Origin of the sequence: Shewanella marinintestina (assembly GCF_023283845.1) — a bacterium.
GTDB lineage: Bacteria > Pseudomonadota > Gammaproteobacteria > Enterobacterales > Shewanellaceae > Shewanella > Shewanella marinintestina.
Genome location: NZ_JAKILC010000001.1, coordinates 57,672 through 519,044, shown reverse-complemented (window position 1 = coordinate 519,044; position 461,373 = coordinate 57,672). Strand labels below are relative to the sequence as shown.

Sequence of the window (461,373 nt, the reverse complement as noted above, 5' to 3'; positions counted from 1 at the left end):
TTATCTCGACAAGTTATTGCTTAGAATGAAGTAAACACAATACTCGCCGGAATAGCTTGCATCTGTGTAGGCAAATGGAATGTCGTAAGCGGTGGTGGTATTGAGAATCGATATTACAGATGTAATAGAGAGCTACTTTAACAAGATGAGCTTTTACTTTGATAAAGCAACGTCCAAAGGTCAGCATAAAAAACCGCAAGCTATGCTTAGTTGCGGTTTTCAGTATGGGCTAAACAAAGTGAATTAAATATCTACTTTATCCATTTCAAGTTGTTGTAAGGCTATCACTGCTTGAGTGCGGTTTCTCACACCAAGCTTTCTAAATATTGCAGTAGCATGGGCTTTAATCGTTGCTTCTGATACACCGAGATCATAAGCAATTTGCTTGTTTAACAGACCTTCGGCAAACATTTGCAGTACTTTGTATTGCTGAGGGGTGAGATCTGCCAGTTTACTTGCCATCTGGTTTGTCTCATCTTCATTGATCTCTTGTAGCTCAACACCTTGAGGCAACCAAACATCACCCATTAAGACTGCTTCTAGCGCTTCAGCTAAAGTTTCCATTGAAGATGATTTTGGAATAAAGCCTGAACTACCATAATGAATGGCGCGGCTTATGGTTAGACTGTCTTCGTGGGCAGAGATCACCACCACGGGTAAATCTTGAAAATGTGTTCTTAAATGGATCAAAGTTGAATAACCATGAGAGCCAGGCATTTGAAGGTCTAACAACACTGCATCGTATTCAATGTCATTATTTTCGATTAAGGCTTGTAGCGCATCAGCGCTATCAGCTTCAAACCATTGAGTATTAGTAAACTCAGACGAGAGTGCTTGTCTAAGCGCGTTCCGAAATAACGGGTGGTCATCTGCAATTATTATATTTAAATTTTCAGGCTTCATGGCTTTATAGGGTTGTTTTGGTTGCACGTGAAGATAGTTCAATGTAGCAGAAAAATGACTACGGGTTCTATGGCTTTAAGCCGGAAAAGTTATTATTTGTTAAAATAATTACCGAAGTTAGACTTTAGTCGATATTGCTGATTGTAATTGATTTAGTGAAATTTTTGAGGTTGATTGCCTAAGTAAGAGGAAAGAGAGATCACCAAGGAGTATAGAGTTACCCCTTGGTTGATAGCTTGATGTAGACGATAGTTGGTACTCATTATGAAAAGGAGAACAGTTTATCGAGAAAGGCAAATTAACGATGAGGCGGCCAAACTACAGTCGGCTTTCTTTGCTCATCAACAGCTACAAATGTAAACACGCCACGAATAGCATGGTCTCGAAGATCTTGGTACATATCTTCGACGAAAATATTCACTTCAACTTTGATTGAAGTATTACCTACATGAATAACTCTGGCAATAATTTCGGCTAAAGAACCCGCTGGAATAGGTTTATTAAAGTCGATTCTATCTGAACTTACCGTTACCAATGTTTTACGGCAAAAACGCGTTGCAGCAATAAAAGCGGTTTCATCCATCCAAGCTAAGGCTTCACCGCCAAAAAGGGTGTTGTGGTGGTTAGTAATTGACGGGAACACAGCTTTAATTACACGAGCTTCAGATTGTTCAACTCTATGGGCTACATCGTCAGGAAATTGCTGGGGAGTTTGAGTTAGTGGCATACGGCAACCTATGGTTATGCTTTGAAGAGGCGAGATTATAGCCGTTTTTGTAATTTTATAACAGGTTGCCATTCTTGAGTTTAGGCTGTGGAGCTAAATCGTTATAATGTTAAAGCATAAAAAAACGCACCACCCGTAAGTTGATGCGCTTTTATTGAGTACTGGTTAAAGCTTAATTTTGTACTAACAATTCCATACGTGCTCGTGATGCTTTAGCTAGCTCTTTCAGTAATACGACCGAATCTTCCCAATGAATACAAGCATCGGTAATACTCTTGCCGTAAATAAGCTCTTCGCCTGCAACAACTTTTTGATTGCCTTCTTCAATGAAGCTTTCAGCCATAATGCCGGCAATAGCGGTTGAGCCTTGAGCCATCTGTTGCATAATAGATTCTGCGACATTTAGTTGCTCTTTATGCATCTTGCGGCTATTACCATGGCTAAAATCAACAACCATACGTTGGGTTACCCCAACACTGTCAAGTTGTGCTGCTGCTGCTGCAATATCTTCAGCATGGTAGTTTGGCTCTTTACCACCACGTAAAATAATATGACCAAATGGGTTACCGTGAGTACGGTAAACTGCCATCGCGCCATCTTTATCTGGCGAATAGAAAATATGCGGTGCTTGTGCTGCACGAACGGCGTCTACGGCAATATCGATACTGCCATTGGTACCATTTTTAAATCCAACTGGGCATGACAGCGCAGATGCCATTTCGCGGTGAATTTGACTTTCAGTGGTACGAGCACCAATTGCGCCCCAAGTGATCAAGTCTGCAATATACTGGCCGTTAACCATATCTAAAAACTCAGTGGCAATCGGCAGTTTTAGTTCAGTGATTTGCTGTAATAGATGACGTGCTTTACGTAAGCCTTTATTAGGACTAAAGCTGCCATCAAGATCAGGATCTGAGATAAGCCCTTTCCAGCCGACAGTTGTGCGTGGCTTTTCAAAATAGACACGCATCAAGATACATAAGTCATCTTTATATTGCTGGTGTAGTTCTGCTAAGCGTTTAGCATAATCAAGAGCCGCTTCAGTGTCATGAATTGAGCAAGGGCCAATAATGACTAAAAGGCGTTGGTCTTCACCACTAATAATGGCTTCAACTTCACGGCGTTGCTGGACTAGATAGTCTGCTGCATCTTGTGTTAAAGGGTATTCTGCAGCGAGTTGTGCAGGTGAGATCACCTTACATAAAAGGGAGGTGCGGAGTTCGTCTGTTTTAATGGTCATTAACAATACCGAGCGTTCGTATGGGCTTTCGCCTGATTACCTCGGATTATAACTAATAGTTTGGCTATGCACAGTGGCAATTGCCTTAAAAATGGGCCTAAATTGCATCATATCAATATTTATTTGATATAAATTAAAGGCTTTTACGTTAAAAAGCCTTTAATTTCCGAGTAAATAGATTAGATAAAGGTTAGAACATATGGCGTTCTAGCCCTGTAGCCTCAATAATCTTAGTTGCAATCTCTTCTACCGAGTGATTGGTGGTATTTACAAAGGGAATACGCTCACGCTTATACATCATTTCAACTTCTTTGACTTCTAAGCGACATTGACGCAAAGAAGAGTATCGGCTATTTGACATACGGCTTTGGCGTATTTCATGTAACCTTTCAGGATCAATAGTCAACCCAAACAGTTTGCCTTTATTGCGTTTTAACGCATCAGGTAGCTTAAGGTTATCCATGTCGTCTTCAGTAAACGGATAATTCGCTGCCTTTATACCAAACTGCATTGAGAGGTACAGACTCGATGGGGTTTTACCACAGCGAGATACGCCTAATAAAATCAGGTCTGCTTTATCCATGTGTTTCATGGTTTGACCGTCATCATTTTCCATTGCGTAATTAATGGCATCAATGCGTGCTTCGTAACTATCATTGGTTTTACCATGAGTGCGATGTAGTGCTGGAGTAGCAGCAATACCTAATTGTTTTTCTAATGGCGCCACAAAAGTATTCAAAAAGTCATAATCTAAGCCTTCACTGCTATAGATAACATCTCGGATCTCCGGTTTAACGATGGAATGGAAAACCAGTGGCCTTTCACCTGTTGTAATAAAACAATCATTTATTTGTGCTTTAACAGCTTCTGCTTTTGCTTCCGTTTCTACAAACGGAATCGTAAGTGCATCAAACTCAAGCGGAAACTGAGAAAGAACCGCATGACCAAACACCTCAGCTGTGATCGCTGTCCCATCTGAGATATAGAATACTTTACGTAACATTTTGACCTCTTGTAGTAATAAAATTACAAATAAAATTATACATTTACGCTTGTTGTCATGGAGTGTAAGATGCCTCTGCTCTCGTGTGAAGAGCCACACTAAAATATACTTGCGGAGATAAAAACTGTGCAGCAATACGTACTCTGGTATCAAGAATTAGGCATGGGCGATGTTAACAAGGTAGGCGGCAAAAACGCTTCTCTTGGTGAGATGATTAGCAACCTATCAAACGCAGGCGTTCAAGTGCCTGGTGGATTTGCGACAACATCTTTTGCGTTCAATGAATTTCTTGAACAAAGTGGACTTAACCAGAAGATATACGAAATTCTAGAAACCCTAGATGTAGATGACGTGAATGCACTCGCTACAGCCGGTGCACAGATTAGACAGTGGGTTATCGATACCCCATTCCACCCAGAATTTGAACAAGCAGTTCGTGAGGCTTACGAAAAGCTGAGTTCAGAAACAAGTGATGCTTCGTTTGCAGTGCGTTCTTCTGCAACTGCAGAAGACATGCCAGACGCATCATTTGCTGGTCAACAAGAAACATTCCTAAACGTTAAGGGTTATGAAGCCGTATTAGAAGCAACTAAGCATGTATTTGCTTCTTTGTTTAATGACCGCGCTATTTCATACCGTGTTCACCAAGGTTACGACCATAAAGGCGTCGCACTTTCTGCCGGTATTCAGCGCATGGTGCGTTCAGATACAGCAGCTTCAGGTGTTATGTTCACTATGGATACTGAATCTGGCAACAATGATGTGGTATTTATTACCTCTTCATTCGGCCTAGGTGAAATGGTTGTTCAAGGTGCTGTTAACCCTGACGAATTTTATGTGCACAAGCCAAGTTTGGTTGCTGGACATAAAGCGGTAGTACGCCGCAACATCGGTAGCAAGCTTATCCAAATGGTGTATTCAGATGATGAATCTCATGGTAAGCAAGTTAAGATTGAAGATATCGCAGCAGATAAGCGCCGTGAATTTTCAATTAACGATGCAGAAGTACAAGAACTTGCTAAGCAAGCCATGACTATCGAGAAGCATTACGGTCGTCCTATGGACATCGAATGGGCTAAAGACGGTAACGACGGTAAGTTGTATATCGTACAGGCTCGTCCTGAAACTGTTCGTTCTCGTGAAGATGTGCAGCTAATTGAACGTTACCACCTTAAAACTCAAGGTGATGTAATTTGTGAAGGCCGCGCAATTGGTCATAAGATTGGTAAAGGCGTCGCTAAAGTGCTTAAGTCCATCGACGATATGGACCAAATCCAACCAGGTGATGTACTGGTTACTGACATGACTGACCCAGATTGGGAGCCAATCATGAAGCGTGCAAGCGCGATTGTAACTAACCGTGGTGGCCGTACTTGTCATGCTGCGATTATTGCGCGTGAACTAGGTGTCCCAGCGGTAGTGGGTTGCGGCGATGTAACTGAACGTATCCAAAGCGGTCAAGAAATTACAGTGTCTTGTGCTGAAGGTGATACCGGTTTTATCTACAGTGGTTTACAAGATTTCGAAGTTGTTTCATCACGTGTTGACGCGATGCCTGAACTGCCAATGAAGATCACTATGAACGTGGGTAACCCAGATAGAGCATTTGATTTTGCTCGTCTTCCTAACGAAGGTGTGGGTCTTGCGCGTCTTGAATTCATCATTAACCGCATGATTGGTATTCACCCTAAAGCTTTGCTTGAGTTCAACGATCAAACTGCTGAACTACAACAAGAGATCCACGAGATGATCGCGGGTTACGAGTCACCTGTAGAATACTACGTGGCACGCCTTGTTGAAGGTATTGCAACTATCGGTTCTGCATTCCATCCAAAGAAAGTGATTGTTCGTATGTCTGACTTTAAGTCAAACGAATACGCTAACTTGGTAGGTGGTGACCGTTATGAGCCTGAAGAAGAAAACCCAATGTTGGGCTTCCGTGGCGCTAGCCGTTATATCTCTGAATCATTCCGCGACTGTTTCGCTTTAGAGTGTGAAGCGATTAAGCGTGTTCGTAATGATATGGGTCTGAAGAACGTTGAAATCATGATCCCATTTGTACGTACTCTTGATGAAGCGGCGCAAGTGATTGAGCTACTAAAAGAGCAAGGTCTTGAGCGTGGTAAAGATGGCTTGCGCGTTATCATGATGTGCGAGTTACCTTCAAACGCGTTACTTGCAGAACAGTTCCTAGAGTATTTTGATGGTTTCTCTATCGGTTCTAACGATTTAACTCAGCTGACTTTAGGTCTTGACCGAGATTCAGGCATTATTAGTCATCTGTTCGATGAACGTAATGAAGCAGTTAAAGCGCTATTGTCTCTTGCTATTAAAGCGGCTAAAGCAAAAGGTGCTTATGTGGGTATTTGTGGTCAAGGCCCATCAGATCACCCAGACTTTGCAGCATGGTTAGTAGAGCAAGGTATTGATACCGTATCGCTAAACCCTGATACCGTTATCGACACTTGGTTATACCTAGCTGAAGCGCACGCATAACAGTATATGTGATTGTTAAAATCTGCGTGATTTAACATTTCATTAAAAAAGCCGCTATTTAGCGGCTTTTTTTATGTTTATAATGCAGACATACCCTAAGAATAATAATTGATAGAAGTTGCTATGTTACCCAAGTTATCGCATCAACAAACGCTTGAACCAATTTACCTTTCTTTTTTATCTGCATTAGAAGAGGGCGCATTTTCCGGGGATATTGACACCCGTTACAGTGCGCGTTTAGCCCAAGCGACCGATAACTCGGTGTATCAATTTTTGCCCCAAGCTGTGATATATCCTAAAAGCCAACGCGACGTTCAAGCGGCCTTGCTACTAGCTGCAAGAGCTGAGTTTGATGAGGTGGTATTTAGCGCAAGAGGCGGCGGTACCGGCACAAATGGTCAGTCATTGACTCACGGTATCATCATCGATATGTCGCGTTACATGAATCAAGTCGTTGAAGTTAACGCCGCTGAAGGCTGGGTAAAAGTGCAAGCGGGTGTGGTGAAAGATGCGCTTAATGATGTGCTTAGGCCACATGGATTCTTTTTTAGCCCTGATCTTTCAACATCCAACCGTGCCACTTTAGGTGGAATGATTAACACCGATGCATCGGGTGCTGGCTCATTGGTTTATGGTAAAACCTCTGATCATGTACTGGGCTTAACCAGTATTTTATTTGACGGCTCTGAGCTTACTACTCGTCCAGTAAACCGTGAGCTGTTAGCAGATCTCGACTCTGTTACCGATAATGTATTAGGTCAACAGCTTATCTGTACTATTGCTGATATGTGTAAGGATAATCGTGAACAAATTGAGCAACGCTTTCCTAAGCTAAATCGCTTTTTAACTGGCTATGACTTGAAAAATGTCTGGGATGATGAGCTTGAACACTTTGACTTATCGCGCATTATCGCAGGCTCTGAAGGTACATTAGCTGTAATCACTGAAGCTAAATTAAATATTACGCCATTGCCGACTTGTCGCATGATGGTCAATATCAAATACAATTCGTTTGAATCAGCGTTGCGTCATGCACCAACTCTAGTACAAGCAAATGCGACAGTGGTTGAAACCGTTGACTCAAAAGTGCTTAACCTTGCTAAACAAGACATTATTTGGCATTCAGTGTCAGCACTGATCAAAGATGTGCCAGATAAAGAAATTGACGGCCTTAATATGGTTGAGTTTGCTGGTGAGCAAGCTGATGTTGAAGCCAGAGTTGCTAAGCTTGAAGCCATGTTAACTGCGCAAATTGGTCAAAGCGAAGCCGGTCTACTGGGTTATCAAGTCACATCTGACAAAGCCAGTATTAACACTATTTATGCTATGCGAAAAAAGGCGGTGGGGCTACTAGGCGCAGCAAAAGGCACTCGTAAACCTATCGCTTTTGCTGAAGATACGGCGGTACCACCTGAAAAGTTGGCTGATTTTATTTTAGAGTTCAGAGCGCTGCTTGATAGCCACCAATTACAATATGGCATGTTTGGTCATGTGGATGCGGGTGTATTACATGTTCGCCCAGCACTGGATATGTGTGATGAGCAAGACGAAAGGCTACTGAAAACCATTTCAGACCAAGTGGCCGACTTAACACTTAAATACGGTGGCTTAATGTGGGGTGAGCACGGTAAAGGTGTGCGCGGTGAATATGGCCCAGCAGTGTTTGGCGAGCATTTATACGGATTATTGGAAGAGGTTAAAGGTTTATTCGACCCTAAGAATAAACTCAATCCTGGTAAGCTGGTGGCCCCTAAAAGTAGTGGTCCAATGCTTTATAACGTCGACAGCGTAAAACGCGGTGCATTTGATAGACAAATTCCAATTAGAACCCGTGAAGCGTTTCCTGATGTGATGAATTGTAATGGTAACGGCTTGTGCTTTAATTACAGCGCTTATTCACCTATGTGCCCATCGTTCAAAGTCACTGGCGACAGAGTACAATCGCCAAAGGGGCGCGCAGGCTTAATGCGAGAATGGCTGCGTTTACTCGAAGCTGAAGGGGTTGATGTTAATGAGCTTGCTCGTGCTAAGCCACTAGGTTGGCTACAGCGTGCACAGAACAGCTTAAAAATGGATAAAGAGTATGATTACTCCCATGAGGTGATGGAGTCTTTAAAGGGCTGTTTAGCCTGTAAAGCCTGTTCGAGCCAATGCCCGGTAAAAGTGGATGTGCCTAAGTTTAGGGCGCAGTTTTTTGATATTTATTACCAGCGCTATTTACGTCCAGCAAAAGACTATTTAGTCGCAGGAATCGAAGATTCATTGCCGTTAATGGCGAGTGCACCAAGACTGGTTAATGCGGTATCACAAAATAGCTTAAGCAAGTGGGTGATTAAAAAGTCTTTAGGCTATGTTGATGCGCCAGCGCTATCTGTGCCGACATTAAAGCAGCGCTTAGAAGGACACAGTAGCCGAGGTTATGATTTAGCGGCGTTACAACAAATTCCTGAAAGTGAGCGCAGCCAATATGTGTTGGTGGTACAAGACCCTTTCAATAGCTTTTATGAGGCTGGAACGGTTTATCACTTTATTCAGCTTATTGAAAAGCTTGGTCTTAAACCTGTTTTATTGCCATTTAAACCCAATGGTAAGCCGATTCATATTAAAGGTTTCTTAGATAAGTTTGCTCGAACCGCTAAGTCTACCGCAGATTTTCTCAATCAAGTGGCGAAACTTAATATGCCAATGGTGGGGATCGATCCAGCTTTGGTACTTTGTTATCGTGATGAATATGCAGAGGTATTAGGTGGTGCTCGTGGCAACTTCCATGTGCAGCTGGCAAATGAGTGGTTGTTAGAAGTCGTTGTAAATCAACCCAAGCGAGAGGCTAGTGAGTCTGAGTTTACCTGGTTTAGCCACTGCACAGAATCAACCGCTAAGCCTAATACCGCCAATGAATGGCAAGGCATCTTTGCGCACTTTGGCGCTAAGCTTAATACGGTTAATTTGGGTTGTTGTGGTATGGCGGGTACTTATGGTCATGAAGCGGAGAATCTTGAGCGATCTAAAACGCTCTATAGCATGTCTTGGGAACAGACTTTATCTAAACTACCACAATCGCAAGTGCTGATCTCTGGTTATTCATGTCGAAGTCAAGTTAAGCGTTTTAGCGGTTTTAAACCAAAGCATCCGCTAGAGGCATTATTAACGTTAATTTAGTTTGATTGAATTTAGGCTAATGTTTATAGAGGCTGCGAACTAATGGACACTCAAAATGGCTTAAATTGAATGTTAAGCTTTAATACAAAGAACTAGCTTTGGGCTAGTTTTTTGCTTTTCGCAATATACGTTGATGAAGCCGTTATTCGTTATACAGGAAAATGAGGAGCCTAATGTCAAAGGGGAATTTGGATCACAAGCAAGTTACTGAAGCGATTTCTTCATTAACTTCAGGGGCATCACTATGCAGCGAAGAAGCTATCTTCGTCATCACTGATAGCGGAGAATGGTTTTATCAAGGTGGTAAGTTACCAATTAAGTTTTGTAAGTTGTTTGCGAGCATTTTGCACCGCATTGAACAGGAATACTTTTTGATAACTCCCGTTGAAAAGCTCAAAGTCTCCGTAGCCACTCAAGCACTTATCCTTGTTGATTATGATAAGCAAGCTGACGGGAGCTTTTGGGTTAAATCAAGTATTAACACCGAGCATAAAGTCGAGTCATTAGCGCATTTTGTAGTCGCTGACGCTTCGGTAATATTACAGCTAGAGAAGGGAGTTGAAGCAAGGTTAAATCGCGCCTGTTTTTATCGATTTATTGATGATTTTGTCATTTAAAGTCACTTACAGCTTCAAGGTAAATTGTTCTGGTTTAAGATAATGATTTATATGTAGAACAAATCATTTTGAGTGATAATTGTTCATCTAGGCTAGTTTCTTTTTGTGTAAGTGGTAAGATTAAAAGCAGCTTATAAAGCGAACTGGAGGTGCTAATTGAATCGATTTGAGAGTCTAGGTGACTTGGTTTCTCACTTGAATGTTGATCTACAAAATGAGTTAGATCAGCGTCTTAAACGATACCAGTTAGATATCAAACTTTGGCCAGTGCTATTTTCACTTTGGCAAGAGGAGGGCGTGACTCAAACCGCTCTCTCTAAGCGCTGCGCAGTTGCAAACTACACCATGACTCGCCTGCTAGATCAACTGCAATCACAAGGATTAATTACCCGCCATCAAGACGCGGAAAATCGCCGCGCGTTTCAAATTTATCTTACCGATAACGGGAAGGCGCTAGAGCAAGATCTCGTTCGAGAAGCTGAGAGAGTGAACGAGACTTTCTTAAATAATCTTGCTGAAGAAGAGCGTGAGCTGTTTTTAGCCTTACTGAATAAAATAAACCGCTACTAACATTCATCACATTGTTGGCCAACATTCTCAGCTATTATTTAATTGTTTAAGCGTGATTTTGTCTCGGTTTAGCCTCGATGTTATTGCTAGCTTGGTTTATTTCTGGGAGCACCTCTTGGCTATGACACCTGTTTGTAATATTAAGGAAATTCTATGTACAGATTAGCCGTTGTTTGTATGGTTATTTTTGTTAGTAGCTGCTCGATAAATATTAATAAGAGTAAAGACAAACCCATTGAAGAGGGGGCAAATAATTCCAATTCTATGGTCGCTGATAGCATACGAAATCCCAAAAAGAGTGCCGGTTATCTACAAACAATCACCTTGGCTAATGGCAATAGTTTAATTGTTGAAGAAGGGCGTCTAGAGCCTCGCTCAATCGGCAGTGCTAGCGTAAAACTATACCGAGACTTGAATGTTGGAGATTTTGTTGCTGCGGTGAATTTTGTTCGTGATGGTACAATTTTAACCACCAAGTTAATAGAAAATGGACCGGATAAACAAAAACTTGCAGTGACCACGGTGACAGCTGGTAGTGGTAACTATCAAAACACACAGTTAATTTGTATAACCAATAACAGCATAGTGTTATGTGAGTAAATTGTTTTTAGTGGTTGGCTGGGGGATTAATAGGTTTGAATTAGCTAAGGGTCAGTAAAAAAACAATAAATAGGCCAATAGCTAAAATGCCTTGCTGGGTTAACTGGCGACTACGATATAACTCTTTTTTCCCCTGCTTGAGACTCGCAACTAAGTTGTTTTGCTTGTAGATCTTACAAGTAAGCTGCTCTGTTATAGGATCGAGTAAAAGTTGTAGCTTGGCGGCTTTACCATCGTTTAGTGTTAGAGAATGTTCACTTTTTCGACCGAAATTGAGCTTTCTAGAAACCCGCTTTCCGTTAATATACATCTGCTCTAAGCCACACCAATTACTGGCTTGTAGCTCAATGACGTCTTGATTAAGTGCATATTTAAATATTGCCATTCAACACAGCCTTTTTTAACGCATGGCTACTAATTCAAGCAGACGTTAGCTAGCTTCGCTAGTATATATGAAGATTTAAATTACGAAGTTATCGCTACTCACTGTTATAAAGGTAAAAAAATACCCAGCACTTAGGCTGGGTATTTTATAAAATAGAAAGCTTATTTTGCTGCGTTAATAATGGCTCTTGCCATCTCATCTGCCACATCACCAGTTGTACGATTTTGTTCATCAGCATGAGAGAAAATAGTCAGTAGGGTATTATAAATCTCTTCTACTTTTGCCGTTGCAGCTGACGCGTCATAATCTTTTTCAAAAGACACGTTGATGATCCCGCCTGCATTAATGACATAATCAGGTGCGTACAAAATACCTAAATCTTTTAGCATTTCTCCATGACGTACTTCAGCGAGCTGATTATTCGCACAACCAGCAACAATGGTTGCTTTAATCATTGGAATCGTGATGTCGTTAATGGTGGCGCCTAGGGCACATGGAGCGTATACATCAACATCTTGATGGTAGATATCCTGTGGAGCAACAACCGTTGCACCAAACTCAGTGGCAACTTTATCTAAAGACTCTTGATGGATATCAGTAACAACTAGCTCTGCGCCTTCAGCATGTAGGTGTCGGCATAGGTAGTAACCTACATGCCCTACGCCTTGTACTGAAATCTTAAGTCCCTTCAAGCTATCTAGGCCACGTTGATGTTTTACTGCAGCTTTAATGCCTAAGTATGTACCTAGCGCTGTAAACGGAGATGGATCGCCACTTTTACCTTCAAGACCAGCCATATAAGGGGTTTCTTGGTGAGCAATCATGATATCTGAAGTTGAAACGCCAACATCTTCAGCTGAGTAGTATTTACCACCTAAAGTATCGATGCAGCGACCAAAAGCTCTAAATAACGCTTCACGGTCTTGTACTTTTGGATCGGCAATAATAACAGACTTACCGCCACCCATTGCTAAACCGGCCATTGCATTCTTGTAAGTCATGCCACGTGATAAACGCAGAACGTCAGTGATAGCTTCGTCGTCTGACTCGTAGTTCCACATTCTACAACCACCAACAGCAGGTCCAAGGTTAGTATTGTGGATTGCAATGATGGCCCTTAAGCCGCTTTCTTTATCATGACAAAAAACGACCTGTTCATGGTCGTCGAAAGAGATGTGATTGAAAATTGCCACTTGTTGATCTCCGCTTTGAGCATCGAATGACCGCCGCTGTAGGATTACAGAGTAGTCTACTTGTTATATTTATTGCAGAACGATAGCATTTAGGGATACTCTCAATAAAGTAAAGATTCGGAATATTTGTGATCTGTCTGGCAATTTTGCTTTCCACTTTACGTTAACGTAAAGTTGTTGCTTAATTTAAGAGTCAGAAGTGTGAAAGCTTTTGTGTCTTTTCGAAAAACAGAAGCAAAGATAACAATAAGAAAGGAAGTGTTAGATGGCTGAAGAAGCAGTAGATCAAGAGCAGCAAATTCAAGAGTGGACTCGAGCTCAGTTTCAAAAGGCAAATAAGTTTTTGGCTGAAAAAGGCATTATGCCAAGTAAGGTTCATCCAGAAGAAAGCCGCTTTTTAGCCCCTTATGTTGCTATATGGAAAATCGATTCTAAAAAGCCAACGAAAAAGACTTACTGGGTGATGTCGGGTGATTTACCGTCTGATTACGTAGAAGTCAGCGTTGCAGAAACTGCCCGCGACGCATTACGTCATTTTTCTATGATGTGGCAGATGAAAGCTGAAAACATTCAGCGCTCGGGACTCACTAAAGATCCAGCTCAAGCAAAATTTGCCGAGCTTTTGGTATCGCGCGCAGAGAGTCTTTATAAGATGCAAGCGGATGATTCTATTTGGGGTCCAAGCGCTTAAGGCTGCTAGCTAATTGATATTAAACAGACAAAAAAGGCATCGTTAGATGCCTTTTTTGATCGCCAGTAGTAGGCCAAACTTTTATTTTGACTATTCGCCGAAATAAAAATATCCACGATTTAGTAAGTCTAATATTAAAGCTAGTGTTGCTGGTGTTTGGATTAAAATGGCTGCTTTTTCATTCTCAAACCTGAAGTGCTCGCATAATTGCTGCACATCAGTTTCAATCGTCACCGAATATTCAATAGCTTCGCCATTAACAAAAATTCGAGATTCGCTATCATCTTCAAGTTTAAGTAACTTTAAACCGCCAATACGGTATAACAGGGCACCTTGTTCAATATAGTCACAGATATCTTCATTAGTATAAGCCTCTTCTGGCTCGCAAATATCCAGTTCAAAACGGTTCTGGCTTAGCATTTTTCCTAACATGGCTTGATAACTTGCAGGTTCAGCAGCAAGTTCAGTAATTAACGCCATCATATCTTGCTGATGTGAGGTACTTATATGGCTAGCAAGCTTTGGCTCATCACTTGAGGTGAAACGCTTTAATCCGCTATTAGCATCGATTAAGGCATCGGCCATTTCGCTAAACAGTTCTTGCTGGCTAGGTGCGCGAAATCCAATTGAGTAGCTCATTGCTAAGGTTATAGTTTGGCCTTGGTGCGGATAGCCTGGTGGAATATATAATAGATCGCCTTTTTCAAGAACTGCATCAATAATTGGCTCGAAACCTTCAATAAGCGGGGTAGTCGGGTCGTTATTTTTCGGTGCGTATTGACCTTTATCACCCACAGTCCAGTGGCGCTCTCCTTCACCTTGTATGATAAACACATCGTAATTATCGATATGTGCACCTACGCCACCACCTGGGGTTGCAAAAGAAACCATTAAATCATCAAAGCGCCAGTCGGGAATAAAACGAAAAGCATTAATAAACTCACTTGAATCTGGGTGCCAATGGTTTAGTGCCTGAACCAGTAATTGCCAGTTTTCATCACCAAATTGATCGTAGTCTTCAAAAGGACCTTCAATAATTTGCCAATCATTAGGTTTTGTCACAACCACTCGTGATGCAACCGATTCTTCACAGGCAAGGCCGGCTAGCTCATCAGCGCTGATGAGATCTTCAAAGTTTGGGAAAGCATTCTTAATCAAGATGGGCTTTTTTTGCCAGTATTGAGTTAAAAACTCACTGATATCAAAGTTGAGGTTAAACATAATGCGGAGGTTACTCTCGTCTATTGGCTAAGGGAAAATGAAAGCTGTGCTGCAAACAGTGACTAAATCTTAGATAAAATAAAGGCGCTAAACCTAAGCTTAACGCCTTTATTAATCCTTTAATAGCAAGTTGCTAAAAAGGTAATTAGTTTAACTCATCAACAAACGCTTCAGCACGACCGATGTAGTTAGCTGGAGTCATCTTTTTAAGTTCAGCTTTCACTTCTTCAGGAAGTTCAAGACCGTCGATGAATACCGCAAGCTGTGCGCCATCAATACGCTTACCACGAGTTAGCTCTTTTAGCTTCTCATATGGCTTTTCAATACCGTATCGACGCATAACAGTTTGTACTGGCTCAGCAAGTACTTCCCAGTTGCCATCGAGCTCTTTACGAAGTTGCTCTTCGTTAACTTCTAGCTTGCTGATCCCTTTTAACGTTGCTTGGTAAGCAATTAGTGAGTGAGCCATGCCCACACCTAAGTTACGTAGCACTGTTGAGTCAGTAAGGTCACGCTGCCAGCGAGAAACAGGAAGCTTAGCGGCAAGGTGTTGCATTAATGCGTTAGCAATACCTAGGTTACCTTCAGAGTTTTCAAAGTCGATTGGGTTCACTTTGTGTGGCATGGTTGAAGAACCAATTTCACCAGCAATGGTCTTTTGCTTAAAGTGACCTAGTGCAATGTAACCCCAAATGTCGCGGTCGAAATCGATCAAGATTGTGTTGAAGCGGGCTAGAGCATCAAACAATTCTGCGATGTAATCGTGTGGCTCGATTTGTGTAGTGTATGGGTTCCAGTTAATGCCAAGGCTAGTAACAAAGCGCTGTGACAGAGCATGCCAGTCAACTTCTGGGTAAGCAGAGATGTGAGCGTTGTAGTTACCTACCGCGCCATTGATCTTGCCCATGATTTCAACTTTAGACACTTGAGATAGCTGACGTTCTAAACGTACAGCCACGTTAGCCATCTCTTTCCCTAATGTAGAAGGAGAAGCTGGTTGACCGTGGGTACGAGACATTAACGGTACTGACTTATGCTCATGTGCTAATGCTTTAACCGCATCAACCACTTTTTGGCAATAAGGCACAACCACTTGGTCACGCGCTTCAGTTAGCATTAATGCATGAGATAGGTTGTTGATGTCTTCAGAGGTACAAGCAAAGTGTACGAACTCGTCAATAGCAACGAGTTCTGCGTTATCGGCAATACGCTCTTTAATGAAGTATTCAACCGCTTTAACGTCATGGTTAGTTGTTGCTTCAATTTCTTTAACGCGCAGTGCATCGGCTTCGCTAAAGTTATCTTTAATTTGATCAAGCAAAGCTAATGCAGCTTCGCTAAAAGGTGGAACTTCTTCAATTTCTGGGCAGCTTGAAAGCAGCTTAAGCCAGTTAATTTCGACTTGAACACGGTATTTGGTCAGGCCGTACTCGCTGAAAATCCCTCTTAATGAGGCGGTTTTACTACCATAACGACCGTCTACCGGAGAGATAGCAGTTAGTGCGGAAAGTTCCATTTGAAGCTCCTTGGTGAACTAGGCTTAAAATTATAGGGTGAGGCTTTTCATAGCTGTATCGACTATTGTTTTTCTTGCGAAGACAAGATGCCTACGCTTGCCTCCTAATTGACGCCATAGCACTGCGCTGCGCATGGCAGACAGCAATAAAGCGCGAATTTTATGTTGTGTTTGGGTACGCTTAAGAAACTCAGGATTGCCAGAGATCTGCAGTTTAGGGCCAAGCTCACTAATAATGTCGCTATAAATACCGGCAAAATTTGCAATGACTTGCTCGTCGGTGATCTCAAAGTGATTGAGTTGACGGTGAACTTGGTTAATGCGCTCGCTTAGCATGCCCATCGCGTTTGAAGAGCGGGTTAGTTTGCGCTCTAAAGCTAGAATACCGACTAAATAGCGAGTCACTTCCACGTCTTTTTGCTTCGCGTCGCCAAGCTGGCTAACAATCAGCTCGTAACCTTTTCTTAGCGCAAATTTGTCTGCATAGACATCGCTTGTCGACTCTGGATTGGTCACTAATACTGATTGTAGGCTTGCTGCTAATGCGTCTTTATCTGAATCACCATGCCTTGCAATATATTGAACTTGGGCCACTGCTTGTAAAATACCAGCAAAGGCCATAGTGCGTTCAAACAGCTGATCACTCATTAATTAATCTCTTATTAGTGCGTCAATAATACCGCCACCTAGGCAGATTTCACCATCATAGAAAACCGCTGATTGGCCAGGCGTTACCGCAGCAACAGGTTCATCAAAAATCACCCGTAGCACGTCATCGCTATCATAGGTAACGCGACACGGTACATCTTGTTGGCGATAGCGTGTTTTCACTGTAATGTTTGAGCCATCAGCAGGGCCTTTACGGTCAACCCAGTGCAGTTGGTTGGCGATTAGACCATTTGACATCAGGCGAGGGTGGTTACCACCTTGTCCCACAATCAACACATTACGGACTAAATCTTTCTCAACAACGTACCATGGGTCTTCATTACTGTTTTTAAGACCGCCAATACCTAGGCCTTTACGTTGACCTAAGGTGTGGTACATCAAACCTTGATGAGTACCAATGACTTCGCCTTCGCTGGTTTCGATATTGCCTGGTTGTGCTGGTAAGAAGGTTTGTAAGAAATCAGTAAACTTACGTTCACCGATAAAACAAATACCTGTGCTGTCTTTCTTATCGTGAGTGATTAAGCCCATTTCTTTAGCAATTTCGCGAACTTCGCTCTTATCGAGCTCACCAACTGGGAACAATGAGCGAGCAACTTGCTCGTAGCCTAATGTGTATAAGAAATAGCTTTGATCTTTATTGCCATCAACGCCACGCAGCATTTGGCTGGTGCCATCAATATCACGGCGGCGCACATAATGGCCCATCGCGATGTAATCAGCGTCTAAGATTTCATCTGCAAACTCGAGAAAAGCTTTAAACTTAATCTCTTTGTTACACATGATATCTGGATTCGGGGTACGACCGGCTTTGTACTCTGCTAAGAAGTATTCGAACACATTGTCCCAATACTCTGACGCGAAGTTAACCGTGTGCAATTTAATGCCTAATTTGTCGCATACAGCTTGTGCATCTTTAAGATCGTCTGCTGCCGCGCAATATTCATCCGTGTCATCTTCTTCCCAGTTCTTCATGAACAGGCCTTCAACCTGATAACCCTGTTTCATTAACAGGTAGGCTGAAACTGATGAATCAACACCACCGGACATACCGACGATGACTTTTTTACCAAGATGAGTGGGTTCGATTGACGTCATAAATCCTAAAAAAACCTTGTGTTTACTGAATATTGCTGCGAATCGGTATCTCAATGAATAATATTGATAATCGAAATACGTTGTTCAAGCCGCGGCTTTCTGCGGGTGCATATTCTATCATGCATTATAAGGCTGGGCTATCTAGTGAAGAGCTATCTTTTATTTTGGCTACAACAGCGTTGAATATTCACTCATACTGAACCTTGAATGGGCTTAAACTGATGAGTATTAATTGCTGCAAGTAAGGGCACTTAAGATGACAAGCCGTTAGCGGTAGGCAACCGGAAAATCAGCGTCTGAACACCCACACTTAAGCTAGAAATAGTCATCATTAAGCAACGCTAAAGGAAAATGTTGCCCCGCTAAGTAATCGTTAATCGATTTAATGACTAACGGACTTCTAAGTTGTGGGTTTAATGTACGAATTTCTTCAAGCGTTAACCAAACTAAGGCATTAATAGCCGGATCTATAGGGGCTGAGGTTATGATTTTGTCAAGCTGAACGTAAAAGGTGTAACGCACAAAGGCAAGTGATTCACTGGCGCTAAATTGATAAATCCCCACCAAGCCTTGAGGGGCAAGCCTAAGGCCTGTCTCTTCGTATACCTCACGAGCACAGGCGCTGATAATCGATTCTTGGGCTTCAAGATGCCCAGCAGGCTGATTATATTTAACTTCACCGTCAATGAGCTCTTCAACTAACAAGTATTTACCTTGAGCCTCAATAACGCAGGCGACAGTGGTATTGGGTTTGTAGCGCTCAATCATGGCTAATTACTCACACAGTTTTGTTTTCATATCAAGTTGACGATATTCACCGTTTTGCAGATCATCTAGACTCCATTGACCTATTTTATAGCGGATTAATCTTAATGTCGGAAAACCGATATGCGCCGTCATGCGTCTTACTTGTCGGTTCCTCCCTTCGCAGATCTGTATTTCTAACCAAGTCGTCGGAATATTAGCGCGCTCGCGAATAGGTGGGGTTCTGTCCCAGACCTTGGGCTTATCCATAATGGTAATTTTAGCCGGTAGCGTCATTCCGTCTTTTAACTCAACACCTTGGCGCAATTGTTCAAGCGCCGCTTCAGTCGGTGAACCTTCGACCTGAGCCCAATAGGTTTTAAAGGTTTTCTTTTTAGGTTCAGTGATTTGTGACTGCAATTTACCGTCATTAGTTAGCAATAATAAACCTTCGCTATCTCTGTCGAGTCGACCCGCGGCATAAACGCCGGGCACAGGAATAAAATCTTTTAAGGTTTGACGTCCTTGCTCGTCAGTGAATTGGCAAAGCACATCAAAGGGTTTGTTAAACAGCACGATAATCGGATTGGCGACGCTTTTGGGATTAGCCGTGCTCTTACGTTTAAAGCCTGCCCGAGAAAATGAATTCCCCGCCCCTGTGTTGTTACTACTTGGGCGATTACCGCTATTGCTAGAACGTGCACTGCGGGGATTTTTTTTATTACTGGTACTTTTCTTTGAAAATGGCTGCGTCACGCTGGAATACTTTTCATCTATACGGGCTATTTCACTATTGTACTGCGCATTGGCTTTTAGTGGAATTTGAAAATTGCGCGGAATGTTTTATGATGTCGGCAAATTAAAAAGTGTGATCCGCAACTAATTATTTTCATTTGTGAGATGTGTGCGAATAATGTCGCTGGCTTATTGCACACAAGATCGCATAAATTATCACTAGCAATTCAAAGTGATAACTCAAGACCGTTACAGTTTTTTAATCGTAAAAATACAGAATAATTATTATAAAAATCTTAAATTTAAATCAATGTAGGACACAAAATGAACGATAAAACATCAACGATCATCTATACCGAAACTGACGAAGCACCGGCACTCGCAACCTTATCTTTATTGCCTCTTATCCAAAAGTTTACCCGAACTGCAGGTGTTGACGTAGAAACGCGTGACATCTCTTTATCTGGCCGTGTGATTGCTAATTTCCCTGAAAACCTAACAGCAGAACAGCGCATTAATGATGCATTGGCTGAATTAGGAGAGCTGGCTAAAACGCCTGAAGCGAACATTATTAAGTTACCAAACATCAGTGCGTCTATTCCGCAGTTGAAAGCGTGTATTTTAGAGCTACAAAACAAGGGATACGATATCCCTAGTTACCCTGATGAGCCACAAAATGACGCTGAAAAAGACATTCAATCACGTTACGACAAGATTAAAGGTAGTGCGGTAAACCCAGTTTTACGTGAAGGTAACTCTGATCGTCGCGCACCAGGTTCTGTGAAAAAGTTTGCCCAGAAGAATCCACACTCAATGGGCAAGTGGTTAGCGGACTCTAAATCGCATGTTGCACATATGAGCGAAGGTGATTTTTACGGTAGCGAGAAGTCGGTCACAGTGGCTGACGCTGGCAGCGTCTCAATTGTGCTGAATAAAACCGATGGTTCTGAGCATGTATTGCGCAGCGCAATTGCACTGCAAGCGGGTGAGGTGATTGACTCAGCTGTAATGAGCAAAAAAGCATTGCTTGAGTTTTACGAGCGTGAAACTAATCTGGCGAAAGAGCAAGATGTATTATTATCCTTGCACTTGAAAGCAACAATGATGAAAGTGTCAGATCCAATTTTATTTGGCCACGCGGTAAAGGTTTACTACAAAGACGTATTTGCTAAGCACGGGGAGTTGTTTGAACAGCTAGGTGTTGATGTAAACAACGGTGTTGGTGATGTTTACGCGAAAATCGCAACATTACCGGCAGAACAAAAAGCGGCAATCGAGGCTGACTTAGCGGCGGTTTATAACGAACGTGCTGAGCTTGCTATGGTCGATTCTGATCGTGGCATTACTAACTTACATGTACCAAGTGATGTGATCATTGATGCATCTATGCCTGCAGCGATTCGTACTTCAGGGCAAATGTGGGGCCCTGATGGCCAACTAAAAGACATGAAAGCAATGATCCCTGATCGTTGTTATGCCGGTGTTTATCAAGAAACTATCGATTTTTGTATCAATAACGGTGCGTTTGATCCTAGCACTATGGGTAGCGTACCAAACGTTGGCCTTATGGCGCAAAAAGCGGAAGAATACGGTAGCCACGATAAGACATTTGAAATTGCTGCAACCGGTACGGTTAACGTAGTTGACCAAAACGGCAATGTATTAATGTCGCACAATGTAGAAGTGGGCGATATTTTCAGAATGTGTCAGGTTAAAGACGCGCCAATCCGTGACTGGGTTAAGCTTGCCGTTAACCGTTCGCGCCTATCAAGCACACCTGCAGTATTTTGGTTAGATGCAGATCGTGCCCACGATGCTGAAATTATTAAGAAAGTAGAGCTTTACTTACAAGAACATGACACAAATGGCCTTGAGCTTCACGTGATGTCGCCTGTTGCTGCAACTCGCTTTACACTCGATCGCGTTAAAGCAGGTAAAGACACTATTTCTGTTACCGGTAACGTACTGCGTGACTACTTAACGGATTTGTTCCCAATCCTAGAATTGGGCACCAGTGCTAAAATGCTATCAATTGTGCCGCTAATGAATGGCGGTGGCTTATTTGAAACTGGCGCGGGTGGTAGTGCACCTAAACACGTGCAACAGGTAGAAAAAGAAGGTCACTTACGTTGGGATTCACTCGGTGAATTCTTAGCACTAGGCGCATCTTTAGAGCACCTAAGCCAAACGACTAACAATGCACAGGCGCTAGTGCTTGCTGACACGTTAGATATTGCGATTGGTCAGTTCCTAGATAGCAACAAGTCGCCTTCACGCCGTGTAGGTGAACTGGATAATCGTGGTAGTCACTTCTATCTTGCTATGTACTGGGCACAAGCATTAGTGGCTCAAACTAACGACGCTGCTCTTCAAGCTGAGTTTGCTCAACTTGCAGAGTCGTTAACTAGCAATGAAGCTAAGATTATTGCTGAATTAAATGGTGTCCAAGGACCTGCTGTTGATTTAGGCGGTTATTATCGTTTGGATGCAGCTAAAGCGTCAGTTGCAATGCGTCCAAGTGCAACATTGAACGCTATTGTTGGCTAGGTTGAGTGACAAATTGTTTGAGTCACATGGGTATTTGATAGCGCCCATGTGATGTAAAGCAATAGATTCAATTTAACATCTAAGGTCTGCGTAATGCAGGCCTTTTTGTTGTTTACAGTAGTGGCGAGATGCATTTAACCAATAAAAAAGCAGAATAGCTTAGCTACTCTGCTTTTTATGTTCGTATCGCAACATAAACCAATCTATATAAATATCTTTACTTATGTAGCTGGGTTTATCTAATTTTATTTTAGTTCGTTGGCGATATTGCTGACGCGTGCATTCCTTTTGGACCTGCTTCTACCTCAAAACTGACTGGTTGGCCCGCTTTTAGCGTTCGATAGCCTTCCATTTCAATGGTAGAATAGTGTGCAAAAACATCTTCACCGCCAGCATCAGGGCATATAAACCCGAATCCTTTGGCGTTGTTGAACCATTTAACAGTTCCGCTTGCCATACTTCCACTTCCTTCTGTTGTCCACTTCCCAGTAAGATAGTAAAACTTATCAGCGGGGAAACTCCTCGCTTAATGAACAGAATGAAAGCTGAATAAGTGGTTGTCAAGATAAAGTTAACAAAAAAGCAACATTTTTTAACAAGTCGTACCTGAGTATAATTTGATAGAATTTGTCCAACAAACAGACTGAGTTACATAATCAATTGGTACAAGCCAAGACTAGAGGCTAATATTGGAATATGAGTAGAACAGAAAATATTGAACACGTAGAAGAAAGTGTTGAGTCAGAGCTTAAACAGCCTTCTATGTATAAAGTCATTTTAAACAACGATGACTACACACCAATGGATTTTGTCATCGAGATATTACAACTGTTCTTCAAGAAAGATGAGCAACAAGCAACGGAAATCATGTTAGCAATCCATCATAAAGGTAAAGGAATTTGCGGTATTTACCCATTTGGAATTGCAGAAACTAAGGTTGCGCAAGTAAATCAATTTGCAAGACAAAACCAACATCCGTTACTGTGTTCTTTAGAGGAAGCCTAATTTGGCTTTGCTCTGTTGTTAATTTTTAGGGGGTGCTTATGCTAAACAAAGATCTTGAAGTCACCTTAAACCTGGCTTTTCAACAAGCCAGAGATGCGCGTCATGAGTACATGACGGTAGAGCATCTATTGTTGGCGTTAATCGATAACCCAGCCGCACAAGAGGCGCTTGTTGCTTGCGGAGCAAATATAGAAAAACTCAGGGATGAAGTGGCCAGCTTCATTCAACAAACCACGCCGATTATTTCTGATCCCGAAGACGAAAAGGAAACACAACCTACGCTCGGGTTCCAACGTGTTTTACAACGCGCGGTATTTCATGTGCAGTCATCTGGGCGTAATGAAGTGACTGGCGCTAACGTGCTGGTGGCTATTTTTAGTGAGCAAGAATCGCAAGCTGTTTACTTGCTGCGCACTGGCGATGTGACGCGTTTAGATGTCGTTAATTTTATTTCCCATGGATTTTCTAAAAACGATATCGATACAGACGCTGAGCCAAACAGAATTGAAGATCAAACAGAGAGTGAGGAAGAACGCAGTATTTTATCTCAGTTTACCGCTAACCTTAATGAGCTTGCTAAAAGCGGCAGTATTGATCCTTTGATTGGTCGTACCGAGGAAATTGAGCGCTCGATTCAAATTCTTTGTCGTCGACGTAAAAATAATCCACTGTTAGTGGGTGAGGCGGGTGTAGGTAAAACTGCAATCGCGGAAGGCTTAGCTTACCGAATCGTTAAAGAAGAAGTGCCTGAAGTGATGAGTAAAGCGACGGTTTACTCACTCGACTTAGGTGCGCTGCTTGCGGGAACTAAATACCGTGGAGACTTTGAGAAACGCTTCAAAGGCTTATTAAAAGAGCTGGCAAATGATGAACATGCGATTTTATTTATCGATGAAATCCATACGATTATCGGTGCCGGTTCAGCGTCTGGTGGCGTGATGGATGCGTCTAATTTACTGAAACCGTTATTATCCGGAGGTAAATTACGTTGCATGGGTTCAACCACATTCCAAGAGTATCAAAGTATTTTTGAGAAAGACCGAGCTTTAGCGCGTCGTTTCCAGAAAGTTGATATTAATGAGCCTTCGGTAGCTGAGACGACTAAGATTTTGCAAGGGCTTAAGTCAAAGTATGAAGAGCACCACAACGTGCGTTATACCTTAGCGGCGCTCAGTGTGGCAGCAAGACTGTCTGACAAACATATTAATGACAGACATTTGCCAGATAAAGCGATTGACGTGATTGATGAAGCGGGTGCACGTATGGCGATGCAGCCAGCGAGTAAACGCAAAAAGACCATTGGTCAGACTGAAATCGAATCAATTATCGCGAAGATGGCACGTATTCCTGAGAAGTCGGTATCGAGCTCTGATAGAGACTTACTTAAGAATCTTGAGCGTAACCTCAAAATGGTGGTGTTTGGTCAAGACCAGGCGATTGAGGGGCTTAGCTCTGCAATTCGCTTATCTCGAAGCGGTCTAGGTGGTGAGCATAAGCCTGTAGGTAGCTTTTTGTTTGCCGGCCCAACCGGTGTGGGTAAGACAGAGGTTACCAGTCAGCTTGCTAAATGTTTAAGCCTTAACCTGGTCCGCTTTGACATGTCTGAGTACATGGAAAGCCATACTGTGTCACGCTTAATTGGTGCACCGCCAGGCTATGTGGGTTATGACCAAGGTGGCTTGCTGACCGATGCCGTGATTAAAAATCCACATTGTGTGGTGCTGCTCGATGAGATTGAAAAAGCCCATCCAGATGTTTACAACTTGCTACTGCAAGTGATGGATCACGGTACACTGACTGATAATAATGGCCGTAAAGCAGATTTTAGACACGTGACCTTAGTGATGACGACTAACGCTGGTGTACAAGAAACGATTCGTAAGTCGATTGGTTTTAAACAGCAAGATCATACTCAGGATGCGTTATCTGAAATCAATAAAGTCTTCTCACCAGAGTTCCGTAATCGCTTAGATTCGATTATTTGGTTTAACCACTTAGATATGACGGTTATTGCTAAAGTTGTCGATAAGTTCTTAGTTGAGCTGCAAGCACAGCTAGATGATAAATCGGTTGCACTCGAAGTGAGTGACGAAGCGAGAACCTTGTTGGCAGAGAAAGGTTACGACAAGTCAATGGGAGCTCGTCCTATGGCGCGAGTTGTAACTGAGCTGATTAAGCGTCCTTTAGCTGATGAAATCTTATTTGGTGAGCTTGAGAAAGGCGGTATCGCACGCGTAGATGTGAAAGGTGATGAGATTGTGATTACTACTGAGTCGCTTGAGAAGGTTGCTCACTCGTAGAAGCCACAACCCAATTATTTTTACGAGATATTAGAACCAATAACAGAAAGTATGAGTTATTGGCTCCTTACTTCTGTTAAAGATAAGTCAGCTAAGTAAACTAACACATAAATCATAGACAACAAAAAGCCGGCATTGCCGGCTTTTTTATAATTTACGTTGTAGGCTAATAACTTAGCGTGAACGGAAGACGATGCGTCCTTTGCTCAAATCGTAAGGTGTCAGCTGAACCGTTACCTTGTCACCCGTTAAAATACGGATGTAGTTTTTACGCATTTTTCCTGAAATGTGTGCCGTTACGACATGACCATTTTCAAGTTCTACACGAAACATTGTATTTGGCAAGGTTTCAAGGATTGTGCCTTGCATTTCAATGTTGTCTTCTTTCGCCATTAATCAGTTATCCTGTTAGCCTTCAAATAATAAAACGGGCACATCATGCCGTAAATTGGTGCTGCTGTAAAGCAAAGGTTGAGTATATACGCTATCTACAGCTTAGTTATGGTTTAATTCACTGGTTTTTGATCTTAATCTCAGTTACCCAGCCTGATTGAGTCAAGATTTGGTGAGGGCGATAGTCGCGCTTATAATTCATTTTTCGAGACTCATCAATTTGATAGCCAAGATACAGAAATTGTTTTTTCATCATTTTAGCAATTTGAGTTTGCAGTAAAATGAGTAAGCTACCTAATGAACGCTTATCGTATTCTGGAGCAAAATAGCTATAGATTGCAGATAGGCTGTGTGGCAAAACATCGGTAATTGCAACACCAATTAGCTCATCGCTAAGCCGAAGTTCGATAAATAGTGGTTGCATCCAAGTCGCTGTCGCAAAACTATCGTATTGCTCAGGCGTTGCTGGGAACATAGGGCCGTCATGATGGCGAGTGTTTACGTAACGCTCATAAAGCGCATATTGCTGCTCAGTTTTGTGTTCAACGATCTTCCAGCTTAAATCTTGATTGTTCTTCATTGTGCGTTTTTGTCGCTTAGATAATGAAAAATCATCTATAGATAAGCGGATTGGCAGGCAGGCACTGCATTGTGGGCATTGCGGCTTATAGATCATACTGCCACTGCGACGAAACCCAAGTGCGAGCAGTTGCTCGAATAAGTTCACATCGATAACATCTTCTTGTAAAACCATGAGTTGCTCTTGCTGATCATCTAAATAACTGCAAGGAAAGGTTTTGGTTCTACCTACTGTGACGTGTCTAGATTTAGAGTTCAAGGAGTACCTCGGTTTTACGCCAGCTATCGGGGTGTACTTGACCATCTCTTAAATGGGTCAATAGCCTAATAAAGTCTTCACGTCTAATAGACTTTGCTCCTAAGCTGTCTAAATGTGGATTTACCACTTGCGCATCAATAAGCTTAAAGCCACTGCGCTGCAGATGTTGCTGTAATACGATCATAGCAGCTTTCGAGGCATTAGTTGCGCGGTGGAACATAGATTCACCGCAAAAAACTTGGCCAATAGCTAAACCATAAAGCCCGCCGACTAATTGGTTACCCTGCCAAACTTCTAGTGAGTGCGCATGGCCTTGTTGATGTAATGTTAGGTAGGCTTGCTGGATTTCAGTCGAGATCCAAGTGCCATCTTGGCCTGAACGAGGTGCTGCACAGCCTTCTGTTACAGCTTTAAAACTATGATTGATAGTGAAGGTCCAATCTTGCTTTCTTAGGAACTTAATTAAACTCCTGCTTATTCTCATATTCCCTGGAACAAAAACAGCTCGGGGATCGGGAGACCACCAAAGGATAGGATCATCAAAATTAAACCAGGGAAATATGCCGTTATAATAGGCGTTTAGTAAACGTTCAGGTCGCAAGTCACCGCCCACAGCTAAGAGACCGTTAGGATCAGTTAATGCTTGTTCAGGAGGTGGAAAACCTTGCTGATCATTATTTAAATAGGACAGTGAGTTCACAATTGAGTAAGATTAATAAATATACTTATCCTTAAAGTTAGCGGAAAAAGTCTTATGTTGAAACCTCATCTTATTGTTTTCACTGTTATCTGTTTGTTTTTTGTTACACAAGCGACAATTGCCGCGCCTTACGACCGTAATCAAGCTGTTCCTGTAGAAAAAGTCGAGTTTGGTCAAGTCGCCTCAGTACGCAATATTACACAAAAGCAATTGGTTGAAGACCAAAATACGGGCTGGAAAACCTTTGGTGGTGCGTTAATCGGTGGTGTGGTTGGTCATCAGTTCGGAGGAGGTTCCGGTCAAGATGTGGCAACAGTACTAGGTGCGTTACTTGGTGCGGGCGTCGGTAATCGCTATGGAGACAGCTCGTATTATCAAGAACTAAGATTGGTTGAAATGATGATAACCCTAGATACTGGCGAGCAAGTTATGGTTATTCAAGATTTGGACCCCGGAATGGTATTTAATGTAAATGATGACGTCAGGGTCGTTTATTTAAAAGGTTTCGTCAGGGTTGACCGACAGATGTAATGAGACACAAAAAGCCGCGTATAGCGGCTTTTTTTGTGTGCTTTGGCTTAAACAACAGAATAGGCCGTCTGGCTTAAAGACTTAATACAGGCTTCGATAATAGCGAGTTGTTGGACGAATATTTTATCATCTGCTGCATCACCTATGCTAAGTCGTATAAAGTTTTGGTGGTTATTAAAATCATCCCCATTTCTAACGAGAATATTTTTTTGCGCAAGAGCGGTAACCACATGATGGGCTTTTAAAGGTAAAGCTAATTGGAGCCAACCATTTAAACCTCGCCATCTTTGTTTTAGTCCTAATCTTTGCCCCATTTCAATACAGAGTTGCTGTCTTTGTGCGATAACTTGTTCACGCTGCCCCATGAACTCAGGGTTTTGAATAACCCGACAAGCGAGCTCTGTATTGAGAGGTGATATCATCCAGCACTGGCTATGAATAGCCTGTTTGATTTTAAGAGCATATAGATTTGGGACCAGTAAAAAACCTTGGCGTAATCCACCACAAAAGACTTTTGATAAGCTTGATAAGTAGATTACATGTCCAGGGTCTTCACTTTGTTCGGATCCTTGCTCTATTGACCAAATAGGCGAATGCCATTCGCTACTAAGGCAATAGTTAACATCGTCTTCCAAGATCACTAAATTATATTTTTTAGTTAACGCTAAAATAGCTTGGCGTTGGGATAAATTGTATTGAATACAAGTTGGGTTTTGGTTATTCGGCGTGATGTAAAGTACTTTCGGCTGGTGAGCTATAATCTTTTGTTCAAGTTCACTTAAGTCTAAACCTTCATCACTTAGCGTAATAGGCTCAATGTTAATCCCCAGTTGTACTGCTGCGGTATGGATCCCGGGGTAGCAATTACCCTCACAAAGTAAGGTGTCACCGGCTTGCATTAATCCATTTAGTACCGCAAAAATCCCTTGTTGTGCACCATGGGTAAACACAATTTGCTCAGGTTGTTGAGTAATCCCCCGTTTGTGTAGCCATTGGCTAAAGATAAGTTGATGCTCCTTTAAGGGCTCACCATGATATGCCATTAGCTGTGTTAAACGCTGAGGAGATTTTGCCAATTGACTCATAGCGTCACTTAGCACGCTAATCTGATTAGTTAATGGTGGCTGGCAAGTTGCGAAATTGATTTGTTTGTTTTTAAATTCGCTTTCTTCAGCTCTAACAAATGTCCCAGCGCCGACCTTTGCGTATACATAGCCACGTTGTTCAAGTACTGCGTAAGCTCGAGTAACCGTCCCTACCGTAACACCTAACGCATCAGCTAAGCGCCTTTGTGGCGGTAACTTGGTGTTTGCTAATAACTCTCTTTGGTTGATGGCGTCTGCTGCTGCTTGTGCCAGTCTTAAATACTTAGCTCCAGAATAACTGTTTAGTTTCGGCGTCCAAATTGTACCCATAACAATAAAACCATTGTATTCATAATTGTTGGCGTTAGTATGCACCTATTAGTTTAATTGTCTAGTTATTGTACGCGTACAATTGTTGGGTTTAACTTTATAGAATGATATTTGATATAGAAAATATCGTTAAATTTTGGAGGTAGTAAAGTGGAAAGCATTTGGCCATTAATGATTTCAGCTGCGATATTTTGCGCAACAATGACAATGACTCCAGGGCCTAATAATGTCCTGTTAGCGACATCTGGTGCTAACTTTGGCATAAGGCGTACTTTGCCTCATTTAATTGGTATTAGGGTTGGGCAAACTTTGCTGCATGTGTCGATTCTGCTTGGGTTAGGCGGGGTCTTTGAAACTTGGCCTGTTATGCATCAAGCACTGCAATTTGCCTCGTTAGCTTACTTATTGTTTCTGGCCTATAAAGTGTTTACTTTGCCTGTAGATAACGAGCTCGCTGTTGCCGAACGGCAACCTATGACAGTAAAAGAATCTGCTTTATTTCAATGGATAAACCCTAAGACGTGGATGGCAACAATTACCTTGTGCACCGCATTTACTATTGGAGGAGAGGCTTATTGGTTAAGTGCTATTGCAGGAGTATTCATTTTTAATATTATTGGTTTTCCAGCATCATTTACTTGGGTGATATTGGGAGCAACAATTAGGCGTAAACTCAATACTACAAAAAGACGTAAAGGCTTCAATTTATTGATGTCAGGCCTCTTGTTAGTGACTATTCCACTGATTATTCGCTAGCGTAATGCAGTATCGAATAAGGCTAACTTGAAGCTGTCGCTTTTACGGTGTTTAAATTTGGTTAGAGTTGGCTGCTTGTGGCGTCACTCATTTTATTGAGCTTCGACGCCACACTATCAAACTTAATCTTTGCTTTTTTAGCAAGTTTAAACTGCGATGTGTTTACCAAACTCAAAACTCTTACCGCTTTCTAACCATGTCGGATACTTTTTCATTATTTGTGTAAATGCATCACTTTCAATATGAAACTTTAGCCACTTTTTAAGATGCGTGTAATGACTGGCGTCAAACCAAAATTTGTCTACGGACGCGAACTGGCGAATAAATGGAAAAATGGCGTAATCGGCAATGGATACCTTATCACCCATTAATTGCGAGTGCTTTGCCAATATACTTTCTAGTTGCGCAATAAATACCTCAGCTTGTTGTCGATAATACTGCTCACTGTGATCTGGGTGTCTATCTGCGTATTTATACTTATCTAGCCAAGGTTTAAAGCTATGGTCATTGGTATGAATTAGAGCTTGGGCTATCTCTTGTTGTTGCGGCGCTTCACTTAATAACAAATTCAGCGGGTCATGTTGCATTAGTGCCCAGCACATGATCTCAATACTCTCTTCAATCACACTTGCATCAGGCAATATCAGTACCGGAACGGTGCCTTTAGGTGATGCAACTAACATCGCCTCGGGCTTATGTTTTAACACTATTTCTCGCAAGTTAACTGATTGCTCTGATAATAGTATGCCAAGCCTTGCACGCATAGCATAAGGGCAGCGGCGGAATGAGTAGAGAGTAGGAAAAGACATATGTAGGACTTATTTTTATAGTTTTATAAGGCATATTCTTAACTGTTAAACGTCAAAAAACAATCAATAATCTATTTTTACATATCAAATCTGTCGTTAATTGAGTGATCCTTAGCTGTAATCTAGCCGCAGTGATTTCTCAGCTAGATTAATTAACCTTACTTTTTGTACCTGTTTGTTTCTGTGTGACTCAGGTAGAATTCGCCGCGAATTTGTGTGGTCGCTCACGTTTGCGACCAAAGTTAATAGCACTGGAGATTAAGCTTCAGAAAGCCGAAAAAGGGATAGACATGTCAAAAATTGTAGTATGCGCCATGTACAAATTTGTTAGCTTGCCTAACTTTGAAACTCTGCAAGCACCGCTGCTAAAAGTGATGCAAGATTCAGAAGTGAAAGGCACCTTATTGTTAGCTCAAGAAGGAATTAACGGTACTGTTGCAGGTTCACAAGCTGCAATTGATAATCTTCTCTCTTGGTTAGCTAAGCAGCCGGGGCTAAATAATATTGTTCATAAGCTTTCTTTTGATGATGCTATGCCGTTTTACCGGACTAAAGTGAAGTTGAAGAAAGAAATTGTAACGATGGGGATTGAAGGTGTTGACCCCAATAAAGTTGTTGGTACTTACGTTAAGCCCAAAGATTGGAATCGATTGATTTCAGATCCAGATGTAATGTTGGTTGATACTAGGAACGATTATGAAGTGCAGATCGGTACCTTTAAAAACGCCATCGATCCGAAAACTGAAACCTTCAGAGAGTTTCCAGAATACGTCAAGCAAAACCTTGACCCTGCTAAACACAAAAAAGTGGCAATGTTTTGTACCGGCGGTATCCGTTGTGAAAAATCAACCGCTTATCTAAAGGAGCAAGGTTTTGATGAGGTTTATCATTTAGAAGGCGGGATTTTAAAGTACCTTGAAGAAGTTGAGCAAGAAGAGAGTCTATGGCAGGGGGAATGCTTTGTTTTTGATAATCGTGTTGCGGTTAATCATGATTTAGAGAAAGGTCTATATGATCAATGTAATGCGTGCCGTATGCCTGTAACTGCAGAAGAAATGGCATTAGACAGCTTTGTACAAGGTGTCAGTTGTGTTCATTGCATAGATAAAACCACTGAAAAGCAACGTCAGCGTTTTATTGAAAGAGAGCGTCAAATGCAGCTGTCTAAGCAGCGCGGAGAAGCGCATATTGGTAGTGATGTTAGCAAAGTCATTAAAGTGCGTAGGAATCAGAAAGAGCAGCTTAAAAAAGCGCAAAATGCTAAGTAAACATAGCGAATGTAATTAGCATCATAACGCGATATAGACAGTAATCGTTTGCACATATTTAAAGGCAGCCAATGGCTGCTTTTTTTATTTTTAAAATGCGCTTTTTACTCTGGTCTGACTGTGCTATTTTGCACGGCTTTTTTACGCTTTAAAGGATAAGGGAATGTTTGTAGGTTTTGACTACGGTAGTGCTAATTGCGCTATCGGTGTGATTGAAGGCGATGACGTAAGGTTAGTGCCCTTATCTGGCGACTCAAAATATATGAGTTCGACCCTTTATGCGATGGATAGGGAGCTCATTGCTGAAGCAGTATTAAAACAGCTGTCTCAAGCTGAACAGGCAGAATACACACGTTTGCGCTCGGCGCAATTGAGTCGCGCTGCAGCGGCTAGACGCGATCTAGATTTATTACCTCATGAACAAGCCGTGTTTGTGGGGGAACAGGCTATTGAAGCGTATCTCGAAATGCCAGATGAAGGCTTTTATGTACGTTCTCCTAAATCATTCTTAGGGGCTACAGGTCTTCGTGAAAGCCAGATTGCTTTGTTTGAAGACATTGTCACCTTGATGATGATGCATATTAAGACGCAAGCTGAAAGCCAACTTAAACAAGGTAACAATACAATTACTCATGCGGTGATTGGCCGTCCGGTGAACTTTCAGGGTATTGGCGGCGAGCAAAGTAACCTACAAGCAGAAGCGATACTTTCTTTAGCGGCCAAGCGAGCAGGATTCACCGAAGTTGATTTTCTTTTCGAGCCATTAGCTGCCGGAATGGATTACGAAGCGTCACTTGATGAAAACGTGACGGTATTGGTGGTTGACGTGGGTGGTGGTACTACCGATTGCTCGATGGTGAAGATGGGACCTAATCATATTGATAATCGTGACCGCAGTGCTGATTTTCTCGGTCATAGTGGTCAACGCATTGGCGGTAACGATTTAGATATTGCGTTGTCGATGGCGTCATTTATGCCACACCTTGGCCTTGGTAGCTTGATGGTTAATAAATTACCTGTGCCGAGTAAGCCTTTTTGGAATGCAGTTGCGGTTAATGATATTAGCGCGCAGCGAGATTTCAGTGCTCTCGGCTCTAAAAAGCTGATTGAAGATTTGATTAAAGATGCCCAGCATCCGGAGCTTATTCAGCGTCTACTAAAAGTTCAAAAAGAGCAGCTCGGTTACAAAATTGTACGCAGTGCTGAGCAAAGTAAAATCGCCTTATCTGATGCTAATAGCGTTGATACTCCGCTGGATTATATCCACAATGGATTACATGCTAAGGTAAGTGACAGCGATTTTGAAGCGGCAATCACCATGCCTCTTTCAAAGGTTGAAGCTTTGATGCGTGAAGCACTAGAACAATCGGGTGTGATGCCTGACAGGATTTATGTGACAGGTGGTACAGCGCGCAGCCCTGCTATCTATAAGCGAATTTCTGGACTTTTCCCTGAGATCCCAATTGTGGTCGGTGATCACTTTGGTAGTGTTACTGCTGGATTGACACGCTGGGCGCAAAGGGTATTTGCTTAAGCCGTATTATTGGCATAATGACGTGGATAAATGTAAAACGATTTAATATTGAATCGCTTTTCTTAAGGAAATTGAAATGACAGGTTTGACAAAAAAGCTGGTTTGCATTGCTAGTTTAGCTGTGGCTTTAGTATTAAGTTTAAGTGGGTGTGGCGATGATGTGGGTAAAGTGAGTTTAGGCTTATTTACTACAAAAGATGTGATTATTGATGCACGCCATGACCCTAAAATACCAGGAGTGACCTGTCATATTAGCCGAATTGAAGCGGATTTAAGTCTTGCAGACCCATCTGATATGAGCATTTCTTGTCGTCAAACCGGGCCAATAACCGCAGCAGAAATTGCTAATATTGATAAGAGTAAAAATGGTGAGGTGGTATTTAAAGAGTCACTAAGCATTTTATTTAAGTCGCTTAAAGTGCGCCGTATTTATGATAAAGAAAATCAAACATTACTCTATCTGTCATATTCAACTAAAGAGACTAATGGTAGCCATAAGCATGCGCTGTCAACCGTGCCGCTTTACGGCACAGAGGCTTGGATAGAGCCCTTGAATAGAAATTAACTAAAAAGACCACTTTTAAAAGTGGTCTTTTTTTGTATATATTTTAGCGATTGCAATCGGTTAACACATAAAATAACATTTAAGTTACATGCAAGCCCTTCATCGAATCCACAAATAATTATAATAGGAAGTAACACTTGTCTAGAGAAGAGCAGTACCTAAAAGAGGCAATTAGCTTTTTTGCTTCGCAACAGTTTTCTTCTTCAGGAATTTATGCCAGAAAGGTTATTCGTAAAAATCCTGATAATTTGGATGCCTTACTTTTATTGGCTAAATTGTCTATGAGGCAAAATGACGTGGGTGAAGCACACAAATTTTATTCTAAATCTTTAGCTTTATCTCCAAATTGCCAAGAGTCCTTACAAGGATTAGCTTCGCTAGCAGAGAGTAAAGAGCGCTTTTTTGAAGCATTTGATTATTATCAAACTTTGTCGAGTTTACTTCCAAATGATCTCGGTATTCGCTTTAAGCTTGGTATGACTGCACTGCAAAATGGTAATGTTTCGATTGCTGAGCAGTCGTTGAGAGAGTGTGTAGATCAGGAGTTTGTTGATAAAGCATGCTTGCTGAACCTAGCGCATGTTTATAAAGCTAAAGGTGATACGGATAAAGCGGTACAGCTATATCATCAATATATTTTGCAAGCCCCTGAGCATCAGTCTACCGGGTATTGGAGTCTTGCTGATTTAAAAAGTTATCAAATGACAGAGCAAGACCGAAACAATATTGAGACATATTTAGCAGCAAGTAATATGTCTTCAGCCAGCCGATCATTGATGTTGTTTGCCTTAGGCCGATTCTGGGAACAACAGCAAGAGTTTAACAAAGCCTACCAGTCAATGACTCAAGCGAACCAGCTATTAAGCCCTGCAAGGCCTTTTAAGAAAGAAAGCTTTTTGCATATCATCAAAAGTCTTAAGACATATCAGGCTAATAATTCGATAGATGTAGCACAATCCAATAAATCGCAGATCCCTATCTTTATAGTTGGTATGCCGCGCTCAGGCACAACTCTGGTAGAGCAGATATTAGCTAGCCATAGCAAAGTACAAGCCACCGACGAGTTACCCTATATAGAGCGTATTGCATTACAACTGGAAATGTCTGGGGGGTATGTAAAAAACCTTCAAGCTTTAAGCACTGAAATGGTAAGCCAGATGCGGCAAAGCTATTTAAAAGAGGTTGAGCCATATCTTGATGAGAAAGCTGCGTATTTTATTGATAAAAACCCAAACAACTTTCTGCATATAGGCTTAATTAAGACACTGTTTCCCGAAGCAAAGATAATTAATGTCATTAGGCATACAACAGATAATGCGATTAGTGTCTTCAAACAGCACTTTAGTCGGGGTCATGATTACTCTTATAGCACTGAAGGTATTGAGATCTATTGGAATGCTTATCACGATATCATGCAACATTGGGATAGGTTGTACGGTGAGCAATTATGCCATGTCAGCTTTGAAACTTTGGTTAATGACCCTGAAACACAAATTCGCCGGATTTTGGACTATTGTTCGTTAGATTTCATGCAAGAATGTATTGATTTTCATCAATCTAAAAGAACAGTATTAACACCAAGTGCGGCACAAGTAAGACGACCAATGAATGTTAAAGCTATTGGTATGCGTGATAAATACCGACAAGCGATGGGAAAAGATTACCATGTGTTTGAAGGTATTGCGGCTAAGGTTAAGCAATATTACTTTAGATAACCAATATGAATGTAAATATAAGGCCAACACGTTAATCGGGTGTTGGCCTTTTTTATGTCAATTTAGCTTAATTGACCATGACAGTGTTTATATTTTTTCCCCGAACCACAATGACAATCGCTATTGCGACTTAAACTAGCTGTTGATTGTTTAGATGATGTAGAGGTTGCTTGCTGAATATTCGAAGCTGCCGCTGTTTTGCCGGTATTCGAAGGAGAAGCGAGTTCAGTACTCATTGCTGGCCCTACGATTAAATGCAGTAAAATCGTAGCAGCGGAAGTACTCTCATCAACTTTTACCTTATCGTTTAAGGATGCAATACTCTGTAATAACTCTTGTCGTAACTGATGATATTTGGGCCAACCTTGTTTATCGCATTCGTATTGTGACCATACTTCTCGCCAATCAAGGTAGAAGTTAGTGACTCGTTGAGTAAAAGCATCGACCTCTTGCTTATTGTTACTAACAAAAGAAGTAATCTCTGTAAACAGATCTTGAGCCAAGAGTTCTATTTCGGCAGGTGGCATAATGATCGGAAAGTTGCTCTTTTCGGTTATGAATCGACTTGGATTATCTGAAGAGTAGGGTAAGTGTTTGACGTTATTTAAATGGTTGAATTGGTTTTCAAAAATGGCAGCACGTTGGTTCACCATCTCCCAAAAGCGGCTTGAACCAGCAATATCGATCACTAAATGGACTCTGTGACAGTCGCTTAAATTAGCAACTCTATGATATTTCCAAGAATCAAATATCCAACACTCACCAGCCGCCATATGTACTTGTTTGTCAGCACAATGAAACTCTACGTTTGGCTCTGTAATAATAGGAATGTGGATCCTAACACGTTTATACCAGTGGTAATTTATATCTGAATGTAGCGGCACCTCAGCTCCAGGGCCTAATCGCATTAAGCGAGAACGACCAATCACTTCGTCAAAAGAGGCTATCACTTGCTGTATATAAGCACATTTTTCCAAAGCCGATGTAGGCAGCATCTGTCCTTTAAAGTCGTTATTAAATTCACCATTTACTGACACCAAAGGGATTGCTGAGTTGCCTTTGAAGCTTTCATGATGGGCAACCCATTCTTGCTCGGTAAACTTTGATACTTCTTGCTTTAAGCGTTCAATATCAAATGTCAGTGGAAGTTTGTAAAACTCTTGAGCCAATTTCATTGTTATTTTCTCTTTATTATGGCGTATGTAGGTCTAACTTAGTTGACCATGACAATGCTTAAAACGCTTTTTTGATCCGCAAGGGCAGTCTGCATTTCTTGGTACCTTGTTATGATTTATCACTGTGTTAGCTGATTTTTGAATACTGCTTTGAGCTTGTAGCTGCTGCCATTCTTCTGCGAGCAAGAGTTGCTTGTCTTGGCTAAGCAGCGAGTTAATGCGTTGCAGAGTAGGCATTACTCTGGGCCAAACAGAATGAACTTCTTGGTAATTACTTAGCCACTTATTTTTTTTGGGTGCTGATAACGTAAATTGAGAGTGGGGTAATGGCTGGCTGCAGGCTTGTTGTAGTTGCTGATCAAAAGGGATCTGAGCGAAGTTGCAGATGGACTTTAATGTTGTGGTGGTATCGTTGATTAAGTTTTCATAGTGGACTATTTTCCATCGTTCTTTGGGAAGTTTTTGTAGTGAGCTAATAATGGATTCATTAGCTTCACACCATTGAAATGCCGCAATATTTTGCAGTGGTTGCCCAAGAAGCTGTTTCCAGTTCTTTGGCAATAATAGCGACCAATCGCCATTCCAACCGGGGAGCCCTGGGTAAGTTCTAAAACGGTTAGAACGCCAAGCCTCCATAATACTGCTTATATTTTCTTTCGGATCCCTAACAAGATAAACGAACAGTGCATCTGGGAAAAGTTGGTTTATAAAGTCAATGCGTAGGCTGTTCTTGGGAGTTTTCTCAAGAAACCTGACTTTATCTACAGGGGATATTTTACTTCCTGTTGACGATTGAAGGTTCTTCTTAAAACCGCTGTAAAGCATTTCTGTTATTATTGGCGTGGCATCATCGGCCGTTAATGCATTCGATTCAAAGTTTTTTGAGGCGATGTTTAGTCCCGGAATACTTTCTATGATTGCATGGCTCTCGCCTCCAATGGAAAGTAAATGACTATTTTTAGATAAGACTTCATATAAAAGTGTACTGCCGGATCGTGGCGCTGACAGAATGATTATTGGGCGATCGAAACAATTATTTTTCAAGGTATTACACCATTATTATGAGTTTCTGTATCGAACGCGACCTTAGAAGGTTGTGAATACGTTACGACTTGTTGCTAATACTTTAAGCAATGCGCGATAAATATCAAGAGTCGATAGAAGTGAAGTTACATTTATCTTTATATTTTTATTATAAATGTAGGGGGAAGGAGTCATTCATTTTCTAGTGATTAAGGCGGTTTGTAAGGTTAATAAAAAGCCAGCATTAAGCTGGCTTATTTAGTCTCTATTATTGGCTTTATCGATTATTGAGTACTTGATTATAACGCTCAAAGGCAGCGTCTAAATCGGCAATTAAGTCATCGACATTTTCAAGACCAATATGTAAACGAATTAATGGTTTACTGCTGTCCCACTGAGTTGCAGTACGTAGCTTATCAATGCCAAATACGCCAAGAATTAAACTTTCAAATCCACCCCATGAAAAGCCCATTTTAAAGTGCTGCATATTTTCAACAAAGGCGGTGATAGAGCGCACGTCACCTTGTTTTAATACAAATGAAAATAAGCCGTTTGAGGCACTAAAGTCACGTTTAAAGAACTCATGACCAGGGCATGATTCAAATGCTGGGTGTCGCAGGTGATCGACCTCTGGGCGAGTCGCCAACCAATTAGCGACTTTAAGGGCATTTTGCTCATGCTGGGCTAAGCGAATACCTAACGTTCTCAGTCCACGACTTGCAAGATACACGTCATCGGGAGAAGTACATTGGCCTAGCAAGTAGCTATTTTCACGCAGTTGTTCCCAATGCTGTGCATTTGCGGTTGCTGTTCCCATCATCACATCGGAGTGACCGACAATGTATTTAGTCGCGGCTTGAATCGAGATATCGACGCCCATTTCAAAAGGGCGGGAATTAATGGGGGAGGCCCAGGTATTGTCGAGCATCACAACGATATTGTGCTGGTGGGCTATGCGGCTGAGTGTCGGTACATCTTGAATTTCCATGGTGATAGAACCTGGAGATTCAAGAAATAGCACTTTGGTATTAGGCTGAATAAGTGCTTCAATACCTGCGCCAATCATTGGGTCGTAATAAGTGGTTTCAATGCCATAGCCTGCCAGTAGCTTATTACAAAGATCGCGTGTCGGTTCATAGGCACTATCAACCATTAACAGATGATCGCCAGCCTTTAAAAACGATAATAAGCTGTTGCTGATGGCTGCACTGCCTGATGGATAAAGTGCGGTACCGACACCACCTTCGAGCTCAGCAATTGCTGCTTGAAATGCAAAGTGAGTTGGGCCACCACGTCGCCCATAAAACATTTCGCCGTTAGCTTTATTTTTAGCTGCAAAACGCATGTCTTCAATGGTATCAAACACCATGGTTGATGCGCGGTAAACTGGCGGGTTAATCACCCCTTGAGTCCATTTTTTATCACGGCCTAGACTGACTATTTGTGTTTCTTTTTTCATAGGGTGAATTCCATCAGTTTTATTTTTAGCCATCTTAACATCTAAACGGCTAAATGGAAGTGTCAATATGTTCAGCTTCTCAAATGCCAGCATTAGCCACTTTGGTTACCGATGATAACCTGATCCACTGACACTGGATTTGGGTGTTATCGTCAGTTGCTCTTTTCATTATGGCTGTAATCCAAAAATGCTAAAACGCTTAAGCCGACGTTTTGGTAATAGGCAGACTAATCGTGATTTTCACCCCATTGATCTCAGCTTGTTTATCTTGGGTATTACGCGCGATGATTTTTCCATGGTGAAATTGGCAAATTAATCTCGCAATATAAAGCCCTAAGCCAAGGTGAGGTTTATCTTGGGCTTTTTGCGCTCTAACCGACACCATAGACTCGAAGATCTGCTCTGCCATATTTTCGGGTAAAGCTGGTCCTTGGTTACACACACTGAGCTCGGCAGACTTGCCTTTTAGGTTGAGCGACACCTCAATCGGTGTATTGTTATGGCTAAACTCAAGTGCATTGGCGATGAGTTTGTCCATCAGCTGCGCAATGTACTCGGGCACTCCTTTTACAGGGATATTCTCTTGTGTGATATCGAGTGTAAAAGTTTGCTCCGGGTAGGTCATTTGATAGCCTTGCATGCAACCACTGATGACTTTCTCTAAAGGAAATACAGTTTGCTCTGCATGAGAGAGGCTCTCTTCTAAACGGGTTGCTTCGCTCATATTATTTAAGATCATATTGAGGCGATTAACCCCTTCTTGTGCCCGATCAACATATTTACGGCTATCAGGGTTTAACTCTTGCAGTCCTAAGTGCTCAAGCGATGATCGCACCACGGCTACAGGGGTTCTTAACTCATGAGACAAGCGTGAAGACATATTTTCTAAATAATGAGTGTACTGACTTAAGCGGCTAACAATACTGGCAAAACTTCTTGATAGGTCGCCAATTTCATCGCGTACTTTAGAGCCCTGGATTTCATTTTTAATCCGCCCTTGGCTATCAATTGCTTGCTCAGCTTCATCACGCAGTTTACGTATACGGCTTGAAATATTCGAGGCGAAGAAAAATAGCGCTAAGGTGCCCATACTCATGATGGTTAAGATCACGTTGAACAACTTTTCTAAAGCTTTGTTTCTGAGCGTGCGAATACCATGGGTGGTTTCTTCTGCAATCACCACGCCCATCACTTTGTCGTCAATCCAAATAGGGCTTGCAGCGGCAAGTACCACGGCTTTGCTATCGGGAGTGAGGCGCCAAGTTGAGCCTTGCTGACCATTGAGCGCTTTGGTGATATGACTGCCTTGAAGGACCGTAGAATCTTGTAAGGAATCAATAAAGTCTTTGGCGGGGATGGTCAGTATTTTGTAGTACAGTGGGCGTAAGTATTCTTGCTTAAACTTACCCCAGCCGGAATTATCTTCTTTATCAATCGATGAACGTGACCATACGCTGTTATCTGAGCGAATATCGCCAGACTTTGCCAATACGCGGCCGTGTTTATCAACGACCCAAATACGTGAGCTATTATGGCTCATGCCTTTAATAATGCTTTCTATCTCTGGTGATGGTACCAATACAGTACCGAGCTTACTGACATCATCGATGGCAGAGGTACCGACAACGGCATCAAGAGCGCGAGTTTTGCTATCGTTTACATCGTAAACAGCAAAGCCAAGCTTGCTACCGACCATATTAAGCGGGATACGTAGCTCAACATTATAACCTTGTTTGCTTCTAGTCCACTTACCTTGGATTTTAACTTCAGGGGTAACCGGTTTTGATAGCCCCGGATCTTCGGGTAACTCAAACGCACTTATCCAACCATCTTGAGTTGTCGCCACAATATAGCGACGAAACTGACCATCGGGCGCGAGGGTGGCAATGGCAATATGATCGTTTCTATCTATGCTTAGGCTATTTTTACCACGATAGATAACGTTAGGATCTGTGACTTCAAAGAATGCATATAGGTAGCCAGCGTATTTGCCCACCATATGAGTGAAGCTCATCTGTAGAGGCTTGGACTCATCGCTTTTATAGATTTGGTTATCGACGCCATAGTTAAGTGTACGGTGGCGATAACTGCTCCAATCGTTGAGCTTGCCATCGAGTTGAATCGGGCCTGATAGCGGATAGGCATATAAGTCGCGGCCTTTTTCTACCTGAGTTAAAAAGCTGGCTTGGCTATCAAACAGCTTTGGTCGCTCATGTAGGGCTGTTGCCAAGGCTTGGGTGGTGCCTTCCAATGTTTTTTCTTGGCCGTGGCGCAGGTATTTTTCCATTTCCCATACGTACTGGTACCCAAGCCAAGGTAGGCAGAGTAAGAAAAGCGATAACACTGCGACTTTAGTGCGCAGACCTATGGGCAAATTAAACATGGCGTAACCAATACCTAAATGATGATATTACTCAGCGAACTGCTTATTTGAGCTCGAAACTTAATAATTAACTGTGGGAATCCCAGCGATAACCCATGCCATACACGGTATCGATACAATCGAACTGTGGATCCTGTGCGATAAACTTTTTACGAATACGTTTTACATGGGAGGTAATGGTTGAGTCGTCGACAAAGATTTTAGCTTCTTGCATCAACTCCTGGCGTTGACGTACATGACCCGGGCGTTTAGCTAGCGCGTGAACCATCCAAAATTCAGTCACAGTGAGTTCGATTTGCACCCCATTCCAAAACACTTGCATACGATTTACGTCAATCGTTAATAAACCATGTTCAACAATATGGCTCTCATCAATGCTGGCATTTTTTAGATCTGAGCGTCTAAATAAAGCTGCTAGACGTGCAATAAGGTGAGGGAAGCTAACATCTTTACTTAGGTAGTCATCGGCGCCAAGGCGCAGACCACATACTGTGTCAAAGTCACTATCGCGAGCTGTTAAGAAGATAATTGGTAAAGTACTCGACATGGCTCTGAGTGACTGACAAAGGGTAAAGCCACCATCAATCTCATTTTCTAAGCCAATGTCAATAATCGCCAAATCGGGTAAGCGGGTATTAAATGCTTGCATGGCCTGCGGACGGTTAGCATAAGCTTGCACACAGTAGCCCTGTTGCTGCAATACCTCTTTGTAGTTCTCTCTAATCGCCGCTTCATCTTCGACTATAGCAATTCGTTTCATGATGTCTTTACTTGCACCTTATCTGTCTAATGGGTTGTGACTATACAGCAAAATACTTGGGTTTGAAGTCGTGAACCGTGATTGCCATTTTGTTGCCACAATTGACCCTGAAATCGCCTTTTTTGCTCCCCTTAAAAGCCATTTCAATCAGTTTAAATACAGTCATCGAAACAACAGCACTTAACAAACTTAATTTAGCGACCGGTTATGACCATTCGCAATTAAATCAATATCTCAAGGGGAACACCATGAAAAAGCAACTTATCTCTACTCTCATTATTGGCGCATTAGTATTTTCAACCCAAGCTACAGCTGAGCAAAGTGTTGAAGTTGAAAGTAGCAGTAATAACGAAGAACTGATTGGTCTTACATCTGGCATTGTACTTGGCGCGGTAGTCGGGGGACCTGTTGGTGCCATTATCGGCGCTTTCACCGGTACCTTAGTGGGGAAGTCTGTTGGAGATGACGATGCCTTAAAAAGTCAGCAAGCTATGTTAGATGAAAAAGAGCAGCAGCTGATTGCCCTTAATCAGCAGAATGAGTCGCTGGTTGAGCTATCAGATCAGTATGAGCAAGCGCAGCAACAATTAACTAATTTAAAAATGGCCCAAGAGCAGAAGTTAACGGAATTGGCATTAGGGTTAAATATCCAGTTTAAAACCGGCTCTTCAACTATTGAGCCACACTTTCAGAGTCAGCTAAATGATATTGCTTATGCAATGTCATTATCGCCAGAGTTAACGCTGGACTTAACCGGCTACGCCGACCGTCGAGGAGATGGCGATTACAACCAAGCTTTGTCAGAGCAACGCGTTGCTGAAGTGAAAAGCTATTTGATTGAACAGGGTGTTACTGAGCAGCGCTTACATAATCAAGCATTCGGTGATTCATCGCCATTAATGGCGGAGCAAAGCTTTGAGAATGATTTCTTTGATCGCCGAGTGACCCTAAAGCTACAAAATCAAGATGGCTCGTTAGCGGCATTTTCTGCCAAGTAACCGTAAAGGATTGCTAAACACTGAGTTGATTCATTGAGAGCAGAGTTGGCTCAGTGCGCAGTAGATAGCTGACAAGGATTAGGGAGTAAAGATGACTGGGTTGTTTACACTTAAGGCAAAAGAGCCTTTAGCCTCCAACACCATGTTAAAAAGAGCGCCGATAACATTATCGATGTTGTGTTTATTGTTCGCAGCAAATGTGTCGGCGTTGGCAACAACACCAGAGGCTATAGAAGACACAACTACAGCTGTGAATGGTGTAATAGCCAAGCTGTTTAGCTTAGATCAAATTAAACAAGGCAGCTTAGTGTTTGAGAATGCGCAAGGTGAATTGAGCCTGGCATTACCACTGCAGACTAAAGTGAGCATGGATGTTTCTGGTTGGACAAACCGTGTGGCTGTGCGTCATGAATTTAGCAATCCTTCGGCTCAATGGGTTAATGGTCAATATATTTTTCCATTACCGAATGAGGCGGCGGTTGACACGCTTAAGCTTTATATCGGCGATAGAGTGATAGAAGGGCAGATCCAACCAAAGAAAAAAGCCAAAGCCATGTTTGAACAAGCTAAAGCTCAAGGCAAGAAGGCCAGCTTACTTGAGCAAAAACGGGCAAATATTTTTAAAGCTGAGGTGGCAAACCTTGGACCGAATGAAAAATTTATTGTTGAACTTAGCTATCAAGAAACCCTTGATTATAGAGATGGCGAGTTTAGTTTGCGTTTTCCTATGGTTATAGCCCCAAGGTATACGCCTAAGCAAACGGAGCTTAATAGCCAAGATCACGCCAAGCTTAATGAAGCACAGGCGCTGAGCCAACAAATCATGAAGCAGATCCGGCCTGAGGAGTATCAGCAATATGTTGCGGGGCAGGCAAATACTGACAGTTTGTCTGATCGGAGCTTACATCAACAGGTTGCGGCAATTGGGGAAGTCACCAGAAGTCGTGATACTGAAAATGCAGATAGCGAAAATACTTATACCGAGAACACAGATAGCGAAAATACTGTTGCTATTGAGGTTTTGTTTGATGCGGCAATGGCGGTTGAGAACATCGTCAGCCCTTATCATAGCGTAAGCATTAATATGGTGGAAGATGCCGCCGCTAAGGTGACATTGTTGCACGATGTTAAAGCTAACCGTGACTTTGTGCTCACCTGGCAGCCCTTGCAAGCCAGCGAACCTACTGCAGCTGTATTTACTCAGCAAGGTAAAACTCACCAAGTGCCTCAAACCGATACTCCTGCAAAAGCACCATTCGTTAGCGGTAAGTTAATTAGTGGGGAAGGGGTTAGTAGCGAAGCAGAGCCAAAGGCAAAAAATCAGCCGCAACAACAGGAACAAGATAAGTACGCATTAGTGATGTTAATGCCGCCACAAGCAGGTGATAAAACATACTTATCGACCCCTAGAGAGTTAATTTTGGTGATTGATACATCAGGCTCTATGTCAGGTGATGCCATTATTCAGGCAAAATCTGCACTAAAGCATGCGCTGGCGGGCTTAAAAGCCCAAGACAGTTTTAATATTTTGCAATTTAACTCTGGAGTGTCTAAATGGTCTGAGAAAGCCATGCCTGTCACAGCTGCCAACATTGGCGCTGCTCAAAGCTATATTAATGCTTTACAAGCCAATGGTGGCACAGAAATAGCCTTAGCGCTTGATGCCGCGTTAGAACAACAGAGCCTGTTAAGTCACAGTTCACATCATTCTGTAAAAGAGCAAACTCTTAGGCAAGTTCTGTTTATTACTGATGGCGCAGTGGCAAATGAATCAATGTTATTTACCCAAATCGAAGAGCAATTAGCGGACAGTCGCTTGTTCACCATTGGCATAGGCTCTGCGCCTAACGCGCATTTTATGCAGCGGGCGGCCGAATTAGGACGAGGGACTTATACCTACATAGGTAAGCTTGATGAAGTGAATCACAAAATGGTTAAGTTACTTGAGAAAATTGAAAAGCCACAAGTGACAGATGTCGAGCTTAAGTTTAGTGATGGCAGTATTCCTGATTATTGGCCTGTAAGGATCCCCGATCTATATGCCCATGAACCTATTTTAGTTGCGGTTCGCATTCCTAGCTTTGTGGATGATGATTTGCTTATTCAAGGATTTTTAGCCGGGCAATTTTGGCAGCATCGCTTACCGCTGGACAGCAAAGGCGGGGAAAAAGGTTTAGATCTGGTTTGGGCAAGAAAACAGATTGCCGCGTTGGAGTTAAGTAAACAAGGAGCGAATAAAGCACGGATAGAAAAGCAAATTACGGCGATTGCAATGAACTTTCATATCATGAGTGCCTATACAAGTTTGGTTGCGGTAGACATCACCCCGGTTAAACCACAAGGCGAAGTGGCACTAGGTGCTCAAGTAAAGCAACATTTACCCCACGGCTGGCATAGTAATTTGCAGGGGGGAACGCAAACACTGCCGCAAACGGGGACCAATAGTTATGTGTTACTGATTTTTGGCAGCATGCTCATATTACTAGCGGGTTTGTATCGCTTGTCTTTTTACCGAAGTGAAAATGCATCAATGTAAATTATTAAGCTGACAAAGAGTTGATGGAATTTGGATAATCGACGAGAACACTTATGCAAAAGATAGATGTACTTAACTCGTTTACAGGTTTGGCAGACAAGAGAAAAAGCCAAAGTAAAGGTTATTATTTTCACCGATTGGTGGCAGGATTATTACTTTTCGTTGGTGTCGGACTATTTGTACAAGGCGGATATATGCAAGCTAAAGCACATTTTGCCCAATTTTTAATACAGCAAGCATGGCAGAAAACATTACTCGATAGAAAGCCTCATAAACCTTGGTCTTGGGCTGATACTCATCCTGTGGCAAAACTAGACTTTTTAGCTGCTACAACAAGCAACACTTCAGCTATTCATGCTGAGCGTGAAGGTAGCAGTTTGTATGTGCTTTCGGGAGCATCAGGGCGTAACTTAGCATTTGGACCGGCGCTAATGTTATCGTCAGCCAATATTAATAGCCGCGGTAATACGGTCATTGCAGGCCATCGAGATACCCACTTCGCTCGACTAAATGGGATTACAATAGGCCAGCTTATTCGGTTGCAAGGTGTCTCTGGTAAAAGTTTACTTTATAAAGTAACCGCAGCAAAAATAACGCACGAATCAGACATTAATGTGATTCAAGATGGCGGTGAGGCGACGTTAACCTTGGTAACATGTTATCCGTTTGGTGCTGAATTCTCTGGTGGGCCGCTGCGTTATATTGTTCAGGCGAAACCGATCAATTAGTGCTAATTAAGTGTTTGCACAGATGGTGTCACAAACACTCAAAGAGGTTAGATTGGCATGACTCGATTTCGGCCTAATCGTTTCGCCTCGTATAGTTGCTTGTCGGCTCGTTCGATAAGTGTGTTGACGCTATCTTTTAAAATAAATTCAGCAACGCCGAAAGAGGCATTGATATTATTAATGTTATCGCCTTTACGTTTGTCTTTTACAACGAGCTTTTCAAGGCTTCTACGCATTGACTCTGCTAGCTGACGAGCACGTCTTAATTGGCTATTAGGAACAATTAAAGCGAACTCTTCACCACCAAATCGATACAGTTTAGTACCATTTTGGCAGGCCTCGTTTAAACGTTTAGTTACCGATTTTAATACTTGATCACCGAGCTGGTGGCCATAGGTGTCATTGAAAACTTTGAAATGATCGATATCAGCGATGATGAGGCAAAGCCCATCAGGATGTTGTTCAAGGATAGCTTGAAGGTCTTTATTAAAAGCGCGGCGGTTTAACGAGCCTGTTAATGCATCGAAATGAATTTCATGTTCAGTTTTTATTAACTGTGCTTTTAATGCATCAATTTCTGATTGAGCTTTGGCTAGTTGCTCTGAGAAGTGTTGCGCACTGACCCGGATCTCATTGGAGTCATTCACGAGGCTTTTGACAACAGTAAGAACTTCTTCAATAGTAAAGCCTTCGTTTTCAATTTTATTCAGCTTAATGTGATTACTATCGATCTTACTTTTAAAGAGGTTAGCATCTAAATTTGTGTCTTTAATGGACTGAGATAATTCAGTCACCATAGCATCCAAGTTTTGCCGCATATCGATAACATCGAGCTCTACTGGATCAGATAGAAACTCTTGATATAGCCGCTCACTTTGGCTCGGTGGGCAGGTGTTATATTGGCTAACAACGGTATCTAAATGTTTATTTAGCATGGGAGATTGAGCGCCGACATAGGCGTACCACAGTGCGTAATTTGTTGGAGTTGTGGGTATTTGATACTTCAACATTAACGGAATCGCTTTTTTAAGCTTAGATGCGGATTCCTTGAGTAGAGGAGTTGCCATGTTTTACAGCCTTATTACTTACCAATTAGCGCTCAGTTGAGTAGACCCAGAGCTGAGATTTGCTCATTATGCACTTTATTCATTAATTTTATTATGTTTTTTAACAACATAAAACTCTAAATAGCATAATTGGCTATTAAACAAACGATAATAGTAGGATTAAATTGCTTGGATTTGATTGTAAATAGTATCGGTAAAGCGATGGGCTAAAATAATGGGGTACATTAGAAAGAGTTGTCGCAAAGACTGGCTCTGCGACTAGAATTGATAACTGACTGACAGCATTGGGCCGGTAAAACTGTAGTAGATATTATAATCAGCAAGCTTTATATCTGCATCGGTAAAAGTAGACGTATATTCAACATCAACTTCATAATAGTTAAATGCTGCTGTCATATGCCAGTTTTCACTAATCTCAGCCTCAACACCAAGGCGAATATCGACTAAGCCGCCTTTAAGGTCGTCGAGCTTTATATAAAAATACTGGGCGTGGCCGTTTAGTTTAAATCCAGGGTAAAACTCGTAAGTGCCATAAACACCGATATCTGGCAAAGGAGCTGATAACTTCTCATCAACCACTTTAGGAATATCGATGGTATCTGGACAACGGTTCTCCGTACCAGAATCACATATACCTATTTTCCCTTTAAAAGCCGTTTTAATAAACATGGCATGTAAACCAACTGAAAGACCAACATCGTAATTATGACCTTGCCAAATATCATAACCATAACCAATTCGCATAATATCGATATTCAGCGTGGTATCTAGTGAGATCCCTGATTTGATATCGTAAGTCGTGTCATCCCAGGTGAATTGAAATGGCTTTTCCACAGACTGAACTGCGGCATTACGGTGCAACTGTTTCCAGTCAACATATAAAGTATGGCGGTCGTTAAAGTGATGAGAAAACTCAAAGAATGGCAAAAATTGTGATTCTTCTAGTTTTAGATCAGATTCAAAATCGAGTGCAAAAGCGTTGCCTAAGATGGGATCATTTACATCTATGGTAGAGTCTGTATTTGCATAAAAGCCTCCAATACGGATAACAGTATTGTTATCTGCATAAGTCATAGGGCTTGCAATTAAAACGAGTGTAGCTATACCGCGAATGATGAAACTTTTAAGCATTAAAAGTCACTCCGTCGTTCTTATTTTTATGTGTTTAAATCAGTAACGCTTTTTATTGTTCGAGCTCTAGCATAGCAGGATCTAACTTTTTGTGAATGAATTGTTTCAAAAAGTTACATTTAGTTTGATCTAATGCAATTTAATGACGTTTGGCTCACTTTTTCTAGTTGAAGTGGGTATGTTACTAGTGAGTATGTCTTAGCTAGGTTCCTACTTAGCATATTCCATTTATGGTAGTGAAATAGGCTGACTAGTCGCCAATATGGAGTGTAGAGTATAAATGCAGAATAATGTTATTAACGCTAGACGAAATAACCCAATATAAGTTTTTTGGCTTTAAATCAAAGGCTAGAGAGCCTCCCTCTCTAGAATAGATAGCTAAATAGATTCAATTAATCGAGGGAGAGTATTTTTGTAATATTGGATAGGCTGAGGCGAATGAGCCTATAACTAAAATAATTTTGGGATTAGAATCATGGCCCAAGTTAGCCCGCAAAACGCGAGGCTCATAAAGACTGCAGCAGAGGCAATATCTTTTGCTCGACCACTTAATGGGTGATGCTCATCGCTAATTCTATCAACAACGGCTTCTATGGCTGAATTAATTAACTCAACAATTAATACCATAAACAAACCTAGGATAAGCAATACTCGCTCAACGGTTGAGGCATCAATAAGCAGTGCTATAGGTAGCATTATTACGGCTAATGTTACTTCTTGCCTAAAAGCGGCTTCATTCTTCCATGCTAGCTTCAACCCTTGTATTGAAAATCCAGTTGCTCTAATGACGCGTTTTATACCGTGGTTATTAGCAGGTTTCATAGTGTTCCGTAATTTTATTTGGCCGTTCTAGAGAAAGATCGTTAGGCATTTTCCGATTATAGCATGAACATTTTTAGGATAAATGCAGTGTGTTCATCAAGTCTTTGTTGGAATTGACACTTCTCTAACAGCAACTGGCTTGGCATCTACAAACTAAGCACCTAGACTTAGCGAGTACTTCACAGGATGTGTAAGTAAAATTATCAAGCAAGGAGCCACGGTATGATAATTAGAACGATACAGTTTTTATGCATTAGCCTTAGTTTTTCTTTATGCATTGCCAATATCGCGATTGCTGAAGTAGGCAATATGCCTCGCACTAAGCCATTAATTCAACTGGCAACCACTGCTTCCAACCCCATATCGAATGTTTCAGATTATCTGATTAGTGAAAAGCTTGATGGCGTAAGGGGCTATTGGGATGGTAAAAACCTTTACAGCCGATCTGGCAGAAAGATTGCTGCGCCAGATTGGTTTATTCAGCACTTCCCAAAATATCCATTAGACGGTGAATTTTGGATAAAGCGCGGAGCGTTTGAACAAATCTCTGCAATTATCCGGAAAAATCAAGCGACAGATGCTGAGTGGAGCAGGGTTTTATTTATGGTATTCGACCTACCGGCAGAGACAACTCCCTTTGCAGGTCGCTATGACAAAGCTGTTAATGAACTTACCGGTACTAGCGCCTATTTACAGGTGATTAAGCAATATTCGCTCACAACAGCTGGCGTATTAGATGCTGATCTACAAGCCATTATTGATTTAGGCGGTGAAGGATTGATGTTACATAAAAAGACCGCACTTTATCAGGCTGGACGTTCTCAAGATATTGTTAAGCTAAAACCTTTCTACGATGCTGAAGCTGTGGTTATCGCTCACAATGAAGGTAAAGGAAAGTTTAGTGGCATGCTAGGGGCGTTAGTTGTTGAAAATCAAGATGGCAAAGTATTTAAGTTAGGTAGTGGCTTAAGTCACGAGCAAAGGCTTAATCCGCCAAAGATAGGTAGTGTGGTCACTTATAAATACTACGGTCTTACGCAAAAGGGGACACCAAGGTTTGCCAGCTTTTTAAGAGTGAGAGCATCTCAATAGTATGTAGTTGATCAATTAGATGAAATTGTTGATTATGAATCTGGGCTAACTGAATACAGTAAATAGATTTAATTATAATAAAAAGGCTCGAGATTATGGTCTCGAGCCTAAAATATTCAACCGATGAACAATTATAGAACTTGTAATACTTGAGCAATGGGTAAACGAGACTTTGGCAGAGCAGCGTTATAATCTTCAGCGCTGTGGTGATAACCCATTGCGAGTGCAACACCGCACTCATAGCCATCAAGCTCATCTTTAAAGATTTCACCAATTAACTCACTATCAACGCCTTCCATGGTAGTAGAGTCGATGCCTAAGCGTGCAAGTACGTGTAAGGTGTTACCCAGTGCTAAGTAAGTCTGTGCTTTAGTCCATGTCGCATTGTTGCCGTTTTCATCAGTGTTAAGATCAACAAAGGCAAACGCACCAAAAGCTTGCTCTCTTTCATCAGCGGTTGAACGTTTATCTTCAATGCCTTTATCAACGACTTTTGCGTAGTCTTCACGAGTATATTTAGGATTGTGAGCAAACAAAACAATATGCGAGGCCGCTTTAATGTGTGGTTGATTGAATTGGAACTTATTAGCAAAAGTGTCGTGCATACGCTGTTTTGCTTCATCGCTTTCAATCACAATAAATTTCCATGGTTGTGAGTTGATAGACGATGCAGAAAGATTCATTGCTTGATAAATAACATCAAGATCGGCTTGAGGAATACGCTTAGAAGCATCATAGCGTTTTGCTGTGTAACGGCTTTCAAGATCAGCAATAATAGGGTGAGTCATAATCTTTTCCTAATGTAGAGCGGTGGAACTTCTTTAACAGTTGCCGCTATGCTACCTGTATCAGTGTATTTGAAAAATAGTGTTTTAGTTGAATGATTATCAAGATTTTATTGATAATGAAATTATCACAATAAAAAAGTGTAGCTAATACTGCAATGGTTTACATTGAAGTAGAGCAAGTAATTGATTCATATGAAATGTTAAACATTTTTATTAAGGGGCTACAATGAAACACATTTCCTCTATTCTATTTGTATGTATGGGCAACATCTGTCGCTCTCCGTCCGCTGAAGCGATGTTTAGAGCAAAAGTTTCTGCAGCGAAGCTTGATATTAGGATTGATTCAGCAGGGACGATTGCCTATCACCAAGGAAACGCTCCGGATAAACGCTCTATTGCGGCGGGCGTTAAACGTGGTTTGAACTTTAACGGCATGCAAGCCAGAATGGTGACTCAGACTGATTTTAGTGACTTTGATTTAATTCTTGCGGCGGATGAGCAAAACCTGCAGGACTTAAAGCGTATTTGCCCTGCGGAGTATCAAGCAAAGCTGGCACTCATGTTAGATTTTTGTGCTTTTGGAGAACATGATGCTATTTATACGGAAGTTCCAGATCCCTATTATGGCGAAGGGGACGGTTTTGAGCTTGTTTTAGACTTACTCGAAAATAGCTGTGATGGGCTTGTTAGTCGCATCCAAAGTGGGCAGTTGTGATCTCTGATGAGAATAGTTTGTTGCTGGGGTTTATTTCTTGATGAGAATAAATAGGCGGGAGTTAATATAAAAGCGCTCTATATGAGCGCTTTTATATAAATAATCAGCTATTAGCTAAAGCGTTTACCTGAGCGCTTAAGGCGTTCTTGTTCTTTACGTGCTTCTTCTTTAGCTTGTTTTTCAGCAAGTAGTTTTGCTACTTCAATCTTTTCAATTTCAGCCATTTCAGGTGTTTCAAGTGACAACTGACCAATTCGTCCTGCGCGGAAGTCATGTAGCAATACTTCAGATGCTTTATGCAAATCGATACGTCCACCAGGGCGAAGTGCACCGCGGTTACGGCCAATCGCTTCAAGTAACTCAATATCTGTATTTGGCATCTGCTTGATTTTATAACGCTCAGCAATCGCTTCTGGATAAGCAGTTAGAAAATACTCAGCAGCAAACATCGCTACATCTTCGTACTCCATCGCGGTATCTTTAATCGCGCCTGTTACCGCTAGGCGATAGCTACTTTTTTCATTATCAACTTTTGGCCACAAAATACCTGGGGTATCAGAAAGCACAATACCATTTTTTAAATTAATACGTTGCTGGGTCTTAGTGACCGCAGGCTCGTTACCGGTTTTAGCTATCATTCTGCCGGCTAGAGTATTAATAATGGTAGATTTACCGACGTTCGGGATCCCCATGATCATAGTTCGAATATCTTTTTCGATTTTGTCACGACCGGGCACAAATTTACGGCATAAGTCAGGGATTTTTTTGACTTGTCCAGCTTGTAATGTGGTAATCGCCATTGCTCTTACCCCTTGCTCTTGCTCAAGGTATTCAATCCAAGCTTGGGTCGTTTCTGGGTCGGCTAAGTCGGATTTATTCAGTAGTTTGATACATGGCTTATCTCCACGGAGTGTTTGCACCATAGGGTTTTCACTACTGTAAGGGATCCTTGCGTCAAGCACTTCTATCACCAAATCGACTTGAGGCATCACCTCTTCGATCTCTTTTCGTGCTTTGTGCATGTGTCCTGGATACCACTGAATTGCCATGTGTGTGCTCTACTATCAAATTACATAATTAAAGGGATTTTACCTTGTAACGCTTAAGTTTAACAAACAAAAAGCGCCCTAAGGCGCTTATTGGGCTGTTATTCAGTGCTAATGCGGCTAAATAACCCCTAATTCACGTAAGCGTTCCATCAAATAACTGTCGGCAGTATATTTATCTGACAGTTTAACCTCGGGGTTTGGGTGTAAAAATAGCGGTAAAGAAATTCGCGATTTAGTTTTATCCATTCCTTGTGGGTTGATCACTCTATGGCTGGTTGATGGGAAATAGCCGTTCGATGCTTCTTGCAGCATATCGCCGATATTAATAATCAAGTTGCCAAAATCACTTGGCACATCAATCCAATTGCCATCTTTTAATTGCACCTGCAATCCCGGTTCATTGGCTGCTGGTAATACAGTTAGTAGATTAATATCTTCATGCGCTGCCGCGCGGATAGCGCCAGGCTCTTCATTACCGGACATTGGTGGGTAATGTAAAACACGTAGTAAGGTCTTTTGGCTGTCTTCAATCATCTTGGGCAATGCGATTGAAAACTTCTGTTTTACATCTGCTGGAGAAAATTGCTCAACCCATTCAAGTAGTTCTGCAGCTAGTGTGTTAGCGTCATCATAATATTTAAGAATATTATCCCTCAAAGAGTCAGGGATACGTCCCCATGGATAAACATGAAAATATTCTTTGATATCTTTTACACTGTGGCCTTTTGCGGTCTCAGAGATTTCAGCTGGAAAGAAACCATCTTGAGTTTCTGGGTTAAAAAGGTAAGCCTGCTTTACTTCGGTATTGAAAAAGCTATGCCACTCTTTATAGATATCTTCAACAAGGTCTTTATTGATAGGGTGGTTACTTAATACACCAAAGCCAGTCTCTCTTAATGAGGATACAAACTTTTCTGCTGCATCTTGTGCGCGATAATCGATCGTTTCTAATGTCATCTTGATTCTTCTTATTATTAAACCCCGAGCAAGTTTAGCGGTGCAAAACACCGTGCGCAAACCTAAGTGACCTTGATCACACTGGTTATTGTTCGGTGTATCGAAAACGCTTCTGTTACAAGGTAATAATTATCTAAATTTTAGCGACTTAAGCGATAACATTAGCATGAAAAATAATCATAAATATTGCGTCATTTTGTTGGTGATTTAAACCAATACTGAGCCGGTGAAGTAGACTTGAGTCTATGACGTTAGCTAAAAGCTCAAGTGAAGACTGCATACTAAGAATTAAAGTCAAAGACTTAAGTTAACAGCCAATCTTAACTACGATAAGCTATTAAGTAATCTTGAAAGCTTTTATGGACGTATAGGGTCTACTGTATAGCGTTATTCGTCATCTATGCCAACGAGCGAGTTTATAGATGATTAAGAGTGACTTAATGAGATAAAGGTTTAATTAGCAAAACAGCTAGACAGTATAAGGGGCTGAGATTTTGATGCGTAAACTCACTGAATTTGAAAAGCACGTCATTGAGCAAAAAGGCACCGAGCGTCCTTTTAGTGGCGAATATAATCAACATGATGCTAACGGCGTTTATTGTTGTAAAAAGTGTGACGCTCCGCTTTACCATTCAGATAGTAAATTTAATGCTCACTGTGGTTGGCCTGCTTTTGATGATGAAATTGCCGGGGCGGTAAAACGTAATATTGATGCAGATGGTAGACGAGTTGAAATCGTGTGTAGCCAATGCGATGGTCACTTAGGACATGTGTTTGAGGGCGAGTTTTTAACACCTAAAAATGTCAGGCATTGTGTTAACTCTGTATCAATGACCTTTAAAAGTGCTGATGAGCTGGACTGTCAGAGTAACAAATTAGCCGTTGCGACATTGGGTGGTGGCTGTTTTTGGTGTATTGAAGCTGTATTTTCGGCAATCAAAGGCGTCGAAAAGGTGACGTCCGGATACGCTGGAGGCGATGCTGCTGACGCTAATTATAGAGCTGTATGTAGCGGTGAAACTGCGCATGCTGAAGTGGTACAGATAGAATTTGATCCCGAACTGGTGAGCTTTGAGAGTTTGCTTGAGGTGTTTTGGGTGAGTCATGATCCTACGACGTTAAATAGGCAGGGTAATGACAGAGGGCCGCAATACCGTTCGGTGATTTTTATCCATGATGAAGAGCAAGCATTAATTGCCAATAGTATGATTGCCGATCTCACAAAAGTTGCAGCTTGGCCGGATCCTATTGTGACAGAGGTTGTTGCTTATGATGGCTTCTTTGCTGCAGAAAATTACCATAATGATTACTTTGAACTTAATGGTGAGCAACCTTACTGTCAGATGGTGGTTAAGCCAAAAGTCGATAAGGTTAAAGCACTATTTGCTGATAAGTTGAAATAATTGGTGCAGATAGATAATAAAAAAGACAGGCACAGCCTGTCTTTTTTGATTGTTAAAACTGAATACTATTTATGAGTCAAGCTTATCGTCAGCCACTTTATAATGTGGATCTTCGATTAAGTTAACTTCAACTAAATCACCTGCTTTAGCCAGCAGCTCTTTACAGTCATTACTTAGATGACGTAAATGTAAACGCTTTCCGCTACCTACATAACGTTCAGCAAGGGTATCAATTGCATCAAGAGCCGAGTGGTCGCATACGCGAGAGTTTTGGAAATCAACAATCACGTCTTGTGGATCGCTTTTAGCGTCAAATAACTCTAAGAATTCAGCAACTGAACCGAAAAATAGCGGTCCATTTAACTTATATACTTTCCAGCCGTTTTGATCTTCACTGACTTCGACATTGATGTGCTTTGCGTGTTCCCAGGCAAAGACTAGTGCTGAAACAATAACCCCGACAAATACGGCAAATGCAAGATCGGTAAAGACAGTAACGATAGTAACCAATACGATAACGAACGCATCGTGCTTTGGTACCTTGCGCATGACTTTGAAGCTAGCCCACTCAAATGTGCCCAACACCACCATAAACATCACACCAACTAGAGCTGCCAGTGGGATCATTTCTATCAGTGATGAACCGAATAAGATGAAAGCAAGTAAGGCAACCGCTGCGGTAATGCCTGACAAACGTCCACGACCGCCAGAGTTGATGTTGATCATTGACTGGCCAATCATGGCACAACCACCCATAGCGCCAAAGAAGCCACTGGTGATGTTACCCACGCCTTGACCAATACATTCTTTGTTACCGCGACCACGAGTACCTGTCATTTCATCGATAACCGTTAATGTTAGTAACGATTCAATTAAGCCTACTGCAGCTAAAATTAACGAGTATGGCAGAATGATGTATAAGGTTTCTAAGCTGAACTCTACCGCAGGTATTGAGAATGTCGGTAGGCTACCTGCTATCGTAGCATTGTCGTTACCGCTCATTGATTTTAGAAAATCTAAAACAGTACGAGTATCTAGGTTTAAGAAAGTAACAAGTAGAGTTACAGTCAAAATTGCTGCAAGTGAAGAGGGGATTGCGGTCGTTAGCTTAGGCAAGAACTGAATAATGGCCATGGTTAAAGCAACAAGTCCTAGCATAAGGATTAGTTGATCTTGCGGTAGCCAGTTCATTACACCATTTACATCTGGCGTTTGAAATTGTCCTAACTGAGCAAGGAAGATAACAATAGCTAGGCCATTAACAAAACCTATCATTACTGGATAAGGAACAATACGGATAAACTTGCCGAGTTTAAATACACCAGCAGAGACTTGAATTAGACCTGCTAGGACAACTGCGGCAAATAAGTATTGCACCCCATGCTCTGCAACCAGAGCAACCATAACAACGGCCATGGCACCAGTGGCACCAGAAATCATACCAGGTCGCCCGCCAATTAATGCAGTGATTAGACCCATAATAAATGCAGCGTATAAGCCAACCATAGGTTCTACGCCAGCAACAAATGCAAAAGCGACGGCTTCAGGAACCAATGCAAGGGCTACGGTAAGACCTGAAAGTAAGTCAGCTCTATGGCTGGCTGTTTTGTGACGAATAAGATCGAACATTTAGCCTCTGTTAAATATATGTGTTGGTGTTAATAATAATTTGCCGCGAATACTAACAAAATTGCGGCAGTTTGAACATAAAAAAGCCATGCCCAGAGGCATGGCTTTTAGCTGCAACAGTTAACTTAAATTAAGTACGAACTGTTTCAGAGTTTGCAGTGTTAGCCGTTCTAGGCTTTGCTGCTTCAGTAGTTGAAGCTTCATATTGGCGACCGGTAGGTGTTGCAATATTCTCTCTGCTTTCAACTGTTGGTTTAGTCGTTTCTGACATCACCATAGAGCCAAAGCGGCTTGCTGGCTTAGCGGCAGGCTTAGTCTCAACAACTGCTTCTGGCGCTGCTACTGGTGTAGCTTCAACCACAGCGACTGGAGCTGATTGAATCGCTGCAGGTTTTGCCATTGGCGCAGAGGCTGATTTTGCAGCTGGAGCTTCGGCTTTCACTTCAACAGGCGCTGCAACTTTAGCTTCAATAACTGGCTCAGCTTTCACTTCAACAGGCGCTTCAACTTTAGTTTCAACAACTGGCTCAGCTTTCACTTCAACAGGCGCTTCAACTTTAGTTTCAACAACTGGCTCAGCTTTCACTTCAACAGGCGCTGCAACTTTAATTTCAACCACTGGCTCAGCTTTCACTTCAACAGGCGCTTCAACTTTAGTTTCAACCACTGGCTCAGCTTTCACTTCTGCAGGTGCTTCAACTTTAGCTTCAACAACTGGTTCAGCTTTCACTTCAACAGGTGTTTCAACATGTGGCATCTGTACTGATGCAACTTCAATTGGCTCTACGATAGTTTCAGCAACGACAACTACTGGCGCTGGTGTTTTTGCTGGTTTCTCAAGTGCAACCTCAACAGCGGTTTCTACCTCATTAGGTACAAAAGCGGGTACAGCTGAGCCATCTTCATTATTTTGAGCATCTTCATCACGACGACGACGTTGACCAGCGGCTCTCAAATGACGTGGACTACGTCGACTTCTGCGCTGACCTTCACGAGGTTCACGACTATTGTCTTCTGATGCCATAGTTTCTTCTGAACTTTCAACTGCACTTGTTACTGGCGCACTGTCAGTGGTTTCAAGTTTTGTTTCAACGACAGGCTTTGTTGCAGCAACTGCTGAATCTTCAGCATTAACGGTTTCAACAGCTTCTGTTTCAACAGTTTCCACTTTAGCTTTCGGCTTACGTGGTTGACGTTTTGGCTTAGCTGGCTTGTCATCTGTCGATGGTTTCGCTTGTACTGGCGCGTCAGTTACTACAACGTCCGCTTTTAGCTCTTCTTGCTGTTCGTTGTTCACACGTACTTTACGACGCATGTTACGACGCTGGCGACGTTCACGTGCAGCTTCTTGCTTTGGCTGTTCATTCGTTGCCGAATCAGGCTTATTGTCTTTACGCGCTTTATCGTTACGTGGTTGACGCTTGTTCGTCTCTTCAGAAGTTGAACGAGAGTCATTGTTATCATTACGACTATTTTTTGCTCTCTTCTCTTTAGACTGTTCCGTGTCACCGCGTGAATCGTTACGGTTATCGCTGCGATTGTCGTTGCGGTTACGACGAGGATCATTACGGCGATTACTGTTACGACGGTTATTATTGCGGCCTTGATTGCGGTTGTCTTTGTCTTGCTTCTTAGGCTCGACTTTTGGCTCTTCTTTTGCACCAAATAGTGAGCTAATCGCTGCGGCTATCTTAGCAAAGAAACCTGGCTCTTCTTTCTTAGGAGCTGTTGCAGGTTTAGCTTCTTCAATGACCGCTTTTTTCGGCGTAGAGAAACCTTTGAGTGCTGGTTGTGGAGCTGCAGCACGTTCTAGTTTACGTGGTTCATAAAGCTTAGCTTCTTCTTTTTCAAGTAGCTTGTAGCTAGATTCACTGATTTGATCATCTTTACGGTGACGTACAACGCGGTAGTCAGGTGTTGTCATATTTGGATCTGGAATGACATACACTTCAACATTGTGGCGTTTTTCAGTAATTCGAATTGCTTTACGTTTTTCGTTCAATAGGAAAGCGGCAACATCAACAGGCACAACCGCTTCAATTTGCGATGTGTTTTCTTTAATTGCTTCTTCTTCCATTAGACGAAGAATTGATAACGCTAAAGATTCAGTACCACGAATAGTACCTTGGCCATGACAGCGAGGACAAAGGTGCGCAGCTGATTCTTCTAGAGAAGGGCGTAAACGCTGGCGTGACATTTCCATCAAACCAAAACGTGAAATACGACCTAACTGTACGCGTGCACGGTCATGGTGAACAGCGTCTTGCATACGCTTTTCAACTTCACGCTGGTGACGTACTGGCGTCATATCGATAAAGTCGATAACGACCAAACCACCTAAGTCACGTAGACGTAATTGGCGTGCAATTTCATCAGCAGCTTCTAAGTTGGTATTTAGAGCAGTTTCTTCGATATCGCCGCCTTTAGTAGCACGAGCAGAGTTAATATCGATAGAGGTTAGTGCTTCAGTTGGGTCAATAACAATTGAACCACCAGACGGTAGGCGCACTTCTCGTTGGAAAGCTGACTCGATTTGAGTTTCGATTTGGTAGTGCGTAAATAATGGTACTTCAGCGTCATAACGCTTAATACGCTCAACAAAATCAGGACGAACTAATGAAACGTGTTCTTTTGCTTGTTCGTAAATGCGTGGGTGGTCAATTAAGATTTCGCCAACATCACGACGTAAGTAGTCGCGAATTGCACGAACAATCACGTTACTTTCTTGATGGATTAAAAATGGAGCTGGAGCACTCTCTGCAGCTTCTTTAATGGCTGCCCAGTGATGCTGTAGTACCTTAAGATCCCATTTCAGCTCTGCTGGGTCTTTACCAACACCGGCAGTACGGACGATTAAGCCCATGCCTTGTGGTACTTCAAGCTCAGCAAGTGCAGCTTTCAGTTCAGTACGCTCATCACCTTCGATACGACGTGAAATACCGCCGGCGCGAGGGTTATTTGGCATTAAAACTAGGTAAGAACCTGCCAAACTGATAAAGGTAGTAAGGGCTGCACCTTTGTTACCGCGCTCTTCTTTATCAATTTGAATAATAACTTCCTGACCTTCTTTGACCACCTCCTTAATGCTAGGACGGCCTTGGAAAGAGTAACCTTTAGGGAAGTATTCTCGTGCAATTTCTTTTAGAGGTAGGAAGCCGTGACGCTCAGCACCATAATCAACAAAAGCCGCTTCTAAAGACGGCTCTACACGCGTGATTGTGCCTTTGTAAATATTGGCTTTCTTTTGTTCATGACCTGGGCTTTCAATATCCAAATCATACAGTTGTTGCCCATCAACAAGGGCAACGCGCAACTCTTCAGATTGAGTCGCATTGATTAACATCCGTTTCATGATGACGTAATTCTTCTTTATATAAGGTCATCAAACGTTACTACTTTCACTGCATTACGGGCCTAGGATTAAAAAACAGAACCTCACGGTTAGTCTCTAGGCAAGGTGCGCATTAACTGTTAGACGCATTCGCTGCGTGTCGCATCCTATTTATGGCTTATTTTTTTATGTTTACAAAAAACAAGGAATTCGTTGTTAAATGTCAACCAACCCCATAAATTCTTTAAGTACTTTCCAGTAATGCCAATTCGAAATGGTAGCGTCTGACGACGAGTTAAAATTATTCTTCGAAATTGGGGCCGTTTCAGTCGAGAAACCAGTTGTAAGTTGGGTTTTCATTTTGATTTAGTCGTGAAGGCGTATGTTCTTGCCTTTTGATTGATACAACGACCCGTAAATCAATGATTTACTATCAAACTTTAAACGTTTTTAGTCTCGTTCTGGAACGTCATGTAAGGCCGACTTAGGCATGTTTTACCCAGTTATAGTCGGCGATAGCGAGGGAAATATAGCAATAATAGATAAAATCAGCAAATGGAAAGGCACAATTCTTTTCAGTTGTTGTACAATGCGTGGCAACGAAATACATAACGGCGCAGTATGAATACTCCATCTCCAAAAGCACAAGTCCAAATGGTTACGATTGATGAGGACCACGTTGGGCAACGTATAGATAATTTTCTTCTAACAAAACTTAAAGGCGTGCCTAAAAGTATGATCTATCGGATTGTACGTAAGGGCGAGGTGCGTGTGAATAAAAAGCGCATAAAGCCAGAGTATAAATTAGCTGATGGGGATGTGGTACGTGTTCCACCTGTTAGGGTATCAGAGAGTGAAGGGCGTCCGGGTCCCTCTGCTAAATTGACAAAAGTTTCGCAACTTGAAGAACGTATTTTATTTGAAGATAAATACCTCATTGTACTAAACAAGCCATCAGGTATTGCTGTGCACGGTGGTAGTGGTGTTGAATTTGGTGTTATTGAAGCGATGCGCTCGTTGCGTACTCAACAGAAATTTCTTGAGTTAGTGCACCGTTTAGACAAAGAAACATCTGGTGTGTTGTTAATTGCTAAAAAGCGCAGTGCACTAAGACATCTGCATGATCAGTTAAGATATAAGAAAATGCAGAAAGACTACGTTGCACTGGTAAGAGGTGAATGGCAAGCACACGATAAAGTGGTAAAAGCACCGTTACTAAAACTTACGCTTAAATCAGGTGAACGTATTGTTCGTGTGAATAAAGAAGGCAAAGAGTCTGAGACTCGCTTTAAAATTTTACAACGCTACAGTGATTCAACGTTAGTCCAAGCGAGCCCAGTTACTGGACGAACTCATCAAATTCGTGTTCACTGTCAGTTTACTGGTCACCCAATTGCCTGCGATGAAAAATACAGCGAGCAAAAGTTTGATGACTCAATGCGTGCTCAAGGATTAAATCGATTATTCTTGCATGCGGCGCAGCTAAAATTTACTCATCCGGAAACGGAAGAGGTTATGCAGGTTAAAGCGCCATTAGACCCAATACTAGAATCAACCTTAAAGAAGTTAAAGAAAGTATGAAGCCATACGAATTAGTCATTTTCGATTGGGATGGAACCTTAATGGATTCCATCAGTAAAATTGTTACTTGTATGCAGCAGATGGCTCAAACGTTATCTATTGATACGCCGACTGAACAAGCGGTGAGAGATGTCATTGGCTTATCAATGGAAGAGGCGCTAAAAACGCTTTATCCATTGAAGTCAGTGTTAGACTTTGAACCTATGATTAATTCGTATAAAGAACATTATTTGACACTTAATAGCACTCCTAGCCCCTTGTTTGATGGTAGTGCTGTGTTACTTAATGAATTACGTAGCATGGATTATCGTTTGGCTGTAGCAACGGGTAAAGGCCGTAACGGCTTAAACCGAGTGCTTACAGAAACGAATTTAGGGCATTACTTTGAGTCGAGTCGTTGTGCTGACGAGTCAAAGAGTAAACCTAACCCTGATATGATTTTTGAATTACTTGAAGAGTTAAAGGTTAAGCCTGAGAGTGCCGTCATGATTGGTGACTCTCTGCATGATCTGAATATGGCAAATAACGCGGGTATCGATTCTGTGGGTGTCAGTTATGGTGCACATAGCGAATCAACATTGCTACTGGCTAAACCCAAAGCGATTATTCATCAGCCATTAGAATTACTGCAAATACTAAGGTAAGCCTGCATCAATGTGATTGGCTACTCTGAGGCACTGGGATTTAATCGGTAAAGTAACTGTAAATTAGACGTTGAGCGTAACTTGTCCATTGTGTATTAGCGTGAAATAAACAGTATAGTTTATTGGTTTATTATTGCTGAGCGGCGCCATTTTGTTTGTGCTTGAACATCTCATTGTCAGCATTACTGATTAGTGACGATAGTTCTGCCGATGTGTCTGTGACTAAATGTAAACCAATACTAGCACTTAATGTTATCTCGTATTCATCAATAGTGATTTGTTTACATAAGGCTTGCTGTAACCGCTTTCGCCATCGATGTAATAGGCTTTGATAACCAAAGTCTGTCATGTTATTGCAAGTTGTGAACAGTACAAACTCATCACCGCCTATTCTTGCAACAGTATCTTCGCCTTCACTGACTTTTGTTAAAGTATTGGCCACCTCCTTTAAAACCAAATCACCGATTTTGTGGCCAAAGTTATCGTTAATCGATTTAAAGTCATCGATATCGATATAGGCTATGATCATTTTTTTATCGTTACTAACGCCTTGATCCAATAAACTATGGAACTGTTCGAACAATGAACGCCTATTGGCGAGCCCTGTTAAGCTATCGTGGTTGGCTAAATACTCAACCTTATTTTTTGCTTTCTCGAGCTCGGTAATATTGTGTGCTGAGACAATCGCACCTTTAATTTTGCCGTTGGCATCATAATATGGGTTGTGGTGGACGTCTAAAAAGATGGGCTTTTCTATATGTGGGGGGTGAACCCACAATTGGGTTTTTATCTGTTCACCTTGCATACAGCGATCTAGTAACGGCTTTATTTGCCCTTCAAAAACGGCTAAACCATGTAATTCATAAACAGGGCGGCCAATAATATCAGCTTGATTAAGGTTAAATAATGATTCGTAGCCCTTTGATACGACTCTGTAGATATAATCTGTATCTACAAAAGACATATATTGCTCAGATGAAGCGATCATATCCTGACGTTGTTTTAGCTCTCGGTTAATGATCTGACGTTGATATTCTACGCCCACTCGCTGAGCTAATAATCTGAAAAACTCTTTTGATTTGGTATTTTCAACTTGTGGTAAAGAATCTATGACGAAAATATGCCCGAGTATATCGCCCTGTTCGTTGAATATTTTTTCAGCTTGATAACTATTGGCTCCCAATTTTTTTAGGAGCTCAAATTTGGGGAAGCGTTGCTGTAGTTCGTTAGTAAAAGTAAGGTGTTGTTTATTCTGTGCTAGGTAGATTTGTTCGCAAGGGGAGTTTTTTAATTCAAATTCGAAACCAGGTAGGCTTTTCTTTCCGTCGCAAAAAGCCACGACTTCAGCAAAGCCTTTCTTAGTTGAAGGTCGGACAAAGCCAGCCCATCGACATTGAGTCACGAGCGTTAATGCACTTAACGCTCGAGGAAAAAAACGTTCATCGGTACACGGGGCAGCAAGCAGTGCAAGCGCTTCTTCAATATTGGTCATATCCCTTTCTCAATCGTTGAACCGCATGCAGAAACTTTCTATTCATTAAGCAATTGTTTATTGGTCAAGATTTGTATTTACTGAATGAAAGTTACGATACCTAAATCTAATTAGTTAGCCTTATTTTAGTGTAGTTCCCTTATATCTGCCGTATATTTTATCGCTCAATGCCTGTAATTGTGTGCTTTGTGGTAAAAGTTTACAGTACATTGCTACCTTGTAGGTGGAGTAAATCAATCAGTGAAATGAGCGGTAAACCAATTAATGTATTAGGATCTTTTCCTTCAAGCTTTTCAAACAATGCAATGCCAAGTCCCTCGCTTTTAAAGCTGCCAGCACAATATAAAGGTTGCTCTATATCAATATAGCGGCAGATCTGTTGGTGGGTTAATGTGCGAAAGTGGACAGTAAAAGGTTCAACAATTGCTTCAATTTGTCCACTGCTACTATTGTGTAATGCAAGTCCGGTATAAAAGGTAATTGCTTGTCCGCTTGCCATGCAGAGTTGTTCAATGGCTTTTTCACGGGTATGTGGTTTGCCGATAATAGAGCCGTTAATTACAGCAACTTGATCTGAACCTATAATTATACTGTCTGGATGTTGCGCGGCGCCTGCGGCAGCTTTTAGTTTTGCTAAACGTAAAACCAGCTCATAAGGTGATTCATTTTCTAGAGGTGTTTCGTCGACCTCTGGAGAATAAGTTGTAAACGGCAGTTTCAGTTTTTCTAATACCTGTTGGCGGTATGGAGAGGTTGATGCAAGCACTATAGCAGCTGTCATTGATATACCTTGTTGGTGTTAAACGTGTATAACTTACGCGAGCTTTCGATAAGCAACTTATACACGTCATAAGTAAAATATTTCTACTATTTTACTGGATTAGATTCGCTTTGTCGGTAAATGGCTTATTTGTTATTAGACGTTTATAAATACCCCCGTTTGTGTGTCTGTGAATAACTCCTGTGGATTACCTATTATAAAATCGATTTCTACATTATAGATCGAGAAGGTGGGGATTATGATGCAATAGTGTCGTATTCAGTCTCTGTACAGGCTAACTCGTTATAGTTGTAAGCAAGTTTTAAGGCGGAGAAGTTAAATGTTTAAGTTGTGGTTTGCGATCATAATCATGTTATCAGTAGTTGTTCATTTGAGTGGTGATGTTAGTCGTCCTTTTTATCCCACTATTTTAGCAGCTATGGTGCTAGGTGCTTTGGCCAGAGAAGTTATAGCTAAGCTAGACCACGTGGTAGTTGATTGGGCATCGGGCATTAAGCAGATAGAAAAAGCGACTAAAGCGGACCATTAACGGTATAGGTGTTTTGGTAGAGTAATATCTCTTAGTCACTGCACAATTATAAGGTTCGTAGTTAGAGTGGGTAAAGGTAACTATTGCCCTCTATAAGCATATAAAGGCGCTTTAACTTTATATTGTTCATAGCAGGATCTAGTGCGTCAAAGATTCACGAGTGAGAATAGCGCTGTAGAATTTACCTAAATAGATAAATTTCTATGTTCGATGAAGGAGCTTTTACCACTCATTCCCTAAGATTTTCACCATTCATTCCCCAAGAAAAGGTATTTCAACTGCTGATAGTACTAATAAACTCAGCGCCTATCTGCAAACTCTGCTAGTTTTAGCGATATATAAAGAGGCTGTTATGCAGACTTTTGTGATGTGCTTTATTAACAGCATCACAAAAATAGAATGACGCGATGGATTAACGAACACTTAAACGTATTTATAGATGAAATATAATGTAATGCCTGCTTTGTTTCTTGTACAATGCGGTTACCTAACAACTCACTTAACCGGTGAAGTCAGCAATAATTCAATACGTTCTTATGAGGGTATTGACTTTGTGGAATTTCACGGTAATATGCGCGCCTTATGCAAACAGTAAAGATACCGGTTTCAATTGATCCCGTTCGCGCTGCCAGTAGCCAGATTTCGTATGAAGGCTTGGTGCCTGGTAAGCAGTTAAAGCGATTAAATGAATTATGTGCCGGCGACTGTTCTGATGTGGCAGTGTCGCTTGAATGTGGCGTCGATATACAGGGGATAGTCTACCTTAACGGGAAGGCTGTGACGGAGCTCACTCTGGATTGTCAACGTTGTATGACACTATTTACCACTGAGGTTACGGTCGAGTTTAGTTTCGGCCTTTGTAAGACTGAAACTGAAATCGATGAGCTCCCGGATGCGTATGAGCCTATTGAGTGCAATGAAATTGGCGAAATTCGTCTGCATCAATTGATCGAAGATGAATTGATAATCGCTATGCCTCTAATTGCCATGCATGAGAATGAAGATTGTCATCTTGGTAAGCAAGATATAGTGGTAGGCGAGATCGAACCCGCTCAAGAGGAGCGTCCAAATCCGTTTGCAGTGTTAGAAAAACTGAAGAGCAAGTAATCTAGGAGACAGGGCCAATGGCTGTACAACAGAATAAAAAATCTCGTTCAAAGCGCGGTATGCGTCGTTCACACGATTCTTTGAGCACAGCTCAATTATCTGTGGATGCAACGAGTGGTGAACTTCACCGTCGTCACAACGTGACTGCGGACGGTTTCTACCGTGGTCAAAAGGTTATCAACAAGTAATTTGTTGAGACCCTTATGACAAATCTGACGCTTGCGTTAGATGCGATGGGGGGCGACTTTGGTCCCCGCATCACAGTGCCTGCAACTTTGCAGGCACTTCGCTTAAACCCCCTCCTAAAAATCGTACTAGTGGGCGATAAATCCCAAATAGACGAACATTTAGCATCTGCCGAACCAGCAATCAAAAGTCGCATTGAGATCAGACACACGACAGAAGTCGTTACTATGTCAGATCGGCCAGTACACGCCCTCAGAAACCGTAAGCAAAGTTCCATGCGTTTGGCTATTGAGCTCGTTCGTGATGGAAAAGCGCAAGCGTGCTTAAGTGCAGGCAATACAGGTGCGTTAATGGCGATGTCTAAAGTTTTACTGAAGACCTTACCCGGCATCGACCGTCCAGCTCTCGTTAGCTGCTTACCTGCGGTCAATAACACGCCAGTTTATTTGCTAGACTTAGGTGCGAACATTTCTTGCGATTCCGAAACGTTATTTCAGTTTGCAGTTATGGGCTCTGTACTCAGCGAGACTGTTGATAAAACGGTGGCGCCAAAAGTCGCTTTACTCAATGTCGGCATTGAAGAAATTAAAGGTAATGATCAGGTTCAACAAGCTGGTCAATTACTGCAACAGATCCCTCAAATAAACTATACCGGTTTTATTGAAGGTGATGAAATTTACTCTGGTAACGTAGACGTAATCGTCTGTGATGGTTTTGTCGGTAATATCACTTTGAAAACTTCAGAGGGTATTGCTCGCTTGTTGGTTCACCAACTAAAAAAAGGACTCGGAGAGGGCTTTTTTGTACGCCTACTTTCGAAAATCATCGCTCCACGGATACGTTCTTTGTTAAATCAGATGAACCCCGACCACTACAATGGTGCAAGTCTGATAGGATTGCGCGGAATTGTAGTAAAAAGTCATGGGTGTGCGGATGAAGCTGCTTTTTTACAAGCAATTAATTTAGCAGTGACAGAAGCGCAACGTCGACTCCCACAGATGATTGAAGATCGTCTTGAGTCGATTCTTTTAGACATTAATAGCTGATAAATTCCTTATGCATACAAAAATTCTTGGTACTGGTAGTTATCTACCCGTACAGGTACGTAGTAATCTCGATCTTGAAAAAATGGTTGAGACCACTGATCAATGGATCGTTGAACGTACTGGTATTTCAGAACGTCGAATCGCTGCAGCGGACGAAACCGTTGCGACCATGGGGTATCAAGCAGCCTTAAAAGCTATTGAAATGGCTGGTATTGATGCCACAGAAATCGACATGATTGTTTGTGGTACCACAAGTGCAGCTAATGCATTCCCTGCAGCAGCTTGTGAAATCCAAGCCATGCTAGGCATTCATACTATTCCTGCATTTGATATCGCAGCGGCTTGTTCTGGCTTTGTATATGCATTGTCTGTTGCCGATCAGTTTGTTAAGTCAGGTGCTGCAAAAAATGTATTGGTGATTGGCGCTGATGTACTGTCACGCTTATGTGAGCCAGAAGACCGTTCAACAATTATTTTGTTTGGTGACGGTGCTGGCGCGGCTGTTGTTGGTCGTTCAGAGGAACCAGGGATTATCTCAACTCATATTTATGCAGATGGTCGTCAAGGCGATTTGCTTAAATGTTCAATCCCACCCCGAAAAGGTGAGACTTCTGAAGCTGTTGGTTATATGACAATGAAAGGCAATGATGTATTTAAAGTTGCTGTGACTCAGCTGTCTCATGTTGTGACTGAAACATTACGTCACAATAATATTGATAAATCTGAGATAGACTGGTTAGTGCCGCATCAGGCTAACTTTAGAATCATTAAAGCGACAGCTAAAAAGCTTGATATGAGTCTAGATAAAGTAGTGTTAACGCTTGCTAAGCACGGTAATACGTCAGCAGCCTCTGTGCCTATCGCGCTAGATGAAGCGGTTAGAGATGGTCGTATTCAGCGCGGTCAAATGTTACTACTAGAAGCTTTCGGTGCAGGATTTGCCTGGGGAAGTGCTTTAGTTCGTTTTTAATGATGGTCTTCATTTGTATTCGTTAGTAGACATCGATTTTAAAGGTAGATAAATATGGAAAATACGGCTTTTGTATTCCCTGGTCAGGGCTCACAAGCATTAGGTATGTTGGCTGAGCTAGCTGAGCAACATGCTGTTGTGGGTGAGACATTTGCACAAGCAAGCCAAGTCCTAGGATATGATTTATGGGACTTAGTTCAGCAAGGTCCAGTTGAAACCCTAAATGAAACCGATAAAACCCAGCCTGCTTTATTAGCGGCAAGTGTCGCGATTTACCGTGCATACCTGGCATCAGGTAAGGCACTACCAAGTGTCATGGCAGGCCATAGCTTAGGTGAGTATTCAGCACTCGTTTGTGCAGGTGTCATTGATTTTGAAGCGGCAATAAAATTAGTTGAGCTTCGTGGCCAATTAATGCAACAAGCTGTTCCTGCTGGGACAGGGGCAATGTTCGCCATTATCGGTTTAGATAACGATGCGATTGCTAAAGCTTGCGAAGACGCCTCCGAAGGTGCAGTAGTGAGCCCTGTTAACTATAACAGCCCAGGTCAAGTAGTTATTGCTGGTGAAAAAGCCGCTGTTGAGCGTGCTGCTGCATTATGCAAGGCTAACGGCGCTAAGATGGCAGTTGCATTACCGGTTAGTGTGCCTTCTCACTGTGAGTTAATGAAACCTGCAGCAGAAAAGCTTGCTATAGCACTTGATGCAATAGAATTTAATGAGCCAAGCGTAAAAGTGATTAACAATGTTGACGTAGCGAGCCCAGCGGCAGCTGCTGACATTAAAGATGCATTAGTACGCCAACTTTATCGTCCAGTACGCTGGTCAGAGACTGTTGAGGTAATGGCGTCTGAAGGCACAACTAAATTATTTGAAATGGGACCTGGAAAAGTACTAACAGGTCTTACTAAGCGTATTAATCGCTCACTTTCAGCGCAAGCTGTAAACGATGTAGCATCATTAACGGCGTTGACCGAATAAGGAAATCTGATGAGTATAAGTTTTGATCTGACTGGTAAAGTCGCCTTAGTTACTGGCGCGAGTCGTGGTATTGGCCGTGCAGTTGCTGAAACTTTAGTTTCTGCAGGGGCTGTGGTTATCGGTACTGCAACCAGCGAACGTGGCGCTGAAGCAATTCAAGCTTACTTGGGCGATAAAGGTCATGGTCTTGTTTTAAACGTAACAGATTCAGATTCTGTTAAGTCTTTGTTTGAAACAATTAAAGAAAAAGCTGGCGATGTTGATATCCTCGTTAACAACGCAGGTATCACTCGTGATAATTTGTTAATGCGAATGAAAGATGACGAATGGCAAGATATCGTAGATACTAACCTAACATCTATCTTCCGCACGTCAAAAGCGGTGATGAGACCAATGATGAAAAAGCGTCACGGACGTATTATCAATATTGGTTCTGTCGTAGGCACAATGGGCAATGCAGGGCAAACTAACTACTCTGCAGCTAAAGCTGGTTTGATCGGATTTACAAAATCTCTTGCAAGAGAGGTTGCATCTCGTCAAATTACAGTTAATGCTATTGCTCCTGGATTTATCCAGACAGACATGACAGATGAGCTGACGGAAGAGCAGCAAAAAGCTATTATGTCTCAGGTGCCAATGGAAAGGCTTGGCCAGGCGCAGGAAATTGCTAACGCAGTCCTCTTTTTAGCGTCTGACTCTGCTGCTTACATTACTGGAGAAACTCTTCACGTAAATGGCGGCATGTACATGGTTTAAAGGGAACGGCAGGCTGTTACCGCCTTCATGGGGTGATCTGCATCAACTGCAGGCTTGATTGTGGTTAGACCACGAAATTTGAGCTTGCAATGTCTGCCAAATTCAATAAACTACTCGCAATCTTGCGCAAGTGCGTAATTTGAATAGGAAAGAAAACTAATGAGCAACATCGAAGAACGTGTAAAGAAAATCATCATCGAGCAACTAGGTGTTAAAGAAGAAGACGTTAAATCAGCAGCATCTTTCGTTGACGATTTGGGTGCGGATTCTCTAGACACTGTTGAGTTGGTTATGGCTCTAGAAGAAGAGTTTGACACCGAGATCCCTGATGAAGAAGCTGAAAAGATCACTACTGTTCAAGCAGCGATCGATTACGTTTCTAAGAATCAGTAATCTAGAATTCTAGAAAACAGGCGGCATTTTTGCCGCCTGTTTTTGTTTGTAAAGCCGCTGGTTGATGCTCCGTTTTACTCTTCGCTTTTTCAATACTTATTGACCTAAGTAAGTATTATTCCAACCAGAATTGGCTTTTACCTGATGAACGCATATGTTCATGTTACAAGGTTTAGGTATTGGTAGTTCAAACCCTTTGCAGCTATCATCATTATTCATTTTTAAAGTAAAAAGGTGACCGCGTGTCTAAACGTCGAGTAGTCATAACGGGCTTAGGCTTAGTTAGCCCTGTGGGAAATACAGTTGACTCTTCTTGGAAAGCTCTAGTTTCTGGTAAGAGTGGTATTGCACCAATCACTAAATTTGATGCAAGTGAGTTCACAACGCGTATAAGCGGCTCTGTTAAAGACTTTGATGTCGAACAGTACATGTCCCGTAAAGATGCACGTAAGATGGACTTGTTTATCCAATACGGCATGGCAGCAGGGATTCAAGCTGTAGAAGATTCGGGTCTTGAGATGGATAAGCTTGACCCTGCTCGTGTCGGTACGGCTATTGGTGCAGGCATGGGCGGAATGCCACTTATCGAGCAAAACCATTCGGCAATGATTAAAGGTGGACCGCGAAAGATCTCTCCTTTCTTTGTTCCTAGCACCATTATTAATATGATTGCTGGCCACCTGTCGATAAAATACGGCATGACCGGACCAAACTTCGCTGTGACGACCGCTTGTACAACTGGAGTGCATAATATTGGTTTTGCGGCGCGCACGATTGCTTATGGTGATGCAGACGTAATGGTTGCGGGCGGCGCTGAAGATGTGACTTGCCCATTAGCAGTTGGTGGCTTTGGCTCTGCGAAAGCGTTATCAACCCGCAATGATGATCCACAAGCTGCAAGTCGTCCTTGGGATAAAGACCGTGACGGTTTTGTTATCGGAGATGGCGCAGGTGTGATGGTCGTTGAAGAATACGAGCACGCTAAAGCGCGTGGAGCAACTATCTATGCAGAGCTTGTAGGCTTTGGCATGAGCGGTGATGCGTTCCATATGACATCACCACCAAGTGACGGCGCTGGCGCTGCTGCAGCCATGGTTAACGCGATTAACGATGCAAAAATTGGTCGTGAAGAGATTGGTTATATCAACGCTCACGGTACCTCTACACCTGCAGGTGATAAAGCTGAAGCGGCAGCGGTTAAGTCGGTATTTGGCGATCACGCTTATGACTTACTTGTTAGCTCAACAAAATCAATGACCGGTCACTTACTGGGCGCCGCAGGTTCGGTCGAAGCCATTATCACGATTTTGGCGCTTCAAGATCAGGTGATCCCACCAACGCTTAACTTAGATAATCCTGATGAAGGTTGTGATTTGGATTTTGTGCCGCACACAGCACGTGATTACAAGTTTGAATACGGTCTATGTAACTCATTTGGCTTTGGTGGAACTAACGGCTCATTACTGTTTAAAAAAGTATAGTGAGTTAAGTACGATAAAAAAAAGCGCCTAAAGGCGCTTTTTTTATATTTAGTCTTCATGTGTATCATGAACTATCTCACACTAATTTGGCCTTATATTAAAATTTTATATCGGCAAGATTAACCTTAGTTAATCTGCTGATATGCCACTAGAATATACGTGTTTTTAGGCAGATACTGCTGGCGTCGGCTCAAGTGATGAGCTCAATGCAGAACTTACCTAAGGGACACGAAAGTGCTAAATCCAATTGTTATTCCTATCATGCCAGTTCTAGGCATTATTACTGCTAATATTAATGAGCTTATTCGTGGCGAATCCGCAACACGTTTACCTCAGCTGCAGTTAGGTGTTAAAACATTTAATATGGCCGTAGCTGCCTTTAGTATTGTTTGGTTTGCACTCTTGATAACCGCAATTGACGTTAGCAATGCCAACAGTGTTATCGCAGGTATTGAGGTCATGGGGCTGTTTTTAGCGGGTATCGCAGCTTACACCTTATTTAATGGTGGTAAGTACTTCGGAGCGACTACACAGCTTTGGGTTTATCGCCTATCTTTGCCTGTTGTTCTAAGTGGTAGCTTTTTAGTCGGTCAGTTTGGCTAAACGTGCCGATGTAAAGAATTTGGCGTAAGATACTCAATAGTCAGTAAATGCATTGAGGTCCAATATGGCCGGTTTAGAAAGACAATTAACATTAAGATTCCTCGCAGAGCCTGCCGATGTTAATTTTGGCGGAAAAGTACACGGTGGCGCCGTGATGAAATGGATTGACCTTGCGGGCTATGCATGTGCAGCTGGCTGGAGCGGTAAGTATTGTATTACCGCTTATGCAGGCGGTATTCGATTTGTTAAGCCTATTCATGTGGGCAATATCGTTGAAGTGACTGCAAAGGTTATTTATACCGGTCGCACGTCAATGCACTTAGGTGTTGATGTAAAAGCGGGTGACCCTAAAAATCAAGATCGGCATTTAACCACTCACTGTGTATTAGTGATGGTAGCGGTTGACGATGAAGGTCAACCGACCGAAGTACCTGATTGGAAGCCTGAACTGCCAGCGGATATAGAACTGCGAGAATCTGCAATACGTTTGATGGAAATGCGCAAAAAGATTGGTGCGGAAATGCAAGCGCACGTTGATCTACAGCCTTCGTTACAACTTCCCTAAAGTGTCGAGTTTGTTCACGCATAAAAGCTAGCCTTTGGGCTGGCTTTTTTATTTCTTTTTTCCCTGTTATTTTTCAATCAAGCCTTTAGAATGGCTTCAAAATATAAACAATCTGACTCTACAAATAGGAAGTGAAATGGCTAAAGTTGCATTTATCGGTTTGGGCGTAATGGGTTACCCAATGGCGGGGCATTTGGTTAAAAATGGCCATCAAGTGACTGTTTATAATCGCACTGAAGCTAAAGCAAAAGCGTGGGTTAACGAGTTCGGTGGCGAATATCAACTAACTCCCAAAGCGGCTGCTAAAGGACAAGATATTGTGTTTGTGTGTGTCGGTAACGATGATGATTTACGCGAAGTGACTTTAAGTGATACCGGCGCATTAGCCGGCATGACAGCAAATAGCATTTTAGTTGATCACACAACCGCTTCCGCCGATGTCGCGCGTGAAATTGCTGCAGCCGCCGAATCACTTAATATTGGCTTTATGGACGCTCCGGTATCTGGTGGTCAGGCTGGGGCAGAAAATGGCGTATTAACCGTTATGGTTGGCGGAGAACAAGCAACGTTTGAAGCTGCAAAGCCGATTATGGATGCCTATGCTCGATGCGCTGAAAGGCTTGGTGAGGTAGGTGCAGGTCAGCTCACTAAAATGGTCAATCAAATCTGTATCGCAGGCGTAGTACAAGGTTTAGCTGAGGGATTACATTTTGCGCGTAGCGCAGGCCTTGATGGCGAAAAAGTGGTTGAGGTGATAAGCAAAGGTGCTGCGCAGTCTTGGCAAATGGAAAATCGTTATCAAACCATGTGGCAGGGCGAGTATAACCTAGGGTTTGCGGTAGATTGGATGCGCAAAGATCTTGGAATTGCACTCACTGAAGCGCGTCGCAATGGCTCACATTTGCCTTTAACAGCATTAGTCGATCAATTCTATTCAGAAGTGCAAGCTATTGGCGGTGCACGCTGGGACACATCAAGTCTGTTAGCAAAACTTGAGAAGAATCGCGGTTAGTGGTTTAGCTGCGAAGATAGTTTAATTTATTATAAAAGGACCACATTCGTGATCCTTTTTACTTTGTGACTAATACACGAGAGATTGGTTATTCTGGTTCAACCACAATATGTTCGAGCTCAACTACAGCAACACTGTGTAGAGCGTCCATAGCTGCACCCACTAGTGATACAACACCTTTAGATGATTCAATCAATACCGCGCGATTGATCTCGCTAAAGTCACGATTATGGCGCGCCATTGTCGATAATGCCATTTGCATTGGCTGCATCGATGGATTAAATGCTGCGTTCTCGGCATAACGGCCACAGTATGTTGCACCATCTTTAGTTTCTAGTACCACTGCTGCGTAGTTTTTAGTGTACGGCGCGTAACTGAGGCTTGCATGGTCAAGCGCTTCAATGATCATCGGGTCATTGGAGTCTAGTGTTAACGTGTGCAGTTGCTTGCTTAGTAGTGGCTCTGTGATATTTAAGTCGCTTGGGCCAAAAGCATAAGGTAAATAGTGAGATAAAGGTGCTGTTGCTTGGTCTGGTAGGTGGATTTTTACTTTGCTGCCTTCAACTAGCTCATTAATAAACTGACGGCAATGTCCGCACGGTGAAGCATTAACAATAATGTCCTCAATTGCACTTTCACCACTTAACCAAGCATGGCTGATTGCACTTTGTTCTGCATGTACTGAGTGAAATAATGCTTCGCCAGGTAGTTCAATATTCGCGCCCATATAGATATCGCCACTTTTGCCTTTGGCAATGGCACCTACAAAAAACTCACTAATAGGTGGACGCGCTAAAGCTGCGGCTATTGGTAGAAGCGCTAACAGTAATTCATTTAACTCCATACCAGTTTGAGCTTGCAGTTCAGTAAGTTGCTGCGCATCAATATGGCCAGCAAAGTCTTGATCAAGTAACGGCACAATTGCAGTTGCTAGTTTCTCAGGTAACTTAGCTATGCTTTTTAAAAATCGGTCCTGCATACGCTATTTCCTTTTGTTAACGCTAATGAAATATCATTCTAGTAATCTTGTTACAACTAGAATGCGATAAAGGTCTCATTTATTACTTAGAGAGTCTATAAGCTTCTAAGATAATGACACAAAGCTTGTAATAATTTTTGCTTAGATTCGTCTTGCTCTGTTTCTTCGAGCAAGTTCTCTAGGCGAATAATATAGTCAGGATCATTTAATCTGCTTTGGCAGAACTCACGCCAGCGATATTGCTCAGAGTCGCTTAATGTTTCAGGGTAATTGCGAGCGCGATAACGGTACAGCATCTCTGCAAGGCGTCCATCGTCGAAATCAAGCTCAAGTGCTGCTAGGTTGTTTGGTTGAGTGTTACGGATGATTTCAATTTTTGCTTTGTCTGCTGAGCTGAAAAAACCGCCGCTATATAAAGCTTGGTCGGCATCAATGGCTCTGTCGTCGTGTTCAACATCAAATACGGCAACCAGTTTTTCTCTAAGCTCAGGATGTTGTTTTAACTTCTTATATTGTTCTCTTGCAAAGGCTTTATCAAAGTCCAGTCTGGCTGCATTTTCATCGGTTAATGTATTTGCTGGCGCAATGAATGGACTCTTATTGATGTGGATTTGTTTTAAACCAATAGGTAGTTCATCAGGCGCTAAATCACTGCGTCGGGTATACATGCGCTCACGTATTTCATCAACACTAAGTTCAATGAGTGGAGCGATATCCATTGCCAAGTTAACGCAAATCACCGCATTTTTATTGGTTGAGTGATAAGCAACGGGGGCGATGATCGTTGTACAACCGTTTAAGGCGCTGATCTTGGAGCTAACATGCACTAATGGCTTCATATCAAGCACGTCAATCAATTTAGATACTGCTTGTTTCTGTCTTAAGCTAAAGTAATAGTCAAACAGCTTTGGCTGCACCGACTTTATCAATTTTGCCATGTCGATGGTGGCATAGACATCAGACATTGCATCATGGGCTTTTTCATGGCTTAAGCCATTTGCAACGGTGAGTTGTTCTAACTTAAAACTAGGAGAACCGTCTTCTTTTTCTGGCCAATTGATACCTTCAGGTCTAAAAGCATAACAAGCACGCACGAGATCGATGATGTCCCAGCGGCTATTGCCGTTTTGCCACTCACGGGCATAAGGGTCGATAAAATTACGATAAAAACCATAGCGCGATACTTCATCGTCAAATCGTAGCGAGTTATAACCCACAACACAGGTTTTTGGCTGACTGAATAGACCATTAATTTTATTCATAAACTCGGCTTCTGGCATGCCTTTTAGGTTAGCGAGTTGCGGAGTAATCCCGGTGATTAAAATTGCTTCTGGTGACGGTAGGTAATCATTGGCGACCTTACAATAAAAGGTTTCTGGCTCACCGATGATATTGAGGTCCATATCCGTGCGAACGCCAGCAAACTGAGAAGGCCTGTCTTTGGCTGGGTTGGCGCCAAAAGTTTCATAATCGTGCCAGAAGAGGGTGGGTTGGTTATTCATAGACATAAAGTGTTGTGGCTATTACAAGCAATAAATGAGTTCATCATAGCACTGCCTCGATAGGAATGTCCTAGTTTCCTTAATACAACTCAAGTACTTTGCTGGAGTTTGCAGCAGTTTTATCCGCTGGTTCCAAATGGGTTGACGTAGTAGAATAAGCGTCCTTTTTAGACCTGTGATAACAAGCATTATTTCCCTAAGCGAACTATTGGCCTCAAATGACTCAAACGATCTGTATGTAAGAGTGATTAAATGGCATTTGCTTATTGTTTTGTAGGTTCTCTGCTTGCACGTCTAACAGGTTATTATCCGACTATATTTGTACGTGTTATTTAAATTACGTGCGTCAGGCTTTGCCGTTTGGAGATTGAAATGATTTACCGTTGCCCTTTATGTCAGCAAGCATTATCTAAAGCGGATAAGACTTGGTGTTGTCCTGCCAACCATAGGTTTGATTGTGCCAAAGAGGGCTACGTTAATCTGTTACCTGTTCAGAAAAAGAAGTCTAATGATCCAGGTGACAATAAAGAGATGATGTTTGCTAGACGTGAATTTCTTAATAAAGGCTATTACCAAGTATTAAGCGATAAAGTAAACCAGCTTGCTAATGAGTATGCTCTAGATGCACGTTTTGGCGTTGATATTGGTTGTGGTGAAGGCTATTACTCGAATCGACTAGTAGAAAGTCTGCCAGACGGCTTCAGTCTTTATGGCGTTGATATCAGTAAGTCGGCACTTAAGTATGCCGCTAAGCGTTATCCAAAAATTAGTTTTAGTGTCGCAAGTGCGTTTGATATGCCATTTCCTGATCAGAGCTTTGATTTTATGCTACGGATTTATGCGCCGTCATTAGATAAAGAACTTAAAAGAGTGGTTAAATCAGGTGGGACACTTATTACCGTTTGCGCGGGACCAAGGCACCACTACGCTCTTAAAGAGCTTATTTATGATAATCCGAAAGAGCATACTCAAGAATCGTCGCAGATAGATGGCTTTGAATTGATCCATCAAGAGCGAATTGAGCAGTTGTTGACACTGACCGATGCAACAGACATTAGTCACTTTTTACAAATGACTCCTTATAACTGGAAATTAACAGAAGAGAATAAATTAGCCTTAGCTAAATCAGGTGTAAGCTGTGAACTCGATTTTAAAGTAGAAGTCTTCCGAGCCTTATAAATCAAAGGTTACAGCTTGCTGGTTGTTTTTTAAGCGGTTATAGGCGCGTAAGTTTTAATTTGCAGAAGTGTATTTTTTGATCCATTTAGCAAGCTGTAGAATTATAAGTAAAAACACCTTAAATTCTGACACGAATGAGTGTTGACTTATGATGAGAATGGTTTATAGTGTTTGCAGCTTGAAGGTTAGGCTTATTTTTATGTGTTCAATACGACAATGTTCGTCCTGTTAACATTAAGTAAACCGGCATTTTCCAGCTTTACCGCCGTTAAGGCTTTAATTTATATTTACAGGATTCAATATTATGTCTCAAGTTACTGGCGTTGTTAAGTGGTTCAACTCTGATAAAGGTTTCGGATTTATCGAGCAAGAGTCTGGTCCAGACGTATTCGTACACTTCCGCGCTATCAACTCTGACGGTTTCAAAACTCTTGACGAAGGTCAAAAAGTTCAGTTTACTGTTACTCAAGGTCAAAAAGGCCCACAAGCTGAGAACGTAACTGTAGTTTAAGTTACCAGCTTGATTAGCACTAGCTAATCACACAGAATTTCGAAGAGCCGTAGTTTACTACGGCTCTTTTTTCGTTTTAAAACGGTAAATTATTTTCGTCAGTCATTTTGTCGTATCACCGAACACTGCTAGATATGGCTGTTTAGTCGTAACATCATACCCCCCCCTCTTTCAAGCTGCTTCACAACCCCTTGCTTTGGAAAGCCAGCCTATTCAGTATATTGTTAAAGATAAAAATACTGTCTTGACGTAAATCTATGTTCTAGTTTTTGGTTAAATGGTTTGTTTATTTAGTTTTTGCTAGCGGATATATGCCTGCTTTATGGTTGCAGCCTTGTGACTTTGGTCAATGTAAATTTGTATATTCTATGGAATGTTGGCTGGTAATTTAGTGTGCATGTTTTTTGTGCTGCAACTTTCTTGTACTGCATTATTTGATAGAAGGGGAGCTTTAAAAGCGATAATATTTTGATTGTTGCTAATACGGCAGGTGGAAAGTATAAATCAAGGCTTACTCTAGACTAGCTGAGCTTGCTATTAAATTATCCACTTAGGCAAGAAATTCTATCCGATTAACGAATCTTTTTTGAGTTAACTTGTATAAAAAACGGCGCTATTTGCGCCGTTTTAAGTTTAATTATTTAACTAGTGTAATGATGATTAAGAAAAGAGTTTTTCTTCTAAGGTTCTACCTTTCAATATCGCTTTATATTGCCAGTTTCTTTCTTTAAATAGTGTTAGTAGCGAGATTTCAATTGCGTAGCTTTCAGCGCTATTGTGCTTAATCAGGAACTGATTAGCTTGACGCTCCTCGATTGAACTAATGTCGGCAAGCTTTAGTACTGCCTCAATAAGAGACGTTGATTCACAGCCCTGCATTGTTAGCGTGATATAGTCGTCATGCTGGGACTCAGCCATAGATACAGACTGACGCAGCTGTCCGTGCTCAAGGTAAAGCACTTGATCACACAGTTTTTCTAGTTCATCTAAATTGTGCGAACTAATAATAAATGTTGTAGTACCAGCAAGAGATTTGACTAACTCACGAATTTTCTTGGCATTTGCAGGATCTAAGCCTGCAGTAGGTTCATCGAGTAGTACCAGCTCAGGAGAACCCATCAATGCCTGTGCAATTGCTACTCTCTTCGCCATACCATGACTAAGTGCTCTAGGTTTTTGTTTAGCGCTATCAGCTAAATCAACCAAGTTAAGTACACGTATCGCTTCGGCTTGAGCATTTTTACGATTGTATCCTTGCAAGGTGCCAAAGAAAGTCAATTGGGTTAGAACATCGAGGTTAGGGTCAAGAGAAGCATCTTGCGGTAGCGAAGCTATACGCCCTAGTAGTTCCGCTGAGCCTGGTTTATGGCCAAGTAAACTCACTTCACCTGATGACGGTGTGATATAACCACACAATAAGCTAAAAAGAGTCGTTTTACCGGCGCCATTTGGACCTACTAAAGCGATAGGGCTGCCAGCATTGAGCGTTATATCAACCTGAGATAAGGCTTTTTTATCGCCATAGGATTTAGATAACCCTTTGCAGTTAACTAAACTCATAGTGCGCTCCTATTGATATACACTTTGCCTAAAAATAACAGTATGCCAGCTTGAACTAATGCCACAGGTGCATACATAAAGGTTTGTAAGCCTTGGGTATTTATCATCAATGAGATCTGCGAGCCAGGTAGGATCCATTTTAACTCACTAATGATTGGCAAATAATTATTGATAATGGCGATGCTTATCGACATTGCAGCCCATACCAGAATCGCATAGATAGTTGCTTGGCGTGCAGAACTGGCATATAGGGACAAAATAGCCATTAATGCGGTGTACGGTAGTAGCACGATAATTAAATTTAAAGTCACAATTAGCCCAGAGATTAAAGCCGGTAGTAATAGACTCATGTCTCTATTTGCTGCCAGTAAAATAGTAGCGATGACAGTTAGGCATACGAGTATGCTTTGCAGGGCTATATGGCCTAAAAATCTGCCGAAAAACAGACTGTCTCTACCTACTCTTAACGTTAAAAATCGAAATGTTCCTCGTGATTTGTCGGTTGCAAACTGATCTGCAGATACAAATATACTAAAAAGAGGGAAGATATATAACGCGGCAATCCAGTAAACTGCCAGCTCTGCAACAGGCCATTTAAATAGCTCACTGACAGCGTCAGGGCCAAATATGCCTTCTATAATCCCTCTAAAGTCCGGGTTAATCAAAAAGCTTGATGCACTGCTAATGGGGTAGAGTAAAATTAGTAACCAGACTAAGGCAAATGCAGCGAGTGCGACTAGACCACGAGGATTAAATAGCATTTTTTTGACTTCAAACTGCGCGAGCAACAGAGTGTTACGCGGCATGCTATTTTTGGGGGCTGTTTTTTGGGGAGTGTGTTCCAAAAGGATCCCTTAGTTTTAAATACAAAGATTGCAAATAGGTTAACACTGATTGGAACTCAGCGTTAACCCTAAGTTGATGCGAAACATTAGCAATAATTCATAATGTGAATAGGTAATCGACTTTTACTCTAGCAAGTCTGCAAGCTGCGCTTTTAATTCGGCTAATTCAAGTTCGAGTTTACTGACTCGATCTTCTAGTGCTGTATTACTCTCTTGAGCGGTATCAGTTGCTGTTGATGCAGGGCTCGGTGTCGATTGTTGTGCAGTAAAATTATCAAGGCTGTGTTGAGAGGGAGGGTTTTGCTCATCTGCATTAACGGGAGTAAATAACTGACGATAGCGAGCTTCGCGTTTACCTGGTTCTTTTGCTAGCAACATCACTAATGGAGACTCTCGTCTTTGTAAGTCATGTAATGTTGCTTCAGCTTCACTGACATCATTAAACTCATGTAAACGGTTGCTACGTGTTCTGAGTTCACCGGGGGTTTGTGGACCTCGCAGCAGTAATAAACAAATCACAGCAAGTTCTGACGATTTAAGTTGCAGATCGCTAAACTCAGTATTGCAAAAACGGTGTTTATATTTGACGACACGGCTGCCAAAACCAGATTGCTCTGAAATCAGTCTTTTTTTGCTTAGGCTGTCTAAGGTGTTTTGTACCTCTGACTCACTGAGGCTTAGGACTGGCTCTCGACTGGTTTTTTGATTACAGCCAGAGGTTAAACTGTTTAAAGAAAGGGGATATTGCTCTGGTGTGGTGATCTCTTTTTCAAGTAACACACCAATGACGCGAGCTTCGTGTAAAGTCAGTTCCATAATAACCTCTTAAGAAAAAAGCATGACTTTGTTATAACAGAGCCATGCTTTAATGCAAGAGAGTATCTAAGGTTTAGCTAGGTAATAGCTTGTTTTACAAGCAGTATAGCCAAATTTATTAATCCTCTAGACGGATCCCATCAGGGGAAATAGTGATCTGTTTATTCTTATAAAGGCCACCAATACTCTTTTTAAAGGCTTTCTTACTCATCGATAATTGTGAGTAGATGACTTCTGCATCGGTTTTGTCATTGAGTGGTAAGAAACCACCGGCTTGTTTAAGTTTGATCATTATCGTTACTGAGTGCTTATCAAGCTCTTCTTTTGCGCCTTTTTGTAAGATAAGGTCAATCTTACCGTCGCTGCGCATACGCTTAATAAAGCCTTTTAGCTTTTGGCCAAAGCTTAAACGTGTATACACTTCATTTTTGTACAATACGCCCCAGTGGGTATTGTTGATAATGGCTTTGTAACCAAGATCGGTTGAGCCACCAATAATTAGATTCACTTCTTCATCATTGCGGAATTTAGGCTCTGTTAAATCAAGGAACTTATCGACCTTAGCTGATGCAACAATGCGGTCATCGACATGGCTAGTATAGATGTAAACCAAGTAAGATTTACCTACCTCGATGTCTCGGTGTTGCTCACCGAAAGGCAATAACAAGTCTTTTTCTAAGCCCCAGTCTAAAAAGGCGCCATATGGACCGTTTTCTTTTGCTTCTAAATAAGCAAATTGACCGACTTGAGCATAAGGACGTTTAGTCGTTGCAATGATCATGTCTTCTGAATCTAAATAGAGAAACACATTAACCATATCGCCAACTTGGCATTCCTTCGGCACAGCTTTACGCGGAAGGAGGACCTGGCCCATCTCTTTAGCGTCTAAATAGACACCAAAATCAACTTGTTTGACGACTTCGAGCTTACAGGTTTTACCTATCTGGATCATGATGTTCTCTACTTTAAAGACAGTAACGATTAATTTCAGCAGCGATTATAGTGGAAATCATTTCAATATGCTTTAGCCCATTCAAACTTATGCCGCATCAATATGGCCTTTACTGTAATAAAATGGCGTTAATTATCACTATTTAGGCTCGAAAGGGTACGTATTGTTATCACCCTATTGTATGGTGATAATGATATCTTGGTTAATTAGCAATTATTGGTCTATTGAGTCTTGCAATCTTGTGTATCTCAAGGTTTAATTGCGCCGCAAAAATTTCGAGAGATTAGTGGTTTGTTTGTCTACTTAGTGTTGGTGGGGAGTAACCTACATCAATTAAGTCGTATTTAAGCAAACAAATAGATTTTTTATGGATTGGATTTTACATGCTGGCTTTAAAGGCATAGATTTAAGTCATACCATAAAAACTTGAAGACTCTTTGGTTTGAAGAGACACTTTTTTTATGCCGAATGCTTGCTTGTATAGGCAGTAAGACTGTTTCTGAGTATGCATTTGAATAGTTTGTACTTTTATCAGTAAATAATTATTGATTTAAACAATCGCAAGTTGACTCTAGCCAACTAGGGGCGGTCAACTTATTTGAGTTAAATAGACAGGTTAGGACAAATATGAGCAATTGGTCTATTGATGATGCACGCGCAAGTTATAACGTAAATCACTGGAGCCAAGGACTTTACGGCATTAGCGACAATGGTGAAGTGACAGTGTCACCTGATCCAAGTCGACCAGACTGTACCATTGGTTTAAATGAAATGGCTAAAGATATGGTTAAGTCAGGCGTGGCTTTACCCGTATTAGTGCGTTTCCCACAAATTTTACATCATAGAGTAAATAGCCTGTGCCAGGCATTTAATCAGGCGATTCAAAAGTACCAATACGAATCTGATTATTTGCTGGTTTATCCTATTAAAGTAAATCAACAACAGACGGTTGTTGAAGAGATCCTAGCCAGTCAAGTTGAAAAAGAAGTGCCGCAACTTGGTCTCGAAGCGGGTAGTAAGCCTGAATTAATGGCTGTGCTTGCGATGGCGCAAAAGGCGAGTTCGGTTATCATTTGTAATGGTTACAAAGATAAAGAATATATTCGCCTTGCATTAATTGGCGAGAAGCTTGGCCATAAAGTTTACATCGTGCTTGAAAAGATGTCAGAGCTAAAAGTGGTACTTGAGCAAGCTAAAGAGCTTGGTGTTAAACCACGTTTAGGTCTGCGCGTTCGTTTGGCTTTCCAAGGTAAAGGCAAGTGGCAAGCAAGTGGTGGTGAAAAGTCTAAGTTTGGCTTGAGCGCGGCTCAAGTTCTTCAAGTGATTAACTCGCTTAAGCAAGAAGATATGCTTGAGTCTTTAGAGTTGCTGCATTTCCACTTAGGTTCGCAAATTGCCAATATTCGTGATATCCGCCAAGGCGTAAGCGAAGCGGGTCGTTTCTACTGTGAATTGATGAAGCTTGGCGCAAGTGTTAAGTGTTTTGACGTTGGTGGTGGTTTAGCGGTTGATTACGACGGTACGCGTAGCCAAAGCAACAACTCAATGAACTACGGTTTAACTGAGTACGCCAATAATATCGTCAGCGTGTTAACCGACATGTGTAAAGAGTACGAGCAGCCGATGCCGAGGATTATCTCTGAATCGGGTCGTTACTTAACTGCACACCATGCGGTTTTATTAACAGACGTAATTGGTACAGAAGCTTACAAACCTGAAGATATCCAACCACCAGCAGAAGATGCACCGCAATTACTGCACAACATGTGGCAGTCTTGGGTTGAAGTGAGCGGTAAAGCTGATCAACGTGCACTGATCGAGATATTCCATGACTGTCAAAGTGATTTGACTGAAGTGCACTCATTGTTTGCTGTTGGTCAGTTAGGTTTAGCTGAGCGCGCTTGGGCTGAGCAAGTTAACTTACGTGTATGTTACGAGCTACAGGGTAGCATGAGCTCAAAATACCGTTTCCACCGTCCGATTATTGATGAACTAAATGAGAAGTTAGCTGATAAATTCTTCGTTAACTTCTCGCTATTCCAATCATTGCCAGATGCTTGGGGTATCGATCAGGTATTCCCTGTCATGCCGCTATCTGGCCTTGATAAAGCACCAGAAAGTCGCGCCGTAATGCTAGATATTACCTGTGACTCTGATGGTACCGTGGATCAATATGTAGATGGTCAAGGTATTGAAACGACATTACCAGTACCTGCTTGGACTCAAGAAAGTCCATACTTAATTGGTTTCTTCTTAGTGGGTGCATACCAAGAGATTTTGGGTGATATGCACAACTTGTTTGGTGACACTAACTCTGCCGTTGTGCGTCTAGATGATGATGCGCGTACTAATGTTGAGTCGGTACTTGCTGGTGACACGGTTGCTGATGTTTTACGTTATGTAAACCTTGATGCTGTATCGTTTATGCGCACCTATGAAGAACTCGTTAATAAGCATATTGCTGAAGATGAACGCGCCAATATCTTAGAAGAGTTACAACTAGGTCTTAAAGGTTACACTTATCTAGAAGACTTTTCGTAACGAGTGATGATTTAAGCGAATTGCAACGTAATAAATGTAGCAGGTGTTTTAGCTTGTGTACTATAACCAGTTTTGAGTTCGCTCAAAACTGGTTTTATTTTTAGGTTACTGTAAAGTCGCTCACTTACTTTGGTGGCATTTAATAACACGTAATTTTGTTTAGGAGCTTCGATAGATGTTTTTTGAAGGTTCGGAGAAAAAAGTAGAGCTGCAAACCTGTGCGACAGCTGTTTCATTAAAGCAGTTACCGGTATCATTTTGGCGGCAAGCGTTGGCATTGGCCGATGCAGAGATCTTATCCAATCTTTCAAATACTTATTGCGATGCCTATGTGTTAAGTGAATCAAGTTTGTTTGTGTGGGATCACAAATTGTTATTGATTACCTGTGGTAATACACGTTTAGTCGATACCGTTATGTGTGTTATTGATAAAATTGGCTCCGATGGTATATCAGAGCTTAGTTATCAACGTAAAAATGAATTTTCGCCACATCTACAAACAACTCGTTTTGAAGATGATGTTGCTCTGCTTAGAACCAAAATTGCTGGTTCGGCATACCGGGTAGGCCACTTAGACGGTCATCATCATTATCTTTACAGTGCTAAACATGCAGCACAAACAGAAAAAAGTGCATGTTTGTTGATGTACCATCTTAATGGTGAGATTGCGCAATATTTACGTAGTGACAAGCAATCAAGTATTGAAATTCGCAAACGACTAGATTTAGAGCGTTTATTGCCTGATTTTGAGTTTGACGATCACCTGTTTCAACCGTGTGGATATTCAATCAATGGATTGTTTGAAGACAAATTTATAACGATACATATCACGCCTCAAGAGCGAAGCTCTTATGTGAGTGTCGAAACAAACATGGATTTTTTACACTATCCGTTCAATATTTTTTCCGAATTGCTAATGATATTGAACCCCCGCAGTTGGGACATCATTGGGATGAATATGCAGGTAGATAACTTGTCTTTTCCTTCAAATAGAAGGCTTGCGAGTTGTGTTCTACAGTTAAATCAATCCAATGAATTTAATTACAATCATTATACTCAAGCAGATACTGAAATACTGTCCGCCGAAGTATTGTGACTCTAGACACTTTTATGGAGTATTTATGACCACTATTGCAGATAAGCCAGATTATTCGCTTTATTCAAATGCATTTGGTTACTTAAGACAGCCGCTAGACTTCAAACCGCTTGAAGGTGATGCAGACGTTGTCGTTTTAGGCCTGCCATTTGATATGGCTACTACAGGCCGTTCAGGTGGCCGTATGGGGCCAGGTGCAATTCGTAATGCATCTGTTAACCTTGCTTGGGAAGAAACTCGCTGGCCTTATCAGTTTAAACTTAGCGATCATGTTAAAATCGTTGATGCTGGCGACTTAGTATACAACTGCGGCGACTCTGCTGACTTTACGCAACGTGTTGAAGACTTTGCAACTAAGATTTTAGAAGCAGATAAAGCCATGCTGAGCTTTGGTGGCGATCATTTCGTTACATTACCTTTGCTACGTGCTCATTATAAGAAGCACGGAAAAATGGCGCTGTTGCACTTTGATGCGCACACGGATACTTATAGCCAAGGTAGCAAATACGATCACGGTACTATGTTCTACCATGCGCCAAATGAAGGCATTATTGCCGCAGAGAACTCAATTCAAGTGGGTATTCGTACTGAGTACGATACTGCTAATCATTTATTTAAAGTGATTGATGCTGCCACTGCTAACGATTTGACTGCTGATGAAATTGTTGCTCAAATTCGTGAGCGTGTTGGTGACATGCCACTATACGTGACTTTTGATATCGATTGTTTGGATCCAGCTTTTGCTCCTGGCACAGGCACGCCGGTTTGCGGTGGTTTAACAAGCGATAAAGCCATGAAGATTATTCGTGGCCTTAAAGGTATGAAGATCGTCGGTATGGACGTTGTTGAAGTTGCTCCAGCATACGATAGTGCTGAGATCACTGCTCTTGCTGGTGCAACATTAGGCTTAGAAATGCTACACGTTTGGGCTGAAGCAAACGGTAAGATTAAGTAATCTTTTTATTTGATTAAGCTGTGTAATATCAGGATTTGTTGTATGAGATAAACTATTAGTTAAAAGTCTCCCGCGATGAGTCTAAGATTGTTATTATTAAAGAAGCACTGTTTACAGCGCTTCTTTTTTTATGCCGTTTTGCAAGGGATCTAGGATGTCAGAGATTAGCGATATTAGACGAGAATACACGTTAGGCGAGTTACACAGTGAAGATGTACCGAGTGATCCTATGGTGCTGTTTAACGCTTGGCTTGAGGTGGTTCGCGATTCAAAAATTCAAGACCCTACCGCCATGTCTGTGGCGACAGTTGATGAGCATGGCCAGCCGTTCCAGCGTATTGTGTTATTGAAGCGTTTTGATAATGATGGCTTTGTATTTTTTACCAACCTAGAAAGTCGTAAAGCACTGCATATTGCTAATAATGCCAACGTTAGTATTTTATTCCCTTGGCACAGTCTAGAAAAACAGGTCGCTGTGACCGGTGTGGCTGAGCCATTATCAAAGACAGAAGTATTGAAGTACTTCATGAGTCGACCTAAAGAAAGCCAAATAGCAGCTTGGGTCTCTAAGCAATCGAGCCCGATTAGCGCCCGAAAAGCATTAGAGTCTAAGTTTGCTGAGATGAAAGCAAAGTTTGCTAATGGTGATGTTCCTCTACCTAAGTTTTGGGGCGGCTATTTGGTTCGCCCAAGCAGCATTGAGTTTTGGCAAGGTGGCGAACATAGGCTGCATGACCGTTTTATATATACCAAAGTTGCTGACGCTTGGCAGCGCAGCCGCTTAGCGCCGTAATTGAAATTAAAAAGCCACGTTCAGCGTGGCTTTTTAATTGTTTTTATTGGTATTTATGTGTTTAAAATGTATATGCAATACCAGCTTGTTTATCCTTTGAAATCATAACTATTTTTAAATGGTTCCTTAATAAGAAAGTTGCCCATCTCACTTCTATACTCGTTAGTCAAACGAGAAAATCATTAAAAGGTTCGGAGCTTAGCTCGAACAATCTATAAGTCCGTTGGTTTGCAAATACCGGCTATTTCCCCAGTTTCCTAGAACCTTTAGATTTTTAAAAAGCGGCTAGGACAGTAAACATGCCCTAAAATAAGTGATGAATATAAATTGTTATAGGTAAAAATCACTCCGCCTAATGTGGAAGCATGTTAGATTAGTGCTAGCTTAATTATTGATAGGTATCATAATTTAAACACTACAATTTAAATATCATTTTCTAAATAAGAGGGAACGGACATGAAGAGTATCATTACGGGTTTATTGCTATTGCCTTTATCGCTAATGGCTTCAGCCGGTACATGGAATGTTGACAACACCAGTTCAAACGTAAACTTTATCTCTATTAAAAAAGGGGATATTGCTGAAGTTCACCACTTTACTTCGATAGATGGCACGTTAAATGATAAAGGACAGTTTAATTTCGCCGTTTCTCTTGCCAGCGTTGTTACTAATGTTGAGATAAGAGATGAACGTATGGGCTCATTGCTATTTGAGGTGGATAAGTACCCTAAACTAACGCTAACAGCTAAGGTTGATCCTAATCTGGTTAAGGGATTAGCTGTTGGGGCAGCGAAAGTCGTAAAAGTTGACGGTGAAGTTGAATTACACGGCCAAAAGCAAACGATGGCTTTCACTGTGAACATTGCTAAGCTTTCAAATACACATTTATTGGTATCGAGTGTAATGCCTGTTATTGTAAATGCTGATAGCTTTGGTTTATCGGCTGGCGTCGAAAAACTACGCGAAATTGCAGGGCTGTCGGCAATCAGTAAGGCTGTACCTGTATCGTTTATTCTTAACCTTACACAATAATTAAGTTTGTTATTGTCATCGCTTAATCGGTCAATTAATTGATTTTTTTCGTTGATTAATTGGCCTTTTTATTGCGATTTTTTAGAGGAAAACTTCTTTATTAAAAAAGAAGTCGCGAGCCTATAGTATATAAGTGAATGCTATGAGTTTTACCATTTAGCTTACGAATATTTCAATTACAGCAAAACTCAGATAATATTCGGCCTAGAACAATTGAATAATAATGGTGGCTAAGCCGTTTTTAAGTGCTTAGCAGTGCACACATTTATGTGTTTTAGGTTGAATATGGTTACCGATAAAGATGGGTACATCCACCTAGTTCAGTATTTGACTGAACATTTAGGTATTTTTGCAGATTCACATCAGAAAAGCGCTGCAGATGACACCGTGATGGAGTTATTTGAAGAGCAACTTGCTGCCCAAATCATCATGGTTTGTGGTCAAAACCCCTCGTTAACTTTTGCACAGCGCAATCTTGTGGTCCGTGAAGTCGATTCGATTGTTTATGATTTAGAAGAGATTTTAGCTCGAGTTGCAGATCAAAAAGCAACAGCTGAGCAGACCTTATTTATTGCTGAGTTTTCATGCTTAATTAAGAACCTATTTGATCAAGAGATCGGTCGATTGTTGGCTGCATAGGCATACCTATTTTATATTTAGTTACAGTATTTTAGTCTAGCTCGCTTGTTGGTTTTGACTTATAGGCATAATGTTGCAGTATCGATAAAGGAGAAAGCGATGCTCAGCAAGGTTAAAACCTCACTAAATAAACAGCACTTGCTTGTCTATGCTTGTTTATTAATATTTTTGTTTTGTCTTAGACTATTTAGTCACAATGCTTTCGATCTTGGTTGGGGCTTTTTTCCATTAGTGATTTCTTTACCGTTTGTGCCCTTTATTTTAGTCTGGCTCGCGGTGCAATTTTATCGTAATTTCCGTTCTTTAAATGCTCCAGTTAATTTGAATTGGCCGTTATGCCATTGTGTGTGTACGGCATCATTGTTTAGTTTGTTTGTGCTTAATTTTATCGGTTAAGCTATAACCCTGTTCATCGGCGTTCAATCGAGTTATATGTTTTAAGCAAGCTTATATTCAGCTTTGCTGTGGCATATTAACAGGTGCATCAATGATGGCTAAACCTTGCTATCATTAGCGCAAGATGTTCCAGATTATTTTTATTTATTAAGGAATTACAATGCTTAAAAGAGTTGGGTTGTGCTTATTGATCCTCAGTACTTCTGTATCTGCGGCAAGTGACAAAGCTGTCATCGGCTCAACAGCTAAAATGTCAGTAGCCCATGCAGATCTTTCCTATGTTGCTCGTATCGACACCGGAGCGGGAAATACCTCTTTGCATGCTTTTGATATTAAGGTTGAAGGTGGAAGTGCCAAACGAATGAAAGACAATGTTGGCAAAATGGTGTCTTTTACTACTGAAAATAATGCCGGTGAGCAGAAACGTTTAACAGCTAAAATCGTTAAGACATCTACCGTGAGTAACTCTCAAGGTAGAGAGACTCGTTATATGGTCGATTTAGACGTCGGTTTTAAAGGAAAGGAGCGAACGGTTAGAGTTAATTTAAGAGACCGTAGCCACATGGATTACAAGTTGCTTATTGGTCGTAATTGGCTCAAAGACCGGTATGTCGTCGATGTTTCCGAAAAGAAACTGATTGGCCCAACGGCATCAATTAGCATTGTCGAGTCGGGTTTAAAGTTTAAGACTCGTATTGATACTGGAGCTGTAGAGAATTCGTTGCATGCTTATGACATGAAAATTGACAATGAAGACCCTGATATGGAAAAGAATATCGGTAAAGTTATTCATTTCACGACCGAAAATGAGAAAGGCGAGTCTCATGTGGTTAAGTCACGTATTGTCGAAACGTCACTAATTAGAAACGCACAGGGCAGTGAGATCCGTTACATGGTTGAGTTGAATGTGGGGGAGCCGGGACAAGAGTATAAGGTTAAGGTTAATCTAAGAGATAGAAGCAAAATGTCTTACAAACTATTAATAGGCCGCAACTGGCTCCAAGGCCACTATATCGTTGACGTATCACTTTAGCTTATTACTAGACTCTATAAAGCTACGAGTTTAACAAGAGACACTAAAAAGCGCCGTACATAGTATGGCGCTTTTTAGTGGCGAAGTGAGAGTCACTTAACGGTTGATACGAGTCGATATAACTCGTGTGGGCCGGCGAGGTGATTTTGTTACTGCTTTGCTATTTGCTAACTAATAATGTGCAGTTTAATTGGGTCGAAAAGGCATTATCAGTTAACGAGCTCACTGTAAGTTGGCCATTAAACTCACTCATAAGCCAAATAGATAACGCTGACAGTGTGCCTTTGACTTCGTTATTAGTCAGTGCTGATTGTAATTTATCTAGGTTTTCTTGTGTAAAGCCTTTGCCATTGTCACTGATATTAATATGGATCTGCTGATTGTCTTTGCTCAGGTTGACGTTAATTTTTTGCCCTGTCGCTTTTTGATAAAAAGCGTCATTAATGGTGTTACTAATGGCTCGATAAAACACCAGTAAATAATGCCAATGTATCCCCTCGACAATAAGTCGACTCTCACTGTGGATGCTTAGCTCTATATCCTTGCTACTTAACTTCGGAGCGAGTAGGGCGACGATATGCTCTAATAACAGTACTAGGTCGATTGGCTTGGTGACATAATCTTGAGCGGAGAATAGATATTCTAAGTGCCGTAGCCTCTCGGTTTGAGCTGAAAGAGAGTGAGTAAACTCTTTGGCATCAAGATCACCATTTGCTAAGCGATAGGCATTAGCAGCTAAATCATCTTGTTTTCTAAATATAGGTTTAACAATCGCAGCCACTAAAGATGGATATAAAGCCTGATTATCTAACTTTACTTGTTCAAAGTTGACGCGGCGATTCGACTCTGCTTTAGCATTTTGCGATTCACTTAACAGACGCTTATTCGTTTGTTCGAGTTTCTCTATAAAACGAATATTATCGGAAGTCTCTTTGGCTAAAATTTCAAACTGGGCACTTTTTTTACGTTCGAGAACTTTACTGGCGCTAATGTCAAATGCAATGGTGCCCACTGCGCTTATCTGGTTTTGATTATTTAAAATGGGGAATTTAGTGACTAAGTAGGTATGTTGTTTATCTTTTACCGGAAAGCTTTGCTCATAGCTGAGCTCTTGCTGTGTATCGATAACGGTTTGATCATTCTTTGCATTAACTTGAGCGATTTCTCTTGGCATTATTAAATGGGTTTTAGCACCAAGAAGCTCACCTCTATTACGCGCAAACGTCAAACAGACCTGATTATTGACTAAAGTTAATTGACCATTTAGATCACTAATAAAAATTAAGTTACTGGCAGAGTTAAGTACACTATTGAGTTGTTCTGTTTTTTCTTTTAGCTCTGTTTGTGCTTGTTGTTGTACATCTAATTGTTGCTCTAGTGCGAGGTTTGTTGCATCTAAGCTTGCCAACGCGATCTCCAGCTGCCTAGTACGTGAACTAAATGCTTTTGCCAACATGCCTATTTCATCATTTCGCGTGGTTGCTTCTAACTCAACTTTTGCAGGGTTACTGTCATTTAATGCGGCAACCATTCTGCTAATCGGGTGTATGAACAACTTATTCTGCATAATAAACAGCAACATTAATGCGAGAATTTGGATACCAACCAAATAGATCCCCACTGAGCTTGCTAAGGATTGACTGTTGTAGTTAATACTCGATAACGGGGTAACCAGAATGATTTTCCAGTAAGTGCCTGGCATCAAAAATACACTAACCAATACAGGCTCATTTAATCTTGGATCATTGGTCAATTGGATGCTAGCTAATACTTCGACATCTTTAAGCGGGTTGTTGGCGTTCTGATTAATCATAGCGATTAACTTTTTACGCTCTTGAGATGGGGTATTGGTTATCACATTGCTCAGTTGACCATCTTCATAGGCTTTCGTATTGTTTGCAGTCTTTATGAACTGCTGATCAATCTTCGAAATTTTATTTTGTAATGGTGTAAAAGCAGGGTGGCTTTTGGCAAAGTCGGCGAATGGCTGGAAAAGCTGACTATTTTTAATTGCCTGGTTATCGTTACTCTCATTGTCTGGGTAAGATAATAATCGATTCTGTTGATCGAGGGCAAACACATAGCCACCAGTGTTTGCGACCGCAGTGCTGAAAAAGTCATCGAGACTCGACAGGGCTATATCAACGGTTGATACGCCAATAAACTGATGATCTGACCACATAGGTACAGACGCTGTGATCATGGCGTTTTGAGTGTAAGGGTCAATATAAGACTTTGACCAATAAGTGGTATCTTTCGGGTAAAATTTGGCGGGCACATACCAATTTTCGTCAACGTAATCTGCAATTGATTCCGCATTATAATCATTGACTTTTATTAGCTCATCAACGCTATTACGGGACCAGAAGTAGCTATCTTTTTTGCGTGAGTTATCAAACATAAATGGCTCAGGCCAAATACCACCTCCAAGAATAACCTCTTGCTGACCAGTTTGATTCAGAATTGCAGGTACGGCTAGAATTAATTGCTCTGGGGTTTGTTGATTGATCTCTCCTAGAGCTCCAATGGAAACCGCAAGGTTTTCAATCCGGCTGGTTTTCTTTTGTAATTTTGCTGTAATGGTTTTACCGAGATTAATACTGAGCGAAGTTTGATTATCAACTAGTCTGTCACGTTCAATGGTTTTTAAAAACCAAACACTGGCAATAATTATCACCGCAGCGACAAAAAGTTGGATTAACATAAACTGCATTGGCAAACTTGATCGCCAGTTAGTCAGTTTTGCTTGTGTTGTTATAGGTTTGACCATGATAATTCAACGCTCAATGATTAATTATTCCTTTTATTCAGTTTCCTTACAGATAAAAGAATTAAGCTAAATGTCTTAGTGAACTAATTATACAAGTCTTGTTATTTTTTTGTAAAACAAACAGGTGTGACTATCAACGAAAATATTGATGAAAAACAAAAAAAGCAGCCTACGGCTGCTTTTTACTGGATAGTTGAAAAAACTTTAGATTTTTAAGCCGATGAGTAATTTGTCGAGCTGTTCTGCTGTTGCATGTAGTTCATCACACCCAGTAACTGATTGATTCGCTGATTGCTCAACATGGTGTGATTGATTGCGAATATCCATTAGGTTTGTCGCTATCTCATTGGCTACTGCTGATTGTTCTTCTGCAGAAGTAGCGATTAATACGCTCATCTCATAAACCTTAGCACTGTGATGAGCAATCCCTTCTAGATCCTTACCAGTATCAAGTACGTGCTTTTTACCTTCTTCAGCTTTCTCCACGGTACGACTCATTACCTGTTTTAAGTTACGAGCGCCTGACTGTAACGCTTCGATCATTGTCTTTATCTCAACTGTCGCGGCTTGGGTTCGGCCTGCTAAGGTTCTGACTTCGTCAGCAACTACAGCGAAGCCACGACCTTGTTCACCTGCACGAGCTGCTTCGATAGCGGCATTTAGTGCAAGTAAATTAGTTTGCTCTGAGATGGCATTAATGGTTGTAACGACTTCATCGATTTTGGCTGCATTATCGTTTAGATGGTTGACGGCATCAGATGCATCAGCGATTTCATTTGAAAGACCACCAATAGCTTCAACGGTAACGGCAATATCACGTGAGCCGGCGTCGACTTGCACATTAGCTTCTTGAGTTTCAGTTGATGACAGTTCAGCATTACGAGCCACTTCAATTACCGCAGCAGTCATCTGCTCCATGGCAGTGGCTAATGAATCAATATGTTGGCGTTGATCTACAGCCAAAGCCTGTCCATCCGTTGCAGTATTTCTGAACGCTTGAACAACGTTACGGATCTGTTCATTACCACTTGTCATTTCCGATACTAGCTTGTGTTGACGCTCAACGAGAGTATCGATGCTAATTGCTAAAATACTAAATTCGTCTTTGACTTCAAAGAAGTTTAATCGGCCTGTTAGATCACCGTCAGCTGCTTTTTTTAGCGCCATAACATTGGTATAAAGTGCACCGCCTACAAAGCTCGAAATGTAATAGCTAGCCAGCAAGATAATCATGATGAGTAGCGTTAAAGCGATATATGCCAGACTTTGATCTTGGCCGCCTTGGATTTGCATACTATTGAGGGTGGTTATTAGCCCGTTAGCACTAGCCATGCTGACACTTTCAACGCGATTTCCGATAATGCGAGTTTCGCCACCGCTGTTAGCAAGTGCTGTAAGTTGGCGTGTTGCGGAATCTTGATGAGTAATAGTTAGCTCACCCTGCAAGGATTCTAGATATGCAGCTTTGTCTTCTTGTGGAATATATTGATAAGCAGTATCAAGGGCTTTATTAAGCTTTTGGTTAAAGTTTTGAGTTTGCTTAACTTGATTTTCCTGTAGGTTTTGTTTGTAACCAGCGTTAAGCAGAATCGTTAAACCTATTAAGGCTATGATAGGGATTATCGCCAAAACGGCAAACTTTGCTTTGAGTGTCATGTGGATTAGGTATTTATCCACCCAGCGGAACTTAACTTCTTTCATAATGTTCTCTTATTGATAAATCGCCGACCTGACTCTTTATCGGACAAGAAAACAGTTTCTTAACTAATATTTGCTATTTTATAATCGTTCGCCTTCTTTTTAAACAGTGGCTTTGCTAACTTATTGAATGTTGGGATATCTAAAATATGTATAAGTGGTTGTATTTTAAATTAACCTATTCGTTTTGTATAAGAATTCTACGTTAGCTGCTTGAAAAAAGAGCGCTAACATCATGTTTTTGGAACCTCTACTGTCGACGTTAAAATTTAGTCGCATGTATAAGGACTAAACAAAATAGGGAGTTAGCGAGGAAAAAGGTGAATTAGTCCTAGTCAAATGTGGCTGTCTAACGTAAAATTTTAGTCTTTTTCTATTTTCACTAAGAAAATACGTTAGCCCAAAAGTCGTAGGTCTAAGACTTACTCGCACTGGAAGAGATGATGTCACAGTTAACAGAGATCGTAGAACAGGCTTTAGCCGCCATCGAAGGAGCTACAGATTTAAAAGCTCTCGATGACCTCCGTGTCGATTACCTTGGTAAAAAAGGTCAAATCACCGACATGATGAAAATGATGGGGAAACTTCCTCCTGAAGAGAAGCCAGCTTTTGGTCAAGCAGTAAACCAAGCTAAGCAGGCCGTTCAGCAGCAGCTTTCTATTCGCATTGATGGTCTTAAAGCTGCAGAGCTTGAAGCGCAGCTGAAAGCTGAAAGCATTGATGTAAGCTTGCCGGGTCGTCGCATTGAAAATGGTGGTTTACACCCTGTTACTCGTACGATTGAGCGCATTGAAGCTTTCTTTGGTGAGCTTGGCTTCGTTGTGAAAGACGGACCAGAAATTGAAGATGATTTCCATAACTTCGACGCACTAAACATCTCTGAGCATCATCCTGCTCGTGCTGATCATGATACGTTCTACTTTAACCCAAAAGTGATGCTACGTACGCAAACATCTGGCGTGCAGATCCGTACGATGGAGCATGAGAAGCCACCTTTACGTATTATTTCTCCAGGCCGTGTATATCGTAACGATTACGATCAAACTCACACACCAATGTTCCATCAGGTTGAAGGTTTGCTTGTCGCTGAGAACGTTAACTTTGCCGAGCTTAAAGGCATTTTGCATGACTTCTTACGTAATTTCTTTGAAGAAGATCTAGAAGTGCGTTTCCGTCCATCTTACTTCCCATTCACAGAGCCTTCAGCAGAAGTGGATGTTATGGGTAAAAATGGTAAGTGGTTAGAGGTCTTAGGTTGCGGCATGGTACATCCAAATGTACTTCGCAGCGTGGGTATCGATCCAGAGAAGTACTCAGGTTTCGCATTCGGTATGGGTGTAGAGCGTTTATCAATGCTTCGCTACGGCGTTAACGATTTACGTTCATTCTTTGAAAACGACCTACGCTTCCTGAAGCAATTTAAATAAACGGAGCTGTAATAGCATGAAATTTAGCGAATCTTGGCTTCGTGAGTGGGTTAACCCAAGTGTTAACCGCGAAGAATTATCACACCAAATTACAATGGCAGGTCTTGAAGTTGATGGCGTTGAGCCAGTAGCAGCAGATTTTAGCGGCGTTGTAGTTGGTGAAGTGGTTGAATGTGGTCAGCACCCAGATGCTGACAAATTACGTGTAACTAAAATCAATGTTGGCGGCGAAGAGCTAATCGACATCGTATGTGGTGCCTCAAACTGTCGTTTAGGCCTTAAAGTTGCTGTTGCTATGGTTGGCGCTGTGCTACCTGGCGATTTCAAAATTAAGAAAGCTAAACTACGTGGTCAACCATCATTCGGTATGCTGTGTTCGTTTGGCGAGCTAGGTGTCGATATCGAAAGCGATGGCATTATTGAATTGCCATTAGATGCACCTGTAGGTCAAGACGTACGTGAATACCTTGATCTAAACGATGCGGTAATCGACGTTGACCTAACGGCTAACCGTGCTGACTGTTTAGGCATGGCTGGTCTTGCACGCGAAGTTGGCGTATTAAACCGCCAATCAGTAGCTGAGCCGACTTGGGAAGCTGTTGCTGCAACTATCGCTGATGAAGTTAGCATTGACGTGCAAGAGCCACAAGAGTGTGGTCGTTACTTGGGCCGCGTTATTAAAAACGTTAATGTGAAAGCTGAAACACCACTTTGGATGCAAGAAAAGTTGCGTCGTAGCGGTATTCGTTCTATCGACCCAATCGTAGATATTACTAACTTCGTGTTGATCGAATTTGGTCAACCAATGCACGCATTTGACTTAGCTAAGTTAGATGGCGGCATTCAAGTGCGTAAGCCTAAGGGTGAAGAGAAGTTAACGCTACTTGATGGCAATGAAATTACCATCCCTGAAGGCATGTTGATCATTGCTGACCAAGCCAAGCCATTAGCACTTGCTGGTGTATTTGGTGGTGAGCACAGTGGTGTAACCACTGAAACAACCGATATTTTACTAGAGTGTGCATTCTTCGCACCTTTAGCCATTTTAGGTAAAGCGCGCAAGATTGGTCTGCATACTGATGCATCACACCGATTTGAGCGTGGTGTTGACCCTGAGCTGCAACAAAAAGTGATGGACCGCGCTAGCCGTCTAGTCATTGATATTTGTGGTGGCGAAGCGGGTCCTGTGGTTGAAGCTAAATCTGACGAGCACTTACCAAAGCCAGCACAAATCGTGCTACGTCGTAGCAAACTAGACAAAACGCTAGGTCACCACATTGAAGATAACGATGTGACTGAAATCCTAGAGCGTTTAGGCTTTGTTGTTGAAGTCGGCGAAGGGCAGTGGAATGTAACAACTGCAACTTATCGCTTTGACATGGCAATTGAAGAAGATTTAATTGAAGAAGTTGCCCGTATTTACGGTTACAACAATATTCCAAATATTGCGCCTGTTGCGCAATTAAGCATGTCTGATCATAAAGAATCAAACATCAACATCAAGCGCGTGCGCAGCATGTTGGTTGCTCGTGGTTTCCAAGAAGCTGTGACTTATAGCTTTGTGGATCCTAAGCAACAAGAGTTGATTCATCCAGGTGCTGAAGCGATGATCCTACCGAATCCAATTTCGGTTGAGATGTCTGCAATGCGTCTGTCTATGTTCACCGGTCTTTTGACTGCAGTGGGTTATAACCAAAGCCGTCAGCAAAACCGTGTCAGACTGTTTGAAACAGGTCTACGTTTTGTACCAAATGAAACTGCAGAATCAGGTGTGTCACAACAACCTATGCTTGCTGCAGTTATTGCTGGTAATCAAAATGACGAGCATTGGACAATGGAGTCAAAAACAGTTGACTTCTTTGACCTCAAAGGTGACTTAGAAGCAGTCATCGGTTTGACTGTTGCAGATGCTGAATTTAGTTTCAGAGCAGCAACACATCCAGCGTTACATCCGGGGCAATGTGCTGAAATCTTAAGAGATGATCGCGTTATTGGTATTATAGGTACGGTTCACCCAAGCCTAGAAAAGCCATTTGGCCTTAACGGAAAAACAATTATTTTCGAGCTAGAATTAGATGCTTTATTGCACGCTAATTTGCCGCTAGCCCAGACTGTATCTAAGTTTCCAGCAAACCGTCGTGATATCGCCATCGTAGTAGATGACGCTATTTCAGCCGATGATGTTGTAAAAATGATAAGAAAAGTTGGCGAAAATCAGTTGGTTGGCATAAACTTGTTCGATGTATACCGAGGTAAAGGTGTAGAGGAAGGCAAAAAGAGCCTTGCAATAGCACTCTTATTACAAGATAACGCTCGTACACTGGAAGAGAAAGAAATCGCAGAGATGGTAGAAGTCGTGGTTTCTGCTCTGAAGGACGAGTTCAACGCATCGTTGAGGGACTAAAAGTATGGCACTTACCAAAGCCGAAATGGCAGAACATCTTTTTGAAACGCTAGGTATCAACAAGAGAGTAGCGAAAGAGATGGTAGAGACGTTTTTCGAAGAAATTCGTCAAGCTCTTGAAAGTGGTGAGCAGGTCAAGCTATCTGGCTTTGGCAACTTTGACCTGAGGGACAAGAATCAAAGACCGGGAAGGAACCCAAAGACGGGAGAAGATATCCCAATTTCGGCACGTCGTGTAGTGACGTTCCGTCCAGGACAGAAGCTGAAAAGCCGAGTCGAAGAAGCTAACGCGAAGAAGTAATCGTTTTAGCATCGTTATGAAGAGGCCACTCAATAGAGTGGCTTTTTCTGTTATTCACTTGCTGTAGAGGTTTTAGACTTGTCTAGAAAGCCTAAGTATTTTGACCGTCGTTTTAGCTTGAGTCTGTTACACCCCAAATATTGGCCTACCTGGGTGGCGATTCTGGTTTTAGTTATTTTTGGCTTAATGCCAGCTTGGCTTCGAGACCCTATTGCTCGTACATTGGCCAAATTGGTGATGCATATTGCTAAGAAGCCGATTAAGGTTGCTAGAGCAAACTTAACCACTTGTTTCCCTGAAAAGTCGACCCTTGAGATTGATGCGTTAGTTAAAGATAACGTTGAAAACTTTGTGATGATTTTATTGGCACAATCAGAGCTTATGCTTAAGTCGCGCGCGCATATGAGGCGTCGTGTACAACTACATGGCTTTGAAAATGTTGAACAAGCACGTGCTGCAGGGCAACCGGTGATTTTTATCATGCCTCATGTTTGGGGAATAGAGTATGCAGGTTTGCGCTTAAATATTGACTTGCCAATGGTCTCAATGGCTAAAGCCCATAAAAATGGTTTATTTAACTGGTTTAATAACCGTATGCGTAGTTCGCAAGGCGGTAATATCTACATGCGTGAAGCAGGGATCCGCGCATTGTTATCAGAGCTAAAGCAGGACAATAGCTTCTTTTATTTGCCAGATGAAGATTTAGGCCGTGATAAAAGCGTGTTTGCTCCATTTTTAGGCACGACTAAAGCGACATTACCTGTAGTTGGGCGTTTAGCTCAAGCGGGCAATGCTCAAGTTATGCCTGTTAAAATTGGTTATGATCAAGCTAAACGTCGCTTTGATTTAACGGTGATGCCAGCAATTGAACCTGAAACCATGCAAGGTAAAGAGAATGAAGCTATCGCTTTGAATAAAGCGGTTGAACAAGTTATTTTGGCTTACCCTGAGCAATACATGTGGTTTTTAAAGGTGTTGAAAACTCGCCCTGAAGGCGAAGCATCAATTTATAAGTAGGCACTAAGTTGAGTGTTAATTGTTCAATAAAAAGCCGCATTTTATTGCGGCTTTTTTATATCAGGAAATCGCTTATACGATTAGCTGATATTCATTACGTAAGATCGCAATGATCTCTTGCTTAGGATTTTCGCTGATATGTAGTTTTTTACCAATAATTTTCTCTGCGATACCGACGTAGGTATTAGAGATATCCATCATTACTGATTCTGGTAGCTTATTATCAACGGCTAGAGCAAGGCGTTCTTCCATACGATTCTTATTTAATAAGATATCAGGATCTGGGAAGTGGTTTAGTAGCCACTGTCTAAAGCCTTCTTTAGATTGTTCAATGATCTTACCATCGCGGTGTGATGAACCATCCCAAATACGCGAGCTATCAGGGGTGCCAACTTCATCCATATAGATAAGCTTTTCGTTACCCGCGGCATCATTGACATAGCCAAATTCAAATTTTGTATCAACAAAAATCTGATCATGCTCAGCTAGTGCGGCACTAATGACATCAAATCCTTCTTTTAGGAGCTTTTCGTAAAGATCGATGTCTGATTCATTACTGAAGTTAAAGCCTTTAACGTGGCGCTCAATATCGCTACGCGATACGTTAACGTCATCAGCTTCTGGTACGCCTTCGAGACCAGTTAATACACCTTTAGTGGAAGGAGTAATTAATAGCTCTGGCAGCTTTTGATCTTTCTCTAAGCCTTCAGGGATCGTAATGCCACAAAATTCACGTTCACCTTTAGTGTATGAACGCCACATTGAGCCAGTAATATACTGACGTGCAATCGCTTCAATCATCACTGGACGCGCTTTCTGTACAATCCATACCAATGGGTGCGGGATATCTAGGATATGGCTGTCAGCAAGGCCTTTGTCTTTGAAAAGTTTAAACCAATGGTTTGAGATAGCATTTAGTGCTGTTCCTTTACCAGGAACACCATTTAAGCCATTTTCACCTTGCCATACGCAATCAAAAGCTGAAATACGGTCACTTATCACCATAATGGCAAGTGGGGCATCGGCTGGTACATCGTAACCTTTGTCTTTAATTAACCGAGCGCTATCTTCTTCGGTTAACCAGTAAACACTGCGAACTTTGCCTGAGTGGACTGGTTGGTTAGTACGAATTGGAAGGTTGTCATTTACGACTAAAACTTTATCTGCAAGATTCATAGGGCACACTTTTATTATTGAGAAGCTTAATTTTAGTGGCGCAGATTGTAACAGAAGTTACCAGGCGCAACACCCTAGGTAAGCGGGTTTTACTCTTTGTAAAAACAGTGTTTTCTATAGTGTAAAATAATGAGGGTTAATCTGGTTAAATCAACATATTATGCTGCTATTTTCTATTGATACCGATTAATTATCGACTCTAGTTGTGCATTGGCTTTCATGATCACGATTTGGTCATCTATCCAATTAATCGTATCTTGGCTAACATTATCACCGTATGACAAGTGGATATCTAAAGATGGCGTAATATTCGTTGCATTGGTTAGTTTTAACCGACTTTGGTCAATACTATGCTGTTTTATGGCATAACGAATTCGGTTTTCCATTTCAATGAATACCTCACCACGCTTATTTATTAACGCTTGTAGCGCACTTTGATGACTTCTTGCTTCCACTTTTTTAATTTGGTCATTTTCTATAAAGGTTGTCAGACCTGGGTAAGAAAAACCTTTTAGCAGAATGACAGTTTTACCGAAAAGGTCTTCTGCATTGCTATACGTATTTCGGTCACTATTAAGCTGTACGAGAGTGTGATTGACGCTAAATAAGGCTTGTTTAGATAGACGTTTATTCTGTGTTAATACTTGTTTATTATCGCGCCATGCAGGTGAGCCATAACTTATCCATTTTGTATAGGTTTTTGCCTTTATTTCATGATTGTAGCGTTTAAAAGGCATAACATGTGGAACTATTTTGAACGGCTTTTTAGTCGCCAATAGAGAGATCACATCACTGATAATGCCTGAGCTAGCTTGGTGATTTGAAGTGTTGATTTGAAATGGTTCAGCTTGATTGGCAATGATCAAATAGGAGAGTTCTTCCGCCGAAACGGTATCAGGCTGTACCCAAAAGAGCATTATCATTAAAGAATAAAGTGCAGGGGACAACTTCATAAATGATCACTTAACATCAGTTGCTCATGACCTCTAATTTGATTCTGTTTAATGGCAGAATGCTGTTTGTATTCTCTATGCTTCACAATCCAATGATAGTTAAAGCGGAAACGCCGTCATTTAGAATTTTATGCTAGCGGATTATTATCAACAATGCATTTGTTTTTTATAGAGTAATTGCTCCCCTTATCACATGCGGGGCGATAAGATGTAGCGGCAACTTGAATGAGGAAAATACAAGTTACCCGCTACACTAATTATTTGTGTTTTACATGGATTAGTAAGCTCTGTCATTTTGAGTTGTCTATTAAGGTTATCAGCTAAGTTATTAACTGAATTATCACTTCAGCTTTCTCAATAACGCTCAAAGTCGCTTTCGATATAGCTTTCTATATCGTTAATTGCAATCAAGTGCTTAAGACTGGGCTATTTATTGTGCCTTTTCAGTAAGTTTAAATTGATATCTTGCATGCTGAGCTCTTGGTCTTCAAGCAGTACTAGCAAGTGATAGATAAGATCTGATGCCTCATCAATCAGCTCTGGTTTGTCATTAGTCGCTGCAGCTAAGGCCGTTTCTAACCCTTCTTCACCTACTTTTTGCGCAATCCGTTTCGTTCCGCGCTCAAATAGGTGAGCTGTGTAACTCGACTCTGGGTCTTGGCCCTTACGTGATGCAATTAGTGAAGATAGATTGTCAATAAAGCTGTGAGCATTACCATCGGCCCAGCAGCTTTCTGTGCCTTTGTGGCAAGTAGGACCATTGGGGACGACTTGTACTAACAGGCTATCATTGTCGCAATCTTTATGGATAGCCACTAATTCTAAGGTGTTGCCTGAGGTTTCGCCTTTGGTCCATAGTCTTTGTTTACTGCGACTAAAGAAGGTCACTTGCTTGCTTGATAGTGTGTTATCTAATGCCGCTTTATTCATATAGCCCAGCATCAATACTTTGCCGGTTAGGTGGTTCTGTACAATGGCTGGGATTAGTCCATCAGTTTTGTCCCAATCGAGCTGATTGATTAAGTCAGCGCAGTTATTTGTCTGTTGCGTAAGCGTGCTCATACTCGTTCCTTAAATTTTGCATACGTCACTTATTTCGCTCTTAGCTTATCTGTTAGGCTTAAACGCGAATGGCGATATTGTTATTCTTGAGATAGCGCTTTAAATCTCGGATACCGATGATCCCTTTATGAAACACGCTTGCAGCTAAGGCTGCATCAACGTTTGCTTCGGTGAATACCGCTTTAAAATGCTCTAGTGTGCCTGCGCCACCAGAAGCAATAAGTGGTACATCACAAATTGCTCTAATCATCGATAACTGTTTGATGTCATAACCTTGCCTAACACCATCTTGATTCATCACATTGAGTACGATTTCACCACAGCCCTGTTTTTGCACCTCTTCAACCCAGTCTTGAGTAAACCATTGGGTATCTTTAGTGGCCGTTTCGTCACCAGTAAACTGTTTGACTAAATAGCTGTCACGACTAGCGTCAAAATATGAGTCGATACCGATAACGATACATTGACGGCCAAACTCATCTTGTAAGCGAGCGATTAAGCTTGGGTCGGTTAATGCCGGTGAGTTAATCGAGATTTTATCTGCGCCAAAGGCAAGTTTTTCTCTTGCTTGCTCAATGGTTTTAATGCCACCAGCGACACAAAAAGGGATATCAATTTGTTCAGCGACGCGGCTTATCCAAGACTTATCAATGACCCTATCATGGGCGCTGGCGGTGATGTCATAAAATACCAATTCATCGGCGCCTTCTTCGGCATAGCGTTTAGCGAGCGGCACAATGTCGCCAACGATCTCATGGTTGCGAAATTGCACCCCTTTAACCACTTTGCCTTCTTTTACGTCAAGGCAAGGAACTATGCGTTTGGCCAGCATGCAATAGCCTCCTCAACATTAAACTGATTTATTAACAGCGCTTTACCGATAATTATGCCATTAGCGCCACTTTCTTTCACGGCTTGAACATCATCTAAGGTGGCGATACCACCAGAGGCTTGCCATTGGATCTCGGGGTAGCTTGCTGCAATTTCAGTGTAAAGTGCGGTGTTAGCGCCCAGCAGGGTACCGTCTCGACTAATATCTGTGACTAGAGCATGCTTTAATCCTACGCATTTAAACTCTTCAACCAGTGATTCTAAGCTTTTACCGCCGCCACTTTGCCAGCCTGATACAGCAACAACCTTCTCACCTTGTTCATTGATGTTGACGTCAAGAGCGAGGCAGATAGCCTCATTACCGTATTTTTCAAACCAACTCTTTACCAGTTCAGGTTCTTTTACGGCCAAGGAGCCAATCACCACTCGACTAACACCAATTTCTAATAACTCATTTAATTGTGCCTCGGTACGAATACCGCCGCCGACTTGAATCGGCGTATCGAGGTTAGTGACTAGCTCAGAAATTAAAGCTGTTTGACGCTGATTAGGATCTTTGGCACCAGTTAAGTCAACAATGTGCAGTAAGTTAGCGCCTTGTGCTTGGTAGCTTCTTAGCTGCTCAAGAGGACTTAAATTGAAAGTGGTTTGCTGGGCATAATCACCTTGATAGAGGCGAACCACTTGTCCATCGATAAGATCGATTGCTGGAATAATCATAACTGCGCCTCGTTTAATAGGTTACTGCTCGCCAATGACTTGGTAGACGATTGGACAAAAGTGTCTTTATTCATATACAGGAAGTTTTGTAGCATTTTTGCGCCCACTTCACTGCTTTTCTCTGGGTGAAACTGCACCCCTATAAAGTTATCTTTAGCAATGGCGGCACTAAAGTTTTCTCCGTGTTGCGCAGTGGCTATGGTGTACTCGCTAATTGGCGCGCGGTAACTATGGACAAAATACACATAGCTGCCAGCACTGATACCAGCAAATATTGGGTGGCTTGATGGTGTTATTTGATTCCAGCCCATGTGTGGCAGCGGTAAACCTTGGCTATTAAGCTGTTCAATATCAGTGGCAATAATATTTAAGCACGGGCAGTCATCACTTTGACCTCCGCGCTCTTTAGAGACGCGAGTCAGCATTTGCATGCCTAAACACACACCAAGCACCGGTTGTGTCAACTCGGGAATAAGTTGTACTAAGCCTTTGTTCTTTAGAGCGCTCATGGCTGCAGCTGCGGTGCCAACACCTGGTAACACTACCCGTTCAGCGGCTTTTATCATCTCAACATCATCGCTGATAAATAGACTTTCGCGTTCAATATCTGTCATTAAACGCTCAAAGGCATACCTTACTGAACTTAAATTGGCGCAGCCGGTATCAATAATCACGGTATTACCAATGATATTAGTTTGATTAAGAGTTATCTTTTGCTTACTCATAACACACCTTTGCTTGAGGGAAGGGCATCACTTTCAATGGCTATCGCTTGTCTTAACGTACGACCAAGGACTTTAAACAAGCTCTCTACCTTGTGGTGATCATTATCACCTTGAGTACTGATGTGTAGAGTGCAGCGTAGGCCATCGGCGAATGAGCGGAAAAAGTGCGGCACCATTTCAGTTGCCATTTGACCAACAAGTTCGCGCTCAAACTCGCCGTTAAATTTAATAAATGGGCGGCCTGAGAGATCTAACAAACAGGCGGCACCCGCTTCATCCATCGGGATAGCCTGTTGGAAAACATCATCTGACGGGGTATTGCCAAAGCGGGCGATACCGCGTTTGTCACCGAGTGCTTGGCGTAACGCATCGCCGATTGCCAACGCGGTATCTTCAACGCTGTGGTGATCATCAATCTCTAGATCACCATCGACTTTGATGTCCATTTTAAAGTTACCGTGAGTGGATATTTGTTCAAGCATGTGGTCATAAAACCCGATGCCAGTGTTGATCTCACCTTTGCTATTTGAATCTAAATCCACCGTAACGCGAATATCGGTTTCTTTTGTGGTACGGATCACCGTTGCTGTACGGTTTTTATTAAGAAGCTGATCGGCAATGGCATTCCAGTTCAAAGTTTCAGGGTTATATTGCAGACCGAGGATCCCCATAGAGTCGGCAAGCCCCATATCGGTTTCACGATCGCCAATCACGGCTGATTGGGTGAAATCAATTTTACCAGAGGTTAGGTACTCTTTGACTAAGCCTAATTTGGGTTTGCGGCAGCTACAGTTTTCATCATCAAAGTGCGGGCAAATAAGCACATCGTCAAATAATACGCCTTGGCTATTTAAGATCTGCATCATCATATTTTGCGGGGCATCAAAGTCATTTTTAGGGAATGACGGCGTGCCTAAACCATCTTGATTACTCACCATCACCAAACGGTAGCCGGTATTTTGTAATTTAAGCAGTGCAGGGATGACATTCGGCTCAAAGACTAACTTTGCTAGGCTATCAACTTGTTTATCTGTTACTGGCTCTTCGATTATGGTGCCGTCACGGTCAATAAATAGGATTTTCTGTTTCATCGCGCTCTACCTTTCAAATCTTGATACTTAAGTCAAAATAGACTCTCGTTTTGTTATTTTTCTATGTTGCTAGTGGCTTAACCATTTAGCGACTTATTTTGATGCCAATAAAATAGCTTTACTGAGAGCTGAGTTACTAGGATCTAAAAAGCGCAACGAGATAGTCAGTTTGCGCCTTGTTACTAAAGCTAAAACGAATGGCTTTGCTTAAGCGGGGATGGCTGTAACTTCTTGCTATTACGCCGGCGTCATTGAGCGATTTTTGCACCAGTTCTTTATCGTCAAATTCAGCGAGTACATAATTTCCGTGTGCTTTAATCACCTTGGCGCCAAAATTATCTAGAGCGTTCGCTAAGCGGGCGCCTTGAGCTTTCATTTCATTAACCTGTAAGGTCATGGTTTTTAGGCCGTCGGCACTTAACGCTTGAGTAGCGAGCTCGCTAACAGGTAGTGGCACTGGGTAAGGCGCTATCACTCGCATACAAATATCAATAATATCTGTGTTAGCAAGTAAGAACCCGCAGCGAGCACCCGCTAGCGCAAAGGCTTTGGATAAGGTACGTAACACCACTAGGTTATCTGTGCTAGCAACTAACTCGGCAACGCTGTACTCAGGACTAAACTCGATATAAGCCTCATCAACGACAACAATTGCGTTGGGACAATTTTTAATGACTGCGGTAATCTTTTGCTTAGTGATAACGCTGCCAGTTGGATTATTGGGGTTACAGATAAAAACCAGTTTAGCGCCGGCAACTTGTGCCTGATAATCTTCTGGTAGCTGAAAATCTTCAGTTAACGATAGTGGCTTAACACCCACATTGAAGGTTTTTGCACTAATGGCGTACATGCCGTAAGTCGGCCCAAAAGTAGCGATACTGTCTTGACCTGAGATACAAAAAGCGCGAATAAGCAGTTCAATTGCTTCATCAGCGCCGCGGCAGCTAATTATGCAGTCAGCATTGACACCACTATAGCGACTGTAGGCATTTATCAACGCTGGAGGCTGGCATTCTGGGTAACGATTAAGTCCATTAATATCACTGTTATTAAATGGGGACTCATTAGCGTTAATCCATATATCGCCTTGACCACCAATACGTCTTGCCGATTGGTAAACTTCGAGATCCAATAATTCAGCTCTAGCAAGGCGCTGCGCAAGGTTAAGTGAACTGGCGTTAGATTGATTAAGTGCCGTCATTACGCCTCCGTATTCACTAAGTTATTGTTATCAAGACTTGCTATACGCACGGCAATGGCATTTTTGTGGGCATCAAGTTGCTCAGCTTCAGCCAATACCATAACGCTATTGCTTAAGGTTTTAAGCCCATCTGCTGATAGTTCCTGCACGGTAAATCGGCGGCTAAAGTCTGCTAGGGATAAACTTGATACGGTTTTGCTGTAGCCATAAGTCGGTAAAACATGGTTAGTACCGCTGGCATAATCACCCACAGATTCTGGCGTATAAGCGCCGACAAACACTGAGCCAGCAGCGCGAATATTTTTAAGCACTTGTCGAGGTTGCTCAGTTTGAATGATTAAGTGCTCTGGCCCATATTGGTTAGATACTTGGGCAGCCATTGCCATATCGTTAACAATTATGCTGCGACTGCATTTTAGCGCTTCGGCAGCTATTTCTGCTCGTGGTAGTTTTGCAAGCTGCTCAATGAGTGCTTGGTTAACGTTATTTGCAAATAGCTCGCAATCGGTCACTAACATCACTTGAGAGTCTGCGCCATGCTCAGCTTGGGATAACAGGTCTGCCGCGACAAACTCAGGATTTGCTAGTGCATCGGCAATGACTAGCACTTCAGATGGGCCTGCAGGCATATCGATACTCACAGTACAGCGATTATCTTGACTCACCGCGCGCTTAGCTTCAGTGACAAAGCGGTTACCTGGCCCAAAAATTTTATCCACTTGCGGAATAGTCTCAGTGCCAAATGCCAATGCCGCTATGGCTTGGGCGCCGCCCACCTGATAGATCTCGTCAATACCGCATTCATTAGCTGCGTAAACAATAGCGTCATTAATTGGCGGTGGGCTAACCAATACTCGTTTGCTGCAACCTGCAATTTTGGCTGGCAGGGCTAACATCAGTACCGTTGAAATTAACGGTGCGGTGCCACCAGGTATATAGAGTCCCACGCGTTCAATGGCCTCAGAGCGAAGTTCGCAGCGAATACCAGACTGAGTTTCAATATCTATACTGGGCTGAATTTGCGCTGTGTGAAAACACTCAATATTGGCTTTCGCTTGAGCAATAGCTTGTTTTATCTCAAAAGATACCTTGGCGCAGCTTTGCTCAATCTCTGTTTTAGAGAGTTTTAAGTTATCGATATTGATGCCATCGAACTTTTGATTAAATTCAAATAGCGCACTGTCACCTTGTTCACTCACAGCATCGATTATCTGCGCAACGCTTTGCTCCAGATTGCTATCGCCAACAAGCGGCGAGCGAGCAAGTGCATTGCTTTTAGCTTGTTGGTTGAGAGATTGCCAATTGAGGATCTGCATATTGTTACCCCATCATTTTTTCGATTGGCATCACTAAAATAGAGCTAGCACCAAGCTGCGTGAGCTGCTCCATGGTGTCCCAGAACAGATCTTCGGTACTAACAGCGTGGATAGCAACACGGTTAGTGTCGTCATTGAGCGGGAGTACTGTTGGGTTTTCAGCACCAGGTAGTAAAGCAACAATCTGATCTAAGGTTTCAGTCGGTGCGTGTAATAAGATGTATTTGCTTTCTTTAGCGCGAACAACCCCATTAATACGCGATAAAATTTTGTTAATCAGTGCTTGCTTGTCATCGGGCTGAGATTGGATTGATTGAATGATGCACGCCATTGAGCGGTAGATGACTTCGGTCTCATATAAGCCATTTGCCTCAAGGGTGGCGCCGGTTGATACTAAGTCACAGATCCCATCAGAGAGTCCGGCGCGCGGCGCCACTTCTACCGAGCCTTTAAGCATACAGTCGCGATAGTTAATGCCTTTCTCTTGCATATAACGGCGAAGCAGGTTGGGGTAAGAGGTGGCGATTCTGAGGCCTTCAAGCGAGCTGGCATCTTGGTAGCTAAATTCGTTCGGTACCGCCAGTGATAAACGACATGCGCCGAAATCGAGTTCACGTAGTTTGATACACTCAGCTGGCTTACCTAAGCTTTGGCGCTCAATTTGTTCTTCTTCTAATACATTCTCACCAATAATGCCTAAATCAACGACACCGTCCATCACGAGGCCGGGAATATCGTCATCACGCACACGTAATAAATCGATTGGCATATTGTCAGAGTGGGCGATAAGGCGCTGTTCATTCACATTAAACTTTACGCCACAGCTCTTTAAAAGCTTTTGTGACTCTTTGGAAAGACGACCTGATTTTTGAATTGCGATACGTAATCTAGTTGACTCTGACATGGAATACTTCCTATTAGTTAATTTAAAAATTCTTATAAAACAATTTGTTAAGATAAAACCAAAAAACCCTTGGAATTCCTTCCAAGGGTTTTTGATATTTTTAAATCAACCGCCGGAAGGAAATAGTCCTTCGGCAGTAAGCTTCCGAAGGCTACCGCATATGGTGGTGATGATGGATAGTGTTCAAAAGCTGTGTCATATTCGTTTCTCTCAATTTTGAGTCAGGGAAAAGTTTACTTAAGTGCCCAGTTATTTACTTCAGCAAACTATTTCATCAGTGAACATTGCTGGTGGTTAAAGCAACGCTTGCTGCTTGGTATTTAAACTAATCAGTTTTAAAAATGATTGCAAGTGCTTATTTTAGCAGATGAGTAAACTTCATCTAAATGTCATCTTAAGAGCAAAACCGTTAATCTCATTTAAAAACCCTAGTCGCTTGTTCTTAAAATAACACAATGGCTCTTGTCTACTGCAAAGTGTCATTTCGTCTTGGGATAGTAACAAAAGCTAATGCTATCTTAATAATTAAGATAAACTGCATGGCATATTCAAAGTCTCCTGCTAGGTCAAATAAAGGTCCATTTTCTCTTGAGCGCTAAATTAATCCAACAAGTTGCCGCCGCATTTTCAAGCCAAGGGGTAATGGCCCAATCGATTAAGGGTTTTAGTCGCAGAGCGGTGCAAGCAGAAATGGCTGAAGCGGTTGCAGAATCTATTGCGAGTCGAAATAACCTGGTGGTTGAAGCGGGTACTGGTGTGGGAAAAACCTTTGCTTACTTGATCCCAGCACTACTCAGTGGCAAACAAGTTATTGTCAGCACTGGCAGTAAAAACTTGCAAGAGCAGTTGTTTTATAAAGATTTACCGGCACTGCTTGCTATGCTGGGCTTAACGCCAAAAGTTGCACTACTTAAAGGGCGTAATAACTACTTATGCCAGCACTTGATGGATAAGGAGTTATCGGGTGCTAGCTCAATGGATACTCAAATTCTTGACGACTTATTACGCATCAATCAATGGGCGGGGCAAACGACTGACGGTGATATTGGTGGTTTAACTGCGGTGACAGAAAACTCGGCGGCATTACCGTTAATTGTGAGTGCTAAAGAAACTTGTATTGGCCAGCGCTGTGACCACTATGATGATTGTTTTACTCGCAAAGCACGTAATAGAGCGATGGATGCACGTGTCATTGTCGTCAATCATCATCTTTTTCTCGCTGATAGAATTTTAAAGGAAACCGGCTTTGCTGAGTTATTGCCTGACTCAGATGTGGTTATTTTTGATGAAGCACACCTGTTACCTGATATAGCAGTCACTTACTTTGGACAGCAGTGCGCAACAAGGCAAATAGCCGATCTCTTTGACAAACTCATAGAGATCTATCGCTTTGAACTCCGAGACGCCAAACAAATAGAATTATTGAGTGCTCGCTGCGCAGCGCTGTTAAATGAGTGGCAACAAGTGTTGTTTGCTATTGGTGATACAGATTGGCGCCGCTTGTTATCGAACAAAGAATTGTCGGTGCTGTCGTGGGGTTTAATTAAAGAAATTAAAGCTTTGCAAAGTGTGTTGATGAGCCATGTCGGCCGCAGTGATAACTTAGATGATGAGATCCAAAAACTCGATGTTCTAGCCAATAAGTTAGAACTATTTTTCTTGTGTGAGAACAATCAGGCGGCTTACAGCATTGATTATGGACATCGTTATTTAGTGTTACGTATTGCGCCAATTGAAGTTGCTAAAGAGTGTCGCAAATTGTTTGAGTCGAATATTGCCTGGATTTTTACTTCTGCGACATTACAGATTAACCGCGACTTAAGCTTGTTTACCCGTCAACTCGGGTTAACTCAATGCCAAGAGATGCTGCTTGAGAGCCCATTTGATTACCGTAATAACGCGCTGTTTTGTGTACCGCGTCATTTAGCCAGCGTTAATAATCATCATGCAGCGCTTAATCAATTTGTCGATGTGTGTGTAAAGGCGGTTAATGCAGCCAAGGGGCGCACCTTTATCTTGTTTACCAGTCATAGAATGCTCAACCTAGTGGCGCCAGCGTTGCAACGGCGAGTGACATACCCTTTACTCGTTCAAGGTCAGGCAAACAAGCAAAGCCTACTGAAAAAATATCGACAGTTAGGTAATGCAGTACTTTTAGGTACCGGCGCCTTCTGGGAAGGAGTTGATGTACGAGGTAGGCTACTCAGCTGCGTTATTATTGATAAACTGCCCTTTGTGTCCCCTGATGACAACTTGTTTAGAGCCCGAAGTGAAGCTATTGAGCGCGAGGGAAAAGATGCATTTAGCGAAATATCATTGCCACAAGCGGTGATCACTCTTAACCAGGGGGTAGGTCGTTTGATCCGTGATGAAAAAGATAAAGGCGTACTTATCTTGTGCGATAACCGCATTGTGAATAAACCCTATGGACAGGCATTTTTAAATTCATTGCCGCCGATGGCAAGAACGAGAGATTTAGAAAAAGCGACGATGTTTTTAGAGCAAATTAAGTGATCAGTAATATCACCAAGTAGATAGCGGCCAATAGTATTAATGCTAGTAAGCAGCGCCTGCGGTAGGTTAGCCCTTGAGGATTGAGCAAACTAGGGAACAGTAAAAAATTGAGCGGATTAAATAACGTTTTATAGCTAATAATCGCGACACCGGGATTACGTCCGCGATAAAGCATTTTAGAAAAATAATACATAAAGCGAAACAGTAGCACCGGAAAGCTGACATATATGAGCAGTGTTAATGTGAGCTCTACAGTCATTTCAAACTCAGAAAAGGTTAACATAAGGCCTTTATTCCAAGCATCCTCCAAGCTATTAGAAAACCATATCAGCATAAAAGCCGTCATTAACATACAGAAAATGACAAACAACAGCGAGTAACGAAATAGACGAAACCAGTTTATGGTGATATGGCGCATTTACTACTCCTTTAGCTTTGTTCATCCTGTATTTAGGGAAATTTATTATTCATTAAATCTAGAGTAAATTTTGCTCATTAGCCTAGTTTTAAGGGCAATTTATGTTGTTTGTTCTGCCTTCGCTAAGGGCTTTGTTAAAGTAAAATTGAATAAATTGCCGATAACAAAGCATTTGACCCGTAATTGGGGCTTAATCCTTTGCTTTAAGTTGAGGTATAATTGCTGAATTGATCTTAACTAAGCTTAGTGACTGAACGCTCGGTTAAGCTTTCCATGACCGCCTTTTTCTTGAGTGCTTAGATTGCACCTGTTTGCGGTATAAAATTATATAAATTATAGGTTTGGTAAGTAATTCATGACAAAAGAATCTAACGATACGACACAGCTGAGCATTTTAGCGCTCGATACATGTACTGAGTCGTGTTCTGCAGCGGTTAGCCACCTAGGTAAAACCTTTAGCGAGCAAGCCGATGCACCGCGTGAACATAGCCAGCGTTTGTTGCCTATGGTGAAATCGGTGTTGGGCGAAGCTGATCTGAAGCTGCAAGATGTTGATGTGATTGCTTACGGCAGAGGGCCCGGTAGTTTTACTGGTATTCGAATTTGCACCAGTATTACTCAAGGTTTAGCTCTTGGCCAAGAACTACCCGTTATTGGTATTTCAACTTTAGCTGCAATGGCGCAAGCTGCGATTGAACAGGGCGCAAGCCAAGTTCTCGCTGCAATCGATGCTCGCATGGGCGAAGTGTATTGGGGCCAATATATTGCAGTTGATGGTCTTGCAACTTTAGTTAATGAAGAAGTCGTGAGTGCGCCTGCTGATATTGTGTTAAGTCTAGATTTAACTCAGCCGATTGCAGCTTGTGGTACCGGTTTTGATGCTTACCCTGAAATACTTGAGCATAGTGAGACTATGTCTTTATGTGAGGCGGCGAAATTCCCTGAAGCCAAGTTTATGTTGGCGCTTGCCCAAGAGGGTGTGAATAACGGCTTGAGCACCAGTGTTGATGAACTGACTCCAGTATATTTACGTGACACAGTAACCTGGCAAAAATTGCCAGGTAGAGAATAAGCTGCGTAGTTAATTATGATCTACAAGCACTTTAGTTTCGATTAACTTTAAAAACCTAATCAAAAGTAATACCTTGTAGAACATTATTTAGGTTAAAGTCATAAGTTAAATAGCTGTTATAACAGTTGCTACTCAATATGAGTGATAGTGAACTCCCTTTTAATTAAGGTTAAATTAGCGAGTGAGCGATGACTTGCTAAATTAAGGACTGTGTCATGCAGATAAATGCCAGCCAGCTTGCAACAACGCATCAGGCTGCAAAAATTGAGGTCAACAAGTCTGTTGCTAGCCAGCAAACTCCGGCGATCAGGCCTGAAGCTGTTGAAAGTTCTGCGGCAATTAATCCACAGCAAACGCTGGTGGATGTTTATCACGAAGATGTAGCAACACTGCAATCTCGTTTAGGCGCCCATGTTGAGTATGAAAGTCAAACCGGCGGTCAACGTGGCGCGGTGGCAGAATATTTGATTAACCAACATGCTGCAAAGCGAGATGAGATCCAGCAGATGGTCGGTATAGATACTTATGCTTAACCGCCACTCAGACGCCGCTGATAACTCTTTACCTCAAGGTGTTCAGCCTTCGGGAGCCCCTGGACGAACTCGATTTTTTATAGAACTCCTCATCGCTTTCCTCGTGACACGTATTCCCTTTGTTAGTGTGCCTTTTAAATGGCTCGAAAGTTATTTTCATGAGGTCTCACACGCGCTTGCTACACTTTTTTCCGGTGGGGCAGTGAGTCATATTCAGCTTTTTCCTAATGGGGCCGGGCTATGCTTTAGCCAAGGTGGTTGGCCATTATTAATTGGTTTTGCTGGTTATTTTGGTGCTGCCCTTTGGGGTTATCTTATTTTTATGTTTGCCACTTGGCCAAAAGGGATCCGAGTCAGTTTTGCCGTATTAGGCGGGGCAGTTGTGCTGACGATATTACTATGGGCACGAGATCTTTTGACCATTGCCATTTTAGTGAGTCTTGCGGGCTTGTTCTTATTGCCACTCAAGCTGCAATTGAACCGGTTTTTAGCCACTTTCCTAAGAGTAATAGCGCTGATGATTATTTTAAATGCGCTAGCCAGCCCTATGGTGCTTTTAGGTTTAGAAGGGCAAGGCGATGCCAATATGCTGGCGGGTGAAAGCTGGCTTCCGGCTTGGTTTTGGGTGGGAGTTTGGTTAGCGACAAGCGCGTTAATGCTGTTTTTATGCTGGCGTAGAGTCGACAGCGCTGCTAAACGCCGTGATTAACAGTCCTCTATTGAACGACTCTTCTCTATAATTTGTCCACTTAACGCAAAATACGATATCCGTTGATTCGTTTCAGTCACTCTAAAATGTAAATCTCTGTTTATATGGGTTGGTTTTTTGTTAACTGACTGCTAGGTTGATGCCTATCATATAAGGGAGATTGATAATGAAAAAGAAAATTGTTGCAGCCAGTATCTTACTTGCTAGCACTTGTAGCCTATCGCTTTTAAGCACGGCAGCTAACGCACACAATCATGGCAATACAGCGCTAGAAGCCGCTGTAACTAGTGACTTTCGACAAGCTAAAAACAGCGCTCGTGATGAATACCGTCACCCACAGCAAACCTTAACTTTTTTTGAAATTAAACCAACTGATACCGTGATTGAACTTTGGCCAGGTGGTGGTTGGTATGCTGAGATCTTAGCGCCATATTTAGCTGGTGAAGGTCATTATGTTGCGGGCAACTTCGATACCAATCCAAGTGATGAAAAGCTCAAAAATGGTTATCGCGCCAAGTCAGGCAAGAAGTTCGAAGCTTGGCTTAGCGACAATAAACAAAAGCTTGGCGCAGCAAGTACAGTGACTTTCGATCCTCCTAGCTATTACGTGATGGGTAAAGATAATAGCGCTGATGCGGTATTGACCTTTAGAAACTTACATAACTGGGCAATGAAAGGGTATTTAGAGCCTGTATTTGCATCAGCTTATAAAGTGCTAAAGCCGGGTGGGACTTTTGGTATTGTTGAGCATAGAGCTAACCCTGGAATGGATGCTAAAACTGGTTATATGGATCAAACTGAAATGGTTAAGCTTGCTGAAAAAGCCGGCTTTACCTTTGTTGCTAGCTCTGAAGTCAACGCCAATGCTAAAGATACTAAAGATTATCCGAAAGGGGTGTGGACTTTGCCGCCACGTTTAGCGCTTGAAGACCAAGATAAACAAAAGTATCTGGATATCGGTGAAAGCGATAGAATGACGCTTAAATTTATTAAAAAGTAATTGTATAGATGCACTTAGTCTGCGAATCCGATAACGAAATAACCTTAGAGCTACCTCATATCAATTTAGCGGGACGCTTGTGGGGTTCGCCAGACAAACCTTTGCTATTGGCATTACATGGCTGGTTAGATAATGCCAATAGCTTTGAACCACTCAGCCATTATCTAACTGAATATCAAATCTTAGCCATTGACTGGCCCGGTCATGGCGGCTCGCAGCATAGACCCGGGGCATATCCCTTGCACTGGATAGATTATCTCTACGATTTAGATGCCTTAGTCGGCGCGCTGGAAACACAACCCGTAGCAATTATTGGCCATTCTTTAGGTGGGATTATTGCCTCTGCTTACGCCGCTGCTTTTCCTGATAACATAAGTAATCTGGTGTTAATTGAAGCGCTTTCCCCTCTATATGAAAACGAGTCTAAGTCTAAAAAACGCTTAACTAATAGTTTTAGTGACCACAGGCGCTTTCTGGCATCACTATCTAAACCCGTCAGTATTTATCGAGATATGGCAATTGCTGCCAATGCTCGGCACAAATTAACCGCACTAGACCTGCAATGGTGCGAATTATTGACTCAGCGCAATATGCAAAACCTTGATTCTGGGGTATGCTGGCGCAGTGATCCTCGCTTAAAATTAGATTCCCCTTTAAGACTGACTTTTTCTCAAGTCGATGCCTTAATGCAAGCTCATACAGTCAAAACTCTATTAATTTCTGGTAGTGGCGGATTCCCGCAATTACGAGAAGCGATCCCGATGGCGAATCGCTGGTTTAAACAATTACAGACTATAGAGCTCGAGGGTGATCACCATCTGCATATGGGGAATGCGCTAAAGGTGTCTCTCGCAATTGAGGCATTCTTAAAAGTCTAAGCAAAAAGAGGCTAGGTTTTTTGTTTCTTTTATGTGATGATAATCAAAATTTAAACGCTTGTATGATTTATTGGCGTTGACTAAAAATATAAAGAATAGACAGTGTTTTAGCTTGCTTGTTGGCAAGCTGCTAACAACCATTGCGGGTTTGATTACCGCAGGTGGAGATATTAGGAGATTTTTGTGGACCAACTTTGGATTAATAATCTACCGGACGATGTGCCTTCTGAGATTGATGTAGAGCAATATGCATCGCTTGTTGATTTATTTGAGACATCAGTGGCTAAATATGCGGATCAACCAGCGTTTGTCAATATGGGCGCAACCTTGACATATCGCAAGTTGGAAGAGCGTAGCAGAGCGTTTGCGGCATACCTCCAGAATGAGTTGAAGCTAAATAAAGGCGACAGAGTCGCGATTATGATGCCAAACCTTTTACAATATCCTATTGCACTGTTTGGTATTTTACGTGCAGGCATGGTGGTCGTGAATGTTAATCCACTATACACACCGCGTGAGCTTAAACATCAGCTAAATGACTCTGGCGCAAAGGCTATCGTAGTGGTATCAAACTTTGCCCATACGTTAGAAAAAGTGGTTGCTGATACGCCAGTCGAAAGCGTTATCTTAACCGGTTTAGGTGACTTACTCAGTGCACCAAAGCGTACCGTGGTTAACTTTGTGGTTAAATACATTAAGAAAATGGTGCCTAAGTACCATTTGCCACATGCTATTTCTATGCGTAAGGCTTTATCTAAAGGTCGACGTATGCAATACGTGAAACCTACAGTTAAAAAAGACGATTTAGCATTTTTACAATATACCGGCGGTACAACAGGTGTGTCTAAAGGTGCAATGCTTAGCCATGGTAATGTTGTCAGCAACTTACTACAGGCTGATGCGGCTTATGGGCCAATGTTGGATCAAGGTAAAGAATTTGTGGTTACAGCATTGCCGCTTTACCATATCTTTGCATTAACGGTTAACTGCTTACTGTTTATTCATAAAGGCGCTAATAACCTGCTGATCACTAACCCAAGAGATTTGCCTGCATTTATTAGTGAATTAGAAAAGCATCCATTTACGGTATTGACCGGTGTTAATACTTTATTTAATGCGTTGGTGAATAACGAAGATTTCGCTAAGCTTAACTTTAGTGAGCTGAAATTATCAATTGGTGGCGGTATGGCTGTGCAACGTGCTGTTGCTGACAAGTGGCAGGGATTAACTAAGACCCGACTACTTGAGGGTTATGGCTTAACAGAAGCAGCTCCGCTGGTAACTTGTTGTCCATATAATCTAGATGGCTATAACGGCTCTATTGGTTTCCCTGTCGCCAACACTGATATTCAAGTGCGTGACGATGAAGGTAATGTTTTAGCCCAAGGCGAAACTGGTGAGTTATTCGCTAAAGGTCCACAGGTCATGGTTGGTTATTGGCAACGTCCTGAAGAAACTAGTAATGTTATTGATAAAGACGGTTATTTAGCAACGGGTGATATCGGTTACATGGATGAAAAAGGTTTTTTCTTTATCGTTGACCGTAAAAAAGACATGATTTTAGTATCGGGCTTTAACGTGTTCCCAAATGAGGTTGAAGAAGTCGTTGCTCTGCACCCGAAAGTGATTGAAGTCGCTGCAGTGGGCGTACCGCATGAAGTGTCTGGTGAATTAGTTAAGGTATTTGTTGTTGCAAACGACAAATCTTTAACCAAAGAGGACGTAATCAAGCATTGTCGAGTGCATTTGACGGGCTATAAGATCCCTAAGCTGGTAGAATTTAGAGATGAACTGCCTAAAACCAACGTAGGTAAGATCTTACGTCGGGAATTAAGAGATGAGGCTAAGCAAGATTAACCTCATTAGTCATTAAGTGGTGATTGCCACTTTTGATTAGACTAAAGCCGGCAATTGCCGGCTTTTGCATATTTATGGAGTAGACAACTTTGTTAGCGTTTCAATATATTGAAGATGATGCCAGTTTAGCGGCCCTTGTAGAGCAATACCAAGCAGCTGATTTATTGGTGCTAGACACAGAATTTGTTCGTACTCGCACCTACTATGCAAGATTAGGTCTTATTCAAGCCTATGACGGTAAAACACTCGCGCTAATCGATCCATTGGCTGTGAGTAATTTACATCTATTTTGGCAACTGCTTAAGAAAGAAAGCAGTGTAAAGCTACTTCATTCATGCAGCGAAGATTTAGAAGTGTTTGCTCATTATGGGCAATGCCAACCAACTAACTTGTTTGATAGCCAAATAGCGGCAAGTTTAGCTAGCATGGGGCACGGTTTGGGTTACGCGAAACTCGTTGAGCAAACATTAGAAGTCAGCTTAGATAAAGGTGAATCACGTACTGATTGGATTAAGCGTCCTCTGACCGAAGCGCAGTTAAACTATGCCGCCAATGATGTTTATTATCTTTATAAGCTATATCCACAATTGGTGCAGAAATTAAAAGAGCAGGGCAGACTCGATTGGGTATATGAAGAAGGTGAACGTATCACTCAAGGTCGACTCGATCTTCCTGAGCCAGATACAGCTTACTTAAAGGTTAAAAATGCTTTTCAGCTCACCAGCAATCAGCTTGCGGTGCTGAGAGACTTAGCTAGCTGGCGTTTAAGACGTGCATTGCAAAAGGATTTAGCATTAGGGTTTGTGGTCAAAGATCATGCGTTGATTGGTCTTGCCAAGAAACAACCTAAAAACAGTAATGATCTGTATAAGCTAACCGAGCTTACTGAGCAAGAAAAGCGTATTCATGGTAAAGAGATTTGCCGGATTATAGCTAATGTTAGCTTTGATAATCCGCCTAAACCGCTAGATGTGATTGCGCTGAAGACAGGTTATAAAATTGCATTTAAGAGCATTAAAAATTGTATTACAGAGCAAGCGGAAGCACACAATATTCCAATTGAACTACTTGGCTCTAAGAAGTTTATTCACGAGTATCTAGAGTGGGTTTGGGCCGGTAAGCAAGGTGATAAGCCGCTAATCTTAACGGGATGGCGTGAAGCGATTGTCGCAGAAGCACTTTACGCACTGAAGCTCCAATAATTCAGTAGTTAACGTTAAGTATTGAAAACGAATAAAAAGCCCGCAATAGCGGGCTTTTTATCACTCTAAGTTCGATATCACTTTCTGCTTGGTACCAATAGCACAGCTACACAGCCACTATTGATAACAAGAAAGCTAACTAAAAATTAGTTTTGCTCTGGTAGGGTGACATTAAGCTCGAGTACCGACAAGTTTTCGTCATTTTGATCAAGCTGCACAGAGACTTGATCTGGGCCTACTTGCACATACTTACGGATCACTTCAATGATTTCTTGCTTCATCTGCGGAAAATAATCCGGTGCATCACGTTCACCGCGCTGATGGGCTACGATGATTTGCAGTCGCTCTTTAGCTGTGACAGCCGTGCTGGGCTTTTTATTTGTTTTAAAGTAATCAAGTAAGGACATAGTTAGCTACCAAAAATTCGTTTTAAGAAACCTTTCTTCTCTTCCTTAAGAAATCGGAAAGGCAGTTCTTCACCTAATAACCTTTCTACAGCATCGCTGTAAGCCATACCTGCATCGCTTTCTTGATCGATAATAACAGGTACACCAGAGTTAGAGGCTTTGAGTACGGCTTGTGATTCTGGGATCACGCCGATCAATGGGATAGCTAAGATCTCTTCTACATCTTGCACACTTAGCATTTCACCGGTAGTTACTCGAGCTGGAGAGTAGCGAGTTAGTAGCAAGTATTCTTTCACTGGCTCTAAACCGTCTTCAGCACGCTTAGACTTGCTTTGTAACATACCCAAGATACGGTCTGAATCGCGCACTGAGCTGACTTCAGGGTTAGTTGTTACAATCGCTACATCTGCAAAGTACAGCGCCATCATGGCACCTGTTTCAATACCCGCAGGTGAGTCACAAATAATGTATTCAAAATCTTTAGCGAGATCTTCTAATACCTTACCTACACCTTCTTTGGTTAATGCATCTTTGTCGCGGGTTTGTGACGCTGGCAAGACGAATAATTTTGGAGTGCGCTTATCTTTAATCAAAGCTTGATTAAGGTTTGCTTCGCCATTAATTACATTAACAAAGTCATATACCACTCGGCGCTCACAGCCCATGATTAAGTCTAAGTTACGTAGACCAATATCAAAATCGATAACCACGGTTTTATGGCCTTTCATCGCAAGACCAGTGGCAATTGCAGCACTTGAGGTGGTTTTACCCACGCCGCCTTTACCCGATGTGACAACAATAATTTGCGCCATTTATAATAATCCTTTCAATTTTGCGCTCTTACAGAGGCAATGATTCAACCGTAAGCGTTTCGCCTTCTAGGCGAATACAACCGCTTGGAGCGGCTCCGTTTTGCTGAAGATTTTCAGTTAACCAGTATTGACCTGCAATCGATACCAGTTCTGCTTCAATTTTTTGTGCCATGATGACAGTATTTCTGTCACCCGCTGCGCCAGCCATCGCTTTACCACGCAATGTGCCGTATATATGGATACTGCCATCAGCAATTACTTCTGCACCGTTACCCACTGCGCCAATAATGATTAAGTCTGCATTCTTGGCGTAGATTTGTTGCCCTGATCGGACATTTTGCTTAACGATTTTAGTCGTTTTAGGTAATTGAGGCTGTGAAATGGCTTCTTTTCCTGATTTTACTGCTGCAAGACCAATAGATTTAGCTTGTTTTGTGAGCGCGGCAGATGCACTTGTTATGCCCACAACAATCAAATGACGACTGGTTAATATTTCTTTTAAACCAAGTATGTCAAAATCTTCAGTTTGAATAGCACTAAGGTTAACCACTAAAGGTGCACCAATAAAAAACTGTGGTGCAATGGCGAGCTTAGCATCTAACTCAGCTGCTATAACTGCCATATCATCATTGTTGATATGCAGTACAGAAAGAGTAAAAGAGGAGCCTTTTAATTCTAGGCTAGGTGTTTGCATTCCTGTATTGCTCTCTAGAAAAGTTCAGCACGAGGCCGATATCCATTATATTCCTAACGGTCCATGGTATAGTGTGCTTTCGTAGCTGGCAAGTTGAATAGTTTGGAAATTGAGTCGTATATGATCTGTGCAGTGTATAAAAGCCTTAGAAAGGCCGAAAGTTACCTTTTCGTTGAAAAACGTAATGATTTTGAACGTGTTCCTGAAGCATTAATGGCCATGTTTGGTGAGCCACAATTAGTGATGATGCTACCGATAGAAAAACGCGACCATTTAGGTTTTGCCGATATCCATAAAGTAAGATCAGAGTTGAAAGAGAAAGGATTTTATTTGCAGCTGCCCCCTCCAGTTGTTAATTTACTAGAACAACATAAGAAAGACATCGGCTTTAACCCTGATTAACCTTTAGGGAAAGCCATTATAGGTGTATCAAGGGGATTTATGGGTTTAGAAAAACATGTTTTGGTTCTGGCTTTTTGTTTGAGTGTTATGCCGGTGGTTGGGGCTGCCGAAGAGCAAGTTAAAGGTTCTTTTAGTGATTATGTTGCGACTTTAAAGCAACTAGCCGCAGATAAAGGGATTAGTTTAGAAACAATTAATGATGTTTTTCCCAAAATAAAGCGATTTAAAAAAGCGCAGGTCGGAAAAACCAACGAACCTGTTGTATTAGCAACACTTGATACCTACCTACCAAACGCCGTGCCGCAATCTAAAGTCGATACGGCGCGTGCTTTTTACAAGCAACATCAACAACAACTGATTACGATTGGCAAACACTATGGTGTTCAGCCTCGCTTTATTGTGGCCATTTTGGGGGTAGACGCTAACTTTGGTAAGCTGGGTAGTAATTACTCCGTTTTATCGGTTAGCGCTTCTTTAGCTTTTGCAGGCGAGCGCGAAGCGTTCTATCAGAAGCAATTTATTGATGCGCTCAAGATTATTGAAAGAGATAACATCGCTTTTGCTGACCTAAAAAGTAATTCCACCGGTAAGATGGGATTAAATCAATTTAACCCAAGTATTTACTTAGATTACGCCCAAGACGGCGATGGTGATGGTAAAAAAGATATTTGGACTAATACCAGCGATGCTTTTGCCTCTATTGCATATTACCTACAACAAAATGGTTGGAAAGATTCACAGACTTGGGGGCGGCAGGTAAAAGTCCCCGTGAACTTTAATCCAAATTTCGCGGGTTTAAAAATTGAAAAGACATTTACGGAGTGGCAAAGTTTAGGTGTAACCCGTTTTGATGGAAGTACTTTGCCAAAACGCGACGATATGTATGTTTCAATGGTGATGCCCGACGGTGTGAGTGGTCGAAAATATCTGGTGTATGGTAACTATCGCAGCTTGCGAAGTTGGAAGGATTCGGACTATTTTGCCATTACAGTAAGTTACCTTTCCGAAAGAATTAAATTTCCAGCGATTATCTAACGACCTATTAATTTGATTTCATCTGCTATTACCGTTTTTCGTTGACGACCCATAAGTTCAACTTATGTTGTAGGCGTGCTTTTTTGCGAGAAGTTGTCATAAACTAGCATTTTTTTTATCACGATAAGTTGGGTTGTCGTAGGTGCTAGATAGCCATCTTTAGTTGTAGAACTTAATAGATGGTAGTTGCTCTGCTTAAATGTTGTACGCAAATGTCAGCGATATCACAATAATTGCAATTTTGTCGCCTTAACTAAAATAGAAAACGAATGTGTGGTGGGCACAGATATGACTGCGCTGTATAATGCGCGCCTAAATTGGTTGAATACGAGTTAATGAGTTAAGCATGGCATTTTGGAACGAAAAAAACTTAGCGCAAATGAGCACTGAAGAGTGGGAGTCACTTTGTGATGGTTGTGGTAAATGCTGTCTAAATAAACTCATTGATGATGAAACTGAAGAGCTTTATTACACCAATGCCGCCTGCCAATTACTAGATAACAAAGCAGGGCATTGCACCAACTATGAGCAGCGTTTTAAGTTTGTTCCAAGTTGTACTAAAGTGACCGTAGATAATATTGATTCATTAACTTGGTTACCCGATAGTTGCGCTTATCGTCGTTTATTTATGGGGCGTGAGCTTCCAACTTGGCACCCTCTGCGCACAGGCTCAAAAGAGGCTATGATCTTGGCCGGTATGTCCGTTGCTGGTAAAGTTACCTGCGAGACAAAAGTACGTGATATTGAAGACCACATCGTTTTGTGGCCTATGAAAGATATTGAATAAACAGTTGTGGTCTTTGCTCAATATATAAATAAAAACGCCCGATTTAGTCGGGCGTTTTTTTATGGGGTTAACTTAATACTCTCTATTTAATCGACTTTTTAAGTGCTGGGATCATAAACACCAGCAGGGCTAGCAGATAAACACTGAAAGCGATAATCATATATTGCCCCATAGTTACGCCCATAAACTCCCATGGGATATCAGTGCACATACCTGTTGGCATAAATACTGATGGTAACCACTCATGCAGCTGTAGCCAACTAGGGAATTCTGGTAAGTATGAGCAAGTTGCAAAAGGAGAGGGGTTAGTTTGCATATCGACTAATTCAATTGCGAGCTTAAGCCCCCATCCTGCGCTAACTCCCCAAGTTGCTAGACCGATAAAACGTGCAATTCGTGAATTATGACCTATAACACCAATCAATCCTGCAAACACTAAGCCAAAAACCGCGACGCGTTGATAGATACACATAACGCAGGGACTGAGCTGCATAACGTATTGAAAGAATAGGGCTGCTAGTTCAAGTGCAACAGCTGAAAACATCAAGATCAGCCAGGCGGTACGTGAGTGAGCAAAATTGGTTAGTGCATTCAACGACAAAGTCTCCATTGCAAGTAAAAAAAACGCCCTATTGAATAGGGCGTTTTATATGACTAACTATTTAATAAATAGTTCAGATAAGGCTTATCAATGAGATGATACTACACCATCTACAGCTGCTTGAGCAGAGTGATGGATTAACATTTGACTGTCATAGAAGTATTGAGTCATCTGTTCTAACGCTCCTAATTGAATAGCAAGAACACCAACGATAGATAAAACGATCGTATATGGCAGTGCCATCCACACCATTCTGCCGTAAGAAAGGCGGATAAGTGGAGCGATTGCTGATGTTAGCAAGAATAGGAACGCAGCTTGACCATTAGGCGTTGCAACTGAAGGTAGGTTAGTACCTGTATTGATAGCTACGGCTAGTAGGTCGAACTGATCACGAGTAATTTGGCCATTAAGTAGCGCTGATTTCACTTCGTTAATGTATACCGTACCCACGAATACGTTATCACTCACCATTGAAAGCAGACCGTTAGCGATGTAGAAAATAACTAACTGAGTGTTACCTTCATAGCTTAGTGCCCACTGGATAACTGGTGCAAACAATTGCTGATCAATAATTACTGCAACGATCGCAAAGAAAACGGCTAATAGTGCTGTAAAAGGTAACGCTTCTTCAAAAGCTTTACCAAGTGCATGTTCGTTAGTGATACCGTTAAATGCAGTTGCTAGAATAATTACAGATAGACCGATTAAGCCCACTGAAGCCAAATGTAGCGCAAGACCTGCGATTAACCACACACCAATAACTGCTTGGATTAGAAGTTTAACTTTGTCATGTTTAGTGCGGTTAGCATCTTCATGAGCATCGTAGTCTGAAAGGATTTTATGAACCGCTTCAGGTAGTTGCTGACCATAGCCAAATACTTTGAATTTCTCTACTAAGAAACACGTCGTAATACCAGCAAAGAATACAGGTACAGTTACTGGTGACATGCGAATAGCAAATTCAGCGAACTGCCAGTTAGCTTGCGCAGCAATAATTAGGTTTTGTGGCTCACCAACCATGGTACAAACACCACCTAATGCAGTACCAACACCGGCATGCATAAGTAGGTTGCGTAGAAAACCACGGAATGATTCTAGTTCTTCTTCACATAACTGATTTTGACCATCAGAGGTGTGGTCATGGCTGTCGCCAAAGCTCTTGCCTGATGCCACTTTGTGGTAAATAGAGTAGAAACCAACTGCAACTGTAATAATAACTGCGATAACTGTTAACGCATCCAAGAATGCAGATAGGAATGCAGATGAAATACAGAACAACAAAGATACCGCTACTTTAGAACGAACCTTAGTGATCATCTTGGTAAATACAAATAGTAGCAATTGCTTCATGAAGTAAATACCAGCAACCATGAAGACTAATAATAGGACTACTTCAAGGTTTGCTTCGATTTCATGCAGCACCTGGCTAGGCGATGTCATACCAATGGCGACAGCTTCAATCGCTAATAAACCACCTGGTTGAAGTGGGTAACATTTTAGGGCCATTGCTAAAGTGAAGATAAACTCAACAACTAACAGCCAGCCAGCCACAAACGGATTAAAATAAAATACGATTGGGTTGATCACTAAAAACGATATGATCGCGATTTTGAACCACTTCGGTGAATTACCCAAGAAGTTGTCAAGAAACGCCCGACTCATTGTCACAGGCATGGAATCCTCTCTATTTGATATCTATATATAGTTGCTAATAACAACATTTTAATGAAATTTGCTACCAGCTATAATTAAGCCGATGCTAAAGATAAAACCTTTTTGAAAACTTAAAAAGCCCATAATGACGAAACAGCTATCTATATCAAAAAAATGTCATTTAAAATGGCCTGTTAGCGTAAAAAATGAGCGGTCTAGCCCGTTTCTGTATTTAGTCACTGTCAATTCGCGCTGTTTTGGTTTTCATTTTTCATGGCTCTGGTATGATCTGTCCCAGAACAACACTAATAATTGGATAGAGTAGCCACATGATCATCAATGCCAAAGGCCCTGCAAGTTTTGCAGAGAAGTATATTGTACGATCCATATGGGAAAATAAGTTTCCTCCAGGCTCTATTCTTCCTGCTGAGCGAGAGCTGTCTGAATTAATCGGCGTCACTCGCACAACGTTACGAGAAGTATTACAGCGTTTAGCACGAGACGGTTGGTTGACTATCCAGCATGGTAAGCCAACTCGCGTGAATAATTTTTGGGAAACATCAGGTCTAAATATTCTTGAGACCATAGCAGAACTTAACCCTGATGGTTTTCCTGAGCTAGTCGATCAATTGTTATCTGCGCGTAGCAGTGTGAGCGCTATCTATTTTAGAGGTGCAATTCGTAATAATCCAGATAAAGCCGTTGCGGCTTTATCTGAGCTTGATGCGTTAGAAGATAATGCTGAAGCGTATGCGGAATTCGATTATGAGTTACAGCATACTTTGGCATTTTCCTCAGGAAACCCACTCTATGTATTGATCTTAAACGGCTTTAAAGGCTTATACAGCAGAGTAGGGCGTTATTATTTTTCAAGCCCAGAAGCACGAGCCTTGGCTATGGAGTTTTATAAGCAGCTACAAGCATTAGCGGTTGATAAAAACTACGTAGATGTACCAGCATTAATGCGCACATACGGTATTAACAGTGGCATGATGTGGCAAAGTTTGCGAGATAATATGCCAGAAAATCTCGGACACTCAGATACTTAAGTTAGATAGCTCAATCTGTTATCACAGCCGCTAATATATAAAGCCATCATTTAAGATGGCTTTTTTGTAACGATTAAAATGCGTCACTATCTAAACGCTATAAATCAAAGCTGTAATAAATATCTAAAGACTGTTCTATGGTACCTGATACGGTTTCTAAGTAGAGTTGAGACAGTAAGTAATAGCGCACAGTCATCTCATAGCCAGGATTAAATACTCCAACACCATATTTGACCATTAATTTTTCGCCAATAAAACCACTAATTGCAAAGCGACCATCGTCATTGGCATCTAGCTGTACGTTAGAGAAACCAATTTTTTCAATAATTCCGGTTGCCGTATTGCCAATATTGCCAATTGCACCGCCGCCAATTTGACTACTTAAGGTTAATGCCGCGCCCATCATTAGGCCGCTGTTTTGGTCGACACTGTTATTACTAAGTCCTGTACCACGGACAATATAATTTAAAATTTCTGCCTGTTCTTTGGTTGGGTTTGAGAAAAGGTTAACAACAGGTTTCAATGGTGTTCCTGTAATGCGAACACCTGCTATTACATCTTCATCTTTAATTTCACGCACTGCTTCGATGTTAAGGTTTGGCACATCTATAGGGCCAATGAACTGCATCTCACCCGCTCGTATTTCAAGGGTTTGTCCCATAAATTTATAATTGCCATCGACAACTTTTATTTCACCAAATAACAAAGGTGGCCTGAAAGGATCTTGTTTTAGTTCTAATTTACCTAATAGCTTTCCGGTAAGGCCCATACCGTCAACTCGTAAGTCGTCACCTACATTTAAATTAACTTGAGCAGATACAGCGAGTGGTGACACTTTGGTTTCTTGAGAAGCTAAGCTATCTTCAAAAACTACATCTTTGGAAACGGCTATACCTCCTTCAGGCAACTGTACGATGGTGATTTTCCCTGAAGGCACATTAATATCGCCACTGATATCAAAAGATTCATTGGTGAACTTAACTTTTAGATCTGTACCGACGTTCAAAATGGCGAGTGGGGGCTGAATGACGGCTAAGTCTTTACCCTTAATATCGAAGCTACCTTTTAACTTGCGCTCAGCCCAGTCTAATTGACCGTCAACAAAGGCCTGACCTTTGCCCATTTTTAACTCGCCATCTATTTGGGCTTTTTTACCTGCAAAGATAAAATCAAGATCGATATCTTCAAGTAGCGTTGGGTTTGCTGTTGCCATAATCGAGCCATTATTTAAGGCTATTTTCCCCGAAACTTTTGGATCGCTTAGGCTTCCGCCAATGGTGAGTTCACTGGATATTATCCCCTCTAAAACTTCAAGTTCCGGAAGCAGAACTGCTAGGGCTTGCAGGTTGATTTCCTGCAGCGCTAGTTTGCCATCCATTTGTCTATCTGGTGTAACATTAATACCAAGGTTAGCATCCAATGTTGCAATTTTATTAGACTCAAGAGCGAGTGAAGTCAATAGTTGCTTTTCATCTAGGCGGCTTCTAAGTTGCAGTGATTTATAACCAACCGCAACATTACTGTTATTGGTGGCTTTAAAGTCGATCTTGCCTTCAGTTAGCTGAAGATCGACATTACCAATTGGTTTACGGTCTGCAAACCATTGGATGTTTGAGGTGAGTATAGCGGGACCAGTCCAATCAATACTTTCTGGCAACCATGGTTCAGCTAATTTGCCCAGATCACCAACAAACTCCAGCGCAGCTTGGCCGCTTAAACCAAGGGCGATGTCTTGTTTTGCACATAACTTACCACCAGAGTGAGATAAACAAAATGGTTGTAAAGTACCACTCTGCTTATCTATCAGATAACTCCCTTCTAAGGGAGCGTCGAGATCCACCTGTCCAAGCTTTGAAGCTAACGATAGGCTCTTTATTTGAGCCTCAATACGATGTAATTTTTGATCATACTGGCTTACTATCTGGCTATTTAGTGTTAGCTCGCCTGTTGAGCCAAGCTTTAATGACTGCGCAGCGAGATCACCTTTTGCTGCTAGTGTTACGTCGTTGAGTTCAAGATCTTGGTACTTAAAATTGTATAAGTCCATTTGAGCATTGAATGCTTGGTTATCAAATGGTTTGTAATGTCCATTCACAGACATGGTTTCAAGTTCTAGAGTCTGAAATTCAAGATCTGTTGCAGTCAGTGCGACTTCAATATCAGGGTGCTCATTCTCGCCTGAAACATTGATATCAGCATTGATAGTCCCGCTAGCATCTTGCTGCCATAAACTTAAATCCGGTACGGTTAGTTCCCCATTAAGTGACCAATTTTTTTCAACTTCACCTTGTATAAATAAACGGCTTTGCAGTGCGTTAACATTTAGTCCATCAGAACTTAAATGCCACTTGTCATTGATAGCGAGATCACCAACGACATTGAGAGGGTACTGCATTACATGACCATAGAGATCGGCATTGTTTAGGTTTACTGACCAAGTATGATCGAACAGACTATATTTCCCTGAGCTATTAATCGGGCCGCTAATGTCGCTAGCAGGAAGAGGGTTATCTTCTGATAATGTTAATTGACTTATATCGAATGTTTGCGCTGCGATTTTCGCGTTCCACTTTAATTGGTCTGCATAATCAAATGTGCCTTGTATCACCAAATCACCAAGAACACTGTTATAGGCGTGGAGTTTTTCAAACACTAGTTGTGCATTGGTGTGGCTAAATACAGTATCTATATCTAATTTGGGTTGATAAGGTGACGAAAAGTCTCCTTTTAAATTGACGTGTTGCTCAGCTAAATCACCTTGGCTAACCATTCTGATATTTTCAGCAATAAAGTCTGGGTTCTCTAGAGGCCATTGTAATTTTTTTGCGGTTAAATTTAAGCTGTAAGGGATCTTTGAGTTTGCGAGTTTGATATTTGAAGTAAGGTCGAAATCAAACTGGCCGCTACCAACAATATGACTTTTAAGTTCGTTAAAGCCTTGGTTAACCGTGACCGTTAAATGTTGTTTGTTTAGTCCAGGAATCTCTTTCACTTTTTCAAGTGATATCGTCGAATGAATATCCATAGGATAATCATCGAGAAGAGACATTTGCCCTAACAGTCTAATATCTCCGTAGCTATGACTAGCACTAAAATCGTCGATATTGATGAGAAACTGCTGGTAACTTCCGCTTAAATGTAACTTGCTAAAGTGATCCTTTCTTGGGCCAAGAATTAGATCTCCATTGTCTATATCTAAGGCTTCAACAAATACAGGGATAGGCATGAAGACTTCAGGTAGGTTTGCCATTGCCCAGTCTTTGGCTAGATCTACTTTGTTAGTTGTACTACCGGTTTCTTGTGTTACTGCACTTTCAATCTTATTGTCAGTATTCGTTTTAGTATTTGTTGGGTTAGATAAAGGAATAGAAACCAATAGACCTTCGGCGTAGACAGAACTGGCACGGATCCCCGTAGATAACCATTCAGCACTTAAGTTTAATTGGTTTGCATTAAAGTCCATATCATTAACGCGTACAGTCACTTGTTGCAGGACGCTACTGTTTAAGGTGATACCAAAGGGCAGGGTGATTTCTTTGTTTTCTTCAGTCGTCTCGGTTTCTGCAGGCCCTATCGCCTCTGCAGTGACTACATTTGCCAATGGGTCATCAGTCGACACACTGGACAACACATCAGATGTTGTTACGGATGCATCTTCTTGAATTTTGGTGGTGTCAACTTGTGTTGATGGGTCATTGTTATCAGTTCTAATTAACGCAGTATCAATCTCAACATTGACTTTGGAGCTTGAAAGCTGCTCCACACAAAGCTGTTTTTGCATTAAACACATCGGGTTCCAAGCGAGGACTAAATCGCTGACCTCTACGGCTACACCATTCATCTGCCAAGTGCCATAGTTAAGCTCTAACTGACGATTTATTTGCCCAGACTTATAACTAACCTCGAGATCTGGCACCAACATATCTGCCAGCTTAACGGTGATATGGCTACCAAACTCGGTACCAATTAATACGGCAAGGCTGATTAGTAACAGAAGTGGGGCATAAATAAGAATACGGCTACATAGTTTAAACCAGCGCCAAATTTTAAGGCGATAGCTGAGTGCAACTGGTTTTTCATTTTCAGTCGATGTCGGCATATTTGTTTTATCTTCAGGAGCAATCATAATTCAGCTCCCATCGTGATATGAATGCGCCATGGGCGGCTAATGGTATCTGTTTCTTTTAAGCCGACACCAACATCAAGCTTTACCGGGCCAATCGGTGAGATCCAGTGAATACCTGCACCCACCGAGGTAATTAATTCTATTTGGTTAACATCAAAAGCATTACCAGCATCAATGAATGTTGCGACCCGCCACGTTGGGGTTACGTAATATTGATACTCAATACTACCGACCATTAAGTAACGTCCACCAACAACTTCACGTACAACTTGGCCTTCATCATTGACTGAATCAATTGAAGGGCCAAGCTCGTTATAGCTATAACCACGAATACTTTGGTCACCACCGGCAAAATAGCGCAGCGAAGGCGGTATATTTTCTAATGATGAGTCACTGGTAAGGTTAGCGGCCATGTCTAAGCGCGACACAATTCGATGTTTATCAAAAAAGGTATCAATCCATTTAAACTTAGATTGTAGGCGTGCAAGTCTTACCTCTGATCCTAATGCTGGGTCTGCGTATTCAATACTGTAAAATTGAAAGAAGCCTGATTTAGGATCGAGTGAGTTATCACCTCGGCTAGTTCTAGATAAGCTGGTGCCAAAAAGTACATAGCGAGGATCATAATCAACACCGGACTGTTGATAAGTCTCTTTCATGATCTCGGCTGAGTAGTTAAATAACCATTTGTTTTTTAGTCGTTGCTGTCTAATTACGGCAAACAACATTTTTGATGACTCAAGCTGGCCAGTATTACTAAAGTCACGGTCTTCAGCGTCATAAACTTGAGTAACGCCGTATTTGTCACGCAGCATACCTGTGCGCAGTTTCAATTGGTCATCCAGTGGATGAGTCAATGGAATTGTATAAGTCGTTAAGAATTTTGGCTTTTCTGGTGACCATTCTGCTGTGGTTTCCTGAGAGTGGCCATACTTGTTAATTTGCGGTGTCCGCCAAGTGACTCGCACTCGAGGCTCAAGATTATTGTCTACGGTGTTACCAATGTCTGCACCTAATCCGAGCTCGATAGAATGGTTAGGTCTAGGGCTTAATTCTACTCTAACAGGTACTTGTATGCCTTCTACCTGATCAACCAAAGGGAGAACTTTTATATTTGAAAAGTAGCCAGTGTCTAATAACTGCCTATTTAACTGGCCCAAGTTGCCCGTACTGTATGGCGCATCTAATTTAAATGGTACCAATTGTTGCAACAGTTGTGGTTCTAGGGTCGAGCCTGTAAAAGTTACTTCACCTATGTGATAGCGTTTGCCCGAGTTGTAATATAGTGCGATTTTTGCAGTGTTAAAGTCTCGGTCAACGACAATTTCAGCTTTATCAAACTTGCCATCAAAATAGCCGCGCGCAAGCGCAAGCGTTAATAGTTGCGATTTGATATCATCATAAACACCATGATTAAGGCGATCACCTGGGCGCACTTTTAATGTGCTGAGCCATTTTTCAAAAAGAGGATCGGTTTGCATCTCTCCCTTTACTTGGATATCAACCCAACTTATTAATGTTGGTTTACCTGCATCGATAGTGAGTTTGAGTACCCAAGGTTTTTTGTCATTGTTAACGACTTCTTGCTTCACTTTACTGTGGTAATAGCCCATTGAATGCATAGCAGCTTCAATATTGTCTTCAGCATTAAAGATAAAAGCTCGGCGTTGTACGCTAGAGTCGGGTAATGCACCAAGGTGAGCGCTGACGTTACGCGCTAACGAGCCCTCGACACCTTTTATGTCGAGAGTTAACCAATCCTTTGCTCGTACAGAAAACGTTGCCAATGTAAGACAGGCAATCAGCAAGATTGAAAACGTTACTCGAAAGAAACTTATCAACAAAAAATCAGACTCTTATTATTAGTTTAATGCGGACAGCCTATTGTCACTAGAATCGTGAACTCAAGCAAGTTGCTGATTGTAATTATGGCTGAAAATGGTTACAAAGAGGGCAAATAAATAGAATTGGAGAAGGTTTGTGAATTATAAGGCCCTGAGTAGTGCATTGTTGGTTGTTTTATCTACAGGTTTGTCAGCAAATGTGACTGCAAATGAAAAACCTTTTTCTATTGCTATACATGGCGGTGCTGGAACCATCTCTAAAGCGAATTTAACGGCTGAACAGCAAAAAGCCTATCGCGAGAAGTTACAAGAAGCTGTTGATGCTGGATATGATGTATTGGCCAAGGGTGGTGATAGTTTAGTTGCAATTAAAACATCGATAAATATTCTGGAAAACAGCCCATTATTTAATGCAGGTGTTGGCGCTGTTTACACATTTGATGGTGCCCATGAGTTAGATGCCTCTATTATGGATGGCAAAACGATGAATGCTGGCGCAGTGGCCGGGGTTAAACATATTAAGAATCCAATTGATTTGGCTATTACTGTGATGGAAAAGTCACCGCATGTAATGTTGTCAGGTCAAGGCGCTGAGGAGTTTGCCTTAACTCAGGGATATCAGCTTGTACCTGCTAACCATTTTGATACCGATAGTCGTTACCAACAGTTAAAAAGTGCGAAAGAAAAAATTCAAAAAGCAGAATCTAATCCAGATTACCAAGCAAGTATTGGCTCAAGTAGCCATCATAATTATCAACAAAGTGCCCTCGATTATAGTGAATTCGATTACAAGTTTGGCACGGTTGGAGCGGTTGCACTTGACCAAAATGGAAACCTAGCAGCGGGAACCTCTACTGGAGGCATGACTGCAAAACGCTTTGGTCGCATTGGCGATTCACCGGTTATCGGCGCAGGCACTTACGCGGAAAATGGAGTATGTGCGGTTTCCGCAACGGGGCATGGCGAATATTTTATTCGATATCACGTAGCTGGTGATATTTGTGCAAAAGTTAAATATCAGAATAAATCGATTATTCAAGCGGCAGATGAAGTGATTAATCAGCGTTTAATAACTGCAGGTGGAACAGGTGGGGTTATTGCTATTGATCATCGCGGCAATATCGCGACACCTTTTAATACAGAAGGTATGTACCGCGCAACGCGTAAAAACAACGAACCCGCTCAAGTAATGATATGGTCTGACTTATAATTTAACTTAAGCTAGATGGTACGTGAGTAAGCCCTAATTCTTTGGATATTAGGGCTTTTTTGTTGACCATTTAATTTAAATTATTATTCACTAATTAAATACTTACTAAAGGTTTATAATGTGGGTAACGAGGTATGTAAACGCAATCATTGGCCTCATTACCTTACTTTTAATCAAAGCCGTCATGCCCATGAAAGATCAAATCAGCACCGCTAAAAAGCCCGATAGAGCAACTGCCATGATGCAAATTATTGAGCAGGTTAAACAAGAGTTCCCGCTATATGAGTCTGAGACCTTTGTTTGTGGACCTGATGGAAATTGTTTAGGCTGCCCTAAAAAGTTACTTGAGTTGGTAGATACCGAACTTAGCTATTGGGAAAGTGCAATTGCTAACGGTAATGTGCCACAATTTGATGACATTCGCCGATTTGGTAAGCTTTGTAGTAATGTAAAACGTGGCTTAAACCGTAATGGCGTTTTAGAAAAGTACCAGCAAATCAAAGCGATTAATTTGAGTTAATCGTTCTTAATCAAAAATAGTACGCTTAAAATAACAGCTCGTCGTCTACCGTTACTATCTAGCAGAGCTATTTTTTACGGGGCATATCTAGCATTAACTCACCATATCAGTTAATAATTATTTATAAAATTAGTCTTATAGTGTAACGGCTTATACTTTGGTGGTGTTGTAAAGTGAGCCTAATTTAGGCGAAGTCCAAATCTGTGAAATAGCTCACTAATATTTATTTGTATGACTATGAATAAAAAGCCAAAATGCCGCGCAATCTCTTCCCCCTCAAAATAGCGTACTCGCATAAAAAGGTTGCACATGAGCAAAAAATTTCTGATCACTTGGGATCAAATGCAAGGTTATACCCGTGAATTGGCCGAACGTTTACTACCTGTCGAGCAATGGCAAGGTATTATTGCTGTTAGCCGTGGCGGTTTGGTACCAGCTGCAATTCTGGCTCGCGAGTTAGGTATTCGTCATGTAGATACCATCTGTATTTCAAGCTATGATCACGATCATCAAAGAGAAACTAAAATCATTAAGCAAGCACCGGGAGATGGTGAAGGCTTCATCGTAATTGATGATTTGGTGGATAGTGGCTCAACAGCTAAAATCGTGCGCGAAATTTATCCTAAAGCTAAGTTCGTTACCGTATGTGCTAAGCCAGCGGGTAAGCCACTTGTTGATGATTACATTGTCGATATTGCTCAAGATACCTGGATTGAACAACCTTGGGATACAGGCGTTAGCTTTAGAGAGCCGCTTTGTAAGTAATTTGCTTTTAAGCAATATGCTAAATCTAAAAACCGAATCGTTAACGCTGTTCGGTTTTTTTGTCGCTGGAATTTGTAGTAACTAGTTGCTGTCGTTGAATGACCACCTTCTAATTGTCATCATTTACTTTTTATCTTACCTTAGAACATTTTATAGGTATCTTTTGAGGTTACTTATTATTTGGTGGTGCAGAGGTTAAGCTAATGATAGGTTCAGTGCGGAGTATGCTAACAAGCGATTGGATTCAGATTAACAAAGTCAGTCGTGCTTGTTGTTTAGTCGTGACATAATCAGCCTTACTTCATTATATTAGAGTTGTCGGACGTTTTTAAAAAAGGCAAAGATATGAAGTTAAAGAAAATGATATTACTGTTAATAAGCCACTTGCTTATAGGTTTATTTGGAGTGGCTTTAGGCATTTATATATTGCCTATTCTTATTGCGCCAGCATCACCAACAGTCGCTGAATTATCAACACTATCTTCTCAAGCACAGTATGTAGGGACCTTCAAAAAAGACCTGAAAGACAGTGATTATTTTCACTGGGGGGAAGGAAAGATATTGGTTGGTCAGGAGCATATTACATTAGTAGGAAGCCTTGCACCTGGACCAGATTATAGGCTTTATTTATCACCGGAATTTGTTGAAACTGAAACTGATTTTAAGCGATTGAAAGCCAATATGATTTTCGTTGGTCCTGTTACAACCTTTAATCACTTTACAGTTAAAATGCCACAAGGTATTCAAGTGTCAAAATATAATACTGTAATAGTGTGGTGTGAGACATTTAGTGAATTTATTACCTCAGCTAAATACCAATAATACAGCTTATATATTCTATCAGTCTGCAGACAACACTTGGGACGACTTTTCTTTCTAAACATTTAAGCGATTAAAGTGTGTAGTGATTGCTTCATTTTGAAGTTGTTCTAGTATTGTAGAACTCTATAATTTTGAGCTGATGTAAGCGCCATTTGTTTTGCTGAGTTTGCGTTCTGTTTGACATACCCTTTAAGTTTTCTTTTGGGCGATTAAGCTTATCGGTTTAATCCACACCCTTGTTGTTCATTCTTAGCTAAACTAACAATAGAACAACCAAATAGGGGAACGAAATGGATTCAATAAATGTACAAGAGCATATGGATCGCCAACCTGTATTATTAACGCCAACTATGTCGTTGGCCACAGCGGTTGAAAAACTGCTTGATAATAAAAAACTCGGTGCACCAGTAGTTGAAGCTGACGGTTCTTTAGTGGGCTTTTTATCGCAGCAAGATTGTTTAGCGGCAATGCTTAAAAGTAGTTACCACTGTGATTTAACTGCGATTGTTAAAGATTGTATGCGCACCGATGTGCTATCGGTAACACCGAGTACCAGTGTGCTTCTGTTAGCAGAACAAATGCTTGGCCCTAAGCCTAAGGTATATCCGGTTGTTGAAGAAGGTAAAGTCATCGGTACTATCAATCGAACCAATGTATTGCAAGCCATTAACACTTATATGCAGCAATGTTATTTAACGCCGGCCTAGTTTACTGCGCTGCAGGATAGCAAGCGAACTCATTTAATAACAGGTTAAGTACAACTACATTTATTAAAAGCATAAGACACAAAAGGGCAGTAAATGCGTTTTTGTGTTTTTTGTGCCTAGAGAAACACCAATCCTAAATTTAAATTACCGATAACCTAGAGATAGAGGTAAAGTATTTTAAGTCAGCTATACCAACCGTCAGCGTTCCTTGCTAGGATCACTTTCTTTCGTCTTGGCTATGGAATTTGCACTTGAGTTCGCAACAGCATCCTTTATCTAACGCATTCTTAAAACACTGTTATGAAGCTGACGCAGCCTATATTAGGCGTCGTCTGTTTAGGCTTCGAAAAGAGCCTGACTCAGACAAGAAAACCGCCACGCTTGAAAAACTTGAAACTGTCGCGCTTGAGTCACGTAAAAAAGTGGAACAGCGTTTAGCGAACCGCCCAAGTATTACTTATCCAGACAGCCTACCTGTATCGCAAAAACGCGATGAGATTGCAGCCGCCATTGCTAACAATCAAGTGGTGATTGTTGCCGGTGAAACCGGCTCGGGTAAAACCACACAGTTACCCAAGATCTGTTTAGAGCTAGGCTTAGGTACACGTGGACTGATTGGTCATACTCAGCCACGCCGCCTAGCTGCAAGAAGTGTTGCAACGCGTATTGCTGAAGAGATGAACACACCATTAGGTGAAGCCGTGGGCTTTAAAGTTCGTTTTGCTGATGCCATTAACGATACCTCATACATCAAATTGATGACCGATGGTATTTTATTGGCTGAACTGACTAATGATAAATATCTCAATCAATACGACACTATCATTATCGATGAAGCGCATGAGCGTAGTCTTAACATCGATTTCATTTTGGGTTATCTGAAAAACGTATTGAGCAAGCGTCCTGATCTTAAAGTGATTATTACTTCGGCAACCATTGATGTTGACCGTTTTTCAAAACACTTTAATAACGCGCCTGTGATAGAAGTGTCAGGCCGTACTTATCCGGTTGAAACTCGCTATCGCCCATTAGTGCAAGATCAAGACGATGACTTAGATTTAATTGAAGGTATTTTTGCCGCGACCGATGAGCTAATGCAAGAAGGTCTTGGTGACATTCTCATCTTTATGAATGGTGAGCGCGAAATTCGTGATGTGGCTGAGCAGCTAAATCGTCGTAATTATCGTGACACAGAGATCTTACCTTTATACGCGCGTTTATCTTACGGCGAGCAATCAAAAGTATTTAAGAGCCATGTCGGTCGTCGCATTGTATTAGCGACAAACGTTGCCGAAACGTCATTGACGGTACCAGGTATTCGCTACGTTATTGACCCCGGTACTGCACGTATAAGCCGCTACAGTTACCGCACTAAAGTACAGCGTTTACCGATTGAGCCGATTTCTCAGGCAAGTGCTAACCAGCGTCAAGGCCGTTGTGGCCGTGTCGCGCCGGGTATTTGTATTCGTCTCTATAGCGAAGATGATTTTGTTTCGCGCCCAGGCTTTACCGATCCAGAGATTTTACGCACTAACTTAGCCTCAGTTATTCTAAAAATGCTATCGATTGGCTTAGGCGATATTGAAGGCTTCCCGTTTATTCAGCCGCCTGATTCGCGTTACATTCGTGACGGTTTTATGCTGCTAGAAGAGTTACAAGCGGTAGTGAAAAAGAAGGGCAGACTCGACTTAACTCAGCTTGGTCGTCAGTTAGCGCATATTCCGGTGGATCCTCGTTTAGCGCGTATGGTGATAGAAGCTCAGCAAAACGGTTGCTTACATGAAGCTTTAGTGATCACTGCGGGTCTATCTATTCAAGATCCTCGTGAACGTCCAATGGACAAGAAGCAAGCAGCCGATCAGGCACATAATCGATATAGCGATAAAGATTCAGACTTTGTTTCTTGGTTACACCTGTGGGATCACATTAAACAAAGCCAGAAAGAGCTGTCGAGTAGCCAGTTTAGAAAGCAATGTAAGACGGAGTTTCTAGCGTATCTACGGGTACGCGAATGGCAAGACTTGTACACCCAGCTAAGGCAAGCGACCCATGAGCTTAAGTGGAAGCTTAACTCGCCAAGCGATGAGCTTGATTATGAAGGCTTGCACCGCTCGTTATTAACCGGTCTGTTAAGCCATATCGGTTTTAAAGATAAAGATAACGAGTATCTTGGCGCTCGTAACCGTAAGTTCTTTGTATTCCCGGGATCCCCTTTAGCTAAAAAAGGTCCTAAATGGATCATGGCGGCTGAGATGACGGAAACATCGCGTTTATTTGCCCGTTGCTGCGCCAAAATCCAACCTGAATGGGTTGAGCCGCTAGCGGCGCATCTAGTGAAAAAGAATTACGTAGAGCCACACTTTGAATCAAAACAAGGCTCGGTGGTAGCACTTGAAAACCAAGTACTGTATGGCTTACAAATTGTTAATCGCCGCAAAGTACAATATGGTCCAGTTGAGCCCGTCGAAGCGCGTGAAATCTTTATTCGCTCAGCTCTGGCTGATGGTGAGTTACGTACTAACGAAGCCTTCTTTATTAACAACCAGAAGCTATTGCTCGACATTGAATCACTTGAACATAAGTCGCGCCGCCGCGATATCTTGGTTGATGAACAAGCCTTATATGCGTTTTATGAGCCGAAGATCCCAGATGGTATATATAACGCACCAAAGTTTTTAAAATGGTGGAAAGCGGCTAAAAAGTCCACGCCTGATCTATTAGATTTTGAGCGTGAAAGCTTGATGCAGCGCAGTAGCGAGCATATTTCAGCACTAGATTTCCCCGAGAAATGGCACAAAGGCAACTTGGTGCTTAAAGTCAGTTATCATTTTGAGCCATCGCTGCCTGATGACGGCGTATCTGTGCATATTCCGGTCGCGCTGATTAACCAGATTGATGAAAGTGATTTTGACTGGATAGTGGCGGGCTTGCGTGAAGAAAAGTGTATTGCACTCATCAAGTCATTACCAAAAGCACTGCGCCGTAATTTTGTGCCAGCACCAGATTATGCCAAAGCCTGTTTACAGGCGATGACACCGTTTGAGTTACCTTTAATCGATGCCATGTGCAAACAACTGTTGCGTATGAGCGGAACGCGGATTTCACCAGAAGATTTTGATACTTCTCAGCTAACCAAGCATCTTTTAGTTAACTTTAAGATCGAAGGTGACAAGGGGAAATTACTTGCTGAAGGGCGCGAGTTAGAGCCATTAAAGGCGAGTATGCAAGGCCAAGTCGTGCAGGCTATTCGCAGCGTTGCTGACTCAGGTATTGAGAAAAAAGGGCTAGAGCAATGGACCTTTGGCGATTTACCTAAACAGTTTGAGCAAAAGAAGGGCAACTTCGAAGTTAAAGCGTTTCCTGCGCTGGTGGATGATAAAACCAGCGTGTCGATCAAATTATTTGATGATGAATTTGAAGCGCAAAAGCAGCATCGTATTGGTCTACAGCGTTTGCTATTACTGAACATTCCATCGCCAGTAAAACATTTGCAAAAATCACTGCCGAACAAGGCAAAGCTTGCGATGTATTTTAATCCTTTTGGTCAGGTGAATATCTTAATTGATGACATTCTATCTGCGGCAGTGCAGCAGCTATTGGATGAGAAGGGCATTGATGTTCGCTCAGAAAGCGCCTTTACTGAAGCTAAAGATTGGGTGAGACAAGAGCTTAACCCTACGGCCGAAAAGATTGCCTTAAAAGTCGAAGAGATTTTGACGATTTACAATCGTATTAAAAAACGCCTTAAGGGAAAAATTGGCTTAGATATTGCGTTTGCGATGAGTGATATTCAAAGCCAGTTAGACCAATTGGTGTTTAAAGGCTTTGTTGAGCAGTCTGGTTGGCAACGTCTTGGCGATTTGAATCGTTACCTAAAAGGCATTGAAAACCGTTTAGAGAAGCTCCCCGTTGACCCTAATCGCGACCGAATTCATATGCTGAGTGTTAATAAGGTACAAGAGCTGCTTAAAGCGCAAATGGCGAAATTGCCTAAGTCACAACCTGTGCCAGATGCTTTGATTGAAGCTAGGTGGATGATTGAAGAGTATCGAGTGTCCTGTTTTGCCCAGGTGCTAGGTACGGCTTATCCAATCTCAGAAAAGCGTATTCTGAATCAAATCGCGCAAGTGTAATTCGCTTTATTGTTTATAGATGAAGCGCACCTTTTTAGGTGCGCTTTTTTGTATCTAAAAAATCATATCTTGTTTTCATTGTCTCTTTGCTTTCAGTCTTTTTCCTGCACGTTCTCAAACAGTGATCTTTAAAGAAATTAAAAGTGATCTAATCCTTATTGTTCGAGGTAGTAATTAACAGGTTTAGATTAAATGTTGAGCAGGTAGGCTAGCTTGAACATATACTGATTAAGTGATCTAAGGGTTTGGAACGTTTAAAGGTTTTTGATTTTAAGCAGTATTTTTAACATTATGTAATCCGCCTTTGCTGCAAAACAATGTTTGACGACAAAAAGGAATTACTATGGCGAAGCTAAAAGTCTTTCTCAATAAAATATGGCAAGTGCTTAAAAAACCAAGCGTTCATTATAGCTTAGGCTTTTTAGTGATAGGGGGCTTTGTCGCTGGGGTTATCTTTTGGGGGGCGTTTAATACGGCGTTAGAGCTTTCGAGTACCGAAGAGTTTTGCAGCAGTTGTCATCAAAATGTTTATCAAGAGATGGAGCCAACCATCCATTACTCTAATCGTAGTGGCGTTCGTGCCACTTGCCATGACTGCCATGTTCCGCATAAGTGGACCGATAAAATAGCCCGAAAAATGCAAGCGTCAAAAGAGGTTTGGGCCTATCTAGTAGGTACCATTGATACGCCTGAGAAGTTTGAAGCCCATCGTAAAGAGATGGCGCAGCGAGAATGGACACGATTAAAAGCCAACAACTCACTCGAATGCCGTAACTGTCACGAATTCGATTATATGGATTTCACTCGTCAATCAGATCGCGCAGCCAAAATGCATTCCACGTTTTTAGAAAGCGGTGAAAAAACCTGTATCGATTGCCATAAGGGTATTGCACATCAACTTCCAGATATGCAAGGCGTTGAGGGCTGGTGAGCAAAAATCGAAAGCTATTATCGTCTTCTTGCTCATTCGCCTAACTTAATAATCACTTCGTAGGTTAATAATTGAGCAGCCTTAAAATAAGCTTAATACCTCTTAGTGAATATTTTGTTAAAAAACACCCGCTAATGATTGATATTTAACCATGCATCACCCATTGTTTAGTGTGTTGTGAATAGCTTAATTAATGGTATTTACTAACTTTTAATCGTTCAATTCGTTTGGAAAGGTGTTTAAGTACACTAATTGGTTCTAAACGATGATCTGGATCAACATGGGTATGGTTTTACCGAATTGTGGGTATACAGATGATTGTTAAGTTATTGATATCATTTTTTAGCAGGAAGTAGACAGTTAACACTAGGCTGCAATACGCAGTTAATTAGGTCTCTTTACCATCAACTCACAATAAGAATCATGTTAGACAGCCCCACTTGTTGGAGGATTTATGAGTTCCACACCAAATGATGAGAAAAAACTAGAGTTTAGAATATTCATTTTCCTAACCGTGTTTCTCGCGCCACTTTTATCCGTTTTGCTTGTATCAGGCTTGGGTTTTGCAATTTGGTTTAGCCAAATTCTAACCGGGCCGCCAGGTGCAGGTTAAACCTATAAAAACAAAAATATAAATAAACAGAGTGATACAGATGAGCAATGAACTTCACGTAACAAGCTTGGTACTCCAAGTGCAGCCAGAACAGATGTCCGAGGTAAGGCAAGCCATTATCAAAATGGAAAATGCCGATCTCTCGGTTAACAACGAAGTGAAATTGGTCGTGGTGCTAGAAGGCGCAAGCCAGAAATCACTAATGACAGATATTGAAACGATAAACGCCATCCCCGGTGTGTTGTCGGCTGCAATGGTTTATCACCAAAGTGAAGTGCTTGAAGAGGGTGAACAATGAAAATGAACAGACGCGAATTTATGAAAGCTAACGCCGCATTAACCGCAGCGAGCGTAGCTGGTTTAGCTCTACCCGCAACCGCGAGTAATCTAATCACGAGTTCTGAAGAAACAAAACTAGAATGGAATAAAGCGCCGTGCCGTTTTTGTGGTACGGGGTGCTCGGTGATTGTTGCCACGCGAGATGGCAAAGTGGTAGCGACTCACGGTGATGCTGAAAGTGAGGTTAACCGTGGATTAAATTGTATTAAAGGTTATTTCCTGTCGAAAATCATGTACGCCAAGGACAGATTACAAACGCCCTTGCTGCGTATGACCAATGGCAAATATGACAAAAATGGTGAGTTTACGCCGATCTCTTGGGACACGGCTTTTGACACCATGGCGGATAAATGGAAAAAAACCATTAAAGAAAAAGGCCCGACTGCAGTAGGTATGTTTGGCTCTGGTCAGTGGACGGTTTGGGAAGGTTACGCCGCTTCTAAACTGATGAAAGCGGGCTTTGGCTCAAACAATATTGACCCTAATGCACGTCACTGTATGGCATCTGCTGTGGGGGGCTTTATGCGTACCTTTGGTATCGATGAGCCTATGGGGTGTTATGATGATATGGAAGCTGCCGACGCTTTTGTACTTTGGGGCTCTAATATGGCAGAGATGCACCCGATTTTATGGAGCCGGGTTACCGACCGCCGCTTAAGCGCACCACATGTCAAAGTATCAGTGTTATCAACCTTTGAGCATAGATCATTTGATTTAGCTGATTTAGGGATTGTGTTTACCCCACAAACCGATTTGGCCATGCTGAACTTCATTGCCAACTACATTATTCAAAATGATAAAGTAAACTGGGATTTTGTTAACAAGCACGTTAACTTCCGTAAAGGTGAAACCGATATTGGTTATGGCCTGCGTCCATCACATCCACTGCAAAAAGCTGCTAAAAATGTCAAAACCGCAGGTGATTCTACGCCAATCGATTTTGAAGCTTTTAAAGAGTTTGTAGCAGATTACGATGTTAAGTCGGTCAGTGAACTCTCTGGGGTACCAGAGCATAAACTCATTGAGTTAGCTGAGCTTTATGCCGACCCTGATAGAAAAGTCACGTCATTCTGGACCATGGGTTTTAATCAGCACACTCGTGGCGTTTGGTGTAATAATCTGATTTATAACATCCATCTGCTAACAGGTAAGATCTCTACGCCTGGTAACAGTCCATTCTCACTTACTGGGCAACCATCAGCATGTGGTACCGCGCGTGAAGTGGGCACTTTCTCGCATCGCTTACCGGCTGATTTAGTGGTGAATAATCCGAAGCACAGAGCAATTGCTGAGAAAATCTGGCGCATTCCAAGTGGCATTATTCCGCCAAAACCTGGTTATCATGCCGTTGAGCAAAACCGTCGTTTGAAAGATGGCGACTTGAACATGTACTGGGTGCAAGTCAATAACAATATGCAAGCCGCCCCGAATATGAATGAAGAAGGTTTACCGGGTTACCGTAATCCTGAAAACTTTATCGTTGTATCAGACGCTTATCCAACAGTAACAACCCAAGCAGCAGACATGATTTTACCGTCAGCGATGTGGGTTGAGAAAGAGGGCGCATATGGTAATGCAGAGCGCCGTACCCAGTTTTGGCATCAAATGGTCAAAGCACCAGGCGAGTCTCGCTCAGATCTGTGGCAGTTAATGGAGTTCTCTAAGCGTTTTACAACCGATGAGGTTTGGCCTGCTGATGTACTAGCGGCAAATCCTGAATTTAAAGGTAAGACATTATTTGAAGTACTCTACCAAAATGGCAATGTTGAAAAGTTCCCATTGTCTGACACCGATAGCAAGTACATGAATGATGAAGCTAAAGATTTTGGTTTCTATGTGCAAAAAGGCTTGTTTGAAGAATATGCCACATTTGGTCGTGGCCATGGTCATGACTTAGCACCATTTGATACCTACCATGAAGTGCATGGTCTGCGCTGGCCTGTGGTCAATGGTAAAGAAACCAAATGGCGCTTTAGAGAAGGCAGCGATCCGTATGTGAAGGCGGGTAAAGGTTTCGAATTTTACGGAAAACCTGACGGTAAAGCGGTTATTTTTGCTCTGCCTTATGAGCATGCTGCTGAATCGCCTGATGAAGAGTTTGATATTTGGTTATCGACAGGACGCGTACTAGAGCATTGGCATTCAGGCTCAATGACGCAGCGTGTACCAGAGCTTTATAAAGCGTTTCCTGATGCGGTGTGTTTTATGCACCCAGATGATGCTAAAAAACGTGGCCTGCGCCGTGGTGATGAAGTACGTGTTATTTCCCGTCGAGGTGAAATTAAAACCCGTGTTGAAACCAGAGGTCGTAATAAGCCACCAGTCGGTCTTGTTTTTGTGCCTTGGTTTGACGCCAGTCAGTTGATTAACAAAGTGACCCTAGATGCGACGGATCCTTTGTCAAAACAAACTGACTTTAAAAAGTGCGCCGTTAAAATCGTTAAGGCATAGGAGCAATATCATGAAAACATTACTACGTGTATCCGCTGCTGCCTTGATGACCATCTCGCTAAGTAGCGCATTTAGTGTATCGGCAGAGGGGATCCCCGCCGATAAAATCGCAACGCTGCGTGAAGCGCCGCTTAATATTGAGCCGACTCCGCCTGTCATGCAAAAGGTGATCAACTCCGATGTAAAAGAGGGGCGTAATTACCCAATGCAGCCACCGGTTATTCCGCACAAGATTGATGGCTATCAGCTTAACCTTAACGTTAATAAGTGTATGTCTTGCCATGCTCGTACTCGAACGGGTGACTCGCAAGCGCCGATGGTGAGTGTGACTCACTATATGGACCGTGAGAATAACTTTTTGGCAACGCTGTCACCAAGACGCTATTTCTGTACCCAGTGCCATGTACCGCAGTTAGACGCTAAATTATTAGTGCCTAATGAGTTTGTCGATATGGATACACTAATAAAAGCTGACGTTAAGAAAGAAGCTAAGCACTAGGAGCGGTTATGATTGCGAAATTACTCGCTACCCTTAAGAAAGTCTGGGCAGTACTCAGAAAGCCAAGTGTGCACTATAGCTTAGGTTTTCTAACACTCGGTGGCTTTATTGCTGGGGTAATTTTTTGGGGTGGCTTTAATACGGCGTTATCAGTATCCAATACCGAAGCGTTTTGTATTAGCTGTCATGAGATGGAAAATAACGTGTATCAAGAGCTTCAATCTACCATCCACTTTACTAACCGAAGTGGTGTGAGAGCGACGTGTCCTGATTGTCACGTACCACACAATTGGACCGATAAAATAGCCCGTAAGATGCAAGCTTCAAAAGAAGTTTGGGGCAAGCTGTTTGGTACCATTAATACTCGAGAAAAGTTTGAAGCAAAACGCTTAGAACTTGCCGAGCATGAGTGGGCGCGTTTAAAGGCTAACGATTCATTGGAGTGTCGAAACTGTCATAACTTTGATTACATGGACTTTACGCGTCAGTCTCAACGAGCTTCAAATATGCACTCAACGTCATTGGCTAGTGGTGAAAAGACCTGTATAGATTGCCATAAAGGAATTGCACATCAACTTCCCGATATGAAAGGAGTAGAAGGCTGGTAAGCCTTAATTTTGAGTCAAATTAGAAGCCAGTGCAAAATTGCACTGGCTTTTTTGTTTTTATCGTATACGTTATCCTAGCGTGTCCAGTAGCCGCTATAGCCTATTTAGCGGGGAAATCACTATCAGGGAGAAGGTGGGTGGCTAAACAGTGTAAGTTGCGTATGAGCATAATCTGTTTGTTAATGTTTGTAGGCTCAAGCCGTACAGCCATAGGCGAGGGTAACGCAATAGACTGGATAACGAATGAATTCCAACCATCGACCTTGACCAAAGCTCAGCAACAGCAAGAGCTGCAATGGTTTATTGATGCGGCAAAACCCTATCAACATCTGACCATTAGGGTGACATCTGAGCGTATTGCTACCCACATTTATGAATCTGAAGTTTTAGCTAAAGCTTTTAGCGAAATCACTGGGATTAAAGTTATCCATGAAGTTACTGGCGAAGATGATGTATTGCATAAAATGTCGATTCAAAATCGTACCAAACAAAATTTATATGACGCATACATTAGTGATAGTGATTTAATTGGTACTCACTTTAGACAAAACTATGTTGTGCCCATAAGTGATTTCATTGCTGGAGCCGGTAAAAAGGTTACCTTACCAACCCTCGATTTAGATGATTTTATTGGTTTAAAATTTACAACTAGCCCAGATGGGAAACTGTATCAATTACCGGATCAGCAGTTTGTTAATTTGTACTGGTATCGTCAAGATTGGTTTCAACGTCCTGAATTAAAGCAATTATTTAAAAACCTATATGGCTATGAACTTGGGGTGCCCCAGAATTGGCAAGCTTATGAAGATATCGCAGAGTTTTTTAGTGAAAAAGTTCAAGTAATTGATGGTGAGCGGATCTACGGCCATATGGATTATGCTAAAACCCATCCGTCATTAGGCTGGCGTCTTTCAGATGCGTGGTTATCAATGGCGGGAGTTGGCGATACTGGGTTACCCAACGGCTCGCCAGTGGATGAGTGGGGGATCCGTGTTGAAGACTGTCGACCTGTCGGTGTCAGTACTGCAAGAGGCGGCGCATTAAACAGTCCAGCTGCAGTATATGCGGTAGAGAAATATGTCGATTGGCTTAAATATGCGCCTAAGAGCGCTAAAGATCTTTATTTTTCACAGTCTCTTGCATGGGCTGCCAAAGGTGTTATTGCCCAACAGATCTTTTGGTATAGCGCTGATATTGAAAATTTTACTAAGCCTGGTTCAGTGATTGTTAATCATGACGGCACACCTAAATGGCGAGTTGCACCGTCGCCAGTGGGGAAATACTGGCAACAGGGCATGAAGTCGGGTTATCAAGATACAGGGGCTTGGACATTTTTGGCTTCAACACCGCTTGAACGGCGACAGGCTGCGTGGCTATATGCCCAATTTGTAGTGTCTAAAACAGTCAGTTTGAAGAAATTACTTAAAAGTTATACTCCAGTTAGATTGTCAGATCTGAGATCTGCGGAAGTTACAGCCAAAGCCCCTTATTTGGGAGGATTGATTGAGTTTTATCGAAGTAAAGGAAGAGATATATGGACGCCAACAGGTAATAATGTGCCTGATTACCCTGGTATGTCAGTTTACTGGTGGCGCTACCTTTCGATGGTTGTTGAAGGAAAAAATAGTGCCCAACAAGCCTTAGATGAAATGGCTGAAGAGGTGGATGCTCATTTAGCTAAAATCGAGGTGTCATCAACTGGATCGTGTAGCCCAAAGTTAAATCCGCGTATTGATAAAGAGTTATGGCTACAGAAAACTGGCGCTCCTAAGCCGCTCATGAATTTGCCTGTTCGAGGCCGTACCTTGTCTTATGAGGAGGCTATCCGTGTGTGGCAATAATTGGCTAAAAGTTTGTTTTGCACTGCTAGCTTTTATAGGTTTTGCTAATGCAGATGATAGCAAGGTTGAGACAATAACTCTGCAAGTCTTAACCTATGATTCTCCGCCCTTTGCCTATGTGGAACAAGGGCTGCAGAAGGGAATGCTTGTAGAATTAGTCGCAGAATTGTTTAGTCGGGCCAAAGTCGATTATCAATTAAGTTTTGTGCCGTTAAAGCGGGCACTTCTGACTGTCCGTAAGAGTGAACACTATTGTGTTACTCCTATTGAGCGTAGCCAAGAGCGCGAAGCTGATTATCAATGGATTAGCCCGATGTTGATCTCTCGCTATGGTTTATATAGCGCAGAGGGGCAAAGGGTATCGTTAACCAGTCTTAGCGATGCAAAATCATTAGCCATAGGTTCTTATTTAGGAAGCGGGATTGCCGAGTACTTAATAGAGCTTGGCTATAATGTTGAACTGGCCTCAAATGGGCAGCAAAATATAAGAAAGCTGCAATATAACCGAATAGACTTAATGGCGTCAGAGATCATGAGCGCTAGGGAGAATATGGATTTATATCAAGTTGAGTTAGGAAAACCAGAGCTTGTATTTTATACCTCTATTAGAGCCATGGCGTGTAATATTGATCTTGAGCCTAGATTAAAAAGCCACCTAGATAGTACCCTAATAGGGATGTACCAAGATGGCTTTATCGCAGCGTTATATTTGCGTTACGGCGTCAGTGTTGAACAATAGGTTTATTTAAGCTGTTCTAAAATATTGCTCGATAAGTACTGGGCAAAGTTATGACCGTGGTTTTGCAGCATTTTAGGGAACATTGAAATATGCGTTTGCCCAGGGAAAGTATTAATTTCATTAAGCAAAATTTCATTTTCGTCAGTTAAAAAGAAGTCGATTCTTGATAAATGGCGTAGTTTCATGCCTTTAAATGCCTTAATGGCATACTCTTGGATCTGCTGGCCAATTAAGTCATCGACATCGGCTTCAATGACTGTCTGTGCTTGGCTATTTTCAGCATACTTTTCATCAAAGCTATAGAAAGTATTGCTAGCACAAACAATCTCACCCGGTTTAGTGGCAACAATTTCGCCGTTAACTTCATAGGTCGCAACTTCAAGTTCACGGGCGTTAATGGTTTTTTCTACCACAACGTAAGGTGAGTACTTAAAGGCTTCTTCAAGTGAAGTCGCTAATTGCTCAAGTGTATCAACGCGATAACAGCCGACTGATGAGCCCTGTGATGCCGCTTTAATAAAGATTGAGCCCCATTTATCTAACGCTTGTTCAGTTTGCTTAATGGCATAATTGTTAAATTCATTTAAGAAAATATATGGCGTATTGGGGATCCCAAGGGCGCTAAACCACATTTTAGCGGTAACTTTATTGAAGCAGTTACTGCTGGCCTCAGAGTCACAGCCAAAGTACGGCAGATTGATAAGCTCAAAGTAAGATTGAATATCACCGGTTTCACCCGGGTAGCCGTGCATACAGGGGATCACGTAATCTACATCCCAAGCGGTTTTGCTTTGGTCTGCAAAGCGAATTTGTCTGCTATTGGTTAGCTCACACAGTTCGCCTGTTTGAGTGTGATATTGGCCTTGGGCATTAAGCTCAACGCGTAGCACATTGAAATGGGATAACGTGGCTAATTGGGCTTCAAAAAAATTGGCTGATAAGAGTGAGATGCTGTGTTCATCACCACCACCACCGCACAATAGTAATATATTCTTTTGGGTCATTTTCTCTCCAGCAGTTGCCCATAATAAAAGTCAGCTGAATCACTATGGCGTAATCGCCTTTTAATGCAAGTAATCCATGTTGCTTATGGCTTAAATGCTGCTTTTATATTCGAGTCGATTAAGCATTTTACGCTTAGTTTACATTAAAGTCTGAAATCAAATCTTTCACTATGCATCACGCCAGAGTCGCTGGGCTAAGCCAGATGCCCGTTGGGTCAAACAGGTACTGGCGTGTTCAAAAACTTTTTGGCTACCCAGACAAGTAAAGTGATGCTTAGCTCGGGTAATCGCAGTATAGATTAACTCTTTGGAGAGTAATTGCTGCTGAGCCACACTGGGTCTTATTGGCAGTACAAGCGATACATGGCTGAACTCACTACCTTGGCTTTTATGTACTGTCATGGCGTAACAAGTCTCATGGCTGGGCAGTCTTGCTGGCAGCACTTTTAGCAAGCTGCCGTCAGCTTGGATAAAGTGCGCCATTAATCGTCCGCTTTGGCTTTGAGGATCTGGGAGGATAAGCCCAATATCACCATTGAATAAGCCGAGGTTATAGTCGTTACTTTGAATAATAATTGGCCGACCGGCGTAAAACTCTTGCTCGGGTTTAATTAAGCCACTAGCGGCTAGGGCTGAGGTAACGCTTTGGTTTATCCCGTCAACACCATATTCACCAGCTCGCATGGCACATAGAATTCGGTATTGGTTAAAGCTATTGATAACGGCTTCAGCATCAAGGCTTCCTTGTGAGACAGCTTGATTAACCGCAGTTAGATAAATGCCATACAGCTCAACAGATTGAGCTAACAGGCTTTCAAGCCCTGCATTGCTTGTAGCGTGACTTTGTTGGTTGAGCAGGCTGTGTTCTATCCAGCGCAGTTCTTGATAGCCATGTTGCCAAACTTCGGCGACACGCTGTAAATTCGACTGATTGACAGCCAAAGCTAATTGGCCAATACCTGCATCGCCTTGAAAACGATGACTGTGCATTAGCATACATAAGCTGTCACCAATTTTCGGGTTAGGGTGGGTAAATTCGGCGAGGGTGCTATTAGTTAATTGACTGAGTTTTTCAGCCTGAGTCTGCGAATAGCGCATCTGCCAGCGGCTTTGAGCTGTTGTTTTTGATATCTGTTTTAAACCTGCACAGATGTCGGCAAGCACAGCACCTGCTTCTACAGAAGCTAACTGATCTTGATCGCCAAGTAATATCAAGCTGGCATGCTCAGGTAGCGCCGATAATACCTTGTGCATCATCGGCAAATCGACCATAGAGGCTTCATCAATGACTAATAAATCTAGACGTAAAGGGTTATCTTTATGGTGTCTAAACTGATGTGAGTTAGGAATAACGCCCAACAAGCGATGCAGGGTGGCGGCATCTTCTGGCACTTTGGCGATGTTTTCGTCTAAATCCGCAATATTGGCTTGTGCCAGTTCACTGGCTAGGCGTTGCTTGGAGGCTTTTATTGACTCACTTAATCTTGCCGCGGCTTTACCTGTTGGCGCAACTAATCGTATGGTGAGATCTTTGCGTGAACAGAGTAAATACAGCAGTTTTGTTACCGTTGTGGTTTTACCTGTGCCCGGACCGCCGGTGATCACCGCGAGCTTTTTCGTCATTGCAGTAGCCGTGGCTATTTTTTGCCAATCGTATTGCTGCTCGGAAGGCGGGAAAAGCTTGCCTAATAGTTCACTTGCCGAGCCAATATCGGTTAACTGAGAGGCTGCATGTTGCTCTGCAAAAGACAAACGTTTAAGCGAGTCTGCGACTTCAGTTTCATATTGATAATAGCGCTGTAGGTATAGATTACCTTTATCAAGAATTAGCGGTGTGAGTGCGCCATCTTCTGGCGTAGTTATGGCATCAAAGTTCAGCAATGCTTGCTCTAGCGATAAAGGGTCGAGCTCTATTTGGCATTGGCTCGATTGCTCTTTAAATGGATTCGTAAAATCAATCTGTTTAAGTGGCAAACAAGTGTGTTGACTCGACAAGTACTGGCTTACTAGTGCGCATATCAGCGTAAATAAAGGCGATGATTCTCCATGTAGTTTGCTCATTTCGAGGGCAAAGTGTCTATCTAGGGAGGTCATTAACCGAGCTTGTTGCCACTCTTTTAGTAACTCGTTTATTGATTTAGTTGCGGCGATCATTTTGCCTCCACTGATGCTGTATTGCTAAATAAAGCATCGAGCTTCTCAATAAGTAATTTGGGTGGTTTGTCGTAGTAGATTCCTGATTGTGGGCTAGATTGCGACATGCCACGTAAAAATAGATAAAAACTGCCACCTATGTGCTGATCATAATCATAGTTAGCCATACGCAAAGAAAGATAGCGATGCAGTGCAAGGGTATAGATAATGTATTGCAGATCATAGCGGTGAGAGCGGATCGCCTGCTGCATATTATTAAAATGATATAAATTCAGATCGTCGCCTAAATGATTAGACTTATAATCGGCGATAAAAAATTGATTATTGTGCTCAAATGTCAAATCCACAAAGCCCTTTAACATCCCTTTTAACTCATCAAAAGCCAGTCCTGCGCTGTAGCCAAATTCACTTAGCAATTGATTCAGTTTTTCAGCATTGAGTGCGTCAATTGGTAGGTAAAACTCCATTTCAACCAATTTTTGTTGATTGCTAAGTTGCGCTAAAGTTAGCGACCCATCCGTTGCCAAAGGTGCATGCAGCAGATCCATGTACCAATCTTTAAGCACTTCAGTCCAGCTTTCATCTATGCCGTATTTAAGCATAGCAACAGGAAGCTGTTCATTGAGATCGCTGTCGGCATTAGTAAAATCAATAAGCTCTAATACAAGATGCATAAAACTACCGGCGTTAGCGCCGCGCTCAAACGTAAAGCGTGAGGGTGTGTTATCGACTTCATCGGTGATGACATCTACTTCAGGAAACACTTCATCGTCAGCACCGGGCAGTACTTTTTCATGAGCAACATGTTTGACTAAGCCGGAATAGCTGCCGACACGCCAAGGTGTAATATGCGCACGTTTGAGCGTTTTAGGTGCGTAACTAATAGGCGCAGTATCACTGCTTTCAAGCAGTACGACTTCCACGTCTGCTGGGTGTGTTGTTCCTGCCGCTGGCAACTCTTCTAGGCGCATAGCGATAGGGCAAGTTTGCTGCAAGCGTTTAGCTTGAGTGAGTAACCTGTCATAATCACAGGCCTTGTCTTCAATCCCTAACAGGTAACCAATAGCGGTTTCGTGCAGTTGGCTAGTCATGCCAGACTTTTTGGTAAACCGGCTATGATTGGCGATATACAAATAGCACTTCAGCACTGGGCGGGTGAGAGCGACATATAACAAACGTAGATCTTCAGCCAAGGTTTCACGTTTTTGTCGCTCCCAGCCTTCATCAGTTTGTTCAATATCCCAAATCAACTGATTGTTGTCGTGATACAGCATTGGCGACGGTTTTTTACGATTATCTCGGCTTAGGCTCACAAAAGGCACAAAACAGATTGGATACTCTAAACCTTTACTTTTGTGAATGGTGACAATTTGTACTAGGTTTTGTTCGCTCTCAAGGCGTAGCTGCGCATCTTCACTAGGCTGGTTTTCGATAAGTGCTTGTTCAAACCAGTTGATCAGCGCGCTCATACCATCAAGTTCAGTGGCTTTTTGCTGCAGTAATTCGCCTAAATGCCTGAAGTCGGTTAAGCGTCGCTCGCCATCACTATCGCTAAGCAAACGTTCAATAATTTGGGTTTGGCTAGCAAGGGTAAGCAGTGCAGGCATAATGCCGCGTCTTACCCAAACTTGATTTAGCTCGGCAAATTGCTCAAGTAAGGCTTGGCGTTTATCTTCATCTTGGTTGAACTGATGAATCGCTTCGGCGCTATAGCCAAGTAGGGAGGTTGCAAGGGCGCTGCGCAGGGCGCGCTCATCTTTAGCGTCGCTAATTGCATAAAGCACTAAAGCCAGTTCACGTGCTTCTAAGGTATTAAACACGCTATCACGACTTAAAAATACCGCACCGACTTGGCGCTGATTTAAAGCTGACTTGATGACATTGGCTTCATGGCGGTCTCTTACCAGCACCGCAATGTCTTTGGCCTTTAAAGGCGAGCTGCCAATTAAACATTGGTTTTGCTGCGCATCGCTGAGCAATGAGGTGATCTCATCGGCCACATCGTTTGCTAATAGCTGGCGAGCAGTGGTTTTATTGAGACCTTTCTCTGCTTCTTCACTCAAAACCCTTATACGTAACGCGCTGTCGTCAGCTTTTTGTTCGGTTAACACTTTGCTGTTTGCAAAGCTTGAGGCTTTTACCGATTCAAAAGGGATCGACTCGCTGATAAAGGGATCATCTTTTTGACTAAAAATACCATTAACGGCGTCAACCATCTGTTTATTGGAGCGATAGTTAGTATCGAGATTATAGTGTTTAGCGGTTTGCTCGCGGGCGTGAATATAGGTATGAATATCGGCGCCGCGAAATGCATAAATAGCCTGCTTAGGATCGCCAATCATTAATAAACTGAGTTTATCTTTTGCCTTTCCTGCTTCTGTATCAACATCAGCACCGGCTTGATAAATAGTGTTAAAAATCTCAAACTGCAGTGGGTCGGTGTCTTGGAACTCATCAATTAATGCAACCGGAAAACGCTGACTAATACTGCTTGCTAGCCCGTGCTCTTGGGATGCTTTTAATGCCCCTGCAAGAGTGAGTAACAGATCATCTGGCGTGAGCAAGTTGCGCTCGAGCTTTTGCGCGGCAAAGCGCTTGGAGATCCCGTCTCTGGCACAATGTAAAAAGCTGGGAATTAAGCTTGCGATGAGCTCAGCAAGGCGCTCCATATGTGCAAGTTCAGGTGCTTCTTGCGCCGTTGGGATTTGGCCACCCTTGTTTAACTTTAAATTATTAAGCGATAACGCGTCGAGCACTTTAGCGGGCGGCAAGCCTTGACCAAAGGTTGCCCAGTTATCAAGGGCGTCAAGCATGACTGCAAGCTTTGGATAACCATCAGCTTGTTTACCAAAACGCGCACCATTAAGTGGCAGGGAATGCAGTAACGCTTCAGTTTGCTCACGCGTATTAGGCCAACTTAATTTAAGACGATTTAGGCTTTCATTAAGGTTGACTTCAAGTTTGTCAAAAGCCTCTGGTGCAGGTTTGGCAATAGCGCTACTGGCACCGAGTATGGGTCTAAGCTGACGTGATAGTGCATCTGGATCGCTAAATTTTGCCTGTATAACATCGGCTAAGCTGCCGCTAAGTGGATAGCATTTCTCGCGCCAGAAATCGCGCACCGCATGATGTAAAAATTCACTGTCATCTAAGGTAAATTCTGACTCAAACAATAGCGATGATTCAAAGGCCATATCAGCCAAAATACGCTGACAAAAACCATGAATGGTATAAATTGCCGCTTCATCTAATGACTTTAGCGCTAAATCTAAGCGCTTTCTTGCCAGTGGTAAATTGTCTTCTGCGGTTGCTTCATATAGCGCATTGATTAAATCATCGTTTACTTGTAAGCCAATAAAACGGCGATACGCGAGCTGGATTTTTTTACGGATTCGATCTCTTAGCTCACCTGTAGCAGCGTTGGTAAAAGTTACTACCAAAATTTGCTCACAGGTAAGTGGTGACTCAATACCGTGACCTAGCAATAAACGCACGTACAAACCGGCAATGGTAAAGGTTTTACCTGTACCCGCACTGGCTTCAATTAATCGACTGCCGCCAAAAGGTAAGGTGAGGGTGTCGAGAGGCTCTGTAATGATAGTTGCTGCTGTGCTTGTGCTATCGGCCATATTGATATCAGTCGTCATAGATTGTTGTTGGCTCATTACTTTACCCCGCCTAAATCCGCAGTATCGACGCCAGCTTCTACAAAATTGGCTAACTCATTTAACCTGTCTTTGTGATAAAGGCTGATTAACGGCGCTAATAATTGATTGGCAATATCGCCAAAGTTATCTTCGGTAAAGTCATCGGGGAAACTAAACAAACGTTGGAAATGCGGCTCTAGGCCTTCACCTAATTGGCTTTGCTCATCGAGCCACTGAGATTGTGCCTCTAGTAGTTTTTGCCAATGAGAACCCTCAGCCTCTACATAGGCTAGGGCTGTGCGCGGCATAAACATAATCGGATGCACCTGTCCTTGTTGGAAATAGCTCAACCACTGGCTTAATTGGTTTTTTGCCTGCTCTGGTGTAATAGGAGCGAATGCATGAAAATGACCGATATCAAGCAAATAGCTGGTAATTGGCAGAGCATTAGCGCTTGCTTGTTTGGCATTAGAGTCAGTTTGCTGCATGGCACATAAACATAAATGACGTAAATACACGCGAATTAAATCACGGCCATTGGCTGTGCCTGGGCGATAATTGACTAAGCCTTTAGCGCTTAAGTCATCAATGCGGCCGACGAGTTTAAGATCTAACTGCTCAAAGTGTAAGTCGATATCCACCGAATGAGATTTATCGCCTTTTAAGTATAAGCTTCGGCCAATCAGCGGTTTAATATCATGCAAATATTGATTGAGCAATAAGTCATCAAATGGCTTTAACGGCAAGTTGCCTTGCGCCTTTAGCCGTTCTAATAGCTCAAGGTTTGGTTTTTCGATGCCGCTATCAATGGCGCTATCGAGCAGTACTGCCTGTAACTTATAACGCTCTAATGCATTTAAGCTAAATGGCTCATCGTTATCATCCGCTTGGATTGATAAGCTAAGATCCACTTTTAGAGTACGGTTAAAGAAATACTGCGCTGGGTTTCTGAAAAAACGGATTAAGGCCGACACTTCTAGCTCTGGTACGTTTACAGCGGTATTGGCTTCGCGACTGCTATCGTCAGTAAAAGGCAATATCTGGCTATTGGCATCGATAAAGCGTTTGTAGTGATTGTTTGAATCATCTAATCGTTTCGCTTCACTAACAACGGCAGGGCACCACTGGGCTGCATAGCTTTGCTGAATATGGTTAGAGTCCGCTTCAGTTTCCGCTGCTTGATAAAGCCTGCCATCAAAAGGCTGCAGAGGCTGCTTGATAATAAGGTGCTCACGGATCTGCTTTTCAATCGCATCAACTAAATTGGGCTCAATCTGCTCATCATGTAAATGCTGCTCAAGAGATTGCGGCAAATAAACCAGCTGACAATATTCGATAAGTTCTGATACCAACATTGACGGGATCCGCTCAGAGTCATCACGCTCGCTATTACCGATAAAGCTAATGTATAGCTGCTCTCGAGCCGATAGAATCGCCTCTAAAAATAGGTATCTATCATCTAGACGACGCGAGCGATCACCTTTTCTTGGTCCCATTTGTGCCACGAGATCAAAACCAACCGGGTGCTGCACTCTTGGGTAGACGCCATCATTCATCCCCAGCAGACAAACCAGCTTAAAAGGGATTGAACGCATAGGCATTAAGGTACAAAAGTTAACGCTACCTGCAAGGTAACGCTGGCCAACTCGAGATTCAGATAGGCGACTGTTAAACCAGTTTTGCAATACTTCAATGGTTAATGGTGTTGTGTGGCCCGCTTCAGTGAGTTCTTCATTGAGCTTAACAATAGCGTCGCGGATCTCTTGTTGCTGCACACGCTCATCATCGTCAACCTCATAAAAATCATCGAGAATGCTTTCAAGTTGTGCCATGCGCTGCTCAAGATCAGACACTTGTGCTAACGCTTGTTGTACTTCATCGAGGGCCTCGATGAAATCAAGTAACTTACCAAGTGCTTGAGCGGTTTGGCCTTCAACGCCATTGACCGACAAACTGTGTTGGTAGATTGGCGCATCATCGCTAAAGCTATAACCCAAAATGAGCCTTTTAATACCAAAGGCCCAGGAGTTTTGCTCAAATGCCGGCAGTTGATATTCGGTGCGGCTGGTTTCATCACGGCCCCAACGAACGCCAGCTTGATCTAACCAGCGCTTAATGACCGCGAGGCTTTCATCATCAAGCTCAAAACGGCGTAGCACTGCTGGCACTTCAAGAATACTTAAAATATCAGTAAGGCCAAAGCGGCTTTGATTGATTTTTAGCAGGTGCAAAAAGCTGGATATAAGCGGAGATTCTTGAGCTGCACCGCGATCGGCAATGGCATAAGGAATATAATGACTGCCTTGTTTGGCGCCAAAAACCGCATCAATGTAGGGTGCGTAGGCAGCTACATCTGGCATCATGATCACGATATCTTTAGGGGACAGCGCAGCTTGTTCAGCTGTTTCTGGCCGCGATAGCATTTCAAGTAAGTGATCATGTAAGGTTTCAACTTCACGCAGCGGGCTATGACAGCTTCTTACGGTAATTGAGTTATCAGATGGCTCAATTACACGGCGGCCATCTAAGCTTAAATAAAGCGCAGCATCTGGGCCAAGACTTTGGCCGCGGGTGCTAAGTTCTAAAATATCGTATTGCACCCCGCTTAACATGCTATTTGGGCTAGGCTCTTGATAGCAATCGAAGTTAAAAGCGGTATGTTCTTCTGGCAACTCTAGTAATAAGTCGAGCAGTTCACGACCCATTTTACCGTTATTGGCTAGCAGCGGGTTGCCCACTTCAAGCTTATCTTCCCATTCTAGCTCAAGTTTATTTTTGTCTGCATATTGCAGCGCCATACGCGCGCGTAGTCGAGGATCGACAATATCGCCCCAGTAATGCTGACACGGGCTCAAATTCAACATGACAACGTCGATTCGTTTAGCCAAATAGTGCAATACATCTAATGTTTGTGGCGCCATTGATGAAATACCAAATACAAATAGACGTCTTGGTAAGGCATCTAAGTTAGTGGTGGGATCGTCTAGGGCATCAAACAGCGCTTGATGTAAATTGGCACGGTGATATAGGCTTTTTTGTAGCGTATTGGCATTAAAATCGATTAACGCACGCCACAGGATTGGCTGCCATGCTTGCGCTGGACTGAGTCTATCGCCTTTGGGCGGCAGGGTTGGCTCACTAGCTTCCCAGGCTGTTATCCAGTCTGGACGGTAAACCAAATATTGGTCAAAAATATCGGCGATTTGGCCGCAAAGCTGATAAAGCTTTAATGGATTTTGCGCTGTTTCTTGGTCGCCTATAGCGTGTGTTTCGTTATCGAGTGCTGCGCTGCTTGAAATGTCCGTTTCTGCATTACCGTTATTAAGGTAATTTGCCAGCGGTAAAAAGTCTTCCCGATCAATCAGTGTCGGTAACAGCTCCATTAGCTTCCATGTCATGGCTGCTTTAGTAAATGCGTTCTCTTTTGGTACGTCATCGAGCAAGGTGTGGCAAAGTTGCCAGATAAAGCTTGAAGGTAGTGGGAACTCAAGTCCTGCAGCAATGTTATTTTGTCTGGCAATTTCTAAACGTAACCAAGTAGACATGCCTGGACTTTGTACCAAAATATGCTCTGGCATTAACAAAGGCGTATTAGGCAAAGGGGTACGAAGCTCGGTTGCTAAAAGCGCAGACAATGCTTCCATTTGGTTTGATTGCACTAGATATAACATGGCGGTCCTTTAACAAGCATGCAGTCGAAAAATGGACATAAATGCGCGCTTAAAGTTGTTAAGAAAATATACATTAACAGCTGAGCGGCTGTCCGTAATGTCCAAAAAAAGAACACATTTTTAATAGGATAAGTATTGTAAGCTATTTTATGTGTTTGTCTTATTAAGTGCCAATCTCTGTTTCAAGATCTTGATTTTCAACCACCTCGACTGCTTGATTAATAATCGAGAAAAGCGCTTGGCTCGCTTTGGATCCATATTTTGATATTTTAAGGCAATAAAATACTGGGTTAACTTGGTGAAATCCGCAGCGATGCTAGGGAAAGCAGCAGTTACTCGTTGATTATATGCTTGCGGTCCTTCATGGTGCTTTCGAGGTAGTCCGCGCTTATTGAGCATTTTACACACCGAATAATAGGCGTTGAGGTGCTTGTCAGTTGAGCGCCTAAATTGGATGAGTCCGGCGCTATAGGCAATAGAGAGTCCGATAACGCTTAAACTGACAACAATGAATATTGTGACTTTAGTGCGAGTAACATTACCTAAAATCTCTTTGAGCACTTGGCGTTGTTTTTGTTCATTAAACCCAAGTACCCAACTACTCCAAAAATAATCAATACTGGCTAAACGCATTCTAAGTTCATTAAGCATTGGATTATCACGGTAGGCCAAGCTGCTAAATGGATTATCCATAAGATAGCTGGTTTCTGGGTCGAAGAATGCATCAAAGCCTTGCTCGACGCGCTCAGGAGCAATCATTGCGGTTGGGTCGAAACGCACCCAACCTTCATCCGCGAGCCAAACTTCTACCCAAGCATGCGCCATATATTGATAAATACTGTAATAACCCGCTGTTGAGTTTAATTCGCCGCCTTGGTAGCCGGTAACTAAACGGGTCGGGATCCCCGTTGCACGCGCCATAAATGCAAACGCACTCGCGTAATGCACACAAAATCCTGCTTTATTGATAATTAAAAAATCATCTATTTGCTGCTCGCCAACACGCGGTGGCCTCAAAGTGTAATAGTAAGGCTGCTCGGTAAAAAAACGCATCATTGCATTAAGTCTTGATTTTGGCTCTGGGTAGCTAAGGGCAAACTCATTTGCTAAGGCGTGAGTTTTGGGGTTACTCGACCTTGGCAGTGCGAGGTTAATATTGCGTACAGAAGGACTTAGCTTTGGCTCCATAATTAGCTGCTCGTTACTTATTACTTGATATAAGCGCTTTTGCTCAATTGGACGCTCAGCTAAAAGAGTAAAGTCGTTAAGAGCGCGAATGCCTCTATCACTGGTGTTTGCCACGTCTAAACCAAATAGCCATTGCTGGTGGCTAGGCTCTGCAATTATTGAATATTCAAACTGACTGCCAATAGCGCTGTCTGCTTTTGCAAGGTGTTGAGGCCTTTGAGCTATGTCATTATTTGTATTATTGCGGTTTAGACTGTTTTTGTTGGTTATACGTGGGTTTTGCAACCAGGTTTTGCCGTCATAATCTTCCATCACAATGGCTCGCCAATAGAGCTTTTCATTAGTAGGGGCTTGTCCTGAAAATGTGGCTCGAAAGGCTAGCGCACTTGAACGTGTTAACTCATTTATATCACCAAAACTTACGTTGTCAGACAATCCTGTTTGCGCTTTATTTTGCGGTGGAACTAGCCACAAAGGAGCAAGTCTAGGCAAAACTAAAAAAAGAACGATTGCAAAAGGTAGGCTTTGCAGCAAAATTTTACTGCCTAGTAACGCAGCATATTTAAAGTTCTTTTCATCGTGGTAAAGGCTAATTAGCACGCAGGTATTAATAATGGTTACAACGAGTAAATGTAGGGTTGATAATAGTGTTTGCTGGTGGATAAAAGTAAATGCAATCAGGAAGTAGCCAACAAGCACTACAGCTTGAACGTCACGTCGGTTACGCATTTCGATGTATTTTAGTGCGTAGCCGAGGATCAACAAGTTAACCATTGCGTTTAGTACACCAATCTGGCCAGCAACGATTGCAAGTGTTGTTGCAGCTGCGAGGGCAAGCGCTGTAACCAGCCATTTAGGCGGCTTGGCAACCCTGCCTAAATAAATCCCGATCCGCCAAAAAATACAGATGGCACAAATTGCTAAAGACCAAAGGGTTATTTGTTGATATAGCGGCGATAGGATCGCGATATTGGTGATTAGCAGCCACATTAGCGTGTGGCGTGAGATATTTTGATTTTCTATGCTTGTCATTTTCGTGGTCTCCTCGCTGGTGAACGTCGAGGAAACAGCGCTAATTGAGTTTGTACGTGAAGCCGATGTTTTTCGCCATGAGCGGGAGGGATAGATTGGCCTGAGAGGGTTAATCCAAAAACTTGATTATTTTGACTTAATTGCTCTGTATGCCATGCAAGGTGACTCAGTGCTAGCTCAATATCATCCGCGTTATCTTCTAACGCTAACCACATTGGGGCGCCTTGTGGTTGTTCAAACTCTTTGGTTAACATGCCGCGGCCCTGTGCCCATTGTTTCCACGCAACTTGCTTTAAAGGCTCACCAGTTTGATACTCTTTTAGCCCTTTAAACTCATCAACGCCAGAGACATATTTACCACTATGTTCTTGTTCATCACCGGGCTTTGAAATAAAAGAGACCGGATTTGAATCGACAATCGGCTCTGCAAAGACTAATTGCGATAAATCCAGATCTATATTGGACCATGCGCGACATAGGCCAAGTGGGTAACGGCTTTCAACTTTTAAGCGACCAGGTCGATTAATCCCGCGGCGTACCTTGTCAACAGTCACTAACAGTTGTGATTGCTGATTATTTACTGACTTGATGCTATGTAGTAGCTGGTCTTTAAATTGGCATTGGATTTCAAATGCTTGGCGCTTGCTCGATAACTGAATAGGATAGTAAATGGGACTTCCTGCAAAATGACCACTTTGTTGCCTACTTGAAAGGGTTAAGCCTGCAAGATTTTTATAGCTATAGATAATGCAGGTGTTAAATACGCTTAACAGTAAAAAGCTTAGCCCCATAATCAGGTTATTTTGATAGTTGGTACCGAGTAAAAAAAGCAAAACCACTAAAACCAACCAAGCGATGCCAAAGCCCGATGGGAGGATAAAGATACTTTTATGGCTTAAAGTGATTTGCTTGCTGGCTGGTAATCGCCTAGAAAGCCATTTTAGCCAACCTTGTTGTAGTTTTTGTTTACCGCGATTTTGCATAAATCCCTATTTCTATCTCATTGTTGTGACTGGCAGTTACACTGCTTATCAATTGCTTGCAGTTACAAGATAGGGTTAACTTGATTAAGAATTTTATCTGATACAGCTTCGCCTTGTTGTTGAGAGTGTTGCCTTATTCTGTGTTCGGCTACATGAGGAAAGATTGCCTGTACATCTTCCGGGACTAAATAGGTTCTTTGGTTAATAAATGCCCAAGCCTTAGCGGCTTGTAGTATGGCTATGCTTGCTCTAGGCGATAAGCCAGGGGATTGAGCTTGGTCTCTTGATGTATTCACCAACGCGAGAATATATTTAAGCAGTGCATCAGAGGCGCTGACATCGTCAACTTGCTTTTGTAGTGCTTGCAGGGATGTGGCGGATAGACATTCTGGTAAGTCTGCAATGCTTTGATTGGGGTCTTGATTCTTTAACATTGCAAGCTCAGCTTCCGGTGCTGGGTAGCCGATGGATATGCGCATCATAAATCTGTCTAATTGTGATTCTGGCAGTGAAAAAGTACCAGATTGCTCGGTTGGGTTTTGTGTTGCAATAACAAAAAAGGGTTGTGGTAGAGAGTAAGTGGCACCGTCGACAGTGATTTGCTGTTCGGCCATGGCCTCTAAAAGTGCACTTTGGGTTTTTGGACTGGCGCGATTAATTTCATCGGCCAAAATCATTTGGTTGAAGATAGGGCCTGGGTGAAAGTTAAATTGCGCTTGTGACTTATCAAAAATAGACACTCCAAGAATATCTGCTGGCAGCATATCACTGGTAAATTGAACTCGCTGATAGCTAAGCCCTAAGCTGTGGGCAAGGCCATGTGACAAACTGGTTTTACCCATCCCGGGAAGATCTTCGATCAATAAGTGACCACGAGCAAGAATACAAGTGAGGGCGAGTTTTATTTGATGGGGTTTGCCAAGTAAAACCGTTTCAAGTTGCTGTAGAAGGTTGTTGATAATTGAGTTATGCATACACACCTTGTGTTGTTATTTTTATAAATCCAGTGTGTTAACTACTATGGTGCAAATTGGGTGTGCTTACTAGCCTTTAGCGTGTTTTATTCATGATTTATTCTGTGTTTTTAGCGCATTTACATTCTAGTAAAAGTGGCATTAAAGAGAGGGGATTAACAGCTGAGCAAAAGTTGTAGAGCAGGGTATTGAAAGAGCAATAAAAAGATAAGAAAAAGCTACAGCTTGATAGTCAGTCGCCATAACCTTTTCTTTGAGTGTGATCCGCGCTTATGCCAAATCAAAACGGTCAGCGTTCATCACCTTTACCCATGCATTGATAAAGTCATTGATAAACTTTTGCCTACTCGTATCTTGGGCGTAATGCTCACAATAGGAGCGTAAAATCGCGTTTGAACCTAAGACTAAATCGACACGGGTTGCGGTCCATTTTAGCTTACCGCTTTCTCGATCTAGGATATGGTATAAATTATCACTTTTAGGCTGCCAGCTATAATTCATATCAGTGAGATTGACGAAAAAATCATTACTGAGTACGCCTATATTGTCGGTGAATACCCCGTGTTTTGTGCCTGCGTAATTAGTGCCTAAAACCCGCATACCGCCTATCAGTACTGTCATTTCTGCGGCGGTAAGTTGCATTAATTGACTGCGCTCTAACAGTAACTCCTCAGCTGAGACGCGATAATCTGCTTTTAACCAGTTTCTAAAGCCGTCATGTAATGGCTCTAATACTTCAAAAGAGTGCTCGTCTGTGTTTTCTTGGCTTGCATCTCCTCGGCCTTGGGCAAAAGGTACTTCAACCTGACAACCAGCTAATTGCGCAGCGTGTTCAATCGCAGTGTTACCGGCTAAAACAATTAGGTCTGCCATTGAAATTGAAGAATTCAATTGGCTTTGGATCTGTCTTAGTGCAGTAAGCACTTTGTTAAGTTGTTCAGGCTCATTACCTTGCCAGCTACTTTGCGGAGCAAGCTGAATACGAGCGCCATTAGCACCACCACGGCGATCTGAGCCGCGGTAAGTGCGAGCGCTATCCCAAGCGGTAATAATAAATTCAGACGGGGAAATATCACTTGCTAAAATGGCCTTTTTAAGTGAGGTCAACTCAGATGCATCTAACCGATTGGGGTTGAGTGGGATAGGGTCTTGCCAGATAAGCTCTTCTGCTGGAACATCCGCGCCGAGATAACGGGTCTTGGGTCCAAGATCTCTATGGGTGAGTTTGAACCATGCTCGGGTAAATACATCGGCAAAATATGCAGGATCTTGGTAAAACTTCTCTGCGATTTTACGGTATTGCGGATCAAATTTTAGTGCCATGTCAGCATCGGTCATGATTGGATTCTGGCGTTTAGTAGGATCCTCTGCATCAACAGGCATATCCTCTGCTTTGATATTCACCGGTTCCCATTGCCAGGCCCCAGCGGGACTTTTTTGCATCCACCAGTCGTAATTTAATAGTAAGTGGAAATAACCATTATCCCATTGAGTTGGGTTCGTGGTCCAAGCGCCTTCAAGGCCACTGGTGACGGCATCAGCGCCTATGCCGCGCTGCTGTTTATTCAGCCAGCCAAATCCCTGATCTTCAAGTTCGCCCGCTTCGGGTTCTGCGCTGAGTTGGCTTGCGTCACCATTACCATGACATTTACCAACTGTGTGGCCGCCAGCTGCAAGTGCAACGGTTTCTTCATCGTTCATCGCCATTCTGGCAAAGGTAATTCTGACATCGTGAGCGGTTTTAATGGGATCGGGTTTACCGTCAACGCCTTCAGGATTCACATAAATTAACCCCATCATCACTGCGGCGAGTGGATTGTCTAAGTCTCGCTCGCCAGAGTAGCGGCTATTTTCAGTATCGCTGGTGGCTAACCATTCCTTTTCAGCGCCCCAATAGGTGTCAATTTCAGGAGTCCAGACATCTTCTCTACCGCCGGCAAAGCCGAACATTTTAAGCCCCATTGATTCATAGGCCATATTGCCAGCTAAAATGATCAAGTCCGCCCAAGAAAGGGCATCGCCATAGCGTTTTTTGATTGGCCATAATAGCCTGCGAGCTTTGTCTAAGTTGCCGTTATCAGGCCAGCTGTTCAGTGGTGCAAAACGTTGACTGCCCCGACTGGCACCACCACGCCCATCTGCAATTCGGTATGTACCTGCTGAGTGCCAAGCTAAACGGATCATCAAGCCGCCATAATGGCCCCAGTCTGCCGGCCACCATGATTGAGACTGGGTCATAAGATCTTTTAAATCTTGTTTTACAGCCTCCAAGTCTAAGGTATTAAAAGCCTGTTTATAGTTAAAATCACTGGCTAGGGGAGAGGTTTTGGTGTCATGTTGATGCAAAATATCGAGATTTAGCGATTTTGGCCACCATTGGTTTTGTTTGCTTTGTTGAGTGGTGTTTGCACCGTGCATGACAGGACACACACCTTTACCTTGAGAGCTATTCATTATTAGCTTCCTTGTATTGCTCATTAAGATTAACGGTTAAGCTGCCTTTGCAGAGAACACTTGGCAGTGTTAACTGCAAGGGATTAAGTTTTATATTGATTGCTATAACAGTAGAACAGTTTTCAGTTTTTGATAGCGTAAACGGGCGGTTCTGGTATTGGGACGTTAACCAAGTTGTAGCCTCGGGGTCGCTTGGCGGAATAGGTTATTAAGGCTATTTGGGGGCCTTATTGATGCTGTGGCGCTTTGTTTAAAAGAGAATGATATTAGAGGTGGGCTGCTTAAGAAAAGCAGCCCACTACTGAATGATATAGCAGGTTAGTTGTGCAGGTTTAAACGCTAGCAATCAATGCAAGTAGCTAAAGCTAGTAGCTAAAGTTCAGTTCCTCAGCGGATAGTAACTCGGCTTGTTTGCCTTGTCTGACTTGATAAATAACTTTATAGCTAAATACTGCTTGCACGTACTCCCGGGTTTCTCGATAGGGAATAGATTCAATAAAGCTAATTGCGTCAAGTTTACCATCGCTTCTCTTCAACCAGCTTTTAATTCGATGAGGTCCGGCATTATAAGAGGCGGTTGCGAGCACTTTGTTTTGGTCAAATTGTTTTAATAGACCACTGTAATAGGCGCTACCTAAAGCAATATTTAGCTTTTCATCATATAAACTCTTAATACCGCGATAAGGCAGCTTAGCTTTTTTGGCTGTTTGCTTTGCTGTGGCAGGCATTAGCTGCATATAGCCGCGAGCACCAACGCCTGATGTCGCATTAGGGTAATAGGCACTTTCTCGTCTTGATATAGCGCGAATTTCATCAATATCGACGCGGTACTTTTTGCTGGCTTGGGTAAAAGCATCTTGTGCTGCATAAGGGAAGCGCATTTGCATGTCATTCCATAGTTTGGCTTGGATACTCGCTTGTACACCTAAACTATGCCATTTCTGCTCAACCGCATAGACGCCATATTCTGTTTGCATGGCTTTATTGTGACGCTTTAACAGCATCACCCATTCGGCTCGAGCATCAGACTGTTTATCGATAGCAAGTAATTCACGGACTCTGGCCAACCCTTTGTCTTCCGTGATATCTGCTCTAAGCTTTTTATCGCTCTGACTAATTTGGTTTTGCAATTGAAATGGCTGCTTTTGCTTTGCAGCCGCAAGGTAGCCATAAAAATTACGCTCAAGCCTGAGTTGTTCAAATAAACCTTGTGATGTTTGCTGACTTTGTTTGCTGTTTTCTCGAGAAAGCACTACTGCGCGCCAATATTTCCAGCGTGCAGTATTTTGTTTTTGTTCAGTTAATAGAGGTAAAAATTTGGCAAAGTTCGTTTGATCATTGTCTCTTAACGCCCAGCGTAAACGCATCTCTACCAAGTCATCGCTGTCTAGTAAAGGTAAAATGGTGTCGGCATAACTTTGTAGCTCAATGACTTGATAAATGAGCGTTCGTCTAACTAAATAGCGACTGAGTTTACGGCCTTGGAAATCAGTAAATCTATCGGCTTTTTGGTATGCTGCAAATAGCTTTACAGCTTGTTTTAAATCTTTTTTAGCTAACTTTCTTAAGCCTAAATCAACAATAGTGGCATTGATTTTTGCGCTGCCACTAAACTTTGATTTGTGACGTAAGCTACGAGGATCTTTATAGACTGCGAGTAGACGTTTAGCATCGTTTTTATTAGTGGTTAGCTGCTTAGATAGATATGAAAGTAGGCCATACTGTCCTTGCTCAAAGCTGAGTAGCATTCGAGACCATATTAACTCTTGAGTACGGAGACCTGCTTTTTGCCATTGCCTAAACAACGGATCACACTCTTTAGGGCGTGAACGACCATATAGCCAGAGCTTTTCTGTGCCTTCAAAAGCGAGTTTTTTATTTCCTTGTTGTAATTGAGCTCGATAAAAGTAGCACTGTAAGGCAACGTTATTCGGCTGATTTGGGCTTATCACCAGAAAGTCTTTCCAGCGTTTTTGACTGCCACTGCGTTTAAGGTAACGGTAACGTCCTGTGTTATAAAGTGGACTGCCTTTAAATTGATTTAACTCCTTAAGCGCTCTATCGGCGGGTAATTTAAGGATAGTGTTTATCTGATCATGAAAATCGAGATAGATAGCCAAAGGATAATCGTCAAGCTTATTTCGCATTGCTTGATATTGATTAATTTGCTGTTTATTTAGTTTGCTTCTCGCGTCTAAGTATAATTGCTGCTGCTCGGTAAGTTGAGCAGCAGTGGCTGATAGTGACGAAACGACGGCTACAAACCCTATTAAAATGCGACTTAACTGCTTGTGCATTTACGAGAATCCTCTTTAATATCCTTATAATGAGCCTAGTGTTAACTTTCTATGGCTAGCTTTGATGAAAATCATCATCTGCTAAGCTTAGCGCTTTATCTAGAAGTTGGGCGTCCACTTTTTTACTGGTTTCTACACCTAATTGTTGCATTTGATGCGCTTGACGAATGACGTTTCCTTTTCCGGTCGATAACTTATTCATCGCACTAGTAAAGTTTTTATCGGCAGATTCTAAAGCACGGCCTAACTTATCCATGTCGTCTAAATAGCCGCACAATTTGTCATAAATCTTTCCAGCTTGTTTAGCAATCATTTGCGCATTTTGGTTTTGATATTCATAACGCCAAATATTATTAATTGTTCTGAGTGCAACGAGTAAGTTGGTCGGGCTAACTAGCATAATATTACTTTCAAGCGCGTAATTGACTAAACTAGGGTCATGCTCCAGTGCAAGTAAAAATGCAGGTTCTAGTGGGATAAACATTAATACATAGTCTAAGCTTTTTAGTCCATGTAGCTTTTGGTAATCCTTTTGGCTTAGCCCTTTAATATGTGCTCGAACTGACAGTATGTGTTCTTTAATCGCTTGCGCACGTATTACTTCGTCATCGCTGTTAAAGTATCGTTCGTAGGCGATTAATGACATCTTTGCATCAATCACTACATCTTTATTTTCTGGTAAATGTACGATGACATCAGGTTTAAAACGTTTACCTGTGTCATTTTTCAAATCTGTTTGGGTATCGTACTCATGTCCCTCCCGCAGACCACTTTCTTGTAATACACGCTCTAAGATCACTTCGCCCCAATTACCTTGTTGCTTGTTATCTCCCTTTAGCGCTTTGGTCAGGTTTACAGCATCTTGGCTCATTTTTAAGTTAAGCTCTGTTAATGAGTCAAGTTGATGTTTAAGTGCACTCCGCTGGGTTTGTTCATGCGAATAGGACGCTTGTACTTGCGCTCTAAAACCTTCGATCTGTTGTTTAAAAGGTGCCAGTACACTGTCTAGCTGCTGATTATTTTGTGATTGTAATTTTTCACTGCGAGCTTCAAAAATTTTTGTTGCTAGGTTTTCAAATTGCGCATTAAGTCTAAGTTCAGAGTCTTCAAGTAATTGAATTTTATCGTTAAGCGCTTGCTCTTTAGCGTTAAAACTTGCTGCCAATGTTTGTTGCATGGCATTAGACTTTGACAGGGCGAGTTGGGTTTCCATCTGTTTTCTTTGGTTATCCAATAACGCTTGTTCTAATTCGACTGTTCTTTCTGCTTGAGCTTGAGCTTTCCCTAACTGCTCTAGTCGATATTCTAATTTGTCTTGGTATTGGTCAATAGTCAGTTCTTTTTGGTGAATATTTTCTTTTAGCTCTAAGATCTCTGAATTTAATCCAACTTTGGTTTGTTCCATTTCATCCAATAGTTGCTTTCGAACGTATTCCCATTTAATGCGAGTTTTTCGTTGATTGAATAATGCGCCGATTAACATGGCAAGAAAGGCAATAGCAACGATGATGACTATTTGTCCGGTGGAGAAAGCAAGCTCTAAAGGCATGTGAGAAGGCTCTTAACATGGTGAATGAACCGCTAGAGTGGCATGGCGATTTAAACACTGCAAGTATAAGCGAATGATTAGTAATACAAGTGATGCAGACATAGTCAGCTGTTATCGAAATGTAACATTTAAATTGGTGTGAAACCTTTTTGGAACTTAGTCGGTCTGATTAGTTAATAGCAACATATTGATCTGATAGAAGGATGGAAGCGGCCAATGAATATAAAAAAAACTGCTGCATGGGATAAGTTTAAAGACAGTGATATTACACCAGAAGAAGTCTATCGTGACCGGAGACGTATTTTGAAGCAGATGGGCTTTGTTGGAGCTGGGGCACTGCTGTCTTCTCACGCGAATGCAGGTGTGTTCGATCTATTTTCTGATGATAAGAAGAAGGCTGCTTTTTTGACACAAACTCTGCCTTTTGCAAAGCAAGCACAGTACGACCACTTGTTGTACGGTTCGCTGACACCAGAATCTAAAATCATCTCCCACAATAATTTCTATGAATTCGGAACCAGTAAAACCGATCCTGAAGAGAACGCTCAAGGCTTGAAAGTTGATCCGTGGAAGTTAGTTATTGATGGTGAAGTTGATAACCCTATGACGCTTGATTATGACGATTTACTCAAGTTATTTCCGTTGCAAGAACGTGCCTATAACTTTAGGTGTGTAGAGGCGTGGTCGATGGTGATCCCTTGGGTTGGATTTTCTTTAGCGAGCTTGCTAAAAAAAGTCGGTGTAAACAGCAATGCCAAATATGTTGCATTTGAAACGCTATATGATCCCGAGCAAATGCCAGGGCAAAGAAGTCGTTATGCTGGTGGTGGCATTAATTACCCTTATGTTGAAGGGCTAACGTTAGCCGAAGCGATGAACGATCTAACGTTTATGTCTGTAGGCTTATACGGTAAAACTTTGCCACCACAAAATGGTGCGCCTATCAGGCTTGTTGTTCCATGGAAATATGGCTTTAAGAGTATTAAGTCTGTTGTGCGTATTCGCTTAACTGACAAACAACCGCCTACTTCTTGGAATCAACTTGCTGCCAGCGAGTATGGTTTTTATGCCAATGTAAACCCGGATGTTGATCATCCAAGATGGTCTCAGGCTTCTGAAAGGCGTATCGCAGAGGGGGGGCTTTTCTCTGCTAAAAGGATCCCAACGTTACCTTTTAATGGTTATGGTGATATTGTCGCTGATCTTTATAAAGATATGGATTTGAAAAAGTTTTATTAAGCTAGTCTTTATTTACGTTAATTCAAAAGTACAGGCTTTACTTATGCTGTTGTAAGGAGAGGTTTATGCGTTTAACTAGCCGTTCTTTGTTTTGGCTAAAATGCGTGTTTCATTTAATTGGTTTAGTACCAATCGGCTACTTACTGTTAAAAGTGATGACTGATAATGCTGGTGGCGATCCGGTGCAATACATCATTCATTTTACCGGAATTGGGGCTTTAAATGCATTGATAGCAACACTGCTTATCTCTCCTATAGCGAAACACTTTAAGCAAGGGTTATTGCTGCAAACACGTCGTTTAGTTGGTTTGTACGTGTTTGCTTATGCAAGTTTACATGTATTGGCATTTTTTAGCTTAGATCTGCTATTTGCGTGGTCACTGTTTTTTGATGAGGTTTTGAAACGTCCTTATATATTAGTTGGTGCAGCTGCTTACATTTTATTGGCTTCGCTAGCGGTAACTTCCTTAAACTCAATTAGACGTAAGATGGGGCGTAAATGGCAGGTGTTACATAACGGGGTTTACCTTATAGGTATACTTGCCGTAATTCATTTTTATTGGTCGGTAAAGTCTGAAATTATTGAGCCTAGCCTTTATATTCTAGCGTTAGTTATATTGTTGGGATTAAGGTTTAAACAAGGAAAAGCAAAGAGTATTACATCAAAGTTATTAAAATTGTTTATGTTTAGTACTAAGAGAAAGCAATCCTCTAATTAGAGTGTAGCCAATTCCATAGTACCTATTTAGAGATACGTTGAAGAGAGCTTTACGCGCAGGCGAATTGTTCTTACATTATTTTAGCTTGTGTATTTTGTATCTTAGAATATACCGATTAAAAGTTGGGAATATCTTACTTTCCCTCTTTTTAACTAATCATTTTAAAAAGTGTATTTTTACTTTGGAATGATAGCTTGATGTATTTGAAGTCAGTTGATGACGGCAAGACTTTTAGAAATATGTAACGTACATGGGAGGCTGCATCAGCCCATCCATAGGCTTAATATATATCAACTGATAAAACTCGGTTACTTTGCAGTTTGAGTTTTACCGATAGCTTTGGCTATTGGTTATTTAGTTGGTAAAAATCTAGCTAAATAGACTTTTATTACTTAGATTTAACTTTGAAAATAGTTATAGCTTTTTAATACTTAAGTACTGCAAAAAGCAATGTAAAATTAGTTAATATTACTTATTTTCTTGCTGCTTCATTATTTGAACTACTTCATCGTAAGAGATATTAAATTGGCGCGATAAGTTAATGATCTTTGTTTTATAGGTTTGAATACTTTCTTGCTGAGCAAGTAATCGCTTTTCATTTTCTACCAATTCATTGACAGCTTCTTGTAATATCAATAAACGGCGAAGGTTAAAATCTAATGAGTCGATGTATTTTAGCATCTGTGTTTTATTGCGAGCTTGTTCTAAATCGCTAGTGTGTTTCTTATCATAACCATATTGGTCAAGTGCAGCGATAGCGCTTTCTAAATCCATATTATTATTCATTTTTACCTACGGTTAACGGAAGATAGGTCTGTCTACAGACGTTATGCAAGATTATAGTTTGTATTTTAGTTGCGGAAAAGTCTAGATGGTATAAATAATCACTAATTTTAGCTGTTATTACTTGGGTTTGAGCGTCTGACCTGTCAATCTAGCGATATTATGAAGAATATTTTGCATGGAGGCCTAATGTTAGATCTATTACCAGATTTGTTTGATACCTATGCTGACAAGCTTATTTTATTACCGCCAATGTTTATATCATACGGTAAGCAGGAGTGCTTTTGGGGAGAAGTTGTTACTGTAAAATGCTTTAGAGATAACTCAAAAGTTAAAGAGTTATTGGCTCAAAATGGCACAGGTAAAGTGCTCGTCGTTGATGGTCAAGGCGTTACAGACTGCGCTTTGTTAGGGGATATGATTGCTTTGAGTGCAGCTAAAAATGGTTGGAATGGTGTCGTGATTTATGGCTGCGTACGAGATGTTGGCACCTTGAAAACAATTGATCTTGGGGTTCAGGCAATTGGTATTAACCCGATAAAAACAGAGAAAAAAGGGATCGGAGAAGTGAATATTGCTGTTGAAATATATGGAGTGATTATTTCGCCCCAGTCATTCATTTATGCCGACGGTAACGGAGTGGCGGTTTCTAATGAAGCTTTAGACATTTCCGTGCTAAATTTATAACAACGTCTTTGTGATAACAGATGGAATCTGCTATGAAATTTTTAAAATGGTTTTTTATAACACTCTTAGGCTTAGTTCTTGCCTTGGTGCTTTATGTGACTGTGATTTTTGATCCAAATGATTTTAAACCACAAATAGTCGACTTAGTTAAGGAGCAAACTGGTCGAGAGTTAGCGATAGGCAGTGACTTATCGTGGACATTTTTCCCAAGTCTTGGTATCGAGCTAGGTCAAATCACTTTATCTAACCCTGATGGGTTTAAAAATGCGTCAATGGTAGCGATAAACCAAGTGGTTGCCGAAGTTGCATTGATGCCTTTATTGAAAAAAGAAGTTGAAATTTCACAGCTAAATCTCGATGGATTGACGCTGATGCTAGAAACCCAAAAAGATGGTCGTACGAGTTTTGATGGTTTAGCAGGCGAGGCTAGTGATAAAAGTAATGCTGAACAAGCTAAAAGTACAAGCTCAGCATCGAGTGGCTCTAGCTTAGCGCGCTTAGACATTGGTGGTATCAATATTACAAATACTAAAATTACTAATATTGATAATGCGACTCAAACAGAGCAAGTTTTTTCGCTAAAGGAGCTAACATTAGGTCGTTTTCAATTAGGTGAATTTGCGCCACTACAATATGAGTTTACCGCGACCTTACCTGATATGAGTATTCTGAGTCGTGGTGAAGGCCAGATTAAGGTTGCTCAAGATCTGCAAACCATCACAATTAATGACTTTGCTGTTGCTAACAAAGTTACTGGTGAAGGATTACCAAATGGTCGTTTGCAAGCTGATCTGAAAACATCTGTGGTTGTGGCGCTGGAAAAGCAAACATTAAATCTTGTGCTTTCTAGTTTTAGTGCTGCCAATATCAATGCTTCTGGGTCTCTAGATATTGCTTATGGACAAAAAGTGCCTAATGTTGTGGCTAAACTCGAGGTTGGTGATGTCGATCTTGATGCTATGTTACCTAAGCATGAAGGCGAACAAGCAAAGGAGGCACAACAAACCAGCAATACTTCGGTAGCAGTTGAACCAGACTTACGCGCAATGAAGTCCGTTAACCTTGATGTTGATGTGCGGGTTAAGTCGGTTAAGGTTGCCAACTTGAAAACACAAAACTGGGTAATGCAGTTAGTGATGAAAGGTGGTGTGGCTAATATGAAACAGTTATCGGCTGATTTATACGGCGGTAAAATCAGTGCTTCAGCTGAGATTGACGGGCGTAATAAAGTGGCGTCGTACCAGTTTGATAAACGCCTTTCCGGTGTAGATATTCGAGCCCTATTGATTGATATGGCTGAAGTGGACATGCTTGACGGTAAAGCTAACTTTAACGTGGCAGGTAAAGGTTCAAGCCTATTGCCGGATAATTTAAAGAAAAACTTACTTGCTAACGGTAAATTTGAAATTGCAGATGGCGCAATACACGGAGTTAATATTCCACAAATGATCCGAGAAGCAAAAGCAAAGTTAGGCGGCGACCTTTCATCGGGAGCTAGCTCAAGCGAGAAAAAAACGGATTTTACGAGCATGACTGGCTCGTTCAAGATTGCTAAAGGTATAGTGACGAACCCTGATTTAGATATGGCTTCACCGCTAATTCGTTTAAAAGGTGCTGGTACTGCAAATATCATTAATGAAGCGTTAGATTATAAACTAACAACATCTGTAGTTGGTTCATTAGAAGGTCAGGGCGGCGATAATCGTGACGCGCTTTATGGTGTCGAAATTCCGTTTGCGATAAAAGGCACTATGTCTGAACCAAAATTTTCACTTGATACTAAGGCCTTACTTGATTCGAAATTAAAAGATGAAACTAATAAGCTTAAAGACAGTTTATTAAAGAAATTGGGGGGCTTTTAAATGTTGATTAGAAGTTTATATATGCTTGCTTTGGCCTCTTTGCTGGGGTGCTCTCAAGAAGTAAGCGAACAATTAAGTGAGGGCCAAACTGTGCCACTAAGAGCTGAGGAAGCACGCTCAGTCAATATTGTCGGTGCAGGCGAGTTGCCTGTTAAACAGCAGGAGGCACCAATGGGCGCAGGGTTACTTGATGGTAAGCTATCAGTTGAAAGCGGCAAAGAAAACGAAATCATAGCAACACTGACATATCAGAATAACCAGTCTTATGGTGTGCCACTCATGTTTGCATCCGGCAAGACGGCAGACTTAATAGTCAGTGATGAAAACGGTAAAAAACTTTGGTTTTGGTCAATGGGGATGATGTTTACCCAAGCTATACGTGAAATTGTAATGCCAGCTGGGGCAACACAGAAAGTTAAATTTACTATTCCAAGCCATATTGCGGTGAAGATCGGTAAAGGTTCTACCTTAACCGCAGTATTTTCTGGTAAAGCAACAGAATCTCAACGTCCTGCTATGCAGGAAGTTAAATACGTTTATCCATAGTAATATAAGAACTATAAATAGTATTTAAGATGTAAAAAAGGCGACCATGAGTCGCCTTTTTAATTTGGTTCGTTAGCAACTAATAGCTAACATCACTATCTATAACCCCTAAGCTCTGACCTTAGTCATATCTACATACAACTTTAACATTTGTCCTGGCTGTATATATTTGCTTTTCTCTAGTGAATTCCAGCGAACTAAATCGTTTACGCTAACATTAAACTTGCCTGCGATACGTGCTAAAGAATCACCATTACGCACTTTGTAATTAACGGTGCGCATGACTTCACTTAGACCTTGGCTGCTTGTAGAGCGAGTGCCTGACCAAATCACTAGCTTTTGGCCGATTTGTAGCGGATCTTTAGGCGCCATGCTGTTCCAGCTAGCAAGTTGAGCTGTTTTTACTTTATGTTGCTTGGCTATTTTCCATAGTGAGTCGCCAGACTTCACTTTGTATGTAATTTTACTTGAACCACGAGCCTTGTTTTGTTGGCGGTTTAAACGCTGATCTGCTGACAACAAGTATTCGTCTAGGTTTTTAGCTGACACTGGAATAAGCAAAAACTTACCAGCAACAATGGTGTTGCCTTTAATATCGTTGACGGATTTAAGTGCTGAAATTGTCGTTTTATAACGCTTAGCAATAATACCTAAACTATCACCCGATTTAATCTTATAACGCTCCCAATTTAGGCGTTCATTAGTATGGGTTTTGTTTAATGCGATTTTAAACGCATCAGCCTTTTCTACGGGTAGTACAAGCTTATGTGGGCCTTCGGGTGCGGTAGCCCAGCGATTGTAACCAGGATTTAGTTTATGTAGTTCTGAAGTTGTCATGTTAGCGATATCAGCTGCTAAAGCTAAATCAATCTGGCTTCCAATATCGACAATTTCAATTTGTGGCTCGTTGGTAATTGGTGTGAGTTTAATACCGTACTTATCAGCATTTTTAATTACATCAGCTAATGCAAGTAACTGAGGTACATAGCGCTCAGTCTCTCTGGGTAAGTTAAGGCTAAAGAAATCGGTTGATATACCTTTTTTCTTATTACGCTTAGCAGCGTTGATTACGCGGCCTTCACCTGTATTATAAGCAGCAATAGCATACAACCAGTTTTGACCTGTCTTACCGTGAAGATATTCAAGCATATCTAATGCTGCGGTTGTCGCGGCAGGTACATCACGTCGCCCGTCGTACCACCAGTTCATTTGTAGACCAAAGTGACGAGCCATCGGCGAGGTAAACTGCCATAGACCCGATGCGGCACCGTGTGAGTATGCAAAAGGATCAAATGCACTTTCTACAATGGGTAGTAAAGCGAGTTCGATAGGTAAGTTACGCTTTTCAATCTCTTCAACAATAAGATACATAAATGGCGTAGCACGCTCAGATACTCGTTCTAAATGTTGAGGATGCTTGATATACCAATCACGATATTGGCGTACGAGTTTTTCATCTGGAACGTCCATTTGCATATCAAGACGGATCCGTTGCCAGATATCGGTGATCTCTACTGTTTCTTCAATAACTGGAGCAACAGGTTCAATGGTGACTTTTTCAATCGCTACGGGTGTAGCGGGGATCCCTTCAGAAGTCTTCTGGCTGTCCAAAGTTTGACAACCTGTCAGCAGGGCAATGCCCCCCGCGACGAATAAAAATGGTACGCGCATTTAAAATGTGTGTCCTCTAATTAGGCTCAAAAAAGCCAGATTTAATCTGGCTTAGTGGCACTGGAATAGCGGGCTATTGTAGATTATTTTTTAGAAATTGTCTTTCCATTGACGCAGAAGTGCGAAGCTTTGCAGTGTATTTTCGATAGGTTGTTGGAATTGAACGGCTAAAATTTGTTGGATTTCTGTACTATCGCTGCGTAAAAATGGGTTTATCGCTTTTTCTAAACCAATTGATGACGGTAATGTGGGCTTATTTTGCTCTCGAATAGCTGCCGCATTATTGGAATATTGAATAAGTGCAGCATTGTTAGGTTCAACCGCGTTAGCAAACTTAAGGTTCGCTAACGTGTATTCATGAGCGCAGCATACGCGGGTATTGTCGGGAAGCTGACTAAGCTCTGTTAATGAGTGGAACATTTGCTCGGCAGTTCCTTCAAACAAACGACCACAGCCACCACTAAATAAGGTATCGCCACAAAAAAGCACATCTTCGATTAAGTAAGTAATATGTCCTAAAGTATGCCCTGGTACTTGAGTGACTTTGGCTTTTAGCGTGATACCTTGCAGTTCAATTTCAGCATTACTTGATATTGGATGGTTGACTCCAGAGATGTTTTCAGCTTGAGGGCCGTAAACGTTAATCTTGTCACCATATCGGTTAATAAGCTGCTTAATTCCGCCGGTATGGTCCTCATGGTGGTGGGTGATCAAAATACCTAGAAGCGGTAGCTGTTGCTCAGTTAAATAGTTAATAACCACCTGAGCGTCACCGGGGTCAACAACATACACGCCCGAACTTTGCTCAGTTTGAAACGCCCAGATATAATTGTCGGTAAACGCAGGTAATGGAGTGATGTGCAGCATATCGATACTCTCTATGTTAGAAATTAACTGCGCGACTTATATTATTTGCGCGCTTTAACAAGTTTACTGACCAAATCTATTGCTTGTATATGCCTTTCGTTATTAAAGTAGCATATCAGTGATTTTGGAGATTGATTTGTCACAGTCTGAATTACCGCTAAAACCTTATCATTGGTCAGAGCTTCCTAATGGCCCCGTTATTCGTGAAAGCGTTGAAGAGGCGTTGTCTTTATGGTGGCCAAGAATTTTTGGTTACTACATGCTAAATCTCGGACCGCTTAGCCATAAAATGGCGAAAACCAATGTAGGAATTAGTCGACAATACTCGTTATTTGATGAATCAGAAGCTTGTATCAAAGGTGACTTTAGTCAGTTACCGATTCAAAATGTCAGTGTTGATGCCGTGGTAATGAACTTTATCTTAGAGTTCGAATCCGACCCTTATCGATTGCTTAGAGAAGTGGATCGTGTGCTGGTATCGGGCGGACACCTAATAATTAGTGGCTTTAACCCCTTAAGTCCGATGTTTTTGGGGCAAGTACTGCCAAAATATCAGCGAGAAATCCCGTGGAATGGTCGTTTCTTTACCCCTTCGAGAGTTAAAGATTGGTTAGGCCTGCTTGGATATCAGGTTGTAGCAGACGAGCGTTTGTTACATCACCATCTGCTCAGTGAAGTGAAACCACACAATATCTGGTCTCATGCGCTTAAGTCGTGGTTACCAAGTAGCGGTAGTATTTATGTGCTGGTAGCAAAAAAGCTAGAAAGTCCGTTAACGCCGATCCAAGCCAAACGCAAAGTAAAGCAACCTAATTGGTCGACAGCCCCAAGCGCTGGTCGTACGGGACATGCGTCTAAATCATCAAATTAACGTTAATTGCCATACAATTGCATATCAACGACTGTATTTGATAGATAATATTAATCACTAAATGACTAAGTAAGAGATTTGATGCGCATTACACTAAAACAACTCGCCATTTTTGAAGCCGTGGCTCGCAGTGGACAAGTTGCAAAAGCTGCTGAAATGGTTAATTTGTCATCTCCAGCTGCATCAATGGCATTGTCAGAGCTAGAAAAACAGCTTGATACCCGATTATTTGAACGTATTGGTAATCGACTACGCTTAAATTCTCAAGGGAGCTTACTGTTGCCATTAGCAACAGAGGCACTGCAAAAAATTGAACAAATTGAACATACTTTTTCTCATGCTGGGGCTGAGCTTGGCGGAACACTTAACGTAAGTGCTAGCTCAACAATTGGTAATTATCTGTTAGCAAGAAGTGCCGTTGCATTTTGTCAGCAACACACTAATACGCTTGTCAATGTTGATATTGATAATAGCCAAGCTGTGATTAATTCGGTTCTCGAATTTAGAAGCGAAATGGGCTTTATTGAAGGACAATGTCTTGATAGTCGTATTGCAACTGAAGCCTGGCATAAAGATAAGTTATTGGTGTTTTGTCATCCAGCAAACCCGCTAGCGGGTAAAACCGTGACGCCAACTGAACTTCGAAATATGCCGTGGGTGATGCGAGAAGAAGGTTCTGGTACACGCGATTATTTTGTTAATGCAGCTAATGCACTCGATATGCAACCACAAGAAAAATTTCGCTTCTCAACTCCTGATGCGATAAAACAAGCGGTTAAGCAGGGCGCAGGTCTGGGCGTCTTATCTGAATTGACGCTTGAAAAAGAGCTAATTCGAAAAGAATTAGCTGTTATTCATGTGGAAGGGTTATCGTTAGAACGTAAGTTTTATCGAATACACCATAAAAGCCGTAACTTCACGCCGATAGGCCTAGAGTTTATAAAGTTTAATCAAATGTTTCTTAACACTGATGGTTAACTTTGTTGGCTAATATAACCGCTATCTTCTTGTGATGGTTTAGCTTCAGCAGCTTGACGAGCAAGTTCGTCACAACGCTCGTTTTCTGTATGTCCGGCGTGGCCTTTGACCCAGCGCCAGTCTATCTGGTGTCGCTGTGAAACAGCGTCTAAGCGTTGCCACAAATCGACATTTTTTACCGGTTGATTGGCCGATGTGATCCAGCCTTTACGTTTCCAGCCGTGGATCCATTGCGTGATCCCTTGGCGCATATATTGGCTATCACTAGTCAGGATCACTTGGCACGGGACTTTTAGCACTTCGAGAGCAATAATAGGCGCTAGTAACTCCATGCGGTTGTTAGTGGTTAACGTAAAGCCATCTGCTAGCTCTTTTGTTTGCTTTTTATACTTTAAAACGATGCCATAACCGCCGGGGCCAGGATTTCCGAGGCAAGAACCGTCGGTATAGATAGAGATCTGTTTCAGTCCAGTCATCAAGTTGCTACCATAGCTATAATTGCTGGGCGAGTATACCCAAAAAATTTAACTGAGAAATGTAAAAATTCATATGAATATTGTTTCAAGCGCGAAGCGACAAATTATTCTCGATACCGAAACTACTGGTATGAACCAATCGAGCGGTCCAATTTATTTAGGCCACAGAATTATTGAAATTGGTTGTGTTGAAGTTATTAACCGTCGTCTGACTGGTCGCCATTATCATGAGTATATCAATCCGCAACAACCGATTGATGAAGAAGCGATTGCGGTTCACGGTATCACTAACGAATTTGTTGCAGATAAACCTAAGTTTCATCAAGTTGCGCAGAGTTTTATAGAGTTTATTGATGGCGCAGAAATTGTGGCACATAACGCGAACTTCGACGTTAGCTTTATGGACCATGAATTTTCGATGTTGCAGCCTTTAGGGCCGAAAACAGCTGATATTTGCCAAGTGCTTGATTCGCTGGAAATCGCCAAGTTCTTGCACCCAGGTCAAAAGAATAACCTAGATGCCTTATGTAAGCGTTACGGCATTGATAACTCCGCTCGTGATCTCCACGGTGCATTACTCGATGCTGAGATTTTGGCTGACGTATATCTGTTGATGACAGGTGGTCAGACTAAATTTAATCTTTCAAGTGAAAAGGCAGGCCAAGAGGGCGGCGGGATAAATCGTTTAAGCTCAGAGAGAACAAAACTTAAAGTGATCGCTGCAACGGCCGATGAACTGATAAGACATGAAGAGCGATTAGATTTAGTCGCTAAATCAGGACAATGCCTCTGGCGCGGATAATCCTCATTTTATGAGCCTCTCTATGACTAGAAGAGTTAACTTTTTTGTTGTTTTCTTTATTAGCTATTTTTTATTTAGCAGCGTTGCGATAGCTGACGTACTGTTATCTAAAAATGCTTCAGAATTAAAAAACCGCTTCAGAGTCGATCATATGGTCGACTCGATGACGTTACTTATTCATAGAGAGTATGGTAGTGCGCCGGTTATTATCGTTCGCCCTGACGGTAGCAAATGGTATGTAAACCGCTTCCCAGATGATAGCGTGAGCTGGATGGAAGGGTTGACTGGTGACATGATCACCATAAAAAAGCCTATGCCTGGCCCTTGGCAGTTAATTGGCCAAGTTGTTGATGGCTCAGTTATCGATAAAGTGTCTACTTTATCGATTGATGTTGACCCCCTCCCGCAACCTTTGTTTCAAGGTGAGCGAGTAAAAGTAACCGCTAGGTTACTTGGCGACGAAGAGAAAGTTCGCTTACCAGGCTTAGATTTTATGATGAACTGGACTGCACGTTTTATTAGTGAGAATAATCCCGCTGATGAAAATTATGTTGCAGGTACTTTTATCGTCGGCGCTTACCGAGATAATGGTGAAGAACTCGATGAACGTCCTGATGATGGGGTTTTTACCAGTGACTTAGACCTAGAGCAACCTTGGGGCGATTATACGCTGCAAGTAAGAGCAAAGAATGCAGTGCTTGACCGTGAATACAATCAAGCTTTTAGACTCTCTAAACGTCCTATCGACATTGAGCTGTTAACTCCAGATGATCCAAATAGCGGTATTTGGACGCTAAATATTAGCCTTGATGAACAAGTTATCAAACTTGAACAGACCCACCTTGATTTGGAAATCTTAGGACCAACCGGTAAAAGAGTTCCCGTACAGCTGACTGATTTCAATCAAGCGCAAACAAAGATTGCTTTACCTAAAGTGATAGACTTTGGCAGTTATGACATCAAAATTAATGCTGTAACTACGACTGTTAATAGCCGCGAAATATACCTAAGTTTGCCTGAACTATTTTTTAATTTGGTAAGGCCTCCGGAACCACCACCAAGTAAAGAAGAGTTAGCTGCTAAAGCTGACGCCGTTGCTAGAGTGCAAGAACAGCAGGCAAAAGATAAAGCTATTGTGTTAATTGCTTCGATAAATGGCGCATTGATATTGTTGGGTGTATTAGTGCTACTCATTATGCGTAAACGCAGTAACCTCAAAAAGGCGTTAGCAGCCACAGAAGAGCGCTTAGAAAAAGAAGTTCGCCGAGAGAAAATGTTACTTGAGCTTGATCAAATTGATTTGACAATGCCTGAGGCAAATGACGAAAGCTTTTCTAGTAAATCATAGCGTTAAAAAGGCATCAGGATAAAGTATGAAAAAAGCGTCATTTAATGAATATATAGACGTTTGAAAATGAAAACGTAGCAAACACTGTCGAAAATGCTCCTTAGCTGCTTGAAACCAAAGCTGTTTAAAACCTCATTTTAGAGTGGTAAATGTTTAACTTTAAATCGGATTGTTCGTTTTTCGACTAGTCAGTAAAAATCTTATAAAAAATTATTGACGGACTACCTCTCTCTACGTATTATTCACCGCACTTGATGTGGAGCGGTAGTTCAGTTGGTTAGAATACCGGCCTGTCACGCCGGGGGTCGCGGGTTCGAGTCCCGTCCGCTCCGCCAATCAAGTGCTAAATTTTAGTTATTTGTTAGTGACATAACAAGTAGCTGGAGGTCCAAACAGGATTTCTAAAAGTTTTGGAGCGGTAGTTCAGTTGGTTAGAATACCGGCCTGTCACGCCGGGGGTCGCGGGTTCGAGTCCCGTCCGCTCCGCCAATTTAGTAGAGCTAACTAATTATTAGTTAGTAATAAGTCATGTTAGTGACATAACAATGACTTTAGAAATCGAAACACTGATTTCTTAAAAGTTTAGGAGCGGTAGTTCAGTTGGTTAGAATACCGGCCTGTCACGCCGGGGGTCGCGGGTTCGAGTCCCGTCCGCTCCGCCAACACAAAGGAAAAAGCCTTCACAGGAATGTGAAGGCTTTTTTCGTTACTAGATTAATGTTCTTGAGGAGCTGATAACCAAGTTTAACGGAACAAGTAGAATTATCTGTAATTGACATTGAAAAATTCATTTAGCATCACTCCATTAATATCGTGACACATTAGCTCTGCAAATAGGATTTAAATCAGCAATCGATAATTCGCAGGTATTGTTCACTTTTCACTCCTAATTTCTCTTACCGATTTTTCTCTGCTTAAATGATGACTTATTGCTTAACGGCTCGAGCCCGTCATTGAATGTTTACTAACGCAGTTGCAGCTCTCTAAATTAACCCTTAAGTATAATCCTGGTTAGCTTTAATCTTACTCATCTAGAATATTTAACGATAATTTTGATTTACTTTTCTTGGTGTTATCGTATTTTACTCAGGTTTGACTATAGTTTTTACACTCAACAGCATGTTTTAACAAACATCGTTTCACTTGAAACGTTCAGATAAGGAAATAGGCTATGCTGGAGCAGATCACTGCGATGCTTGCTTTGCTAGGTGTTTTATCACTGTTTTGTCAGTGGATAGGTTGGAAATTACGACTGCCTGCCATCTTACCGCTATTACTTTGTGGCCTATTATTAGGTCCAGGCTTAGGTTTTTTACAGCCAGATGTTATTTTTGGCGATTTACTTTTTCCTATTATTTCTCTGGGTGTTGCCGTTATTTTATTTGAGGGGGCATTAACCCTAAACTTCAAAGAGATCCAAGAGCACGGTGCTATGGTTACTCGGCTAGTGACTTTAGGCACCGTGATTACATGGGCTTGTATTACCGTTGGCACCTTCTACCTCCTCGACTTTGAATGGTCAATGGCATTGTTGTTTGGTGCACTGGTTGTCGTTACAGGGCCTACGGTTATCGTGCCAATGCTCCGAAGCGTGCGGCCCAAGACAGAACTTGCGAGCATATTGCGCTGGGAGGGGATCGTCATTGATCCAATTGGGGCTTTACTCGCTGTTTTAGTGTTTGAATATATTGCAGTCGCTGCCGATCCGACGACACATGTGTTACATGCATTAAGTGCCATGCTCGCGGTAGGGCTTGGCTTTGGTGTGGCTAGTGGGTATTTAGTCGGCCTTGTTTTACGCAATAATCTGTTGCCTCATTACTTACGCAATACGGCTGTGCTGACTTTAATGTTAGCAGTTTTTGTTGGCTCGAACTTGTTACAAGAAGAAGCAGGGCTATTGTCAGTAACAGTGATGGGAATATGGCTCGCAAATATGAAGGGCGTAGATATTGCCGATATTCTAGAGTTTAAAGAAACACTTACGGTTCTGCTTATTTCGGCGTTATTTATTCTATTGGCAGCTCGCTTGAATGCAGATGCATTGCTAAGTCTGGGTTGGGAAGGTTTAGCATTACTTGCAGTGGTGATGTTGATTGCAAGACCGTTAAGTATTTGGTGTTGTGGTGTAGGGACGTCTTTATCTAGCGGTGATAAATGGTTTTTAAGCTGGGTTGCACCACGCGGTATTGTTGCCGCAGCTGTCTCGTCTTTGTTTGCGATTAAACTTGAAGCCATTGGTATTAAAGGCGCCGAAATGATTGTGCCCTTGGTGTTTCTCATTATTATCGGTACCGTTGTTATTCAAAGTCTCACGGCGGGAAGATGGGCGAAAATACTTGGTGTTACGGCTGATTCTTCTCAAGGTTTACTAATGTTCGGTGCCTCGAGTTTTTCACGTGCTTTGGCTAAAACATTGCAATCGAAAGGCGTTACCGTATTACTTGCAGACAATAACTGGGACAACATACGGCAGGCTCGTATGGACAATATTCCGGTATATTTTGGTAATCCAGCGTCAGAGCATGCTGAAAACCATATGAACATGGCGGGGATCGGACGAGTATTAGTCGTGTCTCCATATAGACAGCTAAATCCATTAGTTAGTTTTTATTTTCAAGATGTATTTGGCGAAGAAAAAGTATTTGGTCTCAATAATGGTGAAGCATCGAGTGCAAGGCATCAGCTATCTGAGTCATATTTAAAGCGGTTATGTTTATTTGGGGAAGGGGTTTCTTACTCAAAACTGGCAAGCTTAATGGCGAAAGGGGCTGGTATTAAAAGTACACGCCTCACAGATAGCTTTAATTTCACCATGTTTATGGAGCAATATGGCCAAAGCGCGATCCCACTTATTTATTTGCAAGACGGTAAAGTAAGGTTAATAAGTGCTGCTGCAGAGCTTGAGCTACTCTCGGGAGTTGAGCTGATTAGTCTGATCCCTGCAGACGCTGTAAAACAAGATATCGTTAGTGAGAATGAGCCAAATCATAGAAATGGTAAAGATATTGAATTTATTGAAAAAAATTAGCAGGTAAACAGATAGCGCAGCGTACGTAATAATCTGATGAGTTTTGACTGTCATCGAGTATTACTTGCTGCGTTAGTTTTTTGTGTGAGTAGCTTCGCGTTGGCTAAAAAATATCATTGCGAAAAAAATCATAAATATCAAATCGTTTACCCCATAGATACTGTAAAAAATACCGGCAAATAGATCTTTTTCATAAACACTTGTTAAGTCATTATTTAATAGCCAGCGGCACCAAGACACCACATAAACCAATTTTTCAACAGTAAACGCGGCAGCTAGCCATTTCACATTGGACTCAATAAATGCTGCAGCCAAAAAAACAAGTCCCCATATGCAAATCATCAATAAACCAAAGTTTGACATTACAACTGGGTCGGCTTGATTAATGATTGAGTTACTGAAAAATCGAGAAAAGATTAATACACCGCCGAGGTTCATCAGTGCTGCGGCAATAAAGCCAAGCTTTACAGTATGTTTTTTCATGGTGCTACAATTTCCTTGATAGCAAATATATGCATATCGCTGATAGGTATTAATTTTAAACTATATTGCGATATCAACCACTTTAACTAACAAGTAAACTCAAAACTGAGAGCATTTGCATCTGGTATTGTTTATAAGTTTTGAGATCAATACGTTGTTCTGTGACAGACTTAGTATAAGAGGATAAGTGGATAGCTAAACATCAGCCATACAACACACTTTTAAATATAATCAAAGAGTAAGGTATTAGATACTTACTTACCTGGGCTCAGGTAAATTCATCATCACAAGGTGAGTTATGTCATTTACCGATTTACGTTTAAGTTTAACAACACAAAGCCTTGATTTTGTTATGCAGCGTACGATTACACAATCGCTAAGCTTAGCGGATGCGAAAGCGCTGCCGATCTTAACGTCATCAGTAGGTTTTACCCTAGAGCAGCATATCGAAACCCTCTATATTCACATTCCTTTTTGCCATACTCTTTGCCGTTTCTGCTCGTTTCACAAAATTAAATACAATCAAGAGAAAGCCCTTGAATATTTTCAAGCATTGCGAAAAGAAATACGCCGTGTGATAGAAGGAGGGCTGCGGTTTAACCGGGTATATATTGGCGGTGGTACAACGACAATATTAGAAGATGAATTAGTTAAAACTATCGAGCTAATTAAAAGCTTAACGACAGTTAGAGAGGTCTCTTGCGAAACCGATCCAAGTTACTTTAGGACTGGTAATCCTGAAATACTTAACGGCTTAGTAGATCGTATGTCTATTGGACTACAGAGCTTTGACGATAGAATATTAAAAGCCAGTGGTCGCTTTGAAAAATTTGGATCTGGCGATGAACAAGCAATAGATATTAAGCGCGGAATTGAACTATTTCCTACGGTTAATGTGGACTTAATGTACGGGTTCAAAGGCCAGACTCCAGGTAGTGTGGTGAGCGATATTAAGCGGATGATCCAATTGGAGCCTGATCAAATAACTACATACCCGTTGACTATCGGGATAGGTAAGAGTCGCAAAAAGTCTCAATGTTTAGTGGGCGAAGCTAAAGAGCTATTTCCCCAATTTCTGGCGGTTAAGCAGGTAATGTCAGATCGCTATATAATGGAGTTCCCTTGGACCTATAGCCGTAACTTTGGTCAAGCCGTCGAGAATAAATATGTATTAGATGGCGAAAACTGCTTTGGTGTAGGCTCTGGCGCATTTGGTCGTTTTGGGGAGCAATTTCAGATTTCAAGCTTTAATATCGATAAGTATATTCAATTAATTAATCGCGGTGGCGTTGGGACAAGCCATCATAAATTGCTAAGCGTAAAGTCGATAAATCAACACCATTTAATGATTATGATGGGCAAAGGTCATTTAGATAATGATCTGTTTAAAGCCCATACCGGTATGAGCTTGTGGCAAGCTTTCCCTGTTGAGTTAGCATATTTATTAGCTTCTGGTGCACTCATTAAGCGAAGTGATAGTTATTTTACGACAGAGGCGGGGCAATTTATTGCGTTAAAAATGTTTAGTGGATTCTTAGCGGGCATGGACTATCTGCGTGAGCAAGCTATTGAATTGGCTGCTTAGTGTTTTGATTTAGCACTTAGCCTTTTGAGTCAATGGTATAAAAAAAGGCTTAAGTTAATACTTAAGCCTTTTCTATGCGCTCGGTTTAGCAATTATGCGGCTTGCACCTGCTTTGCATATTCAAGAGTACGTGCTTTTAGTTCTTCAGGGTCAAAGTCATCAACATTAATTGACTTCATTCGACCAATCTCAGCGCGCTCAAGCAGGGCTATTTCAGACTCGCTCAATACACCAAGTGCTTTACCTTCTGCTGCGATTTTATCAAGCCACATAAAAGGAAGGCGTTTGCCAGCCGCTTTACAGACTTTGTCGTAAATAGGCTCTGACGCCAAGATATCTTTGAAGGTTTCTTCTTGAATACCTACAGCATTATGCTCGCTTGGCGTCCAGAATTGACCTTTACCTAAACGGTCACGACTGGCACAAGGCGTTTGCATAATTTTAGCAACCTTGTGGTCAAGCACATCGCTTGGGCGCTTAAGTGGGCGGCCAAATGGGAAGATCACTGCACGTAGTCCAATACCTAAGCCCATAGGGAAGTTATCCAGTAACTCATCGAGTGAAGATTGTAGTTTATACAATGAATCTTCAACCGCCCACTGCACTAATGGTAGATCTTCAGTTAAACGGCCTTCATCTTCGTAACGTTTAAGCGTCGCTGAGGCAAGGTAGAGTTGACTGAGTAAGTCACCAAGGCGCGCTGAAATACGCTCTTTACGCTTAAGGTTGCCACCTAGAGTTGCCATGGCAAGATCCGATAACAGCGCTAAATTGGCACTAAAACGGTTCATTTGTTGATAGTAGCGTTTAGTTTTATCTGAATAGGGCGCATTAGAGAAACGGCTAGAGGTTAGGCCCATCCAGAAACTACGAACTAGGTTGCTGGTGGTAAATCCAATGTGGCCAAAGATAGCTGCATCAAAGTCACGTAAGCCTTTGTTTGCATCAGGATCAAACGCCGATTCCATTTCTGCTAATACATATGGATGGCAGCGAATTGCACCTTGACCATAAATAATCATTGAACGGGTAAGAATGTTGGCACCCTCTACGGTAATCGCAATAGGTGCTGCTTGATAACCGCGACCTAAATAGTTGTTCGGGCCTAAGCACACACCTTTACCGCCGTGAATATCCATGGCATCGATAACGCACTTTTGCATTCTATCGGTGAGGTGATATTTGACGATGGCAGAAATCACCGATGGTTTCTCACCAAGGTCGATACCCGTTGTTGTTAAAGAGGTTACCGCATCCATTAGGTAAGCGTTACCGCCAATACGTGCCATTGGCTCTTCAATACCTTCTAGTTTACCGATAGGCAGCTTGAACTGACGACGAATACGGGCGTAGGCGCCGGTTGCGAGTGCTGCAGTTTTAATGCCGCCAGCAGAGTTTGATGGCAGAGTAATACCACGGCCAACAGATAAACATTCTACGAGCATTCTCCAGCCTTGGCCGGCCATTTCGGCGCCGCCAATAATAAAGCTAAGTGGTACAAAGACATCATTACCGCGGGTAGGGCCATTTTGGAACATACAGTTAAGTGGGAAGTGACGGCGACCTGTTTCCACACCTTCAATATCAGTCGGAATAAGGGCGCAGGTAATACCTAAATCTTCTTGATTACCCAGTAATTGATCTGGGTCGCGAAGTTTAAATGCAAGACCAAGAACAGTCGCTACAGGGGCAAGGGTAATGTAACGCTTGTTCCAAGTGAGCTTCATCCCTAGAACTTCTTCACCTTCCCATTCGCCTTTACACACAATACCGAAATCAGGAATTGCGCCTGCATCACTACCTGCTTCTGGGCTAGTTAAGGCAAAACAAGGCACTTCTAATCCTTGCGCTAGGCGGGGGAGATAATGGTCTTGCTGAGCTTTAGTACCGTAATGCTGTAGTAGTTCACCTGGGCCTAAAGAGTTAGGTACACCAACCGTTGATGCTAATTCGCTGCTTAAACCTGCAAGCTTTTGCAGTACACGAGACTGGGCATAAGCTGAATATTCTAAACCGCCGTATTTCTTTTTAATGATCATAGCAAAGAAGCCATGGTCTTTTAAGTATTGCCAAATTTCTTCAGGTAAATCACCTAATTCATGAGAAACCTGATGTTGGTTTAACATGCGGCAAACTTCTTCTACCGGACCGTCAAGAAATGCTTGTTCTTCAGCACTTAATGTCGCCTTAGGGTAGTTGTGGAGTTTATTCCAGTCTGGCTTGCCTGCAAATAGGTCTGCTTCCCACCAAGTTGTTCCTGCTTCAATCGCTTCTTTTTCAGTAGAAGACATTTCAGGCATGATCCCGCGATACACTTTAAGCAATGGTCGCGTGATCATATTTTGTCTAAAGGAGCTGACATTAAGGGGCAGAGCAATAGCTAGAAAAACTAGCCAAAGTATTGCACTTGCATTGCCGATACCTGTACCTATTGCTAATACAATAGCGGTGCCTAGGGTGGCGGTAAGCAGAGAGACTCTGAGATAAGCAAAAGCACCTATCGCCACAATCATTGCCAAAATCCAAAGTAGGGTCGTCACTGTTATTCTCCTTGTGTGCGTGACCTAAAGTTGACCTAAAGGCACTTGTTTTGGTGCTACCTCACAATTATAGTGCGTGGTCAGACCTGTGTCTCATAAAATTAAACCTTAGTGGATTTTTATACAAGCATTTTTCAAACAAATGTTTAAATTAATTGCAACGCTTTATGATTCCACAAAGCTGAACAAGTGGTTAGAATGATAGATATTAAGTAGTAGATAGAACGGGATTAAGATTAATGTGCGAGTTACTGGCCATGAGTGCCAATGTTCCGACAGATATTGTATTTAGCTTTACCGGACTTGCTGAAAGAGGTGGGGTTACCGGGCCGCATGTTGATGGCTGGGGCATTACTTTTTATGAAGGCAAGGGCAATCGAACCTTTAAAGATGCCCGCCCGAGCAGTGAATCCCATGTTGCACAGCTTATAAAATCCTACCCGATAAAAAGTGAAGTGGTGGTAAGCCATATCCGCCAAGCAAACCGAGGTTGCGTGTCACTTGAAAATACTCACCCGTTTACTCGTGAGTTGTGGGGGCAATACTGGACCTATGCTCATAATGGTCAGCTAAGTGATTATGAAGATAAGTTTATTGCCAAACGCTTTACCGCTGTGGGTGACACTGACAGTGAAATGGCGTTTTGTTGGATCATGGACAAAGTTGTCGAAAAATTCGGTGATAAAGGGCCAAATGATCGTGTCGCCGTATATCATTACATTTCAACGTTGGCTGATGAAATTCGCGCTTTAGGTGTGTTTAACATGATATTAAGTGATGGTGAGCATTTAATGAGTTATTGCAGTAATAACCTATGCTATATCACGCGCCGCGCACCGTTTGGCAAAGCAAAATTGATAGATACCGATGTGGTGATTGATTTTGATAAAGAAACCACACCTAATGATATTGTTACCGTGATTGCAACTCGCCCCTTGACGAAAAATGAGCAATGGAACGTGCTGAGTCCAGGAGAGTGGAAGTTATTTAAAAAAGGTGAGTTAGTTAGCTCTTCTGTGAGTTAGTCTTTGAATAGGTTTTGAGCTACTTTTGAATAAGTTTTTAACTAGCCTTTAAATTAGCCTTGTACGGTAAAGATACACAATTAAAAAGCTCGTTAAGTGATACTTAGCGAGCTTTTTGTTTTATATGTTTGGCAGGCAGATAAAGCGACTAAAACTGCTTAGTTCGCTTAGTTCGCTTAGTTCGCTTAGTTCGCTTAGTTCGCTTAGTTCGCTTAGTTCGCTCAGTTTAGCTACCCTTGCTTATTACTCTCAAGCGGAACACTTTCATTGTTTAATGCTTGTGTTGTGGTGGTTGTAGGGGTAAATCGATAGTTGAGTAACTTGATGTCTAATTGTTTACTGCCTTTTTCAAAATGAGATAGGCGGATAGGTAAGTAACTTAGATCGGGCGCCATCCAAAAAAAAGTTTGCCGCTTTTTGCTGTCACGTACCACTTCAAACTTGATGGTTTGATAGCTGCCACTGTCGATATTGACACGTTCTTTACCTACTATTTTAAAATTATAGTCATCAATTTCGCCTTCTTTGACCATGCTGTAATGTAATGCTTCTTTGTTGGCTTCCATATCGAGCCTAAACTGTAGCTGCACCATTAAAGGATCAAACAATTCCGTGTCGTAAGGGAATTTAGCTCGTTCTCCTTTATAGCGGCTATGCACTACATTTTGCCCTTTAGCAAAGGCGGCTTGTTCCCGAAACCCTGGCCCTGTGCCTGTTCGCTCAACAGAGTAACGCATTGGTACAAGGTGATCCGTGCCTTCGAGTGTAAACTCACTGCGAATATGGCGCTGATCAGAGAGCATCAATAAACCGACATCACTGTCAAAGCGGTATTTAAATAAGTTGCCTTCAGGAGCTTCAAGAATATAGCGGGCGCGACCTAACTCAATACTGCCGTAATAGACTTCATACTCTGCAGTATGTGGCGTCAGTGCCGTTGGCGCTGCAAGCGTTGTATGGCTTGTAATTAATAAGCTGACAGCAGCTAATATAGGGAAGTGTTTAAACAAAGGCAGCTCCTTTGATAATGCTGTGGATTAAATAAATATTTTCGATTGCATCTGTTTATTTAGGTAAAACATTAAAATGGCATTGATAGCACCAATGTTGCCATATCGGGACGCCATTCATACTCAGATAATTTAACTTTTCCGCGATTAACGATGACCTCTTCGCTTCGTAGTCGCTGCATCTGCTCTATAAACCCCTCACTATGTTCAGCAAAAGAGATTCTTCCTTGACTATTAATGACTCTGTGCCAAGGCAGTCCAAGTTCAGAGGGAGCTGACTTTAGCGCTTTTGATACATAGCGAGCCCGCCCAGGGAGACCAGCTAAGTCCGCGACTTTACCGTATGAACACACTTTACCTTTAGGGATCATAGACACAATATGCCATATTTGCGTCATTGGTGAAGGTTTACTGACTTGATGCATAAATTTTATCTCTTAAGCATTACGTTAAATTTTAATGGTGATGAGATCAACAAACCAGTGGTTTAGTGTTCAATACACGCTAACTTCACGTTGCAGCTGTTAACTGCTTGGGCTAATGTTCTTTCTGAGTTATGCGCTTGTAATATAAAGTAAAAGCTCTTGCTGATAGTTAGCGCTAAAGTAATAATAGCGCTTTTTTGACGGTATATATAATGTCAGTAAAGGCTTTACGTCCTTTTATAGGGTCTTTGTTATTACTCTCAGTGGTATCAGCGCCTGTTTTGGCGAATGATTTTCGTCATATCGCTGACCCCTTAAATCTCAATACTTCACTCTATATTGGTTTTGACGACGATACCTTTAAACTCGGTGGTAGTTTTGCAACGAGCCATCAAAAGTTTTCAGCTAATAGCAATTTCGATGGCGATAAATGGCACTTAGGTTACCTGTATTCAACAAGTGAAGTGAACTTTAGAGCTTCAGTCGATCACGGTAAAACAGATACCCCTCAAGGTAAAGCTAACCATTACCAATATCAAATGGGTTTAATGACGGAGCACCAAGGCTGGCTATCAACGCAGGTCTTTACCGAAGTCGCAGTGAATCATCTTGCTGTTAAATCTTATAAAGACAGCACGGCTGCCAATGCAAGCATGACGATATTAAAGCCGATGACTGAGCATTGGTATAGTGAGCTTTATGTTCAAGGTAACGCTGGCATTGATGGTGTTGAGCGTTATGACGCTAGAAGTTGGTTGGCACTTGGCTATCAAATTAACCCACAGTGGTCTTGGGTGATTCGCTACCAATATGACTGGGAAAAATTAGAGCAAATTGAAAACGAAGATACCCAGTGGGTATTTGCTATCCGTTCGCAGTTCTAATTTCTATGCTGTAACTTTGATGTTAGCTATATTTTAAAGCCCATATTGATAATCAATATGGGCTTTTTGTTGGGCGATAACGCCTACATCAGTTCTGTGTAAAGCTTATAACACTAATTGATTTCAGCCAGCTCAAGCTCGTTATCCTCAGCTTGTGGCGTTGTACCAAACTTATGAAATAGCACCAAACCTAACGCCGTTAATAGACCTAACGTACCTATGATGTACCACATAAGGTCGGGTCTATCAGCGCCTTTAGCCACTTCAGAATATAAATAGCCCGATAATGGTCCTGCTAATAAAAAACCAATCGCTGAAGAGACAAAATAATAGCCCATAAACATGGCTTTTTTGTCATTAGGCGCAAAGCTTGCCACATACTCTTGGCTTTTAGGTGAGGCCACCATTTCGCCAATTGAAAAAACGAGAATTGAAGTAAGCACCATCGCTCCGCCCATAATTGCGCCGTGGGCAATACCGCCAATAGCTGTGCCAAGAGCCAGAATTATGGTACCGCCAACCAAAACGGGCAGCGCTTGGAAACGTTCTACAAAACGGCTGATCATCAATTGCATGACCACAATGGATAAGAAGTTCAGTCCAATTAGATACTCAGGATTAACTTGCCGATATTCGCTTGCCCAAGTTTGTGCGTATTGCGCCGCAATTGTTGGGGTTTGCGCTATAGCGGTTAATGCTTGGCTTATTTCAGTGGTAGGTACCATGACTTTAGTGTGCACCAGTTCAAAGTAAGCTTGTTTAGCATTGAGTGTGCCGTTAGCTACCTCACTGCTTAAGCGAGTGAGTTCTGATTGCAATAAATTAATATCCACAGGTGCAAAAAATTGCAGTAGATCAGGGTAAGGCGCAAGCATCAATACCAGATCAGAGGTATCAACAAAGTCACGTATATAAATAGGTAGAGTAATAAAGATTTGCTGATACACCATCCACATGCCAGATAAAATCAGCAAGTAAATCACAAAGGGTTTATTACCTAAACTGACTTTTTGAGCGTACCAAGGGGCTTGTTTTTTAGTTGAGGCGAGTTTGTCCCAGATGATATGTGCCGTAAACCAGACTGCATAGATGATGAGGGTCGCTTCTCCAGTGATCCACTTAGCGCCATAAGACAGTAAGATGATAAGGGTGCCAAAGAATAAAATCGCAAAGCGAGCGTTGCCTAAAACTTCTTGGATATCTTTAAATACTGCTTTAAGAGGCTTGCCTTGTTGCTGGTTTTGATCCGTCGGCTCTTTATAAAAGAAATAAGCAGGGATAAAGTTAATCGCGATCCAAAACGCAGACATGATAAATACCCAGTCCCAGCTAATCGCTCTAACATAACCTGCAATGAACGGACCTAAGAAGCCACCAATATTGACCATCATGTAGAATATGCCAAAGCCTAAGCCTCGGTTAGTGTCATCAGTCGTGCGTGCCACAGTGCCGGTCACGACAGGCTTAAAGCAGGCTGCACCAACTGCAACGCCCATAAAAGCGACAAAAAATCCCATAAAAGTATCGACTTGGCCGAGAAGATAATAACTCGGACACATAATCGCGTAGGCAACAAGGAACATCTTTCGATAGCCATATCTATCAGCGAGGGCGCCCGTTAATACCGGAAATAAGTACAGAAAAAAGGGGATCATGCCTTGCAATAGCCCGCGTTCTTGCTCTGAAAACCCTAAACCACCTTGGTTTTGCGGCGAGGTCATATATAAAGATGATAAGGCAAAAAAACCATACCAGGCTAAGCGTTCAAAGATCTCCATCGTATTGGCAACGAAGAACGTAGGGGGCAGCGCTGTGCGTCCTGCAGAGGTCATATTATTCCTGTATATTTTATACAAATTTAAATCATGCTATCACATGTTAATAAAAAGTGGAGTAAATTGTGTGAAGTGGAAACGAATTAGTAGGCTTATATAGGGAGGACTGATGGCTAAATTGAGCTTGTTACTGAGCTAATCCCCCCTTGTAGCCTAGGGATTACAGACTTTAAATAGAACTCGAGATTGCCTTTATTGGCGATTCGGTCATAATAGCGCGAATTTTTTAGTTAACATTAGTGTGATAAGAATATGGCAGTGTTAGACATCTTAACGATCCCCGATGAGCGCTTAAAGCGTAAAGCTGTGCCAGTAACTGATATTGCGTCAGTACAAGGCTTTATCGACGATCTAATTGAAACTATGTATGACACCGAAGACGGTATCGGTTTAGCAGCGACTCAGGTTGGTAGTTTGCATGCTATTTTAGTTATCGACTTATCTGAAGAGCGTGATCAGCCAATGGTGTTGATTAACCCTGAAATCGTTGAGTCTCGTGGTGAGTATCAAGGTGAAGAAGGTTGCCTATCTATTCCTGGCTATCGCGCTAAAGTAAACCGCCATGAAGGGGTTAAAGTCAGTGCATTAGATCGTGACGGTAAAGCGTTTGAAATAGATACTGATGAATTTTTAGCGATCGTTCTACAACATGAAATGGACCATCTTAATGGTATCGTGTTTACCGATCATCTTTCTATGCTGAAGCAACAAGTCGCATTGAAGAAAGTAAAAAAGTACAAGTAAGCATTCAGTTAGCCACGTTACCTAATCAGTAATAACGCGGCGCTAAATTAAGCACTTAAGCGCTCCTCTCTAAGAGGAGCGCTTTTTTTTGCAGCCAAGATCTCTTGCGATCTAATCAAAGATAACTATACTGTGTTTTTATACAGTGTTTATTGGGCCGTTGAATATGCTCGCTCAGCCTTAAGCAAACGAATGCTAAATGGCAAGATGAGAGGTGAAGAGCTGGTCGACGAAATTAGGTGCATGATGATGAGTTACGCTACAGCATTAACTGCGGATGAATTAAAGGAGGCAAATATTGCTGCTCAGCAGCAAATTAATCAGCGTTCAAGCAGTGAGCTAAAAGTAAAGCTGCCGCTAGCCAATTTACTTGAGCGACAAGATCTCTGGTTAGGCGAGCAATGGCAGCATCAGAGCGAGGCTTATTGCACTGGCTTTTCGCTGCTCAATAAGCACTTGGCTGATAATGGTTGGCCTAAACAAGGTGTATGTGAGTGTTTATACGATAATCCCGGCCAAGGCGAGTTAACGCTAGTATTACCCTTATTACAGCAACTGATTGGTAAAGGTGTTGTATCGCAAACGTTTGCTTCAGAGCAGGACTCTGAAGCTAGCAAGACATGCGCAGCTGATACAAACCATGTAGAGTCATTAGTCATGCTGGTTGCGCCGCCTTATATTCCTAATCCTCAAGCGCTTGAATTACAGGGTGTGGAGGTTGAGCGTTTAATTTGGATTGATAGCAGCGATAGAAAAGAGCAGTTATGGTCCATAGAGCAGGCATTGAGTAGTGGCGCTGTACCTCTCGTGTTGGCGTGGCTGGATTATTTATCTATTACAGAGTCGAGACGACTGCAGCTCGCCGCAGAAAAAGGCCAAGCATTGTGTCTATTATATTTACCAAACAAGTTGGCTGATAACGCGCATCCAGTTAATTTACGCTTAACGCTTAAACGTTCGTATTTCCGCCGTAATCAAATGAACACTAAAGCGATTTCCAATGAGCAAGCTCATTCTAATAAACAGCTTAAAGAGCAAACTCAAGTTAAAGCTAAAGATCAGCCCCAGCCTAAAAAGAGTGTAAATGCTAATAATGTTAATGCCATTAGGGCAGTGGAACGCTGTGGCGATAGCTGCATTAATATTATTAAGCGCAGGGGCGGTTGGCCGAGTAAAGCATTTAGTTTGTCGTTACTGCCACCCCATTTAAAAGAAAGCTTACTTGGGACGCCCGACTATTTAACGCATAAGCTATCAGCAGAAGCGTTAGTTGCTAGTGTTCCTCAAAGAAGAACAATCGTTAAAGACCTGCCAATAGAACAGACACTCAAGCTTAGTATCGTCGATAACATTGCTCATGCAGCGCCTTAATTTATTGGGTTCTAACTGAACAATAACTGCCGAGAAAATCAATATGTTATGGCTTGCAGCTTATTATCCTCAATGGGCATTTCAATATCTTAGGTATTTACATCAACAGCAATCTACTGATGGCTGTGTGTTATTTGAGCCTAAGTCATTACAAGTATTAGCCTGTGATCACAGTGCAATACAATCAGGAATTCGCTGTGGCATGAGTATTAGCACTGCGCAAAGCTTATTGGCTGAAGTGGTACTGATAGAGTTTGACGCTCATGTGACTCAACAAGCTTCTGACTGGCTCTGTCAGTGGAGTTATGCGTTTAGCGCCCGAGTTGCGCCGTTGCATTGCTCGCTAGCCGCTCAATATGCCAAACAGGAACTGACTAATGACGGTGCTGTATTTAACCAAAGCTTGGTTAAAAAAGCAGGCAAGTTCTCAGTGAATGAGTTTGTTGATGACTGCTTGGTGTTAGAAGTTAGCTCCATGGGGTTAGTGTTTGATGGCATTGACAATCTGGTTCAACAATATGGGCAAAAGGCTTTAGCACTAGGGCTAGACGTACAGCTTGCGATTGCTGAAACACCACTAGCAGCACAGCTTTTAGCGCTGCAAGCACCGATATTTAGTTCCTTATCCGATAGCTTGAATAAGGTTTTTCTTGAACAAGGTTATCAGAGTAATGAAAAAGCATCAGAGCTTGAACAGCAAGCGGAGCTGCAAAACCGTTATTTACAACATGAACATAATTGTTTGTTGCTAGATACTCTGCCGATTAAGGCTTTACCGGTATCAAACTATTTATCCGAGGCATTTGTTAATATGGGTTTGCATACGCTATCTATGTTAACCGCATTACCCGAAAAAGATCTTGGTCAGCGCTTTGGTAAACCTTTATTACAGTTACTGGCTAAGATCAGTGGCAAGCTACCCCAGCCAATGCCGTATTTTGAGCCTGCTAGCCATTATCAGCAAAAACTGACCTTACTCTATGAAGTTGAGTCTATGCCGGGAATCATCTTCCCGCTAAGGCGAATGTTAGATGATCTCGCCAGTTATTTAGTGCAGCGTCAATGGGCACTGCAAACGCTGAGTTTAAGTTTAGGTTATCGTGACCGAGAGTTAGCGCCTTTAGAACTGACAATTTACTATCCCTTCGCTGAACATAGAAGCGCCGAACTGCTTAGTTTATGCCGTATGCAACTTGAGCGTGTGACCTTATATCAGCCAGTGGTTGAACTGTGTATTTATGCCAATAAATTTGCGCCAATTACTCAAGGGCAAACTCATTTACTCACTCATGCAAAAGCTGGAAAAAGCGATGCCGGCCGCTACTTGTTATCGAGCTTACAAGCGCGGCTTGGCAGCGATAAAGTTAAAGGTATTGCGTCAGTCTCTGAGCACTTACCTGAGCATAGTTGGCAAAGTACAACACTTAACAGTATTGGCAAGGTACAAACTAGGCAGCAGGAACATACTTTGTCGTTTGGGGCTTGCAGACCTTTTTGGCTACTTGCTCAGCCTGAGGTCATTGCTAGAACAGAGTTTGAATTATTGAAAGGACCTGAGCGATTACAAACCCATTGGTGGCAGCAAGCTTACTATTGCCGAGACTATTACATTGCTAGTCATGTTGATGGTGGGCTGTGCTGGGTTTACCAAGAGCAAGAGGGCTTCTATCTACATGGATGGTTTAGCTAATGTATGCAGAGCTACACGCTATTTCAAACTATAGTTTTTTAAGGGGAGCCTCTCATCCTCATGAGCTCGTGGAGCAAGCGGCAAAGCTAGGTTATAAGGCAATCGCGATAACTGATGAATGCTCGTTTGCAGGCATAGTCAAAGCCCATGAAGCGGCCAAAAAGCATCAAATCCGTTTATTAGTCGGCGCGGAGTTTCGCCTAGCTGAAGGCGTATTTGTATTCTTGGCTAAAAACCGTAAAGGCTATGGGCAAATAAGTCAGCTTATCACCTCATCCCGTCGCCGAGCAGAAAAGGGCGCTTATCAGCTGCAGTTTACTGAGCTTTTAAATGGATTAGATGAGTGTATTTTATTGTGGCAGCCTCAGCCTCTGGGGCAAGCATTGGAATCAACTGCCCAAGTAGCGAGTCAGTTGCAGGCATATCAAGCGCAGTGTTTGACTATTGCTCAAGCATTAGTTTCAGCATTTGCTGAGCGTTGTTACTTATTAATGGAGCGAAGCTTACTGGCTGGTGAAGCATTAAAGCTGCAGTTATGGCAATCACTAGCGGATAACTTACAGATTGAATGCGTAGCTGCAGGTAATGTGCGTATGCATTGTGAGCAGCGACAAAAGCTGCAAGATGTGCTGACTTGTATTCGCTACGCCACTCAATTAGAGCAAGCTGGTGCGTTGTTACTCGCAAACACAGAAACGGCATTAAAACCGTTAAATGCGATTGCTAAGCGGTACCCTAAAGCTTGGATTGATAACAGCTTAGTGATAGCACGGCAGTGTGACTTCAGTTTAGATGAACTGAGATACGAATATCCAAGTGAAGTGGTTCCTAGCAACGTCACTGCGAGTGAATATTTAGCTGCTGAAGTTGAAAAGGGCGCGAATTGGCGTTTTAACCACAAGATCCCTGTATTGGTTAAGCTGCAATATTTAAAAGAGTTGCTGTTAATTAAAGAGATGCAGTATGAGTATTTCTTTTTAACCATTTACGACATAGTTCAGTTTGCTAAATCACAGAATATTTTACATCAAGGCCGAGGCTCGGCGGCTAATTCAGTTGTGTGTTATTGCTTAGGGATCACCGAAGTTGACCCAACTAAAGTCAATATGCTGTTTGAGCGCTTTGTGTCTAAAGAGCGTAATGAACCGCCTGATATTGACGTCGATTTTGAGCATGAGCGCCGCGAAGAGATCATCCAGTATATTTATAGTAAGTACGGCCGCGAACGTGCAGCACTTGCCGCTACGGTGATCAGCTATCGCTTTAAAAGTGCCATGGGCGACGTCGGTAAAGCCTTAGGTATAGACAGACAACATATTGAGCATATGCTGCATAGTATTGATCGGCGCGATATTGAGTTTGATTGGCTAAGCCAATTAGAGGCTAAAGGCTTGGTGCCAAAAGAGGGCATTGGTCAGTATTTTTTGCCTTTGGTACAAGAAATTCTAGGGTTTCCTCGGCACCTCTCTCAGCATGTGGGCGGATTTATTATCTCATCAGGGCCATTAAGTGAGTTGGTGCCAGTTGAAAACGCTGCAATGGCTGATAGAACGGTTATTCAGTGGGATAAAGATGATTTAGAAAGTTTAGGCCTGCTAAAAGTCGATGTGTTGGCTTTAGGCATGTTAACTGCTATTCGAAAATGCTTTGAGCTTATTACTCATTCTCAGACTCAGGCCCAGACTAATACTCAAAACCAAACTTGCGATAATCTTTCACTGCAAAACTATCATAGTTTAGATAATAGTTTAGAGCCTTACCAAAGTCAGCAAGTTAAAGCATTTTCAATGGCAGATATTTGTTGGGAGCAAGCTGAGGTGTACCAAATGCTACAACAAGGAGATAGCATTGGCGTGTTTCAAGTGGAGTCGCGGGCGCAAACCTCAATGCTGCCAAGGCTCAAACCTAAATGCTATTACGATTTAGTGGTGCAAATAGCGATTGTTCGTCCGGGTCCAATTCAAGGCGATATGGTGCACCCTTACTTAAGGCGTCGAGACGGGTTAGAGAAGGTGAGTTACCCAAGTACTGAGGTTGAATCCGTTTTATCGCGCACTATGGGGGTGCCGATTTTTCAGGAACAAGTGATTCAATTAGCTATGGTGGCTGCGGGCTTTTCTGGCGGTGAAGCCGACCAATTAAGGCGTGCGATGGCAAGCTGGAAACGTTCGGGAGAGTTACAACAGTTTGAAGAAAAACTGTTAAATGGCATGCAGAGCCGTGGTTATTCGACAGAGTTTGCCGAGCAAGTTTACCGGCAAATAAAAGGCTTCGGTGAATATGGTTTTCCAGAGTCACACTCTGCAAGCTTTGCGCTACTTGCTTATGTGTCAGCGTATTTAAAATACCACTATCCGGCGGCATTTTGTTGTGCGTTACTTAATAGTCAACCTATGGGTTTTTATAGTCCGTCGCAGTTAATTCAAGATGTGAAACGACACGGTGTAAAGGTGCTACCAGTTTGCATCAATCAAAGTCAGTGGCAGCACAGTTTAGAGTCTGATGAAAATGGTGTGCAGCAGCTACGGTTGGGCTTTAGATTAGTGAAAGGACTCAACCAAAAAGAGTGTGCTCGACTTGTAGAGTTAAGGCCAGAGCAAGGGTTTCATCAGCTTGAGCAGATCTATCAATTAGGTATTGCCCGCCATGAACTTGAAACCTTGGCGAGTGCAAATGCATTTGTAAATCTTGCAGGGCATAGACACCAAGTTCGTTGGCAGTTGTCGGCTTGTCAGCAGAGTTTGCCGCTGTTTGCTGCCGATGAACTCGAGCAACTAAATAAGTATACCAAGGGAGAGAGTAAACGGATAACAGCTGATTTGATTAACAAGCATCAGGTCACGCCTCAGTTAGCTGCACCTACAACTGCTGAGTCTATGCAAGCTGATTATGCTTATACAGGTGTTACATTAGGCGAGCACCCGATGGCAATGCTTAGAGCAAAGCCTAGCTCATATCAATCCTGTTTGCGTCACTGCTTAACCGCTGAACAACTTGATAATTGTCGCTGTGGTCAAGTCGTGACAGTGGCAGGGCTGGTGGTTGGTCGGCAAAGGCCAGGGACTGCATCGGGGGTGACATTTATCACCTTGGAAGATGAAACTGGTAATGTAAACCTTGTTGTTTGGAGTGCTACAGCAAGGGCTCAGCGCCAAGCGTATTTAGTGTCAAAAGTCATGAAAGTGAGCGGTGTTTTAGAGAGACAATCTGGTGTGACTCATGTTGTTGCTGGCAAGCTTGAGGACATATCCCATGAACTGGATAAGTTATCGATTCGTTCTCGAGACTTTCATTGAGACTAGTCTGCATTAGGCCCATTTTGGGTATATACTGCAACCGTGTTTTACATATTACAGATTAAAGAGCCACTGCTGTGCACGTTATACTTTTAACCCATGAACGCGAAGCCACTCGTCCAACTAATACAGGTAATATTGCCCTTAAATTTGCAGGCGAGCATTGTGAGCGAATTATTTGGTCACGTGTTAATCCAGCCCCGGCATTATTAGATAAATTAGCTCTGCCCGGTACCGCTCTTTTATTCCCTAATGATGCTACCAATGGGCAAGAAGCTATAGGTGGGCAAGCAAACGAAGTCAAAGCGCTTCCAGAGACTTTGATAATCTTAGATGCTACATGGCAAGAAGCACGTAAAATGTTACGCCAGAGCCCATATTTGAAAACAGCACGCACTTATTCATTAACTGAAACCGCTAAATCAGAGTTTACTTTGCGCCGTAACCAAATCGAAGGGGGGTTATGTACGCTAGAGTGCATTATCGAATTGTTTAAGAAAGCGAATATGGATGTACCTGCGCAATGTTTACAAGCTGAATTTCAACAGTTCTGCGAGTAATTCATCACAAGCTCATTGTCATTATTGATTACCAATGAATAAGGCGCCGTTAGCGCCTTATGATTAAAGATGAAACTTTATGAGTAACAAAGAGATTTAGGTTTACTCGTCATTTATAGATATTAAATCACGGTCAGATAAATACACAAGAAATGACAAACAGCCCCAGCTAACACAAACAAATGCCAAATAGCATGATTAAAGGGGATCTTCTTAGCCACGTAAAATATCACGCCTAAGCTATAAAATAACCCACCACTTATGAGTAAGTTAAAGCCAAGATCTGACATGTTGGCAATTAAATCTTGCATCACAGTCACACAAAGCCAGCCCATAACAAGGTACAGAATTAAGCTAAACGCTTTAAAGCGACCAATAAACAGGGTTTTAAATAATACTCCACCGATAGCGAGTGACCAGATAGCAATTAGCACCCAATCTGCATCACTACTTGTGAGCGTGATAAGCATTAAAGGCGTATAAGTGCCTGCAATCAAAAGGTAAATAGCACAGTGATCGGCAATTTTTAATTTATGCTTTAAAAGTGGTGATGTGGCGCTGTGATACAAGGTTGAGCACAGAAACAATAGAATAAAGCTAGCACAGTAAATAACAACTCCACTTAATTGCACAAAGCTTAAGTGGTCATAGCCCTTTAGCAAGCAAAGGATAAGCCCAACAATACCTATAATGACACCGAGGCCATGACTAATACTGTTAGCAAGTTCTTCTTTAGCGCAGTAATTTGCCACAGTAATTTGCTTCTGTGTTGTAGGAGATGTTTGATTGTCTGAAACTGTCGCTTGTTCTACTGCCATCGTATAAAAGACTTCTGGTTTGACCACAATTAGGTGCAGTGTAACAGTTTTGAATTGAAAAGCTATAGTTTTAGCTAACACGTGTACGCTTAAATTGGTTGGTATTAGACGCTATTATTGGCGGGCTATTATTAGAGTCCTATTATTATTTGGTATTGGTTTTAATTTGTAGAATCCATGTTGAACTAATTTCATTTAGCTTGCTCTAAATTACTGCTAAATAGGGATAATAGGATCAAGTTAACTGCATGACGCAAAAAGTCGATAAAAAGGATTTCAAGACTAAAACTGATTTTAGTCTTAGTGATGTAAAAGGCGTTAAAGCTGGTAGTCACATGGGTGATCAAATCGATAATCACACTGGGCTAAAAAGGCATTTCACGGCATGTTCAGCGACAGAGACAGGCGAAGATGATAGGCTCATTAGCGTATTCTATGGCGCTGAAGATGAACTGGAAACCTGCACTTATCTTGCTCTTCCTTTAAGCTTCGATAAACAAACTAATGCTAATTGTAACAGCAGTTCCTCGCTCAAAAATACCTTTATACTACAAGACTATAATACACCATTGTTGCCGGGAAATACTGTAACGAATGCGTTGCCTAAATCGTATTTGGAAAGATCTCGATTATCACCATTTTCAGTGTTGATTATTAGCGTGTTAATAGTGCATGTTGCCGTCATTTTTGCGATCAATTATTTTTGGGTTAGACCTACTGTGACTGTTAATAAACTTACCGAGACTAAAATTCAATCTTATTTATATCAAGTGCCAAAAGCTGAGCCTCAGATAGAAACTGAGCCTCAGATAGAAACTGAGCCTCTGTTAGAGAGTCGCATGGAGAGTAAGCCAAGTGCTGCAACGCCAATTAAGGATAAGCCTGATGATAAGCTAACTGTCAGTAAACAGGATACGGCAAGGATTAAGCGCACAGAAGTTCAAGAGCCTAGTAAACAAATTAAGTCTGAGCCCAAAACTGACTTATCACTGGCAATTGATGATAAAGCTAAAGTGGCAACTGCATTATCTGCCCCGAGTGCTAATACATCCAAAAACACCTCAGCAAAGCGCTTTACCCAATCTTATCTTGCAAAACAGCGGGCGAATAAACTTGATGAACTGGTCGTAAGTAGCGCGGCTAACTATAGCCAAAAACGCTCGCTTAGTAAGATGGATGGCGAAATGCAGGAACTCGTTTTTCCGGAGATAGATAAGTACAGTAAGGTGGTCACCACCGATCATGTACTGGATCCTAATCGCATCATTAGAAAAGGCGATACTTGCTATCGCATCGTTAAAATTGGCGACCAAATTAACCCTTATGCCGAGACTATCGGTTACCCTTTCAATTGTGGTGGCGACAAGGTTAAAAAAGCAATTAATGAGGCCATCGCTGCTCGACTAGAAAAGCGTATGCTGGGGAAATAATAAAAAATTTGTTTGATAAAAACTCAAGTTGATGACCGTTTACTATAAGGTAGTCACTAAAATCCCTTTAATATCAGTTATTTGGTCTTGGTGGTTAAGTGTTTGACTTCTGGTCTAATAACTTTTTAAGCCCTTGTATCTCACCTGTAGATAGGTCTATACTGCCAGCTCATCTTGTCGGAGTGCCATATGGCTGAGACCGTTAATTCGGGATCCGTTGAACCTGATCAGGCTAGAACCTGCGAAGGAAACAAGCGAAATAACTGCATAAAATGACTTTTAAATAAGCGCCAAAGCAGCATTTCGGTGGTTACGTGTAACTAGAATTTACCCCTAGTTATATGTTCAACTTTTCAGATTCTCATTTTCTCCTGGCAAGCAACTTCATTTCTTTTTTAAAAGTGAGTTTGCTAATGTCAAATCGTCGCGAAACCCGAGCTCAAGCTCAAAAATTTATTGATAATCTAAAACCACTACAACACCCAAATTCTGAGAAAATCTACCTTGAAGGTAGCCGTGCTGACCTTAAAGTGGGTATGCGCCAAATTCATCAAGCCGATACGCTTATTGGCGGTGACGAAACCAATCCTGTATTTGAAGCCAACCCGCCGTTAAAGGTGTATGACTGCGCGGGTGCCTACTCAGATCCTGATGCAATGATTGATGTGCGTAAAGGTCTTGAGAAGTTCCGTGAAAACTGGATTGAAGAGCGCAGTGATACTGAGCAGTTACAAGGTGCAAGTTCGGGCTTTACTCAGCAGCGCCTTGCTGATGATGGCCTAGACCATCTGCGTTTCGAGTCTTTATTACCGCCGCGCCGCGCGAAAGAAGGTAAACGTGTTACCCAATTGCACTATGCTCGCCAAGGCATTATTACCCCAGAGATGGAATACATTGCCATACGTGAAAATATGGCAAAGTCTGAGGTCACAGACCCAATTCTGACCCAAAAAGATAAAGGCGAGAGTTTTGGGGCTGCGATTGGTGAACCAATTACCCCTGAGTTTGTTAGGCAAGAAATTGCTCGCGGCCGCGCAATTATCCCACTAAACATTAACCATCCAGAAGCAGAGCCGATGATTATTGGCCGTAACTTTTTGGTGAAAGTGAATGCCAATATCGGTAACTCAGCGGTAACCTCATCGATTGAAGAAGAAGTTGAAAAGCTAGTTTGGTCGACCCGTTGGGGCGCCGATACGGTAATGGACTTATCTACCGGTCGTTATATTCACGAGACCCGCGAATGGATTATTCGTAACTCTCCGGTACCTATTGGTACCGTTCCTATCTATCAAGCACTAGAGAAAGTGAATGGTGTTGCTGAAGATCTTAACTGGGAAACATTCCGCGATACCTTAATTGAACAAGCAGAGCAGGGCGTGGATTACTTTACGATTCATGCCGGCGTATTACTGCGCTATGTGCCGATGACGGCTAAACGCTTAACCGGTATTGTTTCTCGCGGTGGCTCTATCATGGCTAAATGGTGTTTGTCGCACCATAAAGAAAATTTCCTTTATGAACACTTTAGAGAAATTTGTGAGATCTGTGCCGCCTATGATGTGTCGCTGTCATTAGGCGATGGTATGCGTCCCGGCTCAATTGCCGATGCCAATGATGAAGCGCAATTCTCTGAGCTAGAAACTTTAGGAGAGCTGGTGAAAATTGCTTGGGAGTATGACGTGCAGACCATTATTGAAGGTCCGGGCCATATTCCAATGAATCTGATTAAAGAGAACATGGATAAGCAGCTAGAGGTGTGTGATGAAGCACCATTTTATACTTTAGGCCCACAAACGACCGATATTGCGCCGGGTTACGATCATTTTACCTCAGGTATTGGCGCTGCAATGATTGCTTGGTATGGCTGCGCGATGCTGTGTTATGTCACGCCTAAAGAGCATTTAGGTTTGCCAAACAAGGAAGATGTTAAGCAAGGTCTAATTGCCTACAAAATTGCTGCTCATGCTGGTGATGTGGCGAAAGGACATCCGAGCGCGCAAATTCGTGACAATGCCTTATCAAAAGCGCGTTTTGAGTTTCGTTGGGAAGACCAATATAACCTAGGTTTAGACCCTGAAACCGCCCGTGCTTATCACGATGAATCACTGCCACAAGAATCAGCTAAGGTTGCTCATTTTTGCTCTATGTGTGGCCCAAAATTCTGCTCAATGAAAATTACCCAAGAAGTGCGTGATTACGCTGCGGCGCAAGAGCGTGAAGCTGGGGCCAAAACCATTGATATTAAATCTGCCGCGGAATATGAGTCTTATAGCGGTAGCGATGCTGAGGCGGCAAAATTGGCTGTTGAACGAGCGCAAGGTATGGCACAAATGTCGGCCGAGTTTAAGGCGAAAGGCGCAGAGCTTTACCATGAAGCAAGTAATAAACAGCCTGATGTAGCACTAGAGGACTAATCATGGCAAACCCAGATGCGTTATCTGTGAATCGTCCTATTGTATGGACTATAGCGGGCTCAGATAGTGGCGGTGGTGCGGGTATTCAAGCTGATCTGGCAACCATGTCAGATCTTGAGGCCCACGCTTGCAGTGTGATCACCGCAGTAACCGCGCAAAGCTCGGTTACTGTGGCGTTGGTTGAGTCTGTATCAAGCAAAATGTTGCAGTCTCAGCTTGATACTTTAGCGAGTGATTTACCGCCAGCGGCGATAAAAATAGGCTTGCTGGCCGATCAGGCTCAAATAGAGCTGCTAGCTAAATGGTTAACAGAGCAGCAAGCTTGTTGGTTGCAATCAGACAAAAACGTGCCTGTGATTCTCGATCCTGTGATGGTGGCTACTTGCGGTGATGCCCTAGCAAATGGTGGCGGCTTAGACTTTACGCCGTTTAAAGGGTTATTAACCTTAATCACGCCGAATGTGAGTGAATTGGCTGTGCTTGCAGCCACTGAGCTTACAAGTGTTGATGCATGTATTGTTGCTGCCCAAAAGCTATCTGAAACCTTAAATACTTCAGTGTTAGCAAAAGGCGGTGATAACGGGCCTGCTTGGTGTCAGCAGCAAGCTAACGATTTACTGGTATGCACCGATGTTGATGGGATCTCTGATAAGCACCAGTGGCAGAGCTTTTGGCTATCGAGTAATCGAATTGATACAAATAATAATCATGGTACAGGCTGCACATTATCGTCTGCTATCGCAGCGGTAATGGCTCATGGCTTTGTGCTTAATGATGCGGTGGTTGTGGCTAAGGCTTATGTAAATTCGGGGCTTAAGGCCAGCTATCAGATAGGTCAAGGCCCCGGCTGCTTGGCAAGAACGGCTTGGCCGAAGGAGTTAGTTGATTTTCCATACATCAAGCTTGTGACGACCAACGAAATAGAGCCGATGCCGCTTAAAACTTATAGGCATGAGCAAGCCAGTTTCAAGCAGATTGAAGAGTCCTTGGGGCTTTACCCTGTGGTTGCAGATGTTGAAATGCTCGAAACCTTACTTAAAGCGGGTGCTAAAACAATCCAGTTAAGGGTAAAAGATCTTACTGATGTAACGCTTGAGCGCAGCATTATTCAGGCTATTTCACTTGGCCGTGATTACAAGGCGCGAGTATTTATCAATGATCATTGGCAATTGGCGATTAAACATCAAGCTTATGGAGTGCATTTAGGACAAGAAGACCTTATTGCTAGCAACCTAGAACAGCTGCGCGCTGCCAAGCTGGCGCTTGGGCTTTCTAGCCATAGCTATTTTGAAATATTGCTGGCTAAACAACATAAGCCTTCTTATATCGCGTTCGGTCATATTTTTCCGACAACCACTAAGGTTATGCCTTCAAAGCCACAGGGACTGAATAAATTAGCCCGCTATGTGTCGTTAATGAAAGGGGATCTACCGATAGTCGCGATAGGCGGTATTGATGCTGCATGTGTCAATAGCGTTAAAGCAACAGGCGTGGATGACGTTGCCGTGGTGCGTGCCGTCACTGAGGCTGATGATCCCGCTGCCGCCTTTACTGCTTTGCAGCAAACCTGGTGGGAGTTGTAGAGATGCCACTAACTGATAAAGAGTTTATCCGTTACTCACGGCAAATCTTATTGCCTGAAGTTGGTGAGGCGGGTCAGCAAACCTTTGCTGATGCAAAGGTCGTCATTATTGGCATTGGCGGCCTAGGTCATCTCGTAGCGCAATACCTTGCGGCTGCAGGTATTGGTCATCTAACACTGGTGGACGGTGATACGGTGGAAGTGTCCAATTTACCACGCCAGCTGTTGTTTGATGATAGTGACTTAGGTCTATATAAAGCCTTAGTGGCTAAAACAAAACTTCGCCGCGCTTATGAGCAAACGGGCGTTTCCGCTGTAACTGAACATTTAAACCATAACAATGCTGAGTCAGTGCTAAATAGTGCTGAGATTGATTTGTTGCTCGATTGCAGTGATAACTTCGCGACTAGGCATTTTGTTAATCAGTTAGCGATTAAGCAGCAAATTGGTCTAGTGTCAGCATCTGCTGCCCACTTCCAAGGACAATTACTCAGTATTGATCAACATGTAAGTCCACAATCAGGCTGTTATCACTGTTTGTTTCCAGCTGACATGCGAGTTAATCAGAGCTGTCAAACAGTGGGGGTATTGGGACCTATGGTCGGTACTTTGGCATCGATGCAGGCCTTGATGGCTTTGCAATTGATAATGGGTAATAAAGCACTGATCGGTAAACTGTATCGTTTTGATGGTAATCAGTTTAGCTGGCGAGAAGCCCGTTTGCTGCGTAACCCAGAATGCATGATCTGCGGCAATGAATATACTTCCGCTGCGGCCAAGTCAGCTTGTGAAAAATTTCCGTTTACGGAGAACCAATATGAATAAAGCTACAGACAGCATTGATATCAGTATTAATGATGAAACCAAACAGGTTGCGATTAACTCAACAGTACAAAGTGTAATTGAAATCTATGCCGAATTAGCAGGCGCCGATGTAAACGCTATTGCTGTGGCGATCAACAGTGAAATTGTACCTCGCGTGCGCTGGCAGTCGGAGTGTTGTTTAGCCGGTGACAAGTTTGAAATTTTTTCTGTAGTAGCAGGAGGTTAATATGTTAACAATTGCTGATCATCAATTTGAATCGAGACTATTCACGGGAACGGGTAAATTTGCTCAACCGGAAACCATGTTAGCTGCGATTAAAGCATCACAATCACAGCTTGTTACCTTGGCTGTAAAGCGATTGGACCTTAGTACTGGCAGTGACAACATTTTACAGCCATTGCTCGATAGCGGCGTAAAGTTATTACCTAATACGGCTGGTGCGAGAAATGTCAAAGAAGCCATATTTGCCGCGCATTTAGCACGTGAAATGTTAGGCACAAACTGGGTGAAACTTGAAATTCACCCTGACCCTAAATATCTGATGCCTGATCCTATTGAAACTTTAGAAGCTGCGCGAATTTTATGTGAGCAAGGCTATGTGGTGCTGCCTTACGTACATGCCGATCCTGTGTTGTGTCGCCGCCTTGAAGAAGTAGGCTGCGCTGCAGTCATGCCGCTAGGCAGCCCCATTGGCTCTAATCAGGGCTTGGCAACTGAAACCTTTTTAAAAATCATTATCGAGCAGGCTAATGTACCTGTGATTGTTGATGCGGGTATTGGCGCTCCTTCACAAGCAACTCACGCTATGGAGCTTGGCGCTGATGCTGTACTGGTCAATACTGCAATCGCCAGTAGTTCTGATCCGGTTGCGATGGGGCACTGTTTTGCGCAAGCCGTAAATACCGGGCGTCAGGCTTATATTGCGGGTTTAGGTGCAGTGAGTCATCAAGCACATAACACCAGTCCGTTAACAGGCTTTTTAAATGAATAGCATCGGTTCAACAACACTAAACTCCCAGAGCAAGGATACTGCTTCGCAGTATCCTGTGCCTACGAGTTTTGTCGATGTGTTTAAGCAGCTTTCTAGAAGCGAGCTTAAATTAAGGCTTTATTCGACGACGGCTAAAGAGGTAGAGCAGGCGCTACAATGTCCATCGGGTAACTTAGACTGCTTATTAGCACTTTTGTCTCCTGCCGCAGAGCCATATTTAGAGCAGATGGCACAGCAGTCAGTCGCGCTTACAAGGCAGCGTTTTGGCGCGAGTATTGGCATGTATATTCCGCTCTATTTATCGAATCTTTGCGCGAATGAATGTGATTATTGCGGCTTTACTATGAGCAATAAAATTAAGCGTAAAACTCTGTCTGAAAGCGAAATACGCGATGAAATTCAGCCGATAAAAGCGATGGGTTATGACTCCATATTATTAGTCTCTGGCGAGCATGAAACTAAAGTAGGTGTGCCTTATTTCAAGCAAATGCTACCACTAATACGTAAAGAGTTTAGTCATGTAGCAATGGAAGTGCAGCCACTAGAAGAGCAAGATTATAAAGAGCTTGTAGATGAAGGGCTAGATGCCGTGATGTTATATCAAGAAACTTATAATCCAGTGACCTATGGCGAGCATCATACTCGAGGCAAGAAGAGTGACTTTGCCTACCGACTTGAATCGCCGGATCGCGTCGCGAGAGCTGGCGTCGATAAAATTGGTTTAGGGGTATTACTCGGTCTTGATGATTGGCGCCTAGACGCGCTATTAATGGGGCATCATTTAGATTACCTTGAGAAAACCTATTGGCGTAGTCGCTATAGTATCTCTTTGCCAAGGCTTAGGCCTTGTACTGGTGGCGTTGCCCCCAAAGTTGAGCTTACCGATAAGGGATTAGTGCAGATGATCTGCGCCTTTAGATTGTTTAATCAACAGCTTGAAATTAGCTTATCAACCCGTGAAACCCCTGACCTCAGAAACAACTTGTTTGCACTGGGTGTTACCAATGTGAGTGCTGGGAGCTCAACCCAACCCGGTGGCTATGTCGAACCTAATACAGAGCTAGATCAGTTTGAGATAAGTGATGAGCGCTCGCCTACATTGGTCGCAAAAGCCATGCTTGAGCGGGGATTAAATCCAGTGTGGAAAGATTGGGAAACGGGTTGGTAAATAATGACTGTTTAGATTGTGAACGGTAATCTTATTGTTTTTTTATCAATAGCTAAAGCATGAGTCTTCTTGTTATGAACACTTTTAGCTAAGTGGTATACATTAATTGATGTATACCAAACAGCTTATTGCATTACACAGGGAGTGATGCTGTTTAATAGTTACTGCCGCAAATGCTCTTTTAATTTAGCGTAAACTTCTGTTGGGATTATTGGTTTAGAAATATAGCCGTTTGCACCAAGGCGTAATGCGAGGTTTTCATCGGATTCTTCAGTTAGCGCACTAACAATAATCACAGGGATCATTTGGGTTAAGGGGTCCTCTTTTAAATCCTTTAATACTTGGTAGCCATTTTTACCAGGCATCATTATGTCTAGAAAAATAAAGTCCGGACATTGAACACCTAAAATATCAATTACATCAAAACCAGAGTTGATGGTTGTGACTTGGTAATCGTGGCCTAATATTGATAATAATAGACTTGAGCAAAAAGGATCATCATCTACAATCAGTATTCTAGTTTTATTCATTTAGACTTCCTCAGAGCAGACAGTTATCTTTTATTCGAAAAGGCTATCATTTTATCAATACAAAGGCTATCTCATTGGAACTTGATACCTTGTGATATGTTTTTAGTTAACTGTAGATGATTTAATTATACTTGCGAGCTTTTCTTACTGTACATCTAAAACTAATAGTATGATAATTGAACCACTTAGACATAGATAAAGGGGGATGATATGCAAATTCCACCAAGTATTATTTCTGGGCAAAATGGCTTTCAGGCGGCACAAACCGATTTAACTCAAGCTACAATAGATGTAGCTGGTGCGAGTCAGTCTGTAGCGGGAACCACTACAGCTATTACCGTTTCAAATACAACGGGGACTTTGATTGATGCAGCTCAAGCAGTTAACCACGCTCAAGCTAACGCTGAAGTCATCCAAACATCATCGGATATGATTGGCAGCATAATAAATATCAAAGTATAAACTTACCTGTGTATGCTACCAAGCAGCATAAAAAAGCACTCTTGTAGAGTGCTTTTTTATGGAAAAATTTAAGTTGGCTTAGCTTGATGATGTTGCAATATTAATGCTTCAAGTAGCTCATTTGCCGGGCCTTGCTTATCTCTATTGGGAATAACTAAGCTTAGCGTAGCTTTACGTTTACTTGAGCCTTTAAGATGGAGTTGTCTGAGTGATTTATTATCAATTTCAACCTGGACCAAATGTTGAGGCACCCAACAAAAACCCATTCTCTTTTTTAAAATGGCAATAGCCTCATGAAAGTTGCTTACTGTCCAACGTTGCTCTGCTTTTAACCAGCCAAGATCAGTGTTGGGGCTTAAGGCTGTATCTTTAATCACGATCTGAAGTTGCTGCGCCAAGGTTTGATCATCTTCAATGTGGCTCAGTTGGGCGAGAGGGTGCTCAGGGTGGCAAACCAGTATAAAGTCGATATCTAACAGAGGTTCAGCAATATGGCCTTTAGGTGGCGGACCACCGCATATTGCTAAATCAACGCTTTGGTTATTGATTAATTCAGAGGTACCTGTTATTACAGTGTCAATAATCGTGACACGTGTGCCGCGGCTTTGCGGTAAAAACTCGCTTAACGCATCGACAAGGTGACCCATAGGGTAAATGATTTCTCGAGCGATAGTTAATTGTGGTTCCCAACCCCTTTCTAAGTTGCTCGCCAACATCTCTAACTCGTTTACAGACTGAGTGATATGTCGTGATCGGCGCAGTAAAACTTCGCCACATTCAGTTAAATAAGCTTTCCGCCCCTTAACCTCAAGTAATTGTACGCCAAGTTGAAACTGCAGTTTTGCCACAGCGTGGTTAAGCGAAGATTGACTTTTATTTAATTGTTCCGCTGCCTGAGAGTAGCCTCCATAGTCGACTACCGCTTGTAATATTCGCCACTGCTCAAGTGTTGATTTGGCTCTATCCATATGAATTAACGGCTCTGAATTTAGGTTGAGTCAATGCCAGAAAGGCTCATTGAGCCTTTCTGTAGAGGGATCACTTATTAATAGGAGTAACTTGTTTAGGCAGATATTTCTTAGTCGCTTTCAGTTCTGATAGGTAAGGGCCTTTATGTAACTTTTCAGGCCAATCAAGCAACATCATAGCCAATACATTGCGATGTTCACCGATCACTAAGTCAGGATTACCACGAGGTGAGGGAATGATTTGCTCTTTGGTATTAAACGCATTAATGATATGTTTTTGAGTTTTTTTAACCACTGGGTGGTTAGGTTTCCCTGCGAGTAAGAAACTAATTCCCACTTCGGCAATAATGTCGTCTGTAGCATCTTTCAAAATACGATCAATATTGCGATCAAAATGGTCTAAAATCCAGGCGAACTCTTTAGCATCAACATTGTGCTGGTAATATTCACTGGCTGCAAAAATAAAGTGGGTCATACCGTATAGCTTATTGCGGTATTGCTTTTTATTTAACTCGCTATCTTCATTGTCTGGGTAAACTTCAATAAATGCTTTTTTATAATCGGCTAAATAGTCACCTACACCAATTTGTTTAGCCCAGTAAACGTAGTTAATTAACTGCGCTGCCCATGTCTCAATCATGGCTTTATCGGTCAAGCCTGTTTTTAAGTCGGCTTTTTTAAGCGCTGCAGTTAATTTGTCATGACATGGACCAGTAAAGCCAAACTCATCAATTCGGCTTGAGTAACGTAGCAATACATCGGTATAGAAGATGAATTCAGGAAAAGGCTGGAGTGCTTTTTTACGCGCCTTAGCACGTGGGCCTTTGCCCAATACAGAGATAGCCTCTTCTGCTTGATCGATAATGAAGTTTGGTTTGTCGAGATTACACGCATAGAACGCCTGAGCTTCGGTTACAGCATAAAGATCGACTAGTGCAGCATTGGCGTATTTGTCGTCACCAGTCATGCGATATTGGCGTATGCCGTAATGACCTTGAACACGTGGAGGTAGTTCGAATAAATGTTCCTCCAGGTTATTCTTTATCCCTTGATAAACTTGAGATTTTGTAGACTCTGTGACAGCAAGGTCGGCGGCAAAACTATTGGCGCAAAAGAGTGCAGCGGCGAGAGTGCTGATCTTGATGATTGAAGGCATGTTGAGTCCTTTTTATGAGTGAGTCTGGGGTTATTGTTTCGTCTAACAACAGTTGTAACTGAGTGACCATGTCGTTAGCTGATTCATTAACGACTAAATAATCAAAAATATGTTTTTGATTTTGACAGTCTTTTGTTGATTGGTAAATATACTTGGCGACGGCTTTCTGCCAAACTTTTTGATAATACAACGGCCCTTGATACACAATGGCACTAAAAGTGTAGGGCGCATCATCGACGCTATCCCAACGAGCAGAAAAAGCTTGTTTAAAAGCACTATCTAAATCAAACCTGTTTTTATCCTCAGAAGACAAATAGCTATTTAGTGCAACCTTTGCTCTAAATATTTGTAGTTGAGTGGCATATCGCTGCAATACAGCTTCTCTACTATTATTTTTAGGTGTAGGGAGCAGCTCGCCTTTAAGCCACATTTGTAGCCAAAACTTGTCTATTTGATCGCTATCTTGGGTTTCGCCTAGCGTATTTTGTAAATAATAACGATGGCCGCTGGCTAACTGGCTAATAATGCTTGCAACAGTATCGATCATTGCGCTTTGTTGTTGATAATTGGTGAGCTCATCTTTTAAAACCAACTCATATTGACCAAATTGTTGTCCTACCACAGCATGTCTTATTACTCTTGCTTGAGTTTTTTTGCCTTGACTGAGGTATAGGTCACCGAGCAAGCGGTGTTGATGATAAACCCGTAAGACTTTTTCGTTTACAGGTGTGATTGACACTGCTAGCGGCTCTAACACCTTAGCGATGTTATTTAACCATAACCGTGATGATGTAGGTTCAACGACTGTGGGTTTAGCGTTAGACAATACTTGGCCTAAACTCCAAGGGTTAGTGTTTATTGCTTGGGTTTGGCTTTGTAAAAACTTAGCTACAAGCTGTGGGTGAGATAACCATTGTTGCTGGAGTATTTCATGGCTGTGATCTTGATAACCATCTTGCTCTGCTTGCTGCTGGCGTAAGTTTTTTATTACCTCAAATGAGGTTTTGTTTTTTATCGATGCGCGAGCTTGGTAGGCTTGCCATACCGTCTTTCTGCATTGCTCGTTTGGCTGCTTAATTAAATAGCTTGCCAAGCTACCGTTAAAGTTTGTCTTAACTGAGTTAAGTTTTGCGTCAAGTTGGCAGCCAGTATTAGCAAAGTTAAGGCTTAATTGCTGACTCGTGACACCTTGTTTAAATGCAGCTTGAGCGGTATGCAATTGAGCTTTATCTAGCGGCGATTCACTATTAGTTGCAAGGCGGTTGATCCGCATTGCGAGTGCTTGAATATGTGGGTTATGACTTTCAGCGAGCTTAAAGCGAGTCGATTGAAACTGTGTCGATTTAAAAAATAATGCAAGCTCATCAGCCAAATACAGTTGGCACTGTAATACTAGCTCTCTATCAGCATAGGACAGTGGAAACTGTCGATAGTATTTAATTCTGTCATTGATATTAAAAAAGCCGATTAATTGCCGTTCGAGTGCTGCTGCATGCTGCGCTGCACCAGTTGTTATTGATGTTTGATTTTTTGCCGGAAATTGATAAGCAAGACATTGCTCGACTAAAAGTGGGATAGGAGACACGGCAGCAAAAGCTGCCGTGTTAAACCAACAAATACCAATTAACAGTGGGCTTAACAGCCATTTTTTAATTCTAGCTGTTGGCACTGAAATGTATTTTTGCATATGCCACGCGTTCTTCGACCGTCATATTATGGTTGCCCATTTTTTCAACATGGCGAAGATTTGGCAAAATACCGCGACCGTTAGCAATTTGAATCGCAAGACCGGGACGAGCATTTAGCTCGAGCAAAAGTGGCCCTTTGTTTTTATCTAGCACCATATCGGTGCCTAGATAACCAAGTTCTGACATTTCATAGGCCATTGAAGCTGTATGCAACAAGGTATCCCATTGTGGGACGGCAATTGAAATAAGCTCTTTTTGGGTATCAGGGTGTAGGTCAATAGGCTGATCAAATTGCACAGCATGTAGGCCTTTACCCGTTGCGATATCAATACCAACGCCCACAGCACCCTGGTGTAAATTTGCCTTACCGTCTGACGCAGCAGTTGAAAGACGCAACATACCCATGATTGGAAAACCTTTGAAGATGATCAGACGTATGTCTGGTACACCTTCGTAGGAGTAGCCATCAAATACCGGGTCAAACTGAATCAATCCTTCTACAATCGCAACATCAGGTTTACCACCTAATGAAAATAGTCCGCTGAGTACGTTAGATACATGGCGGTCAACTTCAGAGGGCGTCACTTCTTGGCCATTTGGCTTGTAGTAACGACCGTTTTCAACCTTAGTGACAACTAAAATCCCTTTACCGCCAGAACCTTTAGACGGCTTAATAACAAAACCGTCTGTGTTATTGACCATTGCAGGAATATCCGCAATGCCATGTTGCTCTGATACGGTACCTATTAAGTCTGGCACAGCGATGTTATTTGCCAGTGCCAACTGTTTGGTCGTTAGCTTGTCATCCACACGTTTGTAAAACTTACGTGGGTTATATCGACCAATGTAATCGATATTACGCTTGTTCATACACAATACGCCATTACGACGTAGATCTGATGGCTTAGCTAGAAACATTATTTTTCTCCAGCTAGTGGCTTAAAGCGCTTAAGCTCAAGCAGACGGTATCCTGTGTATTGGCCCATTAGCAGCACTAAAGCCAAAATGACTAGGTGAATACCTAGGAAGTTAAACACCCAGTGCTGAACCCAAGTCGCGCTCATAGCTAAGTAAGCTAAAGTTGCTACGAATAGGCTACCGCCACCTTGTACGATAACTTCTTTTGGACCTTCTTCTTCCCAAAGGATAGACATTCTTTCAATGGTCCATGCCAAAATAATCATAGGGAAGAAAGTAATGGTTAAGCCTTCACTGAGACCAAACTTGTATGATAATAAGGTAAACAAGCCGATAATACCGATTACCACGATAATAACGGCGGAGATCCTGGATATGAGCAATAGGTTAAGCTCTGATAAATAAGAACGGATCATTAAACCGAACGCTACAATCAGCAGGAAGCCAATTAAACCAGTAAATAGCGTTGTTTGAATAAAGGCGAGGGCAATCAACACTGGCATAAAAGTACCAGAGGTTTTAATGCCAATAAGTACACGCAGGAACACGACAACTAAAACACCGATAGGAATTAGCAAAATACCCTTGAATAAGCTTTGCTCTTCTAGCGGTAATTGATAAAGCGAGAAATCTAGCGCATTGTCATTTTTCATCACATCAATGGCAGTGGCTAACGCTGAGCGAGTATCCTGCAGCATAGAAAAATTAACTTGGGAGTTAACGCCGCCTATAACATCGAGTACAGAGGTGCCTGAACGGTCCCATAGCAATAGGTTTTCAGGACGACCTTGAGTGCCATCTTCGGCGTTAAATAAGTGCCACTCACCGTCGTTATACACTTCAACAAAACTTGACAGTTGTTGTCTACGACGTTGATCTTCTAGGTAAAGACCACTGACTTCTTTGGCTGGGATCCCTTTGCTATGTAGCATACGGATAAACAGCTTCGTCGGTGTGTTGCTTGTTAGTAGTAGCTCAATATTCTGGCTACGCTCATTAGCATTTAGTACTTTGTTTAGCTGCTGGGCAAAAGAAAGGTTAGTTGCACTGCGTGACCAAACTTCTTCGATTGCTTGCTCTGCAGCTGCTTGTTCTGTAGCTGGCCAAGCATAAACTGCAGGGGCTTGTGGCTCAGCAGTTTCTATAAGTTTGTCCTGTCCTGTTGGGATTAGCGTCACTTTATAGTAAAGATCTTGCGTCCCTGTTGCGGTGCGAATCGACCAAATTGCGCGGCGGTCAATAGCATTATTAGTAATGGTTAAGCCGTAGCCAGGTGACGTGGCATTTTCGACCAAAATCTCGTATGCAGGATCTTCTGGGAGTGAGAAAGATACTTCAGCAGGCTCGCCAGTACCACGAAAGCTCACTTTGGCATCAACAGCCCAACTTTGTACTTGTTTACCTGGTACGAAAGGTACGCTGTGCTCAATACCGCGATACACGCTGGCTGCGATCCCGGTGATAAACAGCAAGGCAACTAAGATGTAAAAGGGTTTTCTAGAGTGCATTTGCAATTATCCTATTTATTGGTTTTAGACGGCTTTGCGTCTTGTTTTTTTCCGTGGATAAAAGTCTGCCCAACATCGACAACTGCGATGTCTTGCATAAACTTACGACCAAGTAGTAACGGATATTCCAGATGGCTACGATCACTTAGATTCAAGTCTGTTTCAGCTTTATATTGGCCAATCTCAAGGTGAGCGTGAATGACAGGGCGGCGGTCACTCTTATCATCAGCATCTTGTTTAATACGAACAAAACGTTCTACTTTTGATTCAAAAGTTTTAGCGGGTTGTTTTTCGCCTTGAGTGAAAACATCGAAGCGAACCCATTGGCTTCCATCTCTTTCAAACAAAATAATATTTCGGGCGTCAAGTGAAGAAGATTCCGCACCGGTATCAATACGGGTATTGAAACTAGCTTTTACTTCATCGACATACACATTTTCAACTGCGCCAAGCATAAACTTGTCACCAATAGGAGAAGGAGGGCATTGCACAGGGGCAACAACTGGCACTATGGCTTTTTCTTCTTTCACATTTAATTGAGCTACATTGGCTTTAAGCTCGTCAACCTGTGCTGTTAATGTTTCAAAAGCAGCAGCTTGGCTTTGGTTACAAGTATTAATTGCTCCCAGTATATTGCTTTCTTGCTTGGTTAAGCTGGCTTCTAGTACCGTTACATCGACTGGAATTGGTGCATTTTTATCGCTCGTCGTTGCACAACCTGCAAGGACTGTTGATATTGCGGCAATACAAATTATCTGCTTGAACATAGTGCTTCCCATTTACTATTGGCTAGATTAAATCTTTATTAGGCTGATTCTTGGTGGCAATAATCGTGGCTCGTTTAGGTGCCGGATAGCCTTCAACTGTTAGGCTAACATCATTAGGGTCTAAATAATCAACTAATGATTCATTTGGCATCCATTGTGTACTTCTTTGTTCTGCAAGAGAAGTTACATCTACATCAACGCAGCGAATGTCTGTGAAATCGCATTTTTTTAACCACAACATTAATGCTTCAACAGACGGTAAGAACCAAACATTATTCATTTTACCGTAGCGGTCTTTTGGTACTAATACGGTATTTTCATCACCATCGACAACTAAAGTTTCAAGGACTAATTCGCCTCCGGTGCGTAATTGGTCTCTTAATTGGTAGATGTGGTCGATTGGAGAGCGGCGGTGGTATAGCACCCCCATCGAAAATACGGTATCAAATGCATCAAGAGGTGGTAGCTCTTCAATGCCTAGTGGTAAGAAATGCACTGGATGTTCGTTACCTGCTAAGCGTTTGACAGCTTCAAATTGGCACATAAACAGTGGTGATGGGTCAATACCCACTACGTGTTTAGCGCCTTCACCTAGCATGCGCCACATGTGATAACCACTACCACAACCCACATCTAATACTGTACGATTAGCAAGTGGTGAAATATGAGGTACAACGCGTTCCCATTTCCAGTCTGAACGCCATTCGGTATCAATCTCAACACCATGTAAAGAATAAGGGCCTTTACGCCAAGGCTTGAAAATACCCAATAAGTTTTCTAGTTTTTCTCTTTCGCCGTCGCTGAGTTGTTCACCTGACCCTACTTTTACGCTGGATTTAAAGTCGATGATATCAGCTTCTGGATAATGCAGCTTATTAAGTACTTTTTCCCACTTAGGCAGCGAACCGTGCTTATGTTCCCTTTGCCACTGGCCAAGAATTGACGGAAGTGTCTCTAACCAATGTTGTAGGCTTGAGTCTGAAATTTGTTTGTAGAATGAGCTGAAACTAATCACTTAATTGCCACCATAGATGCAAAATTAAAACATTGGAACCACACGCTGAACTCACTAAAACCTTGGGCTCTGATCCGATTTTCGTGCTCAGCGAGTGTATCAGGTTTCATCACGTTTTCTAATGAACTACGTTTTTGACTGATCTCTAACTCACTGTAACCATTTGCTCTTTTGAAATCGAGATGTAAATCATCCAAAGTGGATTGAATTGTATCTTCTTTAAAGTAAAGCTTTTCCGAGAGAATTAATAAACCGCCAGGAACAAGCCCTTGATAGATATTTTTGAGCAGGTTTTCACGATCACTTGGGGCTAAAAATTGCATAGTGAAATTTAGCACCACCAAAGATGCATTTTCAATTTTAATATCTCGAATATCACCGCAAATCAATTCTACAGGCGTTTCGCTAACGTAGGCTGATAGGTTTTCTTGGCAACGTTCAATCATTGATTCGCTGTTATCGATGGCAACGATTTGGCAATTACGACCTTCAACGCGGCGGCGAATGCTTAATGTTGCAGAGCCTAATGAACAACCTAGGTCGTATATTTTACTATTTGGCGCAGCATATTTTTGAGCGAGATCGCCGATAGTATTAATGATTTGCCCGTAGCCAGGAACTGAGCGCCTAATCATGTCATTAAAGACACCGGCGACTTTATCATCGAATTGAAAGTCGCTGACTTGTTGGTAAGGCTTGGCAAAAAGATTATCTTGTGAAGAGTTCATGTGATCAGATCGTGGGAGTTCAACACTTTATTCTAGCTAAACATGGCTGTTACCAGCAAGACTAGCACTGGAAATTACTGATAAAATTTTGTCTAATAGCAATAATAAAACAAAAAACACTCATAAAATTAACCTTTTTGGGAAATGTAATTGAAAACTATCACTTGTTTGTTGCTTGTGCTGCTTAGTATTTCTTTAATGTCTACGGCTATGGCTGAATCCAATAAGCAGGAGCCTCCGCTGATAATTGCAATGAGTAATGACACTTATCCCTTTCAATTCGTTGATGAAAACAATCAAGCTAGCGGCCTTTTAGTTGATATTTGGTTACATTGGTCAAAACAAACTAATCGTAAAGTTGTATTCAAGCCAACAGATTGGGTGCAATCGCTCAAAAACTTACAAAATGGTGTTGCTGATGTGCATATCGGTATGGCGAAAACGTCAACCAGAGAAAATCATTACCAGTTTTTACCGGAGCTACTTAGTTTTCATAGCTTCTTATATGTGAACTATCAATTACCTAAACCACAAACCTTATCTCAATTAATGCCTTATAAAATCGGTGTTGTCAGAGGAGCTGCTCAAATTGATATTTTGCAGCAACAAGAACCGCGACTTACTTTTAGTTATTTTGATAATCGGACTGATCTACTAAAAGCGGTAATTAATGAAGAAATTTTCGTATTTGTAGGGTTAGAAGGCTTCTTACGTGAAAGCCAAATCAATAACACTATTTCTATTCAGTTCCCTAAAGAGAACCGCAAAGAAATATCAAAGCTTTCTTTTTATCCTGCGATTTTGAAAGATAGAACTGAGTTAAGTAAAACTGTGCAGGCAGGATTTAGTGCAATGCCTAGCGATATTATCGACGAGTTAACTCGGCATTGGTTAGGCAATCAGCGCTATCAGAATGATATCGTTATTGCAATGCAGACTGGCGTCGCTCCTTTTGCTGATCTTGGTGCAGATGGGCTGCCTAATGGATTACTGGTCGATATATGGAAGCTGTGGTCTGAAAAGACAGGATTGCCAGTACGTTTTGTGGTTGGCACCATGAAGCAGAGCGTAGATAACGTCAAGCGTGGCATTGCTGATGTACATTTAGGTTACCCTGAAAGCGCTTCAATTCAAACGGGCCTAAACCGAGCCCACACTATTTACAAAGTTACGAGCCGGCTATTTTCCTATGGCAGTCAGCTGGATTCGTTGGAACAACTTAAAAATAAAGTGATTGCGGTATCGCCGACATCACCATACCTTGCAGAATTAATAGAAGCGCTGCCTGATTCCCATATTCGATATTATTCGTCGATGACAGAGATGATAGATGCGGCCAAAAATGATGAAATCGATGCCTTTGTTGCAGCTGGCGCTTGGACTCAACACTACCTTTTATTAGATCAAAGTTGGGGGGCTTTCTACCAATATCCAGATCTTGAATTTAATACCGAGTTATATGTACTTAACCGCAATAAGGATGTTGGTTTTGCTGCGCGAATCGCGGCTGGCTTTACCCAGATATCGCCGCTTGAGCTGGCTCAAGTAGAGCGTAAGTGGATGTTAAATCCTGCTGACAGGATCTATAAAGATCAGCAAGGTCTGATTCACCTAACGGCCGAACAGCAAAATATTATTAATGACACGGGGGTTATTAAGGTAGGTTACTTACGTGATTGGCCACCGATGGAGTTTGAAGAAAATGGCCTGTACTCAGGAATCAACAGTGACGTTATCAATATTATTGCCAATGAGCTTAGCTTAACAGTCGAAACTGTTGTTTTTGATGAATGGCAAAGTTTGCTCGATGCCTTGGTCACTGGTGGTGTTGATATGGTTGGCAGTGTGGCCAAAACTGCAGAGCGAGAATATCAGTTGGGCTTTTCTGAGGCTTATTGGCCAGCACCTTGGGGACTAGTGACCTCACACAGTAATATTAACGTGTTTGGCTTAGAAGAGCTTAGAGGCCAACGTATTGCAGTTGTTGAAGGCTACCATATTATTGGCCAACTGATGCGGGAATATCCAGAGTTAAAGTTGGTATTAGTACCTGATAGCAGTTCAGGACTAAATGCGGTCAATTTAGGTAAAGCTGATGTATTTATTGATAAAGTGACTAACTTAAGTAGCGGATTAAGGCAGGGTCAATACTCAGATCTAAAGATGTCAATGCTTGTTGATTTTGCTGAACAAAGAAGTCATATCGGAGTTCACAGTAGTAAAAAATCATTACTGCCGCTAATTAACGTTGTGCTAGCAAGTATTGATCCTGTTCAGCAAAGGAAAATTCATCAAAAGTGGGTCACACAAACAGTTGCTTTTGAACGTGATGAATACGAGGCCAGAGTTAAACTCGGTATTGCTATTTTTACTGTTCTTGGATTAGGTGTTATCGGAGCACTATTGGCAAATCGGCGTTTACGTAAAGAGATTTTACGTAGGACTGAAGCTGAAACTCAAATGGCTCACTTTGCTAAGCACGATAGCTTAACTGAATTACCTAATCGCTCCTTGATTGATGATAGGCTTGAGCAGGCTATTTTATTGCATACCCGTGATACCGCCCAGTTTGCGGTTATTTTTATTGATTTGGATGGTTTTAAATTGATTAATGACCAACTTGGACATCAAGTTGGCGATCAATTTTTGGTTCATGTCGCAAAAGAGTTAGTCAAAGGGATCCGCCGTTCAGACACTGTAGGTCGTCTTGGCGGGGATGAGTTTGTGGTGATCTTAAATGATATCAAAGACATTAAATCTGTATATGATGTCGCTGAAAACCTACTCAACCGTCTATCTCAGCCTTTTATTATTGCAGATCATACGCTAACGGCATCTGCGAGTGTTGGAATAGCGCTATTTCCGATAGATGGAGATTGCATCGATGCGCTGCTAAAAACAGCAGATAAACAGATGTACCGCGCAAAAAATGCGGGCGGTAGAACATATCGTAGTAGTTAGTTTTGCATCCTTGTTGCTGACATGAGATTGTACTTATCCAATGGGCTGAGAGTTCAGTTTTACAGACTTAAAGAGCAATATTAACATTGACGATAACTCGTTAGCTTGTTGAGTCCAATTGATGTTAGTAATAGATTAAAAACTAGCTTATTAGCTTTAAGATCTGTGAGGTTAAGTTAACCTGCTGCTTGCTTTTTATACAAACGAGCTCAAACACTTAAATTTCAATCTAAATTGATTGATAGTTAGCCGACTAGTCGAGAAGTTATTTGGAAAACGGCAATATTTCTCTATAATGCCCGTTTTGTCTTGTTTTGAACCAGATCCTCAAGCATCGCTTTGCGGAATAAAGGAAGAGTTAAATGCGCAGTCATTATTGTGGAGACGTCAATAAGTCTCACGTAGGTCAAGAAGTGACCCTAGTGGGTTGGGTTAATCGCAGCCGAGATTTAGGCGGCGTTGTTTTTCTAGATCTTCGTGATAGAGAAGGTATCGTTCAGGTTGTTTATGATCCAGACCTTCCTGAAGTGTTTGATGTTGCAAGCACACTACGCAGCGAATTTTGTGTTCAGATTAAAGGCCTTGTAAGAGCAAGACCTGATAGCCAAGTTAACGCTGATATGCGTACTGGCGAGATTGAAATTTTGGGCTTGGAGTTAACGATTCTAAATAGCTCAGCGCCATTACCAATCAACATGGACAAAAATCAGCATAACACCGAAGAGCAGCGTCTAAAGTATCGCTACTTAGATTTACGTCGTCCAGAAATGGCTGACCGCATTGTATTCCGTTCAAAAGTGACTAGCGCGGTAAGACGTTTCTTAGATGGCAACGGTTTCTTAGATATTGAAACGCCAATCCTGACTAAAGCGACACCAGAAGGTGCGCGTGATTACTTAGTACCAAGCCGTACTTACAAAGGTCAGTTCTTCGCATTGCCACAATCTCCACAATTGTTTAAGCAGTTGTTGATGATGTCTGGTTTTGATCGCTACTACCAAATCGTTAAGTGTTTCCGTGACGAGGATTTGCGTGCTGACCGTCAGCCTGAATTCACTCAGATCGATATCGAAACGTCATTCATGTCTTCTACCCAGGTAATGGATAAGACTGAAGAGATGGTTCGTGGTTTATTTAAAGAGCTATTGAATGTTGATTTGGGCGAGTTCCCTAAGATGACATTTGAAGAAGCGATGCGTCGTTTCGGTTCAGATAAGCCTGATTTACGTAACCCGCTAGAGCTTATTGATGTTGCTGACATTGTTAAAGACGTTGAGTTCGCGGTATTTAATGGCCCTGCAAACGATCCTGAAGGTCGTGTTGCGGTACTAAGCATTCCAGGTGGTGCGAAGCTTTCACGTAAACAGTTAGATGAATACGCTAAGTATGTGACTATTTACGGCGCTAAAGGCCTAGCTTGGATGAAGGTTAATGACCTTACTCAAGGTATGGAAGGCATTCAGTCTCCAGTACTTAAGTTCCTAAGCGAAGATGTGGTTAAGGCGTTACTTGAGCGCACAGGCGCACAAACTGGCGATCTAATCCTATTCGGTGCTGATAAAGCTAACATCGTTGCAGAAGCAATGGGTGCACTACGTCTTAAAGCGGGCGAAGACTTTGACTTGCTACAAGGTGAGTGGAAGCCTCTTTGGGTTGTTGACTTCCCAATGTTTGAGCGTACTTCTGATGGCGGTTTGCATGCAATGCATCACCCATTCACTGCGCCAAGCAATATGACACCTGAAGAGCTAGAAGCTAACCCAATCGCCGCTATCTCTGATGCATACGACATGGTACTAAACGGCTGTGAGTTAGGCGGTGGTTCTGTGCGTATTCACGATAGCAAGATGCAGTCTGCGGTATTTAGAATTCTAGGTATTAACGACGAAGAAGCGAGCGAAAAGTTTGGCTTCTTACTTGAAGCATTGCGTTATGGCACACCTCCACACGCAGGTCTTGCATTCGGTCTTGACCGTATCATCATGTTGATGACAGGTGCTAGCTCAATTCGTGACGTGATGGCGTTCCCGAAAACAACCACTGCAGCTTGTCCGTTAACGAATGCGCCAGGGTTTGCGAATCCGGTTCAGTTAGCTGAGCTCGGTGTCAGCGTTGTTGAGGCTGAGCCGAAAGTTGAAACAAAAGACGCTGAATAATAAAGCGTGATTAAGAGCCGAGTTAAGACTCGGCTTTTTTTTCGATAAAATATACCCAAGTAACTTACATTTAAACCAAATAGGCGCATTATCGTCGGTTAAGTCGGTTAAGTCGGTTAAGTCGGTTAAGTCGGTTAAGGTTGTTTGGGTATAAATTAAGGAGATAGAGATGGCAGGTCATAGTAAATGGGCCAATATTAAGCACCGTAAGGCTGCTCAAGATGCAAAACGCGGTAAATTATTCACTAAATTTATCCGTGAATTGACTGTTGCAGCGCGAGAGGGCGGATCCGATCCTGATTCAAACCCACGTTTACGTGCGGCGATTGATAAATCTCTTTCAAATAATATGACTCGTGACACGGTTGAACGTGCAATTAAGCGCGGCGCCGGTGAACTCGACGGCCAAGTGTTAGAAACCATTATTTATGAAGGCTATGGTCCGGGTGGTACAGCGGTGCTGGTCGAAACCATGACTGATAATAAAAACCGCACCGTATCAGGCGTGCGCAACGCATTTAGTAAGTCAGGCGGCAATTTAGGCACCGACGGCTCTGTGGCTTACCTTTTCGATAAGAAAGGCATTATCTCTTATGAAGGGGTTGATGAAGACACGGTTATGGACGCGGCATTAGAAGCCGGTGCTGAAGATGTGGTGACCCATGAGGACGGCTCAATCGATGTGCTGACTTCCCCTGAAGATTTCGGTAGCGTGAAAGATGCACTCGATGCCACAGGTCTTGAGTCAGTTAACGCTGAAGTGACCATGGTGCCATCAACCAAAGCGGATTTAGATGCCAATACAGCACCTAAGTTTTTACGCTTAATCGATAATCTTGAAGATCATGATGATGTACAAGAAGTTTATCACAATGCAGAAATTTCTGACGAAGTGATGGAAGGGCTGGAATAAGTAAAATATGGCAATTATTTTGGGAGTCGACCCCGGCTCTCGGATCACTGGGTACGGCGTGATTAAATGTGTAGGTCGGCAGCAAGTTTATGTCGGTAGTGGTTGTATTCGTACTAGCTCAGATGAGTTGCCATTACGTTTAAAGCAGATTTTTGATGGCTTGTCTGAAATTATTAGACAATATCAACCGGACGAATTTGCAATTGAGCGAGTTTTTATGGCTAAAAATGCGGACTCCGCATTAAAACTTGGCCAAGCTAGAGGCGCGGCGATTGTTGCGGCAACAGCGGCTAACTTGCCGGTTGCCGAATACAGCGCAACGCAGATTAAAAGCGCGGTTGTAGGCACTGGCCGCGCGCAAAAAACGCAAGTACAGCATATGATCCAGCAATTACTTAAATTGCCGAGTGCGCCGCAAGCTGATGCTGCAGATGCCTTGGGCGTGGCTGTATGCCATTATCATACTTGTCAAAGCTTGGCTGCTTTAGGTGGTCGAGCAAATGTTAGAACTTATGGACGTTATAAATGATAGGTCGTATTCGCGGATTATTAATAGAAAAGCAAGCACCTGAGGTGCTCCTGGATGTGGCTGGTGTTGGCTATGAAATCCAAATGCCGCTTACCAGTTTTTATGAGCTTCCAGAACTTGGCCAAGAAGCGGTGATCTATACGCATTTTGTTGTAAGAGAAGATGCGCAGCTGCTTTATGGTTTTGTGACTAAACAAGAGCGCAGCCTATTTAGATTGCTTATCAAAGCCAATGGCGTTGGGCCTAAGCTTGGGTTAACCATTTTATCTGGTATGACTGCAGGCGAGTTTGTCGCCTGTGTTGAGCGCGACGATATCGCCACTTTGGTGAAATTACCTGGTGTTGGTAAAAAAACCGCAGAGCGTTTATTAGTTGAGATGCGCGACAAACTTAAGAGCTTAATGGAAGCATCTGTCGGTTCTGAACGTGAGTTTATGTTGCAATCAAACTATAAAGCCCCTGAAGTGGTCAATACTGCTGAAGAAGATGCCATTGCAGCGCTATTGTCTCTTGGTTATAAGCCAGCTCAAGCGAGTAAAGCGGTATCAGCAGTTTATACTGATGGTATGAGTTCTGAAACGCTGATTAAATCAGCATTGAAATCGATGCTTTAAGGATAACAAATGATTGAAGCAGACCGACTCATACAACCTAACATCATCGAACGTGAAGAGATTGAAGCGGTTGATCGCGCTATGCGCCCTAAGATGCTCGATGAGTATACTGGCCAAGATGATACGCGTGCGCAGCTTAAGATTTTTATTCAAGCAGCGCAAAATCGCGGTGAAGCGCTAGATCATATGTTGATTTATGGTCCACCAGGGTTAGGTAAAACCACTTTGGCGATGATTGTGGCTAATGAAATGGGCGTGAATATTAAGTCAACATCAGGCCCGGTACTTGAAAAAGCTGGCGATCTCGCGGCATTACTCACAAACCTTGAGCCAAATGATGTGTTGTTTATCGATGAAATCCATCGGTTAAGCCCGGTAGTTGAAGAGATCTTGTATCCTGCTATGGAAGACTATCAGCTGGATATTATGATTGGTGAAGGTCCAGCCGCACGCTCTATTAAGTTAGATTTGCCGCCATTTACGTTAGTTGGTGCAACGACACGGGCAGGGGCTTTAACATCACCACTTAGGGCACGTTTTGGTATTCCGCTTAGGCTAGAATTTTATAACGTTAAAGACCTTTCAAGTATTGTAACGCGCAGCGCCAAAGTGATGGATCTTGAGATTGATGATGCAGGCTCGATTGAAATAGCCCGTCGCTCTCGTGGTACCCCGCGTATTGCTAACCGATTGCTTAGACGCGTGCGAGACTTTGCAGAAGTTAAACATAGCGGTGCAGTAACTCAAGCGATCGCCAATGAAGCATTAGATATGCTTGATGTTGATGCCGAAGGCTTTGATTACATGGACAGAAAGTTATTGCTGGCCATTATTGATAAGTTTATGGGCGGTCCTGTCGGTTTAGATAACTTAGCCGCAGCAATTGGTGAAGAGCGCGAGACCATTGAAGATGTACTTGAGCCATTTTTGATCCAACAAGGTTTTATACAGCGTACACCACGTGGACGAATAGCGACTAACAGAGCTTATAGTCATTTTAATATAATCAAGCCTGAAGCTTGATATTTTAAATAAAATAGCCCGTTTAGAAACGGGCTATTTACTAGTTAACTGTAATGCTAAATGAGCTATCATTGCTCGGTGATCCTTAACACATATTGCGGAAACTTTTCTCCAGCCGTCGCATTTTTCCCGGCAGCGACTTTAGCGCCTATTGAAATTATTTCACCATCACGTCCCGGGTTTTCAAGCGCCATCGTTGGAAAGCTCTTATAGGTTTTATTCTTATACCTGACTCTTAGCGTTTTCAAATTCACTTTAGCTTCATTAGCAATCTGAAAAAAATCTACAGATATCGGTTGGTTGGTATCAGAGCTTACTAAATATTTCCCCTGGTAATAATCATTATCGAGTAAGGTCGCATTAGTGCCACCGCCAAGCTTACCTTTCCAATTAACCACTACAACTGTGGATTTATTTATATTTTTTATCGTAGTTGGATACTTAAGCGGCTGTATTTCTGTGATTGTTACAGCTGCAATTGCTTTAGTGCTGATAAGAGAACTCAGTAGGCTAATGATTATAAGTTTAATGGTCTTTGATGTTGGCGATTGTTGAGCGTTGAATGTTGGCATTTTAATTTTTGTTGTTGGCATATTACTGACTATTTTTTATAGGTTAACGTGAACAATAAAAAACAACAATCATGAATTTTACACGGAAGATGAAAGAAAACCGCGGTTCACATTCTAAACCTCTAGTAGGAAAGTCTATGTTTTGCGAGTTGGTATAGACTAACGAACTATTCTTAATGAATATAAATTAGCTCTTTTGGTTATATATAATTAGTAACCATAGCATATTTGTGTGTTTTTTTGTTCTTATATCTTACATGTTTCCAGAGTTTAAGTGATGCAATTGGGTTTTTAGTAGTGGTTTCGACTTATGCGGTTGTTTATTATTCCTTATAAAACTTATGGGTTAGCAATTGTTGCTAGACTGAATTATTACACTTTTATGAACCTAGCCTTAAAGTCGTTGCTAGATGTAGCTGAATTGTTATATTTTTGTTTCAAGCGCTGCTTGCAACATAAATCATCGAGTTATTTCAGGGGTTTATTATTGCTGTTTTAGCAGGGGGATATAACAACTATAATCGTTAAAATAGGTAAATTAATAATGAATAAAAAAATACTCCTTTCTACCCTTGTTGCATCATCACTACTACTTTCTGCTAGCGCGACTGCTGAAGACGCAACGGGCACAGCAAATTTTAACTTGGTTTACCCTCTTACTGTAACTGAAGCGACAGCTATGGAGTTTGGTGATGTTTCAATTGTGACTGATGGCAGCTGTGGAGTCGATTTTTCCGGAGGTACTACAGGAACTTTATGTGTTGCTGGCGGCGCGACACAAGCTGCAGGTGCTTTTACAGTAACAGGAGCTAACGGCGCTATTAACGTTTCTGTATCTGGAGTCGATAACACTGTTGCTGGCGTTGCATTTACACCAAGTGTGGCCAATGCTTCTGAAACAATTTCAGGTAACACAGCGTCAATTAATGTTGCTGGTAACTTAGATATTACAGCCGCTACTGCTTTAGCTGGTACTCACGCACTAACTTATACATTGAGCGTGACTTACTAATTAGATTGAGGGCTATGAGTGGAATGATTCATAGTCCTTTTTAAATCGATGACTGTCGATGCCGAAGTAAGCTATTTAAAACAATAAAAGAGGGTAAACCTCGTACATTAGCTAGGCGAAAATATGAAAAAGATTTTACTTTGCTGTATTACAGCACTTTGGGTATTTGATGCCTCTGCCAATTTACTTGTCAATCCAACTCGCGTAGAGCTTGATCGTAAAAGTACCAGCGCTGTTTTCTCTTTAGTTAATAAAAGTACCGAGTCTGCTCGCTATAATATCTATTTTGAAGATAAAAAAATGCTCGCAAATGGTGATTATGTCGAATTATCAAAACAGGAAGCGACTCAGTCACTAGCGAATTTTGTGCGTTATTCACCTCGCCGAGTTAATATAGAGCCCGAGCAGGGAGTACGAGTTCGTTTAGCTGCTCGTTTACCTAGAAATATTGCACAGGGTGAATATCGTAGTTATATCGTGTTTCATCAAATTCCTTTAGCGCCCAAAAGCTCCAATGATGCAGCAGAGCAAAAAGCGGACACATTCAGCCTGTCTATCTCTGCTTATATGAAAGTTGCGATCCCCGTTTTGATGCGAGTGGGGGATTTGAGCAGTGAGCTAAAGATTGAAAAAAGTGCAATTGATAACACTAGGCAATATATTGAGGTGACGCTGCAACGGATTGGTGAACGCAGTAGCTTCGGCGATATAGAAGTCATCAATCCAGTAACTAAGCAAATCGTTGCCGCGACTAAAAATGTCGCTATCTATACAGAGCTAAATGAGCGTCAGTTTTCTATTGCTCTTACAGAACCTGTTGCTGCGGGGGCCGAATTAATCATCCGCTATCAGGAAAATAATTCGCTTTTTCAAGCAAAAACTGTTGAGGCTAAGTTAATACTCTAGCCGACCTGAACGCGATGCTTCGACTTTTACAGCTCTGTCGCTGGCTGACTTTAGCAGCGATACTTCTGATCGCGTCACTTGCGTCAAAAGATGCATCATTTGATGACTCTAAATTCGAAAGGTTTGAACCACTAGCTGGCACTAAAATTTATTCTCCAGAAGATCGAGAAAACAGCGTTCAACCTATCGATACTTTGGTTGAGGCCATCAGTCAGGACAGTCCTCAAGAAACATTAGCTGACGTACAAAAAACTATTGAGTCAAAAGCGCAATCACTAGAAGTATTAATGCAACCTACGTTAATTGAGCTAGCAAAAGCAAAGTCACAGCATCAAACATTTAGTAAAGGCACCGCGTCAATCCGGACTCATTTACGTCAACCTGCTGTAAGCTTATCCAATGATGCCGATTTGGCATTATCAAGCTTAATTACGGTTGCAGAACCAAGTTTAATTGGGCATGACTCTAAAACTGATAAGGTGACGAGTGCTTTAGAACCCCATGAAAATCCTCTTGTTACAGCGTTAAGAGACACACAAGTTGAACCGTCGCTGGCAACTTCAATGATTAAAGCTTGTGATCATCAGCTAGCAATACCCTATCAAAACCAAATTGCAGACGAAGCGCTATTTCTTGTTACCCAACTATTTTATGCAGATATGTCGTTAAGCAATGAAATGTTTGCTTATCAAGATAACGGTCGTACGTATTTACCGTTAGAGTTTGTAGTTGAGCAGCTATTATTACCAGTGCAAATCGATATCGATTCTCTGTCGGCACATGGCTGGTTTGTTGATGAGGCTAAAACAATCCAAATAGATCAGCAATTGATGCTGTTTTGGAATCAAGGAGTAGATTGCACCGTAACATCATCGGTTATCTATCACGATAGTTGGGATCTCTATATTGAGACTAAGATATTGCAGCAGTTATTCGGTATTGAGATTACGTTTGATTCAGCGAGGCAAAAGTTTGATATAGCCGCTTCTGATCATATCCCCCTTAGTCAGTTAATTGAAAGACAGAAAAAATACCAGTTATTTAATGCACAGAAGAACAGTGCCGATGTACGTAAAGTTCAGGCAGTTAATAAAGAATATGCCGTAGTTGGTGATTTAGCACTAAATGTTGATTTAGGTGTGAGAGTGCAATCGTTTAATAATGAAGCTAAAACTGAAACAGACAGTTATATACAGACAAGGGCCGATTTGTTTGGCCACAATAGCTATGCTGCATACTCTCAAACAGCGAGCGGAACGACCTTTAACGGCTACCTCGAGCGATTAGTCCAAGATCAATGGGTTAATTTCTACCGTTTAGGCGATGTGGACTCCCACAGCTTATCTTTAGTTTCTGATTCGACTCGAGGCGCAGGCTTTACTGTCAGTGCTGGCAGTGAGTTTACGGCAGATTTACGGACCATTGTTGTAGATGGTGAATTAGAGGCTGGTTGGGATGTAGAGCTTTATCGTAATAACACCTTAGTTGGTGTTCAGCGAGTTCAATCTGATGGCCTGTACCGCTTTACTGATGTGCCATATTATATTGGTTTGAATCAATATCAATTGCGTTTTTACGGACCAAATGGTGAAAGTCGTGTTGAATCCTTTAGTAAATTGCTCGATAGCTCTGTGCTAGAAAAGGGAAGTCTTGGCGTTAATGTTGGCGCAATTTTGCGTGAGCAAGACGATTTAAAACAATATTATGCCGATGTAAATTGGGCGGTTCGAGAAGATATGACAGTAGGACTCGCGCTAGTTCAACAGCAAGATGAATTAAAGCAGTGGCGGTTTTTACCGCGTTTATCGGTTAACTATGTCGGTGATTCGCAGCTAATACAACTTAACTATGTTAAAAGTGACCAAGGCTATGCTACGAGCGCTGCAGTTCAAGGCAGCCAAAGGGATATTGATTGGCAAGCCGAATGGCAACAATACAGTAACTACTCAACCTGGGATAATGTTGGTGGGCGGATCAAACAACAAGCTTTCGCGAGCTTGAATGGCTCCTTTGTCAATGTGGGGCTGAATTGGGGCGTAAATGGTCGTTGGCAAGCACTTAACTTCGGTAGCGATAATGCCCAAGCAAACTTCTTACTCTCAGGTCAATTGTATTCTTTATCCTTAAGCAATGAGCTTCGCTGGTCTAGTTTAAATAAGCTTAATAGTTGGAGCGATAGAATTGCAATTTCTGGTAGATTAAGCAATTGGCAAATACGGAGTTATGTCGATATCGAAATCTCACCAGATGTCAGCTTGAACCAGTGGGTATCAAATTTAAATACAGCTATTAATGATGAGGCTAATTATCAAGTTGAGCTCCGCTATCAGCCAAATAGTGATAATGAATTTAGTATGCGTAACTCTATCGCTTACTTTTTTGATTTTGGTAGCTTGCGGTTAGATATTGATAATGCCACCAACGGAGATTGGTTTGCGCAAATGAAATGGAATAGCGCGTTACTATGGGACACAGACCAAGATCGCTGGCTTATCGATAGAATGAGCTATATCAATACAGGAACAGTGAAAGTTATCGCTTTTCAGGATGATAACGCTAACGGGTTATTCGATAGCAATGAGCAGCCTATTGCAGGGTTAACGTTTTCTGGACATAGCCAATCAAATAAACAAACAGATCAAAAGGGTGAGCTACTCATTACTCAGTTGCAAACCAATAGGCAGCAAAAATTAATTCTCAATGAAAATAGCTTATCTGATCCATTTTTACTGCCAGCGGCTCATATCATTAGTGTAAATCCTCATCCCGGCCATATTCAGCCAATTCTGTTCCCAGTTATGTATACGGCAGAGCTTGAAGGAAGCGTATTTTACTCGGATTCGGATCATTTACCCGCTGTGGGCTTACTCGCCGAACTCAAAAGCAATACTAAAGAGCTGAGTTATAGTGCTCGAGTTGAGTACGATGGTATTTTTATTTTTGGTCAAATACTTCCCGGTAATTATGAACTCTTCCTAGATAATCAGTTTATTCGAACTATTAGTTTATCGCCTGGAGAGTTTATCCAAATACCAGAGCTAGAAATTAGTGATTAGTTCTTTACTGTTTTAATCACGAATCTAAATGGCTTACTTCTTTTAAAGCACTTTTATCGCAGATATTACATTTTAATATTCGGTAGGCTTCGATTGTCTAATAACAGACCAGGTTTGTGATCGCGGTTTTTGCTTACGTAAAGTCTATGTGCAAAAGTAGATGAAAGAATCGTTAATACTCTGTTATTTGGCTATAATTAAGTTTCAGCCTTTGTCACTTTCCTTGTTAATGGATTAACATGAATTTATTTTTTGGTCTTGTCACAGCCTTTGCTCAGGCGCACTTTAATCTGGTTATTCCAGTTTCTATAGAACAAACCCAAGCATTAGAGCTCGGTGATATCTATAGTGTGCAGAATGGAATATGTAAAGTCACTCAAAATGGACGCACGGGTAGTGCATGTTCAGAGTCTAATGCCTCGTTAGGAAAACTAATTGTGCTGGGGAATGTTGGTCAACATGTACAGATTAAAGTTCTGAGTTCTACAAATAGCGCAGTGACTTTTACTCCAATTTTATCAAATGGTAAGCAAGCCTTGACGATGTCCTTATCAGATGCATCAACTGAGATATATGTTGGCGGGGAAGTTACAATTTCTCCCACACACATTTCAGGGGAAAATTTAGGACAGATGAGTGTTCAATATCTAATAGAAGTAAACTACCAATAGCGGCTTGGTGTTTTTGAACGCCTAGCCTTAATTTATGGCAATGGATAACAGCTGGCTGCTATAACACTCATAATCAAATAACTACCGCGTTATGCAACCCTCACTGGCTTATTAACACTAAGCTACTGGTTACAAACCGACGTCTACAAATATAAATTTTATCCGACACTGCAAATTTACAGCTCTTTACTAAAGACTGTCACTTTGTAACATCTATTCACATTTATTGAAGTTACCCTCCATAGAAACCTGAATCAATGCTGATCGCTAACCTAGTTAGATCAAAAAAAACATGAGCAATATCTAAGAAATAGAACGTTCAGCGTCGGACTTACTAAAGTTAGTACGATAAAAGTGTGACCAAGATCACACTTTTGTGATTATCGATGGTTAAGAAAATGTTGCGCTTGTTTTGGTTTTATTACCTGTGTTTTTTTGCTTTAGCAGTGTTTTTATCTTTGATGTGATAGTTGTCACATTGTTGATAACGTGCCTTGTTGTTGGAATTTACTTTTTGTTTAAGTTTTTGCAACACACTTGTGGCAATGGTTAATAAATTGCTCGATTGACGCTTTAAACGTGAAATTGCAGTATCGATACCAACGTCAGGAATAACAAATGACGTATATAAAAATAATTAGGTTTAGGGAGTACGACATAATGAACAGACCATCTAAATTGGCCTCAGCAATTAAGTTTGGCTTAATTGCTTCGGTTTCAACTACTGCATTTTCCGTATCAAATACAGCTTTTGCTGAAGAAGTTGGTGCCGATGTAGAACGCATTGCAGTTACCGGCTCCCGCATCCAACGTCAAGACATGGAAACTGCATCGCCAGTAACCGTTATTGGCGCTGAAGAAATTCGTGCAGAAGGTTTTACTACCGTTGACGAATTGCTACAAGCTCAAACATCTATGGGCGGTAAAGCCGTAGGTTCTAGCACTAACAATGGTGCTGACGGTGTTGCTCAAGTTGACCTTCGCGGTATGGGCTCACAGCGTACACTAGTACTGTTAAATGGTCGCCGTATGGTGAACTCAGGTTCTGGTGCAAACAGCTCTGTTGACCTTAACTCTATTCCTGTAGCGATGATCGCACGTGTTGAAATCTTAAAAGATGGCGCATCAGCAGTATATGGTTCAGATGCAATTGCTGGTGTTGTAAACATCATCACTAAGAAAGACTTTGAAGGTTTCCAAGTTGATGTTCAAGGCGGTATGACCGACAAGAGCGACGGCGAAAATGGTGAAATCAGCGCACTTTATGGTTTTAACACTGATACCGGTAACTACACATTTGGTGCAGCATACTCTGAGCGTAAAGGTGTAATTCAGTCTGACCGTGACTGGACAGATCCAGGTAACAGCTCATTTATTCCAAATGGTTCTTTGGGCGGTAAAGTTAAAGATGAAAATGGTAACTGGGTAGATCGCTCTGAAGGTTATGACTTTACTCAAGATAGCTTCTACCAGACTCCAAGCAAGCGTTACAGTCTATTTGCTAACATGACTCAAGAGCTAGGTGATGACATCGTAATGACCGGTGACATTCTATATACCAAGCGTAAGTCTAATCAGCAGTTAGCACCACAGCCAGCTAACATCATGCTAGATGTTTGTGAAGTAGGACAAGACCCTGCGACATGTCTAGAGCTTGATCAAGACATGATCGATGCTGGTATTACTCCAGATAAGAACGGCCAAGTTAACTACAGAAAGCGTATGAATGACGTGGGTCCACGTATTTATAACCAGGACACTGATACATGGCGTATTTCTGCAGGCCTTGAAGGTTCACTAGATATCAATACGGGTATGAACTGGGATGCTTCGTACACTTACGGTAATAACAAAGCTAAGACTGGCGTAGAAAACTCTATTAACGCTAACTTGATGGCTGATGCTATCTATGCTGACCAAGATCCATGGTTAACTGGCCAGCCAATGACTGATCAAGATGTACTGAATAGTGTTTCTTATGATGAAGAAGCTGATGGTGGTAACGAGCAGCATGTCTTCTCCGCAGGTCTTAACGGTGAACTGTTTGACCTAGATGCAGGTGCAGTTGCATTTGCTATCGGTGCAGAGTATCGCTACGAAAGCGGTTACTACAATCCGGATCCAATTGTTGTTGCAGGTGAAAGTACTGCAGCGCAGCAAGATCCAACAGATGGTAGCTACAACGTTATCTCTGTATTCCAAGAAGTGAGCGTGCCGTTTACTGATAAGCTAACCGGTGAGTTCGCACTACGTTTTGATGATTACTCAACATTTGGTAATGCATCAACTTGGAAGATTGGTCTTACTTATGAAGCTACTGATGACTTAATGCTACGTACTGTAGCGGCGACAGGTTTCCGTGCTCCAAGTGTAAGTGAGCTATATGGTGGTAACTCAGGTTCTTACGATTACTTAGTTGACCCATGGGGTAACGAAAAAGACCCTCAAATCCTAGTAAACCGTACTTCAGATGAAGATCTTAAGCCTGAAGAGTCTGAGTCTTACACTGCTGGTTTAGTTTACTCGCCAAGCTATGTAGATGGTATGTCGTTAACAGTTGACTACTGGCGCTTTAAAGTGAAGAACGCAATTACGCGTCTTGACACTCAAGCTGGTATCGACGCTTGTTATGCTGGTGACGCATCAGCTTGTGAGACCTTCAACATTGGTGCAGATGGTGACTTGTCTAACTTGACTAACTCACTAACTAACGTTGGTTTCCAAGATACAAGCGGTATTGACTTTAACTTAGCTTATAGCTTTGAAGTACTAAACCTAGACTGGACCGTAAGCAACGATACCACTTACTTGTTGAACTTTGAGCAAGATGGCAAAGATTACACTGGTACAATCGATGGTAACTTTGGTGCATATGCAGAGGTTCGTAACAACTTCAGCATTAAAGCTGGCCAAGATGATTGGAGCGTAATGTACTTCAACCGTTATATCGGTGAGATGGATGACCTAGCAACAGGTGATACTGTAGACTCTGTTCTATACCACAACCTATCAGCTACATACTTCATCAACGATGCTTGGATGCTAAGCGCTGGTGTTAAGAACTTTACTGATGAAGAGCCATCAAAAGTATCTAACGGCAGTGACGGCGGTACAGTACCAGAAGTTTACGACGTAATTGGTCGTACATACTTCGCTGGTGTAACCATGAAGTTCTAAATAGCATTTGCTATTTAACCTAAAGAAAAAGCGCCGAAAGGCGCTTTTTTATTATTCATCAATAATAAAATTTTAATTTTTTAGCCTAAACCTTTCTGGGCTGAACTCATCTGGATAAATTCAATCTTGTAGCCGTCAGGATCTTCTACGAAAGCAATTTCAGTGTTTCCACCTGCAACTGGACCAGCAGGGCGAATAACTTTACCACCGGCTGCGGTAATCGCTTCACAGCGAGCATAGATATCTTCTTCACCGATAGCTATATGCCCAAAAGCATTGCCGTGCTCATAAGATTCAGTTCCCCAGTTATAAGTTAATTCAATCACTGCTCTGCCTGTTGATTCTTCATCAAATCCAACAAACGCTAAGGTATATTGATATTCACTATTCTCGCTTTGTCTAAGCAGTTTCATACCTAAAACCTTGGTGTAAAATTCAATACTGCGTTCAAGATTGCCAACGCGAAGCATGGTATGTAATAGTTGTGCCATGATTAGATATCCAATTGATAGGGTAAGAGTTGAGGCGAAGTATATCGAAATTCTACTTGATAGACACACTTTGTAAAAATTGAGCCAGATCAATTTCTTTAGTCAGTGCATGGATCACAAAATCTTTAAATTAGTCTGAGAAAGTCTCTTGTTTCTTATACTATTAGCTGAGTATTTAAAGGAGAACACTATGCAAACTGAACTAAAAATGTCACTTGGTCTTACTGTTATTATTGCTGCGTTTTTAACTGTTTTCTTTATCTGTATGTACTAAATAAATTTTGTTAGGTTGTTTTATAGTTGGGTCTAGGTTTATAAATTGGCCTAACAAATAGTTTGTTGACATAGAGATACAAAAAAGCCGCTATTAGCGGCTTTTTTGTTGATTTATCTAAATGTTGGATTAAATATTAATCTTCTGGATAAACCTTATCTTTGAACTCACACAAGTCTTCGATAATGCAACTTCCGCAGCGAGGCTTACGGGCAATACAAGTATAACGTCCGTGCAGAATAAGCCAGTGGTGTACGTCTACTTTAAATTCTGCTGGCACTACTTTAAGCAGTTTGTTTTCGACTTCAACAACGTTTTTACCCATTGCAAACTTAGTGCGATTCGAAACCCTATCAATATGGGTGTCTACAGCAATGGTAGGCCAGCCAAAAGCGGTATTGAGTACAACGTTCGCTGTTTTTCGCCCAACACCAGGCAGGGCTTCTAAGGCTTCTCTGTTTGCAGGGACTTCACCATTGTACTTTTCAACTAGAATTTCGCAGGCTTTAACGACATTAATAGCCTTATTGTTATACAAACCTATCGTCTTAATGTATTGCTTTAGCCCTTCAACACCTAAGTCGGCAATGGCTTGGGCAGTGTTTGCAACAGGAAACAGCTTATCGGTTGCCTTATTCACACTTACATCAGTTGCTTGAGCGGATAGAGTAACGGCAACTAAAAGCTCAAATGGGCTAGAGAAATTAAGCTCAGTTTCTGGATGAGGGTTATTCTCCCTTAACCTTTCTAGAATTAAGCGACGTTTTTCTGCGTTCATTTTAAATTTCCGTATTGTTTTATATTTATTCTATTGATCAAACGGGACTAATTAACCTTGGTAATACGAGCGCGTGTAGGAGCCTCAAGTTCAGCTTTAGGCTGTTTACTTGCTAAATGCTGATCGATTACGTTCTTAAGCGCAATCAGTAAGCCCATACCAATAAACGCCCCTGGTGGCAGCATAGCAAGCAAGAAGCTGGTATCCACTTGCCAGATTTGAATAGTTAGTGATTTTGCCCATTCGCCGAGTAATTGGTCAGCTCCGTAAAATAGTGTTCCTTGGCCTAGGATCTCGCGGCTTGCACCTAAAATACACAGAACCAATGTGAAGCCAAGTCCCATCATTAACCCGTCAAAAGCAGACTTAGCGACGTTATTACGTGAAGCGTAAGCCTCTGCACGGCCAATAATGACGCAGTTAGTTACAATAAGCGGTAAGAAAATACCTAAAGAAAGGTATAAACCATATGCGTAGGCGTTGATTAGCAACTGAACGGTTGTCACAAGGGCAGCAATAATCATAACGAATACAGGAATTCGGATCTCTTTGGGTACAAAATCCCGAACAAGAGAAACCAAAATATTTGAGCCAATCAGTACCAGCATTGTTGCTAAACCAAGACCTAACGCATTGGTTAACGTTGCGGTAACTGCAAGTAGTGGGCATAAGCCGAGTAACTGTACAAGGCCAGGGTTATTCTTCCATAAACCTTGTCTTGCAAGTTCTTTATAATCACTCATTTCCTACCTCACAGTTAGCTGGTGTAGACAATAGCGCAGCTTTATTTGCATTAAAGTACAGCACTGCTTTTTTCACTGCTTTTACATAAGCGCGCGGCGTAATCGTTGCGCCGGTAAATTGATCAATTTCACCGCCATCTTTTTTGACGTTCCAGCGCTTATCTTTGTCTGACTGCAAGAAAAGCCCATCGAATGATTTTACCCACTCAGACTTTCTTAGCTCAATTTTGTCACCTAAGCCCGGTGTTTCTTGATGCGCTAACGTGCGTACGCCTAATACTTCACCAGAGTGACTGATACCAATGATAATACGTATATTACCGTTATATCCATCTGGTGCTATTGCCTCAATTGCAATTGCAACACCTTGATTACTTTTAGTAGCAATATAGGCGGGTAGAGGCTCCGTAGTACCTAAAGCGTCTTCAGATTGGAGAATAATACAATGTTCTGTTAGCTCATTATCATGGATTTCATCAGGTACAATCTGGTGTAATACGCGTGCAAGCTCAACTTTTTCCTGTTGCTTAATCTTGTCGAACGTAAACTCATTGACCACAGCCACAAGCCCTGTACACAAAAGTGCAAATAGACCTAGTAATAAACCATTTTTTAGCATCGATTTTTTCAAAATAAATTCTCTTTAAACTCAGTTGCCGGTGCGGTGACCATAAGTGCGCGGTTTAATGTAGTAGTCAATAAACGGCGCGCAAAGGTTAGCGAGCAGAACAGCAAAAGCAAAAGCGTCTGGGTAACCACCGTAGGTGCGGATCACGTATACTAATACGCCAATAAGTGCGCCGAAAATTAAACGCCCACGAATGCTGGTTGCTGCAGTCACCGGATCTGTAGCAATGAAAAATGCTGCAATCATTGTTGCACCCGAAAACAGCTGCATTAATGGCCCAACGTGAGTATCTGGGTTTAGTAAATAACCAAAACCACTGCAGATAAATAGCGAACCTAAAATCGCAAAGCTAATATGCCAGCGAATAACCTTAAGCTTTAACATCACTAGGCCGCCAACAAGGTAAGCCATATTGACCCAAAACCAACCAACGCCAAAACCATCGGAGAACACTGACTTACTCAGGCTTTCGGTCATGGTTAATCCAAGTGCAAGGTCTGTTTTTACCGTATCTAACGGAGTGGCCATTGCTATACCGTCAAAACCGAGCTTATAGGTATTAAGCTGCTCGATGGACATTGATCCAAAAATAGCTTGCAGAGTTAGGCTAATATCCATTGGGTTTTGTGCAATAGCTAAAGGCACTGACCAACTTGTCATTTGTACAGGAAAAGAGATCAGCAACATAACGTAAGCTGCCATGGCTGGATTAAAGATATTTTGTCCAAGACCGCCATATAGCTGTTTGACTAGCACGATTGCAAACAAAGTACCGATCACCACTAACCACCAAGGTGCTAAAGGTGGTATGGCTACACCTATCAATACAGCGGTGAGCACGGCACTGTTATCACTGATTGTTGGTACGATCGCACGTTTTCTTAATGCTAAAACTGCGGACTCTGCCGCCAAAGCCACAAAAACAGCTAATAACACTTGGATGAGAACACCAAAACCGAAAAAATAACTCTGTACAGCAATACCCGGCAGTGCACATAAAATCACGCGGCGCATAACCGTTTGGGTTTGTAACTGCACTTTTAAGTGCGGTGATGAGGCTAATTTAAACGCCATGTTTTATTCCTTTTCCTGCAATTTTGCCTGGGCTTTCTTCGCCTTTGCTTTGGCAATTGTTGCTGCGATACGCGCTTTTTTCTGTTGTTCAGCGGTCATTGTTGACGCAGGCTCTTGTTGTTTAACCTCTCCCTCTTGTGAGGGGCTAACCGGCTCTGTTGGAGCATAGGGCTTGTCATCTAAGCCCGAAAGGGCGCCGTTATCGCTAATCGAAGCTTCTGCTAAACTCTCATTCGTGTTTTGTACGACATCAGTTGTTTCATCTGCCAGTTTAGCGGTTGCCTTTTTGGCTTTAGCGCGAGCAACTGCAGCAGCGATTCTCGCCTGCTTATCATTCACTGGCGTATTTACAGTCGTTTCCGTATCGGTTTCTAATTCAACTGATTGCTCACTAGGTTGTGCCACTGCTGAATTAGCGGCTGCCTTTTTGGCTTTAGCGCGAGCAACTGCCGCAGCAATTTTCGCCTGCTTATCATTCACTGGTGTATCAACAGTCGTTTCCGTATCGGTTTTTAATTCAACTAACAGCTCACTAGGTTGGGCCACTGCTGAATTAGCGGCTGCCTTTTTGGCTTTAGCGCGAGCAACGGTAGCAGCGATTTTCGCTTGCTTATCATTCACAGGCGTATCAACAGTCGTTTCCGTATCGGTTTGTAATTCAACTGATAGCTCACTAGGTTGAGCCGTTGCTGTATTAGCGGCTGCCTTTTTGGCTTTAGCACGGGCAACAGCAGCGGCAACTTGCGCTTTCTTATCTAAAGCTTGGGGATCTTGGGAGCTGTTAACTGAGACGTCCGCAGCAGGTGTTGATGATTTCTTCGCTTTTGCTCGAGCTATTGCAGCAGCAATTTGCGCCTTTTTATCATCGATAGTTACTGAAGTTGTTGATTCAGAGCTGTTAGAGGCGGAAGCCTCTTTTTTAGCTTTTGCACGAGCAATCGCAGCTGCTATCTGTGCTTTTTTATCGAGTTGAGGCTCGGCAGCTTCGTTTTCACTTGCTTGTTCTGCGGCCTTTTTAGCTTTAATTCGTGCCATTGCTTCAGCAACTGCATTTTTATCGCTAGCAGCCATAGTACCTTTACGTCGCTCTGCTGCTTCTTTTGCTTTGGCTTCACGGGCAAGCTTTTCTTCTTCTAAACGTTGTAATCTGGCTTCGAAACGTTGCTTAGCAAAATCCGCCTGCTTTTTTTCTTCGGTTTGACTGCGTATCGCCGATTTTGCAATGCGATAATACTCTACAAGTGGAATGTCACTTGGACAGACGTAGCTACAGCAGCCACACTCGATGCAGTCATGTAAATTGAAACTTGCAGCTTTGTCGTACTCTTCGGCTTTTGAGTGCCAGAATAATTGTTGAGGCAACAGAAGAGCAGGGCAAGCAACAGCACATTCGCCGCAGCGAATACACGGCTTTTCAGTGACATCATCTGCAATTTCTTCTTTACTTGGCAGCAAAATACAATTGGTGCCTTTAAGCACTGGAGCTGCAAGATCGGGTAGTGAATGCCCCATCATTGGGCCACCAATAATTATCTTATCAGATGAAAAGTCACCACTAAAACCCAACGAGTCGAGAATATGCTTAACTGGTGTACCAATGGGAACCCAGTAGTTACCAGGTGTTTGGCTATTCAAGCCAGTAACGGTTACTACCCGGTTTGTTAATGCATATCCGTTAATGACAGCGTCATTAATCGCATAGGCTGTGCCAACATTTTGTACTAGCATACCAAGTTGAGCAGGGATCGCCCCTGAGGGCACTTCTTGGCCAGTTAGGATTTGAATAAGCTGCTTTTCACCACCAGAAGGGTATTTGGTTGGGACTGCTGTGATGCGTGTGCTGCCTGACGCTAATTGGCTGCGGTTTAAGGCATGTTGCATAGCATCGATGGCTTCTGGTTTATTGTCTTCGATTGCGATAATTATGCGCTTTGGCGAAAGAAGACGTTGAATGATAGCAATACCACTTAGGATCTCGTCGCTATGCTCGCGCATTAATCTGTCATCAGAGGTGATATAAGGTTCGCACTCGATACCATTGATTATCACCAACTCTATATCACTAGCTGGACTTAATTTTATATGAGTAGGAAATGCTGCGCCGCCAAGCCCCGCAATACCAGCTTGCTGAATTTTTTTAAGAATGTCTTGATTACTTAATGTTTCAATATCGGAAGGTTCAACTGTCTTCGCTTCGTCTAGGCCATCTGCTTGGATGACACAGCTAAGTACTTCAATGCCAGATGCATGATTACTTGGCATTGCTTTGATTGCTGTAATAATACCAGAAGTCGGTGAATGAACAGGGCTGTACGCAAAGCTTGTGCCGCTGGTTAATGCTTGTCCCTTTAGAACACGATCATTGACTTTAACCGCTAACAAAGCACTATCGCCAACTTGTGGCAAAGGTAAAACATACTGATTAGCCAATGGAATTTGGCGAATAGTTGTCTTATTAGATAAGTTCTTTAATTCTGGAGGATGAACACCGCCATGTGAGCGCCAAAGCGTTCCTTTATCAATTTGTTCTAATAAAGTTAACACGGCTTATCCTCTTGCAACTGCTTGACTGGAATAGCATTTAATTGCCAATCCCAAGTTTTAGTGGTTTGTTCTACTGGTATCATATCAATGCAATCAACTGGGCAGGGTGCCACGCATAAATCACAACCCGTACAATAGTCTGTGATAACGGTATGCATGAGTTTACCTGAGCCTAAAATGGCATCAACAGGGCAGGCCTGAATGCACTTAGTACAGCCTATGCACTCATCCTCGCGAATATAAGCGACTTTTTTGACTTGTACTTCTTCGGTAGCATTAAGAGGCTCAGGGTCCACGCCCATTAAATCAGCGAGCTTTTCCATAGTGGCGGTACCACCAGGAGGACATTTGTTGATCTTATCACCGCCAGCAATAGCTTCAGCGTAGGGGCGGCAACCAGGGTAACCACACTGACCACATTGAGTTTGTGGCAGTAAAGCTTCGACTTGGTCGGTAAGAGGGTTGCCTTCTACTTTAAACTTTTCTGCGGCAAATCCGAGTAAAACACCAAAAACGAGGGCGAGTACCGTCAATACAACGACAGCAATTACAATTCCTGACATGTCTATTTAACCAATCCTGTGAATCCCATAAAGGCGAGGGACATTAACCCTGCGGTAACCATGGCGATAGCGCCACCTTTAAAGGGAGTTGGAACATCTGCTGCGGCCAAGCGTTCGCGCATGGCTGAAAAAAGCACTAAAACTAACGAAAAACCGACTGCTGCGCCAAAACCAAAAATAGCCGACTCGATAAAGCCATGCTTCTCGTTAATATTGAGCAAAGCCACACCCAATACGGCACAGTTGGTCGTAATTAATGGCAGATAAATCCCTAGAGCTCGATGCAAAGAGGCACTGGTTTTCTGTACCAGCATCTCGGTAAATTGCACGACAACCGCAATGACTAAAATAAAACTCATTGTGCGTAAGTAGCCGAGATCAAAAGGAAGCAGTAGGTATTGATTGACGAGGTAGCTGAGAATAGACGCTAGTGTTAACACAAACGTTGTCGCCATTGACATTCCAATCGCAGACTCGAGCTTGCTCGACACTCCCATAAAGGGACAGAGGCCAAGAAATTTTACTAATACGAAGTTATTGACTAGCACAGTGCCAATCAATAAAAGGAGATATTCACTCATCTCTATTCAAATTTTTAGACAGAATTTGACTATTATCGACTTTTCCGTAGCTATTAACAACACATAGAAAGCAAGGACAAAAGGATTGCTCTATAAATCAGCAGTATTAAGCCATTGCTTCAGATTTTCCACCTTGAATTAACGGTGTCGGTTTTGCTATGTAATACCCCTGCAGACCATCTATAAGTAGTTGTTCCATAATGATTTTGTCTTCTTGCTTTTCGACGCCTGTTGCAATCACGCGGATCCCCAACTTACGCGCAATGTCGATAATCATTTTTACAAAGAATCGGTTCTGCGGATCTGTGCTAATCCCTTGAGTGTAACTATGATCAAGTTTTATAAAGTCAGGTCGAACTTCTTTGAAAAACTTAAATGAAGTAAAACCATGGCCAAAGCGCTCAATAGATACTCTTGAACCTACACTGTGTAATTCATTGATAAAATGATAGGTGGCGCTGAGGTTTGTTTGCATGCCCGACTCATTAACTTCAAATATTAACCGAGCCGCGATATGCCTTTGTTGCTGTAAAATGTTTTTCATCCAAGAGACAAAAGTTCGGTTACTCGCCGATGCAGCACTTATATTAATACCAATAAGGCCGGTGATTTTAGGTGATTCGATGAGTAAACGGATTGCGTTAAGTATGACGAGTTTATCTATTTCACCGCTCATTCCGTGGCGCTCTGCCATTGCTATAACGGTTGTTGTCGGGAAAACCTTTCCTTCACTATTATAAAATCGAGTGAGTAGTTCTTTATACGATTCGACATCGTTACGACAAGGGCGGATGGCTTGAACATAAAACTTTATTGAGCGCCTACGTAGTAATTCAGTAATCGCAACTTTCCAGCGGCTTTCACCAAAAAGTTCATCGCCAGTAAGCTCTTCTTGCAAGTGGTAGCTATTAGGGCCTAAGGTTTGCGCAATACTAACCGCAGTATCAGCTAATGTCATTAACGAGACCGGATCGCTATCTTGTAAGTACGGCACTAGGCCAATATGAGCAATTGAAGCTGTACCTACTTGCTGTTGATATTCACTAAATGTAGTGGATAATACACTCGCAATCGCAACTCCCTGTTTTAGATTTGCATCTGGCAGTACAATAGCAAAATCTGCTGTAGATATACGAAAGCACAATGTTTGTGGTTTACTCTTAAATGCTGCTCTAATTTCATTGGCAATTCGGGCTAAGTAATCATCGCCCCCTTCTCGCCCAACCATTTGGTTAATTGTCCCTAGTTCGGTTGCCTTAATGATAAAGAGAACACCGACCTCTTTATGCTGCGGCCGACAGATCTGCTCCAATTTCTCGGTGAAACGGGCGCGAGTGCCAAATCCTGTAATAGGATCTTGAAATGCTGTTTTTGTTAGTTGTTCATTGACTGCTTGTAGCTCATTGAGTTTGGCTTTTAATGTCTGCTGACTATTTTCTAAAGACTGAATGACAACGTTATATTCTCTTTTAATTTTTGAGTGTTCAATAGCATCAAAGGAGAGGTTGCCGAGATCTTCAATTTTGTTAGCAATGTATTTAATACTGCTCTTTTGCCTTGCGGTAAAGAGAAAATAAATAAAGCTAATGAGTAAAAAACTGCTCCAAATAATCATTAAGTGGTATTCAAAGCGTGTAATAGTTTGGCTTAATGCGGATTTATTGGAAAGTTTGACTTGTAAGCGACCGGCTAGTAGAGAGCGAGTGTCTGCCAAGTCGGTAATAAATAATGGTGATAGAGGGGAAATGTTGTTGGTTTGCAAAGTACCACGAGTAAAGTTATTACCGCTGTCGTTGCTATCTATATACTGGAAAAATTGAAATCCGACAGCAGGTTGTAGCTGTTTGTATAATGATTCACCGCTTCCTTGCCATTGCTTTTCTTTATTAATTATTTCAGCGTATTGCTTTAACAGGCTGGCATTCTTAGTGTCTAAATTACGCTTTTCATTCTGGTAACTCAAAAATGTGAGTGCAGAAAATAACAAAATTAAGAATAATTGAAAAAACTTAGATGTTGGCATAAGAATCCATTCATGCATGAATACTCGATAACGAGTGACGACATGTTAATTGCCAGCATTATAAACAGATTTAATTATTAATTGTAGGTGCTTTAGTGTTTGAACTGAAACTACGAGGAATATAAGTGAAAAGGTTGGCTCCCCAGACTGGACTCGAACCAGTGACATACGGATTAACAGTCCGCCGTTCTACCAACTGAACTACAGGGGAATCGCATAAACCTTTTTAAAGCAGTGTTATATTAAAGTGGCTCCCCAGACTGGACTCGAACCAGTGACATACGGATTAACAGTCCGCCGTTCTACCAACTGAACTACAGGGGAATCGAATTACTTTAACACAACTAAATTTAACTAAAAGACTAAAGTGGCTCCCCAGACTGGACTCGAACCAGTGACATACGGATTAACAGTCCGCCGTTCTACCAACTGAACTACAGGGGAATCGCAAAAACCTTTAGTTTACATTATAAAAGTGGCTCCCCAGACTGGACTCGAACCAGTGACATACGGATTAACAGTCCGCCGTTCTACCAACTGAACTACAGGGGAATCGAATTACTTTTATAACAATCTTCAACTTTGACTAAAAATGGCTCCCCAGACTGGACTCGAACCAGTGACATACGGATTAACAGTCCGCCGTTCTACCAACTGAACTACAGGGGAATTGCTATTTTTAGTTCGATAACTCTCTTACTTTGTAAAAGTGGCTCCCCAGACTGGACTCGAACCAGTGACATACGGATTAACAGTCCGCCGTTCTACCAACTGAACTACAGGGGAATTGCTTTTACATTATCAGATAATTATCTAATCTAACTCAACTTGGCTCCCCAGACTGGACTCGAACCAGTGACATACGGATTAACAGTCCGCCGTTCTACCAACTGAACTACAGGGGAAGCGTTTAAGTTACGTCTCGTTGAAGACGGAGCGCATATTAAATCGCTCTTACAATTGAGTCAACTCAACAAGGGGAAAAAAATGAAATAATACGCTTAAGTGGTCACCTAACGCGCATAATGATGGCGAATGCAGCATTTTTGTTAATATATGAGCAGTTGCAATATAAGCCTATGAGATATTCATAGTTTTCGATTGTACAATTTTTAATAACTCGCTCAAAAATTCGCTCTACCGAGCCAGATTAATTACAAAAGTAGTAAAATTACAGAAAATAGCTTTGGTCTCGTTTTATGGGGATTGCTGCTTAAATGCCCATAGCCACAAGCTTTGCAAGAGTTATCCACTAAATCTGTGGATAAGCCTGTGGGTTAATCGAAAAAATCAACGGCAATCGCCGATGGATAGTGGCTTGAGGTTAAATTGAGCGAAATTCTTTGCAGATTTTTTTAACGATTAAAAACAATGCGATGGAAAAAGCAACAGTTAATTAGGATGATTTGATTAGTTGTAAGAATCTTGTAACAAACTTGTCGGTATCTATTGTGAATTAATCTAGCGTTATTACTGGCGTTGACGCGGAGGTCAGCTGGCCAAGTGAGCTTCAAGGCGGCGTTATAAAATTTCATCATAATATTCAACGGCACTAATTATATAGCATATTGCTAATGTTAGACTGGCAATTACAATAACAATTGCTAAAACGGCAAAAGGCAGTCGTTAATTAATGCTGCTTCGATAAAGCGTACTGGTCTAAAAATCGATAGCTAACGTATCTCAAAGGCTGTGTTATGCATCTAGGGGTGTAACTCCGAGGGCATTTGATTGCTATTTCGTTATTCTGTTTTAGACATTCCGGGAGTTTTGCTTCGCAGGTGAGTGCGCTGCTTCTGTATCTTGGCGTATTGATGTAGATACTTTGCAATGAATGCCCTCATGCCTAAATTGACAATATTGCGCCATTAGTAAACAAATTAGGGTAAAATAACTGCTTATCTTTTGAAGGAAGTATCTGAGTGTCTGAATCTGTATTTCAATTAGAATCCATGTATAAACCTGCTGGTGACCAACCAACGGCTATTAATAAATTAGTTGATGGTCTTGAATCGGGCGTTGCTTGCCAGACATTACTGGGAGTTACCGGCTCAGGTAAGACATTTACCATTGCTAATGTTATTGAAAAGATGTCGCGCCCAACCATTATCATGGCGCCTAATAAAACATTGGCCGCACAGCTCTATGGTGAGATGAAGGAGTTCTTTCCGCATAATGCGGTTGAATACTTTGTTTCTTACTATGACTATTACCAACCTGAAGCCTATGTCCCGTCGACCGGAACCTTTATTGAAAAAGATGCGTCTGTTAACGCTCACATTGAACAAATGCGTTTGTCAGCGACTAAAGCACTTTTAGAGCGCAAAGACGTGGTGCTTATTGCTTCTGTCTCGGCTATTTATGGTCTAGGTGATCCTAAGTCTTATATGAAGATGCTGCTCCACCTTCGAGAAGGTGGAATTATACAACAGCGCGAGATCTTAAAAAGATTAAGTGAACTGCAATATACCCGCAACGATATTGAGCTTCAGCGTGGTACTTATCGGGTTAGAGGTGAGGTGATTGATATTTTCCCTGCTGACTCTGATAAGCATGCTATTCGCATCGAACTGTTTGATGACGAAATTGAGCGTTTGAGTTTGTTTGATCCTTTGACCGGTCACATTGTTAAACGCATCGCTCGAATTACCGTTTATCCAAAAAGTCACTACGTTACCCCACGTGAATCAATTCTAGCGGCAACCGAAGAGATCAAAGAAGAGCTACGCGATCGTAAGAAGCAGTTACTTGATCTTAATAAGTTGATTGAAGAGCAGCGGATCACCGAACGCGTGCAATACGATGTAGAGATGATGACCGAGCTTGGTTATTGCTCGGGTATTGAAAACTATTCACGTTATCTGTCTGGACGCGCTCCAGGTGATGGGCCGCCTACTTTACTAGATTATTTACCTGAAGACGGTTTATTGATAATTGACGAATCACACGTCACTGTGCCACAAATTGGCGCTATGTATAAGGGTGATCGATCGAGAAAAATGAATCTTGTAGAATATGGTTTCCGCTTACCTTCAGCGCTCGATAACCGTCCATTGAAGTTTGAAGAGTTCGAAGCATTAATGCCCCAAAGTATTTTTGTGTCTGCTACGCCAAGTGATTATGAAATTGATAAGTCAGACGGTGAGATAGCTGAGCAAGTAGTAAGACCTACAGGTCTTCTCGATCCGGAGATTGAAGTAAGACCAGTTGGTATTCAAGTTGATGACTTGCTATCAGAAATTGGAAAGCGCGTAGCTGTTAATGAGCGAGTTTTGGTGACAACTTTAACCAAAAGAATGTCTGAGGATTTAACTGAATACTTAGATGAGCACGGAGTTAAAGTAAGGTACTTGCATTCTGACATTGATACTGTTGAGCGAGTAGAGATTATTCGTGACTTACGACTTGGTGTATTTGATGTGCTCATCGGCATTAACTTACTTCGAGAAGGGTTAGACATGCCAGAGGTATCTTTGGTGTGTATTCTAGATGCTGACAAAGAAGGATTCTTGCGTTCAGAGCGTTCACTTATTCAGACCATCGGTCGTGCTGCGCGTAACGTGAATGGTAAAGTGATTTTATATGGCGATAGGATCACTAAATCGATGGATAAAGCGATTACTGAAACCAATCGTCGTCGTGAAAAACAGCATCAATATAACCTGGATAATGGCATAACGCCAAAAGGCGTTATTAAGAAAATTACCGATGTAATGGATATTGGTGATACGAGCGATATATCCAATGGTGAGCTCAAGCGTGTAGCCGAGCGAGATGCGGATTACCACGTCAAACCTGCCGATATCAGCCATGAAATTGATAGACTTGAAAAACAGATGCACGAGCATGCTAAAAATCTTGAGTTTGAAGAGGCCGCAGCTATTCGAGATAAAGTGGGCCGATTACGAGAGCAATTTATTAAAGCATAAATGACTTGGGCGTGTACCCAGGTATTTAACTGCTGTGTTCTAGGAGATTAGAACTGTTGTCATGGCGATGTTACTAATTGGAACTCTTATTCAAAATTAAGCTGGTTTACTAACGTAATAACCGTCATAAAGGCAGCCTAGGAAACTAAGCTGCCTTTTTTGATGCAATAAATAAAAGGTTGAGAACCTATAATCTGTGTCGTTGAACGGCTAAAGCTGAGTGTTAGATTAACGCTAGAGCTTAGTATTTAAACTTTAGATACTCGTTTATTGCATTTAGCTTGATACCGTTTTAAGGAGAGCTGACTTAGCCAAATGATCAGCGCACAGATAATCCCACTTATTAAGCCGACTAAGTGTGCTTCAGTTGCCACCCTAGCATTAATTAATGCAGTCATTTCTGCGCTAGCACCAAAAGACTGCTCATAAGCGACTTTAATGATTACGCCAAGTAATAACAGATAGCCAGACTTAAAACCTTGTCGAATATCATACACAGCACCATAAGCAAAAAGTCCATGTAGCATGCCACTTAAACCTACGTAACCGATAAGTGCTGGGTAAAAGGCGAGTAAGCCGATCCCTTGCAGTAGGCACAGAATAATAAACAGAAGGCTAAGGCCAGCAGCTTTGTAATGTTGCTCATGTAACGCAATAATGACCCATAAACCGGCTAGGTTCATGACTAAATGCCATGCATTCGTGTGCAGTAAATTACCACTAATTAAACGCCACCATTGACCATCTATAATTAAGCTTCTTTGATACGCAAGCTCGCTATCTAGTCCTTGATAAAACAAACAGATACAGACAATGCTACAAACTAATGCCACTAAATATGGGCTTGTTAGCAAAGATCTGGCGTTATAACGCTTAATGGGCTTTAGTTGAGGCATCTTTGGTTTAATTGTTTTTAGCGATCAGTTGTGCCATAACAGACTCTTTATTGTTGAGGTAATCTTCTAAGCCGCGCTTTCTTAACAGACAAGCAGGACAAGTACCACAACCATCACCTTTAATGCCGTTATAACAAGTTAGCGTTTCATGGCGAATTAAATCTAAACTCTGTAGTTTGTCGGCTAACGCCCATGTTTCAGCTTTATCAAGCCACATCAGCGGAGTCGAAATAGTCAGCTTTTTGTCCATTCCTTGTTCTAGTGCAGCTTGCATGGCTTTTACAAAATCATTGCGGCAATCTGGGTAACCAGAAAAATCAGTTTCACAGACTCCAGTAATGACGGTATCTGCACCTAACTGATAAGCATAAATGCCTGCTAATGTCAGAAATAAAATGTTTCTACCAGGAACAAACGTATTAGGTAAGCCGTTTTCCATGAGCTCATTAGAAACTGGGATAGAGTCACGAGTTAGAGCTGAAATTGCTAATTCATTTAATAGCGTAACATCCATAATTTTATGACTGGCAAGCTTTAGTTTGAGCCCAAGATCTTGGGCTATTTCAATTTCTTCTCTATGTCGTTGTCCATAATCGAAGGTAATGCCGTGCACCTCATCAAATTGTTGGAGGGCTTGGATGAGGCAGGTTGTCGAATCTTGACCACCACTAAAAACTACAACGGCTTTTGACATAATAAAATATAATCTTGTAATAAATAAGATTGCATAGTTTAACGCAGCAACGAATGCTTTTAAACTACTTGCGACTCGGGTCGAAATCCTCTATAACTGCGCCCCGGTTAACCAAGAGGCAAGATCATGAAATATCCAGTGAATGAAGTGTTTGAAACAATACAAGGCGAGGGGACTTACACCGGAGTACCAGCTATTTTTGTAAGACTTCAGGGGTGTCCGGTGGGTTGTTCTTGGTGCGATACTAAGCAAACATGGGAACTACTTGAACAAAATCGCGTGGCGTCAGAACTTGTGATTCAAGTCGATGGCACGATAGGCCGCTGGGCAGAGCTAACAGCAGAAGAGTTAGTTAACGCATTTGTAGCTAAGGGCTTTAATGCTAAACATGTGGTTATAACCGGCGGCGAGCCGTGTTTATATGATTTGCGTGAATTAACAAGCCAGCTTCACAGCCAGGGTTATCAAACTCAAATAGAAACCAGTGGTACATTTGAGGTTATTTGTGACAACAAAACTTGGGTAACTGTATCGCCAAAAGTGAATATGAAAGGTGGTTACGTGGTGTTAGCTCAAGCGTTAAATCGTGCTGATGAAATTAAGCATCCTGTAGCCACACAAAAGCATATTGATGAACTAGATAACTTATTAGCTGATATCGATTTAACAGGTAAAACAGTTTGCTTACAACCAATTAGTCAAAAACCACGAGCAACCGAATTAGCCATGGCAACGTGTATTGCACGCAACTGGCGTTTATCAATTCAAACTCATAAGTATTTAGACATCGATTAGGTTTAAGATGTTGAATTAAATCTTTTTGAATTAATGCCCTGAGAATGCAAAAAAGCCCCTACATTACGTCATGTATGGGCTTTTTTGTAAGCTTGTAATTTACTCTGTTTATTCGGCTATAAAGCCAATTTAGTTGTCGCCGGGCAGGCTAAACCACCCGTTTCACTAAATTTTTTGAGCGCCGCATTATAAGGGCTTAAATCACCAATATTTTCAGCGATCCAATCTGCATCGTAATAGGTGTCTAAATAACGTTCGCCTGAGTCACAGATCAGGGTCACTATCGAGCCAGTTTCCCCTCTGGCCGCCATTTCTGTGGCAATTTGTAAAACCCCGTAAAGGTTTGTTCCTGTGGATGCACCGGTTTTACGGCCTATGATATTTTCTAACCAATTAATAGTCGCAACAGAGGCTGGGTCTGGGATCTTGCGCATTTCGTCAACAACCCCTGGAATGAATGAGGGTTCGGCACGTGGTCGCCCAATGCCTTCAATTTTACTGCCGTTGCTACAGCTCACAGTTTTATCGCCAGTAGTGAAGTAATCGAAAAAAACAGAGTTTTCTGGGTCTACTACGCAAAGTTTAGTGTCTAAACGTTGATAACGGATATATCGACCTATCGTGGCTGATGTCCCGCCAGTACCTGGGCTCATTACTATCCATGATGGAATAGCGTGTTGCTCTTTTTCCATCTGATTGAAAATAGAATTAGCAATATTGTTATTACCGCGCCAATCGGTAGCGCGTTCTGCGTAAGTAAATTGATCCATATAATGGCCGTCCAACTCAGCAGCTAATCGCTCCGATTCGGCATAGATTTTACTTGAGTGATCAACAAAATGGCATTGACCGCCGTAAAATTCAATTTGTTGAATTTTTCTTTTTGCTGTAGTGCTTGGCATAACTGCGATAAAGGGTAAGCCCAGTAATCTGGCAAAATAGGCTTCTGAGACTGCAGTGCTGCCTGAAGATGATTCAATTACAGGCGTGCCTTCTTTTATCCAACCGTTACACAAGGCATACAGAAACAAAGATCGAGCGAGGCGATGCTTAAGGCTACCCGTAGGGTGAGTACTTTCATCTTTTAGGTAAATATCAATACCGTTTAAGTGTGGGGTGTCGAGTTTTATTAAGTGAGTGTCGGCACTACGTTGAAAGTCAGCTTCGATTTTTTCTATTGCTTGATTTACCCAAGAATTAGTCACTTTGTAGCCTCTGAATAATACATTTAGCTTAAATAATAGTGAAAAGTTACTGAGATTGGTAGCAGAAAAACTCTAAGACTTTGTTTGATGATATTGTGTAAATATTTGATTGAATGTGTTTTTACAGTGAGAGAGATTGAACAATGGAGGACTTGCAAGAGAGTAAACTAAATAAGTAACAGTAGGTGTTTAAGAAGTGGTGGAGGGAGAAGGATTCGAACCTTCGAAGGCTGAGCCGTCAGATTTACAGTCTGATCCCTTTGGCCACTCGGGAACCCCTCCACATTATCTTACTTTGGTCTTACGCATTACATTGACCTGTAATGTTTGTAGCAATTACTTCTGATTGAATTAAGAAGTGGTGGAGGGAGAAGGATTCGAACCTTCGAAGGCTGAGCCGTCAGATTTACAGTCTGATCCCTTTGGCCACTCGGGAACCCCTCCACATTATCTTACTTCGGTCTTGCGCATTGCATTGGCCTGCAATGTTTACAGCTTTTACTTCATATTGAACTTAAGAAGTGGTGGAGGGAGAAGGATTCGAACCTTCGAAGGCTGAGCCGTCAGATTTACAGTCTGATCCCTTTGGCCACTCGGGAACCCCTCCACATTTTCTTAACTTCTTTTCTTGCACACAATATTGGCCTATTGCGCTTTTTACTTTCACTCTTTGCGCACTCTTTGCGGTAGAAATGGTGGAGGGAGAAGGATTCGAACCTTCGAAGGCTGAGCCGTCAGATTTACAGTCTGATCCCTTTGGCCACTCGGGAACCCCTCCAGAGTATTTCTCTACAAATTGTGTGCAAATGGTGGAGGGAGAAGGATTCGAACCTTCGAAGGCTGAGCCGTCAGATTTACAGTCTGATCCCTTTGGCCACTCGGGAACCCCTCCTCAATTGCGGCGGCAATAGTAGTCAGAAAAAATTCTGCTGTAAAGCCTAAATATGAAATAAACGGTAAAGTTGCGACTGTTTGGTCAATTAACTTACAACAAGTTGTTTTGTGGATGTATTCTTGTTCAATATGGTTAGTAATTGGCTTATTGCTAAAAGAATCTCTATCAGGTTAGGGGGTTATTGCTAAAAGAAAGCACTCGCTTCGTACTTGTCAATAAATCGCTGTATTCATTTATTCGAATTTGAAATTAAACCTAAAGCTATGGCTTGTTTGGTCGATAAAGTTTCAATGGTTTGTTTTATAGGTTTATTTTTGTTCTAAATGAATGCAATTCAAGCAAGTAGTACATTAGTTAATGAATCCCAGCTAGGTTCGAGACTCAATCATGCGATTGGTTCTAACCGACGGGGTGAGTTTGGCTTATTACTTTCACTACTTTCTGCCGATGCTCGTGACATGGCGCAGTTTCAAACTGCCACGCACAGGTCAAATGACTTAAGAACTAAATTTGAATTGCCTGTGGCGCAAGTACTATTAAACCAAACTGATATCGATGATGTTGTTATTGATAATAGTTATGTCCATCAGCGCGATGGAGCGGCTGCATTTCGTTTAGCCAATGTATTACACCAAGAAGCTTTGGTTATTCGTAAAAATGAATCATTAGAAATGGCAGACGTTTTAGCCAACTGTGAGCTCAACATCCGTAACCGCTATCAACAGCAGCATACAGCACCATCAATTCAGTTAACTCACTTTGTTGAACAGTTACAAATGCAGCGTCAAATGAGCGAATTAATTGCGCAAGCATGATGGTGATCCTGCTTTATTTTGAATTGCTGATATATAATTGGCTTTTCATTATCTTAAAGTAGAGACATATTAATATGAAAAATATTCAACAAGCGCAGTCAAATTTGGTCAACGACACTTGTACTGATTGTGGTAGCTTTGTGGATGTTGGTGCTGTAATCGATGAGCACGATACGGTTTTAGAATTAGAATTAAATGGCGAAAATTGCCAGCAATTAGCAAATGATATAATCGCTAAGGCACAACAACGTTTTGACGACGTAACAGCAGACAGCCAGGTTGAAGACCAAAGTGTAAAAATTAGTCTAACCTTTGCATTTACTGCTGAAAAAATGATATTTCAACTTGAAAATGGTCTGTAAACTAGGCTGGTAGAACTTGCTGAAATTACGTTAATTCGTGTAGTCTTGTACCCTATAAAAAATATAATTTAGCTTTAAGTATTAAAGCGATTGGTGAACAAGTTGTTTGCCTTATTTTAGGATGACGTGTGAAGAAGCAAAAATCTCAACAATTGTTGGAATACATTGTTAATTCAGAAGCAAAGCAGCTCGGTGATTTTAAGGCCACTGCACAAATTGCCGCTGAATTACTTTCACAGCAGCTTAATGTATCAAGTGTTGTCGTTTCTGCGATTTGTAGTGAAAACGACACGCTCGAACAAATCACACGCTTAACAATAGCTTCTTTACCTTCTAAAACTCTCTCCCAAGTTCAATCTTACCGACCAAAACCTTCTTTGTGTGACGACTTCATTAGCCAGTTGAAAGTAGAGCGTCACATAACTTCTGAACATTGTGTTGACGACCCTCGGTTAGTGGAGTTGCAAGCTTACTATCAAGGGCATGGCATACGCGCTGTGCTAGAAGTCGCTATTCGAATTAACGGCCATTTAGAGGGTATGTTAAGTTTGGAACGTACCGAGAGCTCTGAACCTTGGCATGAAAGCGAAGTGCAGCTCTGTTCTCAAGTAGCCGACCAATTAGCACTGACTCTAGCGACTAAGTATGGATATGATAAAGACGAGCGTTTAACATTATTGCTATCAGCAGCCGAGCAATCAGACCAAATCATGATGGTCGTTAACTTAGCTACTGATTGTATCGAGTATGTGAATAATGCCCATTTTGAATTGACAAAAGTCCCTAAAGAGCGAATTTTAGGTCGCAAAATTCAAGTCTTAGATTTTTTCAAACAGTATCCCAATTTATCTGAGTCCGTCCTTAATAAAGCCCGTAATGGCGAGCCTTGCGAAGAAGAGATAAATCTCATTCGGCATGATGGCAGCGCTTATTGGATGCGCTTATCTGTAAAACGCTTTATCTCTGAAAGGGGTAATCACTTTGCACTGGTGAATGCAGAAAACTGCACTGAGCAACATCATCATCAAAGTGAGTTATTGCGCTTAGCTTGGCGGTGTGGATTAACAGGCCTTTATAATCGTACCCATTTTAGTCGAGTACTTAAAAAGCTTAAATCAGGCCACATGGTGCTGATCGATTTACGTGGCTTTAAACGGTTTAATGATACTTATGGGCATGCAAATGGCGATGTGATGTTGATTGAAATTGCCCGGCGTATCCGCCATTTTGCCGAGGTACATCAACTATCAGAAATCGCGCGCATTGGTAGTGATGAGTTCGGTATTTTATTTGAAAATAACGAAGATGAGTTCAGTATTCAACAAGCGACAGAACGCTTATATCGTCAGCTTGAAGCCCCAATCACCATAGGTATTGAGCAGATAGAGCCTAAACCGGCATTAGCACGAGTGGATATAGCATCTATTGAAGAGCAGTTTTCTTCGTTAACCTGTGCTGATATTGCGCTGCAATATGCTAAAAATAAACAAGGTAACGCGATTCAAGTATTTAATTCAGCGTTACTGAATGCCTTTAAAGAAGATGCACAGATTGAGCGTGATTTGGTAGCTGCAATTAAAGGTCGTCAGTTTGAGCTTTATTATCAACCGCTAAAAGACTTAAAAAAGCAGGCTTATATTGGCGCAGAAGCGCTTATTCGCTGGCATCACCCTAAAAAAGGCGTGTTATATCCTGGTGCTTTTATTGATATTGCTGAGCAATCAGGGTTAATTAATGATATTGGCTCTTGGGTACTAGAGGCTGCATGCAAACAGTTAAATTTGTGGCAGCGTCACCAAATTGATATCTCAATGCATGTAAACGTGTCAGCGAGACAGTTTTTTAGCGGTACCTTATTTGAACAAGTTTGGTCGTTGGTTACTCGTTATCGCTTAAAGCCTCATAGCTTAATTCTGGAGATCACTGAAACAGAGCTGATGGAAGATATTCGTTCTGCGACAAATCTCTGCAATGAATTAGCTGATTTAGGTGTTGGCTTAGCCATTGATGACTTTGGTACAGGTTATAGCTCAATGAGATACCTTAAGCAGTTCCCGATCAGTAAATTGAAGATTGATCGCTCCTTTATCTCTGATCTCAGCGTTAGCCATGAAAGTCGAGAAATTGTTAGTGCTATTATTGCCATGGCATCGGCGTTGAATATTTCATTAACAGCTGAGGGGGTTGAAACCAAAGAACAAGAGTCATTTTTGGCTGAACATTTATGCCATCAAGCTCAAGGGTTTTTATACAGTCCAGCATTAAGAGAGTCAGAGTTTAGCCAGTTTTTAGCGAAATCCCCTTCAATTCATTAGAGCTGTAGGCCTTTGTAATACTTAATAACACATAGTCCAATCTCTATTAAAAGCAATAAGCTATAGGGTATTTAGTGGCTTCTTACTGTTCGTCAGTTTTATGCCAGCATGTTGCAGTTACCTCTCTTTAATTCATAAGCCCCAATATTTGCAGTTTTTAAACGCTAACCTTGAGTCTGAATTTTAGAATCGAGTTGTTGAGTTTTGCTCGGTAGGGGTTAAGAGTTTGAAGAGGTGTAACTTGTACAACATACAGCTAAAGAGCTTTGTAGCCTCATCTTGACCGGTTAGGCTGTCATAATTGAATATTATCAATTATGACTAAAGGCTGATTTGTAAATGAAACAATAGGGGAGTCATTACTAAGTTAAAACAGATTTTCGATTAATCACTTTGCAGTAATGTTTCTGATCGTTACCCACCACAACATTGTTTGAACTTCTTACCACTATAGCAAACGCACTTGTCGTTACGATTAGGCATCACAGGATCCATTTGCTTGCCCTCGGTATACAGCCATTGGCCATCACATTTTAGAAAATCTGAGCATTCATGGATAGCATCAATCTCATCATCGAGTTTATACCAAGCTTGAAATGTAACTTGTCCTTTATCATTTGTATGCGAACTGCGGATCACATCCAGACTTAACCATTGCGGTAAAGGCTCTTGTGCGAGCGTCTCCGTATCGAGGCCGTTAAGGTATTGGCTATGGTGAGTCGCAATTAAGTAGTCATAATCTTTTAAATAGAAAGCACAAAAACGTGAGCGCATTAATTGCTCTGGTGTCTTTGCGGATTGCTTTTTAAGATGAAATGGTTGGCAACATTGCTGGTAAGTTTGCTTTGAGCAACAAGGGCAAAGAGATTGTGGATCAATATTAATGTTGGTCATGGTTACTTGGTACTGATTGTTGGCTTAACGCTGGAAATTGGCGACCATAATAAAGGTTTGGACTAGGTTTAGCATTATAATAAAATGACGCTTCAGCTCGATTGTTAGTATCAACAGTGAGGTACCATTTACCGTCATTTTTCTTTTTCGATACACCAACAAATTTCCCCGCAAATTCACTGCTTGGCTCGCCATTATCAATTGGTGGATGGAATCTAATGAGGTAATAACCGATATCCGTTGCACTGGAACCTTCAATATTGCGTTCTATTACACGGAAGTCGACTTCAATTTTTGCATTTTTGTGTTTAATTTTACCGAAAAAAGTATCGTATAAAGCGACGATTTTATCACGACCCATAGTGATCCCTTCACCTTGGCTTTCTGGAATATAACAAGCATCTTCAGAATAAATGGATTTCATTCTGCTAGCATCAAGCTCGTTAAAAGCATCACTAAATTGGTTATAGACAGCATTTAGTGCTTCATTATCATCCGCAAGTGCGACTTGAAGTAGGCTAAAGTAAATTAAATTAATGAGTGTAAACGCTGTTGCAACTTTTTTAAGCATGTAATAGGGCAAACTAGGAATATAATAACTAACACTATAATAGATGGTTAAGGTGAACTAAAGTACTAGATCATTACAAGATGTGTTGCAGTGTTTAGCTTTTACGCACATTGAACATTTTTCAGATAATGGTTTGGTGGTTCTAGGCTAATTGGGGGGATTATGGTTGAAGAAGAAATGAGTCTGTTTCTTTCTGAGATGGCAGGTGTTCAGCCACTTAAAAATAATACGACGACTACGATTAGCGAGCAGAAGGTATCAACTGAAGCGCAAAACCTGCGCAGAAAACAATTACAGGTGAGTGAGCAACTCGCCAAGTTGACGCTAGACCCTAATTTAATTACAGCTATTTTACCCGATGCAATCGTTGAGTTTAAACGTGATGGGGTTCAAGAAGCGGTTTTTCATCGCCTAAGCCTCGGGGGATATCCGATTAAATATGAAATTGATTTGCATATGCTTAAGGTTTCGCAGGCAAGAGAAGCTCTGTATCAGCAGATCCTAGCAAGCAGAGCCCGCGGGGAACGCTGTATACTAGTGATTCATGGTAAAGGAGCTAAGGCTAAACCTTTCCCGGGGTTAATGAAGTCTTTTGTTGCTTCATGGTTAGAGCAGATCGAAGAAGTCTTGGCTTTCCATAGCGCACAGCGCCATCACGGAGGTACCGGAGCTTTATATGTTATGTTGACTAAGTCTGAACAAAAGCGGATTGAAACCCGAGAAACTAACCATAAGGGCGTCAAGGTACGCTAGTATCAATTTTGAACAATATTCGAAAGGTGTCAGTGAAAGCTTTTATTAAATTTGAGGTGATTGCGACAATGTCTAAAAAGGCCATTAACAACAATTAATGGCCTTTTTGCTATAAACTATACATGGTGTAAAAATTTACCAGCCACACTGTCGGTTCGCTGAATTGTTTTGCTCATCTAACCATGCTTGTAAAGGCGCAAAGTAATCAAGTACAGCTTTTGCATCCATCTCCTTCGTGCCTGTAACGGCCGCTAAAGCTTCTGGCCATGGTTTACTTTGTCCCATTTCTAACATGGTGTTAAGTTTAGCACCGGCTTCTTTATTGCCATATATACTACAGCGATGCACCGGACCGTTATCACCAGCAATTTCACACAATGATTTGTGGAATTGGAATTGCAAAATGTGCGCTAAAAAGTAACGTGTATATGGCACATTTCCTGGCACATGGTATTTAGCGCCTGGGTCAAAGTCTGCTTCAGTACGTGCCATTGGTGCTTTAACACCTTGGTATTTTTCACGTAGTTCCCACCAAGCTTGATTGTATTGCTCTGGTGTAATTTCACCGCTAAATACTTTCCAGCGCCATTGGTCGATCATCAAGCCGAAAGGTAAGAAGGCAACTTTATCTAATGCTTGTTTAAGCAATAGGCCAATATCTTTAGAAGCATCTGGCACTTCATCTAATAGCCCTATTTGCTTTAGATAATTTGGCGTAATAGAAAGCGCAACGGTATCGCCAATAGCTTCATGGAAGCCGTCGTTAGCGCTGTTTTTAAAGATAAAAGGTTGATTTTTATAAGCGCGTTGGTAGAAGTTATGACCTAATTCATGATGAATAACGGTAAAGTCTTCAGCCGTTTTTTGAATGCACATCTTAATGCGAATATCGTCTAAGTTGTCGAGATCCCACGCTGACGCATGGCACACAACATCTCGATCTTCTGGCTGTACAAACAAAGATCGTTTCCAGAACGTGTCTGGTAATGGCTCAAAGCCTAGTGAAGTAAAGAAGCTCTCTGCTTGCTCGACCATTTTTACTTCATCATAGTTATGCTGAGCAAGTAGCTCTGTTACGTTGTAACCCGGATCAGCATCTTGAGGAGCAACTTGTTCATAGATATTGCCCCAACTTTGTGCCCACATGTTACCGAGTAAATGCGCTGGTATTGGCCCCGATGCAGGAGCAATGTCTTCTCCATATTGTTCATTTAGTTCACCACGCACATAACAATGCAGTGAATCATACAGCGGCTTAACTTGGCCCCATAAACGATCTAGCTCAGTAGAAAACTCATCAGGTTTCATATCGTAGTTACTGCGCCAAAGCTCTGAAAGATCAGCATAGCCAAGGTCTATTGCACCTTCATTGGCAAGTTCAACTTCACGTTCAAATAGAGGGCGCATAGGCTTAGCAATTTCTCGCCAACCTTGCCAAACTTCTAATAGTTCATCTGGATCCTTTGAATCAGCCATAATCGCTGATAATTCCGGTTGACTTAGGCAGCGACCATCTTTAAAGCAATATTTCCCTTTGCCGTATAAGCCGTTTAATTCAGCACTAATGTTAGCAAGCTCTGCATTTTTTACTGGATCGAGAGGGGAGGGTAATACAATAGAGCTACGTAGAATATTGAGCTTTCTTTTTTCTTCATCGCTCAGCTCCAAACCTGCATATTGTGCTGCAAGAGTTGCAAGCTCCACTGATTTTGCAGTGTATTTTTCAGCTACACTAGCAGACAGAGCGGCAGTATCTTCCGTAATAAAGTTACTGTAAATCCATTCTGAGCGGTTAATTTCTAGTGAAAGCTCAGCCATTTGTGCTTCAGCATTAGTAATAAACTGCTTTGCCTCTGCTGTTTTATCTACTGTTGCAGGGCTAGAGTCGGTTTCTGATTGGCTACAAGCTGAAGCCCCCAATACTAGTGCAATAACAGCCGACAATTTAGATACCTTAATTGAGGTCGTGTTCATCGTTGAAATCCTTTGTTATTTTTGTGTTGCCCATTTTACTTGTTTTGTTGCCAATTAACAGAGGGTTCAGTAAAAGCTAACATCAGAAAGGCTTAAAATGATAACGACTCTAGTCACTATTAATGGAGGCTAACTTGACTAAGAGTTTTGTTACGATTTTGCTTAACGCTGATTAGATGTTTCATCTTCAGGCAATACTCGCCTTAGGCTTTTTTTATCAGGATGAATATTAATTGTCGTTTTAATTGTTATTAAAGTTTCTATTTTTTAAGGTGAAAATTAGTTGGGTCAATAAAGGCCTAAATAGGCCTTATTGCTATCTCGGTTTTATAAAGACCATAAAGGTCAGTTTATACTGATATATCGGGAATTTGTTTGACAAGCTGAAAGCGAATGTTTAATTTAAACGAGTGTTTTAAATAGATATGAAGGCAACGGAATGGCAAATCGCTCCGATACAAAAACAAGAATACTGGACGCTGCGGAAAAATTATTTGCAGAAAGAGGCTTCTCAGAGACCTCACTAAGACTAATTACAAGTAAAGCCGAAGTGAACCTTGCTTCTGTAAATTATCATTTTGGTTCTAAAAAAGAGCTAATTAGAGCGGTGTTAGCCCGTTACCTAGATGTGTTTATGCCAGCAGCAGCTAAAGCTATTGTCGCTGTGCGTGAAGAGAATAGTAATGCTTCTTTGGATGCAATTTTCTCAACACTTGTCGGCCCTTTACTTGACCTTAATCAGCTTCGTGCTGAAGGTACTACGACTTTTCTACAGCTTTTAGGTCGAGGTTATATTGAGAGTCAAGGGCATCTGCGTTGGTTTATTACCACTCATTATGGCGAGTACCTCGGCTTATTTGTCAAGGCTGTGGCTGAAAGCGCGCCGCATATTCCACCTGCAGAGATGTTTTGGCGATTACACTTCACTTTAGGTACCGTTGTTTTCACTATGGCATCGGCCGATGCGTTGACTGAAATTGCCGCTGCAGATTTTGGTGAGCACAATGACATCGAAGCCGTGATCAGAAAAGTTATCCCCTATTTATCAGCTGGTGTGTCTGTTCCACTTACTAAGGATGTAATGTAAAAATTATGGCTACGACATTATTAATATTATTGCTTGCTGCAATAGTCGTTGTATTCAGTGTTAAAAATATCAGGATGCAGCTAATCACGCGTCCTGTTTTCAGTTTTTTTAAACAAGTATTGCCGCCTTTATCTAGCACTGAAAAAGAAGCGATGGAAGCGGGTGATGTTTGGTGGGAAGGAGAGCTATTTAAAGGTAAACCTAATTGGCAAGTTTTACATAGTTACGGTAAACCGACACTGACTTCAGAAGAGCAAGATTTTATTGATAATCAGGTCATGACAGCGTTAACAATGATTGATGACTACGACATTGTTAATAATAGAAAAGACTTACCACCAGAGCTATGGGACTATTTCAAAAAAGAAGGTTTCTTCGCCTTAATTATCCCCAAAAAATATGGTGGTAAAGCATTTTCTGCCTACGCAAACTCAACCATTGTCAGTAAAATTGCTAGCCGTAGCGTAAGTGCAGCAGTAACGGTTATGGTACCTAACTCGTTAGGCCCAGGTGAGTTACTGACACACTATGGTACCTCTGAACAAAAAGAACACTGGTTGCCATTACTTGCTGATGGGCGAGCAATTCCATGTTTTGCGTTAACTGGACCTGAAGCGGGAAGTGATGCAGGTGCAATTCCTGATACTGGAGTTGTCTGCCGCCGAGAATTTAATGGTGAAGACACCTTAGGTTTAAAACTTAATTGGAATAAACGTTACATTACCCTTGCTCCAGTCGCCGACGTACTTGGCTTGGCGTTTCAAATGTCAGACCCAGAAGGGTTATTAGGGGATGTTAAACATATTGGTATCACCTGTGCGTTAATTCCAACTGATCATCAAGGCGTTAAAATTGGTCGCCGTCATAATCCGTTAAATCTAGCTTTTATGAATGGTACAACCCAAGGCGAAGATGTATTTATTCCTCTAGATTGGATTATTGGGGGACCGCAATACGCTGGCCGCGGCTGGCGTATGTTGGTTGAGTGCCTATCTGCAGGACGTGGTATTTCATTGCCGGCTCTTTCAACTGCATCAGGCCATATGGCAACCAAAACTACAACGGCTTACAGCGTTGTTCGTCAACAATTTGGTCTGCCTATCGCGCAGTTTGAAGGCGTGCAAGAGGCGCTTGCTCGTGTTATTGCTAATACCTATCAGCTTGAAGCTGCTAGACGTTTAACCACAACGGGTATCGATTTAAAAGTAAAGCCATCAGTGGTAACCGCTATCGCTAAATACCATATGACAGAGCTTGGTCGTAAAGTCGTTGACGATGCAATGGATATTCAATCTGGTAAAGGGATCCAACTTGGTCCTAAGAACTACTTAGGTCATGGTTACATGGCTCTTCCGATTTCAATTACGGTTGAAGGCGCGAATATTCTAACTCGTAGCTTAATGATTTTTGGCCAAGGTGCCACACGTTGTCACCCTTATGTGCTTGCGGAAATGGAAGCTGCAGGAATGCAAGATACTGACGCAGCACTTGAACGTTTTGATTCTTTATTGCTTGGGCATATAGGTTACGCAACACGTAATGCATTTAGTGCATTAGGTAATGCATTAACGGGGAGCCGTTTTACAGCGTCGCCAGTGAGTGGTGAAACTAAGCAATATTATAAAGACATGACTCGATTGTCAGCGGCGTTGGCCTTTATGACAGACGTATCGATGTTGATCCTTGGTGGTGATTTAAAACGTAAAGAAATGTTGAGTGCTCGAATGGGGGACGTGTTAAGCCAACTTTACTTAGGCTCTGCAACACTGAAGTTATTTGAAGATAACGGTCGCCAGTTTGATGATTTACCAGCAGTGCGACATGTTATGGCTACCCGTTTACATTTAGCTGCTAAGGCCTTAGATGAAGCCATACGCAATTTCCCTAATCGTGGTATTGCTCTGATTTTGCGTGCTCTAATTTTCCCTCTAGGTAATCGTTTTAAAGACGCGACAGATAAGCAATCTATCGATCTTGTTGCTGCTATGAGTAAACCATCACCGGCTCGTGATAGATTGACTCATTTATGCCCTGACTTTACAGGTGATACTGGCGGTATTGCCGAAGTTGAAAATGCATTTATGGCTAAGTGTGCTTGTAAAGGATTATATGCCAAGCTTAAACAAGCACAAAAAGAAGGAGCGCTGCCTAAGCTAGCACCATTGCCATTGTTCGATGCAGCATTAGAAAGTTCGCTAATTACGACTGAAGAGTATCAACAATTGGTTAAAGCTGATGCATTGCGTCTTGCTGCTATCAATGTTGATGACTTTGAGACTCTTTAATCGAAACTAGCATCTAGATGTCATCAAGTGTGCTCTTCGTTATCTAACCTAAGAGCAGCCAAATAAAATGCCGGCTTATGATGTACCTAAATGAGTACTGAATAAGGCGGCATTTTTTGTTGTTTAGCGATATCGATACTATGTTTTGATTGTAATATTGCGCTAATTGTTAAAAATAGCGGCTTCTAAATTTGTTTAGCTCAGTTCTTGCAATCGGGGTAAGGGCTTTATTCATAGCTATAAGCTGTTGATACTCTTTAGGAAGGAATTTCTTTATTCTTGCGACTCTTGCATAATGACTTACACGAAACTTGGGATAGAGTGAGAGCAATTTAGGCAAGTTTTCATGTAACTGTCCATTTTTATAGCTAGCTTCGAGCAGTGTATCAAGTGCATCTAAGCCATGTTTATCAACATTGAGTTTAAAATTATTATCAACTAAAAACTGGAGTGCTTGTGGTGAATGTAAAGCCGCAGCCATAAAAACATCTCTTCCTAGCTGATCGACTAGCAAGAAATCAAAACCCTGATCTAATAAGCCCTGCCACTTTTCTATCGGCAAATTTTTGAAGTACATTAAGTCGGTGGGCGCTAGCGGTGAAACTCTAGCCTTCCATACGGACAGTAAATCAATATTTCGACGTAGCATGAACCTAAATAATATATCTGTTTGTGACAGTGTTAATGGGGTGTGAGCACTGTAATCACGTGCTTGTGCTATTTTTCCGTCGGCGATCAAACGTTCGAATGTATCACTCGAGTCAGAATTTAATGGGGCGGGTCTAAAGTTAAGCTTATGCTCTTGCCAAAGTCCGACTAGCACTGGGTCAATATCATGTAAACGTTGTTTAACATCGGTAGGATCTTGCTCTATCTCTTTAATGATATCGTAAGCTTTATCTCGTCCTTTAAAACTTTGTTCGGCAAGCAGCTGTTGTTTTACTGATGTGCATTGCTCTGATTTTTGTGTCATTGCCATTTGTTTACTCTTTGCTTTAGCAATGGCGAGTGAGATAACTGAGTCATCAGCTTCCTGCTGTTTAATATTAAAGCTGTTATCAATAAGGGGGATACGATTAAGAAGAGATTTTAGCTTAGCGTTAGAAATCATTTCGCTATGAAAGAAACCTTTGGAGGGGGGATTAAAGTCTATACCAGTTTCGTCCAAACTAATACTGCCATGAGCCTTAAAACCTTGAAATATTAGGTAATTAAGTGTGTCGAGGAATTTGTTGGTGTCGAGGTTGAATTTATTATACTCGGTATCACGACGAGGTAAATTTAATATGGCTATATCCATTGCGGTTAATATTCCGGGTTCATTAATGGGCTTAACACCATATTGACCGAGTAAGGTTAAGGCTTCTACATTAAAATTAGCGGCTGCAATGTCAGCTAGATTTTTAGAGTTATGGAGCTGATTTTGGGCAAAAAGAGGGAAATCCGCTAATGATTTTGTTTGTTCAAGCAGCGGGGTTAAGTACTCGGTTGCCATATTGTTTTGTATCGCGATAGCGACTTCATTGACTGTAAATGAATGTAACGCTACGGCTTGCTTATATTCTTCTATATTCAACTTTTCAGCGATTAATATAAATAGAATCGATGGTGACAAAACAGCGCTGTCGGCAATATAAAGTGGAGATTCTAAATACGTCGTAAAATGGTCTGTATTATCGAGGAGTGCGTAAATATCAGCTTTATTTATATCTTGGGCTAACGATATAGTCATGCCAAGCCCGTGATTTTCATTTTCTAATGGCTTTAGTGCTGTTACTAACGCAGCAATAGTATCAGTGTTAAAACCTTCAATGACTGACAGTCCACTCCAGTCTTTCAAAATTGAACTCGATTGGGTGATAACGTATTTTTTTCTTTCGTTATTGCTTTTAGCTTCAATCAATAAGTCTTGGTAACTATCGTAGAAGGTCTTGTACTGCGACCTATATGCGAGAAGTTCCCTATCTGTTTTGCCTTGCTGTAATTCCAGTTCGATTGCAGCAATAATCACGTTGTGGATATCAGCAACCTGCTCGCTAAAATTTTGATAGCGTTTTTGGCATTGAGCGTGTGCGGAAGTTAGCTGCACCAATTTAGTTTGTTGAGCTGTCTCACTAGAAACAGAAGTTTCCAATGTTTGTTGGTGTTCAGTCATTTCGTTACGGCTTGTTAATGACGTGTTTGGGGTGGGAATACTTTGTAATGTGGCTTTCTCTTGCTTATCAAAGCTATAAAAATAATAACCGCAGACTATGCATGCTGTGGTGCAGGAGATAACTAATAACTTCCGTTTCATTGTCCAACTTTTCCTTGTTGTTTATCTATCATTTTTTATATGTATGACTACACATTTTCTATGTGAATAAGATAAAAACAATCGTGTTTTAACCTTATTTAATAAACGCATTGAAATGTATTGCTTTTAAATGGAAAGGTTATATTGGGGGGGATGGTCTGCTAATGCAAATTGGTGTGGTTTTAGCTTGGTTTATTCTACAGCTAAATACTTAGTTATAAGCGGTATACTATTTGAATTTTTAGCGATAATAGGTATAAAAAAAGCTACTATTTGGGAAAATAGTAGCTTTTTATCTTACTTAATAACTCAAGTAAAAATATTGACTTTAACCTACAACAACGACTTTGCTGGTGTTTGTGCCACCAACAGTTTCCATTGCATCGCCTTTAGTCATCATTGCCATGTCACCTTTTTCAAGGTAACCCGCTTTAGATAGAGTTTCTAGTGCTCTTTGAGCAACCGCTTCAGGAGCATGTGCAGTTGAATCAAAGTAAACCGGCTTGACACCGCGATATAGCGCCATCTTAGCAAGAGTTGACTCATGACGTGACAGTGCAAATATTGGTAGCGCAGAGCTGATGCGTGACATCATCTGTGGTGTAGCACCAGATTCTGTTAAGGCAATAATTGCTTTAATCCCTTCTAGGTGATTAGCAGCGTACATGGTTGATAGCGCAACAGTTTCTTCAATCGTTGTAAATTGCTGATCAAGTCTGTGCTTAGAGACTTGAACACTTGGGTGAGACTCAGCGCCAAGACATACTTCAGCCATTGCTTTAACGGTTTCTTCTGGGAAATCACCAGCAGCTGTTTCTGCACTAAGCATTACCGCATCTGTACCATCAAGTACAGCGTTAGCAACGTCCATAACCTCTGCGCGAGTTGGCATTGGGCTAGAGATCATTGACTCCATCATTTGAGTTGCTGTAATAACAGGCTTATTCAATTGACGAGAACGGCTGATCAAGCGCTTTTGCACTGCAACTAGCGCAGGGTCGCCAATTTCAACACCCAAATCCCCACGAGCAACCATAACGGCATCAGAGGCAATAATCACATCATCCATTGCTTCATCAGTTGCTACCGCTTCAGCGCGTTCAACTTTTGAAACAATAAGAGCGTTACTACCAGCTTTACGAGCTAAGTCGCGAGCGTAATTAAGGTCTGCGCCACTACGAGGGAAAGATACGGCAAGGTAGTCGACACCAATTTGTGCTGCTGTTACGATGTCTTGCTTATCTTTTTCTGTAAGTGCCGCAGCGGATAAACCGCCACCTTGTTTATTGATACCTTTATTGTTAGATAAAGGACCGGCAACGGTCACTGTTGTGTGAACTTTATTACCGTCAACACTTTCAACACGTAGTTGAACGCGGCCGTCATCTAACATTAAGATGTCACCTAGACTAACGTCTTTTGGCAACTCTTTATAATCGATACCGACTTGAGTCTCGTCGCCTTCACCTTTCGCTAAATCGCCATCAAGGGTATAGGCTTGACCAAGCTCTAACATAACCTTTTTGTTATCTTTGAAAGTTGAAATGCGAATTTTTGGACCTTGTAGATCACCTAAAACAGCAACGTGCACACCTAGCTCTTTTGCAATAGCTCGTGTGTCATCTGCGCGTTTTTTATGATCTTCTGGTGCACCGTGAGAGAAGTTTAAGCGAACAACGTTAGCACCAGCAGCAATAATGCGGCGTAAGTTGTCATCACGGTCAGTGGCTGGACCCAAAGTTGTTACAATTTTGGTTCTGCGGAACATGAGATACTCCGTTAAGTTTTAAAAAATTCTAACCCTATATTATCAGACAATGTCCATAAATGTAGTAAAATTACGAACAAAATGATCTAACTCAAGTTTTTAATTTTGTGACGCATTCCAACATTAATTGATAAATGGGCTATTCAGCTTCAGCTGAATAGCAACATATTATGTAGAAAGTCAGTTACAAAATTGGATCTTTGTCGATTCTTGACTCTTTTAATACTTCTTTAACACGCTTCAAGTTTTCACGGAAACGTGGACCTCGTCTTAGTGTAAATCCTGTTGCGAGCACGTCAATTATAACCAACTGTGCCAAACGTGAAGCCATTGGTAAGTACATATCGGTATCTTCTGGTACTTCCATTGTCACAGGAAGTGTACACACTGTAGAAAGTGGAGAGTTACGAGCTGTAATACCAATAACCGCGGCACCGTTTTCACGGGCAAGTTTTGCGATATCGATAAGCGACTTTGTACGTCCAGTGTGCGAGATAAGAACAACAACATCGCCTTCATTACTGTTTATACAGCTCATACGTTGCATTAAAACGTCGTCAAAACTGATAACAGGTACATTAAAGCGGAAGAATTTGTTTTGTGCATCATGGGCTACTGACGCAGATGCTCCAAGGCCAAAGAAAGAAATTTTCTTTGCTTGGGTTAAAATATCAACGGCCTTGTTTACGGCCGCAGTGTCAATGCTTTGCCTGGCTGTATCGAGCGATGCCATAGATGATTCGAAGATCTTAGTCGTATATGAGTCTGGGCTATCATCTTCTTCTACATGACGACTGACATAAGGTGTACCGTTGGCTAAGCTTTGGGCCAAGTGAAGTTTGAAGTCTGGAAAACCTTTGGTGTCTAAACGTCGGCAAAAACGGTTGACGGTTGGTTCACTCACATCAGCCATTTTAGCCAAAGTGGCAATACTAGAGTGAATAGCCGTTTGTGGAGAGGATAAAATAACCTCTGCAACTTTACGTTCAGATTTACTAAAATGGGTAAGGCTTTTTTGCACCTTTTCTAGGGTATTCATATGCGTACGTCCACTCAATAGTAATGTAGTTTTATTATATTTCGTTAAAGCTTTTAGGTTGACGCCTTTTAACCGTTATTTGCGGAGCGTTGACGCCAACAATAATTTATAATGACAACAGGTACAAACACGATAAATTTTAGTAATTTTATCACAAAAGCATATCAGATTATGGCGTAACATACCTAATAGGCTAACTTGAAGTTTATTATAAAATTTAGATGCAATTACTAATTTCTGTTGTTATATTACAACAAATGTGTGAATACCCATCAAAAACGATGGGGCACAGAGTCAAAAAGGAGATTTTGAAGCTATGGGCATAACAACACCAAAAGCCAAAGCTTGTGATTTTGTTCTATTTGGGACTAAAGGAGATTTAGCTAAGCGTAAGTTGCTTCCTTCTTTATACCAACTTGATAAAGCAAACTTACTGAATGTCGATACTAAAATCCTCGGCGTAGCAAAAGATGACTTTAGCCAAGAAGAATATCGCAAGTTGGTGATCACTGCGTTAGAGACTTTTGTAAAAGATGAGCTCTGCGAAGAAACCAAGAACCGTTTCTTGGACCGTTGCCATTATGTCGGAACAAACTTCACTGTATCTGATGGCTATCAGGCGTTTCATGATATTTTAGAGCCTGAAAAGCGCGTTATGGTCAGTTATTTTGCCACTCCGCCAGCAATTTTTGGCGATATCTGCCGTTGCCTCCATGAACAAAATCTTATTTATCCTGACTCTCGTGTTGTTCTAGAAAAACCTATCGGCTCTGATCTCGAAACCTCCCGCATTATTAACGACCAAGTTTCTGCTTACTTCGAAGAAAATCAAGTTTATCGTATCGACCATTATTTAGGTAAAGAGACGGTCCAAAACTTACTAGCATTGCGTTTTGCTAACTCTTTATTTGCATCTAAGTGGGATAACCGAACGATTGACCATGTGCAATTAACTGTTGCCGAAGAAGTGGGGATTGAAGGGCGTTGGGGCTATTTTGATAAAGCTGGTCAGATGCGCGACATGATCCAAAACCATTTACTACAGGTATTGACGCTAGTAGCGATGGACCCACCTGTTAACTTGGATGCTGATAATATTCGTGACGAAAAAGTAAAAGTACTTAAGTCATTGCGTCCAATTAATGCTGATAATATTTACGAAAATACTGTTCGTGGCCAATATAGCTCAGGCTTCTTAAAAGGTGCGCCTGTTCCTGGTTACTTAGAAGAAGAAGGTGCAAACGTTCAATCCAATGCTGAAACGTTTGTGGCACTTCGCGTCGATATCGATAACTGGCGTTGGGCTGGTGTACCATTTTACCTGCGTAGTGGTAAGCGCATGCCGTTTAAGAGCTCTGAAATTGTGGTGTACTTTAAAAACCCGCCGCACAACTTATATAGCTCTAACTATCGTAATTTGCCGCCAAACAAACTGACTATTCGTTTACAGCCTCACGAAGGCGTAGAAATTCAGATGTTAAACAAGGTACCTGGTTTGGGCGAAAAGCAACGTTTGCAAACGACCAAATTGGATTTAAGTTTCTCTGAAACGTTTAAAAATGAACGTATTGCAGACGCTTACGAACGTTTATTACTTGAAGCTATGTTAGGCAACCAAGCATTGTTTGTGCGCCGTGACGAAGTCGAGCAAGCGTGGAGCTGGGTTGACGGTATTATTCAAGCTTGGGAAGAAACAGACGAAAAGCCTAAACCTTACCCTGCGGGTACCTGGGGACCAGTGGCTTCAGTGGCTCTGATCACGAAAGACGGCCGTTCTTGGGACGAGTAGGGGGAAGCATGATTAAAGAAACCGTTTTCAAGTCATTTGATAATAAAGAAGCCCTTGAAGCACAGCTAGCGGAGCGCATTGCAAACCAGTTGCAAGAAGCTGTCGATAGTAGAGGTAAGGCGAGTCTTATTGTTTCTGGTGGTTCTACACCGCTCAAGTTATTTGAGTTATTGAGCAAAAAAACTATCGACTGGAGTGATGTATACATCACGCTTGCCGACGAGCGCTGGGTTGATGCAGAACATAGTGACTCAAACGAGCGCTTAGTTAGAAATAACCTACTTAAGAACCGAGCGGCGAGTGCTAAATTTCGTGGGTTGAAGAATATGTATTCTTCACCTGAAGAAGGCTGCCAAATGGCGATAGAGCAACTGGGCAGTTTTCCAAAACCATTCGATGTGGTGGTGTTAGGTATGGGTAATGACGGCCATACCTGCTCTTGGTTCCCTTGCGCACAAGCGGAAGAGCTTGAACATGCTCTGACGACAGAGGAGTTATGTGTTGCAGTCAAACCTGGCAATGCGCCTCATTCACGGATCTCGTTATCAAAGTCTGCGATTTTAGCGAGCCGTCAAATCTATTTACATATCGTTGGTGAGTCCAAATTGGATGTTTACCGACAAGCACTAGTAAGCGATGACAGCACTGAGATGCCGATCCGAGCCGTACTCGGTCAGCATAAAACACCTGTCGATGTTTACTGGAGCGCTTAAGGAGTAATTATGCACAGCGTTGTACAATCTGTTACAGACAGAATTATTGAACGAAGCAAAGATTCTCGCGCTAAATACCTAGCGGCGCTCGATGATGCTAAAAACCAAGGTGTACACCGTAGCGCACTTAGCTGCGGTAACTTAGCTCACGGGTTTGCTGCTTGTAATCCAAGCGATAAAACAGCTATTAAGCAGCTGAACAAAGCCAATATAGGTATTATTACCTCTTTCAATGACATGTTATCTGCTCACCAGCCATATGGTGAATATCCAGACATGTTAAAGCAAGCTTGTAATGAGATCGGCAGTGTTGCTCAGGTTGCTGGTGGTGTACCCGCAATGTGTGATGGTGTGACTCAAGGTCAGCCTGGTATGGAGCTAAGCCTTTTAAGTCGTGAAGTCATTGCGATGGGCACGGCTGTTGGCTTGTCACACAATATGTTTGATGGCGCATTGTTACTTGGGATCTGTGACAAGATCGTACCGGGCCTGTTGATTGGTGCTTTGAGTTTTGGCCACCTGCCAATGCTATTTGTACCTGCGGGTCCGATGAAGTCTGGTATACCAAATAAAGAAAAAGCACGCATTCGCCAGCAATATGCACAAGGCGAAGTTGATAGAGCTGCTTTGTTAGATGCTGAATCTAAGTCTTACCACAGTGCGGGTACTTGTACTTTCTACGGTACAGCTAATAGTAACCAGTTAATGTTAGAAGTCATGGGACTGCAGCTTCCAGGCTCATCATTTGTTAATCCAGATGATCCGCTACGTGAAGTATTAAGCAAGACGGCTGCTAAGCAAGTTTGTCGATTAACTGACATGGGCAGTCAATATACGCCAATCGGTAAAATTGTTTCTGAAAAGTCGATTGTGAACGGTATTGTTGCGTTGCTAGCGACCGGTGGTTCAACTAACCTGACTATGCATATCGTTGCAGCAGCACGTGCTGCAGGCATTATCATTAATTGGGATGACTTCTCAGAACTTTCAGATGCAGTGCCTCTTGTTGCTCGAGTTTACCCGAATGGTCATGCAGACATTAACCATTTCCATGCTGCTGGTGGTATGGCGTTCTTAATAAAAGAATTGCTAGATGGCGGCTTATTACATGAAGACGTTGATACCGTTGCAGGTTTCGGTCTTAAGCGTTACACCCAAGAGCCGCAGATCCGCGATGGCGAACTGATTTGGGTTGATGGCCCACAAACAAGCCTAGATGCAGAAGTATTAACTAGTCTTGATAAGCCATTCCAAAGTAACGGTGGTTTAAAGTTACTCAAAGGTAACTTAGGCCGCGCTGTGATTAAAGTATCTGCAGTACAAGAACAACATCGCGTTGTAGAAGCTCCTGCCGTTGTTATTGATGATCAAAACAAGCTAGAAGCGATTTTCCAAGCGGGTGATTTAGATAGAGACTGTGTGGTTGTTGTTAAGGGACAAGGACCAAAAGCTGTTGGTATGCCTGAGCTACATAAACTTACGCCTATCCTTGGAACCTTGCAAGATCGTGGCTTTAAAGTTGCATTATTAACCGACGGCCGCATGTCTGGCGCCTCAGGTAAAGTGCCTGCTGCAATTCACTTAACGCCAGAGGCACTTGATGGTGGTCTTATTGCAAAGATCCAAAATGGTGATTTAGTCCGAGTTAATGCAACAACGGGTGAACTATCTCTTCTCGTTGATGAAGCGGAACTGAATGCTCGAGTTGCAGAGAAAGTCGACCTTCATAAAACGAGTTACGGTATGGGCCGAGAGTTATTTGGTGCACTTCGTTCTAACTTAAGTAGCCCTGAAACTGGTGCCCGTTGCACTAGTGCTATTGATGAAAATTATTAATCTTTAAGGAAGAGTAACGCAATGCTTGAGAATAACTGGTCATTACAACCACAAGATATTTTTAAACGCAGCCCTATTGTTCCTGTAATGGTGATCAATAAGATTGAACATGCGGTTCCGTTGGCTAAAGCATTAGTCGCAGGTGGTATTTCTGTATTAGAAGTCACCCTTCGTACAGATTGTGCTTTAGAAGCAATTACTAAAATTGCTAAAGAAGTGCCTGAAGCTTTAGTGGGTGCAGGAACGATTCTAAATAAAGCGCAGCTTGAGCAAGCGGTTAACGCTGGTGCACAGTTTGTCATAACCCCAGGTGCGACAACAGAATTATTAGAAGCAGCGATGGAAGGCAATACGCCATTAATTCCGGGTGTTGCGAGTATTTCTGAAGTCATGAAAGGAATGGCGCTGGGTTACACAAACTTTAAGTTTTTCCCAGCAGAAGCATCTGGTGGCGTAAACGCACTTAAGGCTTTTTCTGGCCCGCTTGCTAATATTCGTTTCTGTCCAACAGGCGGTATAACCCCAAGTAGCTACAAAGATTACTTAGCACTTAAAAATGTTGATTGTATTGGTGGTAGCTGGATTGCGCCAACTGATGCAATGGAGCAGGGTGATTGGGAACGTATTACCGCTTTATGTAAAGAAGCGATTGGTGCACTTAAGTAAGCCCTTAACTGGCTAGTTACACGTTAGCTGTTGTGTATTGTTTTAGTTAAAAGCAAAACAACGTAGAGCAACATATAAATCCGAATGCCGTGGGTATTCGGATTTTTTATATCTATCTAACGGCAAGCCTTATAAACATTTAGTCGCGCAGCGAGAGTTTAGCCGCTCTGAGTTTAACAACTTTGGGTAGAATAAATTATTACACTGATTGGTATCAGTCAGCGTTAGTGTTAACTTTTGCTATTAAGCAGTAACTCGAGGGCTTTTATAAGCGAGCATTTGACACTTCAACAGCTTTGAGCTTAATTTTTATTGCTCACACAAATAGCTTAAACCTCAAACTTCAAAACCTCAGTGCCTTCCAGTGTCTTTTATTCACCATCTCATTACTACTATTCAGAATCATCCAAGAGATTTCTAGGTAAAAAGCACTTGTTATACTAATCAGAATAATTGCTTGGTGTAACCATAGTTTACATTACTGGTTAGCTATCGTTAGGGAAAAAAATACCGCTCATAATGAGCGGTATTGATTTTCAAATCCTATAAGGTTGGTCTTATATAAATAGACACCCTAATAGATTTGCTTAACCTGCGAAGTTTGCGTTAACAAAGTCCCAGTTAACCAGTTCCCAGAAGTGTGCTAGGTAATCTGGACGTACGTTACGGTAATCGATGTAGTAAGCATGTTCCCATACGTCTACAGTCATGATTGGCGTAACACCTTCGTCTGTTAGTGGTGTTGCTGCATTGCTAGTGTTAACAATTGCTACAGTACCGTCGGCATTCTTTACTAGCCATGTCCAAGCGCTACCAAAGTTGTTTACTGCAGAATCAGTGAACTGTGCTTTAAATGCTTCAAAAGAACCGAAAGCTGCATTGATTGCATCAGCAACTGGGCCTGTAGCTTCACCGCCACCATTTGGTGATAGGCAGTTCCAGTAGAAAGTGTGATTCCAGATTTGAGCTGCGTTATTAAAGATACCACCAGTAGAGGTCTTGATGATCTCTTCTAGGCTCTTTTGCTCAAGGTCAGTACCTTCAACTAAACCGTTAAGCTTTACAACGTAAGTGTTGTGGTGCTTACCGTAGTGGTAGTTAATGGTCTCTTCTGAGATATGTGGCTCAAGTGCGTTCTTTGCGTAAGGTAATGCTGGTAATTCAAAAGCCATTAGTTTTCTCCGTTAACTTCTAGATTGTTATTTTGTGCGTTCTTGCTCACTGCGGAACATTTTACCTAATAAACTTGTGAAGTGTATCATTGTTTCTTCCAATTGAGCGATTATCTTAATCGTTTATTTCTATTATACCAATTGCATTAATAATCTGTTCATTCAGAGGGAATTCAAAGCACTGAAGGCAAGTCAGGAACTTGAAGCTAATAGTTATTCTATATCGAGAGTTTCTGGCGCAGCATGCAGTGCTTTGAAGCCCACTCAGAGGGAAGTGCTCAAGCATTCCACTTCTGCTTTGCATGGTCTCACAAGGGAATAACCATTCTGTCGTCAATGCGCCTTGAATTGAAAGCTTGAGCGCTTCTGAATTGATTAAATTACTAATGTAATTGGTATTGATATTATCCCTTTAAAAAGTAGGTTTTTGTTCTGACAAAGAGTGGCGTACAATGGGACGATTGTAATGACGTTATAACCAGGAAAGAAAAATGGAAACAGTAGAAAAGATCAAGCAGCAAATCGCCGAAAATCCAATTATCGTATATATGAAGGGTTCACCAAAGTTACCAAGCTGTGGTTTTTCTTCTCAAGTAGCTCAAATCATGATTAATTGTGATGAGCAATTTGCATTTGTTGATATCCTCCAGCATCCAGATATCCGTGCAGAATTACCTAAGTATGCTAACTGGCCGACTTTCCCTCAACTTTGGGTTGAAGGCGAGCTAATTGGCGGTTGTGACATCCTGACTGAAATGTATCAAAAAGGTGAGCTACAAACGCTTATCAAAGAAACTGCAGCTAAATACAAAACAGAAGAAGACGAGCAAGCATAAGGCTGGTTTTTAACTGTTAAAAAAGCCCCTAATGGAGTATTCCATTAGGGGCTTTTTGTTAGCTGTTATCGGCAGCAATATTGGTATTTACGAGCATCTTACGAAGAACGGTTAATCTCGTTACTGACAATTTTTGCATGCGAAGCTGCATTATCTGGCAGGATTAAATTCATCATAATCGCGACGATACCACAAAGGCTAATACCGGTTAGGCTGAAAGAACCAATACCAAAAGCCATGCCACCAATACCAAATACTAATGTCACACCCACAATACTTAAGTTACGTGGTTCATTCATGTCTACTTGGTTTTTGATTAGTGAATTTAGGCCTACAGCAGCAATAGAGCCAAACAATAAGCACATAATACCGCCCATAACCGGAACAGGAATGGTTTGAAGTAGTGCCCCCAGTTTGCCAACAAATGAGAACAAAATGGCGGTAATAGCAGTCCAAGTCATCACCACCGGGTTAAAATTTTTCGTCAGAGTGACTGCGCCGGTTACTTCAGAGTAAGTGGTATTTGGCGGTCCACCAAATGCAGAGGCTGCGATAGTTGCCACACCGTCACCTGCTAATGTACGGTGTAATCCAGGCTTTTTAAGGTAGTCTTTACCTGTAACGTTTGAAATCGCGAGGATATCGCCAATATGTTCAACGGCTGGGGCGATAGCCACTGGGATCATAAATAGAATAGCTTGCCAGTTGAACTCAGGGGCAACGAAATTAGGTAATGCTAACCAAGGTGCATCTTGTACTGGAGTAAAATCAACAATACCAAACGCTAAGCTTAAGCTGTAACCAACAGAAATACCGGCCAAAATCGGCATGAGTTTCAGTAGCCCTTTTGCAAAAATAGCAACCGCAATGGTCGTAAATAATGATGCAAGAGATATGAGCAGAGCTGTGTTTTGGTCTACTAACGCTAAACTGCCATCGGCGGTTTTACCTATTGCCATATTAACGGCTACAGGCGCTAACCCTAAGCCGATAACGATAATGACTGGGCCGACGACTACCGGAGGCAACAAGCGCTTAATAAAGCCACCGCCCTTTACTTTGATTACACCGGCGAGAATAACGTACACCACACCAGCAGCCATCAGACCACCCATGGTTGATGGGATCCCCCAAGTTTGTACGCCATACATGATTGGAGCGATAAATGCGAATGAGGATGCTAAAAAGATGGGGATTTGGCGTTTAGTGATTAGCTGGAACAGAAGGGTACCGATACCCGCAGTAAAAAGTGCAACGTTTGTATCGAGCCCGGTTAACAATGGCATCAATACCAAAGAGCCAAAAGCTACGAATAGCATTTGCGCACCTTGTAGCGGCATGGTCAAATTTTTCATTATTCTCTCTTATTTTTAAGTAAACCTATCAATAATAACTGGTTTGTATCACTTTGTGTGTGAGGTCGTGCAAATAACACTCATAAAGTTTGAGTGATTACAATCGCTTTAACTGGAAATAAATTGCAAAAGATGTGGTACAATTTTAATAACTGAGCCGTCTTTGAATTTAAAACATGCTGAAACTCATATTACGTATTTTTGTTATTTTCTCGTCTTTTACGCTGGTATTGACACTTGCGAACGCAGCTGAAGTAAAACAGTTAGATGAAGGCGTAGTGCCTATTGAATCGCGTTCTGCTGCGTTACGAAGCCAAGGGATAAAACAGGCTTTTGAACATGTAATTTTAAAAAACTCAGGTACACAAAGTGCTTTGGATAACGACGTAATTAAAAAGCAATTAAACAGTGCTAATGCGTTGATGACGCAATATGGTTATGTCGAGCGAGACGGTGAACTATTTCTAAAGGTGAATTTTGACCAAAAGCGTATTATTGCCTTGCTAAGGCAAGCGGGTTTACCTGTTTGGGGTAAGCAAAGACCGTTAACTTTAGTGTGGCTTGTAAATAGTGAAAATGGTCAGCGAGATATTTTAAGTGACGGGGCAAATGTGGTTAGCCGAGATACGTTTAACCTAGCGTCTTCAGCTCGCGGTGTGCCTTTGTTATTTCCATTGATGGATCTAGATGATGCGATGAAAGTTGGCGTCAATGATATTAGAGGTCGTTTTGCCGATAGTGTGGCAGACGCTTCGTTAAGGTATCAGTTTAATTATTTTGTTTTAGCAGCGATCGAGCCTCAAGGGGCTGTTTTTAGTTATCAAATGGATTTATATCCACGAGAGAAGGACGCTCGCGCGCTACAAATGAATTCGTTAGTTAGTAATAGCGGTGAAGTGGCTACAGTTGAAGAAGCTATTGCAGCAATAATGGCTGCTACGAGCGAATACTATGTTAGCCAATACGCGATAGCTGACTCGGGCGAGCGTAATACGACGAGTATTACCTTTACTAATGTTGCGAGCATGCAAGAGCTGGTTTCAATTGAACGATACTTAGACCAACTCAGCGCGATTAAGTCTGCTAGCATTGCCACTATTGTTGGGCAAGATGTGGCTTTCAATATTAGCCTGTTTGGCAACGATGCCGACTTACATCGTTTGATGGCTCTGGATCCGAGGATTGATGTGATTGAATCAATAAATCAGCAAAATGGTGATTATTCATCATTAGGCGAAATAGAACAGCCTCAGAAAGAGACACAGATCTATTATTGGAAAGGCCAATAACTCCCATTCAAGAGACACACATGCTACCATGTGTGTCTTAAATAGAAATATTGCGTCGTGTGAGAAGTCCCTGAGTGAAGTTAAACTCTCCTTTACAATTATCTCTGCCTGTCCATCTACCAGATGATGAAACTTTTAATAGTTACTATCCTGCTGCTGGTAATGACGAGCTGATTAAAAGCCTACAAGATTGTGCTGAAGGCCGGTCTGACGGTGCTGTATTTTTATGGGGACCAGAAAAATCTGGCCGAACCCATCTTATGCATGCTGCATGCGCCCATGCTAATGATCTTGGACGCAGTAGCTTTTATATTCCACTTGGGATCCATGCAAGCATTTCCACCGCTTTGTTAGAAGGCTTGGAAAAACTTGATCTTGTCTGTATCGATGATGTAGATGCTATTGCTGGTCATCCTTTGTGGGAAGAAGCAATATTTGATCTTTATAATCGGATCTCTGAGCAAACGACCTGCTCTCTCATAGTAAGTGCAAGTGTTTCTCCAAGTGAAAGCGGTTTTTCTTTACCTGACTTAGTTTCTCGAATGCAGTGGGGACTTAATTACCAATTGCAGCCTATGGCTGATGAAGAAAAATTGGCAGCGTTGCAGCGTAGAGCAGCAATGAGAGGCTTACAATTACCAGAAGATGTTGGACGTTTTTTATTAAATCGTTTGGCGCGCGATCTTCGTACCCTCTTTGATGTATTGGATAGATTAGATAAAGCATCGATGGTACATCAACGTAAACTGACGATTCCTTTTATTAAAGAGATGCTACGTTTGTAGTAGAGATAAATCGAACGCCTCTTGTGTCATCAAAGATAGCTCAGAAAAGTAAAAGCCCAGATAATGTATCTGGGCTTTTTGGTTGCAGGCTTTTAAAACCGTTAGCCAATTAAAAAGTCTCTATTCAATCTACTATCTTTGTTGGATTCTCAACGGGTTTAATATGCCTATCACCGCTATACCTGAGGGGGGGGAATAGTGGTTGTAAACTCGAGAGCGAACTTGTCTGTGCGCGGCTTTCTGTGCGGTTCAGGCTCGGAGATATCTCAAGGTTTTGTGCCCAAGATAGCCCTTTTGCCATTTGAATGGGATCAGGTAAGCCCTTGATCAAAGAGGCTCCGTCAAGTTCTGGCATCATTTGATTGATAACATATACAGCTCGGTTTTCAAGTTTAATGTCACCAATACGGCCACGTTGCCCCCAATCGACGATGATAGAGTTTGCACTTGGGTTTTCCGGTTTATCGGTGATCCCCACATCGCGTTGTATTGCATAACGATGACTCATCAACGCTTCTTCAAACAACATTGCTGTATCTTCACGAGTAGTAGAGTAGGCGTAATAATCACTTGCTCTATCAGGGGAAAAGAAGCTTGTTACATCTGTAGGAGAGTAGTTCTTTTGAGTACTATTCGCAGTCTCTCCCCTAAAACTGACTTGAGCTAAACTCGCCATTTCCTGACTAATCAAAGGGTAAAAGTTACTGAGTTGGTCAGATACTAATGCCTTAGCATTATTACGGCGGTTGAAATCATCGAGTAGTGTAGGGCCTGATAAACTTGAATGCACGCTGCGCGGGAAAAAGTCGTTTGCGTGAGCTAATTCATGGTAAAGCAATGATGCTAAGTCAGGCATCATTTCGGTGGTTGTTCTATCGGTTCTGACGCTTCGTGGAACAGTATATGATGTGTAGTTGTTGTTTTTGACATATCGCCAAGGCATAAGGAATTTGAGTTCATTGCTAAAGCCACTGCGGTAATCAGGGGCTTCATTAATCGTGTCGCGCTCTTCAGCAAGTAGCCATAAGTCGTTCGGATCTAGGTATATTGCGCCTGTTACCACCCAATAAAAAGATGGACGAACATCATAGCTAATTACTATGGCAGTAACGGATTGCAGTAGAGTTGAAAAATCACCACTAGGATCAAGATTCTCAAGTACATACTCAAAATTTTCACCCATCCACTGATGGGAGACGAGTAACCTGTCTAATATGGCTTGTTTGTCTGTAGCGGTTGTTTGGCCAATTAATGGCAACCTTGATGTAGTACAGCTTTGCTGAAGTTGGTTTGAATAAATACACTCTTGTAATGCGGTTGCGTAGGGAGAGTCAGCATTGTAAGCAAAGGTTTTAGCAACTCGCTCTTCAAAATAAGTTGATGTGATTGGTTCACCTTGGGTGATTAATAGACTGACATCGTCACTGCTTTGAACGCCGTTTATCGTAGCCGTAGCTCTTAGGATGCTAATAGTATCTTCACCGACATTTGGTGCAGTAAATAATGCTTGTTCTGGAGTACTGATATCTGCGTCAATAGCGGGGCCCACAGCTAAACACCAATTTATATTAGTCGGCATGCTATTGGTTGATTGGTCTAATCTAAAGCTAACCGAGTTACCTTTAACTGCTTGCTGATCTGTACGTACAGCAAGCTGATTTGAGTTAGCAGCCTGTATCGTTATCTCAATTGACTCATTGAAGGTTAGTCCTTTGCCAGTAGCTGTGACTTCAAATGAATAATTACCACTTTTCTCTGCAGTGAAAGCGAGAACCGGACTTTTAACACTTTTTAATACTAAGTTGTCACCAGATGTTTGCGTCCAGTTGAAAGTAAAATCATTTACCTTGTTATCATTAATTTTTACGATAATAGCGCTAGGGCGACCAGCTGAGTATTGTGATTCGTTATAAAACGTAAGGGCAGATTGGGTTGCAGTGGTATTTATGTCAGACCCAGTGTCACAAGTTTTTAAACCCTCAGTTGTAATTGGCGGCATTACGCCGCCTGATGAGTCATCGTTGTCACTGCCACCACCACACGCCGTTAGTGAAATAACACTTAATAGGGCAAAGCCTAAGGATCGCTTCATGTAAATATCCTTTGTTTATTCAATTTGCTGCAAATAATTAAGCTATTACATTGAATATAGCACGGGCACTGTTACGTAAAAAGAGTGTTGTTTGCGGGTTTGTTAATTGTTGGGGGTAAAAAAGTCTGGAGATGACAAGGTTGAAACTAAAGCAGGATACAGAAGTTTGTAGCTTCTGTACCCTTTAAGAAAGGGAAACTACTTTTTCTTTTTTAAACCTAAGCCCAGCTCTCGGCCACGTAGACGGGCATAAAAAGGAAAGCCAATTAAAAGTGCGGCAATAAGTAATGATTCTGCTATAGCAAACAGTAGGTCAGTTTCAGTTACATAAACTAAGGTTAATGCATGCAACATATATAGGCATAAAATGAAACTTGCCCAAGCGTAAGTATAAGGCTTGCCAGTTAAGATACCTTTTAGCGGTAAAAGCAACGGTATCAGCCAAAGAAGACTAAACAGCATAGAATATTCGCCTGTTAGCCCTTGGCGTATAAACCATGCCCCTAACATCATTACTAACACCATATATCCGGCACGGCATAGTTTAAATAGGGTGGTTGAGCTCATTGGATTACTCCATTATAAGATTGCTAATACACTTTCAGGAGGACGACCAATAGCGGCTTTATTGTTAGCAAGCACGATAGGGCGTTCAATTAACTTCGGCGTATCGACCATGGCTTGGATCAATTGAGCTGTTGTCAACGAAGGTTCAGCTAATCCTTGCTCTTTGTATTCAGCTTCTTTTGTGCGCATCATTGCTCTTGGTTCAACATTGAGTTTACTTAATATATCTTCAAGCACAGCAGTTGAAAGCGGGGTCTTCAAATATTCAATGACTTCAATTGAACAATTATTTTCTTCCAGCAGCGCCAAAGTTTGACGGCTTTTTGAACATCTTGGATTGTGATAAATACTAACGTTATTCATAGTCATATTATTGTTATTAAAAGTTGTGCTCATGATACTTTAATTTGTGATTAGAGTCACAGTTAAACTATTACTACTGCATTTTCTCTAAAGCTCTATCTGCTTGTCTAAACTGCCTAATTCTAGCTTCGATACGAGCAAGTTGTAGTGCATCACCTTTAGACTCTCGGTAGGCAAAATTAAGCTGATCAATCGCTGTTTTATAATCAGCAATAAGCGCTAAAGATTCGGCCTTAACAAAATACTGCATCGCCTTATTACCATTCTTTTTATACGCTTCGTTCAGCAGCATATAAGCGAGTTGGTTCTGCTTATCGAGGAAAATAAGATCTTCAAGCAAAGGGATTGCTTTGCTTATTTGATTATCTTCTATATAGATATTGGCTAGGTTAGTGTTGACCACTGGAGACGTCGGCTTTAGCTGTTGTTGCGCTTTTAACAGGGCAATGGCCTCTTTATCAGCGTTCCTTTCATGCAGCAAATCCGTTTTAGTATCGATATAGAACAAGTTGTTAGGGCTTTTCGCTAATAAGCTATCGATAATTTCTTCTGATTCAGGATATTTTTTAAGCCTAAATAACGCTAATGCTTTGCCGTACTGAGCAGCACTTTTGAAAGCATAACGATTGTGTTTAAGCTGTTTTTCAAAGATTGAGAGTGCAGCTTGTTCGCTATAACCTGAAAAGCGGACTTGGATGCGTGCCTTCGCCAATTGAAAATCAAGATTATCTGGAACGTACCTGAATGGATAACGTTCAGCTCTAATTCGCGCTTCTGAAATACGAGATTCTGGCAATGGGTGAGTAAGCAACATTTGTGGCGGTTTTGTCGTAAAGCGGTAACGGGTAGCCAGTTTGCCAAAAAAGTCTGCAGCCCCGTTCGGATCAAATCCAGCATCAACCATAATTTGCATACCAATTCGATCAGCTTCTTTTTCATGTAAGCGCGTATAGTTGATTTTTGATTGGGTTGCCAATGCTTGAGTTGTTGCTAAAGCAGCCATACCTGCTTGTGGAGAGGCGATGGTCAATAATATCGCACCTAATAAGCCGGCAATAGTTGCCGTAGAGCTTTTTTGTTGAGCTTCTAAAGAGCGTGCTAAGTGGCGTTGAGTCACGTGGGTAATTTCGTGTCCGATGACAGATGCTAGCTCGCTTTCTGTATCTGCATTGAGAAACAAGCCTGTGTGCACGCCAACATGACCACCAAAGAACGCAAATGCGTTAATTTCATCATTTCTTAATAGGAAAAAATAAAACGGTGTTTTTACGCCTGTCGCGTGGGCAACCAGCTTATTGCCCAATTCTGTTAAATATTGGTTTAAAACAGGATCATTCAGCATTGGAGCTGAGCCACGAATAACGCGCATGTAAGCGTCACCAAATTCAGTTTCTTTTTCTAAACTAAAGGTGTTTACTGCAGCCGTGCCGAGATCGGGAAGGTCATTATTAGCATAAGTGACAGGCGAGCTAGTGCATAATATAAATGAGAGGGCACCTGCTATGACGGACTTTGAAAACGTTAATTTACTCAAGCGGATCCTTAATTTGGGCTATGCTTCTGATATCACTGAGTCACAATACTTGCTTGTGGTTTGCGTGACCTTTAGGATAATAGCCTTAGATTGTTTATAGCAAGTTCATTATGATTATTATTGATTTAACACCTTTTCGTTGCCCGTTACCGTTAGTAAAAGTCAAACTTGCGTTAAAGCAGCTCTCATCGGGTGATAGTATCAATGTTGTATTATCCGACCCCGGTTCTAGGCAAGATGTTCCCCGTTACTTAAAAAAAATCGGGCTCAGCCATACCGTTCAAGAAGACACTACAAGCATTTTGTCGATTATCGTCACTAAGTAGAAGATACTTTATATAATTTTACATAGGGTAAAATATTTTTATAACGATGGCTGGAAAGGACTAGAAAGGTCGTCTAACTAGGGAATTTGAATGTTATCTGTTTTAAGCCGTTGGTATAAAGAACGTTTTAGTGATCCACAAGCCGTTACCTTAGTTCTCATCCTTGCAGGTTTAGCCTTAGCAATCTATTTTGCTGGTGGTTTACTTGCTCCTTTATTAATCGCGTTAGTATTAGCATTTTTACTTGAATGGCCAGTAGCACAAATGGCGAGAATCGGTATTAATAGGACAACAGCAGCCTCTCTAGTGTTGGTGTTATTTATCGGATTAATGCTGTTAATCAGTTTTGGCTTAGTGCCCAGTATTTGGAAGCAAGGTGTTAGTTTAATAGCTGATCTGCCTAGCATGATTGATAAAGGTCTTATTACGGCTCAAAGCTACATTAATCAGTATCCTCAATTTGTTAACCCGAGCCAGCTCGATACCATGGTTGAAGAGCTTAAGAAAATGCTTGATACCCAGCATTTACTGGATATTGGGAAACAATTATTAGGTTATTCGGCGTCATTGTTAGTGGTTATGGTTTATGCCATTTTAATTCCATTATTGGTGTTCTTCTTTTTGAAAGATAAAGAGGAACTGATCAGCGGAAGTAAACGTTTCTTTCCTACTAATCGTGATTTAGCACGAAAAGTCTGGAATGAAATGCATCAACAGATTTTCAATTACATTCGTGGCAAGGTGATTGAAATAGTGATTATTGGCGTTGTGAGCTACATATTCTTTGCTTTTATGGATCTACGTTATGCAGCATTGCTTGGTGTCTTAACCGGTATGTCAGTATTAATTCCCTACGTAGGTGCAACTCTGGTGACCTTACCCATTGCATTAGTTGCTTTTTTCCAGTGGGGAGTGAGCCCTGAATTTGGATACTTGATGGTTGGTTATGGGATCATCCAAGCGCTTGATGGTAATGTCTTAGTGCCAATTCTGTTCTCAGATGCAGTCGATTTACATCCGGTGTTTATTATTGCAGCGGTATTAATATTTGGTGGGTTATGGGGAGTATGGGGCGTATTTTTTGCCATTCCTTTAGCATCATTAGTGAAAGCGGTTATCAATGCTTGGCCGGTTCCGAACAATGATTTAGCGAAGCAAGCTGTAAACAAAACAACAGAATCTTAGTGCTGAGGTTTACTTTAATGCTTAACGAATTTTAATTTGGCTATAGATAAATAGATAGTACGAACAAAAAGTAGTCGAATTGACTGCTTTTTATTCTATTCACTAATCTTGCGCTATAGACAAGTGAATTAAAGGCAAGATTAAACTAACGCTTGCTGGGCACTAGCGGCTAAGGAGCGGTAAACAATGCTAGTTTGCTTAGCTTTTATATTCCAATGTTGCCAATACAAGGGGACTTGCATTCTTTTATCTGGAAATATTTCTATAAGTTCACCTGATTCAAGCAGATCTTTTGCCTGTAAATGGCCCACAAGTCCGTAACCTAAGCCCATTTTTATTGCTTCAAGGAAACTTTCAGAGGAGGGGATTTTATGCTCTCGCCAACTTTTATCGCTAATCCCAAAGTAAAAGTTAACAAATTTGTCGTGTAATTTATCTTTGGTAGAAAAAACCACCGCTGGAGCCCGAGCAACTTCCTCTATTGGATCGTTTGATTGAAAGTATTGATCTGCGAACTCCGGTGTAGCTACACATAAATATTCCATATTACCTAAAAACTCGCTGCTGCAACCTGATAGCGCTATCTGAGAGGTTGTTACACAGCCAACTGCTTCACCGTTCTTTAGTAGGTTATGGGTATAAGCTTCATCGTCAACAATAAGCTCTAAAAGCCATTTATGCTGTTTGAATACGTCAACTAGCGCGGGTAAAAACCAGGTCGCTAAGCTATCCGCATTAACCGCAATTTTTACGATAGTGGGTAAAGACGGATCATCAACATCCATTTCCGAGCGTAATTCACTTTCTAGCAGCTGTACTTGTGAATAGTGTCTTAGTAATCGTTTGCCTGTTTCGGTGGCTCGAACGGGGTTAGTTCTTACAAGAAGTGATTGTCCAATCTTATCTTCTAATTGCTTTATACGTTGGGATACCGCTGATTGACTAATAAATAGATGTTTAGCGGCCTTATCAAATCCACCTTGAGAAACGACAATTGAGAGGGCTTTTAGATGGGCATAATCAAACATGATTTTGGTCTCTTTTGCTTTTATCAATAACTTATCAATCGTAATAAGTTTTACTTATACATTATTAATTTTATTAGTTGTACTTATTTTTTACTTGAGACTATGCTGCGGCCCTAGAAATCAAACTGCTTTAGGGGGCATCATGCAAACAGCATTTATACAAGGTATGGGAATAGGCGGAAGCCTAATTATGGCAGTGGGTGCACAAAATGCGTTTGTATTAAAACAAGGGCTGAAACGTTCTCATTCATTACCTATTGCCGCTATTTGCTCATTTATCGACGCGATAATGATTACCGCGGGTGTTGCTGGCTTAGGACACTTAATTATTGCGTTTCCCTTAGTTAAAGATATCGCAAGTTTTGGTGGTGCTTTATTTTTGCTGGTTTATGGTTATGGTGCATTAAAGTCCTCTTTTTCAGATAACCGTATGGATAATGATGGTGACTTAGCTGCTGACAGTTTAAAAAAGGCAGTATTAACAACGCTGGCCATTAGTTTACTCAACCCACATCTCTATTTAGATACAGTGGTTTTACTAGGTAGCATAAGTGTGCAATTTGAAGGGACTGAAAAACAATGGTTCGGTGCTGGAGCTGTATTGGCATCTTTTGTCTGGTTTTTTAGCCTTAGCTTAGGCGCTAAATACTTAAGCCCGGTATTTAAAAAACCAAAAGCATGGTGTTACTTAGATCGCTTTATTTGTGTGACTATGTGGTCTATTGCCGCAGCACTCATATATCCATACATGGTTTAATTCGCTGTCATTTAGGACGGGTCAGACAGATATAAAAAAGGAGCCTTAGGCTCCTTTTTTTATCTTGATGTTAAGTCTCGAATGTAAATGCTTTAGTTTTTTAGATGAGCAAGTACGACTTCATGGTGGTCTTTAGTCTTAAACTTATTGAATACGTGTAGGATTTTACCGCCCGGGCCAATCAAAAAGCTCAGTCTGTGGATCCCGTCGTAGATTTTTCCCATGAACTTTTTTTCGCCCCAAACACCAAAGGCGTCAGCGATCGCATGGTCCTCATCGCTTAAAAGAGAGAAGTTAAGTGATTGCTTATCAGAAAACTTTGCCAGTTTAGCAACAGGATCAGGGCTTAAACCAAGTACAGTAATAGACAAATCGTTGAGTTCGTCTTTACTGTCTCTTAAGCCACAAGCTTGTACAGTACAGCCTGGTGTAGAAGCTTTTGGATAAAAGTAGACTAAAACTGGGCCTTTTTTTAGTTCTGCTTCTAGGCTAATCGTTTCATTATGTTGGTTTTGTAAGGTAAACAGTGGCGCTTTATCGCCTGCAGTTAAGGTTTGCATATTCTTATCCATTTATGTGGTTAGCTTTCGACACCTTGCATGCGCTCGATTGTACATTCAAGCGTTAATTCAGTAGCCAATTCAAACACGCCAACTTCAAGTTTATCAACATCCACTTTCTCAGGTACGTTGATAGTCAAATTAATATTTTGTGTTGGATTACCATCTTTATCTTCTTCGGCATGTGACTTAACCGCAGCGATATCAAGTGAGCGTTCAGCCATGAATTGAGTTATTTTTTTCATGGTACCGCGTTGGTCTCGACCGCTAAATGTAATATCTAGGCGTGAAATGTAGTTTTGTGGAGTGTGTTTAGAAGTACGCTTCATCACCGTTAATAGCTCGAGTTCAACACTAAGGCTTGGTAACGAGGTTTCCATCTTAGTGATTGATGGCCATGATCCAGCAAGCATCATGATTAAGGTAAATTCATTACCAAATAGCGCCATGCGACTATCAACGATATCGCAGTCACACTCACTCGCGAGTCGTGCAAACTTACTCACAATACCTGGGCGGTCGGCGCCCATTGCAGTAACGACCAAGTGATTGGACATCTAGTACCCCATATTTTTATTGGTTTGATTAAAAAACCGTCATTTAAATAACGATTTCTAATTGCGGTTGCTAATGCTATCACAACTTGATCCGTTTGCGATCTCTGTCATTGTGATCCCCCCACTTATTTAATATGTTTCAACTTGATGATGAATATGCTGAAGTCTTGCGTTGTAGTGCTTGTTTTTAGTGGATTGCATCAGTACCATAGCCAGTCCTGAACCCTTGGGGAATACACATGATATACGGAAGCATCGTTGCCTTAATCACACCAATGAATAGTGATGGCACAGTAGATTATAAAAGTCTTGAAAGTTTAGTTGAGTACCATATTACCCAAGGTACAGATGCCATCGTTGCCGTTGGTACAACTGGAGAGTCAGCAACATTACCCCAAACAGAGCATATTAGTGTTGTTGAGCAAACGGTGAAGTTTGCCGCTGGTCGCATTCCTATTATTGGTGGTAATGGCGCCAACGCGACAGCAGAGGCTATCGAGTTAACAAAAGGTTTATCGAAAGTTGGTGTCGCAGCAATGTTAGGCGTAACACCTTATTACAACAAGCCAACGCCAAAAGGCTTGATTGCGCACTATACTGCGGTGGCTCAAAGTACTGATGTACCACAGATACTATACAACGTACCAGGCCGTACTGCTGTTGATATGTTACCTGAGACTGTTGCTCAACTTGTTGATGTTAAAAATATTATCGGCGTAAAAGAGGCGACGGGTGATTTATCTCGCGTACAAGAGTTGCGTCGTTTGTGTGGTGATGACTTTATGCTTTACAGTGGCGATGATGCGACTGCAAGAGAGTTTTTATCACTAGGTGGAAACGGTGTTATTTCTGTTGCTAATAATATTGTACCAAAACAGTTTAAAGCTATGTGCGCTGCAGCATTAGCAGGTGACGTTTCGGCTGCATTAAATGCAGAAGAATCAATCAAAGGCTTATTTAGTACGCTGTTTTGCGAAGCAAATCCAATTCCAGTGAAATGGGCCGCCCATCGTATGGGTCTTATCAGTAATAATGAAATTCGTTTACCTTTAACTGAACTTTCTACTGAGTTTCATGGTCTGTTGCTAGAAGCGATGAAAAATGCCCGAATAGAGGTTAAATAATAAATGCTAAAGCAAATATCTCCACTGATTTTAGTTGCAGCCGTTACGGCATGTAGCACTCCGATTGATAGAAGACAGGCAAATGACACAGATCAAAACTATCAAGATTTGACTGTTGCACCTGAACTTATCATTCCAGCGGGTTTAAATAAGCCAACTTACAGTAAAGAATTTGATATTCCTGACGTAGGCGCTAAAGCAAATCAGGAGCTCGTGGGAGCAACTCTCGATATACGTCCACCTTTGCAAGTTTTGCCTATGGCAGAAGGTACGCGTGTTGAAGAAGGCAGCGAAAACATCAAAATTGTTGTTGAGTCTATTGATACTGAGATTGATCTAAAAGAAGAAATGTTCGATGTATTAAAAGAATACTTTGCTGACAAATCAATTTCATTGCGTAGTGAAGACTATGAGAAAGGAACACTTGAGACTGATTGGATTGAAAATGATGAAGTCATTGAATCAAGTCTTTGGGGTAGCGACAAGGTGTACAAACTAAAGCAGCGCTATTTGTATACTGTTGATGTCCGTCCGCACGGCCGTAGTGGCAATTTAACGATTGACTTGATCGACCATGAAGAAAGTTATGATGGTGATTTACAAGACATTCTATTAAGTGGTGAAGACAAGCGTCGTTATACCATTGATAGACTGAATGACTCTATTAGTTACATCAGTATTGAGCGTGCTAAAGCGTTGAAAGCTAAGCGTCTTAAGCAAAGTTTAGGTATCGATGTAAACTTGATAACTGAAGCTGAAGAAACGGCTTATTGGTTAGCTGATGCTAAGTTCAAGCGCACTTGGGACCGCTTACGTATCGTACTGCCTGAGATGGGCTTTGAAATAATCGATATGGACAGTAACAAAGGATTATTGTACATCAATGTAACAGATGACTCTGGCTTCTGGAGCTCTTTGTGGAGCGAGAAAGAATTACCTATCGAAGCTGGCTCCTACCGTATTGAACTAAAAGATGCTGCTGACGATAAAACAGAGATCCACTTATTAAATGCTGAAAACGAGCCGCTATCGAGCGAGGTTGTTACAGCTATTTATGAAGGTTTCTCGGAGCTTATGCAAGAAGATCGTAAGGTTCGTTAAGCTAATCTACATATCTGTTTAAGAAGGAGCCTTGGGCTCCTTTTTTATTTTGTGTCGCCTAATATTTACCTCAGTAACTTACTCTTTCTATTTTTTATTAGCTCAAGAGGCTTATGCATTATGAGAGATACAAAATGATGCTAAATGTTTGCGCTTAAGTTTTGTGACCTATTTTGTCCACAGTCATTTGATTTATAGAAAAGTAGCATCTTGCTAAGTTAGTGAATTAGATTTTAGTCCCCTGCAAGTTTGTTTTAGCAAATTGCTCTAGTGTGACTGAGATGTGTCATTTGTAAGAAAAAGTAAAACGTATTGAAGCAAAGTTATGTCTAGGTAAACTAACGACAATTAAAAGTAGTTTATGAAGGCATTCATGAGAAAAATAATAATAATTGTCATTATACTCCTCATTGCAGGAGGATATTTTTATACTCAACAATCTCCAGTTAAACAGGCTAAAAAGTCTAGGCCTATTCCTAATGTAGTGGTAACAAAAGCTTCAATGGAACCGATTCGTGACGAAGTCGAGGCTCTTGGTACTAGTAAAGCCAATGAATCTATTACCGTTACGCCGAAAGTCACTGATGTGGTTACTCTTGTTAATTTCAGCGATGGTGACTTGGTTAATCAAGGCCGCTTGTTAGTACAGTTACAAGATAGCGAACAACGTGCACGGGTAACTGTAGCCAAGGTTAAAGTCAAAGATCATCAACGAGAACTTGAACGTATTCGAACCCTAGTAACTAGCCAAACAATTGCAGAGTTAGAGCGAGATCGTTTACAAACCTTGATTGATACGGCAAAAGCAGAGCTTGCTCAAGCTCAATCCGCATTAAGCGATAGACGCATTGCAGCGCCTTTCTCTGGCGCTTTAGGGTTACGACAAGTGAGTGTTGGTGCTCTTGTCTCTCCAGGTAATGCAATTACTACTTTAGATGATATCTCTGTCATTAAATTGGACTTTTCTGTTCCGGAGCGATTTTTGCAAGCATTAGCTTTAGAAAAAAAAGTAGAAGCATCCGCAGTGGCATTTGATGGCGAAGTGTTCGAAGGCAAAGTTGTGTCGATCGATAGCCGCATTAATCCAAAAACCCGAGCGGTTATCGTACGCGCTGAAATACCTAACCCTAAACAGCGTTTATTGCCGGGGATGTTGATGAAAGTAAAGTTAATTAAAACAAGCCGAGATGCATTGATCTTGCCTGAATCAGCCATTATCCCTATTCAAGATAGGCATTATGTTTATTGGGTCAATGATGAAGGTGTTGTTGAACAAAAGCAGGTGACTTTAGGATTACGTAAACGTGGTTGGGTTGAGATTACTGACGGCGTAGAGTTAAACGAGCAAATTATTATTCGCGGAATATTAAAAGTGCGACCTGGTGACAAAGTTAAAGTGACTTTTAGTGAGCGATTTAGTTTTCTTAAGCAGGCAAGTGTGGAGCCTGTTGTATGATTTTAACTGATCTTTCGGTAAAGCGTCCGGTATTCGCTTCAGTTATCAGTATTTTATTGATTGTATTTGGTCTTGTGGCATTCGAAAAACTGCCATTGAGAGAATATCCCAATATAGACCCGCCAGTGGTTTCCATCCAAACCAACTATCGTGGTGCTAGCGCTGCAGTGGTTGAAAGCCGCATTACTCAACTAGTCGAAGACAGGATAAGTGGTGTAGAAGGGATTAAACACATTAGCTCATCGAGCAGTGATGGACGCTCGAATGTCACCTTAGAATTTGATGTTGGCCGGGATATTGAAGCGGCTGCAAACGATGTGCGCGATCGTGTATCAGGTTTATTGAACAATCTACCTGAAGAAGCGGATCCACCAGAAGTACAGAAGGCTAATGGTGGTGATGAGGTGATCATGTGGCTAAATTTGGTATCAGATCAAATGACCACATTGCAACTCACCGATTACGCAAGACGCTACTTAATCGACAGATTCTCGGTAATTGATGGCGTTGCCAATATGCGTCTAGGTGGCGGCAAAGTGTATGCAATGCGTGTGTGGATTGACAGACAAGCTTTAGCTGCTCGAAACTTAACCGTAGCTGATATTGAGTCAGCACTTCGCTCTGAGAACGTCGAGCTTCCAGCCGGTAGCGTAGAGTCTAAAGAGCGTCATTTTACCGTCCGTTTAGAGCGTAGCTTTAAAACCTCTGATGATTTTGCCAATTTGGTTTTAGCTGAAGGGGATGATGGATATCTCATAAAATTGGGTGATGTAGCGAAAGTAGAGATTGGTTCAGAAGAGGAACGTATTACTTTTAGAGGTAACCGTGAATCTATGATTGGCTTGGGGGTATCTAAGCAATCAACCGCTAATACACTGGATGTTGCTCGTGCTGCAAATAAGCTCGTTGATCAAATTAATCCAACACTTCCTGCTGGAATGGAAATTAAACGTTCATATGACAGCTCAGTGTTCATTGAGGCGTCCGTTAAAGAGGTATACCAAACCCTGTTTATTGCCATGTTCTTAGTGATTGTGGTGATTTACCTGTTCCTTGGCAGTGTGCGAGCAATGTTGATCCCAGCATTAACGGTTCCTGTATCATTAATGGCTACCTTTATTGTGTTATTTGCCTTGGGTTACACGATTAACCTATTGACGTTACTTGCGATGATTTTGGCTATCGGCATGGTGGTAGACGATGCCATTGTGGTGCTTGAAAATATTCATCGAAGGATAGAGGAGGGGGATTCTCCTTTAAAGGCTGCTTACCTAGGATCTCGTGAAGTTGCATTTGCTGTTGTTGCGACCACTTTAGTCTTGGTAGCAGTATTTATGCCGATTACATTTTTAGAAGGTGATTTAGGTAAACTATTTAAAGAGTTCGCTGTAGCCATGAGCGCCGCGGTTATTTTTTCTAGTATTGTTGCTTTGACACTGAGCCCGATGATGTGCTCGAAAGTGTTAAAGCCGTCTTCACAAGATCCTTGGCTAGTCAGAAAAATTGATACTGGAATGGAAAAACTGTCTCATGGTTATCGGCAGGTTTTACGCAGGGCGATGCGACATCCTTACTTGGTGTCTTCACTTATCTTGATTGCTTTAGTGAGTAGCGCATTCTTGGCGAAAGAAGTACCGCAAGAATTTGCCCCTCGTGAAGATCGTGGCTCTATGTTTTTAATCGTTAACGGGCCTCAAGGGGCAAGCTTTGAGTATATCGAGTCTTATATGGACGAGATTGAAAACCGCTTAATGCCACTTGTAGAAGCAGGAGAAATTAAACGTTTACTTATACGTGCGCCAAGAGGCTTTGGTCGCAGTGCCAATTTCTCTAATGGTATGGCGATTATTGTATTAGAGGATTGGGCGGTTAGACGTAGCGCTTTTGAAATTATTGGTGATATAAGAGGGCGCTTATCAGATCTGGCAGGTGTGCGTGCTTTTCCTGTAATGCGCCAAGCCTTTGGCCGAGGTGTTGGTAAACCTGTGCAGTTTGTACTTGGCGGACCAAGCTATGAAGAGCTCGCAAGGTGGCGCGATACTATAATTGAAAAAGCTAAAGAAAACCCCAACCTCGTTGGCTTAGATCATGATTATAATGAGACTAAACCACAACTACGTGTGGTAATAGATAAGGATAGAGCTTCTGATCTAGGCGTATCTATATCTCATATCGGGCGTACGCTTGAGTCAATGCTCGGCTCACGTCTAGTGACCACATTTATGCGTGATGGTGAAGAATATGATGTGATTATTGAAGGGAATCGTGAAAATCAAAATACGGCAACGGATCTTGAAAATATCTATGTGCGATCGGATAGAAGTAAGGAGTTAATTCCGTTATCTAACTTGGTGCATGTGGAAGAGTTTGCCGATGCTAGCCAGTTAAATCGTTACAATCGAATGCGTGCAATTACCATTGAAGCGAATTTAGCTGATGGTTACAGCTTGGGGGAGGCACTCGATTACTTAAATGATTTAACACATGAATACCTGCCTGCTGAGGCAATAGTGAGCTACAAAGGTCAATCTTTGGATTATCAAGATTCAGGTAATTCAATGTACTTTGTGTTTATTTTAGCGTTAGGCATAGTATTTTTAGTTCTGGCGGCACAATTTGAAAGCTATATTCATCCGATGGTGATTATGCTAACAGTGCCTTTGGCAACGTTAGGGGCGCTTATTGGTCTTTGGGCAACAGGGCAAACACTTAATATTTATAGCCAAATTGGTATCATTATGCTGGTGGGACTTGCTGCCAAAAACGGCATTTTGATAGTCGAGTTTGCTAATCAGTTAAGGGATAAAGGGGTAGAGTTTAAACAAGCGATTATTCAAGCATCTAGTCAACGCTTAAGACCTATTCTAATGACGGGGATCACAACGGCAGCAGGAGCGATTCCTTTAGTGTTAGCTGAAGGTGCGGGGGCCGAAACGCGTTTTGTAATCGGTGTCGTTGTATTATCGGGTATTACTCTTGCGACATTTTTTACCTTGTTTGTTATCCCAGTTGCTTACTCGCTACTTGCTAAAAACTCAGGCTCTCCTGAGATGATTGCGAAGCAACTTGAAAAAGAGTTGGCTGAATAAGAGAAAGTATAGGGTATGAGGCTGCTATGCCCTTTATATCATTCTTATTTAAGTTTTCCCTGTTTTCCAAAAATAAAAAAAGGCGCTCAAAGCGCCTTTTTTATTAAATTAGGTGTGAATATGCCACCTAAACTCATTAATTCTAAGCCTGTTTGTCATCACTAGTGTTGTCATTTTCTTTGGTATCATCTGTAGACGATTCACCCTTTTGATCTTTTTTACCAAATTGGGTCATTTTAAATTTGGCACTGTATTTTAAAACAGCCAGGTTGCTGGCAATAATACCGACAACTAATAAAATTAATAATCCAACTTCTAGATCTGACATTAGATTGCTCGCCTTATTATTTAATTCGCTAAAAGTCTTGCTTCACAGATGCGGATATCTTCTGGTGTATCAACTTCTGGGAAATCAAACGCACTAATTGCGACTTTGATTTTATACCCATATTCTAATGCCCGAAGTTGTTCTAACTTTTCTAATTCTTCTAAACGGCCTAAAGGTAACTTAGCAAATGTTTGAATAAACTTACGCGTATATGCATAAATCCCGATATGTTTGTAGACTGGGTAGTCACTAGTATCGCGGCCAAATGGAATGCGGGCACGGGAAAAATATAGAGCGTTATGGTCATTATCAAATACCATTTTTACATGATTAGGGTCGTTTAGCTGACCTTCGTCCGTAATTTGAACTCCTAAGGTTGCCATATCAAATTGGCCTTTATGGCGCTCGCATAAGTTAACGAGCTGTTCAATCACAATTGGATCAATTAACGGTTGATCTCCTTGTAGATTAATAACTAAATCATCGTCAGCTAGTCCCAATATAGAAATTGCTTCATCGATACGGTCGGTACCTGAGGCTGCATCTGAACCTGTCATAACCACTTTGCCGCCAAAACCTTCAACAGCACTTTTAATGCGCTCATCATCAGTAGCAACATAGATGTCGTTAAGCCCTTTTGCTAAAGCTGCACGCTCGTAGACATGCTGGATCATCGGCTTACCGTTGATAGGGGCCAATGGCTTGCCTGGAAAACGGCTTGAACCGTATCGAGCAGGGATTAATAAGGTTACATTCATTCAATTTACCTACTTTAAAAGTATTCTGGACCCTTAAATTAGAGTCCAGATTTGCTTACGCTAGATTTTTAGATTCGACGAAATAGCGTAGTCAGCATTTCGTCGGTGACTTTAGCTTCCCAGCCTTCACCATACACATTGTCCCACAATGGACCCATGCTTTTAGTGACGGCAACCATCTTGGCGATAGTTTCATCGGGAAGATCTTTACAGATATTCTTTGGCAGAACAATATTGTGCTTATCCATCATCCTACGGAATTCAGCCACACCTTCTGGATAGAAGTCTTCCAGTACATCAAATGCTAAACAATTACCGATACCGTGGTGGTAGCCTAAAACATAACCCAAACCATAAGACACTGCATGACATGCACCTACTTGACTATAGGCGATACTCATTCCCCCCATATAGGAGGCCATCATGAGTTTGTCATCTTTCTCGATATGATCGTCTATGAAGACTTCACGGCAAAGTGCCATCGATTTCTCGGCAAAAGCTTTTGCAAATTCATTTAAATACGTACCTTCTAATGATTCTACACAATGGATATAGCAATCCATGCCTGTGTAAAACCATTGGTCTGTAGGTACTCCTGTGATAAGTTCAGAATCCATTAATATCTGATCAAACACTGTATAATCGGAGTTTAAACCAAGCTTACGCACTGGGCCACAAAGTACGGCGGTGCGAGAGGCTTCTGCGCCAGTACCTGACACCGTCGGGATCCCAATGTGATGTACTGCAGGATTATTAATCAAATCCCACCCTTGGTATTCAGCACTTCCGCCTGGGTTGGTTAGCATTAGCGATACCGCTTTTGCTAGGTCCAATGTTGACCCGCCGCCGAGGCCTATAACACTGACGGGCAGTTTACTATTAAACGCTTGTACTTGCTCGGTTAATGTATCAACTTGTTTTGTCGTTGGTTCATCATCCACGTTGACATAAATAAGTAAATCATGTGTCTTAGCTGGAATACGATGGCTTAGAGGTTTTTTCTGATGGACATCATCAACCAAAAACACAACAAAATCGTTTTCTACTTTACGTTCTTCAGCCAACACTTCATCGAGTTGGGCAAATGAACCACGACCAAAAATCATTTTTGGTACACACTTGAAATTCTTAAAACTCATTAGGACATACTCCTTTGTGCCTTTCGTTTAATTTTGTCATCGTCTGATGCATATACCTGCGATGGTTAGTGTTCGATCCTAAGCAAAAGCACGTTTGATATTCTCAATACGTTGCTTAATATCAGCTTCAGTCCATGAAAGCTTGATTAGCATAGAGATAGTACGACTCATTATCGCATCTGACTTGGGGACAGCAACTTTTGTATAATCAGGTTTATCTTTGATTAAAGTGATTGGCAAAGCCGCTGGGGACTTAAGTTGCTGGATATGTTGCCAATTTGCAAGATAATGCCAATTATTTATATACCAGTAAAAACAACCATCAACTCCATTTTCAGCAAGTTTTTTATTGATCTCAATGGTGCGTTCTTCACTTGGCATGAAGAAAGTTAAAAATCCTGCAGAGTCACCTTCAACGTCAGGAATTTCACGGAAAGTAATTTCGGCTATTTCTGACATTGCTTCTTTTATTTGGTTTTTGTTACGGCGCTGAATGTCGATAATTTTATCGAGTTTGCGTAGCTGCGCTAACCCCATAGCAGAATTCATTTCTGATATACGGAAATTTAATCCCATAATAGGGTGATCTTCAGCTCCACGGTCACTACCCACATGGTCATGACCATGATCTGAGAACATATGTGCGTGGTTATAAATATCTTCATTATTGGTAATTACTGCACCACCTTCACCACAGGTAATGGTTTTTACTGAATCAAATGAATAACAACCCACATCGCCGATGGTACCTAATGCTTGGCCTTTGTAACTGCCACCAATTGCCTGACAAGCATCTTCTAAGATAATTAAATTATGTTTAGCGCAAACAGTTCTAATTTCATCCATTTTGGCCATAGAACCACACATATGAACAAGGTTAATAGCTTTAGTTTTTGGGGTAATAACAGCCTCGATCCCTTCAGGAGATAAACAAAGCGTTTCATCTATTTCCGCAAAAATGGGTACTGCACCGGCCATAAATACTGCTTCAACAGAAGCGACAAAAGTAAAAGGCGGTACGATTACTTCATCACCAGCACCAATTCCTGCAGCCGCCATAGCAGTTTGCAGAGCTGCTGTACCACTAGATACTAAGTGTGCGTGCTTTACGTTCATTTTTTCGCAAAGCAATGCCTCCATTTCACGAGTTTTCCAGCGGTCATTACGTATATGATCAAAGTTATAACGGAAGGTAAAACCACTTTCCATTACATCCGCGACTTCTTGTTTTTCTTCAGGACCAAATAATTCAAAACCAGGCATGGATATTTCCTTAGTATTCAATGTGCAGAATTGCGCTCAAAATAAATACCGGATTATAACTGGGATAGTGTAATAACTGCGAGAAATCTTACTATTTTTCTTCTATTTACTAACATTTTAGGAACATAAATACTAAAAAGGGTATTCTTGCAAAATAGCAAGAATACCCTTTTAAAATATCACTGTGCTTACTGATTATTGTTGTTCTTTCGTTGCCATTTCATTGTCAACTGTGACATCTAAATCTGAAAGAAGACCGTTCTCGACGCTGTATATCCAACCGTGAACGGCGACTTCTTGGCCACGTGCCCAAGCATCTTGAACTATCGTGGTGCTCGTAACGTTAGCGACTTGTTCCATTACGTTTAGTTCGCATAAACGATCGAAACGTTCATCTTCATCCATACTTTCTAAGTCGCGTTTATGAAGGCGATAAATGTCACGAATGTGTCCAAGCCAATTGTCGATAAGGCCTAACCTATCTGTGCCCATTGAGGCTTTTATACCGCCACAGCCATAATGGCCAACAACCATAATATGTTTAACCTTCAGTACTTCAACTGCATACTGCAATACTGATAAACAGTTAAGGTCTGTGTGGATCACCATATTAGCGATATTACGGTGAACGAAAACTTCACCTGGCATCAAATCGATAATTTGGTTCGATGGAACGCGGCTATCGGAACAACCAATCCACAAATATTCTGGGTTTTGCTGTTTAGCAAGTTGTTCAAAAAATTTAGGATCTTCTTCTAAAATCCTACCTGCCCAGCGGCGATTATTATCAAAAAGCGGTTTTAGTAGTTTCATTCTGCTCTTATTTATTCATCAGTTAAGATTAACTTGTAGCTAAGCCAGTTTAACACCGTTAACTAGCCTTGCTGGTCTACTCAGTAGTATAGGAACGTAATCTTAAACATTTGTTAAAAGTGTGTTCAATTGCTCTCGCATGCTGCCGTAATGTTATTGCGTTGGTGAGGAATTGATATTTCGTCAAGTGCTACTTTTGAAACGTAGCCTTATGTAGGACTTAACTACTGCCACCTACCAGAGGTGTTGTAACCCAAACATCAATTCCCTGCTTTTGCAGAGTAGGCTTCATGTGCATGTAGTAGAAAATACCTAAAAATTTATGTTGCTACAGAATACGTCTTTTATTCTATATAAGTTCATTATATAAACGACTTTTGCCAATATTTCGAGAGCAATAAGCTACCCATAACGCTAAGAATGTGTAACTTATTGCTGCTAAATTCTTCAGCATGACGACATAATTTGTGCTGGCTCTACAAGCTTGATAAGAACTCAGACAATCGATGGTTAATAAAATCAGCTTGTTCAAGCGTTGAGATGTGACCGCACTGTGGAATATGCACATATTGACTGCCATCAATTGCATCATGCATTAGATAACCTTCTAATACGCTGCGGGCTTTGTCTTCAACTCCTGTCATAATTAAGCAAGGAAGAGTAAATTGCTCAACATCATCCATGGTATCTCTGCGACCAAAGATCATTTTACCGAGTTGGTACACAGAATCGATATTACTGTTATTAAAGTGGTTTAACTTGTGTTTAAAAAGAGCAATAAGCTCTGGTTGTGGTTCATTCGCAAAAAATAATGGTGTAACAGCTTGAGCTATTTTGTCAGAAACGATTTGTTCAGCTTTTATCACATCAAGCATTGCGTAATATTTGTCCCGAGTGATTTCCGGTTCATAACCAATAAAACTGCCAAGCATGACTAAGCTGTTAACTCTAGATGGTGCTAATAGTGTTAGCTCTGCTCCCCACATTGCGCCGACAGAAAGACCAATAACAGAAAACGACTGGACTTTAAGGCTATCCATTAAGCTAAGCATATGCGCTGCAATATGTTTTAGATTACGGCAACTTTTTGGAACGTCACCTGAAAAACCATGACCCCAAAGATCGGGAACAATACAGCGGTAATGTTGACTTAAATGGGCTATTTGTGGCGCCCACATGTCACTATCCCACAAGTAACTGTGGCCCATTAGCAAAACAGGACCTTGACCCACATCGAGATAGCTTAGGAGGCTGCCTTCAATTTCGATTTGGTGTCTATTTTCTGTAAATGGTTGGCTAAGGTTCGTCATGTTCTATTTGTCTCAAAAAATGCATTTAGATAGATAAAAAGTAAAGTGTTCGCAGGTTAATATAATGGCAACTAGCTTTTTGGTATTGGAGCGACTCTGTAAACATATTCAGCAGTAAGCTTGTCAATTTGAGCAAGTATCGGTTCGCGTAATTTAACCGTTGATGATTTTAATATATCGCTAACGGCGTTAATATCGAAATCGCGTAAGTATGCTTCTGCAATAGGGAAATAGCTTAAATGCCAAGCCTCAGGGCTTACGCCGCTTAAACCTAGCTGAAAAGGCCGATAAAACCCATATTTTTGGGCGTTGCCGTCTAACCACTGGCTGAGTTTGAAACAAGGACCACCCAGTGCATACTCTTCGGAAACTAACTGTAAATTTTGCTTATTTATCATATTGCCATCAAAAACATCGATATCTGTTCCCCAGTGATGTCTTGATAGGCCGGGGATTGCCGACCAAATAAGAATAGCATCAATCAATTCTTTTGATGTTAGTTTTTCGATATTAAGTGGCTTAGAGTTGTTATCTAAGACGGCTCTTTTTCCAGTGGCTTTAGCATTCCAAATCAGCATTTGCCTGTCAAAATTTCGAAAGCCTGAACAGATCTGCAGATCAATCTCATCTGCTAATGCAGCTTGCTGCAAAGATGCAAAGGCTACAGCGGTATTTGCTTCTAATTGATGGCCTAGGTAGTCAACCAGATGTTGCTCGTCTAGGCCGTATAAATGGGAATTATTTATTGGCAAAGCAGGTTTTCCAATATCGCTTCATAACAGTCTGTGAGCAACTCAAGATCGGACACTTTGACGCACTCATTAACTTTGTGAATGGTAGCATTTACCGGACCAAGCTCTATGACCTGTGCGCCTGTTGGTGCAATAAAACGACCATCAGAGGTACCACCTGAAGTTTGAGGATCTGTATCTGTGCCTGTGACTTGTTTAATCGCTGCTTTGGTCGCTGCCAATAATGGACCATCACCGGTTAAGAAAGGCAAACCGTTAAATACCCAATCGATATCATAGTCTAAGCCATGTGCATCTAAGATATTTAGTACACGTTGAATTAATACTTCTGCAGTCACTTCAGTGGAATAACGAAAGTTAAACATCACTTCAAGAGCACCAGGGATCACATTTGAAGCACCTGTGCCGCCGTTGATATTCGCAATTTGAAAACTAGTAGGCGGGAAAAATTCGTTACCATTATCCCACTTCATTTTTGCTAGCTCATCTAGCGCAGGGGCGGCATTATGAATAGGGTTATCGGCAAGGTGAGGGTAAGCAACGTGACCTTGAATTCCTTTAACGGTTAAATTACCTGTTAAGCTGCCCCTACGGCCATTTTTAACGATATCACCAAGCTTATGGGTTGAAGAGGGCTCTCCAACTAAAGACCAAGTTATTTTTTCATTACGGGCTTCAAGCGTATCAATAACACGCGTAGTACCATTGATAAATGGACCTTCTTCATCACTGGTAATAAGAAATGCAATAGAACCTTGATGATCGGGATGTTTAGTTACAAAACGCTCGGTCGCCACCAGCATTGCGGCTAAAGATCCTTTCATGTCTGCGGCGCCACGCCCATGCAGGTAATCATCGATTACGACGGGATCAAATGGTGGTGTATGCCAACGGTTTAAGTCTCCAACAGGTACGACGTCTGTATGACCAGCAAAACAAAATACCGGAGACTTGTTGCCTCTGCGAGCCCACATGTTAGTTGTATCTTCAAACACCATAGATTCGATTTCAAAGTCGACTGCAGCTAAGCGTGAAGCCATTAGTTGTTGGCAGCCTTCATCAAGAGGGGTCACTGATGGGCGAGAAATCAATTCTTTCGCTAAATGGAGTACATCGGAATCAGATAACGGGCTCATAGATTGAACCAGTTTTGGTAATCAGTTTCTTTAAATCCAACTTGAACTTGTCCATCTTTCACTAATACCGGTCGCTTAATTAATGTTGGATAAAGTGCCATTAAAGCAATGGCTTTTTTTTCATTAATGTCACTTTTTTCGGTGTCAGTTAAGTTTCTAAAACTGGTGCTGCGTTTGTTAAATAATGCTTCCCAGCCAACGATACTAGCCCATTGCTCAATTTGTTCTGTTGCGAGTCCATCTTCACGAAAATCATGGAAAGCGACGTCGAGTTGATTAGCTGCTAGCCATTTACGTGCTTTACGAACTGTATCGCAATTTTTTATTCCGAAAAGTGTCAAAAGGGTACTCCGCTTTCTTTTTATATGTTGCTGGCATTGTGTCATTGGTTTTGTTTCTGCTCAAGGTCCAATTGTAGCGATCTTAGCGATGATGAGTGTTATTCAAGAGATTTATAGCGGACTTAGCCTGTTTGTAAAAAAGTGTTTAATTTTAACCTGCAAAGTTAACAATTATATTCAGAGATATTGATGTTTTTATTTACAGCACTATTCGTCAACTTCAAGTTTAAAGTCATTTTTTATCGAGTTTTAAATCATTTAGGATATAAGAAAGAGTGGGGTAATTGAGTTATCAAACCTGCCTGATAGGTTCTGAGGCAAGGCATGATGGCCAGCAAAAGATAGTAGTTAATCGGACATGCTTACCTCGATAAGGCATATCCGACTCAATGATCTCAGCTTACTTTCTTTGGTTTTACGCTACAGTTTGACAGAAAAAATAATATCTTTACCGGCTTCGAGGTTTCCCTCTTTTTTATCGATACCTTGAATATCTTCCATATTAGCGATTAAGACTGGCGTGAGTAAGCTATCGGTATGTTGTTTCAAATAATCAATATCGAACTCAAGAATTACATCGCCCATTTTGACTTCTTGGCCTTCTTCAGCTAAACGTTTAAAACCGTTACCTCTTAGTTCTACAGTACCAATACCAAAGTGAACAAAAATCTCTAAGCCTTGATTAGATTCAATGCTAAAAGCGTGGTTTGTTTCGAAGATTTTACCTATGGTGCCATCAATTGGTGCTTTAATTAGTTGGCCTTTAGGCTCAATGGCTAAGCCATCACCCACAATTTTTTCAGAAAAGACTGGGTCTGGTACTTTCTCAATGGCGACAATTTTTCCTGAAACAGGAGCGTACACGTTTACTACACCTGCGATTTCAGTTTGTCCTGAGATCAGGCGTCTAATACGGCTAAGAAATCCCATTAAATGGCCCCTTTAGAATTATATTTATTCTTAGTAAACATCATGGTCCTATCTTTATTTGTCTTGACCATAAATGTAAAGGTTTAACTCTTCGATTCTTGTTAATTTTAATCCATGTTTAGCAATGGCTAAACATGTTTGATATTGAATGTTGCGCAAAGCAGACTTTACTTCCAACAACGCACAGGGATTGACGCTGAGTTCGTCTATTCCCATACCAACTAATAGCGGTGCAACTTTTGGGTCGCTTGCTAACTCCCCACATAGTGAAACACTAACATTATATTTCTTCGCAAGTGTTATCGTTGCATTAACAAGGGTTAATACGGCAGGGCTTAATGATGGATATTGACCCGTTAATGCTGGATTAGTTCTATCTGCAGCCATTGTGTATTGAGTTAAGTCATTGGTACCTATACTAATAAAATCAAGGCGAGTTAACATTGATTCTAGATTTAGTACTGCTGCGGGGGTTTCAACTACGATGCCATAGCTTAGTTCACCAAATCCTTTTTCTTCATCTAACAAGCTTATTTTACATTCTTCTATGTAATCAAATAAAACGTCAAGCTCTTCAATTTGATTGATCATAGGAAACATTAATCTTATTGGGCCATGATTTGCTGCACGTAAAATGGCTTTGACTTGTGTTTTAAAAAGCTCTGGGTTGGCCAAACTGTAACGGATCCCACGTAAACCCAATGCTGGGTTGTCTTCGATGATTGTTGGTAGGCAAGGTATCTCTTTATCTGCGCCGACATCTAATGTTCGAATGGTGAAGACTTTTCCTGCCATAAGATGAAGTGAATCGCAGTAAAAGTGATACTGAGTTTTCTCATCTGGCAAGGTTTGGGTGTTCATTAGCATAAATTCGGTTCTAAATAATCCAATTCCATCAGCACCGACATCTGCTAGGTGACTAATTTCATTTAGACTGCCAACATTGGCTAGTAATGATATTTGATGGCCATCTAATGTCTGTACAGGTAAATCTTTCAGAGTGAGCAACTGCTGTTTTCGCTGTTCATCTAGCCGTTTGAGCTCACTGAGCTGATTACGAACCTCTGTGAGTGGTGCGATAAAGACTTGTCCTTGCATGCCATCAAGTACGATTTCTGTACCATTAGCAATTTCAGCTGTGTCATATTGGCAACTTAATAGTGCAGGGATCCCGGCACTGCGAGCTAAAATAGCTGTGTGACTGGTCATTCCGCCGGTTTCAAGCACTAACCCGGTTATATGCCTTCGCGGTAACATGGCAAACTCTGCGGGTGTCAAATCATGGGCAAAAATGATGGTATCTTCTTTTAACTGACTTAAATCTAAATGTTGCGCCCCGTTCAGCCGAGCAATTAAGCGGCTTGCTAAGGACAGCACATCTTGAGCTCGATTAGCCAAATATGGGTCTTCTAATTGGGCAAGTTCCGATGCTTGATGGGAAAAAATACGTTCAATCGCAACAGCCGCACTGATTTGCAGCTTAGAGATGGTATCTGCGATCTCCTCAACTAGATCCTCATCTTCTAGAATCATTAAATCTGCTTCAATGAGTTCAAAATGTTCTGACTCTTGCTCTAATTGTTTCAAGCATTGGTTTAAATAAAGCTTTTGCTGATTAAAAGCCTTTTCTAAGGCCTTTTTTTCATCAGCAATATCGGATTGTGGAATGAGTCGGTAATCGATTTTTTGCTGATGCAGATTAAGGTGCAATGCTTGCCCAAATGCGATACCTGATGAAACCACAACCCCGGTGACAGACATATTATGCCCCTTAACTTAATGTAATGAGTAATTCAGACACTTCTTCGATGGCTTGTTTTGCTTGTTCACCTTTTGCAATAACCTTTACGGTAACACCATGGTTGAGCCCTAGTGTTTGTAATTTAAACAGGCTTTTCGCACTGGCTTGCTTGCCGTCACACTCAACAATGATATCACAGTCAAACGACTTAGCTTTTTTGACTAAAAGGGCAGCAGGCCGAGTATGAATACCATGCTTGGCTGTTATGGTTACTGTTTTTTCATGCATACTAATGTCGCTCTTTAGTCGATAGGTACACTTTGTAGATTACAGGTAAATCTATGAATAATTATACTAATAATCAATGATTTGGTAGTTTTTCTTTTTCAAGGCTTTGGTCGCGGCATTTAATGTATCGTTTTTAACCAAAATGTAATCGGTATCAAAGGTCGATATAGCGAAGATACTGATTTTTTCATCTGCAAGTGTGCCTGAGACATTTGCTAAGATTCCAGTCATGGAAAATCCTAGAGGGCCTAGGACTTCAAGGCAGCGCCAGTTATCTTCTTGTTCGATGCTATTTATTGATAGAGCTGAGGGGATAACAACAGAAATTTCATCTTTGGTTTTTCCGATAAAATACATTGGTTGTTTGAAGACTTCAGCGGCGATATGGCTATCAGGTAATAAACTATGGATAGTATAAAGCGCCGGATGGACAGCTAATGTCATGCGAGCCATAAGATCTATTCACTCCTTCAAAATCCCTTAAGTGAATTTAGCTTATCACAGTTTATTTATACAGGGAGGGCAATTACACCTCCCATGCCTATAGATTTTATATTCGTCTTTAATGCCGTTATTTGGCTCAATTGACTTTAAACTGGCCTAGTGTTTGCGCACAATCTTTACTGATTTTTTGCAAAGAGATTGCCGCGTTATGATTGCTTTCATTAGCTTTTACTGAGACTTCAGTTAATTCAGTAATAGTGCAAACGTTACGATTTATCTCTTCTGTTACTATCGATTGCTCTTCAGTTGCACTCGCTAGTTGGGTATTCATATCGCTAATGTGAGCAACAAGTTTTAGTATGTCTGTCAGTGCATCGCTTACTTCACTTGCCTGAGATTGTACTTCTTGAGATTGAGTTTGATTTTGCTCATTACTGGCTACAACAAGGTTTACGCCTGATTGAATATCTTTAATGATGTTTTGAATTTCGTTAGTCGAGTCTTGCGTCCGATTTGCAAGAGCTCGGACTTCATCTGCGACGACTGCAAAGCCTCTACCATGAGCCCCAGCTCTTGCCGCCTCGATTGCAGCGTTTAGCGCGAGTAAGTTTGTTTGATCTGCAATTCCTCTAATCACCTCTAAGATGTTACCGATCTGCGAAGATGACTGGCCTAAAGCTTGTGTTACTTTTTGGGCGTTTTTTAGTTCATCAGCAAGATGTTGAGTATTATCAAGAGTCGCATTCATCATTGTCATGCTTTGTTCTGCTTGGCTTTTTACACTGTTGGCTGCATCGGCGGCTTGGTTAGTGTTGTTAGCCATCTCTTGCGTTGTCGATAACATTTGGTTGATAGCAGTCGCCACGCTTGCAGTTTCACGATGTAAGTGTTCAACACTTACATTTGACTCTCCTGCGGCATTAAGGAGTCGCTGGGCATCATTATCTAAGTTTTTTCCCATAGGTTGAAGTTCAGCAACCATGTCTCTGATTTTAATAACGAATAGATTGAAGGCTTTAGCAAGATCGGCGACTTCATCCTTGCCTGTTGTGGGCAATTTTTGAGTAAGATCTCCTTCGCCATGCGCAATATCTCGCATGGCAGCAATTGCTTCTTTTAATGGAGCCGTAATCGAAATATTTAATACAAGAAAAAATAAAAAAATAGGGATAGAAATCATAAGCATAATAACGAGGTAATCAAAGGCCATTGAGTACATGACCTCTTTTACATCACTCATATTACTGCCGGTAATTATTGACCAGCCCCAGTTTTGATACTGCTTTACTTCTACAAGTTTAGCTTCCAGTTTACCTGTGGCAGGGTTAGGAAAGTTAATTTCAGCTTTAGCAGACTCTTGGACTTTGGCTTTATCGATAAGCATGCCAAGATTGACGGCATCATTAGTATTAAATAATACGCTTGCTTTGCTTGATACTGAGCTTTGGTCTGCACCATTGGCAATAACTATTCCATCGCGATCTAATACGATAAAGTAACCGTCGTTATTAAAATGAATTTGATTGAACAGGTGGATTGCTGCGGACTTAGCTTCAGATAATGTAATAATATTACTATCAGAGAGTTGCTTATTGGCATCGATTAAACCAATAGCTGTACTTATTTGAGCGTCGTTCTGCTGCCATTTTTGCTCAACTAAATTATTGTATTGTTCATTAATGGAGAAGCTAGCGAAACATACAGTACCTATGGCTGCCAGCATGAGCATTAGTATTAGGCGTTGTAGAATTGTAAATTGTCTTAGTAGCGCTATCATATTAGGTTCTTTTGGCAACAAATACATGGCTTAACCCTACCTTTTTAAAGGTTATACATAAACAATAACTTTATGTTTATTTTTAAAATGTTAACTCAATCTATAGTTGCTGAGTTGATAGCTCTGTCATTGAGCAGATGATTATTCTATTACAAGTTAACTGATATTTTATTCGCCACATAAGATGCTAAAGTTTCACCTCCTCCAGACGTATAACCTTGTTTGAATATATGGGATGTTGCAAGGGGGATACTAATTACCTTGGCTATTTTACTATGTTTTATTAATTGCTTAGGGCAGTATGGTAGCAATATTTTCAAAAGGTTATTTATATGCAAAGCACTGTGTCTGTTACAACTGACGATATTTTGTTGAAGTTATGCCACTCTGTGTCACACGTGTTATCTAATACTACTCATAGCCAAATCACCCATGCAGGTATGGTGCAGTCGATTACTAAAACCTGTTTAAAACCAGATCTTGGCTGTTTCTCAATTTTTGATGGTGGATTTTCTGGTCTCGTTGTTATTAATTTTTCAGCACCTTCAGCCTTAGAGATCTATCGTGAATATATGCTTAATATGGGCATGCCCGAGGCTGAATTAGCTATTTCCCACACCTCAGATGAGGTTGCTAATGTTATGGGTGAATTGATGAACCAGATTTTGGGTGATTTCATCAATAAGATCAGCAAAGAACTTCAAACGAGCATTAGTCAAAGCCAACCGAAAATGTTAACGATAAATAAAGAGTTAACGATTTCTGTAGACACTAATTTAGATGAAGGCGTAGCGCGAAGAGTTTCGTTTAAGACACAAAGTAATCACGTTTTTTATCTTGAATTTGCGATGGATAAAACCGAATTTATCAAATTAAGCGAGTTTGAAAGTGACGACGAGTTTGATTTAGATGAGTTACTTGCCGAGCATGGACAGTTACTGGCATCTGATGCGAAAGACAAAAAAGATCACAAAGTAGCAGTGACTCAACAAAATACTGATGCGGATGATCTATTAAGTGAATTAGGTTTGTAACAATAGGTTCATTTTTTGGTTTATAGATAGCTATCTGTTTTAGCCATATTTTGCTATTTGGTAGAGTTAATTTAACCGTTTGTTACTTGTATTTACGTTATCGGTTTTAAATACTCGCTGAGGGTAAGTACGTTGTTGTCTCTCTCCGTTTTATGCCTACAAGCTACTAATCGGAAAATATTCAATCCAGATGTTTAATGTATCTGGATTGATGAGAAACTTGCTATCGCTGCTTGCTTAAATAGTTATTTACATTGGCTTTACTTTGTTTCGCAATAGCTTGCAGTAAACCAAAGTTAGGTTGAGCGATTTGAAAATCTTGCTGTAAATCTTCAAGCATGGTCAACCACAAATCGGCTGTCATTTCACTATCGGCTAATGCTCGGTGAAAAACGCCATCATGCTGAATATTTTTATATTCAATTAAGCTGCCTAACTTATGGTTCGGCGCTTGCTGATAAAGTCTACGTGCAATGAGCATCGAACAAGCAAATTGCCCTGAATAGTTGCAATGTATTCGATTCAGCTCTGCATCTAAAAAACGTTGATCAAATGATGCGTTATGGGCAACCAAATTGTAGTCACCAATAAAGTCAGCAAACTCACTCATCACGGTTTCGCATGACTGAGCATCTAGCAACATCTCATTACTGATCCCCGTATAGTTTTCAATAAATCCGCTAACTCTAAAGCCTGGGTTCATAAGCTGTTGAAACGTATCAATCACTTTGCCATCTTTTAGCATGACGGCACCAATTTCAATGGCTCTATCACCTTGGGTTGGTGATAAACCTGTAGTTTCAAAGTCGAGTACAATTACCGTGTCGGCGGGGCGTGATAGCGTTGAGTGAGTAGTTTGAGTCAATTTTTTGGGTCAATAGTTTATTTGTCCGATATTGTATTGATCCACCTATAACAGTCAATCAAATTACCTTGCTTATAGTTCTTCCTCCTCATTGCTGCACACAATAAGCATGTTTCATGATCTGACCCAGATTTTTTTTGTCATTTATTTGCTAGGATCGCGTCAAATTTTAGTGAGTTAATAATATGCAATTAGATATCAATGGCTTAACGCCTGAGCAGTTTCTTAATGAATACTGGCAAAAAAAACCATTAGTGATCCGTCAAGGATTTAAAAACTTTCAAGACTTGCTAACACCCGATGAAATGGCTGGCCTTGCTTGTGAAGAGATGGTTGAGTCTCGCCGAGTGTACCGTGATAAAGGTGACTGGCAGGCAGAGTTTGGTCCATTTGAATCTTACGATCACCTTGGTGAAAATGACTGGACCTTGATTGTTCAAGCATTAAATAACTGGGTACCAGAAGCGGAAGATCTGCTTAAGTGTTTTGACTTTATTCCACGCTGGCGTTTAGATGACGTAATGGTGAGCTACGCAGTACCTGGTGGCGGAGTCGGACCACACATAGACCTTTATGACGTATTTATTTGCCAAGGTTCTGGTCGCCGCCGCTGGCGCGTTGGGGATTTAGGTCCACATAAAGAGTTTGCCGCACACCCAGCGCTATTGCATACCGAAGCTTTTGAGCCAATTATCGATGTTGAATTACTGCCGGGTGATATTTTATATCTACCGCCAGGGTTCCCACATGATGGCGTCACGCTTGAACCGTCAATGAGTTTTTCTGTGGGCTATCGTACAGCATCGACTAAAGATATGGTCAGTGCATTAGCTGACCATTTGATTGATAAGGATCTCGGGGCAAGTCAAATTTCTGATCCAGATCGTGGCCTTAGCCAACATTCTGGTTTAGTTGATGAAAGTGATTTAGCGCGTATTAAACAGCAATTAGTAGATACGCTAGATGACGAACTTGTCAGCGAATTTAGTGGCCGCTATTTAACTCAATCTAAGTGCGAATTGGATTTGCCTGAGGTTACTCTCGATTTTCAAGCTGAAGATATTGCTGACATTATTAGCGAACAGCCTCTAGTCCGTTTAGGCGGTCTGCGTTGTTTATACTTTGCGAGTAGCCTTGATTCGGGCGTGATGTATATCAATGGTGAACAAGCTAAGTTTAGCCAAGGTAAAACGACCTTGATCCAAGCCTTATGTGATCAACAAACTTTATCGCAAGCTGATTTAGCCGATTGGTTTGACGACCAAGAGGTTATGGATACTATCGCTGCGTGGGTTAATGCGGGTTATTGGTATTTTGAAGAGGTAGAATAATACGGTTTTATCGAATAGATAAAGCGAGTGTTATGAAAGCTCAGCTACTCACGTAGGCTGAGCTTTTTTATTGTTTAAAATCGATATTGCCAAAGCGCACCAAAGGTACTGAAATCGTTTCCGTATTCGGTTATCACGCCGGTACTGGCATTTAACTTAATGCTATTTTTTTGATTTATCGGAAAAGAGTAGGTTAAGCCAAGCCGAGAGTTTTGCTGTTCATCAAGAGAGTTAATCGTATTTTTACTTGTTTCACCGCCAAAGAATAAATTGGTATTTAATGAAAGCCAATGTCCTCGATTAAGGTTATAAATAAGGTGGCCCTGCACTGTATATAACGGGTCTTGTTGTAAGTTGGTATCAACCAAATATTGCTTATTGTCGGTGTAAAACCTAACCGAAACCATAACGTCGTAATACCAATTACCTAACCGATGAGATAAGCCAATACCCGGCCTAAACACCCATCTGTTACTGCCTGAATTTAACAGCTTGTGTTTATCGTAACTGCCGAAAGGCATGGTTATCTGCAAACTGGTGCCCACCACTAGCCCTTGCTTCCAGCTAGCAAAATCTTTTGCTTGTAAGGCTGGCGCGCCAAGAAAATTCCAAGTCAGCCGCATTGTTGGATCGCCATAGCCGCAGCGTTCGGCACTGACTTTTTCGCCGTTAAGCTCGGCATCTCCTTGATAACAGACTCGACTTGCAGCGATATCAAATTTAGATGAGTCGCCCATTAAATCAAAAGTATGGGCATAGCCTATAACTCCCGCATCAATATTGAGGTTTGCATTACTAATCGGCGCGGTTGGAGCTGGTGATAAATCACCTTCAGAATGAATTATTCCAGCAGCTAGAAAATGCATACCAATAGGAATGTTAGTGTAACTGCGCGGCTCTAGTTCTTGTGCCATGCCGTAATGACTGAGTAACAAACTGACGGCGGTAACGATGACTCTTTTTGGCAGTTTTGTCGTTGTTGTATAGGCTTTGTGGCCATCTTTTAAAAGTGGCTTTTTGGCACTGCAATAAATGTTTGCATCATGGTATGGAGGAGCACTATTTAAAATGTGTAACGCCATCTAACATCCCCCAATAATGACAACCAAGACATTTACGTTTATGTGTTTACTTTAAGTTAACAATATTTTGTTTAAACTCAAGAATTAAGTACCTATTTAAGTAGAATAACCTAAGGCTTAGAGAGTTTATTTTGTTAAGCTGTTAGCTATAGGTAACAGCAGGCTTAGGTTTAGTGGTAGCAATAACAGAAATTAGATTGTTAATTATGCAAGCGTTGAACAATACGCATCAAAATGCGATTGCAGCAGCTAAACGAGCGCATGAAACAGCAACGAGTAAAGAGAGTGTCGCCAGAAGTAAGTACGAAACATTTGGTTTAGAAGCGTCATATCTAGCACACGGGCAGTCTGTGAGAGTCGCTCAATGTAAAGCTGACATTGATGCTTTTGAGGCGATGTTTACAACAATGGCTTCGTTACCCATAAAAGCAGACAAAGTGGCTTTAGGGCGTTTGATCGAGTTGATAGATAACAATGATAAAAGTCACTTTTATTTTATTGGTCCTAGCGCTGGTGGACTGAAAGTTGAATCCGATCAATATTGTTTTATGGTTGTCACTCCAGCATCTCCGCTTGGAAAAGCAATGATGAACAGGCAATTAGGTGAAGAGTTCGTGCTTAATGTAATGCAGCAACAAACAGAATTTGAAATCGTTGCTATAGATTAGTATTGCTATGGCTATATGTAAGCAATATCAGTCATTATCACTTTAAGAGGCAAAGATGACAAAAACAGCCGCAGTGGCTAAAGCTAGCATGTTGATTATCGTAACGGCTTTATTGGTAGGATGTAATATCGCCAATCATGGTTCTTTTGTTAGCCAAACCTATCAAGATAAAAGTGTTACTGAAGAATTGGTAAGGTTAGGGCCCGTATTAGGCCAAAGCTGTCAGGTGCAGTTTTTATATGTCTTACCCGTTGGCGACAGTGTGTCTTCTCCTAAAGCGATTGCGGCAGCAAAAAGCGTCATAGCAGGCACTAAGATTTTGACTGATGTAACCATAGATGACGGATTAACATTTGGTCTCGGTTACTCTGAGCAGTGCATTAATGTTGAAGGTATCGCCTATGGTGTTGCCCAAACTGAATAAGCAGCCAATTTCTTCTTAAAAGCTTTTGCATAGCGCTTTTTCTAGCAAGAGTTTTCTCTATTGCTGTAGCTTCACCAAGGGTTTTACTACACAAATAGCTAAGCACATCGCCGCATCACAAACCTAAAGTACTGTAAGTGGGTGACTAGATGTTAGCTAAATCCCTTGGGTTATAGTGAACAACAGTTTGCGAAAAATAGACAGTCACAGGCAGTTTGCCTGCTGACTTGTGCTTTCACTAGCCTCTCATACTTGCTACCTGTGTGGTTGAGTTAGTTATTGCTCCTCACTACATAAGGCGCGGCCAGCTTGGTAACAACTCGGTTGCCTTGGGCAAACTGCACCGCGAGCACAAATAAGTCGAGCGTCATTTTCTATGCCGCGTTCAATCCAATTAATATTGAGAATTTTCGCTACGCTCATGAGGTTTTTCTTAACATGCGTAGGCATAGCCACAGAGCCACTATTGGTGGCGCATGACTGTTTTAAATCCGCTGCAATCGCCGCTGCGTCGCCGCCTTGGGCATCAATCGCTGGATTTAAATCTATTCCGGCACAAAGCACGTGATTATTGCCGGCCATGTCTTCTACTTTAATCGATTCACAGCAATAGATCCTTGGCTCATCAGCGACATCCAAAATGGATATTTGCGCTGAGGTACCGACTTTTGGCTCATTAATCATTCTAAATACAGCCCAGTGCTGACAGGGATCTTCTACTACGCGCATATTTCCCCAAGGTAGCGGAATACCGTTACCACGATAAACGGCTTTTAACTTGCCAGGGGCATAAGCATCGAAGTAGTGCCAATGCGGGTAGGGAGAGACAACAGTCATACGCCGCATTGCAACGGAGGCTGAAACCCCAATGGTTTTACTGACATTAATTTCATAACCGTGACGGTCAAGTAATTGCCTATAAGCCACTTTAGGGCACAACAATGCGCCGGCAAAAAAGCTCGATTCGAAATCTCGCCATGCATGTAAAATATCTTGCGCATTTAGGGTAGAGGAAGCTGGTGCAGCGTTATCGTCATGGGAGGCTGTATGGCGTCGGCCAGCGGTTAATACGCACTTAAGTCCATCTTTATTGTGTAAAACGCAGTGACCAATATGCACCGCTAAATCATATTTCAGCCGAGTGGGATAGGACTTAAGCATTTTATTTAAATAAATGGTTGATGGTGGCTCAAAAAATGAAGTCACCACATGGGCTGTACTGACGCCCATCTCATCGACAACTTCTTGCGGGGTTTTATCAACCCACTTAAGTTTAAGTCCGAGTGATTTAGCAATATCTTTTAAATCTTCTAGGGCTAAAGGCAAACGTTTGTGACCGACTTCTTCAGCGGCGCGTTCCAGATCGGGAAAGTGGTTTTGATGATGCTCTTGGTGGGCTCGAATAAGTAAGTGGGCAAACTCTCTTCCCGTGGTGCCGGTTTGCGATAACATTTCTGGAATAGCAATTTGTAGTATATCATTAGAAAACAAAAAGCTAGGCTCTAACGCCATACCACTAATTCCACCGCGACGGCCTTTATCTGGCGTAATGGCATCGCCTTCGGGTACATCATCTAAAAACCAATCGACTTCCTTTTGAAACACGGCAGCAATGACGGCAAGCATGCCTGCGCTTGGAACGCGTTTGCCGCGTTCTATCATAGATAAATAGGAAACCGATGGCGCAGATTCTGGATCAACGCGTACGCATCTCGCAGAAAGATCTTCCATTGTGAGATGGTTACGTTTACGCAGGTTTCTAATCTTAGTCCCTAAGAAATGTGACTTTCTGATCAAGCTCTGATTATTTTTCATCTTGTAAAATTCACAATGTAAAATTTTTATTGTGAAATTGTAATGAAAATTACACTAGACTACAAATCAAGCAATCGGAAAACGGAAATAATTTTGGTTGCGACGTTAACAAGCAATAGCTGAACCGAAATCGACAGTAAGAGGACAGGGCCATGGAACTATCAACAATCAATAGTACTCAAGTAAATCTAAATAATAACTTTATTGGTGCCGATCTTGTTGATGTGAATGTTGCCCTAAAGGCAACTAAAGACACAACGGCCCCTTGTGCAAAAGCATTTTTAGACGCTAAGTTTCCCCTCGCAAATGGCTCGCATAAAGATGCATGCAGCTATGTAGTGTATTACCAGCAACTGCTTATCTTTATGGCTGATGGTACGCAAACGGGATTACGTACGCCTAAGCAATTTGTGGCGCTGAATGGGCATAAGAGTGAGCCAACGGCGATTTTGCTTAAAGATAATGGTACTCATGTCGAGCTAACTTTTGAGCGTAATAAACAAAATGACTGCCAGGACTTGGCTAATATTAAAGATATTCAGCTAGAAGGGCATGAATATTGGATTAGTTTAATCGATATTGAGCGTTCAGTGATTGCGAGTTCGATGCAAGATCAAGTGTTTACCGCCAAAGATGGCAGTGACTATTTATTAAAGGACTAAAAGTTTATTAAAGGAATACAAGCGAGTCTATCGCTATCCTAATGATTAAATACCGCAATCAATTGCGGTATTTTTTATTGTGGTTATGAGTCTGTGGTTCGATATCCCATGGCATTTATTGAGCTTGATTGTCCCTCTCACTAAGAGTTCCTTTTAGCCACTCATTTCGCTTTGCGCCTGTTTACTAGAAATAAGTCAATTTAATGCTGAATTCTTACGGTATTTAGTCGGGCTAAGCTTGCGTATTGACGGCTTTACTCCTATGATCGCAGCGTTTTCTAATCAGAGTAATTTTTTAATGTTGAAATCTTCGCTATCTCCTAGCTCTAACGAACTAGTGATCAGTATTCTTGATCTTGTTTTATCTGAGGGTAAGCCGTTAGATCGTGCTTATTCACAACACTTTTCGGGACTAAAATTAGAGCCGAAAGAACAAGGTCGCATCACATTCGTAGTGGGTGATATTTTACGAAGATTGAACCTTTACTGTTTCCTATCTGATGTTAAGCCTGAAGAAATGGCTCGTTTAGGCACGCGTTTGCTTAACGTCTGGCACCTATTCAACAATTTACCGCTACCGAAAATGCAGTATGCGCTGCAAGTGAATGAGCAAGAACTCGCAGCTCGTATCGAAGAAGCTAAAGCCCAACCTGTTTTATGGGATGGCTGTCCTGATTGGCTTAACGAAATGGGTCAAGCGCAAATGGGCGATAAGTGGCCTGCAGAACGTGCAGCACTTAATAAGCCGGCAAAACGCTTTTTACGTACCAATATTTTAAAGTGTACCCGTGAAGAGCTAGCAACAGCGCTGCGTAAAGAAGGTGTTGAAACTGTTACAGTGCCCGGTGTTGATACTGCGCTTGAAGTGGTTTCAGACTCAGCTCTGTTTAGAACTGAAACCTTTAAAAAAGGCTGGTTTGAGCAACAAGATGCAGGCTCGCAGCTTGTTGCATTAGCACTAGATGCAAAACCTGGTATGCGTGTTGTTGATGCTTGTGCTGGAGCAGGTGGTAAAACCTTATCTATTTCAGCGCAAATGCAAGGCAAAGGTCGCTTGTTGGCGATGGATGTTGAGCAGTGGAAACTCGATAATCTAAAGCAACGTGCTCGCCGCGCTGCAGCGCACAACGTTGAAACTCGTATTATTGCTAGTAGCAAAACCATTAAACGTTTGAAGTTAACCTGTGATCGCGTTTTGTTAGATGTGCCTTGTTCAGGTTTAGGTGTACTTAAACGTAACCCTGATGCGAAGTGGCGCGATACACCAGAGCGTTTACCTGTGTTAGTTGAGCTACAAAAGCACATTTTGCAAAGCTATAGCCGCATGGTAAAAGTGGGCGGTATGCTAGTTTATGCAACATGTTCAATCATGCCTGAAGAAAACCGCGACCAAGTTGACGCGTTTTTATCTGAAAACAAACACTTCAGATTTATTGAAGATGAAACCATTAGCCCTGCAGAAACCGGTTTTGATGGTTTCTATCTTGCTAAGCTAGAGCGTATCGCTGAAGAATAGGTTTTTCGGTTAACAGATGTTAAAAAAGAGCACGTTAGGTGCTCTTTTTTGTATTCTGCTTACACATATGGTTTAGAGAGTTCGTTAGACTATGATGAGCAAACTTGCTGGCATCATCTCGGCCGCGTCTTGAGTTAGCAGTTAACTCTTAAACAGTGCTAGTCACTAGTCGCGTAACACTTCTCAAGCAACTAGCAATACAATTGTCAAAGCTGTTTACTCACCGTTTAGCGTGACCAATATATGGCGATTTCCACCGTGGTTGCGATGTTCCCCTAAATAAATCCCTTGCCAAGTCCCTAGGTTAAATCGGCCATTTGTAATTGGAATTATTAAGCTGACGCCTAAAAGGCTCGACTTTAAGTGGGCGGGCATATCATCGTCACCTTCGTAGGTGTGGGTGTAATAGGGGGCACGTTCAGGGGCTAAACGATTAATATAAGTTTCAAAATCAGCACGCACACTGGGATCGGCATTTTCATTAAGTGACAGAGAGGCTGACGTATGTTGCAATAAAAAGTGTGCCATACCTACTTTTATGTTTTTCATGCCTTTAATTGCTAATTCAAGCTCTTCTGTTATTAAATGAAACCCGCGTTTCTTTGATTTCAGGGTGATTAATTCTTGCTGCCACATATGCTTAGATCTATTGATAATATTTGTTCGATGATATCACTGTAAGCTATTTCGTGTAGATCAATTGTCAATGGACAACTTATGCATAGAGCAATTTTATCGACAATTACCTGCGCTTTAACAAGGACAGCGGCTTGCACCATTGGCAATTATTATTGCTGCAGATACGACAACATAAAACAAAGGTTGCGCGTGGTATAAAGAACCGTCAACAAGAGAGTGAATTGATAAGCTAACGATAACTGACATTGCCATTGCTGAAGTGATGTTGTTTTGTTTCATTTGCTTTAGCCCTCGTATCAGAAGCTGAACAGAGATAAAACCTAGAAGTATTCCACCTACGATCCCGTAACCAATTAAAATTTGTAAAATTCCATTATGAGGTTGTAGGCCGAAAACATGTTTGGGATGGAACCTATAACCTTCTGGACCGAGGCCAAACCAAGGGGTTTGCTTAATGGCCTCAATCGTCTGTGTCCAAATTGCTATTCTATTTGATGAAAAGCTATTTATTGCTTCTCCTAGATCGGTATTGGGTATTGAGGTTATAAATCGACCAGGCCCATTCCAGGAAAAGATTGTTGCCCAATGAGCTGCGGCAACAGAAATTCCTACTAGCAATATTAAAAACAACACGAGGTTAATTTTGAATTGTTTTAGGTATAAAAGGTAAGCTAAATAAAGAGCTAAAGTAGAGGCAAATGCAACGACAGAGCCTCTGCCTCCTAGCCAAATCAATAACGCGAAATTAATGATAAAAATCATGGATAGCCAACATAATTTAGCTTTAGGTTGATGGATTAAAATCTGTATGGCTAGAATAGAGCAACTGGCGCAGCAAAGGTAACCTAAATACCTCCTGTTACTTGAAAAAGGTACAGTATTTGTTGTCTCGTATAAAGCAGAGGGGAGCCCCGTTGATTGCATGAATACATAGCTCGCAACAATGAAAACCATAGCAAAAGGTAGCGTGTCGAAAATACTGACGACTTTGTATTGGTATTGAACTATGCTCGACGTACATGCAATTAAGAATAAAGAATGTAAAATCAAAAATGTAATTGAAAAATTAACGACAGTATATTGGATGTCTTCTGAGCGGTCAGGGAAGTTTAAATAAGTGGAAATAAAAAAGCTTATCAATAATGCGTAACCGACAAAAAGAGAGCTTTTAGGCAAGTTAACATTATTTTTTAATTTTTCTTCTTGATACCCCGTCACTCTTAGAAAGAGGTAAGTACATATAAAGATTAGTTCAAGCTTAGCAACCGTAAAAGCAACATTAAATGGTGACGCACCACCAATTAATGTTATGGCCACAGTCATAGATACAAGCAGCGTAGTAAAAATGTTGCTGATATCAGGTCGCTTCACAAAAGAGCTATCGAGCTTTGAGACTGAGTTATTAGCCATCTGAATGCCTATCTTTAGTTTGACCTGTGTATTGCTGAACAGCGAGTAAACACGCCTCTTTTTTGGAAAAACTGAAGTCATTTTTATATTGCATACATAGAGCTGTTAGCATGGATTGCCAGTTGAAGTTACCTTTGTAGGTGTCTGTAGTATATATATTGTTGGTTTTTCTATTGTAAAGTACCAGCTCATCCTTAGTCGGTAACATTGTTAACTGCCAGTCCTTAAAATAAACTCCGCGCTGTTTTTTTGCGACAAGATTCGTATAGCTTTCTAACTTCATATAAGCTCTGCCATCGTCTCTTAATTCATAGTGTGATGCGGTTTCAGACATAACCTCTTGTTTGTCTATAAAGCTTTTATTAATAGATTTAACAGGGAGAGATGACTCTACAAAAATAAAACGCTGTTGATCTTCTTCCTCTATTTCTTGTGGTAAAGGGATCCCGTCGAGGTGCCCGATTTCTGTATATGGCACCTTCAAATTTTTAAAAATACTCGGAACGATATCAATCAGTGAATAGTTTCCTTGGTAAACATTAGGAGTCGAGACGACTTTGTTGTGTTTGAACTTTGCTTGAGCCAAGAGTACATGCGATTGTTGTTGGTCAAGTATGTTCGTCCCGTGTCCCCAAGATTTTGTTTTAGGGAGTGAAGAATTAACCGTGAGGTTCGCTGAATGTTTGTTTTGATTAAAGCTTTCTCCGTGATCCGAGATTATATAAACGATAGCGTTTTCTAAAAGCCCTTTTCGGGATAACTTATAAAATAAGCCCTGCACTTGAGTATCAACACTTTTTAACATCTGTTTATACATATAATGATTATAGTTGCCATCCCAGTCTGCTTGAGAGGAGTCAATAAAAACCTTTGATGTATAAGGCCAATGTAACTGACATAAGTGGACAGATAAAAAGTTTGGCTTTGTTAAGTCTAAACTATCTACAAGGGTTTCGTTAAATCGTGATGGAGAGTAGGCTTTCCCATATGCTCTATTATTATATAGATATGGTAGTAAGTATGAAGAATAAGGATGTTGTAGCAAAATATTGAGATAGGGTAAATCTCCAAATCCGGCAATGATCGCATCAGCTACGCCAATTTTGGGGCCCACAACATTATCAAAGCCATAACTATTATCTATTTGATTAAACCTGCGCTCATCGATAGCGTAGGAAGTAAAATAACCTTCTTTTTTTAGAATGTTTACAACGGGGATCTCTTTATTAATAGTTTCAGGGGGAGCTAGATTAAATCTTACATTATTATTTATAGGGTATAGCCCTGTAAGTAAACTCATCCAAGCAACGTAAGTACGTCCTTGGGGCGTGTAGGCATATTTATAAATCTTAAAACTCTCTAACAATCTATTCAAATTGGGTGCTAGTTTCTTATCGGCTTCATAATAGGCCAAATGATCTGGTCTTAAACCATCTATGCCTAAAATAATTATGTTAGGTTTATTAGAGGTGTTGTTTTGTTTTTTTTCAACGGTTAACCATGGATATAGCAGAAAAACTGTCAATATAGAGCTGGTAACAGTAAGCGTTTTTAAAGAAATTAATCTCAATAAACCTCTGAAAAACAGCACTAATAAACCTATAGCCATAATAGTCAATATGCTTGGTTCGGTTAGTGGTGAATGTCGTAAGTACGATACTAATGATGTTGGATATAAATAGGAGTTCAATGCCACTGCAAAAGTGATGTTTAAAAATACAACAATTATCCAATATAAATCGCTTTCTAATCCCGATTTCAGCTTTAATAATGGTGAAACAATTGAAATGACGATAAATATTGACCAAGTTACTAATATTACTAAATTGATTAATAAAAAGTAAACGAGGTCAAATATTAATCCTGAACTTGATAGTAGGTTTTCGTCAATTTTGTTCATTGTATTGGCTAACGAAAGAACTGAATATGCTTGAATTGAAGCTTTGAAATTGATGATTATAATCGTAAACAGGAGTAAAGCTGCTAGGGTTCTTAAAAATATTCTCAAGTAGCTATTTTGCCGTTGATTCATAATTAAAGCCCGTAATTCAATAGTATTGTTAGTATATTAAATCAATGATTTGAGTGTTTTGGCGCTATTAAGTATTCATAGGTATTTTCGGTAAAATCGCGTTCTTTTGAGGCCGGCCAATTACCTAGTATCAGGTACCTTTCAGCTAAAGTTGCCCCTGACGGATTATCTGATTTTAATTGGTTAGCTGTACTAACATTCTCAAACATAAAAATGGAATGTACAAAGATAAACGCACAGGAAATGGATCCGAGTATAAAAGCGTAAAATTTTGTTTCAAGCCATTCAGTAATCAAATTTTCTACTCCTTATCAATTGGTTACTATCCATACTTCGATAATAACCCTGTCTAAAACTGTAAAGACGGCATAAGTGCTAGTTTTGCCAAGTATAGGAGCAAACTGCGTTTTTTTGAAAAATATTAATTACAAATTCGATTTAATGTTTTTAAGAGGAAATGACAATTGAGATTAAAAATGTTTGTAATTTTGGTTTGTTATGTACTAAACCTTGTTAGTGATAAGCAGGGATGCCTTCAACTAGTCGCTAATTTTTGTAGCAAATATTTTTCTCATTATGGAAATTAGACAACACTAAATTTTGGCAATTTATGATAACTGACTTAAGTTCGAAGTATAGAAAAATTTTGTGTTTACCTCGGGTAATTATCTTATCGTTTTTTGCTTGTTTCACTTTTGGTATAACACCAGCTTATGCAGTTTCTACAATGGTTGAAACTTCTGTTAATTTAGCTATTTTACAAAAGCTTAATGGGTTAGTAGAGGATCTCGGGTTAACAACAAAATTACCAAATTATACTGATAGCAATAGCTTTGTTACTATTTTAAATGACCAAATTTTTGACTTGGCACAACTGAAAGAAGCAAAATCTCTAGGCTTCTATTTGGAGATCATTGATGAGAAAGACATTTATGATTGTAGAAGGCATATTGAGCGTTATAAAAAGCTTAATAAATATATTTGGCCTAAGATAACGTTTATAGATTTAAAGAAAGGGCAAAGGAATAAGGATGTTGCTAAGATACGCTGGATTTTATCTAGGCTAGGTGACATTAAGGAGTATCAGCTTTCTTCCTATAGAGAGAAAATATTTGACACGTCAATAGAGCAAGGGCTAAAAAATTTTCAACTTAGGCACGGTTTAGAAACTAGTGGTAAATTAGACTATGAAACTGTTATTTCTTTGAATGTGCTTCCTGAACACAGGCTAGAACAATTACAAAACCAGTTAGCCTACCTCATAACTCGCCGCGCTAAATCCAAAGAATATATAGAGGTTAATTTAGCAAGCTATATGCTTAAAATTAAAAACAGAGGTCAAGAAAAGCTACAAATGCCTGTGATTGTTGGTAATACCTCGAACAAAACCCCCTTATTGAGTACATTTGTAACTAATATTACTGTTAATCCAAGCTGGACCCCTCCCACTAGTATTATTTACACTGATATTCTTGCATCCGTTGAGTTAAAGCCTAATTATCTAAAGACGAATCGTTTTGTATTTAAGGATACCAACGGTGGCAATAAAACGTTAAACCTAGACAATGTAAGTGTCAGTGACTTCAAATCTTATGTAAAACAATACAAGCTTGTTCAACGCGCAGGAAAGTATAATGCTCTAGGAAAGTATAGGTTTACGATCCCAAATGACTTTACTATCTATCTACATGATACGCCGACTAAGAATTTGTTTAATTTGAAAGAAAGGTCGCTTAGTCATGGATGTATTCGTCTTTTTAGACCTGAGTTATTTGCAAAGTATCTGATTAATAGAGAATCTAGTTCTACTATGGAATTGTTTTCGTCTGCGGAAACAAAAACAAAAACAGAACGCTTCACTTTAGCTAGGCCTTTACCTATATATATTGTTTCAAACCCGACGTGGGTTGATCGGATGGGAGATTTACAAATTAGAGATGACTACAGTTTTTAGCCATGTTGAAGGAGTAAATATGGATAAGTTATGCCATGATAATCGATCATTAGCTAAGTTAATTCGAAAGGAAAAAAGTGCGCGGATGAGACTTAAATTGCTTGCGATTGTCCACTTTCAAGACGGTAAGTCTCGATATCAAATTGCTGAGTTTTTAAAAGTGAGTCGTACAAGTGTTAATCGATGGGTAAGTAATTATTTATCTAAGGGCTTAGAAGGGCTAAAAGAAAAACCACATTCAGGCCGTCCAATGATATTAACTGAAAAACAGGTGGAACAAGTAAAATTGTTTATTGATAATAGTGTTAAAAACTCTAAAAGTGGAAAAGTAAAAGGATACACTGTTCAAACTTATATTGAAGAAAGTTTTGGTGTTAAGTATGAAATTTCGAGCATTTATAAAATGATTGAAAGGTTGTGATAAATTTTAACTTTATTTTCCAAGTGTTGATTAATAAATCCAGTGAGACTGGATAATTCACTCCAAAATATATTCTAAAGCTAATCTGTTATCCCCTCTATTAATTAGTGTATACAATGATTTAACGGCGGCACTAAAGTTACTGTTTATTTTAGAAGAATAATTAACTGGTCTAATTTTACAATTTATTTACTTTTCTCTTTATTTTTTTTGTTTTCTTTTTGAACAAAATAAAGATGTTAAATAAATTTGATGATTTTAGTTGCAGTATATATGACTGATTACTGGTTGGTTATTGCTTTAAAAGCTACAAATTTATGTATCGTCATTTAGTGATTGATAACCATTTGTATTTGAGTCTAGGTTTGTTGAATAGATGAGATTACTTGGTTGTAGACCAAAAAATTATTCTACATGGTTAGAAAGTGATCCGTTTGCTACTTTTATTAGTAGCGTTACGAAGGGAAGCTCAGGTTGCTTACCTGTGTAACATAACACTATTACCAAGCGTAGGTAATCAAGTTCTAAGGTGGAGATTCTCATGGATATCAAAAAAATAATGAAAGATTTTATTGAAGATGAAAGCGGTTTAACAGCTGTTGAGTATGCGATTGCAGGTGGCTTAGTTGTCGGCGGCATGATCGCCGCATTTAGCGAATTGGGTGATAACGCGACTAGTAGAATTAGTTGTTTAGCGTCAGCAGTAAATGGTGATAGTAGTAACTGTTAAAGGCATTTTCCTATTAAATAGAGGTTACTCAAGAAGCGTTGAGTAACCTTTATTTAAATAAAGGAGGAATTATGGTTGATGAACAGTTATTAATGCAGATAATTTCTTCAGGTTTATTTTTTATTATTGCAATAGCCTTTGATTTAACGTTAAAAAAAATACCGAATTGGCTTTGTTTGATAACAATATTTTCTGGTTTTGTTATTAATAGTTATTTTGCACAATTAAATGGGTTAATGCTTTCATTTTTGGGTTTTACTCTTGCTTTTATTATTTTATTCCCGACATTTATATTCAAGATCCTAGGTGCTGGTGACATCAAATTAATGATGGGGATTGGAGCATTAATGGGGCCAACGCTTTTAATTTGGAGTGTTTTGTATGCCGTGGTAGCCGGCGCAATAACTAGCCTCATTTTGATTCTATGGCAAACGGGGTTTAAAGGAGTTAGAAAAACCTTTGGGCGTTATTGGGATTGTTTTTATTTAAGAACTTATTTTAAGCCTGAAAGTGACGAGGCTGCCGGCCAAAAGGTCCCTTATGCACCGGCATTAGCTTTAGGTTGGTTGTGGGCTTGCGCACTGTCACCAGACATTACTAAGTTGTACTCGTCAGTAAGTAATTATTTAATCTCTTAGGGGATAAGACATGATCGAAACGAGTCATTTGCACACAGATAAGTCAAGTATAACGTCTTTGGTCACTAATGAGCAGCTTGCCTCTCGCCCAATAACCATTGAGGACACTGGCTTGCCGGAATCTTTGCTTCTGGACTTGTTAACGAAACACCTTTCTGCGTCCGGCGTATTAACTAAAGAACAATTAACTAAATTAACAGGCGTCACGGGCGGTATTATTCAACAGTTACTCGACACGGCAAAGAGTTTAGCTTGGGTCGAAAACAGACAAACTACATTAGATGGTCAAATGCGTTATGCGTTAAGTGCAGGCGGCGAGTTACATGCTAAACAAGCACTATCCCGAAATGGATATGTTGGGCTAGCGCCTGTACCTTTGAAACAGTATGCCGAGATTTGTAAGCAGCAATCTAGCAGGGCAACTCCTATTACTTATGAAATGTTAGAAAAAGGTTTGTCTGCATTAGTCTTGCCCAAGGATTTACTTTTTAAAATCGGTCCAGCGATGAATTCAAGTCGACCGGTTCTTATCTATGGACCTCCTGGTACCGGCAAAAGCTACCTTTGTCGGCATCTAAACCTTACTTTAGGGGACACAGTACTGATCCCCTATGCGTTAGCCATTGGTAACGAAATCATTCAAGTTTTTGACCCTGAATTACATCACAGAATTAACAGTGGAACGACTCAAACAAACTTACAGTTATCACAAGGGCATGACCCTCGCTGGATAAGATGTGAAAGGCCGCTAAGGATCACCGGTGGCGAGTTAACCGCTGAAATGCTTGAAGTGCAATTTGATAGCCATAGCCGTACTTATATGGCACCACTGCAGCTAAAAGCCAATAACGGGATCTTACTTTTAGATGATTTGGGTCGTCAAAAAATTAGTGCAAAACAACTATTCAATCGTTGGATTATTCCAATGGAGGAGCGTAGGGATTTTCTTAGCCTACAATCAGGAGAGCACTTTGAAATCCCTTTTGAACTTATTTTACTTTTTTCAACTAACCTTGATCCTAATGAATTAGTTGACGAGGCATTTTTAAGACGTCTCGGCTACAAAATTCACTTTGATGCGTTAGATGAAGCTCTTTATAGGAAAATTTGGTTCCAAGTTTGTGAAAGCCTTGGTTTGAGTTGCTCAGAAGAGGTTTTTCAATACTTATTAACAGATTACCACCAAAGGTATGACAAGCCTCTTATACCTTGCTACCCACGTGACCTACTAGGAATTATGTCTGATCAAATCAACTTTATGGAGTTTGAGCCGGTTGTAACCCCATCTTTGGTTGACTCCGCTTGGTCTATTTACTTCGTTTAAGATGTTTTGATGAAATTAGGAGCGACGAATGAACAATAAAACACTTTTATTTGTCATTTTATCATTGGTGTTTGGTATCACAGCGGTCTACCTCGCACAAAATTGGTTGAAGTCAAACACTCCGTCAGACAATACAGAGCGCACTCGCAGTGTTGTTACCGTCGTGGCAGAGGTGCCGCTAGGCACGATTATTGAGCGCAAGCACCTAGCTGTAACACCTGTACCCGATGGGTTAATTCCGAAGGGGGCGATAATGGATATTACTGAGGCCGAGGGAATGGTTGTTAAAAACCGGCTTTACCAAGGAGAGGTTTTACGGAAAGAGCGTTTAACCAAAAAAGGGGAAGGGAGTACATTAGCGAGTCTAATTACGCCTACAATGCGGGCGGTAACAATAAGGGTTAATGACGTTGTAGGTGTAGCGGGCTTTTTGCTGCCAGGTAACCGAGTAGACATCATTAACATCATTACAAGCGGTGGCTTGAAAACAGATATTGTTCTTGCAAACGTAAAAATCTTAGCTATTGATCAGCGGGCGTCAAACGATGAAAACAAACCCGTGTTAGTACGTGCGGTAACCCTAGAGCTAAGCCTTGAGCAAGCGGAAACATTAATGATCGCAAAAACTCGTGGATCATTGCAGTTAGCTCTTCGAAACCCGAACGATACAGCTGTTATCGAACTGGCTGAAATAGAAAATAAGCAATCAGATGTCCAATTAGCCTCTATTGAACAACAATCGACGGGGGCCATTGTACCCGAAGAACCGTCAAATGAAGACCGAAATACGGATAAGGTTCTTTTACTGAAAGGCATGAATGAAAGAGAAATTAAAATCAGTAACAAACATCCATAGCAAAAAAGAAATTCATGTTTAAGGAGAATAACATGTCCTTGCTTCGTCAATGTTTAATTGTTTGTTTCTTTATAATATTAGCTTCGTCGGTGGTTGAAGCTGGCGGACCTACATCAGGTATTAGAAACGACATTAAGCTGATCCCAATTTTTAAATCTCGCGTGTTAATGCTTAATGAACCTGTCCATAGAGTATCAGTTGGTAACCCAAGTATTGCTGATATCAAATTATTGCCCAATAACGAGCTTTATATATTAGGAAAGCAGCTCGGTAGCACTAATATAATGATTTGGGACGAAAATGAACGACTTTCCAAAATTATGGATATTGAAGTTACTCATGATTTAAATGGATTGAAAACGCGGTTACATCAGTTTTTACCAACTGAAAAACTGGGGGTTCAAACGTCTCAAGGACAGCTCTTACTTAGCGGTCAGGCTTCTAATTTACAAAAGATGAATACGGCTGTAGAGCTTGCAGAAGGCTATGCTGCCGCTGCTGCAGGGGGACTAGCGCCAAGTAAAGTTCTAAACATGATGACAATAGGTGGCGATCATCAAGTTATGTTAGAAGTCGTTGTCGCTGAAGTTCAAAGAAACGTTGCAAGACAATTTGATTCTAAATTCTTTATTTTTAATCAAGGTTCAAATCTATCTGGTGGCGTTGTTGGTGGCGGTGGAGGCTTTGATCCAGGAAGCATTGGTGGGATCGATGGTAAAGGCCTTTTTGCGCAATATATCAATGGCGACTTATTAATGAATTTTGCACTTGATGTGGCTAAACAAAATGGATTAGCAAAAGTGCTTGCTGAACCTAATGTTACAGCAATGAGTGGACAGTCCGCGGAGTTTTTATCAGGGGGGGAGTTTCCTATACCTGTACCCGGGGAAAATGGCAATACTACGGTAGAGTATAGAGACTACGGTGTTGGCGTAAAGTTTGTTCCTACTGTGTTGGATTCAGGTCAAATAAACTTAAACCTAAATGTAGTTGTTAGTGAGGTTAGCACCGCAAATGGATTCTCTATTTCAGGCAATACTTCTACCTCTTTAGTTGTCCCTTCTTTAGTAAAACGTAGTACAGCTACGACAGTGGAGTTGGCAGATGGCCAAACAATCGCTATTAGTGGCCTCATTAGTGACACGTTAAGAGAGAATATCGATAAATTACCTGGCCTTGGTGACGTGCCTGTATTAGGGCAACTATTTACAAGTAAGAGTTTTCAAAGTGGTCAAAGTGAACTGGTTATTTTGGTTACGCCAAGGCTGGTAAGAGCATTCAATCGTAAGGATATTTCGTTACCGACAGATGGCTTTGTTTCGCCTTCAGATGTCGAGTTTTACCTTCTTGGCAAATTATCACACAAAGAAAAGTCAGATGAAAATAGTGATACCCCCTATGAGCCTGCACAGTCCGATGCGAAGCTAGATGATACGGGTACTCAACAAAAATATGGGCATTCCCTTTGATTCGTCGGAGACAACTTTATGACTTTAATTCAATTCAAATTTAAAAATATTTATTTTGTTGCAATTTTGATCTCAGCGTTTGCGATCGTAGGTTGTACACAAATCAATGACTTCCCAATGGGAGAAAGCCACTACCAAATAAAGCAAGTACAGATTTTAGACCCTGAAGCACCGGAAAGAAATGACGGTATTATACTTAGTCTTGATGGTACTTATGGACAGAAAGTCATGCAGTCTTATCGTGGGAGTTCGGTCGCTCCTGCTACAGCAAAAGGGATAGGCTCTATTAGTTCTGGTGGCTCAAATTAGTAATTAGTTTTGGAGGCTCGATATGCCAACCAAAAGATTATCCACTGATAGATTAATCAATGTAAAAGGTAAACAGCAAGGGGCAATAATTGTCATGTTTACTGTAGGCTTATTTGCTATCGTCGCTATGGCGGCTTTGGCTCTAGATAGTAGCCATATGCTGTTAAACAAAGGGCGACTACAAAATGCTGTTGATTCAGCCGCTTTAAGTGCGGCTAAAACGCTACAAGATGGTGGTACGCTTGCTGAGGCTAGGCAAACAGCTGTTGGTGTCTTGTCGCAAAACTTAAACTATCTAGAGAATACCGAAATTAGTGATGTGGTGACGTTAACTTCGCCAGATTATAGTGCTAACCAAGTTACAGCGCACCTTTCTGTTGAGTTCTCAGCGCTGCCGGATCCGTTTATACCGGGCGCAAATGAGACATATGAGTATGTCCGCGTCAAAGTAGAAGATGTAAATTTAGATAACTTTTTAGCGCAGTTAATGGATTTTGATAAACAGGTTAGAGCTTCCGCTGTCGCTGGTCGTAGTACAGATATTGAGTGCCTTAACAAAGTGGTGCCGTTATTAGTTTGCGGTGATATGAATCTTCCTGACGATAATTATGGTATGTCCCACGGACAGTTGCATGTCATGAAAATAGGCTCAAAACAGAAACCCTCTGATCCAGACATCACTCTTGGCCCAGGTAATTTCCAATTACTCGATTTAGGTGGACCTGGTGGCAAAGGTATTGAGCAGGGGCTAGCCGGAGAGTTTTCGCCGGGGTCTTGTGTGAGCGTGGGGCAAAATATACCAACAGAACCTGGCAATAAAGTTGGACCTGTAGCTGATGGATTAAATACTCGATTTGGAGAGTGGCCTAACGGCAATCAGCTCAATTCAGCAGATCACCCTAGAGATTTAAATACATGCGAAGGTGAAAAGCTAATCGTCGATAGCGAAGCAAGTATTACTAATCCTACAGCCGATTATTACAGTTATGCTGAATATTATAATCAGGATGATACGCAACACTGTGCAACAGGCAACATTACCAGTTCTTCAATTGCGAGGGCTGATCGTAGAAAGCTTCCCGTTGTTATTGGTAACTGTGACGGTAAAGTTAATGGTAAAAATGTTGTAGAAGTAAAGTCGATTGGATGTTTCTTTTTAACACAGAGAGTTGAACATACTGGGAAAACTTCAATTATTATAGGAGAGTATGTTTCGGAGTGTGGCTCTTCGGGGAATGCGTCACTTGATCCTGATTTTGATAGCGATAACTTTACGATAGTTTTATACCGTGATCCCGATAGTCCAGATTCATAGGTAATATTATGTTTTTTAAAAAACAAAAAGGTATTGCTGTTATTGAGTTTACATTGGTCTTACCTATTCTCGTTTTAATAATCTTCCTTACTGTAGAGTTTGGACGTTTACTATTTCAATACAGTGAGCTAACTAGAATGGCTCGCAGTGCTGGCCGATTTATTTCAAATACTGCGATTGTTAACACTACGGGGAATTTACCCGCGGTTCTTTCTGATACCAATTGTGATTTTTGTATTTCCAATATGAAACGGGTTTTATTAAGTGGCGACACACTTAATACTAGCTCGAATTTAACAGGTTTAACTGCAAGTAATATCAGCGTGGTTGAGTTCCCAGCTGATAGCGGCATATTGGTCGTCAACGTAAGTTATGACTGGACGCCATTATTTGCGGAAAAGCTCCAAACTTTCTCTTTTGGGGAAGATATTGATTTGAGCTTTAACCTTAATGCTAGCTATGCGGTTACGGCATTATGAGAAAGCAGCGCGGCGTATACATTATTGAGTTTACTTTAGTGGCTGGTGTTTTTTTTGTATTACTGTTCGCTGCAATTGAGTTTGGAAGAATGTTATTCACCTACAATGTTTTACATGAAGCGTCGAGAAGAGCTGCAAGGCTTGCGACAGTATGCCAAGTGACGAGCGATATTAATTCTATTGCACTTTTTAATGATGTAAATATTTTACCAAACTTATCTTCAAGTAATTTAACCATTAGTTATTTGGCTTACGATGGCACAGCGGCTAGCGGTATCGATATTGACCTTGTTAGAGCCGAAATACATGACTATCAGCATCAGTTTTTAGTTCCTGGTCTTTACCGGACTTTGAACTCACCAACTTTTACTACAACGTTACCGCGAGAAAGCCTTGGTATTTTTAAAGGTGGTACAACTGATTGTAGTTTATAAAAAAACAAAATATTTGGCGGATTATTGTCTATATTCAATGTAGTTTAATAAAACGTTTAGGGGAGGTGAGTTGCATTATGGATAAACCGCTTGAGCTTTATGTCTCTGATAATAAAAAAGAGCAAGAATGCCCTATGCACGTAAATTTACCTTTTCGAATCGATGCCATTGTTGCAAATAATAGTATGCGTAATTTGGACTGGATTACGGATTGTTTAGACAATATAGATAATTTCAATTGGCAATCGGCTGCATACTCAGAACCCTATTTAGCCAATAGTCGGTTTAACGTTAATCTTGTTCTTTTGTTACTTCCAAACGATGAAGTCGAAGCAAGAACGGCTTTAGCTTATGCGTCCAATTTTGGTTGCAATATCCTACTTATTGGTCTTGATACGCCTCAGAATATTCTTCGATTAGCATTTCAGTATGATGTCGCAGATTTCATTCCTTTTGGAACTTCTCAGGGCGATCTCTGCGCAGTAATCGAAAAGCTTTCTGTCCAATTGATGCAAAAAGCTGATTTGGCACCGGTATTGGCCATAATAAATGGAAAGTCAGGCTCAGGTGCTAGTTTTATTAGCGCAAGCTTAGCTGATATAGCTTCCAAAAAAGAAGGCGCGGATATTGCCTTACTTGATCTGGACTTACATCAAGGAACGTTGTCGCATATCTTGGGGAGAGAGTCTAAATACTCTATGTGTGATGTTCTTAGCTCAATTGAAAGTCTCGATGAGGTTGCTTTACAAAGTACTATGACTAAAGAAGGGAATTTAAGTTTACTAGCAGCTAGGCCTTTTGAGTTATTAGCATTAGATCAAGAGATTGACTTTTCAAATATAAAAGAGCTTATTTTAAAATATCGACAATTTCATAAAACCGTTATTCTAGACTTTTCTCGAGGCCCAGAAAATTGGAACTACAACTTACTACTCGATGCGACGATTTTAGTTATCACTCAGCAAAATATTATGTATTTAAGACAAACTAAAGATCTAGTTACTCAACTAACAAAGCGTATGGGGATCCCGCTAGAAACAATTAATCTTGTCGTAAATCGATACGATAAAAACTCAAGTATTAAGCTATCAGATATTAAAGAGGCGATAGGTGTCGTAAAAATATTTACAACAATTAATGATTATAAGCTTGCAAGCGAGTGTGTTGAGCTCGGAAAACCTATTCAGGACATTGCTAGAAAGCAAAAACTGGTGGCCGACATTGAAAAGTTAGCAGAAGTGTTCTTACCAAGTAACACTATAGAACCTGAGAAAAAAACTGGGTTTTGGAAACGGATATTAGGGAAATAACATGACTGTGAACTTGGAAAGTACTCAAGAAAAAGCATTTCAACCACTAACGCCTGAAGAGCAAGATATTAAAGTCCAGTTGTATGAAAGACTATTAAGTGTCATGGATCTTTCTTTAATTGAAACCGTGTCGAAAGAACAGGCTGAAAAGCAAATTAGCGATATAAGTGAGCAAATTTTAACTGAATTTAGTTTACCGATTAATCTATCAACTAGAAGAAGAATTATATCGCTCATTATCGATGAGGTATTAGGTTTAGGCCCCTTAGAAATATTACTCGCTGATCCTTCTATCTCTGATATTTTGGTTAACTCATTTGACAGAGTTTATGTTGAAAGAAGAGGGAAACTGCAAAGAGTTGATATTAAATTCCATAGTGATGCTCATCTTTTAAATATTATTGACAGAATTGTCTCTAGTGTAGGACGTCGTATTGATGAATCATCTCCTATGGTTGATGCAAGACTCGCTGACGGTAGCCGAGTAAATGCCATTATTCCACCGTTAGCACTTGATGGACCTTCTTTGTCTATAAGACGGTTTGCGGTTGATAAGCTAAACGCCAAACAACTTATCGATATTGGCTCAGTGACAGAAGCCATGATTGAGTTATTAAAAGGTGGTGTTAAAGGCAAACTCAATATTCTTGTCTCTGGAGGAACTGGTAGCGGTAAAACGACTCTTTTAAACATGCTATCAGGCTTTATTCCAAGTGATGAGCGAATTGTTACCATAGAGGATTCTGCTGAGTTACAACTTCAACAGCCGCATACGGTTCGCTTAGAAACTAGACCACAAAATATCGAGGGCAAGGGAGAAGTTTCGCAACGTGACTTAGTCAAAAATTGTTTGAGAATGCGACCTGACAGAATAGTTATTGGTGAGGTGCGGGGGGGGGAAGCTCTCGATATGCTCACTGCTATGAACACTGGGCATGAGGGGTCTTTGACAACTTTACACGCCAATAGCCCCAGAGATGCATTAGGCAGGCTAGAGTATATGGTTTGCATGGCGGGGTTTGATATGCCCGTCAGTAATATTCGAACACAGATAGCTTCAGCAATAGATGTCGTTGTTCAGCTAGAGCGTCAAGAAGATGGTCGTAGACGAATCACAAGTATTCAAGAAATTAACGGCATGGAAGGCGACATTATCACCATGTCTGAAATTTTCCGATTTGCTCGTAAAGGGATCGATGACAAAGAAATGATTTTAGGTGAATTTGAGGCGACCGGTGTGATCCCTGGCTTCCACTCAAAACTAAAGCAACATGGTATCGATTTACCTTACCATTTATTCAATTGTGGTGATCCATTCGCTGGTTTTTAGGGGATAATTTATGTTTTCTGATCAAGTTATTTTTCTAGGCTTAGTGTTTATTGCTGTGTTGTTTTTAACCCAAGCATTATTTTTGCCTGTTTATAGCCCTCAAAGAGCAAATACAGCCTTAGTAAGAAAGCGGCTAAAAAAGTTATCTGAGGAATCCGGTGATATTACTTTTGAAACATCTCTGCTACGTAAAAGCCGGCTAGGTAAGCTTGGGCCAATAGGTCGTTGGCTTGAGAGCTTTGAGGTTATTGAAAGTCTCAGTTATCGACTTGAGCTTGCTGATTATAAATTACTTGGTCACCAATTCATTTTTATTGCTCTGTTTGTGTCTATATTATTAGGTGCCGCAGCTTGGTTTTATTTAGGTGAACCTCTGGCCGCTGTTTTTGCATTTGGTATGGGGCTTTTTTTATTTAATTTTAAGCTAAATAGAGATACCAATAAGCGTATGGATAAGATTGAAGAAAGCTTCCCCGATGCACTTGATGTGTTAAGAAGAGCCTTACAAGCAGGTTATTCCTTTTCAGATGCAGTAAAACTGGTAACAGAAGAAATGGAGGGGCCGCTGGCGAAAGAGTTTGCTTTGATGTTTGCCAATATTAACTACAGTAAAGATACCAAACGCGCCATTTTAGGCTTTATTGAACGTGTACCAAGTGTTTCTGCAATGGCTTTTGCAAGTGCAGTCATGGTTCAGAAGGAAACCGGTGGTAATTTAGCTGAAAATATTAATAACCTAGCAAGAGTGATAAGGCTTAGATTTACGTTTAGACGAAGAGTGAGAACTCTTTCTGCGGAAGGGCGTTTATCGGCCTGGATCTTGATCTTATTACCCTTTGTTTTATTCGCGGTTATTTACATTCAAACTCCTGGATATGTTGGCGAACTAACCGGCACTAAAGAAGGTAATAATTTACTTATGTGGGGGGCTATCGGGATGTTTGTCGGTGGCATGTGGATCAGTAAGTTAATAAGGATAGATATTTAAAATGGATTTCCTAATTGGTTTATTCGGTCAGTTCTTTGATGATCCTCAACATATTGAATGGGCTATTTATGTTGTCGCAGCGATTACAGGTGTATTGCTTGCTATTTCAATATCCTATTTGATTAGTGGAATATATTCGCCTGTCAGACAAAGATTAAAGTTATTAAACGATGATAAGGGAAAGCCTGTCACCCAAGATGTTACTAGCACCCTAGAGCATGGAATTGGAGAGATGGCTAAAAGGCCATTTCTAAATTTCTCAAATCATGAAACACGTCGCTTACTGATCCATGCGGGTTTTCATTCAGAAAATGCGCTCGCTATTTTTAATGCTGCACGTTTGCTACTCATTTTACTTGGTGCAATAGCGTCTATTGTTATTTTAAATCTGTTTCCCAATATCAATGGTATCTGGACATTTTATATATTTTGTTTGTTTATTGGTGGAGCTTTTGTTTTACCTTCTATGATTTTACAAGCTTTAGCTAACCGAAGGATGCGCCTATTAAGAGTCGGCTTTCCTGATGCTTTAGATTTACTCGTTGTTTGTTGTGAAGCTGGGCTTGGTTTAATGGCTGCAATGCAAAGAGTCGCAAGAGAGCTAGCCTTTAGCCACCCCGCATTAGCAAGTGAACTAGAGTTGGTTTGTAGCAAGGTCAGGGCAGGTCTAACAATAAAGGTTGCCTTGCAAGAGTTTACTGACCGAACAGGCCTGGAAGATATCAAGGGATTAAACTCCGCTATTTCGCAAAGCATGAGATTAGGTACCGGAATAGCAGAGACACTGCGCGTATTTTCAGATGAATATCGTAATAAACGCCTACAAGCTGCAGAAGAGCAAGCTGCAAAACTGGCGGTAAAAATGATATTTCCAATGATGTGTTGTATTTGGCCTTCATTTTTTATTGTTGCCGTTGGGCCCGCAGTATTAAAAGTAATGAAAGTGTGGGGACAGGCATTTTAACTCGGTAATACTTTTGGGGATCTAAGCTATGCGAAGTATATTAAGTTCGAAGCGGCAACTATGCGATATAACAAAGACTGGCTTGTTGATTTTCTGCTTGTTGTTGGTAGCGCAAGGTTGTAGCTCTACGAAAGAAGATGAGTTACCCGCAAAGATCCAACCACCAGAACGCCAAGATCTACTTGATGTCGGAGCGCTTTCATCTATAGCATCCGATTTTTCCGCGCCACTTAACGAAGCTGAAGCATTATTAAAAGCAAGTAACGAAGAGCAATCAGGTAACTTGGAAAAAGCATTATACGCTTATATTCAAGCGCTTGACTTTAACGCCCTTAATGCTGAAACCTTCTACCAAATTGGTAGGATCCATATGATTAGAGGGAATCCTGAGATTGCATATAAAGCATACAATGAAGCGTTGATTCTGGACCCAAATTTGATGATGGCTCATGCAGATCTTGGCGTGATTAGTTTAGATAAACGTCAATATAGAGAGGCTCGAAGTCATCTAGAAAATGCTATAGAACTTGATCAACAAAGATTGGCACTAGTAGAGTCATCGGAAACAATGGGGAAGTTTTTAATCCCGAATAGAGAATCGCCGGCTAGGGTGTATAACGCAATCGCCATACTAGAGGATGTTGAAAACAATCACCAGCAAGCCCGAGATTATTTCAAGCTAATATTAGAGTTAGAACCTCACTCTTCTATCTTAATCACTAACCTTGGGTATTCATATTACCTTACTGGTGAATTAACGATGGCAGAGAAGTACTTACGTAAAGCTATCCAAGAAGACGCTAATTTTGACCGCGCTTGGACCAATCTAGGGCTAGTCTATGTCAGAAAGGGCCTTTATAAGCGTGCTTTAGCCACATTTGAGCAAACTATGTCACCTGCGGACGCATTAAATGATCTAGGTTACTTTTTGATGTTAGAGGGGAAATATGAACAAGCGATTGATTTGTTTCAACGTGCAATAGACACGTCACCTAGTTACTTTGAACAAGCTCAAAAAAACCTAAGAAGAGCAAGAGCTGAAATATCGGATGAGCTGCAACATGCGGGCTATTAATAAAAGATAAGAAATTCTAAGACGTGACGGTTACTTGTATATTGAGCTTAGCTGCATTTTGGGTTTTACTGATTATAAATTATAGCGAGAAAGTATGGTGCTAACTAAAGCCCCACTCAATTTTTTTATGTTAATCGAGCCTCACCGGTATGCCGTGTTAAAAAAGCTAATACAGTGGTAAGGGGGGATGGCTTTCATATTCGTACATGGAACTAACAGCTTTAACTGTCGCAGTAATCGCACCTATTAAAGATAAATAGTAAGCCGGCTCGTAAAGGCCGGCTTTAATTACTCTTGTTCAAGTTCAAGCTGCATTAACATCATATCTTCACCGTCTAATACATTGGTATTGCTACTATGGCAGTGAGAGCAGATGACACAGCGTTCGTTATGTAGCGTTTGCTTGTTGCAATCGTTACAGGCTACAAGCAACGGTTGAATTTGCATTATAAGCTCTGAATTGCGGCAAATTCCTTCAAGTTTAAATGTGTCAAAAGCCGTGCTTAATAAGCCTGGTTCAACGCCACTTAATATACCCAATTTAATCTCTACACGAGTAATTGCAGTGGCATTATTCTTGGCTGCAAGCTGCTCACATTGTTCAATTAAAGCGGTCACTATAGAATATTCGTGCACTAACAAATCCTCGGTAATAATTCGCCTTGAGGTACATCCAAATAGCGCTGGCTTCCCCATGGGGTTTGTAAAACGACTTTACCTTGGCGGGTATCTGTCACTTGGCCAATCACCGCTGCTTGCTCGCAGTGACAAAAGCGCTGCATGATTTCAAGTGTCGCTTCAACACTGGCATCGGGGACGGCGAGGATAAAGGTACCTTCATTAGCAAGATCAAATGGCTCGAAGCCATACAATTCACATAGACCTTTTACTGCATCACATACAGGTACAGCGTCTTCAATGACTTCAATACCGACTTCTGATGCACTTGCCCACTCATTGAGCACGGCAGATAATCCGCCCCGCGTTGCGTCACGCATGGCATGAATATCGATATTAGCTGCAATCAGTTGCTCGACAATTGGCCATAGGGTTGCGCAATCACTGGTCAATTTTGACTCAAGCGCTAAGCCTTCACGCGCCATCAAAATTGCAGCGCCATGGCGGCCTACATCGCGGCTGACGATAATTTTATCGCCTACTTGCAGGTTTTTAACTGAGATCCCAGAGTGTAAAATACGTCCTACACCAGAGGTATTGATAAATACGCCATCGGCGCAGCCTTTGGGTACCACTTTAGTGTCTCCGCAGACAATACGAGCAGATGAGTTTTTGAGCTCGTTTGCCATGCTGCTAACGATAGTTTTTAAACTGTCGATGGCAAAACCTTCTTCGATAATAAAGCTACAACTTAAGTATTGTGGCTCAGCGCCCATCATGGCGAGATCGTTAACAGTGCCCGCAATTGAAAGCTTACCGATATCGCCACCAGCAAAAAACAGTGGTGCAACGGTAAAAGAGTCGGTAGTAAAGGCTAGGTTGCCGTCAAAGTGCAATACTGCAGCGTCTTCTTCGCTGCGTAAAATTGGATTATCAAAGGCGCTAAAAAATATCTCTTTGATAAGGCGGTTCATCTCTTTACCGCCTCCGCCATGACTTAATTGCACTTGTTTAGCGTTGTTCTTTTGCATCATGCGACTCCGTTGTAGCGGTAATAAGCGTTACAGGCACCTTCTGAACTCACCATACAGCTACCTAACGGTGTTTCTGGGGAGCAGCCTCGGCCAAATACTTTACAATCTTTAGGTTTACATAAGCCCCGTAAAATATCGCCGCATTGGCAGGCTTTATGATCGTCTATCTCTTGATGAGGCAGGTCTTGCTGAAATAGTATCTCGGCATCTCTATGGCTAAACTCTGGCTTGAGCATTAATGCTGACTCAGGGATGGGACCAAGTCCGCGCCAGCGAAAGGAAGGCCTAACGCTTAAGTAGCGGTCAATCAACGCTTGTGCGCCTAAGTTGCCTTGTTCAGTGACTGAACGGCTATATTGGTTTTCAAGTTTGGCGCTATTAGCCACTTTCTGCTTAACAATCATTAAAATAGACTGCATGACATCAACAGGCTCAAATCCAGAGATCACCACCGGGGTATGATAACGCTCGACCGCACTTCGATACACTTTTGCACCACTAATTACACTGACATGGGCGGGACCGATGAAGGCGTTTACCTTGACCTTTTCATCAGCCATCACAGCATCAATCGCGGGTGGGACTAACACATGGTTAATATGAAAGAACAGGTTATCGATAGCTTGTTGCTCAGCTTGATCGATTAATACCGCCGTCATTGGCGTAGATGTTTCAAAGCCAATAGCAAAGAAAATAACTTGTTTATCAGGGTTTTCTTTGGCAATAGTGAGGGTATCGAGCGGATCATAGATTGGCCGGATATCGCAGCCCTGCGCTCTAAACTGCGACAAACTGCCATTTGATCCGGGTACGCGGATCATGTCACCGAGGGTGACTAAAATAGTTTTTTGTCGGTTAGCTAATGCTGCCGCGTGGTCGATTCGCTCTTTAGGCATAATGCAAACTGGGCAACCCGGTCCATGGATAAACTCGATATTGTCTGGTAAGAGCTGCGATAAGCCATATTTCATGATGGTGTGTGTATGCCCGCCACACACCTCCATAATATTGATTTTATCTGGTAGCTGCTTTGCTAACACGGCTATTTCGGTTGCCAGTGATTTGATTACCTCTGGATCGCGAAAGCCTTGATAGAGATCTTTAAGGTTTATCATTAGGACTCCCGCTCTTCAGCTTCGAGTTTCTGCACAATCTCTTGATACAAGGCTAGGCTTGCCATTGCATCTTCGGTATCGATTTTGTTCATCACAAATCCAATATGGATTAACACGAAATCACCAATACTTAGCGGCTCAGTCATCAAATGGCTACTGACTTTGCGCTTTACGCCCATAGTATCGACGGTTACAGCTTGCTCACTTAAGTGTATTTCGACGACCTGAGAAGGGATTGATAAACACATTAAACAAGTGCTCCCATTGTATCGGTTTGTTCATTTTTGATATTTGCGGTTTTAAGATTGTTGATGTGGTGCAGGCTTTGCGCACTAAGCCAGTTGGTAACTTGTAATAGTGTCTGAGGCTGTTTAACTGAAACTGTCATTAATTCTACATTGGGATTGAGCTTGTGAAGCTGGGCTTTGGCTTCTTCAATACTAAAATCAAAATGTTCAATCAAATCGGCTTTAGTGACCAATACTAAGTCGGCGCGGCGGAACATCACCGGATATTTCTCAATTTTGTCATCACCTTCAGGGACTGATAGCAAAACAATATTTTTGTGGGTACCTACATCGTAACTGGCAGGGCAAACTAAGTTTCCAACGTTTTCTACAAAACAAATGTCTATTGATTCAAGGTCGATATGATGTAGCGCACTGTGCACCATAAAGGCATCTAAGTGGCAGGCGGCTCCTGTTTGGATTTGGTAAGCCGCGATGCCTTTGGCTGTTAATCTATCGGCATCTCTAGAGGTTTCTAGGTCACCTTCAATGACCGCATATTTTTGTTGTGTATGTTGATATAAGTGCTCAAGGAGGGTGGTTTTACCGCTGCCAGGACTGCTCATTAAGTTAAAAGCAGTGATCCCTTTTGCGTTAAAATGGTCGCGGTTGTGTTGGGCTTCTATATCATTTTTATCAAGAATTTTATGTATAACGGAGAGAGTTGTTTTGTCGTTTAATTGAGGGTTACTGGCAATGTTGTCATCGGTTTTTGAATGAGAATGCCCCGATGTTAAAAGGTGATCATGGCGTGTGATCGAACAGCCGCAGTCTTGGCACATAAATAACTCCGATTATGAAATATGAATTTATTGTCGATCACACTTATGTGGTCGACATTGATGTAAATCAGCTTTAAATCGCTTAACTGGTGATATTGCTCACGTTAACGATTTCATCTTAGGTAAAAGCGCTTTGAGTCGGCGTCGGTGGATTGTGGATCCCGAACCAGAGTTGGCCTAAAGCGATACCGCCGTCATTGATTGGCACGTTGTGGCTATTAAGCACTTCATAGCCCAGTTGTTTTAGCTTGTTTTCACAAAGCGATAATAAGTAGCGATTCTGAAACACGCCGCCGCTTAGCACTATTGGATAGGGAGTTTGATTTTGCAGCTCTTGCTCCGTTGGCGGCTGAGGCCAATGAAGCGGATTAAGTTGTCTTGCACAATCGCACACCATATTGGCAATTGCATCCATAAAGGCTTTAGCAAGCAGTGCGATGCGTATCTCGGTCAGTGGCTCGGCAACGACGTGATCTACAAGTTGCGCTATCAAATCTGATGCGTCCCAGACGCTATCTTTTTGCTGCCAATGTAGCGTCATCGATAGTTTGTCGCCGGCATAGTTAATGTCATTCGCTGTGCTATTTTTGCTGTGATAAAAATTGATGTCATTTTTATCAACGACACGGTTAGCTGCAGTTTCTATCAATATGCCTGCTTGGCCTTCATATTGAAGATCCGTTACTAAGCCAAGTAGTACAGCCACCGCATCAAACAACCTACCGACAGAGGAACACTTAATACTGGAGTTTTTAGACCATATCGCAGTGAGGTTATTGAGCACATTTGGATTGATGTTTGTTAATGGGGTCAGTTGTAATCGTGATAATTCTTGCTTTGAGTATTTTTCAAGTAAAAGGCTAAGTAACACTCGGTAAGGTTGTTTGATTGCTTGCTCGCCGCCAATTAATTGAAACGGTTTAATGTGCACCAAACGCTGGTAATCGTGCACATCACATAAGATGACTTCACCACCCCATAAGGTGTTGTCATCGCCAAGTCCGGTGCCATCGAAACTAAAACCTAGCACAGGTGTGGTCATTTGGTTTGCAGCCATCACGCTAAGAATATGGGCGTAATGGTGTTGAACTGAGGTTAAACGAATAGTCCTAGCTGTTTGCGATTCCGCCTGTTCTGCAGCCCATTGACTGGTTATATAGTCAGGGTGCAGATCATGGACAATATGCTGGCTGGAAAATCGATATAGCCGGGTGAAGGTTGCTAGAGTTTTATGAAAATAATCTTCAGCTTCAACAGAAACAATATCGCCGATATAAGGACTCAGAAAAAGATTGTTCTCTACACCAAAGCAGAGACTATTTTTTTGTTGTGCACCAATGGCGAGAGTTTGCTGTTTAATGGGGTTAGGTGTGTGGATAGACAAAGGCGCGTAACCCCGCGCCAGACGTAAAACTTGTACCTTGTCGTTGATAACCTGTACCACGCTGTCGTCACAGCTATTTAAAATGATGCGGTCATGGTCGAGTATGTAGTCAACAACATGTCCTAGCTTTGAACTTATCTCCTCACTATTGATGATGATCGGCTCGCCACTTAAATTGGCGCTGGTCATAACAAGTGGGCGCGCTAGCGCATCTAACAGTAATTGGTGTAATGGCGTATAAGGTAAAAACACCCCAAGCCTATCGATATCAGGAGCAACGAGCGGACTCAGTGAGCCGATGGAACAAGTTTGACTAGCGTTAGATAACGGCTGTGACGCTGACAATTTTTGCATTAATACGATTGGTCGTTCTGCACTTGCCAGCGTTTGCCATTCGGTTTTATTACCACTAACCAGTTCTGCTGCTATGTCGCTGGTTGCCACCATGACTGCAAAAGGCTTTGCAGGCCTCGCTTTTCGTTGTCTTAGTATTGCTATGGTATCTGTATTGGTTGCATCGCAAACAAGGTGGTAACCACCTAAACCTTTTATCGCGAGAATTTTACCGGCTTTGAGTTGTTTTACAGCTTGAGTTAACGCGTCATTGTTATTTTTAATAACGGCTAATGTCGGTGTTTTAAAACTAAGTTGTGGCCCACAATTAGGGCAACTAACGGGTTGGGCATGGTAGCGCCTATCTGTGGGATCACTGTACGCGGCGCTACAATCATCACACATAGTAAAACTCGCCATAGTGGTGTTTTTTCTATCGTAGGGTAGAGCGTTAATCAAGGTATAGCGCGGTCCACAATTTGTACAATTGGTGAACGGGTATCGATAGTGGCGATTATGCGGATCATTAATTTCCTTGAAGCAATCTTCACAGGTTGATTTATCACTCGATACGGCAACATGGGCTTTGGCATTGGTTTCGCTGTGGATGATGTTAAATTGGTGACAGTTGTGCTCCGTCTCGATTGTTTGAATATGTAGATTGTCGATACGCGCAAGCGGCGGTGTATGCTCAAGGTTGTTAATGAAGGCGTTTAAGCTGGCTTGATTGCCTTGCACCTCTATCGTTACGCCTTCACTATTATTTAAGACGTTGCCATAGAGCTGATGTTCAGTTGCGAGGCGATACACAAACGGCCTAAAACCGACACCTTGAACGATGCCGGTAATCTTTATGCGTTGCCGCATGACTAAGTTATTTAGCGTCATTCACGAGTGCCTACGGCGTTTTAAATATAACGCACCGACAGCAAGGTTTACGCCTTCGAGATCTTGCTCAGGATTACACTCCAATAAAAAGTTTTTCCCGAGTCGTAGTGATAATCGTTGTCCTAGCAACTCATTTGCAAAGCCGCTTCCCGATAACAACACCGTTTTAATGCTAATGTTTTGATCTAGATGTTCAATCCAGTTACAGATAAAGTCAGCAAGGGAGTCATGCATCCCAAAAGCCAGCTTTTCGATATTGTCGCCTTCAGCAAGACGGAAGCTAATAATACTGCCCAATGTTTTGCACCAATTTAAACTACGGAACGCTTCTCCTCGGGTTAGTGGGAAGTCAATTCTAGGCGCGTTAGCACCTTTGTGGCACATACCCTTTGCAATCACATAATCACTTAATTGCTGCTTAGATAGGGTGTTTATATCTTGCTTTGCAGTCACAGCTCCCAAGAATATCGCGGCAATCGCCCAAAGGCTTTGTACGTTGTTTGTCGGTGGCGTTAATTTTAACGATAAGAGATTGATGTAATCTTCGGGAAACTGTTGCTTAAATTTCTCAATTAGGGCCTTTTGTGGCGAGAGTTCAAGCTGGTGGACAATCTCATAACCGTTATTAGGTAAAACAGGGAACTCGAAAAAGAGGTCGGTGTTTTGTTTGTCATCCAAGGTAACAATCTGATTATTAAATTTGTCACTAAAATAGATAACGGCTTTATGTTTTGGCTTTTTCTGCTTAATACAACTCGCGTGTAACGCGCACGCAGCAGCATCTTTGCTTTGTTGTATAGAGCTTGGCAGTTGCTTGTCGTGCTCAACTTTGACTTCGATAACATCATTCTTGCAGTTGGCTAGAAAATTTACCTTTCCGATATAGTCATAAGAATATTGCTGCGCATTGTCATGCAAAGGTTCTCTGTGTGCAGGGTAACGATGAACACTGTTTGTCACCGCAGCGTTTTGCCTTATCCACTGACCATTTATTTGGACCATTTGCGGGTTATCGCTATTTTCAACATAAACAAAATCGATACCTTTTTGCCGAAGGATCTCGCAGATCACCAGCAGTAACCGAGATTTTGCAAAACAAATATCGTATAAGGCTTGCTCTAGGCGAGGGTGCTTAGCGATAGGGCGTGCTGTAATAAGCGGTTTTTCGATACTTGATAAGGCTAACACTTGTTGGTTGGTTACTGAAAAATGCGCATTCAGATTATTCGGGTTACAAATCATTAAACAAGAGCGTTGTTCGGTGTTGTCTTTTGCTATCGGCTTAAAGCTAATATGTTGTTTTATGCCGTTGTGCTCTACGGTTAATTCGCCATGTTCTTCTAATTGGCGAACAAGGTTTTTAATCTCTTGGAGCTTTATTTCATTAAGCGATGCAGGCAAGCGAAGGTGAGCGTTGCAACATTGGCAAGGGTAATTAACGTCACCAAAATTAGCTGACTGATTGTCGGCAAACTTTGGCTGGCAATGTTGGCAATATTCTAAATCTAATGCACTTGGTGGTAATAAGGTTTTAGTGCCAGTCAGATTTTCTACCGCACGTATTTGAGGCTGTTCAAGCGAAGTTGACAATAAAAAGTCACTGGCAATGGTATCTGCAAGGTTTTCTAGTTCTGTTTGTTTACCTTGAGCTTCTATAAAGTAAAGGTTGCCTTGTTGACCAATGCAAAGATCAAATTGTTCGCTGTGTAGGTATTGGTTGCAAAGGTGCCCATAAAAGGGCACTTCTCGATTACAGTTAAATTCAAATCTAATATTCTTCATCTGCAGTAAGGCCACGTTTGTATGAATCGGGAATAAGGCTGTTGATATCGATATGTGCAATACGTTGGTGAGTAAAACCTAAAGAGTCTAAATGGCGTAATAAAGTGGTTTCCATTAATGGCACGGCGCTAAGGATCTGTTCGGTTAAACCTAATGTCATGGGTTCAAGAACGGTAGGTGTAATACCTAGCACAAAAGTTTTAGGCCGGTCGCCAACCATGTCCATCATGATCAAGGTTTGCAGCATCTCAACTTCGTGAGCGCTGCCTTGCCAGTCAATTTCAGCGGGAGCCTTATCAAAATCAAAGAAGTACACTTCACCTGGTGCTACGCCATTAGCGTTAACCGTGTCGACCACTATTAGGTAGTCATATTGGCAAAGAGTGGGAATTAAACCTTGGGCAAGTGTTCCACCATCCAAAATATCGAGTTGTTCGATAGGATGATGGAAGCTGTAGTTTTCTTGGATGTAATTGACGAAGTGTACGCCGATGCCCTCATCGGCGTACAGGACATTGCCAATACCAAGTAGCAATACCTTCATGTTTTCCTTTTATTTTTTCTTATGGTAATCGTAACCTGAGACAATAGAGTCAACAGAATTATGCTTAAAGCGAATGCCGGACCAAACAGCCATATAAACGTGGATCACCACGAATATAATAAATACCCAAGTGAGGTAATGATGCCAGATCCGCACTGGTGCTAATCCACCCATCAAAGCCGTTAACCAATTAGCCATTGGCGCTAATAAGCCACCTAGACCTTCGTGATATACATTGGCATACAAGACTAACCCTGTAATGCAGATTAATAATGCAACGACAGATATTGCTAGGTAAGTCACGAACTGTAGTGGGCCATATACTCCAGCTTTGTCTAAATGTCCCATCCATAGATATGATTTAAGCTGTGTGATCCAGCTCTTTACACTCATCACATCTTTAAAGGAGCGGCGTTCGATGTCGCTTTTACCAAAAAAGAATAGATAAGCACGTACTATGGTGATAGCTACCAGTAAAAAACCAAAAACTTGATGCGCAGCGCGGATATAGCCTTGTACTAATACATCAGAGTTATCAGGAGCCACTAAAAATGGCCAGGATATATAAAACCCTGTGATGATGAGTACTAAAATGGCTAATGCTCTTAGCCAATGGAATATCCTTATTGCTGCATCAAAGATCAGTTCTCTATGGTAGGGCGCAGATTGAGTTGTCATGCTATCCCCCTTGGTTAAAATCCGTTGGGATCAATTTTAAATTCACCTAAGTTTTGGCCTTTGTAATCCATGACGTGTACTGCACATGCCATGCAAGGGTCAAAAGAGTGAATGATGCGGATAACTTCTAAAGGCTTAGTTGGATCTTCAAGTTTCAAACCAATCAGCGATGCTTCATAAGGACCCATTTTGCCTTGTGCGTCGACAGGTCCAGCATTCCAAGTGGTGGGTACGACTGCTTGATAGTTTTCAACTTTACCGCCTTTGATACGGATCCAATGACTAAGCATGCCGCGCGGCGCCTCAATCATGGCGTGGCCAACATACTCTTTGCTTGAGTCAATCTCAGGTTTAACGTAGGTTGCTTCATCAGACTGCATGTTGGTTAGCATGGCGTCGAAAGTCTTTAACCCTTCTTCAGCCACAATGACGGTCTGTAGCATACGCGCAGCTGTACGGCCTAAGGTGGTAAACAGTGCTTCAACTGGTAAGCCAGTTGCTTCAAGTAAGCCATTGACTGCTTCAACGACGACTTGATTGCCACGGGCATAGCTAACTAATAGACAAGCTAAAGGCCCAACTTCAACAGGTTCCCCATTGTATCTCGGTGATTTAACCCAAGTGTACTTGCCGTCGCCATCAACGGTAGGCAGCTTGCCGTATACGGTGTCGCGCTCAACAAAACCTGTGTAATCAGGGACGGTTGTTCCATCATATGGATGCTGTGGTGCATCCGCTTTATACCAAGCGTGGGTAGCATCTTCCTTAATCATGTCTGGGTTAAGATCGCTGACATTGGCAAGATCGCCATTCATGATCACACCTTGGTTAAACAGGTATTGGTTATCTCCAAGTAAAAAGTCGTCACAAGCTAAGAAGTTTTTGATATTGACGCCACCCAGTACACTCGGCTCGCTACCAAATGCCGCTGCAGCCATAACAATATCCGCTTTATAAGCGCGAATTATGAAGTCATGCACCATTTCATGTTTTTGTTTCCACTCTTGTAAGCGAGCGGGGCTTAACATGTCTCGGACAGACGTCACACCACCCACTACGATTGATTGTGGGTGCGGTGATTTACCGCCAAAGATAGCAAGCATCTCTGCAGCGACGCGTTGAACTTCAAGTGCTTTTAGATAATGAGATAGCGCAATGAGGTTTTGTTCTGGTGTGAATTTATAAGTGCCGTTGCCCCAATAAGCATTAGCAAAAGGACCAAGCTTGCCGGTTTCAACTAAGCCTTTAACCCTTTGTTGTACCGCTCTGAGATCGCCTTCACCTGCAGCAATAGGGTTTTCGGTGTACTTCATTGCTTCTTGGGCGGCTAATGCTGGGTCTGCACTTAACGCTGAAACTACATCTACCCAGTCAAGGCCATGTAAGTGATAGAAATGCACGATATGGTCGTGCATATACAAGGATGTTTGCATCAAGCTACGTAAATATTTTGCGTTAAGTGGAATTTTTACCCCTAATGCATGCTCAACGGCTTCAGTACCGCAGCGGTAGTGAGAATAGGTACAGACACCACAAATACGCTGCACGATTAACCCGACATCCATAGGCGTACGGCCTTTGAGAATCACTTCAATACCGCGCCATAACGTTGAAGAAGACCAAGCTTTTTGAATGACATTATTTTCGTCAACTTCGACTTCTACACGAAGGTGACCTTCAATACGAGTGATAGGATCGATTACTACACGTTTGCTCATGATTATTCCTCTTCAGGCTTGGCAAAAATACTGGCGACAGCATGCGCGCCAATTCCCACTGCGGTGGCACCCAAAATAACTGCGCCTATGGTGTCACTGGTGGCATCTAAACCATGCAGTAATTGTCTGCCTAAAGGTTTTTCAAAGTCAGCCATATCATCCCAGAAACTTGGCTCTGAGCAGCCAATACAGCCATGGCCTGCAAGCACGGGCCAGCTGGTGTGGTGATTGAATCGCTCTGTAGGGCAGTTGTTATAGGTGTACGGGCCCTTACAGCCGACTTTATATAAGCAATAACCATCTTTAGCGCCTTGATCGCCAAACTCTTCTACAAATTCGCCGGCATCAAAGCGGCCCCGGCGCTCGCAGTTATCATGTACGCGCGCCCCATAAGCCCACTTAGGACGATTAAACATATCAAGGGCAGGGAGCTTGCCGAACATAATGAAGTACATCAGTGTGCCGACAATATTCTTTTCACTCGGTGGACAACCGCCTAAATTAATCACGGTTTTATCGACAACTTCGTAAACACCTTTGGCACCAGTCGGATTCGGTGCTGCCGCTTGAATACCACCAAAGGCGGCGCAGGTGCCGACAGAGATAATCGCTGCCGCACCTTCTGCGGCTTCTTTAACTATGTGTAATCCTGTATGGCCTTTACAGCCTACCGTTAAGTAGGCACCGTTATTAGCGGTTGGTACAGCACCTTCAACCGCAAGCAGGTAATTGCCCTTATAGGCTTTTAGCGCATGCTCAAGGTTTTCTTCTGCTTGCCAGCCTGCTGCGGCCATTAACGTTTCGTGGTATTCGAGTGAAACATGTTTAAAGATAAGGGTATCGAGATTGGGGGTGTCGGTACGGATCAAAGATTCGGAACAACCAGTACATTCGGCGAGGTGTAACCAAACGAGTGGCACTCTATCAGCAAGCTCTGCAGCTTCGGCGACCAAAGTGCTAAAAGGGAGTGGCAAAGCGAGCATTGCAGTCACAGCAGCGCTCCATTTCATAAAGTCACGGCGGGTTATACCGTTTTGTTGCATTTTTTGCTGTAGCGTTTCACCACCACGTGGTTCTAGCTGGCGAAGTTGTTCTATTCGCGCTAAACCTTGCTGATAAAGGGCTTCATGTGTTTCCATGGTTAAACCTTTTTTTATTTATAAGGAATTTGCTCAACCAAAACAGTCTAGGCCTCATAAATGCGATGGTTCTTGATATGCGTCAAGCTTTACGGACCTTTGTGGGATAGTACACAAAGCAGGTTTAAAGCAGTTGAGCTGGATCATCAAAATAATATCCCCTTAGACAAATTGACCCAAAACTGCTTAATAAGTGATGTACCTCACAATTTTTGATTGATTTTTAGCTGTCGCTGTAATCGTTTTAAGTTCTTAATCTGTTAAATGCCTAGGTAATGGAGCGCTATTATTTGAGCGTTAATTCATTAAAGTGTGAGGTGCTCGACTTGTGCTGGTTGCTCGGCGTGACCTGGGTCTGGTTGGTCGGGTTTTTTGAGAGTTGAGTGGTTTTTATTTTGTTAAATCCGTTAACGAGTTGGATCTTGGGTGTGTTTATTAAGGTTTATTTAATATAAATAAGCATTTTAAGCAGAAAGTGACTTTCATTTTGTGATTGCTTCTTGCTACTCTCCACATTTACGAGGGTACGGTTAATAAGTTTGATTCGTACTTACTCTCTTAAATAATGAAATGTTGACTGTATAGTGTGCAATTTTTACAAGTGCATTAACGAATTGCTCGCATTTATCAACGGCACTCAATAAGCAGGATATTGTTTGAAATTAACTTCTTCACAGCAATGGATTACGACACTGTCACGCTTGACAGAAGAATCTAATGTAAAAAAAGTTAGTTATTCACTGTTTGTAAATGGGCTGATTTTACTTTTATTCTCAGAAAGTCTTGGCGCATTGGTTGATGTTAGTGAATTAATCGCGCTAGGTGACAGCTTTATTTTAGAATGTTTGGGCGTTAGTTTTGCCAGTTTACTGCTGACTAACCCAATCGTTGTCGAACAATTATGGCGCCTCGTTCGCTATATTCATAAACTGCTGAACGATCTCCTGATCCACAAGCAAACGCCAATTACGCACCTTGCCCCAACTTCCTCACAAGTGGCTGTCGCACATGGTTGCCGCGCTCCACCTTACTTTTCTCAGTGTTTGTAAATTCTATTATTTAGAGACACACCTTTAATTTGTTGATAAAAGATTAAGAGTCGCTTTGGCTTTTTGTTTTTTAGCACATAGCTATTATCAAATAAAATCATAAATATACATGGTCATACCTGTGCGTATTAAGCATGGCTATAACTGCGTGATAAAGATAATAGCCAATGCTGTAGTGCAAGTGTTGTCCTGTCTACAGAGAGATAAAGCTTTAAGGTTAGAGGAATCTTCCTTTGTTTATTAAAAGTTTGAGTAAAGCGACTTTGGCAATATTTTCGATATTGCTTAGTGGCTGCGCAGGCGGCGTGTTAGATCCTAAGGGACAAATAGGTATCGATGAGAAAAACCTCATTGTTATTGCCACGCTGCTAATGTTGATTGTTGTCATTCCGGTTATTTTCATGACGTTGTTTTTTGCATGGAAATATCGCGACGGTCGAGATCACGAGATATACACGCCTAAATGGGCTCATTCAACACTGATAGAAACTGTCGTGTGGTTCGTCCCCATAGTTATTGTTGTAATTTTAGGCGTCATTACTTGGGTATCCACCCATGAACTTGATCCCTACAAACCATTAAAACACGAAGCTACGCCCATTGAGGTAGAAGTGGTTTCGCTTAATTGGAAATGGTTATTTATCTACCCTGAACTGGGGATCGCTTCTGTTAATGAATTGGCTTTTCCTGCCAATGTTCCGGTTAATTTTAAAATAACTTCTGATACCGCGATGAACTCATTTTTCATTCCGCAACTAGGTAGTCAAATTTATTCAATGGCGGGTATGGCAACTCAGCTGCATTTAATCGCCAACGAAGCTGGGACATTCAATGGTATTTCTGCCAATTACAGTGGTGCTGGTTTCGCAGGAATGAAATTTAAAGCGATAGCCACAGCGACTCCTGAAGAGTTCGATGCTTGGGTTGCTAAGGTGAAAAGTCATGATCTAAAACTGGACGAGCAAAGTTACCTGCTGTTGGCTAAACCGAGTGAAAACAATCCCGTTCAATATTATGGCCACGCGAGTAAAGGCATGTTCAACCATATCGTTATGCAATATATGTACATGGAACCCAGCATGGATATGTCACAACATTCAGGGCATATGCCCGCTAAACATGGGGAGTCAAAGTAACCATGTCTATTTTTGGAAAGCTCACTTTAGAGTCTATACCGTATCACGAACCTATTATTATGGTGACATTAGCAGCCGTAGCCGTTATTGGGATTGTGATTGCAGGTCTTATTACTAAATATAAAAAGTGGAACGTGCTATGGAATGATTGGTTCACTTCTGTTGACCATAAACGTTTAGGGATTATGTACATCGTATTGGCTATGGTCATGCTGATCAGAGGATTTTCTGATGCCATTATGATGCGAACCCAGCAGGCGCTTGCTACTAACGGCGCAGCGGGGTACTTACCACCAGAGCACTATGATCAAATCTTCACTGCTCATGGGGTGATTATGATCATTTTTATGGCTATGCCATTTATGATTGGTCTGATGAACCTAGTGGTGCCACTACAAATTGGTGCTCGTGATGTGGCCTTCCCATTTTTAAACAATTTAAGTTTCTGGCTTACCGCCTCTGGTGCGGTTTTGATCAATATCTCACTGGGTTTAGGTGAGTTTGCCAAAACGGGCTGGGTAGCTTATCCACCTTTGTCTGAATTGGCATTTAGTCCAGGAGTCGGAGTTGATTATTATATCTGGGCGCTGCAGATCTCCGGCATAGGAACGACCCTAACAGGCGTTAACTTTATTGCCACAGTATTGAAAATGCGTGCACCGGGCATGAAGTTGATGCAGATGCCTATTTTCACTTGGACCTGCACTTGGGCCAACATCTTAATTGTGGCCTCATTTCCAATCTTGACGGCGTTGTTGGCAATGCTAACGCTTGATCGTTATATGGATTTTCACTTTTTCACCAATGCCGGTGGCGGTAACGCCATGATGTACATCAACTTATTTTGGGCATGGGGACACCCTGAGGTCTATATTCTTATTTTACCGGCCTTTGGTATTTTCTCTGAAGTAATTTCGACCTTTACCTCAAAACGTTTATTTGGCTATAAGTCAATGGTTTGGGCGAGCGGTGCTATCTCTATTTTAGGCTTTATTGTTTGGTTACATCACTTCTTTACTATGGGGTCTAGCGCTAATGTCAATGCCTTTTTTGGGGTGATGACCATGGTTATTGCTGTACCGACTGGGGTGAAGTTATTTAACTGGTTATTTACCATTTATCGTGGCCGTCTCCGAGTGACAGTACCCGTGTTATGGACCTTAGGTTTTATGACCACCTTTACCATTGGCGGCATGACTGGTGTGCTGCTAGCACTGCCGGGTGCTGATTATGTATTGCACAATAGTCTGTTTTTGATTGCGCATTTTCATAACACTATTGTGGGCGGCGCTGTGTTTGGCTATTTAGCCGGATTTGCTTATTGGTTCCCAAAAGCAATGGGCTTTACCTTAAATGAACGTTTAGGAAAGGCCTCATTCTGGTGTTGGCAAGTTGGTTTTTACGTTGCTTTTATGCCTTTGTATGTCCTTGGTTTCTTAGGTATGACACGTCGAATTAGCCACACCGATAACCCGGATTGGAATTTCTGGATCTACTTTGCCGCAGTGGGCGCGTTTATCATTTTTGCTGGTATTGTTTTGCAGTTTGTTCAGCTCTATGTGAGCTTTCGTGACCGCGAGCAAAACCTTGATACTACTGGTGACCCTTGGAACGGGCATACACTTGAATGGTCAATAGCTTCACCGCCTCAGTTCTATAATTTTGCAGTAACCCCAAGGGTTTCTGATATCGATGCATTTACAGATATGAAAGAAAAAGGCATCGCTTACCAGCGTTACGCACAATACCAACCAATCCATATGCCAAAAAATACCGCTTGTGGTGTGTTAATCGCGCTCGCACTGACCGCCGCAGGTTTTGCTGCTGTGTGGCACATTCTCTGGCTAGCTATTGCTGGTTTGATGGGCGCCTTTATCGTTTTCCTCGTTAGAGCTTATAACAATGGACACGATTATTACGTTCAAGGTGATGAGATCACCGCAATTGAGACTGCGCACTTAGATGCCGTAGCAAAGGGGGCTGTATGAATATGGAGATCGCAACGGAGCGTATGACGCAACAAGTGTTATCTGCTGATCCGGTTGAGCATCATGATAGCGATGATACAAAACTGTTTGGCTTTTGGCTTTACTTGATGACGGATTGCATTTTATTTGCGTCAGTATTTGCAACGTATGCAGTGCTGTACATGAATACAGATGGCGGTGTGTCAGGTAAAGACATATTTGAATTGAACTTTGTGTTAGTTGAAACCCTCTCCCTGTTATTTAGCAGTATTACCTTTGGGTTCGCTTTTATTTGTGCCAAACGCAATAAGCGTATAGCCACCTTAAGTTGGTTGTTAGTGACTTTTGCGTTGGGCTGCGTATTTATTGGTATGGAGGTGTATGAGTTTCACCATTTGATTATGGCTGGCCATGGTCCCCAGCGGAGTGCGTTTTTATCCTCATTTTTTGCGCTGGTTGGCTTGCATGGTTTACATGTTACAGCTGGGCTAATTTGGATGGCCATTATGATGGTCGAAATACTAAAAACGGGTCTAAATAATCGCAGTATTACCCGCTTAAATTGTTTAAGTCTGTTTTGGCACTTTCTGGATATTGTTTGGATCTGCGTCTTTACGCTTGTGTATTTATTAGGGGTTATTTCATGAGCCAATCAAAGTTGAATAATATCGAGCAAGTTGATTCAATTTATATGGAGATTAAGTCCTACTTAATCGGCTTTGTGCTGTCGATCATCTTAACCGCCATTCCTTTTTGGTCGGTGATGAAGGCGCCATTTGATAAGCAGATCACCATTGCGGTTGTGCTTGTAACGGCTATCGTACAAATCGTTGTGCATCTAAAGTATTTTTTGCATTTGGATTTTTCGACAAAGGGTCGCCTCAATACATTCTCATTCCTATTTACAGCCTTGGTTATTGTCATGGTCGTAGGCTTGTCAGTGTGGATTATCTACGCTGCGAATGCATTGATGATGTAGCGAGAAATTGATAATGAAAAATATAAGTCAGTTGATATCAACACCGTTGACTACGCCACCTTCTGTATTAACTCGCTATAAGGCGAATCTATTAGGTTATGTCCAAATCACTAAGCCTGGGATCATTCTTGGAAATTTAATTTCTGTTGCTGGAGGCTTTTTGCTGGCAGCAAAAGGGGATGTCAATGTGGGCTTGATGCTGGCAACTCTAATCGGATTGTCTTTAGTCGTTGCGTCAGGTTGCGCGGTGAATAACTGTATTGACCGAGATATCGACGTAAAAATGCAGCGTACGTGTAATCGGGTGACTGCTACTGGCGAGGCGTCGTTAGGTAGCATATTGGCATTGGCTGGCTTACTTGGTGTAGCAGGATTTTGGGCTTTGGCGTATTTCACCAATGCAACCGCTTTATTGTTTGCTGCCGTAGGTTACCTAGTTTATGTGGGTTTCTATAGCCTGTACATGAAACGTCGTTCGGTCTACGGCACATTAGTCGGCAGTTTCTCTGGGGCTGTGCCTCCAGTAGTTGGCTACTGCGCGGTTACAGGTAAGTTGGATATTGGCGCGGTTATCTTGTTAGTGATGTTTAGTCTTTGGCAGATGCCGCATTCATATGCGATAGCTATTTTCCGATATGACGACTACCTTGCTGCAAAAATCCCCGTTTTACCCATAGCTAAAGGCATGACCAAAGCTAAATTGCATATTGTGCTTTATATAGCAGTTTTTGCTTTGGTCAGTAGCTTACTGCCATTAACTGGGTATACCGGAATAACCTTTATGGCCGTTACTTGTGCTACCAGCTTATGGTGGCTGGCGATGGCGCTAAAAGGTTATCGGCAAGGAATTAACTTACAAACGTGGGCGAGACAAGTTTTTGGTTTTTCAATTCTTACCATAACAGCGCTAAGTATCACCATGGCGCTGGATTTTCAATAAGTGGCGCAAACGCCTTTCACACATTAAACACTGGAATAACCCATAAACGGGTTCTTACTTAAGTTGATTTTTAGGACGGGAATACATGATGTGTCCCGTTACTAATGAGTCAGTTATGAGAGCGTAATCAGAAGAAATATAACGACAGAATAACTCAAAAAAGAAGGAGATCTATATGCGTAAAAATCATATCACCCTGGGGATTGCCCTGGCTACAGGGATGTCATTTGTATTATCTGGCTGCACTGTAGAGTCAACTGATGCGGTTAAGGCTAGAAAGCTAAACCTAACTAATGCGGTCCAAACTGCAGTAATACCAATCCAAAACGTGTTGCTTTATCCAAGTCCGTTACAAGACCACGCTCCCCAATTCGATAAAATTAATAACAGTGATTATTTACCAGCTTTTAAAGTGGGTATGCAACTGCATGATGAACAGATAGATGCGATCATTAATAATCCATCCTTGGCCAATTTTGATAATACCATTGTAGCAATGGAAGCCTCGGGCCAAGAGCTTAATCAAGTCTCGCGGATTTTTTTTGGCTTATTAGGATTAAACTCTGATGATGAGATGCAGAAGATCCAAGCTCAAATCACTCCAGAGCTGACGCGGCATACCGACAATATTTATCTTAATCAAGCTCTCTTCTCTAGAATTGAAACTGTTTATAAAAAGCAATCATTATTAACGCCAGAGCAGCAACGACTAACAGCTATTTACTATAATAAATTTGTTCGAGCAGGCGCTAAGCTTTCCATCGATGAGCAAGCTCGAGTTCGTATTATTAATGCAGCGCTAGCCAATAAAACTGCTGAATATTCACAGAATGTTCTCAAGTCATTTGAAAATGACGCGATTATGGTAAGTGATATTGCACAGCTAGATGGACTCTCTGTTGACGATATAGCGGCGCTTAAGCGAGCGGCGACATCGGCAGGAAAAACGGGGTATATGATAACCCTCGTTAACACCACAAGGCAGCCGATATTATCGCAATTAACTAACCGCGAGTTACGTCAACAAATATGGCATGCATCAGCTAATCGCGCGATAGATGTTAATGGACCTTTAGCTATCGAGATAGCGAAACTTCGCGCGGAGAAAGCGACATTACTCGGTTACCAAACGTGGGCTGCTTATGCGGTTGCCGATCAGATGGCACAAAAACCGGCTGCAGTATTTGAGATCTTAGATTCCTTGGTACCAAAGGCCATCGCTAAAGCGGAGTTAGAATCGCAAGATATACAACAAGAAATCACCAAACAACAAAGAGTCATGCAAGGGACAAGCTTTAAACTGCAGCCTTGGGACTGGGCTTTTTACGCTGAAAAAGTACGCCAACAAAAATTTGATCTCGATGAAAGCCAGTTGAAACCTTACTTTGAATTTAATCGTGTTCTTAATGATGGATTGTTCTATGCGATGCATAAGCTTTATGGCATAGAGTTCAAGCCTCGTCCTGATCTACCTGTTTGGAATGACGATGTTAAGGCATTTGAAGTGTTCGATAAAGACGCAAGCTCCATTGGTCTTTTTTATTTAGATCCCTATGCAAGGCCGGGTAAAAACGGCGGCGCTTGGATGGACGAATTTGTAACTCAATCTGGTTTGTTAGGTAATAAACCTGTTGTTTACAACGCTCTAAATATTCCAAAGCCTTCTGTTGGCAGTCCGACATTGATGACTTTTGATGAAGTAACCACCATGTTTCACGAGTTTGGTCACGCAGTCCATGGGCTGTTTTCTAAGGTTGAATACCCAAGTGTTGCGGGTACTGCTACGGCAAGAGACTTTGTAGAGTTCCCATCTCAGTTTAACGAGGACTGGGATATCAACCCTGTGGTTATCTCACATTACGCAAAACATTATCAAACAGGTGAGCCTATCCCTAAACCGCTGCTAGATAAAGTGCTTAAATCACATAAGTTTAATCAAGGCCATGATACAACAGAGTACCTTGCTGCTGCACTTCTTGACCTTGAGTGGCACTCGATTAGCGTAGACACGCCGATTGAAAACGTTTCAGACTTTGAGCATAAAGTATTGGCTAAGCACGGTATTGATTATGCGACGGTGCCAGCAAGGTATAAAACCAGTTATTTTAGTCACAGTTTTAGCGGCGGCTATTCAGCAGGTTATTACGCTTATTTATGGACAGAAGTACTAGCGGCAGATGCTTTTTCTTATATGGATAGTAATGGAGGGCTTTCTCTTGAAAATGGTAATAAATTCCGAGAAGCGATTCTTTCAAAAGGAAATAGCCAAGATTTAATGCAAGATTATATCAACTACACAGGTAAGCAGCCCAATATTGATAATTTACTTATTCGCCGAGGATTAAACGATTAGTCTATTCATTGATGTTAGCGGCCTAATTTGACAGGATTATATCCTACAAAAAAGCCTCTCATATGAGAGGCTTTTACAATCATTAGACGCTAACCTTAGTTAGCCAAAAATAACTAGAAGTTTGCAGACTTAGGCGAACGTGGGAATGGAATAACGTCACGGATGTTAGAAACACCTGTTACGTAAGATACCAAACGCTCGAAACCTAGACCGAAACCTGCGTGTGGCACTGTGCCATAACGACGTAAGTCACGGTACCACCAGTAATCTTCTTGGCTCAGTTCCATTTCAGCAAGGCGCGCGTCAAGTACGTCTAAACGCTCTTCACGCTGTGCGCCACCGATGATTTCACCGATCCCTGGAGCTAGAACGTCCATTGCTGCTACAGTTTTACCGTCGTCATTTAAGCGCATGTAGAATGCTTTAATGTCTTTCGGGTAGTTCTTAACAACAACTGGTGCCTTGAAGTGCTCTTCTGCAAGGTAGCGCTCATGCTCTGAATGTAAGTCGATACCCCATTCAACGTCGTACTCAAAGTCTTTATCACAAGCTTTAAGAATTTCGATAGCATCAGTGTAATCGATTTGCGCGAAATCACTGGTTACGAAGTTTTCTAGACGAGAAATAGCGGTTTTCTCTACACGTTGTGCAAAGAACTCAAGATCGTCACGACGCTCTTCTAGTACGGCTTTAAAACAGTACTTAAGCATATCTTCAGCAAGTTTTGCTGCATCATCTAGATTAGCAAAGGCCACTTCAGGCTCAACCATCCAAAATTCTGCTAAGTGACGGCTAGTGTTTGAGTTTTCTGCACGGAATGTAGGGCCAAAAGTATAAACTTTTGATAATGCACACGCGTAAGTTTCTGCGTTCAACTGACCTGATACCGTTAGGAAAGATTCTTTACCGAAGAAGTCTTCACCGTAATCAACAGTACCTTTGTCGGTGCGTGGTAAGTTCTCAAGATCTAAAGTTGATACACGGAACATCTCACCAGCGCCTTCTGTATCAGATGCTGTGATAAGTGGTGTAGAAACCCAGATATAACCTTGTTCGTTATAAAAGCGGTGAATCGCTTGAGATAAACAGTTACGAACACGTGCAACTGCACCAATAATGTTAGTGCGTGGACGTAGGTGAGCAAGCTCACGTAAATGTTCAATCGAGTGACGCTTAGCTGCCATTGGGTAGGTGTCTGGATCTTCAACCAAGCCAGCAACCTCAACCTTAGTCACTTGCATCTCGAATGCTTGGCCTTGGCCTGGAGATTCAACAACTTCACCAGTCATTACAACAGAGCAACCAGCAGTAAGCTTTAACACTTCGTTGGTGTAATTTTCTAGATTATTTGGCACAACACCCTGAATAGGATCGAAACATGAACCATCATAAACAGCTAGGAATGAGATCCCAGCTTTAGAATCGCGACGGGATCTAACCCAGCCACGCACTGTGATTTGCGAACCAATCGCAAAGTCACCTTTAAACACAGAAGCGACAGATGTAATGCTCATTGTTGCTTAGTTCTCCAACGAAACGTTTTTTTAAATAATTTGGAGGTTTATATTACCTGTATAAACACTTTTCTCAAGTGGAAAGTAGGGTATCTTGGTGCCTAAATTGTTATTCTGACGACAATCATGACAAAAACTACGGATGGCTTGCATGAATAGAGCAAAATTGTTCCAATTTATACTGTCGGCACTATCGATAATCGGCTGGTCTTTGGCTATTTATGCACTAATGCTATTTGACCAAGCGCGTCCAGACACCGCAATTGGTTATTACCAAAGTCATGGTGCTGAAATTAGGCTTGAATGGGATCCTAGTAAAACCGTTTTACTAGAACATATCATTTGGATCTGTGCGGGACTTAGTTTTGTCAATCTAGCATTTAACTTCTATATCGCCCAACATAGTAGACTCGGCTGGTGGGTAAATATTCCGTTATTATTTTTATGCTCGTTGGCTGCTGGTTTGTATATTCGCTTTGTAGTGTAGTGAATTCCCTGAGTACTCAAGTTTTCTTCATATTTATCACTTAGCAGAGCAATCTATAAATAAGGCTTATCGTGGGCTGGGACTCAGCTGCCTACAAAGTAAATCAATCATCGCTGCGGTTGCTCCCCAAATAAAATGCTTTTTATATGGAATGAAGTGAACTGGGTAACTTATACCTCTGCGCTCAAATCTCTGTGTATGACGATTATATTGTTTTAATAGGAAAGATAGCGGTACGGTAAAGTATTCATCGACTTCACCGGGATCAATAACGGGCACAAAACTACGTTTAACAATCGCCACAAAAGGCGTGATTTCAAAGCCTGTAAATGTTTTATGTGCCGGTAATGCGCCTATGACCTCAACATTACTGGCTACCAGACCAATCTCCTCTTCGGCTTCTCTTAACGCAGTAGCTTGATAATTTGCATCCGTATGTTCAACTTTACCACCTGGGAAGCTAATTTGTCCTGGATGTGCTCTGAGATGGGGTGGCCGTTTAGTTAGGATAAGCTGTAATTGGTTATCGATTTCATATATAGCGATTAATACAGCTGCTTGGCGTAATTTGTTGTCGATAGGGTTAGTGTCGATTAAGTCCAGTATTGGCAAAGTGTTCAAACTATATCGAGCCCTAAACTCTGCCAAATCCATTGCTATATTCCTATATGTAGTAAGTACTGATGATACTAGCCAATATGTGGAACTTATCAGCTAAGAATTAACCCATTACGGCTTTTAGTTATTAAGCACTATCCATGTTTGATAGTACTGGTAAAATCCGGCTAACCTTATCAAATGTCTCTTGATACTCAGACTCAAGCTTGGAATCAGCGACAATTCCACCACCAGCCCAGCAATGAATGATCCCTGTGGTTATATTCGTGCCTTGTACTATTGCTCGTTCTGCTACTAATGTGCGAATGGTGATACTGGTATCCATATTGCCATCTTGGCTGATATACCCAATAGAACCACAATAGAGACTTCTTCTTGAGGGTTCAAGCTCCTCAATTATCGACATGGCACGGATCTTAGGTGCGCCGGTAATTGAGCCACCGGGGAAGCAGGCCTTTAATAAATCGGTTGGGCTAAGTTCTGGTTTTAGCGTTGCCGTAACAGTACTCACTAGGTGATGGACGGCAGGAAAGCTTTCTACGTCGAATAAACTAGGTACTGAAACGCTACCAGCGACCGCAACCTTGCCAATATCATTACGAAGGAGGTCAACAATCATGAGGTTTTCTGAACGATCTTTTTCAGAAATACGTAATTGCTGCGCAAGCTCAATATCACGCTCTGGTTCGTTAGATCTTGGCATAGTGCCTTTGATCGGTTTGGTTTGCACTTTAGTATCTTGATGCTGAATAAAGCGTTCAGGCGAGATAGATAGTAATGCATGTTGCGGCAATCGCATAAACGCTGAAAATGGTGCGCCATTAGTCTCTCGAAGAGCTTTGTAGGCTTGCCATTCATTACCTTGATACTCGGCACTGAAGCGTTGAGTTAGGTTTATCTGGTAACAGTCACCACTTAACAGATATTTTTGTACTTGCTCAAAACGCTGCTGATATTCTAATTTTGTTAATTGGTTATGCCACTGACTAGTCAATTTAAATGTGCAGTTAGTTTTTTCAGTTAGGTATTCATCTTGAAAAGTATCTGTGAGTTTACTCAGTCGTACTTCAAGTTCTATCATTGCTTGCTCAGATAGATAATGAACTAAATGCCAGCAGCTATCCTGATAGTCAAAAATAAGCGCCCAGTCATAAAAACCTACATTGAGTTCAGGTAAGGCAATATCGTTTGTTGCGATAATTGGTAAAGACTCAATACCCCGACCTAAATCATAACTAAAACTGCCCATCGCCCCAGCGCTAAAAGGCAATGAGCTGGTTTTAGATTCTGGGTAAAGCTCTTTTAGTAATTGGTTTAACAGCGTAAATGGTGAAATATCAGCATTGTTATATAGCTGAGTTTCAACTTGGCAGTCTTGATTGTATTGTCCAATAGGAAAAAGGGGCTGTCTGTTACGAGAGTGAATAACAGTGGTTGTTTCAAGCTTAGTTACTATAGTGGCAATAGGTTCGGCACAGATCACATCATATTTTGCATCACTGTGATCTGCATTGGCGGAATCGAGTAAAATTGCCCACTGAGTATCCTCAAAAAGCGCAAATACTTCAGTTGTGCTCAAATTCCAATCAAGACGCTTGGTGAAAACAGCTTTTTGCGTCAATTTGTTCATCTATTAACCCTATCTAAAATGTGATGTTTAACTAAAACTCGCGAAAGAGTATCATATTGCTTACACAAGTAATAAAAACAAAATACGTGAGCTTTAATGGCGACTGAAGTCATTAACACCAAGCAATTGAACAACTAAACATTGCGTGTGACTTCAGCCAATTTATAAGTGTCTGCTAAAAAGGAAGTGTCTGTGAGCAAAGAAGTCCCTGTAATCAAGCAAGCCGATCTTATTGAAAGCGTTGCTGATGCCCTACAATATATCTCTTATTATCACCCAAAAGACTTTGTTGATGCGATGAGCGAAGCTTACGAACGTGAGCAAAGCGCTGCCGCTAAAGATGCAATTGCGCAAATTCTTATCAACTCACGTATGTCTGCAGAAGGTAAACGTCCGCTATGCCAAGACACGGGTATTGTAACCTGTTTCGTTAAAATCGGTATGGGCGTTCAGTGGGATAAAACCGATATGACCGTACAGGAAATGGTTGATGAGGGTGTACGTCGCGCTTATACCAATCCTGATAACCCACTTCGTGCGTCAATTGTTGCCGATCCTGCTGGTGGCCGTAAGAATACCAAAGACAATACACCATCAGTTGTGCATGTTGAGATGGTGCCTGGTAACCATGTTGACGTGGCTATTGCTGCTAAAGGTGGCGGTTCTGAAAACAAATCTAAGATGGTGATGTTAAACCCATCTGATGATATTGCTGCTTGGGTAGAGAAGACTCTACCAACAATGGGCGCGGGTTGGTGTCCACCGGGTATGCTGGGTATAGGTATTGGCGGTACAGCGGAAAAAGCGGCTGTAATGGCAAAAGAGTCATTAATGGATCCCGTTGATATCCATGAACTACAAGCTCGCGGGGCTGAGACCACAGATGAAAAACTACGTTTAGAGATTTTTGAACGTTCAAATAAATTAGGTATTGGCGCGCAAGGTCTTGGCGGCGTAACTACTGTACTTGATATCAAAATCAAATCTGCTCCAACACATGCTGCGTCTAAGCCTGTTGTGATGATCCCTAATTGTGCGGCTACACGTCATGTTCATTTCCATTTAGACGGTACAGGTCCTGCGGATCTTAGCCCACCTTCACTTGAAGATTGGCCGGAAATCACTTGGGAAGTGGGTGAGAGTGTTCGCCGTGTTGATTTAAACACAGTGACTCAAGCCGAAATGCAAGAGTGGAAGAGTGGCGACACCTTATTGCTGAACGGCAAAATGCTAACAGGTCGTGACGCGGCCCATAAACGCATTCAAAGCCTAATAGAAAGTGGTGAAGGTCTGCCTGAGGGTGTCGACTTTAAAGGTAAGTTTATTTATTACGTGGGTCCAGTTGATCCGGTTGGTGATGAAGTTGTTGGCCCAGCAGGTCCTACAACCGCAACACGTATGGATAAGTTTACTGAGCTAATGCTTGAGAAAACAGGTCTTATGGGCATGATTGGTAAAGCTGAGCGAGGTCCTGCAACGGTTGAATCAATAAAACAACATAAGTCTTGTTATTTAATGGCTGTAGGCGGCGCTGCTTACCTCGTTTCTAAGGCTATTAAGAAAGCACGCGTTGTGGCGTTTGAAGACTTAGGCATGGAAGCAATTTACGAGTTTGATGTAAAAGATATGCCTGTAACTGTGGCGGTTGATTCTGACGGGGTTAATGCCCATGAAACCGGTCCAGCAATTTGGAAGGTTAAGTTACAAGGATAAGCTTAATTTTTGGCTTGCTATTTCGCCCATTCGCTAAATCGACTGAAATAATTTGTTGCAGTCGGTTTTGCTAGAAAGGCTTAGGCATATTGCCTAAGCCCTCTATTTTGGCTAATGTGCTGGTCAACTGACAAATAAATCAGTGTGTTACAAATTGAACTGAAAACGATAACCACCATTAACGATAACAATAAGATAATTACGATGAAAAAAACTGCAATCATAATGGCGCTTGCGTCTGCAGGCATGGTTTTTAGCGCACAAGCCGCATCTCCAAAGCCTTTTACCGTTCAAGATTTAGTTAAAATGAATAAGCTGCATTCAGCAGCATTGTCTAATGACGGCACAAAAATTGTTTATGCCGTGAAAAATATTGATGCAGAAGGAGAGGCGACAACTGACCTTTATCTGCAAGATTTAAGCTCTACAGCTCAAGCAAAACAGATCACCAGTGCAGCCGGCACTGAGCATAGCGTGACCTTTGGTCCAAATGATAACAGTATCTATTTTTTAGCTGCGCGCGATGGTTCAAGTCAGATCTACAAGCTGGCACTTGATGGCGGTGAAGCGATTCAAGTTACCGACTTCCCTCTGGATGTTGAAGGCTTTAAATTATCACAAGATGGTAAACAAGCCGTTGTGAACATGCGTGTGTTCCCTGAGTGTAAAGATCTTGCTTGTTCTAAAGACAAGTTTACCGAGGAGGCTGAGCGTGACACCACGGGCCGCGAATATAAACAGTTAATGGTGCGTCATTGGGATACATGGAGCGACCATTCAAGAAGCCACCTGTTTGTCGCCCAATTAAATGGCACTAAAGTGACTGATGCAGTAGATGTAACAGCAGGTCTTGATACTGAAACGCCGCCTAAGCCATTCTCGGGCATGGAAGAAGTAACCTTTACGCCAGATGGTAAGCATGTGGTTTATACCGCTAAAGCACCAGGTAAAGACCAAGCTTGGATCACCAACTATGATTTATGGAAAGTGAGCGTGGCTGGTGGCAAGGCTGAGAACTTAACTGAAGCGAATAAAGCGTGGGATGCACACCCTACGTATTCTGCTGACGGTCGCTACTTAGCGTACTTTGCGATGACGAAGCCCGGTTTTGAAGCTGACCGTTACCGCATTATGCTGCGCGACACTGTAACAGGCCAAGAGAAAGAAGTGGCGCCGTTATGGGATCGTAGCCCAAGCTCATTAGCATTTGGTAAAGACAATAAGACCTTATATGTTACCGCGCAAGATGTTGGCCAAGTGTCTATTTTTGAAGTTAACACTCAATTTGGTGATGTAAAGACTATTTATAACGAAGGTAGCAACAGCATTGTTGGTGTAAATAACGACAAGATTATCTTTAGCCATAAGTCATTGGTTGAGCCGGGCGATCTTTACACCATGAACCTTGATGGTCAGGACGTCAATCGCATTACTGACATCAACAAAGATAAGCTTGCTAAGGTTAAGTTTGGTGAGTATCAGCAATTTAGCTTTAAAGGCTGGAATAACGAAGAGGTTTACGGTTACTGGATCAAACCTGCTAATTACAAAGCGGGCGAGAAGTACCCGATTGCCTTCTTAGTGCACGGTGGTCCACAAGGCTCGTTTGGTAACTCGTTCAGCAGTCGTTGGAACCCACAGTTATGGGCGGGTGCCGGTTACGGTGTGGTGATGATCGACTTCCACGGGTCTACGGGCTACGGACAAGCATTTACCGATTCAATCACTCAAGATTGGGGCGGTAAACCGCTTGAAGATCTGCAAAAAGGCCTAGCAGCTGTGACTAAGCAGCAAAAATGGTTAGACGGCGATAATGCCTGTGCATTGGGCGGTTCTTATGGTGGTTACATGATGAACTGGATCCAAGGTAACTGGAACGATGGCTTTAAGTGCCTGGTTAACCATGCCGGTCTGTTTGATATGCGCTCTATGTACTATGTAACTGAAGAACTTTGGTTCCCAGAGTTTGAGTTTGGTGGCACATACGATAAAAACAAAGAGCTATATGAGAAGTTTAACCCAGTCAACTATGTTGAAAACTGGCAGACACCAATGCTTGTTATCCACGGTGAAAAAGACTTCCGTGTGCCTTATGGTCAAGGCTTAGCTGCGTTTACTTACATGCAGCGTAACGGCATTCCATCTGAGTTATTAATCTACCCAGATGAAAATCACTGGATCCTCAACCCTGACAACCTAGAGCAATGGTACGCTAATGTACTTGGTTGGATGGACCGTTGGACTGAGAAGTAAACAAGCATTTATTTGCGCGATATAATAAAAAGCCAGAACTTAGTTCTGGCTTTTTATTGGTTTTCAATTATTTATAATTTTAGGTTCAACAGTCTTGGCTAAACACTTCGACTGAGTATTCACGCTGTTTAGTCGGCTGACGGTACTCAATATGACAATGAAAGCGTCGATTGCGTATATCAGCTAATTTATCCTGCCATTTAATCGGTACGATCACTGCAGTGGTGGAACTGAGAAGTGAAGCCCTAGCGATCAGGAATTCCTCCTTAGGTAAACCAAAAGCACTGCGATAGTTATTATTGATGATATTGTTGGTCTTAATTGGCGCAAGCGGGTAGCCATTGCTAACAAAGACTTTAGTACCACCCACTTCAATATAGTATTCACCAAATAGACGATGACAATGTGGATGTTTAGAAAATAGAGAACAGCCTGCAAGAGTATGGATGTTCTCGATCGCGCTCTTTGTATAAATCATTTTGCTTTGAGCATTCACTTTACTCGCGATATTTTGAAGCTGAGCAATTTGTGCGTCTCTTCCTAAAGCCAGTAACTTGGGTAAAGCGATTACAGCGATTATCGCAAGTATAACGATGACCATAACGAGTTCAATTATTGTAAAGCCGCTTATAGGCTTGTTTTGTGCGCGCATACAATCTGTCTGAGTTTACAAAAGTGCGAAGACTATCGATTGTTCTCAGTCTTAACAAGCGGCGTTTTACGAGGCTTAAAGAGGTTATTTTGATATTGAGCGTAAGCTCACACTTAGCTATAAGCCATTGTTCATTTGGTAATTTGTTTATAACTTTCAAGCTACATCTTCTGCTAAATAAGATTGTACTGAACTGCTTTCATTGAAATATAGATTCACAGTATTGTGTTTAGGCCGCACTAAAGTGATGCTTTCTCGCTCTAATCAAAATGATTTGGAGAGATTAGCAATTTTGTGAGTAAACCTGCAGTTTGTACCTCGTTGTGGGTGTTGGTGACGTATATTCAATATGGCACTGAAAACGACCATCTTTAATTTCATTGAGTTTATGGCGCAATTGAGCAGGGACTATAGCGGTTGCTGAACCATGATGCCAAACCTGAGTGAACACAAAGTCTGATTCTGGTAAGCCAAATGCTATTCTATAATTAGGCTCGACAGCAGGACTATAAGAAAGTGGTGGCAGTGGATAGCCTAGACTCACGTATAGGCGAGTTCCGGAAACATCAACAAAATATTCTCCAGCCATGACATCCCAATTAGGGTGTCCACCACATTGATAGCTGCAGCCTTCAAGCTGTTCAATATTGTCGAGTACACTTTTGCTGTAAACAAGCTGGTTTTGACTGTTTATGTTCGCAGCCAAGCTTTTAAGTTGTGAGATCCTAGCTTCTTGGCCAAAACCTGTAAACTTAGGCACAGCAAGTACCGTAATAACCCCTAAAAGCATAATAACAACGACCAGCTCCACTAGAGTGAAACCGTTGTTTTTAGTTGATGACAAACAACAATTTGCGGTTAGATTTGGTGTTTGCTTTGTTGCGAATGACTTAGGTGAATCGAGAAGAATTGTAACAGTGCTATGTTTAAAAATCCTAAGAACTAGCAAAAAGCATAATAAGTGAAGCTGGGTGAAGATTGAAAAGGTATTTAATCGCATGGTTTAGTCTGGCTACAGGTACATGCGCCGCAGACTAACGTCCTCATGATACAATCACAAGTAGCCATTGATACGTTTTGATACAAATGACCGCTAACGTTAAGTTAGTCACAGTTTTTATTGCAACCCAATAAAATATGTTAAACATATATTTTGTTGGTTAATACAAATCTAATTGTTATTAAGTGATATGTTTGGTTTGAATAATTTCAATACAAATAGAATAACGGGTATTTTTATTGCAATAAGTTATTGTTTTACAAGACCTTAAAGTATCTTTTTTATAGAAAGAAAACGTCAGTCTAAGTAGGAAGAGGCCACATATAGTAAAAAGGCCTGCTTACTAGCAGGCCTTTCATAATTAGCTCATTAAATACTTAAGTCCACTTCAAAAACTCAAGATTAAATGACGACTTAGCTAAATTGGTTCATGGTGTTATCTTTACCAGATGCTTTTAGTGCTTGGTCACCAGAGAAGTACTCTTTGTGATCATCACCCATATCTGAACCTGCCATGTTTTGGTGTTTAACGCAGGCGATACCTTGGCGGATCTCTTTACGCTGAACATTGGCTACATAACCAAGCATGCCTTGGTCGCCGAAATACTCTTTCGCTAAGTTATCAGTCGATAGCGCAGCAGTATGGTAAGTCGGTAGTGTAATCAAGTGATGGAAAATACCGGCTTCACGTGCAGCATCAGCTTGGAAGGTACGAATTTTTTCATCAGCTTGTACAGCTAGCTCGGTATTGTCGTAGTCCACGCTCATTAGCTTGTCACGGTCATAAGCGGATACGTCTTGACCTGCTTCATTCATTAAATCGAAAACTTGCTGACGGAAGTTTAGCGTCCAGTTAAACGATGGCGAGTTGTTGTAAACCAGCTTTGCGTTCGGAATGGTTTCACGGATCTTGTTTACCATTGCGCCAATCTGTGCAACGTGCGGCTTTTCTGTTTCAATCCACAGTAAGTCAGCTCCGTTTTGTAGTGACGTAATGCAGTCAAGTACACAACGTTCTTCACCTGTGCCAGCACGGAACTGGAATAAGCCGTTTGGTAAACGTGATGGCTTAACAAGTTGGCCATTTTGCTGAAAAACCACATCACCATTAGCAAGATTGGCTGCATCTACCGCTTCAACTTGTAAGAATGAGTTGTATTGGTCGCCTAAATCGCCAGCTTCATTGGTTACGGCAATTTTTTGCGTTAGGCCTGCGCCTAATGAATCTGTACGCGCCACAATCACACCATCATCAATGCCTAGCTCTAGGAATGCATAACGAACAGCGTTGATTTTTGCTAAGAACTCAACGTGGGGTACGGTAACTTTACCGTCCTGGTGACCACATTGCTTAACGTCAGACACTTGGTTTTCAAGCTGAATACAACATGCGCCAGCTTCGATCATCTGCTTAGCCATCAGGTAAGTCGCTTCTTCGTTACCAAAACCGGCATCGATATCAGCAATAATCGGTACAACATGGGTTTCGAAGTTATCAATTTTTGCTTGGATTGCCGCTTTTTCAGATTCTGCTGCAGCATCTAGTTGGCGAAATAGACCACCGAGTTCACGGGCATCAGCTTGGCGCAAGAAGGTGTATAGCTCTTTGATAAGCGAAGCTACAGAAGTCTTTTCATGCATTGATTGGTCAGGAAGGGGACCAAACTCACTGCGCAGTGCTGCAACCATCCAACCCGAAAGGTAAAGGTAACGGCGCTTAGTGGTAAGCAAATGCTTTTTAATAGATATCATTTTTTGCTGACCAATAAATCCATGCCAGCAACCTAAAGATTGGGTGTACTGCGACGAGTCTTTGTCGTAGTTGTCCATATCTTCACGCATAATTTTTGCAGTGTATTTAGCAATATCCAAACCCGTTTTAAAACGGTTTTGTAGACGCATACGGGCTACAGACTCTGGGTTGATTGCATTCCATGCACTACCTTCACCATTAATCAAGGTAGCAGCTTCATCGATGTTTGTTCTGTAATTTGTCATGTGTCTATTCCTTTAACAATATGATTAGCGGCGATTGATTACGTTGAAAATATTAGTAAGATTTGTTTAAATAAGTCTAATTTATAGTTTCTATATCCGGTATTTATTTTATGAATATATCTCGTATCGATTTGAATTTGTTAGTTTATCTTGATGTGTTGCTGCGTGAAAAAAATGTTACAAAGGCGGCGGATCAGCTGGGGATCAGCCAGCCCGCTATGAGTAATGGCTTAAAAAGACTACGTACGTTATTTGATGATCCCTTGCTGATCAGAACGAGCCAAGGCATGACACCTACAGAGCGAGCACAGGAGCTACAGCCTACAATTAGTGAGCTAATCATTGGCTTAGAAAAAGCGGTGCAACCTCGAGCTGAGTTTAACGCCGCAGAAAGCGAGCAAGTGTTCAGAGTCATGGCTAGCGACTACGCTGAAGCCACGTTAATCCCACCACTTATCGCCAGACTTCGCACTGAAGCGCCTAATGTGATCCTCGATATTATGACCCCAAGTGATGTGAGTTTTCCCGATGTTGAGCAAGGTCGAGTTGATATGGTGATCAACCGCTTTGACAGTATTCCACAGTCGTTTCATCAAAAAGTGTTATGGAGTGATGACTTTAGTTGTCTGATTAGTAAAACAAATCCAGTTCTAGATAAGTTTTCATTAGATAGCTATTTAAAAGCTAACCATGTTTGGGTGAGTAAAACCGGCATGGGTGTGGGAGTGGGAATGGATCCAGGCGATGTGCAAAGGTTAGGTTGGGTTGATGAGGCCTTAACAAAAATTGGTGTACAGCGACGCATCACCGTGTTCACTCGCCATTATCAAGCTGCTTGTTTGTTGGCAGAGCAACAAGATTTGATCGCAACCATACCAAGTAAAATGGCAAAGCAGCACGAGAATAACGAGCGAGTTTGCATAGTTCCACCGCCGTTTATTATTCAGCCTATCGCACTTACCATGGCCTGGAGCCCACTACTACAGCATAACCCTGCACATAAGTGGATGCGTCAATTGATCACACAAACTGCTGACAGTTTTGGTCGTGAAGCCTGATTTAAGTAACAAACTTACACCATAGTTGTTTATTTACGCAAAAGGCCTATTTTTGATAACCAGTGTGAATGCCGGGTATAAATAGTATAAATTTCATAAATACCATGTGTAGGGTATAGGCTAGTACTTTATGGATAATTTCTGTTCTCAAGAACGTAAACGGCTAAGCGTAACTAGAACCAAAAGCAAATAATAAGCTAATTATTAGATAAGATATGAAGGTTCAAGTGAAAACGATGTGAATCGCGTAGAGCGTTAAATGGACAATTAAGGGCATATTATGACTGCACGTATTAAAGTTGGTGGTTTACAAATTGCAAAACCACTTTGGGATCTAGTCGATAGTGAAATTTGCCCTGGTACAGGGATTAGTTCACAAATCTTTTGGCGCAAGTTTGAAGAGATCGTTAATCAATTAGGTCCCGTCAATAGGGCCTTACTGCAAAAGCGTGAACAGATCCAACAGCAAATAGATGAATGGCATCAAGGTAACGCAGGCAAACCATTTGTATTGTCAGACTATAAAGCCTTTTTAGCCGACATTGGTTACTTGGTTAAAGAGGGGGAGCCGTTTGCCATAACCACAGAAAACATTGACACTGAAATTACCTCTCAAGCGGGCCCTCAGTTAGTGGTGCCGGTTAAAAATGCCCGTTTTGCGCTCAATGCAGCCAACGCTCGCTGGGGCAGTTTATATGATGCGCTCTATGGCACAGATGCTATTTCTGTCGATGACGGCGCTGAGATAAGCAAAACTTATAATCCAATCCGCGGCACTAAAGTGATTGCTTTCGCTAAAAAGCATTTAGATACCGCAGCGCCTTTAGCTGTCGGTTCTCATGCAGACGTTACGCAATACTTTATTGAAGATCAAAAGCTACAAGTTAAATTTAACGATGGCACTCAAACAGGGTTACTGCATCCACAGCGATTTGTCGGCTTTAATGGAGGTCCTGCAAGCCCAAGTGCAGTACTTCTAGTCAATAATGGATTGCATATAGAAATCCAAATTGACCGCTCAAGTGTCATTGGGCAAACCGACTCGGCTGGGGTTAAAGATTTATTGGTGGAAGCGGCTGTCACCACCATTATGGATTGTGAGGATTCAGTTGCGGCGGTTGATGCTGAAGATAAAGTCGAGATCTATCGTAATTGGTTAGGTCTGATGCAGGGTAACCTCAGCGCAAACCTAAATAAGAACGGTAAAAAAATAACGCGTGAGCTTAACGACGACAGAGTGTATTGCGCCGCAGACGGTAAGAGTATTGTTTTGCCCGGACGTAGTCTACTGTTTGTGCGTAACGTAGGTCACTTGATGACTAACGATGCAGTACTTGATAAAAACGGTGACGAAGTGCCTGAGGGCTTTTTGGATGGCATGGTGACAGTTTTTGCAGCTATCCACGATCTAAAGGGTAATAATAACCAGCGCAGTAATAGCCGCAAAGGGTCGATAAATATTGTTAAACCAAAAATGCATGGTCCTGAAGAAGTGGCATTTACCTGTGAGCTGTTTACCCGAATAGAAGACGCGTTCAAACTGGCACGCAACACCATCAAAGTCGGCATTATGGATGAAGAGCGCCGCACCACAGTGAACCTGAAAGAGTGTATTCGCGCTGCGCGTGAACGGGTGGTGTTTATTAATACCGGGTTTTTGGACAGAACCGGTGATGAAATTCATACGTCTATGCTAGCTGGTCCATTCGTTGCAAAATCAGTGATGAAACAACAACCATGGATTAAAGCTTATGAAGACTGGAATGTTGATATTGGACTTGAGTGTGGCTTACAAGGTCGTGCCCAGATAGGTAAGGGTATGTGGCCGATGCCAGACGAAATGGCAGCCATGCTAGAGCAAAAAATAGGTCATCCAAAAGCGGGTGCTAATACGGCTTGGGTGCCATCACCCAATGGCGCGGTTCTACATTCAACCCACTATCATCAAGTGAAAGTGACTGATGTGCAGCAAGAGTTAAAGCAGCGTAAGCGAGCAAGTCTAGATGACTTATTAACCCTGCCTTTAATGCAAGAGTTGAGCGAGCTGACGCGCGAGCAAAAACAGTTTGAGCTCGATAATAATGCCCAAGGTATTTTAGGTTATGTGGTTCGCTGGATTGATCAAGGCGTAGGTTGCTCAAAGGTGCCTGATATTAATAATGTTGGTTTGATGGAAGACAGGGCGACTTTACGTATTTCATCGCAATACCTTGCTAATTGGATACACCACGGTGTTTGCACTAAAGATGAGGTGATGGCATCACTTAAAAAGATGGCGCTAGTGGTTGATAAGCAAAATCAAACCGATAGTGAATATATAAATATGGCACCAGGTTTTGAGGGTATCGCCTTTAGGGCTGCTTGCGATTTGATTTTTAAAGGTAAGCAGCAACCGTCTGGTTACACCGAACCTTTATTACATGCTTACCGAAAGGAGGCCAAGACAAAATCCGTTGCATAAAAATGTCCACTAATTAAGAGCATAATAAACGCTATGAATATTAAATTTATAGCGTTTATTTATGTGCTTTTTTGAGACAGTCTTGGATAATAAACGAAGTAGATTAGATGTTTGTTTATAATCGAGGGTTCATTTGTATGACAGTTTTTCTATTGTAGGCATTTTTGACCAATACCATAAATATAGCCAGCTAGCTGGAAAGAAAATAAAACTTAACAAGCTAGAATAGAAACCGATTAAAGGTAAGTTGTTTGATTTACCTTTAGCTGTCTTTATAGTGAGAAAAACCATCAATATAAAATTGATGAAAATAATTTGACCAGCAATTGTGGCATTGATATTCAAAGGTGTGTCCTTACATCTCAGAGTTTAGGAGGGCATTTCCCTTTACAGTATTTTTATGGAGTCACAATGCAAGCTAGAGTCCTTATTGGCTTCATTGTTTTGTACTAAGGTAGCTAATTTTTAATAACCTAGCAAGGTTATAGAATATTAGAATACTCTTAGCTCTAACTGTTAACTTCTGCTTTGTTATGAAGAGCAATAGACAAATCGTATTACCTAAATAAAGCGTTTGTAGCATATAAGTATCGTTTACTGTTAGCACTAGCACTTTTAGCGGCATATAGCTTCAACAATATGATTAATATGTCGATTTATACACCCGCTCTACGTTAAGCTTGCTGCCCATAAATAATCTAAAAGGGTTAACTCATTGAGTGCTAAAGCGACGGTAGTCATTATTGAAGACGAGCCAGCTATTGCAGACAATCTCATTCATGTACTGGAAATGGATGGTTTTAATGTTTGTTGGTTTGCAACAGGTGAACAAGGTTTAGCCTATGTTGCTGGCAACAATGTTGAACTGGTCGTGCTTGATGTTGGCCTGCCTGATGTGAACGGTTTTGAGCTTTGTAAAACCATACGCGAATTTTCTGACGTGGCGATTATCTTTTTAACCGCAAGAAATGATGAAATAGACCGGGTAGTTGGATTAGAGATTGGCGCTGATGATTATGTGACTAAGCCATTTAGCCCACGTGAAATGCTTGCCCGCATTAAATTACGCATTAAAAAGCCCGTTTCTACCCCGATTGAAGTTGAAAACTGTAACAGCATAGATATCACCGCCAGTCTTTTGCAATCAGCCAATTACGACTACTGCGTTAATGGTCAGATGATCGGTTTAACTGCAGTTGAATTCAAAATCCTTGATAAACTTATTAACAGCAATGCAAATGTACTAAGCCGTGAGCAGTTGCTGCTTGCTGCAGATATCGCACCTTCCGCTTCCTATGAACGTAACATCGATTCCCATATCAAAGCCATTCGCAATAAACTGAGATCTTATGGTTTGGACGATTTGATCAAGACTAAACGCGGATTTGGCTACTTTTATTCTGAGAGTTCACTTTAATGACTCGTTGGCCAAAAATCCCATTAGGCCTAAGACTCTTCTCTCTGTACTTTATCTTGGTCGGGATCACTGCTTACATGGTGAGCACCACTGTTATACAAGAGCTTAAGCCTACGGTTCGGCAAACGACGGAAGAGACGCTTATCGATATGGCTAATCTGTTAGCCGTTCTGGCAGAAGAAGAGGTTGCCAATGACCGAATTTCTGAAAGCCGGTTCTCTAAGTTACTTGCGGCTTACGGGCAGCGAGAGCCGCAAGCGCGTAGATGGGAGCTGGGTAAAAAAGCGCTCAACCACCGGATTTATATTACCGATAAAAACGGCATAGTGATTGCCGACTCTTGGCAACAAGATGTAGGCGAAGACTATTCAAAATGGAATGATGTGTACCTTACCCTGCGAGGCCAATACGGTGCGCGCAGTACCACGGAAGATCCCAATGACCCTTTATCAACCGTCATGCATGTAGCAGCACCCATCTACCATAACAATTCGATTATCGGCAGCGTCACAGTGGCTAAAGCCAACCGCTCAGTACAGCCCTATATTGATATCTCTAAACGCAATGTGTTGTATTGGATGGTATTGATGAGTGGTTTAGTACTTATTGCGGGCGCTTTGTTTTCGTGGCGGATCCATTCAGCGCTACATAAGTTGGAAAACTACGCTGATAAAATGGGCCGTGGTGAAAAAGTGGTTAAACCGACATTCCGCGTTTTTTACGAATATGCCAATTTAAGTCATGCATTAGAAAAGATGCGCGAGCAAATAGATGGTAAAAAGTATGTGGAGCAATATGTTGAAACGCTCACCCATGAACTTAAAAGCCCACTGTCTGCGATAAAAGGTGCTAGCGAAATTCTGCAAACACCATTATCAACCGATAAAGTGCACCGTTTCTCGGCTAATATTGAGCGAGAAGCTGACCGCATGCAGTCTTTAATCGATAAACTGCTAGAGTTAGCCCGCTTAGAGAAACGGCCACAATTAGATTCTTTGGCGCCGATTAATCTTATCGATATGATTAACCAAATTAATCTCGCTTCAGAAGTGCGTTTTGTCACTAAATCTGTGGTATGCCAATTTGATTGCGCCTTATCGCTGGAAAAACTCAGCAATTCCTCAGTACTTGGAGACAACTTTTTATTTCAACAAGCACTGTTTAACTTGATGGATAACGCAATAGATTTTGTAGAACCAAACGGAACTATTCAGTGGTCACTATTACCTGTGAAGGACGGACTCCAGCTAGCTATTTATAATACCGGCCCGCATATTCCTGATTACGCTATGGCGCGCATTATTGAACGTTTCTACTCATTACCGCGTAAAACTGGCATTAAAAGTACCGGTTTAGGGCTTAATTTTGTTGAGCAGGTGGTCAAGTTGCATCATGGCACACTCAATATAGAAAATGTCTCGCAAGGCGTTAAAGTCACCCTTATATTGCCTTTGACTGCAAACTCCATCTAATCTCCATATTCGCTCCATTTAATCCCCAACTGTTGATTTTAAAATACAGTCATCAACAGTTGGAGAATTACCTTTGAAAAATATACTTAATAATCAGACCGTAGCGAAATTTGGATTTGTACTTTTGCTTTTTGTATTGCTGCAGATCCCTTTATCTATGGTGAGTAACTTGATCTCAGAGCGCTCATATCGATTAGAAGAGGTGCGAAACGAAATTGCGCGAAGTAGCACTGGTGAACAAAGGATTATCGGGCCTTTCATTAGCGTTAATTACACTGAAATGGTCAATCATGAAGGTAAGCAGTATTTTACTGAGCACCGTCAATACATTTTACCGGAAACCTTTAATTTTAATGCTGATCTGGAAAGCTATGCTAAATATCGGGGGATCTATCAAGCGCGCCTTTATAAAGCAGATAGTCGGCTAACGGGTACGTTTGACTTAAGCCCTTTAACACAGATTGGCCGAGATAAGATAAACAGTGTGTCTATGGTTGTTGGGGTTAGTGATAGTCGGGGCCTAATCAAACTCAATAAAATGACACTGGATGGAAAAAGTATTGAAATCCAGCCAGGCACGGGACTCAATCAATTTGCCCAAGGATTTCATACCAATCTTGACTTTACTCAGTTGTTAGCATGGAAAGATAGTACTTCTAACAACGGTTCTGCCGATATTAAGCTGCAGCCGTTAACGTTTGATTTTAATTTCTTATTGCAAGGGATGGAGTCGATACAAGTTACTCCGATTGGTAAAGTTTCAAATGTTGAAATGAATTCTCTTTGGCCGCATCCGAGTTTTACGGGGGATTTTTTACCCATTTCATCTGACATTTCTGATAAAGGCTTTAACGCGCAATGGGCTAGTAACAACTTTTCTTCCAATATTAGCCAACTGTTTGAACGTTGTATGATTGATTCTGGTCGTTGTGCAGAACTAGACCGTCGGCAGATGGGCGTTGATTTAATAGAGCCGGTTGATCATTACCTTAAATCCCATCGCGCTGTAAATTATTCCTTGTTGGTTATTACTTTAGTGTTTGCCAGCTTCTTCCTACTTGAGCTGTTTCAAGCTCGCCTAATGCACCCTGTACAATATGGTTTTGTAGGCTTAGCGTTAGCCTTGTTTTATCTATTACTGATCTCTTTCAGTGAGCACCTTGGCTTTAATTGGGCTTATGTTTTGTCAGCTATCGCCTCAACAGTTTTGTTGAGTATTTATGTCGGCGGAATGTTGGCAAACCCAAAACAGGGCAAGCTGTTTGGGCTCTGTTTAATGGGACTTTATGGCTTGTTGTTTGGATTGCTACAAGCTGAAAGCTATGCCTTGTTGATGGGAAGTCTATTGTGCTTTGCAATTTTGAGTTTGTTGATGCTACTGACTCGACATGTTGATTGGTATGCAAAAAACGCAGACCACTCAGTTATAAACAAAGACGTTCCGCCGGAGCTTGAGAATGACGGTCAATAAGATGTTGGTTGGCAAAATAAATGATAAACCGCTCGCGGCGCGAGAGTGTTACTTTGGGGTCAGCCCTGTAAAGGCATTAATAAGCTTGAGCCTGTTATTTGTGCTGGTCTTTATTGCACTCTTTGTTCGAGACACGTTTATTAGACCGATACTCGGAGATGTGCTGGTCGTGGTGTGGTTATATTATTTACTGGCGAGCTTTTTACCCCTTAGAACTCGGACATTAATCTTGATGACGTTATCAATAGCTTTTAGTGTTGAGTTTGCCCAATACATTAGAGTGCCTAAGTTACTTGGGATAGAACCAGGCTCTGTAATAGGTACCATTTTGGGCGCGACCTTTGATTGGCTAGACTTAATCGCTTACATAACAGGGGCTGTTTTATGTGTGGTTATTGAGCGGGTATTAAACAGGAGAGTTACGGCCAAAACTTGTCGGTAAACAGAGAGCGCAAAAACTGAGCGGTAAAAAACTGATAGTACTCATCAGTATAAAGATAAAACCTAGCCAATATTGGCTAGGTTTTATCCGTTTAAGAGGCAATTCAATTAGCAGTACTGAGTACTACTCATCGCGGTAATCATTGCCATAGTAGCTTGCTAACAAGACTTGCTTAAGCTCGGCAATGAGCGGGTATCTAGGATTGGCCCCGGTGCATTGGTCATCGAAAGCATCTTCGGCTAACTCGTCGAGTTTGGCAATAAAATCGGCCTCGTTGACCCCCGCTGCTTGGATTGAGCATGGAATGCCAATCGTCTCCTTGAGCTCATCAATTTTTTTAATGAGCGCTTCGACTTTTTCTTCATCAGTAATGCCTTCGCCTATCGCGTCTTCCAGTTTTAAATGTTCAGCAATCTTTGCATAGCGGCAAAGTGCTTTCGGTCTATCATATTGACTAAATGCAGCCTGCTTGGTTGGCATGTCTGTTGCGTTAAAGCGGATCACATTGCTGATCAGTAAAGCATTCGCTAAACCATGAGCGAGGTGAAACTCAGCTCCCAGCTTGTGTGCCATTGAGTGGCAAATACCTAAAAAGGCATTAGCAAATGCGATACCCGCAATGGTTGCGCCGTTATGAACCTTTTCTCTCGCGACTGGAGCATTGGCACCATGCTCATAGGCATCGGGCAAGTGGGTAAATAACAAGTCTAGCGCTTGCAGCGCCTGTCCATCACTATATTCGTTAGCCATTACGCTCACATAGGCTTCTAATGCATGCGTGACAGCATCAATGCCGCCAAAAGCGGTCAGTGACTTTGGCATGTCCATCACGAGGTTTGGGTCGACAATGGCCATGTTTGGCGTCAACTCATAGTCGGCGATAGGGTACTTCATGCCGGTTTGTTCGTCTGTGACCACTGCAAATGGCGTTACCTCTGAGCCTGTACCAGAGGTCGTTGGGATAGCCACCATTTTGGCTTTACGGCCAAGCTTTGGAAACTTATAAATCCGCTTAGTGATATCCATAAAGCGCAGTGCTAAATCGGCAAAATCAACATCGGGGTGTTCATACATAACCCAGATGATTTTTGCCGCATCCATCGGAGAGCCGCCCCCGAGCGCTATAATCACATCCGGCTGAAAGCTCTGGGCCACTTTAGCGCCTTGCTTAACTATGTGCATGGTTGGGTCGGCTTCAACTTCATAAAAGACTTCAGTCTCTAACCCTTGGGACTTGAGGATTTTAATGGTTTCATCGCAGTAACCATTATTGAACAAGTACTTGTCGGTAACGATGAGCGCCCGTTTTTTATCGCTTAACTCCTCAAGTGCGATAGGTAAGCTGCCACGGCGGAAATAAATAGAAGAGGGAAGTTTATGCCACAACATATTTTCAGCTCGCTTAGCGACGGTCTTCTTGTTGATAAGATGACTTGGGCCGACATTTTCAGAAATTGAGTTACCACCCCATGAACCACAGCCTAAAGTGAGCGACGGCGCTAACTTAAAGTTATACAAATCGCCAATACCGCCCTGAGATGCAGGCGTATTAATTAAGATCCTGGCGGTTTTCATTCTAAAGCCAAATGCTTTAACTCTGTCTGTTTGGGTATCTTGGTCGGTGTACAAACCTGAGGTATGGCCAATACCGCCTAAGGTAACGAGAGCTTCAGCTTTATCGACCGCATCTTCAAAATCACTGGCGCGATACATTGCAAGTAGTGGTGACAGTTTTTCATGAGCAAAAGCTTCTGCGTTATCAATATCTGTCACTTCGCCTATAAGTACTTTCGTTGAGTGATGAACGGTTATCCCTGCCATTTCGGCAATTTTAGCTGCACTTTGGCCGACGATATCTGCATTTAGTCCGCCATCTTTTAAAATAACAGACTGCATCGCTTTGGTTTCGTCAGCATTTAAAACGTAGCCGCCATGGCTGGCAAAGCGCTGTTTTACAATATCGTAGATCTCATCAACCACCACAACGGCTTGTTCAGAGGCACAAACCACCCCGTTATCGAAGGTTTTTGACATCAATATTGAGCTCACTGCGCGTTTAATATCGGCGGTTTCATCAATGACAATCGGTGTATTACCAGCGCCAACTCCAATGGCAGGTTTACCTGAAGAGTAGGCGGCTTTAACCATACCTGGACCACCCGTTGCTAAGATCAGGTTAATGTCATTGTGGGTCATTAACTGATTTGAAAGCGCGACAGAAGGTTCATCAATCCAACCGATAATATCTTTTGGCGCGCCAGCAGCAACCGCAGCTTCAAGTACAATGCGTGCAGCCATAGTGGTTGACTCTTTTGCCCTTGGGTGGGGAGAGAATATAATGCCGTTACGGGTTTTAAGACTAATAAGAGCTTTAAATATTGCTGTTGATGTTGGATTGGTCGTAGGAACAATACCGCAGATTATGCCGACGGGTTCGGCGATGGTAATCGTACCAAATGTGGGGTCTTCAGAAAGAATACCGCAGGTCTTTTCATCTTTATATTTATTGTAAATATACTCAGAGGCAAAGTGGTTCTTAATCACTTTATCTTCTATCACGCCCATGCGGGTTTCATTGGCCGCGACTTTTGCTAATGCTATGCGTGCGTCCGCAGCTGCAAGTGCTGCAGCGCGAAAAATGGTATCGACTTGTTGTTGAGAGTAATTGGCAAATATTTGTTGGGCAGCCTTTACTCTTTCTATCAGCAGGTTGAGTTCTTGCTCATTTGATATTGTCATAATCGCAATCCTGAAAAAATTTAGCCAAACCGCGCTTGGCTAAATATTCTCCGGTGCTCTAGACTTCACTTTATGAATAAAAATTACACTTATCGAGGTCATTCTGCAGTGACTAAGGCCACATTTTCAACGAGAACTGTAATTTTATAACGAGTATAACTTAAGGATGTTGCGGTTTAACGTCAATGTAAAGCGAGTGCAGCAAAACTATTATTCAAAGTTGTGATTTAGGATAGAAAATCTCATTTTTGGTTTTAAGGGTCATGAGTTAGAGTAGCGCCACATTTTTAATGAACAAATAACGCCTTGGGCGCGTTGAGGGTAAGACGTTGGATTTAACACTCTACGTTAAATTTTTTCTCGGCTTAATTGCGATAATTAATCCATTTGGATTGTTACCGGTTTTTGTGAGCTTAACCAGTCATCAGACCGAAGCTGAGCGTAACCATACGGGTAAAGTTGCAAACTTTGCTGTGGTAGTGATTTTGTTGGTAACGATATTTGCTGGCCAGCATATCTTGAACATGTTTAGCATCTCGCTGTCGGCTTTTAGAATTGCAGGCGGTACGCTTATCGCAATTATTGCGATGTCGATGTTGCAAGGTAAGTTAGGTGAAGTAAAACGCAACAAAGAAGAAGACCGTGAAGCCTCGGGCATGGAATCTGTTGCGGTTGTGCCATTAGCCTTGCCGTTAATGGCTGGTCCTGGTGCAATTAGTTCGGTTATCGTTTCAGCTGCTGAGCATAATAGCTTTGAAAACTTAATTGGCATGTCAATTACAGTGATCTTGTTTGGACTGCTTAGTTTTACTTTATTTAGAATGGCGCCAATTATCTTTAAGATCTTAGGCAACACAGGCATTAACGTGATCACCCGTTTAATGGGTCTATTGATGCTGTCTATCGGTATCGAAGTGATTGCAGCCGGTGTAAAAGGATTCTTCCCTGGATAACTAACTTGTACTGATTAGATTACTGCTTGATAGCAAAGAAAAAAGGCACTCGAACGAGTGCCTTTTTTAGTTTTATTAAAATGAGCCCATTAGAACTCGCAATTAAGCTCCATCATAGAGGCTGATTTGGCACTAAAAAGATGTTGATGCAATCTAGCGGCAAATTCATCTGTCATACCGGAGATATAGTCGGCAATAACGCGATAGCTGTTTTCGCCTGCTTGCTCACTGGCGAGCCAACGTTCGCGAGTATTGAGCGGTAATAAGCGCTCAGGATCTGAGATAAAAGCTTCAAATAACTCCATCACTATTTGTTGCCCTTTATACTCGACCATTTGTATTTCAGGTTTGCGGATCACATACTTATAAACGAATTGCTTAAGCACATTGAGCGCTTCTGCAAAAGCGGGTTCTAGGGCTGCGTTATATCTTAATAGGGGCTCTTCAAACAAAGGGTTTTCTTGAATAGATATCGCCGTTACAAAACCATTTACCAGTGTGCCTATTGCATCTTTGCGCTGATGATGTTTGCTGGAAAACAATCTTTCGCTGATGGTGCTGAACTCGTTCTTTAACCAGTCGTCTGGTGTTTCTAGTAAGGTTAGGGTGACATCAGTACGCCACTGCGCCTCATTAACAATGCCCATCACAATAGCATCTTCAAGATCGTGTACCGCATAGGCAATATCATCCGCTAATTCCATGATTGAACAATCTAATGATTTATAGCGGGTACGTTTGTGTTTAACACCTTCTACTTCATGGCTCGATAAGAACAGTGCTCGATCATTTTCAGATAAAGGCGCAAGCACCCAATCTAAAATTTCAATGTCATCATCAAAAAGTCCTTTTACAGGGATCCAATCACCCGGCTTTAATTGCCTAAAGTTGGCTACTGCCGGCTGTTTTTGGCGGCTAAAGAGAGCACTGAAAGGGGCGGGATACTTTAAGATCCCAAGCAATGTTCTACGGCATAAGTTCATACCATAAAACTCAGTGTAGGGTTCTAACCGAGTTAATATACGAAATGTTTGTCCATTGCCTTCAAAACCGCCTTTATCGCGCATCATATAGTTAAGCGCTATTTCGCCACCGTGACCAAAAGGTGGATGGCCGATATCGTGGGCAAGACACAAAGATTCGATAAGGCTCATTGAATCAAGAAGCGCATTGTACTCAGGCTGTTTTTGTTTAATTTGGGCACATATGCCAGTACCGATTTGTGATACTTCTAGTGAATGGGTTAGGCGGGTACGATAAAAATCATTCATGCCGACACCAAGTACTTGAGTTTTAGCCTGCAGGCGCCTAAAAGCAGCAGAATGCAATATTCTGGCTCTATCACGTTGGTAGGGACTACGATGATCGTTACGCCTTTGTTTGTCCTCGCCTAAGCGTCTTTCATTCCAAACTGCGTCTGTCATATACATTCCTTTAATGGCTTAAAGCAGCTTATTAATATCGTCTAAATCAAGGGTAAAGCTGGGAATAAAGCACTCGATAAAATAGTTTACCGCTGGGTTTGGATCGCTCTTGAGTCTTTGCTCCAAGCGTTTTTGTGCTGTGTTAAATTCAGTATTGCCTGCACGCTTTTCTTCTAAACATTTCAGGTACGCACAAAGGGTATCCGCTGACTTAACCAAGGCTTTATATTCGACATCGGCGTACTCGCTAGTGAGTAGCGCCTGATAATCCTCTCTAAATTCTTCTGGCACCATCTCAAGTAGTCGTTGTTCGGCAATGGCTTCAATTTTCTTATATTCAGCCTCTATCTCTTTATTGAAATATTTAACAGGAGTGGGGAGGTCGCCGGTAATAATTTCACTGGCATCATGATAGATAGCAATGGTGGCTGCTTGGTAGGGGTCGTAATTGCCATCAAATTTTTTGTTGCTAATGATTGCTAACGCATGGGCAACCATAGAGACTTGTAGTGAATGTTCTTGTACATTCTCTGTTCTTACGTTGTACATTAACGGCCAGCGTTGAATTAATTTCATTCTAGCTAAATGGGCAAATAAGTGGCTCATTGTATGCCTCACGGATAAGTGTTCTATTATTCGAGACTAGCATAATCAGCATACAAAAAAACGACCCGAAGGTCGTTTTTTCTAGTTAAATTATTATAAAAAACAATTTAATGAATTACTTAGCAAAAGCTTTTTTGCTTACTGCTTATAATTACCGAGGAAATCACCAAATTCTGAAAGTGCCTTTGTTAGCTCTTCTTTGTAAGGTAAGAACACCACGCGTACGTGATCAGGTTCTGGATAGTTAAACGCAGAGCCTTGAACCAATAGGATCTTCCTATCTTTTAGCAAGTCGAGCACTAAACGCTCATCATCACGTAGGTTAAACTTCTTTTGATCAAGCTTAGCGAAGGCGTATAACGCACCCTTTGGTGTTTTAACGCTAACACCAGGAATAGAGTTAAGCATATCCACACAGGCATCACGTTGAACGCGTAAACGTCCACCAGGTTGTACTAGCTCTTGAATGCTCTGATAACCACCCAAAGCTGTTTGAATTGCATGTTGGCTCGGTACGTTAGCACACAGGCGCATAGAGGCCAGCATATCTAAGCCTTCAACATAGCTCTTAGCGGCTTTCTTGTTACCAGTAAGCATCATCCAGCCTACACGGAAACCCGCTGCACGGTATACTTTTGAAAGACCGTTAAAGGTAACGGTTAAGATATCATCTGACAGGCTCGCTGCTGGGATATGTACAGCTTCGTCATATAAAATCTTGTCGTAAATCTCATCAGCAAACAAAATCATGTCGTTTTGGCGACATAGCTCAATTACTTCCAAGATCAGTTCTTTTGAATACACTGCGCCAGTTGGATTATTTGGGTTAATTAACACAATACCGCGGGTTCTTGGCGTGATTTTACTTTTGATATCTTCAAGATCTGGGAACCAATCTGATTCTTCATCACAGCGATAATGCTGTGCTTTACCGCCAGATAAATGAACTGAAGCCGTCCATAATGGATAATCAGGAGAGGGTACTAGTACTTCATCACCACTATTAAGCAAACCTTGCATCGCCATCACGATAAGCTCAGATACACCGTTACCAATGTAAATGTCTTCGATGTCTACACCAAAGATCCCTTGTGATTGGTAATGTTGCACAATCGCTTTACGGGCAGAAAATAGACCTTTCGATTCACAGTAACCTTGTGCGCTTGGCAGGTTTAAAATAACGTCACGAACGATCTCTTCAGGGGCCTCAAATCCAAATGGGGCAGGGTTACCGATATTCAGTTTAAGAATACGGTGACCTTCATCTTCTAGACGACGGGCTTCTTTATGTACTGGACCACGAATGTCGTAACATACAGAATCTAATTTGTTGGATTTGATAATAGGGCGCATCTACACCTCGAAAATGCTGAAAATACGAGCCAAACACTTCTTTGACTTTGTTGCAGGCACAATAGCTAAAAACAAACGACAAATAAAGGATTAAATATCTAATTTAAAGCAATAAAAAAGATAATGATCTTATTATGGTTGTCTGAAACACCTATTTTTAGGTGTTAATGCTTTTTTGGTGGCGTTTCTCAGTGTTAACTATCGAAAGGTGAGAGTAAGTCGTCATATAAAGCCTAAATTAGGATTCTGATGCTTGGAACAGTTTTTTGCGCTGGTTTTACTATAGTAGTCGGTTAGTTTAGCTATTTGGGATCAGTAGCGAAGGTCATCAGATTGATTGAATAAAGTGCGCGAGGCAATGAAACAACTGTATGTAGCTAAGGTTATTGCAATTGAAGTCATTACCTCTAAGGAGTGTGAGCTCTTCTGTATAGAGAAGATAATTCTGCAGGTTTGGTTTGCGGCAAGCATAAAAAAGCCGGCAAGTAGCCGGCTTTTGAAAACGAATTTAAAATTAAACGCGCTTTTTGAACTCGTTAGTACGAGTGTCAATTTCAATCATGTCACCAGTCTTAACGAAGTCGGCAACACTTAGCGTACCGCCGCCAGTGATAGTAGCAGGCTTCATTACTTTACCTGAAGTATCACCACGAGCTGAAGGCTCTGTGTAAGTCACTTCACGTACTACAGAAGTTGGTAGTTCAACTGAAATTGCTTTACCTTCGTAGAAAGTCACTTGGCAGTTTTCTTCCATGCCATCAACGATGTATGCAGCAGCATCGCCTAGGTTTTCAGCTTCAACGTCGTACTGGTTGTATTCTGCGTCCATGAAAACATACATAGGATCAGCGAAGTAAGAGTAAGTACAGTCTAGACGCTCTAGAATGATGTCTTCCATCTTGTCTTCACCTTTGAAGGTGCTTTCAGTCGTAGAATCTTGTAGAACGTGCTTAAGCTTTAATTTAACGATAGCAGCGTTACGGCCAGAACGAGTTGTTTCAGTTTTTTGAACAACCCATGGGCTGCCATCTAACATGATCACGTTACCAGGACGGAGTTCATGAGCAGTTTTCATTACACTATTTCCTATTTTAGGTTTTTTCTATTTAAACGTAGTATCTTAGCTATTTTTGACGAATTGAACTAGTCGAGAAACAAGATCTACATCATTTATCGCATCGATTGGCCATTGCTTTGCGTGTTGCTGCAACGGCAAACCTGCTAAATTTAGTTGTTGCCAATGCTCGCAGGTCGCATCTGCTTGCCCCTGGTTAAAGGCAAGGTTGAGTGCTTTCCAGCTATTCGCTAATTCTGGCGGCAGATTATTACAGTAAAGCTGCATAAAGGCATCTAATTTTATTAGATGATAGTCATCTTCTTGCACATATATGTGCCAAATGAACGGTTTTGCAGCCCATTGGGCGCGTAAAAACGAATCTTCACCCCGCACGATATTAAAATCACAGCTCCAAAGTAGCTTATCGTAGCCTTCTTGATCTGTCATCGGCAAAATATGAATGACTAAATTATTGAGTTTAATTTGGCTGCCTTTTGAAACTTCATCGACAGAGCAGGGCAGTAACTCGACTAAGCTATTAAGGCAACGTCCTTTTGGGATCAGTGCATGCACAGTTTGCTCGCTATGTTGCCACAGCTGACATAGTGCCAGTAAAGAAGTGGTTTCATAACTAAAGACACTAACGACGGTATCACTCGTTTTTATTCCTCGAAGGCCTAAACTTTCAAACAAACTTAATCGATTGCTAACATCTGCCTGCCAAGCATCACGCTGTGCAAATAACTGCTGCTCGCAAATTAAGCCACCGGTTTTATCAGTAAAGCCCGGGAAGTAGAAGTACTTCTTTAAGCCACTGGATTGCATTGATGGTAGGCCATGACAGCCTTCAACCCAAGATTCTGCGCTCAGGTATTCAAGATTTAGCCAAACGGGTGGTTTTTGCTGAATCGTATCTTCATCATAGTTTTGCTTGGCAGTTATTAGCTGCTGCTTTACCTGTGCAGGTAATTCACAAGCAAATGCTTCTATGAGTACATCTCCGGCAACATAACAGCATTTAAGCGGCTCGGACCATTGATTAATTTTGATGCCAAAATAAGTTTGAGTCACTTTCTTAAGGTCAAGCTGAGGCAAAATGTGCTGAAAACTGTTTAAGTCATCGACCCAAAGTGTCACATTTATTTGATGTTCAACGGCCAGCTGTTTCGCAAGTCGCCATGTCACGCCAATATCGCCATAATTGTCGACTACAGCACAAAATATGTCCCAATTCTGTTCTGTTTTCTGACTTGCCATAGTTAAACGCTCACGGTAATCGCCAATTGAGGCTGTTAATTAATCTGTTTTTAACCAGATAAATGAGACAAAAAAGCGGCATTATCTGCCGCTTTTAATAAGAGTATACTTTAGCTACAAAAGGCTAAGTACAGGCTCCTTTTATTAGTCTTCAAGCTCAGCTAAGCACATCTCTTCATAGATTTGCTTAACCCAAGCATCAACACGCTCTTCAGTCAGTTCTGGTTGACGATCTTCATCGATACCAAGACCAACGAAGTGGTTTTCGTCTGCTAAGCCTTTAGACTCTTCAAAGTCGTAACCTGCTGTTGGCCAGTGACCAATAACAACTGCGCCACGAGCTTCAACGATTTCGTTGACCATGCCCATTGCGTCAAGGAAGTACTCTGCGTAATCTTCCTGATCACCACAACCAAAGATTGCGACGAGTTTATCTTCAAAGTTGATTTGCTCAAGCTCTGGGAAGAAGTCATCCCAGTCGCATTGCGCTTCACCGTAATACCAAGTTGGAATGCCGAAAATCAGTAGATCGTAATCTGCGATTTGTTCCTTGGTACTTTTGGCAATATCTTTCACCTCAACCATTTGCTTGCCCAGTTTCTTCTGGATCATTTTGGCGACGGCTTCGGTGTTGCCTGTATCAGACCCGAAAAAAAGACCTACAGTTGCCATTGTTGTTCCTTTAATATCTAGTTAACTATTAATGGTGTGCGTGCTTTTAAAAGTGGTTAGTCTCTAACCAGCTTTTGAAGTATAGATTCGATTAGTTGACTGCGGCTGATATTACTGGCCATAGCCTGTTCATTCAAGGCGTCATACAAATCTTGTGACACCTTTAACTCTATTCGTTTTAATCCGTTTGCTCTGTCACGCTGAATTTGGTTTCGTTTATTAATTTTGAGCTGTTGGTCTCGCGGCAAAGGATTGCTGCGAGGCCGACCACGTCGCTTTTCTGTTGCAAACAGATCAATGGTGGTTCTATCTGATGTTTCTTTTGCCATTGAGTTCGTTTTTAACCGATACCTGAGCCTTCCCAGGTCATCTGTATAATCCCTTTCGCAATAAACCCGGCGCAGCCGAGAAATAACACTAACCAAACGATGTAACGCCCAAACTTAGGCACTTTACCTTCTTTGAGCACATCTTGAATGGCCATACCGATAAAAAAGAAAATGGCAGCAAAAAACAGGTTTAAGCCTAACGCTTCAATCTGCTCCATATATTGCATTAACATCCGCCATTTCCTTCTAGGCCAAAAAATTTGCGCGAATATACCATATAAGTTTTCGAGCGGCTATATGCTTTACATGTTTCTGTCGCGAAAACTGGCTCTGCTCACAGCCATTATTTATGCAGAAAGTCATTGACTATGCGGTTAAAAATGTTGGCTTTTTGAGCATGCAGCCAATGCCCGGTACCTTCAATTGTTTTGGCTTTAACCATCGGAAATTGTTTGATGATAGCCTGACGATATTCAGCAGTGACGTAGTCTGAGTCGCCGCCACGTATAAACAAGCAAGGCCCTTGATAACTCTTATTAAAATCAGGCCAACTAATGATATCAGAGTAGCTTTGTTTAAGACCCACAAGATTCATCTTCCAAGTGAAGCCGTTTTCTGTTCGGGTTAACGATTTTAATAAAAATTGTGCAGTGCCATCATCAATACCACACGTTTGCATATGAGCTAGTGCTTGGCGCCTATCTTTGATTTCTGTCAAAGGCATTGATTCCAATGCTGCAAAAACTTTGTCATGGCGACTTTGGTAAGCCACCGGAGCGATATCAGCGACAATGAGTTTACCTACTTTTTCTGGGTTACATAGTGCGGTTGCCATCGCAATTTTTCCGCCCATGGAGTGGCCGATTAAGATTGCACTGTGCTCACCTGGAGGTACGACTTCTTCAATCAGCTCGGCCATGCTTGCTGCGAGACTTGAGTAATCCATAGACGAAACTTTTGGGCTGTTACCATGGTTTAATACATCTACCCGAACAACAGTGAAGTTCGGCTCCAATTCTTTGCCTAATGCTTTGAGATTATCTAAGTCGCCAAATAGCCCATGAATAAGGATGACGACTGGCCCTTGGCCACTAGTGACATAGTGCATTGTGTTTTCGCTTGGGATGTTTAGTTGGCTAAATTGTGCCTTGCTTTGCCATAGATTCCAACTTTAGTCGCTTATTGAAGACTTCGCTGCTGAATTATTGTGCAATGGTTGGTTAGTAAATGGTAAGTTTCATCGTTTGATCGCAGTTTTCATTTAATGACGCTTTATCAAGACCATAAACCTCGCTACACTGGAGACATAATTCGGGATCCCTGTGCGATCGTTGCACTTAATCGGATCGATCCGTTTCTACTTAAGGAAGATAACTGTTATGAAATATATCGAAGTTGATGAAGAGCTTTATCGACATATCGCCAGTAAAACTGAACACATTGGCGAGAGCGCTTCAGATATTTTGCGCCGTATATTGGGATTACAAGTTGAATCCGTTGTTGTAGATGCACCAGAAGAGATCAGTCACCCGAGCCTAGAGCAAGCACCAAAACCAGAAAAGGTTGTACGAGTAGCACCTGTTGCAGTTAAAACTGTCTCAGAGTTCGGCCATTTAATTGATAGCGAACTATTAGCTGGGCAAAAAGGTGCTGTGGGGCGTTTCTTATTTATTCTCGATATGGTTTATCAAGCTTCACCAAAGCAGTTTGAGCAAGTATTACAGATCCAAGGCCGCGATCGTTTGTATTTTGCGACTTCGAAAGAAGCGCTTTTAAAAGCAAGTAAATCAGCTAACCCGAAAGAGATTGGTCAAAGTGGTTTCTGGGTCACGACCAATAATAATACCGCTAAAAAGCGTACTATTTTATCTGAAGTACTATCACAATTTCGAACTGACGAAACTCAAATCGCTGAGTTAACCGCTAAGATCTAATATCAAACTAAATGCTCACTACTAAAAAAGTGGTGAGCTTTTGAAGTATTTCCCAACTTGAAGATTATTATTAGCCTAAATTAGCATTGATAGGCTTGAGAATATAGCTAAGTGTCTTAAGGGCAACTAAAGAATTAAGCCAAATTCAGACCTTGCAATCAAGTTGAGGTGCAGATACCAACCGCTAGAAAGCGTTAATACCAATAATTTAACGTATGAACAATTGTCATCGCCGCCCTCTGAGCGGTTTAAAGGAGAAATGACTTGGCTACTCATAATAGAGCTGGATTGATTGCTGAGCAAAAGGATTTGGTCAATATCCCTAAACTCGTTAGCCTATATTATCGTTTAACACCCGATGCTACTGATATAACACAACAGGTAACATTTGGTACATCTGGTCATCGTGGCAGTGCGCTAAACAAAAGCTTTAATGAAGCGCATATTTTGGCGATTGCACAAGCTGTAGCAGATTATCGAATCCAAGCAGGGATTACTGGCCCTTTAGTATTGGGTATTGATACTCATGCATTATCTGAGCCCGCAGCGATGTCCGTCATCGAAGTTCTAATCGCTAATGCGGTTAAGGTTATTGTTCATCAGAATAATGGTTATACACCGACTCCGGTTGTGTCACATGCTATTATTTGTGCAAACAGAGATAAAAGCGAAACCGGTTTAGTTGATGGTTTAATTGTTACTCCGTCACACAACCCGCCGCAAGATGGTGGCATTAAATATAATCCACCTCATGGCGGCCCTGCTGAAGGTGAGATCACCAACTGGATCCAAGACCGGGCAAATACCTACCTGGCTAACCAGCTTGATGGCGTAAAGCGCATTAGCTATAGCGTAGCGCTAGTAAGTGAATTTCTAGTCGAACGTGATTTGATCACGCCTTATGTAAGTGATCTAGGTAATGTGATTAACATGCAGGCGATTGCTGATGCCAAGATTAGGTTAGGTATAGACCCATTAGGCGGCTCAGGGATCCACTACTGGAAGCCAATTGCTGAGCATTACGGTTTGAACATTAGCCTTGTAAACGAAAGGGTTGATCCAAGTTTTGGTTTCATGTCTTTAGATAAAGACGGCAAAATCCGTATGGATTGCTCGTCACCTTTCGCCATGGCAAGTTTGCTTCAACATAAAGACACCTTTGATTTATGTTTAGGTAATGATCCTGACTTCGACCGTCACGGTATTGTGTGCCCGGGAACAGGGTTGATGAATCCTAACCATTTTCTTGCTGTAGCTATCGATTATCTAGTGACGCATCGTCCAGAGTGGACGGCAAAAATGCTAATTGGTAAAACATTAGTATCAAGCGCCATGATTGATAAAGTTTGTGCTATGCATAACAAGCAGATGTCTGAAGTACCTGTTGGTTTTAAATGGTTTGTGGACGGCCTAGCAAATAGCGAATTTGCGTTTGGTGGTGAAGAAAGTGCAGGTGCGGCTTTTTTAAGAAAAGACGGCAGTACGTGGTGTACAGATAAGGATGGCTTTATTCTTTGCCTATTGGCGGCAGAGATCTTGGCTGTAACGGGTAAAACGCCACAACAAAGATACGAAGAGTTAGAAGTACAATTTGGTAAGAGTTACTACCAGCGTATCGATAGCCCTGTGAGCCTAGAAGACAAAGCCAAGTTTTCTAAAATTAACGCAGATTCGATTGTTGCAGATAGCCTCGCTGGCGATAGGATTACTAAAAAGCTAACTCACGCACCAGGTAATGGCGCTGCTATTGGTGGCATTAAAGTTGTCACTGAAAATGGATGGTTTGCAGCACGTCCATCAGGTACAGAAGCCTTATTTAAACTGTATGGTGAAAGCTTTGTTAGCCAAGGGCACTTATCTCAGTTATTAAAAGAAGCGCAAGAAATCGTCGCACAGGCTTTAAGTTAGCTTTAAAAATTGCGTAAATCAGTACGTATCTGCTAACGCTGAATAAATAAAGGCACCCTTCGGGTGCCTTTATCATTTTCATAAAGATAAAATTACTTTTCTTCAAAAGCAATAATCGACGAGAAGTCCACTAGCTAGTGATGACTAATAGCTAATATGGCAACTTGGTAAGTCGTTTTTGGCCAAATAATCTTGATGATACTCTTCTGCTTTATGAAATAGCTGGCAAGGTACAATCTCTGTCACGATTGCTCTAGAACCCCATTTCTGGCTTCTAACTAATGCAAGCTTAGCGGCTTCTGCTGCAGTTTTTTGCTGCTTATTATGGAAAAAAACGGTACTACGATATTGGCTACCAATGTCGCCACCTTGCTGGTTGAGCGTCGTTGGATTGTGATTTTGCCAAAATATGTCGAGTAAATCCTCAAAAGAGACAAGAGTTGGGTCGTATTCGACTTGCACAACTTCTGCGTGGCCGCTTATCCCTTTTTTGACATCTTCGTAGCGGGTAAACTGATCCTTTCCGCCCATATAGCCACAGGTACAGTCCGTTACGCCGGTTACTTTTTTAAAAAAGTACTCTACACCCCAAAAACAGCCTGCGCCAAATGTTGCTAATGCCATGCCAAACTCCTTAAAACCTTAAAACCTTAAAACCTTAAAAGCTATTTAGCCATTCGGATGGCTAGATGGCTTAATCTTCTTTTATTTTGATAAAGGATGCAAGTGTTAATTCGACTGCCTGAGTATTTGTTGTGCAAATCGAGGTAAATCCTAAACCGAATTGGCGAGCAATTATGCTACTATGCGTCGCAGAATAAGTTTAGGTTGCTAAACCGATATACTGATTTTGTGTGTATATCTAGTGACATAAAGCAAAAATAACAATAATAAGGAGTAGTTTATGTTTCACGAATTGAAACAGTCGAAGGACTTTTTAGCATTCACCCTTGCTCATCCACAGCACTTACCTGAAAGTTTTCAATTTACTCTCGACAATCAAGTTAATGTTCAGGTTTGGGATACAGGTGTTATCGTTTTTGAGCCGCTAGATCTGCAACACACTAAAGATATCGTCCTATCTTGTGCGGTTCACGGTAATGAAACCGCTCCAATTGAGTTATGCAATGACCTAATGCATAAACTGCTTAGCCAAGAGACCGCATTAACTGAACGGGTCATGTTTCTTATCGGAAACCCTGCAGCGATTCATAATGGCACTCGCTTTATTGATGAAAACCTCAATCGCTTATTTAACGGTGAACATTCACGAGGACCTGGGGTAAATAATCCTGAGCGGGTAAGAGCACAAAAACTTGAGCTATATGTCGATAAGTTTTTTGGTTCGCAGCAGGGGGAGCGTCAACGTATTCATTACGACTTGCATACAGCGATACGCGGCTCGAAGCATGAAAAGTTTGCTATCTATCCTTATAGAGGTCAACGAAAGTACAGTCGCGAGCAAATTATGTACCTTGAGGCTTGTGGCATCAACACCATCTTATTCCACCATGAGCCAACAACTACCTTTAGCTATTTCTCTTCTGAAAATTACCATGCAGACGCATTTACTATCGAACTCGGTAAAGTATTCCCTATGGGACAAAATGACATGACTCGCTTTATAGCGATGAAAGAGATGTTAACTTTGCTAATGACGGGTAAAGATTTGCAACTTGCAGATTTTGATTTAAAACGCGTTAACCTTTATCAAGTTTGTCGTTCAGTTAACAAGCATTTTGACGACTTTGAGTTTACCTTTGCTAATGATGTTGAAAATTTTACGGCGTTCCCGCGAGGATATACTTTAGCTAAAGAGGGCGGCCATGAGATTAAAATTGAGCATGAATTTGAATCAATTGTTTTCCCTAATGCCAAAGTTCCAGTGGGGCAGCGCACAGTTCTGATGTTAAAGACGGCAGACGACAGCAATATCGATTAAGGTTGACTGAATAATCGTGCATGTAAACCAATATATACATGCAATAAGCCGCTAAGTTATCGTTTCAATGATGGGAAGTATTGAGAGTTAGTTTACGTTAACGTAATGTTCTTCCCGCGTATTAAAATAGAAAGGTGTTGCTACAGGCTATTTAGTAACACCGTCAATAACAAGAGCACATTATGAGCAACGCAACAACGAATGCTGAAACAGTCCATCGCGTGAGCTTTCTCGATAAAGACTCATTGTCGATCCCGATCTTAAAAATTTTACAAGCCGATGGCACTGCTTATGAAAATGCAGTGTTACCCGTAATTGACGAGTCTTTGGCCAAAAAGGTCCACGATACTTGTGTATTCACTCGAGTATTGGACGAGCGTATGTTGGGTGCGCAGCGTCAAGGTCGCATTAGCTTTTATATGACCTGTACCGGTGAAGAAGCCTCTATTATAGGCAGTACAGCTGCTTTAGATGACGGTGATGTTATTTTGGCGCAATACCGTGAGCATGCAGCTTTGCGCTATCGTGGTTTTACCACTGAACAATTTATGAATCAGATGTTCAGTAACGAAAAAGATTTTGGTAAAGGCCGACAAATGCCAATTCATTACGGCAGCCAAGCACTTAACTATCAAACCATTTCATCTCCGCTGGCCACTCAAATTCCCCAAGCAACTGGTGTAGCTTATGGCCTGAAGCGACAAAATAAACGCAATATTGCCATTTGTTACTTTGGCGAAGGCGCTGCTTCTGAAGGTGACTTTCACGCTGGCCTAAATATGGCTGCCGTATTGAATGCGCCAGTTATTTTCTTTTGTCGTAATAACGGTTACGCCATTTCAACGCCTACTGAAGAGCAATTTAAAGGTAATGGTATTGCTAGTCGTGGCGTGGGTTATGGTATGCATACCATCCGCGTTGACGGTAATGATATGCTTGCAGTGCTTGCTGCGACTCAACAGGCACGAGCGTTCGCGCTAGAACATAATGCCCCGGTCTTGATTGAAGCGATGACATATCGTCTGGGCGCTCATTCATCATCAGATGATCCATCGGGATACCGCTCAAAAGATGAAGAAGCTAAGTGGGAACAACATGATCCTGTTAAGCGCTTTAAATTGTGGATGATTAACAAAGGTTGGATGGATGAGCAAACAGATGCAGATCTTTACGTTAAATACCGTGAAGAAGTGTTATCTGAGCTTAAAGTTGCTGAAAAAGTACCGACTCCGCACATCGATTACATTATCGAAGATGTGTATGACAAGCCGACTCCAATTTTGCAAAAGCAATTAGCTGAACTTAAAAAGCATATTAAGAAATATCCAGAATCCTATCCAAAAAGCGCAGGGAGAGTATAAGCCGTGGCTCAAATGAATATGTTGCAAGCCATTAACCAAGCCCTAAGCTCGGAAATGGAAGCGGATCAAACAATGACGGTGTTTGGCGAAGACGTCGGACATTTTGGTGGTGTATTTAGAGCAACTTCAGGTCTGCAAGAGAAGTTTGGTCGTGATCGCTGTTTCAATACGCCTTTAACCGAACAGGGCATTGCGGGTTTTGCTAACGGTTTAGCGTCGAACGGGATGACAGCTGTAGCTGAAATTCAGTTTGCCGACTATATCTTCCCCGCAATTGACCAGATTGTGAATGAGAGTGCTAAATTCCGCTACCGCAGTGGTAACGAATTCGATGTTGGCGGACTGGTATTCAGAACGCCTTATGGCGGCGGCATTGCCGGTGGTCATTATCATTCTCAGTCTCCAGAAGCTTACTTTACTCAGACGCCTGGTCTTAAAGTAGTTGTGCCGCGTAACCCTGAACAAGCTAAAGGATTACTCATTGCGTCGATCCGCGATAAAAACCCGGTGATCTTTTTCGAGCCCAAACGCTTATACCGTGCATCAGTTGGCGAAGTGCCTGAAGGCGATCATGTTATTGAGCTGGGTAAAGCGGAAGTGATTAAGCAGGGCAGCGACATTACATTATTAGGTTGGGGCGCACAGATGGAAATCCTTGAAAATGCGGCCGATATGGCGGCAAAGAAAGGCGTTTCTTGCGAAATCATCGATTTAAGAACCTTATCTCCTTGGGATGTGGACACAGTTGCTGAGTCAGTTAAAAAGACTGGCCGCTTGTTGATCAACCATGAAGCACCGTTGACAGGTGGTTTTGCTGGTGAGATTGCAGCAACTATCCAAGAAGAGTGCTTCTTATACCTTGAGTCTCCCATTGCTCGAGTATGTGGCTTAGATACACCGTATCCTTTGATCCACGAAAAAGAATATATGCCTGACGCATTAAAGACATTTGAAGCGATTATTGCTTCGGTCAAATTTTAGGAGCCGGCCATGATTAAAGATTTTATCCTTCCGGATATTGGCGAAGGCGTTGTTGAGTGCGAATTAGTTGAATGGCTCGTTGCTGAGGGCGATAGTGTTGTTGAAGATCAACCTATTGCTGACGTGATGACAGATAAAGCCTTAGTGCAGATCCCTGCGCCAAATGCCGGCGTGATCACTAAGCTTTTTTATGCAAAAGGTGAAATTGCCAAAGTACATGCGCCTTTGTATTCGGTTGATGTGGTTGAAGAGGGTGACAATGCTGCTGCAAACCAACCTGAAACCAAGGTTGCTGACGAGCAAAATGTTGAAGCTACACAAGCATCACAAAATACATCGCCTGCGGGCTTCACTATTGAAGAGTTCTTATTGCCGGATATCGGTGAAGGAATTGTTGAATGTGAACTGGTTGAGTGGCTAGTCGAAGAAGGCGATACGGTTGTTGAAGATCAACCTATTGCTGATGTGATGACAGACAAAGCACTGGTGCAAATTCCAGCGATTAAAAACGGTAAAATTGCTAAGTTACATTACCGTAAAGGTCAGCTCGCAAAGGTGCATGCTCCGTTATTTGCAATTGAAGTTGCCAGTGATGTGGTTAGTGACACGCCCGCTCAAGTAATCACGCCAACTGAGACGTCTAGCCAACAGAGCAATGAACCTGTTGCACAAGGCAAAGCACTTGCAAGTCCAGCGGTTCGCCGCTTGGCGCGTAGTTTAGATATCGATATTGCTTCGGTAACAGGCTCAGGTAAAAATGGCCGAGTTTACAAAGAAGATGTTGAACGCCATCAGTCGGGTCAGGCGGTTAGCACTGCGCCGGTAGCAGCTAGCCAAGTGGTGGTAAACCAAACTGCTGGATTAGAATCTGATAAGCGACAAGGTGATAGAGTCGAGCCGATTAAAGGCGTTCGCGCTGTTATGGCGAAGATGATGACCGAATCGGTTTCAACGATCCCTCACTTTACCTATTGTGAAGAGTTTGATTTAACGGATTTAGTTGCGCTTCGTGAAAGCATGAAGAAAAAGTATTCCACTGATGAACTTAAGCTCACCATGATGCCTTTCTTTATGAAGTCGATGTCGCTTGCGTTAAGCCAATTCCCTGATATGAATAGTCAAGTGAATGCTGACTGTACCGAACAGACGTTCCTTGCAAGTCATAACATCGGTATGGCTGTGGACTCTAAAGTTGGCCTATTAGTCCCTAATGTTAAAGATGTACAAGACAAAACCATTTTAGAAATCGCAGCGGAAATAACCCGCTTAACGACTGCAGCGAGAAGCGGTCGTGTATCACCGAGTGATCTAAAAGGTGGCAGTATCTCTATCTCTAATATCGGGGCATTGGGCGGTACGGTGGCAACGCCTATCATTAATAAACCGGAAGTTGCCATTGTAGCGTTAGGTAAGCTGCAAGTTCTGCCTCGCTTTAATGATAAAGGGGAAGTGGAAGCACGTAAGATCATGCAGGTAAGCTGGTCAGGAGATCATCGCGTAATCGATGGCGGCACCATTGCTCGCTTCTGTAACTTGTGGAAGCTCTATCTAGAGCAGCCGCAAGAAATGTTACTCGCAATGCAATAGAAATTATTTATCGATTAAAGGCGCTAGAGATAGCGCCTTTTTTATGGATGACTGAGTCCTAAATCTATTAAGCCAATCAGTATTAGTAGTTTTAAATTTGTAAACAATTCCGTATAATTCCGCTAATCTGTTATTGCCCATTGGTTGTTCTATGAGCGCGTTAGCCCCAATTATCGAAAATATTGAATATCCTTTTCCGCCTAAGCCAACTCCTTTATCTGATCAAGAAAAAGCTGAGTCTAAAGCAAGAATTAAACAGCTTCTAAAAGAAAAAGATGCAGTCTTGGTCGCGCATTATTATACCGACCCTGAAATTCAAGCCTTAGCAGAAGAAACTGGCGGCTGTGTTTCTGATTCATTGGAAATGGCGCGTTTTGGTCGTGACCATCCGGCAAAGACCTTAATTGTTGCTGGCGTTAAGTTTATGGGCGAGACTTCAAAGATCTTAAGTCCAGATAAAACCATTTTAATGCCAACACTTGAAGCCACGTGCTCATTGGATCTCGGTTGCCCAATTGAAACCTTCAGTGAATTTTGCGATGCTCATCCAGATCATACTGTTGTGGTTTATGCTAATACCTCAGCCGCTGTTAAAGCTCGTGCTGACTGGGTAGTCACTTCAAGTATTGCGTTAGAGATTGTTGAACACTTAGATAGCCAAGATAAAAAAATTATCTGGGGTCCAGATCGCCATTTAGGCAGTTATATCGCTAAGCAAACTGGCGCTGATATGCTGATGTGGCAGGGTGAGTGTATTGTCCATGACGAGTTTCAGGCGAAAGCATTACGTGAGCTTAAAAAGTTGCATCCAGAAGCTGCGGTGTTAGTTCACCCTGAATCGCCAGCAAGTGTGGTTGACTTAGCCGATGCAGTTGGCTCAACTAGCCAATTAATAAAAGCTGCACAGACCATGGATAACGATATGTTTATCGTTGCGACTGATAAAGGCATCTTCTATAAGATGCAACAAGCGGCTCCAAACAAAAACTTAATTGCTGCGCCTACTGGCGGCAACGGTGCTACATGTAAGAGCTGTGCACATTGCCCTTGGATGGCGATGAATGGTCTTAAGGCAATAGAAAGCGCATTAGAGAATAAAGACTCAAGCGACCATGAAATATTTGTTGATGACACTCTACGTTTAGATGCGTTAAAACCGCTTGATAGAATGTTAGATTTTGCAGCTACTTTAAATATGAAAGTGAAAGGTAACGCATAAACCCTAATCATTGTTTATTAATAAAAAGCCCGTATTAACGGGCTTTTTTGCAACTTCAATACCGAGTTGCTTTCAATTGCGGAATAAATTGGCTAGCAATTATGCAAACACTTATCGAGAGCACTTTTTGTCTTGACGCACTTAGGTGTTTTCAGTAAAGTAGCGCTCCGTTGCTTAGCAAATATCTGTTTATTAGGTGTTTAAAAGTAACCGTGGTGCTAAACACGTAAAAGATATTGCATCGGTGAGCTGGCTGAGTGGCTGAAGGCGCACGCCTGGAAAGTGTGTTTAGGTTAATCCCTAACGAGAGTTCGAATCTCTCGCTCACCGCCATATATAGGAAAGCCCGTTATCGCAAGATAACGGGCTTTTTGCTGTCTAGGTTTTACTCTCTATCATCTAGCTTTTATTATCTATTCGTAAAACTCAAGCCTACAATCACATTACTTGCCTAGCGCTAAGAGTCCGAGTTTAGGACTCTAATTGTTGCTTGCAAAAAACGTTTAGCGTTAGCGAGATGCATATTCAAAAAACTTTCGATGCTCTGGCCCAGCGCTATTTGAGTTTACTTTATTTGGATGTTTATGTTCTTTCCAGCAGGCAACCTTCCTTCCAATATTTAGATGTGGAAAGCAGGGCACCCCTTGATACTCAACGTCCAAAAAAGACAAAAGCTTCATTAAGCTATCTGTATCACTCACATCTATACTGATGAGGTCTTTTCGGTCTTTAAAGTAGTTAAACACTTGCTGCTGATGGCGGCGGTAACACATTGCAAGGTGCTCTGCATCGTCAGGTTCCGCCGTTGTTGATAAATCAAAGGTTTCATTAAATGTTCGTTTTAAAATCGGATTGAAAGTGCCGGTTTTAAAGTCGAGTTGTGCCTTCATTTTATTGATTAACATCTGCATTGAAGGGATCCAAAGCGATAGTGCTCGTTCAAGGTAAACAAACTTAGACCCTGGGAACAACTTATCTAATTGCTGATAATCGCAAAAGCACGGGGAATCGGAGATCACATCGGCTAAGTGAAAAGCATGTTTTGTGTAGGCTGTGTGGGCTACGGCATAGCCGTAATCTAGCATAGCCACACTTATGCTAGTTGTGCCAGTTCTTGGCAGCCCAATAATAAAAACTTTGGTCATATGGTTCCTGATGGTACGAGATGAACTTAAGCCACTAACAACGTGGATAATTTTAGCTTAAGTGGTCTAAATAGATAACTACTCGATGTTTCGTAAGCCTGATTGCATGTCTTACTTTTATAAAAGCAAGTGTTACAGCAAAGGACTAAATAGATAAAAAAGCCGCTCAGCAATGCGATTTGGTAAAGACCTTTTTTGCCACTGTTCGAAGCTAACTTGCAACGAATCTTTTAGGTAGTCTTGCTGCAATTGCTCAAGCTTTTGGGTAAATCCTAGGTTGTCCACAGCTAAGGTCACTTCAAAATTTAACCATAAACTACGCATATCCCAGTTTACGGTGCCGATCAGGCAATGGTTACTGTCAATAACTACAGATTTTGTATGTAGTAAGCCACCTTGGAAGCGATGTATGTTGACCCCAGCCTCTAATAGTTCACTGAAAAAAGCCCGGCTCGCCCATTCAACCATTATTGAGTCGTTCTTATCTGGAATAATGATATCGACTTTAACGTTACGCTGAGCAGCAATGACTAACGCAGTGTGTAAATTATCACTGGGAACAAAATAGGGGGTAGTAATAACGATGCTTTGTTGTGCTTGGAAAATACTTTGCAGCAAAACTCGGTGAATGACTTCTTCACGCATCCCTGGTCCAGATGGGATCACCTGAACTAAATCTGTAATTTCACTATCTTCATGAGAAAGACACTTAGGTTGCTCTGGTAAGAAACGTTCATCGGTCTCTACTTCCCAGTCCCAAGCATGAATACTATTGAGTACAGGCACGGATGTCCCCGTGATTCGTACCATGACATCAATCCATTGGCCGACGCCAGCATCTTGATTGAAATATTTAGGATCGACTAGATTCATTGAGCCTGTGTAAGCAATAGCGTTATCGATAACGACTATTTTACGGTGTAAACGTAAGTCTAAGCGGCGAAAGAACATTCGAAACGGTGATACTTCTAATGCGCTTACTACATCAATACCACTATTTCTCATCAATTTAGGCCAGTGGCTTTTAAAAAAGTGACGGCTGCCTGCTGCGTCTAGTAATAAACGAACTTTGACGCCTCTCGTTGCTGAGGAAATTAACGCATTGGCGACATCGTCAGCACGACCTCCTGGGTGCCAAATATAAAACTCTAGCAAAATACTCGTGGTCGCTTGATCAATATCATCAATAAGATTATCTAAAATCTCATAAGTTTCGCCGTAAAGAGTGAGGTGGTTGTCTGCGAGTGCAGGGATCCCAACCTGTTTTTCACAAATAGCACTGATAGATTGCCCGTATAGACTCGCTACATGCGGTCGATATTGCCGATATTCATAGAGTTTTTTAAACCATTCACCATAGGGTTTAAACATCATTTCTGCGCGTGCAGCTCTTTTTTTTCCTAAGTTAAGCTCGCCAAATAGCAAATAAGCAAATGCGCCGCCTAGTGGGACGATATAAATAATCATCAACCATGCGAGTGAAACACCAATAGTACGTCGCTTAGCAACAACGCGAATGCTAATACCAGCAATAACCAACCAGTAAAGAAAAACGCCAGCTATGGTAAGCAGTTGATAAAATTCATACATATTGTGTCTGATAATTCTATCCTTAGGCTTTGTGCCTAACGGTTATGTGACGTTAGCTATGAGCTTTAGCTTATTAATCTAAAGATGGATTGATGATGGAACAAAACTAATAAGCTATTATAATGAAAAGATTACCTTAAATCTAAGCACTGAGTTGAATTAGTCAATTATGGGCAAAATTATTCGTAAAATTGTTTTTTTAGCGATAATCGCAATCGTCGCTGTGGTTCTATATGCATATGACTCTGCGGTGATCCCAACTGAAGATCTGCTTCTGACTAATGAGACGCGCTTAGACGAAAATGCTCAATGTATTACTCAGAAAGTTGAGCAACCGTTGGACAGGCACGGTAATCTAGACGTTACAACTTGGAACCTATATAAGCAGAACAGCTCTGGCTGGGATGTGACGTTAAAGCAACTTGCAGAGCGCTCTGACCTGTTGTTACTACAAGAGGCAAAATACACAGCTGATTTGAAATCGTTTGTTGAAGAGCAAGAACTCTATATGTTGCTTGCTAGGGCTTTTACCTTTGCAGAGGAACCGATTGGGGTAATGAATCTTAGCAGAGATCGCGCATTGAGTAGTTGCGTATTTAGAAAAGCTGAGCCTTATATTCATTTCCCAAAATCAATGTTGATATCGTATTACTTATTGTCAGATGCTACACAGCTTCTCGCTGTGAACATTCACAGTATTAATTTTACCTGGGGATTAGACGAATATAAGGCCCAGCTAAGTGTGGTTAAAGAGGCGCTACTAAACCACACTGGTCCAATTATTTTTGCTGGTGATATGAATACGTGGAGTGAACAGCGTAGTGAAGCTGTTGCGCAACTCCTAAAAAATACCGGTCTGATAGAAGCCATCCCGAATGAAGACTCACGCACCACATTTTTCGGTCATAGACTCGATCATATCTACTACCGGGATTTAGAGCTGGTAAAAGCAGAGTCTATAATCACTGAAAGCTCAGATCATAATCCGGTAAAAGCTTATTTTCGTTTGCAAAAGAAGTATCCTTCCAAAAAGCTTAATAGTGCCGTTACTACTAATTAGTTGGTAGCTTTTGCCAATAATCGCAATTTATCCAATCCACTGAATTCTGTTGCCTGTATTAATGCCTGGCAGCAGGATCGCTACACTCAATAATAGGAAATTATATGGATAACGCCGTAGCGTTACTGCAACAATATTTTGGTTTTAATCAATTTAGACCAGGCCAAGATGAAGTCGTTGCCAATGTGCTTAGTGGCCATAGCGCTGCGGCTATTTTTCCTACAGGTTCGGGAAAGTCCTTATGTTATCAGTTACCAGCACTTGCTCTGCCGCACTTAACATTAGTGGTTTCTCCCTTGCTGGCATTAATGGATGATCAATTACAGTTTCTAAACAAAAAGGGGATCCCAGCAGCATCGATTGACTCAACGCAAACTAATGCGCAGTCTAGCGCTGTAGTAGAAGGTGTAATGGATGGCCGTATTAAAATTTTGATGATCTCTGTCGAGCGTTTAAACAATGAGCGATTTAGACGGTTTATATCTTCAGTACCTATTTCAATGCTAGTAATTGATGAGGCACATTGTATTTCGGAATGGGGCCATAATTTCCGTCCGGATTATCTAAAGTTACCGGCATACCAAAAACAACTTAATATCCCACAAGTTCTTTTGCTAACGGCTACAGCAACCCCAAAAGTCATTGAAGATATGGGGCGTAAATTTGGCATTGAAAAGCAATGTGTCACACTGACAGGCTTCTACCGTGCGAATTTAAACTTGCAAGCCGTCGGAATTAGTTCTGCTGATAAAATGGCATATTTGAAACAGTGGTTAACTCAAAAGCAGGGGCAAAGTGGCATTGTTTATGTGACCCTGCAACATACTGCTGAATCGGTAGCTAAAACTTTGCTGGCAAGTGGCATCAATGCCACTGCGTATCATGCGGGCATGGATAGTGATAAGCGTAAAAGTATTCAAACTCGATTTATGCAAGGAGAGATCCCGGTTATTGTGGCGACAATTGCTTTTGGTATGGGCATTGATAAAAGTGATATTCGTTTTGTCGCCCATTACGATTTACCAAAATCAATAGAAAATTATGCACAGGAAATTGGGCGCGCTGGACGAGATGGGTTGAACTCAGATTGTTTAGTCTTAGCCAACAGGGATAATCTGAACGTGCTAGAAAACTTTGTTTATGGTGATACGCCAGAGCCAAGCGCGATAGAATATGTTTTAAATGAGATCACCCACGCGGCAGAAGAGGGTGGCCAGTGGGAGTTATTGCTAACGCCGTTATCAAATGGATCTAATATCCGCGCGCTGAGTTTAAAAACTTTATTAGTGTACTTAGAGATGCTGCGGGTCATTAAACCCAAATACAGTTATTTTGCTGATTATAGATTTAAATTACTTTGCTCTATGGAAGAGCTACTGTCTAAATTTGACCAAGAACGCCAGACCTTTATTACACAAGTTATTAATAGCTCAGTTAAAGCCAAGATTTGGTATAGCGCTGATTTTTCAAAGCTTGAGCAAATACTTCCAAATAGCCGAGACCGAGCGATAAAAGCACTTGATTACTTACATCAGAAGCAATTGATTGAATTGGAAAGCAAGCAATTAACTCAAGTATTTGATGTTTTTAGTGCGAACATTAATGACACTTTAGCGCCGCGCCTTTTTGAACGCTTTAGCATGAAAGAAGCTAGCGAAATCGAGCGCATCAACCAATTAGTGAATTTTTTCGATAGTGAGTCATGTTTAAGCCAGCAATTGGCTCAGTATTTCGCAGATCCTCGTTTAACTTCACCTTGTGGTCATTGTAGTGTATGCCAAGGCAAACCAGCATATTTACCGGCACCACGAGCACTCAATCCTTTAACGGATGCAAGTTTTAATCAAGTGAGTAGTGATGCAATTAGTAAACTTGCAGAAAAAGCGACTCCAGTATTAATCAGTCGTTTTTTATGCGGCTTAACAACGCCGATTTTTACCAAACTTAAAATGCGTCAATTATCTGGTTTTGCAAAATTTGAGCAATATCGATTTACTGAGGTACTTGCTTGGGTTAAGAAAAATATGAATCAGTAGCTTTGAGGATTATAAATCGCAATAGCCGGTTTGAGTTATGTAACAAAGGTTGTCTATTGCGGTTTAATTACTGAAAAATTAAAGAGAACGTGATTTACTTGAGGCGATTTTAAAGTGGCAAAGACCACAAATAAACAAATTAAGGGAACACATCATGAAAAAAGCTGCGCTGCCATTGGCTATAGCGCTCTCTTTACTCGGCTTAACGGCCTGTCAAAGTCAGCCTGCAACCGCTCCCGCTGGAGTAGAAATTACCGACCAGAAACTTGCTTTTGACCAATTTAGTCAAAACTTCATTGATGCTTTGTGGATAGAGTCTCCAACTTGGGCATTATATAGCGGCTTTCATAAATATGATGGTGTTTTAAAAGTTCCCAATGCGGCAACACGGGCAGCAACGATGGCTTTTATCGAAAAGCAACAAGCAGCTTTAGCCAAATTCGATCCACAATCTATGGCACCTGCCACGCTAACTGATTATCGCTTAATCGAAAATCTATTAGGTGAAATGAAATGGGATCTTGAAACCTTTAACTCATGGCAATGGAACCCTGCAAGTTACAATGTATCCGGTGGGTTTGCACAAATAATTAATGAAGATTTTGCTCCGCTAGATGAGCGTTTACGCTCCGTTATAGCACGAATGGAAAACGTTCCAGCTTATTATGCGGCAGCAAGAGAGAATATCGCCAACCCAACAATAGAACATACACAGCTTGCGATAATGCAAAATGAAGGGGCATTCTCCGTATTTTCAAAAGAGTTACTTGATAAAGCGATTAAATCTGGTTTAACTAATGATGAAAAAGCGCTATTTGCGAATCGCTTTAATAAAGTCACAATGGCGATTAATGAACATATTGATTGGCTAAAAGCATTAGAAACAGAACTTGCAGAAGATGGCTCACGCAGCTTCCGAATCGGTGAGGAGTTGTATGAACAGAAATTTGCGTTTGATATTCAAGCTGGCATGTCTGCAAAAGAACTTTACCAGAAGGCGGTAAATGATAAAAACCGTGTTCAGACTGAAATGGCAAAAATTACTCATAAAATATGGGGTAAATACATTGATAAGCCGATACCGAAAGACGATAAGGTTGCCATAAAGCAGTTGATTGATAAGTTATCTGCTAAGCACGTAAAACGGGAAGACTTTGTTGACGAGGTCCGGGCTCAAATTCCAGAGTTAATCGATTTTGTAAATAAAAAGAATTTAGTCACACTCGATCCAAATAAGCCTTTGGTTGTTAGAGAAACACCAGCTTATATGCGGGGCTATGCAGGAGCATCAATTAGCGCTCCTGGACCTTATGAAAAATCAGGCAATACCTATTACAATGTAACACCGCTTGATGGCATGAGTGAGGAGTCTGCAGAAAGTTACCTTCGTGAATATAACCACTGGATCCTGCAAGTGCTCAATATCCATGAAGCGATCCCTGGACACTACACGCAACTCGTTTACTCAAATGAATCTCCAAGTCTTATCAAGAGTTTATTTGGTAATGGCGCTATGGTTGAAGGTTGGGCTGTATATACCGAGCGCATGATGTTAGAAGAAGGCTATGGTGATTTTGAGCCTGAAATGTGGCTTATGTATTATAAATGGAATCTGCGAGTTATTGCCAACACCATCTTAGATTACAGCATTCAAGTCAAAGATATGTCTGAAGAGCAAGCCTTAGACCTAATGATGAACGAAGCATTTCAGCAGCAAGCTGAAGCAGAAGGTAAATGGCGCCGAGCGACTTTAAGCCAAGTTCAGTTGACTAGCTATTATTCCGGCTATCGAGAGATTTACGACTTCAGGGAAGAGTACAAAGCCTTGAAAGGTGAGGACTTTGACTTGAAAGCCTTTCACGAAGAGTTTTTGAGTTATGGCAGCGCGCCAGTTAAATACATTCGCGAACTGATGCTAAACAAGTAACTCATATTAATCGGTAAATAATTTCAATCAAAAGGCCAATAGCTAACACTATTGGCTTTTTTGTGTTCACTTCTTAGCATTATATTATGTTTGTTAGTTAAAGCAGCTAGTAAATCAGTTGCAGTTATTGTAATCTAAATGAAAATAATTCGCATTAAGTTTGATTGAGATGAAACACGTTTTATTGGTAGATGATGATCCTGTTTTCAAAAGTGCTTTATTACCTGTTCTAGAGCGAGAAGGTTTTATAGTTACAGTTGCTAATAATGGTTTAGAAGCGCTAGCTAAGCTCAAATCACACACTCCAGATTTGATCTTGTTAGACATTAACATGCCAGAGCTAAACGGCATCGACTTATTAAAGCTTCGTGTGGATAAAGCGCCAGTTATTGTTATCTCAGCATTAACAGCAGAAGAAGATAGAATAAAAATTTATGAACTAGGCGCTGATGACTTTTTAAGTAAACCATTTAGTTATCGGGAGCTCGTTGTTCGTATTCAAGCCTTATTACGCCGCATAGAGGTCATTCGTGCAGAATCAGGCGAAGCTCAACCGATCCAGGACATCAGTTTTGACGATAGCCGCTTTATCATTTCAATTGCTGAGCGTGCAGTTGCTTTTACCCAAACAGAGTTTAAGTTGTTTAAATATTTGTTTGAGCGTAAAGGGCAGGTTGTTACTAAACAAGAATTACAACTAAGAGTGTTACAAAAAGAACTCGGCCAGTTTGACCGTAACCTTGATATGCATATAAGTAACACGCGGCGAAAGTTATTTGAAAAGCAGTTACCAAAAACATTAATTAACACTGTTAGAGGCAAAGGGTATAGCTTTGCTGAGGCAAGTTAAACCGAAGCAGAATCTATCCTGTTGATGTTTCGATAATTAAAAAGGGAGCCTTAAGGCTCCCTTTTTATACGTTTCGCATCAACTAACCAACGCGAATGTCTTGAATTATTTTAATAGAATTGTCGGGTCTACAAATTCTAGATTTAGCGCTTCAGCTACTTCTTCACAAGTGATCTTACCGTGCATTACGTTTAGACCATTGAGCAGATGCTTGTCTTGTAAAAGTGCTTCTCTATAGCCAAGCTGCGCTAGTTTAATGATATAAGGTAAGGTAGCGTTGTTAAGCGCAAATGTAGAGGTTCGCGCTACTGCGCCCGGCATGTTAGCGACACAATAATGCACAACATCGTCAACGATATAAGTTGGATCTTGGTGAGTTGTTGCATGAGAGGTTTCAATGCAACCACCTTGGTCGATTGCAACGTCTACAATGGCAGAACCTGGCTTCATACGCTTGATGTGCTCTTTTGTGACAAGCTTAGGCGCTGCTGCACCAGGAACTAATACACCACCGATAACTAAGTCTGCTTCAAGAACATGCTTTTCAATAGCGTCAGCTGTTGAGTAAATAGCTTTTACTTTATTATCAAATTGCGCGTTCAATCGACGTAGTGCATCTATGCTTCTATCTAGAATAACAACGTCAGCACCAAGACCTACAGCCATTTGTGCTGCGTTTGTACCAACCATACCACCACCGATGATAACGACTTTTGCTGGTTCAACACCTGGTACGCCGCCAAGTAGCATGCCGCGGCCGCCCATTGATTTTTCAAGAGCCATAGCGCCAGCTTGAATAGACATACGACCAGCTACTTCAGACATAGGAGCTAGCAGTGGTAGGGCACCGCGATCATCTGTAACGGTTTCATAGGCAATACAGACTGAACCGCTCTTAACAAGATCTTCTGTTTGTGGGAGGTCTGGAGCTAAATGAAGGTAAGTGAATAGTAGTTGGTCTTCACGTAACATCGCACGCTCAACTGCTTGAGGTTCTTTTACTTTTACAATCATTTCAGCTTGTGCAAATACTTCTGCTGCTGTGTCGAGTATTTTTGCACCGACAGCGATATAATCTTGATCCGCGAAACCAATACCTGAGCCGGCATTTGTCTCAATAAAAACCTCATGACCGCGTGACGTCAACTCACGAACACTTGATGGAACCATACCAACACGATATTCGTGATTTTTGATTTCTTTAGGAACACCTATAATCATCTTCGAGCCTCAATTTCGCATAAAAACCCATTTTATATGGGTGTAATTGTTATTTTATATTGCCTGAACGTGAATGTTTCAGGGAAATCTAGTATAGTATTCATTCCGTAGTTTATGCTGCTGAAGATTTTTCAATCGCAGATAAAAATATCGTTATTAACGACAACCAGGGTTATAAATATGGTTAATAATAAAAAGAGTCCTATAAAAGACTTAGATCGTATCGATAGAAATATACTTAATGAATTACAAATTGATGGCCGAATTTCAAACGTTGAATTGTCAAAGCGCGTTGGGTTAAGTCCTACGCCTTGTCTTGAACGCGTTAAAAGGCTTGAAAAGCAAGGGTATATCAAAGGATACACAGCATTAGTTAACCCACATTATCTGGGCGCTTCGTTGCTAGTCTTTGTTGAAATTACGTTAAACCGCGATACTGCTGAAGTGTTTGATAAGTTTAATAAGGCAGTTCAATTGCTAGATGATATCCAAGAATGTCATTTAGTGTCTGGTGATTTTGACTACCTATTGAAGACTCGAGTATCAGATATGTCTGCTTATCGTCGACTTCTAGGCGAAACACTTCTTAAACTGCCTGCAGTTTCAGACACTCGTACTTATGTCGTGATGGAAGAAGTTAAACAAACTAATCGTGTTGCAATTAATACGGTTGCAGATGCGTAATTGGTGTTTATTGCTACAAAAGGGGCCGTAATGGCTCCTTTTTTTATACAAAATCCCAAATGATACAAAATGATGCAAAATTGGTTTCTGCATAGTTATGCAAGAAATCGCAAAAGTGGCAAACGCTGCAAAAAGTCCTAAATTCTGGTATCTTGTCTTCAATTAACATTTTTCAGTGTAGGTTTTCCATTGTCTAAGGGAAATAGCGTTAAAACGCTCTCTGGCGTACAACGATTGCTTGAGGGTAGTCTCATTATTTGTTGCATGTTAGCAACATACGTCTTAATAGCCTTGAGTAGTTTTCATTCTTCGGATCCAGGTTGGAGCCAATCAAATTTTGATGGCGAAATAAATAACTTAACCGGTGCTGTAGGCGCTTGGTTAGCGGATGTATTGTTATATTTCTTTGGCTATTGCGCCTACATCATCCCAATCATCATAGCGTTAACAGGTTGGTTACTGTTTAAACGTACCCACAAATTACTTGAAATTGATTACTTTTCAGTTGGCCTTCGATTAATAGGTTTTCTATTGATAGCACTCGGGTTAGCTGCATTAGCTAGCATGAACGCGAATGGGATCTATGGCTTTTCAGCTGGCGGGGTCGCAGGCGATGTAATAGCACAGGCTATGTTGCCTTACTTCAACAAGCTGGGTACGACGCTATTGCTACTATGTTTTGTGGGGGCAGGCTTTACGCTGTTAACTGGCATAAGCTGGCTAACGGTAATAGATCTGACCGGCTATGCAACGATCTGGTTATTTAAAGCAATTAAAAATCTTCCGAGTAAATTTAAACCTGAGATTGGTGATACTGAAGATACTCGCGGTTTCTTATCTGTAGTAGAACGTTTCAAAGAGCGCCGTAATTCTCGTCAAGATGATGAAGAATACGACGATGATGAGGACGATGAGTCAACAATTAGTTCATCAAACGTAGCGGCAGTTACACAGAAAAATGATTTTAATACTGCAAGAGTAGAACCTAGCCTTGAGCACGAGGCTATAGGCAAACAACGAATGGTTGAACCTAGCTTCATTGCTGATGATACACAACAACCTGCAGCAGAGCTTCGAGTAACAACAAGTCATACACATGACAAGCCTATAGCTTCAGAAGCTGAAAGCGTTGCGCCTTGGGTGAGCCAAGATAACGTTGAGAATGCAGGTATTGAAACGATAGATTTTAATAGTGCTGCTTCAACTAGGACGCAGAGTAAAGCAAAACCGGCAGTTGACGATAAAGTTAAAATTGTTGATGGCATCGTAGTATTACCAGGACAAGAAACTGAGCAGATTCGTGCGCCGATGGCGCCCTTACCATGTATTTCTTTGCTCGATATCCCTGATCGCAAGAAAAACCCAATCAGCGAAGAAGAACTGGCCCAGATTGGTAAGCTAGTTGAGGTAAAACTAGCAGATTTTAACATTACTGCGAACGTTGTAGGCGTATATCCCGGTCCCGTTGTGACACGTTTTGAGCTTGAACTGGCACCAGGAATTAAAGCATCTAAAATTACTAATCTATCTAAAGACTTAGCCCGTTCTCTACTTGCTGAAAACGTGCGTGTGGTAGAGGTTATTCCGGGTAAAGCTTATGTGGGCCTTGAATTACCTAATAAATTCCGCGAGACAGTGTTTATGCGTGACGTACTAGACTGTGAAGCATTCAGAGATGACCCTTCACATTTAAGTATGGTGTTAGGTGCTGATATTGGTGGTAAACCTGTTGTTGTTGATTTGGGTAAAATGCCACACTTATTGGTGGCAGGTACAACGGGTTCAGGTAAATCGGTCGGCGTTAACGTGATGATCACTAGTTTACTGTACAAATCGGGCCCTGATGATGTTCGTTTCATCATGATTGACCCAAAAATGCTTGAGCTATCAGTCTACGAAGGTATTCCACATCTATTATGTGAAGTTGTCACTGACATGAAAGAAGCCTCAAACGCTTTGCGCTGGTGTGTCGGAGAAATGGAACGTCGTTACAAACTGATGTCAGCGCTAGGTGTACGTAATCTAAAAGGTTATAACGCTAAAATAAAAGATGCGAAAGAGGCTGGTCAGCCGATTGTTGACCCGTTATGGAAAGCAACTGACAGTATGGACCCAGAGGCCCCAGAACTCGACAAATTGCCGTCAATTGTAGTGGTCGTAGACGAATTCGCCGACATGATGATGATTGTTGGCAAGAAAGTCGAAGAGTTAATCGCACGTATCGCACAAAAAGCACGTGCAGCAGGGATACATTTAATTCTTGCGACGCAAAGACCTTCAGTAGACGTTATTACTGGTTTGATTAAAGCTAACATCCCTACGAGAATGGCGTTCCAGGTATCGTCTCGGATTGACTCTCGTACGATTTTAGATCAGCAAGGGGCTGAAACACTTCTAGGTATGGGCGATATGCTGTACCTGCCGCCAGGGACTAGCGTACCTAATCGAGTTCACGGTGCATTTATTGACGACCATGAAGTACATAAAGTCGTTGCTGACTGGTGCGCTCGTGGTAAGCCGCAATATCTTGATGAAATTTTGCAAGGTTCGGCAGAAGGCGAACAAGTATTACTCCCTGGTGAAACAAGTGAATCAGAAGAAGATGTGGATGCTCTTTATGATGAAGCTGTAGCGTTTGTTACCCAAACACGCCGGGGCTCAATTTCGAGTGTGCAACGTAAATTTAAGATTGGTTATAACCGAGCTGCTCGTATTATTGAACAGATGGAAATGCAAGGAGTCGTGAGTAGCCAAGGGCATAACGGTAATAGAGAAGTACTCGCGCCGCCACCACCAAAAGATTACGTTTAGAAAGATTAACGATTGGTAATGATCACAGAATTATTTCAGTGTTAAGTTTACGATAGGCTTAACTCGGAGAGTAGAATGAAAAAGATATTAACGATTGCGGCACTAAGCCTGCCAATGTTTTACCAAACACCAGCTTTTGCTGCTGATGCTGATGCTGACGAATTAAAAGCTAAGCTGACAGAAGTTAACAGCTTAAAAGCGAACTTTAATCAGACGGTCACAGACATCAATAACAAAGTTATTCAAACGGGTGAGGGCGTCTTTGCTTTATCTCATCCTAACCAATTTTATTGGCATTTGACTGCACCTGACGAATCTTTAATTGTGGCAGATGGAGCGGATGTTTGGGTGTATAACCCTTTTGCCGAAGAAGTCTCTGTAATGGATATTAATCAAGCTATTAATGCCTCACCTATAGCCTTGTTAGTTCACTCTGACGATGCGACTTGGTCGCAATATACGGTTAGCCAAAAGGGCAACTGCTTTGATATTAGTCCAAAAGATACAGATAGCGGAGTGTCAGAGGTTCAAGTGTGTTTTGATGCTAATCAGCTAACTCAAATGGTACTAAAAGATCAGCAGGGCAATATTAGTGATTTTAGCTTAACAAATCAGAGCGCTATAGCAGAAACGGATCGTGATTTATTTAAATTTATTGTGCCTGATGACGTTGATATTGACGATCAACGTTTAAAGATGACTAATTAAGAGTAGCTAGTGTCTAGTTTCAGTTTTGATTTCGCCCCAGATTTTAGACCTTTGGCCGCAAGAATGCGGCCTGAAAAGATAGAGCAGTATATTGGACAAGCGCATTTACTTGGAGAGGGAAAGCCTTTACGCCAAGCATTAGAAGCTGGTCGCGCCCATTCGATGATGTTTTGGGGGCCCCCAGGTACAGGGAAAACGACTTTAGCAGAATTAGTCGCGCATTACGCTAATGCCCATGTAGAACGGATTTCTGCGGTTACTTCTGGCGTAAAAGAGATCCGTGCAGCTATTGAACATGCTAAAAATGTTGCACAGTCACGAGGTCAACGTACTTTATTGTTTGTTGATGAGGTCCATCGCTTTAATAAAAGCCAACAGGATGCTTTCTTACCTTTTATTGAAGACGGTACCGTGATCTTTATAGGAGCAACCACAGAAAATCCCTCTTTTGAAATTAATAACGCATTATTATCTCGTGCTCGTGTTTATCTAATAAAGCCACTGCAGTTGGATGAAATTACTCATATCGTTCAGCAAGCTTTAGCAGATGAAGAAAGAGGTTTAGGTAAGCGCAAGTTATTAATGCCACCCGATGTCTCTTTAAAACTTGCTCAGATCTGCGATGGTGATGCTCGAAAAGCACTGAACCTCGTTGAATTGATGAGTGATATGCTTAAAGACGGTGGTACTTTTACTGAGGAAATGATAACTGAGGTTGCAGGGCAGCAGCTTGCAGGTTTTGATAAGAATGGCGATCAATACTACGACCTTATTTCAGCGGTGCACAAGTCGATTCGTGGGTCAGCCCCTGATGCTGCCTTATATTGGTTTTGCCGCATGTTAGAAGGCGGTTGCGATCCTTTGTATATTGCCCGTCGTCTATTGGCGATAGCTTCTGAAGATATCGGTAATGCGGACCCTATGGCGATGACTGTAGCGGTTAATGCGTGGGAGTGTTTTCATCGAGTTGGTCCGTCGGAAGGTGAACGCGCTATTGCCCAAGCAGTGTTATACCTTGCTAGCGCGCCTAAGAGTAATGCCGTTTACACCGCGTTTTCGAATGCAAGACGACTAGCCCGTGAAACTGGTCATGAGCCAGTACCTGAACATTTACGTAATGCACCGACTAAGCTAATGAAAGATATTGGTTACGGTGAAGGTTATCGTTATGCACATGACGAACCGAATGCATACGCAAGTGGCGAAAAGTATTTGCCTGAATCACTTGTTGGACAACGTTTTTATTATCCAACAGAGCGTGGGTTTGAAAAACGAATTAAAGACAAGTTGGCGCAACTTAATGTTCTTGATGAGCAAAGTGAGGTGAAAAGGTATGAATAATGTTCTTTTTGTCGCTCTAGGCGGCTCGATTGGTGCAGTTTTTCGTTATCTTATCTCATTATTGATGCTTCAGCTATTTGGTACTGGTTTTCCTTTTGGTACACTGGTCGTCAATATTTTGGGTTCGTTTTTAATGGGGGTGATTTTTGCCCTTGGACAAGTTAGCGAACTTAGCCCAGAGATTAAGGCGTTTATTGGGGTGGGTATGCTTGGAGCCCTAACTACGTTTTCTACTTTTTCCAACGAGACCTTATTGTTAATGCAAGAAGGGTTCTTGGCAAAAGCCATATTGAATGTTGTTGTTAACGTCGGCGTGTGTATATTCGTCGTTTATCTCGGACAACAATTGGTGTTTTCTCGTTTTTAACTATTAAGATAATAAAATATGCTAGATCCAAAATTTTTACGTAATGAATTAGAAGTTACCGCTGAGCGCCTAGCGACTCGTGGATTTATTTTAGATGTTGATCGCCTAAGCAAACTTGAAGAAAAGCGTAAGTCCCTTCAAGTCACTACTGAAGAATTACAAGCATCGCGTAACGCTATTTCTAAGTCGATTGGTCAAGCTAAAGCAAAAGGTGAAGATGTTGCACCTATTATGGCTCAAGTAGGTACATTAGGTGCAGAACTTGATGCTAACAAACTAGAGCTTGCCGCGTTATTAGACGAGCTTAACGCTATTGCGATGAGTGTTCCAAATTTACCTGATGAATCTGCACCTATTGGCGCGGATGAGTCAGAAAACGTAGAAGTTCGTCGCTGGGGAACACCTAAACAGTACGATTTCAAAGTTAAAGATCATGTTGAACTTGGTGAGAACATTGGTGGCTTAGACTTTAAAAATGCAGTCAAGATCACTGGTTCACGCTTCATCGTAATGAAAGGTCAAATCGCGCGTATGCACCGTGCACTTGCACAATTTATGCTTGATTTGCATACGACAGAGCATGGTTACACCGAAGCTTATGTGCCTTTACTCGTAAACGAAGACAGTTTGCTCGGTACTGGTCAGTTACCAAAATTTGGTGAAGACCTATTCCACACTAAGCCTGCAACTGAAGAAGGACAAGGCCTAAGCCTTATTCCTACAGCTGAAGTGCCGCTAACAAACTTAGTTCGTGATGCTATTGTTGAGGAAGAAGACTTACCTATTAAGTTAGCTGCTCACACACCATGTTTCCGTAGTGAAGCTGGCTCTTATGGCCGTGATACACGTGGCTTGATCCGTCAGCATCAATTCGACAAAGTAGAAATGGTTCAGCTAGTAAAGCCAGAAGACTCTATGCAAGCTCTAGAAGAGTTAACTTGCCATGCGGAAACCGTGCTACAAAAGCTAGGACTTCCATACCGTACCGTTGTTTTATGTACTGGTGATATGGGCTTTGGTTCAGCTAAAACATTCGATATTGAAGTATGGTTACCTGCTCAAGACACGTACCGTGAAATTTCATCTTGTAGCAACATGCAGGATTTCCAAGCACGTCGTATGCAAGCCCGCTACAAAGGTAAAGCCGATAAGAAGCCTACTTTGCTTCACACACTAAACGGTTCTGGTTTAGCTGTTGGTCGTACATTGGTTGCCGTATTGGAAAACTACCAAAACGCAGATGGTTCAATCACCATTCCTGAAGCGTTACGTGGTTACATGGGCGGTTTAGATAAAATCGGCTAAATCAGTCGATAATCTTAATAATTGAATAGCCTTCACTTTGTGAAGGCTATTTTGTATCAGCTCTTTAAAGAACTCGCTATTTGTAACCCAACTTCGTAAACCAGAGCTAGAAAAATCGATGTTTATACTTTTGTAAGTTAATCTAAAATTTATTGAAGATTATACAGTTAGTAGCCAATCAAATTAATGAAACTAAGCTAGTCCCGCAAATATTACCAATAGTCAAAAATCTCTCTTTCTACTGCTTGTCTACAATGTTATAAATACAGCCGAAAACCCTACACTTCTAATATTTAGGAAAGCCGTCATGATATTTTCCCAGGTTGAACTGGCCCCTGCCGATCCAATTTTAGGTTTAACAGATGCATTCAAAGCTGATGTTCGCGAGCACAAGGTGAACTTAGGCGTCGGTATATATAAAGATGAATCAGGCCAGACACCTATCCTAAAATCTGTGAAATTTGCAGAAGAGAAACTATTAGGAACAGAAACAAGTAAAAGCTATTTAGGGATGGAAGGGGTACAAGCGTATAACCGTGTTGTACAAACTCTATTATTTGGTGCTGAGCATCAAGTTGTTACTCAAAACCGTGCTTTAACGGCGCAGGCACCAGGTGGTACAGGCTCTTTACGTGTAGCAGCGGAGTTTTTGGTTCGTCATACTGAATCTAAAACCATTTGGGTAAGTAACCCAACTTGGGCAAACCATAATAATATTTTTAATACTGCCGGATTAACGACTGCAGAATACCGTTATTATAAAGCTGAAACTCACGGTTTAGACTTTGACGCTATGATGGCAGATCTTCAAGGCGCTAAAGAAGGTGACTTAGTTTTACTACATGGTTGCTGCCACAACCCAACAGGTATTGATTTAAATCTACAGCAGTGGCAACAAGTAGCGGATCTTTGTTTGCAAAACAAGCTTGTGCCTTTATTTGATTTTGCATATCAAGGTTTCGGTGCAGGTGTTGAAGAAGATGCTCAAGGTTTACGTGTAGTCGCAAATACTGTTCCAGAGCTTATCGTTGCTAACTCTTTCTCTAAAAACTTCGGTTTATACAATGAGCGTATCGGTGCTGTAACCGTTGTTGCAGCCACTAGCAATGAGGCGGTTAACGCATTTAGTCAGATAAAAAGCACAATTCGTGCTTCTTACTCAAACCCGCCAGCGCACGGTGCATTAATTGTTAGCACAATTTTAGAAGACGCAACGCTTAAGCAATTATGGCATGACGAACTCCAAGAAATGCGTGAACGTATTGCAGAAATGCGTACACTGTTTGTTGAGTCGCTAAAAGCTGCAGGTGTTACCCAGAACTTCGATTTCATTTCAGGTCAAAATGGTATGTTTAGCTTTTCAGGTCTAAACAAGGACCAGGTAAACCGCTTAAGAGAAGAGTTCGCTGTGTATATTGTTGGTTCTGGTCGTATTAGTGTTGCTGGTATGACTAAAACAAATATGCCAGTAATCTGCGAAGCAATTGCTAAGGTATTGTAAATCTCTACTTAAGTATGCTGAGTAATAAAAAGGCCCCATGGGGCCTTTTCGTTATAAGTTATTTTAATAACACTCTATCACTAAATAAGCTTTGCTGAAACTTCTACTGCCGAACTAGAACCGGTTTCCTTAACCATATAAGATAAAGCATCTGCTAATGCTTGCCTGTCATGTAGCCCTTTATGGTGGCTGCTACGCAAGGGATAATAAATCACATTACCGTCCTGGTATGAGCTTTCACCGTTACATAGGACCTGATCAATAATTTTTAGTCCGAGTACTTGATGACAAAAATCAATTTTTTGCTCAAGGCTGCAATTGGCGATAGAAGAGGGCTCTTTTGTTAAGTTCTCAACCAAAATGACTTTAGCTTTTGATTCAGCTAAGGCCTGTGCAATTTTGGGTAATAACAAGGGAGGCATTATACTGGTAAGGAAGCTGCCTGGCCCTAAGATGATTAGCTCGGCATTTCTGATTGCTTCACATGCTTCACACGTAGCTTGCACTTCAGGATCAAGTGATAATGCAATTGGTGTATCTTGCATTTTATCGACATTGATTTCTCCAAAAACACTTTGACCACAAGCCTGAAGCGCTACTAGATGCGTCGGTTCCTCTGACATAGGGATCAAGCGGGTGTCGATATTAAGGAAGTTTCTAACTAGATTAACGGCATCTAATGGCCTTACGCAAAGTTCATCTAATGCCATCAGCATTAAATTTCCCAAATTGTGTCCAGTAAGTTCGTTTTCGCCACCAAAACGATATTCGAACATCAGAGAGCCTACTGAAGGACGTCTTGCTAATTGCGATAGGCAATTACGTAGATCGCCCCAAGCAATACAATCTTGTTCTGCGCGAAGTCGACCTGTTGAACCGCCATTGTCGGTTGTAGCAACGATGCCAGTTAGTTTAGGACCTAAAAAGGAAAGCGCTGATAGAACTCGGCCTAAGCCATGTCCGCCACCTATGGCTACTACATGGTTATATTGATTAAGCCCATTTGTTTTCATTACAGGGGGTCTCCTTCCTGAATACCCGAAGTCGTTTCATATCAAAGGGTGATTATACCTAAAGTTAGAATCTTTTTCTCGATGTATTATAAGCGCTAGCTAGCATATAATAACCGTCACAAGTATTAATATACTGTCCATATGATAAAGGATAATGAGTGAAAACAGGCAAAATTGGTTTATTTACTATCGCAATTGGATTAGTGGTCGCACTAATATTACTCGTCAGGTTGGTGTTCGTGCCATCAAGTCAGCAACAGGTAAAAACCTTAGCTAAAGCGATAAAAAACACTGAAATTGCGAGCGTTGTGCCAGATTTTGGCGCAATTAAAGTAGTAAGTGATAAGAAAACTGCATTTTTTGAATTTTTAAGACCCTCAATAAAACATCAAAATGCAATTATTCAAGATGAGCGTAATTTCTTGATCAGTATTAAGAATCAGGTCAACAATGGCAAAACGCTCACAGAAGCTGACGAATTTAGATTACAACAAATTTCTGAAAAATATCAATATACGCTAAGAAGCTTAACTATCACGAATATTGATATATTACTTGTTAGAGTTGATGTGATCCCTGAGGAAATGGTGCTTATACAAGCGGCAAATGAAACTGGCTGGGGTACCTCTCGTTTTGCTCGTGAGGGGTTAAATTTCTTTGGTCAGTGGTGCTTTAGAAAGGGTTGCGGTTTAGTGCCACAATCTCGAACACAAGGCCTATCTCATGAGGTTGCACTATTTAAAACGGTTGAGGACTCTGTAGCGTCTTATATGCGTAACCTTAACTCAAATGCAGCTTATTCATTGCTGCGCTCAATTAGAGCCGATTTGCGTGCGCAGAATAAAACCCCAAGAGCGCAAGATCTTGTTTATGGATTAATTAACTATTCAGAGCGTCAAGAAGCTTACATTGATGAGTTGCTTGAAATGTTACGTCAAAACCAACGATTTTTAGTGGATAATAATGAAAAAACAACTGCTGTTTAGCTGTATTCTTTTAGGACTTGCAACAACAAGTCAGGCTGCACCTATCTCACTTGAGTATCAAAGTTTTTATCAAAGACTTAAGCAAGTGAATAAAGGTAATTATCAGCTAGTCGAGTTGGCCTTTTCTGTGTCTAAAGCAAATGGCTGTAGAGTCAAAAGCGGCACAATCAGTACCGAAAAGGATTCATTTCCGTTGACGATTACTAAAGACCAACGTTTATTTTTACCTTATGACGGGCAGTTAAAGTCTGATAGAGCGTTGATTAACTTGGATGTTGAAGGCAATGCTGAATCTTGCGCAATCGCGATGCAAGTTAGAGCTAAAAATACCAAACAAAACTATAGCCAAGCCGAGTTAGTTCAAATAGCCGATGAAATGAACGCCTTATTGAGTCAGATGCAAGGTTTTCCAATGCGCTTGTTTGCATCAGATATTGCTGGCCTAAACCTAGAATTTGCCGGTGACGCGACTGTTACAATTGACGACAAGGTAATCCCGGTGACTGGCACATACCGAATTGAAACCAGTCAGCTTAATAAGCTAACAAGTTTAACGACTTCGATTGCTCCAAAAGTGATTAGCCCTTGGACGAGTAAATAACCTTTAGCATAGATAAGCGAGTACAAAAAAGCCCTGCATTGCAGGGCTTTTTATTAGCTAATTTCAGCTCTCTGACTGAAACTGAATTACTCAGGCGTATAGGTGCTAACTACATCAATGCGCGCCGCAGCATCAAGATTAATATGTCCGTTATTGGCCACATCAACAAAATCAAAAGCAGGTAGGTCCGATTCAGCAACTTGACCACTCATTGGTGCATCAGGATCCCGAGTTAACGATAAGAAATCAAACTGCTCACGGTCAACACCTTGAGAAGGTGATGTATTCTGCATTGCAGTGAAGATAGTTTCAATACGGCCAGGGTGATCCTTATCCCATTGAACAAGCATATCTTTTACTGCTGCACGCTTCAGATTTTCTTGCGAACCACAAAGATTACAAGGAATAATTGGGAACTTTTTTAATTCCGCATATTCTGCAATATCTTTTTCACGGCTATAAGCCAATGGACGAATAACCATATTAGCACCGTCATCAGACAATAACTTAGGCGGCATAGCTTTCATTTTGCCTGCAAAGAACATGTTAAGGAACATGGTTTCAATAATGTCATCACGGTGGTGACCTAGAGCAATTTTAGTTGCACCTATTTTCTGAGCAAAACCGTAAAGTGTGCCACGACGTAGACGTGAGCATAAAGAACACGTAGTTTTACCTTCAGGGATCTTATCTTTAACGATAGAGTAAGTGTCTTTTTCCAGAATATGGTAAGCAACACCTAAAGTATCTAAATAGGCGGGTAAAATATCTTCAGGGAAACCAGGTTGTTTTTGGTCAAGGTTAACCGCAACAATCTCAAATTGTATAGGTGCACGTTTCTGAAGATTTAACAGAATATCAAGCATGGCGTAGCTATCTTTACCACCTGAAAGGCAGCACATAACACGATCGCCATCTTCAATCATGTTGTAATCACCAATTGCACGACCGACTTCTGCGCGCAAACGCTTTTGAAGTTTTGACATGCGGGTTACTTGTTTTGTAGTTAATTCTTCGGACATAAAAAAACGCGCCTAGTACACAATAGTTCAGGGCGCGTATTATTCCAGCTTAATGGGCTTTGGTAAAGCCTAGAAAGTGGTTATAGCTCTTCTAATGGCGATTTATAGCCATCTGGCTTTATCGCTAACAGGTCACAGTTAATGCTATCTATAACATGCTCAGCAGTATTACCGATTAATGCTGCTGAAAGGCCTGTTCGGCCTATCGTTCCTAAAATCACTAATTCAGCATCTAGCTTAGTGGCGAGATCGGGAATGACGTCTTCGGGTAATCCTTCTTTCACATGGCAATTTTCAACTGCAATGCCATAAGCATTAGCAAGGTAGTTAATCCTTTCTTCATGCTGTAAGCGAATGGTTTCGCTATAAGTGTGGGCGTCGAAATCCGGTAGTTCGATAGCTAAATTTACGGGAGTACCAGGGTAGCCATTAACTAAGTGCACCTGAGCGTCGAATTGTTTAGCGAGTTTAATCGCGTGGGCAATAATTTTGCCATTTAAAGATTCATTAGCATCATCTTCGGCACTAACATTCACAGCACAAACAATTTTACCCGCAACAGGCCAATCATGTTCTTTAACCAATAATACTGGGACTGGTGCCTTACGCATCAAATGCCAATCGGTTGGGGTGAAAATAACCGATTTTAATTTGTCATGCTCGTGGGTGCTTTTAACAATAAGGTCAAAGTTGCCATCAATGGCAAACTTAATAATGCTTTCAAACGGGCGATTATGCCAAATCACTTCGAGGTTAATAACAATGCCATCTTTTTGATAAGGCTTAACGATGTCGGACAGCCAAGCTTTACGCTGATTAACAACACCTTCGCGCATCGCTTCACGTTCTTGGCCTGACAGGATTGAAGTCATTTCATAGGAGAAGTCAAAAATAGACAAAAAGACGGTAATTTCTGCTTGGCTTTCGATAGCAAGCTCTACGGCTCTTGCTAGAGCCGCTTGTTCTTCTGTCGTTGGGTCGACAACCACAAGGAGTTTTTGATAGTCCATCATAACTGTTCCTTATCTAATAGCATCTATTCTCATCTTGCACCATTAAGATGAATTTGTATTGTTTTAGATCAAGCGGATTGTCGAATAATGCTTATCTTGCGATATTGCTGTTACCTGATAGTTCGCTCAATGCGTCAATATCTAATATTGTAATGTATTTACCTTTAACTTCAATTAGTTCGGCTTTTTGGAAACGTCCGAGTAAACGGCTAATAGTTTCTACTGTCAGTCCAAGGTAATTACCAATATCGCCACGAGTCATGGTTAGTCTGAACTCTCTTGGAGAAAAGCCGCGACTACCGAATCGTTTCGCTAAGTTACTGATAAACGCTGCCAGTCTTTCTTCTGCGTTCTTTTTACTGAGTAATAGAATCATTTCTTGGTCACTTTGGATCTCGTTACTCATTAAACGCATAATCTGTTGTCTAAGCTTAGGCATTTTACCTGTTAGCTCATCTAACGTAGTGTAAGGAATTTCGCATACCATTGAAGTTTCTAGTGCTTGTGCAAAGCTTTGGTGAAACTGTGAATGAATACCGTCAAAACCGATAACATCACCAGCTAAGTGAAAGCCTGTGATCTGCTCATCGCCTTGTTCAGTAATGGTATAGCTTTTGATTGTGCCAGAACGAATTGCAAATAAAGACTTTAGCGGGTCACCCGATTTAAAAATAGGTTCACCTTTCTGAATGGGCTTTTTACGCTCGATGATTTCGTCAAGCTGATCTAATTCATTAGAGTTCAGCGTAAACGGAATACAAAGTGTACCCATACTGCAATCATGACAATGAATCGCGCATCCTGAAGCCATTTGGCGACGATTCTTGTTGTTATCTGCTGACATTGTCTCTCTCAATTTTGACTATTCATCTACTATGTTAAACTAATTTGATATTTGGAGCTAGCTAAGCTGACCGATAGCGACATACAAGGTTTGGATCCCGAATGCGACTAACGCCGCACCGCTAACTAATCTAACAATTCGGTTCTGCACTAAGCGGCTAAAGCTACTGGCAGCAATACCTGCACTTAATAATGCGGGAAGTGTGCCTAAACCAAATGCAAGCATGATCAAGGCACCATCTAGCGCGTTACCGGCGGCAACAGACCAGGTCAGCATGCTATAGACTAGGCCGCAAGGTAGCCAACCCCATAATCCGCCTGCAATAAAAGCATGAGTTTTATTTTTTATCGGAATAAATCGATTGGCGATAGGGGCAATATAACCCCAAAGCCATTTTCCTAAGCGTTCGATTTGTACTACACCAGCCCAAATTTGAGCAATATAAAGTCCGGTTATAATCATCATCACACCGGCAATAAATCTTAATACAAGGAGGTATAAGTCCGCATCGAATAATACTCCTAGTGCACTAGTGCTTGCGCCTACCAATGCGCCGGCGAGGGCATAGCTAATTATTCGGCCGCTATTATAGCTAAGCAGGTAACCAAGTTGATTAACCAAGGCATTTCCTGTTTGCTGTTTAGGCAGGTTTGCTGATAATGCGCCTACCAAGCCTCCACACATGCCAATGCAGTGACCAGCTCCCATCAGCCCAACTAACAAAGCGCCAATTAAACTGTAATCGTCCACTATTTCTTGCTCGGTTGTTGTGGCTCAAGCTGCTCACTAGCCGATGGGGATGTTTCACTGAGTTTATTTACTGTTGCTGTATGCGTTTGTGCGCTAGCTGTATCGCTTGATACTTTATCGTCCTCAAATAAAATGGACACGCTTTGCTTTTCTAAATCATCAAATTGATCAGACTTAACCGCCCAGAAAAAAACAGCTACAGCGACTAAAACAAAAATCATCGCGATTGGGATCAAGACATAGATAATACTCATAAACGGACCTTAAGTAGTCGAAGGCTATTGCTGACAACGATTAATGAACTAGCAGACATCCCCAATGCAGCAATATATGGGGCAACATGACCAGTAACCGCCAGTGGGATTATAAATAGATTATATCCTAGCGCCCAGAATAAGTTTTGTTTGATAATACGACTGGTTTTCTTTGCTACGTTAACAGCATCAGCAAAACGTGAAAGGTTATCGCCCAGCAAAATAATATCAGCACTATTTTTCGAAATTGCGGCGCCGCTCCCCATAGCGACTGACAAATTAGCGCCAGCCAAAACGGGGGCGTCATTAATACCGTCACCGAACATCGCCACTTGACCATGTTGTTGGAAATTATAAATCAGTTCTAGTTTACCTTTTGGGGATAATCCTTGATGGGTATCACTAATCCCTAGGCGTTGACCCAAAGCGACAACTTCAGTTGAATTGTCACCACTGGCAATACTCAGTTTACAACCCATACTTTTTAATTGTTTAACAGCTTGTGCGGTTTCTGGGCGGACTTCGTCATTTAAGCTGACTTTAGCTTGCACTATATTGTCAACACTTAACCAAACAGTGGTAGCGCTTTCAACCTCATTAGTTTGATTAACATACTGCTGACTGCCAATTTTACAACATAGGCCATTAACTTTGGCTGTTAACCCTTTACCTACAACACTTTGGCGCTCAGTCACTAGCATTGATTTATCTATAAAACTTGTAAAAGCTTTAGCGATTGGGTGCAAGGAGCCAGACTCTAATGCTGCAATATAGTTCAGCGCTTGCTGCTCTGTTAAATGACCGGTTAACTCAATATTTGAGATAGATAATGAGCCGAGGGTTAGCGTACCGGTTTTATCAAACACAACATGCTGAATTTTAGGTAAACGTTCAAATACACCTGAGCGGCGGGTAATAATGCCAAGCCGAGTCATAATTGCTGTTCCGCAAGTTACAGCCGTTGGTGTTGCAAGCGCGAGGGCACATGGGCAAGTTGCAACCAGTACCGACAAGGTGATCCAAAACGCATCTTCAGGAGAGTAAAAATACCAAAATAGATAAGTTAGGCTCGCAATAAGCAAAATAGCAGCAGTAAAGTAATTAGAAAATCTATCAGCGTATAACGCAATTTTAGGTTTATTGTTGGAGGCGATTTCTTGCAAGCGAATAATTTCAGCAACGAGCTGGTCTTGTCCAAGTGCTGTCACTTTAACCAGTATTGGTTGTTCTATATTAATAGTACCCGCAAACACTTCGGCATCTAACTCTTTCGCTAGCGGCATCTGCTCGCCAGTTAGCATGGCTTCATTTACAGCGGACACACCTTCAACCACTATGCCGTCAGCGGCAATCACCTCACCGGGTTTAACTAGAATAATATCGCCTATGGCTAGGCGTTTTGCGGGAACTTCATCAAAACCGTCCTCAGTTTTAAGCTGCGCGGTTAACGGCACGAGTTTATGTAAGTTGCTAGAACTTACAGACGCTTTTTGGCGAGCATTCTGCTCAAAGAAACGGCCGAGTAATAAAAAGAAAGTGAACATGGATACAGATTCAAAATACACCTCACCAGTGCCATTTACAGTTTCTATACAGCTGGCGATATAGGCGCCACAAATAGCGATACTAACCGAGACATCCATGTTTAGTCGGCCCATGAGTATCGAGCGCACCGCACTAAAATAAAATGGTTGAGCAGAATAGAAAACCACTGGAGCAGCAAACAGCATACTTACCCAGCGAAAGTAATCTCGGTATTCGGTATCAAGATCGCTAAAATAACCAGAATAGAGGGCGAGGGCGAACATCATGACTTGCATGGTTGCAAAGCCAGCAAGCCCAAGCCTCAGTAAAAACTTACGGCTATCTTTTTTGCTTTTTGTTTCTTGCTCATCAATTTGAAAAGGTGAGGCTTGATAACCAATCTGGCTGATTTGATTAAGGATCTCACTTAACTTAATTTTGTCAGCGTCCCAGGAGATTAATGCTCGTTGGGTTGTGGAATTAACTTGAATTTTGGCAACACCAGCAAGTTTATTGATTTTATGCTCAATAAGCCAGGCACACGCTGCGCACGTAATACCATCAACTGTCAGTGAGACTTCATTAAGTGAGTCGCGTTTCTGAATAAAGTCTTGCTGCACCTCAGGAAGGTCGTAAGCACTAAAGTTAGATAGCTCTTCTGGTACTAAAGCCGTTTGCTTACTACCAGGCTCAGTGCGAAATTTATAATAATTAGTCAGCCCTGCATCAATAATGGCTTGGGACACAGCTTGGCAACCAGGGCAGCACATTAGCTGCTCTACATTGTTAATCGTGGTTGTAAATTGCTTACCAGTTAAAACCGGCTCGCTACAATGAAAGCAGCTTGCTTGACTCATGGATTGTTGTTCTTTTTTATAATTATTTGAAACCCGCCGCGAGTGCAAGCGGGTCAATCTATATGCAGATTAGTTTAACCAATACTGTTGGTCATCTTTTAGAGTAACACGTTGCTGAATGCGCCACGTTTGGTCGTACCCTTCAATTCTAACTTCCCAAGGTCCTTCAATAGACTGTGTTAAGTCGATTCGATAAACGCCGTTAGCATCGGCGGTAACAATTTGAGAGAAGTCTTTTTCTTCAAGAGTGGGATGGAAAAAGCTAATGCTTAGGCCTGCTAGGTACGTGTCACCACCATGTTGTGAGATTTCTACATACTCATCGTCAAACTCAAGTAGGTAGTTCATTCCTAACTGTTTGGCCTGTTTAATCTTACGCAAATCGATATTTATGCCTTTACCTTCTTTGTAATAATCTTCAGTAACCAATGGGTCTTGGTTATCAATAGCAACAATCAATAAGTTAATACTAGCGACCACAGCGCACAGCGGTAATATGATAAGAAACCACGGCCAAAATTGCTTATACCAAGGTTGCGGAGTAGACATTATTAACCACCTATAATTATTAAAATAGTTGTAACAGTATGGGAAAGAAGAACCGACATTTTACCCATAAAAATGTGAGTTATCACTTAAAAAAAAGGCCTCGTGATAACGAGGCCTAATTATTACACTCGGTGTTAACCTAGTGTGACTACTTGTTAGACAAGCTGTAAACGTAAGCTGTAATTACGTGAACTTTTTCTTCACCTAATACATCTTTCCAAGCAGGCATTACACCTGTACGACCATTTTTAACTGACTGCATAATTGCGCCACGACTACCGCCGTATACCCAAGCATTATCAGTTAGGTTAGGTGCACCCATAAACTTGTTACCGGTACCGTCCATACCATGACAGGCGAAACAGCCTTTCATGAATGAACCTTGCCCTTGAGCTGCTAGCGCTGCGTCGTGTTCACGACCAGATAACTTAACAACGTACTCAGCTAGACCTTCAAGTTCACTGTCTTCAATCGGTAGACCGCCTTTTGGTGGCATCATACCGTGACGACCGTTCATGATAGATGTCTTGATAGTTGCAAGTTCACCACCATATAACCAAGCACCGTCGGTTAGGTTAGGGAAGCCCTTGCTACCACGAGCGTCACTACCATGACACATAGCACAGTTTTGTAGGAATAAACGACCGCCAACTTTCAGCGCTTCTTCATTCTTAACTAACTCTTCTAGTGGCGTGTCTGCGTAAGCCTTGAAGATAGGACCAAACTTTTCGTCTGCGTGCTTAACTTCTTGGTCATACTGAACCCAACGACCATCTGCTTGAGCGTCAATAACAGCTTGCTTAGACTCTTCAATAGTTCGCACGCTTTGGTTAGAACTTGTCCAACCTAAAAAGCCTTTGAAGCTACCAAGACCTGGGTAAAGTGCTAGATAGATAACACTGAACACAATAGTAATGTAGAACATGTAACTCCACCACTTAGGCAGTGGGTTGTTCAGTTCTTCAATACCGTCGAAAGTGTGACCCATCGATTCGCCTTCTTCTACACCAGTGTTGTTCTTAGAACAAGCACGCAGTAGAACGACGCAACCAATGATTACCACAACTGTCAGGACGATAATCCATACACTCCAGAAGTCACTCATCACTTTTTATCTCCTGAGTCGTTCGACGCTGATTTTAGTTCTTCATCTGAAAAAACTAAGTTAGCAGCATCGTCAAATTGCTTTTTGCGACTCGAGCTATATGCCCAAGCAAATATACCGACGAAGGTCACCATTACTACTATGGTTATCACTCCACGTAATGTGCCGTAATCCATAATTTGCCTCCTTATTTAAGCGCGTGGCCTAGTGATTGTAGATAAGCGATCAAAGCTTCAAGCTCTGTCTTATCTTTCACTGCGTCTTTAGCGCCAGCAATCTCTTCATCCGTATACAACTTGTGTGTAGGGTGAAGGTTACGCAAGATATCCATCTTCTGACCAGTTAGGTCACCTGTTAGCTTATTTTCAGCTAACCAAGGATAAGCAGGCATATTTGATTGTGGAACAACGGCGCGAGGGTCAATTAAGTGAACCTCATGCCATTTATCACTATAACGACCACCAACACGGGCTAGATCTGGACCAGTACGCTTAGAACCCCACTGGAATGGGTGATCCCAAACTGACTCACCGGCTACAGAGTAGTGACCGTAACGTTCAGTTTCAGCACGCAATGGACGGATCATCTGGCTGTGACAGTTATAACAACCTTCACGAACGTAGATGTCACGGCCTTCAATTTGCAAAGCTGTGTAAGGGATCTGACCTTCTAAAGGCTCAGTCGTATCTTCTTGGAATAAAAGGGGTGTGATCTCAACCAAGCTACCAAAGCTGATTGCGATTACGGTAAAGATCCCCAATAGACCGATGTTTTTCTCAACTATCTCGTGATTAAATTTCATCGTATCTACTCCTTAAGCTGCTTTTGCTTCAGCAATCGCTGGCAAAGAATCTTGAGGGGCCTTAACAGTACGGATCACGTTGTATGCCATTAAGAACATACCTGTAAGGAAGAACACACCACCTAGGAAACGAACAAAGTAGAACGGGTAAGAGGCTTCTAAGCTTTCAACAAAGCTATAAGTCAATGTACCGTCAGAGTTAACTGCGCGCCACATAAGACCCTGCATTACACCAGAGATCCACATTGAAACGATATAAAGAACAGTACCGATTGTTGCCAACCAGAAGTGAACGTTAATTAGGTTTGTGCTGTACATGCGGCCATGGCCAAATAGTACTGGGATCAAGTGGTATAAAGAGCCAATTGAAACCATAGCAACCCAGCCCAATGCACCAGAGTGAACGTGTCCAACAGTCCAGTCAGTGTAATGAGATAAGGCGTTAACGGTTTTGATTGCCATCATTGGTCCTTCGAAGGTAGACATACCGTAGAAAGACAATGAAACAACAAGGAAACGCAAGATAGGGTCAGTACGTAGTTTATGCCAAGCACCTGAAAGGGTCATAATACCGTTAATCATGCCACCCCAAGAAGGAGCGAATAGGATTAGTGACATTACCATACCAAGTGATTGCGTCCAGTCTGGTAGCGCAGTGTAATGTAGGTGGTGTGGACCCGCCCAGATATACAATGCAATTAGTGCCCAGAAGTGAACAATAGAAAGACGGTACGAATAAACAGGGCGACCAGCTTGCTTAGGTACGAAGTAGTACATCATACCTAAGAAACCTGCAGTTAGCAGGAAACCTACCGCGTTATGACCATACCACCACTGTACCATGGCATCTACTGCACCACTGTATAGTGAGTAAGACTTAGTCATTGTTAACGGCACAGCCATAGAGTTAACTATGTGAAGTACGGCTACTGTGATAATAAATGCACCGAAGAACCAGTTTGCCACATAAATGTGGGAGGTTGTTCGCTTAACGATAGTACCGAAGAACACCACAGCATAGGAGACCCATACAACGGTAATTGCGATATCAATTGGCCACTCTAGCTCTGCGTATTCTTTACCACTGGTGATACCAAGCGGTAAACTGATCGCTGCTGATAGAATGATGGCTTGCCAACCCCAGAACGTAAATGCGGCCAATTTAGGTGCAAATAGTCGAGTTTGACAGGTGCGTTGAACGATATAATAGGATGTGGCGAAAAGGGCTGAAGTACCAAACGCGAAAATCACGGCGTTCGTATGTAGCGGTCGTAGACGACTATACGTTAACCATGGAGTTTCAAAGTTTAGCTGCGGCCAGATTAACTGGGCTGCGATTAGTACACCTACTGCCATACCTACAATTCCCCATAACACGGTTGTTAAAGCGAATTGGCGTACGACGGTGTAGTTGTAATCAGCGCCTTGAGGCTGGGAATGGTTCATCATATTGCTTCCACTGCTTATTACTTATACTTATTGTTGTGTAGAGTAAAGCTCTACCCGTTTAAATGACTACAAACCTCAGTTACCTAGCGGAAACAATGGGGTTGTGTCAATGTGTAACCTTGCATTTCATGAAGTAACGCAAGGCAACGCAATGATACTTGAGCTATATCAAAAAAGATAGGAATTAAGGGGCTTGATAAGTTGATCTAGATCAAGGTACTCAATAGAATGTTACAGGAAATGATGAAAAGGTTAATTATCGTGCAAGTTCCTCACAAATCAGCAGTATTAACGGTTGGGCTCAGTTTCGTTTTAGCCACTTTCTTACTAGGATGTAAACCAAATCAAGAGCCCGCTGCTAGCTCAAGCCCTGCAGATACAAGTCTTTGCACTTTCAAAAGCGGGGCATGCATAAAAACTGTTGCTAATGTTGAAATCCAGTTAAGCTTAAACCCTTGGCACGCGCCGAGTGAGAAGCCTTTAACACTCATTGTAAATACCTCTAAACCGGTGGCAGATCTAAAAGTGAAATTACAAGGCCGAGACATGTTTATGGGGATTATCCCTGTAAATTTAGATCAAAGCTCAGAAACTGATTATAACGCTAATATAATCTACGGTTCTTGCAGCAGCGGTTATATGGTTTGGAGTGCTATTGTTAGTTTTAAAGTCGATGGAATTGAAAAGTTTACAACGTTTGATTTCTTAGCTGACAATCCTGGTTAAGCTATTTAGTGGCTGCAATATCGGCTTTATTTAGGTTGTTAATGCCGGCAAAGGGCATTGTTTGTATAAAGAACGCTCTGTTCTTCTGCAAATGACAAAACAGTTGTTGATAATCATTATCATTTGGGTATATTGGTGATAAGTATGTCTACTACAGTGAACTTGGAGGTATTATGACCACTCCAACCAGACAATTAAATATCAGTATATCTGAAGACAAAATCGCCCAACTCATTCAGCAAGGCGTACTTTGCGCTGCTGACTTCAAATGTTTAGATCGCGATACTAAAAAGGCCGTATGGCAACTTTGCCTATGGAGCTGTGAAAAGCGTATTCATTGCGACAAGCACTGCAAAGAACAATGTAATAGCCAGTGTGGTGATGTAATAGACGTCGTTAATTGGACATAACCGAGTATTTCTCGCTTTTAGAGGCTTATTTAGATTACTGATTAATCAAGTTCTCAAATGGGGTTAGTTAGCCATATCGTTTTACGAACATACTGATTAAGATAGCGTTATACCGATCTACTGTGACGCTACTTATGTTATTACCTCCCGTTATCCCTCTGTTTGACTCCATCGATTACATTCAGCTTGGTAATCCAATCGTCAACCAACACATCACCCAATTGAGTCTAGCCAAGCTAGGTGAAGCCGGTTTGGCATTTGAGCTGGCAACCGATTGGTTGTTCGAGCAGAAATACAATGAAAATAACTACAAGGCTTATCGCAGTGAATTAACCACGTTTTTACATTGGTGTTTTGATGTCGCCCAGCTCAACGTCAGCCAAATAGGTCGCAAAGAGATTGGCCTTTATGTTGATTATTGTCAGCATCCTCCACAAGAACTGGTCGGTTACTTTAATGTTGCTCAATTCAAGCAGGACAAACAATCAGGAGAACGCTCGCCTAATCCTGCGTGGCTGCCATTTCGCGGTAGTAAAACTGACGGCAAGACCAATCCTTATGTGCTCAGTGATAGTGCGCTTAAAACCAAAGTAGCGATCCTATCTAGCTTTTTCAGTTACCTGATGGGCGAAGATTACTGTGAGAAAAACCCAGCTCAAATGTGGCTTAATAAGAGCCGATTCTCTTCAAGTAGAAAATATCGCTTAAATAACGACGATGACAATCAACTGGCATTCACTGAGCTGCAATGGTCTTACATTGTCGCAACTGTAGAAAAACTGGCTAAAGAACAACCAGAACTTCATCAGCGTTCTTTGTTTTTAATTAAGCTTATTTATTCTTGTTATCTGCGAGTATCGGAAGTATCTGCAAGGGCGGGATATTCACCCGTGATGAGTCAGTTTAAGCATAATAATCAAACTGGCATTTGGCGATTCCATATCCCAAAAAGTAAAGGTGGTAAAAGCCGCAGCGTGGCGATCTCAAAAGCATTATTAGCAGCGTTAGTTGATTACCGACGTTACTTAAAGCTAAGTGATTATCCAACTGCGACTGAGCAGCATCCATTAATCGTCAGGCAAAAAGCCGCAGGGCGAGGGCGCGACGCCGGTATGATTAATGCGAACCTGGGAATACGTCAAATTCGTGAAGAAGTCGATAAGATCATCGAAATCGCAGCAAACAGCATCGAACGTGACGGTTTTGTAAGTGATGCGGAACAAATGCGTAGTCTAAGTATTCATAATATTCGCCATACAGGCATCACTCACGACATCAATATTAATGGCAGACCGCTCTCGCATGTCCAAGCCGATGCAGGCCATGAAAGTATCGATACCACCTCGCAATATTTGCACACCTCGCAAATTGAGCGCCATGAAAGTGCGCAGAATAAATCATTTGATAGATTGCAGGGGATTGAGTAAGAGTTGAAACTAAAGGTGTTAAAAAATCAGTGAACAATTGGCTACCTAAAAGGAAGCTTTGTTTTTGTGCTTTAGCAAGACGCCTAAATATATCCCTATAGGCCATTCTTTAAGGTATGAGCTAGGGTATGAGCTAAATCAATGACCGCCATGGATTGGTGGAAATCACAACAAATGTAGGGAACATTTGTGGCCTGATTTAGAAGCTTGCACAGCACTTCTAGCAAAGCTTTACTTTGACACTGTTAGCGGCGCACTATGAGCCGCCTTGTGCCAGTTTGTGTAATGCTGCAGTCGTAGCGGAACAAACCACCGATATAACTAGCCTCAGCAAAGCACCATACTGGTGGGGGCTACTTATCTGTAAAGGCCGCGCTCGTGGTCTATCGCCAATTTTCGCACTTACTCAACGACCAGCCGAATCTGACAAAACCAGCCATGCTGGTAGTAAAGAGTTAACGCCACACTGTTCAGAACGGGGCGACTCAAGCGAGCCGATGACCCCAAGATGGTAGCGAAAGAGATCGATGTGCATGTGTCAGAGATGACGGGTCTAAAGCCGTTGGACTTTGTTGAACGGGACGATGTGACGGGGAAAGTGAGCAAGGGGGAATCTAGGAGTTTAGCTACATTTTGTGACCTTTTCGATATATCATAATAGAGAGTAACTAACTGAGTTACATTTAGTTTATGAGAGAATGCTATTAATGGGAATCTTAGAGGTGTTAAGGTCGGCTGAAAAAAAGTACGCGTTATCTGCTTTTGGCCTTATTCTTGGCGTAGTAGTTGCTGTAATTACATTTTATTTTCAATTTAGAGATAACAATCCAAGAATAGACTTTGTGATTCAATCTGAAATATCTGTTTTTGATATTAAGGAAGACATAGGTAACTTGGATGTGATTTACAATGGGAATAGCTTAAAGCAGAATAATCAAGAGCTGAAAGCTATAAATGTTCAAATCATAAACAATGGTTCTTCAGGCATTTTGGCTATGCATTATGATGATAACTACCTTGTTGGATTAAAAATTAAAAATGGTGAGGTGACAAGCAAACCGTCAGTAACAGCAGCTAGTAACAATTACCTTGAGACAAATTCAACGTTAACTCAAATCGTAGACGGATTGTTGTTACCAAAGCTGATTTTTGAGCCGGGCGAGTTTATAGAAATCAAAATACTAGTGCTTCACTCAAAAGGTGTTCAACCAGAAATCATTCCATATGGAAAGATTGCGGGCATGACAGATGATTTTAAAGTCATTAGCCGAGAGAAAATTAACAATAATGGTTTTGATTTGCTGAATGGCATTCCTACAGAACAGGCTACTAACTTAGTATTAAAAGTGATTTCGATAACACTGCTTGCAATTTCACTTTTAGTTAAAATAGGTACTATTCTTTACGAGTTAGTTAAGAAGCAAAGAAGAAAAAGCATCCTAAACAGCTACTTAAGCTCTGGCTTAATTCGGATTTCAAAGTTAGATAGAGAATTGTTAGGTTACTATGTTAAATTTGGTGAATATTTCTCCTACGATGTGTTCACTATGCTCGTAAATCCAAGAGAACTAATGTTAGTGTTAAGTAAAATTGATTTGAACGAAAAGTTCAATCCCAAAAAACTCTCTGAATTTAAAACTGATGGAATGCTTCTTTGGTTTATTGAGAATGGTTTTATATCAATAGAGGATAATAACATTGCAGTTAATTCTGAACTTACAGAAGTTTTTATAGAGTTTAATAGATATCTTTACACCAGCAATAAAATGAAGCTAGGGAAACGCTACTTTGCTAGCAAGCAAGATGAAGCAGACGAAGCTGACGAAAACTTAGTATACGAAAAATATAAGAATGTAAAATTTTCTTTAGCTAAAGTCTAAAAAATATAACCAAAACCGTACCCGTTAACGGGTACAGTTTGTTTGTGTCTAAAACTAAGGCTGGCGACGTCTTTGGCTGGCATTCGATGGTAACAAAAAGATAGTAGGGCACATCGATATTCGAGCGCATACAGAAAACCATACTAAACACAGGGTATTACTGGGAATAGGTGTCGACCGTTCAGTTCGAAAACAAGGGCTCGGCAAGCAATTAATCAATAAAATGCTTGAGTGGGTGGCAGATCAACCTGTAATCGAGTTTGTTGATCTTTGGGTGCTTTCAAATAATCTAGCCGCGCAAAAACTGTATATCAGCACCGGGTTTGAAAAGTGCGGTGAGATAAAAGACATGTTTAAAATAGACGGTAAGTCTTTATCTTATACTGTTATGTCCCGAGCTACTGCACCAGATAAATGCTAATAAATGGCGACTAAAAAGAGTAGGGAACAGAAAGGTTGTCTAGGTGGTTATGATGAGTAAAGAGCAACATTAAAACTATCAACACATGCTTACAATACACACTGATTAATACAAGGCGAGCAGGGGGGGCTGGCAGCCCCGAAACCTAGTGTATGGACCTGATAGTTATCGTTCATAATGAACGATATATTACGATTGGAACAAACAAAACCTATACCTTTTATGCGTACGGAACATGCTGTTTATGTAGGAATCTTTAGGATAGTTAAAATTCAGCATCAGCTCCTATTTTCGAATTAACTATCTGAATTTGACTCTTTTCGATACTCTACATCTTCGTCTAAGCAAGTAGCTAAATATATAAACTCAGTTTGTTGCTGCATAGATTGCTACTGGCTTTGAACTTGGTTTTGCCTTCGGTCTGGCTATGGTTTTTCAGAAACCAGTTAATGCCGATAAGTGACATTATCGGCAATTGCCTAAAAAGGGCTTTTGCTAGCACGCATACTTAATTATTATTGCATCTTCGTTCATGTCACCAGACCGTTTAATGTCTTTTTTATTATGTAGTTATGCTGCTTATCGTACAACATAGCGAACTTTGCTGCATGCGAAGACCCATATCGAATCGATTTAAATTAGCTGTCGAGTGTTGTTAAATCCATCCTAGGCTTTTGCTGCTAAAACAGGACTTAATCCTAATAGGAACGGCGCTAACCATGCCTTCAGTTATCGCTATACATTATTGCAATCTAGCCTTGATAACTTAAATGGCTTAGTTAGGTTTATGCTGGTTTAAGTCTTAATAGAGTTTTATATTGGCCGGGCTCATACTCGGATTAGGACTTGGACTAACACTTAGAACGAGCTAAGCACAAAGTCGTCTCTAGTTATTGAGATTAAAAGCTTGGTGAGTAAATTGAGTGAATTACAACTCTAGTTATCTAGCTCAAGTTTTCAAGCAAAAAGTCATAGTCATAGTTATATTGCTGACAAAATATGATTCCAAGCCGATGCAGAGTAAATAATTACCGCGCGCTGTGTGGCTGCTTTTAAACTTTGCCTAGCTCAGCTCACCAGATTTTACGTAGCGCACAGTTAAATTTAGGATTTAATCGCTGTTTTTAGCGCTAATAAACAAATGATTGTTTATTTCTAGTTAGCAGTTCAAAACTGGCAGGAAAACAAAGCTCGCCATTTCATTAGGTTCCGTCATTTTACGATGGGCCTATTGCAGACAAATGCAGGCTTGGAGCTGACTGCGCCCGCGAATATTTGCTTAGCCAATAATTATGTAACTAAAACTGCGGTCGACTTGGCGAGAGATTTGTTTGGGTGTACAACGCAAACTGAAATCATGTTTACATATATAGTGGCATAACGGTGACTGAGATTTTCAAATTGGATGACAGTTGCCATTAATAAAGGGAAGCAACAAAAATTTAGGCTATAAGATTAACGGCTTCGTTAGGATTGACGAATTATTAACTCAATGAGGTGTAATAACTGGACATTTACCAAACCTAGTGAGAATCAATCAAAGCGTCAAAAGCCTACAAAAGAAGTTATCAGTACCACTAATCGATGACTCAGGTATCATTACACAACTGTGCGCACAATGTATATTATGTTAAATTGGGTTTGTGATTATCTATAGTATATCGAATGACGCCGCCTATTCTGTTCGAATAACATAGTCTCGGTAACTCTAGATGCTAATTGGTCATTGCTGTTTAAAAGCAATTGTTGACCATATAGATAAGCCTTTTGATAGCAAGTTCTTAGACATTCTAATGGTTACTTTTTGTTATTCTAAAACACTCTTACCACAACAGCGGCATTCGGGATCAAGCTCTGGCGGCATGACAATAATTAATCCGCAATGTGGACAAAAATCGCCTTGGCTAATCATCGGCTGTAACTCCCATCGAATAACGACACTGTCATTCTTTGTTTGTTGTTAAGCATGAGTGTCGCCACGATTTCATTCAATCCTACGAGTTGCCAGCCTAGGTTTATCGCTTTAGATACTGTGATAAAAGCTGGTTTTGATTTGGTGAGTGTTTTCAATGCTGCCTCGGTATCAAAACAAACTTTTTCAACCTTTACTGGCTCACATAGATCGACTGCCATTGTCCATTTTTGCGAGTCATTGTCGAATTGAAGATCTGTTAGTTTAAAAACCTGATGAGAATTGAGTTGCATAATATTCCATTTATCTTCATCGACCAGTTTGCCACACGATATCATTACACCAAACGTTGCAACTCCGCTTTGAACCAGCTCAAGGTCATTTTTACGTGCAGTCCAATTATGGTTTATATGGCCAGCTTTCGTGTGATATGGTGTTTCAGAATGCACTTCAGCACGTCCATGGCAAATTTCTTCCTGCCAAATCGTTAAACACATAGCATTTCTTGCCGGCACAAAGCATCCCCAGGAGTATTGGTTAGGCAGTTTTTGTCCAAGCACTTTTTCAAAGAACTCGTTAATACCCAAAATATATTACCCCAATAGATTGATTGAGTAATACTTTAGCATTGTAACTATACACGTGTATAGCTGATTCAGCGTGCATTGTGAGAAGCAATGTTATTTGAGCAATTGCCATCCATTTTTCGGTGTTTATTAAACGCTGATTTGATATGTTATTCAGAGTGGGAGTCTTGTGGGATACGAATAACTACTTGAATTTATTGCAACATAGTTATTAACCATGACACCAATGGCCATGATTTTTTTATCGAGTTAAGTGCGCTGCTTTGATCTAAATTATCTTGTAATTTTACTGATCACCGAACGGCTTTAAACCGCTCACTTTCATTTAAGTGAGCGGTTTAAAGAAATGACGTCTTAAGCTCTAATAATTGGATCTAAGGTATCTAATGCGGTAACGCCAATAAAGTGAATCTCACCAAACGCGTCGGTTAGCTTAACTGTGCCAATCGGGATTGCTGTTTCGTCAGTATTGGCGAATATCTTAAGTACATCATTAGCGATTAATATCGAGGTATTATCAAAGGCGCCGCACCATTTAGAGACATCAATCATTCTTTTGCAAAGCTCTGCTGCTGATGTTCGCTGATTGAGGATCTGTTTAAAGGTACTGTCCTCAATGTAATGCGCACCATCAGAGGTTAAAATAAGACGTTTGATTTGGCGGATCTTAGGAAACGTAACCAGTTGCGGCTTGATGTCAGGCCCAACGCCAACAAATTGCAATAAGCCTTTGCTTAAATGCACGCCGGCGGCATCAGCATTTTGCCCTGCAAAGGTGTCATCTTTTGAATACTGTTTAATTCCATGGGCTAAATTGGCATAGATTCGGCTATCACCAACATTGATTGCCTCAAACTGGCCATCGCTATCAAAAATAAACGCCGATAACGTTGCGCCACCATTACCGTTATAAAGAGTGTAAACGTCATTATTGGCGTCTTCGACTGCAGTAATTAAGCGCTGGCCAATAGGCATTAATTGGTTTTTGATACAACTACTTAAAAATGTGGCAATACTGAGGCTTGCGCAGTTCGCGCCTGATGCCATTCCACCCATGCCGTCGCACAATACACCTATGATAAACGACGTTGACGCAGAAACTTGGACTTGCACACATACAACCCTGTCTTGATTTTCAGGTCTAATATTACCGATATCAGATGCCATGGCGACCGATGCGTTGAGTAACTCGCGTACTGCGCCATTGTCAATGGGCCTATTTAACCAAAGCTGGATATGTTCTTTTAAAGCTTCTTGTTGCATAACGGTTTCTTCGATTTTTTGCATGTGAGTCGTTGATGGTTTCAATATAACGTAAGCAAGGTCGTTATGGTATCAGTCTAGGCTAAAAAGCTATTCAAACTGCAAACGTCCGAGACTGAGGTCAATTAGACGCTTAACTGAGCTTTTTCGTTGAGTCTATAACTCAGGAAACTGATACCGGCGCCCTCCTCCTTTAGTCGATTTATTAGGCATTTATATAGTTACAGTCACAATCATGGTCTAGTCTTTATTGCAGGCTAAGTTTGCGCTAATGGATATGTTGAAGGCGTTAAATGTGTCCTGCTTGTATATGCTGAGCTAGAGAAGCTCAGGTATTTGTTCATTACCTAGGTTTACCCTTATGAGTGATAATCCAAAGCAATCGCATCTAATGCGAAACCTTTTCATCGCACTGAGTTTATTGGTTTTAGTCTTTTGCTTGAGTTACTTCTATATTCAGCATCAAAAAAATTACCCAAGCACCGATGACGCTTATGTGCACGCCAATATTATATATATTGCACCGCAGGTAAACGGCAAGGTTATCAGCGTGAACGCCTCAGATTATCAAACCGTTAGTAAAGGCGACTTGCTGGTACAAATCGACCCCGCCCCTTTTCAGGCAAAGCTAGATGAAGCGCGCGCAGCCTATTCTATGGCGCTACAAAATAATGCAGCTTCTGGCGATGCGATATTAGCGGCAAGCGCAAATGTAAGAAGTGCGGTAGCTCAACTTAATGACGCCCAGGCGACTTATCAGCGGATTAAACAATTGGTAGCGCAAGCATTACTGCCAGCACAAGATCTAGATGATGCCCGTGCAAAACAGGCAACAGCCGAAGAAAATGTGATCGCAGCGCGAGCAACGATGTCGCAATTAATAAAAGCTCAAGGGGCACAAGGAGACGACGCGCCTGAAGTTAAAAAAGCCGCTGCAACTCTAAGCCAGGCAAGCTTGTCGTTATCTTACACGAACATTTTTGCCGCCCATAACGGCAAGCTGGGTAAACTAGCGGTTCATGCTGGTAGTGTTGTATCGCCCGGACAAGCATTAGTGCCATTAGTTGTCGACAACACTTTTTGGGTACAAGCAAACTTTAAGGAAACTCAACTTGAGCGACTTAAAACGGGTTTAGCTGCCAGCATTACCTTAGATCTGTATCCTAAGGTCGATTATAGCGGTCATATTGAAGCTATTTCTCCTGCAAGTGGCTCGTCTTTTTCTTTATTACCGCCAGAAAATGCAACCGGTAATTGGGTTAAAGTGCCGCAGCGCTTTCCTGTATTAATCCGTTTAATCAACGAACATGAACACCCCGACTTTCCCCTGCGTGTTGGCGCGAGTGCCGATGTGACAATTGATACGGTCTCGCCCATTGCTACAGCGAACAGCAACACAAGTAACCTTAGCAACATAGATGCGAAAGTCGTCAGAAATGATAATGTTGAAAACCGGGATTTAACTAAAACCAGCAAAACAAACAATTCAGTAGACCTTGTAGAGTAGCAACGCAATGGCTATAGAATCGCAAGGAGCAGTCAGTGCTAAATCTGATAATACGGCTGAAGAAAGTCAGGTTTTAAGTGAAGGCAGCCGTAAATTGGTGACTTTGGCTGTAATGCTGTCTGCAATTATGGTACTGCTTGATATGACCATTGCCAATGTGGCGTTACCTCACATGATGGGCGCTTTGGGAGTCACATCAGATCAGGTCACTTGGGTACTGACATCTTATTCAATGGCGGAGGCCATATTTATCCCACTTGCGAGCTTTCTCGCGCTTAAATTTGGTATTCGTCAGTTACTACTTTTATCGGTTAGCGGTTTTATTGTGAGTTCAGCGCTGTGCGGTCAAGCCGATACGATTGCCGAAATGGTGACATTTAGGGTCATGCAAGGTGCGTTTGGTGCATCGGTGATCCCACTGTCACAGTCAATCATGGTGCAGATTTACCCCGCTGCCGAGCGTGGTAAGGCGATGGCACTGTTTAGTGTTGGCGTGTTACTGGGGCCTATTCTTGGGCCAACACTTGGCGGCATCATTACTGAGAACATGGACTGGCGCTGGATTTTTTACGTTAACCTCCCCATAGGCGCAGTGTGCCTGAGTTTGATTTATCTGTTTGTAAAGCTAAACGGCAAAGGTAAGCCCAAAATTGATTGGCCCATCGTAATAGCGATGACCATAGGAATTGGTTTACTGCAAATGGTGCTAGATCGCGGTAACGATGAATCTTGGTTTGAATCAAACACCATTTTGTTGTCAGCGATTATTAGTGTAATCGCAATTATATTTTTCGTTGCGCGTTCGTTTATTACCAAAAGCGATATTGCGCCAGTTTGGTTATTACGAGACAGAAACCTAGCCATGTCTTGCCTGGTGATGGCTGGCTTCTCTATGGGGATGTTCGGCATTACCCAATTACAGCCAATGATGTTAGAGCAGTTATTAAACTATCCAGTCGATACCACAGGCTTTGCAATGGCGCCCCGCGGGTTAACCTCCGCTTTTGTGTTGATTGCTATGGCCAGTTATATGGATAAGGTCGATGCAAGACTATTAATTGTTATAGGACTGAGTTTAAATGCATTTGGTACTTACTTAATGACCCAATATTCGCTGGAGATTAATATTTACTGGGTGCTATTGCCGAGTATTGTTCAAGGTGCGGGTATGGGATTAGTGTTCGCGCCTTTAAGCCAATTGGCTTACGCCAGTTTATCGCCTAAAGATACCGTAGGCGGCGCGGTGGTGTTTAACTTGTGCCGCACCATAGGAGGCTCTTTTGGTATTTCAATCGTCAATACTTATTTTACGCGAATAAAGCAGCAAGAATGGAATCAACTTGGTGGCGCGTTGTCTCCGAGTAATCCTGTTTTGCAAAATGCAGCCCATCAGCAAGGCGTTAGCATCACCGATCCGGGTTTTATCGCTCAACTGCAAAATATGTTATTGCAGCAATCCACCCTTTTAGCATTTGTGTATACCTTTGGCTTTCTATTAGTGTCTTACTTATGCTTAATTCCGCTGCTTGCCTTTTTTAAGCCCAAAGCAAAAGCGTAATAATATAGTCGCTACCTCCCTGCTGTTAATTTAATCGGTTAATCTTCTCGTTTAACCAAGATAATGATCTGTACTGCACTTAAAAGTATGACTAGGCCAGCTTGATACCTTTAGTTACACCTGTGTGAGCCGTGGGTTTTGAAGCGAAAAAAGCTAACATTTTTACATTGGTTGCGTCCCATTTAGTAATGCACAGCAACCTTGCGGCGTCCTTGTGTTTACGTTGCTGTTACGTATATCTTTATTTAGTAAATTAGCATGTTTATTTGCTTGACTCGTTTTTGATTATGACTAAACTACGCGCCGTTTGCCTGACGTGTAACTGCTGTAGCCCAGTATTGCTGGCGTTTTTGCATTGTTAGGTAAGCCGTGTATTTTCTTTATTTAATCCAAGGACAATAAATGGCAAGCGATAATAATTATAGTTTAAGCCCGGTACCTATTTCAGCGCGTAAAGGCGTTCTTTCCCTAACGATGGTGATGTTGGGACTCACTTTTTTTTCAGCAAGTATGTGGACCGGAGGAACGCTCGGCACTGGCCTCTCCTTTAATGATTTTGTTCTCGCAGTTCTCATTGGTAATTTAATTCTCGGTATCTATACTTCATTTCTTGGTTATATTGGCGCTCAAACAGGGCTTTCAACCCACCTCCTCGCTCGTTACTCTTTCGGTTTAAAAGGTTCTTGGTTACCCTCGCTACTTCTTGGTGGCACTCAAGTTGGTTGGTTTGGTGTTGGCGTGGCAATGTTTGCTATCCCAGTTCAAAAAGCCACTGGCATCGATACTAACCTCCTCATTATCATCTCTGGTCTACTCATGACCTTCACTGTTTACTTCGGCATTGGCGCTATCATGATCTTATCTGCCATTGCTGTTCCTGCTATTGCGCTATTCGGTGGTTTCTCAGTTATTCAAGCGGTAGAGACCATGGGCGGGATGCAAGGCCTAATGGCGGTTGAGCCAGAGAACCCAATCGATTTTAATATGGCGTTAGTGCTAGTTGTCGGTTCATTTATCTCTGCTGGTACGTTAACGGCTGATTTTGTCCGCTTCGGTAAAAACCCTAAGACGGCAGTGTTTGTTACCATGTTTGCCTTCTTCGTGGGTAATTCACTAATGTTTATCTTCGGCGCGGCTGGCGCTGCGGCAACAGGGCAAGCAGATATCTCAGAGGTGATGATTGCACAAGGGCTATTGATCCCAGCGATTATTATCTTAGGCTTGAATATTTGGACGACAAACGACAATGCGCTTTATGCCTCTGGTCTGGGTTTTTCAAATATCACCGGTTTACCAAGCAAATACTTATCGATATTTAACGGCATAATCGGCACCTTGTGCGCGCTATGGTTATATAATAACTTCGTTGGCTGGTTAACTTTCCTGTCGGCTGCCATTCCGCCGATTGGTGGCATTATTATCGCCGACTACCTACGTAATCGTGAAAAATACAAAGACTTCGCCAATGCTAAATTTACCACCGTTAACTGGGCGGCAATTAGCGGGGTTATGTTTGGTGTGTTCGCTGGCCACTTATTACCAGGCATCGTACCTATCAATGCGGTTCTTGCTGGCGCCATTAGTTACTTATTATTAGATGAAGTGCAAAAGCAGTTATCTAAACGCAAATTAGTTAAATCAGATTGTACAAATGCAACCAATGCATAAGGAAAACACCATGTCATCAGCAAGTATGTTGATTAAGAATGTAACGCTAAAAGGCCATGCTGGCCTACAACAATTGCTGATTGAAAACGGCAAGTTCAAAGCAATTAGCCCTATGACTGAAGCGCTGCAATACGATGCTTCGACTCAAGTTATTGATGGCGAAGGCGGCATGGCTGTGCCACCATTTTGTGAGCCGCATGTTCATTTAGATACCACCCAAACTGCGGGCGAGCCAAGCTGGAATATTTCAGGCACCCTGTTTGAAGGTATTGAACGTTGGTCTGAGCGTAAATCGATGCTATCGATTGAAGATGTAAAATCGCGCGCTAAGCAAACCTTAAAGTGGCAGATTGCTAACGGTATTCAACACGTTCGTACTCATGTTGACGTGTCTGATCCGACTCTTATTGCACTTAAAGCCATGCTTGAAGTAAAAGAAGAGATGAAAGGCTGGGTAGATATCCAGATTGTGGCTTTCCCACAAGAAGGTATTTTGTCTTACCCGAACGGTAAAGAGTTACTTGAAGAAGCGGTAAAGCTAGGCGCAGATGTAATTGGCGCGATTCCGCACTTTGAATTTACCCGTGAATACGGTGTAGAGTCGCTACATTATGTGTTTGAACTTGCGCGTAAGTATGACCGATTAATCGACGTTCACTGTGATGAAATTGATGACGAGCAGTCACGCTTTGTTGAAACCGTTGCAGCCCTTGCCCACAAATATGAAATGGGCGAGCGCGTAACCGCAAGCCACACAACAGCAATGCATTCATACAATGGCGCGTATGCCTCGCGTTTATTCCGCTTGCTTGGCATGTCAGGTATTAACTTTGTTGCTAACCCACTGGTTAACATCCATCTGCAAGGCCGCTTCGATGACTATCCAAAGCGCCGTGGTATTACCCGCGTAAAAGAGTTGTTAGCAGCCGACATTAACGTCTGTTTTGGTCACGATGATATTTTCGACCCTTGGTATCCACTGGGTACTGCTAACATGCTGCAAGTGTTGCATATGGGGTTACATGTTTGCCAAATCATGGGGTACGATCAAATCAACAACTCGCTTGAGCTGATCACTAACAAGTCTGCTCGCACCCTTAATATCCAAGATAACTACGGTATCGAATTGGGTAAGCCGGGTAACTTGCTGATCTTACCTGCAGATAATGGCTTTGATGCGCTGCGTCGTCAGGTGCCTGTCCGTTATTCAGTTCGCCAAGGTAAGGTGTTAGCCGAGACGCAAATTGCACAAACCCAAATTCATCTTAACGAAGTCGAAGCTGTGACTTTCCGTCGTTAGGCTATACGTTAATGCAGTGTGATAAAAACGGTTAAGTGATGTTCACTTAGCCGTTTTTTTATTTGTTGCTTTCAACAGAACACATGTCCGTCACGCATATTTATGTGTGAGTTATGCAAAAATAAAAATATAACCCCGGGGAAATTTGAGACTTCTATTCAAAATCAAGCATAAGTAACGCTAAGGCGAAAACCGTGCAACCTCATTGAATAACCGTTTTAGCGCTAAAAGCCCCAATTAAACTTAGGCTACTTTATCTTGGTATCACTTTTACTTACGACAAAATTTTATTTTATTGTCTTGCTGTGAGAGAATCCGCGCCCTATCAAATTAGCCTGAAAACGTAACACTGCAGTGATTAAACAAGACAGAAACTTTGACGACTTAGCCCATAAATTTGCCGCCAGTATTTATGGCACCGCAAAAGGTGAAATAAGACAAACAGTAGTTTGGCAAGATATTGAGCAAATTTTACTAGCGTTAGGTGTGCCCGTTGGCAATATTGAGCAATCTAGTGCTCTATCTGTATTAGACGCCGGTGGCGGGCTGGCGCAGCTGTCACAGAAAATTGCAGCGTTAGGCCACAATGTTAGCCTGTGCGATCTTTCCAGCGAGATGCTGGCACTTGCTAAGCAAGATATCACTGACAATCAATTAATCGATAACTACCGTTTTATTCATAGCCCTGTGCAGCAGGTTGCTGAGCATCTTTCTGCACCTGTCGATTTAATCTTGTTTCATGCGGTGATGGAATGGCTTGCCGACCCTATTGGCGCATTAGCTACATTAACTGAGCAAGTTAAAGTTGGCGGGATCATTTCGGTGATGTTCTACAACTACAACGGTCTTTTGTTTAAAAACCTGATTTGTGGCAACTTGAATCATATTGAACAAGGCATGCCGCACCGTAAGCGTTTTAAGCTACAACCACAACAAGGGATCGCGCCAGAATCTGTATATCAGTGTTTAGAGCAAGCAGGTTTTGAGATCTTGGGCAAAACGGGTGTTAGAACTTTCCATGATTACATGCAAAATCATGATATGGGCGATTTTACCTTTGAGCAGATTGTCGCGATGGAGCAAAAACTGTGTCGTCAGGAGCCGTTTTTGTCGTTAGGGCGATACATTCACGTTTATGCTCGAAAAAAGCCGTAATGGCTTCAATTTTGTGAGCTAAGCCACTCTTTTTAGCGTAAATATTAGCCGATTTAATCTGAAGTTAACCTTGGCTTGCTATGCTCTATTTTGTTAACCATGCAGGCTAAAGAGATTAATGGTTCAAGCCTCAATGCTGGTATTACAAAATGATGATTTGAAAGAGGTAGCTTTTCTTAATCAACATTGAAGTAGTAACTGATAGTTAAGGGTGGTTGACGTTAAATACGCTAGTTTAAAGGGTAACGACTACTTTAGCAGTACCGGCTCAACATGGCCCTAGTGACTAGCTCGTGATAGTGATTTACTACGGAGTAACTGTATGATGCTAGATACCCTGTTAGTGTTTAAGTGGCTTGGATTAGTTGTATTTTATATTGCGTTAGTTCGGCTTTGTTATACCAATTAATGCATGTACTTCAAACTGAGATAGATGCTGCTAAATGGCTGACCATTTACTTTAGTTTACCTGAAGGCAGTTAAGAGAGGTTTGAGAGTCAAATAAACCGTTAAACAAAGGTTGTCGTTGACTCTCTATACGCTATCACTATAAACTAGCCTTCAAGTGCAGCTAGCTCAGCACGCACTGCTTCTACTACTGCTTTAGGCTCAGATAGATAGAGTGAGTGGTCAATAAAGATGGCTTCATCACCTTGGGTCATGACTAGTACTGGGAACGCAGCAGTTCCAATTGCCTCGCCAATTTCAGCAATACCCGCTAATACACTTTCCGCTTCGTGGCTGATCGCATCCTTAAAGACTTTGTTCGACGGTGACAACTTATATTGATTGATGAGCTTGTCGAAGTCTTCACGAGTGTTAAATGGGTTTGCTTCAACAAAATGTTGCTGCTGAATCATTTGCAGTAACTCAAATTCTTTATCAGCCTGTTTAGATTGCGCCCAAGACATAAAGTTTGCCACTTTAATTGAGTTAGCTTTATGATTGGCTTGCTTGAAAGCATCTGAGAACTCTACTGAACTAAGTGCACTAACCTGCTCTATTTGCTTAGGCTTTGGCGCATTCTTACCATTGAAATAGGCACAATGTAGCAAGTGAGTTTCTGAATAGTCGAAAGCTTGCAGGAGTTCTGCAACCACTGGTGTGGTTGCGTAGCTCCACGGGCAGTGTGAATCATAGATAAAATAAAGCGTTAAAGGTTCATTATGTGTGTCTATCTGGTTGGCTGGCATTGTCTGTTATCTTGTTGATATTTTCGTTGGCCAGATCCTAAGGGCTTTAGGGATTTTATTCAAATAGCAATTTAACAGTAAAGCCCATATTTAGCGCAAAAAGTCATAAAAAAAGGAAGCCATTTACACTGGCTTCCGGTTAATGATGAACTTTTGTCTTTTAGGCTAATTAAGCGGCCTCTGGCTCATCACTCGATGCGTTTGTTACGCCATGCCATTGATAATGATTATTTGGTTTTTTACTGACTACGCCAGCGGCGAACATTTTTGCAAAAATCTCATCAACTTCTTCAGTGGTGATATTAAGATATTGACTTACCGCACGCTTGGTGCAGTTCACACGCTTCTCAGTAAGAACATCAATAACTTGCTCATACATACTTTTGGGCTCAGCTTCTGGTAACTGCTTAGGCTCAAAGTGTGGAATATACTCCGAATGCTCACTGTGTATACGACGGTATGCATCCAATGTAATGGGCTCCAACTGTTGCGATTGCTGCTTGAAACGCTGTCTAAATCGATTTTCTTCACCGATTAAACCAACAAAGAAAGCGGCAAAAAAGTCTAGAAGAATCGATAAAAATACCACTAAACCTAATTGGGCTGTTTCCGCTTTGATGTTAAGTGACTGCGCTAAACTGTCGATCAAGCCAACGATAGAACCTTGGCTAACAACAGGTACACTATCACGCTGCATCGCTAACTTCTGTTGTTGCTCACGCAATATATTGTTTTCTTTTTGAATGCGAGTTACGCCAGTAGCAATACGTTCCATTTGAATGTACTTTTCTGCCGCGACGTTATTTAGCTCAATCTGCTTGTCGATCGCAGCAATTTGCATGTTAAAGGCGTTTACCTTGCTTTGCTGTACTTGAACATGCTCTTGGGCTTTGTTGGTGGCACTATTAATGCCACCAATCGAGCCGCCGATAGAAATAGCCGCTAATACCGCATAAAAGCCTAGCGCCGAAAACATACCAAAGAAGTTTTTACGTGAATAACGCTCGCCTACTTCATACCAAGCAAAGAATTTGCCCAGTTCAAAAATAACCGCTAATCCACCAAACAATAACTGCATGACAGGGTCGTCATCAATCGATAGAAATAGTAATAATGAAAAGATGATTGAGGCTAAAATAGACGCGCCCGTGAAGCTGTATACGCTCCACATAGCAAACCTACCTTTTGGAAAACGTTCAGCGATATTTTGATTGTAAAACATAGTGGACTTCTAAGTGAAAACAGGTGGTATTCCGAGTAGTAATTACTTGAGAACAAGAACATTTAGCTTACACTAAACCAGACTAATACTCTTTAAAAAAACCTATAAGCAGGATCTTATGCGTATAAATTGTGCATGAATTGTATTAATGCTAAACAATTCTGCGTTAATGCTATATTTATCGCACCTTAGCGACATTTTGCCTGAGTTGGGTTTAAGACTTAGGCGGTTTTTATTTCTAAATGTATTCAAAAATGTATTCAAAAAACTAATCTATACCAAGACAGAAGTTAAGCGAGTGCTAAGCAAGCTATAGGATCGATATCATAGTTTAGAAAAATACATTTCACTGACATAGATATCCAGTCGCTCAGCTTTTACAATGACGCTGCATTTTCTGTCCAGAAATCCCCGCTTATCTCTGCACGTTATCGTTGGCATCAATAACGAGTTACATACTAGGAAAACCATGAAAAAACTTGAATTACTCGCACCAGGTGGTGACATTGAGTCAATTAAGGCCGCTATTGTGGCAGGCGCTGACGCTGTTTATTGTGGCTTAAACAGTTTTAATGCCCGTACGCGTGCAGAAAATTTAAGTTTTGACGATTTACATGGATTACTGCGTATTGCCCATAGTCATAATTGCCAACTGTTCTTAACGCTGAATATTATTGTATTAGAGCAAGAGCTACCAGCATTGCTTAAACTATTAAACCAATTGGTTAATACCGCTATTGATGGCGTGATAGTTCAAGATCTTGGTCTTTTCTATTTGTTAAAACATCACTATCCGACTCTCGACATTCATGCTTCCACGCAGGTGACAACCCATAATACTGCTCAGTTGCAGTTTTTAGGTGATCTTGGCGCGTCGCGCGCTAATTTATCGCGTGAATTAAGCCTTAATGAAATCAAACAGATGTCAGACAAAGCCCATGCAATAAACATGATGACTGAAGTGTTTGTGCACGGCTCAAACTGTATTGGTTTCTCTGGCCTTTGCTATTTCAGCTCAGCCCACGGAGGCAACTCAGGAAATCGTGGCCGCTGCAGCCAGCCTTGCCGTGACCAATACCAAACGACAGATGCGGGCGCTCAGTACCCGTTAAATCTCAAAGATAACTCAGCTTTTGCCGATCTTGATGCTCTTTACGCTGCAGGCGCAGACTCGTTAAAAGTCGAAGGCAGAATTAAGAAGTCGCATTATGTTTTTCGGGTAATCGAAACTTGGCGTAAACAGATAAGTCGTCTTGAGCAAAACTTAACAACAAGCTTGGATAAAACCCCTTTATATACGGTGTTTAATCGCGACTTTTCAAATGGCTACCTGCAAGGCGCTATCGGTAAAAGCATGTATATCGATAATCCTCGAGATAATGCGGTACAGCATTTTAGCCACATAGCATCACTAAAGCCGTTAGCGAATGAGAGCATCACAGTTGCCAAAGCACTTTATGACGAGAAAACCCAGATTATTACAACTGTTGGCGATAAAATTGCTAAATTGAATTTAGAAAAGCCTGTTATTAGCTTGTTTATTGCTGGCGATGCAAATCAGCTATTAACCATAAAAGTATTGGTTAATGAACATCAGTATCATCAGTTAACACCGGCTCAAAATCGTGAGTTTTCGGTAAGTTCGGCATCATGTTTAACTGAGTCAGATAAGTATGGCTTAACCCATGAGGAACTAGCTAAGCGCTTTCAAAGCTTTAGTAACGCAGAATACCAGCTGGGTCATATTTGCTTTGAAAACCTAGGCCAAGATCTGTTTGTACCTTTTAAAGACCTAACAGAGATGAAACGCCAGATAGTTATGGGCTTAAACCAAGGTCGACAAGCCGTTGAGCCAGTAACCTTACAACATATTCGTAGTCAGCTAATGCTAATTGATGCACGTACGGCGGAAGCTTCAAACCAATTAAACGCTAAGCCATTAGAGCAAGATAACCAAAGCACTGCGCTTTCGGTACTAATTGCCAGTCGCCGTGATTTAGCCCTATATAAACAGCTAAAACAGCAATGCTTAGAACAAGCTTCAAGTTCTGAAATAACGGCATACTATCTTGTGCCGGATGCTATTACAGCTGAGCAAGACAAACTTGCATGGTTGTTCGCAGAGGAGCCTGATCTTATTCCTTGGTTTGGCGCTGTGATAATGGAAAATGACTTAGCAGCCGCGAAAACGCTATTAAAGCAGATTAAGCCTAAGCGCATCGTCACCAATAATAGCGGTGTTGGCGTTATTGCCAATGAACTCAGCATTGCTTGGATTGCCGGCCCTTATTTAAATATCAGTAATTCGATAAGCTTGTATTGCTTGCAGCAACAGGGCTGTAGCGGCGCATTTTTATCGAATGAGCTTAATAAAAACCAGCTAAAGTCGATAAAGGCGCCGCATAATTTCAGTCTGCATTACAGTGTTTATCACCCCATCATGTTGATGAGCAGCCGCCAGTGCCTATTTATACAGTCCTCTGGTTGCGATAAATCAGTAATGGACGACGAATGCTTAACTGTGTGTAAAAAGTCGACATCAATTACAAACGTAAAAGGCGTTGATTTTGTTATTGATAAGAAACGTCGTGAGCATAATGCGCTTTATGGCAATCAGCATTTTTATAACCCTGCTATATTGACCGAACTTAGCGGCAAGTTTGACTCAGTACTATTTGATTTGCGTTCAATTGATACCGTTAGTCGCTGGAAAACAAGCGCATTGGCTGCGCTTATACAAGTTAATGAGCAACTTAACGGCGATCTAGCTAGTGATCTAGCAGAATTAATTACTGATACAACCCATGCTCAATACCTAAAAGGACTTTAACAAAAGGACTTAACTTTATTGGGGATCTCAATAGCTAATTTATCTCGGTAATGTACCTCGTTAAGTTAGCTATTTTCTGATTATTAAAGAATGCCGAGCAAATTTAACCTCGAGCTTAAATGGTAAACTCAACACCTCAAGCTTTACTGAACGCTTTTACAGTAACTCCTCTACATAACCTCAAACTTCTCGATATCTAGCTCGGCAATTATCTAGGCCAGCTAGCTAGGCTAATCAGCCATCTTTTTGTATTTTAAAGATTAAGCCGTTTGCTAAATCAGCTTTCTAAATGCGTTTGCAGCCAATCTTTGAAACTTGCTTGTATAAATTCAGAGCAAACTTAGTTTAATGACGATGCAAACTTAGCTGAATGACAATGAAATAGGCCTTTCGATTAATTTATCGGCAGTTAAGTGCTTTAATTGTTTAAATATTCCCCTTTTAGAAAAAAAATAGCGAAATCTTGCAGGTAACTGGTATAGAGTAAAATTATTGACAGTCATCAGGAGGATGCATTATGCCAATTAAACCTCTCAACAGCACCAAGCTGTACCGCGCATCAGCGCTTAAAAAACTATCTTCAGACTGTAAGTCAACTAAACACTTAGAACCGTTAGATGAAATCGTCGGTCAGGCTAGAGCGCAACAAGCGGTAGAGTTTGCCCTATCAATGAAAGAAAAAGGCTACAACATCTATGCCTTAGGCCGTAATGGCCTTGGAAAGCGCACTATGGTGCTGCGCCATCTAAATCGACAAGCGCCTAATGCTAATGGCCGCACGCTTTATGACTGGTGTTATGTAGTTAATTTTGATGATACCCGTAGCCCCAAAGTACTTAAGCTACCAGCTGGTATGGGATTAACCTTTAAAAAAGATATTGAAAAACTAATGGGCAAACTGCTTAAGTCGCTGCCATTAGCGTTCGATAACGAAATGTATTACACCCGCGCCGATAAGCTTAAGAACCAGCTTGCTGCTAAGCAAGAAGAAGCATTAGTGTTACTCACAGAAGAAGCCAAGCTAGATTGCATCGGCCTTTCCATCTCGCCACAAGGCAGTTATGAGCTCGTCGCCATGAATGGTGAAGAGCCGCACAGTGAAGAAAGCTACCTTGCATTATCTGCCAAAGAGCAAGATAAGATGCAGGCATCGATTTCTAAATTTGAGGCACAGCTTAGAGGTATAGTACGCCAAATTACGGTTTGGGAAGAAGAGTATGCTGAAAAGCAACAAAAGCATGATGAGCAAGTCGCAGACGGCGTGCTGGCGCATGTGCTTGACGCGCTAGTTGAACAATACAAAGAACATCCCAATGTTAAGGCGTACATTAAAGCCATGCATAAGGACATTCTGGATAACCTCGACATCTTTTTAGAAGAAAGTGAGGAGCAAGCTGCCCTTGCCTACGCTTCGATGAGTAAAAAGATGCCAAGACGTTATCAGATTAATGTCTTAGTTTCTCAAGCATCGCAAATGCAGCCAATCATTGTCGAAGAAACACCTAACTACCACACCATTTTCGGCTATGTTGAAAACGCCACTTATAAGGGCACAGTATTTACCGATTTTTCACTGATCCGCCCTGGTAGCTTACACAAAGCGAATGGTGGTGTATTAATGATTGATGCGGTTAAAGTGCTTGAGCACCCTTATGTATGGGATGGTTTAAAACGTGCGCTGCGCTCACGTAAATTAAGCCTGACTTCACTTGAACGTGAAGTGACGCTTTCAGGGACAATTTCGCTCGATCCTGAAGCGATTCCACTGGATGTAAAAATCATTTTGTTTGGTGACTTTGCCACTTATAAGTTGCTGCAACAGTACGACGCTGAGTTTACTGAGCTATTTAGAGTAACCGCCGATTTTGAAGATAGAATGCCAAGAACGGATAAATCTGAAACGCAATATGCCCAGTTTATCTCGAGCATCGTTCACAGCAATAAAATGCTGCATTGCGACAGAAAAGCGATAGCAAGGGTGATTGAGTTCAGTTCAAGACAGGCTGACGACCAGAATATGTTGTCGTTGCACTCAGTTGATATTGCTAATTTGCTTAGAGAGGC

General features: G+C 41.7%; 389 protein-coding genes, 16 tRNA genes, 1 riboswitch and 1 other annotated feature (1 of these 407 cut by a window edge). Of the genes, 210 read left to right on the top strand and 195 right to left on the bottom strand.

Features of this window, described 5'->3' with window-relative positions:
• Positions 1–243: 243 nt before the first annotated feature.
• The 4 genes from L2747_RS02300 to ppsR all read right to left on the bottom strand — a co-directional run bounded on the left by L2747_RS02300 (position 244) and on the right by ppsR (position 3,873).
• A complete protein-coding gene (locus tag L2747_RS02300) occupies positions 244–903 on the bottom strand; it encodes a response regulator transcription factor (protein WP_248997504.1) in 660 nt (219 codons plus the stop codon).
• A gap of 298 nt (positions 904–1,201) precedes the next feature.
• A complete protein-coding gene (locus L2747_RS02295) occupies positions 1,202–1,630 on the bottom strand; it encodes an acyl-CoA thioesterase (protein ID WP_248997485.1) in 429 nt (142 codons plus the stop codon).
• Between the two features lie 172 nt (positions 1,631–1,802).
• Entirely contained in the window at positions 1,803–2,870 is a 1,068-nt protein-coding gene (locus L2747_RS02290) for a 3-deoxy-7-phosphoheptulonate synthase (RefSeq protein ID WP_248997484.1), read from the bottom strand.
• Between the two features lie 190 nt (positions 2,871–3,060).
• Complete coding sequence (gene ppsR, locus L2747_RS02285) at positions 3,061–3,873, bottom strand: posphoenolpyruvate synthetase regulatory kinase/phosphorylase PpsR (protein WP_248997483.1); 813 nt, start codon at positions 3,871–3,873, stop codon at positions 3,061–3,063.
• A gap of 126 nt (positions 3,874–3,999) precedes the next feature.
• Between ppsR and ppsA the strand changes: the two genes are divergently transcribed.
• From ppsA to L2747_RS02260, 5 genes are all read left to right on the top strand, one after another.
• Positions 4,000–6,369: a phosphoenolpyruvate synthase gene (gene ppsA, locus L2747_RS02280; protein WP_248997482.1), complete on the top strand. Its 2,370-nt coding sequence runs from the start codon at positions 4,000–4,002 to the stop codon at positions 6,367–6,369.
• 123 nt (positions 6,370–6,492) lie between these two features.
• A complete protein-coding gene (ydiJ, locus tag L2747_RS02275) occupies positions 6,493–9,528 on the top strand; it encodes a D-2-hydroxyglutarate dehydrogenase YdiJ (protein WP_248997481.1) in 3,036 nt (1,011 codons plus the stop codon).
• A gap of 173 nt (positions 9,529–9,701) precedes the next feature.
• Positions 9,702–10,145, top strand: coding sequence for a DUF1285 domain-containing protein (locus L2747_RS02270; RefSeq protein WP_248997480.1), 444 nt, complete (start codon positions 9,702–9,704; stop codon positions 10,143–10,145).
• Positions 10,146–10,301: 156 nt separating this feature from the next.
• Positions 10,302–10,715 carry a MarR family winged helix-turn-helix transcriptional regulator gene (locus tag L2747_RS02265; RefSeq protein WP_248997479.1) on the top strand — a complete coding sequence of 138 codons (414 nt, stop codon included), beginning with the start codon at positions 10,302–10,304 and terminating at the stop codon, positions 10,713–10,715.
• A gap of 153 nt (positions 10,716–10,868) precedes the next feature.
• Positions 10,869–11,315, top strand: a complete 447-nt coding sequence (locus tag L2747_RS02260; RefSeq protein ID WP_248997478.1) for a PliI family lysozyme inhibitor of I-type lysozyme — start codon at positions 10,869–10,871, stop codon at positions 11,313–11,315.
• A 40-nt stretch (positions 11,316–11,355) separates the two neighbouring features.
• Here the strand turns inward: L2747_RS02260 and L2747_RS02255 are convergent, their stop codons facing one another.
• Positions 11,356–11,700, bottom strand: a complete 345-nt coding sequence (locus tag L2747_RS02255) for a hypothetical protein (protein WP_248997477.1) — start codon at positions 11,698–11,700, stop codon at positions 11,356–11,358.
• Between the two features lie 161 nt (positions 11,701–11,861).
• Positions 11,862–12,893: a Glu/Leu/Phe/Val dehydrogenase dimerization domain-containing protein gene (locus L2747_RS02250; protein WP_248997476.1), complete on the bottom strand. Its 1,032-nt coding sequence runs from the start codon at positions 12,891–12,893 to the stop codon at positions 11,862–11,864.
• 265 nt (positions 12,894–13,158) lie between these two features.
• Between L2747_RS02250 and L2747_RS02245 the strand changes: the two genes are divergently transcribed.
• Entirely contained in the window at positions 13,159–13,584 is a 426-nt protein-coding gene (locus L2747_RS02245) for a DUF4826 family protein (protein WP_248997475.1), read from the top strand.
• Positions 13,585–13,674: 90 nt separating this feature from the next.
• Here the strand turns inward: L2747_RS02245 and L2747_RS02240 are convergent, their stop codons facing one another.
• The 6 genes from L2747_RS02240 to L2747_RS02215 all read right to left on the bottom strand — a co-directional run bounded on the left by L2747_RS02240 (position 13,675) and on the right by L2747_RS02215 (position 19,588).
• On the bottom strand, positions 13,675–14,805 hold the full coding sequence (locus L2747_RS02240; RefSeq protein WP_248997474.1) for a ribosomal protein uL16 3-hydroxylase: 1,131 nt from the start codon (positions 14,803–14,805) through the stop codon (positions 13,675–13,677).
• Positions 14,806–14,950: 145 nt separating this feature from the next.
• Complete coding sequence (gene purB / locus L2747_RS02235) at positions 14,951–16,321, bottom strand: adenylosuccinate lyase (RefSeq protein WP_248997473.1); 1,371 nt, start codon at positions 16,319–16,321, stop codon at positions 14,951–14,953.
• 30 nt (positions 16,322–16,351) lie between these two features.
• Positions 16,352–16,969, bottom strand: a complete 618-nt coding sequence (gene hflD, locus L2747_RS02230) for a high frequency lysogenization protein HflD (protein WP_248997472.1) — start codon at positions 16,967–16,969, stop codon at positions 16,352–16,354.
• Positions 16,970–16,972: 3 nt separating this feature from the next.
• On the bottom strand, positions 16,973–18,088 hold the full coding sequence (gene mnmA / locus L2747_RS02225; RefSeq protein ID WP_220780209.1) for a tRNA 2-thiouridine(34) synthase MnmA: 1,116 nt from the start codon (positions 18,086–18,088) through the stop codon (positions 16,973–16,975).
• A 315-nt stretch (positions 18,089–18,403) separates the two neighbouring features.
• Positions 18,404–18,856, bottom strand: a complete 453-nt coding sequence (locus L2747_RS02220; protein ID WP_248997471.1) for an NUDIX hydrolase — start codon at positions 18,854–18,856, stop codon at positions 18,404–18,406.
• A 6-nt stretch (positions 18,857–18,862) separates the two neighbouring features.
• The gene (locus L2747_RS02215) at positions 18,863–19,588 is read right to left on the bottom strand and encodes an rRNA large subunit pseudouridine synthase E (RefSeq protein ID WP_248997470.1); all 726 of its coding nucleotides are present in this window, start codon (positions 19,586–19,588) and stop codon (positions 18,863–18,865) included.
• A 303-nt stretch (positions 19,589–19,891) separates the two neighbouring features.
• Between L2747_RS02215 and L2747_RS02210 the strand changes: the two genes are divergently transcribed.
• Positions 19,892–22,114 (top strand): NADP-dependent isocitrate dehydrogenase, encoded by a 2,223-nt coding sequence (locus tag L2747_RS02210; protein WP_248997469.1) that lies wholly within the window; start codon positions 19,892–19,894, stop codon positions 22,112–22,114.
• A gap of 250 nt (positions 22,115–22,364) precedes the next feature.
• On the opposite strand, the gene cspD is transcribed toward L2747_RS02210, so the two are convergent.
• Entirely contained in the window at positions 22,365–22,571 is a 207-nt protein-coding gene (gene cspD, locus L2747_RS02205) for a cold shock domain-containing protein CspD (protein ID WP_012155761.1), read from the bottom strand.
• A gap of 239 nt (positions 22,572–22,810) precedes the next feature.
• Here cspD and clpS point away from each other — a divergent pair, with 239 nt between their 5' ends.
• Both clpS and clpA read left to right on the top strand, forming a co-directional pair.
• Positions 22,811–23,119 (top strand): ATP-dependent Clp protease adapter ClpS, encoded by a 309-nt coding sequence (gene clpS / locus L2747_RS02200; protein WP_012155760.1) that lies wholly within the window; start codon positions 22,811–22,813, stop codon positions 23,117–23,119.
• A 38-nt stretch (positions 23,120–23,157) separates the two neighbouring features.
• Entirely contained in the window at positions 23,158–25,419 is a 2,262-nt protein-coding gene (gene clpA, locus L2747_RS02195; protein WP_248997468.1) for an ATP-dependent Clp protease ATP-binding subunit ClpA, read from the top strand.
• A gap of 174 nt (positions 25,420–25,593) precedes the next feature.
• Here the strand turns inward: clpA and infA are convergent, their stop codons facing one another.
• The 3 genes from infA to aat all read right to left on the bottom strand — a co-directional run bounded on the left by infA (position 25,594) and on the right by aat (position 27,350).
• Positions 25,594–25,812: a translation initiation factor IF-1 gene (gene infA, locus L2747_RS02190; protein ID WP_005500725.1), complete on the bottom strand. Its 219-nt coding sequence runs from the start codon at positions 25,810–25,812 to the stop codon at positions 25,594–25,596.
• 118 nt (positions 25,813–25,930) lie between these two features.
• On the bottom strand, positions 25,931–26,650 hold the full coding sequence (locus L2747_RS02185; protein WP_248997467.1) for an arginyltransferase: 720 nt from the start codon (positions 26,648–26,650) through the stop codon (positions 25,931–25,933).
• On the bottom strand, positions 26,640–27,350 hold the full coding sequence (gene aat / locus L2747_RS02180) for a leucyl/phenylalanyl-tRNA--protein transferase (protein WP_248997466.1): 711 nt from the start codon (positions 27,348–27,350) through the stop codon (positions 26,640–26,642). The genes L2747_RS02185 and aat overlap by 11 nt, the downstream gene beginning before the upstream one ends.
• 54 nt (positions 27,351–27,404) lie before the next feature.
• Between aat and L2747_RS02175 the strand changes: the two genes are divergently transcribed.
• Positions 27,405–27,881, top strand: coding sequence for an outer membrane lipoprotein (locus L2747_RS02175; RefSeq protein WP_248997465.1), 477 nt, complete (start codon positions 27,405–27,407; stop codon positions 27,879–27,881).
• 47 nt (positions 27,882–27,928) lie between these two features.
• Here L2747_RS02175 and L2747_RS02170 read toward each other — a convergent pair whose 3' ends face one another.
• A complete protein-coding gene (locus tag L2747_RS02170) occupies positions 27,929–29,296 on the bottom strand; it encodes an aminotransferase-like domain-containing protein (protein WP_248997464.1) in 1,368 nt (455 codons plus the stop codon).
• 171 nt (positions 29,297–29,467) lie between these two features.
• On the opposite strand from L2747_RS02170, the gene L2747_RS02165 reads away from it, so the two are divergent.
• Positions 29,468–30,052 (top strand): LysE family translocator, encoded by a 585-nt coding sequence (locus L2747_RS02165; RefSeq protein ID WP_248997503.1) that lies wholly within the window; start codon positions 29,468–29,470, stop codon positions 30,050–30,052.
• A gap of 146 nt (positions 30,053–30,198) precedes the next feature.
• Here the strand turns inward: L2747_RS02165 and L2747_RS02160 are convergent, their stop codons facing one another.
• Positions 30,199–30,861, bottom strand: coding sequence for a glutathione S-transferase (locus L2747_RS02160; RefSeq protein ID WP_248997463.1), 663 nt, complete (start codon positions 30,859–30,861; stop codon positions 30,199–30,201).
• Positions 30,862–31,151: 290 nt separating this feature from the next.
• On the opposite strand from L2747_RS02160, the gene trhO reads away from it, so the two are divergent.
• From trhO to L2747_RS02140, 4 genes are all read left to right on the top strand, one after another.
• Entirely contained in the window at positions 31,152–32,129 is a 978-nt protein-coding gene (gene trhO, locus L2747_RS02155; protein WP_248997462.1) for an oxygen-dependent tRNA uridine(34) hydroxylase TrhO, read from the top strand.
• A gap of 163 nt (positions 32,130–32,292) precedes the next feature.
• Positions 32,293–33,663 (top strand): molecular chaperone, encoded by a 1,371-nt coding sequence (gene yegD, locus L2747_RS02150; RefSeq protein WP_248997461.1) that lies wholly within the window; start codon positions 32,293–32,295, stop codon positions 33,661–33,663.
• A gap of 76 nt (positions 33,664–33,739) precedes the next feature.
• On the top strand, positions 33,740–34,228 hold the full coding sequence (locus tag L2747_RS02145) for a CreA family protein (RefSeq protein WP_248997460.1): 489 nt from the start codon (positions 33,740–33,742) through the stop codon (positions 34,226–34,228).
• Positions 34,229–34,365: 137 nt separating this feature from the next.
• A complete protein-coding gene (locus L2747_RS02140) occupies positions 34,366–35,943 on the top strand; it encodes a tetratricopeptide repeat-containing sulfotransferase family protein (protein WP_248997459.1) in 1,578 nt (525 codons plus the stop codon).
• Between the two features lie 62 nt (positions 35,944–36,005).
• Here the strand turns inward: L2747_RS02140 and L2747_RS02135 are convergent, their stop codons facing one another.
• The 5 genes from L2747_RS02135 to pdsR form a co-directional block, all read right to left on the bottom strand.
• Positions 36,006–37,118 carry an aspartyl/asparaginyl beta-hydroxylase domain-containing protein gene (locus L2747_RS02135; protein WP_248997458.1) on the bottom strand — a complete coding sequence of 371 codons (1,113 nt, stop codon included), beginning with the start codon at positions 37,116–37,118 and terminating at the stop codon, positions 36,006–36,008.
• Positions 37,119–37,151: 33 nt separating this feature from the next.
• Complete coding sequence (locus L2747_RS02130) at positions 37,152–38,162, bottom strand: sulfotransferase family protein (protein ID WP_248997457.1); 1,011 nt, start codon at positions 38,160–38,162, stop codon at positions 37,152–37,154.
• A gap of 256 nt (positions 38,163–38,418) precedes the next feature.
• The gene (locus L2747_RS02125; RefSeq protein WP_248997456.1) at positions 38,419–39,600 is read right to left on the bottom strand and encodes a cystathionine beta-lyase; all 1,182 of its coding nucleotides are present in this window, start codon (positions 39,598–39,600) and stop codon (positions 38,419–38,421) included.
• A 199-nt stretch (positions 39,601–39,799) separates the two neighbouring features.
• Positions 39,800–41,983, bottom strand: a complete 2,184-nt coding sequence (gene pdsS / locus L2747_RS02120; protein WP_248997455.1) for a proteobacterial dedicated sortase system histidine kinase — start codon at positions 41,981–41,983, stop codon at positions 39,800–39,802.
• A 67-nt stretch (positions 41,984–42,050) separates the two neighbouring features.
• Entirely contained in the window at positions 42,051–42,743 is a 693-nt protein-coding gene (gene pdsR / locus L2747_RS02115; RefSeq protein WP_248997454.1) for a proteobacterial dedicated sortase system response regulator, read from the bottom strand.
• Between the two features lie 248 nt (positions 42,744–42,991).
• On the opposite strand from pdsR, the gene pdsO reads away from it, so the two are divergent.
• The 3 genes from pdsO to L2747_RS02100 all read left to right on the top strand — a co-directional run bounded on the left by pdsO (position 42,992) and on the right by L2747_RS02100 (position 47,005).
• Positions 42,992–43,741 carry a sortase-associated OmpA-like protein PdsO gene (pdsO, locus tag L2747_RS02110; protein WP_248997453.1) on the top strand — a complete coding sequence of 250 codons (750 nt, stop codon included), beginning with the start codon at positions 42,992–42,994 and terminating at the stop codon, positions 43,739–43,741.
• A 91-nt stretch (positions 43,742–43,832) separates the two neighbouring features.
• On the top strand, positions 43,833–46,277 hold the full coding sequence (locus tag L2747_RS02105; protein WP_248997452.1) for a marine proteobacterial sortase target protein: 2,445 nt from the start codon (positions 43,833–43,835) through the stop codon (positions 46,275–46,277).
• A gap of 53 nt (positions 46,278–46,330) precedes the next feature.
• Entirely contained in the window at positions 46,331–47,005 is a 675-nt protein-coding gene (locus tag L2747_RS02100) for a class GN sortase (RefSeq protein WP_248997451.1), read from the top strand.
• Between the two features lie 47 nt (positions 47,006–47,052).
• On the opposite strand, the gene L2747_RS02095 is transcribed toward L2747_RS02100, so the two are convergent.
• The 3 genes from L2747_RS02095 to L2747_RS02085 all read right to left on the bottom strand — a co-directional run bounded on the left by L2747_RS02095 (position 47,053) and on the right by L2747_RS02085 (position 50,025).
• Positions 47,053–48,072 carry a diguanylate cyclase domain-containing protein gene (locus L2747_RS02095; RefSeq protein ID WP_248997450.1) on the bottom strand — a complete coding sequence of 340 codons (1,020 nt, stop codon included), beginning with the start codon at positions 48,070–48,072 and terminating at the stop codon, positions 47,053–47,055.
• A 258-nt stretch (positions 48,073–48,330) separates the two neighbouring features.
• Positions 48,331–49,203, bottom strand: coding sequence for a hypothetical protein (locus L2747_RS02090; protein WP_248997449.1), 873 nt, complete (start codon positions 49,201–49,203; stop codon positions 48,331–48,333).
• Between the two features lie 450 nt (positions 49,204–49,653).
• Entirely contained in the window at positions 49,654–50,025 is a 372-nt protein-coding gene (locus tag L2747_RS02085; RefSeq protein ID WP_248997448.1) for a diacylglycerol kinase, read from the bottom strand.
• Positions 50,026–50,247: 222 nt separating this feature from the next.
• On the opposite strand from L2747_RS02085, the gene L2747_RS02080 reads away from it, so the two are divergent.
• Positions 50,248–51,117 (top strand): DNA ligase, encoded by an 870-nt coding sequence (locus L2747_RS02080; protein WP_248997447.1) that lies wholly within the window; start codon positions 50,248–50,250, stop codon positions 51,115–51,117.
• A gap of 131 nt (positions 51,118–51,248) precedes the next feature.
• On the opposite strand, the gene L2747_RS02075 is transcribed toward L2747_RS02080, so the two are convergent.
• On the bottom strand, positions 51,249–51,905 hold the full coding sequence (locus L2747_RS02075; RefSeq protein WP_248997446.1) for a nitroreductase family protein: 657 nt from the start codon (positions 51,903–51,905) through the stop codon (positions 51,249–51,251).
• Positions 51,906–52,131: 226 nt separating this feature from the next.
• Here L2747_RS02075 and L2747_RS02070 point away from each other — a divergent pair, with 226 nt between their 5' ends.
• Entirely contained in the window at positions 52,132–52,620 is a 489-nt protein-coding gene (locus L2747_RS02070; protein ID WP_248997445.1) for a low molecular weight protein-tyrosine-phosphatase, read from the top strand.
• Positions 52,621–52,730: 110 nt separating this feature from the next.
• Here the strand turns inward: L2747_RS02070 and ylqF are convergent, their stop codons facing one another.
• Positions 52,731–53,669 (bottom strand): ribosome biogenesis GTPase YlqF, encoded by a 939-nt coding sequence (gene ylqF, locus L2747_RS02065; RefSeq protein ID WP_220780182.1) that lies wholly within the window; start codon positions 53,667–53,669, stop codon positions 52,731–52,733.
• A 117-nt stretch (positions 53,670–53,786) separates the two neighbouring features.
• Complete coding sequence (locus L2747_RS02060) at positions 53,787–54,626, bottom strand: isopenicillin N synthase family dioxygenase (protein WP_248997444.1); 840 nt, start codon at positions 54,624–54,626, stop codon at positions 53,787–53,789.
• A 497-nt stretch (positions 54,627–55,123) separates the two neighbouring features.
• On the opposite strand from L2747_RS02060, the gene L2747_RS02055 reads away from it, so the two are divergent.
• Positions 55,124–56,029, top strand: a complete 906-nt coding sequence (locus L2747_RS02055) for a bifunctional methionine sulfoxide reductase B/A protein (protein WP_248997443.1) — start codon at positions 55,124–55,126, stop codon at positions 56,027–56,029.
• Positions 56,030–56,098: 69 nt separating this feature from the next.
• Here the strand turns inward: L2747_RS02055 and L2747_RS02050 are convergent, their stop codons facing one another.
• Positions 56,099–57,658 (bottom strand): SulP family inorganic anion transporter, encoded by a 1,560-nt coding sequence (locus L2747_RS02050; RefSeq protein ID WP_248997442.1) that lies wholly within the window; start codon positions 57,656–57,658, stop codon positions 56,099–56,101.
• A gap of 130 nt (positions 57,659–57,788) precedes the next feature.
• Positions 57,789–61,010, bottom strand: a complete 3,222-nt coding sequence (gene rne, locus L2747_RS02045) for a ribonuclease E (protein ID WP_248997441.1) — start codon at positions 61,008–61,010, stop codon at positions 57,789–57,791.
• Positions 61,011–61,610: 600 nt separating this feature from the next.
• On the opposite strand from rne, the gene rluC reads away from it, so the two are divergent.
• Together rluC and L2747_RS02035 are read left to right on the top strand one after the other, a co-directional pair.
• Positions 61,611–62,570 (top strand): 23S rRNA pseudouridine(955/2504/2580) synthase RluC, encoded by a 960-nt coding sequence (rluC, locus tag L2747_RS02040; RefSeq protein ID WP_248997440.1) that lies wholly within the window; start codon positions 61,611–61,613, stop codon positions 62,568–62,570.
• Positions 62,567–63,214 (top strand): HAD family hydrolase, encoded by a 648-nt coding sequence (locus L2747_RS02035; protein WP_248997439.1) that lies wholly within the window; start codon positions 62,567–62,569, stop codon positions 63,212–63,214. Before rluC ends, L2747_RS02035 begins: the two co-directional genes overlap by 4 nt.
• Before the next feature lie 130 nt (positions 63,215–63,344).
• On the opposite strand, the gene L2747_RS02030 is transcribed toward L2747_RS02035, so the two are convergent.
• Both L2747_RS02030 and L2747_RS02025 read right to left on the bottom strand, forming a co-directional pair.
• Positions 63,345–64,706, bottom strand: a complete 1,362-nt coding sequence (locus L2747_RS02030) for a sensor domain-containing diguanylate cyclase (RefSeq protein WP_248997438.1) — start codon at positions 64,704–64,706, stop codon at positions 63,345–63,347.
• A gap of 199 nt (positions 64,707–64,905) precedes the next feature.
• On the bottom strand, positions 64,906–65,487 hold the full coding sequence (locus tag L2747_RS02025; protein WP_248997437.1) for a Maf family protein: 582 nt from the start codon (positions 65,485–65,487) through the stop codon (positions 64,906–64,908).
• Between the two features lie 319 nt (positions 65,488–65,806).
• Between L2747_RS02025 and L2747_RS02020 the strand changes: the two genes are divergently transcribed.
• The 12 genes from L2747_RS02020 (at position 65,807) to L2747_RS01965 (ending at position 75,116) form a co-directional block, all read left to right on the top strand.
• The gene (locus L2747_RS02020) at positions 65,807–66,016 is read left to right on the top strand and encodes a hypothetical protein (RefSeq protein ID WP_248997436.1); all 210 of its coding nucleotides are present in this window, start codon (positions 65,807–65,809) and stop codon (positions 66,014–66,016) included.
• Positions 66,017–66,598: 582 nt separating this feature from the next.
• Positions 66,599–67,123, top strand: a complete 525-nt coding sequence (yceD, locus tag L2747_RS02015) for a 23S rRNA accumulation protein YceD (protein ID WP_248997435.1) — start codon at positions 66,599–66,601, stop codon at positions 67,121–67,123.
• A gap of 17 nt (positions 67,124–67,140) precedes the next feature.
• On the top strand, positions 67,141–67,311 hold the full coding sequence (rpmF, locus tag L2747_RS02010; RefSeq protein ID WP_020913118.1) for a 50S ribosomal protein L32: 171 nt from the start codon (positions 67,141–67,143) through the stop codon (positions 67,309–67,311).
• 15 nt (positions 67,312–67,326) lie between these two features.
• Positions 67,327–68,355, top strand: coding sequence for a phosphate acyltransferase PlsX (gene plsX, locus L2747_RS02005; RefSeq protein ID WP_248997434.1), 1,029 nt, complete (start codon positions 67,327–67,329; stop codon positions 68,353–68,355).
• Positions 68,356–68,365: 10 nt separating this feature from the next.
• The gene (locus L2747_RS02000; protein WP_248997433.1) at positions 68,366–69,325 is read left to right on the top strand and encodes a beta-ketoacyl-ACP synthase III; all 960 of its coding nucleotides are present in this window, start codon (positions 68,366–68,368) and stop codon (positions 69,323–69,325) included.
• Between the two features lie 54 nt (positions 69,326–69,379).
• A complete protein-coding gene (fabD, locus tag L2747_RS01995; RefSeq protein ID WP_248997432.1) occupies positions 69,380–70,306 on the top strand; it encodes an ACP S-malonyltransferase in 927 nt (308 codons plus the stop codon).
• Between the two features lie 9 nt (positions 70,307–70,315).
• Positions 70,316–71,062 (top strand): 3-oxoacyl-ACP reductase FabG, encoded by a 747-nt coding sequence (gene fabG, locus L2747_RS01990; RefSeq protein WP_248997431.1) that lies wholly within the window; start codon positions 70,316–70,318, stop codon positions 71,060–71,062.
• Between the two features lie 159 nt (positions 71,063–71,221).
• Positions 71,222–71,455, top strand: coding sequence for an acyl carrier protein (acpP, locus tag L2747_RS01985; protein ID WP_011496723.1), 234 nt, complete (start codon positions 71,222–71,224; stop codon positions 71,453–71,455).
• Between the two features lie 242 nt (positions 71,456–71,697).
• Positions 71,698–72,936, top strand: a complete 1,239-nt coding sequence (gene fabF / locus L2747_RS01980; RefSeq protein ID WP_248997430.1) for a beta-ketoacyl-ACP synthase II — start codon at positions 71,698–71,700, stop codon at positions 72,934–72,936.
• 234 nt (positions 72,937–73,170) lie between these two features.
• Positions 73,171–73,539, top strand: coding sequence for a hypothetical protein (locus L2747_RS01975; RefSeq protein WP_248997429.1), 369 nt, complete (start codon positions 73,171–73,173; stop codon positions 73,537–73,539).
• 64 nt (positions 73,540–73,603) lie between these two features.
• Positions 73,604–74,104 carry an acyl-CoA thioesterase gene (locus tag L2747_RS01970; RefSeq protein WP_248997428.1) on the top strand — a complete coding sequence of 167 codons (501 nt, stop codon included), beginning with the start codon at positions 73,604–73,606 and terminating at the stop codon, positions 74,102–74,104.
• Between the two features lie 136 nt (positions 74,105–74,240).
• Positions 74,241–75,116 carry an NAD(P)-dependent oxidoreductase gene (locus L2747_RS01965; protein WP_248997427.1) on the top strand — a complete coding sequence of 292 codons (876 nt, stop codon included), beginning with the start codon at positions 74,241–74,243 and terminating at the stop codon, positions 75,114–75,116.
• Between the two features lie 88 nt (positions 75,117–75,204).
• Here L2747_RS01965 and cdd read toward each other — a convergent pair whose 3' ends face one another.
• Entirely contained in the window at positions 75,205–76,095 is an 891-nt protein-coding gene (gene cdd / locus L2747_RS01960; RefSeq protein WP_248997426.1) for a cytidine deaminase, read from the bottom strand.
• Positions 76,096–76,190: 95 nt separating this feature from the next.
• Complete coding sequence (gene sbcB / locus L2747_RS01955; protein ID WP_248997425.1) at positions 76,191–77,603, bottom strand: exodeoxyribonuclease I; 1,413 nt, start codon at positions 77,601–77,603, stop codon at positions 76,191–76,193.
• A gap of 366 nt (positions 77,604–77,969) precedes the next feature.
• Here sbcB and rlmA point away from each other — a divergent pair, with 366 nt between their 5' ends.
• Positions 77,970–78,776, top strand: a complete 807-nt coding sequence (rlmA, locus tag L2747_RS01950; RefSeq protein WP_248997424.1) for a 23S rRNA (guanine(745)-N(1))-methyltransferase — start codon at positions 77,970–77,972, stop codon at positions 78,774–78,776.
• A 304-nt stretch (positions 78,777–79,080) separates the two neighbouring features.
• Positions 79,081–79,287, top strand: coding sequence for a cold-shock protein (locus L2747_RS01945; protein WP_012155714.1), 207 nt, complete (start codon positions 79,081–79,083; stop codon positions 79,285–79,287).
• Between the two features lie 660 nt (positions 79,288–79,947).
• Here the strand turns inward: L2747_RS01945 and L2747_RS01940 are convergent.
• The 4 genes from L2747_RS01940 to L2747_RS01925 all read right to left on the bottom strand — a co-directional run bounded on the left by L2747_RS01940 (position 79,948) and on the right by L2747_RS01925 (position 83,460).
• A complete protein-coding gene (locus tag L2747_RS01940; protein WP_248997423.1) occupies positions 79,948–80,847 on the bottom strand; it encodes an ABC transporter ATP-binding protein in 900 nt (299 codons plus the stop codon).
• Positions 80,844–81,653 (bottom strand): ABC transporter permease, encoded by an 810-nt coding sequence (locus L2747_RS01935; RefSeq protein WP_248997502.1) that lies wholly within the window; start codon positions 81,651–81,653, stop codon positions 80,844–80,846. Before L2747_RS01935 ends, L2747_RS01940 begins: the two co-directional genes overlap by 4 nt.
• 162 nt (positions 81,654–81,815) lie before the next feature.
• Positions 81,816–82,508 (bottom strand): YceH family protein, encoded by a 693-nt coding sequence (locus L2747_RS01930; RefSeq protein WP_248997422.1) that lies wholly within the window; start codon positions 82,506–82,508, stop codon positions 81,816–81,818.
• A gap of 118 nt (positions 82,509–82,626) precedes the next feature.
• Positions 82,627–83,460 carry a CvfB family protein gene (locus tag L2747_RS01925; RefSeq protein WP_248997421.1) on the bottom strand — a complete coding sequence of 278 codons (834 nt, stop codon included), beginning with the start codon at positions 83,458–83,460 and terminating at the stop codon, positions 82,627–82,629.
• 627 nt (positions 83,461–84,087) lie between these two features.
• Between L2747_RS01925 and speA the strand changes: the two genes are divergently transcribed.
• The 7 genes from speA to L2747_RS01890 all read left to right on the top strand — a co-directional run bounded on the left by speA (position 84,088) and on the right by L2747_RS01890 (position 91,945).
• Positions 84,088–86,001: a biosynthetic arginine decarboxylase gene (speA, locus tag L2747_RS01920; RefSeq protein WP_248997420.1), complete on the top strand. Its 1,914-nt coding sequence runs from the start codon at positions 84,088–84,090 to the stop codon at positions 85,999–86,001.
• A gap of 175 nt (positions 86,002–86,176) precedes the next feature.
• Complete coding sequence (locus tag L2747_RS01915) at positions 86,177–87,097, top strand: S-adenosylmethionine decarboxylase proenzyme (RefSeq protein WP_248997419.1); 921 nt, start codon at positions 86,177–86,179, stop codon at positions 87,095–87,097.
• A gap of 25 nt (positions 87,098–87,122) precedes the next feature.
• Positions 87,123–88,052, top strand: a complete 930-nt coding sequence (speB, locus tag L2747_RS01910; RefSeq protein ID WP_248997418.1) for an agmatinase — start codon at positions 87,123–87,125, stop codon at positions 88,050–88,052.
• A 154-nt stretch (positions 88,053–88,206) separates the two neighbouring features.
• Entirely contained in the window at positions 88,207–88,845 is a 639-nt protein-coding gene (gene pdxH, locus L2747_RS01905; protein ID WP_248997417.1) for a pyridoxamine 5'-phosphate oxidase, read from the top strand.
• A 456-nt stretch (positions 88,846–89,301) separates the two neighbouring features.
• Complete coding sequence (locus L2747_RS01900) at positions 89,302–89,877, top strand: YceI family protein (RefSeq protein WP_248997416.1); 576 nt, start codon at positions 89,302–89,304, stop codon at positions 89,875–89,877.
• A 285-nt stretch (positions 89,878–90,162) separates the two neighbouring features.
• Positions 90,163–90,516: a DUF3802 family protein gene (locus tag L2747_RS01895; protein WP_248997415.1), complete on the top strand. Its 354-nt coding sequence runs from the start codon at positions 90,163–90,165 to the stop codon at positions 90,514–90,516.
• Positions 90,517–91,072: 556 nt separating this feature from the next.
• A complete protein-coding gene (locus tag L2747_RS01890; RefSeq protein ID WP_248997414.1) occupies positions 91,073–91,945 on the top strand; it encodes a putative ATP-dependent zinc protease in 873 nt (290 codons plus the stop codon).
• Between the two features lie 160 nt (positions 91,946–92,105).
• Here the strand turns inward: L2747_RS01890 and L2747_RS01885 are convergent, their stop codons facing one another.
• Both L2747_RS01885 and L2747_RS01880 read right to left on the bottom strand, forming a co-directional pair.
• The gene (locus L2747_RS01885) at positions 92,106–94,715 is read right to left on the bottom strand and encodes a PDC sensor domain-containing protein (protein WP_248997413.1); all 2,610 of its coding nucleotides are present in this window, start codon (positions 94,713–94,715) and stop codon (positions 92,106–92,108) included.
• A gap of 204 nt (positions 94,716–94,919) precedes the next feature.
• Positions 94,920–96,416, bottom strand: a complete 1,497-nt coding sequence (locus L2747_RS01880; RefSeq protein ID WP_248997412.1) for a methyl-accepting chemotaxis protein — start codon at positions 96,414–96,416, stop codon at positions 94,920–94,922.
• 440 nt (positions 96,417–96,856) lie between these two features.
• Between L2747_RS01880 and pheS the strand changes: the two genes are divergently transcribed.
• The 4 genes from pheS (at position 96,857) to lpxM (ending at position 101,562) form a co-directional block, all read left to right on the top strand.
• Positions 96,857–97,840 carry a phenylalanine--tRNA ligase subunit alpha gene (gene pheS, locus L2747_RS01875; protein WP_220761390.1) on the top strand — a complete coding sequence of 328 codons (984 nt, stop codon included), beginning with the start codon at positions 96,857–96,859 and terminating at the stop codon, positions 97,838–97,840.
• A 16-nt stretch (positions 97,841–97,856) separates the two neighbouring features.
• Positions 97,857–100,244, top strand: coding sequence for a phenylalanine--tRNA ligase subunit beta (gene pheT / locus L2747_RS01870; RefSeq protein ID WP_248997411.1), 2,388 nt, complete (start codon positions 97,857–97,859; stop codon positions 100,242–100,244).
• A 4-nt stretch (positions 100,245–100,248) separates the two neighbouring features.
• Positions 100,249–100,545, top strand: a complete 297-nt coding sequence (gene ihfA, locus L2747_RS01865; protein ID WP_012142935.1) for an integration host factor subunit alpha — start codon at positions 100,249–100,251, stop codon at positions 100,543–100,545.
• 78 nt (positions 100,546–100,623) lie between these two features.
• Entirely contained in the window at positions 100,624–101,562 is a 939-nt protein-coding gene (gene lpxM / locus L2747_RS01860) for a lauroyl-Kdo(2)-lipid IV(A) myristoyltransferase (protein WP_248997410.1), read from the top strand.
• Positions 101,563–101,634: 72 nt separating this feature from the next.
• Here lpxM and L2747_RS01855 read toward each other — a convergent pair whose 3' ends face one another.
• The 10 genes from L2747_RS01855 to hisG form a co-directional block, all read right to left on the bottom strand.
• Entirely contained in the window at positions 101,635–102,738 is a 1,104-nt protein-coding gene (locus L2747_RS01855; protein WP_248997409.1) for a phosphoribosylaminoimidazolesuccinocarboxamide synthase, read from the bottom strand.
• A 173-nt stretch (positions 102,739–102,911) separates the two neighbouring features.
• Positions 102,912–103,691: a type 2 periplasmic-binding domain-containing protein gene (locus L2747_RS01850; RefSeq protein WP_248997408.1), complete on the bottom strand. Its 780-nt coding sequence runs from the start codon at positions 103,689–103,691 to the stop codon at positions 102,912–102,914.
• 426 nt (positions 103,692–104,117) lie between these two features.
• Entirely contained in the window at positions 104,118–104,753 is a 636-nt protein-coding gene (gene hisIE, locus L2747_RS01845) for a bifunctional phosphoribosyl-AMP cyclohydrolase/phosphoribosyl-ATP diphosphatase HisIE (RefSeq protein WP_248997407.1), read from the bottom strand.
• A 58-nt stretch (positions 104,754–104,811) separates the two neighbouring features.
• Positions 104,812–105,585, bottom strand: a complete 774-nt coding sequence (gene hisF, locus L2747_RS01840; protein WP_248997406.1) for an imidazole glycerol phosphate synthase subunit HisF — start codon at positions 105,583–105,585, stop codon at positions 104,812–104,814.
• Positions 105,567–106,304 carry a 1-(5-phosphoribosyl)-5-[(5-phosphoribosylamino)methylideneamino]imidazole-4-carboxamide isomerase gene (gene hisA, locus L2747_RS01835; protein WP_248997405.1) on the bottom strand — a complete coding sequence of 246 codons (738 nt, stop codon included), beginning with the start codon at positions 106,302–106,304 and terminating at the stop codon, positions 105,567–105,569. The genes hisF and hisA overlap by 19 nt, the downstream gene beginning before the upstream one ends.
• Positions 106,301–107,029, bottom strand: a complete 729-nt coding sequence (gene hisH, locus L2747_RS01830) for an imidazole glycerol phosphate synthase subunit HisH (RefSeq protein ID WP_248997404.1) — start codon at positions 107,027–107,029, stop codon at positions 106,301–106,303. Before hisH ends, hisA begins: the two co-directional genes overlap by 4 nt.
• Complete coding sequence (gene hisB / locus L2747_RS01825; protein WP_248997403.1) at positions 107,026–108,120, bottom strand: bifunctional histidinol-phosphatase/imidazoleglycerol-phosphate dehydratase HisB; 1,095 nt, start codon at positions 108,118–108,120, stop codon at positions 107,026–107,028. Before hisB ends, hisH begins: the two co-directional genes overlap by 4 nt.
• Positions 108,121–108,256: 136 nt before the next feature.
• Positions 108,257–109,321: a histidinol-phosphate transaminase gene (gene hisC / locus L2747_RS01820; RefSeq protein WP_248997402.1), complete on the bottom strand. Its 1,065-nt coding sequence runs from the start codon at positions 109,319–109,321 to the stop codon at positions 108,257–108,259.
• Positions 109,321–110,637: a histidinol dehydrogenase gene (hisD, locus tag L2747_RS01815; protein WP_248997401.1), complete on the bottom strand. Its 1,317-nt coding sequence runs from the start codon at positions 110,635–110,637 to the stop codon at positions 109,321–109,323. The genes hisC and hisD overlap by 1 nt, the downstream gene beginning before the upstream one ends.
• A 4-nt stretch (positions 110,638–110,641) precedes the next feature.
• Positions 110,642–111,541, bottom strand: a complete 900-nt coding sequence (hisG, locus tag L2747_RS01810; protein ID WP_248997400.1) for an ATP phosphoribosyltransferase — start codon at positions 111,539–111,541, stop codon at positions 110,642–110,644.
• 56 nt (positions 111,542–111,597) lie between these two features.
• Positions 111,598–111,717 (bottom strand) — a sequence feature (His leader region).
• A 412-nt stretch (positions 111,718–112,129) separates the two neighbouring features.
• Here hisG and yoaA point away from each other — a divergent pair.
• Positions 112,130–114,055 (top strand): DNA repair helicase YoaA, encoded by a 1,926-nt coding sequence (gene yoaA, locus L2747_RS01805; protein ID WP_248997399.1) that lies wholly within the window; start codon positions 112,130–112,132, stop codon positions 114,053–114,055.
• On the opposite strand, the gene L2747_RS01800 is transcribed toward yoaA, so the two are convergent.
• Entirely contained in the window at positions 114,048–114,473 is a 426-nt protein-coding gene (locus tag L2747_RS01800) for a hypothetical protein (protein ID WP_248997398.1), read from the bottom strand. The genes yoaA and L2747_RS01800 overlap by 8 nt on opposite strands.
• 355 nt (positions 114,474–114,828) lie before the next feature.
• Here L2747_RS01800 and tsaB point away from each other — a divergent pair, with 355 nt between their 5' ends.
• From tsaB to rnd, 7 genes are all read left to right on the top strand, one after another.
• Entirely contained in the window at positions 114,829–115,545 is a 717-nt protein-coding gene (gene tsaB, locus L2747_RS01795; protein WP_248997397.1) for a tRNA (adenosine(37)-N6)-threonylcarbamoyltransferase complex dimerization subunit type 1 TsaB, read from the top strand.
• 215 nt (positions 115,546–115,760) lie between these two features.
• Positions 115,761–116,078, top strand: coding sequence for a hypothetical protein (locus L2747_RS01790; RefSeq protein ID WP_248997396.1), 318 nt, complete (start codon positions 115,761–115,763; stop codon positions 116,076–116,078).
• Positions 116,071–116,787: a M50 family metallopeptidase gene (locus tag L2747_RS01785; protein WP_248997395.1), complete on the top strand. Its 717-nt coding sequence runs from the start codon at positions 116,071–116,073 to the stop codon at positions 116,785–116,787. The genes L2747_RS01790 and L2747_RS01785 overlap by 8 nt, the downstream gene beginning before the upstream one ends.
• 166 nt (positions 116,788–116,953) lie before the next feature.
• Positions 116,954–117,787, top strand: a complete 834-nt coding sequence (locus tag L2747_RS01780; protein ID WP_248997394.1) for a class I SAM-dependent methyltransferase — start codon at positions 116,954–116,956, stop codon at positions 117,785–117,787.
• Between the two features lie 8 nt (positions 117,788–117,795).
• Positions 117,796–118,665: an alpha/beta fold hydrolase gene (locus L2747_RS01775; protein WP_248997393.1), complete on the top strand. Its 870-nt coding sequence runs from the start codon at positions 117,796–117,798 to the stop codon at positions 118,663–118,665.
• A gap of 183 nt (positions 118,666–118,848) precedes the next feature.
• Entirely contained in the window at positions 118,849–120,522 is a 1,674-nt protein-coding gene (gene fadD, locus L2747_RS01770; protein WP_248997392.1) for a long-chain-fatty-acid--CoA ligase FadD, read from the top strand.
• An 89-nt stretch (positions 120,523–120,611) separates the two neighbouring features.
• A complete protein-coding gene (rnd, locus tag L2747_RS01765) occupies positions 120,612–121,724 on the top strand; it encodes a ribonuclease D (RefSeq protein WP_248997391.1) in 1,113 nt (370 codons plus the stop codon).
• Between the two features lie 146 nt (positions 121,725–121,870).
• Here the strand turns inward: rnd and minE are convergent, their stop codons facing one another.
• The 3 genes from minE to minC are packed head-to-tail and all read right to left on the bottom strand — an operon-like array spanning position 121,871 to position 123,637.
• A complete protein-coding gene (minE, locus tag L2747_RS01760) occupies positions 121,871–122,131 on the bottom strand; it encodes a cell division topological specificity factor MinE (protein WP_248470561.1) in 261 nt (86 codons plus the stop codon).
• Between the two features lie 2 nt (positions 122,132–122,133).
• Positions 122,134–122,943, bottom strand: a complete 810-nt coding sequence (minD, locus tag L2747_RS01755; RefSeq protein ID WP_248997390.1) for a septum site-determining protein MinD — start codon at positions 122,941–122,943, stop codon at positions 122,134–122,136.
• 28 nt (positions 122,944–122,971) lie between these two features.
• Positions 122,972–123,637, bottom strand: coding sequence for a septum site-determining protein MinC (gene minC, locus L2747_RS01750; protein ID WP_248997389.1), 666 nt, complete (start codon positions 123,635–123,637; stop codon positions 122,972–122,974).
• A 120-nt stretch (positions 123,638–123,757) separates the two neighbouring features.
• On the opposite strand from minC, the gene L2747_RS01745 reads away from it, so the two are divergent.
• From L2747_RS01745 to L2747_RS01735, 3 genes are all read left to right on the top strand, one after another.
• The gene (locus tag L2747_RS01745; RefSeq protein WP_220780838.1) at positions 123,758–124,039 is read left to right on the top strand and encodes a YcgL domain-containing protein; all 282 of its coding nucleotides are present in this window, start codon (positions 123,758–123,760) and stop codon (positions 124,037–124,039) included.
• 39 nt (positions 124,040–124,078) lie between these two features.
• Positions 124,079–125,074, top strand: coding sequence for a lytic murein transglycosylase (locus tag L2747_RS01740; protein ID WP_248997388.1), 996 nt, complete (start codon positions 124,079–124,081; stop codon positions 125,072–125,074).
• Between the two features lie 346 nt (positions 125,075–125,420).
• Positions 125,421–125,861: a YcgN family cysteine cluster protein gene (locus L2747_RS01735; protein WP_248997387.1), complete on the top strand. Its 441-nt coding sequence runs from the start codon at positions 125,421–125,423 to the stop codon at positions 125,859–125,861.
• Positions 125,862–125,943: 82 nt separating this feature from the next.
• Here L2747_RS01735 and dsbB read toward each other — a convergent pair whose 3' ends face one another.
• Together dsbB and nhaB are read right to left on the bottom strand one after the other, a co-directional pair.
• Positions 125,944–126,456 carry a disulfide bond formation protein DsbB gene (gene dsbB / locus L2747_RS01730; protein ID WP_248997386.1) on the bottom strand — a complete coding sequence of 171 codons (513 nt, stop codon included), beginning with the start codon at positions 126,454–126,456 and terminating at the stop codon, positions 125,944–125,946.
• A 93-nt stretch (positions 126,457–126,549) separates the two neighbouring features.
• Positions 126,550–128,136, bottom strand: coding sequence for a sodium/proton antiporter NhaB (nhaB, locus tag L2747_RS01725; protein ID WP_248997385.1), 1,587 nt, complete (start codon positions 128,134–128,136; stop codon positions 126,550–126,552).
• A 308-nt stretch (positions 128,137–128,444) separates the two neighbouring features.
• Between nhaB and fadR the strand changes: the two genes are divergently transcribed.
• Entirely contained in the window at positions 128,445–129,164 is a 720-nt protein-coding gene (gene fadR, locus L2747_RS01720) for a fatty acid metabolism transcriptional regulator FadR (RefSeq protein ID WP_248997384.1), read from the top strand.
• 97 nt (positions 129,165–129,261) lie between these two features.
• Here fadR and L2747_RS01715 read toward each other — a convergent pair whose 3' ends face one another.
• Positions 129,262–133,290 carry a translocation/assembly module TamB domain-containing protein gene (locus tag L2747_RS01715; protein ID WP_248997383.1) on the bottom strand — a complete coding sequence of 1,343 codons (4,029 nt, stop codon included), beginning with the start codon at positions 133,288–133,290 and terminating at the stop codon, positions 129,262–129,264.
• Positions 133,287–135,134, bottom strand: coding sequence for an autotransporter assembly complex protein TamA (locus tag L2747_RS01710; RefSeq protein WP_248997382.1), 1,848 nt, complete (start codon positions 135,132–135,134; stop codon positions 133,287–133,289). The genes L2747_RS01715 and L2747_RS01710 overlap by 4 nt, the downstream gene beginning before the upstream one ends.
• A gap of 136 nt (positions 135,135–135,270) precedes the next feature.
• Between L2747_RS01710 and L2747_RS01705 the strand changes: the two genes are divergently transcribed.
• From L2747_RS01705 to L2747_RS01640, 14 genes are all read left to right on the top strand, one after another.
• Complete coding sequence (locus L2747_RS01705) at positions 135,271–136,344, top strand: isoaspartyl peptidase/L-asparaginase family protein (RefSeq protein WP_428848501.1); 1,074 nt, start codon at positions 135,271–135,273, stop codon at positions 136,342–136,344.
• Between the two features lie 190 nt (positions 136,345–136,534).
• Positions 136,535–136,864, top strand: coding sequence for a hypothetical protein (locus L2747_RS01700; RefSeq protein WP_248997381.1), 330 nt, complete (start codon positions 136,535–136,537; stop codon positions 136,862–136,864).
• Between the two features lie 309 nt (positions 136,865–137,173).
• On the top strand, positions 137,174–137,629 hold the full coding sequence (gpt, locus tag L2747_RS01695; protein ID WP_248997380.1) for a xanthine phosphoribosyltransferase: 456 nt from the start codon (positions 137,174–137,176) through the stop codon (positions 137,627–137,629).
• Between the two features lie 345 nt (positions 137,630–137,974).
• Positions 137,975–138,451 carry a DM13 domain-containing protein gene (locus tag L2747_RS01690; protein WP_248997379.1) on the top strand — a complete coding sequence of 159 codons (477 nt, stop codon included), beginning with the start codon at positions 137,975–137,977 and terminating at the stop codon, positions 138,449–138,451.
• Between the two features lie 290 nt (positions 138,452–138,741).
• Positions 138,742–139,158 (top strand): CBS domain-containing protein, encoded by a 417-nt coding sequence (locus L2747_RS01685; protein WP_248997378.1) that lies wholly within the window; start codon positions 138,742–138,744, stop codon positions 139,156–139,158.
• Between the two features lie 251 nt (positions 139,159–139,409).
• Positions 139,410–143,291 carry an ATP-dependent RNA helicase HrpA gene (hrpA, locus tag L2747_RS01680; protein WP_428848500.1) on the top strand — a complete coding sequence of 1,294 codons (3,882 nt, stop codon included), beginning with the start codon at positions 139,410–139,412 and terminating at the stop codon, positions 143,289–143,291.
• A 343-nt stretch (positions 143,292–143,634) separates the two neighbouring features.
• The gene (locus L2747_RS01675; protein WP_248997376.1) at positions 143,635–144,222 is read left to right on the top strand and encodes a NapC/NirT family cytochrome c; all 588 of its coding nucleotides are present in this window, start codon (positions 143,635–143,637) and stop codon (positions 144,220–144,222) included.
• 454 nt (positions 144,223–144,676) lie between these two features.
• The gene (locus L2747_RS01670; protein ID WP_012155661.1) at positions 144,677–144,835 is read left to right on the top strand and encodes a periplasmic nitrate reductase, NapE protein; all 159 of its coding nucleotides are present in this window, start codon (positions 144,677–144,679) and stop codon (positions 144,833–144,835) included.
• A 40-nt stretch (positions 144,836–144,875) separates the two neighbouring features.
• Positions 144,876–145,133 (top strand): chaperone NapD, encoded by a 258-nt coding sequence (locus tag L2747_RS01665; protein ID WP_248470539.1) that lies wholly within the window; start codon positions 144,876–144,878, stop codon positions 145,131–145,133.
• Positions 145,134–145,135: 2 nt separating this feature from the next.
• On the top strand, positions 145,136–147,625 hold the full coding sequence (gene napA / locus L2747_RS01660; RefSeq protein ID WP_248997500.1) for a nitrate reductase catalytic subunit NapA: 2,490 nt from the start codon (positions 145,136–145,138) through the stop codon (positions 147,623–147,625).
• A 10-nt stretch (positions 147,626–147,635) separates the two neighbouring features.
• Positions 147,636–148,124, top strand: a complete 489-nt coding sequence (locus L2747_RS01655) for a nitrate reductase cytochrome c-type subunit (protein WP_248997375.1) — start codon at positions 147,636–147,638, stop codon at positions 148,122–148,124.
• An 8-nt stretch (positions 148,125–148,132) separates the two neighbouring features.
• The gene (locus tag L2747_RS01650) at positions 148,133–148,732 is read left to right on the top strand and encodes a cytochrome c3 family protein (RefSeq protein ID WP_248997374.1); all 600 of its coding nucleotides are present in this window, start codon (positions 148,133–148,135) and stop codon (positions 148,730–148,732) included.
• 182 nt (positions 148,733–148,914) lie between these two features.
• Positions 148,915–150,573 (top strand): ABC transporter substrate-binding protein, encoded by a 1,659-nt coding sequence (locus L2747_RS01645; protein WP_248997499.1) that lies wholly within the window; start codon positions 148,915–148,917, stop codon positions 150,571–150,573.
• Positions 150,545–151,312, top strand: a complete 768-nt coding sequence (locus L2747_RS01640; RefSeq protein ID WP_428848499.1) for a substrate-binding periplasmic protein — start codon at positions 150,545–150,547, stop codon at positions 151,310–151,312. The genes L2747_RS01645 and L2747_RS01640 overlap by 29 nt, the downstream gene beginning before the upstream one ends.
• Before the next feature lie 2 nt (positions 151,313–151,314).
• On the opposite strand, the gene L2747_RS01635 is transcribed toward L2747_RS01640, so the two are convergent.
• The 10 genes from L2747_RS01635 to rmuC form a co-directional block, all read right to left on the bottom strand.
• On the bottom strand, positions 151,315–152,316 hold the full coding sequence (locus L2747_RS01635) for a D-alanine--D-alanine ligase (protein ID WP_248997372.1): 1,002 nt from the start codon (positions 152,314–152,316) through the stop codon (positions 151,315–151,317).
• Between the two features lie 168 nt (positions 152,317–152,484).
• Complete coding sequence (recD, locus tag L2747_RS01630; protein WP_248997371.1) at positions 152,485–154,470, bottom strand: exodeoxyribonuclease V subunit alpha; 1,986 nt, start codon at positions 154,468–154,470, stop codon at positions 152,485–152,487.
• Positions 154,467–158,117: an exodeoxyribonuclease V subunit beta gene (gene recB, locus L2747_RS01625; protein ID WP_428848504.1), complete on the bottom strand. Its 3,651-nt coding sequence runs from the start codon at positions 158,115–158,117 to the stop codon at positions 154,467–154,469. Before recB ends, recD begins: the two co-directional genes overlap by 4 nt.
• 17 nt (positions 158,118–158,134) lie before the next feature.
• Entirely contained in the window at positions 158,135–161,788 is a 3,654-nt protein-coding gene (gene recC / locus L2747_RS01620) for an exodeoxyribonuclease V subunit gamma (protein ID WP_248997370.1), read from the bottom strand.
• A 147-nt stretch (positions 161,789–161,935) separates the two neighbouring features.
• A complete protein-coding gene (locus L2747_RS01615) occupies positions 161,936–164,008 on the bottom strand; it encodes a transglutaminase TgpA family protein (RefSeq protein WP_248997369.1) in 2,073 nt (690 codons plus the stop codon).
• Complete coding sequence (locus L2747_RS01610) at positions 164,005–164,991, bottom strand: DUF58 domain-containing protein (protein WP_248997368.1); 987 nt, start codon at positions 164,989–164,991, stop codon at positions 164,005–164,007. Before L2747_RS01610 ends, L2747_RS01615 begins: the two co-directional genes overlap by 4 nt.
• A gap of 62 nt (positions 164,992–165,053) precedes the next feature.
• Positions 165,054–165,965, bottom strand: coding sequence for an AAA family ATPase (locus L2747_RS01605; RefSeq protein ID WP_248997367.1), 912 nt, complete (start codon positions 165,963–165,965; stop codon positions 165,054–165,056).
• 270 nt (positions 165,966–166,235) lie between these two features.
• Positions 166,236–168,419 (bottom strand): catalase/peroxidase HPI, encoded by a 2,184-nt coding sequence (katG, locus tag L2747_RS01600; protein ID WP_248997366.1) that lies wholly within the window; start codon positions 168,417–168,419, stop codon positions 166,236–166,238.
• A gap of 365 nt (positions 168,420–168,784) precedes the next feature.
• A complete protein-coding gene (locus tag L2747_RS01595) occupies positions 168,785–170,716 on the bottom strand; it encodes a transglycosylase SLT domain-containing protein (RefSeq protein WP_248997365.1) in 1,932 nt (643 codons plus the stop codon).
• Between the two features lie 55 nt (positions 170,717–170,771).
• The gene (rmuC, locus tag L2747_RS01590) at positions 170,772–172,265 is read right to left on the bottom strand and encodes a DNA recombination protein RmuC (RefSeq protein WP_248997364.1); all 1,494 of its coding nucleotides are present in this window, start codon (positions 172,263–172,265) and stop codon (positions 170,772–170,774) included.
• A 216-nt stretch (positions 172,266–172,481) separates the two neighbouring features.
• Here rmuC and msrP point away from each other — a divergent pair, with 216 nt between their 5' ends.
• A complete protein-coding gene (gene msrP, locus L2747_RS01585; protein WP_248997363.1) occupies positions 172,482–173,504 on the top strand; it encodes a protein-methionine-sulfoxide reductase catalytic subunit MsrP in 1,023 nt (340 codons plus the stop codon).
• 65 nt (positions 173,505–173,569) lie between these two features.
• Positions 173,570–174,223 carry a protein-methionine-sulfoxide reductase heme-binding subunit MsrQ gene (gene msrQ, locus L2747_RS01580; RefSeq protein ID WP_248997362.1) on the top strand — a complete coding sequence of 218 codons (654 nt, stop codon included), beginning with the start codon at positions 173,570–173,572 and terminating at the stop codon, positions 174,221–174,223.
• Positions 174,224–174,691: 468 nt separating this feature from the next.
• Here msrQ and L2747_RS01575 read toward each other — a convergent pair whose 3' ends face one another.
• Positions 174,692–175,009 carry a hypothetical protein gene (locus tag L2747_RS01575; protein WP_248997361.1) on the bottom strand — a complete coding sequence of 106 codons (318 nt, stop codon included), beginning with the start codon at positions 175,007–175,009 and terminating at the stop codon, positions 174,692–174,694.
• A gap of 186 nt (positions 175,010–175,195) precedes the next feature.
• Here L2747_RS01575 and L2747_RS01570 point away from each other — a divergent pair, with 186 nt between their 5' ends.
• From L2747_RS01570 to L2747_RS01560, 3 genes are read left to right on the top strand one after another with little or no spacing between them, the layout of a single operon-like run.
• The gene (locus L2747_RS01570; protein WP_248997360.1) at positions 175,196–175,693 is read left to right on the top strand and encodes a putative 4-hydroxy-4-methyl-2-oxoglutarate aldolase; all 498 of its coding nucleotides are present in this window, start codon (positions 175,196–175,198) and stop codon (positions 175,691–175,693) included.
• Positions 175,694–175,725: 32 nt separating this feature from the next.
• Positions 175,726–177,555 (top strand): AsmA family protein, encoded by a 1,830-nt coding sequence (locus tag L2747_RS01565; protein ID WP_248997359.1) that lies wholly within the window; start codon positions 175,726–175,728, stop codon positions 177,553–177,555.
• Positions 177,556–178,101 carry a BsuPI-related putative proteinase inhibitor gene (locus L2747_RS01560; RefSeq protein WP_248997358.1) on the top strand — a complete coding sequence of 182 codons (546 nt, stop codon included), beginning with the start codon at positions 177,556–177,558 and terminating at the stop codon, positions 178,099–178,101.
• Positions 178,102–178,209: 108 nt separating this feature from the next.
• On the opposite strand, the gene L2747_RS01555 is transcribed toward L2747_RS01560, so the two are convergent.
• Entirely contained in the window at positions 178,210–179,772 is a 1,563-nt protein-coding gene (locus tag L2747_RS01555) for a lytic transglycosylase (protein WP_248997357.1), read from the bottom strand.
• 90 nt (positions 179,773–179,862) lie between these two features.
• Positions 179,863–180,639 (bottom strand): hydroxyacylglutathione hydrolase, encoded by a 777-nt coding sequence (gloB, locus tag L2747_RS01550; RefSeq protein ID WP_248997356.1) that lies wholly within the window; start codon positions 180,637–180,639, stop codon positions 179,863–179,865.
• Positions 180,640–180,775: 136 nt separating this feature from the next.
• Here gloB and L2747_RS01545 point away from each other — a divergent pair, with 136 nt between their 5' ends.
• Both L2747_RS01545 and L2747_RS01540 read left to right on the top strand, forming a co-directional pair.
• Positions 180,776–181,510 carry a class I SAM-dependent methyltransferase gene (locus L2747_RS01545; protein WP_248997355.1) on the top strand — a complete coding sequence of 245 codons (735 nt, stop codon included), beginning with the start codon at positions 180,776–180,778 and terminating at the stop codon, positions 181,508–181,510.
• An 81-nt stretch (positions 181,511–181,591) separates the two neighbouring features.
• On the top strand, positions 181,592–182,488 hold the full coding sequence (locus tag L2747_RS01540) for a LysR substrate-binding domain-containing protein (protein ID WP_248997354.1): 897 nt from the start codon (positions 181,592–181,594) through the stop codon (positions 182,486–182,488).
• Here the strand turns inward: L2747_RS01540 and rnhA are convergent.
• A complete protein-coding gene (gene rnhA, locus L2747_RS01535) occupies positions 182,485–182,964 on the bottom strand; it encodes a ribonuclease HI (protein ID WP_248997353.1) in 480 nt (159 codons plus the stop codon). The two genes, L2747_RS01540 and rnhA, sit on opposite strands and share 4 nt — an antisense overlap.
• A 73-nt stretch (positions 182,965–183,037) precedes the next feature.
• Between rnhA and dnaQ the strand changes: the two genes are divergently transcribed.
• From dnaQ to L2747_RS01505, 6 genes are all read left to right on the top strand, one after another.
• Positions 183,038–183,766, top strand: a complete 729-nt coding sequence (dnaQ, locus tag L2747_RS01530; RefSeq protein WP_248997352.1) for a DNA polymerase III subunit epsilon — start codon at positions 183,038–183,040, stop codon at positions 183,764–183,766.
• 22 nt (positions 183,767–183,788) lie between these two features.
• A complete protein-coding gene (locus L2747_RS01525; protein ID WP_248997351.1) occupies positions 183,789–185,114 on the top strand; it encodes a TIGR03503 family protein in 1,326 nt (441 codons plus the stop codon).
• 258 nt (positions 185,115–185,372) lie between these two features.
• Positions 185,373–185,449, top strand: a tRNA-Asp gene (locus L2747_RS01520).
• A 77-nt stretch (positions 185,450–185,526) separates the two neighbouring features.
• A tRNA-Asp gene (locus L2747_RS01515) sits at positions 185,527–185,603 on the top strand.
• A gap of 96 nt (positions 185,604–185,699) precedes the next feature.
• Positions 185,700–185,776 (top strand) — tRNA-Asp (locus L2747_RS01510).
• Between the two features lie 509 nt (positions 185,777–186,285).
• Positions 186,286–188,145 carry a cation:proton antiporter gene (locus tag L2747_RS01505; protein ID WP_248997350.1) on the top strand — a complete coding sequence of 620 codons (1,860 nt, stop codon included), beginning with the start codon at positions 186,286–186,288 and terminating at the stop codon, positions 188,143–188,145.
• Between the two features lie 72 nt (positions 188,146–188,217).
• On the opposite strand, the gene L2747_RS01500 is transcribed toward L2747_RS01505, so the two are convergent.
• The gene (locus L2747_RS01500; protein WP_248997349.1) at positions 188,218–188,628 is read right to left on the bottom strand and encodes a hypothetical protein; all 411 of its coding nucleotides are present in this window, start codon (positions 188,626–188,628) and stop codon (positions 188,218–188,220) included.
• Positions 188,629–188,926: 298 nt separating this feature from the next.
• Here L2747_RS01500 and L2747_RS01495 point away from each other — a divergent pair, with 298 nt between their 5' ends.
• Entirely contained in the window at positions 188,927–190,213 is a 1,287-nt protein-coding gene (locus tag L2747_RS01495; protein ID WP_248997348.1) for a radical SAM protein, read from the top strand.
• 92 nt (positions 190,214–190,305) lie between these two features.
• Here the strand turns inward: L2747_RS01495 and fadE are convergent, their stop codons facing one another.
• Complete coding sequence (gene fadE / locus L2747_RS01490) at positions 190,306–192,753, bottom strand: acyl-CoA dehydrogenase FadE (protein ID WP_248997347.1); 2,448 nt, start codon at positions 192,751–192,753, stop codon at positions 190,306–190,308.
• Positions 192,754–192,992: 239 nt separating this feature from the next.
• On the opposite strand from fadE, the gene L2747_RS01485 reads away from it, so the two are divergent.
• Positions 192,993–193,778, top strand: a complete 786-nt coding sequence (locus tag L2747_RS01485; RefSeq protein WP_248997346.1) for a class II glutamine amidotransferase — start codon at positions 192,993–192,995, stop codon at positions 193,776–193,778.
• A gap of 230 nt (positions 193,779–194,008) precedes the next feature.
• On the opposite strand, the gene L2747_RS01480 is transcribed toward L2747_RS01485, so the two are convergent.
• Positions 194,009–194,788 (bottom strand): DUF3108 domain-containing protein, encoded by a 780-nt coding sequence (locus L2747_RS01480; protein ID WP_248997345.1) that lies wholly within the window; start codon positions 194,786–194,788, stop codon positions 194,009–194,011.
• A gap of 71 nt (positions 194,789–194,859) precedes the next feature.
• Positions 194,860–195,213 (bottom strand): MGMT family protein, encoded by a 354-nt coding sequence (locus L2747_RS01475; protein ID WP_248997344.1) that lies wholly within the window; start codon positions 195,211–195,213, stop codon positions 194,860–194,862.
• A gap of 212 nt (positions 195,214–195,425) precedes the next feature.
• Between L2747_RS01475 and L2747_RS01470 the strand changes: the two genes are divergently transcribed.
• Positions 195,426–196,097 (top strand): hypothetical protein, encoded by a 672-nt coding sequence (locus L2747_RS01470; protein ID WP_248997343.1) that lies wholly within the window; start codon positions 195,426–195,428, stop codon positions 196,095–196,097.
• A gap of 113 nt (positions 196,098–196,210) precedes the next feature.
• Here L2747_RS01470 and L2747_RS01465 read toward each other — a convergent pair whose 3' ends face one another.
• A complete protein-coding gene (locus tag L2747_RS01465) occupies positions 196,211–197,929 on the bottom strand; it encodes an MFS transporter (protein ID WP_248997342.1) in 1,719 nt (572 codons plus the stop codon).
• A gap of 255 nt (positions 197,930–198,184) precedes the next feature.
• Between L2747_RS01465 and def the strand changes: the two genes are divergently transcribed.
• The 5 genes from def to L2747_RS01440 all read left to right on the top strand — a co-directional run bounded on the left by def (position 198,185) and on the right by L2747_RS01440 (position 205,593).
• Positions 198,185–198,676, top strand: coding sequence for a peptide deformylase (gene def / locus L2747_RS01460; protein ID WP_248997341.1), 492 nt, complete (start codon positions 198,185–198,187; stop codon positions 198,674–198,676).
• A gap of 132 nt (positions 198,677–198,808) precedes the next feature.
• Positions 198,809–200,047 (top strand): hypothetical protein, encoded by a 1,239-nt coding sequence (locus L2747_RS01455; protein WP_248997340.1) that lies wholly within the window; start codon positions 198,809–198,811, stop codon positions 200,045–200,047.
• 43 nt (positions 200,048–200,090) lie between these two features.
• Positions 200,091–201,737 (top strand): Y-family DNA polymerase, encoded by a 1,647-nt coding sequence (locus L2747_RS01450; RefSeq protein WP_248997339.1) that lies wholly within the window; start codon positions 200,091–200,093, stop codon positions 201,735–201,737.
• The gene (locus L2747_RS01445; protein ID WP_248997338.1) at positions 201,737–205,033 is read left to right on the top strand and encodes an error-prone DNA polymerase; all 3,297 of its coding nucleotides are present in this window, start codon (positions 201,737–201,739) and stop codon (positions 205,031–205,033) included. The genes L2747_RS01450 and L2747_RS01445 overlap by 1 nt, the downstream gene beginning before the upstream one ends.
• 77 nt (positions 205,034–205,110) lie before the next feature.
• Entirely contained in the window at positions 205,111–205,593 is a 483-nt protein-coding gene (locus tag L2747_RS01440) for a DTW domain-containing protein (protein WP_248997337.1), read from the top strand.
• Between the two features lie 122 nt (positions 205,594–205,715).
• Here L2747_RS01440 and trhA read toward each other — a convergent pair whose 3' ends face one another.
• Entirely contained in the window at positions 205,716–206,411 is a 696-nt protein-coding gene (gene trhA / locus L2747_RS01435; protein ID WP_248997336.1) for a PAQR family membrane homeostasis protein TrhA, read from the bottom strand.
• A gap of 248 nt (positions 206,412–206,659) precedes the next feature.
• On the opposite strand from trhA, the gene L2747_RS01430 reads away from it, so the two are divergent.
• The 7 genes from L2747_RS01430 (at position 206,660) to thiH (ending at position 214,825) form a co-directional block, all read left to right on the top strand.
• Positions 206,660–207,841 (top strand): hypothetical protein, encoded by a 1,182-nt coding sequence (locus tag L2747_RS01430; RefSeq protein ID WP_248997335.1) that lies wholly within the window; start codon positions 206,660–206,662, stop codon positions 207,839–207,841.
• 168 nt (positions 207,842–208,009) lie between these two features.
• Positions 208,010–208,108, top strand: a riboswitch (TPP riboswitch).
• Positions 208,109–208,254: 146 nt separating this feature from the next.
• Positions 208,255–210,258: a phosphomethylpyrimidine synthase ThiC gene (gene thiC / locus L2747_RS01425; protein WP_248997334.1), complete on the top strand. Its 2,004-nt coding sequence runs from the start codon at positions 208,255–208,257 to the stop codon at positions 210,256–210,258.
• Positions 210,259–210,260: 2 nt separating this feature from the next.
• Positions 210,261–211,841, top strand: coding sequence for a thiamine phosphate synthase (gene thiE, locus L2747_RS01420; protein WP_248997333.1), 1,581 nt, complete (start codon positions 210,261–210,263; stop codon positions 211,839–211,841).
• 2 nt (positions 211,842–211,843) lie between these two features.
• On the top strand, positions 211,844–212,665 hold the full coding sequence (locus L2747_RS01415; RefSeq protein ID WP_248997332.1) for a HesA/MoeB/ThiF family protein: 822 nt from the start codon (positions 211,844–211,846) through the stop codon (positions 212,663–212,665).
• Positions 212,658–212,891 carry a sulfur carrier protein ThiS gene (gene thiS, locus L2747_RS01410; protein ID WP_248997331.1) on the top strand — a complete coding sequence of 78 codons (234 nt, stop codon included), beginning with the start codon at positions 212,658–212,660 and terminating at the stop codon, positions 212,889–212,891. Before L2747_RS01415 ends, thiS begins: the two co-directional genes overlap by 8 nt.
• Before the next feature lies 1 nt (position 212,892).
• On the top strand, positions 212,893–213,657 hold the full coding sequence (locus L2747_RS01405; protein WP_248997330.1) for a thiazole synthase: 765 nt from the start codon (positions 212,893–212,895) through the stop codon (positions 213,655–213,657).
• Positions 213,650–214,825 carry a 2-iminoacetate synthase ThiH gene (gene thiH / locus L2747_RS01400; RefSeq protein ID WP_248997329.1) on the top strand — a complete coding sequence of 392 codons (1,176 nt, stop codon included), beginning with the start codon at positions 213,650–213,652 and terminating at the stop codon, positions 214,823–214,825. The genes L2747_RS01405 and thiH overlap by 8 nt, the downstream gene beginning before the upstream one ends.
• Positions 214,826–214,986: 161 nt before the next feature.
• Here the strand turns inward: thiH and L2747_RS01395 are convergent, their stop codons facing one another.
• Positions 214,987–215,355, bottom strand: coding sequence for a response regulator (locus L2747_RS01395; protein WP_248997328.1), 369 nt, complete (start codon positions 215,353–215,355; stop codon positions 214,987–214,989).
• A gap of 210 nt (positions 215,356–215,565) precedes the next feature.
• On the opposite strand from L2747_RS01395, the gene L2747_RS01390 reads away from it, so the two are divergent.
• Positions 215,566–215,817: a chemotaxis protein gene (locus L2747_RS01390; RefSeq protein ID WP_248997327.1), complete on the top strand. Its 252-nt coding sequence runs from the start codon at positions 215,566–215,568 to the stop codon at positions 215,815–215,817.
• Between the two features lie 68 nt (positions 215,818–215,885).
• Here L2747_RS01390 and L2747_RS01385 read toward each other — a convergent pair whose 3' ends face one another.
• From L2747_RS01385 to cmoA, 8 genes are all read right to left on the bottom strand, one after another.
• Positions 215,886–216,785 (bottom strand): LysR family transcriptional regulator, encoded by a 900-nt coding sequence (locus tag L2747_RS01385; RefSeq protein WP_248997326.1) that lies wholly within the window; start codon positions 216,783–216,785, stop codon positions 215,886–215,888.
• Between the two features lie 70 nt (positions 216,786–216,855).
• On the bottom strand, positions 216,856–217,941 hold the full coding sequence (locus tag L2747_RS01380) for a DUF3541 domain-containing protein (RefSeq protein WP_248997325.1): 1,086 nt from the start codon (positions 217,939–217,941) through the stop codon (positions 216,856–216,858).
• Positions 217,886–219,628 carry a M2 family metallopeptidase gene (locus tag L2747_RS01375; RefSeq protein ID WP_248997324.1) on the bottom strand — a complete coding sequence of 581 codons (1,743 nt, stop codon included), beginning with the start codon at positions 219,626–219,628 and terminating at the stop codon, positions 217,886–217,888. The genes L2747_RS01380 and L2747_RS01375 overlap by 56 nt, the downstream gene beginning before the upstream one ends.
• A complete protein-coding gene (locus tag L2747_RS01370) occupies positions 219,597–220,547 on the bottom strand; it encodes an alpha-L-glutamate ligase-like protein (protein ID WP_248997323.1) in 951 nt (316 codons plus the stop codon). Before L2747_RS01370 ends, L2747_RS01375 begins: the two co-directional genes overlap by 32 nt.
• Entirely contained in the window at positions 220,547–222,055 is a 1,509-nt protein-coding gene (locus L2747_RS01365; protein ID WP_248997322.1) for a UUP1 family membrane protein, read from the bottom strand. The genes L2747_RS01370 and L2747_RS01365 overlap by 1 nt, the downstream gene beginning before the upstream one ends.
• A gap of 11 nt (positions 222,056–222,066) precedes the next feature.
• On the bottom strand, positions 222,067–222,822 hold the full coding sequence (locus L2747_RS01360; RefSeq protein WP_248997321.1) for an ATP-dependent zinc protease family protein: 756 nt from the start codon (positions 222,820–222,822) through the stop codon (positions 222,067–222,069).
• Positions 222,823–222,844: 22 nt separating this feature from the next.
• Positions 222,845–223,837 (bottom strand): tRNA 5-methoxyuridine(34)/uridine 5-oxyacetic acid(34) synthase CmoB, encoded by a 993-nt coding sequence (gene cmoB, locus L2747_RS01355; RefSeq protein WP_248997320.1) that lies wholly within the window; start codon positions 223,835–223,837, stop codon positions 222,845–222,847.
• The gene (cmoA, locus tag L2747_RS01350; protein ID WP_248997319.1) at positions 223,834–224,565 is read right to left on the bottom strand and encodes a carboxy-S-adenosyl-L-methionine synthase CmoA; all 732 of its coding nucleotides are present in this window, start codon (positions 224,563–224,565) and stop codon (positions 223,834–223,836) included. The genes cmoB and cmoA overlap by 4 nt, the downstream gene beginning before the upstream one ends.
• Before the next feature lie 150 nt (positions 224,566–224,715).
• Here cmoA and L2747_RS01345 point away from each other — a divergent pair, with 150 nt between their 5' ends.
• The 6 genes from L2747_RS01345 to ruvB all read left to right on the top strand — a co-directional run bounded on the left by L2747_RS01345 (position 224,716) and on the right by ruvB (position 232,761).
• Positions 224,716–227,526 (top strand): diguanylate cyclase domain-containing protein, encoded by a 2,811-nt coding sequence (locus tag L2747_RS01345; protein ID WP_248997318.1) that lies wholly within the window; start codon positions 224,716–224,718, stop codon positions 227,524–227,526.
• Between the two features lie 362 nt (positions 227,527–227,888).
• Complete coding sequence (aspS, locus tag L2747_RS01340) at positions 227,889–229,682, top strand: aspartate--tRNA ligase (RefSeq protein WP_248997317.1); 1,794 nt, start codon at positions 227,889–227,891, stop codon at positions 229,680–229,682.
• A 169-nt stretch (positions 229,683–229,851) separates the two neighbouring features.
• The gene (locus tag L2747_RS01335; protein WP_248997316.1) at positions 229,852–230,595 is read left to right on the top strand and encodes a YebC/PmpR family DNA-binding transcriptional regulator; all 744 of its coding nucleotides are present in this window, start codon (positions 229,852–229,854) and stop codon (positions 230,593–230,595) included.
• A 7-nt stretch (positions 230,596–230,602) separates the two neighbouring features.
• A complete protein-coding gene (gene ruvC, locus L2747_RS01330) occupies positions 230,603–231,124 on the top strand; it encodes a crossover junction endodeoxyribonuclease RuvC (protein WP_248997315.1) in 522 nt (173 codons plus the stop codon).
• The gene (ruvA, locus tag L2747_RS01325; protein ID WP_248997314.1) at positions 231,121–231,738 is read left to right on the top strand and encodes a Holliday junction branch migration protein RuvA; all 618 of its coding nucleotides are present in this window, start codon (positions 231,121–231,123) and stop codon (positions 231,736–231,738) included. Before ruvC ends, ruvA begins: the two co-directional genes overlap by 4 nt.
• A 9-nt stretch (positions 231,739–231,747) precedes the next feature.
• Positions 231,748–232,761: a Holliday junction branch migration DNA helicase RuvB gene (ruvB, locus tag L2747_RS01320; protein ID WP_248997313.1), complete on the top strand. Its 1,014-nt coding sequence runs from the start codon at positions 231,748–231,750 to the stop codon at positions 232,759–232,761.
• A 68-nt stretch (positions 232,762–232,829) separates the two neighbouring features.
• On the opposite strand, the gene L2747_RS01315 is transcribed toward ruvB, so the two are convergent.
• Positions 232,830–233,354: a hypothetical protein gene (locus tag L2747_RS01315; protein ID WP_248997312.1), complete on the bottom strand. Its 525-nt coding sequence runs from the start codon at positions 233,352–233,354 to the stop codon at positions 232,830–232,832.
• Positions 233,355–233,877: 523 nt separating this feature from the next.
• Here L2747_RS01315 and L2747_RS01310 point away from each other — a divergent pair.
• The 5 genes from L2747_RS01310 (at position 233,878) to L2747_RS01290 (ending at position 242,155) form a co-directional block, all read left to right on the top strand.
• Positions 233,878–234,345 (top strand): hypothetical protein, encoded by a 468-nt coding sequence (locus L2747_RS01310; RefSeq protein WP_248997311.1) that lies wholly within the window; start codon positions 233,878–233,880, stop codon positions 234,343–234,345.
• 123 nt (positions 234,346–234,468) lie between these two features.
• Complete coding sequence (locus L2747_RS01305; protein ID WP_248997310.1) at positions 234,469–235,251, top strand: fimbrial biogenesis chaperone; 783 nt, start codon at positions 234,469–234,471, stop codon at positions 235,249–235,251.
• A gap of 14 nt (positions 235,252–235,265) precedes the next feature.
• A complete protein-coding gene (locus L2747_RS01300; protein ID WP_248997309.1) occupies positions 235,266–238,307 on the top strand; it encodes a carboxypeptidase regulatory-like domain-containing protein in 3,042 nt (1,013 codons plus the stop codon).
• 239 nt (positions 238,308–238,546) lie between these two features.
• On the top strand, positions 238,547–238,978 hold the full coding sequence (locus L2747_RS01295) for a hypothetical protein (protein WP_248997308.1): 432 nt from the start codon (positions 238,547–238,549) through the stop codon (positions 238,976–238,978).
• A gap of 660 nt (positions 238,979–239,638) precedes the next feature.
• Positions 239,639–242,155, top strand: a complete 2,517-nt coding sequence (locus tag L2747_RS01290) for a TonB-dependent receptor (protein WP_248997307.1) — start codon at positions 239,639–239,641, stop codon at positions 242,153–242,155.
• Positions 242,156–242,235: 80 nt separating this feature from the next.
• Here the strand turns inward: L2747_RS01290 and gloA are convergent, their stop codons facing one another.
• From gloA to L2747_RS01210, 16 genes are all read right to left on the bottom strand, one after another.
• Positions 242,236–242,646, bottom strand: coding sequence for a lactoylglutathione lyase (gloA, locus tag L2747_RS01285; protein ID WP_248997306.1), 411 nt, complete (start codon positions 242,644–242,646; stop codon positions 242,236–242,238).
• Between the two features lie 410 nt (positions 242,647–243,056).
• A complete protein-coding gene (gene nth / locus L2747_RS01280) occupies positions 243,057–243,698 on the bottom strand; it encodes an endonuclease III (protein WP_248997305.1) in 642 nt (213 codons plus the stop codon).
• A gap of 47 nt (positions 243,699–243,745) precedes the next feature.
• The gene (locus L2747_RS01275) at positions 243,746–244,441 is read right to left on the bottom strand and encodes an electron transport complex subunit E (protein ID WP_248997304.1); all 696 of its coding nucleotides are present in this window, start codon (positions 244,439–244,441) and stop codon (positions 243,746–243,748) included.
• Positions 244,434–245,072: an electron transport complex subunit RsxG gene (gene rsxG, locus L2747_RS01270; protein ID WP_248997303.1), complete on the bottom strand. Its 639-nt coding sequence runs from the start codon at positions 245,070–245,072 to the stop codon at positions 244,434–244,436. Before rsxG ends, L2747_RS01275 begins: the two co-directional genes overlap by 8 nt.
• Positions 245,073–245,090: 18 nt before the next feature.
• Positions 245,091–246,143: an electron transport complex subunit RsxD gene (gene rsxD, locus L2747_RS01265; protein WP_248997302.1), complete on the bottom strand. Its 1,053-nt coding sequence runs from the start codon at positions 246,141–246,143 to the stop codon at positions 245,091–245,093.
• Between the two features lie 3 nt (positions 246,144–246,146).
• Positions 246,147–248,687, bottom strand: a complete 2,541-nt coding sequence (rsxC, locus tag L2747_RS01260; protein WP_248997301.1) for an electron transport complex subunit RsxC — start codon at positions 248,685–248,687, stop codon at positions 246,147–246,149.
• Entirely contained in the window at positions 248,681–249,250 is a 570-nt protein-coding gene (gene rsxB / locus L2747_RS01255; protein ID WP_248997300.1) for an electron transport complex subunit RsxB, read from the bottom strand. Before rsxB ends, rsxC begins: the two co-directional genes overlap by 7 nt.
• A 2-nt stretch (positions 249,251–249,252) precedes the next feature.
• A complete protein-coding gene (rsxA, locus tag L2747_RS01250; protein WP_012277028.1) occupies positions 249,253–249,831 on the bottom strand; it encodes an electron transport complex subunit RsxA in 579 nt (192 codons plus the stop codon).
• Between the two features lie 106 nt (positions 249,832–249,937).
• Positions 249,938–251,854: an EAL domain-containing protein gene (locus L2747_RS01245; RefSeq protein WP_248997497.1), complete on the bottom strand. Its 1,917-nt coding sequence runs from the start codon at positions 251,852–251,854 to the stop codon at positions 249,938–249,940.
• Between the two features lie 135 nt (positions 251,855–251,989).
• Positions 251,990–252,065 (bottom strand) — tRNA-Asn (locus tag L2747_RS01240).
• Positions 252,066–252,102: 37 nt separating this feature from the next.
• Positions 252,103–252,178, bottom strand: a tRNA-Asn gene (locus L2747_RS01235).
• A gap of 44 nt (positions 252,179–252,222) precedes the next feature.
• Positions 252,223–252,298 (bottom strand) — tRNA-Asn (locus L2747_RS01230).
• 32 nt (positions 252,299–252,330) lie between these two features.
• Positions 252,331–252,406 (bottom strand) — tRNA-Asn (locus L2747_RS01225).
• A 41-nt stretch (positions 252,407–252,447) separates the two neighbouring features.
• Positions 252,448–252,523, bottom strand: a tRNA-Asn gene (locus L2747_RS01220).
• A gap of 41 nt (positions 252,524–252,564) precedes the next feature.
• Positions 252,565–252,640 (bottom strand) — tRNA-Asn (locus L2747_RS01215).
• A 43-nt stretch (positions 252,641–252,683) separates the two neighbouring features.
• Positions 252,684–252,759: transfer RNA gene (locus tag L2747_RS01210), tRNA-Asn, on the bottom strand.
• Between the two features lie 1,017 nt (positions 252,760–253,776).
• Between L2747_RS01210 and uvrB the strand changes: the two genes are divergently transcribed.
• Positions 253,777–255,783 carry an excinuclease ABC subunit UvrB gene (gene uvrB, locus L2747_RS01205; protein ID WP_248997299.1) on the top strand — a complete coding sequence of 669 codons (2,007 nt, stop codon included), beginning with the start codon at positions 253,777–253,779 and terminating at the stop codon, positions 255,781–255,783.
• 248 nt (positions 255,784–256,031) lie between these two features.
• Here the strand turns inward: uvrB and rrtA are convergent, their stop codons facing one another.
• Both rrtA and queC read right to left on the bottom strand, forming a co-directional pair.
• Positions 256,032–256,679: a rhombosortase gene (rrtA, locus tag L2747_RS01200; RefSeq protein ID WP_248997298.1), complete on the bottom strand. Its 648-nt coding sequence runs from the start codon at positions 256,677–256,679 to the stop codon at positions 256,032–256,034.
• A 7-nt stretch (positions 256,680–256,686) separates the two neighbouring features.
• Positions 256,687–257,373, bottom strand: coding sequence for a 7-cyano-7-deazaguanine synthase QueC (queC, locus tag L2747_RS01195; protein WP_248997297.1), 687 nt, complete (start codon positions 257,371–257,373; stop codon positions 256,687–256,689).
• A 126-nt stretch (positions 257,374–257,499) separates the two neighbouring features.
• Between queC and queE the strand changes: the two genes are divergently transcribed.
• Positions 257,500–258,168, top strand: coding sequence for a 7-carboxy-7-deazaguanine synthase QueE (gene queE, locus L2747_RS01190; RefSeq protein ID WP_248997296.1), 669 nt, complete (start codon positions 257,500–257,502; stop codon positions 258,166–258,168).
• Between the two features lie 116 nt (positions 258,169–258,284).
• Here queE and L2747_RS01185 read toward each other — a convergent pair whose 3' ends face one another.
• The 6 genes from L2747_RS01185 to L2747_RS01160 all read right to left on the bottom strand — a co-directional run bounded on the left by L2747_RS01185 (position 258,285) and on the right by L2747_RS01160 (position 260,265).
• On the bottom strand, positions 258,285–259,373 hold the full coding sequence (locus L2747_RS01185) for a PLP-dependent cysteine synthase family protein (RefSeq protein ID WP_248997295.1): 1,089 nt from the start codon (positions 259,371–259,373) through the stop codon (positions 258,285–258,287).
• 197 nt (positions 259,374–259,570) lie between these two features.
• Positions 259,571–259,655 (bottom strand) — tRNA-Tyr (locus tag L2747_RS01180).
• A gap of 77 nt (positions 259,656–259,732) precedes the next feature.
• A tRNA-Tyr gene (locus L2747_RS01175) sits at positions 259,733–259,817 on the bottom strand.
• Positions 259,818–259,895: 78 nt separating this feature from the next.
• Positions 259,896–259,980: transfer RNA gene (locus L2747_RS01170), tRNA-Tyr, on the bottom strand.
• An 86-nt stretch (positions 259,981–260,066) separates the two neighbouring features.
• Positions 260,067–260,151 (bottom strand) — tRNA-Tyr (locus L2747_RS01165).
• Between the two features lie 29 nt (positions 260,152–260,180).
• Positions 260,181–260,265: transfer RNA gene (locus L2747_RS01160), tRNA-Tyr, on the bottom strand.
• 326 nt (positions 260,266–260,591) lie between these two features.
• Here L2747_RS01160 and L2747_RS01155 point away from each other — a divergent pair.
• From L2747_RS01155 to L2747_RS01145, 3 genes are all read left to right on the top strand, one after another.
• Positions 260,592–261,083 (top strand): VC2046/SO_2500 family protein, encoded by a 492-nt coding sequence (locus tag L2747_RS01155; protein WP_248997294.1) that lies wholly within the window; start codon positions 260,592–260,594, stop codon positions 261,081–261,083.
• A gap of 74 nt (positions 261,084–261,157) precedes the next feature.
• On the top strand, positions 261,158–261,445 hold the full coding sequence (locus tag L2747_RS01150) for a DUF406 family protein (RefSeq protein WP_248997293.1): 288 nt from the start codon (positions 261,158–261,160) through the stop codon (positions 261,443–261,445).
• A gap of 128 nt (positions 261,446–261,573) precedes the next feature.
• Positions 261,574–263,760: a bifunctional diguanylate cyclase/phosphodiesterase gene (locus L2747_RS01145; RefSeq protein ID WP_248997292.1), complete on the top strand. Its 2,187-nt coding sequence runs from the start codon at positions 261,574–261,576 to the stop codon at positions 263,758–263,760.
• A gap of 414 nt (positions 263,761–264,174) precedes the next feature.
• Here L2747_RS01145 and L2747_RS01140 read toward each other — a convergent pair whose 3' ends face one another.
• Together L2747_RS01140 and L2747_RS01135 are read right to left on the bottom strand one after the other, a co-directional pair.
• Positions 264,175–264,654 (bottom strand): YchJ family protein, encoded by a 480-nt coding sequence (locus L2747_RS01140; RefSeq protein ID WP_248997291.1) that lies wholly within the window; start codon positions 264,652–264,654, stop codon positions 264,175–264,177.
• Positions 264,641–265,225 carry a YybH family protein gene (locus L2747_RS01135; protein ID WP_248997290.1) on the bottom strand — a complete coding sequence of 195 codons (585 nt, stop codon included), beginning with the start codon at positions 265,223–265,225 and terminating at the stop codon, positions 264,641–264,643. The genes L2747_RS01140 and L2747_RS01135 overlap by 14 nt, the downstream gene beginning before the upstream one ends.
• A gap of 162 nt (positions 265,226–265,387) precedes the next feature.
• On the opposite strand from L2747_RS01135, the gene smrA reads away from it, so the two are divergent.
• Positions 265,388–265,978, top strand: coding sequence for a DNA endonuclease SmrA (smrA, locus tag L2747_RS01130; RefSeq protein ID WP_248997289.1), 591 nt, complete (start codon positions 265,388–265,390; stop codon positions 265,976–265,978).
• 135 nt (positions 265,979–266,113) lie between these two features.
• Here smrA and L2747_RS01125 read toward each other — a convergent pair whose 3' ends face one another.
• Entirely contained in the window at positions 266,114–267,952 is a 1,839-nt protein-coding gene (locus tag L2747_RS01125; RefSeq protein WP_248997288.1) for a M2 family metallopeptidase, read from the bottom strand.
• Between the two features lie 439 nt (positions 267,953–268,391).
• Between L2747_RS01125 and psrA the strand changes: the two genes are divergently transcribed.
• Positions 268,392–269,039 carry a TetR family transcriptional repressor PsrA gene (psrA, locus tag L2747_RS01120; protein ID WP_248997287.1) on the top strand — a complete coding sequence of 216 codons (648 nt, stop codon included), beginning with the start codon at positions 268,392–268,394 and terminating at the stop codon, positions 269,037–269,039.
• A gap of 5 nt (positions 269,040–269,044) precedes the next feature.
• On the top strand, positions 269,045–271,324 hold the full coding sequence (locus L2747_RS01115) for an acyl-CoA dehydrogenase (RefSeq protein ID WP_248997286.1): 2,280 nt from the start codon (positions 269,045–269,047) through the stop codon (positions 271,322–271,324).
• 169 nt (positions 271,325–271,493) lie between these two features.
• Here the strand turns inward: L2747_RS01115 and L2747_RS01110 are convergent, their stop codons facing one another.
• The 3 genes from L2747_RS01110 to L2747_RS01100 all read right to left on the bottom strand — a co-directional run bounded on the left by L2747_RS01110 (position 271,494) and on the right by L2747_RS01100 (position 276,427).
• Positions 271,494–273,620, bottom strand: coding sequence for a hypothetical protein (locus tag L2747_RS01110; protein ID WP_248997285.1), 2,127 nt, complete (start codon positions 273,618–273,620; stop codon positions 271,494–271,496).
• A 328-nt stretch (positions 273,621–273,948) separates the two neighbouring features.
• A complete protein-coding gene (pyk, locus tag L2747_RS01105; RefSeq protein ID WP_248997284.1) occupies positions 273,949–275,388 on the bottom strand; it encodes a pyruvate kinase in 1,440 nt (479 codons plus the stop codon).
• A 184-nt stretch (positions 275,389–275,572) separates the two neighbouring features.
• Complete coding sequence (locus tag L2747_RS01100; RefSeq protein WP_220782179.1) at positions 275,573–276,427, bottom strand: MurR/RpiR family transcriptional regulator; 855 nt, start codon at positions 276,425–276,427, stop codon at positions 275,573–275,575.
• A 316-nt stretch (positions 276,428–276,743) separates the two neighbouring features.
• Between L2747_RS01100 and zwf the strand changes: the two genes are divergently transcribed.
• From zwf to L2747_RS01080, 4 genes are read left to right on the top strand one after another with little or no spacing between them, the layout of a single operon-like run.
• Positions 276,744–278,216 carry a glucose-6-phosphate dehydrogenase gene (gene zwf / locus L2747_RS01095; protein WP_248997283.1) on the top strand — a complete coding sequence of 491 codons (1,473 nt, stop codon included), beginning with the start codon at positions 276,744–276,746 and terminating at the stop codon, positions 278,214–278,216.
• An 8-nt stretch (positions 278,217–278,224) separates the two neighbouring features.
• Entirely contained in the window at positions 278,225–278,929 is a 705-nt protein-coding gene (pgl, locus tag L2747_RS01090) for a 6-phosphogluconolactonase (protein WP_248997282.1), read from the top strand.
• A 9-nt stretch (positions 278,930–278,938) separates the two neighbouring features.
• Positions 278,939–280,765: a phosphogluconate dehydratase gene (edd, locus tag L2747_RS01085; protein WP_248997281.1), complete on the top strand. Its 1,827-nt coding sequence runs from the start codon at positions 278,939–278,941 to the stop codon at positions 280,763–280,765.
• Between the two features lie 21 nt (positions 280,766–280,786).
• Positions 280,787–281,431: a bifunctional 4-hydroxy-2-oxoglutarate aldolase/2-dehydro-3-deoxy-phosphogluconate aldolase gene (locus L2747_RS01080; RefSeq protein ID WP_248997280.1), complete on the top strand. Its 645-nt coding sequence runs from the start codon at positions 280,787–280,789 to the stop codon at positions 281,429–281,431.
• A 587-nt stretch (positions 281,432–282,018) separates the two neighbouring features.
• On the opposite strand, the gene sodB is transcribed toward L2747_RS01080, so the two are convergent.
• Positions 282,019–282,603: a superoxide dismutase [Fe] gene (gene sodB / locus L2747_RS01075; protein ID WP_220782184.1), complete on the bottom strand. Its 585-nt coding sequence runs from the start codon at positions 282,601–282,603 to the stop codon at positions 282,019–282,021.
• Positions 282,604–283,094: 491 nt separating this feature from the next.
• Here sodB and L2747_RS01070 point away from each other — a divergent pair, with 491 nt between their 5' ends.
• Positions 283,095–283,439, top strand: a complete 345-nt coding sequence (locus tag L2747_RS01070; RefSeq protein ID WP_248997279.1) for a Grx4 family monothiol glutaredoxin — start codon at positions 283,095–283,097, stop codon at positions 283,437–283,439.
• A 98-nt stretch (positions 283,440–283,537) separates the two neighbouring features.
• Here the strand turns inward: L2747_RS01070 and L2747_RS01065 are convergent, their stop codons facing one another.
• Entirely contained in the window at positions 283,538–284,794 is a 1,257-nt protein-coding gene (locus L2747_RS01065) for a uracil-xanthine permease family protein (protein WP_248997278.1), read from the bottom strand.
• A 176-nt stretch (positions 284,795–284,970) separates the two neighbouring features.
• On the opposite strand from L2747_RS01065, the gene L2747_RS01060 reads away from it, so the two are divergent.
• Both L2747_RS01060 and hda read left to right on the top strand, forming a co-directional pair.
• Entirely contained in the window at positions 284,971–286,083 is a 1,113-nt protein-coding gene (locus L2747_RS01060) for a DUF2066 domain-containing protein (protein WP_248997277.1), read from the top strand.
• Positions 286,084–286,157: 74 nt separating this feature from the next.
• Positions 286,158–286,868 carry a DnaA inactivator Hda gene (gene hda / locus L2747_RS01055; protein WP_248997276.1) on the top strand — a complete coding sequence of 237 codons (711 nt, stop codon included), beginning with the start codon at positions 286,158–286,160 and terminating at the stop codon, positions 286,866–286,868.
• A 124-nt stretch (positions 286,869–286,992) separates the two neighbouring features.
• Here the strand turns inward: hda and L2747_RS01050 are convergent, their stop codons facing one another.
• From L2747_RS01050 to bepA, 4 genes are all read right to left on the bottom strand, one after another.
• Positions 286,993–288,960 carry a hypothetical protein gene (locus tag L2747_RS01050; RefSeq protein WP_248997275.1) on the bottom strand — a complete coding sequence of 656 codons (1,968 nt, stop codon included), beginning with the start codon at positions 288,958–288,960 and terminating at the stop codon, positions 286,993–286,995.
• A 198-nt stretch (positions 288,961–289,158) separates the two neighbouring features.
• Complete coding sequence (locus L2747_RS01045) at positions 289,159–289,527, bottom strand: DUF2069 domain-containing protein (protein ID WP_248997274.1); 369 nt, start codon at positions 289,525–289,527, stop codon at positions 289,159–289,161.
• A 12-nt stretch (positions 289,528–289,539) separates the two neighbouring features.
• Positions 289,540–289,890 carry an arsenate reductase (glutaredoxin) gene (arsC, locus tag L2747_RS01040; protein ID WP_248997273.1) on the bottom strand — a complete coding sequence of 117 codons (351 nt, stop codon included), beginning with the start codon at positions 289,888–289,890 and terminating at the stop codon, positions 289,540–289,542.
• A 73-nt stretch (positions 289,891–289,963) separates the two neighbouring features.
• Positions 289,964–291,424, bottom strand: coding sequence for a beta-barrel assembly-enhancing protease (bepA, locus tag L2747_RS01035; RefSeq protein ID WP_248997272.1), 1,461 nt, complete (start codon positions 291,422–291,424; stop codon positions 289,964–289,966).
• A 110-nt stretch (positions 291,425–291,534) separates the two neighbouring features.
• On the opposite strand from bepA, the gene L2747_RS01030 reads away from it, so the two are divergent.
• Both L2747_RS01030 and L2747_RS01025 read left to right on the top strand, forming a co-directional pair.
• Positions 291,535–291,750: a sulfurtransferase TusA family protein gene (locus L2747_RS01030; RefSeq protein WP_248997271.1), complete on the top strand. Its 216-nt coding sequence runs from the start codon at positions 291,535–291,537 to the stop codon at positions 291,748–291,750.
• A 90-nt stretch (positions 291,751–291,840) separates the two neighbouring features.
• Positions 291,841–292,935 (top strand): AI-2E family transporter, encoded by a 1,095-nt coding sequence (locus tag L2747_RS01025; RefSeq protein ID WP_248997270.1) that lies wholly within the window; start codon positions 291,841–291,843, stop codon positions 292,933–292,935.
• Between the two features lie 140 nt (positions 292,936–293,075).
• Here L2747_RS01025 and L2747_RS01020 read toward each other — a convergent pair whose 3' ends face one another.
• Positions 293,076–293,963 carry a LysR family transcriptional regulator ArgP gene (locus L2747_RS01020; protein WP_248997269.1) on the bottom strand — a complete coding sequence of 296 codons (888 nt, stop codon included), beginning with the start codon at positions 293,961–293,963 and terminating at the stop codon, positions 293,076–293,078.
• A gap of 142 nt (positions 293,964–294,105) precedes the next feature.
• Here L2747_RS01020 and L2747_RS01015 point away from each other — a divergent pair, with 142 nt between their 5' ends.
• On the top strand, positions 294,106–294,720 hold the full coding sequence (locus L2747_RS01015; RefSeq protein ID WP_248997268.1) for a LysE/ArgO family amino acid transporter: 615 nt from the start codon (positions 294,106–294,108) through the stop codon (positions 294,718–294,720).
• A 92-nt stretch (positions 294,721–294,812) separates the two neighbouring features.
• On the opposite strand, the gene bcp is transcribed toward L2747_RS01015, so the two are convergent.
• Together bcp and L2747_RS01005 are read right to left on the bottom strand one after the other, a co-directional pair.
• Positions 294,813–295,280: a thioredoxin-dependent thiol peroxidase gene (bcp, locus tag L2747_RS01010; RefSeq protein WP_248997267.1), complete on the bottom strand. Its 468-nt coding sequence runs from the start codon at positions 295,278–295,280 to the stop codon at positions 294,813–294,815.
• 20 nt (positions 295,281–295,300) lie between these two features.
• Positions 295,301–295,837, bottom strand: a complete 537-nt coding sequence (locus tag L2747_RS01005; protein ID WP_248997266.1) for a glycine cleavage system transcriptional repressor — start codon at positions 295,835–295,837, stop codon at positions 295,301–295,303.
• A 239-nt stretch (positions 295,838–296,076) separates the two neighbouring features.
• On the opposite strand from L2747_RS01005, the gene dapA reads away from it, so the two are divergent.
• The 4 genes from dapA (at position 296,077) to L2747_RS00985 (ending at position 302,607) form a co-directional block, all read left to right on the top strand.
• Positions 296,077–296,961 carry a 4-hydroxy-tetrahydrodipicolinate synthase gene (dapA, locus tag L2747_RS01000; RefSeq protein ID WP_248997265.1) on the top strand — a complete coding sequence of 295 codons (885 nt, stop codon included), beginning with the start codon at positions 296,077–296,079 and terminating at the stop codon, positions 296,959–296,961.
• 3 nt (positions 296,962–296,964) lie between these two features.
• On the top strand, positions 296,965–298,062 hold the full coding sequence (gene bamC / locus L2747_RS00995) for an NlpB/DapX family lipoprotein (RefSeq protein ID WP_248997264.1): 1,098 nt from the start codon (positions 296,965–296,967) through the stop codon (positions 298,060–298,062).
• A 373-nt stretch (positions 298,063–298,435) separates the two neighbouring features.
• Positions 298,436–299,518: an efflux RND transporter periplasmic adaptor subunit gene (locus L2747_RS00990; protein WP_248997263.1), complete on the top strand. Its 1,083-nt coding sequence runs from the start codon at positions 298,436–298,438 to the stop codon at positions 299,516–299,518.
• On the top strand, positions 299,515–302,607 hold the full coding sequence (locus L2747_RS00985; RefSeq protein ID WP_248997262.1) for an efflux RND transporter permease subunit: 3,093 nt from the start codon (positions 299,515–299,517) through the stop codon (positions 302,605–302,607). Before L2747_RS00990 ends, L2747_RS00985 begins: the two co-directional genes overlap by 4 nt.
• A gap of 142 nt (positions 302,608–302,749) precedes the next feature.
• Here the strand turns inward: L2747_RS00985 and L2747_RS00980 are convergent, their stop codons facing one another.
• The 14 genes from L2747_RS00980 to L2747_RS00915 all read right to left on the bottom strand — a co-directional run bounded on the left by L2747_RS00980 (position 302,750) and on the right by L2747_RS00915 (position 315,627).
• On the bottom strand, positions 302,750–302,935 hold the full coding sequence (locus L2747_RS00980; RefSeq protein ID WP_248997261.1) for a DUF2897 family protein: 186 nt from the start codon (positions 302,933–302,935) through the stop codon (positions 302,750–302,752).
• Positions 302,936–302,955: 20 nt separating this feature from the next.
• Positions 302,956–303,693, bottom strand: coding sequence for a 3-deoxy-manno-octulosonate cytidylyltransferase (kdsB, locus tag L2747_RS00975; protein ID WP_248997260.1), 738 nt, complete (start codon positions 303,691–303,693; stop codon positions 302,956–302,958).
• A 68-nt stretch (positions 303,694–303,761) separates the two neighbouring features.
• Positions 303,762–304,832, bottom strand: a complete 1,071-nt coding sequence (kdnB, locus tag L2747_RS00970) for a 3-deoxy-alpha-D-manno-octulosonate 8-oxidase KdnB (protein WP_248997259.1) — start codon at positions 304,830–304,832, stop codon at positions 303,762–303,764.
• 78 nt (positions 304,833–304,910) lie between these two features.
• A complete protein-coding gene (gene kdnA / locus L2747_RS00965; RefSeq protein ID WP_248997258.1) occupies positions 304,911–306,095 on the bottom strand; it encodes an 8-amino-3,8-dideoxy-alpha-D-manno-octulosonate transaminase KdnA in 1,185 nt (394 codons plus the stop codon).
• 195 nt (positions 306,096–306,290) lie between these two features.
• Positions 306,291–306,908 (bottom strand): carbonate dehydratase, encoded by a 618-nt coding sequence (can, locus tag L2747_RS00960; protein WP_248997257.1) that lies wholly within the window; start codon positions 306,906–306,908, stop codon positions 306,291–306,293.
• A gap of 476 nt (positions 306,909–307,384) precedes the next feature.
• The gene (locus L2747_RS00955) at positions 307,385–308,218 is read right to left on the bottom strand and encodes an alpha/beta fold hydrolase (protein ID WP_248997256.1); all 834 of its coding nucleotides are present in this window, start codon (positions 308,216–308,218) and stop codon (positions 307,385–307,387) included.
• 71 nt (positions 308,219–308,289) lie between these two features.
• Positions 308,290–308,970, bottom strand: coding sequence for a M15 family metallopeptidase (locus tag L2747_RS00950; RefSeq protein WP_248997255.1), 681 nt, complete (start codon positions 308,968–308,970; stop codon positions 308,290–308,292).
• The gene (gene dapE / locus L2747_RS00945; RefSeq protein ID WP_248997254.1) at positions 308,961–310,106 is read right to left on the bottom strand and encodes a succinyl-diaminopimelate desuccinylase; all 1,146 of its coding nucleotides are present in this window, start codon (positions 310,104–310,106) and stop codon (positions 308,961–308,963) included. Before dapE ends, L2747_RS00950 begins: the two co-directional genes overlap by 10 nt.
• A complete protein-coding gene (locus L2747_RS00940) occupies positions 310,103–310,447 on the bottom strand; it encodes an ArsC family reductase (protein ID WP_248997253.1) in 345 nt (114 codons plus the stop codon). The genes dapE and L2747_RS00940 overlap by 4 nt, the downstream gene beginning before the upstream one ends.
• A 420-nt stretch (positions 310,448–310,867) precedes the next feature.
• Positions 310,868–311,377 carry a PTS glucose transporter subunit IIA gene (crr, locus tag L2747_RS00935; RefSeq protein WP_248997252.1) on the bottom strand — a complete coding sequence of 170 codons (510 nt, stop codon included), beginning with the start codon at positions 311,375–311,377 and terminating at the stop codon, positions 310,868–310,870.
• A 54-nt stretch (positions 311,378–311,431) separates the two neighbouring features.
• The gene (ptsP, locus tag L2747_RS00930; protein WP_248997251.1) at positions 311,432–313,138 is read right to left on the bottom strand and encodes a phosphoenolpyruvate--protein phosphotransferase; all 1,707 of its coding nucleotides are present in this window, start codon (positions 313,136–313,138) and stop codon (positions 311,432–311,434) included.
• A 10-nt stretch (positions 313,139–313,148) separates the two neighbouring features.
• Positions 313,149–313,406: an HPr family phosphocarrier protein gene (locus L2747_RS00925; protein WP_248997250.1), complete on the bottom strand. Its 258-nt coding sequence runs from the start codon at positions 313,404–313,406 to the stop codon at positions 313,149–313,151.
• 66 nt (positions 313,407–313,472) lie between these two features.
• Positions 313,473–313,859: an ACT domain-containing protein gene (locus tag L2747_RS00920; RefSeq protein ID WP_248997249.1), complete on the bottom strand. Its 387-nt coding sequence runs from the start codon at positions 313,857–313,859 to the stop codon at positions 313,473–313,475.
• Between the two features lie 127 nt (positions 313,860–313,986).
• Positions 313,987–315,627, bottom strand: a complete 1,641-nt coding sequence (locus L2747_RS00915) for a methyl-accepting chemotaxis protein (RefSeq protein WP_248997248.1) — start codon at positions 315,625–315,627, stop codon at positions 313,987–313,989.
• Between the two features lie 332 nt (positions 315,628–315,959).
• Between L2747_RS00915 and L2747_RS00910 the strand changes: the two genes are divergently transcribed.
• Entirely contained in the window at positions 315,960–316,661 is a 702-nt protein-coding gene (locus L2747_RS00910) for a DUF3334 family protein (protein WP_248997247.1), read from the top strand.
• A 223-nt stretch (positions 316,662–316,884) separates the two neighbouring features.
• On the opposite strand, the gene L2747_RS00905 is transcribed toward L2747_RS00910, so the two are convergent.
• Positions 316,885–317,526 carry a 3'-5' exonuclease gene (locus tag L2747_RS00905; protein WP_248997246.1) on the bottom strand — a complete coding sequence of 214 codons (642 nt, stop codon included), beginning with the start codon at positions 317,524–317,526 and terminating at the stop codon, positions 316,885–316,887.
• A gap of 185 nt (positions 317,527–317,711) precedes the next feature.
• Here L2747_RS00905 and L2747_RS00900 point away from each other — a divergent pair, with 185 nt between their 5' ends.
• On the top strand, positions 317,712–318,857 hold the full coding sequence (locus L2747_RS00900) for a ribosomal protein uL16 3-hydroxylase (RefSeq protein ID WP_248997245.1): 1,146 nt from the start codon (positions 317,712–317,714) through the stop codon (positions 318,855–318,857).
• A gap of 74 nt (positions 318,858–318,931) precedes the next feature.
• Here the strand turns inward: L2747_RS00900 and L2747_RS00895 are convergent, their stop codons facing one another.
• Complete coding sequence (locus L2747_RS00895; RefSeq protein WP_248997244.1) at positions 318,932–319,939, bottom strand: transporter; 1,008 nt, start codon at positions 319,937–319,939, stop codon at positions 318,932–318,934.
• Between the two features lie 173 nt (positions 319,940–320,112).
• On the opposite strand from L2747_RS00895, the gene L2747_RS00890 reads away from it, so the two are divergent.
• Both L2747_RS00890 and L2747_RS00885 read left to right on the top strand, forming a co-directional pair.
• Positions 320,113–320,607, top strand: a complete 495-nt coding sequence (locus tag L2747_RS00890; protein WP_248997243.1) for a GreA/GreB family elongation factor — start codon at positions 320,113–320,115, stop codon at positions 320,605–320,607.
• Between the two features lie 55 nt (positions 320,608–320,662).
• On the top strand, positions 320,663–321,031 hold the full coding sequence (locus tag L2747_RS00885) for a hypothetical protein (RefSeq protein ID WP_248997242.1): 369 nt from the start codon (positions 320,663–320,665) through the stop codon (positions 321,029–321,031).
• A gap of 276 nt (positions 321,032–321,307) precedes the next feature.
• Here the strand turns inward: L2747_RS00885 and L2747_RS00880 are convergent, their stop codons facing one another.
• A complete protein-coding gene (locus tag L2747_RS00880) occupies positions 321,308–322,846 on the bottom strand; it encodes a DUF3612 domain-containing protein (protein ID WP_248997241.1) in 1,539 nt (512 codons plus the stop codon).
• 152 nt (positions 322,847–322,998) lie between these two features.
• On the opposite strand from L2747_RS00880, the gene L2747_RS00875 reads away from it, so the two are divergent.
• Both L2747_RS00875 and L2747_RS00870 read left to right on the top strand, forming a co-directional pair.
• Positions 322,999–323,508, top strand: coding sequence for an aldolase/citrate lyase/malate synthase family protein (locus L2747_RS00875; protein ID WP_220783245.1), 510 nt, complete (start codon positions 322,999–323,001; stop codon positions 323,506–323,508).
• 298 nt (positions 323,509–323,806) lie between these two features.
• The gene (locus L2747_RS00870) at positions 323,807–325,024 is read left to right on the top strand and encodes an RsmB/NOP family class I SAM-dependent RNA methyltransferase (protein WP_248997240.1); all 1,218 of its coding nucleotides are present in this window, start codon (positions 323,807–323,809) and stop codon (positions 325,022–325,024) included.
• A 216-nt stretch (positions 325,025–325,240) separates the two neighbouring features.
• Here the strand turns inward: L2747_RS00870 and L2747_RS00865 are convergent, their stop codons facing one another.
• The 3 genes from L2747_RS00865 to L2747_RS00855 all read right to left on the bottom strand — a co-directional run bounded on the left by L2747_RS00865 (position 325,241) and on the right by L2747_RS00855 (position 329,105).
• Positions 325,241–325,660, bottom strand: coding sequence for a secondary thiamine-phosphate synthase enzyme YjbQ (locus tag L2747_RS00865; RefSeq protein ID WP_248997239.1), 420 nt, complete (start codon positions 325,658–325,660; stop codon positions 325,241–325,243).
• 117 nt (positions 325,661–325,777) lie between these two features.
• Positions 325,778–327,073, bottom strand: coding sequence for an O-antigen ligase family protein (locus L2747_RS00860; RefSeq protein ID WP_248997238.1), 1,296 nt, complete (start codon positions 327,071–327,073; stop codon positions 325,778–325,780).
• A complete protein-coding gene (locus L2747_RS00855) occupies positions 327,066–329,105 on the bottom strand; it encodes a sulfatase-like hydrolase/transferase (RefSeq protein WP_248997237.1) in 2,040 nt (679 codons plus the stop codon). Before L2747_RS00855 ends, L2747_RS00860 begins: the two co-directional genes overlap by 8 nt.
• Before the next feature lie 727 nt (positions 329,106–329,832).
• Here L2747_RS00855 and L2747_RS00850 point away from each other — a divergent pair.
• The 16 genes from L2747_RS00850 (at position 329,833) to L2747_RS00775 (ending at position 344,701) form a co-directional block, all read left to right on the top strand.
• Positions 329,833–331,059: a L,D-transpeptidase family protein gene (locus tag L2747_RS00850; RefSeq protein ID WP_248997236.1), complete on the top strand. Its 1,227-nt coding sequence runs from the start codon at positions 329,833–329,835 to the stop codon at positions 331,057–331,059.
• Between the two features lie 19 nt (positions 331,060–331,078).
• Entirely contained in the window at positions 331,079–331,480 is a 402-nt protein-coding gene (locus L2747_RS00845) for a helix-turn-helix domain-containing protein (RefSeq protein WP_248997235.1), read from the top strand.
• A gap of 541 nt (positions 331,481–332,021) precedes the next feature.
• Positions 332,022–332,210 carry a Flp family type IVb pilin gene (locus L2747_RS00840; protein ID WP_248997234.1) on the top strand — a complete coding sequence of 63 codons (189 nt, stop codon included), beginning with the start codon at positions 332,022–332,024 and terminating at the stop codon, positions 332,208–332,210.
• Between the two features lie 71 nt (positions 332,211–332,281).
• Positions 332,282–332,848, top strand: coding sequence for an A24 family peptidase (locus tag L2747_RS00835; RefSeq protein WP_248997233.1), 567 nt, complete (start codon positions 332,282–332,284; stop codon positions 332,846–332,848).
• 10 nt (positions 332,849–332,858) lie between these two features.
• Positions 332,859–334,172 carry an ATP-binding protein gene (locus tag L2747_RS00830; protein WP_248997232.1) on the top strand — a complete coding sequence of 438 codons (1,314 nt, stop codon included), beginning with the start codon at positions 332,859–332,861 and terminating at the stop codon, positions 334,170–334,172.
• A 28-nt stretch (positions 334,173–334,200) separates the two neighbouring features.
• On the top strand, positions 334,201–335,028 hold the full coding sequence (cpaB, locus tag L2747_RS00825; RefSeq protein ID WP_248997231.1) for a Flp pilus assembly protein CpaB: 828 nt from the start codon (positions 334,201–334,203) through the stop codon (positions 335,026–335,028).
• Positions 335,029–335,060: 32 nt separating this feature from the next.
• Complete coding sequence (locus L2747_RS00820; protein ID WP_248997496.1) at positions 335,061–336,497, top strand: type II and III secretion system protein family protein; 1,437 nt, start codon at positions 335,061–335,063, stop codon at positions 336,495–336,497.
• Positions 336,498–336,515: 18 nt separating this feature from the next.
• A complete protein-coding gene (locus tag L2747_RS00815; RefSeq protein ID WP_248997230.1) occupies positions 336,516–336,806 on the top strand; it encodes a hypothetical protein in 291 nt (96 codons plus the stop codon).
• 22 nt (positions 336,807–336,828) lie between these two features.
• A complete protein-coding gene (locus L2747_RS00810) occupies positions 336,829–338,121 on the top strand; it encodes a TadE/TadG family type IV pilus assembly protein (RefSeq protein ID WP_248997229.1) in 1,293 nt (430 codons plus the stop codon).
• An 8-nt stretch (positions 338,122–338,129) separates the two neighbouring features.
• Positions 338,130–338,600, top strand: coding sequence for a TadE family protein (locus L2747_RS00805; protein WP_248997228.1), 471 nt, complete (start codon positions 338,130–338,132; stop codon positions 338,598–338,600).
• On the top strand, positions 338,597–339,034 hold the full coding sequence (locus L2747_RS00800; protein WP_248997227.1) for a TadE/TadG family type IV pilus assembly protein: 438 nt from the start codon (positions 338,597–338,599) through the stop codon (positions 339,032–339,034). The genes L2747_RS00805 and L2747_RS00800 overlap by 4 nt, the downstream gene beginning before the upstream one ends.
• A gap of 77 nt (positions 339,035–339,111) precedes the next feature.
• Positions 339,112–340,344 carry a CpaE/TadZ family protein gene (locus tag L2747_RS00795; protein WP_248997226.1) on the top strand — a complete coding sequence of 411 codons (1,233 nt, stop codon included), beginning with the start codon at positions 339,112–339,114 and terminating at the stop codon, positions 340,342–340,344.
• Position 340,345: 1 nt separating this feature from the next.
• Positions 340,346–341,674, top strand: coding sequence for a TadA family conjugal transfer-associated ATPase (locus L2747_RS00790; RefSeq protein WP_248997225.1), 1,329 nt, complete (start codon positions 340,346–340,348; stop codon positions 341,672–341,674).
• A gap of 10 nt (positions 341,675–341,684) precedes the next feature.
• Positions 341,685–342,662: a type II secretion system F family protein gene (locus tag L2747_RS00785; RefSeq protein WP_248997224.1), complete on the top strand. Its 978-nt coding sequence runs from the start codon at positions 341,685–341,687 to the stop codon at positions 342,660–342,662.
• Between the two features lies 1 nt (position 342,663).
• Positions 342,664–343,626: a type II secretion system F family protein gene (locus tag L2747_RS00780; RefSeq protein WP_248997223.1), complete on the top strand. Its 963-nt coding sequence runs from the start codon at positions 342,664–342,666 to the stop codon at positions 343,624–343,626.
• Positions 343,627–343,654: 28 nt separating this feature from the next.
• A complete protein-coding gene (locus tag L2747_RS00775) occupies positions 343,655–344,701 on the top strand; it encodes a tetratricopeptide repeat protein (protein ID WP_248997222.1) in 1,047 nt (348 codons plus the stop codon).
• A 288-nt stretch (positions 344,702–344,989) separates the two neighbouring features.
• On the opposite strand, the gene L2747_RS00770 is transcribed toward L2747_RS00775, so the two are convergent.
• The 11 genes from L2747_RS00770 to hyaA form a co-directional block, all read right to left on the bottom strand.
• Entirely contained in the window at positions 344,990–345,337 is a 348-nt protein-coding gene (locus tag L2747_RS00770) for a hydrogenase maturation nickel metallochaperone HypA/HybF (protein ID WP_248997221.1), read from the bottom strand.
• Entirely contained in the window at positions 345,337–346,353 is a 1,017-nt protein-coding gene (hypE, locus tag L2747_RS00765) for a hydrogenase expression/formation protein HypE (RefSeq protein ID WP_248997220.1), read from the bottom strand. Before hypE ends, L2747_RS00770 begins: the two co-directional genes overlap by 1 nt.
• Complete coding sequence (gene hypD / locus L2747_RS00760) at positions 346,350–347,468, bottom strand: hydrogenase formation protein HypD (RefSeq protein WP_248997219.1); 1,119 nt, start codon at positions 347,466–347,468, stop codon at positions 346,350–346,352. Before hypD ends, hypE begins: the two co-directional genes overlap by 4 nt.
• The gene (locus tag L2747_RS00755) at positions 347,468–347,716 is read right to left on the bottom strand and encodes a HypC/HybG/HupF family hydrogenase formation chaperone (protein ID WP_220783239.1); all 249 of its coding nucleotides are present in this window, start codon (positions 347,714–347,716) and stop codon (positions 347,468–347,470) included. Before L2747_RS00755 ends, hypD begins: the two co-directional genes overlap by 1 nt.
• Positions 347,716–348,537, bottom strand: a complete 822-nt coding sequence (gene hypB, locus L2747_RS00750; protein WP_248997218.1) for a hydrogenase nickel incorporation protein HypB — start codon at positions 348,535–348,537, stop codon at positions 347,716–347,718. The genes L2747_RS00755 and hypB overlap by 1 nt, the downstream gene beginning before the upstream one ends.
• Positions 348,538–348,655: 118 nt before the next feature.
• Positions 348,656–351,142: a carbamoyltransferase HypF gene (hypF, locus tag L2747_RS00745; RefSeq protein ID WP_248997217.1), complete on the bottom strand. Its 2,487-nt coding sequence runs from the start codon at positions 351,140–351,142 to the stop codon at positions 348,656–348,658.
• A complete protein-coding gene (locus L2747_RS00740; protein WP_248997216.1) occupies positions 351,143–352,924 on the bottom strand; it encodes a Kae1-like domain-containing protein in 1,782 nt (593 codons plus the stop codon).
• Positions 352,911–353,468, bottom strand: coding sequence for a HyaD/HybD family hydrogenase maturation endopeptidase (locus tag L2747_RS00735; protein WP_220783234.1), 558 nt, complete (start codon positions 353,466–353,468; stop codon positions 352,911–352,913). Before L2747_RS00735 ends, L2747_RS00740 begins: the two co-directional genes overlap by 14 nt.
• A gap of 9 nt (positions 353,469–353,477) precedes the next feature.
• Positions 353,478–354,146: a Ni/Fe-hydrogenase, b-type cytochrome subunit gene (gene cybH / locus L2747_RS00730; RefSeq protein ID WP_248997215.1), complete on the bottom strand. Its 669-nt coding sequence runs from the start codon at positions 354,144–354,146 to the stop codon at positions 353,478–353,480.
• Between the two features lie 14 nt (positions 354,147–354,160).
• The gene (gene hyaB, locus L2747_RS00725) at positions 354,161–355,864 is read right to left on the bottom strand and encodes a nickel-dependent hydrogenase large subunit (protein WP_248997214.1); all 1,704 of its coding nucleotides are present in this window, start codon (positions 355,862–355,864) and stop codon (positions 354,161–354,163) included.
• 2 nt (positions 355,865–355,866) lie between these two features.
• The gene (gene hyaA, locus L2747_RS00720; RefSeq protein WP_248997213.1) at positions 355,867–357,003 is read right to left on the bottom strand and encodes a nickel-dependent hydrogenase small subunit; all 1,137 of its coding nucleotides are present in this window, start codon (positions 357,001–357,003) and stop codon (positions 355,867–355,869) included.
• 656 nt (positions 357,004–357,659) lie between these two features.
• Here hyaA and L2747_RS00715 point away from each other — a divergent pair.
• The 7 genes from L2747_RS00715 to L2747_RS00685 all read left to right on the top strand — a co-directional run bounded on the left by L2747_RS00715 (position 357,660) and on the right by L2747_RS00685 (position 365,427).
• Positions 357,660–358,052: a hypothetical protein gene (locus L2747_RS00715; RefSeq protein WP_220781622.1), complete on the top strand. Its 393-nt coding sequence runs from the start codon at positions 357,660–357,662 to the stop codon at positions 358,050–358,052.
• A gap of 233 nt (positions 358,053–358,285) precedes the next feature.
• On the top strand, positions 358,286–359,188 hold the full coding sequence (gene cyoA, locus L2747_RS00710; RefSeq protein WP_248997212.1) for a ubiquinol oxidase subunit II: 903 nt from the start codon (positions 358,286–358,288) through the stop codon (positions 359,186–359,188).
• Positions 359,189–359,190: 2 nt separating this feature from the next.
• The gene (cyoB, locus tag L2747_RS00705) at positions 359,191–361,176 is read left to right on the top strand and encodes a cytochrome o ubiquinol oxidase subunit I (RefSeq protein ID WP_248997211.1); all 1,986 of its coding nucleotides are present in this window, start codon (positions 359,191–359,193) and stop codon (positions 361,174–361,176) included.
• Between the two features lie 2 nt (positions 361,177–361,178).
• On the top strand, positions 361,179–361,802 hold the full coding sequence (gene cyoC, locus L2747_RS00700) for a cytochrome o ubiquinol oxidase subunit III (RefSeq protein WP_428848503.1): 624 nt from the start codon (positions 361,179–361,181) through the stop codon (positions 361,800–361,802).
• Positions 361,799–362,134 carry a cytochrome o ubiquinol oxidase subunit IV gene (cyoD, locus tag L2747_RS00695; RefSeq protein ID WP_220781625.1) on the top strand — a complete coding sequence of 112 codons (336 nt, stop codon included), beginning with the start codon at positions 361,799–361,801 and terminating at the stop codon, positions 362,132–362,134. The genes cyoC and cyoD overlap by 4 nt, the downstream gene beginning before the upstream one ends.
• A 13-nt stretch (positions 362,135–362,147) precedes the next feature.
• On the top strand, positions 362,148–363,074 hold the full coding sequence (gene cyoE / locus L2747_RS00690; RefSeq protein ID WP_248997210.1) for a heme o synthase: 927 nt from the start codon (positions 362,148–362,150) through the stop codon (positions 363,072–363,074).
• 175 nt (positions 363,075–363,249) lie between these two features.
• Positions 363,250–365,427 (top strand): M3 family metallopeptidase, encoded by a 2,178-nt coding sequence (locus L2747_RS00685; RefSeq protein WP_248997209.1) that lies wholly within the window; start codon positions 363,250–363,252, stop codon positions 365,425–365,427.
• A 113-nt stretch (positions 365,428–365,540) separates the two neighbouring features.
• On the opposite strand, the gene asnS is transcribed toward L2747_RS00685, so the two are convergent.
• Positions 365,541–366,941: an asparagine--tRNA ligase gene (gene asnS, locus L2747_RS00680; protein WP_220781628.1), complete on the bottom strand. Its 1,401-nt coding sequence runs from the start codon at positions 366,939–366,941 to the stop codon at positions 365,541–365,543.
• 151 nt (positions 366,942–367,092) lie between these two features.
• Between asnS and L2747_RS00675 the strand changes: the two genes are divergently transcribed.
• A complete protein-coding gene (locus L2747_RS00675; RefSeq protein WP_248997208.1) occupies positions 367,093–367,428 on the top strand; it encodes a hypothetical protein in 336 nt (111 codons plus the stop codon).
• A 66-nt stretch (positions 367,429–367,494) separates the two neighbouring features.
• Here L2747_RS00675 and L2747_RS00670 read toward each other — a convergent pair whose 3' ends face one another.
• Together L2747_RS00670 and pabB are read right to left on the bottom strand one after the other, a co-directional pair.
• The gene (locus L2747_RS00670; protein WP_248997207.1) at positions 367,495–368,082 is read right to left on the bottom strand and encodes a CoA pyrophosphatase; all 588 of its coding nucleotides are present in this window, start codon (positions 368,080–368,082) and stop codon (positions 367,495–367,497) included.
• A 91-nt stretch (positions 368,083–368,173) separates the two neighbouring features.
• Positions 368,174–369,676, bottom strand: coding sequence for an aminodeoxychorismate synthase component I (gene pabB / locus L2747_RS00665; protein WP_248997206.1), 1,503 nt, complete (start codon positions 369,674–369,676; stop codon positions 368,174–368,176).
• A gap of 192 nt (positions 369,677–369,868) precedes the next feature.
• On the opposite strand from pabB, the gene L2747_RS00660 reads away from it, so the two are divergent.
• Complete coding sequence (locus L2747_RS00660; RefSeq protein ID WP_248997205.1) at positions 369,869–371,389, top strand: fumarate hydratase; 1,521 nt, start codon at positions 369,869–369,871, stop codon at positions 371,387–371,389.
• Positions 371,390–371,593: 204 nt separating this feature from the next.
• Positions 371,594–373,642 carry a dipeptidyl-peptidase 5 gene (locus L2747_RS00655; RefSeq protein ID WP_248997204.1) on the top strand — a complete coding sequence of 683 codons (2,049 nt, stop codon included), beginning with the start codon at positions 371,594–371,596 and terminating at the stop codon, positions 373,640–373,642.
• A gap of 85 nt (positions 373,643–373,727) precedes the next feature.
• Here L2747_RS00655 and L2747_RS00650 read toward each other — a convergent pair whose 3' ends face one another.
• The 3 genes from L2747_RS00650 to L2747_RS00640 form a co-directional block, all read right to left on the bottom strand.
• Entirely contained in the window at positions 373,728–374,294 is a 567-nt protein-coding gene (locus tag L2747_RS00650; RefSeq protein WP_283107109.1) for a prepilin-type N-terminal cleavage/methylation domain-containing protein, read from the bottom strand.
• A 283-nt stretch (positions 374,295–374,577) separates the two neighbouring features.
• Positions 374,578–375,138, bottom strand: a complete 561-nt coding sequence (locus L2747_RS00645; RefSeq protein WP_283107108.1) for a type II secretion system protein — start codon at positions 375,136–375,138, stop codon at positions 374,578–374,580.
• Between the two features lie 570 nt (positions 375,139–375,708).
• Complete coding sequence (locus tag L2747_RS00640) at positions 375,709–377,292, bottom strand: isocitrate lyase (protein WP_248997201.1); 1,584 nt, start codon at positions 377,290–377,292, stop codon at positions 375,709–375,711.
• Positions 377,293–377,402: 110 nt separating this feature from the next.
• On the opposite strand from L2747_RS00640, the gene L2747_RS00635 reads away from it, so the two are divergent.
• The 6 genes from L2747_RS00635 (at position 377,403) to L2747_RS00610 (ending at position 385,613) form a co-directional block, all read left to right on the top strand.
• Complete coding sequence (locus L2747_RS00635; RefSeq protein WP_248997200.1) at positions 377,403–378,350, top strand: LysR family transcriptional regulator; 948 nt, start codon at positions 377,403–377,405, stop codon at positions 378,348–378,350.
• 280 nt (positions 378,351–378,630) lie between these two features.
• Complete coding sequence (locus L2747_RS00630) at positions 378,631–380,811, top strand: malate synthase G (protein WP_248997199.1); 2,181 nt, start codon at positions 378,631–378,633, stop codon at positions 380,809–380,811.
• A gap of 715 nt (positions 380,812–381,526) precedes the next feature.
• On the top strand, positions 381,527–382,228 hold the full coding sequence (locus L2747_RS00625) for a response regulator (RefSeq protein WP_248997198.1): 702 nt from the start codon (positions 381,527–381,529) through the stop codon (positions 382,226–382,228).
• A complete protein-coding gene (gene creC / locus L2747_RS00620) occupies positions 382,228–383,700 on the top strand; it encodes a two-component system sensor histidine kinase CreC (protein ID WP_248997197.1) in 1,473 nt (490 codons plus the stop codon). Before L2747_RS00625 ends, creC begins: the two co-directional genes overlap by 1 nt.
• Before the next feature lie 73 nt (positions 383,701–383,773).
• Positions 383,774–385,171 carry a cell envelope integrity protein CreD gene (gene creD, locus L2747_RS00615; RefSeq protein ID WP_248997196.1) on the top strand — a complete coding sequence of 466 codons (1,398 nt, stop codon included), beginning with the start codon at positions 383,774–383,776 and terminating at the stop codon, positions 385,169–385,171.
• Positions 385,158–385,613, top strand: coding sequence for a ribosomal maturation YjgA family protein (locus L2747_RS00610; RefSeq protein ID WP_248997195.1), 456 nt, complete (start codon positions 385,158–385,160; stop codon positions 385,611–385,613). The genes creD and L2747_RS00610 overlap by 14 nt, the downstream gene beginning before the upstream one ends.
• Positions 385,614–385,736: 123 nt before the next feature.
• Here the strand turns inward: L2747_RS00610 and adhE are convergent, their stop codons facing one another.
• The gene (adhE, locus tag L2747_RS00605) at positions 385,737–388,352 is read right to left on the bottom strand and encodes a bifunctional acetaldehyde-CoA/alcohol dehydrogenase (RefSeq protein WP_248997194.1); all 2,616 of its coding nucleotides are present in this window, start codon (positions 388,350–388,352) and stop codon (positions 385,737–385,739) included.
• A gap of 329 nt (positions 388,353–388,681) precedes the next feature.
• Here adhE and L2747_RS00600 point away from each other — a divergent pair, with 329 nt between their 5' ends.
• Positions 388,682–389,305: a YchE family NAAT transporter gene (locus tag L2747_RS00600; RefSeq protein ID WP_248997193.1), complete on the top strand. Its 624-nt coding sequence runs from the start codon at positions 388,682–388,684 to the stop codon at positions 389,303–389,305.
• An 89-nt stretch (positions 389,306–389,394) separates the two neighbouring features.
• On the opposite strand, the gene L2747_RS00595 is transcribed toward L2747_RS00600, so the two are convergent.
• The 9 genes from L2747_RS00595 to L2747_RS00555 form a co-directional block, all read right to left on the bottom strand.
• Positions 389,395–390,729, bottom strand: coding sequence for an anti-phage deoxyguanosine triphosphatase (locus L2747_RS00595; protein ID WP_248997192.1), 1,335 nt, complete (start codon positions 390,727–390,729; stop codon positions 389,395–389,397).
• 18 nt (positions 390,730–390,747) lie between these two features.
• Positions 390,748–391,335: a 5'-deoxynucleotidase gene (gene yfbR, locus L2747_RS00590; protein ID WP_248997191.1), complete on the bottom strand. Its 588-nt coding sequence runs from the start codon at positions 391,333–391,335 to the stop codon at positions 390,748–390,750.
• 138 nt (positions 391,336–391,473) lie between these two features.
• A complete protein-coding gene (locus L2747_RS00585) occupies positions 391,474–392,688 on the bottom strand; it encodes a pyridoxal phosphate-dependent aminotransferase (RefSeq protein WP_248997190.1) in 1,215 nt (404 codons plus the stop codon).
• A 514-nt stretch (positions 392,689–393,202) separates the two neighbouring features.
• Positions 393,203–393,763, bottom strand: a complete 561-nt coding sequence (efp, locus tag L2747_RS00580) for an elongation factor P (RefSeq protein WP_220781648.1) — start codon at positions 393,761–393,763, stop codon at positions 393,203–393,205.
• Positions 393,764–393,808: 45 nt separating this feature from the next.
• Positions 393,809–395,002 (bottom strand): elongation factor P maturation arginine rhamnosyltransferase EarP, encoded by a 1,194-nt coding sequence (gene earP / locus L2747_RS00575; protein WP_248997189.1) that lies wholly within the window; start codon positions 395,000–395,002, stop codon positions 393,809–393,811.
• 144 nt (positions 395,003–395,146) lie between these two features.
• Positions 395,147–395,674 carry a flavodoxin FldA gene (gene fldA, locus L2747_RS00570; protein ID WP_220781650.1) on the bottom strand — a complete coding sequence of 176 codons (528 nt, stop codon included), beginning with the start codon at positions 395,672–395,674 and terminating at the stop codon, positions 395,147–395,149.
• Between the two features lie 56 nt (positions 395,675–395,730).
• A complete protein-coding gene (ybfE, locus tag L2747_RS00565) occupies positions 395,731–396,003 on the bottom strand; it encodes a LexA regulated protein (protein ID WP_248997188.1) in 273 nt (90 codons plus the stop codon).
• A gap of 11 nt (positions 396,004–396,014) precedes the next feature.
• Positions 396,015–396,236, bottom strand: coding sequence for a DUF2788 domain-containing protein (locus L2747_RS00560; protein WP_220781652.1), 222 nt, complete (start codon positions 396,234–396,236; stop codon positions 396,015–396,017).
• A gap of 110 nt (positions 396,237–396,346) precedes the next feature.
• A complete protein-coding gene (locus L2747_RS00555) occupies positions 396,347–397,111 on the bottom strand; it encodes an alpha/beta fold hydrolase (RefSeq protein ID WP_248997187.1) in 765 nt (254 codons plus the stop codon).
• 271 nt (positions 397,112–397,382) lie between these two features.
• Between L2747_RS00555 and seqA the strand changes: the two genes are divergently transcribed.
• Complete coding sequence (gene seqA / locus L2747_RS00550) at positions 397,383–397,937, top strand: replication initiation negative regulator SeqA (protein ID WP_248997186.1); 555 nt, start codon at positions 397,383–397,385, stop codon at positions 397,935–397,937.
• 264 nt (positions 397,938–398,201) lie between these two features.
• Positions 398,202–399,845, top strand: a complete 1,644-nt coding sequence (gene pgm / locus L2747_RS00545; protein WP_248997185.1) for a phosphoglucomutase (alpha-D-glucose-1,6-bisphosphate-dependent) — start codon at positions 398,202–398,204, stop codon at positions 399,843–399,845.
• A 144-nt stretch (positions 399,846–399,989) separates the two neighbouring features.
• Here the strand turns inward: pgm and msrA are convergent, their stop codons facing one another.
• The gene (gene msrA, locus L2747_RS00540; RefSeq protein WP_248997184.1) at positions 399,990–400,469 is read right to left on the bottom strand and encodes a peptide-methionine (S)-S-oxide reductase MsrA; all 480 of its coding nucleotides are present in this window, start codon (positions 400,467–400,469) and stop codon (positions 399,990–399,992) included.
• A gap of 280 nt (positions 400,470–400,749) precedes the next feature.
• Between msrA and astE the strand changes: the two genes are divergently transcribed.
• The 6 genes from astE (at position 400,750) to L2747_RS00510 (ending at position 407,268) form a co-directional block, all read left to right on the top strand.
• On the top strand, positions 400,750–401,787 hold the full coding sequence (astE, locus tag L2747_RS00535; RefSeq protein WP_248997183.1) for a succinylglutamate desuccinylase: 1,038 nt from the start codon (positions 400,750–400,752) through the stop codon (positions 401,785–401,787).
• Between the two features lie 182 nt (positions 401,788–401,969).
• Entirely contained in the window at positions 401,970–403,148 is a 1,179-nt protein-coding gene (locus L2747_RS00530) for a thiamine pyrophosphate-dependent dehydrogenase E1 component subunit alpha (protein WP_248997182.1), read from the top strand.
• A gap of 3 nt (positions 403,149–403,151) precedes the next feature.
• Positions 403,152–404,129, top strand: a complete 978-nt coding sequence (locus tag L2747_RS00525) for an alpha-ketoacid dehydrogenase subunit beta (RefSeq protein ID WP_248997181.1) — start codon at positions 403,152–403,154, stop codon at positions 404,127–404,129.
• Positions 404,130–404,138: 9 nt separating this feature from the next.
• A complete protein-coding gene (locus L2747_RS00520; RefSeq protein ID WP_248997180.1) occupies positions 404,139–405,716 on the top strand; it encodes a dihydrolipoyllysine-residue acetyltransferase in 1,578 nt (525 codons plus the stop codon).
• Positions 405,717–405,867: 151 nt separating this feature from the next.
• Positions 405,868–406,935 (top strand): quinolinate synthase NadA, encoded by a 1,068-nt coding sequence (gene nadA, locus L2747_RS00515; protein ID WP_248997179.1) that lies wholly within the window; start codon positions 405,868–405,870, stop codon positions 406,933–406,935.
• Between the two features lie 243 nt (positions 406,936–407,178).
• A tRNA-Ser gene (locus tag L2747_RS00510) sits at positions 407,179–407,268 on the top strand.
• Positions 407,269–407,444: 176 nt separating this feature from the next.
• Here L2747_RS00510 and L2747_RS00505 read toward each other — a convergent pair.
• Positions 407,445–408,080, bottom strand: coding sequence for a sulfotransferase (locus L2747_RS00505; RefSeq protein WP_248997178.1), 636 nt, complete (start codon positions 408,078–408,080; stop codon positions 407,445–407,447).
• Positions 408,081–408,212: 132 nt separating this feature from the next.
• Positions 408,213–409,670, bottom strand: coding sequence for a cardiolipin synthase (gene cls, locus L2747_RS00500; protein WP_248997177.1), 1,458 nt, complete (start codon positions 409,668–409,670; stop codon positions 408,213–408,215).
• 169 nt (positions 409,671–409,839) lie between these two features.
• On the opposite strand from cls, the gene L2747_RS00495 reads away from it, so the two are divergent.
• From L2747_RS00495 to L2747_RS00480, 4 genes are all read left to right on the top strand, one after another.
• Complete coding sequence (locus L2747_RS00495; protein ID WP_248997176.1) at positions 409,840–410,730, top strand: endonuclease/exonuclease/phosphatase family protein; 891 nt, start codon at positions 409,840–409,842, stop codon at positions 410,728–410,730.
• Between the two features lie 104 nt (positions 410,731–410,834).
• Positions 410,835–412,766 carry a RecQ family ATP-dependent DNA helicase gene (locus tag L2747_RS00490; protein ID WP_248997175.1) on the top strand — a complete coding sequence of 644 codons (1,932 nt, stop codon included), beginning with the start codon at positions 410,835–410,837 and terminating at the stop codon, positions 412,764–412,766.
• A 154-nt stretch (positions 412,767–412,920) separates the two neighbouring features.
• On the top strand, positions 412,921–414,693 hold the full coding sequence (locus L2747_RS00485; protein WP_248997174.1) for a DUF885 domain-containing protein: 1,773 nt from the start codon (positions 412,921–412,923) through the stop codon (positions 414,691–414,693).
• A 169-nt stretch (positions 414,694–414,862) separates the two neighbouring features.
• Positions 414,863–415,543 (top strand): response regulator transcription factor, encoded by a 681-nt coding sequence (locus tag L2747_RS00480; protein ID WP_248997173.1) that lies wholly within the window; start codon positions 414,863–414,865, stop codon positions 415,541–415,543.
• A 105-nt stretch (positions 415,544–415,648) separates the two neighbouring features.
• Here the strand turns inward: L2747_RS00480 and ald are convergent, their stop codons facing one another.
• Positions 415,649–416,764: an alanine dehydrogenase gene (gene ald / locus L2747_RS00475; protein WP_248997172.1), complete on the bottom strand. Its 1,116-nt coding sequence runs from the start codon at positions 416,762–416,764 to the stop codon at positions 415,649–415,651.
• Positions 416,765–416,944: 180 nt separating this feature from the next.
• Here ald and lrp point away from each other — a divergent pair, with 180 nt between their 5' ends.
• From lrp to L2747_RS00440, 7 genes are all read left to right on the top strand, one after another.
• The gene (gene lrp, locus L2747_RS00470; RefSeq protein WP_248997171.1) at positions 416,945–417,448 is read left to right on the top strand and encodes a leucine-responsive transcriptional regulator Lrp; all 504 of its coding nucleotides are present in this window, start codon (positions 416,945–416,947) and stop codon (positions 417,446–417,448) included.
• A gap of 189 nt (positions 417,449–417,637) precedes the next feature.
• Positions 417,638–420,259, top strand: coding sequence for a DNA translocase FtsK (locus L2747_RS21470; RefSeq protein WP_248997170.1), 2,622 nt, complete (start codon positions 417,638–417,640; stop codon positions 420,257–420,259).
• Positions 420,260–420,334: 75 nt separating this feature from the next.
• On the top strand, positions 420,335–420,967 hold the full coding sequence (gene lolA, locus L2747_RS00460; RefSeq protein WP_248997169.1) for an outer membrane lipoprotein periplasmic chaperone LolA: 633 nt from the start codon (positions 420,335–420,337) through the stop codon (positions 420,965–420,967).
• A gap of 9 nt (positions 420,968–420,976) precedes the next feature.
• Positions 420,977–422,308 (top strand): replication-associated recombination protein A, encoded by a 1,332-nt coding sequence (locus L2747_RS00455; RefSeq protein ID WP_248997168.1) that lies wholly within the window; start codon positions 420,977–420,979, stop codon positions 422,306–422,308.
• Positions 422,301–422,675 (top strand): fluoride efflux transporter CrcB, encoded by a 375-nt coding sequence (crcB, locus tag L2747_RS00450; RefSeq protein WP_248997167.1) that lies wholly within the window; start codon positions 422,301–422,303, stop codon positions 422,673–422,675. Before L2747_RS00455 ends, crcB begins: the two co-directional genes overlap by 8 nt.
• 18 nt (positions 422,676–422,693) lie before the next feature.
• Entirely contained in the window at positions 422,694–423,980 is a 1,287-nt protein-coding gene (serS, locus tag L2747_RS00445; RefSeq protein ID WP_248997166.1) for a serine--tRNA ligase, read from the top strand.
• A 307-nt stretch (positions 423,981–424,287) separates the two neighbouring features.
• The gene (locus L2747_RS00440; RefSeq protein WP_248997165.1) at positions 424,288–425,481 is read left to right on the top strand and encodes an amino acid aminotransferase; all 1,194 of its coding nucleotides are present in this window, start codon (positions 424,288–424,290) and stop codon (positions 425,479–425,481) included.
• Between the two features lie 80 nt (positions 425,482–425,561).
• Here L2747_RS00440 and yvcK read toward each other — a convergent pair whose 3' ends face one another.
• Positions 425,562–426,494: a uridine diphosphate-N-acetylglucosamine-binding protein YvcK gene (gene yvcK / locus L2747_RS00435; protein WP_248997164.1), complete on the bottom strand. Its 933-nt coding sequence runs from the start codon at positions 426,492–426,494 to the stop codon at positions 425,562–425,564.
• A gap of 158 nt (positions 426,495–426,652) precedes the next feature.
• Here yvcK and L2747_RS00430 point away from each other — a divergent pair, with 158 nt between their 5' ends.
• Together L2747_RS00430 and L2747_RS00425 are read left to right on the top strand one after the other, a co-directional pair.
• Positions 426,653–427,480, top strand: a complete 828-nt coding sequence (locus L2747_RS00430) for a glucosaminidase domain-containing protein (RefSeq protein ID WP_248997163.1) — start codon at positions 426,653–426,655, stop codon at positions 427,478–427,480.
• Positions 427,458–428,081 carry a DUF2987 domain-containing protein gene (locus tag L2747_RS00425; RefSeq protein WP_248997162.1) on the top strand — a complete coding sequence of 208 codons (624 nt, stop codon included), beginning with the start codon at positions 427,458–427,460 and terminating at the stop codon, positions 428,079–428,081. Before L2747_RS00430 ends, L2747_RS00425 begins: the two co-directional genes overlap by 23 nt.
• 86 nt (positions 428,082–428,167) lie before the next feature.
• Here L2747_RS00425 and ttcA read toward each other — a convergent pair whose 3' ends face one another.
• From ttcA to ccoN, 11 genes are all read right to left on the bottom strand, one after another.
• On the bottom strand, positions 428,168–429,103 hold the full coding sequence (ttcA, locus tag L2747_RS00420) for a tRNA 2-thiocytidine(32) synthetase TtcA (protein WP_248997161.1): 936 nt from the start codon (positions 429,101–429,103) through the stop codon (positions 428,168–428,170).
• A gap of 80 nt (positions 429,104–429,183) precedes the next feature.
• Entirely contained in the window at positions 429,184–430,116 is a 933-nt protein-coding gene (uspE, locus tag L2747_RS00415; RefSeq protein WP_248997160.1) for a universal stress protein UspE, read from the bottom strand.
• A gap of 91 nt (positions 430,117–430,207) precedes the next feature.
• Positions 430,208–430,960 carry an electron transport transcriptional regulator EtrA gene (etrA, locus tag L2747_RS00410; protein WP_248997159.1) on the bottom strand — a complete coding sequence of 251 codons (753 nt, stop codon included), beginning with the start codon at positions 430,958–430,960 and terminating at the stop codon, positions 430,208–430,210.
• Between the two features lie 57 nt (positions 430,961–431,017).
• Complete coding sequence (locus tag L2747_RS00405) at positions 431,018–431,710, bottom strand: sulfite exporter TauE/SafE family protein (RefSeq protein ID WP_248997158.1); 693 nt, start codon at positions 431,708–431,710, stop codon at positions 431,018–431,020.
• Complete coding sequence (gene ccoS / locus L2747_RS00400; RefSeq protein WP_248997157.1) at positions 431,710–431,964, bottom strand: cbb3-type cytochrome oxidase assembly protein CcoS; 255 nt, start codon at positions 431,962–431,964, stop codon at positions 431,710–431,712. Before ccoS ends, L2747_RS00405 begins: the two co-directional genes overlap by 1 nt.
• The gene (locus L2747_RS00395; protein WP_248997156.1) at positions 431,961–434,345 is read right to left on the bottom strand and encodes a heavy metal translocating P-type ATPase; all 2,385 of its coding nucleotides are present in this window, start codon (positions 434,343–434,345) and stop codon (positions 431,961–431,963) included. Before L2747_RS00395 ends, ccoS begins: the two co-directional genes overlap by 4 nt.
• A gap of 69 nt (positions 434,346–434,414) precedes the next feature.
• Positions 434,415–434,894 (bottom strand): FixH family protein, encoded by a 480-nt coding sequence (locus L2747_RS00390; RefSeq protein ID WP_248997155.1) that lies wholly within the window; start codon positions 434,892–434,894, stop codon positions 434,415–434,417.
• Between the two features lie 148 nt (positions 434,895–435,042).
• Positions 435,043–435,999, bottom strand: a complete 957-nt coding sequence (gene ccoP / locus L2747_RS00385; RefSeq protein WP_248997154.1) for a cytochrome-c oxidase, cbb3-type subunit III — start codon at positions 435,997–435,999, stop codon at positions 435,043–435,045.
• On the bottom strand, positions 435,999–436,175 hold the full coding sequence (locus L2747_RS00380) for a cbb3-type cytochrome oxidase subunit 3 (RefSeq protein ID WP_248997153.1): 177 nt from the start codon (positions 436,173–436,175) through the stop codon (positions 435,999–436,001). Before L2747_RS00380 ends, ccoP begins: the two co-directional genes overlap by 1 nt.
• An 11-nt stretch (positions 436,176–436,186) precedes the next feature.
• Positions 436,187–436,801, bottom strand: coding sequence for a cytochrome-c oxidase, cbb3-type subunit II (ccoO, locus tag L2747_RS00375; RefSeq protein WP_220781816.1), 615 nt, complete (start codon positions 436,799–436,801; stop codon positions 436,187–436,189).
• A 12-nt stretch (positions 436,802–436,813) separates the two neighbouring features.
• A complete protein-coding gene (gene ccoN, locus L2747_RS00370) occupies positions 436,814–438,250 on the bottom strand; it encodes a cytochrome-c oxidase, cbb3-type subunit I (RefSeq protein WP_220781815.1) in 1,437 nt (478 codons plus the stop codon).
• Between the two features lie 261 nt (positions 438,251–438,511).
• Between ccoN and L2747_RS00365 the strand changes: the two genes are divergently transcribed.
• From L2747_RS00365 to L2747_RS00335, 7 genes are all read left to right on the top strand, one after another.
• A complete protein-coding gene (locus L2747_RS00365; protein WP_248997152.1) occupies positions 438,512–438,976 on the top strand; it encodes a hypothetical protein in 465 nt (154 codons plus the stop codon).
• Between the two features lie 173 nt (positions 438,977–439,149).
• Complete coding sequence (locus tag L2747_RS00360; protein WP_248997151.1) at positions 439,150–439,386, top strand: hypothetical protein; 237 nt, start codon at positions 439,150–439,152, stop codon at positions 439,384–439,386.
• Between the two features lie 134 nt (positions 439,387–439,520).
• Complete coding sequence (locus L2747_RS00355; RefSeq protein ID WP_248997150.1) at positions 439,521–440,813, top strand: tyrosine-type recombinase/integrase; 1,293 nt, start codon at positions 439,521–439,523, stop codon at positions 440,811–440,813.
• Between the two features lie 236 nt (positions 440,814–441,049).
• On the top strand, positions 441,050–441,328 hold the full coding sequence (locus tag L2747_RS00350; RefSeq protein ID WP_248997149.1) for a hypothetical protein: 279 nt from the start codon (positions 441,050–441,052) through the stop codon (positions 441,326–441,328).
• Positions 441,322–441,471: a hypothetical protein gene (locus tag L2747_RS00345; RefSeq protein WP_248997148.1), complete on the top strand. Its 150-nt coding sequence runs from the start codon at positions 441,322–441,324 to the stop codon at positions 441,469–441,471. The genes L2747_RS00350 and L2747_RS00345 overlap by 7 nt, the downstream gene beginning before the upstream one ends.
• A gap of 49 nt (positions 441,472–441,520) precedes the next feature.
• Positions 441,521–442,693 carry a YjcQ family protein gene (locus L2747_RS00340; protein ID WP_248997147.1) on the top strand — a complete coding sequence of 391 codons (1,173 nt, stop codon included), beginning with the start codon at positions 441,521–441,523 and terminating at the stop codon, positions 442,691–442,693.
• Positions 442,694–442,769: 76 nt separating this feature from the next.
• A complete protein-coding gene (locus L2747_RS00335; RefSeq protein ID WP_283107127.1) occupies positions 442,770–443,114 on the top strand; it encodes a GNAT family N-acetyltransferase in 345 nt (114 codons plus the stop codon).
• A gap of 1,908 nt (positions 443,115–445,022) precedes the next feature.
• Here the strand turns inward: L2747_RS00335 and L2747_RS00330 are convergent.
• Both L2747_RS00330 and L2747_RS00325 read right to left on the bottom strand, forming a co-directional pair.
• A complete protein-coding gene (locus L2747_RS00330) occupies positions 445,023–445,613 on the bottom strand; it encodes a hypothetical protein (RefSeq protein WP_248997146.1) in 591 nt (196 codons plus the stop codon).
• A gap of 354 nt (positions 445,614–445,967) precedes the next feature.
• The gene (locus L2747_RS00325; RefSeq protein WP_248997145.1) at positions 445,968–446,900 is read right to left on the bottom strand and encodes a PP2C family protein-serine/threonine phosphatase; all 933 of its coding nucleotides are present in this window, start codon (positions 446,898–446,900) and stop codon (positions 445,968–445,970) included.
• A 337-nt stretch (positions 446,901–447,237) separates the two neighbouring features.
• Here L2747_RS00325 and L2747_RS00320 point away from each other — a divergent pair, with 337 nt between their 5' ends.
• From L2747_RS00320 to cmoM, 5 genes are all read left to right on the top strand, one after another.
• The gene (locus L2747_RS00320) at positions 447,238–448,383 is read left to right on the top strand and encodes an HlyD family secretion protein (RefSeq protein ID WP_248997144.1); all 1,146 of its coding nucleotides are present in this window, start codon (positions 447,238–447,240) and stop codon (positions 448,381–448,383) included.
• 7 nt (positions 448,384–448,390) lie between these two features.
• Positions 448,391–449,941: an MDR family MFS transporter gene (locus L2747_RS00315; RefSeq protein WP_248997143.1), complete on the top strand. Its 1,551-nt coding sequence runs from the start codon at positions 448,391–448,393 to the stop codon at positions 449,939–449,941.
• Positions 449,942–450,343: 402 nt separating this feature from the next.
• Complete coding sequence (gene codB, locus L2747_RS00310) at positions 450,344–451,609, top strand: cytosine permease (protein WP_248997142.1); 1,266 nt, start codon at positions 450,344–450,346, stop codon at positions 451,607–451,609.
• Between the two features lie 10 nt (positions 451,610–451,619).
• Positions 451,620–452,909, top strand: a complete 1,290-nt coding sequence (locus tag L2747_RS00305; RefSeq protein WP_248997141.1) for a cytosine deaminase — start codon at positions 451,620–451,622, stop codon at positions 452,907–452,909.
• A 354-nt stretch (positions 452,910–453,263) separates the two neighbouring features.
• Positions 453,264–454,064 (top strand): tRNA uridine 5-oxyacetic acid(34) methyltransferase CmoM, encoded by an 801-nt coding sequence (cmoM, locus tag L2747_RS00300; protein WP_248997140.1) that lies wholly within the window; start codon positions 453,264–453,266, stop codon positions 454,062–454,064.
• Between the two features lie 554 nt (positions 454,065–454,618).
• On the opposite strand, the gene L2747_RS00295 is transcribed toward cmoM, so the two are convergent.
• Together L2747_RS00295 and L2747_RS00290 are read right to left on the bottom strand one after the other, a co-directional pair.
• A complete protein-coding gene (locus L2747_RS00295; RefSeq protein ID WP_248997139.1) occupies positions 454,619–455,257 on the bottom strand; it encodes a protein-disulfide isomerase in 639 nt (212 codons plus the stop codon).
• 169 nt (positions 455,258–455,426) lie between these two features.
• Entirely contained in the window at positions 455,427–456,479 is a 1,053-nt protein-coding gene (locus L2747_RS00290) for a Preprotein translocase subunit SecY (RefSeq protein WP_248997138.1), read from the bottom strand.
• A 469-nt stretch (positions 456,480–456,948) separates the two neighbouring features.
• Between L2747_RS00290 and L2747_RS00285 the strand changes: the two genes are divergently transcribed.
• Together L2747_RS00285 and L2747_RS00280 are read left to right on the top strand one after the other, a co-directional pair.
• Positions 456,949–459,309, top strand: coding sequence for a peptidase U32 family protein (locus L2747_RS00285; RefSeq protein ID WP_248997137.1), 2,361 nt, complete (start codon positions 456,949–456,951; stop codon positions 459,307–459,309).
• Positions 459,310–459,826: 517 nt separating this feature from the next.
• A protein-coding gene (locus tag L2747_RS00280; RefSeq protein ID WP_248997136.1) for an ATP-binding protein crosses the window boundary here: on the top strand, positions 459,827–461,373 show its 5' portion. 841 nt of this gene lie beyond the right edge of the window; only the first 1,547 of its 2,388 coding nucleotides appear in the window; it begins with the start codon at positions 459,827–459,829; its stop codon lies off the right edge, out of view.

Excerpts from the sequence above, each read along its gene's own strand:
- L2747_RS01970 (WP_248997428.1), top strand. The coding sequence starts at position 73,604 with ATGGCCGGTTTAGAAAGACAATTAACATTAAGATTCCTCGCAGAGCCT.
- ylqF (WP_220780182.1), bottom strand. The coding sequence starts at position 53,669 with ATGGCAATTCAGTGGTATCCAGGACACATGCACAAAGCACGAAAAGAG.
- L2747_RS01670 (WP_012155661.1), top strand. The coding sequence starts at position 144,677 with ATGAGTTCCACACCAAATGATGAGAAAAAACTAGAGTTTAGAATATTC.
- L2747_RS00840 (WP_248997234.1), top strand. The coding sequence starts at position 332,022 with ATGGATATCAAAAAAATAATGAAAGATTTTATTGAAGATGAAAGCGGT.
- minE (WP_248470561.1), bottom strand. The coding sequence starts at position 122,131 with ATGTCCTTACTTGATTACTTTAAAACAAATAAAAAGCCCAGCACGGCT.
- L2747_RS01500 (WP_248997349.1), bottom strand. The coding sequence starts at position 188,628 with ATGAAAAAACATACTGTAAAGCTTGGCTTTATTGCCGCAGCACTGATG.
- yvcK (WP_248997164.1), bottom strand. The coding sequence starts at position 426,494 with ATGAAAACAAATGGGCTTAATCAATATAACCATGTAGTAGCCATAGGT.
- L2747_RS02075 (WP_248997446.1), bottom strand. The coding sequence starts at position 51,905 with ATGACTCACCCTATTATTGCTGATCTTGAAAGCCGTTACACAGCAAAA.
- cyoB (WP_248997211.1), top strand. The coding sequence starts at position 359,191 with ATGTCTATTTTTGGAAAGCTCACTTTAGAGTCTATACCGTATCACGAA.
- clpA (WP_248997468.1), top strand. The coding sequence starts at position 23,158 with ATGCTAAACAAAGATCTTGAAGTCACCTTAAACCTGGCTTTTCAACAA.
- L2747_RS01525 (WP_248997351.1), top strand. The coding sequence starts at position 183,789 with ATGACTAGAAGAGTTAACTTTTTTGTTGTTTTCTTTATTAGCTATTTT.
- L2747_RS00800 (WP_248997227.1), top strand. The coding sequence starts at position 338,597 with ATGAGAAAGCAGCGCGGCGTATACATTATTGAGTTTACTTTAGTGGCT.
- L2747_RS02220 (WP_248997471.1), bottom strand. The coding sequence starts at position 18,856 with ATGATTGAGCGCTACAAACCCAATACCACTGTCGCCTGCGTTATTGAG.
- rsxD (WP_248997302.1), bottom strand. The coding sequence starts at position 246,143 with ATGGCGTTTAAATTAGCCTCATCACCGCACTTAAAAGTGCAGTTACAA.
- L2747_RS01935 (WP_248997502.1), bottom strand. The coding sequence starts at position 81,653 with ATGCCGCGTAACACTCTGTTGCTCGCGCAGTTTGAAGTCAAAAAAATG.
- L2747_RS02145 (WP_248997460.1), top strand. The coding sequence starts at position 33,740 with ATGACAGGTTTGACAAAAAAGCTGGTTTGCATTGCTAGTTTAGCTGTG.
- zwf (WP_248997283.1), top strand. The coding sequence starts at position 276,744 with ATGGGCATAACAACACCAAAAGCCAAAGCTTGTGATTTTGTTCTATTT.
- creC (WP_248997197.1), top strand. The coding sequence starts at position 382,228 with ATGACTCGTTGGCCAAAAATCCCATTAGGCCTAAGACTCTTCTCTCTG.
- L2747_RS02105 (WP_248997452.1), top strand. The coding sequence starts at position 43,833 with ATGACTGGGTTGTTTACACTTAAGGCAAAAGAGCCTTTAGCCTCCAAC.
- queE (WP_248997296.1), top strand. The coding sequence starts at position 257,500 with ATGAAATATCCAGTGAATGAAGTGTTTGAAACAATACAAGGCGAGGGG.
- L2747_RS02090 (WP_248997449.1), bottom strand. The coding sequence starts at position 49,203 with ATGCTTAAAAGTTTCATCATTCGCGGTATAGCTACACTCGTTTTAATT.
- rsxA (WP_012277028.1), bottom strand. The coding sequence starts at position 249,831 with ATGAGTGAATATCTCCTTTTATTGATTGGCACTGTGCTAGTCAATAAC.
- ruvA (WP_248997314.1), top strand. The coding sequence starts at position 231,121 with ATGATAGGTCGTATTCGCGGATTATTAATAGAAAAGCAAGCACCTGAG.
- purB (WP_248997473.1), bottom strand. The coding sequence starts at position 16,321 with ATGGAACTTTCCGCACTAACTGCTATCTCTCCGGTAGACGGTCGTTAT.
- hypD (WP_248997219.1), bottom strand. The coding sequence starts at position 347,468 with ATGATAAACCTTAAAGATCTCTATCAAGGCTTTCGCGATCCAGAGGTA.
- L2747_RS02160 (WP_248997463.1), bottom strand. The coding sequence starts at position 30,861 with ATGTCTTTTCCTACTCTCTACTCATTCCGCCGCTGCCCTTATGCTATG.
- L2747_RS01245 (WP_248997497.1), bottom strand. The coding sequence starts at position 251,854 with ATGCCAACATCTAAGTTTTTTCAATTATTCTTAATTTTGTTATTTTCT.
- recC (WP_248997370.1), bottom strand. The coding sequence starts at position 161,788 with ATGTTATATCTAGTGCAATCAAACCAAATGGAAGCATTGTCTGCGCTT.
- L2747_RS01135 (WP_248997290.1), bottom strand. The coding sequence starts at position 265,225 with ATGCTTAAAAAAGTTGCAACAGCGTTTACACTCATTAATTTAATTTAC.
- tsaB (WP_248997397.1), top strand. The coding sequence starts at position 114,829 with ATGACAAAAGAATCTAACGATACGACACAGCTGAGCATTTTAGCGCTC.
- L2747_RS01365 (WP_248997322.1), bottom strand. The coding sequence starts at position 222,055 with ATGCACTCTAGAAAACCCTTTTACATCTTAGTTGCCTTGCTGTTTATC.
- katG (WP_248997366.1), bottom strand. The coding sequence starts at position 168,419 with ATGAATAGCTCTCAAGGTAAAGGTGTGTGTCCTGTCATGCACGGTGCA.
- L2747_RS00855 (WP_248997237.1), bottom strand. The coding sequence starts at position 329,105 with ATGAATCAACGGCAAAATAGCTACTTGAGAATATTTTTAAGAACCCTA.
- speA (WP_248997420.1), top strand. The coding sequence starts at position 84,088 with ATGAGCAATTGGTCTATTGATGATGCACGCGCAAGTTATAACGTAAAT.
- L2747_RS01605 (WP_248997367.1), bottom strand. The coding sequence starts at position 165,965 with ATGCATAACTCAATTATCAACAACCTTCTACAGCAACTTGAAACGGTT.
- codB (WP_248997142.1), top strand. The coding sequence starts at position 450,344 with ATGGCAAGCGATAATAATTATAGTTTAAGCCCGGTACCTATTTCAGCG.
- L2747_RS00675 (WP_248997208.1), top strand. The coding sequence starts at position 367,093 with ATGAATAGAGCAAAATTGTTCCAATTTATACTGTCGGCACTATCGATA.
- ccoN (WP_220781815.1), bottom strand. The coding sequence starts at position 438,250 with ATGATGAACCATTCCCAGCCTCAAGGCGCTGATTACAACTACACCGTC.
- L2747_RS01125 (WP_248997288.1), bottom strand. The coding sequence starts at position 267,952 with ATGAACACGACCTCAATTAAGGTATCTAAATTGTCGGCTGTTATTGCA.
- L2747_RS01335 (WP_248997316.1), top strand. The coding sequence starts at position 229,852 with ATGGCAGGTCATAGTAAATGGGCCAATATTAAGCACCGTAAGGCTGCT.
- crcB (WP_248997167.1), top strand. The coding sequence starts at position 422,301 with ATGAATAATGTTCTTTTTGTCGCTCTAGGCGGCTCGATTGGTGCAGTT.
- L2747_RS02300 (WP_248997504.1), bottom strand. The coding sequence starts at position 903 with ATGAAGCCTGAAAATTTAAATATAATAATTGCAGATGACCACCCGTTA.
- L2747_RS00325 (WP_248997145.1), bottom strand. The coding sequence starts at position 446,900 with ATGCAAAAAATCGAAGAAACCGTTATGCAACAAGAAGCTTTAAAAGAA.
- L2747_RS01930 (WP_248997422.1), bottom strand. The coding sequence starts at position 82,508 with ATGGAACTGACTTTACACGAAGCTCGCGTCATTGGTGTGTTACTTGAA.
- L2747_RS01295 (WP_248997308.1), top strand. The coding sequence starts at position 238,547 with ATGAATTTATTTTTTGGTCTTGTCACAGCCTTTGCTCAGGCGCACTTT.
- ydiJ (WP_248997481.1), top strand. The coding sequence starts at position 6,493 with ATGTTACCCAAGTTATCGCATCAACAAACGCTTGAACCAATTTACCTT.
- L2747_RS01470 (WP_248997343.1), top strand. The coding sequence starts at position 195,426 with ATGTCAGTAAAGGCTTTACGTCCTTTTATAGGGTCTTTGTTATTACTC.
- L2747_RS01555 (WP_248997357.1), bottom strand. The coding sequence starts at position 179,772 with ATGCGCGTACCATTTTTATTCGTCGCGGGGGGCATTGCCCTGCTGACA.
- L2747_RS01940 (WP_248997423.1), bottom strand. The coding sequence starts at position 80,847 with ATGAGTTTAGTTAACTGCAAAGGGTTATCTAAATCCTATGGCGATAAA.
- L2747_RS01405 (WP_248997330.1), top strand. The coding sequence starts at position 212,893 with ATGTTAACAATTGCTGATCATCAATTTGAATCGAGACTATTCACGGGA.
- L2747_RS01100 (WP_220782179.1), bottom strand. The coding sequence starts at position 276,427 with ATGAATACCCTAGAAAAGGTGCAAAAAAGCCTTACCCATTTTAGTAAA.
- cybH (WP_248997215.1), bottom strand. The coding sequence starts at position 354,146 with ATGACAACTCAATCTGCGCCCTACCATAGAGAACTGATCTTTGATGCA.
- yceD (WP_248997435.1), top strand. The coding sequence starts at position 66,599 with ATGCAAACAGTAAAGATACCGGTTTCAATTGATCCCGTTCGCGCTGCC.
- dapA (WP_248997265.1), top strand. The coding sequence starts at position 296,077 with ATGATATACGGAAGCATCGTTGCCTTAATCACACCAATGAATAGTGAT.
- L2747_RS01965 (WP_248997427.1), top strand. The coding sequence starts at position 74,241 with ATGGCTAAAGTTGCATTTATCGGTTTGGGCGTAATGGGTTACCCAATG.
- def (WP_248997341.1), top strand. The coding sequence starts at position 198,185 with ATGGCAGTGTTAGACATCTTAACGATCCCCGATGAGCGCTTAAAGCGT.
- fldA (WP_220781650.1), bottom strand. The coding sequence starts at position 395,674 with ATGGCAACTGTAGGTCTTTTTTTCGGGTCTGATACAGGCAACACCGAA.
- L2747_RS01415 (WP_248997332.1), top strand. The coding sequence starts at position 211,844 with ATGCCACTAACTGATAAAGAGTTTATCCGTTACTCACGGCAAATCTTA.
- L2747_RS00805 (WP_248997228.1), top strand. The coding sequence starts at position 338,130 with ATGTTTTTTAAAAAACAAAAAGGTATTGCTGTTATTGAGTTTACATTG.
- L2747_RS00480 (WP_248997173.1), top strand. The coding sequence starts at position 414,863 with ATGAAACACGTTTTATTGGTAGATGATGATCCTGTTTTCAAAAGTGCT.
- msrP (WP_248997363.1), top strand. The coding sequence starts at position 172,482 with ATGAATATAAAAAAAACTGCTGCATGGGATAAGTTTAAAGACAGTGAT.
- L2747_RS00595 (WP_248997192.1), bottom strand. The coding sequence starts at position 390,729 with ATGACAGACGCAGTTTGGAATGAAAGACGCTTAGGCGAGGACAAACAA.
- hisF (WP_248997406.1), bottom strand. The coding sequence starts at position 105,585 with ATGCTGGCCAAACGCATAGTTCCTTGCCTTGACGTAAAAGAAGGCAAA.
- L2747_RS00290 (WP_248997138.1), bottom strand. The coding sequence starts at position 456,479 with ATGTTTTACAATCAAAATATCGCTGAACGTTTTCCAAAAGGTAGGTTT.
- ccoS (WP_248997157.1), bottom strand. The coding sequence starts at position 431,964 with ATGAGTATTATCTATGTCTTGATCCCAATCGCGATGATTTTTGTTTTA.
- L2747_RS00610 (WP_248997195.1), top strand. The coding sequence starts at position 385,158 with ATGACGGTCAATAAGATGTTGGTTGGCAAAATAAATGATAAACCGCTC.
- L2747_RS00585 (WP_248997190.1), bottom strand. The coding sequence starts at position 392,688 with ATGCGCCCTATTATCAAATCCAACAAATTAGATTCTGTATGTTACGAC.
- L2747_RS01700 (WP_248997381.1), top strand. The coding sequence starts at position 136,535 with ATGAAAGATCAAATCAGCACCGCTAAAAAGCCCGATAGAGCAACTGCC.
- L2747_RS01310 (WP_248997311.1), top strand. The coding sequence starts at position 233,878 with ATGAATAAAAAAATACTCCTTTCTACCCTTGTTGCATCATCACTACTA.
- crr (WP_248997252.1), bottom strand. The coding sequence starts at position 311,377 with ATGGGATTTCTTAGCCGTATTAGACGCCTGATCTCAGGACAAACTGAA.
- cyoE (WP_248997210.1), top strand. The coding sequence starts at position 362,148 with ATGAAAAATATAAGTCAGTTGATATCAACACCGTTGACTACGCCACCT.
- L2747_RS01045 (WP_248997274.1), bottom strand. The coding sequence starts at position 289,527 with ATGAGCTCAACCACCCTATTTAAACTATGCCGTGCCGGATATATGGTG.
- hisB (WP_248997403.1), bottom strand. The coding sequence starts at position 108,120 with ATGAAACAGAAAATCCTATTTATTGACCGTGACGGCACCATAATCGAA.
- L2747_RS01775 (WP_248997393.1), top strand. The coding sequence starts at position 117,796 with ATGCACTTAGTCTGCGAATCCGATAACGAAATAACCTTAGAGCTACCT.
- L2747_RS02060 (WP_248997444.1), bottom strand. The coding sequence starts at position 54,626 with ATGACATTAGAAACGATCGATTATCGCGCACAAGATGCAGCAGAAAAG.
- L2747_RS01850 (WP_248997408.1), bottom strand. The coding sequence starts at position 103,691 with ATGAAGTTGTCCCCTGCACTTTATTCTTTAATGATAATGCTCTTTTGG.
- rpmF (WP_020913118.1), top strand. The coding sequence starts at position 67,141 with ATGGCTGTACAACAGAATAAAAAATCTCGTTCAAAGCGCGGTATGCGT.
- L2747_RS02175 (WP_248997465.1), top strand. The coding sequence starts at position 27,405 with ATGTTGAAACCTCATCTTATTGTTTTCACTGTTATCTGTTTGTTTTTT.
- can (WP_248997257.1), bottom strand. The coding sequence starts at position 306,908 with ATGAAACTACTAAAACCGCTTTTTGATAATAATCGCCGCTGGGCAGGT.
- hisD (WP_248997401.1), bottom strand. The coding sequence starts at position 110,637 with ATGCAGATCCTCAATTGGCAATCTCTCAACCAACAAGCTAAAAGCAAT.
- L2747_RS00985 (WP_248997262.1), top strand. The coding sequence starts at position 299,515 with ATGATTTTAACTGATCTTTCGGTAAAGCGTCCGGTATTCGCTTCAGTT.
- L2747_RS00785 (WP_248997224.1), top strand. The coding sequence starts at position 341,685 with ATGTTTTCTGATCAAGTTATTTTTCTAGGCTTAGTGTTTATTGCTGTG.
- rsxB (WP_248997300.1), bottom strand. The coding sequence starts at position 249,250 with ATGTCAGGAATTGTAATTGCTGTCGTTGTATTGACGGTACTCGCCCTC.
- L2747_RS01715 (WP_248997383.1), bottom strand. The coding sequence starts at position 133,290 with ATGATTGCTCCTGAAGATAAAACAAATATGCCGACATCGACTGAAAAT.
- L2747_RS01655 (WP_248997375.1), top strand. The coding sequence starts at position 147,636 with ATGAAAACATTACTACGTGTATCCGCTGCTGCCTTGATGACCATCTCG.
- ccoP (WP_248997154.1), bottom strand. The coding sequence starts at position 435,999 with ATGAGTGACTTCTGGAGTGTATGGATTATCGTCCTGACAGTTGTGGTA.
- L2747_RS01610 (WP_248997368.1), bottom strand. The coding sequence starts at position 164,991 with ATGCAAAATCGCGGTAAACAAAAACTACAACAAGGTTGGCTAAAATGG.
- pabB (WP_248997206.1), bottom strand. The coding sequence starts at position 369,676 with ATGAACAAATTGACGCAAAAAGCTGTTTTCACCAAGCGTCTTGATTGG.
- L2747_RS00990 (WP_248997263.1), top strand. The coding sequence starts at position 298,436 with ATGAGAAAAATAATAATAATTGTCATTATACTCCTCATTGCAGGAGGA.
- L2747_RS00360 (WP_248997151.1), top strand. The coding sequence starts at position 439,150 with ATGACCACTCCAACCAGACAATTAAATATCAGTATATCTGAAGACAAA.
- seqA (WP_248997186.1), top strand. The coding sequence starts at position 397,383 with ATGAAATATATCGAAGTTGATGAAGAGCTTTATCGACATATCGCCAGT.
- gpt (WP_248997380.1), top strand. The coding sequence starts at position 137,174 with ATGAGCAAAAAATTTCTGATCACTTGGGATCAAATGCAAGGTTATACC.
- L2747_RS02240 (WP_248997474.1), bottom strand. The coding sequence starts at position 14,805 with ATGTTTAACCTCAACTTTGATATCAGTGAGTTTTTAACTCAATACTGG.
- fadR (WP_248997384.1), top strand. The coding sequence starts at position 128,445 with ATGATCATCAATGCCAAAGGCCCTGCAAGTTTTGCAGAGAAGTATATT.
- earP (WP_248997189.1), bottom strand. The coding sequence starts at position 395,002 with ATGGCAAGTCAGAAAACAGAACAGAATTGGGACATATTTTGTGCTGTA.
- minD (WP_248997390.1), bottom strand. The coding sequence starts at position 122,943 with ATGGCGCAAATTATTGTTGTCACATCGGGTAAAGGCGGCGTGGGTAAA.
- nadA (WP_248997179.1), top strand. The coding sequence starts at position 405,868 with ATGAGCGCGTTAGCCCCAATTATCGAAAATATTGAATATCCTTTTCCG.
- lrp (WP_248997171.1), top strand. The coding sequence starts at position 416,945 with ATGGTTAATAATAAAAAGAGTCCTATAAAAGACTTAGATCGTATCGAT.
- thiC (WP_248997334.1), top strand. The coding sequence starts at position 208,255 with ATGTCAAATCGTCGCGAAACCCGAGCTCAAGCTCAAAAATTTATTGAT.
- hflD (WP_248997472.1), bottom strand. The coding sequence starts at position 16,969 with ATGAGTGATCAGCTGTTTGAACGCACTATGGCCTTTGCTGGTATTTTA.
- ppsR (WP_248997483.1), bottom strand. The coding sequence starts at position 3,873 with ATGTTACGTAAAGTATTCTATATCTCAGATGGGACAGCGATCACAGCT.
- cyoC (WP_428848503.1), top strand. The coding sequence starts at position 361,179 with ATGGAGATCGCAACGGAGCGTATGACGCAACAAGTGTTATCTGCTGAT.
- cspD (WP_012155761.1), bottom strand. The coding sequence starts at position 22,571 with ATGGCAAGCGGAACTGTTAAATGGTTCAACAACGCCAAAGGATTCGGG.
- L2747_RS02095 (WP_248997450.1), bottom strand. The coding sequence starts at position 48,072 with ATGGCAACTCCTCTACTCAAGGAATCCGCATCTAAGCTTAAAAAAGCG.
- L2747_RS01570 (WP_248997360.1), top strand. The coding sequence starts at position 175,196 with ATGTTAGATCTATTACCAGATTTGTTTGATACCTATGCTGACAAGCTT.
- L2747_RS01475 (WP_248997344.1), bottom strand. The coding sequence starts at position 195,213 with ATGCATCAAGTCAGTAAACCTTCACCAATGACGCAAATATGGCATATT.
- L2747_RS00285 (WP_248997137.1), top strand. The coding sequence starts at position 456,949 with ATGAAAAAACTTGAATTACTCGCACCAGGTGGTGACATTGAGTCAATT.
- rne (WP_248997441.1), bottom strand. The coding sequence starts at position 61,010 with ATGAAACGGATGTTAATCAATGCGACTCAATCTGAAGAGTTGCGCGTT.
- L2747_RS00490 (WP_248997175.1), top strand. The coding sequence starts at position 410,835 with ATGGATAACGCCGTAGCGTTACTGCAACAATATTTTGGTTTTAATCAA.
- rluC (WP_248997440.1), top strand. The coding sequence starts at position 61,611 with ATGAATACTCCATCTCCAAAAGCACAAGTCCAAATGGTTACGATTGAT.
- L2747_RS02020 (WP_248997436.1), top strand. The coding sequence starts at position 65,807 with ATGTTTAAGTTGTGGTTTGCGATCATAATCATGTTATCAGTAGTTGTT.
- L2747_RS00860 (WP_248997238.1), bottom strand. The coding sequence starts at position 327,073 with ATGGCTAATAACTCAGTCTCAAAGCTCGATAGCTCTTTTGTGAAGCGA.
- L2747_RS01025 (WP_248997270.1), top strand. The coding sequence starts at position 291,841 with ATGTTATCTGTTTTAAGCCGTTGGTATAAAGAACGTTTTAGTGATCCA.
- L2747_RS01640 (WP_428848499.1), top strand. The coding sequence starts at position 150,545 with ATGAGGAGGCTATCCGTGTGTGGCAATAATTGGCTAAAAGTTTGTTTT.
- L2747_RS00790 (WP_248997225.1), top strand. The coding sequence starts at position 340,346 with ATGACTGTGAACTTGGAAAGTACTCAAGAAAAAGCATTTCAACCACTA.
- smrA (WP_248997289.1), top strand. The coding sequence starts at position 265,388 with ATGGTTGAAGAAGAAATGAGTCTGTTTCTTTCTGAGATGGCAGGTGTT.
- L2747_RS01015 (WP_248997268.1), top strand. The coding sequence starts at position 294,106 with ATGCAAACAGCATTTATACAAGGTATGGGAATAGGCGGAAGCCTAATT.
- rlmA (WP_248997424.1), top strand. The coding sequence starts at position 77,970 with ATGATTTACCGTTGCCCTTTATGTCAGCAAGCATTATCTAAAGCGGAT.
- L2747_RS00880 (WP_248997241.1), bottom strand. The coding sequence starts at position 322,846 with ATGAAAAATAATCAGAGCTTGATCAGAAAGTCACATTTCTTAGGGACT.
- L2747_RS02085 (WP_248997448.1), bottom strand. The coding sequence starts at position 50,025 with ATGAAACCTGCTAATAACCACGGTATAAAACGCGTCATTAGAGCAACT.
- msrA (WP_248997184.1), bottom strand. The coding sequence starts at position 400,469 with ATGGCATTAGCAACATTTGGCGCAGGCTGTTTTTGGGGTGTAGAGTAC.
- msrQ (WP_248997362.1), top strand. The coding sequence starts at position 173,570 with ATGCGTTTAACTAGCCGTTCTTTGTTTTGGCTAAAATGCGTGTTTCAT.
- pdsR (WP_248997454.1), bottom strand. The coding sequence starts at position 42,743 with ATGAAACGAATTGCTATAGTCGAAGATGAAGCGGCGATTAGAGAGAAC.
- L2747_RS01385 (WP_248997326.1), bottom strand. The coding sequence starts at position 216,785 with ATGGATAGAGCCAAATCAACACTTGAGCAGTGGCGAATATTACAAGCG.
- L2747_RS01745 (WP_220780838.1), top strand. The coding sequence starts at position 123,758 with ATGATCTGTGCAGTGTATAAAAGCCTTAGAAAGGCCGAAAGTTACCTT.
- L2747_RS00885 (WP_248997242.1), top strand. The coding sequence starts at position 320,663 with ATGACAAAAACAGCCGCAGTGGCTAAAGCTAGCATGTTGATTATCGTA.
- L2747_RS02070 (WP_248997445.1), top strand. The coding sequence starts at position 52,132 with ATGAAACACATTTCCTCTATTCTATTTGTATGTATGGGCAACATCTGT.
- L2747_RS01665 (WP_248470539.1), top strand. The coding sequence starts at position 144,876 with ATGAGCAATGAACTTCACGTAACAAGCTTGGTACTCCAAGTGCAGCCA.
- acpP (WP_011496723.1), top strand. The coding sequence starts at position 71,222 with ATGAGCAACATCGAAGAACGTGTAAAGAAAATCATCATCGAGCAACTA.
- queC (WP_248997297.1), bottom strand. The coding sequence starts at position 257,373 with ATGTCAAAAGCCGTTGTAGTTTTTAGTGGTGGTCAAGATTCGACAACC.
- L2747_RS00395 (WP_248997156.1), bottom strand. The coding sequence starts at position 434,345 with ATGAGTCAAGCAAGCTGCTTTCATTGTAGCGAGCCGGTTTTAACTGGT.
- L2747_RS00865 (WP_248997239.1), bottom strand. The coding sequence starts at position 325,660 with ATGTGGCAGCAAGAATTAATCACCCTGAAATCAAAGAAACGCGGGTTT.
- L2747_RS01900 (WP_248997416.1), top strand. The coding sequence starts at position 89,302 with ATGAAGAGTATCATTACGGGTTTATTGCTATTGCCTTTATCGCTAATG.
- L2747_RS01650 (WP_248997374.1), top strand. The coding sequence starts at position 148,133 with ATGATTGCGAAATTACTCGCTACCCTTAAGAAAGTCTGGGCAGTACTC.
- astE (WP_248997183.1), top strand. The coding sequence starts at position 400,750 with ATGTTTCACGAATTGAAACAGTCGAAGGACTTTTTAGCATTCACCCTT.
- L2747_RS00685 (WP_248997209.1), top strand. The coding sequence starts at position 363,250 with ATGCGTAAAAATCATATCACCCTGGGGATTGCCCTGGCTACAGGGATG.
- L2747_RS00315 (WP_248997143.1), top strand. The coding sequence starts at position 448,391 with ATGGCTATAGAATCGCAAGGAGCAGTCAGTGCTAAATCTGATAATACG.
- hisA (WP_248997405.1), bottom strand. The coding sequence starts at position 106,304 with ATGATTATTCCAGCAATCGATCTTATCGATGGACAAGTGGTTCGCCTC.
- L2747_RS00920 (WP_248997249.1), bottom strand. The coding sequence starts at position 313,859 with ATGGCTCGCATGACATTAGCTGTCCATCCGGCGCTTTATACTATCCAT.
- L2747_RS01890 (WP_248997414.1), top strand. The coding sequence starts at position 91,073 with ATGCTTAAAAGAGTTGGGTTGTGCTTATTGATCCTCAGTACTTCTGTA.
- recB (WP_428848504.1), bottom strand. The coding sequence starts at position 158,117 with ATGACGACTGATATCAATATGGCCGATAGCACAAGCACAGCAGCAACT.
- L2747_RS01390 (WP_248997327.1), top strand. The coding sequence starts at position 215,566 with ATGCAAATTCCACCAAGTATTATTTCTGGGCAAAATGGCTTTCAGGCG.
- L2747_RS01060 (WP_248997277.1), top strand. The coding sequence starts at position 284,971 with ATGCTGAAACTCATATTACGTATTTTTGTTATTTTCTCGTCTTTTACG.
- ihfA (WP_012142935.1), top strand. The coding sequence starts at position 100,249 with ATGGCACTTACCAAAGCCGAAATGGCAGAACATCTTTTTGAAACGCTA.
- L2747_RS01315 (WP_248997312.1), bottom strand. The coding sequence starts at position 233,354 with ATGCCAACAACAAAAATTAAAATGCCAACATTCAACGCTCAACAATCG.
- L2747_RS01140 (WP_248997291.1), bottom strand. The coding sequence starts at position 264,654 with ATGACCAACATTAATATTGATCCACAATCTCTTTGCCCTTGTTGCTCA.
- L2747_RS01030 (WP_248997271.1), top strand. The coding sequence starts at position 291,535 with ATGATTATTATTGATTTAACACCTTTTCGTTGCCCGTTACCGTTAGTA.
- L2747_RS01445 (WP_248997338.1), top strand. The coding sequence starts at position 201,737 with ATGTATGCAGAGCTACACGCTATTTCAAACTATAGTTTTTTAAGGGGA.
- L2747_RS01375 (WP_248997324.1), bottom strand. The coding sequence starts at position 219,628 with ATGCAAAAATACATTTCAGTGCCAACAGCTAGAATTAAAAAATGGCTG.
- hypB (WP_248997218.1), bottom strand. The coding sequence starts at position 348,537 with ATGTGCCAAGACTGCGGCTGTTCGATCACACGCCATGATCACCTTTTA.
- thiH (WP_248997329.1), top strand. The coding sequence starts at position 213,650 with ATGAATAGCATCGGTTCAACAACACTAAACTCCCAGAGCAAGGATACT.
- L2747_RS00915 (WP_248997248.1), bottom strand. The coding sequence starts at position 315,627 with ATGATAGCGCTACTAAGACAATTTACAATTCTACAACGCCTAATACTA.
- nhaB (WP_248997385.1), bottom strand. The coding sequence starts at position 128,136 with ATGCCTGTGACAATGAGTCGGGCGTTTCTTGACAACTTCTTGGGTAAT.
- pdsS (WP_248997455.1), bottom strand. The coding sequence starts at position 41,983 with ATGTTTAATTTGCCCATAGGTCTGCGCACTAAAGTCGCAGTGTTATCG.
- L2747_RS02165 (WP_248997503.1), top strand. The coding sequence starts at position 29,468 with ATGATTTCAGCTGCGATATTTTGCGCAACAATGACAATGACTCCAGGG.
- kdnB (WP_248997259.1), bottom strand. The coding sequence starts at position 304,832 with ATGAGTTTTAAGAATTTCAAGTGTGTACCAAAAATGATTTTTGGTCGT.
- hisH (WP_248997404.1), bottom strand. The coding sequence starts at position 107,029 with ATGAGTAAGCAAAAGATAACTCTTAATCAAACTAATATCATTGGTAAT.
- gloB (WP_248997356.1), bottom strand. The coding sequence starts at position 180,639 with ATGCTGCACATCACTCCATTACCTGCGTTTACCGACAATTATATCTGG.
- L2747_RS00380 (WP_248997153.1), bottom strand. The coding sequence starts at position 436,175 with ATGGATTACGGCACATTACGTGGAGTGATAACCATAGTAGTAATGGTG.
- L2747_RS00305 (WP_248997141.1), top strand. The coding sequence starts at position 451,620 with ATGTCATCAGCAAGTATGTTGATTAAGAATGTAACGCTAAAAGGCCAT.
- L2747_RS00810 (WP_248997229.1), top strand. The coding sequence starts at position 336,829 with ATGCCAACCAAAAGATTATCCACTGATAGATTAATCAATGTAAAAGGT.
- L2747_RS02270 (WP_248997480.1), top strand. The coding sequence starts at position 9,702 with ATGTCAAAGGGGAATTTGGATCACAAGCAAGTTACTGAAGCGATTTCT.
- L2747_RS01305 (WP_248997310.1), top strand. The coding sequence starts at position 234,469 with ATGAAAAAGATTTTACTTTGCTGTATTACAGCACTTTGGGTATTTGAT.
- bcp (WP_248997267.1), bottom strand. The coding sequence starts at position 295,280 with ATGCAAACCTTAACTGCAGGCGATAAAGCGCCACTGTTTACCTTACAA.
- L2747_RS02100 (WP_248997451.1), top strand. The coding sequence starts at position 46,331 with ATGCAAAAGATAGATGTACTTAACTCGTTTACAGGTTTGGCAGACAAG.
- L2747_RS02030 (WP_248997438.1), bottom strand. The coding sequence starts at position 64,706 with ATGACCAATATTGAAGAAGCGCTTGCACTGCTTGCTGCCCCGTGTACC.
- hyaB (WP_248997214.1), bottom strand. The coding sequence starts at position 355,864 with ATGAGCAAACGTGTAGTAATCGATCCTATCACTCGTATTGAAGGTCAC.
- asnS (WP_220781628.1), bottom strand. The coding sequence starts at position 366,941 with ATGAGCATTACATCTGTCGCTTCTGTGTTTAAAGGTGACTTTGCGATT.
- L2747_RS01155 (WP_248997294.1), top strand. The coding sequence starts at position 260,592 with ATGAATGCAATTCAAGCAAGTAGTACATTAGTTAATGAATCCCAGCTA.
- L2747_RS00895 (WP_248997244.1), bottom strand. The coding sequence starts at position 319,939 with ATGGCGTTACACATTTTAAATAGTGCTCCTCCATACCATGATGCAAAC.
- thiS (WP_248997331.1), top strand. The coding sequence starts at position 212,658 with ATGAATAAAGCTACAGACAGCATTGATATCAGTATTAATGATGAAACC.
- uspE (WP_248997160.1), bottom strand. The coding sequence starts at position 430,116 with ATGATGGACTATCAAAAACTCCTTGTGGTTGTCGACCCAACGACAGAA.
- nth (WP_248997305.1), bottom strand. The coding sequence starts at position 243,698 with ATGAACGCAGAAAAACGTCGCTTAATTCTAGAAAGGTTAAGGGAGAAT.
- yfbR (WP_248997191.1), bottom strand. The coding sequence starts at position 391,335 with ATGAGCCACTTATTTGCCCATTTAGCTAGAATGAAATTAATTCAACGC.
- L2747_RS01395 (WP_248997328.1), bottom strand. The coding sequence starts at position 215,355 with ATGAATAAAACTAGAATACTGATTGTAGATGATGATCCTTTTTGCTCA.
- L2747_RS01895 (WP_248997415.1), top strand. The coding sequence starts at position 90,163 with ATGGTTACCGATAAAGATGGGTACATCCACCTAGTTCAGTATTTGACT.
- L2747_RS01150 (WP_248997293.1), top strand. The coding sequence starts at position 261,158 with ATGAAAAATATTCAACAAGCGCAGTCAAATTTGGTCAACGACACTTGT.
- plsX (WP_248997434.1), top strand. The coding sequence starts at position 67,327 with ATGACAAATCTGACGCTTGCGTTAGATGCGATGGGGGGCGACTTTGGT.
- L2747_RS01915 (WP_248997419.1), top strand. The coding sequence starts at position 86,177 with ATGTTTTTTGAAGGTTCGGAGAAAAAAGTAGAGCTGCAAACCTGTGCG.
- ttcA (WP_248997161.1), bottom strand. The coding sequence starts at position 429,103 with ATGTCCGAAGAATTAACTACAAAACAAGTAACCCGCATGTCAAAACTT.
- infA (WP_005500725.1), bottom strand. The coding sequence starts at position 25,812 with ATGGCGAAAGAAGACAACATTGAAATGCAAGGCACAATCCTTGAAACC.
- L2747_RS01495 (WP_248997348.1), top strand. The coding sequence starts at position 188,927 with ATGTCATTTACCGATTTACGTTTAAGTTTAACAACACAAAGCCTTGAT.
- L2747_RS01005 (WP_248997266.1), bottom strand. The coding sequence starts at position 295,837 with ATGTCCAATCACTTGGTCGTTACTGCAATGGGCGCCGACCGCCCAGGT.
- L2747_RS00775 (WP_248997222.1), top strand. The coding sequence starts at position 343,655 with ATGCGAAGTATATTAAGTTCGAAGCGGCAACTATGCGATATAACAAAG.
- L2747_RS01885 (WP_248997413.1), bottom strand. The coding sequence starts at position 94,715 with ATGGTCAAACCTATAACAACACAAGCAAAACTGACTAACTGGCGATCA.
- L2747_RS01560 (WP_248997358.1), top strand. The coding sequence starts at position 177,556 with ATGTTGATTAGAAGTTTATATATGCTTGCTTTGGCCTCTTTGCTGGGG.
- L2747_RS00530 (WP_248997182.1), top strand. The coding sequence starts at position 401,970 with ATGAGCAACGCAACAACGAATGCTGAAACAGTCCATCGCGTGAGCTTT.
- pdxH (WP_248997417.1), top strand. The coding sequence starts at position 88,207 with ATGTCAGAGATTAGCGATATTAGACGAGAATACACGTTAGGCGAGTTA.
- rnhA (WP_248997353.1), bottom strand. The coding sequence starts at position 182,964 with ATGACTGGACTGAAACAGATCTCTATCTATACCGACGGTTCTTGCCTC.
- L2747_RS00425 (WP_248997162.1), top strand. The coding sequence starts at position 427,458 with ATGAAAAAACAACTGCTGTTTAGCTGTATTCTTTTAGGACTTGCAACA.
- L2747_RS01645 (WP_248997499.1), top strand. The coding sequence starts at position 148,915 with ATGTTTGTAGGCTCAAGCCGTACAGCCATAGGCGAGGGTAACGCAATA.
- L2747_RS00780 (WP_248997223.1), top strand. The coding sequence starts at position 342,664 with ATGGATTTCCTAATTGGTTTATTCGGTCAGTTCTTTGATGATCCTCAA.
- serS (WP_248997166.1), top strand. The coding sequence starts at position 422,694 with ATGCTAGATCCAAAATTTTTACGTAATGAATTAGAAGTTACCGCTGAG.
- L2747_RS02260 (WP_248997478.1), top strand. The coding sequence starts at position 10,869 with ATGTACAGATTAGCCGTTGTTTGTATGGTTATTTTTGTTAGTAGCTGC.
- L2747_RS01565 (WP_248997359.1), top strand. The coding sequence starts at position 175,726 with ATGAAATTTTTAAAATGGTTTTTTATAACACTCTTAGGCTTAGTTCTT.
- L2747_RS01690 (WP_248997379.1), top strand. The coding sequence starts at position 137,975 with ATGAAGTTAAAGAAAATGATATTACTGTTAATAAGCCACTTGCTTATA.
- L2747_RS01945 (WP_012155714.1), top strand. The coding sequence starts at position 79,081 with ATGTCTCAAGTTACTGGCGTTGTTAAGTGGTTCAACTCTGATAAAGGT.
- L2747_RS01880 (WP_248997412.1), bottom strand. The coding sequence starts at position 96,416 with ATGAAAGAAGTTAAGTTCCGCTGGGTGGATAAATACCTAATCCACATG.
- L2747_RS02135 (WP_248997458.1), bottom strand. The coding sequence starts at position 37,118 with ATGAAATTGGCTCAAGAGTTTTACAAACTTCCACTGACATTTGATATT.
- ald (WP_248997172.1), bottom strand. The coding sequence starts at position 416,764 with ATGATTATAGGTGTTCCTAAAGAAATCAAAAATCACGAATATCGTGTT.
- L2747_RS01785 (WP_248997395.1), top strand. The coding sequence starts at position 116,071 with ATGCTTAACCGCCACTCAGACGCCGCTGATAACTCTTTACCTCAAGGT.
- L2747_RS01065 (WP_248997278.1), bottom strand. The coding sequence starts at position 284,794 with ATGAAAAATTTGACCATGCCGCTACAAGGTGCGCAAATGCTATTCGTA.
- mnmA (WP_220780209.1), bottom strand. The coding sequence starts at position 18,088 with ATGACGTCAATCGAACCCACTCATCTTGGTAAAAAAGTCATCGTCGGT.
- L2747_RS00910 (WP_248997247.1), top strand. The coding sequence starts at position 315,960 with ATGCAAAGCACTGTGTCTGTTACAACTGACGATATTTTGTTGAAGTTA.
- L2747_RS01855 (WP_248997409.1), bottom strand. The coding sequence starts at position 102,738 with ATGAATCTTGCAGATAAAGTTTTAGTCGTAAATGACAACCTTCCAATT.
- L2747_RS01380 (WP_248997325.1), bottom strand. The coding sequence starts at position 217,941 with ATGCCTTCAATCATCAAGATCAGCACTCTCGCCGCTGCACTCTTTTGC.
- cyoD (WP_220781625.1), top strand. The coding sequence starts at position 361,799 with ATGAGCCAATCAAAGTTGAATAATATCGAGCAAGTTGATTCAATTTAT.
- L2747_RS01465 (WP_248997342.1), bottom strand. The coding sequence starts at position 197,929 with ATGACCTCTGCAGGACGCACAGCGCTGCCCCCTACGTTCTTCGTTGCC.
- L2747_RS00390 (WP_248997155.1), bottom strand. The coding sequence starts at position 434,894 with ATGTCTACTCCGCAACCTTGGTATAAGCAATTTTGGCCGTGGTTTCTT.
- L2747_RS01430 (WP_248997335.1), top strand. The coding sequence starts at position 206,660 with ATGACGCAAAAAGTCGATAAAAAGGATTTCAAGACTAAAACTGATTTT.
- arsC (WP_248997273.1), bottom strand. The coding sequence starts at position 289,890 with ATGAATAACGTTAGTATTTATCACAATCCAAGATGTTCAAAAAGCCGT.
- etrA (WP_248997159.1), bottom strand. The coding sequence starts at position 430,960 with ATGTCAGCAGATAACAACAAGAATCGTCGCCAAATGGCTTCAGGATGC.
- L2747_RS00830 (WP_248997232.1), top strand. The coding sequence starts at position 332,859 with ATGATCGAAACGAGTCATTTGCACACAGATAAGTCAAGTATAACGTCT.
- L2747_RS01635 (WP_248997372.1), bottom strand. The coding sequence starts at position 152,316 with ATGACCCAAAAGAATATATTACTATTGTGCGGTGGTGGTGGTGATGAA.
- L2747_RS02055 (WP_248997443.1), top strand. The coding sequence starts at position 55,124 with ATGCGTAAACTCACTGAATTTGAAAAGCACGTCATTGAGCAAAAAGGC.
- kdnA (WP_248997258.1), bottom strand. The coding sequence starts at position 306,095 with ATGCCTGGTTTTGAATTATTTGGTCCTGAAGAAAAACAAGAAGTCGCG.
- hypF (WP_248997217.1), bottom strand. The coding sequence starts at position 351,142 with ATGACGCTAAATAACTTAGTCATGCGGCAACGCATAAAGATTACCGGC.
- L2747_RS02210 (WP_248997469.1), top strand. The coding sequence starts at position 19,892 with ATGAACGATAAAACATCAACGATCATCTATACCGAAACTGACGAAGCA.
- hyaA (WP_248997213.1), bottom strand. The coding sequence starts at position 357,003 with ATGGAAACACATGAAGCCCTTTATCAGCAAGGTTTAGCGCGAATAGAA.
- L2747_RS00670 (WP_248997207.1), bottom strand. The coding sequence starts at position 368,082 with ATGGATTTGGCAGAGTTTAGGGCTCGATATAGTTTGAACACTTTGCCA.
- cmoA (WP_248997319.1), bottom strand. The coding sequence starts at position 224,565 with ATGAACTCTTCACAAGATAATCTTTTTGCCAAGCCTTACCAACAAGTC.
- L2747_RS01080 (WP_248997280.1), top strand. The coding sequence starts at position 280,787 with ATGCTTGAGAATAACTGGTCATTACAACCACAAGATATTTTTAAACGC.
- dnaQ (WP_248997352.1), top strand. The coding sequence starts at position 183,038 with ATGAATATTGTTTCAAGCGCGAAGCGACAAATTATTCTCGATACCGAA.
- L2747_RS01070 (WP_248997279.1), top strand. The coding sequence starts at position 283,095 with ATGGAAACAGTAGAAAAGATCAAGCAGCAAATCGCCGAAAATCCAATT.
- L2747_RS01615 (WP_248997369.1), bottom strand. The coding sequence starts at position 164,008 with ATGACAAGCATAGAAAATCAAAATATCTCACGCCACACGCTAATGTGG.
- L2747_RS00870 (WP_248997240.1), top strand. The coding sequence starts at position 323,807 with ATGTTGAAATCTTCGCTATCTCCTAGCTCTAACGAACTAGTGATCAGT.
- L2747_RS01595 (WP_248997365.1), bottom strand. The coding sequence starts at position 170,716 with ATGCACAAGCAGTTAAGTCGCATTTTAATAGGGTTTGTAGCCGTCGTT.
- rmuC (WP_248997364.1), bottom strand. The coding sequence starts at position 172,265 with ATGCCTTTAGAGCTTGCTTTCTCCACCGGACAAATAGTCATCATCGTT.
- L2747_RS01370 (WP_248997323.1), bottom strand. The coding sequence starts at position 220,547 with ATGTTTCTAGCTAAGCCATCAGATCTACGTCGTAATGGCGTATTGTGT.
- rrtA (WP_248997298.1), bottom strand. The coding sequence starts at position 256,679 with ATGCCTCAACTAAAGCCCATTAAGCGTTATAACGCCAGATCTTTGCTA.
- aspS (WP_248997317.1), top strand. The coding sequence starts at position 227,889 with ATGCGCAGTCATTATTGTGGAGACGTCAATAAGTCTCACGTAGGTCAA.
- L2747_RS01740 (WP_248997388.1), top strand. The coding sequence starts at position 124,079 with ATGGGTTTAGAAAAACATGTTTTGGTTCTGGCTTTTTGTTTGAGTGTT.
- napA (WP_248997500.1), top strand. The coding sequence starts at position 145,136 with ATGAACAGACGCGAATTTATGAAAGCTAACGCCGCATTAACCGCAGCG.
- L2747_RS00630 (WP_248997199.1), top strand. The coding sequence starts at position 378,631 with ATGACTGCACGTATTAAAGTTGGTGGTTTACAAATTGCAAAACCACTT.
- L2747_RS02125 (WP_248997456.1), bottom strand. The coding sequence starts at position 39,600 with ATGAAAAAAGAAACACAAATAGTCAGTCTAGGCCGTGATAAAAAATGG.
- bamC (WP_248997264.1), top strand. The coding sequence starts at position 296,965 with ATGCTAAAGCAAATATCTCCACTGATTTTAGTTGCAGCCGTTACGGCA.
- minC (WP_248997389.1), bottom strand. The coding sequence starts at position 123,637 with ATGCAAACACCTAGCCTAGAATTAAAAGGCTCCTCTTTTACTCTTTCT.
- hisC (WP_248997402.1), bottom strand. The coding sequence starts at position 109,321 with ATGACGGCACTTAATCAATCTAACGCCAGTTCACTTAACCTTGCGCAG.
- L2747_RS00495 (WP_248997176.1), top strand. The coding sequence starts at position 409,840 with ATGGGCAAAATTATTCGTAAAATTGTTTTTTTAGCGATAATCGCAATC.
- fabG (WP_248997431.1), top strand. The coding sequence starts at position 70,316 with ATGAGTATAAGTTTTGATCTGACTGGTAAAGTCGCCTTAGTTACTGGC.
- L2747_RS01020 (WP_248997269.1), bottom strand. The coding sequence starts at position 293,963 with ATGTTTGATTATGCCCATCTAAAAGCCCTCTCAATTGTCGTTTCTCAA.
- L2747_RS00295 (WP_248997139.1), bottom strand. The coding sequence starts at position 455,257 with ATGCCAGCCAACCAGATAGACACACATAATGAACCTTTAACGCTTTAT.
- hypE (WP_248997220.1), bottom strand. The coding sequence starts at position 346,353 with ATGATGCAAAAGAACAACGCTAAACAAGTGCAATTAAGTCATGGCGGA.
- efp (WP_220781648.1), bottom strand. The coding sequence starts at position 393,763 with ATGAAAACTGCTCATGAACTCCGTCCTGGTAACGTGATCATGTTAGAT.
- L2747_RS00635 (WP_248997200.1), top strand. The coding sequence starts at position 377,403 with ATGAATATATCTCGTATCGATTTGAATTTGTTAGTTTATCTTGATGTG.
- L2747_RS00925 (WP_248997250.1), bottom strand. The coding sequence starts at position 313,406 with ATGCATGAAAAAACAGTAACCATAACAGCCAAGCATGGTATTCATACT.
- L2747_RS01360 (WP_248997321.1), bottom strand. The coding sequence starts at position 222,822 with ATGTTCAAGCAGATAATTTGTATTGCCGCAATATCAACAGTCCTTGCA.
- L2747_RS00560 (WP_220781652.1), bottom strand. The coding sequence starts at position 396,236 with ATGTTAATGCAATATATGGAGCAGATTGAAGCGTTAGGCTTAAACCTG.
- L2747_RS00820 (WP_248997496.1), top strand. The coding sequence starts at position 335,061 with ATGTCCTTGCTTCGTCAATGTTTAATTGTTTGTTTCTTTATAATATTA.
- pgl (WP_248997282.1), top strand. The coding sequence starts at position 278,225 with ATGATTAAAGAAACCGTTTTCAAGTCATTTGATAATAAAGAAGCCCTT.
- L2747_RS00355 (WP_248997150.1), top strand. The coding sequence starts at position 439,521 with ATGTTATTACCTCCCGTTATCCCTCTGTTTGACTCCATCGATTACATT.
- L2747_RS01925 (WP_248997421.1), bottom strand. The coding sequence starts at position 83,460 with ATGATCCAGATAGGTAAAACCTGTAAGCTCGAAGTCGTCAAACAAGTT.
- L2747_RS02050 (WP_248997442.1), bottom strand. The coding sequence starts at position 57,658 with ATGTTCGATCTTATTCGTCACAAAACAGCCAGCCATAGAGCTGACTTA.
- L2747_RS00640 (WP_248997201.1), bottom strand. The coding sequence starts at position 377,292 with ATGACAAATTACAGAACAAACATCGATGAAGCTGCTACCTTGATTAAT.
- L2747_RS01790 (WP_248997396.1), top strand. The coding sequence starts at position 115,761 with ATGCAGATAAATGCCAGCCAGCTTGCAACAACGCATCAGGCTGCAAAA.
- L2747_RS02170 (WP_248997464.1), bottom strand. The coding sequence starts at position 29,296 with ATGGGTACAATTTGGACGCCGAAACTAAACAGTTATTCTGGAGCTAAG.
- gloA (WP_248997306.1), bottom strand. The coding sequence starts at position 242,646 with ATGGCACAACTATTACATACCATGCTTCGCGTTGGCAATCTTGAACGC.
- lolA (WP_248997169.1), top strand. The coding sequence starts at position 420,335 with ATGAAAAAGATATTAACGATTGCGGCACTAAGCCTGCCAATGTTTTAC.
- sodB (WP_220782184.1), bottom strand. The coding sequence starts at position 282,603 with ATGGCTTTTGAATTACCAGCATTACCTTACGCAAAGAACGCACTTGAG.
- L2747_RS00520 (WP_248997180.1), top strand. The coding sequence starts at position 404,139 with ATGATTAAAGATTTTATCCTTCCGGATATTGGCGAAGGCGTTGTTGAG.
- L2747_RS01275 (WP_248997304.1), bottom strand. The coding sequence starts at position 244,441 with ATGAGTGATTATAAAGAACTTGCAAGACAAGGTTTATGGAAGAATAAC.
- L2747_RS00795 (WP_248997226.1), top strand. The coding sequence starts at position 339,112 with ATGGATAAACCGCTTGAGCTTTATGTCTCTGATAATAAAAAAGAGCAA.
- L2747_RS00850 (WP_248997236.1), top strand. The coding sequence starts at position 329,833 with ATGGTTGAAACTTCTGTTAATTTAGCTATTTTACAAAAGCTTAATGGG.
- L2747_RS00735 (WP_220783234.1), bottom strand. The coding sequence starts at position 353,468 with ATGAAGGTATTGCTACTTGGTATTGGCAATGTCCTGTACGCCGATGAG.
- L2747_RS00835 (WP_248997233.1), top strand. The coding sequence starts at position 332,282 with ATGGTTGATGAACAGTTATTAATGCAGATAATTTCTTCAGGTTTATTT.
- L2747_RS00485 (WP_248997174.1), top strand. The coding sequence starts at position 412,921 with ATGAAAAAAGCTGCGCTGCCATTGGCTATAGCGCTCTCTTTACTCGGC.
- dapE (WP_248997254.1), bottom strand. The coding sequence starts at position 310,106 with ATGAGCCCGTTATCTGATTCCGATGTACTCCATTTAGCGAAAGAATTG.
- L2747_RS02245 (WP_248997475.1), top strand. The coding sequence starts at position 13,159 with ATGGCTGAAGAAGCAGTAGATCAAGAGCAGCAAATTCAAGAGTGGACT.
- L2747_RS01450 (WP_248997339.1), top strand. The coding sequence starts at position 200,091 with ATGTTATGGCTTGCAGCTTATTATCCTCAATGGGCATTTCAATATCTT.
- L2747_RS01540 (WP_248997354.1), top strand. The coding sequence starts at position 181,592 with ATGCGCATTACACTAAAACAACTCGCCATTTTTGAAGCCGTGGCTCGC.
- L2747_RS01110 (WP_248997285.1), bottom strand. The coding sequence starts at position 273,620 with ATGAAACGGAAGTTATTAGTTATCTCCTGCACCACAGCATGCATAGTC.
- pheT (WP_248997411.1), top strand. The coding sequence starts at position 97,857 with ATGAAATTTAGCGAATCTTGGCTTCGTGAGTGGGTTAACCCAAGTGTT.
- L2747_RS01800 (WP_248997398.1), bottom strand. The coding sequence starts at position 114,473 with ATGCGCCATATCACCATAAACTGGTTTCGTCTATTTCGTTACTCGCTG.
- L2747_RS02025 (WP_248997437.1), bottom strand. The coding sequence starts at position 65,487 with ATGACAGCTGCTATAGTGCTTGCATCAACCTCTCCATACCGCCAACAG.
- edd (WP_248997281.1), top strand. The coding sequence starts at position 278,939 with ATGCACAGCGTTGTACAATCTGTTACAGACAGAATTATTGAACGAAGC.
- L2747_RS01575 (WP_248997361.1), bottom strand. The coding sequence starts at position 175,009 with ATGAATAATAATATGGATTTAGAAAGCGCTATCGCTGCACTTGACCAA.
- sbcB (WP_248997425.1), bottom strand. The coding sequence starts at position 77,603 with ATGTCTATGAATAACCAACCCACCCTCTTCTGGCACGATTATGAAACT.
- trhO (WP_248997462.1), top strand. The coding sequence starts at position 31,152 with ATGTCAAAAATTGTAGTATGCGCCATGTACAAATTTGTTAGCTTGCCT.
- clpS (WP_012155760.1), top strand. The coding sequence starts at position 22,811 with ATGAGTAGAACAGAAAATATTGAACACGTAGAAGAAAGTGTTGAGTCA.
- speB (WP_248997418.1), top strand. The coding sequence starts at position 87,123 with ATGACCACTATTGCAGATAAGCCAGATTATTCGCTTTATTCAAATGCA.
- L2747_RS00900 (WP_248997245.1), top strand. The coding sequence starts at position 317,712 with ATGCAATTAGATATCAATGGCTTAACGCCTGAGCAGTTTCTTAATGAA.
- ruvC (WP_248997315.1), top strand. The coding sequence starts at position 230,603 with ATGGCAATTATTTTGGGAGTCGACCCCGGCTCTCGGATCACTGGGTAC.
- L2747_RS00440 (WP_248997165.1), top strand. The coding sequence starts at position 424,288 with ATGATATTTTCCCAGGTTGAACTGGCCCCTGCCGATCCAATTTTAGGT.
- L2747_RS01485 (WP_248997346.1), top strand. The coding sequence starts at position 192,993 with ATGTGCGAGTTACTGGCCATGAGTGCCAATGTTCCGACAGATATTGTA.
- L2747_RS00875 (WP_220783245.1), top strand. The coding sequence starts at position 322,999 with ATGGAACTATCAACAATCAATAGTACTCAAGTAAATCTAAATAATAAC.
- L2747_RS00505 (WP_248997178.1), bottom strand. The coding sequence starts at position 408,080 with ATGACCAAAGTTTTTATTATTGGGCTGCCAAGAACTGGCACAACTAGC.
- L2747_RS01780 (WP_248997394.1), top strand. The coding sequence starts at position 116,954 with ATGAAAAAGAAAATTGTTGCAGCCAGTATCTTACTTGCTAGCACTTGT.
- ptsP (WP_248997251.1), bottom strand. The coding sequence starts at position 313,138 with ATGTCTGTCACCGGGGTTGTGGTTTCATCAGGTATCGCATTTGGGCAA.
- yegD (WP_248997461.1), top strand. The coding sequence starts at position 32,293 with ATGTTTGTAGGTTTTGACTACGGTAGTGCTAATTGCGCTATCGGTGTG.
- cls (WP_248997177.1), bottom strand. The coding sequence starts at position 409,670 with ATGTATGAATTTTATCAACTGCTTACCATAGCTGGCGTTTTTCTTTAC.
- L2747_RS00345 (WP_248997148.1), top strand. The coding sequence starts at position 441,322 with ATGGTAGCGAAAGAGATCGATGTGCATGTGTCAGAGATGACGGGTCTA.
- ccoO (WP_220781816.1), bottom strand. The coding sequence starts at position 436,801 with ATGAAATTTAATCACGAGATAGTTGAGAAAAACATCGGTCTATTGGGG.
- fabD (WP_248997432.1), top strand. The coding sequence starts at position 69,380 with ATGGAAAATACGGCTTTTGTATTCCCTGGTCAGGGCTCACAAGCATTA.
- L2747_RS00320 (WP_248997144.1), top strand. The coding sequence starts at position 447,238 with ATGAGTGATAATCCAAAGCAATCGCATCTAATGCGAAACCTTTTCATC.
- thiE (WP_248997333.1), top strand. The coding sequence starts at position 210,261 with ATGGCAAACCCAGATGCGTTATCTGTGAATCGTCCTATTGTATGGACT.
- L2747_RS00755 (WP_220783239.1), bottom strand. The coding sequence starts at position 347,716 with ATGTGTTTATCAATCCCTTCTCAGGTCGTCGAAATACACTTAAGTGAG.
- L2747_RS01300 (WP_248997309.1), top strand. The coding sequence starts at position 235,266 with ATGCTTCGACTTTTACAGCTCTGTCGCTGGCTGACTTTAGCAGCGATA.
- L2747_RS00650 (WP_283107109.1), bottom strand. The coding sequence starts at position 374,294 with ATGCGCGCACAAAACAAGCCTATAAGCGGCTTTACAATAATTGAACTC.
- L2747_RS01050 (WP_248997275.1), bottom strand. The coding sequence starts at position 288,960 with ATGAAGCGATCCTTAGGCTTTGCCCTATTAAGTGTTATTTCACTAACG.
- L2747_RS02035 (WP_248997439.1), top strand. The coding sequence starts at position 62,567 with ATGAAGCCATACGAATTAGTCATTTTCGATTGGGATGGAACCTTAATG.
- L2747_RS02290 (WP_248997484.1), bottom strand. The coding sequence starts at position 2,870 with ATGACCATTAAAACAGACGAACTCCGCACCTCCCTTTTATGTAAGGTG.
- ruvB (WP_248997313.1), top strand. The coding sequence starts at position 231,748 with ATGATTGAAGCAGACCGACTCATACAACCTAACATCATCGAACGTGAA.
- L2747_RS01290 (WP_248997307.1), top strand. The coding sequence starts at position 239,639 with ATGAACAGACCATCTAAATTGGCCTCAGCAATTAAGTTTGGCTTAATT.
- L2747_RS00655 (WP_248997204.1), top strand. The coding sequence starts at position 371,594 with ATGAAAAAAACTGCAATCATAATGGCGCTTGCGTCTGCAGGCATGGTT.
- L2747_RS00955 (WP_248997256.1), bottom strand. The coding sequence starts at position 308,218 with ATGACGAACCTTAGCCAACCATTTACAGAAAATAGACACCAAATCGAA.
- L2747_RS00555 (WP_248997187.1), bottom strand. The coding sequence starts at position 397,111 with ATGCACTATGTCACTAGTGGCCAAGGGCCAGTCGTCATCCTTATTCAT.
- L2747_RS00340 (WP_248997147.1), top strand. The coding sequence starts at position 441,521 with ATGGGAATCTTAGAGGTGTTAAGGTCGGCTGAAAAAAAGTACGCGTTA.
- L2747_RS01115 (WP_248997286.1), top strand. The coding sequence starts at position 269,045 with ATGGCTACGACATTATTAATATTATTGCTTGCTGCAATAGTCGTTGTA.
- L2747_RS00815 (WP_248997230.1), top strand. The coding sequence starts at position 336,516 with ATGACTTTAATTCAATTCAAATTTAAAAATATTTATTTTGTTGCAATT.
- hisIE (WP_248997407.1), bottom strand. The coding sequence starts at position 104,753 with ATGAGCACGCTTACGCAACAGACAAATAACTGCGCTGACTTAATCAAT.
- pheS (WP_220761390.1), top strand. The coding sequence starts at position 96,857 with ATGTCACAGTTAACAGAGATCGTAGAACAGGCTTTAGCCGCCATCGAA.
- psrA (WP_248997287.1), top strand. The coding sequence starts at position 268,392 with ATGGCAAATCGCTCCGATACAAAAACAAGAATACTGGACGCTGCGGAA.
- trhA (WP_248997336.1), bottom strand. The coding sequence starts at position 206,411 with ATGGCAGTAGAACAAGCGACAGTTTCAGACAATCAAACATCTCCTACA.
- cpaB (WP_248997231.1), top strand. The coding sequence starts at position 334,201 with ATGAACAATAAAACACTTTTATTTGTCATTTTATCATTGGTGTTTGGT.
- hisG (WP_248997400.1), bottom strand. The coding sequence starts at position 111,541 with ATGTCAGAGTCAACTAGATTACGTATCGCAATTCAAAAATCAGGTCGT.
- pdsO (WP_248997453.1), top strand. The coding sequence starts at position 42,992 with ATGAAAAAGCAACTTATCTCTACTCTCATTATTGGCGCATTAGTATTT.
- cdd (WP_248997426.1), bottom strand. The coding sequence starts at position 76,095 with ATGCAGGACCGATTTTTAAAAAGCATAGCTAAGTTACCTGAGAAACTA.
- L2747_RS02080 (WP_248997447.1), top strand. The coding sequence starts at position 50,248 with ATGATAATTAGAACGATACAGTTTTTATGCATTAGCCTTAGTTTTTCT.
- ybfE (WP_248997188.1), bottom strand. The coding sequence starts at position 396,003 with ATGGCAAAAGAAACATCAGATAGAACCACCATTGATCTGTTTGCAACA.
- L2747_RS01735 (WP_248997387.1), top strand. The coding sequence starts at position 125,421 with ATGGCATTTTGGAACGAAAAAAACTTAGCGCAAATGAGCACTGAAGAG.
- L2747_RS02255 (WP_248997477.1), bottom strand. The coding sequence starts at position 11,700 with ATGGCAATATTTAAATATGCACTTAATCAAGACGTCATTGAGCTACAA.
- L2747_RS01675 (WP_248997376.1), top strand. The coding sequence starts at position 143,635 with ATGGCGAAGCTAAAAGTCTTTCTCAATAAAATATGGCAAGTGCTTAAA.
- L2747_RS01685 (WP_248997378.1), top strand. The coding sequence starts at position 138,742 with ATGGATTCAATAAATGTACAAGAGCATATGGATCGCCAACCTGTATTA.
- kdsB (WP_248997260.1), bottom strand. The coding sequence starts at position 303,693 with ATGAATGTAACCTTATTAATCCCTGCTCGATACGGTTCAAGCCGTTTT.
- pyk (WP_248997284.1), bottom strand. The coding sequence starts at position 275,388 with ATGTTCCGCAGAACCAAAATTGTAACAACTTTGGGTCCAGCCACTGAC.
- L2747_RS00980 (WP_248997261.1), bottom strand. The coding sequence starts at position 302,935 with ATGTCAGATCTAGAAGTTGGATTATTAATTTTATTAGTTGTCGGTATT.
- L2747_RS02295 (WP_248997485.1), bottom strand. The coding sequence starts at position 1,630 with ATGCCACTAACTCAAACTCCCCAGCAATTTCCTGACGATGTAGCCCAT.
- L2747_RS01505 (WP_248997350.1), top strand. The coding sequence starts at position 186,286 with ATGCTGGAGCAGATCACTGCGATGCTTGCTTTGCTAGGTGTTTTATCA.
- L2747_RS00845 (WP_248997235.1), top strand. The coding sequence starts at position 331,079 with ATGGATAAGTTATGCCATGATAATCGATCATTAGCTAAGTTAATTCGA.
- L2747_RS00740 (WP_248997216.1), bottom strand. The coding sequence starts at position 352,924 with ATGAAGAATATTAGATTTGAATTTAACTGTAATCGAGAAGTGCCCTTT.
- recD (WP_248997371.1), bottom strand. The coding sequence starts at position 154,470 with ATGATCGCCGCAACTAAATCAATAAACGAGTTACTAAAAGAGTGGCAA.
- adhE (WP_248997194.1), bottom strand. The coding sequence starts at position 388,352 with ATGACAATATCAAATGAGCAAGAACTCAACCTGCTGATAGAAAGAGTA.
- L2747_RS02000 (WP_248997433.1), top strand. The coding sequence starts at position 68,366 with ATGCATACAAAAATTCTTGGTACTGGTAGTTATCTACCCGTACAGGTA.